Below are 461,373 nucleotides of genomic sequence, written 5' to 3' on the forward strand. Positions count from 1 at the left end.
GGAGGTTGTTGCCGAGTGCCCGGTCCCAGCTTTCGGGAGTCGTCTCCAGCAAGCCAAACCGGATCAGGGGCGCCACCCCAGCATTGTTCACCCAGTAATCGATGTGGCCGAAATGCTCTGTGATCGTATTGACGAGGGCACGCCCCTGCCCCAGATCCGAGACGTCCGCCTGGATCGCGACGGCTTCCGGCGATCCCTTGCGTCTGGCCATCTCGCAGGTGGCCTCCGCCGCATCCGCATCTGCTCGATAATTCACGACCAATCGCAGACCCAGGCCAGCAAGGTGCTCGACAATTCCGCGGCCGATCCCTCGGCCTCCCCCGGTCACGACCGCGACGGAGTCCGTGGTCATGGGCGATCTCTCCGGGGAACGGGCCGACTCTCGCCTCCGCGCCGACGGCGGAGCACTGTCGATTGACAGGCTACCAGGTTCAAGTCAGAATGGCACCGCTCCTCAAGTTCGCGCCCGTAGCTCAGGTGGATAGAGCGGCGGTTTCCTAAACCGTAGGCCGCAGGTTCGAATCCTGCCGGGCGCATCTCCAAAGATCGAGCGACATGCTGGCCCGGTTGCGGGCCGCCCTCCGACGCGCCCGTAGCTCAGCGGATAGAGCAACGGTTTTCTAAACCGTCGGCCGCAGGTTCGAATCCTGCCGGGCGTATCTCACCGACTCTTCGAGCCTCGGTCGAGCAGGCCCGATCCCGGATTCATCTTGACATGAACCCGCTCGCCGATTGGGATGACGGCCAGTCAGCCTCGACTCCGTCCGCGTTCCACGTGAAACCGAGACGTGTCGACGACGGCTCTCACGGCCTGATGCGTGCTCGAACGCCTCTCATGCCGGGTTCAGCCGTCTTGGGCTGATTCCCTCCGCTCCGAATCGCCTCCGGCCAGGCGGAATCATGGAATTTTCCGAAGATCTCCCGCAGAAGATCGATGTCAGCCTGACCAACCTTCCCACCATCTGGGGAACGATCCGCGAGGCCCACGGGACGGGTCCGACGGCCCAGACGGCGATGATCGAACTGATCAGCCGCTATCACGACGCGGTCGAGCGATATTTGCGCCTGAAGCTCCGGGATCCTAACCTGGCCGATGAGGTCTTCCAGGAATTCTGGGCGAAGGTGCTGACCCACAAGCTCGCCGGGGCCGACCACAATAAGGGGCGGTTCCGGGACTACTTACGCACGGTCCTCCATCGCCTGATCATCGACCACTATCGCGGTCGCAAGCTCCAACCCCTGCCCCCCGGCGACCTGCTCGACGAGTCTCAACCCGACGTCGACTTCGACCGCCACATGCGCGAGGCCCTGCTCAAGCGCGTCTGGTCTCGGCTCGAGACGTATGAGGCCTGCACGCCCAAAAATCGATACTCGAGCGTGCTCCACCTCCGTAGTGACTTTCCCGAAGACTCAATCGATGACCTGGCCTTAAAGCTCGAGGCGCGGACCCAGCTGAAGATTTCTCCGGAGGCCTTCCGGAAGACCTTGCAGCGGGCACGGGCCAAGTTCCTGGAGCTTCTCGTCGTCGAATTGAAAGAAACGATCCACCCGGCCGCCAAGGAGGATATCGAAGCCGAGATTTACGATCTCGGACTCGGTCATCTCTATCGCCGCTATGCCGTCGACCATAACGCTTGACGGACGACTCGATCCGATCGAATGTTGGATCGTTGTAAAAACGAAACCTCTGTCAAGGTGAATTTCGGTCGATTATGGCCCGGCGACTTGATTCATCCGTCACGGCCCTTAAACTAGGGTTAGACGGATCCGCGCATGGAGTCTGAGCACGCCCGCATCGGGTTCGACCCCCTGGCATGTTGACTGCCCATGGCCCGGGCGATTCCTGAACTTGCACCGAGACTCTTCGTCCAAGAGAGGAACGGGGATGCTGGTTCTATCCCGCAAGAAAAACGAGAGCATCATTATCAACGACCACATCACGATCACCGTGGTGGAGGTTCGTGGCGATAAGGTGCGCCTGGGGATCGATGCGCCCAAGGATGTCTCGGTCCACCGCCACGAAATTTATAATGCGATCCAGCTTCAGAACCGGCAAAACAATATCACCGCCCCGACCGGTGCGGCGTCGCCAGAACTTGACGACTGAGTCGGTCGACTCGCCTTCGACTCGAGTTTCGGCGAAATTTTCCATCAAACGCTTTGGCGATTGCGTGCATGGGTGAATCGGGCGGATCATGAGTTCGGTCGATTCCCGAACTCTTGCTCACATCGCTTGACCTGGTGGACGACTGTCGGTAGTCTAATTCGATCGCCCGGCGACTGGCCCCATCGTCTAGCCTGGTCTAGGACACGTGCCTTTCACGCACGCAACATGGGTTCAAATCCCATTGGGGTCACTGCTTCTCCCCCTCTCCCTCCGTCATCCTCTCCCCCAATCGATGCCCTTCGAAGCGATCGAGCATCACCGCGACGACCATGTCGCTGGTGACGTTGGTCATCGCGCGTCCTCTCGACAAGATCCAATCGACCGAGAGCAGCAGCGAGACGATCTCGAGCGGCAACCCGACCGTCGCAAGTACGATCGGAAGCGAGATCAGGCCCGCGTCGGGGATGCCTGCAATACCTACGCTTGCTACGACACACGCCAGCGCAGCGGCAAGTTGCCTGAGCGGTGAGAGTTCGATGCCGTAGGCATGGGCGACGACGAGGACGGCCATCGCCTCGTAAAGCAAGATCCCGTCGTTGTTCAGGTTCGTGCCCACACACGCGGAGAGTCGCGCGGATGGCGTCGAAACTCCCATCTCGTCCAGGCTCTTGAGCGTGACGGGCAGGGTGGCCAGGCTGCTGCTCGCCCCCATCGCATAGATGACAGGTTCCTTCGCCTTCGACCAGAATCGGCGGAGCGAGATGCCTGAGAAGTAGAGCCAACCCTGGTAGACGACCAGAACCTGGATTGAAAGTCCAAGCAGGACGACGAGGACGTAATAAGCCAGGCCCACGATGGGGCCGAACCCATATCGGCCCACTGTCTGCGCCACCACCCCGAAGATCGCCAGCGGGATGAGCCTTATCACCCATCCGATCAGAAGCTCCGACGCCCGGTAGAAGGTCGCGACCGCACGCTCGACCCCGAGGTAATCCCCTTCCCCTCGCGTCTGTTGCTCGACCTTCACCATCCTGAGAGCTAGGCCCGCCATCAAGGCGATCAGGACGATGGAGAGGACCGAACCTTCCAGAAATGGCTGGACCACGTTTTTGGGTACGTATCCACTCAGCTCCTTGATGAAGTCGATCGGCTTCGCGTCAAGCTCGGGCCTCGAGATGGGGATTGGACGGAGTGCCATTGAGGCCCTCAGGTGATCACCGGGCCGCATCAGTTGCGAGAGTGCCATCCCGATGACGATCGCCAGTCCTCCATTGACCATCGAGATTCCGACCATCCTGGCTCCGCTTCGCCCGCTCAGTTCCGACCTCATGAACGCGTCGATCACGGCGAAGAACAGGAGCGGTGCCGCGAGCGCCTTGATCAGGCCAATGACGATCGCGCCCAACTCGCCAAGTGGAGCCGCCCTCGGGCCGATCGCGTGTCCGAGCAAGGCTCCCAGGACCATTCCCACGAGGATCTGAGCGACGAACGGGATTCGAGACGCGAAGTTGAGCATGCGAATCATCAATTCCTCGAACCGTTCATCGTGGGCGATTCATGAAACCTAGCGATCGGCCTTGATGGGCACGCCCAGGGCGTCCAGGTGTGCGGAGACGCAGCCCGCGAGGATCGGGACGTTATATCCTCCCTCGAGCACGCTCAGGAGCCGGCCTTGCGACCAGGTCTCCGCAACCTGAAGGACATCGCGGGTCATCGCATCGAAGTCCTCGGTCTCGAGCCCAAGGTCGCCAACCGGGTCTTCCGCATGTGCATCGAAGCCGGCGCTGAGAATCACCAGCTCAGGTCTCGTCCGGTCGGCCATCTCCGAGAGAGAGGCTCGGAACGCGGCGAGGTACTCGGCCCGAGAAATTCCATAGGGTAGGGGGACGTTCCGCGTCATCCCCAGCCCCGGCCCGGTCCCTGTCTCGTCGGCCGCTCCCGTGCCCGGGTAGAACGGCCAACGATGGATCGAGAGGAACCCGACCCGAGGGTCGCGTTCGAAGATCTCCTGAGTCCCGTTGCCGTGGTGCACGTCCCAGTCGACGATCAATATTCGGCTCAGCCCTAGCCCTTCGAGCGCCTCGGCCGCCGCGACAGCCACGTTGGCATAGAGGCAGAATCCCATCGGCCGATCGGGCCTTGCATGGTGGCCGGGAGGCCTCACGACGCAGAGCCCCCGCGGGTCGCCGCCGTTAACGATTCCGTGGACCGCCTCGACTGCCGAGCCGGCGGCCAGCCTCGCCGCCAGCGTCGTCCCGGCGCTCATCCAGGTATCGGCCTCGATCTGTCCGCCTCCCTGCTCCTCCCACTTCGAGACGGAATCGAGGTAGCCCTGAGTATGCACACGGAGAAGCTCGGAATCGGTCGCCGGGCGAACCGTGCCTATGCCACACCGACCCGCCTGTCCGGTCCGCTCTAACTGCCGAAGGACCATCTGCAGGCGTTCGGGCCGCTCGGGATGACCTTGCTTCGGCACGTGGTCGAGCATCCTTCGATCGCTGTAGAGGGTGACCATCTTGGACCTCGATTCTGCGGTGTCGTACGCGCGGGGTGCCTCACGCTAGACGAGCGACGCGTGATGGTCAATCGTCGCGCGTTTCACGTGGAACCCGGGCGATGGAAGCTGGTCGCTGATCGGTTATCTTCGGCCCCATGGGAAACTCGACCGACCGCGCCCGTGCCTCCGGAAGGCTGCTCGCGATCCTCACGATCGTTGGGCTGGCCATACGCCTTTCGGGCCAGGGACGTCTCTACCTGGATCAGTTCGATGAGGGGATCTATGCCCTTGGCGGGCTCTGGTCGCTTCCCGGAGCGGGACTGACAAGTCTCGACCCGACACTCATTCCCTATGCGCCGCCAGTATTCCCAATCCTGGTGGGGCTAGCGTACGAGATCGTCGGGGTGAGCGATCTCGCGGCGATTCTCCCATCCTTGATCGCCGGCACGCTCACGATTATCGTGGTCGGCCTGATCGCCTGGAGGAGCTTCGGGGTCGCCGCGGGCGTGGCTTCCGCGACGCTCGCAGCGTTTTCCGGTGCACACGCTGAATTTTCCAGAGTGGCCCTCACCGACGCCACGTTTCTGCTGACCTGGCTCCTGGCATTATTCGCAGGCCAGAGGTTTCTGAGTCATCCAGGCGTACGTCGGGCGATTTTGCTCGGGCTTGCGACTGGGCTCGCCTGGAACACCAAGTACAACGGATTCCTCGCGGGCGTCATCGTGGTCCTCGCGGCCGCATGGAATGCGTGCCTCGACTCTGAGGCGAGACGTCGTGCGACACTGGCTCGCGTCTTCGGGTTCGGGGCGATTGCAGGCCTCGTGGCAATTCTCGCCTATATCCCCTGGGCGATTTTCGTGGAACGCAACGGAGGCTACGCGGCCCTGGCCGCCCATCAGCGGAGTTATCTGGGTGGGCCGATTTCCTGGTTTCCGCACTGGCGCCTCCAGCTCGCGCAGTCAGTCGCACTCTCCGGCCCGCCGATCCGCGGAATACTTGCCTGGATCGCGGCATTCGCCCTGTCGGCGTTCGTCTCGAAGGGCGAGATCATCCCGCGTCGGGTCCCTGCCCTAACAGGCATCTGGAATTTCAGTCCTGTCGTCGTCGGAGCCCTCGCGGCCTGGTTGGCCCCCGATTTTGGCTGGTGGGCGGGATTATTCTTGATGCCCCGGGCCTTGTTTGAATCCAGACCCTCTGTGCGTCTACTCGCGCTTGCCTGGCTTGTCCCGGCGATCCTGACGCCGTTCTATCACCCGTACGCCCGCCTCTGGCTTCCGATACACGCCGCGGGGTGGCTGCTGATCGGCGGTGCGATCGGAGATCTCGTCACACGGGACGATGAGGGCTGGAAGGCGGCAGAACTCCAGGTGCTCTGGAAGCATCCGGGGTTGCTCCTGACGGTCGCCTGCCTACTGGCCGTATCTCACTGGCAAATCTATGGCCCGAGGCCGCGACCGCTGATCCCCCCGGCGGCGGGAGGTCGAGGCCTCGCCTTGCTCCCGAAATTCGTCCTCGATCGACTTGGAGGAGCTCGCCTGCCGGTCAGGGTTCTGGCTCGACCTCCGGCCCTGTTCTACCTCGGATCGTCGGGGATCAATCCAGGGCGACTGAGCGGCATCGAGGACCTGACCGCGGCCAGGTTGTCCCCGGGCCTCGTCCTCGTCGACGAGGCAGTGCTCGATCCGGTACAGGCGAGTGCGTTCCTACGTGACGAGGAAGGAGTCGCGGTCACGATGCAATTCGAGCCGCTACGGCCGGTCACGATGCTCGACGTCGACCCCTCGGCGGCATACAGGCTGACAGCCCGTCGACCCTATCGAGTCTTCGTCCTCGACTCGCGACGTACGGCCCCACACCCCTGAGTTTTTAAGGTCTCCGACCTCTTGAGGAGGACTCGTGGTAGGTCGAGATCCTGAGCTTTACAGCCTGGGCGTGCGGAGCTACGATCCGCGCTCACCTTGGACTGACCTCTCCTGACGCCTCAAAGGACGGCGGGCAAGGACGCCCCCGGAGCGAACCCCCTCGGCCGGGCGACGATCGCCCGAGACGCGGCGGGTCGATCCCGGTTTCATCCCCATCCGCCGGTCGCGTTCTCGAGTCCCCATGGACGCGGACCGGAGATCGACCCGTGGCCAAGATCATCAGCGTGGCGAACCAAAAGGGGGGCGTGGGCAAGACCACGACCGCCATCAACGTGGCCGCAGGGCTGGCGAAGGCCGGCAAGACGGCTCTCGTCATCGACGTCGACCCCCAGTGCAACGCCACAAGCGGCCTCGGCATCGAGCCCGCCGCGCGGCATCCGCTCGTCGCCGGCCGCCCTTTGTTCGAGTCGGTCGTCGAGACCTCGCAGGAGCGTCTCTCGGTCCTGCCCGGTTCGCAGAGCCTGGCCGACGCCGACGCGCTTTCGGCGTCGAACCGGCAGCGAGCCTCCGCTTTCCGACAGCAGCTCACCGGCGAGCTGGGTCAGTTCGACTACGTTTTCATCGATTGCCCCCCGTCGCTCGGCCAGCTCACCAGGGCCGCGCTCGGGGCGTCCAACGAGATCTATATCCCGATCCAGACCGAATACTTCGCGATGGAAGGGCTCTCGCAGATCATCGAGCTGGCCAGGCAGACGAAGGCCAAGGACAACCACCGGCTCGAGATCGGCGGCATCATCCTGACCATGTACGACCCGTCGCTCGAGCTGGCCAACGAGGTGGCTCGCGAGGTCCGAGAGTATTTCGAGGGCACGGTCTTCGATACCCCCATCCCGCGTGACGTGCACATCAGCGAGGCGCCCAGCCACGGCGTCAGCGTCCTGGATTATTCGCCGAGGGCCCGCGGAGCCTGGGCCTACTCAGAACTCGTCATGGAGGTCATCGACCGTGAATCCGAATAAGAAGCGACTTGGACGCGGCCTGGACGCCTTGCTCGGCCGCGAGGAAGGGGGCTTCGAGCCCAGCTCGCTCGACACCGGCGACCTGCTCCACATTGCCGTAGACCAGATTGACCCGAACCCATTCCAACCCCGTAGGCACTTCGACCCGGCCGAGATCGCCGCCCTTGCCGATTCGCTCCGGCTGCACGGGATGATCCAGCCGATCCTCGTCCGCACCGTCGGCGACCGCTTCCAGCTCATCGCCGGCGAGCGACGCCACCGGGCCGCGATGGAAGCCCAGCTGCACGACATTCCCGCCCGCGTGATGGAGCTGGACGACCAGCGCGTCAGCGAGCTGGCGATGGTCGAGAACCTACAGCGAGAAGACCTCAACGCGATCGAGAAGGCGGGAGCCTTCCGCGATTACCTCAACAATTACGGCGGAACCCAGGAAGAGCTGGCGAGCCGGCTGGGGATCGATCGTTCGACGATCTCCAACTTGATCCGCCTGCTGGAACTCCCGGAAGAGATCCGCCAGGCCGTGCTGAACGGCCAGATCAGCCAGGGACATGCCCGGGCCCTGCTCGCCCTGGCTGACGCCGAGACGATGATCCATGCGTGTCAGCGTGTAATCTCCGAGTCTCTCTCAGTACGGCAGACCGAGGCTCTTGTCGCCACCGGTGAACCGACCCCGGCGAAGACCAGGATCCGCAAGGATCCGGGGCACGAAGCCGCGGCGGCGGCCGCCGCCCGACCTCCCCACTTCGTCGAATTCGAACAGCATCTGGCCCAACGTCTGGGTTCCCCGGTCCTCGTCCGGGTCCGAGGCAAGGAACGCGGCCAGATCGTCATCGACTACACCTCGACCGAGGAATTCGACAGACTCACGGGAATCCTCCGCGGGCACTGATCGACACTTCAGGAAGTAGAATATGGCGGCGGGCCCCTCGGAATCCTTCGAGGGGCCCGCCGCCGTTTCGCAACCGGGTCCTCGTATAGCTGATCTTGAACTCGAACGAGTCTGCCGCAGCGGTCCCGATTACGACCCGATCGATCGCGATGGGAGCGGTGCATCGCATTGCAGGGATATGAAACGACGATTTCGGGAGTCTGTGGGAACAACGAAGGCGATTGGGATCGGCGGCCGACCTTGACCGATCGCGTACGGTGGGACTACGATGCGTGGGCGCCGGCTCCGCCCGGTCGTCGTATTCGGGGTGTAGCGCAGCCTGGTTAGCGCGCCTGCCTTGGGAGCAGGAGGTCACCAGTTCGAATCTGGTCACCCCGACTCGAGATCCGTCCTTCAAGACGTCGTCTCCCCTTCGGTGACGGTCGTCGTCCCGACCTGATTGCATCGAGTCGAGTCCCCCCGATGATCCCCGCTGAGCAAATCAAGGACCATGCGGCCCGGGCTGCCGCCATGCTGGTCGAAGACGGAATGTGCGTCGGCCTGGGTTCCGGCTCGACCGCAAAGCTCATGGTTCATCACCTGGCCGAGCGGGCCACACGTGATGGCCTCAGGTTTCGGGGCGTGCCCACAAGTCGGGTCACTGCCGATTACGCGCTCTCGCTCGGCATCGAGCTGCTCGACCTCGACGAGTGCGAAGTCCTCGACCTGAACATCGACGGGGCCGATGAGATCGATCCTGAGTTCCGGATGATCAAGGGCCTTGGCGGGGCCTTACTCCGCGAGAAGATCGTGGCGTCGGCTGCACAACGTCGAGTGACGATTGTCGGGGCACGTAAGCGGGTCGCTCGCCTTGGCGTGGTGACGCCCGTTCCGGTCGAGGTCAGCCCCTTCGGCTTGATTCACATTCGCAAGTCGCTCGACGCCATCTGTGCCTCGACCCGGGTCCGTCTCGACGCGGCCGGCGGGGTGTTCCAGACGGATGGCGGCAACAAAATCGTGGACTGCTTCTTCGACGGACTCGACGACCCGGCGGACCTGGATCGGCGGATGAGGCAGATCCCCGGCGTCTTCGAAACCGGCCTGTTCCTGGGCCTGTGTGACACGGTCGTCGTGGGAAGGGAAGACGGGGCCGACCTTTTCGATCGGCCCGTCTGATCCAGCCTCAATAGCTCGAGTCGCCGCCGGTTTCACGTGAAACGGTGATCGAGTCGAGCCCGAGGCGTTTTCGGTGCTCGTCGAGGATCTCGGCGGTCCGGCTCAGGCCAATCCGGTCGCAACCGAGCTCCATGACGCGGATGACGGAATCGAGGTCGCGCACCCCGCCGGCGGCCTTGAGCTTGACGGTGGCGGGGCTGATCTTCCGCATCAAGATCAGGTCTTCATCGGTCGACCCGCCCGTGCCGTATCCCGTGGATGTCTTGACGAAGTCGGCCCCGACGTCGCCGCAGATTTCGCACAGGCGAATCTTCTGGGCCTCATTCAAGTAGCAGTTTTCGAAGATGACCTTCGTCAATGCTCCAGCCTTGTGCGAGGCCTGAACGACTCCGGCGATATCCTGGCGGACCTCCGACCAGCGATTCGACCTGACGAACCCGATGTTGACGACCATGTCCAGTTCGGTCGCGCCATCAATCAGGGCCTGTTCGGCCTCGAAGATTTTGACGTCGGTGCGATGGCCTCCGTGGGGGAAGCCGATCGTAGTCCCGATCTCAACCCCGGAACCCGCGAGCCAGGAGGCGGCAAGGCTGACCGCGGACGGCTTGATGCAGACGCTGGCAACCTGATAGGCGACGGCCACTCGACAGCCTTCTTCGAGCTGGTTGATGGACAGGTCGGGGCCCAGGAGCGAATGGTCGATTCGCTTGGCGATGTCTTCGTATGTCCAGTTGCGGGCCATGGCTGCAATCCTCGGTCGTGGCTACGGGCGGCGGACGCGTGCCCGGCTCGCTCGCCTCATCTGATCCACTGAACGGCCTGCCTGGCTCGTCGCAGCGAAGAGCTGAGGATGGGTGGTCGCTTATTCGATAGGTTGGGCCGGAACATCATCAGCAAGATGACCGGGAGGTAGAGGATGACCAACGTCCCCCCCTCATCGAGATACCAGAACTGGGTCGCGACTAACAAGGCGCCCGAGAGGGCGATCAGCTCGCCAAGGTTTTTCTCGGCCGGATAGAAGCTGGTCACCAGCACCAGGGCGAGGTAGGCGATGAGCACTGGCTGGCGATAACTGGGGTCGATGCCCGACCAGAACGACCCGGCCGGCGCGTCGGACCCGTCGCTGAGTAGCCCGGCCTCGGACAGGTTTCGAGCGCCGAACGCTTGGGCCCAGTGGGCCAGCGGCGGAAACATCAATCCCATGGTCGCACACAGAAACAGCACCACGAGCGACATGAGGAGGAACCGACCCGATCCCCGGCCGCGATAGAACCCTGCCCAGAGCGCGATCAATCCCAGGCAGGCGGGCATCCAGCCCGAAGCAAGGCCGATGAGAGAGCCGGAAATCATCGGCCGGGTGTAGCAGGCCACGGCCGTGACGATGAGCGCCGCGGGAACGAGCTGGCCACTGTCGACGATCGCGATCCGGGTGTAAGGGGTCAGTAGGTAACAGGCTGCGATGGCCAGGCCCGTGATCGGTCGATCGAAGTGTTTCCAGCCCACGAAGATCAGGGCGGCGACCATGCCCAGATGGGCGAGGCTGGCGAGCACTCTCCGGAGGATCACCTGAGGCAGCTCACGCTTCATTGAGCCGGGAAGGGGGGCGAGCTTCAGCACTTCGCCGACGCTCTCGGAATGCAGGTTGGCCTTCGCCCGTGGGGAATCGACCGTCGCGGAGACGTGTCCAGACTTGGCCGAGGGATCGGCGGGGTTGCGGGCGGTCCCCTCGTCCATCGGCAGGCTGACGGTCTCCACGACCATCATCCCGAGCAACCCGACGGCGACGCAGGCCAAGCCGGCGGCGTTGAGGTTGGGCTCGAGCATTGGCCTGCGGGTCAGGATCAGGTCGAGGACGCAACGGGCGAGCCAGAGGGTCGAGCCGACGAAGAGCCAGACATAGGCCTGCCAAGGGTGTCCCGACGGATTGGCCACCAACTGCATGATGCCGGGGGCGAGCGCGAACATCAAAAACAGGTCGAGATTGCGAATGCTCCAGACCCGGCTGAATTTGAAGAACAAAGTCAGGCAGGCGAGCAAGGTCAGGAACAGCCAGCTCCCGGCCCCGATGCCCAGGTCGGCGACAAGCGATCCGCTCACGTCGACCTCGGGCGGCTGAGTAGAGTGATGGGCGAGACAAGATGCATAAGACAAGGAATCAGGCGGATCTGATCGCAAGTTCCAGGCTCTTCACCAATTCTAAACGAGCCGCATGACGACCTGCAAGGATCGGTCTGCCCGGGCTTGCGGTCGATGAGCCAGTCGACCTTCGCTCAGTCGGTCTCGAACGGGACGGGGTCGCCCGTGATCTGGCTCAGCGCGTTCATCGCGGCGTGCTGCTCGGCATCCTTCTTGTTGTTCCCCCAGGCTGGGGCGAAACTCCGGGTGCCAACCTGGGCGCAGACTTTGAAGCATTTGGAGTGATCAGGGCCCTTCTCGTCCAGGAGCACGTATGTCGGCGTCTCGCCGAAGAGTCGCTGGGCCTGCTGCTGGAGGTTGCTCTTGTGGTTGACCCCACCCCGGCCGCCCACGGTGGCCTCAACTTCGGCCTCGATATGGCGGAGGATGAACGTCTTGGCCGCCTCCATCCCGCCGTCGAGGAAGATGGCGCCAATCAGACTTTCGAAGACGTCGGCCAGCACTGAAGGGGGAGTATGGTCCGACGAGCCCATCCCCTTGCCCAGCTTCAGGAACTCATCGATCCCGAGCCGCTGGGAGATCTTGGTGCAGGTCCGACGCGAGACGACCACTGACTTGATCCGCGTCAGGTCGCCTTCGAGATACTCGGGGTAGTTGCGATAGAGCAGCTCGCACACGATGGCGCCCAGGATCGCATCGCCCAGGAATTCCAGCCGCTCATTCGAGGCGAGCCGATGGTCGGCTCCGGAGGCGTGTGTGAGGGCCTCGCTGAGATAACGCTGATCTTTGAAGACGTAACCCAATACGACCTGGCATTCGCGCAGCAATCTCGGCTCGTCCCGAATTGCGGTGTTGTCTGACATGAGTTGGAATCTCACCGTGCGGCTCAATCTCAGCTCAGGCTAGCCGGCGCCATGTAGGAAGTCAATTCCGCGCCAAGGTCTCTAGACTCGCCGGGTTCGTTTCGTCATTCAGGTTTGAGGGGGGCGCCGGGTTCGTTTCGCGATGGCGAAGGCCGATCCGTCAGGGGCCGATGAATCCGTCGTTCGCCGCATGAATCGAATCTTCGCCATTGAGATAGTCGTTCGAACCGTGGGTTTCGTCCCGTCACGTTGCAAATTTCCATCGCCGTGTCGCGACATCGCACGATACCGCGGGCTTTGACGGGGCGGGGGCCGACCTGGTATCGTCGGTCGTCGTCGCGCATTTGAGGGAATTCCGGCGATTGGCCGGGATGATTGACGGGTTATCTGGAGGTCGGTTCACGTGGTGCCCGCCAAGGATTTCAAGCGTCGGATGGTCGTCGAGATCGACGGTGCCCCGCACATCATCGAGCAGGTGCATGTGCAGACCCCCTCGGCCCGCGGGGCGGCGACGCTCTACAAGATCAAGGCCCGCAACCTCAAGACCAAGAACCGGGTCGAGAAGGCGTATCGGGGGACTGACGTGCTGGCCGAGTCGAGCTTCGAACGTCGGCCGATCCAGTTCCTCTACCGGGAGCCCGACGGCTTCAACTTCATGGACTCGGCCGACTTCAATCAGTTCATGCTCCCCGCCGAAGACCTCAAAGATCTCGCCCCTTACATGACCGAGAATATGGAAGGCGTCGAGTCCCTGGTCGTCGACGAAGAAGTGATCGGGGTCGAGATACCCGATACCGTCGAGTTGCTCATCACCGACACCGCACCAGGCGTGCGCGGCAATTCGGCGACCGGCCGGACCAAGCCCGCCACACTGAGCACCGGCCACGTCATCCAGGTACCCGAGCACCTGGAATCCAACGTCATGGTGAAGGTGGACACCAAGTCCGGCGATTACCTGGGCCGGGCCAACTGATCGGGCCGGCGTCAGGTCGTTCGGTCGATCCGAACTGGACCGGGCGACCAACCCTGGGGTGAAGGGTGTCGATCTCGACCGAGGTCGAGATTCGGGTAGGCGGGCATTGGCCTCGTGCTGCGCCGAGGCTGCATCGCGGGAACGATTTCCCTGGCGCGGGACGATCAGGTCACGTCAAGGAACGGTCGATCTAGGCCGGTTCACGACCCTACCGCGTGGGTCAATCCTTCGCGTGGCGAGAATAAGCCGGGTGGATTCGGGGCTCGTGTGACCCGGTGCGAAGTCTCTGTCGATTGCTCCCTAGCGAACATCGGTCCGGCGGGAGCTTTGGGGAAGGGCAACGGGACCTTGGCGTCGAGCGAGTCCCATGCGGGGCAGGGTCGAACTCGGGCGGTGCCTCGCTCACTTCCGGGCGTTGCATTTCCACCCGAACGTGGGCGTGCGTGACGCACGATCTGGAATATCGACCTACGCTTCGTATGGCGACGCTTGTGACGTCGCGAGAGCCGGGAGTGACTCTCCAGTGAGTGCCTCTACCCATGCGCAATCTCAGTCGAATCAAGTTCACCCGAGGACGCGAGGGCTTCGGCTACGCTGAGCGTGACGAACGAGGCCAGGTCGTCGCGATGCTCGATGCGAATGGCGGCGAAGTCTGGCGTATGCCCGATTACGGATGGGAGGTCCTCGGCCGAGAGGATCCACTTGCCTGCTCCGAGTCGTCGCAGGGCATCGGCGAATCGGATCATTTCGGCAGTTCGATCGAATCTCACTTCTTCGCATCCGAGGAGTCGTGCTCACGATGGGCCCAGCCCAGCCGGGTGATTCACGAGGACGGACCGCAGCCGACAACAACAGCGTTCGAATGCGAAGCCCAGCCCATTCCCTATGAGCCCGAGGGCACCTCGTTCTTCCCGACCCGACCCGAGTCCGTACACCGCGACGACAGCCCCCGTCAGTCGCTCTTCTGGCGGGCTGCAATCGAGAGCGGGCTGGTGGACGAGGCATCGTTGCTCGAGTCATGGCTGAGGCTGGATGTCGCGCAGCGGATCCCGGACGACGCGGCCGACCGCAGGCTGGCGCGCCAGGCGGTCGACGACGGCAAGCTCACGGTCTGGCAGGTCAAGCGCCTGTTGAGAGGGCGGTCGCAAGGCTACCACCTGGATCGCTACTTGCTCCTCGACCAGATCGGGCAGGGGGGGATGGGGCAGGTCTTCCTGGCCTACGACCCGCTGCACATCCGCAAGGTTGCGATCAAGGTTCTGTCGCAGGGCCCGTCCAGGACTCCCCAGGCTCTGATCCGGTTCCGCCGAGAGGCCCTGGTCGGAGCCCGCCTGGGCCACGAGAATCTCGTCCGCGTTTACGGCGACGGCCTGTCCCTGGGCGTCCGATTCCTGGTCATGGAATATGTCGAGGGCACGGACGTCGCCCGGATGATCCGCGATCAGCACCACCTGCCCCCCGCCTTGGTCGCCAAGATCGGCCGGCAGGTGGCGCTGGGTCTGGAGCACGCCCACGAGCGGGGCCTGATCCATCGCGACGTCAGTCCGTCGAACATCCTGGTTTCGCGCGACGGCCAGGCGAAACTCGCCGACCTGGGTCTGGCCATCGACCTGACCGACCCGGGGCAGGTGACCAGCCAGGGCGTGACCCTGGGGACGCTCGACTATCTCTCTCCCGAGCAGGCGCGGAGTTCCCGGAGGGTCGATATTCGCAGCGACATCTATTCGCTGGGCTGCACCCTCTACCACATGGCCTGCGGCTGTGTCCCCTTCCCCGCGACCTCGCTGCCCGCCAAGCTCTGCGCCCATCTAGCGGACGAGCCGAGGCCCCCGACCGAGATCTCGCCCGGGCTTCCCGCGGGCCTCGAACAGGTCATCCTGCGGATGATGCGCAAGGATCCCGCCGATCGCTACTGCGACCCCGATCAGGTCGCCCTCGCCCTCAACCCGTTCGTCGCCTGAGTCGAGGCAATCGCAGGGTCAGGTCAGCACGACTCCGTGTCATGATCATCAGATCGGAATGTTGAAAATCTTGGATGCGTCAGGGGGGTGGGTCGGGCGTCGCGGCCTCGGCCCGAGGAATTCAGCCTATCAGATCGGGCGGAGAACGCGGCAGGGGTTGCCTGCGGCGATGACCCCTTCGGGGATATCACGGGTGACGACGCTGCCGGCCCCGATCACGGAGCGGGCGCCGATCGTGACCCCGGGGCAGAGGATCGCTGCTCCGCCGATCCAGACGTCGGAGCCGATCGTGATCGGCTTGCCGGACTCCAGGCCCGATCGGCGCTCGACGGGGTCGATGGGGTGGGTGGCCGTATAAATCTGCACCCCGGGCCCGAAGAGGACGTCATCGCCGATGGTCACGGGCGCGACGTCGAGGATGACGCAGTTGACGTTGAAGTACGCCCTCTTCCCCAGCGTGACGTTGCGACCGTAGTCGCAATGGAACGGGGCCTCGACGTGGACGTCGGGGGCGTCGATTCCGAAGAGGTTCGACAGGATACGGCGGTGGCCGACGATGTCCTCGAGCGACAGATGTTCCAGGTCGCGGCAGAGAGCGCGGGCACGGCGACGGAGGGCGACCAGCTCGGGGTCGTTGGCGTTGTAGAGGTTGCCGGCGAGCATCTTGTCGCGTTCGCTGATCATGGTCGGGCATCTCAATTCGAGCTGGGGAGGAGACGAATCCGTCAGGGCTTCGGGCCGGCCGCCCGAACATCCTGGCCGACCCCGGATTCGTAGGCCTTGAAATTGGCGATGAATAGACCGGCCAGCTTCCTGGCCGCGGCGTCGTAGGCGTCGGGGTCGGGCCAGGTTGACCGGGGATCGAGGATTCGGGCGGGGACCCCGGGGCAGTCGGCGATGACCTCGAAGCCGAAGGTTGGGTCGGTCGCGGTGCGGGCGTCGGCCAGGGTTCCCGCGTGGATCTGGTCGAGGATGGTCCGGGTGTAGGACAGCGACATCCGCTTGCCAATACCGTAGGGGCCTCCGCTCCAGCCGGTGTTGACGAGCCAGACGCGTGCCCCGTGCTTCTTGATCTTGTCGGCCAGCATCCGGGCATAGTGGCTGGGGTGCCAGACCATGAACGGGCCGCCGAAGCAGGGGGAGAACGTGGCCTGGGGATCGACGACGCCGACTTCGGTGCCGGCGACTTTGGCGGTGTAGCCGCTGATGAAGTGGTACATCGCCTGCGCGGGGGTGAGCTTGCTTACGGGGGGGAGGACGCCGAAGGCGTCGCAGGTGAGGAAAATGACGTCGGTGGGATGGCCCGCGACGCAGGGGATCTTGGCGTTGCCGATGAACTCGATGGGGTAGGCCCCGCGCGTGTTCTCGGTGATGTGCGTGTCGGCGAAGTCGACCCGATGGTCTTCGGAACCAATGACCACGTTCTCCAGGACGGCCCCGAAATGGAGCGCCTGGAAGATCTCGGGCTCCTTCTCATTGGTCAGGTCGATTGTCTTGGCGTAGCAACCGCCCTCGATGTTAAAGATGCCATTGTCCGACCAGCAATGCTCATCATCGCCGATGAGCATGCGATTGGGGTCCGCCGACAGGGTCGTCTTGCCGGTCCCCGAGAGGCCGAACATCACGGACGAGCGACCGGAATCGCGGTCGGCGGTGGCGGAGCAATGCATCGACATCACGCCCCGCTTGGGCATGAGGTAATTCATGAGGGTGAAGACCCCCTTCTTCATCTCGCCGGCGTACTCCGTTCCGAGGATGACGACCTCGCCGTCCTCGAAACTGAGGGCGACGGAGGTCTTCGACGTCATGCCGGGCGTATGGGCGTTGGCGGGGAATTCACCGGCGTTGTAGATGACGAAGTCGGGCTTGCCGAAGGTGGACAGCTCGTCCTTGGTGGGGCGGATGAGCATCGTGTGCATGAACAGCGCATGGTATGGCCGGGAGCAGATGACGCGGACCTTGATCCGGTTCTCAGGGTCCCAGCCGGCGAAGGCGTCGAGGCAGTAGATGCGCCCCCGCGTGTTCAGCCAGTCCTTGGCCCGCTCTCGATTGATCTCGAAGCTGCTGGGGGCGAGAGGGATATTGACGTTGCCCCACCAGATGTCGGCCTCGGACTGGGGCGACCGGACGATCCGCTTGTCCTTGGGCGATCGGCCGGTCTTGGCGCCCGAGTAGGCGACGAGCGCGCCACTCTCGGCGATGCTGGTGTCGGACTCCCGCCGCATGGCGTCCTCGTATAGGACGGCTGGCGCGACGTTGCGCCGGACGTCTTCGACGGTGATGCCGTATTCCGCGAGCGAGAAGCGAGACATGGCCGGACTCCTGCGAATCGACTGGATCCGCGGGCCATCATCGGCCTCGACGGGGGTCGACCGCAAGGTCAGCCTAGTACCGGGACTGTCGAGATGTTTCCCGTGAAATGTCGGGCTTCTCCCGGCCGACCGGGATCAAGTCTACGACAATCTCCGCATCCGCTCGGCGTCGAGAGGTGAGTGCATGGTCGCGACATCGAGAGGGGTCGATCAAATGAAGGTGGCTCGATGGCCTCAATCGACGACAAGCCTGGATCCTCTTCGCCTCGAGATCCAGGGGCATTGCGCGATCTCGCTATCCAGACACGAGAAACGGTCTGGCAGGTGGAGAAACCAGGATGGGCGACCAACGTTCGATTCACTTTTCCGACCAGCCGGAAGATTCACTGGAACGGAACCGTTCCGCGTTCGTTCAGCATCCCAACGCGGAAGATCTGAACGAGGCCGAGCCACCGGCCAAGGCCCGAGGGACTGCCGACCTCGGAAGGCTCGGGGTGAGGCTCAGTCGACCTCGGTAGTCTCGGCGTCGGGCTCCTCGATGCGGATGAGGAGGCGGAGGGTCTGGAGGAAGCGGTCGAAGCTGGCCGGGGTGATGGATTCAGGTGCCCGGACGCGGATGACCTTGCCGGCGTCCTCGTCCCAGAGACGGATATCGAGTCGCACCTCAGGCTGCCTGGGCTCGCGGCGACGCGGCGCGACTGCGGGGGCAAGGGGGGTGGTCGACGTTGACTGCGCGATCTCGGCGGCTGGAGTCGGGATGGGCTCGGAGCCTTCGAGGCGGAGAATCTGGTCGTCACCCAGGGCCCCGGCGAAGCGGGCGGAGTCGACGAACGACTCGGCCGCCACGTCCTTGGCCTTGGCGATGATCTGATGGTGGTGGTAGAGGATGTTGCCCAGGATGGTGACGTCCGGGACTCGCTTGCCGCCGAGGCGGGTGGCCAGCTCGGAGTAGAGCGGGGATTCGAGCAGGGCCTTGCGGCGGAGCCTGGGCAGATCCGCCGGCTCGACGGGATGGAGGATCGAGCGGGCCAGGGGAGTCAGGGAGTAGCCGTCGCCGGACAGGGCGAGCAGGCCGAATTGCCTGGCGGCGCTGAGGGGTGCGGAGAAGGTGTTGGTCTTGATGTTCTTGTAGCCCATCGCCGTGGCGATCTCGGGCGCGCTCAGGCCGTCGAGCCCACGCGAGTCCATGTGCTCGCAGAAGGCGACGCATTCCTGGAGGGGGACGCCCGGATAGCGCGTGCTCCGCTCTCGCCTGGGCTTATGCGCGGCGGTCTCGTCAATAGACATCGGCGGTCGCGGGGCCTCGGTCGAGGGAGATGGTGAGACGGCACTGAACGAAAGGATACCATTCGCTGGAGGACGGGGCAAGTTGTTGCCTGATTAGAGCCAGCGTGCCTTGAGGGCGTCGAACATCGGACTGAGATCGACATTTCCGCCGCCCAGGATCACCCCGACCCGCTGGCCCTTCACGTCGAGCGTGCCGGCGAGGAGGGGGGCGACGGTGACGGCCGACGAGGGCTCGATGACGATCTTGAAGCGTTCCCAGACGAACCTGAGGGCGTCGATGATCTCGGGCTCGCCGACGCTGACGATCGAGTGGACGTGGCGGCGGATGATCGTCCAGGGACGCGTTCCAAGCGAAGTACGGAGGCCGTCGGCGATTGTCTTCGGGTCCCCGGAGGGGAGGATAGATCCGGCCGCCAGCGACCGTTTCGCGTCATCGGCCGCGGCGGGCTCGACCCCGATGACGAGCGTGTCGGGCGACTTCCCCTGAACAGCAAGCGCCGTGCCGGCGAGCAGGCCCCCGCCGCCGACGGGGGAGAGGATCAGGTCGAGCGGGCCGGCCTGGTCGAGCAACTCCAGTGCGACGGTCCCCTGTCCCGCGATCACGCGCCAGTCGTCGAAGGGGTGGACGATCTCGTAGCCGTGTTGCGAGACGAGGCGCGCGACGGTCGCCTCGCGGTCGGCCAGGGTCGGCTCGCAGGAGACGACGGTCCCGCCGTAGCCGCGAGTCGCGGCTCGTTTGACCTCGGGGGCGGTGTGAGGCATGACGACGCAGACGGGCACGCCGAGAATTTGGCCGGCGCAGGCGAGCGCCTGCGCGTGATTGCCCGAGGAGTGGGTGACGACCCCGTACGCCCGGCCGGCGTCTCCGAGCTGGAGCAGGGCGTTGACGGCCCCGCGGAACTTGAAGGCGCCGACCTTCTGGAAGTTCTCGCACTTCAGGCCGACGGTGCCGCCGCAGAGCCGGTCCAGGGTCGCGCCGGTGAGGACCGGCGTGCGGTGTACGTAGTCGGCGATCCGTCGCGCGGCCTGCTCGACGGCCTCGGGTCCGATGGCCGGGAGGTCTTCGGGCCCGAGATCGGCGGGTGCGGTGGCCAAGGGGGGGGCTCCTGAGTCGACGCGTTCAGGTCACTTGATGGGGCTGAAGTCGGTCGGGTCGAGGAAGACGGAGATGACTTCCTTGACCAGCTTGCCGTCTTTCTCGCTCGCCGCGGCGGCCACCTTCCACTCGGGGTCGGCGCGGAAGGCTTCCCACGAGGCTTTTGCGGCGTCGGCGCTGGGGTAGGCCAGCACGTAGATGAGCGTCTTGTCGCTGCCGTCTGATTTCGACCTGGGGACGAAGTAGGCGATGTTGGTGATGCCGTGCTTCTCGAACAGCTTGAGCGTGTGGTCGCGGAAGCGGGACTTCAAGGCGTCGAATTTGCCCTCGTGCGCGACGTATGTCCGCATTTCAAAGACCCGCTGGCCCTCGGCTGGCTTGGGGTCGTCGGCAGCGATCGCCAAGGCCGGGTAGGCGGCCATGACGGCCAGGAGCGTGAAGAGGATCGTGCGCATCATGTCTCTCCATTCGTCAAACGTCGGAATTGGGATCGGTTATAGCCGGATCGAGGGCGCTGGCTCAAGGGCTCGGGCCCGGGACTGAAGAGCCCCGAGTTCCGAGCGACCGGGCCACGGGGCAGATTGCGCAATTTAAGCAACGCACTCTTCCTGGCCGAAGCTCTGCTGCTAAACTAGTTGTGCTTGAGCTAAATTAGGGGTGGTCGACCGTGACTACGTTGTTCCGGGCCGAGGAAGGCTCTGGGCGACTTCCCTGGCCGCGATTCGAGTCGAAACGGCCCTGGCCGACCACGTCGTGATCGAGGCGCCTCGATGAACAATGATGTTCGGAGATGGGTGCGACTCATCCCGGTGACCATCGCGGCGCTCCTGCTGGCGCTAACCTGGCAGTTGGTGTCCGACGTTGGTGAGCTGAGTGGGTCGGTCGGCCGCGTGTCCTACGCTGCCGGGCTGGCGGAGGAGGTCGACCGGTCCTGGTTGTGGCCTCGAGCGACGGACGGGCGTCGGCGGGACGCTGACGGTGGTGTTTCCGAGGAGGATCGAGCGATCCCGGAGGGAGCCGGTGCAACCTTGCCAGAGCAACAGCCGAGCGGCGTCGCCATGGACGAAGGCCGAGCTCGGTCGGCGCAGGTCGATGAGAAGTCGGGCCGCATCGCGCGGGCGATGGGTCGGAAAGTCGCGGCGGTCGCGGTGTTCTCGCTGGGCCTGGTCGTGGTGCTCGGGATCTTGGCTGCCTGGGATCGGGCCGAGCGAGGGCGGGTGACATCGGCCCTGTACGAACGAGACGAACGCTGGCGGCTGGCGGTCTCCAGGGTGGGCGAGGCGGTGCTGGTTGCCGACGCGGCCGGGAAGACGACCGAGTTGAACGAGGCCGCCGAGGCGGCGCTGGGCCTCTCGAGCCGGGAGGCGCTCGGGACTTCGATGGAGTCGCTGCTCGCCAGGATCGGCATTCCCGGGGGGGGCGGCGGCTGGGGCGAGGTCGCCTGGAAGAATCCGAGTCGGGCGATCCTCGACGCCTACGGCCGGGCCGTGGGCGTGGTGGCGGTTGTCGCGGTGGGTCGGTTTCGTGGCGAGGCCGAGGCGGCGGTCCGGGAGTCGTCGGCGGTGGCCGCGCGAGCGATTGCGGCCAAGGATCGGTTCCTCGCGGTGCTCTCGCACGAGCTTCGGACCCCCCTGACCCCGGTCTTGATGTCGGTCTCGGCCGCGCTGGATGACCCGTCGGTGCCGGCGGAACTGCATGCGACGCTGGACATGATCCGCCGCAACATCGAGCTCGAGGCGAGGTTGATCGACGACCTGCTCGATGCCTCGCTGATGGACCGAGGGCCGTTCCGGATGGAACTGGAGTTGGTCGACGTTCACGAGGCGCTGCGGGAGGCGTTGGCCCATCACGCCGAGGAAGCGACCTTTGCAGGGCTCCAGGTCCGGATCGCCCTGGACGCGCGCCGGCATCACACGATGGCCGACCGGGGGCGACTCATCCAGGTTTTCTGGTCGCTGATCCATAACGCCGCCAAGTACACGAGGGGACCGGCGGGTTCGTTACAGATCACCTCGGCCGGCTCCGACGATACGGGCCGGCTGATCCTGGAATTCGTCGACGACGGGATCGGCTTCGACGTCGATCGGCTCTCGTTGCTATTCCGCCCTTTCGAGCAGGGACCCGACGCCGGCGGGCGACGTAGCGGAGGCCTGGGACTGGGGCTCTCCATCGGACGTCACATCCTGGAGTCCCTGGGCGGAACGCTCGATGCCCAGAGCCAAGGACCAGGTCACGGCGCGACCTTCCGCGTTGGACTCTCGACCGTCACCCCTCCGGAACCGGGGCCGGCGTCGCCCGCTAAAGTGAGTTCGCTGGTCAAGAAGTCATCGGCCGAGGTCGAGCCCTTGCGCATCCTGCTGGTCGAGGACAACAGCGACACGCTCCGTTATATCGCCACAGTCCTGAAGATGAAGGGGCACGAGATTGAGTCCGTCGACCGGGTCGAAGCCGCTCGCGAGGCCCTGTCCAGCTCGGTCTTCGACCTCCTGATCAGCGACATCGAGCTGCCCGATGGCACCGGCCTAGAACTGATGGCCGAGGCACGGTTGTCTGGGATGAAGGGAATCGCCATGAGCGGATTCGGCTCCGACGACGACCTGCTGATGAGCGAGGAGGCCGGGTTCTCGATGCACCTGACCAAGCCCATCGATGTCCGATCCCTGGAGGCCGCCATTCGCCAGGTGTCGGGCGCGGCGGTCGCCTCCTGAGGACTTGAGCCATCATGGTTGGTTGGATGGAGAAGAGGCTTGCCTTGATCCATGGATCCGTTACACTCCCTGATGAGGCTTCCTCTTGAAGGTCACCGATGGATTGGAGGTCGGGACATGGCGCTGGCGACTTGGATCCTCTGGGTGGGGCTCGTCGGGTATGCCGAAGGGGGGGCGACCCCCGACGCCGTCCGTCGAGACTACGAGGCGGCCCGCCTGGCCGCCGGGCGCGACGTCGACTCGCAGCTAAAGCTTGCGCTGTGGTGTGAGCGGCACGGGCTCAACGCTGAGCGTCGGCGTCACCTGGCCCTGGCCGTGATGGCCGACCCGAAGAACCCGACCGCGCGAGGGCTGCTGGGACAGGTCGCCGATGGCGAGAAGTGGTCGACCGTGGCTCAGCCGGGCCAGCCGCCCGATCCGGGGCCCGACACGGCGATGCGCGAGGAGTACCGCCGACGTCGCGACGCGATGAAGGGCTCCGCCGACTCGCACCTGAAGCTGGCGAGGTGGTGCGATGAAGCGGGCTTGAAGGAGGAATCGGTGGCGCACTACCGCGCCACGGTGCGACTCGACCCGTTGAGGGACGAGGCGTGGAAGCGGCTGGGATACAAGTCGCGCAAAGGCCGCTGGGTCACCGATGGGCAACTTGCGCTGGAGCGTGCCCAGGCCACGGCGCAGCAGAAGGCCAACAAGCACTGGAGGCCGAAGCTGGCGAGCATCCGCTCGCGGCTCGAAGGGCGGGACCAGGCCGCGCGCGAGGCGGCCGAGGTCGAGGTCGCCGGGGTGACCGATCCCCTGGCCGTGCCGTCGATCTGGGATGTCTTCGCCAACAGCGGGACGTCCGGCCAGCGTACCGCGGCCCAGCTCTTCGGACAGATCGACGCTCCCTCCGCCTCGCACAGTCTGGCCTTACTGGCCCTCTACGCCGAGAAGCCCGAGACCCGACGCGTCGCCCTCGAGACGCTCAGGCACCGAGAAACGCGGGATTACCTGAGCATTTTCGTCGACCTGGTCGCGGAGCCGGTCACTTACCGCGTGCAGGCCGTGAGTGGCCCTGGAACGCAAGGCGTGCTGGCGATTGATGGCAACGGAACTTCCGTCCGTCGGATCTACGCGCCCCCGGCGATGCCGGACATCCCGCTCTTCGACGGCGAGCAAATCTCGTACGACCAGGAGGGATTGCCGGTCGTCACACGGATGACCGGCTTCAATCGGGAGACGACGACGACGACGACTTCCGTCGACCCGAATGCCTACTTCGCCGGTGACGTGAAGGGCGTGGCCAGGAATGAAGCGACCCTCGCACAGGCCAGGCAAAGCTACAACAACCTTGTCGCCAATCCGGCAGGGGGGTTGTATGCGAAACGAACGGGCTGGGGTAACGGGATCAGGGGCTTATACACCCCGACCTCGGCCGAAACTGCGGCGGACGCCCGGATTAATGTGACGACGACCACGGACGTCGATCGGCCGACCGGCTTCACGATCCCGATCGGCCAGATCGCCCGCGAATATCAGCGATCGGCCTTCGTGGCCCAGCAGCAGCTCGCCGGCGATGTCCAGGCCATCGAGGCGAGCAACGAGCAGATTCGGTTCTCGAACGACCGGGTCCTGGGGGCCCTGAAGACGCTGACGGGCCAGGACCTCGGGGCCGATCGCGAAGCATGGGCACGCTGGTGGGCACGCGAGCAGGGCTATGCCTTCGCCCTCGCCCCCGGCTCGCAATCCACGGCGACCATCGAGCAGGTCGTCCCCCTGGGCTATACCCCCCAACCGATTGGGGGCGCACCGACCCAGGGGGCGGTGATCAACACGCAGGTCACGAATGGTGCCACCGCGGGCACCACGGGAGCCTTCGATCGATCGATGCAGGAGCAGGGCTTCATGCGTGCGAGTCACAACTGCTTCGCACAGGGGACGCCGGTGCGGACGGCGGACGGTCCACGTCCGATCGAAACGCTCCGGATCGGCGACCGGGTCCTGGTACAGGACCAGGACGATGGCCAACTGCGTGTGCAGCCGATCGTGCAGGTCTATCACAACCAGCCGTCGCCGACGCTTCGGATCGCGTTGGGTGACGAGTCGGTGGTGGCCACGCCGATCCATCGATTCTGGGTCGCCGGGCGCGGCTGGGTGCAGACCGAACGGCTGGCGGTGGGCGACCGGATCCGGACACTCGCCGGGCTGGCGGCGGTCAAGTCGATCGAGGAAGCGGGTGTCCAGCCCGTGTTCAACCTCGAAGTGGCGAGCGGGGAGAGCTACTTCGTGGGGAGCTCGGGGTTGCTGGTGCACGACAACTCGACGATCCGGCCGACTCCCAAGCCCTTCGATGCGATTGCCGAGGCCGGCCCGGTCGTGGCTCGCTGAGATTCGGCCGTCGGGACGTGCTGGATTTGACGGCGGCGGCATGGGCGTTCGGGCCGATGTCGCCGCCGTTTCATTGTCGCGGGGCGGGCAGGGGTTAGAATTCGGGGCAGATCGTCGAGCCGACGTCGGCGCGTCGTCCTTCTAGCTGGCCCCTACGAGTCGCGAGCGTGCCCACAATCGACGACTTGCCCGAGGGAGAGCGGCCCCTCAAGCCGCCCAGCGTGGCCGTGGCCATCCCCTGCCTCAATGAAGCCGCCGCGATCGAGATGGTCATCGAGGCCTGGCGGGCGGCGCTTCCCGATGCGGCGATCGTGGTCTTCGACAACGGGTCGACCGACGGGACGGGGAACCTGGCGCGGGCCCTGGGGGTCCGGGTCGTCAACGTCCCGGAGCGGGGGAAGGGGAACGCGGTCCGGGCGGCGTTCGACTCGCTGGACGATTACGACCTGATGGTGATGACCGACGGCGACGGGACGTATCCGGCCGAGGAGGTGCATCGCCTGCTGGCCCCCGTGCTGGAGGGCGAGGCCGACATGGTGATCGGCGAGCGCAAGCCTGTGCACGAACTCGGGGCCATGACGCCGTTGAGGCGGACGGGGAATTTCCTGATCAGGACGGCCTTCCGCGTCCTGATCGGCCAGAATCCGGGCGACATGCTCTCGGGCTATCGGGTCTTCACCCGGGCCTTCCGCCGGCTGGTCAAGCTGCGATCGGCCGGGTTCGAGATCGAGACCGAGCTTTCCTGCGAGGCGATCCTGCACGGACTGCGGGTGGTCCAGGTGCAGGTCCCCTATCGGCCGCGGATCGAGGGGACGAAGAGCAAGCTCAGGGCCTTCCGCGACGGCCGGCGGATCCTCTGGATGATCGTCGGCGAGTCGGCGCGAGACGCCCCCTGGCGGCTTGCCCTCACGCTCCTCGTCGGCCTGATGGCGACGCTCGTCCTGGTGGGCGGACTGGCGGCAGCCCTGGGCATCGGGCCCGGGACGAGTTGATCCCCCGGCCCTCGATCCGATCCGAATTGCCTCGGTCTCAGCGGTTGAGGACGGGCAGCTGGCTGAAGAATTCGTTCCCTTTGTCGTCGACGAGGACGAAGGCGGGGAAGTCGACGACGTCGATCTTGTAGACGGCTTCCATGCCTAGTTCGGGGTATTCCAGCAGCTCGACCTTGCGGATGCTTTCCTGGGCGAGCAGCGCGGCGGGGCCGCCGATCGAGCCGAGGTAGAAGCCGCCGTGGGCCTTGCAGGCGTCGGTGACGGCCTGGGACCGGTTCCCCTTGGCGATCATGACCATCGAGCCGCCGCCGGCCTGAAACTGTTCGACGTAGCTGTCCATCCGGCCAGCCGTGGTGGGGCCGAACGAGCCGGAAGGCATCCCTTCGGGGGTCTTGGCCGGACCTGCGTAGTAGACGGGATGGTCCTTGAGGTATTGCGGCATCCCCTCGCCGCGATCGAGCCGTTCCTTGATCTTCGCGTGGGCGATGTCGCGAGCCACGACGATGGTGCCGGTCAGCTTCAAGGGGGTCGAGATCGGGTACTTCGACAGTTCGGCGAGGATCTCGGGCATCGGCCGGTTGAGGTCGACGGCGACCCCGTGATCGGCTTCGAGTCCGGCGCGGTGCTCGCCGGGGAGGAACCTGGCGGGGTTGCGTTCGAGCTGCTCGAGCCAGAGGCCGTCGCGGTCGATCTTCGCCTTGATGTTGCGGTCGGCCGAGCAGGAGACGGCGATGCCGACCGGGCACGAGGCGCCGTGGCGGGGCAGGCGGATGACACGGGCGTCGAGGGCGAAGTACTTGCCGCCGAACTGGGCGCCAATCCCCGACCTGCGGGCCAGGTCCATCACGGTCTCTTCCATCGCCGTGTCGCGGAACGCCTGGCCGAGCCTGCTCCCTTCGGTTGGGAGGTAGTCATAAGCCCCCGTGCTGGCCATCTTGACGGCCTTCATCGTGGCCTCGGCCGAGGTGCCGCCGATGACCACGGCCAGGTGATAGGGCGGGCACGCGGCGGTGCCCAGCGACCTGAGCTTCTGGTCGAGGAAGGCGGTCAGGCTCTTGGGATTCAGGAGGGCCTTGGTCTCCTGGAAGAGCATCGACTTGTTGGCCGACCCGCCCCCCTTGGCGACGAAGAGGAACTCGTACTTCGACCCGGGGGTGGCGTACAGGTCGATCTGGGCGGGGAGATTGGTGCCGGTGTTGGCCTCGTCGTACATCGTCAGGGGGACGGTCTGCGAGTAGCGGAGGTTTTCCTTGAGGTAGGTCTCGTAGATCCCCTTTGAGAGCCATTCCTCGTCGCGGCAGTCGGTCCAGACGCGCTGGCCTTTCTTGCCGATGATGGTGGCGGTGCCGGTATCCTGGCACATGGGGAGCTGGTAGCCGGAGGCGACGACGGCGTTGCGTAGCAGGGTGAGGGCCACGCCGCGGTCGTTGGTCGAGGCCTCGGGGTCGTCGAGGATGGCGGCGACCTTGGCCAGGTGCGCGGGCCTGTACAGGAAGGAGACGTCGCGGAAGGCTTCGCGGGCGAGGGTTTGAAGCGCTTCGGGGGCGACCTTGAGAATCTCCTGCCCTTCGAACGTGGCGACGGAGACGTGCTCGGACCCGAGCGGGCGATACTGGGTGGCGTCGGGGCCCAGGGGGAAGGGGTCCTGGTAGGCGAACTCGGGCATGGAAGGAGATCCCCCCGGCGAGCGTCGGGCGTGGGGCCCGACGCGCCGGTCGTTTCGGTTGGTTCAGGGGCGGGCGGGCTTGCCGATGGTGGCGAGGGCCTTCTGGATCCGATCCCAGGTGACCGGCTTCTCCAGGTAGCCGTTGACGCCGGCCTCGCCGATCCGGTGCTGATTGACGAGCGTGACGTCGCCTGTGAGGGCGAAGATGGGGAGGTCGCGCGTGGCGGGGTCGGCGCGGAGGGCGATGGTCGCGTCGATGCCATCCATGATGGGCATGTTCACGTCCATGAGGATGGCCACGGGTCGCTCGCGGCGGGCGAGGGCCAGGGCATCGCGGCCGTTGCTCGCTTCCAGGGTGCGGTAGCCCATGCGTGAGATGACCCTGGCCAGCGTCTGGCGGCTCTCCAGGTGGTCTTCGGCGATGAGCACGGCGCCGCCGTCCTCGCCGTCGTGCGACTGGGTGAGCCGTGCGGCGACCTCGACGGGCTCGGCGTTGACGAGGATGGAGGCCGGAAGGCGAAGACGGAAGGTGCTTCCGCTGCCGGGGGCGCTGGTCAGGCGGATCTCGCCGTTGAGGAGGCTGGCCAGGCGGTGGCAGATGGCCAGGCCCAGTCCGGTGCGCTCGCCCATGGAACGCTCGGGAGCGTCGAGGATCGTGAATTCGTCGAAGATCCGGGCCTGGTCCTCCGCGGCGATCCCGACGCCGGTGTCGCGCACGGAGATCTCGATCGTCTCCGCGTCGCGATGGCCCAGGATCTCGATGGACCCGTGGTCGGTGTACCGCAGCGCGTTGGACAGGAGGTTCGACAGGATCTGCTTGAGCTTGGAGCGATCGGTCTCGACGGAGAGCTCGGCCAGCGGGCCGGCGTCGATGGAGACCTGAAGCCCCTTGAGCTTGGCCTGCGGTTTGATGCTCGAGAGGCATTCGGAGAGGACCGGCATGACCGGGAACCGCGAGGGCATCGCCGGCAAGGCACCTGCGTCGATCTTGCTGAGATTCAGGAGGTCGCCCAGCAGGTCGAGCACGTTATTCACCGAGTTGCGGATGGTGCGCAGGCACTCGTGGACCTCGGGGTCGGACTGGTCGCGCACCTGAATCTCGAGCAGCTCTGCGGCGAGCACGACGGCGTTGAGCGGGGTCCTTGCGTCGTGCGAGAGGGCCGAGACGATCCGGGTCTTGTGCCTCGAGGCTTCCTCGGCCAGCTCGCGCTGCTGGGCGAGGGAGACTTCCAGCTCGATGCGCTCGGTGATGTCGACGGCCGAGCCGAGGTAGCCGAGGAATCTGTTATCGGCCCCGTAGAAGGGGGCTCCGTGGTCGGAGATCCAGCGGAACTGGCCGTCGTGCCTGCGCAGGCGATAGTCGACCCGGAGGGTCTCGCGGCCGTTGATGGCCGCCGCGATGACGGCCAGGGCGCGCTCGGAGTCGTCGGGATGGATCCCCTCGGCCCAGCCCTGGCCCATCTCGGCGTCGCGGGATCGGCCGGTGAAGTCGAGCCAGGCCTGGTTGACGAAGTCGATCGTCCCCTCGGCGTCGGTGCGCCAGATGAGGACGGGGGATTGTTCGACGATGGCGCGGAAGCGGGCCTCGCTGCCGGCCAGGTCGGCCTCGAGCTTGCGGCTGTTGGTGACGTCCTGCACGACGGTCACGGCACCCGTCGGCTGGCCATCGTGGGAGAGCAGGGGGGTGGAACCGACGACGATATAGCGCAACGCGTCGGGCGTGCCCCAGAGCATCTCCTGCTGGAGGACAATCTCGCCGCGAAGAGCGCGGGTGGTGGGCAGCTCGTCACCCGAGATCGGGTTGCCGTCGAGCGTCCGGTAGGAGAAGTGAGCCCTCAGGTCATCCAGGCTCAGTCGGTTGAGCTCGGCGTCGCTGCTGGGGAAGCCCTGGAGCCTCTCGGCCTCGCTGTTGACCGCGACGAGGGTGCCGTTGCCGTCGAAGACCCAGACGCCGACGGGGAGGTTTTTCAGGACGGTCCGGAGCTTGGCCTGCTCGAGCTTAGCGGCGAGCCAGGCGTCCTGCATCGCGGCCTGGCGGATCTCGACCTCGGCGAGCGCCTTGCTCGTCTCCAGGCGGCTGTCCTCCTGGTACTGCTGGATGCTCTCGGCGGTCGCGACGTCGAGCACGCTGTTGATGACCGTCAGCAGGTCGAACAGGTCGTCGGACGCGACGTCGTTGAGCCGGCAGAACTCCAGCGTGGCGCTGATGAGCGTGGTGCGCAGGTGCCCGAGTTCTCGGACGACTTCGGCGATGTCGTACCCGGCAAGCCAGCGGTGCCGGCCATGCTCCTGGCTGGCGACGATGGTCGAATGCTCGCGGTTGAGCCCGCGGAGTTGCTCGGCGAGGTGCTGGAGGATCACCGGGATATGGTCGAGGAAGTCGGTCCGACTGAGACGCTCGGCCTCCGGGACGTCTCCGACGCGCTCGACGGTCGATCTCCAGACGGCCAGGATGGCGTCCATCTGGGCGTCGAGATAATCCGCCAGCACGGCGGTCGTATCCATAAGACGTTGAGTCCTTTTGGATTGGATCCAGCGGCGTTGCTGTCCCTGGGCCGGGGTGGTTTACGAATGCCCTTCGCCTGGCTCCGCCCCAACTCGCCGGGCCATGATACCCGGCCGACGAGCGCATGAGCAATCGCACCCGCGACAATTCGGCGACGGACCGAACGGAGTGGGGGCCGGGCCCAACTCCGGGGGTCATTGGCGCATGCCCGCGGGCCGGATACGATTTTGAATGCGAGCGTGGTGCCCGAACGAGACGGCCCGAACCTCCCGCCGGGGGCCCTTCCCGCTCGCCCCACCGCATCCGAAAGGAACGCCCGCCGTGCGATGCCCTTGCCTCCTTCCCGGAGTGGTCGCCCGCCTGCTCGCCGGCCTGACCCTGGCCCTAACGCTGGCCTCGGCTCTACCCGATGTCTCGGCGCAGGTGGTCGGGGCCAAGCCCGCGCCCCTGCCCCCGCCGACCTTCGAACCACTTGGGCGGTATGCCCCCGCCGAGGGTGTGGCCCTCTACTTTGAGTTTGGCGGATTGCTCTCGAAGCGCGAGGCCTGGACTGCGACGGCCGCCTATAAGGTCTTCGCGGAGACCGGCTTCGGCCCGGCCCTGGAGGGCGAGCTGACGCAGATCTTGCGCCAGATGCCCGCCAATGCGAAGTTCAGGCAGAAGCTCGAAGCCGCGGAACTGATAACCCTCGCGCGACACATCGCCGATCACGGGGTGCTCTTCGCCGTCGTGCCGCCAAAAGCGGGAGGGGACGGGCTCGACGGCCTGAACATCTTGGTCCTCCGCAATGCGGCCCGCAAGGATATCCGCCCGCAGTTCGCCCGGCTGATGGGGAGCATTCAGGGCGACCGGGGCGCCAAGCTGACGGTCGCTCCCGGGAACCGATCTGTCGTGATGATCACCGCCAAGGCCGACCAGCCCGGCGGAGACGCCATCTGGTGGGTCGAGAAGGACGATCTCATCGTCATTCACGGAGATGCACGATCGAAGGGGCTCGATGCGGCCCTCAAACGCTGCGTGGCCATCGTCGATGGAACCACCCCCAATGCGACGACCAACCCGGCGATCGTCGACCTATTGACGCCGGTCGACGGCTTCCAGCCGATCGGCATCCTCACGGCCGACGTCTCGGCCATCCCGCCGATGCCCGGAGGCGGCCGGGTCGGAGACTATGTCCAAGGGATTGACGCCCGCTGGGGCTTCCAGGACGAAGCCTTGCTGAGCGTCACTCGCCTGAAAACGGCCACGCCACGCAAGGGGCTCCTGACACTGCTCGACCAGCCGACCTTCGGCCGCGAGACGCTCCCCCCGATCCCCGGCGGGACCACCACATTCGCCGTGCTCTCGACGACCCCGGACAAGGTGATCGACCAGATCATGGAGTTCGCCAAGCAGTTCAACCCCAACGCAGGCCAGAAGATCGAGGCACTCGAGGCGGACCTGAAGGAGGATCGGATCAAGCTCCGAGAGGATCTCCTCCGCAAGATCGGGCCGCGGATCGGGGTTTACCTCACTCCCGTCGCGATCAAGCCCGACCCGGCTCCGGCAGCCCCGGGTGCCCCGACGGCGGCCGACTCGCCGCCGCTGGCTTCCTTGTTCCGCATGCCGAAGGTCACACTCGTGGCCGACGTGAACGACTCGACGGCCCTGGCCCGCACGCTCGACCAGCTGATGATCTACGTGAACCAGCGGCTTCGCGACTATCCGGTCGGGACGCAGCCTCCTCCGACGGAGGCGAATGCCGGGGGGGCGCCCGCCAAGAAAAAGGCCGCGCCGGCCGTGATGAACTTCCGGACGGTACTGGCCAATAATTCCAAGAGCTTCATCCTGACCATCCCGCCGGGAACCTTGCCCGCCCCGCTCGCCGCGCTGATCCGGCCCGCGATCCGGCTCGGGCCCAAGACGCTGGTCATCTCCAGCGCGGCCGACACCGCCAGGCAGGCGGTCGAATTGAAGCCCGAAGACCAGATCAAGGCCGAGGGCGACCTGGCCACGCCGCTGAGCCGCCTGCCCGGTAGCCTGATCTTCCTGGCGATGCTCGACCCGCGGCCGATTCTGCCCCAGGCCCTTGCCTCGTCCGCCTCGATCCTCAATGCCGGAATCGCCCTGGGCCGACTGCCCGACGGCCGCGCCTCGACCCTGGTCGGGAACCATGCCGGGTTGCTGGCGGTGCTCGCGGGGAACTCGCCCGACTCGTCCAGCCCGGGCGCGACGCCCGTCGCCCCCGGTGCCAAGCCCTCGTTCCGGGTGCGGGCCGACTCCTCGAAAATCGTCAATGCCGACGCCATCCGCCAGCTCCTGTTTCCGCATACCTTCGCAATCTCGGCCGATGCCCAGCAGATGACCATCACCACTCGCCAGGCTTATCCCAGCCTGCTCGCGCCATCGAACCTCGCCCTGCTCGGTTCGTGGGCCGGTCGGCGAATGGCCGAGGCCGAGAAGGACGCGACCGATGCCGCGCAGGCAGCCGCCGCGACCGCTCCCGCGACGCCCGGAGGCCCCGGCTTTCAGGGCGGGCCGAACGGCCAGGGGCGATTCCCCGGCGCCCCCGGTGCGGCCGCACCCGGCGGCGCCTCCCGCCGGGACAGGTGACGCAGGACGCCACGACATCGCTCGGATCGGAAAATGGGCCGACCCCTCCTACGGGGTCGGCCCCTTGACGTTAAGGCCGACGCCATGAAGAGCCATCCTCCCTCGATGCACGTCGTGCTGGTCGAGCCCGAGATCGCCGCTAACGCGGGGGCCATCGGCCGGACCTGCGTGGCGCTGGGGGCGACCCTCTGGTTGGTCCGCCCCCTGGGCTTCCACCTCGACGACCGCCACAGGAAACGCGCGGGCCTTGACTACTGGGAGCACCTGGACTGCCGGGTCGTCGACCGCTTCGAGGAGGTGCTTACGGGCCTGGGCGACGGCCGCACCTGGCTCTTCAGCACCAAGGCCAAGGGGCTCTACACCGAGGCCATCTATCGGCCGGGCGATGCCCTTGTTTTCGGGCCCGAGAGCCGAGGCCTGCCCGCACGCTGGCTCGACGAGCGGCCCGAGTCGGCCGTGCGCATCCCGATGAGGCCCGAGGCTCGAAGCCTGAACCTGGCCAATGCCGCGTCGGTCGCGATGTACGAGGCCACGCGTCAGATCGGCTTCCGGGCCTGATCCGGGCGGATCTCGGGTCGTTGCGTCGCCTTTGCGCGCCACTTACAATCCGGAGACCCCCGCCCGCACGCCCCGCGCCCGCCGCGGAACCCGCCCGCCGAAGTACGAGGATCCCGCCCGATGCCCACCCCGCACGCTCCCCTCGCCCGCGCCACGAGCCGTGGACGATTGCTCCGTCTGATAGCCACCCTGGCCATCGCGATCGTCGGAATGCCGACGGCCTCTCGCGGGGCGCTGCCCAAGGTGGCGGATGGGTTCAAGATCAGGCTGGTGGCCGCCGTGCCCGCGGTGGAGTTCCCCTGCCAGATCGCCACCGCGCCTGACGGGGCCTTGTACGTCGCCGAAGACCCGATGGACCAGATCGGCCCATATGAGGCGGACAACGGCCGGATCCTCGTCTTCCGCGACGGCAAGGAACCGGTGGTCTTCGCCGAGGGGTTCCGACCGATCTTCGGCATGGCCTGGCGCGACGGGGCGCTTTATGTGATGAACATGCCCCGACTGACCGTGCTGCGGGACACCGACGGCGACGGCAAGGCCGACGAGCGCAAGGACATCTTCAAAGACCTCGGCCCCGGACCCAAGGGATTCAACGACCACATCGTCTCGGGGATCCAGTTCGGTGTCGACGGTCGACTGTACATCTCGGTGGGCGACAAAGGGGTCCCCGGTGTGCACGGACCCGACGGCCGTTCGGTCCAGCTCATCGGCGGCGGGACGATCCGATGCAAGCCCGACGGCACCGAGCTTGAGCTGTTCACCTCGGGCACCCGCAATCACCTTGAGCCGAACCTCGACGCCGCCGACAACCTATTCACCTACGACAACACCGACGACGGCGGCGGCTGGTGGACCCGCGTCACGCACCACATCGACGGCGGCTTTTACGGCTATCCATACGACTACCACACGCGGACCGACCGCATGCTCCCGCGCATGGCCGAGTACGGCGGCGGGTCTCCCTGCGGCGGTGTGCTCTATAAGGAAGACGCCTGGCCGGCCAAGTTCCGTGGCCGTGGGATCTGGGCCGAGTGGGCCAAGCAGTCGGTAAGGGCCATTGCCTTCGAGCCTGAAGGGGCCACCTTCCGCGTCGCCGACGTGATCGAGCTGGTCGAGAAGGGGGAGGTCGCCGATTTCCGCCCGCTCGACCTGGCCCTCTCCCACGACGGCGCCACCCTCTACATCGCCGACTGGAGCATGGGCGGCTGGGCGAACAAGGCCGAGAAGCTCGGCCGCGTCTATGCCCTGACGCGAAAGGAACCCGAGACGCCCACCGCGCGTGGCTCCGACGCCGACGCAGCATCGGCCCAGCTCGCGCGCCTGGAGCATCCGTCGTTCAATGAGCGGATGCGAGCGCAAGCGGCCTTGATCCGCGTCGCAGCGACCGACCCTTCGATCCTTTCTCTCGTTGTTTCGGCCTTGAAGTCGGCAAGCACCGAGCCGATCGCCGCCCGGCACCTCGTCTGGATCGTCGATGCGATCGCCGGCGCGACCCCCGTCGGTGAATCGGCCGTCCGCGCGGCCCTGAAGTCCGGCTCTCCCGACGTCTGCGCCCAGGCGGCCCGTGCGCTGGGTTTGCGAGCGACAAAAACGGCCCTCGACGACCTCAATGCCGCCGCGTCCGACCCCGAGCCGAGCGTCCGACTTCAGGCCCTGATCGCCCTGGGACGCATCGGCGATTCCCGGGCCATCCCAGCGATTGTGGCGTCAATCGCCAGCCCGGACTTCTTCCTCGCCTTCGCCGCCCGCGTGGCCCTGCGGCGGATCGATGCCTGGGATGTTGCGGCGCGTGGTCTCGATTCGCCAGACGCCAAGGTGCGTCTGGCGTTGCTCGCGGCAATGGAGGAGGCCTACAGCCAGAAGGCCATCGAGACGCTGTCCGCTTATGCGAAGGATCCGGCCCGGCCCGCCGATGAGCGGGCCAAGGCGCTCGGCTATCTCGCCGAGAACCACCGCAAGCCGCATCCCTGGGACGGCTCCTGGTGGGGGACTCGACCCTTCCTGAACAAGCCCCCGGCCAAGGATGTCGACTGGGCCGGCACCGAGTTTGTCCTGGTTGCCTGCCGAGATGCCCTATCTGATCCCGTCGCCGCGATCCGTATGGCCGCCGCCGGGGCCGTCCGCGTGACGGGAGACCGCGCAGCCCTCGCAGCCATCCGAGCCCGCTTCGGCGCCGAGCCCGACGCCGGCGTTCAGACCGAGATTGCACGATCCCTGGGCCAGATGGGCGACGCCGAAGGCGTGCCGACGCTGACCCTCGCCCTGAACAATCAGGCCACGACCGCCGAGGTTCGCGATGCCTCGCTCGCCGCGATCAAGGCCATCGGCGGCCCGAAGGCGACCGCGGCCTTCGTTGAGCTGCTGTCCAAGGGAACGCTCGAAGGTTCCCGCATGGCGCTGGTCGCGGCCGCCCTGGGGAATTTCAAGTCGCCCGAGGCGCGACCCGCCCTGGTCGGTGCCCTGGCCAATTCCGACCCTGCCGTGCGATCGGCCGCCGTCGTCGCCTTGACGGCCCTACCAGGCGCATCACCGGCCGACATCCGGCCGCTTCTGGCGGACCCCGACCTTGGCGTGAAGACGGCCGCCATCGCCGCGTCGGGCTCCTTGAAGGACGTCGAGGCCGTCCCCGCATTAATCGCGTTGGCCGGAGAGGATGCGACCCGGTTCGAGGCCTCGACCGCCCTGGCCTCGCTGCCCGACCCCCGCGCCATCCGTGTTTACGTCGCGGGCCTGTCTGACAAAAATGGAGACTTGCGCAAGGCCTCGGGGCTGGCCCTGGTCTCGATCAGGGAGAAGGCCACGCCGGTGCTCGACCAGTTCGCCGCACGCAAGGAGCTTTCGGGCGTCGCCGTTGCCGAGTTGCGAAAGGCGTTCTCGCGCGGCGAGCCGATTAAGGGCTGGCACATCGTCGGGCCGTTCCCGGAGAAGAAAGACCCGGAGTTCCCCGACGACAAGGCGGTCGATCTCACCCGGAAATTCCAGTCCGCCACTCAGACCGAGGTCGGGTGGATCGCTCCTCCGGCCAGTTCGGTCAACGATCGAGGACGGATCAACCTGGCCGAGGCCCTGGGGCAGCGTGACGACGTCACCGCGTTCGCGTCCGCCGTGATCCAGAGTGAGACCAGGCGTCCCGCGCAGCTCGTCCTGCTCGCCGATGACACCCTGCGCGTCTGGCTCAACGGCCAGGAGGTCTTCAAGTCGGACCGGGGTCGAGGGAATTCAGAAGACGAGGCTGAGCGTGTCGACGTGACGCTGGAAGAGGGAGCGAATCGCCTTCTCGTCCGCTGCGGCAACGCCGGCGGGGGCTGGTTTTTCTTGGCCGGACTGACGCGGCCCTCGGACTACGCCTTCCTCAAGGCCCCGGCCACGGGTGCCTTCGACCCCGACACTTACCGCGTCTTCGCCGAGAAATCCGGCGGCGAACCCACCCGCGGCCGGGCCCTCTTCTCCGACCTCAAGGGCCTCGCCTGCCTGAAGTGCCACGCCGTCTCCGGCCAGGGCGGGGCAGTCGGACCCGAGCTCTCGGGCATCGCCTCGAAATACCCTCGAGCCGAGCTGATCGCGTCGGTGCTCTATCCTTCCGCTCGGATCAGTTCCGGCTACGAGCCAACCGTCCTCGCCCTCACCGATGGCAAGCTCGTCAACGGCATCCTCAAGGTCGAATCCGACGACGCTTTGGAGATCGAGGACGCCGACGCGAAGCGGCAGCGAATTCCCCGCGACCAGATCGAAGAACGCAAGGTCGGCGACGTCTCCCTGATGCCCAGCGGTCTTGCAGAAGGGCTGAGCCGGGAAGACTTCGCCGACCTGATCGCCTATCTGGAAACCTTGAAGGAGGCGCCGGCCGCCGCCAAGCCGTAAGTCCACTCGTCGTTGGGGCCGGGCAGGAACGACGCGGCTTGACGCGCGATCCGCGGCCTCAACGACTCGCTGGAGGAGGCGGCGTGGCCACGGCCTTCGGAGTTTCTGGCGTCAACAAAACGGCGACTCCGAAGCAGAGTGCGACGACCAGCGGGAGGAGAATGAACCAGAATCGCTGGCAAATCGCGTCGATGGTGATCGCTCTGATCGATCCCGCCGTCGTGCTAACCCCGACATCACGGAGAGGTGTCCCGGGCGGAATCTGATCCAGGGAACCGCCCGTAATCTGCTTTCGAACGTTCCTGTGGAACTCCGCGACCCACCAGTGATTGACCAGGAACGCTCCCAGTACCAAGGCTGAGAGTCCCGCAGTGAGAACCGTTCGACTCATGGAGACCCTTTCATGAAACAGTCGCTCGCTCCAGGAATTTGGTCGCGGCGTGCATGATGGTCTCCTCGGTGGCCTCGGGCCGGGGGATGTCGGCGGTGATTCGGCCTTCGCATAGGACGAGAATTCGGTCGCAGACGGCGAGCAGCTCGGGCAGCTCGCTGGAGGTCATCAGGATGGCCATGCCGCCGTCAGCAAGCTGACGGATCAGGCCGTAAATCTCCGACTTGGCGCCGACGTCGATGCCCCGGGTGGGCTCGTCGAGCAGAAGCAGCCTGGGATTGGTCAGGAGCCAGCGGGCCAGGATGCATTTCTGCTGGTTGCCGCCGGAGAGACTCGTCACGGCGGCCGAAGCTCCCGCGGCCTTGATCGAGAGCTGCTTGATCGAGCCGGCGACGGCTTTTGACTCGGCCCGGCGGTCAACCAGACCGGCGTGGGAGAGGGCGTCGAGGTGGCGGATTGTCACGTTCTCGCCGACATTCATCCGGTCGAAGAGGCCGAGCGTCTTGCGGTCCTCGGTGACGAGCGCCACGCCGGCCCGGATCGCCTGTCGGGGATGTTCGAAGCGGACGGGCTTGCCTTCCAGGGTGATCGAGCCGGTGGGCGCCTCGGGGCTGGCGCCGAAGAGGGCTTCGAGGAGTTCGGTGCGGCCGGCACCGAGCAGGCCGGCAATGCCGACGACCTCGCCGGCGCGGACGCCGAAGCTCAAGTCCGAAAGCGCCGGCCGGCCGATGCCACCGGGCTTGGCAAGGGCGAGCCCTTCCACCTTCAGGACCTCGGCGCCAAGCTCGTGTTGACCCTGGTAGGCCAGGGCCCCCAGCTCGCGACCGACCATCCAGCGGCAGACCTGGCCGGCGTCGGTCTCCGACCCCGGGGCGGTCGCGATGAACTTGCCGTCGCGGACGACCGTCACGCGGTCGGCCAGGGTGAAGACCTCGTTCATCTTGTGGCTGATGTAGATGACGGCCACGCCGCGTTTCTTCAGGTCGCCGATGGCGCGGAAGAGGCGGGCCACCTCGGCGTCGGAGAGCGCGGAGGTGGGCTCGTCCATGATGACCACGTCGGCCCGGCCCGAGAGTGCCTTGGCGATCTCGACCATCTGCTGGTCGCCAATGCGCAGCTCGGACACGCGCGACCTGGGGTCGATTGCCGCGCCCAGGCGATTGAACAGGGCGCGGGCATCGGCCTCCATCGCCGCATCGTCGATCATCCCGAATCGGGTCCGCTCGCGGCCAAGAAAGACGTTGGCGGCGACGGAAAGCTCGGGGACGAGGTTCAGCTCCTGGTGGATGATCCGCACGCCGGCCGCCTCGGCATCGCGCGGGCCGTCGAAGCGGACGACCCGGCCGTCCAGTTCCAGCTCACCACCGTAGTCGGTGATGGCGCCGGCCAGAATCTTCATGAGCGTGCTTTTGCCGGCGCCGTTCTCGCCGCAGAGCGCGTGGACCTCGCCGGCGTGGGCCTCGAACGAAACCCCGGACAGGGCGTGCACGCCGCCGAAATTCTTGGTGATCTGCCGCATGCGCAGCCGGGGCGGGGCCTGCTCGTTCTCGGTGACGCTCGTCGATGCCTGGGTCATGTCGTGGGTCCCGGTTCGGGCTCCAGGGGCATGGCGTAGTGGACCTGTCGGGCGACTTCGAGGAAGCCGACCGACGGGTAGAGGTGGCGGCCGATCGGGTTGCCTTCGAGAGTCTCGATGCGTGCGACCCGCATACCCTCGGCCCGGAACCGGCCGATCGCGTGCTCGAGCAGCCTGCGCCCCAGACCCTGGCCGCGCGCGACCGGGGCGACGACCACGTTGGGAATTCGGCCGACCGAAGCGTCGCGGTCGAACCGCATCGAGACGTAGCCGAGGATTTCGCCCGAGGCCTCCGCCACGTCGACCGCGCCGTCGGCGGCGTCGACGTCCTCGTCGACGTGCCGGCCTTTGCGGTCGCGCCAGTCGGAGGTCGCGAGGGGGCCGAGCACGCGGTCGATGGCGTGGTCGATCGAGACCCCTTCGAACGCGTCGATCGTCAGGCGCTTCAGGGTGGCGCGGTCGGGCTCGCGATACGGGCGGACGATGATCGCCATCGGGTTGATTGCTCCGGCCGTCGACCTCAGTCGGGGAACTTCCGATGATAGCATGGCGGCCGGGAGGTGTCGGCCCGGTTCCCCGCGCAGTATCCTCAACGATGAGTCGGCCGACATTTCGAGGCCCGACGAGGGGCGATCCTTCATGTCCAAGTACTTCAAATACAAGACCGTCGCGGATCTCGCCCTCGACGCCGAGCGCAGGGGCCTCACCCTACGTCCCGCCGATGAATTGGATCCGCTGCGTCGGCCGTACGATCTGGGCGGTCGCCGGGTTGGCAATCGCCTGGCGATCCAGCCGATGGAGGGGTGCGACGGCACTGCGGACGGCTCGCCCGGCGAGCTAACCTTGCGCCGTTACGAGCGATTCGGCGACGGCGGCGCCAAGCTGATCTGGGCCGAGGCCGCCGCAATCGTGCCCGAGGCGCGTGCCAATACCCGCCAGCTCGTCATCGACGAGACCCACGTCGACGGCCTGGCCCGGCTGCTCGATGCCTGCCGCAGGGCCCATCGGAGTGCCTGGGGCAACGACGATGACCTCGTCGTCGGCTTGCAGCTCACCCATTCGGGACGGTACAGCCACCCGAGGCCGATCATCGCCCAGCACGACCCGCTGCTGGACGGGCGGACGATGGTGGACAGGGCAACCGGGACGAAGGTCGGGCCCGACTTTCCGATCTTATCCGACGACGAGCTCGACCGGCTCCAGGACCGATACGTCGAGGCGGCGACGCTGGCCTATCGCTGCGGTTTCGACTTCGTCGACCTGAAGCAGTGCCATCGCTACCTGCTCAATGAGCTGCTCGCGGCCAAGACCCGGCCCGGTAAATACGGTGGGCCCTACGAGCATCGAACCCGATTTATCCGCGAGGTCGCAGGACGGATCCGCGACGAGAACCCGGGAAGGATGATCGGCACGCGATTGAACATCTACGACGGGATCCCGTTCCGCACCGGATCCGACGGGGTAGGCGTCACCGAAGTCCACGCCTCGCCGATCCGATCGACCTGGGGCACCCGCGAGGATGACGCGAGCGTGCCCGACATGGCCGAGCCGATCCGGCTAGTGGGCGACTTGAACGCCGCCGGCGTCACGCTTTTCAACCTGTCGATGGGCAATCCGTACGCCAGCCCGCACATCGTCCGGCCGTTCGAGTATCCGCCGGTCGACGGCTACGAGACGCCCGAGCACCCGCTCATCGGCGTCGACCGTCACCTCCGGCTGAGCGCCGAGATCCAGGCCGCGCACCCCGACGTAGCAATCGTCGGTTCGGGCTATAGCTGGTTGCAAGCCTGGGCCTTCCACGTCGGTGCGAGGCAGGTGGCCGAGGGCCGGGCGACGTTCGTCGGCCTGGGCCGTGGGTCGCTGTCTCACCCCGACTTCGCCCGTCATGTCATGGAAGACAGGCCGTTGGACCCCAAGAGGACCTGCCGGACCTTCAGCGACTGCACGACCCTCATGAGGTCGAAGAACAATGCGCTGGGCCAGTTCGCCACGGGCTGCCCGCCGTTCGACAAGGCGATTTACGGCCCGATCTTGGCGGAGGCCCGCGACGGTCGCTGAGGCGGGGTGGTCAGGCGATGTCGGGATTCTCGGCGAGATAGCCTTCGACGAGTTTTTTCAGTCCGCCTTCGACTTCGAGGCCGCTGGCCTTGCCTCGCTCGAACGCCTCGTCGGGCGTCCAGCCGTTGGCCTTGATCTGCTGGAGCAGGACCAGGGCCGCGGCACGTCCCCCCTTGCGGCAGTGGACAAGAACCTTGCCGTTGGCGGCATGGCCGTCGATGAAGTCGACCACCGAGGCCACGCCCTCGCGTGTGAATGGGGCAGAACCGACGCCGTAGTGCAGGTAGTCGAGGCCCAGGTCGGCCGCCCTGGAGGCCTCGGCCTTGGGGTCGATCGGCTGCTCGGGCTCGCCGTCGTTGCGAAGGTTGACGATGCCGACGTATCCAGCCTCCTTCAGAGCGAGGAGGTCGGATTCGGTGGGCTGGTCGGCGATCACGACGTTGGGGGCGACGGTGCGCTGGAAGTTCATGGCAGGCGGGGACCTCGGTGCTGGCGAGCGTGGACGAAGCCGGCGCGAACCCCGCTGGGATCGCGCCGGCAACTCGATGGGAGATCAGGCCAGGTCGGGAAGGGTGAACGGCGAGCGATACTCGCGGGTCAGCTGGGCGTTGGCCTGGGCATCCGCCCCGAAGTTCTCGGCCTGCGGGTCGAACGTCAGGGATCGCCCAGTCCGGTAGGCGATGTTTCCCAGGTGGCAGAGGGCCGTGGAGCGATGACCTTCGACGATGTCGGCGGTCTGCACCTCGCGCTTCCGCTCCCTGACCGCCTTGATGAAGTTGGAGAAGTGGTCGGGGTCCCCGCCCAACTGCTTACCATCCCCCTTGGGGCCCGGCTCGCCCTTGGGCCCGAGGAAGCTCGCCCAGTTCCCGCCATTGATCGCCAGATAGCCGTCGGTGCCGTAGTACAGGTTGCCGACCTTGACTCCCTGCTCGGGGTTGGAGGGGAGCCCCCTGACCTCGAAGATCAGCTCGCAGTCGTCGTAGGCGTAGGTGGAAATCAGGGTGTTGGGGGTCTCGCCGTCGTCCTTGTAGCCGAAGCGGCCGCCGGACGACTGGATTTTCGTCGGCCAGGTTTCCTTGCCCAGGCCCCAGCGGGCGACGTCCATCTGGTGGATTCCCTGGTTGCCTAAGTCGCCGTTGCCATAGTCCCAGTTCCAGTGCCATTCGTAGTGGAACCGGTTGGGATTGAACGGGCGCTCGGGGGCCGGGCCGAGCCAGACGTTGTAGTCGACCCCCGGGGGCACCGGGGCATCGGCCTTGATGCCGATCGACCCTCGTGGGTTGAAGCAGAGCCCCTTGGCCAAGAAGATCTTGCCGATCCCCCCCTTGCGGAGGAAGCCGACGGCCTCCTGCACTCCCGGCAAGCTCCGGTTCTGCGTCCCAGTCTGAACGATCCGGTCATACTTGCGCGAGGCCTTCACCATCGCCGCGCCTTCGGCGAAGTTGTGGCTCACGGGCTTCTCGACGTAGACGTCCTTGCCGGCCTGGCAGGCCCAGACGGTGGCCAGGGCGTGCCAGTGGTTGGGTGTGGCAATCGAGACGGCGTCGATCGACTTGTCGTCGAAGACACGTCGCAGGTCGGTCACCGTGGCAGGCTCCTTGCCTCCGCGGTCGGTGACCAGCTTGATCCCGTCGCCGAAGACGCGGTTGTCGACGTCGCAGAGGGTTGCAACGGTCACGTCCTTGCGGCCGCCGAACGCCTTGATGTGATCCTTGCCTCGCCCATGACCGGTGCCGCCGACGCCGATGATCGCAACGCGCAACTGCTCGTTCGGGCTGGCTGCGCGGGCCTTGCCGTGCAGGGCCAGGGCCGCGACCCCGGATCCGGCGCCGGCCAGGAACGTCCGACGATTCAGGTCCGACATGCTCGTCTCCCTCGGTTTCCGCGTGGAAATCGTGCGAATCGATGGGGATGCGGCCGTGCCGTCGACGACGGCGGACGGCGTGGCCAGACTTTACGGCGCCCCGTGCCCCCGGTCAATTTTCGAGCTTCGGCGTCGCACGAGATCCTCAGAGATGGAAATCGCCCGACGATTCGGGTTGATAGAGGATCTCGGAGACGCGCCAGCGTTTCCGGCCGGCCGGCACGTCCCACTCGAAGACATCGCCGACGCGATAGCCCAGCATGGCCGTGCCGAGGGGAGCGATCACGGAGATGAGGCCCATCTCGGCGTCTGCCTCACGCGGGAAGACCAGCGTGAATTCCTCCTCCTCCGCCGACTCGACCTCGACCAGGCGCACCTTCGAGTTCATCGTGATGACATCACGCGGGATCTTCTCGGGCGGGACGATCTTCGCCCGCCCCAGTTCCGACCTCAGCCCGTCCAGGTCGGTGAGATATGCGCGGCCCTCGGGGCCATCCAGGATTTCGACGAGCCGATCTCGGTCGAATTCGGTGATATAAATTGTTTTGGGTCTCATGGCAAGGCTCCGGACGCGATCTTCTCCCCACGCCCTCGATCTCGGCATGCCGATTCGGGCGAACCTCGCCATGATAACACGGACGCCGATCGTCCCCCCCGGCGTACCCTTGACTGGGCGATCAGGATCAACCTCCGTCGTGTCAGGCGACGGCGACAGGCCTCAGGTCTCCAGGGAGAATGGGGTGAAGTCGGTGGCGTAGTCGAAGTGGTCTTCGCCCTCGGCACGCTTCAGGTAGGCGACGATCCGGTAGGTGAACGGGGTCATCAGCACTTCCCAACCCACCTTCAGGCAATAGTTGGTCACCATCACCTGGAGCAATTTATCGGTTTGCCAATCGCCATAGAAGGCGATCGGGTAGAAGATCAGGGAGTCGACGGCCTCTCCGGCGATTGTCGAGCCGATGGTCCGGGTCCAGAGCCAGCGGCCGGCCGTCTGGATCTTCATCTTGGCCATCACGTAGGAGTTGACGAATTCGCCAAGGAAAAAGGCGATCATCGAAGCGCCCACCACACGCCAACTATTGCCGAAGACGGTCCTCCAGGCCTCCTGGTTCTTCCAGGTCGGGTCGGGCGGGAGGTTTACCACGGCCCAGCTCAGCACCGACGCGAACGCGATGGCGCCGAAGCCCGCCCAGACCACCTTGCGTGACCGCGCATAGCCGTAGACTTCCGTCAGCACGTCGCCGAAGAGGTAGGTGATCGGGAAGAAGAAGATCCCCGCGCCGAAGACGAATCCGCCCAGGCTGACGCGTTTAGGCGCCGAGATGAAGTTGGTGCAGATCAGGACCGTCACGAAGGCGGCCATGATCAGGTCGTAGTATTTGTACGTCCGGGCGGGGGGCGTCGACATGGTGGGCGTCGGCTCCTGGGGGCGTGGGCCGTCTCGGGGCGTGGGGCAGGGGCCACCAGCCTATCCGATCCGGCTCAGAGCCTCCAGGTCCGGTCTCGGCCGCCCGACGAAGGGGCGATCAGCAGGCCCAATGCCACCAGCACGAACCCCAGGCCCAGCCCGTAATAGGCCAGGGTGCGCACCGCGACCCCGGCGACCGTCGAACGGCCTCCGGGGTCGCGGAACAGGGCGATCAGGCAGGCCACCTGGATCAACGGGCCGACCATCCTCAGCAAGGGGGCCGCCGTCTTGCGCGAGAGTTGCACCGGTCGCGCCCCCTTCTTGTGGAAATCGGCCCGTATCCGCTTCGGTCAGACCTTCGGCAGCTCGTAGCCCTTACGCGCCTCGCGGGCGAGCAAGGCGTTGGCCTCGGCATCGCCGGGGAAGGTTTCGGTCTGCACGTCCCAGTTCAGCTTTCGCTTGGTCAGGTAGGCGATGTTGCCCAGGTGGCAGGTGTTGGTCGACCGGTGCGCGATCTCGATGTCGGCGGCCGGCTTCTCGCGTGAGCGCAGGCACTCGACGAAGTTGTTGACGTGCAGGTTGGTGCCGTCCTGCCCCCCCTTGACCGTCTTCGGCTCCAGGGTGATCTTGCGGTGCGGCTTCTTGCCGTAGACCGAGCTGATGCCGTAGGGCTCGGAGATCTGGTCGGGGATGATCTCGTAACCGCTACGGTCCAGCACCAGGCTGCCGTCGGTCCCGCAGAAGAGGATGCCGTAGCCCCGCCCCTGGAACGACAGGCCGTTGCCCTTGCGCATCGAGTAGGTCAGGCTCGCGCCACCGTCCAGTTCGTAGACCACCTGGAGGGTGTCGGGCGTGTCGCGGTTGTCGTCGGTGGTGAGGATTCCGCCGGCGGCGTAGACGCTCTTGGGACCCTTGGAATCGAGCGCCCAGAGGGCGATGTCGTTGAGGTGCACGCCCCAGTCGCTCATCATGCCGCCGGCATAGTCGAAGTACCAGCGGAAGAGGAGGTGGAAGCGGTCGCGGTTGAATGGTCGCTTGGGGGCCGGGCCCAGCCAGCGGTCGTAGTCGACATAGGCCGGGGTCTCGCTGTCGGGCTCCTTGCCCATCCCGGCCGGGCTGATGTTCTCGAAGTTCCAGGTCTGGGCCCAGAAGACCTTGCCGATTGCGCCCGAGCGAACCGCCTCGACGGCCTCGATGAAGTGGGGCGTGGAGCGTTGCTGGGTGCCGACGGCCATCACCTTGTCATACTTGCGGGCGGCCTTGAGCATGGCCTGGCCCTCGGCGACGTTGTGCGCCACCGGCTTCTCGACGTACACGTCCTTGCCCGCCATCACGGCGTGCACCGCCGGCAGGGCGTGCCAGTGGTCGGGCGTGGCGATGAGGACCGCGTCGAGTTCTTTGGTGTCGAGCAGCTCGCGATAATCGCGGCTGGTCTTGGGCGTGTTCTTCTTCGCGTCCTTCACGCGGGCCGCGGTGGTCTCGGCGTGCTTATCATCGACGTCGCAGACAAACACGCAGTCGACGTCATCGCGCTTCAGGAAGGAGTCGAGCACGCCGCCGCCGCGGCTGCCCGCGCCGATGATGCCGATCCGCACTTTCTCGTTGGCCGGGGACGCCCCGCGAGCCATCGAGGCCGCCGCGACGGTCGCGGCCGCGGTGCCGACGAAGGTGCGCCGGCTCACAGGTTCGATCGCCATGGCTGACCGTCCTCGAGGTTGTTCGTTCGTCGCGTCGGGGCGGAGAATTCGCTGGGAGAGACCGGAGGGGCCCGACCCGGGCCATCTCGTCATTCGAGATCGGCCGAATGTAACTCGGCCCGGACGGCGCCGCCAGGGGGCTCAGATCCCGCCGCCGAGCTCGTCTCGGATCGTCGGCAGGTATTTTTCCGGCGAGGCTGTGTTCACCAGCACGACCCGATCGCCGCGCCTCAGAAGCCTCCGATCCGCCAGCTCGGGGAGGGCCGCGAGCGTGGCTGCACCCTCCGGTGACCAGCCGAATCGCCTCTCAGACCATTCTCTCCGGATTGTCGACCGGATGGCCGAGTCTTCCACCGTGATCGCGGCGCCACCCGTCTGGCGGATCACTTCCAGCACCCTGGCATGCCCCACGTTGAAGGCCACGTTCAGGCCGGTGGCCACGGTCGACCCCGCGGATCGCTGGGTCACGTCATCGGCGCCGTCGTCGTACGCCCTGACAATTGGCGTGCAAGCCGCCGACTGGACGCAAATCATCCTGGGCCGCGCCGGGCCGACCAGCCCGAGAGCTTCCAGCTCGTCGAAGGCCTTGGCCATACCCACGACGCCCGTGCCGCCGCCGGTCGGGTAAACGATCACGTCGGGGAGCCTCCAGGTCCGGCTTGCGAGCCGATCGCCTGTCGGCTGGGCCATCTCCAACCCCAGCGTTTTTTTCCCTTCGGTGCGCCAGCCAGGCTCCTGGAACGTGGCGACGTTGAAGTAGCCCGCCGGCACATAATGCTCGCGCACGCGTTTTCCGCAGTCGACGATCGACCCAGGAACCAGCTCCAGCGTGACCTCGTCGGGATGGAGCTTCGCCAGAGCCGCGACGCTGCCCAGGACGGGCAGATCGGTCTCGGGAGACATGACGACGGCCACCTCCAGGCCGGCCGCCAGGGCGTATCGGGCCAGCGAGTCGCCCGCATTTCCCTGGGTGGGCACCGCCAGCCGGGTCAGGCCCAGGGCCCGCGCCATCGAGACCGTCAGGGCCATCCCCCGGTCCTTGAACGACTGCGTCGGATTGCGACCAAACTCCGCCCCGGGATGGTGCCGCCCCTCGTCCTTGACTTCCAGCGTGAACCCGATCGAGCTGGCGAGGGGGTGCGAGTAGGCAACGGACGGGGTCTGCCCCTCGCCCAGACTGACCACATGACGGGCGTCGCCGGGGTCGGAAACGTCGAGGGGCAGGAGCCCGCCGAACCGCCAGAGATCGGCGCGGGCGGGATTCCACCAGCCGTCGGCACCTCGCTCGGCCGCCAGTCGTTCCAGGTCGATGATGACCTCCACCGGCCTGCCGTCGACGGGGCAGAGATTCATCGGGCGATCGACCGGATAGGTCGCGCCGCAGGTCTGGCATCGCAGGTGGGACGCGTAACGCATCGAAATTCTCGTCCGCCTCGGGGCCCGCGAAGGCCCCGGAAACTCGTCCGTCGAAATGAAATCGAATACGCGAGGCTAGCGAAACGTCCATACAAATGTACGGTTCATCTCGCATTCGCCGCATCGCCCGGGCGGTCGGGACGTCGATTCCCGACTCACCCTCAAGTTGGCGCGGTATGCTCCCTCGACCGACCCCGCGCCTCCGCACATCAATACGCCGGCGACTGGAAGGGACGATGGTCCCGGTCCGACGCCGTCCCCCCTCGACTGCGCACGTCTCGACTGCAAAGGTGATGTCCATGGCTTACCGACTTCGCGCGCTGACCCTGCTAGCCGGCGGCCTGCTCGCCTCCGGCACCGTCACCGCCGCCGATCCGAATAAAAAAACCAAGGACGCCCCCGTCAAGGTCGATGACGCTCCCCGTGTTGACCTGCTCGAAGGCCTCCGTTCCGGCGAGATCGGTGTCGACGCGGAGAGCGCCGGCGAAGGCAAGATGACCCTGCACATCACCAACCGCGGCAAACGTCAGCTCAACATCGTTCTGCCCCCCGGCCTCGTCGCGAGCGGTGCCACCGGCCAGATGGGTGGCATGGGCGGCGGCATGGGCGGCGGCGGTATGGGCGGCGGCATGGGCGGCGGCGGCATGGGCGGCGGTGGTATGGGCGGCGGTGGCATGGGCGGCGGTGGTATGGGCGGCGGTGGCATGGGCGGCGGCATGGGCGGCGGCGGTGGCCAGCAGGGCGGCGGTGTCGTCCCCGCCATGATGGGCATGCGAATCCTGTCCAGCCTCATCATGAGCCTGACGGGTGAGACCGACACCTGGGACTTCACCTCGTTCCAGCGCGGCATGGGCGGCATGGGCGGCGGCGGCATGGGTGGCGGTATGGGTGGCGGTATGGGTGGCGGCATGGGTGGCGGTATGGGCGGCGGCGGTATGGGCGGCGGCGGTATGAGGTCGGTCGCCCCGACCGGCCGGCCATTCGCAACGCTCAACGCCGGCCAGTCGCGGCACCTGCCGATCCAGCTCACCAGCCTCAACAACCCCGAGCAGGGCAACGGCCAGCTCGCCCCTCAGAAGGGTGAGAAGCTTCAGCTCGGCGAGATCAGCGAACTCACGCCGAACCCCAGGGTGCAGAAGGCCCTGAAGAAGCTCGCCGCAGACAAGGCTCCGCAGGCGATCGCTCAGATGGTCATGTGGAACGTCGCCGCTGACCTCGACTGGGACGCCATTGGCCGCCTGGCCCAGCCCTGGGCCAACGCCCACGAGCTCTCCCTGGCCCGCACCTTCGTCGAGACCCTCGACTCGGCCCCTGCCGCCGACAAGTCGGTCGAGAGCGGCGTCCTGATGGTCGAGGTCTCCGTCAAGGGCGATCGGGCCAAGCTGGCCGACGCCTACAAGGCTTGGCTCAAGGACAAGCTCGTCCTGGGCCTGAAGACCGAGCTGACCGTCCCCGAAGCCCCGACCGGCCCGGCCGTGGCCTGCAAGGTGACCCTCACCGACGAGGGTGCCACCGTCACCGTTGGTGTCAGCGACGGCCCCGGCGAGCGTTGGCTGCCCGCCGGCAAGTTCTCCCTGCCGCTTGAGAAGTCCGCCAAGCCCGAAGCCCAGCTCGAAGCCCTCGCCTCGGGCGTCTCCGAGGGTGTCCTCGGCCGCCTGGTCCGCGCCCAGCTGACGAAGGGCCCGAAGGTCAAGGGCAAGGACACCTACCGGGTGAAGGTCGAGAACTACTCCCCGTTGATCCTCAACGGCGTGGCCCTCATCGGCCAGACCCCCAAGGCGGATGAGCAGCCCAAAACCCTCGCCGGAATGTCCCTGGCCCCCCGCCGCAGCTTTTCGTTCTCGGCCACCGGGGACGTCGTCGAGAAGCTCGGCCTGAAGAAGGGGATCAAGGTCTACGCCGCCGACCTCAGCGCTCTCTGAGACTCGGTTGCAAGAACCTCTGAAACAAAAATCGCCGCCCCGGGACGAGATTCGTCCCGGGGCGGCGTTGTTGATCCAGGCAAGCCGAGTCGATCCGCGCCGGGCCCACCGAACTTGGCCCTGCGATGGGTTGTCCGGCTGTGATAAGATGGCTTCGGTCGGCTGCCTCGAGGGCGTCGACGCGAAGATCCAAGAAGGTTGCCGAGCGGCCGGCGGTTGGCCGGCGATGCTCCGTGCGAGAGGATGCGATTGCGATGATTGACCCCCGCGTGGCCGGCGGGCTGCGGGACGTGCTCCCCTCGGTGATGATCCCGCGGGAGCGAATGCTAGCCAAGCTGCGGCAGACGTTCGCCGGGTTCGGGTTCGTGCCCATCGAGACCCCGCACATCGAGCGCATGGACGTCCTCACCGGCAAAGGCGCCGGGTCCGACGAGGTGCTCCGCCAGATCTTCGAGGTCGTGAACAAGGGGGGCGAGACGGGCAAGCTCGCGCTCCGGTTCGACCTGACCGTGCCGCTCGCCCGCTTCGTGGCCAAGCACGTCGACCAGATCGGCATTCCCTTCAAGCGCTACGCCATCGGCAGCGTCTTCCGCGGCGAACGCCCCGCCAAGGGTCGGTTCCGCGAATTCACCCAGTGCGACTTCGACACGGTTGGCACCGAGAGCCCCGTGGCCGACGCCGAGACCGCTCAGGTCATCTACGAGTCGCTCAAGGCGATCGGCGTCCCGGCGTTCACCATCGCCCTGAATAACCGCAAGGTGCTCGACGGGCTGCTCGACACCCTGGGGATCCTCGACCGCGGGCCCGCCGTTCTCAGGGCACTCGACAAGCTGGCGAAGATCGGCCGCGATGCCGTGCGGGCCGAGCTTACCCGCGGCGAGAAGCTCGAAGGCGCCGAGGGCCCTGCCGGCGGGGCTTCGCTGACCGAAGACCAGGCCGACCGCGTGCTCGATTTCGTCGAAGCTGGGCGGGGCAGGGTCGACGTGCTCGACGTCGCCGAGCGCACGTTGGGATCAAACCCGAGGGCCGCCGAGGGGCTCGCGAACCTCCGGACCATCGCCGAATTGCTCGACGCGGGCGGCGTCCCCCCCGACGCCTATGCATTCGATCTCGGGCTGGCTCGCGGCCTCGACTATTACACGGGCGTCGTCTTCGAGACCACCGTCGTGGGCTGGGAACGCTACGGTAGCATCAGCTCCGGCGGGCGGTATGACGACCTCGCAAGTCTGTTTACCACCCGAAGGCTGCCCGGAGTGGGCGCCTCGATCGGCCTCGACAGGCTGCTCGCCCTGATGGAAGAGGCCGGCTGGCTGAAGGGTGCGTCGACCACCGTGCCCGTCTTGGTCGCTCAGTTCCCCGGCGTTGCTCCAAGTGTGCCGGTCAAGCTGGCCACCATCCTCAGGGCTGGCGGCATCGGCGCCGAGGTCTACCCCGACTCGATTCAGGTGGGCAAGCAGATGGGCTACGGCTCGACCCGCGGCCACCTGCTCGCCGTGATCGTCGGACCTGACGAGGTGGCCAACCAGGTGTTTAATCTCCGCAATCTAACCACCCGCGCCGAGACGAAGGGACTGGCCTGGTCCGACCTTGTCTCGACCGTCGGCGAGGCCCTGGGCCGGGAGCCCTCCCGATGACACCGGCCAATCTCTCGCCCGCGCAGGCCCCGCTCGAACCATTGCGTGGCGTGCGCGACTGGCATCCCGGCGAGTTCGCCCAGCTGGCGACCCTGGAAGCTCTGTTTCTCGATCGCTTCGCTCGAGCCGGCTACGACCCCCTGCGCACGCCGGTCCTGGAGCCGACCGAGCTGCACGAGCGCAAGAGTGGCGCTGGGATCGTCGGAAAGCTGTTCGAGCTGGCCGGAGACCCGGGCGGCCGAGTCTGTCTGCGTCCCGAGCTGACCGCCGGGATCGTCAGGGCTTACGTCGAGGCACCCCACGTACCGGCCTTGCCCTGGCGCGTCAGTCACGTCGGCCCGGTCTTCCGCCACGAGGAGCCGCGGCCGGGCCATTTGCGAGAGTTCCAGCAGATCGGTGTCGAGCTTCTGGGAGCCTCCGGGCCCGAGGCCGACGGCGAAGTGATCTGGCTGGCCGACTGGGCGCTCGCCGAGGCCGGCCTGCCCGAAGCCACCATCCGGATCGGACACGTCGGCCTGATCCTCGAACTGCTCGAGCGCTCGGGCCTGCCCGCGCCCACCCGCGCGGCGTTGATCGAGATGCTCAGCGAGGCCGCGAGCGCAGGCCGAAACGTCAGGGCGTTGGAGCAAGGCCTCGAGCAGCTCGCCAGCTCATTGAGCGTGGGCGATCCCGGCGAGGCCCCACCCGCGATCGTCGAGGGCGACACCGCCGGCGACGACCGCCTCTTCCGTACCCTCGTCCCCTCGATCATTGGCAGACGTTCGGGCGGCGAGATCCTCTCCAGGCTCCGTCGCAAATGGGAGCTCAACCACGGCCTCCACGGCGCCCTCGACCGTGTCCGTACCCTGGTCCACGAGCTCGCCGATTTGAATGGCCCCGCAGAAGACGTTCTCTTCCGGCTCGCCCGCGACTATCGCGACGTCGCTCCCCAGTCCGTCGCCGCGCTCGAGTCGCTCGTCGGCTCCCTCAAGGATTACGGGGTCGACCCTGCACGGATCGTCCTCGATCTCGGCTTTGGCCGCGGCATCGGCTTCTACTCGCAGATGATCTTCGAGCTCGTCATCCAGACGCCCGAAGGCCCCGTCGAGGTCTGCGGCGGAGGACGATACGACGGCCTTTCCAGGGTCCTTGGCAGCAACCGCGATCACCGCGGGGTTGGTTTCGCCCTCGGCCTGGAACGCGTCCTGCAGTTGCTCGACGCACGCAGGGGTGGCCCGGCGAAACCCGCCCCGGCCCGCGGCCTGTTGATGGTCGCCGCCTCCGCCGAAGCCGTCGGCCACGCCACCCGGGCTGCGACCGGCCTCCGCGCCGAGGGGATCCGCGTGGTCCTCGAAGTCGAACGGCCCGTCGCCTCGCTCATGAAGTCCGCCGCCGAGGCGGGTCTCGCCCGGATCGTCGAGGTCGACACCGCCGGCGGGATGGTGACCATCGACCCCGTCGACGGGGCCCGGATCAAGCTCGTTCACGGGGATCTCGCCCGTCTCGCTGACCAGGACCGCAGACGATGACCCCGACCCAACACCCGCAGACCGCAACGCCGCCCGTCGACCCCATCCGCCTGGCGGTCCCCTCCAAGGGGCACCTGTACGAGGGGATCGTCGACGCCCTGAAGACCGCCGGTTACAAAGTGCGCCGGGCCAGCGACCGTCAGTATGAGGCGACAATCTCCGGCCAACCCCGGTTCCACGTCGTCTTCATGCGGCCGACTGACATCGTCACTCAGGTTCAGGAAGGACGCTGCCACCTGGGCGTCACCGGCATGGACCTTTACGCCGAGCGCGCCGGCGAGGCCCACCGCACGGCCGTCGTCACCCAGGACCTCGGATACGGCGGCTGCCGCCTGGTCGTTGCGGTGCCCGAGAGCTGGATCGACGTCACCCATGTGATCGACCTTGTCGACCTCACCGCCGAGTTCAAAGCCGCGGGCAAGACCTTCCGCGTCTCCACCAAATACCCGAACCTCACGCGCGCCCACCTCCGCAAGTGGGGCGTCTACTACTACCAGCTCATCGACTCCGACGGCGCCCTGGAGCTGCACCCGACGCTGGAGATCGCCGACATCATCGTCGACCTCACCAGCTCAGGTATCACCCTCAAGGACAACCGCCTCCGCGAGATCGATGGGGGCACCGTCCTCGACTCCGCCGCCTGCCTCATCGGCCACGCCCCGACGCTCCGCACCTTGATCGAAGAAGGAGAGGCCGGCCAGCTGGCCCTCCTGCTCGACGCCCTCGACGGCGTGAAATCGTCCGAGGGGATGCTCCACCTCGAAGTCGTCGGCGGCCCCGCCGAGCCCGGCGCCGACATCGCCTCCAAGGTCGCCGCCTACCTCCACGACCAGGGTGCCCAGCACCTGGCGCGGGGCGAGGTCTGGGACCAATCCGGCACCCCCGGCTGGCGAGTCACCGCCCTCATCGCCGCCAAGCGACTGACCGCCTGCCAGCGACAGCTCTTCCGCCTGGGTGCCGCCCGGGTCGTCGGCCTCCCCACCCGCTTCGTCTTCGACCGCGACGGCCTCTCCACATTCGACCGACTGAAGACCACCCTTCACACCTGACCGGGGCGGGTGGTCTCAGGTCCGCAGCGTCGCCCCGAACGCCGTCGCGCAGGCCGCGACGATCTGGGTCACCAGGGTGTCGACCTCTTCGCCGGTCATGGTCCGCTCGGGATGTCGGAACTTCAGCCCGAAGTGGACGCTCTGCCGTCCCTCGGGCACGTTCCCGCCGGCAAAGGAATCGAGATACTGCACCGCCTCCAGCAGCGGCCCCGCCGCGAGGCTCGCCTGGGTTGCGAGATCGCCCCAGGGCAGTCCACGCTCGACCACCAGCGAGAGGTCGCGCATCACGGGCGGTGACGTTGGTAGCGGCTTATGCTGCGGTACCAGCACGCTACGGTCTTGCAGCATGTTGAACGACAGTTCCGCCGCACAGGTTGGCCCACGCAGGTCGACATCCAGCTTGCTCAGGCCCGATCGCTCGACCTCGCCGAGGAACCCCAGCCATTCGCCGTCGACCCGGAGTTCTGCCGATTTCCCCGCCGTGAACAAGGGAAGGTCGCGCGGCGTGAATGTCAGGGCGCCCGGAATGTGCAGCCGACCGACGAGGGCTTCGATGACCCCCTTCAGATCCAGGAATGACGTCTTGCCGACAATTGCCAGCCGGGCTGGCTCCTCGGGCAGCGCTCCCGGCCTGGGCAGGTAGACCTGGCCGATCTCGAAGAAGTCGGCCTCGGCCTGGCCGTGCGACTCGTTGTAACCCCGGACCGCCAGCAGGCTCGTCACCAGAGAGCGACGTAAGCAGGTCTCGCGTTTGCGGCTGGAGTGATTCACGCGGATCGGCGGGGCGTCTTCGGCGGTCGGATCCAGGGGGGCAGACTGTCCCTCGGTCACCAGGCTGTAGGTCGCACTCTCGTCGAATCCGAGTCCCGTCAGGGTTGATCGTACTTCGGCCTCGACCCTCTCGCGAACTCCGCGCGACGTGCTGACCAGGGGAACGACCCGATCTTCGGGAACATGGTCATATCCGTGGATCCGGCCGACTTCCTCGATCAGGTCGATCTCGCGTTCCAGGTCGGCACGCCAGCTTGGCGGCACCACCGTCAGCGAGTCGGGCGTCGAGCCCTCGTCCTTCAGACCCAGCGCCTTCAGGATGCGTGCGACTTCGGATCGGTCGACCGAGATCCCCAGGATCCGCTCGATTTGCCCGAGACGGAGGGTGACCGGTCGGCGTTCGGGCCGCGTCCTGCCGACGTCCAGCACCCCCGGATGCAGGGTTCCGCCGGCAAGATCCAGGATGAGCTGGGCGCATCGGCGACTCGCCCAGTCGGTCGCGTCGGGGTCCATCGCCCGCTCGAATCGCCGGCTCGCCTCGCTCGGCAGGTTCAGCAAGCGGACAGTTCGCCTGACGCTCGACGCATCGAACTGGGCCGCTTCGAGGAGCACGTCGCGGCTGGAGTCGCCGATTTCGGTGTCGAAGCCGCCCATCACCCCGGCGATGCCCACGACGCGCCCGGCGTCGGCGATCACCAGTGTCTCGGCATCCAGCTCATAGGCTTTGTTGTTGATCGCCTTGAACGGCTCGCCCTTGGTCGCCTTTCGGACCCTGAGCGTCCGCCCTTGCAGCCGGGCCAGGTCGTAGGCGTGAAGCGGCTGGCCGGCCTCGAACATGACGTAGTTGGTCGCGTCGACCACGTTGTTCACTGGCCGCTGGCCAAGGGTTTCCAGACGCTTGCGCAGCCACCAGGGGCTCGGGGCGACGGTCAGGCCGGTGATCGCCCTCGCCGTGAATCGGGGGCAGAGACCGGACTCGTCGATTGCCACGCTGGCGAGCGTCTCGACGGACGCCCCCGACGTCGTCGGCCTCGGGTCGGGGAATCGCACCGGAAGATCGAAGATGACGCCGATCTCGCGCGCCACGCCCAGGTGACCCAGGCAGTCGGGTCGGTTGCTGGTCACTTCCAGGTCGATCGCCAGGTCGCCGCCGACCTCTTCGGTCGACTCGTGGTTCAGGCCCGTCAGCGCCAGCCGCTCGGCCAGCGCCTCGGCCGTCATTTCGAGTCGAAGGTAGTCGGTCAGCCAGTTCCAGCTCACGATCATGGGAAGCCGCCCGTCACCGAAGTCGAAGTCGTGTGGAATTGGATGACCAGTCAGGCCTCGTCCGCAGGGGCCCGACCCAGCCGCGACCAGGCCCAGTACACAGGCAGGCCCGACAGTGCGATCAGGAAGCCGATGCCCGAGACGTCCGGCGACAGGTAGACAAAATCAGCGATCAAGAACGTCGCGAGTGTGATGTAGATCAACGGAGTCAGCGGATAGCCGAACGTCTTGTAAGGCCGATCCGCCCCCGGCCTCCTGGCCCGCAGCACCAGCACCGAGGCCACCATCACCGTGTAGAACAGCAAGTCCACCGGGATGATGTAGTCGAGCAATTGCCCGTAAAGATTGCCGTATTCGGGCACGCCCGCCGGACCCTGCTTCACCGTCACCGGCAGCACCAGGAACGCCGCCCAGACGCCCTGGGCCACGAGGGCCACGGCGGGCACTCGCCTGGCATTGGTGGTGCCTGCCGCCCGGAAGAAGAGGCCATCGCGGGCCATCGCGTAGAAGACGCGAGCACCGCTCAGGATCAGGCCGTTGTTGCAGCCGAAGGTCGAGATCAGGATCAGGGTCGCCATCACCGTCGTGCCCGCGTCGCCCAGCAGCCGCTGCATCGCCAGGGTCGCCACCCGGTCCTGGGGCGCACCCTGAATGTCGACGAATGGGAGAGTACGCAGGTACGAGAGGTTCGCCATCAGGTAGAGGACAACCACTGATGAGCAGCCGATCATCAGGGCCCTGGGCAGCGTCCGGCCCGGGTCGCGCACCTCGCCGCCGGTGAAGGTCACGCTGTTCCAGGCCGTCTGCGAGAACAGCGGGCCCACCATCGCCTTGCCGAAGACCAGGACAAACGCGAACAGGCCGCCTACGGGCAGGGACTGCCGGATCTCCAACGAACCCGTCCCGTCGGTCAGCCACCAGGATCTCTCCCAGGGATTTGCACGGCCGAGGGCAAACCCGGCCACGATCAGGGCCACCAGGGCCGCAATTTTCGAGAAGGTGAACACGTTCTGGATCCGACGGCCCGTCTCCAGCCCCCTCATGTTGGTTGCCGTGAGCAGCGCGATCAGCCCGATGGCCACCAGCTGCTGCGTCGACAGGCTGAGCGCATACCGGCCCATGTGGATCGGCGCCACCAGGTATCTGTCCGACGCCACGGCCGGGAGAAGGACCCCCAGGAACTTGGCGAAGGCCACCGCGACGGCCGCGATCGTGCCCGTCCCCACGACCAGGAACGCCGACCAGCCGAAGAGGAATCCCACGCTCGGCCCGTAGGCTTCGCGCAGGAAGACGTACTGGCCACCCGCCCTGGGGATCATCGCGGCGACCTCGGCCGAGCAGATCGCGCCGCAGACGGTGAGCAGGCCGGCCAGGACCCAGGCCATCAGCAGCCAGCCGGGCGAGCCGGCCAGGCGGGCGCTCTCGGCCGACGTGATGAAGATGCCCGACCCGATCATCGAGCCCATCACGATCATCGTCGCGTCGAGCCCGCCCAGCCCCCGCTCCAGGCTCGGCGAGGGTTCCGGGCCGGCGTCCGCCTTGCTCATGATCGTCGCATCCGCGTCCCTCGGTGATGATGCCCAGTCGTCAGGACGCCGGGGTCTGGTCGACGAACGCCTTCACATCGGAGATCGCCTGCTCGACGGCCTCGCGACGCCAGTTCGTCAGGGCGCTGTCCAGGGCGCGAGTCAGCTGATTGATCAGCTGCTCGGCCGCCTCGTGCGCATCCTTGCCCTGGGCACGGATCTCGCAGAAATCGCGGTGGTGGACCTGCGCGGTATGCGCCGTGGCCCCGGTCGTCACGATCACTCGTCCCAGGTCGGCGGTCGCCATTGGAGGGTGCCTCGCTGCACAAGGGGTCCGGGAGAGTTGCGGAAAGCCCGGAAAATCCGAGAGCCCGCCGGGTAGGGTTGGCGTCATAGGCACGCCTCACCTCCCTTAGCTTACTAGAATTGCGCAAGGAATCGGGCGTCGTTCTGGTAGAGCAGCCGGATGTCGTCGATCCCATGCCGACGCATGCAGAGCCGCTCGATCCCCAGCCCGAAGGCGAACCCCGTCACCGCGTCCGGGGCGTATCCCACTGACCGGAAGACGTTGGGATCAACCATGCCCGCCCCTCCCATTTCAACCCAGCGGTCGCCCCCATGCCAGAGCATGTCGACCTCGACGCTCGGCTCGGTGAACGGGAAGAACGACGGTCGGAACCGGATCTTCACATCCTCGCCCAGGTAGCTCCGCGCAAACAGGCGTAGGACGCTCTTCAGGTCGGCCAGGGTCACCCCTTTGTCGACCATCAGACCCTCGATCTGGTGGAACATAAATGAATGCGTCGCGTCCACCGTGTCGGGGCGATAGACCCGGCCGATCGCGATGACCCGCACCGGCGGCGGCTGGTTTTCCATCACCCGGATCTGCACCGGGCTCGTCTGGCTGCGCAGGAGCAAGCCGCCCGGCAGGTAGAAGTTGTCCAGCGGATCACGCGCCGGGTGGCTGGCCGGGATGTTCAGGGCGTCGAAATTGTGCCGGGAATCCTCGACCTCGGGCCCGCGGGCCACGGCAAACCCGAAACGGCCGAAGAGCTCGATCAGCTCGTCGGCTGTCTGCGTCAACGGGTGCCTGTGCCCGAGCCTGGGACGGGAGCCAGGCAACGTGACGTCGAACGCGTCCTTCGGGGCCCGGGTCGAGGTCGACTCACCCCGCGATTTCGCCGCCTGCCAGGCTGCCTCGAGTGCCTGCTTGACCCCGTTGAAGCGCTGGCCATAGGCCCGGCGTTCGGCAGGTTCCAGCGCCTTCAGCCGCTCTTGGGCCGCCTTGAGCCGCCCTTGCTTCATCCCCAGAAAGTCAATCCGGGCCGCCTCGACCTCGTCGGGCCCCGCCGCACCCTCGAACGCGGCCACTCCCGACGCCTCCAGCGCGTTCAGGTCGGAAATCGCCGCCGACGTCGATTCGGGAACCGTCATGAGCAAGGCACCGGTGCGAGGTCCGATTGATTCCCAATTCGAGATGGCGAGACGACCGACGGCGAGTGAACCGAGAATGCCGCCGAACCGAGAGGGGCCGTGGTCGGCGTTCCACTCTCATTCGGCGGCATCAAGGTATCCGGCGATCGTTGAATTCGACCTTGAAAGGGCGATTCAGGCCGACTTCTTCTGGTTGGCCTGATTGCGGGCCTTGATGGTCGCCTCGTGCTTGTCCAGCTCGACCCGACCCAGGGCGACGATGGCGTCGAAGGTCTCGGTATCGAAGATGGCGAGCTGCGAGAGGCTCTTGCGGTCGAGGCCGACGTTGGCCAGCCGCAGGCCGTGCATCAGCTGGCTGTACCGCAGGCCACGCATCTCGGCGGCGGCAGTCAGGCGGATGATGAACAGGCGACGGAAGTCACGCTTCTTGGCCCGGCGGTCGCGGAACGCGAAGACGCCGGCGCGGATCAGGGTCTCTTTCGCCGTGCGGTAGAGCTTGCGACGGCCCCCGACGTACCCTTCCACCTTCTTGAACAGACGCTTCTTCGCCTTGTTCCTGGCGGCGCCTTTTGTTGCACGCATGGTCTGGCTCTCAATCCATCTGGCCTAGGCTCGGCGGCGGCACGGCTCGTCCGGCGAAGGGTGGGGTGCTGGGCTCGGCTAGGCGTCCTCGCCCGGGCTTCGGGGAGATTCACCCGGATAACGGGGATTACCCCCGAGGATCAACGCGGGCCTCGGGCGGGTCGGCGGGGTCGGCGTCGGAATGCCGCAGGCCCCGCGCGTCTCGCGACGGGGCCCTGCGAATCCAATCGTCTCGGTCAGTCGGTCGGTTCAGGTGGAACTGGGCAAAGGGTCAGGCCGTCGGGGTCACGGCCGCAGCTTCGGCCGCGTCGGCGATGTCTCGCAACGCGCAGAGGCGGGCGGCCAGGATGGCATCCGGCTGCGACGAGATGCGGATTCGCACAGCTTTGCGAACCCGAGCCGCCTCGGCCGAAACGCTCAGCTGGACCTTCTTGCGGAGCCGGCGGACTTGCTTCCCGCTCTTGTGGCTCATCAAGTGCGACGAACCGCAGCGCTTGTGGCTGACCTTGCCGGTTGCGGACACCTTGAACCGCTTTTTCAGACCTTTGTGTGTCTTTAGCTTCGGCATGATCAATCCAGGTTCGGTTCGGTGCCGGCCCGTATCAGGTCCTGGCGGTCGGTGAAGGACTGCGCCCCTCCGATGGGCCCGGGGCGGGCCGAGTCGCAGAGTGTAGCAAACCCCCCGCGCCCCCGCCAACTCCAATTCCGCCGTCGGGACACCACAAAATCGTCAGAGCCGATCATCCCACGCCGCCTATGACTTCGACAGGGCAAGTCGCCCCAAGTCTGTGAGGCGGAAACGAGACGAGCCCGGCGAGCATGCAGGCCCGCCGGGCAGGTTTCGAATCCGGTCGACCGGGATGAAGCGGAGTGTGTCGAGGAGCGACGGGGCGAGGTGCCCTCGGAGGTCAGGCTCTGGGGGCGACGATGGCCGTCATCCGCTTACCTTCCATCGATGGCGTCTTCTCGACCTTGGCCACGTCCTCGAGCGCCTGGAGCACTTCGTTCATGACCTTGCGGCCTTCGTCGATGTGCGCCAATTCGCGACCGCGGAAGAGGACGTTGACCAGCACTTTGTCCTTGTGTTCCAGGAACTCGCGGGCCCGCTTGACCTTGACTTCGATGTCATGGTCGCCGGTCTTGGGCCGGACGCGGATCTCCTTGACCTGGATCTGGTGCTGTTTCTGCTTGGACGTGCGCTTCTTCTGCTGATACTTGAACTTGCCGAAGTCCATGATCTTGCAGACGGGAGGGCGTTCGTTCGGGGCGACCTCGACCAGGTCAAGCCCCGACTCGCGCGCCGACTCCTGCGCCTTGCCCGTGGGCATCACGCCGAGCATGACGCCTTCCGCATTGATGACCCGCACGGGTGAGATGCGGATCTGCTCGTTCACCCTGAGATTCCGGTCGATGGGGCCCTCCGCATCAAGTCGTTGGACAAACCTCGCGGAATGGCCCGCTTCCCTCGCGACGAGGCGGCCGGCCCTTCCATCCTGAATTCAACACAACGCCCGCCCCCGCGGCATGACGTCGTGGGTTCCGAGGCAATCGAGATTTTCCCCTAAATCCAGCCCAATTGTCAAGATCAGGGGCGGGCTTGTCGGGCCTTGAAATCCCAGACTCGTGGGAGAATGGTTGGAGAATCGTCCCGAATCCGGTTCGCTCGGATCGCGAAATCCGCAATTTTCGACGCGAGAAGGCTTCAATGCTGGCAGGGTCCGACCGTCAAGCACACGAAGAAGGGTTGTGATGGCGATCACGCAAGCGACGATGATTCAGAGGAAAGGCGGCCATTTGAGGATGCAACGCATCCCATCTTGAGTGTAGGGCATCCTGGCCCGGAGGGTCACGGGCAGGGTTTGAGCGGAAGCAGACCGCGAAAATCACCGCTCGCCCAGGCCCCTGCCGGCCGGGGTTCCAACCGCGAGCACCAACGAGACGGACATTCTCGACGTAACGCACGCTGACTTGCGGACTCCCCGAGTTGGATCGACCCGAATCACCTGGGAAACCGGCTCTCGAAATCCTATCCTGTCGATGCCGAGGCTCGCCGTGCGTGCGTGCCATCCCGTCCTCTTGCCTGGACTCGTCGATATGGAATGCCTCGCGATGATCGCCGTCTCCGCGGCCGTTATCTTCGCCAAGCTCGCCGACATCCAGGAGCTGAACCCGTTCGTCTGGGGCACCCTCGCCCTGGTGGTCTACGCGGGGGCGCCCGGGTTCATGATCTACCGAGGGGCGAGCTGGATGGACGCCCCCTGGGTCTGGATCAGCTCGTTTGGGGGCCTCTTCGTCCTATTTATCGCTCAGGCGGCCGTGGCGTCACGAGAGCGACGACGGGGGCGCAGCGGACGTTAGCCGGTTGGTGTCTGGAAGGTGGTGGAAGGGGCGGAACCCGAAGAAGAGGATCGCCCCAACTCCCGCGAGAAACGCAACGATCAGGCCGAAACCCTCCGAAGCCGGCAGGCGAACCGGCGTCCGAAGGTTCGCCCTGACGACGAGAATCTGGAGTGAGATCATCAGGACCAACGAGAGGCAGGCGAGCATCACGCCGATTCCGGAAATGTGAGCGAAGGTCGCATCCCGCCGCTCAGGTGCGAGCCAGTATTCCCGGTGCGGCAGGTTGACCGTCGAGTCGCTGAAGTGGCGGGCGAGGTAGAGCGGCACCGAGGTGGCAAGGACGAGGAAGGCCGCCACTCCCAGGCTCGAGATAGTCTGTGCTCTGCGACTCATCCAACCGTCGGGAACGCCGCTCACGCTGAAGTGCGTGGCGACGCGGGCAGGGAGCATCGGCTCGGTGCCGACCGCTACCGCGGCGAGCACCACATACAGGCCGATCAGCAGGATCATCCCGGATTTCAGGCTCAACATCGACGACCTCCTCGAATCACCCCGCGTTGACCGACCGATTTCGACCCGCGAGATCCTGCGTTGTCGGGGCTAGTGGCGGCCCCTATAATTGAAGGTGCTGTCCCGGTGGTGAAGGTTTTCTGATCGGCCATTCTTCATAGTATCGGTTCCGACGCTCACCGGGCAGCCTGGGCAATTCTCTGGTCCTGGAACCTCCGACCATGTCCATCGAGACGAACCCACCGTCGGCGACCGAACCCTCGACGCTCCTGGAGCGATTCGAGGCGATCCTCGATGCTCACGTCCGGCCCGGGCTGGAGGCCGACGGCGGCGGGATCGAGCTGGTCTCGATCGATGAGGACAAGATCGCCCAGGTCCGCCTGCTCGGGGCCTGCCAGGGCTGTTCGTCATCGGTCTATACGCTGACGATGGGGGTCGAGGCTGCCGTCAAGCAGCACCTCCCCGAGATCCGCTTCGTGGAGGCCGTCCCCTGATCGAAGGAAAGTCCGTCGCACCTCGTCCAACCTGGCTCTGGCCCCGCGCGGCCTATATCCACATCCCGTTCTGCGCCCACAAGTGCGGCTACTGCGACTTCGCCTCGGTCGCAGGCGCCGATCACCTGGCCGAACGCTATCTGGCGTCGCTCGAACGCGAGATGGAACGCAGCGGCGGGCCGCATCCGGTCGACACGATTTTCATTGGCGGAGGCACGCCGACCAGGCTCGATCCGGGCCAGCTCCGCAGGCTGCTGGATGCCTCTCGGCGCCACTTCCCGCTGGAACCGGGGGGCGAGTGGACCGTCGAGGCCAATCCCGGCACGCTCGACGAGGCCAAGGTCGACGTCCTGGCCGACGGGGGAGTCAATCGGGTCAGTCTGGGCGCCCAGTCGTTCCGGCCCGAAACCTTGCTGACCCTGGAACGCAACCACGACCCCGAGCAGGTCTCGAGGGCGCTCGACCTCATCCGCCCCCGGTTCGACCAGTGGTCGTTCGACCTCATCTTCGGCGTTCCCGGCTCGACGCCCGATCACTGGCGGAATGACCTCGACATCGCCCTCCAGCTCGGCCCGAAGCACCTCTCGTGCTACGGCCTGGTCTTCGAAAAGGGGACCGCGCTCTGGAAGCAACGCGAGGCCGGACTGGTGAGCCCGATCGACGAGGACTCCGAGCACGAGATGTACTCGCAGACGATCGACAGGCTGGAAGCCGCCGGCCTGCCGATGTACGAGATCTCCAACTTCGCCGCGCCAGGGCATGAGTCGCGCCATAACCTCGTCTACTGGGCCAACGACGCCTACTTCGGCGTCGGCCTGGGTGCAGCCCGCTATCTGGATGGGGTCCGGTCGGTCAACACGCGCGACCTGCCCGCCTACCTCAAGCGGATGGAGGCCGACGGCGACCCGACCGGCCCGACCGAGGAGCTCGACCCCGAAGGGCGTGCCCGCGAGACCGCGACCCTGATGCTCAGACGCATCCAGGTCGGCCTCGACCGCCCCGACTTCCTGGCCCGAACCGGCTTCGAACTTGATGCTCTGGCCGGGGCCGCGGTGGCCAAACACGTCATCGGCGGCCTGCTTGAAGACGACGGCCGGCGCGTCCGCTTCACTCGAGCTGGCGTCTTCCTGGCCGACACGGTCCTGTGCGACCTGCTCTGAGAGAAATGATCAGGCTCGATCGACGAGGCTAGTCGGATCGTGTGCCCCGAACCTCAGCAGGTCCGGCGAGGTCATGCCGCCGGAGAGGACCGACTGGATCGTCTGCTGGACGGTCCAGTCGACCTCGACCACGTCTCGCTCGCGGACGAACAGGGTGAAGCCCGATGGGGGCATCACTCCGGTCAGCAGGCAGACGGCCAGGATCGTCTCGCCCGTGCCGGGGTCGCGCAGGGTCTTGGTCACGAAGGCGAGCGACTTCAGGCCGGGTTGCGGGAACTCGATCAGGACGACCCGGCTATATCCCTTGGTGGGGTCGGACATCGTCTTGACCAGGTTGTTCACGCCGTTGTAGATCAAAGTCACGACGGGGATCTTGAGGAAGAACCAGTCGAGCCAGCGCGAAACCCAGGTGCGGACGAAATAGCCCAGGAAATAGAGGATCGTCAGCACGACACTCAGCCCAATGGCGGGCGCGACGACATCGATCCACCAGCGGGGCAGGTCCTCGGGGTTGGGCACATGCGTGGCCAAGAGCACCAGCCTGGCTAGGGGGTCGAGCACCAGCGTCTGGAAGATCGACAGCACCTTCCCGACGATCCAGAGGGTGATGACGGCCGGCGCGATGAACAGCAGGCCGCTGAAGATGCGTGAGCGGATGGTCCCGAAGAGGGCGCCTAGGAGCGCACTGAAGAAGCCCTTGGGCGTGGGCCGCCCGTCGGCGGCCCCGGTCGGCGGGTTCGTTTCGTAATCCATGGGTGTCTCGGACGCACTTCCCGGGATGGTATCAGTCCGGCCCAGAGCGTACCGGCGACGCCGCCGGCTGTCGCGGCAATTCGGCCGGTGCCGGTCCGCTTGGACGGGGCGGGCCCAGTCCGTTACATTGGTGCACCGGTGCGTACGGACGCACGGCCCTCGAACGAAGGCGGGATTTGCGCGACATGGCCAGCAAACAGTCGGATACGCCGGAGACCGCCTTGGTCGGCGGCGTCACCCTCCACCTGAGCCACCCCGACTCGACGGAGCAATCCTGGATCGGCCAGGAGGGCGTGCTCAAGCAGCTCCTCGCCTGCTGGCTGGTGCTCGACCCCACCGACCGACCGCTCTCGCCGCGGCTGACCGGCCCGCCGGGCATCGGCAAGACGACGCTGGCCATGGCCGCGGCTCGCCTGCGCAAGCAAGACTTGTACATCAACCAGTGCACGGCCGACACCCGGCCCGAAGACCTGCTCGTCACACCCGTGCTGGCGCAGTCGGGCAAGATTGCCTATCACGCGTCGCCGCTGGTTACCGCCATGATCCGCGGCGGAATCTGCGTGCTCGACGAGGGCAATCGGATGAACGAGAAGAGCTGGGCCAGCCTGGCCCCGCTGCTCGACCACCGGCGAACCGTCGAGAGCATCGTTGCAGGTATCACCATCCGGGCCCATCCCGAGTTCCGCGCCTGCGTGACGATGAACGAGGATGAGTCGACCTACGAGGTGCCCGACTACATCCTCTCCAGGCTCCAGCCCACGCTGCCGCTCGACTTCCCCGCCCGCGACGACGAGATGGCCATCCTCCGATACCACCTCCCCTTCGCCCCCGACGACCTGCTTTCACTGACCGTCGAATTCCTCCAGCAAGCCCACGAGCTGAAGCTCGACTTCTCGCCCCGCGACGGCATCAACCTGCTGCGGTTCGCCCTGAAGCGGCTTGCGCAGGACCCCGACCATCCGCTGGGCCGCGACGAGGCCTGGCGAGAGGCGCTCGTCTGCACCCTGGGCGAAGAAGCCGGCGATCTGGAAACCCTGGCCCGGCGGAGGCGCAGGGCGCTCGGCGGCCAGTCGGCCCCGATGGGACTGGCCGACCTCTTCTTCGACGCCGACGACCCGCTCCATCCCGATGATGACGACGACGAAGATGATGACGACGCCAGCCCTTACGACCCGACCGAAGACGACGACGACTGAACACGCGAGAGCACGCCGATGCCCCCCGCCACCCGGCCGACCGCCGACGACTTCCTGACGATCGGCCCGCGTATCCGGGTCCTGCCCGTGATCCATGGCTCGGGGGACTTCGCCCTGCGCGTGCGCGAGGAGCTGCTTTCCAGGCCGTACGACTGCCTGGCCGTTCCGCTCCCACCGTCGTTCCAGGACGAGGTTGAGCAGGCCGTCGAGCGGCTGCCCGAGATCGCGCTCGTCGCCCGCAAGGACGCCGAGGAGGGGGACGGCGAATCTGGGTTCAGCTATGTTCCCATCGACCCCTGCCAGCCGGTCATCGCTGGCATCCGCACCGCGATCGGCGAGCGGATCCCGCGTGAGTTCATCGACCTGGAGACGACCCGGTTCGAGGCCCAGGCCGCCGCCTTCCCCGACCCTTACGCTCTCAAGAAGGTGAGCCCGGGCGCATTCGCCGCATCGATCCTGCCGGCCATCCCCCGGCCCAAGGCGGGACAGCACGCCGACCGAATCGCCTGGATGGCCAACCGGCTCAGGCAACTGCAGCGCGACCACACGCTGACCCTGTTCGTCTGCTCGATGCTCGACTGGCCCTGGATCCGCGACGCCTACCAGACCGGGCAGGAGCCCCCAGAGCCGGGCGGGTACGACTTCACGCCGACGCTCTCCTACGGCGTGACCACGCGTACCCTCATCTTCCTGCTGGGCGAGATGCCGTTCATCACCGGGCTCTACGAGCGGGGCCGGCGCGAATTGACGCCGGACGACAACCTCTCGGTCGACGGAGTGAAGGAACTCGTGCTCTCGGCCCGAGACACGATGAAGTCGACTCATCCGCGGATCGCCAAGCGGATCACGCCTCAGCTCCTCTCGACCTATTTCCGATACGTCCGCAACCTCTCGCTGATCGAGCGCCGGCTGACGCCCGACCTGCACACGCTGGTCGTCGCGGCGCAGCAGACGGCCGGCGATGATTTTGCCCTGGCCGTGGCCGATGCCGCTCGCGACTACCCTTATGCCTCCGAGCCCGACCCCGACGAGCCACGCGCCAGGATGGGCATCGACGAGGCCGACCTCCCCGGCTGGGGGCCGATGCCGATCGTCAGCCGCCTGCCCGGCCAGGCGATGAGCTGGCGGTCGATCGAGCTGAAGCCGAAGGCGCCCGAGAAGACCAGGCAGCAGTGGAAGCAGCGGTGGGACCCGTACGGGATGTGCTCGTGGCCCCCCGAGGACGACCGGATCGAGAGCTTCAACCGCCACGTCCGAGACCGGGCCCGCGCCATGATCGGCGCCGACCTGGCGCGCTCAGAGAAGTTCACGTCCAGCGTGATGGACGGCCTCGACGTCCGAGAAACCTTGCGCAACTGGCACACTGGCGACCTCTTCGTCAAGGTGATGCCCCCCGCCCGCGGCTCGGTCGACGCGGTCGTCTTCCTCTTCGACGTGCCGGCCGATCCCGAGCATTATCCGCACCGGGCCACCTGGTACGCCGAGCACGCCGAGGAGTCGACCCTCGCCTTCTTCGCCACCGACCCGATGCAGGACATGGTCGGCCCCGGGATCGCGCGCGGCGAGTACGGCGGCGCCCTGTTCCTGTTCCCGCCCCGGCCGATCCTCGACGTCTGGAGCGACCCGAGGCTCGACGTCGCCGAGACCCCCGAGGAACGCCTGCTGGCCGCAGCCTTACTCCACGGCCGTGAGCGTCACGTCGCCGTCGTCAGCCCCAAGCCCCCGTCCGCCTCCTGGCGCCGGCTCGCCCGCCGCTACAACCGCAAGCTCATCCATCTCCCTCTGAACCGCTTCGGCGGCCAGATGATCGAGCGGTTGCGCCAGTTCCACGTCCTCAACGGCAAGCACGTCCGCTCATACGCCGCCGACTTCATCAGCGACGGCTGACCCCACCGCACGCCGGAGACCGCGATGTCCTCAATTCAGGCCCTCCTCCTGGCCACTTGCGGCCTCCTTGCGCAGCAGCCCGAAGCGACCACCGAGCCGTTCGATTCGCCCAGGTTCGGCCTGAAGGTGGCCTTGCCGGGCTCGTGGAAGCTGGCGGTTCGCGAGGAGGAGGACAAGGTCTTCGTCGCCCTGATCCCCCAGCCCGATCCCGAAAAGCCAGGGGTCGCCCTCTGCGAGCTGGCCCTGGCCCCCGAGTCCCTCGACGAGTACCGGACTCGTATCGAAGGGGGAGCCGGGCGGGGCGGGAAGCTGGCCCGGAACGAGGTGGTTGACACTCCCAAGGGGAAGCGGCTGATCACGGTGCGGGAGTTTCGGCCGAGGGAAGGGGGGCTCTGGCGAGAGCTGAGCGTTCGCGTGGTCGCCCACCGGCAGATGTATACGTTCCTGCTCAACGTGGACGAAGCGACCTACCCGGCCGCGAAGTTGGCCTTCGAGGCCATGGTCGACGACGCCGAGTTCAAGGCACCCGATACCGGCGCAGAACTGGCGTCGAAGCCCGAGAATCGCTGGCTCCAGCGCGAGTTTCGATTCACGCTCGACCTTCCCGAAGGCTGGTCGCCGGCCCTGGCCCCAAGCTCGCTGGCCCTCTTCTATGCCAACGCGTCGGCGCACGGAATCTGGGCCGACAACGTCCTCGTCCTCGCCGCCGAACCCAAGGAAAGAGACCTCGAAGCCCTCGCTAGAGACCTCCCCGCCCAGCTCCGCGCCGCCGAGCCCGACTGCGAAGTCCTCTCGTGCAAGGTGATCGATCAGCCCCTGGGCAAGAAGCCCGTGAAGGCCCTGGAGACCGTGGTCCGCACCAAGCGTGGGCCGTTCTCGATGACCGTGCTGGAGCGGCGATTTCAAGGCGAACGATACAATTACGAGGTCAAGTTCACCGTCGAGTGCAGCCGGTTCGATGCGATGGCCACTGACCTCCGCAAGAGCCTCGACAGCTTCGGCGAGGCCCCCGGAGAGGCGCCCGTCGCGGGAACCCGGCGGGCCACCTGAACGAGCTCGGATCGTTCACCACTTGCGTTGAAGGGGCTGCTTTCCCTTTCCTGCTTGTCCCCTCTCTTGGCTTTCTCGGTTCCGCTCTATGTCCTTTATGGCAGGCACGTCCGCTCTGACGCCGTCGAATTCATCGGCGGCGTCAGATGGAGGGTGCGGCGGCCGTGGGCGCCGGGAGCCTTTTCGGTTTCGGCTCTTCCAGCTCGAATTGCGGCAGGGTGAACTCATCATCGGTCACCTCACCGTGCGAGCAGGCGGAACAGTCGAACTCGAATCTGGTCCCTTTGCCATCCGCCATCTTCAGTTCATCGACGATCCGCGCGGGACAGTTGGACTTGCCGCGATATTGGATCTCACGGTGGAAAGTCCCATCGGAAGTCCTCGTTTCGCAGCGGACATTCGCCCATGACCTTGCGGGATCGAACCAGAATGTTCCGCGTCGAATTGCTGAGTCGGGCTGTTTGGACGGGTTGAATTCGAATGAGAGCCTCGCCAGTCTGACGCCATCAACGTCTTCGAGGCGCATGTCACGGAGCAGGAAGCCAGGATCGGCGACGAACTCCGCGAACGACTTGCCGGAGACACGCCAGGGCGCATCGAGATACTTTCGCATGATCGCGGAGAGCTGCATCCTCAACGTCGGGTCATCCTCCGAGACTTCGAGGATGTTGAACTTGTGCGCGGGATTGCTCCGGTCGAGGACGAAGCATCGCCTCTCGGAAACACAGCCGACCCTGGTGTAGTCGCGCGATAGGACGAATTCTCCATTCCTGGTGTGCCCGCTCCGGATCATCAAGAGCGAGTGCCCTTTGCGGGTAAACCGATAGTCACGCTCCTCGACGCGGATTTCAGCCTCCGGCCTGTTGATCGGGCGAGTGATCTCGTGTCCTTCCATCCGTGTCTGGTCCGAGACGCGTTCCAACGCAGTCCATCCGGATTTCGCTTCCTCCATGAGCATCATCTGCTCGTCGGCGTGTCCGGTTGAGGCCGTCATGACCAGGACTGCGAACACGAACATTCGGGCAGCGTCGCTGACGTCAATGAAAGACCCGCTCATCATTGATGTGCTCCCCTTAAGTGGTGAGATCCCATCCCGGCCGAAGTCACCATACGCCAAAAAAAATTAACATTTCGTTAAAAATTCTCTTGCAAGCTTGCGAGGGTGAGACCAGACTGTCGCCACTCCTACGCCTTTCGGAGTCGATGAAAAGCAACCCCGCTTTCTTCGATGCGACGTGGATTCCATCCCCATACGCCACGCCCGCTCCCGCCTGCACGGCCCTGCCTCGATGGATCTCACCCGGTCTATCAGTCATTCGGAGATTTGAAGAGATGTCCATTCGAGCTGAAGCTCGGAGGGTATCGCTCCACATCTCGATCCCAAAGTAACAGGATGTTATGAACCAACCCATTGCGAAGCGTCCAAACGCACGAGTGTCTCGACACCTGGTGTGTCTCACCTCGTCTCGGTTCGCCGACCTGTCCTCGACGCTCTCTCGCTTTGCAGCCGCGGCCTCGTTGCTAGCGATGGTCGCGACGGGCTGTGGCGATGCTGACGGACTGCCCCGCGAGGCAGTCTCGGGAGTGGTCACGCTCGATCAGAATCCCCTCCCTTCCGGGCTCATCTCGTTCATGCCGGGCGGCCCGGATGTCGCGACGCAGGGGGCAGGCGTTGTCAAGGATGGCAGCTATTCCATCCCGAGAGAGCAGGGGCTCGTCCCCGGGAAGTACAAGGTCTCGGTCACTTCCGGCGGTGATCCTTCGGGGAAGGCCAAGGACTTCGCCAACAATGCTCCGGGCATGGCCCCGGCCCCTCCCAAGGAGCTGATCCCCGCGATCTATAACTCCAAGACGACCTTATCTGCCACAGTCGAAGCTGGGTCGAAGAATGAGATCGGGTTCGAGTTGAAATCGACGTCGATGCGAAAGTGAATCGCTCATCGAGATGATCGCACCCAGGCTCGCCGAGTTTGGAGCCTGAGTCCAGTCGATACGTAATTCCCCGTCACCCCCCAATCTTGCACCGATCCGGAGTCGTCAATGATGTCGAATCGCAAACGCGGGTTCACGCTCATCGAGCTGCTCGTCGTCATCTCGATCATCGCCGTCCTCATCGCGCTCCTTCTCCCGGCGGTCCAGTCGGCCCGCGAGGCGGCCAGGCGGATCCAGTGCACCAACAACCTGAAGCAAATCGGGCTGGCGATGCACAATTATCATGACACGAATCAGTCGCTCGCACCGGGTAACAAGAGTTGCTGCTGGGGCACCTGGATCGTCTTCACCTTGCCCAATATCGAGCAGCAGGCCCTTTGGAATGCCTGGAACTTTGGCGGCGACCTGAAATATCTGGGTACGGAATATGACGGGCCTTTCCGATACAGCGGGGTGGCAAATATCACCGTTTCGTCGACCCGTATCGCCGCATATACCTGCCCCAGCGATGGGAATGCGACCATGACGACCGGCATTGGCCTGACTCTCAACGGCGTCAAGATGAATGTGACCTCGCAGAACTACCTGGCCAATTACGGCAATCTGACGACCGGGCAGCCGACGATCTTCAACAACGTTCCCTTCAATGGAGCCCCGTTCACCGACATGAATGCCGTTGCGGGTAATCCGGGGATGTCGGGGCAGCATGTCGTCAACTTCAGCGGCATCCCCGATGGATTGAGTAACACCATGCTCGTCTCAGAGGGCCTGGTGGGGACCGGGACGGGTGGGCAATATGCCGCTCCCTATGACCTGAGAGGTTTCTCGTACTGGGGCAGCGCCGCCGGATTCGTGGGCTGGCTGACGCCCAACTCGCCCATGCCCGACGTGACCGAGGACAGGTCGTACTGCGTCTATCCCAGCGGCAACAATCCGCCCTGCACGGAGCCAACCTCGGCGCTGCCCAGGATGAACGGAGCCCGTAGCCGACACCCCGGCGGGGTCAATGTGACGATGGCCGATGGTTCCGTCAAATTCGTCAAGAACTCGGTCAGCTTCAATATCTGGCAGGCCTTGTCCTCGACCCGTGGCGGTGAAATTATTAGCTCCGACTCTTACTGAGATCTCGATCTCATGGAACCGAGGGGCGCAGGACTTTTGGGCCGTGTCGTCATCGAGTGCGAATGTCTATCCGGCAATAGCCGTGGTTGATGTGATGAGGGTGGACCGATCGCCACCCTCATCCCCTCACGATCGAGATCTCGGCTCGAACGTCCTGAGTAACGATCGCGGGCCACTCCTCCCGACTTGCGACCGCCTCGGATGACCCTGGAAGGCAGAGGGGCATCGGGATCATCCGGCTCGGATTTGGCGAAATTGGTCGTGAGAAGCACGAACGAGAATCTCGCTAGCCGCCGTCAAGCACCCGGATGGCGCGGGCCTTGATGACCAGGCTGACCTCGACTCCGGGCTCCAACCCGAGCGAGGTCACGGCCCCTGCGACGACGCTCGCGAGCCAGGTGGAGCCCTCGCACGTCACCACGACCTCTGCGTCGTGCCCGTGGGCCAGGATGCGGTCGACACGGCCTCTCAGGATGTTGCGGGCGCTCAAGCCCTGGATCGGACCCTTCGCCAGCAACACGTCGTCGCCGCTCACGCCCAGCACGAGCCTGGTCCCGGGGGCTGAATCGACGTGCGGGATGACCAGGTCAGGGCCCGGTTCGAGACGGACGATCGTCTCGCCCTCGCCGGGCCTCGGTTCCAGGACCGTGGCCCTGAAGACGTTGCGAGCGTCGTGCCAGTTGGCATCGGCGTCGCGGGCCTTGCCCAGGACATCCAGGGGGGGGCCTCGGTCGATGATCTTGCCGCCCGACATCAGCAGCAATGTCGAGCCGAGCGCAATCGCTTCGGATGGGCTGTGGGTGACGTGCAGGAGTGGGATCTGCTCGATTTTCTGGATCATTGCCAGGCGATCGATCATGGCCTGGCGGCCGGGGAGGTCGAGCGCCGAGACGGGCTCGTCGCAGAGGAGCAGGCGGGGCCCCGGGGCGAGTGCCCTCGCAAGCCCGACGCGCTGGCGTTCGCCGCCGGAGAGGGTCTCGGGGCGGCGGCCGAGCAGGTGCTCCACGCCGCAGAGTTCGGCCACCTCGGCCACGCGGCTGCGGGCCTCGCGGCGAGGGCGGCAGCCGGCCAGGCCGAAGCGGATGTTGCTCGCGACGCTCAGGTGCGGGAAGAGCAGGTCATCCTGATGGATCAGGCCGATCCGGCGATGACGCAGCGGTACGTTGATGCCTTTCGCGGAGTCGAACAGGTCGATGCCGTCGAGTCGGATCGAGCCCGAATCGGGCCGCACCAGGCCGGCAATCAGGCGGAGCAGGGTGCTCTTTCCGGCCCCCGATCGGCCGAAGAGGATGGCCGGCTCTCTCCCCACGGTAAAGCTCACGTCGAGCGTCAGGCCGGGGTGGACGGGGTGAGTCAGGCGGACGTCGAGGCTCAACGGCCGAAGCTCCGCGCCGGGGAGACCTTCTGCGCCAGGGTCAGGGCGGCGATCGAGATCAGGCTGATGCCCATGGTCAGGCCCAACGCCTCGGCGTGGTCGCCGGTCTGCACCGCGTCATAGATGGCCATCGACGCGGTGCGGGTCAGGCCCGGGATGTCGCCGGCGACCATGAGCGTGGCGCCGAAGTCGCCCAGGGCGCGAGCGAAGGCGAGCACCGCGCCGGCAAGCATCCCGCGCCAGGCGAGTGGGGCCGTGATCGACCAGAAGACCGACCATTCCCCGCGTCCCAGCAGCCTGGCGGCGTCTTCCAGGGCGGGGTCGACCCCCTCGATCGCGCCTCGGGCCGGGACCAGGAAGAGCGGGAAGGCCGCCAGGGCCGAGGCCAGGACTGCGCCGGCCGGATGGAAGACCAGGGTCAGGCCGAGCGTCGCTTCCAGCCAGGCCCCGATCACGGTGCGCCGGCCGAGCACCCTGAGAATCAGATAGCCCAGCACCGTGGGGGGGAGCACCAGCGGCAGGACGAGCAGGCCGCCGACGACCGATTTGCCGAAGAAACGCCGCCGCGCCAGGATCCAGGCGGCGGGGAGGCCGAGGCAGAGATCCAGGGCCGTCGCGGCGGCGGCAACCTTCAAGGAGAGCCAGAGCGGGGCCAGGTCGGTCGGCATGCGCGTCCTTGAGCTCGGGGGTGGGCCGAGCGGATCAGTCGGACGGGCGGTTGCCGGGGTTCACGCCGGCGGCGCTGGCTCGGCCGAAGACGTTCACCTTCAGGTCTCCGTGCACGCGGACCTGGCAGGAAAGGCGGATGTCGGGCCCCAGGGTAGCGTCGCGGGCCAGTCGGGCGACCTCGAACGGGGTCATCGGCCCGGGTTCACCTTCCAGGACCTGCACCTTGCAGGTGGTGCACTTGGCCACGCCGCCGCAGCGGTGCAAGATGTCGATGCCGGCGTCCTCGATGGCAAGGACCAGCTTCTTGCCGTCGGGCACCTCGAAAGACTTCTCACCGTCGACGGTTACGGTCGGCATATCAATCACCTTCGGGGACCAGCGAAATCGAACGCGCGCCGTTTGGCGCGTGGGACGCACACAGCGTAGTGTCCCACGCCCTGATCGGCAAGCACGCCCGTCTTGCGTTCAGGACGGCGGGCTGGTCTGCGGCCCCGACCAGGCCTTCCAGCCGTAATAGGCAGGCAGGCCGGCCGCCACGCTGCCGATCGCGAACCAGGCGCTGTGCAACCCCTTGCCGTTGGGGTCATTAAAGGCCGCGACGATCAGGGCCCCGGTCACCAGCAGGAAGATGGCCGGAGTCAGCGGATAGCCGGGGACCCGGAATGGCCGTTCCAGGTCGGGCCGGCGAATCCTCAGGGCATAGACCGAGCCGACCGTCAGCATCGAGAAAAGGGAGAGGCCCACGCTCGCGTAGATCAGGATCTCGTCGAACGGGGCCGACCAAAGCAGGAGAAGGGCCCAGCCCGACTGCAAGAACGTGGCCAGGGCGGGCGTCCGGCTCCCGCGGGTCAGGCGGGCAGCGAACGAGGGGAAGAGGCCGTCGACAGCCATCGCGTGCAGCACCCTCGGGCCGGTCAGCACATAAGCGCTCAGGGTCGACCAGAGCATCAGGCCCACTGCAACCGACAGAGGACCGGCAACCCTGGGGTCGAACAGCCTGGTCGCGGCCAACTCGGCGATCGGGGCCACGGCGCCGAATCCCTGGGAGTCGACAACCCGCCGGATTTCTGAGGCCGGCAGCGCCAGGGCGTAGAACAGGTTCAGGGCCATGTAGAGCGCCGTCACCCCAACGGTGCCGATCAGGATCGACAACGGGAGCCGTCGCTTGGGGTCGCCGATCTCTCCGGCGAGGTAGCCAGCCGCGTTCCAACCCGTGTAGCCGTAGGCGATGTAGACCAGGGAGAAGAGCATCGATTGCACGGTCGATGGCCGGATTGTCGGCAGGTCGTTGAGATTCGCGAGGTTCCCACGTCCGGCGAAAATGCCGGCGATGGCCAGCAGCGTCAGGCCGCCCACCTTGATCAGCGTGATCGCCACCTGGACGCGTGCGGTGCCGCGGCGCCCGCCGACATGAATCAAGGTGAATGCGAGGATCGAGGCCGTGGCCAGGGCATGCCGGACCCACCAGCCGGTCGGCTCTGTCAGCCCGAACGGGGCCGTCAGGTACGATGCCGACGCCGACGCCGACGCGGCGATCGGGCCGGCGAAGCCGATGAAGAAGGAGACCCAGCCCGAGAGAAACGCAACAGGGGCGCCGAAAGCCTCGCGTAGGAACACGTAATCGCCACCGGTCTTCGGCAACGCGGCGGCCAGCTCGGCGATCGTCAAAGCACCGCAGAGCGCCACGACTCCGCCGACGGCCCAGAGTCCGAGCATCAAGGCGTTGCTGCCGGTGGCCGCGACGGTATAGCCCGAGGTGGTCAGGATTCCGACGCCGACCATGCTGGCCACCACGACGAACGTGGCGGTCGCCAGCCCGAATCCGGCGGGCATCGCGGGGTCGTCGGCCTGATGATTCGGCATGGAAGACGTCTCACTTTGCTTCGAAAACGACGAGGCCCGTGCGACCGGCCGGGCGATTCTCGCCTGGCGGACCACGGGCCGGAAGGGGGACGAGCGCGAGTTCTTAGCGGCGCGGCTGCGTCAGATAAGGTTCGGGATCGGGAGGCGGCGGCGGTCCATTGTCGTATGGCTGGGCAGCCGGCCGGTTTGAGGCGGGCTGGCTCTGGGAGACGGGCCGTCCCTGATTGCCCTCGGACCGAGCCTCGGAGGCAACGGCGGACGATGCGGCAACGCTGGCCTCGAGCCGGCGATAGGCACCCACGGCTTCGCCCCTGACCTGCGAATTTTTGTCGTAGGCCGAGGCCCGCTCCAGGACGATCAGGCCGCCGGGATCGCCAATATTGGCCAGGGCCCAGGCCGCTGCGATGCGCACGTCGCGGTCTTCGTCGTCCTTCAGACGGTCAACCAGGGGGGGCAAGGCCCGGGGGTCGCCCAGCCGTCCCAGGACGTTACAGGCATCTTCACGGCTATTGTCGTGATTGCTGGACAGCCGCTGGATCTGTTCCTCGACGGGGTCGATGACGATCGTCTCCGGCTGCGGGGCGGCGTAACGTATCGGTGGGTTGTACACCACGACGGGTGGGGGAGGGGCCACGACCACGGGCTCGGGATAGACGAAAATCGGCGGAGGCGGCGCGGGCGATCCGACGACCAGGTTGAACAGAGGGGCACCCATGCCGATGCCGAAGTAGCCCGACGGACGAGGCCGCTCGACGAAGATCGGCGGAGGCGGGCCCGGTCGGAACCTGCCATGGCCACCCGGATAGCCCCATTGGGGTGGGGGCGGCGGCCCGGGGCGCTGGCCGCGGGCGATGGTCGCCTGGCTGCGGTACGTGCCCGCGGGGCGCTTGATGTCGACCTCGCGCTGGACCACCCCGCCCTGGCGTTCGGAGCGGACGTGCCGCTCGATGGTCCGGCCGCGTGGCCCCGTCACGCTCGTCTCGCGGTCGATGACCTGGGCGACGGCCGGCGAGGGCAGCCCCAGAGCCGCCAGGGCCAGCCCGATCCTCAGACGCCGCTTGCGATCCATCAACAGACCCCCTCCCTGGGAGGTATGACACCCCGAACGCCCCACGATTCTGGCTCGCCGAGCAAGGCAAGAGCCGGTGCGTCGGGCCGATTTTGGCCCCGTTTGGCACTTTTGAGAAGGGCAACCTCCCGGCATTCCGGCCGCCGAGAGTGGGGGCATTTTGCCAGTTTCGAACAGATCTATATGATTAAATCACGCTTTATTTTGCAATTCCCTCTTGCTTCGGACGTGCGGTGTACTAAGATGAGGTTATTCGTTAGTGTCTGAGTGATCAAACACACCCCCAACGAAGCGAAAACGGACCACGAAGACGTGGCATTCGCTTGCATCCCTCGACGAAAGAGGACCGATGACGATGGGACGACGACTTGGCTCGGCGGCTGTCGGACGCAAGAAGCTCCAGGAACCACCCGCAGTGCATTGTCGCGACTGCGGCGGGCCGCTCGAGATTCATCAGCCGTCGGTCGACCACCCCGAGCGGTTACTCGGGACTTGCGCCGATTGCGGAGATTGGTATCAGGCCGTCCCCACGGCGGTTGGCTTCAGCCTGACGCTGATCCCCGTCCCCGAGTTCAATCCGTCGTCGTACGCGGCCGAGCCCAAGCGGCGGCTTCCCTTGGATGAACGGGCCTAATCAGGTCGTCCGGCGATGGGGGGGTCAGCTCCGGCGCCCCTTCCGCTTGCTTTTCCCTTTGTCTCCGCCTTTCGCCTTCTTTGTCGAGGCCTTCGGCGGCTTCCTGCCGCCACGCGCCGGCGCGGAGGTCGGCAGCTTCGGCACGCGCGGGCGATCGGGGCGCGCGGTCGTCGACGGCGGCAGCTCGGGCGTCTCCTCGCCTTCACCTTCGAGGGCCAGGGCGAGGTCCAGCTCGCGGCGGTCGATGTCGACCCGCGCGACTCGAACCTTCAGGCGGTCTCCCAACCGGTATCTCGTGCCTGAGCGGCGACCGACCAGGGAGTGGGTGCCCGATTCGAGGTAGAAGTAGTCTTCGCCGAGTCCGGTGATGTGGACCAGCCCTTCGGCGGGCAGCTCGACCAGGCGGGCGAAGAAGCCGAAGTCTTCCACCGCGATGATGACCGCCTCGAACGTCTCGCCAATGCGCGTGGCCAGGTGGGTCAGTAGCTTGATCTTGATGATCTCGCGCTCGGCGGCCTCGGCACGGCGCTCGGTCCGGGTGCAGTGCTCGGCCAAGGCGGCCAGCTCATCGGCGTCGCTCTTGGGCTTCTGGCCGGCCAGCAGGCTGACGAGCTGGCGGTGGACCTGAAGGTCGGGGTAGCGGCGGATGGGCGAGGTGAAGTGGCAGTAGTCCATGCTGGCGAGGGCGTAGTGTCCCTCGCGTTCGGGCGTGTAATTCGCCTGCTTCAGGCTGCGGAGCATGGCGTAGTGGACGGCGTCAGCCTCGGGCCGCTTCGAGGCCTCTGCCAGCACGTTCTGGAGCTCGAACCGGCTCTGCGGCTGGTCGATTGAGAAGCCGAGCCCGCGGACGAACTCGGCGAAGTCGTCGAGCTTCTTCGGCTCGGGGTCGGGGTGACCGCGCCTGAGGAAGCCGACCTTGGCCGCGGTCAGGTGCTCGGCGACCGCCTCATTCGCAGCCAGCATGAACTCCTCGATCACCTGGTGACTGGCGTCGGTCCCCTTCAAGTGGGCGCCGGTGACCTGGCCGGCGTCGCCCAGGTCGATCTCGACCTCGGGCATGTGCAGCTCCAGGGCCCCTCGCTGGAATCGCCTTCGCCTGAGGATCATCGCCAGCTCGAGCATCTGCCCGAGCATCGCGGTGACCTCGGGGGAGACGTACGGAGCTTCGGTCTCCTCGCCGCTCTCGGCGACGAAATCGATCTCGACGTCGTCCACGTCGTCGCCGATCCCGTCGAACGCATGGGCCAGGGCGTCGACCTTCGTGGGGACCTCCCCCTTCATGATCGCGAAGGCTTCCTCGTAGCTGAACCGGCGGTCGACGCGGATGGCCGTGCGGGCGAATTGCTTGTCGGTCCTGCGCCCTTCGGCGTCGAACTCCATGAAGGCGCTTAGCGTGTAACGCGTGTGGTCGGCCTGGAGGCTGGCCAGGCTGTTGGAGATGATCTCCGGGAGCATCGGGATCACGCGGTCGGGCAGGTAGACGCTCGTGCCCCGTGTGCGCGCGGTCCGGTCAAGCTCCGAGTTGGGCCGGACGAAGTGGCTCACGTCGGCGATGTGGACGCCCAGCGACCAGAATCCTTTTTCGTCCTTCGAGAGGGTGATCGCGTCGTCGAAGTCGCGGGCGGTCGCCGGGTCGATTGTGACGGTCAGGATCTCGCGCAAGTCGGTCCGGTCTTCGACGACCTGGTCGTCGAATTCCTTGGCCCGCTCGCGAGCTTCCATGAGGGCGTCGTCATCGAAAGTATCGGGGATCCCCAGGGCTCGGATCACCGAGAGGGTGTCGACGCCGGGCTGTCCGCGCGGGCCGAGGACCTCGGTGATGACCCCTTCGCCCTCCTTCACCGGGGTGGGATAGCGGACCATCTCCAGGGCGACCTTGTCGCCGGGCTTTGCACCCTTGGCGCCCGGGTCGCCGACGAGCAGCGGGGCGGAGAACGTGGTGCCGTCGATCTTGACGAACCCCAGGCCGGCCCGCTCGAAGTAGGTGCCGACGAACAGGCCCGAGGCGCGGCTGAGGACCTGGACGACTCGCCCCTCGGAGTTGTACCCGGGGCCCTTCGGACGCTTGGTCAGGCGGACCGCCACCTGGTCGCCGGTCGACGCGTCGCGCGAGTGGTCCGGCGCGATGTAGATCTGATCGGCCTTCTGCCCGGGCGCCGATCCCTGCGGCCGGACGAATCCGAAACCGCGGCTGGAGCGGCGGAAGGTGCCGACGATCAGGCCCTTGGTGTCGGGCACGCGTATGGTCTTGTCCTTGGCCATGTCGAGCTTGCCCGACTTGACCAGGTCGCGGACCGCCTTGCGGAACTCGGCGTAATCGGCCTCGGAGATCTCGAACTGCTTGGCCAGCGCCTTGATGGTCGAGGGCCTGTTTCCCGCCTTCACGACCGCGGCCATCAACCGAGCGGAGAGGTCATCCATCGTCATTCTCCGCGAGGGGGGCGTCGTCGGTTGAGGGGGGCGGCAGACGGTCGATCCGGTTCGATCCGGTCACTCGCTCGCCTCGCCGTCGGACTGCGCCCGTGCGCCGGGAGTCCCCTTGAAGATGCGCCTGCCGAGACTCTGATGGAAGGGGGTCCAGCTCGAGTCGCGGTTGGGGTCGTCGCGGATCTCGCGGCCGACCTGGTGGAGCTTGGCGTCGAGGTTATCCAGGTAGTGCAGGGCGACCGCTTCGGGGGTCATCGGAAGCTTGGGGCTGCCGAATTCGTGGGCGCCATGGTGGCTGACGATCATGTGCTCCAGGCGCATCAGGAGCTCATCGGGGAAGGGCTCGCCGGTCAGGTCGGGGACCTTGGCGGCCTTCTCTCGGAGCAGCACTACGCCCATGATCAGGTGGCCGACGAGCTGGCCGCGGTCGGTATAGGAGAAGGTGCGGTCGTAGCCGAGCTCGTCGATCTTGCCGACGTCGTGCAGGAAGACGCCGGTGAGCAGCAGGTCTTTGTCGACGTCCGGGTAGAGGTCGGCGATCCGGCCGGCGGCGGTCATCATGGTGACGACGTGCTCGAGCAGCCCGGCGTTGTAGGCGTGGTGGTTCTTGATGCCGGCCGGCGCGGAGGTATACTTGCGGAGGAATTCGTCGTCGATCAGGAAGCACTCGGCCAGGGCCCGCAGGTGGGGGTCGTTCAGGCCGAAGAGCATGTCTCGCAGGCGTTTGGTCAGCCTGGCGACGTTCTGGCTGGCCTGGGGCATGAACTCTTCGGGCTCGAGCCGAGCGGGGTCGATCACCTCGATGTGCGAGAGGATGACCTGCAAGGCCCCCTGAAAGAGCTGGGTCTTCCCGCGGGCGTGCAGATAATCCCCGGCCTCGAAGGTGCCGGCGAGGGCTTCCGTGGCGTTCCAGAGCCGGGCGCCGATGACGCCGGTCTTGTCACGCAATTCCAGGTGGAGGTAGAGGCTCCCCTGGCGGTTGGACCGGAGCTGCTTGTCGGCGACGAGGTAAGCCTCGTCGACGCCATCTCCGTTGGCGATCTGATTGACGTAGCGGCGGGTCATTCGGTCATCGATCGCGGGGACGGCGCAGCGTGGCCTGGGTCAGTCGGGCACGCGCCCGTCGGGAGGCCGATTGTAGGGGCGCCGTTCCGGCCGGGTCAAGGCGGCGTTGGCCGGTCCCCGAGTCGGGGGACCCTTCGGGAGGCGGCCGGGGCGAGGCTGGTAGACCACCAAGCCCGTGTGCGCGACGGTCAGCGAGAGGAGGCTGCGCCTCACGAGCCTCAGGAACCGGTGGAGTCGCAGCGGCCGGTCCGGTAGGCAGCGGGCGTAGGTCCAGGTGATCGGCAGGATCAGGGACGGATGATCGCTGGACCAGGCCGCGGCCCCTTCCAGATCGATGAGGGCCTGGTCATTCCGCCCCAGGCTCAGCCAGGCCCGGGCGCGGCCCAGGTAGTTGCGCGGATCTTCGGGGTCATAGATCAGCGCCTGCTCCCACTCGGCGACGGATTCATCGCGACGGCCGAGTGCGTCGAAGACCCTGGCGCGTACGGCGTGGACGGTCCGCTCGGCGCCACGCGACAGGGCCCGGTCCAGCTCGATCTTCGCGGCGGCCGGCTGTCCGAGCTCGAGGAGGACGAGCCCGCGGAATTCCAGTAGCCGGGGGTCGTCGGGCTCGCAGAGCAGCGCCTGATCCACGTCGGCCATCGCGGCATCCAGGCGACCGGCCCTGCGGCGAACCCGAGCGCGGACCAGAGAGGCGCGGGCATTGAGCGGCGCTTCGGACAGGGCCTTCGAGGCGTCGGCCTCGGCGGCGGCATGATCGCCCAGCGTCGACAGGATCAGGGCCGACGAGAGCCGGGCCCAGAGGTCGTCGGCCGGGTCCCCCTTGCCGTAGGCCCTTTGGGCGAGCCGTTCGGCGGCCCGGCGGAGGTCGGCCTTCAACTCGGGCCCGGCAAGGGGCATCAAGATCAGGTCTTCCGGCCTGTGGTTGTGCAGGTCGTCAACGCCAAGGGCCAGCGCGGCTCGGTTGGCCAGGCGCCGGTGCGAGGGGCTGGGGTCGATCCGTTCGGCTGCCCTGGCGTCGCGCAAGGCCTCGGCGTCCTTGCCGAGCATCAGGCGGGCCTTGGCCCGTTGCGCCATCGCATCGGCTCGCCTCGTCAGGTCCCTGGCGGCGAGCCCGTTGGGGCCGAGCAGCAGGTTGAGATCGGCCTCGGCCTCGGAGGGCCTCCCCTGGATCAGGCCGAGGAGGGCCCGGCCCAGGCGGGCCTCGACGTCGTCGCGGACCTTGGTGTCATCGTCGCCCCTGGTCCTCGCCCTCACCAGCAGGTCATCGTAGATTGCCCTCGCACGTTCCATCGACCCGGAATCAACCTCGAGCTTGGCCAGGTTGATGCGGGCGGCGCGGGCGTAATGGTCGTCCTTGGGCACGCGAATCAGGCGGTCGTATTCCTGCCTGGCATCGGCGGCGTTTCCCAGCTGCTGGTGGACGATGCCCATCTCTAGGGCGTAACGCCGGGCGAAGGCGGGATCCTGAAGGTCGCTGGGCAGACGGCCGAAGTCGTAGTGGGCCTGTTCGAATTCGCCGAGGGCCAGCTCGTTGGCATTGCGAAGGCGGTAGTGCTGCGCCAGCGCAAACCGGAAATAGGGCGAATCGGGCTCGATGGCCAGCGCGGCGGTGTCGTGCTGGAGGGCGAGGTCATCGTGCTCGACCCCCGACCCGTCGGCCAGGCTGCCGCTGCTGTCGTGGATCATGGCGAGGACGCTGTGGTACCAGGCGTTGCCAGGGTCGTCACGCGTCGCCCTGGTGAGGAAGTCGATGCTGTCGACCCGGCGGTTCTCCTCGTTCTTCAGCATCGCCCACTGGAAGCAGGCTCGTGGCGAGAGCGTCGGGTCTCCGGGTGAGGGGGCGATCGACGGGGCCGTCGTCCGTCCCTTGGCCCGGCTTGGGTCGAGCCTCGACCGCAGCGCCTCCCATGGCCCCGGGTCGGCGGCGAAGACGGCCGCGCGGCCCCAGAAGCGGTGGGCCAGGGCGAACGTGCGAAGCGCCGAGGCGTCGGGCAGTTCGTCGTGCCCGAGCGCCCAGAGGAACAGCAGCTCGTCGACCTCCCGCTTCAGCCTCGGTAGTTGTGTTTCTTGCTCCAGGAAGGTCAGGACTGTCCGCCGCTCCCACTTGCCGGTGGCTTTATTGAATTCGAAGAAGGGCTCGATCAGTCGTTCCAGGCGACCGGCCGCGTTGCCCAGGTCTTCACCCTTGTTGAGGAACACGTATCGGATCGAGCCGGCCTGGGCGAGGAACGCCTCGGCCCGGTCGCGGATCGCACGCATCTCCTGGGCCTTGGCGAGTCCCTCGATTGCCCGCTGATGGGCCTCCCAGAATTCGGGGAACGGCTTGGCGCGTGACGCGGCAGCTCGGAATCGCTCCATGGCCAGGTCGACGTTATTAGCGGCGATCGCGCCCTTGGCCTCGGTGAGAGCGTGCTTCACCTCGGTCTTCGCGTCGGCCTTGAGCTGGATCCGGTCGTCGCGCACCCTCCATGCGGTCGCCCCGGCCACGATCAGCGCCAGGGCCAGGGGGATCGAGACGATGAGGGCCCGGCGGTTGCGCCTGGACCAGCGGCGATAGCGGCTGGGAAGCGGCTCTCGGGCGTATTTCAGGGGCATGTCGTCGGCCACGGCCCGGAGGTCGATGGCAAGCTCGGTGGCGTTGGCGTACCGCTGGGATCGGTCGGGCGCCAGGCAGCGGCGGACGACGGCGTCGAGATCGGGCGGGACCTCGGGCCGGACAGCTCGCGGCGAGGCGACCACCCTCCGACGCTCGTCGGCGGCCCGCAGGAGAGTCTCAGTCACCGTCCGGGCCTTGCTGGCCGAGGCAAACGGCCGGGCTCCCGCCAGAGTCTCGTAGAGCAGGACGCCCATCGAGTAAATGTCGGATCGGGCATCGACCTCGTCGGGCAGGCCGTCGGCAAGGGCCTCCAGGTGTTCCGGGGCCATGTAGTCGAACGTCCCGCCGAGGGTCGCGGGCCCCTCGGCGTCGTCCGCGACCGACTCGCGGGCCAGATTGAAGTCGAGCAGCATCGGAAGGCCGTCGCCGGTCAGCAGCACGTTGGACGGCTTGACGTCGCGATGCAGCACACCCCGGTCGTGCGCATGTTCCAGGGCCTCGGCCATCCGCGCGGCCCACCAGGCGACGGCCCTCGGGTAGGTGCGCCTGGCCAGCGCCGCGCGGGCCGTCGACCGACCCGTTGCCGCCGCCCCGGTCTGATGGGCGATCTGGTCGAGCCTCGCCACCAGATCGCCGCCCGAGCGTACCGGCTCGTCCGCCTGGCTGGCCAGGAGTCGGGCGAGCGTCAGCCCGCCGAAATAGGGCATGCAGAGCAAGTGCAGCCCGGTCGCTGGGTCGACCCGGTACGAGTGCACCGGCACGATATTCGTGTGCTGGAGCCGGGCCAACGTTTGGGGCTCTCGCGATCCGGTGCGCGAGACCTTCAAGGCCACCGGCCGGTCGGCGAGCTGCCGCTCGCGGGCCAGAAAGACCCGGGCGAAGGCGCCCCGGCCCAGTTCCTCGACCAGGTGGAAGCCGCCGATCGTCTGGCCCGCCTCGGGGAAGGCGACGCCGCCCGACACATCGCAGTCTTGCGTCGTGGTGGTGGTGCCCGAGCCCACCAGGCCGTGGATGTCGAGCACCCTGCGCAGGGCGGTGGAGGCCTCGGGGAATCGCGCCAGGTACTCGGCCGGCTCGGGTTCCTCGCCGGCGTCTTCTCGCAGGCAGAACTCTTCGTAGGCCAGGCCGACCAGCACCTCGCCGGCGATCTCCGCCGGGAATCGCCCGCGGTAGACCTCGACACGAGGGACTTCCCCCTCCTCGGCCTTGAGGCCCATCTCGGCCCTGAGCAGGGCGAGCAGCACGGCAGGTCGCTCGGGCGGGGAGTCCGGCAGGTACGAGGCGAGGTCGGGACGCATCCCCTCGCGCCAGGCCGCCTCGAAGCGCCGTGCCAGTCGGGCCGCGCCGGGGGCCTCGGCCTCGTCCCAGGTCCGTCCGGAGGCGACTTGAGTCATTTCCGAGCCGTCCCTCACGCTCACCTCGAAGCCGGTCGATCACGCCCCAGGCCGGACCTGTCCTAGTGCGGCGGGGCCTCGTGCTGCGCCTCGGACCGTCGTCGCAAGTCTTCCAGGACACGCTGGATGGTCCGTTCGCTGACCCCGAGCCGGTCGCCGATGTCCTTGCTGGAGAGCCCCTCGGCCTTAAGCTCAAGCACGACCCGCTTCTCTTCGGGCAGCAGGTCCCTGAGCTGGTCGTAGACCTCGCGTGCCTGGGCCAGCTGGCTGGGGCTCGCCCCGCCGTCGGCGAGGTCGCGTGGCCTGTCGCCGTCGACCCAGAGCGGCTCCTCGCGGTGCATGTCCTGCTTGCGGCTGGCGGCCTTGCGATACTCGTCGATAACCTTATTTTTCGCAGCACGGGCCAGGAAGGCGACAAGATGCCTCGTATCCTGGAACTCGGCCACCCCGGGCCCGGTGCGCACCCGGTGGAAGAAGCTGCCCCAGACGCTTTGGAGGAAGTCGACCGAGTCGAACCTCGATCGGAGCAGCCGGGGCAGTTGCCTGCGCACGACCAGCCGGACCTCGGCTTCATACCGAGTGAGAAGCTCGCGTGCCGCGTCGTCGTCGCCGGCCTGGATCCTCGCCAGGAACGCCGCCAGCTCGCCGTCGCCCTCCACCTCGACTTCGCCCACGGACATGCGAACCCTCCCCTTCGAGGCCCGACTCTCCCGCCGCCCGCTCGCTTCGAAGACTACCCGGCAGAGCAACGGTTTGCCAAGGCTAGCCGCAATCCCCTCTTGCCGCCGCCATGGCCCGTGGCCGACGATGAACACCCAGGAGCAACGGAGGGAGGCCCAGACATGTCCACGATCCAGGCCCGAAGAGCCGAGCCGGAGACCCAACCCGAGGCGAGGATCTCCCTCGACTTGGCCGGCACGCTCATGACGCCCGAAGAGTTCGACTCGATCGAGGATTGGGATGAGTTCTACGTCTACGAGCTGATTCGGGGGATCCTCGTCGTGTCTCCTTCTCCTTCACCCCTCGAACGAGGGCCGGTCGACTTCCTTGCCCATGTCCTGCTGAGTTATCAGGAACGGCAGCCCGAGGGGTTGGCCTTGGATGCGACACTCCCCGAGCACACGATCCGCGTGGGTACAAACCGCCGCCGGGCCGACCGCGTCATCTGGGCCGGCCTGGGTCGACTCCCCAACTTCGCCGAGGAAACGCCGACGATCGTCATCGAGTTCGTCTCGGCCGGAAAGCGGAATCGGCATCGCGATTATGTCGAGAAGCGAGATGAGTACCTGGGTTGCGGGGTCAAGGAGTATTGGGTTGCCGACCGCTTCCAGCGTTGCATGACGGTCTTTCGGGCCGGTGAGGAACAGCGGTTGGAAGAGGCGGAGACCTATCGAACTCCTCTCCTGCCCGGGTTCGAACTCGTCATGGCCAAGCTGTTCGGCTTCATCGACCGGATGGCGGGCCAAGCCGGGGCGTAGGTGGGACGTCAGCAATTCGACCAGGATCGATCTCCTCTTCGAGTGCATCTAGCCTACCTAGCTACGGTTCCGTTAGGCTTGGGGCGGGGCGGTGCCCGGACCGGCGTTGTGGGTCGGGGGGGCGGACCGCCCGCGGTTGTCCACGGGAGAGGAGGCCGGCACCAGGCCGGCCGACGTTGATTCGATGGTGCAAGTCAAGCTGCCGGACGGTTCGGTCAAAGAGTATCCCGACGGGACGAGCCCGAAGTCGATCGCCGAAGGAATCGGCCGGAGGCTGGCCGACGCGGCCGTCGCCGCGGTGGTCGACGGAGTGATCGTCGACCTCGAGCGCCCGCTGGAGGTGGATCGCGAGACGCCCATCGAGCTGCGGCTGCTGACCGGGCGAGACCCCGAGGCGCTCGGCGTGCTGCGGCACTCCACGGCCCACATCATGGCCAGGGCCATCCTGCGGCTGTTCCCGGGGGCGCAACTGGCATTCGGGCCGACCACCTCGGGCGGATTCTACTACGACGTCGACCTGCCCGACCGGCCGCTCTCCGAAGAAGATTTCCCGGCGATCGAGCGGGAGATGGCCGAGCTGACCAAGCTGGCCGAGCCCTTCGAACGCTTCAGCCTGCCCGCCGCCGAGGCCCGAACCTTCTGCGGCGACCTGGGGCAGGGCTACAAGGTTGAGCACATCGACGACGAGCTGCACAAGTTCGGCATCCTCAGTTTCTACCGCCAGGGGGAGTTCGTCGACCTCTGCCGCGGCCCGCACATCCCGCACGCCGGCAAGGTGGGCGCGTTCAAGCTGCTTTCCATCGCCGGGGCTTACTGGAAGGCCCACACCGACCGCAAGATGCTCCAACGCGTCTACGGCACCGCCTTCTTCGACAAGAAGGAGATGGACGCCCACCTCACACGGCTGGAAGAGGCCAAGAAACGGGACCACCGGCGGATCGGCAAAGAGCTGAACCTCTTCACCATCTCGCCCCTGGTCGGCTCGGGCCTGGTGCTCTGGATGCCCAAGGGGGCGACGATCCGCGGGGTCCTGGAGACGTTCCTCAAGGACGAGCTGATGCGCCGGGGCTATCAGCCGGTCTACACGCCGCACATCGGCAAGATCGAGCTGTACCAGACCAGTGGCCACTATCCTTATTATAAGGACAGCCAGTTCCCGCCGATCCGGATGCTCAGCGACGCCGCCATGGCGTTGGTGGATGGCCTGGAAAAGGGGACGATCGACGACGTCGGGCAGAAGAAGCTGCTCGCCGACGCCGGAATCCCGGAGAACATGCACGGCAAGGAGGGGACCCCCGCCACGTCGTACTTCGCCCTCGACCCGGCCGGGCGAGTTGGTTATGTGCAGGACCTTGGCGTGAGCGAGGAATACCTGCTCAAGCCGATGAATTGCCCGCATCACATCCAGATCTACGCCGCGCAGCCGAGGAGCTACCGCGACCTGCCCGTCAGGCTCGCCGAGTTCGGCACCGTCTACCGCTACGAGCAGTCGGGCGAGCTTTCCGGGATGACGCGCGTCCGCGGCTTCACCCAGGACGATGCGCACCTCTTCTGCACCGACGAGCAGGTTCGGGCCGAGTTCCGCTCGACCCTGGAACTGACCCAGTTCGTGCTGACGACCCTGGGCCTGGACGACTACAAGGTGCGGCTCTCGCGCAGCGACCCCGACGATCCCAAGTATCAGGGGGCTGAAGGGGCCATCTGGCAACGGGCCGAGGCCGACATCCGGGCGGTTCTCGACGAGATGGGCCTGCCCTACGAAGAGGCACCAGGCGAGGCCGCCTTCTACGGGCCCAAGGCCGACTTCATCGTCAGGGACTGCATCGGCCGGAGCTGGCAGCTCGGCACAGTGCAGCTCGACTACGTCCTGCCCGAGCGGTTCGGCCTCGAGTACACCGGCGCCGACAACCAGCCGCACCGGCCGGTCATGATCCATCGCGCGCCGTTCGGCAGCATGGAACGGTTCATGGGGATCCTGATCGAGCACTTCGCCGGCGCCTTCCCGCTCTGGCTGGCCCCCGAGCAGGTCCGCGTGCTCCCCATCTCCGAGAAGGTGGCCGACTACGCCCAGACGGTCCTGGACTCCCTCCGAGCCGCCGGCCTGCGTGCCGAGATCGACGGCCGACCCGAGAAGATCGGCTCGAAGATCCGCGACGCCCAGCTCGAGAAGATCCCTGTGATGCTCGTCGTGGGCGTCAAGGAAGCCGAGGCGGGCCTTGTCTCCTATCGAGATCGCCTCGACGGCGACAAGGGAGCCAAGCCCCTGGCCGAGGTCGTCGCCCAGCTCAAGTCTGAGTCCGACTCCCGAGCCTATCGCCCGCCGACACCACCCCCCGCCGTGGACACGGATGAGCACCACGGCGAGGATCATACCTACTGATCCCCCGGGATCGCCTCGCCTGGAGAGTCAATCGGGCGGGGCGACCTCTTTTTGGATTCGTTCTAAGTTGTTTTTGTGATGATGGTTGCTGCGTGGAGGCATGAGGCCCGGAGCGACTCGGTCGAAAGTCCGTCGGCATCGCTGCGGAGGTGACCGCAATTCTTAGTTCGCTGCGATCTCGGCGCCGTTTGCAACGACGGATTCGGCCGGCTTGCGGGGCCAGGCGGCAGCGAGAAGCGCGAGGGCTTCGGGAGTCGCCCCTCCTCTGCGGGCGAAGCGACGGGCGGCGGCGGGGTTGTGGAGGAGTGGGATTCGCTCGATTTCGGCCTGAGTTCTGAGTCGAAGGCCGCCAGGGCCGCGGACGACGGCCCGGACCAGGATGGGCTTGGGGGGTGGGCCTCCGCTGAGCACCAGGGTCAGGCCGGCGGGGCCGGTCAGGATCAGTCGAGCCCCGACGAGGGCGTCGGTCGGCTCCTTTCGCCAGGCCTCGGCTTGCTTGCGGCGTCGGGTACGCAAGGCCGGGTCACCATCGGAGGCCTTGGCCTCCTGGCGACTTTCCTCGGGGGTCGACATCAGCCGGGTCGTGAACTGGCGATGACGCATAGCAAGGTCCACCAGGCCAAGCGCCGTGGTGGCCAGGGCGAGTGCCCCCACGAGCTCGCGGGCGGCACGCGCCGAAGCGATCGCGACGCCGCCGATGCCCAGGTCGGCCAGGCTCTGCCAGGCGGGAAGCCGCCAGCAGATGAGCCAGGCCGCGGCCAAGACGATGAGCGTCGCCCGGGCCAGGCCCCAGAGCCCACGCGAACCGCGCGAGACTAGGCTCTCCCCGTGGCCCGAGAGGCGTGCGATGTCGGGCACAAGGAGTTGCGGGGCGAAGAGGCCCATGACCTGCGTCTGGTGGGCCAGGATCGCCGCCAGCCATGCGCCGCCGACGATGCCCAGCAACGGCAACATGGACGAGAGGAGCGGTTCTCGCAGGGAATCAACCAGTGAGGAAGGGTCGATCTCGGGGCCAATCGACCCGGAGAGAGGCAGGGAGATCAGCGCGACGAGGCCATTGGCCAGGGCGTCACCCCAGATTCCGAGCAGGGCTACGCCGGCGAGCAGCCCGGCAGCGGCAGTCAACTCGGGACTATGGGGGACCTGGCCGTGCTCTCGGGCCATCAAGAGCCGACGCTTGGAAGGGGCCAGTGTCCTGTCTTCGGCGTCTTCCGACACGATCAATCCTCGGCGAAAGGTCTGAGCCGGACGAAGTGTTGCGAGTGGCTTGCGTAAAGGCGTAAGGTTGACGCTTTTTTGACGTCAGCGAGATAAGGCTGTTCGTCTCCATGTGCGAATAGGCGGCGAGGTTATTCGGTCAATCCCGCCACGGCCCAATCTTGCCAGGCATTCGAGAAGGTTGCGGCGAGCGTCGCGACACCGAGGCCGACCGTCAGCAGCCCGACGAGGAAGCGGACCGGAAGGGCCAGGGCGACGAGCTGGAGCGACGGGGCGGCACGGCCCAGAAGTCCCACGGCGAATCCGGCCAGCGCGATCGCCAACGCCGGCGGGGCGGCCGCGCGGATGGCCAACGAGAGGGCGTCGCCGACGCGGGCGAAGGCCCAGGCGGCCAGGTGCTCGGTGAGCGGGAGGCCGCCCAGCGGGACGACCTGATAGCTCTCGATGACCGACTTGACCAGGACCCAGGGGCCGTCGAGCGCGAGAAACGTCGCGACGGCCACGGCGCCATAGAGGTGCCCCAGCGGAGTGAGCCAGTCGCCCGCCTCGGGGTCGAAGAGGGCCGCCGGCGAGAGGCCCGCCTGGAACCCGACGATCTCGCCGGCCTGCCGAGCACCGGCCACGATCAACGCCGCCGAGAGTCCGAGCGCGCCGCCGGTGACGACCTCGGCCAGCAGCGACGTGACTCCGGCGGGCAAGCCTGGCCACGGAAGCGCCTCGGCGGACAGTGCGCCGGCACGCAGGACGGCCGGGGCCAGGGAAAGGCCCAGGAGCCCGGCGAGGATCAGGCGCATCCTGGCACCAAGGCCCGGCGTGCCGAGGGCGGGGGCGACCGAGGCCAGGCCGAAGAGGCGCGCGGCGACCAGGGCGACGGGCCACCAGGCCTGTAATCCGGTGAGCTGAGCCCAGCTTGCTTGGGTCATCGGGTCGCTCCGTCTGGCCGCATCAGAGCTTGTCCGGGATCGAGCCGATCAGCTCGACGGTGTAGGACACCCAGCGGGAGACCAGCCAGGGGAGCGCGACCATCGCCGCGAGCAGCACCGCGACGAGGCGCGGGACCATCGCCACGACGGGCTCGTGCATCTGGGTCAGGGTCTGGGCCACACCGACGAGCAGGCCTACCACCAGGGCCACCACCAGCAGAGGCCCGCCCAGCAGGAGCGCCATGCGTAGGGCTTCGGCCGACCAGTCGACAACGAGCGAGCTATCCATCGTGCCTCCCCTCCGATCGGTTGCTGCGAGAAAGGTCTAGGAGAAGCCGCGGAGGAGCATGCCGGCGACGAGCATCCAGCCGTCGGCCAGCACGAATAGGATCAGCTTCAATGGCATCGAGACCAGCGAAGGAGGGAGCATGAACAGGCCCATCGCGGCCAGTACGGCGGAGACGACGAGGTCGACCACCAGGAACGGGAGGTAGATGGCGAAGCCGATCCAGAGGGCCGTCGTCAGCTCGCTGAGCAGATAAGCCGGGGCGACCACGATCAAGGGGAACTCGTCGACGTAGTCGGGCTCGACGCGGCCGGGCCCGGGGGGGGCGGTGAGGTCGTGCAGCTCTTCGAGGTATCCCTGATGGCCCGTGCGGACGATCTGCCGGAGCATGAACGCCTTGATCGGGGCGGAGCCGGCCTCCCAGGCCTGGGTCGCATCCAGGCGATGCTCGGCGAACGGGGTGATGGCGTGGTCGTAGACGTCGGTCGCCACGGGCCTCATCACCAGGGCCGTGAGCAGCAAGGCAAGGGCGGAGAGCACCTGGTTGCCGGGGACCTGCGGGCTGCCGAGGGCCTGACGCAGGAGAACGAGCACGATGTTGATGCGCACGAAGGCCGTGACCATCAGCACCGCCGCGGGCGCCAGTGACACAGCGGCAAAGAGCGGCACGCCTTGCAGATTCTTGAACCAGTCCGTCGGCTGCATGGCCGGCGACCCGGTCGATGCCGAGGCAGCCGGAGCCTGGGCCTGCTGGATCGAAGGATCAGCGGGACTGATCGCGGGTTGGACCGACGAGACGCCAGTGACGGCTGGCGGTACCGTGACGACTGGCTTGGCCTTCACGGACTGAGGGGCTCGGTTGAGGCGAACCTGGGGCGGTTGCTCCTCGGGGCCGGCCCCGAGGATCGCGAAAAGAGTCGCGACACTCAGAGCGAGGACGAGCGAACGTGACGGATTCTTGAGGAGGTTCATGCTCATGCGCCTTCCCCCCGCCGGGCGTCCCGGGTGGCGAGGGTCGCGGCACGCGTCGAAGCCAGAAGTGGCGTGACGGCGGGCCGCCTGCCGACGCCTGCGAGCCGGCCGATCTCGTCGGCATCGTCGATTTCTCCGAGCAAGGATGGAGCCCCCTGGGCGCCGGTGCCGACAATCAGAATACGGTCGCCGACTTGCACCAGAGAAACCGCTTGCTTGGAGCCGAGGGACGTGCGGCCCAGCACCCGCAGGGTCGCCGGATCTCCTCCGGGCCGATAGCCGCGAGCCGCCAGGCTAGCCCATCCGAAGGCCGCGAGGGCCAGGCCCACCCCGGCCGTTCCCAGCCACCAGAACCCCGACGAAGCGGGCTCGGCGACGCTGCCGCGGGCCCCTTTGTTCGTCCGAGGGATGCGCCCGGCGGGTTCGTGATCGCGGGCCGTCGAGGGCAGGGCGAGCGTCGCCGGAGGCTCAACGGCCTTCGCAGGCGTAGAGATCCCGACGCAGACAAGCCACGTCAGCAGGACGAGGCGGGCCGCGACGGCTCGAGGTGTCGCGGGCGGTCCCGCGGGCCTTCGCAAATGCATCGGCGGATCCTTGCCGGGCCTGGGTGTCGGTTCGTGGGCTGTGGCCGCGCTCCGCGCGTCCGTTCGTGCCGAAAACGGCCTCTCGCCCGTCCCCTTGGATGGAGGCGGGCGGGAGGCGAATCGGTCGGGTCAGGCGACCATATCGGCCATATCTTCGGGGTCGTCGAAGGCGACCTGGCTGAAGCGGCTAAGTCGACAGAGCGCCTCGACGACGGCCCTCTGTGCCAGGCGGACGGACTCCAGGGAGACCGGCCCGTAATCCTCCATCGTCCGCTCGATCTGAGCGGCGAAGGCGGCGGGAAGCTTGGTGAGGATTTGCTTGCGGACGAAGGCGGGGGCACCGATGAGGGCCTCCAACACTTCGCCGGGGGTCACCTGGTTGAGGACGGCCCGCAGGTCGCCCGAATCCAAGGAGCCGAGGTCTTCGATCTCGACGAGGTCAGACAAGGATTTCCTCCTGGCCGCTCGGGTCCGGAAGCGTCAAGAGACCGAGGTCGTGGAGCTGGCGGAGCCGATCGGCCAGCTCGGACTGCGCGGCCTCCGCGTCGTCCAGCTTGAAGTGGCCCACCCGCGCGAGTTCGAAGGCCAGGGCGTCGGCCGAACCGGCCGGGAGCGCCCTGAGCAGCTTTTCACGCGCGGGCCTGGCGGCACCGGCCAGGGCCAGGGCCCAGGTCGCGGCATCTTCGTCATGGAACGCGCTGCACAAGTCTCTATCGTCCATCGTGACCACGTCATCGAACACGAATCGGAGCCGCCTGAGACCCAGGCCGTAAAATTCCTCAAGGACGGCTTGTTGTTCAGCGGGTGCGATGCGATCGAGCCGTGCGATTTCGAGGGTCACGGCCTCGACGGACGCCCGGTCGAGCTGCGCAAGGAGAAGCTGGGCAAGGGGTTGCTCCAAGCTGATGACGAGGATGGCCGCCTTGCGGATCTGCGACGAGCCATCATCGGCGGATTCGACGCCGTGGAGGTGCGGATCGGGGACGGCCTGGCCGTTGGTAGGGGTCCTGGCGTCGGCGCGGATCATGCGACCTGTCCCCCTTCGCCGATCCAGCGTTGGAGCACGCCGGCGGCGGCCTCGGGATTGTTGCGGATCAGGTCGCGGACCCTACCCGACGGTCCGGGGCCGGTGCCTGCGGCGTCGGTCTCGGCCAGGTCGAGCCCGGAGCCACCGCGCCTCGGCTGTGCGGCCACGATCGGGGCGGGCCTGCGGGCGAGCCGGCCCAGCAGCAGGGCCCCCAGCAGCGTGGAGATGGCCACGCCCAGGCCGAGCGCCACCGGGAACCAGGGCTCCGACCTCCATCCCGACGGTTGCGACGGGGGAGCGGTTACCGTCGCGTTCTCGGCGACCTGATCGGGGATCGTGATGATCTTGATCTCGCCGAGCTCGTCGGCCGGTACCAGGGCGGCGACGGCCGTCTGGATCAGAGACGAGGTCTTCTGGAGGTACGGGAGCAAGTCATCGGCCGAGGGAGAACGCCTCGGGACCGCGTCGCGGAAGCAGGCGACGTAATAACTGCGGGGAACCTGAATCAGGACCGTGGTCAGGCCTGGCCTGCGCGGTGCCGGGGCTTCGGCCACGGGGCCGGTCTCGGGCTCAGACTCTTCGTCGAGGCTAATCCCACGGTTGGCCAGTGCCCTGGGAGCTTCGGTCCCGATCGGGGCGACTGCCGGGGTCGCGGCGACGGGGACGGGGGCATCGACCCGGACAATGACGCGTAGTTCGCGAATCCAGTCGAGCCGAGAGGCGATGTCGGCCTCAAGCTCCTCCTGGCGCGCTTTCGCGAGCGAGAGCTGGCCGATCGATGGGTTGCCCGCGGCGAGATAGGGGTGGCCCTTGGTGTCGATGACGCTGACGGCGTCGGGCTTGAGGTCGGGCTCGTAGCCGACGAGGAGCTGAATTGCCTGGATCGTCTCGGAGCCGAGCTTCCGGTCGTGGGTCGTCTTCAGCCAGACCGACGCCCTGGGGGGCTCCCAACCGCGGAGACCGCTGCGTGTCCTGGGCCGGTTGATCGAGACGTGCGCCGAGTCGATGCCGTCGAGTTGGTTGATCTTCAACTCGAGGATGCGCTCCTTGATTCGGTTACGCTTCTCCTCGTGGGCGGCCGACGACTCGAAGATCGAGGAGTCCTGGAGCTGCTGCTCGAGGTCGGCGATGGAGATGGGGCCGACCTTCTTCTTCTCGATGGTGTCGGTGGCTTCCTTGATTTTTTCGGAACGGACGCCGATCCGGCCTCGCTCGTCGGAGCGGTGGGCGATCGACTTGGCGTCCAGGGCCCGGGTGATGGCCATGGCCTCATCGGAGTTGAAGGAACGCCCGTCATACAACCAGACCACGCTCTCGGCGGGCTGACCGTTGGCGAGGTATCCGGCGACGAGCGCCAGGGCCAGCGGGGCGATGAGCAGCCCGAGCCTGGCGGCGGGCGGCAGGGCCGCGGCCCAGCGTTTGGCGCGGGCGGCCTGGCCGCGGACCCGGCCCGGCAGCGAACCCGAGTCGGGATTGTCGGTCCGCATTGGCGTCCCCCTCCTGGCGACAGTTCCCCGGCCCGCGTCGTTCGACGACGCAGCCACTCCGGGCGCAGAGAAGGCGGGAATGGCCCGGCCGCGGGCGTCCCGGTCCGACACCGAACACCGGGACGAGGCCCGCCCGCCCGAAGGCAGTCAGGCACAGAATCCCCGATCCGGCTCGCCCCCGTCGTCCCTTCCTTGGGACCGCGGGGCCCTCATCGCTGCGAGTCGGGATTGGGCCACAATTCGTTCATCCTGTCAACGTGACAGGGCGAGGATGCCGGGGGGCCACGACACTGGCTCAGTGGTAGAACACCGGGCCCGCTCCGTCGCCGCCGGCCAGGCGGGCGCGCTCCTGGTCGGCAGGCAGGTAACGCGAGCCGATCGAGAAGAAGATCGAGCCGAGCGCCAGCATCGGCACCAGCGTGAGCATCCCCACGATGAGGTTCGTTGGGCCCGCAGGAGAGGGGACCGCGCCGGCACCCACAGAGGTCAGCCAGATGCCCAGGCCCGAGCCCGTGATCGAGGGCTTCCCGAACAGGTCGGAAAGGAAGCCGATCATCAGCGGCGAGCTGATGTCGCCGAAGAGATGCATCAGGAAGATGCTGATCGCGTAGCCCGCCGCGCGGCGATCGGCCGGCACGACGTTGGCCGTCACCGTGTTGCAAGGGCCGAGTACCGACGACATCACCACCGACGCGAGGAACAGCAGACTCAGGCTCGCCACCCTGTTCGGGTCCATGATGGCGCCGATGCTGAGCGGCAACGCCAGCGCCACCGCCGCCCCTCCCCAGATCATGTAAGCCCGGCGCATCCGCCGCTGGAGTCGATCGGCCCCCCAGGTGCCCAGGCCGATTCCGACCGCGCCGCCGAGCCCCATCAGAACGCCGATGATGCCCGTCTCACCGGGCGACATCCCGCGGACCCGCTGGTAGAACACCGCGCCCCAGGCGGCGAAGGCGCCCGTGGCGAACGTGACGGCGGCCAGGCCCGCCGTGTTGTAGACGAAGCTGCGGGTCTTCAGGATGCTGAGATATTCAGGCCAGCCCGGCTTTTTTGAGCTGTCCGATCCGGCGGAGCCCCCCCGGCCCGGGTCGTGGATCACGAGCGCGGCCAGCGACGCGGCAAGGCCGGGGAGGCCAACGATCCAGAAGGCGTGGCGCCAGCCGTAATGCTCGCCGACCCAGCCGCCGATCCCGTAGCCGACCGCGCCGCCTAGCGGCAGAGCCATGAAGTAAACGCCCATCGCGCGACCCCGCCATTTCGGCGGGAAGAGGTCAGCAAGTAAGGTCGGGGCCAGAATTCCATAACTGGCCTCGCCGATGCCGAGCAAGGATCGCCAGAAGAAGAGATGGCTGAAGTCGGTCGCGAACGAGGACCCGACCGTCGCCACGCTCCAGAGCGCCACGCCGAAGGCCATCAGCCGTCGCCTGTGGTAGCGGTCGCCCATCCAGCCGACCAGCGGCGACGCCAGCGTGTATACGATCATGAATGAGACGTCGAGCCAGCCCAGGCGCGTGTCGTCGAGGTTCAGGTCGCGGGCGACCAGCTCCTTCACGGAGAAGAACACGTAGCGGTCCACATAGTTCAGCAGGTTCATGCCGAACAGGACGGCGAGAGCGAACAAGGCCGCTCCCCGCGAAAACGCGGGCGTGGAGCCCGCCATCGGCCCCCGGGCTTCGAATTGAACGGGTTGCATCAAGGAGGGTCGCCAGGGCCAGCTCGGGGGGACATCCGCGAACGAGCCGGCATTCTACGCCACTGCCCCGCCCCCGACGAGTCGACCCGCCGGAGGAGCCTCCGCGTTCGGATCAGTCTCGCCTTGGCCGCGTGCGTTCCATCGGCTCGGCGCGGAGGAACAGGAGCAGCTCGGTGGTCGAGGGAACCGTCCCCGGCAACCGCAGGTTCATGAACCCGTTCTTGTTCGGGTGGAGGATGCCCGGCAGGATTCCGGCCGAGATCATCAACGTCTGGTTGAGCGGCCAGGCCTTGACCGTCTGGCTGAGGCGGGTGCCGCAAACCTCGGGCACCTCGACGGCCGCCTCGTTGGGCCCGACGTCGCGTGCGGCCAGCACCCGGGTCGAGTGCAGCCGGCGAACCGTGTTCGCGGTCAGCTCGATGGCGGCGTCCACGGCGTCGCCGTCGTAGGTCAACAGCGGGCTGATCTTCAGCTCGATCCCCTCGCGGATCGCCTCGGCCTTTGGCTGCGCCCCGAGCGCCGCGCCGCTGTCTCGCTGGAGGCTGCCGTTGTAGGTCTGCGAAGTGAACCGCTCGAACGTGAGGGTCTGGCCGTTGATGAGCTGGATGGTCTGGTCGGCCAGGTTGAGGAACCCGGGGGTGTCCTGCATCCGGGTCACAAGTTGAGTGGCCACGTCATGCGGCACGGTCCAGAGCCGCTGTCCCTGGGGGCCGGTCCCGATCAAATTCAGGCGGGCGAACTGGAGGTAACGCCAGCGGCTATCGCCGGCGGCGACCATCTGGACGCGCAGGGAGAGGATGTCGAACTCGGCCTCGGTGAACCGCTCGACGACCTCCTGGACCTGCTTGAGCACCTTCTCGGAGTGGTAGGCGGCCACCCGGGCGCGGCTGGCGCTTAGGGCGGCGATCTTGTCGTCGTGCCAGGGCCCGACCTCGGTTCTTCGGAAGACCCAGTCGACGATGGCCGACTGCGGCGCCGTGGCCTTGTGGGGAAGGGCTGTGTATCGCTTGATATCGAAGGTGCGCCAGTGCCGGCCGCCGTCGGTGCCGAAGTCGGCGGGGGGCTGGTCCTCGGTCGCGGGTTCTTCGGCCGTGTCTGCGTCGAGATCCTCGTCGACTGGGTCGCCCCGCTTCACCTTCTTGCGCGGCTCGTCGAGCTGGTCGGTGTCGTCGGAGACGGCGCGAATGCGGCCCGCCTTGGGCGACCCTGCCTTGCGCGGAGAGACCTGCTGCCCCAGCGCCCGGAAGGGAGCCAGTCCGCCCATGAGCATCGTCAGCCAGAGCGCCGAGCGTCGGTTCATCGCCGGGGGCCTCCTTGCCCAGATCCATCCAAGATGCCGTCTCCACCGACCCCGGGGAGAATCCTCCGCCCCGGTTTCAACCGGACCCTAACAGACCCCCAGGGATCGCTCAACCCCAATGCATCCCCGTCTTGGAATGCGACAATCGGGACGGGGCCGCCGCCCGGGTCCCGATCGTCGCTCGTGGTTGCTTCCTGGGACCGATGTCCGGTGGTCGCCTTATTTCGCCTCGATCTCACGCAAGCGAGCCTCGCTCAAGGTTTCGCTGTGAAGGTCACCAAAGAGGGCTGCATAGGTCCCGTCGTCGAGCTTCCAGCGGAGGAGGATCTTGTCCTTGTCCTTGGGACCGACGGACTTGCCGTGATAGGCGGCGTCGGAGTTTTCCCGCAAGATCACGTTGAGGTGGCCGAAGCCCATGCCGGCTTCCCGGATCAGCACCGACCTCTTGTCGCGGATTTGCTCGTCTGTCCTGGGCGGGAACTCGGCGAGCCCGCTCAGCTTGACCATCTCGTCGCGGGTCACGTCTCCGTAGACCATCTTGCCACGAGGATAATGCCCGCCGCTCAGCACCGCATAATTCGAGAGCGCCTTCGTCAGGTGGCCGATCTGCTCGGCGAGCGAAGGCGGCTTCGGTGTCGCATCGGTGTAGCCTTTAGGTGGCGTCGTATCGAACAGCCCGGGATCGATGGGCTGATTCCATCGGAAATTGTCCTCACGAATCAAGATATTTTGGCCTGATGTGTTCGTAGTGAAGAGCACGAGGACAGGGAGGCTGGATCGCGAATCGACCCAAATTTCGACGGGGCCGGGATAGGAGTCCGGGTCGATTTTTTTTGCATCGATGACGAAGCCGATGGCCGGCTTGCCGTCGATCTTCTTGGTGCCGAGCTGCCGGTCCGCCTCCCCCGAGTATCGGGCCAATTTCGCCATGACGAAGAGCGGAGAAACATAGCCTCTCCTTGGGCTGACACGGTCGTAAGTCTTCCTCCGGCGGTCGAGCCTGAGGCCTGGCCGATCGGAAGGCAGGATTTCCAGGGAATCTTGAAACGCCGGATCCTTGGAATCAGTCACGTAAGAATTCGGCGCCTGCCATGTGATCTCATCCCTGTGAAGGACTTGGCCCCGCGTTGCGACGGGCTTGCCCGGCTCTTGGACGGGCACCAGTTCTAACGAGATCAACATTTGGTACGAGGTCGCTTGTCGGATGCTCTCCGTAACCTTCTCCAGAGCGAACGCGGGCTTCGCGGTCATCCCCAACCAAAGCATCACGACCGCAGCCGCGGCCAGGACTCCAGTCCCGCTCAATGCAAATCGTTGTCTCATCGTCAGCCTTCCTATCCAGTGTGAAAGTTGACACTTGGCGACATGACGATGTGATGCTCGGATCGTCGGCAGGTTGGCGAGTAGCCGCCCGCGAGCCTCGTCGTGGCCCGGCTCGAACCGGGAATGGGCCTCGTCGAGCTCTCGGATGAGCGACTGCATCGCCTCGACCGCGGCCCGGCAGTTCGGGCACGAGGCCAGGTGCGGGCTTTCTTCGAACCCAAGAGCGATCTGCGCGAGCTGTTCTTGCGAGGGGCAGGCCATTGGCTACGCCTCCTTCTCGGCCCGGCCGACGTTGGCCGCAAGCCGGGCGATGGCCCGGCTCAGCAGCGCATAGAACCCGGATCGCGACAGCCTCAGGAGCGTTGCCGCCTGCCCTGCGTCCTTCTCTTGCAGGTAGAACGCGTGGATGGCCAGACGTTCACGCTCGGGAAGGCAAGCCAGCCCGCGAGCGACCGACTCGTGTTCCTCGGCGACTTCGAGCGACCCGTCCTGATCCGGATCGGACCAGGCTTCGGGCGATTCGGAGCCGGGGAACCTGAGCCGGTCGCGGCGAGAGGCTCGCCGACGCTCTCGCGCCACTTGCCGGGCGATCCCAACAATCCAGGCTCCGAACCGATCCGGTTGACGCAGCCGGCCGAGGTTGCGGTAGGCCCGCAGGAAACAGTCCTGCGTCAGATCCTGGACGGCCGCATCGCCCCTCGCCGAGCCCTGAAGGACGGCCCGGACGAGGCGCGCGTAACGGTCGTAGAGGTCGCCGAATGCCTCGGCCTCACCCTCCAGGACCCTGGCCACCAGAGCTGCATCGGTCGGATCGTCGTTGCCCATCGTCAGCAGAGTAGTGGCCGCGACGGGCGAATCGTCCAATTCTTGTCGATGATTTTCGGAGAGGAGTTCGTCGCGGCGATGAGACCCGGCGATGGCCTCCCGCTTCCCGTCGTCGCAGCTGCCAACTCAGAGCGGCGAAGAGAACGGCTCGGCGGTGACGGGTTCGGGGCGTGGTTTCGCTTCGATGGCTGCTTCAGAGGATGCAGGTGCGACGGCAGCGGCTGCGGGCTGGGTGGTTCGCTTCCTGGAGACGATCCGGCGCCGTTTGGGAGGGTCGAAGATGGTCCAGATCAAGGTGCGGGACTTCAGGTCGTCAATGTAGGCGGTCGACAGGACCTTGACCTTCTCTTCGAAGACCGTGCGATGGATGGACTTGTAGACCTCGGAGAAGGGCCGGGGGCCGGCCGCGCGGCGACTCTCGACCCGGACGATGTGCAGCGAGTCGGGTGCTTCCAGGATGGGGCTGATCTGGTTCAGGGGGAGCCGTTCGAGGGCATCGTTGACCGGCCCGATCAGGTATCCACCGGGGGAGGTCTCCCAGAGGCCTCCCTTGGAGGCGGTCACCCCCTGGCTCTCTGCGGTGGCAAGCTTGGCGAAGTCTTCCCCCTTCGTCAGGCGGTCGAGGAGCGCCTCGGCCTTGGCCTTCGCCGTGGCCCGATCGGGGAACTTGGTCGTGTCGACGACGACCTCGCGCCAGGTAATCAACGCCGGCTGTTCATAGCTTGCCAGGTGTGCGTTGTAGTAGGCCTGCATCTCGGGCAGGTCGACCTTCATCTTGCCCGCCAGCTTCTGCCTGAGGGTGGTCTGATAGAGCAGGTTCTGGCGGAACGTCTCGTACATGTCGTCGAGCGACTTGCCGCCCTCTTTGAGCTTCTGCTTGAGCTCGGGCTCGTCGACGGCCTTGTATTTGGCCAGGAGCGGGGTCAGCTCTTCCTCGGACCAGATCTTGCGGGCGTATTCCTTGAACGCTTCCTTCTGCTTGGGAGACTTCAGCTCGCGCTTGGTCTCCTGGAGGACCATGTTCCGCTCGATCATCTCCTTGAGGATCATCGCGCCAATCTCGCGCATCTGCTCGGGCGGGGGCCTCTGCTCCGCGGAGACGGCGAGCAGGCGCTCGGTGATGAGCGTGTTCAGCTCATGCATGGTGATGATCTCGTCGCCCACCCGGGCGGCGGGCCCACCGGCCGGGAAGATCCCTTCCAGGTCGATCTTCGGCTGCTTCATCACCACGGCGGCTTCGGTCGCCGACGGGATCGCGGTCGCGGACGCCTCGGGCGGAGCTGAGGTCGGCACGACGGCCGGGTCGACGGGAGACATGCTTGTCTTGGCGTCGGGCAGTGGCGCCGCCGCCGTCGGCTCCGGGCCAAGAGGCGGAAGCGGCTCTGCGGCCGCGGCCAGGGGCTCGGCGGGCATTGGCGCGGGGGCCTGGACGGCTTCCAGGGGCGCAGGTGTGGGCGAGGCCACGACAGCGGTTGCGCCGGGCGCCGTCCGCCCGGGGGCCGTGCGGAATTCCCCCTGGATGGCGTTCTGGATCGGCGTCAGCTCGCCCATCTCGGCCGACGAGCCACCCTGCTTGAGTGGGCCGGGCATGGCCGATCGCGATTGAGCACAGCCGGACATCGTGGACAGTGCCAGGAGCACCGTGGCGAGTCGCCGATCCATCGGCTGTTCCCTTCCGTGGTCCGATCCGTCCCCTCCGTTTCGCATCGGCCCGTCGATCGGGCCGGTGCGCGCGGGGTCCTTCCCGGTCGGGGCGGAGGCTACCCGCACCTCACTCGGGCCGCAAGAGCGATTTCAACGCATGCGCGATCGCCGAGGCACGCGGCTTCTCGTCCAGCGGCACGTACGCCGTCCGGTCGTCCACAACCCGGATGTGCCCCGGATGCCTGCGGGCGAGGGCTTCAATGCGCCTGGCGCTGTGATAGGTCAGCACGACGTAGCCGTCCTCGACATGCACCCGGCCGATCTGCCAGTGCTCGGCCATGATCCGCAGCTCGACCTCGCGCAAAAGATTCTCGCCCATCAGCGGGATCGGCCCGAAACGGTCGACCAACTCCTGCCGGAAGTCGGCCAGTCGCTCCAGGGTGCGTGTCCGACCCAGGCGACGGTACAGCTCCACCTTCTGCTTCGGGCCCGGCACGTAATCCTTGGGTAGATAGGCCCGCCAGCTCAGCTCGACGGAGACGTCCGAGGCGACCTCTTGCGGCTTGTTGGTCATCGACCGCACGGCGCTCTCCAGCAGCGAGCAATAAAGCTCGTAGCCGACGCTCTCGATATGCCCCGACTGCTCGGATCCCAGGATATTGCCGGCCCCTCGAATCTCCAGGTCACGCAGGGCGATCTTGAACCCGGCACCGAGCTCGGTGTACTCCTCGATCGCCTTCAGTCGCTTGACGGCATTCGGAGTCACGGGCCGGTCGGATTCGAGCAGCAAATAGGCATAGGCACGATGCTTGTACCGGCCGACTCGCCCCCTCAGCTGGTGTAGATCGGCGAGACCGTACTTATCCGCATCATTGATGAAGATGGTGTTGACGTTGGGGATGTCCAGGCCGCTCTCGATGATCGTCGTGGCCAGGAGGACGTCGAAGTCCTTGCGCAAAAATGAGATCATCGCCTTGTCGATCGCGTCGCCGGCCATCTGGCCGTGGACGATGCCGACTCGGGCCTCGGGCACGATCGAACGGATCCGATCGGCGATGGTCTCGATATCGAAGACCTTGTTGTGGACGAAGTAGACCTGGCCGTCGCGGTTCATCTCGCGGCGGATGGCCCGCTTGATCGTCTCGGCGTCGAACCGGAGGATCCGGGTCTCGATCGACTTGCGGTCGGGCGGGGGTGTCTCCAGGTTGGAGATGTCGCGGATGCCCAGCAGGCTCAGGTGAAGCGTGCGCGGGATGGGCGTGGCGGAGAGGGTCAGCACGTCGACGGTCGTCTTGAGCGACTTGAGCCACTCCTTGTCCTCGACGCCGAAGCGTTGCTCCTCGTCGATGATGACCAGTCCCAGGTCCTTGAAGGAGACGTCCTTCTGGACGATCCGGTGGGTGCCGATCAGGATGTCGACGCCTCCCGCGGCCGTGCGCTTCAGGGTCTCGCGGATCTTCGCCTTGGGCCTGAAGCGGTTGACCACGTCGACGGTGACGGGGAACTCGGCCATCCGGCCGCTGAAGCTGCGGAAGTGCTGCTCGGCCAGGATCGTGGTCGGCACCAGGATCGCCACCTGCTTGCCGCCGTCGACCGCCTTGAAGGCGGCGCGCATGGCGACCTCGGTCTTGCCATATCCCACGTCGCCGCAAATCAAGCGATCCATCGGTCGGGGCATCGCCATGTCGGCCTTCAGGCTCTCGATGGCGGTGAGCTGGTCGGGGGTCTCGGTGTACGGGAAGGCCGCCTCGAACTCGGCCATGTAATGGCCATCTTCTGCGGGAAAGGCGTGGCCCGGCTGGCTGGCGCGTGCGGCCTGGATATCGATCAGCTCGCCGGCCAGGTCGACGACCGCCTCGGCCACGCGTTGCTTGCGCTTCTCCCAGCTCGACGTGCCGATCTTCGACAGCGGGGGCTCGCCCCGGCCGCCGCCGACATACTTCTGCACCAGGTCAACCTTGGCGATCGGGATGTACATCTTCGTCTTCTCGGCGAACTCGAGCACCAGCGTCTCTTCGCTGTGGCCGGGTCCGCGCTCGACGAGTTGCAACCCTCGATAGCGGGCGATCCCATGGTTGACGTGGACGACCAGATCCCCCTCGTTCAAGTCGAGGAAGCTGTCGATCGCCCGGCTCTCGTATCGCCTGCGCGTGGTCGACCGCCGCACGTCGGTCCGGGCGAACAGCTCGTGGTCGCCGATGACCAGCGTGCCGGCGTCGACCATCCGGAACCCCGACCGGATGCGGCCGACGGTCAGGTACAGCCGCCCTTCCTCGGCCAGCGTGGAGTCGGCGAAGACCTCGCGCAGCCGCTGGACCTCGGCCGGGTTGTGGCAGGCGATCAGGACTCGCTCGCCGCCGGAGGCCCCTTCCAGCTCAGCCTTGACCTTGGCCAGCTCGCCCGAGAACCTCTCGACACTCTCGATCCGCAGGTGGCAGGTCGTCTCCAGCGAGTCGGCCGCCAGGGTCGAGAGCGTGACCGAAGGCCGCTCGATCAGCCGGGCGAAGGTCGACTCGACCGTAAAGTGGCCACGCGGGTCCTCGACGCGGGCGAGGTATTGCTTGCCTTCTTCGCTGAGGTCATTGGGTTCGAGCAGCGCGATCCAGGTCGCCGCGGGCAGGTAATCGATCAGGCTGGCGGTCGCGGCCGAGCCGGGCGCCAGGTCCGGGGCCGCGGCGGTCAACTCGAAGGAGTCGTGCTGGCCGAGCGAGCGCTGGCTCTCGACGTCGAAGGGGCGGATCGACTCGACGTCGTCGCCGAAGAACTCGATGCGGACGGGGTCGGGGGAGTCGGCCGCGAAGACGTCCAGGATCCCGCCGCGCAGGCTGAACTCGCCGGCAACCTCCACGACCTCGGCCCTGGCCATCCCGTGGCCGACGAGCCAGGCGGCCAGTTCTTCGACGGCGATGACGTCGCCGACCTTGATAGTCCGGGTCACGCCTGCGAGGGCCTCGCGGCTGGGCACCGGCTGGAGCAGGGCGGCCATCGGCGCGACGACCAGCTTGGGGGGCAGTGCGCCGGCCAGCCGTTTCAGGACTCGCAGTCGACTGCCGCCGATCTCGTCGCCCGCTGCGGCCTGCGGCGGTGAGCCTTCCCAGGCGGGGAACGACTCGGGGCCGACTCCGGCGAAGGTGCCCAGGTCCTCGCGGAAGTCGTCGAGGTCGCCGACATGGGGGATGACCACAAGCAGCGTCGACGGGGCCTCGCGGCCGACGGCCGCGGCGACGAGCGGGCCGGCCGAGCCCCAGGCCCCATCGAGCGTCCCCCCCCGGTTCTGGCGGAGGGCATCGATTACGCCGGAGAATCCCGGAGCACCTCGGATCAATCCCGTGAGGTGCTTCAGCTCCGTCGCGGGGGCCGGCTCGGCCGTCTTGGTCTTGCGCATAAGCGTCGGGTCGGACCGGTGGCGACTGGACGGCGCGGGCGCCGACCCTTTAGGTCTTATCCCGCCTATTCTAGGCAGATGCGTCGCCGACGGCCAACGCCCGGCTCGGCTGGCTTCGTCTGGCCGACGCCGGAGCCGGCGGAACCGCCGCCTCGGGGCCATCCCCACGCCCGGGGGACGTCGAGGCCGACGATCGCGGGACCGCGGGGCGTTCCAGGTCCTGAGTCAGCACCCAGGCGAGGTCGAGCGGGTCGCAGGGCCAATCCAGGCAGGCCGAGGCTCCCCTGCGGCGAGCCTCTCGCACGGTTGTCCGGTCGGCGAAGGCGAGCAGGCAGATGACACGGCGGCCGGCCGATTGGCGGGCGAGGTCGTCGGACCAGCCCGGCTCCAGAGTCGGCACGTCCCAGAGGGCGGGCAGGCCGGGGGGCACTTCGAGCCAGTCGCGGCAGGCGATGGCCAGGGCGCCAGCCGCCTCGACCAGCTCGACCAGAATCCGGCGCACCTCGAAGTCGGTGCTGACCACCGCCAGTTGCCGGGCTGGGGCGATGGAGGTGGCAGGAGCCGGGTTGCTCAGTTGTCGGGCGAGTGTCGACGCGGCGGTGGCGTCGGTGAGAATCAGGTCAACGTGCCGCGACCAGCGTGCCAGCTCGACCGACTCGGCGTAGGCTCCCGCGACGAGGATCACCCGGGGGCTGCCAGGGCCGCGAAGAACGACGATCCTGCGGAGGTCCGACTCGGTCAGCGTCGACCGATGGATCACGATCAGGCGTGCCGACTTGCAGGCCTGCGGCCAGGTCTGGGGCAGGTCTCCGGCGCAGTGCCAGCGAGCCGCAGCCGAGGGGAGCGCCTCCGCCAGGTCGCGGACCCAGGGGTCTCCCAGGTCGCCGATGAACCAGGTCGATCGCTCGGTCGCGTCCATTTTGTCCGCCCCCTCGCACTCGTTCTGGACCCGGGAGAGCATGCCCCCCAAACCGATCGATGTCCAGCCCGAACGCACCCACGGGCCGACTTGCCTTCACCCCAACGCCTCTCGCCGTTATGATCGCCACGCCGCCGGCCCGGTCGTCGGCGGCCTGGGAGTGTCGATGGACGATTACGTCTTCCGTTATCAGCCGATTTGCTCCGCGGAACGCTGCGGGGAGAAGGCCCTGTTCAAGGTGGCCGCCCCCTGGAGCGACGGCACCAGCCGTGAGCTGAAGAATTACGGGCTGGCCTGCCAGACGCATCGAGACCTGGTCCTGGCCCGGGCGCAACTCCACCGCCACGACCTGGCCCTGGCCGAAGGGGAGACCATCGGCCCGGTCGGCCTGTACCACCTGGTCAACGGCAGCCGCGACGCTGAGCTGGCCCGACTCCCCGATCGGGCCCACTGAACTTGCCCCGATTTCTCTCCGCCGATGCCCCGCCGGGAAGGAACCCAGGCCATGACCGGATCTCGCACGACGCCCCTCTGGGCGCTGAGGCTCGCCGCCGTCATGGGCCTGATCGCCCTGACCCTGGGGGCCGCCCCTGCCGACGACCCGTTCCGCGACATTGAGCTTCCCGACGCCTGGGAAGCCCGCTTCTGGGCCGATCCCGGCGTGAAGGCCCTGCTTGCGATGGAACCGAAGGCCGTGACCGATCTCGTGCCTAGGCAGGCCGGGTTCCGCTACGCACGATGCCCGGCCTGCGACTCATCCGAGGCCGAGGACACCCTGCAATGGTCGAGCGAGCACCCCGAGACCCTCGCCTGCCGCAAGTGTGGTGAGAAGTTTCCGAGTGAGAAATTTCCGGCGAAGGTCGACGCCAAGATCCCGGAAGAGACCATCGAGGTACGTCGTGGGATCCTCCACCGCTACCCCTACCACTCCGTCGAGGCGGTCAAGCAACGCTACCCCGACGAGCGGATTTACCTGGCTGCCAAACGCGATTACGAGGTCCGGGAGTTCCTTGCCAAGGCCGCGCTCTATGCCGCGGTGCGCAACCGCGAGCAGCCCGATCCCAAGCTGGCCCGGCTGGCTTGCTTGATCCTCGTCCGGTTCGCGCAGGTCTATCCCGACTATGCCGTGCATTATGACCAGCCCGGCGAGCCCAAGTTCCTCCAGCCGGCTGACATGACGCCCCCCTATCGGCGCGGCTATCGCTCGGGCAAGTGGGACTGGAGCGGGGCGCTCGATGTCCCCCTGAATCTCCTGATGGCTCACGCCCTGGTCCGCGCCGATCCCGCGATGGCCGAGGCCGGCCGCACGCTGGGCGTGCCCTCACCGGCGACGGTCGTCGAGCGCGACCTGTTCCTCGCCAGCGCCCGGTTTGTGGCCAATCAATCGGAGGAGTACGACGAGAACTCGCTGCAAGCCTATCGGGGGCTGTTCGCGGTGGGACGCCTGCTGGGAGATTCGAGACTTCTGGCCTTGGCGGGCACCCGGCTCGACGGATTCATGCAGCTCGGCTTCTATCACGACGGATTCTGGCGCAACGGCGACCTGAACGGGCATCGCCGGGTGGTCGCCCTGCTGGATTCCTGGATCGCGCCGATGCTTCCCGGAGGGGGGGCCAAGGCGCCGGGAACTGGGCGGGTGCCGATGCTCGATTTGGCGCATGTCGCGGGGGCGATGCCGCTGAGCAACCCCGCCGCTGCGGAGGTCCAGCTCGTCGCCTGGCCCGTCGTTCCGGCCGTCGACTTGCCGCGCAAGGCGGGGCTCCTGGGCGGCGCCGGGATTGCTCGCCTGGCCCTGGGCGACGCCGGATCAGGGCTCGACCTGGAGTTGAGCGGCCTGGGCAACTGGGGACGGCCCGCCTCGCACCGGCTTTCACTGAGGCTGGCCGTTGGGGGTCGGATCGTGCTGGGCGACCTGGATGAGCTGCCCCCGACACGCGACGGGCTCGACCTGGCCACTGCCAGCCACAACGCGGTGATCGTCGACGGCCTGAACCAGCGCGAGGACCCGATGACAGCCCAGACCCGGGCGCCGGGGGGTTCCGTCCGATTCTTCGCCGCCGACGAGGATTTCCAGGTCGCGTCGATCGACGACCCGGCTGCCTATCCCAAGTCGACGACCCGCTATCGCCAGACCATCGTCGCCTCCTCGACCCCGTCGGCTCGCTACGCCGTCTCGATCTTCGAGGTCCACGGTGGCCTGCGGCACGACCAGTGGTTCCACGCTGCATCCGGCCTTGCCGCCCGCTGGGAGACCTCGGTCCCGCTCGAACCCGGCTCCGAAACGCTCCTGCCGGCCGGGCTGACCTATCTGCCCAATGCACTTGCCGAGGATGGCCGCTGGTTCGTGCAGGCCTATGGAGCCTTCCAGCCGATCGGCCGGGGATTGGCCGATCGCCCCTGGACGGCCCGACTCGACGCGCCGGGGGGCGCATCGGTGCGGCTGCACATGCTGGGCGACCTCCCCGGCTCGGTCATCACCACCCAGAGCCCAGACCCTTCCCGCGCGGGCGACCCCTCCGGCTCGATGCGGCCGTCCCTGATGGTCAGCCGACGATCGGCCGACGGCTCGACCCTCAAGAGCACATTCATCACGGTCTTCGAGCCCACGGGCGGAGCTTCGACCCTCAAGCGGGTCGGCCGGGTTGAGGCCGGGCCCGATGCCGCAGTCCTGGTCATCGAGACGGCGCAGGGGACCGAGCACCTCGTCGTCAACCTGACCCCAGGCGGCACACGCTCGGTCACCCTCGCCGACGGCCGCTCGCTGAGCACCGACGGCCTGGTCGTCCGCGTCAGCGCGTCGGGCCTGGTCCTCGCCGGCGGGACATTCGCCGAAACCGACGGTGCCCGCGTCGAGCAAGTCGCCACCGGTGGAACCGTCGAGTCGTCCTCCAGGACCCCGACGGCGGGTGGGCACGGGCGGTTCACGGTCGAGACCGACGACCAGGTGTCGGACGACCTTATCGGACGGACCCTGCTGATTCGACACGGCGACGACGTGACCCGAGGCTGGACGATCTCGGGTGTGACCCCGCTGGACGGGACGAAGCGGCTCGAGTTTGCCGTCCGCGAAGATCCCGGTTTCGCCATCAAGCCGGGCATCCGCGAGGCGCAGTATCACCAGTTTCCCCACGACAGCCATCCCGGCCCGCATGCCTTCCGCGTTGCAAAAATAACACGTCGGGCCGCTCCGCCACGCGGCCAGGATGCGGCAGTCGAGCAGGCCGGATTCGCCGACTCGGTGAAGAACAAGTCTCGTCGTCTTTTTCGATTACGTCGATCGCCCGTGGCGCAAGAGAAGTCGATCTCTGGGCCGGGCCGGCCCGAGACTGCCGCCGAAGCGTCCCCCTGACCGGCATTCTCGAGACTCCTTCATTGACTCGACCGCCGATGCCGATAGACTACTCTTGTTGCCGGTAAAGCAAATTCCAAAGTGCCCCGGGCGACCGAAGCATCGGCTTCGCTTCATATGCTATCTTCCATACCGCCCCGCCTCTCGCAATCGCGAGACGGCGGGGTTTTTTTGCGTCCCCGGGGTTGGCACCGATCATGACGCGGCAATGGAACGGCCAAGGCACCGATTACACGATCGATTGGGCCGGCAGCAGCTGGACGCTGAGGCTTGCTGGGGAGGAGCGTCCCGGCTTGTACCTTGCGGGCCACGATGAGACGCCATGCCTCGTGCTTGCGGGCCTCGCCTCTGAGGGGCGCCTCTCGACGGACCCTTTCCAGGGCACGTCGCTCAGTCGAGTCGAACGCCGCGGGAACCGGATCGAGGCAACCTATCTCCCGAACGGATGGAATGGCCTCAGGGTCAGGGCCGCATGGCAGCCGCACGCTGATGACGCGGTCGACCTCGAGATCACGACCTGGACCCGAGATCCTGAGCCGACCCGATCGTTGGAAGTCTTGCTGGGCGATGCATGGTCGTCGGTCGAGGACGGCCCACGCCATGTCGAGCCCCGCGACCGATTGGCGGCCGGGTCGAGCTACGACGGCCGCGAGTCCAATCTGGTTGGCCTGACCACCGGGCCGGTGCACGGCGAAACGCCCCTCGACCCGCTACCCTCCGAGATTGCGGGCCTGAGCTACGTCGAACTCGTGAGTTCACAGGATGTTGCGCGACGTGTCGGCCGCTGGACGCCGAATCTCGGACTCGCCCTCTTCGGCTTCGATCTGGAGCGTGGCGTGACCTTGCGAGGTCGTATCCGAGGCGTCCTGCTTCAACCTGGCGCGGACCTCGAGTCCAGGATCGACGCCGAGGCCGACCGCTTCTTCCACGAGCCGCCCCCCTTGGGCCGCTGAGCGGCTCAACCCCAGGCCCATCGACCCTCGAACGGCCCGACGGGGAGATCGACGGTCCAGGCGAGGCCGCCGTTTGAGCGATCGAGGATCGGCTCGGCTCCTTCGGGGTCGGACTGCCAGGGGCCGAGGGAAGTCAGGCCGATGCAGGTCAGGTGGATATCCAGGCGAGCAGGGGTGGTCAGGTCCGAGGTGAACGTCAATTGATGCACCGTCCCGCCGATGGGCCGGTCGAATCGATAAGAGATCGGCCCGCACGGAAGCACCTGGGACATTCCGACTTGCGGCCACGAGGGGGGGAGAACCGGCTTGAGGCTGATGACCCCGTCGATTGCGTCGTAGTCGAGCCCGGCCAGATCGAGGATCGTCTCCAGGATCATCCCGTGCAGGCCCCAGACGCCCGCCGTGCCGGCCACGCCCCTGCGGCCGATCTCGCCGACCCGCATCGTCGGCCTGAGCAGCACACCCAGCGGGCCGAGGCGGTTGAGGATGCTGTCGAGCATCGCCAACGCCCGCAGCCAGTATGCCGCCTGGCCGGTCTCGCGGCCGAGTTGGAGCAGGTAGCGGGCCATCCAGAGCGTGGCCAGGCTGGAGACGTCCTGACTGGGGACATCGATCGGGACGCCAGATCGCTCGGGTCGGAAGGGGTCCTGCGACCAGCGAGTCAGCAGGTTCGGGTCGACGGTCAGGGCATTCTTCTTGAGGATCGCCTCGACCGACCGGCGAATCCTCGGGTCGGACGCCGGCAGCAGGCCGAAGGGGATCACCGCGCCCAGGACGCTGATGTCCGTGTCCATCGACCGATCGACCAGCGATTCGGGGCGATCCGTCCACAGCCCTCGGAAGGTTGAGACCCTGCGGGCGTTGAGGAACCGGCCGGAGACCGGGTCGACCAGGCCGGGCCCGGGGTCGCCCGGTGAACTCTCGCGCAGAATTCCTTGCTCCCAGATCCGATCGGCCAGCCCTTCCCAGGCCTCGGCTTGCTCGGCCCGGTCCAGGATCCGGGCCAGGCGAGCCGCGGCGCGGAGGCCGGCGACGGCGGCGCAATTCGAATAGAAGAAGGCGCCGAAGCGGATGTCCCAGATCCCCGCGGAGCTGAGCAGGTTCAGCTCCTCGATCATCCGCAGGCCCGGGTGCGCCGACTCCCCTCCGCAGACCGACGCGGCCTGCTCGATCATCGGCCAGTTGGCCGAGACGAAGCCGAGGTCTCCGGTCCTGCGATAGTGACGTTCCAGGCCCCAGGGGATCATCGCGGTCTGGTCGACGGCCGGGCTCTCCCACTCGGGCCAGCCGTCGATGGTGTATTTCTGATACCAGTACGAGTAGGGTCGGTTCTGGCCTCGCACCCGCGAGAGCCAGCGATAGACCCCGCGGCCGATCTCGGGATGGCCGGCCCGATCGAGCGCGGCGCCGGCGCCCATCGCGTCGCGCGGCCAGCAATAGGCGCTCAGGCCACGGTCGAACCCGGCGGCGATCGCCCCCCACTGGGCGTCGCAGTGCAGGGCGGCGACCAGGGCCGAGCGTCGGAGGTTCACCGCGTAGCCAGGCTTGGGGAAGTTCGGGCTCGGCAGGGGCTCGACGTAGGCGTCCCACTCCTGCGCCGTGGCCTGCTCCACGGCGTCGAGGTCGGCCGACCGGAACCAGTTCAAGGCCGGCCGGAGCCAGTGCTCATAGGTCCCCAGGTCGCCGCGCCAGCCGGTGAACGCGCCGCTGACGAGCAGGTCGACCGTCACGCTTTGCCCGGCCGGCAGGTCGAGCCGGCGGAGCAGCAGCGCCTCGTTGGGGCCGGTCGGCTCGCAATGCACGGCCCCCCGGTCGTCCAGGCCAAGTGAGAACTCGACCGTTGCGTCGCGTGCCAGCTTGCGATTGGCGTGGCCGTGGCCGCGGTTGGAAACGAGCAGCGCGCGATCGCCGTCGTGCCATGAAAGGCCCGGCTCGCCCACGCCACCGTTGACCTCCGCCTGCACGTAGAAGCCGAAGGTGGCCTGGCGGGGCTCGTCGCCGTCATTGAAGACGCGAAATCGCTTGACGTACTGGCCGGGCGACTCGGTGCCGCCCGCGGTCCTGGGCAGGTCGTGGCCCATCGCGACGAAGTCAGTGGCGAGGACCCGGATCGGCCCGTGTCGCCAGGTCAGCTCCGTCATCAAGACATTCGTGGCCCCCAAGTAATGCTGGAACGCGTGCCAGGTGTGGCGCTCGGCGAACCATTCCAGCCGCTGCCCCAGCGCCAGCCCGGCGACGATCGATCGGAAGTTCGACCGGCTCTGCGGCTGCTCCCCCTCGGCCGGCCTGATGTTCGAGTGCAGCCCGACCGTGGGGAAGTAGAGGTCGTACGTCGAGCCTCGGTCGTCGATGCGCGCCGTCATCATCCGGTTGCCGGCCAGCCCCTCGGGGGGGGCCACAAGCACCTCGCCCGTGTCGGTCCGGTCGGGCAGGTTGGGCCGCACCATCGTGTCCTGGTAGGGGCTCGACGTCGTCTCGTCGCCGCCCCGCTTGGCCGAGGCCCGATAGTGCAATCGCGAGCCCACCGCCTGAGGCGGGATCGGCACGTGCCAGAGGCTATTGACCCCCTTGTTCTCGATCCAGTAGGCGGGCAGGGGGCCGACCTCGACGTCGTCGATGGCCAACTCGAGCCAGACCTCCTGCCCGGTCTCGATCGGGTGCGTCCCCACCACGGCCGACGACCAGATCCCCGAGCGGACGGGCCCGCCGTGCCGCCCCTTCGCCGCCGATTCGATCCAGGTCGCAAGCATCAACATCGTCCCTCGCGACGACCCGTCGCGGATAAAGACCGCACCCGCAAGCCCACGACCCTCTCACGCCGGCCGGCGCCCGTCAGTCCGCCTTCATCTCGGTGAGGGCCAGCAGGGCGTCGACCGACTTCGGGTGGTCCCACTGCGCCCCGCCTTCCACCTTGCCGACGATCTTGCCCGCCGGCGAGATCAGGAAGGTCACGGGGATCATCTGGGTGGCGAAAACCTCGGGCATGGAGTCGGCCCGCAGGATCGTCATCCCGAGGTCCCTGCCGGCGAGCCAGCCCCTGAGGACGGCCGGATCCGCGTCGGTGGAGACGCAGACGACGGCCATGTCCTTAAGCTTGGGGTTCGAGGCCACGTTGCTGATCGAGGGCATCTCGGCCACGCAGGGCGGACAGTAAGTGGCCCAGATGTTCAGCAGGATCGCCTTCCCCTTGAAGGCCGAGAGCGACGTGGGCTTGCCCTCGAGGTCTTGCAGGGGCCAGTCGTACTCGGCCATCCTCGACCCCGTCTCGAGGATGAGCTGCGGCGGCTCCAGGTCTCCTGTGGCCTGCTCGGGGCCGAAGAATCGTAGGAATAGCAGCCAGGCCACGACCAGCCCCGCGGCGATGGCCAGCCAGAATGTGTTACTCAAGGGTTGCGGCGTGGCGGTGCTCATCGGCGAAGTCCCCTGTCCTGGCCCCGCTGCGGGGCGTCACTCGTCTTCTCCGCGGGTCTTCGCCACGGGGGCCAGCAGGTTCTCGACCGGGGCGTAGTCGTCGGTCAGGACGATGCCCAGCGAGCGGACCTCCAGCTCCTTCATCTCGGTCGGGCCGTAGGGGCGCGGCTCGAAGAGCTTGTCGTCGTGGAAGAACCGGGGGTCGGCGTCGCGGCCACCCAGCTCGGCCAGGTCGAGCGGCTTCTTGGAGACGACGACCACATAGGTCTCGCGCAGTCCGCGGCCGGGGACGTCGTCTGTCCCGTAAATATAGACGTTGGGGAAGGTCTTCTTGGCCGTTTCGACCCAGGCGGCCAGGAATCCGCCGATCGAGCGGGCCCGCTTCAGGTTCTTGGCCTTCAGGACCTCGACCTCGGCCGGATCGGCCTCGGCCGAGTCGCGGGCCAGCTCTGTCTCGTCCTCGGTGGCCGTCTTGCCCTTGGCCTTGGCGGAGGCCTCGACGGCGACGACGGCCCGCCTGCGGGCGTTGGAGCGCCCCTCGGCCTCGGCCCGGCTGATCGCCTCGGCGTCGCTCTCGTACATGTCGATGATGTTGATCATGTACACGCCGTCCGGCCCCAGCATCGTCTCCAGCTTCCGGTTGAACTCCAGGGTTGTCAGGTGCCATGGGACGGAGAAGTCGTTAAAGGCGTCGCCGAAGATGATGTCGTACTGCTTCTTCGTCTGGTTCCGCTCGACGAACGTGCGGGCGTCGCCCCAGATCGTCTTGATGGGCGTGTTGGCCGGAAGCCCCAGGGCCGCGTGGTTCGCCCGGGTCACGGCCGGGTCGATCTCGGCGACGTCGGCCTCGGTGCCGTGGTAGGTGTGCTGTAGGTAGCGCGGGAAGGTGTAGGCGCCACCCCCAAGGAACATCGTCTTGAGCGGCATCACCTCGCCGGCCGGCTTTCCCGCAGCCTTCGCCTTCGACTTGCTGACCCGGTCCGATACCAGGGCGTAGATGTGCTCATACTGGTAGTCGACGCGTTCCGGGTGATCCAGGACGAAGTAGCCGTGGATCAGGTTGTCCAGCACGAGCGTCCGCTTCTGTCCCTCGGCGTCGGGCTCGTTGGTCACCTTGATGTAATAATAGTTGCTCTCGTCAACATACGCGTTGGCGTCCTCGACGGTGTCGAGCTTGCCCGCCTCCTCGCGGATGCCCCAGGCCACCCCTTGCGCCTGGAACCACGGGTGCGGCATGAACGCGATGACGCAGAGTCCCAGCGGGATTCCCGCCCAGGCCGCGTGCAGCACGCTGCCCAGGAAGGTGGCCGAGAAGGCGAGCAGCGCCGCCAGGACAAGGATCACTCCCTTGGTCCCCAGGACGTCGATCAGCACGAACCCGGTCAGGAATGTCCCCAGGATGCTGCCCACCATCCCCCAGGCGTAGACCTGCCCGATCGCCGCGCCCGTGCGCTTGCTGGCGCGGACCCGGTCGACGGCCAGCTTGGCCACCACCGGGCTGACCGTCCCCAGCGCGATCGCCGGCAGCAGGAAGACCAGCGAGGTCACGAACAGCACCCGTGTCGGCCAGGTGAACGACGTCATCGAGATCGCCCGGCTGAGCACCGGCTGCACGCTGCCGAAGAGCGGGTCGGGCGGCTGATTGCGGAACCAGTTCTCGATCGGGTTCCAGACCAGGCGCTTCGGCGGAGTCTCCAGCACGATGATCGACAGCACCATCAGCGAGGCGACGAAGAAGAGCCAGCTCGCCTGCTTCTCGCGGGTGATCCGGTTGGCGATCCGGCCCCCCAGGTAGTTGCCCAGGCTGAGCCCGCCCAGCAGCACACCGATCACGCTCGTCCAGCCGTAGATGCTCGAGCCCAGGTGCCGGGTCACCATCCGCCCCGCGTCCATCTCCAGCGCCATGAACGCCATGCTGGCGATGAACGAGAGCGCCGACAGGTCGCCCAGCCGCGGCATCGGGGCGTCGGCCACCATCCCCTGATTGAAATGGTCCTCCGCCAGCTGGGTCGCGGCATATCCGCGGCGTGCGGCCATTAGCTGGACCAGGCCCACGATCCCGAGCAGCAAGGCCAGCACGTGCCCGACCAGGGCCAGCGGATTCAGGAAGTCGATCGGGGCGGGAAGGGGGGGGAGGGACCTCGTCACCGGTTGCATCGAGCCCAGGGCCAGCACAGCGGCGGTGGCCAGGGCAAGCAATCGCGGCGCAGCACCCTTCAGCAGTCCGATGGCGAGAATCGACAGGCCCGCCGCCACAAGCATCACGATGGTCGTGGTCGTGGCCAGATAGATCAGGTAGAAGCCGGCGATGAACGTGCCGACGATCGAGCCGACGGCCCCCAGGAAATAGACATTTCCCACGGCGCTGCCGGTCTTACGCGACTGCTCGACGGCCATCTTGGCGACGAGCGGGCCGATCATCCCCAGCACGGTCGTCGGGATCAGGAAGTCGGCCACGACCACGACGATCGTCCGGAACAGGGGAAGCGACTCGAAGTCGGGCACCCAGGCCACGGCCAGATTGACCCACAGGCAGAGCACAGTCAGCGCGGCCGAGATCGCGTAGATCGGCCCCACGGCCGACGACGGCTCGACCCGGTCGGCCAGCCGACCGCCCAGCACGTTGCCCAGGCAGATCCCGCCCAGCATCACGCCGATCACGCTCGTCCAGACCGTCAGCGAGGCGCCGACGTGGCGGGCGACCAGGCGGCTGGCCACAAGCTCCAGGATCATGATGCATAGGCTGCCGGAAAAGGCCAGCGCATATGGCAGTAGACGACCGGCAACGCCCTTCATGCGAGCGACTCTCCAATGTCACGGCGGTTCATCCAGCCCCAAGCCCTTGGGCCCAACCACCCTAGCGGACCCGCCGTCGGGCGACAACCGGGGACCGGTCCCGGCGAAGGGGCATCGGGCCTCGGCCCCTGCGGGGCGGCGTTGTGCCGAGGCCACGCCGCGACAAAAGTCGTGGGGAAGGGCTTGCCTCGCTCGGATTCGGTCAAGTAAACTCGATTCAGGTGGCCATGCAGCCATGCGCGTCAACAGGGATTGGCGCATTCGCTCCTCGACACGACGTCCCAGGGTTGGGGTTTGAACGCATGCTGTCGGAAGCCCGCCAGATCGTTCGGGTTGCGCTTGGGTTGGCGTTTGCCGCCGCCCTCGTCTCGACCATGCCCCACGCCGCATCGGGCGGCTATATCATTGCCGACATCGGGCCCGGTCCGGCGGGCGGAGCCCTCTCCGTCGGCGGGATCAATCGCTCGGGCGCCAGCGCCGGCCTGATCACGGTGAACACCGGCGGAACGACCGCATTCCGGGCCGACGGTCGCGGCGGGGTGGAGAGCCTGGGCCTGCTCAACGGCGGGACGTACACCGAGGGCAGGGACGTCAACGCGGCGGGACGGGTCGTCGGCACCGGCAACACCCTCGTCAACGGCCGGATCGTCACTCGAGGCTATTACACGGACGGTCCAGGTGCCGCTCACATCCTCGATCCGCTCTCGGACTCGTGGGGCAGGCAGTCCGTGGGCAGCGTCGGCAATGCCATCAACGACGGCAACCAGATCGCCGGCACGGCTACCTTCCAGGGCGGCCAGAGCATGGCTTTCCGCGCCGACGGGCTCAGCCCACTGATCGGCCTGGGGACCCTCGGCGGCGTCAACTCGCAAGGGTTCGGGATCAACAACAGCGGCATGGTGGTCGGGGTCTCGGACACCTACTCGGGCACACGGCACGCGTTCGCCTCCTCCGGCAGCGGCTCGATGATCGACCTCGGCATCCTTGCCGGCGGGACTTTCAGCCAGGCCCGGGCGATCAACGACGCGGGCATCGTCGTCGGATCGGCCGACAGCATGGGCGTCACCTACGCCGTGCGGAGGTCACTGACTTCCGGGGGCTGGCAGAGCCTGGGGACGCTGCCCAGCGGCGGCTCGTCCTATGCCAACGCGATCAACGCGGGAGGTGACATCGTCGGCGCGGTCACCGTCGGCCCCAACCTCTCAGCGGCCTTCCTCTTCACCGAGGCCCACGGGATGCTCGACCTGAACACGCTGCTGGATCCCGACAGCGGCTGGTCGCTCACCTCCGCCTCGGGAATCAATGACCACGGCCAGATCGTCGGCAACGGCTACTACCTCGGCCAGAGCCGCGGCTTCCTGCTGACCCCGAGCGAGTTCGCCGCGATCGTGCCCGAGCCGCCGGCCCTTGCCCTGCTGCTCACTGGCCTCGTGTCATTGGGCGTGATGCGGACCCTGCGTCGTTCATCACATTAGCAGCGGCTGAAGCAGGGGCCAGGCGAGCGTCGAACGAGCCGGCGCATCTCCAGCACGCTGAGGGTGGCGACCACCTGCGAGGTCCCCAGGCGAGAGGCTGCCACAAGCTCGTCGATGCCAACCGGCGTGTCGCCCAGCCTGGCCAGGATCGACCGTTCCAGGTCCGACAGCGAAAGCTCGGCGGGATGTCGGACGCCTGGCGAACCTGGCGAGGCCTTGACCACTCGGGCGAGCGGTCCCAGCTCCTCCAGCACGTCGTCGACCGTCTCGACCAGGCGGGCACCGTCGCGGATCAGGCGGTGGCAGCCCTGGCTGGCGAGGCTGTCCACCGGACCCGGCACGGCGAAGACCTCGCGGTTTTGCTCCATCGCGTGCTTGGCGGTCGACAATGAGCCGCTCCGCGCCGTGGCCTCGACCACGATGACACCCAGGCTCAGCCCCGAGATCACCCGGTTCCGCTGCGGGAACAATCCGGCCAGCGGCCCCTGCCGGATGGGCATCTCGGAGACGACCGCGCCGGTGTAGGCGACCTCGACAGCGAGCTGTTCGTGCTCCGGGGGATAGATCTGCGAGAGGCCGTTGGCAAGCACGCCGATCGTCCGGCCACCTGCCTTCAAGGCGCCGCGGTGCGCCGCCGCGTCGATGCCCCGGGCCAGGCCCGAGACGACCGTGATCCCCACTCGGGCCAGTGACGCCGCCAGCCGCTCGGCAATCCGCAGCCCGTAGGGCGTGCAGCGTCTCGAACCGACGATGGCCACGGCGAGCTGGTCCACCGGCTCGTAGGTCCCCAGCATGTAGAGCAAGGACGGCGGGTCGGGGATGTCCAGCAACGGCGGCGGATAGCCGTCCGTCCCCTTGGCCATCACCCGGGCGCCCACGCGAGCGCACTCGGCCAGCTCGTCGTCGACGTCCAGCTCGCGCCTGGCCGCGACAATCCGCTCGGCCAGCTTCGCCCCCACTCCCGGCACGTCGCGCAACGCCGAGCCCGATGCATCGAGGGCCTTTCCCGGGGTACCGAATCGCTCCAGGAGTGCCCTCGTTGTGCTCGGCCCCACGCCGGAGACCAGGCTCAGGCAGAGTGCATCACGTAGCTGGGCGTTGGCCGCTCCTGACTCGGGACCTTCCTCAGCGGCGTCAGACATCGACACCCATCCCTTTCGGATCGCGCAGCGCCGATCCGGGCGAGTCGAACTCCCCACTCAGCGTGCCGGTCTGCTCCGGCAGGGCCGGGGGCGTGCTTGGGCCGACTGCGGAGTCCAGGCTCAGGCAGAGCGCATCTCGCTGGCTGGCGTCAGTCTCTGATTCGGGCCCGACTTCGTCTGGCGGGTTCGCATTGGCTGCGTGGAGATCGCCGATGAACTTTTCCATGGAGGAGACGTATCGGTCGAAGGCGGAAACGCGTTTGATGGTGCCGGTGCGGTCGGCAATGCCGACCTGGCTGCCCTCGATTCCAAGGCCAGGATGCAGGCGAAGCACGAACCCGGCACGCTCGAAGCACGCGATCAGGAACTCGGCCGACCAGCCGCTCTCGAACCAGCCGTATTTGCGGATGCAGTACACCGAGATGGCATCGAGGCGCAGACCCCAGTGCTTCCACCACAGCGCGTTGAGCGGCTCGCCGGCGAACGCGATCAGACCCTCCGGCTTGACGTGCCTGGCGGCGAACTCCAGCGCCACCCACGGGCGGATGGCATGGTGCAGGCACTCATAGTAGAAGACCATGTCGAAGGGCTCCGCCGAGCTGAACCCCTCGAACGTCCCGACCTCGGCGGTGATCGGCAGCCCCAGCCGCTTGGCCCGCTGGCGCACCAGGTCCACGAATAGTGGATTGATGTCCACGGCCACTACCTCCGCTCCGCAGTAGGCCAGAATTTCGCTGGTCTGCCCCCAGCCGCAACCTAGATCGAGCACTCGCGCCGCGTGCGGCAGGCCGGCCAAGGCAATCACGTTGCTGATGGCTGCCATGTGCTTGGCCGTGACGGACAGGTTGCGATCGTTGAGAGGGTGCGCGGCAGCCGCGTGCAGCTTGACAGCGATTTTATACTGCTCGGTGTCAACCGGATCGGGGTCGCGGCCGACGATCTCGCGATAGAGCGCCAATTGCTGCGAGACATAGGCCTCTGAGAACGGATCAAGCGTCTGGTCGATCTCGGTCTCATATTCGAGGATGAACTCGTTTGTGTAAGCCGCCATGGCTGGTTTATTCGGGCCGCCAAACGCGTCGATCTCCTCGACAAGGCGCCCAATCTCTCGTGCGTGGAAAACCTTGGACATTCGTCCCTCTGAAGAAGTGGCAAGATTGGCGCCAGACATCGACACCCCTCTCACGATGACTCGAGATCAGAGGGTCGCCAGCACGTCGCGGATCGTGGCCTCGTCGGGTGCGTCGGTCAGCTCGACCTGGCCGATTCGCCTGGGCAGGACGAACCTCGTCCGGCCCCCTTTGTTCTTCTTGTCGCGACCCATGGCCTCGATCAAGGCGTCGGGGGCCAGGCCGGGGGCCGAGACCGGCAGGCCGAAGCGGGCGAGAAGGGCCGTCAGCCGGGCGGTCGTCTCGGCATCGACCCACCCGAGACGCTCGGCAAGTCGGCTCTCGGCGACCATCCCGACGGCCACGGCCTCGCCGTGCAGGTAGCCGCCGCCGTAGCCCGCGACGGCCTCGATGGCGTGGCCGATCGTGTGGCCGAAGTTGAGCACCGCACGCAGGCCGGTCTCCTCGCGCTCGTCGCGCGAGACCACGTCGGCCTTCAGCCGGCAGCAATGCGCGATGAGGTGCCGCAGCGGCCCCGGCTCGCCGGCCGCAATCGGAGCCGCCTGGCGCTCCAGCCAGGCGAAGAAGTCGTCATCCAGGATCACCCCGTACTTCACCACCTCGGCCAGCCCGCACTTCAGCTCGCGGGCGGGGAGGGTGGCCAGCGTGGCGGTGTCGACCCAGACGCCCACCGGCTGGTGGAAGGCGCCGATGATGTTCTTGGCCCTCGGGTGGTTCACCCCAACCTTGCCACCGACCGAGCTATCGACCTGAGCCAGCAGCGTCGTGGGGACCATGACCAGGGGCAATCCCCTCGCGAACGTCGCCGCGACATATCCCGAAAGGTCACCGACCACGCCGCCCCCCACGGCCACGACGCACGTATGACGGTCGGCCTTCATCTCGATGAGCCGGTCGTAGAGCGTCCAGGCGGTCTCGGCGCTCTTGGAGGCCTCGCCGGGCGGGACCGTCGCGACCTCGGCCCTGATCCCCGCGCCGGCGAGCCCCTCGACGTAGGGCCCGACGCGTCCCGACAGGTTCTCATCGGTGACGACCAGGGCCAGCTTGCACCCGCGGCCGGCCCACGTTTCGTTAAGGGCCTCGGCGGCGAACGGGCCGAACTCGGCGGCGCGGTCGCTGACGACGCGAACTTCGTACGACCGTGGCCCCAGGTCCACCGGCACCCTGGCCGTCGCCTCGAGTTGGGTCTCGACGGCATCATCCGTTCGATCATCGGCAGCGGGCATGGCGTCGGCTCGTCCACGGGCGTTCGAGGTGCAGGGCGGCCTGCCCGGCCCCCATGGCCCGATCATAACACGCGGGCCGCGGGGCGGGGCGTTCGCCCCGGGCAGCACGACGCGGCCGTTGCGTTGCGGGCCCAGGGCGCGGTTGCTACACTGGAATTTCACGGACGTCGGGCCCGGTGTTGAGTTCCGAAAACTCGCCGCGGATGGCCGCCAATGACCGATCCCTTGACGTGGACGATCGACCTGGGGCGCTGGGCGGGCATCCGGGCCCGCATTCACTGGTCGCTCCCCCTGTTCCTCGGCCTGAAGCTGCTGAGCTCGGCCCTGTCGTCGGGCCATCCCGTCCTGGAGACCGCCTGCTGGGGCGGCCTTCTGCTGCTGGCCCTGGCGGTGCATGAGCTGGGCCACATCGCCGCGTCCTGGTGGTTCGGCGTCGAGCCGGACGATATCCGCCTCTGGCCGCTGGGCAACCTGACCTCGCCCTCGCGCGAGCCCCGTTCTCCCGAGGCGATCTGGGTCGCGCTGGCTGGCCCGCTCGCCAGCCTGATCGCCTTCTTCGTCGGGGCCGTCGCGGTGAACCTCTCGGCGGACGCCGAGGCGATCTGGAGCCCCTTCGGCAACGGCCTCGGCTCCGGGGGAGCCCCGCTGCTGATCGCCAAGGCTGGCGCCGCCCGCGCCGCGGTCCCCGCGTTCAGCGTGGCCTGGTTCGCCGGCTGGTTCGCCTATCTCAACATCGTGCTCTTCTGGGCCAACCTCATCCCGGCGCTCCCCTTCGACGGAGGCCGGGCCTTCCGGGCCTTGCTCGCCAACATCTCCTCCGTCCCCTCGCGCGAGAGTTCCTACGCCCCCTACACGTCGCGCGTGGTGGTCCTGCTGCTGACGGCCGTGGGGCTCATCAAGCTCCTGCTCTACAGCCAGAGCCAGGCCGGCGCGGCGTTCGCCCTGTTCTCCCTGGCCCTGGTCGTCGAGTGGATGTTCCGCCTGGAGGCCCGCTTCCTGGAAGACGGCGGCTTCTTCGACGACACCCTCTTCGGCTACGACTTCTCCGAGGGCTATACCAGCCTCGACTCCGCCTCCGCCAGGGTCCGGCCTCATCCGCAGTGGGCCATCACCCGCTGGAAGTCGCGGAGGACCGAGGCCCGGCGCCTCCGCAAGGCCGCCCTCGAGGCCGAGCAGGATCGGCGAGTCGACGAGCTGCTCCAGAAGATCTACGACGGCGGCCGCGAGTCTCTCAGCGCCGACGAACGCCGGTTTCTCGAACGCGCCAGCCGCGACTATCGCAAGAAGACCGGCCTCACGTGAACGAGCCGTCGGCCCGCCGCCTTCTCCTCGACCGAGGAACGCTCCTGCTCGACGCCGCCATGGGGACCCGGCTCATCGCGCGCGGGCTCGACCTCCGCGATGACGACCCTTGCGCCTGGAACCTCAGCCGTCCGGACGACGTCCTCGACATCCACCGCCGCGACGTGGCCGCGGGGTCCGACGTCCTGCTCACCAATACCTTCGGCGCCAATCGAGCCTGGCTCGAACGCCTGGGCCTGGCCGATCGGTTTGTAGCGATCAACCGGGCCGCCGTGGCCCTCGCCCGCCAGGCCGCCGGCCCCGACCGCCTGGTCTTCGGCGGCCTCGGTCCGACCTCGGTCTCGAGCCCGGACCTCGGTGCCTGCCGCGACCAGGCGGTGACCCTCGCCGAGGCGGGCGTCGACGGCCTCATCTTCGAGACGATGGACCTCCCCGCAGCCCTGGTCGCTCTCGATGTCGTCGCCCCGATCATCCGGGAAGGCCTGCCCGTGGTCGTCAGCTTCTGGACCTGGCCCGATGATGCGGACGCCGCCATTAAGATCGAGAACCTGGGGGCCTCGGCGATCGGCCTGAACTGCGTCTGGCCGGCTCGCAAGGTCGTCGAGATGGTCCGGACGCTGGTGGGCTCGACCCGGCTGCCCGTCTGGGTCAAGCCGTCGGGCGCGATGCCAGGCCAGCGTCCGGCCACGCCGGAAGAACTCGCGAGGGTGGCCGTCGAGCTGTCCAATCTGGGGGCCCGGTTCGTCGGGGGCTGCTGCGGGACGACCGAGGTTCACCTGGCCGCGATGCGCCGGGCGCTTGACAGCGGGGTCGCACCGATCCAGGCTTGAGGGGCCAGATCCGACCCTTCGCCCCGCCCGCCCCCGGCCCGATCCCGAGAAAGTTCCCTTGGCCGAACGAACCCAAGTCCAGCCCCCGCGCGAGGCGATCCCGCCCGGGGCCTGCCTCTGCGACTTCTGCCCCGGCAAGTGCTGCCGCTACTTCACCGTCGAGATCGCGACCCCGCGCACCTGGGACGACTACGACGAGACCCGCTGGTACCTGGCCCACGGAGACACAATCGTCTACGTCGAGGACGGGACCTGGTACCTGGTCGTCATGTCCCGCTGCCGCTACCTGACGCCCGAGAATCGCTGCGGGATCTACCACGACCGCCCCAAGATCTGCCGCGAATATACGACCGACGAGTGCGAGTACGACGACGACTGGACGTTCCAGAAGGTCTTCGAGGTTCCCGAGCAGCTCTGGGAATACGCCGCGGCCATCCTGCCCCCGCGCCCGCCCAGTCCGCCGCCCAAGCCGCCGAAACGCCTGCCGGGCCCGCCGAAATCAGCCGGGTTCGTCGCCCTATCCACCCTGACGGCCCCGCCCGTGCCGACCCAGGCGGCCGAGCCCGCGTCGCCGTTCGAAGTCGTCAAGCGGCGTCGCAAGCCGAAGGACTGACGCGAAACGCGGTTGCCAAGGGCCCCCGGCGCGGCGACAATGGGGACGCGGCGACGGCCCGTGTCCGACCGGCGGAGCGACGATGGCCAGGCGGTCCAACCACTACGAGGCGGCATTCGAAGCCCACGTCCGGTCGCTGCGCATCCCCTGCGTGGCGGTCGACGAGGCCAAGCGCGCCCTCACCGAGGACGGCGGTTGCCTCAAGAGCCCCGACTTCCTGCTTTATCCTCGCGGCGGCTCGAACCTGGTCGTCGAGGTGAAGGGAAAGCGGGCCAAAGACGCCCGGGGGCGACGCCCCTGGGAGAACTGGGTGACCACCGACGACCTCGACGGGCTTTCACGCTGGCAGGACCTCTTCGGCCCCGGCTTCCGCTCGATCCTGGTATTCGCCTACGCCGAGGCCCCTCCGCCGTTCCCGCTGCCCCCGGGCGACGGCTCGTTCAGCTTCCATGACCTGTCCTACCGCTTCTGGGCGGTCGGGCTGGATGACTACTTGCGGCATCTCCGCTCGCGCGGGCCCGCCTGGAAGGCCGTCGCCATGGCCCGGGCCGCCTTCCGCAAGCGGGTCCGCCCGCTCGAAGAGTGGATCCCCCGGCAGCCCAGCGCCGCAGTGAGCCGCACACCGACCCGCGTCGCCGCGGCCGTCGGACCCGGACGATTCGAGACCCAGTCCCCGTCGGAGAGCGACCGATGACGACCCGTATCCTCCGCCATCTTGCCCTGCCGGCCTTCGCCCTGACGCTGCTGCTGGCGCCCGGCTACGCCCTGGCCAAAGACCCGACCGACGGGTTTTTTGACGTCCCCGCCCGCGAAGGGGCAGACGACGGTAAGGGGAGCACCGCTCCTGGCTACCTGGTCACCTCGCTGCTCGCCGGCGGCGCCATCTTCGCCCTCTGCAAGCCGGCCCGCCGCTGAGTCGCGGCCGGTCCGTTCATTCCCGCTTGACCCACACGAGACCGCACGGGTCCCCCCCGCGCCGCCCCACGGACGAGAACGACGCGATGCCCAACGACCGTGCCGCGACGGCCGAGTACACCCGCTGGACCACCGACGAGGTCGACCGGATCTACCGGACTCCCGTCCTGGAGTTGATCTACCGCGCCGCCGAGGTCCACCGGGCGCACCACGATCCCTCCAAGGTCCAGGTCTGCGTCCTCCTTTCGGTGAAGACCGGCGGCTGCCCGGAAGACTGCGGTTACTGCCCGCAGGCCGCCCGCTACCACACCGCCGTGAAGGCCGAGCCCCTGCTCGACGTCGCCGAGGTCCTGGACGCCGCCACCCGCGCCAAGGAGTCGGGCGCCACCCGCTTCTGCATGGGGGCCGCCTGGCGTGAGGTCAAGGACAACGCCCAGTTCGACCGCGTGCTGGACATGATCCGCGGCGTCAAGCAGCTCGGTCTCGAGGCCTGCTGCACCCTCGGCATGGTCGACGCCGACCAGGCCCGGCGGATGAAGGACGCCGGCCTCGACGCCTACAATCACAACCTCGACTCCTCCGAGTCGTTCTACGGCGAGGTCATCTCCACTCGCGGTTACACCGACCGCCTGGAGACCATCCAGCACGTCCGCGACGCCGGCATCACCGTCTGCTCGGGCGGCATCGTCGGCCTGGGCGAGACGGTAGCCGACCGCGTGGCCATGCTCGCCACGCTGGCCAACCTCCCCGTCCCGCCGGAAAGCGTGCCCATCAATGCGCTGGTCGCCGTCCCCGGCACCCCGCTCGCCGACCGCCCCCGCGTCGACATCTGGGACATGGTACGCACCATCGCGACCGCTCGGATCCTGATGCCCGCCGCCATGGTCAGGCTCTCCGCCGGCCGGCTGGAGATGACCGAGAGCGACCAGGCGCTCTGCTTCCTCGCCGGCGCCAACTCGATCTTCGCCGGCGACAAGCTGCTGACGACCCCCAACCCGGCCGTAGACCGCGACAAGCAGATGTTCGAGCGCCTGGGCCTGACCCCGATGCCCGCCGCCGTCCATGCCGACTGACACTGAGATCGCGGGGACGCAACGCCCATGAGCGACGCGCCCGCCGTGGTCATCACCGGCATCGGCCTGATGACCGGCCTTGGCCCCGATCGAGAGTCGACCTGGTCGGCCGCATGCGCCGGCCGTTCGGCCGCGCGCTGGCTCGACGTCCCAGGCTTCGGCCCGGTCGTCGGCTGTCCGGTCGACCTGCCCGACCCCGGCGGTTCCAGGGCCCTCCGGCTGCTCGACCTCGCCGCCGTCGAGGCCTGGGCCGACGCCCGGCTCGATTCCGCAGGCGCCGATCCCGAACGGATCGCCACCCTCATCGGCCTGAGCAAGGGGTGCATCGATCGCCTGTCCGCGGCCCATGTCGGCCTGGTGTCCGGGAACAAGGGGCACGCGGCGGCGCTCTGGGCGGCGGCCTGGCCCGATGTCGGTGCCCGCCACGTCGCCCATCGATTCGGCCTGCTCGGCCCGAACCTGGCGCCGATCGCGGCCTGCGCCACCGGGCTCGTGGCCGTCCTCCAGGGCCGCGACCTGATCCTCCGAGGCGCATGTGACGTCGCCCTGGCCGGCAGCGCCGATGCCTCGCTCGATCCACTCATCCTCGGTGCTTTCCGCCGGATGAAGGCCCTCGCCCTGGCCGCCGCCGACTCCGACCCCCGGATCCTCGCCCGCCCCTGGGATCGCGGTCGACGTGGCTTCGTCGTCGGCGAAGGGGCCGCCGTCCTGGTCCTGGAGCGAGCCGACCTGGCCCGCGCCCGAGGTGTCCTCCCCTACGTCGAACTGGCCGGCGGGGCGCTCGGCGCCGACGCCTATCATGAAACCGACCTGAATCCCGACCCGACCGGCCTCGCCCGCCTGATCACCCTGGCGCTGGCCCGATCCGGCGTCTGCCGCGAGGAGGTCGACCACATCAACGTGCACGGCACCGGGACCCGGGTCAACGACCCCCTCGAATGCCGGGCGATCCGTAGGGCCTTCGGGGCAGACGCCGACCGAATCTCTTGCTCGGCCAACAAAGGCCAGATTGGCCACGCTCTGGGGGCCGCCGGCTCGGTCGAGCTTGCGTTGACCGCCCTGGCGATGCGCGACGGATTCATCCCGCCGACCCTGAATCTCGACGACCCCGACCCCGCGTGCGACCTCGACGGCACCCCACACGTCGGGCGATCGAGACCGATTCGCGCGGCGTTGAAGCTGTCGATCGGCTTCGGCGGCCACCTGGCGGCGGCGGTCCTCAAGCGTCCGGAAGGGCCGAGCCGTTGAACGACCCGCTCGCCTGGATCGATGATGAGCTGGCCGCACTCTCCGCCAAGGGGCTCGACCGCCACCTCCGCCCGCTCGGCGGCGGGGCTCCTGGCCGAGTCGTCCACGACGGCCGGACCCTGATCAACTTCGCCTCCAACGACTACCTCGGCCTAGCCGCCGACCCCCGGCTGGCCGCCGCCGCCAACGAGGCCGCCGCGACATTCGGCTGGGGGGCCGGGGCAAGCCCGCTCGTCACGGGCTGGCGCGAGCCGCACGAGAAGCTCGCCGCCGATTTGGCCGCCTTCGAGGGCGCCGAGGCCGTGGCCCTCTTCCCCAGCGGGTTCGCCGCCAATCTCGGCACGATCGTGGCCTTGGTCGGTCCGGGGGACGCCGTTTACCTCGACCGCCTCAATCACGCCTGCCTGGTTGACGGAGCCCGCCTTTCGGGAGCCACCCTCCGCGTCTACCCCCATGCCGACGCCGACCGCCTGGCCCGCTCCCTTTCACGAGACGTAGGCCGATTCCGCCGGATCCTGATCGCCACCGACGGCGTTTTCAGCATGGACGGCGACCTCGCGCCCCTGCCTCGCCTGGCCGACCTGGCCGACGAGTTCGGGGCGATGCTGCTCGTCGACGAGGCCCACGGCACCGGGCTCCTCGGCCCGACCGGGCGCGGCTCCGCCGAGCTTCTGGGCGTCTCCGACCGCGTCTCGATCAAGGTCGGCACCCTGTCGAAAGCTCTGGGATCGGTGGGGGGATTCGTCGCTGGCTCGGGGCGGCTAGTCGACTTTCTCATCAACCGGGCCCGGCCGCTCATCTACTCGACGGGCCTCCCCCCGGCCGCCGCCGCCGCCGCGAGCGAGGCCCTCTGCATCTCGATTTCCGAACCCTGGCGGCGTGCTCACGCGCTCGAACTGGCCGATCGGTTTCGCACCGCGATGGTGGCCCCGGGCCAGAACGTGGGCGACTCGCGGTCGGCGATCGTCCCGGTCTTGATCGGCGACGAGCGCGAGACGCTTGCTCTGGCAGGCCGCCTCAAGGAGCGAGGCCTGCTCGTCGGCGCAATCCGCCCGCCGACCGTCCCGCGTGGCACGTCACGACTCAGATTGGGTTTCTGCGCCTCGCACACCGATGGCGACCTGGCCGCCCTCCTGGGCGCCATCGGCGCCATATGATCTGATGGCGAGCCTGCCACGCCTCGAAATTTGCACCCGGAGTGACACGCAATGGATTGGGCGGCGATCCGCCGAGATGAGTTCCCCGTGGCCCGCAAGTGGGCCTACTTCGACCACGCCGCGGTGGCACCCCTGCCACGCCGGTCGGGCAACGCCCTGCGCCGATGGGTCGACGGGCAGGAGACCGACGCGGTGGTCCTGTGGACCCACTGGCAGAAGCACCTCGAAGAGACCCGCCTGCGTGCCGCACGACTCATCAACGCCGACGCCGGCGAGGTCGCGTTCGTCGCCAGCACCACGCTGGGCATCGGCCTGGTCGCCGAGGGATTCCCCTGGCGCGACGGCGACAGCGTGATCTCGGCCGCCGACGAATACCCGTCCAACGTCTATCCCTGGATGAATCTGGCGTCGCGAGGAGTGACCCTTCGCAGGGTGGCCGCGCGCGACGGCCGGATCCAGCCCGAGGACATCGAGGCGGCCATCGACGGCACCACCCGCGTGCTCGCGATCAGCTTCGTCGAGTTCTCCACCGGCTTCCGCAACGACCTGGACGTCCTCTCCGAGATCTGCAAGAGGCGCGGCGTCGCCCTGCTCGTCGACGCGATCCAGGGGCTAGGGCCGCTGACCCTCGACGTGAAGCGAACGCCGATCGACTTCCTCTCTGCCGACGGCCACAAATGGCTGCTCGGTCCCGAAGGGGCCGGAATCCTCTACGTCCGCCGCGAATGGATCGAACAGCTCCGATGCCTGGGCACGCTGGGTGCCCACAGCGTGGTCGACGCCCATGCGTATTCCGGCGACAATTTCACCCTCAAGCCCGACGCCAGGCGCTGGGAGGGGGGGTGCTACAACATGGCCGGCATCCAGGCGTTCGGCCAGAGCCTCGCGCTCTTCGAGGAGATCGGCTTCGACGCCGTCTCGGCCCGGATCCTCGACCGCGCCGACGCCGTCCGCGAGGTGGCCCGGGCCCGGGGCTGGACCGTCTTCGGGTCCAGCAAGCCGGCCGATTGCGCGGGCATCGTCTCGCTGTCCAGGGCGGGTGTCGACCCCGAGTCGATCGTCCGGCACGGGCGCGAGACCGGCGTGGTCGTCTCATGCCGGGCGGGCCGGCTCCGCGTCAGCCCCCACATTTATAACGACGACGACGACCTGGGCCGGCTCGGCGAGCTGCTCGGGAGTTGACGACGCGGACCGATCGAAGCACGAACCAGGAACCAAGACCCATGCGCCCGACGTCCGCACGAACGGCCGTCTTCACCGGCACGTTCGACCCCCTGACCCTCGGCCACCTCGACGTCATTCGCCGGGGACGACTCCTCTTCGACCACCTGTTCGTTGGCATCGGCGTGAACCCGAGCAAGCCGACCCTCTTCGATGTCGACGAGCGAGTCTCGCTGGCCACGCGCGTGGTGGCCCCCTACGACAACGTCACGGTCGAGGCCTTTGAGGATCTGGCCGTCCACTTCGTCCGCCGCCTGGGCGCCCGCGTCATCCTCCGCGGGGTGCGTACGCTCTCCGACATGGAGTATGAGTTCAGCATGTCGCTGACCAACGCCCGGCTCGACCCCGAGGTCGAGACGGTCTTTCTGATGGCCGACGGCGAGTACTCGCACGTCTCCAGCTCTCTCATCAAGCAGGTCGCTCGCCACGGCGGCGGCGACGCCCTGGGCAAGTTTGTCCCCCATGAGCTGGTCTCGCCCATCCTGGAGCGGATCCGGCTTACTTCCAGTCGCGGGGGATGAGCAGGTCGCGCGACCACTGCTTCACCCCGAGCTGTTGTGCGTGCAGCGCCTCGCGGAAGCTCCGGAACGCCATCCAGGCCTGGTCGGCCGTGGGGTAGGACAGCCAGGCGCTGAAGTCACCCTCGTCGATCCTGGACAGAGACGACTGGCTGCGCGTGGCCACGATCATCTCGTCGAAGATCGTGTCGAGGATCTCGAGCGTATCGCCCCGCTCGTCGGGGGGCACTGCGGCGGCCGGGTCGGGCCAGGTGACGTACAGGCAGCAGCTCAGGCTTCGGCCGTCGACCTCGTTGGGCTGGAAGATCCAGGAATTCAGGGCGTCATACCGGGCCCAGAGGATCTCAATGCCCACCACGTCGGCCGGGTCATCCATCTTGTCGGCGAGCCCGTGGCGCACCGTCTCGCTGGACGACCTCCGCTCGGTCCGGGCCGGCTCTTCTGGCGCGGGCCTCGTCGGGGTCGGCCTTGAGGGGGCTCCCGGCTGCTGGGTGGCCCGCGTCACCCGCGCGGCGCTCATGATCTCGTAGGCCTGGTAGAGAACCCGGAAGGCCCAGGCTTCGCCGCCGACGTCGGGGTGATGGATCTTCGACTTCAGCCGATAGGCGTCGCGAATCTCCTGCAGCGAAGCATCGGAGGAGATGCCCAGGATGTCGCTCGGGTCGAGCTGGAAGCTGTGGATCGGCACTGCGTGACGCACTCCTCATCATCCGGCCGAACGGGGGGATGTCGGGCCCCCGTCGGCGTCGGTTCACTCGGTTTCGGGGAGCCGGCCGTTGCCTAGCTTGGTGCGGAGATATGACGCCCGGGCGATGTTACGCTCATCGCTGCTCAGCTCGGCCCCCTGGAGCCGCTGGAGGTGGGCCGGCTGCGTGTGGATGAACAGCTCGTTGACGGTCGGAATTTCCAGGTCGTCGATCAAGCCTAGGTTAATTCCGAGCCGGACGCTGGAGAGCAGCAGCATCGTCTCCTCGCTGGAGATCTGGTGCGCCGTCTTAAGCTGGCCGTAGGCGCGGCTCACCTTGTCCAGCAGCTGGTTCCGCTTCTCGCCCAGCAGCGCCTGCCTGGCCTGGCGCTCGTAGGTGATGATCTGCGGGATGACGTCGTTGAGGTTCCTGATCAGCTCCAGCTCGCTCTTGCCCAGGGTCTGCTGGTTGGAGATCTGATAGAAGTCGCCGAACGCCTGCGTCCCCTCGCCGTAGAGCCCGCGCACCGCCAGGTTGATCTTCTGCAGTGCCCGGAAGACCTTCTCGATCTGCTTCGTCTCGACCAGGCCCGGAAGGTGCAGCATCACGCCCACCCTGATCCCGGTCCCGACGTTGGTGGGGCAGGCCGTCAGGTAGCCGAGCTGCGGGCTGAAGGCGTAGTCGAGCCGCGCCTCGATCTGGTCGTCGAGCCGGTTGATCCGGTCCCAGACGTCGTGCAGCGAGAGGCCCGAGAGCATCACCTGGATGCGGAGGTGGTCCTCCTCATTGACCATGATCGAGATGTTCTCGCGCGGGCCGATGGCCACGCCACGCGGCCAGTCGGCCGCCTGGTGCTCGCGGGAGATCAGCTGCCGCTCGACGAGGAATTGCCGGTTCAGCGAGCTCATCCCGTTGACGTCGAGGTACGACAGCTCCAGCTCGCCGGGCTGGATGATCTTCGACTTGAAGGTCGCCTCGATCTCGGCCTTCTCGCCGCGGCTGGCGCGGTTGATGAACGGGAAATCGGCCAGGTTCCGGGCCAGGCGGATCCTCGAGCACATGACGATGTCGCTCTCGGGGCCCGAGCCCCTGAGCCACTCGCCGGAAGTCCCTGTCAGGTCATCCAGGTTCATTCGTCGCCGTCCTCGAGGCGGAGTTGGTCGCGGAGTCGCGCGGCCTGTTCATAATCCTCGCGGGCGATCGCCCGACGCAAGAGGGATCGCAGCCGGAGCCGGTCGACACCGCGGGCCGGCCGCCTCGGCCGTTTGCCCACGTGACGGGTGGCCCCCTGCGTGCGACCCAGGATCGGGATCAGGCCGATCGAGAACGCCTCGTAGTCCCGCGGGCAGCCGAGCCGGCCGCCGCGGCGGAATTCCATGAACTTCAAGCCGCAATCCGGGCAGGTCAGCGCGGCCACCTCGCCGACGAGCTCGCCGACGTGCGCCAGGATCAGGCCCTGCACCACCCCCTCCAGAGGGAGCGGGGGGACTTCCTCCGCGGCGATCAGGCCCGCCCGGCGGGCGCACGGGCCGCACAGGTGAATTTCGCGCCGCCGGCCCTCGACGGTCTCGGTCACGTGGACCGTCGCCGTCTCGGTGCAACGCTGGCAAGTCGTCATTTGGTCGCGCCGTCGGCCCTGGAAGGGGGGAGGGGGGAGCGTTAATGGGAAGCTCAGCGGCCCTGCTCCCGCTCAATTTCCTTGATCTTATCGCGTAGCCGGGCGGCGGCCTCGTAATCTTCGGTCTCCACCACCCGCTTCAGGTCGTTCCGAAGCTGGATCAGCTTGACCTGGTCCTGGTTCGACCGAGGAGACCGCCTGGGCACCTTGCCCGCGTGCCTGGTCTCCTCGTGGATATTCTCCAGCAGGGGCATCAGGTCGTCGCGGAAGACCACGTAATCGTACGGGCATCCCAGCCTGCCGGTATTGCGGAACTCCTGGAATGTGATCTGGCAGACCGGGCACGTCTGCTTCTCCTGCGCGGGGGCAGTCCCCATGCCGCCCGGGGCGATCAGCTTCTGCGCCACCTTGCCGATGTCGGTCAACTCGGCCGCCTCCTCGGCGGGCGCCAGATGCTGCTTGGCGTGCTCATCGCAGAAATGAAACTCGTGCGCCTTGCCCCGCTCGATGTCCGTGATGTGGAACGTGGCGGACTTGGAGCATTTCTGGCACTTCATCCCCAGGTTCCTCCGGCCGGGCCCGGGGCTCCACCCCGACGCGACCCAGGCCCGACGCGTCCCCGGGGACGCACGCCGGGCCAGCCCACAGTCGAGCGAGGAGGCCGCAAAGCTCCGAGTCCCTATTCTAGGCCCCAGGCCCATCTTCAATCAACCGGATGGCGCCCGCCCCCGCGCGAACCTGCCCGCAAACGTGGCCATCCGGAATCATCGGACCACGCCGCAGCAGGCACCTTGCCGCTCGGTTGCCGCCCCCCCTCGGCCCCTGCTATCATCGCCCGGCCGTCCGACCCCGCGCGGCCGATCAGTCAGTTCGGGAAGGACTCGCCTCGATGAACCCGCCCGGCCCCGCTCCCGTCGCCCCCGGCAAGCCCATCCACCGGCCCAGGCTGCCCGAGTTCCTTGACCTCGCAGGCCAGGCCCGCTGCATTCCCGTCTATCGCCAGCTCAGCAGCGACTCGCTCACGCCCGTCTCGGCCTTCCGCAAGATCGAGCGCGGCGACCAGTCGTTCCTGTTCGAGAGCGTCGTCGGCGGCGAGAAGGTCGGCCGCTTCAGCTTCCTGGGCACCGACCCCTTCCTTAAATTCGAAGCCCGAGGCCCCGAAGTCGTCATCCGCCACCTCCGCCCCCACGCTGAGGAAATTCGGACTACCAGCGACGACCCCTTCCGCGAGCTGCAAGCCCTCCTCGACCGCTACAAGGCCGCCCCCATCCACGCCCTCCCGCGCTTCTCCGGCGGTGCCGTCGGCTATGCCGCGTACGACTCGGTCCGCTACACCGAGAGACTCCCCGACGCACCGCCCGACGACCGCAATCTGCCCGATCTCGCCTTCGCCTTCTATGACGCGATGGTCATCTTCGACCACATCCGCAAGACCATCCTCGTCGTCGCCCACGCCTTCCTCGACGACCACACCGACCCCGCCGCCGCCTACGACGATGCCGCCTGCCGCGTTGACGCCCTCGTCGACCGCCTCTCCGCTCCGGGCTCCGAGCTGCCGCCGGTCGACCTCGACACCGACGCCCCGTCCACGCTTCAGTACCAGTCGAACATGACCCGCGACCAGTTCGAGTCGGCCGTCCGCCACTGCCAGGAATACATCAAGGCCGGCGACATCTTTCAGGTCGTCCCCAGCCAGCGGCTCAAGGTCGAGACCACCGCGCAGCCGTTCGACATCTACCGCGTCCTGCGCGTGGTGAACCCCAGCCCGTTCATGTTCTACCTGACCTTCGGCGAGACCCGCCTCATCGGCAGCTCCCCCGAGATCCTCGTCCGCGTCGAGGACGGAGAAGTCACCATCCGACCCCTCGCCGGCACCCGCAAGCGAGGCGCCGACGACGCCGAGGACCGGGCCCTCGCCGAGGAACTCCTGGCCGATCCCAAGGAACGCGCCGAGCACATCATGCTCGTCGACCTCGGCCGCAACGACGTCGGCCGCGTCGCCGAGTTGTCCACCGTCCGGATCAGCGAGATCATGGCCGTCGAGCGTTACTCGCACGTCATGCACATCTCCTCAACCGTCATCGGCCGCCTGGCCGCCGGTAAGACCGCCTTCGATGCCCTCCGAGCCGGCCTCCCCGCCGGGACCGTCTCCGGGGCCCCCAAGGTCCGCGCCATGCAGGTCATCGACGAGGTCGAGCCCCACCGCCGGGGCCCCTACGGCGGGGCCGTCGGCTACATCGACTTCACCGGCAACATGGACACCTGCATCGCCCTGCGGACCATGGTCCTCCAGGGACAGACCGCCTACATCCAGGCCGGCTGCGGAGTCGTCTACGACAGCATCCCCGCCGACGAATACGAGGAGACCCTCAACAAAGCCCGAGGCCTCCTGAAAGCCATCGAGATCGCCCAGGACCAACTCTCCCCACCGCCCGCCTGACCCCTCTCGGGTGCCATGCTCTCGCGAAGCGTGAGCATGAAAACACAAAGCCCCGCCGATGCATTCCTGGGCCCGGTCCCCGCACCATGCCCGAAGCTCATTGCAGCCGCTCCCAGAAGCAGGCCCAACGTAGCCGCGCGGAAAAGCCCAGGGGCTGTTGAATCGAAATAAACTTGCTTGAAAGTTGTCCCGCGGCCATGCTGAGTTTCGATGGCTTGTCGGCGTACAGACTCCTGCAAATCAGAGCACGCCTATGTCACTCACTGCGGTTTTCATCGAAGTTCCAGAGGGCTACGTCGCGTTCGTCGAGGAATTGCCCGGCGCAAACACTCAAGGTGCGACCCTGGATGAGGCTCGCGAGAACCTCCATGAGGCCGTGGCCCTGATCCTGGAAGCCAATCGACAATTGGCGGAGCAATCGATTGAGGGGTGTCGGGTGACACGCGAGCCGTTCGTTTTGCCGGCATGAAACGCCGCGACCTCGTCCGTCACCTGGAAGCGAATGGTTGCTTACTCCTTCGAGAGGGCGGCCGCCATACCGTGTTTGTCAACCCGGCCATCCCTGTCACGTCGACGGTCCCGCGACATAACGAGATTCATGAGTTTTTGGCCCGCAAGATCTGCCGCGATCTGCGTGTTCCCGAGCCCTGATCGCCGGCCACTTTTCCTGAGAGATCAATGGGAAGGCGAGGGACGATTTCCGTCGCTCTGACCATGGCGTCCTTCATCGGGAACCTTCTCAGCTTGAAGATCTCCTGAAAATCGTTGTAGGATCCCCATCAGCCACTCGATTGGAATGGAGAAGTCGGAGCCCGCGTAGATTCGAAGCTGAAGTTGCCCCGACTTGTCCTGAATGATCCTCGCTCGGAAGTTTCCATTCTCCTCCAATTCAACATGCAGTTGATGATCTCGCATCGGGTCAGTCATGATCTCCGCTGTCCAATTGATAGTAAACCTCCTTTTGTTTTGGCATGGTCCGTTCAAGTCAAATTAAGGCCGTCGCGGATCATGCCGCGATCGACTGGCCATTTCAAGGGGCGCCGGGCCTCGAAATAACGATCAACCACGATCACCAGTTGCTCGCCTTAACGCTTCCAGTGGCGGGCTGAGGGATCGTCGTCCAGGCCTGTGATGCGGTTGACATTGTGCTCGCGGACGGCGGCGTCGGTGCCAAGCCGGCTTTCGTCGAGGGTTTCGGCGTTGCGGAAGGTCTCGGCGGTGGTCCCCTCGGTGTACCAGGTATGCGGGCCGTACTCGATGTCGCTCGATTCGCCCGCCCTGACGGGATTCCAGGCCCACCCTTCCTTGGCTGCGATGAGGGGCCCCATGCCGTAGGGCGCCGCCCCACGTTCGAAACGCAATCGGCCCACTCACAATAGAGCGGGCCGATGCGTGGTTGAAGCGAAGCTGATCCGCCTCAGTAAGAGTCTGAGCTGATGACCTCGCCGCCGGCGATCGAGCCGATCCCTCGCCAGACCGGCATACTGATTGAATTCTTGACAAACTGGACGTGGCCGTCGGCGAAGGCCGCGTTCACGCCGCCGGCGTGCTGGCTGCGGGCCCCCAACACGGTGTTCTTGGCCAGCGATTGGATGATGCAGGGGGGAGCGCCCCCCAGATTGGCCGGGTTGCAGTAATTCGACCAGAGGACATCGGGGAGGCGGCTATTGGGCGACAGGTTGGTCTCGAAGGCCGCCGCGTAGCCCCAGTGCACGAACCCTCGCAGGTCGCCAGGCTGCTTTCCCTGGATGATCTCCGAGATGACCATCGTGTTGCTCGTGCCATCGGTGATCGATGCGAAGGTCACGGTGCCGGACTGCGAGACCGTGTACCCCTTGGGGCCTCCGTTGACGGCCGTGGCCGGCCACATATCCGTGAACGGGGCCTTCTGGAACGACACCAGGTCGTCGCCGGTCCCGATCGTGGGAAGCTGATACATCGTCGTGTTGCCGAAGTTCGCGGCGTAATTGAACGAAGGAATCCCGGACAGGGGTTTGTTCGGCTGGTCGCTGGGGCAGAGATAGACGTTAAACAGTGTCTGCGAGATCGTGGTATTGGCGGCGCCGCTGTAGCGCAGGACCGTCGCGTTCGAGCCGCCGGCCGCCCCCGCGGTCGAGTTATCCCCGGCGAAATTCCAGCCGTTGAAGGCCGCGGTCTGTTCCATGGCCGGGAGCACGAAGACGACCCAGGTGCCCCAGCAGCATCCCTTGATGCCGGCCGGCAGGCTGCCTTTGGTCGACTCGTAATTGGCCAACCCCAGGCCGATCTGCTTCAGGTTGTTGGTGCACTGCATCCGCCGGGCGGCCTCGCGGGCCGATTGCACGGCCGGCAGGAGCAAGGCGATCAGGACCGCGATGATGCTGATGACCACCAGCAGTTCGATGAGGGTGAAACCCCTGCGTTGAGCGTTGCGCATCGGAATCCTATGAATCAAGGAAGGATCAAGCCGGGCGAGCGATTAGCGTCCGCGAAGGCGGGGGGATCGGGCTTTGCTCAGGCCGAAGTCGAATCTGTTGGCATGGCCCGAAGCGATGGTCGCGCCAAGGGCCGAGATCGGCGTGTAGACCGTCCCCGTCGCGAGCCCGGCCTGCCTGGGTGTCGGCTCGCCGGGGGCCTGATCGACCTGCCCGGCCGGCTCGACGGCCTCCTCCGGGGTGATCGAGACGCCATAGTCGCCCGCGGCCGGGCCGTCGGATGCGGGGATCGAGTAGGCCCCGGCGACGATCTGGCCCCAGGCCGCACCCCTCGAATCCCCACCCCTCGGGATGAACTGAATCGTGCCCCGAGCCATCGGCTTGCCGTCGAGCGTCACCATGCCGGAAACCGCCTCGCGGGCCAGGCCGTCCCCTGCCGAGCAACCGCCGCCGGCCAGCAGCGCGAGGGCCACGAATCGGGCCACCGGCCGCGTCTCAAGTCTAAACATCAACAAGATCCATCGTTCTTACTTCTTCCGAGGCGCGTTCGGGATTGTCGCTCGGTTGAAACCGTCGCCCGATGCTGCAGCACGCCCCGGGCATTCATCACTCGTTCCCAACGAGAGTAGCCGGCTTCCGTGAATGTTTAATGAATGAATTAAGAGATTCCAGGAATCGCGTAAAATGTTCAATCATCAAGGGTTGCCGCGACGAGCGAGACGGAGCCTCCTTTGACGTCGTCTACGACAGCATCCCCGCCGATGAATCCGAAGAGACCCTCAACAGGTCCCGAAGCCTCCTGAATGCCTCCGAGATCGTCCAGGGCCAGGTCAGCCCGCTGGGCGTTTATGTCGACTCCGGTTGCATGCCAACCATCCTTTCAGGGACGTTGTCGATGCGATTGGGCCGATCGAACTGATACCCAACGGGCCGGAACCGGGGCGCACGCTTTTGATCGTGGTCTCCATGTTCTTGCTGTGTCCGTGGCCCAGGCCGCCGCGTTCACGCCATCCTCGCGGAGCAGATGCCGCCTTCTGCGGCAACGCCCGATCAGGCCCCGACGACGGGGGTCGGCACCGGCCCCGAGTAGTTCGCCATGAACGTGGGTACGGAAACCCCGGCCGACGGCAATGACGCCCAGCTTCTCATCCCGGGGCGGGTCTGGACCATGTAGGCCCAGTGGCCGATCTGGGTTCCGGACGATGTCGTCGTGAACATCTGGTTCTCCATCGTCCACTGGCCGCGTTGCCGATTCATGGTCCCGTACCCCTGGACAACGCCGGTCGACGACGTGAACGCGAGCAAGACCCGCCCCTGGGGCGTCACCGACCCGAGCAATGCCGAACTTGTCGGATTGCCTTGTCCCAGTTGCGTGACCGTCTTCCCCCAGAAGTAGCCGTTGCGATAGCCGCTGATGTGATAAACGGTCTGGTCGCGCACCGGGACGATGGCACCGGAGTCCGAGTTGTAGATAATCGCGGAGAGGTTCGGCTTCGGCACGATCCAGTAGGTATTCGCCAGCCAAGCCCACCTCTCCGCAGAGGCCGCCGCTCCCTGGCGCAAGGCGGAAACTTCTGTGGCCCGGTGCAAGACGGCCGGGGAAGCCGCCATGAGCATCCGTCCCTCGAGAAGCTCGAGCCCGAATCCACGATTTCTCCGTGAGCGAAGTTCATCTGCCATGGTCGTAGCCCACGAGTGGTTCGATCCGAGGCCCGTTATCATTTGTGGGCCATCCATGGCAATCTAGGACATGGGGAGAATCGGCGGCGAACGTAAAGTTGTAATGCAGATATGGATTGCTGGACTTGCCCAGGTGAGCCGTACGGGGACGCTACGCAGGCCCCTGAGACGACGAGCGCGATTCGAGGTGCGAGCTTGCAAGGACGACCTCGTGCCCTTTGAATGGCCATCTCGGCCAGGGTGGCCGATCAATTCCTACTTACACGAGATGCCGACGCGGCGGAGACGTCAGCCAGTCTTTTAACCTCGATAGCGCTCGTTCGACCTTTGCTAGCTCCCCTGCCTGCAATTTTCCGTGAATCTCGTGGCAGGAGGCTTGGAGCGCGAAATAGGTCTTCAGGGCCGCCGGGTGGACATCCGACGCCTCGTCCTCGATGGCATAGGCGATCGCCAGTTCCTCGTCCGTGAGCCCACGCCATAGCTCCTCGCTTCGGTCGTACAGTTCGGCCATACGCAGGAGTTGCTCCCGTGCCGGATGCGAGGCCCCGGCCTTCAGTCGGTCGACGTTTTCCTGTCGGCGACCGGAGCAGATCGCCTCCACGGCCGCACCGTCGTCCGACGCGTAGGGATAGAGCGTCGTGCCGAAACGATCGAGGAACCAGGCCGGAAGGTTGGGCGGCTCACCACCGTCGCGGTCGAATGGCAACGCCGGGTCGGCACGCCATAAGTAATCCAGATGACCGAACCGTTCGCGATACAGGTCAGTGCAGTTCTCGCCGGCGCCCAGCCTCGGATGTCGCAGGGGGTATCGTGTCCCGGCGTCCTGGGCGAGAAACACGACGAATTGCCCGCCCGTCAGAGGCAGATGCTTGTACCAGCTATGGGCGGCGCAGATGTGCCTCGCGAACCCGGCATATTGTGCCGCCGATGGCTGGGGGAGCGAGGACATCATTTCGTGGAGGGCCATGTGTTAGCGACCCATGCGTTATCACTGACCGATTGGTGGAATCTGGCCAGTTCCGGGATGAGGCACCAGGAGAGAGCACTTTGGACTGCCCATGACTTGAGCCCGGAAACAGTCCATCAGGAACTCCGACACGTTCCGGCCCTGCTGACGGCACGTCACCGCCACGCTCCGCACCCGCTCGACGAACCTGCTGGCCCACTCGCTCGCCATCCCCTGCTCGACTTCCGCCATGACACGGCGAGACGATGTGCCCGCGCGGCCACATGTTCGTCGGCTTGGTTCCCGGCAACCTGAAGAAGGTCCACAGGTGCCCCTCGTTCTCCGGCAACATCCTGCACGTCGCCGCCGTCTCCTCGCTGACGTTCGCCGCGCCCCGGTCCAACGCCTGCCGGACGCCCCACCGGATCGGACCAGAGAGGTTGATTCTACGGGCGTACTGCACAGAAAGCTCGAGCCCGTGAACGGCTAGGTCCTGAGAACTCAAGGTGAGATACGGGTCGCCCCGTTCAACTCAATGGCCTCGAAGTAGCGGTCGAAGACGACCGCGAGCTGCTCGCCATAGAGCTTCCAGTGGCGGGCTGAGGGGTAGTCGTCGAGGCCGGCGATGCGGTTGACGTTGAATTCGTGGACGGCGGCGTCGATGCCGTAGCGGGCGAGCCAGCCTTCGCCCAGGGTCCCAGCGTTGCGGAAAGTCTCGGCGGTGGTCCCTTCGGTGAACCAGGTGTGCTTGCGCAATAAAGATTCGAAGGTCTTCATGCGGGCGAGAGAGCGATCGAGGTCGGGGATGGGGGGGCGGCTGAGGTGGAGCTGGCCGTTGCCGTCGTTGTGCAGCTCGAGGGCCAGGTGCGGGCGTTTGCCTTGCTCGATCATCGACTCCAGCCAGCGCTCGAGGGCGTGGTTCTCGGGCGAGAGCGCGGGGTCGGCGGGGCGGTCCCAATTGCGGTTGAGGTCCTTGCCTCGCAGGTTGAAGCGGGTCCGGCCGCGGGCCACTCCGTCCTTGTTGGCCATCGGCATCAGATAGACGCAATAGTGGTCGAGGAACCGTCTCGACTCGGCGTCGTCCTTCAAGAGCCGGTCGACCAGGCCCTGCGCCACCCAGTTGGTCCCCGCCTCCCAGGGATGGGCCCTGGCCCGAAGGAAGACGCGCCTGGGGGCGTCGTCGCGGCCAATTCTGACGATCTCCAGCCCTCGCCCTTCGACCGTCTTGCCGATCTGCGTCACCTGGACGAGCGGGTTGCCCGCGATCGTCCCCAGCCATTTGTCGAGGTCGGACAGGCGATAGGGCTCGACGCGGGCTACGTCCAGCCGCGGACCCGGCATCGTCACGGTCAGGCGCACCCGGGCGTCGTCGACCCGTTCCAGCGGGACCGGCTTCCAGTTCAGGCCGTCCTCGGAGACGACCACCAGCTTCAACTCGCCGGCGACCGACGCCCGCCGGCCGTTCCAGACATTCTCCAGATTCCTGAACTCGAACGTCAGCTTGGACCCCGTCGCCGCCTCGACCCGGAAGTGGAGATGCCCCGCGGCCCGATTCGGAGAATCCCGCTCGTGGTCATACAGCAGTTGGACCAAGATTGTGCCGTCGGGGGCCGACTCATACCAGAGCGGCGACGCATTCTCGAACCCCGTGTCGATGAACGCCAGCCCAGCACCCGGCCGGTCCGGCGCGGGCGGGGCCTGCGCCGCCGCATTAAGGGCCGACCAGCCGAGCGACGCGGCGAGCGCGAGGCATCGAATACGCATGAGTAACCCCTGATCCTTCCGTCGCCGAACATCGTCTGACAGTCCGCTCGATTCTCGCGCAGGCGGAGCCCCCGGACCAGTGGCCTCGAAGGCCCGATCGAGGTTCAACGCGCCCTCGCTCCTCCCATTCCAGCGAAGGACCTCGAAGCCGCCCCGGTCCCGGTCGGCCACATCAGTTCGTTCGGACTCTGTCCTCAAACCAGGACGTTCTCAATAGGCAACAGATTGCCCAGAAGATTGTTGCCGGTTTTTCGCCGCGATCGCAACTGAAAGAGCGTGCTGCGCCCAGCGATTAATCTCGATCCGGCGTGCCAAGCCTTCTTTGGCAATTCGATCTCAAGGGATACCCTCCACGCCACCCTACATCCGGGTTGCGAAGGTGCGATCTCCAGCGTACAAGCCGCGTCCTTTAACCGGGCACGCGATCGTAACTCAGATGGGGATGACGCGCAATCATTCCTGCAAGACGAGGCTCAAATTGCAGTAAGTCTTGTTGTGAAAATGATTTGCATTAGATTTTTTGGCGAATGTCGATCCGCCAGTCTTCCAGTTCAGTGCGGAACGAAGCCACTTTCTCTGCGAAACGAACCCAAAACTTAAAAAACGAAACGAACCCGGCGCCGGAGCGAAACGAACCCAATCGTAGCGAAGGTCAGTTTCCTCCTCGGGCTTCTCAAGGAGTCGCGGGACTGCCTCAAGAGAATCGCGCGAGAGGAGGGGCGCCTCGGTAATCGACCGATGATGCAATTTTGCAGCACCTCGATCGATGCCTTCAATCGAGTCGTTCGAGCGAAACTTCAGGTTCAAGGCGGGCGACCGCGGCCGGCTCGATTGCCCCGGCGTCCCAGACCTCAGCGTTGGCCGAGGCACAGGCGATGCCTCGCCTCAAGGTGTCTTCGACATCGAGGCTCGCGATGAGGGAGTCGGCCAGTCCGGCGAGCAGGCTGTCGCCGGAGCCGATCGGATTAACCACCCGGATGGTGGGCGGCTCAATGCGGTAGCGGGCACCACTGGCGCGGGCCAGGACCGCACCCGGCCCGTCGGTCACCAAAGCGAGTCGAACGCCTCGGTCCGACCATGACCCCAGAAGCTTCCAGAGATCCTGATCCGAAGGCTCGGCGATGCCCAGGAATCCGCCGGCCTCGCGACGATTGAGCTGGAGGACGTCGGGCCAGGCGTCGCCGAGGGCTTTCAGCGGCGGGCCGTAGGTGTCCAGCAAGCCCGGGATTTCTCGGAGCCGGGCCAGGCCGATCAGCTCGGCGTAAGTTGTGTGGGTTTCAAGGGAAGGGCTCGATCCGGAGAGGGTCAGGGCCTCGATTCCGCCGCCGGACATGGCGGCCTCCACCAGGCTCAGGAGCCGTTCCGCCTCGTCCTCGGAAATCGCCGGGTCGGGGTCGAAGAAGGCCGTCTGGTCGGCGGTCCCCTCGGACAGCACGGTCAGGATCTCGCGGGTTGGCGAGGCGGTCGGGATAACCAGGGGGTCGAATCGGTCCTGGACCTCGAACAGGGTGCGGCAGCGATCGCCGACCGACCCGCCCAGGAAGGTCACCGGACGCGCGACCCGCCCCAGCCGGGCCAGGGCCCTGGCCACGTTATTCCCCTTGCCGCCGACGACCTCTCGAACGGACAACCCGCGCACGTTCTGGCCGGACGACCAGGGAGGCACGGTCAGCGTCTTGTCCAGGCACGGATTGAGGGTCACGCACAAGATCATCGCCGCCTCGTCTTCCGCAACATCAGCGATGGAAATAGGTTGCGGTCGCCAGTTCGGGATCCTGGGCGACGGCCAGCGGCTCGGTCGGGCTGTCGATGCCAACCCGTCGCCGGACTACGTAGAGCGGTCTGCCGCGGACCTGGTCGAGCATCCGGCAGAGGTATTCGCCCAGGACCCCGAGGCAGACCAGCTGGGACCCGCCCAGGAACGCGATCAGAAACGCAACCCAGGCCCATCCGGGGACTTCGGCCTGCCCGGTCAGGGCCAGGGCTCCAGCCAGAATCGCCGCCAACGAGGCGCAGAACGCCAGGGCCGCCCCGGAGACGCTGGCAAGCCGGGGAGGGGCGTCGCTGAAGCCGATCAGGCCGTCGAGCGCCAGCCCGATCAGCTTGCCCAGCGTGTACTTGGGTTGACCGCCCGCCCGCTCGGCCCGGTCGACCGGGATCCCACACTGCCGGAAACCGACCCAGGCCCGAAGCCCACGGACGTACCGCCGATGCTCGGGCATTGCGTTGATCAGGTCGACGACCCGCCTGGACATGACGCCGAAGTCGCCGGCGTCGCGGGGCACATCGATCGACCCGGCCTTGCTCATCAGCCGGTAGAAGCCGGAATAGGCCAGACGCTTAAGAAGACCCTCGGCTCGGCTGGCCCGCACCGCGTAGACGACATCCCAGCCCTGAAGATACGCATCCCAGAGCGAGTCAAGGGCTTCGGGCGGATCCTGGAGGTCGCCGTCCATCACCGCGACGGCCTCGCCGCGGGCCGCGACCAGCCCGGCCGAGATTGCCGCCTGGTGGCCGAAGTTGCGGGAGAGGCCCAGCACACGGAACCTGGGGTCGGCCTGATTGGCGCGAGCCAGGGCCGCATAGGTGCCGTCGGTCGAGCCGTCGTCCACCACGACGACCTCGGCATCCACCCCCAGCCGATCCAGGACCCGGGCGAGTCGGCGGACCAGCTCGGCGATGTTGGCCTCCTCGTCGTAGACGGGCACTACCACCGACAGCTCGGGGCGAAACGAGGCCCGACCGGCGCCGCCGAAATGCGGCCTCGTCGTCGAGGGTTCATCGTGTCGCATGGCTCGTCCTCGTTTTTTCATGGCTCAGGCGGCCTCGGCCAGGGCCGAGTCGGGCGTGTCGTCTCGGCGGGCCAGGGCGATCAGGCTGCCGCCCACAGGCCATCGAACCAGCCGCCCGATCGAGTGGTCCAGCCTGCTCAGAAGGTCGAGCGCGGCGTTGATCGGCCTCGGTGGGATCGAGACCCGATACTCCGACTCATCCGTGGCGGGGGCCAGCCATCGGCGGGCCAGCAGCGGGCCGACCGTCCAGGCGAACGCATGGCGTACGTCCACAACCCTCAGACCCGCCCCCTCGATCACGGCGGCCAGGTCTCGCATTCGATAGCGCCTGCGGTGCTCGTTGACCACGTCATGACGGCTCCAGAGCGAGGGCATCGCCGGCACGGTCAGCAGCAGCCAGCCGCCGGGAGCCAGCGCCGACCGAGCGGCCTTCAACGACCCGAGATCGTCGTCCAAGTGCTCCAGCACGTCGAGCATCACAACTAGGTCGTAAGGGGTCGTCGCCCGGAATTCGGGGCCGAAGGGGACGACGCGGATAGCACCGGGATGGGTCGCTTCGGCCGCCAGTCTTGCGTCGGGCTCGAGCCCCTCGGCCTCGCCAAGATTGGCCAGGGCATCGAGGACGACCCCGGCGCCGCAGCCGACGTCGAGGATGCGGGCACCCTCGAGGCGGGGGAGGGCGGCCAGCCGTTTCAGGACCAAGGCCTGGCGCGAACGCCACCACCAGTGGCGGCGGGCAAGCTCGGCATAGGCTCGGGCGTAGTCGTCGCGCACGTGCGGAATCCGGCCGGCACGCCGGCACGCCCGGGGGCAGGGGGGAGATCCATCTCCCCGCCTCAACTGCGGAATGGGCCGGGCGCGGCGGGCCAGCGGGATGGTCGCCGAGCCTGCCCGCGCCGTCAAGGTCGACCGTCGGAGGTTCAGGCAGGGGGCCGACGCCAGGCCCAGGTCCAGTGCCGGTCGGAGGTCATCTTGACCCCCGCGGGATCGTATCCCAGGCCGGCCACGATCGACCGAATCTCGGCGAGCGTCAGCGACGCATTCAAGGAGTCGCGGAACAGGTCGCGAGCCTCGGCCGACTCCAGCGAGTTGTACAACTCGACGAGGAGGTCGACCTCATAGGCGGAACCGGGCCGGAAGAGATCCCGGATAAAGAGGGTGCCGCCGGGGGCGACCGACCGGGCCATCTCGGCCAGGGCCGGGGCGGGGTCGGGGATGTGGTGGACGATCGAGTTGCTGAGGACCGCCTCGAAGAGCCCTTCGTCGCCATCGAGCCGCTTGGCGTCGGCGAGCTGGAGTCGGATCCGCCCGGCCAGGCCCGCGGCCTCGACGTTCTGGGCCGCCAGGTCGAGCATGTGCCTGGCAAGGTCTACCCCGACGACGCGGGCGGCGGGGTCTGCCAGGCAGAGCGCGATCGGAATCTGGCCGGGGCCGGTCCCCACGTCGAGGATCTCTCCCCCCCGGCAAGGTCCGTGGAACGCGAGGAAGTCGGCCACGAAACGGAGGTTGACCGCCGAGTGGTCCATCGCGTCGTAATTTCTCGCCTCCTCGGGCGAGTCCATCGCTTCGGGCTCGAGCACTCGCGGAATCATGGCAAACACCGTGGCCAGACGGGACGGGGCGTGACGGGGGAGCCGGCCCTGTTGGCGGCCGACTCCCCGACGGTGGACATGTTAGGCGCCTTTGATGGTCGCCGTAGCCTTGCGGAGATTGTCGAGGCAGGCCTTAATATCGGCCATCGGATGCTCGGGGTTCTCTTCGTATTCGAGCGCCACGCAATAGGGGTACTTCACCTTGGCCAGTGCCTGCACGTACTCGGCGAGCTTGAGGTCGCCCTCGCCCAGAATCGTGAATGTCTTGGCGTCCTTGACGTCCTTCAGGTGGACGCCGTAGGTGCGCTTGGCGAAGCGGTGGATGGCCTCGACCGGGTCCTGGTTCGACCGCAGGAGGTGGCCGGTGTCGTTGCACAGGCCGATCCAGTCGCTGTGCCCCTTGATCGCCTTCTCGACGATGTCCAGGGTGTTGTAGCGATGGCCCGGCCCGTGAGGGTGGATGCCCACGCCAATCTTATACTCCTCGACAAGCGTGTCGAGGTTGTCGAACGAGTCCGGGTCCGGGTCGGCCGAGATATAGTCGACGCCCAGGGCCTTGGCGAACTCGAACGTCTTGCGGTTGGCGTCGATGTCCTTGCCGAAGTGGACCACGCCGTAGCCGATCACCTTGACCTGGGCGGCCTCGGCGAGCTTGCGCGCCTCGCCGATCTTGGCGCTGTCGTCGGCGGTCGGGATGTGGGCGTTGTACGATTCCCAGTAGTGCAGGCCCAGCTCCCTGGTCCTGGCCAGGGCCTCTTCGAACTTGAAGTGACGCAGGGAATAGCTCTGGATGCCCACCTTGAGAGGGCCGTATTCGCCCTCGTGGAAGGTGCGGGCCAGGGCATTCCGGCCCAGGGCCAGTGTCCCGGCCAGGGCCAGGCCGCTGGCGAGGAAATCGCGTCGGTTCGATCGAGACGCGTCGGCATTCGGTCGCATGGCAAGTCGCTCCGTGGGTCCCGTCGAGGGCCGACCCCCCGGCATCTGCTCGGCGGGCCGGAGGGCGAACGTAACCCAATCGGCGGCCAGTCGCCAGGGGCCCGCGGCGGACGCTTGAGGGCCGCCGGCCGACTGTGCTAGGTTGGTTGCGTCGCGATTGCGGACCCCCCTCGCCTTCGACTCCTGCGGAGGACTCTCCGATGCCACCGAGCCACGGCAACCTGGGCATCCTCAGACCCGTCGGCGGGGGAGACCCCGTCCAGATCGAGAAGGCCGAGCTGACCATCGGCCGACGGGCCTCCAATGACATCATGCTCGACTTCGAGAACGTCTCGAGCAAGCATTGTGTGATGCGCCTGATCAACGGCGTCTGGAACGTTCGCGACCTGGGCAGCACCAACGGGACCACCATCAACGGCTTGCGCATCAACAGTGAGCAGACGGTGATGCCCGACGACGAGCTCGGCATCGCCTCGCACCTGTTCAAGATTGACTATGAGCCGAGCGGCCAGGCCGTCATCGCCGCCAGCTCCCTCTTCGACGAGGAACTGGCCGAGGCACGCGGTAAGCGGACCTCGCTCCTGGAACTCGCCGGCCTGGCCGACGAGGACAAGCCCAGGCGCACCCGGCCTTCGAAGGCCCCCGAGAAGATCGAGCGGCTTGCCGCCGATGAGGGAGACTTCGAAGAAACGATGCCACGCGACTTCAAGCACGGCAAGGTCGCCGCAGACGCCACCAGCGACGAGGACTTCCTCAAGTTCATCGAGGATGAGCTGAAGTAGACTGCCGCCGAGGGAAGGCCGCCCCAACTCCCGCGGGGCGGCCCGTTCGTCATTTGATGAGCCTGGACAGCACGGCGTCCAGGTTCTCGCCGCGAAGGTCGATCCTCGTGATGATCCCCTCCGGGTCGATCAGGTAAGACGCGGGGATGTTCACCACGCCGAAGGCCTCGACGAGGTCGCCGTTGCACGTCGGGTTGTGCACCTGGGTCCAGGGGAGCTTCTGCTCCTTGAGGAAGTCGGTCACTGTAGACTTCGTCTCATCCAGACTCACGCCGACGATCTCCAGGCCCTTGGCGTGATAGGCCGCATAGGCCGCCTGAAGCCTGGGCAGCTCCTCAAGGCAGGGCTCGCACCAGGTCGCCCAGAAATCGACCAAGACATACTTGCCTCGCAGTGCGGTTGACCGGACGGGCTTGCCGTCCAGGTCCTTCACGTCGAAGGCGGGGGCCGGCTTGGTCACGCGGTCGAGGCGGGCCAGGTCCGCGGCCACCTTCTGGGCCAGCGTCGAACTCTCCTTGAACCGGTCCCGGACCAGCTCCAGCACCCGGCCGGCCACTCCGTGCTTGCCCGCGGCGACGGCGGAACCGGCCAGGTTGTCGGCGAAATTGACCGCGAACTCTTCCTGATCATCGCCGCTCAGGCCTTCCAGGAGCTGCTGGTATCTCACCAGCGCCCCGTCGAAGTCGGCCGCCTGGGCCCGGGCCATGGTCGACACGATGAGCGCCAGGCCGCGCACCGCCCCATCGGGCCTGTCGGTGACATAGGCATTTGCCGTCGCCTCCTGATCGGCGAACCAGTCGTGGGCGATGGTGACGTCGAACAGCGTTGCGTACGCCTGGTCCAGGTCGTCGGCCTTGGGGTCGGCCTTGGCGTAAGCGAGCAGGTCGGCGATCAAGGCTCGATCATGCCTGGACTTGATCGCGGCGACGCCCGTCTCGGCGGGTGCGGCGGGCTCGGCCGCCATCGAGGGCGAGGCCAGCAGCAGGAGTGCGAGCAGTTGCGGCTTCAAGCTTCGGTCCTCCCGTTGAAATCAGTCGATCCCATGACGTGGGCCCTGCTCCGGCGGGCCCCGAGCAAGAGCCGGGACCACCGGGCTCGTGCGCGGACCCCGCCGGCCCAGGGCCCGCGAGTCTCACACTTGAATGATGCCGGGACGACGCCGGGCTCAGGCGCCGCTGGGGATGGCTCCGGCCTGGGACTGGGCCCGAACCCTGGAGGGGCGGGCCCCGGCGACGACGGGGACCAGGTTGCCGATGAGTTGTTCCCAGCGGGTGCAGCAGGCGTCCTTCTCGTGCCAGTCCAGGAACGCGGCGCGGCCGCTCTGGCCCTGGCTGGCGGCCTCTTCGGGGTTCTCGGCCAGGCGGATGAGGCCGGCGGTCAGGGCGTCGGTGTCGCCGAGCCTCACGGTCAGGCCGCAGTGCGACCGCCGGATGGTGTCGGCGCTCTCGCAGTGCTCGGGGCCAACGAAGATGGTGGGCCGGCCCGAGGCCATCGCGCCGTAGAGCTTGCCGGGGACCACGATGCCGGTCATCTCGCGCCTCATCGAGATCAGGTGGACATCCGCCACCGTCAGCGACTCGTGGAGTCGACCGCGGGGGAAATAGCCCATCAAGCGGACGTTATCGAGCCCCTCGCGCTCCTTCGCCTCGACGACCTCGGCGAGCCTGGGGCCGCCGCCGACGAAGAGGAAGACGATATCGTCGCGGTCGCGCAGCCGGCGGGCGGCCTCGAGGAAGTCGTCGAACGTGTGGGCCAGGCCGAGATTGCCCGAGTACATGGCGACGAACTTGCCTTCGAAGCCCAGCTCACGCCGGAGCGCGTGCCCTTCGCGCGGGATCGGATAGATCTCGTCCTTGCGGCTCCAGACGGGGATCTGCGCAATCCGGTCGTCCCTCACTCGCTTGGCACGGATCAGGTCGGCCATGTAGGGGCCGAGGACCACGACCTTGTCGGCCTGCCGATAGACGGCGTTGCTCAGCCAGGCCAGGCCGGCGACCACCGGGTTTCTGATCGACATCCGCCCCAGCGCGATGCTGGCGTCGGGGTGCAGGTCCATGCTCCAGAAGACGTGTCTCGAGCCCTTCAGTCGCCTGAGAATCGTGCCGATGAGGCCCAGAATCGGCGGGGTGGTCAGGGTGACGACGGCATCGAAGCGGGGGAGCATGATCGCCGCGAACGCCGCCCGCAGGTAGAAGCTGAGGTAGTCGAGCATCCGGGTCAGCGTGCTCTTCCGCCCCAGCGCGGTGGCCGGCACCCGATGAATGTGTACGCCGTTGTGCGTCTCGGACCGGGGGGAACGCGGCTCGCCCGGCTTGTAGCCCCCCTGGCTGCACAGGACGTGGCAGTCGTGCCCCTGCGCGGCGAGGTGCTCGGCCAGGTCGGTCAGGTGCTGGGCCGTCGACGCGTGGTCGGGCCAGTAATACTGGTTGATGAACAGCAGTCGGCGCGGGCCCTCGCCGTGCGACGCGGCCGAGACGACGCCGCGCCAGGCGGTGGCGGCCCCGAGGTCGGAGGGGGCATCCTCGATGCGCCAGACCCGGCCCCTGGACCCAGCGTGACCGGAGCCCAGGCCGACCCCGATTCCCTTGGGAATGTTCACCACTTGGAATCCGCCTGAGCCTTGTTGGCCCGGTACCAGGCGATCGTCTTGGACAGGCCGTCTCGCAGGCTCGTGGGCGGCACCCAGCCGTCCAGGGCCCGGGTCATCCGGCTCACGTCGAGGACCTTCTTGAGCGCCCCGTCAGGCTTGTCGACGTTCCAGGTCATCTTGCCCTGGAAGCCCGAGACGTCGTGGACGGTCTCGGCCAGCTCGCGGATCGTCGTGCCGACGCCGGTGCCGATGTTCAGGGGGAGGGCCGTGTCGTCGTACTTCTCGGCGGCCAGGACGATGGCGTCGGCGCAATCTTCAACATAGATGAATTCGCGGATCGGCTTGCCCGTGCCCCAGACCTCGACGCTGGGCGCCTTGGCCAGGTCGGCCTCGACCCACTTGCGCACCAGGGCGGCGACGACGTGCGACCTCTCGGGGTTATAGCTGTCGCCGGGCCCGTACAGGTTCGTCAGGATCAGGTGGATCGAGTCCAGCCCAAACTGCTTCTTGTAGGCCACGCCCTGCACGGCGAGCATCTTCTTGGTCAGGCCGTAGTTCACCACGCTGGCGTGGCAGGGGCCGGCCCAGAGGTCTTCCTCCTTCAGCTCGCCCTCGAGATAGCCGGGGTAGCTGCAGGCGGTGCCGATGTTGACGACCTTGCCCACCTTGGCCAGGCGGGCGGCCTCCATGAGGTTGGCCCCCATGACGAGGTTGCGGTAATAGAGCGTGGCGGGCTGGGAGACGTTGATGCCGATGCCGCCGTAGTAGGCCGCGGCGTGGATCAGGACATCGCAGGGATGCTCGGCCAGGCAGGTCAGGCACGAATCCAGGGCGGTGAGGTTGTAGTCGCGCTGGCGCGGGACGAATACCTCGGCGCCGTAGCCCTGAAGTCGCTTGACGACGTGGATGCCCAGGAAGCCGGCGCCGCCGGTGACGGTGACCCGTTTGCCCGACCAGAAGCTATGCATGGTTGTTCCTCCCTGAATGATCGAGATGGGTGCACCCGGCCTCGGGGGAAACCCCCCCGGGCCCGGCGCGGCGGGCATCCCCTGCCGGATTGGGCGGTCGCAGTCGGGACGGGTCGCCCCGAGAGCTTCGCCGCTCAGATCGGGGAAACCCCCCATCCTGCGCGGCGGCCGCCTCGATGCCGGCGGGTGTCGACGAACGATCGGATTTTCGAGGTGCTGGTTCAGCTTCGCCACACGCGGTGGGATGGCCACGCGGTCGGTGCGGCGGGCCGGGCTGCGGCCCGCCTCGTCTCGCCGGTCTGCGATCAGACGTTGGCGTACGGGTTCTGGAACTCGATGAGCTTGGCGGCGCTGACAAGCTCGGCCACGCCACGGTCCAGGTCGACGGTGGTCTCGAAGCCCTTCATGCGGATCTTCTCGTAGGAGACCTCATAATTCCGCTGGTCGGCGTCGCTGCCCACCTCGGCGAAGTGGAGGTAGTAATTCACATGCTCGAGGATCTTGCGGGCGACGTCTTCCTTGGTGAAGTTCATGCTCTCGTGGCCGACGTTGTACACGTCGTCCTTGATCGAGCTCCAGCGGTCCAGCGCGAACATGATCGAGCGGGCCATGTCGCGGACATGGACGAAGGTGCGCTTGAACCCGCCCTCGTAGACGATCAGGTTCCGGTTCTTCACCGCCTGGTAGGTGAAGTCGTTCGGCATCAGGTCGAGCCGCATCCGGTTGCTGACGCCGAAGGCGGTGGCGTACCGGTAGGCGACGCTGTTGCCGGCCTGGAGGACCATCTCCTCGGCCGTCGCCTTGGTCTCACCGTAGAGGGTGATGGGTGCGGTCGGCGTGTTCTCATTGCAGACGTAGTCGGGGATCGATCCGTAGATGCTTCCGGTCGAGGCGAAGATGACCTTCTGGTCGGGCTTGCGCAGCTCGAGCAGGGTGCGAGTCCCCTCGACGTTGGTCTGCTGGGCGACCTGCGGCTCCTTCTTGCACGCCGGGTAGCCGACGATGGCGGCCAGGTGCACGATGGCCTCGACGCCATCGAGCGCGACCTTGAGACCGGCGGGGTCGGTGACGTCCCCCTTGATCAGCTCGAACGAGCGATTCGAGCAGCACGGCAGCAGGCCATGGCCGCCGAACTTGAGCGAGTCATACACGCGGACTTTGTGCCCCTGCTCGAGCAGCATGGGGACGAGCGTGGAGCCGACATAACCGGCGCCGCCGGTGACGAGAATACGCATGGCGACCATCCTTGGTGTAACTGGGGCAGTCTCGAGTGGTGAAGTCGTCAGTCATTGACGAAGGGCAGGCGAGACGGGCGGGCGCTGGTGCAGGCCCCGTCCTTGCGGCCCTCGGTCGAGTTGCGTCGTGGGGCCAGGCTCGGAGACCCGTGCGTCTCGATCCGAAATCGCTCGGCCCGCCTCCGCGGTGCCTCGCCCGGACCCTACCGACAAGCCTGACGTGGAGCATGATCGAGAAGTCATCGAAGCCTGTCAACGCCAGTTTCCCCGACATCCGTGCCGGGCGTCCCGCGGAAGACTCACGCCGATCCGTCGCAAAACCGCCGCGGGGCCCGACACGAGTCGCGTCATACGTGGGGGAGATCGTCCTGCTCAGCTCCGTTAAATGTCCGGGACTTCGGGACCCGCACATGTAAGTCAGACTCATTCGATTGTGCAGATGGGTTGGCGCCACCGTCCATCACGCCGAGCCGCCGCTCTTGCAAGGGGGGATGGCCGATCATCCCCCGGCGCTCGGGCCGCCCCAGAGTTCAATGGGCCGATGGAGCATCATCTCAAAGCCATGCGCAGTAGAGACGCGGGCGCACGCGCCATCAAAGCGAATTTGCGCCAGCCGTCGATTCGCCAGGCAGACCGACTCGGTCAGCCTCCGCCCGCGTCTTCGCCATCTGCGAGTGCCGCGGGCGAGACCTCGGCCCAGCCCGCGACTCGTCGCCCCTTGGCGTCGATGCCGACGACCTTGAAGACGAGCGTCCCCAGCGATCGGGCGACGCCGGGCAGGGGGATCGGCCTCGATTTGAGCGTGCCGCCCGCCGACAGTTCGGAGGTGCCGAACGCCGAGGCGATCCCCAGGGCGTCGAGACCGTCTCGTCGGAACGCCGCCGAGCGGGAATCGTCGGCCGGCACCAGTGGTTCCCATGCCAGGGCCTGAATGCGGACAGCGACCCCGTCGCGTTCGCGGAGCGTCGCGCTGACGCAGAGCTTGCCGTCGGCGCCGGCCACGGCTCGGACCCGGAGATCGACGCGGGCCAGGTCAACAGGGAGTGTGAGCGCGGTGACTTGCAGCCTGGCCGCTTCGGGGCCCTCGACCGTGAGCCGGATGGCTCCGAGGGAACTCCCCTCGACGACTGCGTAATGAGTCGACGTCCCCGCGGCCTCCCAGACATCGGTGAGCCCGCCAGGTGTCACGTTTGTGGATCTCGGCCCCGCGAGCATCCAGTCGTCCAGCGGCCCCCTCAACGCAAACGCCCGGAACAGGCCATCGGCCTTCGCCTGGGGCTCGAGCCCGCTGAGGAAAAGGGCAACCGACCAGCGGCGGAAGAGCGACGCGAAGGTCGCGCCGGTGGCGGCCTCGAGATTGTCCATCCCGCGCAGGCTCGAGCCGACGAGCCTGGTCACCAGATCCGGGCCGTGCAAGTCGGCGCACCAGCGGAGAAACAGGTAAGTGCCCCCGCGATTGCCATGGCTGCGCAGCAACTTGGCGGCGAAGTAGTCGGGCACGACCAGCCGGTATCGCTCGGGATTCGACAGGAAGGCGCTGATCCGATAGTCGAGGTTCGACCTGGAGAACCCGTGGAGGTCCTCGGCCAGATGGGCGATCGCCTCGTCGAGCCACGCTTCTTCGTCGGGGCCCGGGCGGCCGTCGATCGGGTGCGCGAGGGCCTTCCGGCAGAAGGTGGCGGCGTGGGTATATTCGTGCGCCACGACGGTGCGCAGGTGGGCCCCCGGCTTCATCGCCGGATTCAGGTACATCATGTCGCATCGATTGCTGAACGGGGCGCCGAGGCCCCGGTCGAAGTCGGCACCCCGGACGAAGCCGTCGAAGCTGTGGCGGCCGCCTCCGAATCTCGACAGCCAGCTGGACATCAGGACCGTGAATCGGCCGTCGCCATCCAGATCGGTCACACGCCCCAGGAGACGGGTCGTGGTGGGCTCGATCGAGTCGTCGAACGTGGCGACCAGGTCGCGCAAGGTGTCCGGATTGATGTTCCTGGAGTCGTCGCGGTCGGCATAGACCTGGATCCGGTGCCCCACCGCCTTCAACTCAGCCTCGATCGCACGGTAATTGCTCGGGCTTGCCGGGTCGCCTTCCCGCACCAGTAGATAGAACCGGCGTGTCGAAGGGGGTGCGTTGACGACCTGCGGGGACGGCTCCGACAGGGCGGTCGGTGGGTTGGGATGCGGAACCACAGCGCCATCATCGGCGATCCGGGCCGGCTTCAGTTCGGCCGCCTTGATTCCGGCCGCCGTCAGTTTGACCGAATAGGGGCCGGGATCAGCGGCCAGGGCCGACACGACGACGAGCACCTTCGACGCCGGGGTCCGCGTCGGGACGTCGATCTCGGCCTTGCCACGATCCACCGCGACCGCGACCGGACGCCCTTCGGTCCAGCTTGGATTGGTCGCGGCCTCGGTCGAACGGCTGAGGCCCATCGCCCCGAGTAGCAGCCATGCCCCGAGTCGCAATCGATATTGGCAACTAGATTTCCGTTGTTTTCGGGCCTCAGATCCCTGCATCGAGGCCCGCCTCCGACCCTGCCAGCCCCGAAGGGCCCGCTTGACGTACCAATGACCCGGCCCGACTCCCATCCCATCGACCTGTTCGGCCGTTCGGCTTGAGTCGACGATGATGGTGCGGGCCGTCGTGCGGACTTGCGAGATCGTTCGGATTGTCGGAATCGGGTGGTGGCGATGGCCTCTCGCCGAGCGTGGGTGTAGTCTGTCAGGGGTGACGATCGGCCGCTGGTATTATCAGGCCAGGCTCATGTGATCGAGGAGCAATCGAGCGATGACCATGCCCGAGCCAGGTGCCGACGAGGCGACCGCAATCCCTGCCCTCCCGCCGACCAGGATGCGTCGTGGATTGATCCTCGCCTCGAAGATCGCGGCGATCACGCTGGTCGTGTGGCTGCTCGCGGCGTACCTGATCTTGCCGGCGATCTGGCGGCATTACGAGCATCAGCCCAAGCTGGCCAATGCCCCCAAGACGACCCTGACTTCGCAGGGAATTCCCGGGGATCCGCTGAACGTGGGGCTCATCGGCCAGGAGGCCGACGTCGTCGGGGCGATGCTGGCCGCGGGGTGGAATCCGGCGGATCCAATCACGCTCGTCAGCAGCCTGAAGATCGCCGGCAGCGTCGTGTTCAGGCGGCCCGACCCACGCGCTCCCGTGAGCAATCTCTTCCTATTCGGCCGGAAGCAGGACCTTGCCTTCGAGAAGGCGGCGGGCACCAGCGCGAGAAAGCGCCATCATGTCCGGTTCTGGAAATCGGTCGACCTCGGGACCCGGGATACGCCGCTTTTCCTCGGCTCGGCCACCTTCGACGTCAGCGTGGGCCTCAGCCACCTGACGGGCGAGGTGACCCACCACATCGCCCCCGACATCGACGCGCAGCGAGACTCCCTGCTCGCCGACCTGACCCGGGCCGGCAAGTTGGCCGAGATCTATCAGGTCACCGGCGTGGGCGCGACCCTCATCGGCCGAAACGGCGGCGGAGACCGCTATTTCACCGATGGCGAGTTGTCGATCGGGGCCCTCGGCGAGGGCCGAGGCGGTGACGGGAAACCGACAATCCTCCCCAATCCGACCGTGGTCGACCTCAAGAACCAACTCTGGGACGCGATCACGCCGCTGCTCAGCACGCCCGAGCCTTGAGACGCCGTGGTTGAGGCATCGACAGGGCTCAGATCGCAGTCTACGATGTTTAACAGGTGCGTGGTGGAACCGGCTCGATGACGCGTCGACCGGGACCGCGATCGGACCCTCTCCCTCCTGCGAGGCCTGGCTCGGCATGAATCTCATCAGGATCGGTCATCCCGCCGCCGGGGCATTCGCCCTGCTGCTGGCCCTGGGGGCGACGTCGGTCGCCGGCGGTGACAAGACGCCGGAGCGGCCCGATTTCACGAGCGAAGTGGCTCCGATCTTCAAAACGTGCCTGCATTGCCACGGCGCGACCGACCCCAAGGGCGAGCTCTCGCTGTCGACCGTCGCGCACCTCATCGAGGGCGAGTACGTCGTCCCGGGCAATCCGGCCGAGAGCCCGCTGATCGAGGCCATCTCGCCGGGCCCCGACGGCAAGCGTCCGAAGATGCCCAAAGGGGAAGATGCACTCTCGGCCGCACAGGTCGAGACGCTCAGGAAATGGGTCGCCTCGGGGGCCGAATGGCCCCAAGGGCTCGTCCTGGAAGAACGCAAGAAGGCCGATCGCAGTTGGTGGTCGCTCCGACCGCTCGTCGACGCCCAGCCCAGGACCGAGGCCGAGCTGCGAGCCCTGACGACCCGCGCATTTCCCCATGGCTGGGGTGAGAACCCGATCGACCGGTTCCTGCTGGCGAAGCTCGACGAGGCAGGGCTGGAGCCCTCGCCGCCGGCCGACAAGGCGACGCTGATCCGCCGGCTCACGTTCGACCTGACCGGCTTGCCGCCGACCCCGGGTGAAGTCCGGGACTTCCTCGACGATCGGGCCGCCGATGCCTATGAACGGCTGGTCGACCGACTCCTGGCCAGCCCGGCTTACGGCGAACACTGGGGACGACACTGGCTGGACGTGATCCGGTTCGGCGAGAGCACCGGGTTCGAACGGAACGTCATCCTCGACACCGTCTGGCCGTTCCGCGACTACATCATCAAGTCATTCAATGACGACAAACCGTTCGACCGACTGACTCTGGAGCACCTGGCCGGCGACATGCTGGCTCCAGGCGACCCGGCCGTCGCGGTGGGCACCACGTTCCTCGTCTGCGGCCCGTATGACAACGTGGGCAACCAGGACCTGGTGCAGCAGGCGCAGATCAGGGCCGACACGCTCGACGACATGATCCGGACGACCTCAGAAGCCTTCCTGGGCCTGACCGTGGGCTGCGCCCGGTGCCACGACCACAAGTTCGACCCCATCGCCCAGGCCGACTATTACCGGCTTTACGCCACCTTCGCGGGCGTCTACCACGGCAGCCGCCCCCTGGCCAGCGCCGAGCAGCAGAAGGAGCGGCGCGACCGGCTCAGGCCGCTGGAAGAGAGGCGCGACCGACTGGTCAAAGAGACTGCCGAAGTTCGTGCGGCCATCGATCGCCGGGGCGAGGCGAAGGCCGCGACGTACGAGGCGGCCTGGACCCGCCCCAAGTCCCTGCGTGCCGGGACCGAGGAGCGATTCGCCCCGGTCGAGGCCCGCTACGTGCGGCTCGTCGTCGAGGGGCTCGACGTCGACCCGCGGCGGCGAACCGGATGCCAGATCGAGGAGTTCGAGGTCTGGACGGCCGGCGAGTCGCCCAGGAACGTCGCTCTGGTAACGGCCGGGGGGAAGGCCGAGGGATCGAGCCGGGTCGCGGGAGACTTCAATGGCGCCTATTCCGCCGACAACGTCAACGACGGCCGATATGGCGATCGATGGATCGCGGCGACCCCCGAGCTGAACATCACGCTGGGCTCGCCAGAGCGTATCGACCGCGTGAACTTCAGCAGCGATCGGGCAGGAGCATCCGACGCCGTCTTCGTGAGCGACTATCGGATCGAGGTCTCGACGGACGGTAAGACCTGGGCCGTCGCGGCCGACTCCCACGACCGCAAGCCGGTGAACGAGGGGCATCGCCGGGCCCGGATCTTCGACCGGGAGATCACGCCCGAGGAGCAACAGCGGCTGGATGAGCTGGCTTCCCAACTCGCCGAGACGAACGGGAAGATCGCGGCCCTGCCCGGCTTCCCGGTCTGGTGGGTTGGCGTTTTCGACCAGTACCGGGACCCCGTCTTCCTGTTCAAGGGGGGCGACCCGCAGAAGAAGGGGCAGGCTGTCGTCGCGTCGAGCCTGTCGATGCTCGCCGATTCGACGCGGTCGTATGAGCTTCCGGCCGATGCACCCGAGGGGGAGCGCAGGCTTGCGCTGGCACGCTGGCTGGTGGCCGCCGACAACCCCCTGACGCCGCGCGTGCTGGTCAACCGGATCTGGCAAAACCACTTCGGCAAAGGGCTGGTCGAGACCCCCAGCGACTACGGCATGATGGGGGTCGCGCCCAGCCATCCCGAACTGCTCGACTGGCTTGCCCGGCAACTCGTGGCCGACGGCTGGAAGATGAAGCCGATGCATCGGCGAATCGTCACTTCACGGGCCTATCGCCAGTCGGGCACGTTCCGCGAGGGGCCCGCCCGCAAGGACGGCAGCGACCGCCTCCTCTGGAGATTCCCGCCCCGTCGGCTCTCTGCCGAGGAGTTGCGCGACACGCTCCTTGAGCTTGCCGGCAAGCTCGATCGGGGTCGCGGCGGTCCCGGGTTCCGGCTCTACCGCTACCTGGAAGACAACGTGGCGACGTATGTTCCGCTGGATGAACCCGGTCCTGAGACGTATCGCCGGGCTGTGTATCACCAGAATGGTCGGGCCGCTCGGGTGGACCTTCTGAGCGACTTCGACTGCCCGGACAACGCGTTTTCGTCCCCGGCGAGGGCCGCCACCACCAGTCCGCTCCAGGCCCTGACCATGCTGAACCACAAGTTCACCCTGGACATGGCCGGAGCCTTCGCCGATCGCCTGGGGCGGCAGGCCGACCCCGATCGCCAGGTGAGGGACGCTTACCTCATCGCCTACGGACGTCCCCCCGGCGACGCGGAACTCTCGTCCGCGGCGGCCTTCGTCGGCGAACATGGGCTGCGGGCGTTCGCGCGGGCGGTCCTGAACTCGAACGAGCTGCTTTTCGTCCGATGATTCACATTCTTCCTCGAGCCTGGACATGAGCATGAATGCGTTTCAGCGGGCGATCTCCCGGCGGGCCTTCCTGGGCGACGTGACCTCGGGCCTCGCCGGCGTCGGCCTGGCCCAGTTACTCGCCCGGGACGCGAGTGCCGACGACCGGCCCGGCTGGATGCCCGGGCTGGGGCAGACCCACTTCGCCCCCAAGGCGAGCCGGGTTTTGCAAATCTTCTGCCCGGGGGCGGCCTCCCACATCGACCTCTGGGAGCACAAGCCCGAGCTGGAGAAGCGCGACGGCCAGCCGATGCCGGGCGGGGAGAAGCTGGTCTCCTTCCAGGGCAAGAACGGCAACCTGATGCGACCCCCCTGGGCGTTCGTCCCCTCGGGCGCGTCGGGCAAGCGGATCACGTCGATGCTACCGCACCTGTCCGGGCACGTCGACGACATCGCATTCTTGCATGGGATGACGTCCAAGACGAACACGCACGGGCCGGGATGCGTGTTCATGAACACGGGCCACTCGACCGAGGGGTTCCCCGCCGCGGGCGCCTGGACGAGCTATGCGCTCGGGAGCCTCAACGAGAACCTGCCCGCTTATGTGGCCATCCCCGACGTGCGCGGCGAGGCCCCGAACGGAAAGGCCAACTGGAGCAACGGCTTCCTGCCCGCCCAGCACCAGGGGGTCATGCTCTCGGCCGACCGGCCGATCCGCAATCTGGCCTCGCCGGTCGCGGTGAAGGCCGGCGAGGAACGCGCCACGCGCGACTTCCTCGCCTCGCTCAACGAGCGCGATGCCGGGCTGCACCCCGGCGATTCCGAGCTTCAGGCGCGGATCGCGGCCTATGAGCTGGCGGCCCGGATGCAACTCTCGGCGCCCGAGGTCTCGGACCTCGCCTCCGAGCCCCAGTCGATCCACGACCTCTACGGGACCGGCGACCCCAATCCGCTCAAGGCGTCGTACGCCCGCAATTGCCTGCTCGCCAGGCGGCTCATCGAGCGAGGCGTGAGGTATGTCAACCTCTACTGCGCATCGAGGGCCTCGGGCGTCGACGGATTGTTGAACTGGGACGCCCACAAGACTCTGAAGGCCGATTACGAGCGGCATTGCCCCGTCTTCGACCAACCGACGGCCGCCTTGATGACCGACCTGAAGCAGCGCGGCCTGCTCGACGAGACGCTGGTTCTCTGGACCACCGAATTCGGCCGGATGCCCACCTGCCAGGAGGGGACCACCGGCCGCGACCACAATCCCGATGGCTTCACCTGCTGGATGGCCGGGGCCGGGGTCAAGGGGGGGATGAGCCACGGGGCGACCGATGAATTCGGCCGACGGGCCGTGGAGTCGCCCACCACGGTCTGGGACTTCTACGCCACCGTGCTGCATCTGCTCGGATTCGAACACACCAAGCTGACCACCTATTATAACGGACTGGATCGCCGGCTCACCGACGTCCACGGCCGGGTCATCCGCGAGATCTTGGCCTGACGCGTTCGGGGTCAGGCCGAGATCAGGGCGAGCAGCGCGTCGTAGTCGACCGGCTTGACGAGATGGTGGTCGAAGCCGGCGAGCTTGGACTTGCGGCGATCATCCTGCTGGCCGTAGCCCGAGACGGCGATGAAGGTGGAGTCCTTGCACCCATCCTGGAGGCGGATTCGCCGGGCGACCTCGTAGCCGTCGAGCCCGGGCAGGCCGATGTCGAGCAGGACGAACTCGGGCATGAAAACCTCGGCGATGTCCACCGCCGATGGCCCGTCATGGGCGAGCTTCACCTTGTAGTCGAGCAGGGAGAGCAGCCTGCCAAGGCTGCGCGCCGAGTCGACATTGTCGTCGACGACCAGCACCCGGGCCGATCCGCCGTTGAACTTGGCAGGTCCCTCGTCGTTGGCCCGGGTGGCGGCCGGGGCCTGGGTTGCGGGGAGCCTGAACGTGAACTCGCTCCCCTTCTCCAGCCCGTCGCTGACGACCGAGATGGAGCCCCGGTGCATCTCGGCCAGCGCACGGACCAGCGTAAGACCGATACCCAAGCCCCCCTCGGCCCTGTCCAGCGACCGGTCGACCTGGGTGAACAGGTCGAAGACCTTGGGCAGCATCTCGGCGGAGATCCCCACGCCGTTATCGCGGACCGAGACGACGATCTCGGATCCTTCCAGCGAGGCGTCGAGGCTGATCCGACCGCCGGACTTCGTGTACTTGGCGGCGTTCGTCAGCAGGTTGACCACCACCTGTTCCAGGCGCGTGGGATCGCCGTGGACGGTCAGCCGGTCGGTCGAAATCGAGACTTCCAGGGTATGCTTCCGGTCTTCGATGAGCGGGCGGACGGTCTCGACGGCGTGGGCTAAAATCGGGGCGAGGTCGACGTATTCAGGCCGGATCTGGATCTTTCCGCGGCTGACTCGCGAGACATCCAGGAGGTCATCGATCAGGCGGCTGAACGTCTTGACCTGCCGTGCGATGACCTCATCTGCGAAAGCCCGGTCGACGGGCTCGCCCGAGCGGATGGCCAGCGAGACGGCGTTGCCGATGGATGCGAGCGGGTTTCTGAGCTCGTGGGCGAGCATGGCCAGGAATTCGTCCTTGCGGCGGTCCTTGTCGCGCAACTCCTGGTAGAGGCTGGCGTTCTCGATTGCGATGGCACCCATCCGGGCGAGCTGGAGAAGAATGGCCTCGTCGTCGTCGCCGAATTCTCCGTCGAGCTTCTGTGCGAGTCGGATTTGTCCCAGACTACGCCCCCCGCGGCCGACGATCGGGGCGCTGAGCCAGCCGTCGGGAGGTGACTCGTCGTCCGATGTAGGATTGGCGGACCCTCGATCCGGCGATCCCTGGGCTTCTTCCCTCTTCTCGGTCGTCGCGGGCCGGTCAGCTCGATGGGTGACGCTGGTGGCCCGTTCGTCGGCCTCGAGGCTGGTGATGGCGTACTCGGCGCCGATGAGCGAGCGACCTTCCTCGGCGATGACGCGGAGAACCGAGTCGATATCGCTGGCCACGTGGATACGGGCGGCAATCTCCGCCAGATTCCTGAGCTGCTCCGACGTCCGACGTTCCTTGAAGAGCGCCCGCTCGCGGTCTTGCTCGAATCGCACCCGATCGGTGGCGTCTTGAGCCATGACGAAGAAGCCGCGAACTTCCCCGGCGATGATGTAGGGCGTGTATGTGGAGTCGAGCTGGCGCGTTCCGAGCCGCTGATGTCGGATCTCGCCCTCGTGCTTCGACATCATCCCCGCCAGGGCTTGCTCCATCGCGTCCCGCCTGGATTCGAAGGCGGCGTTCCCGAAGACCTCGCCGATGTGCCGGCCCGAGATCTCCTCGGCCGGGATGCCGACCCATTCCTCATAGGCACGGTTGATGAACCGGTAGCGGAACTCGGTGTCGACGAAGCTCACCAGGGCGGGGAGCGTGTCCGAGACGGTCGAGAGCCAGGCCCGGCTCTCGCGCAGGGCACTCTCGGCCTCCTTCTGCGAGGTGACGTCGACGATCGCCACCGGGAGGCTCACGACCCTGCCCGAGGCGTCTCGGTGGGTCGTCCCCCGGGCGATGACCCACCGCGGCGGGCCGTCGGGCTGGGGGATGCGATATTCGGACTCGAAACTCCCCCCGGTCTCGATCGCGGCCTTGATATCCAGGAGGACATGCTCGCGGTCGTCGGGGTGGACGGCCTTGATGTAGGCCTCCAGGCGACCGCCCGCGGCGTCCTCCGCGGAGACTCCGAAGACCTTGGCCAGCCGGCCATCGGCCACCACCCGGTTCGTGAGGATGTCGTACGTCCAGGTCGAGACCGAGCCGGCGGAGAGGGCCGATTCGAGCCTCAGGCGTGCCTCCCTCAGGTCGGCCTCGGCGCGAGCCCTCGCGATGGCGATCGCCGCGGTCTGGGTCGTGACCTCGGCGAGCTTCAAGTCCTCGGGGCCGGGAACGCGCGGGTGGTCGTGATACATCGCGAGGGTGCCCAGCACCTCGCCGTTGCTCGACAGGATCGGCTGGGACCAGCAGGAACGCAGCCCGTGGAGGAGCGCCAGCTCCGCAAACTCGGCCCAGTTCGGGTCGTTGGCAATGTCCGAGAGGTGGATCGGTTCGCTGGGGAGGGCTGACGCGAACGAGGTGCCGATCGGAGACTGGACGGTGATCCCGTCCAGGGCCTTTTTGTAAACATCCGGAAGACTCGCCGCCGCGCCATGGCATAGATTCAGGCCGTCCCGATCCAGGACCAAGATCGAGGCGATCATCCCCGAGCCGGATTGCTCCTCAGCGAGCCGGCAGAGTGTCTCGAGCACCTCGGTCAAATCTGCCCCTCGAGCGAGCAGCTCGAGCGTATGTTTCTGACCAGCGAGCATCGCCTCATCGCGCTGGCGGTCTGTGATGTCCCGCGTGGTCCCGGTGACCGCGACGACCTGGTCATCGGGGCCTAACACGGGGACGAAGATGTAATCATAGATGCGCCGGCCGTGCGTCCCTGAGAAAGGGACGATCCCGCGGATCGGTGCCCGGGTCGCCACCACCGTGTCGATCTCTCGCTCGTGCATTGTGGCGTGCCATTCCGGGTAGCCAAGCTCCTTAAAGCTTTTGCCGATGACCTCGCCCTTGCCGAACATCTGCGCGAGCGCCTGGTTCGCGTAGGTGAAGCGGTGGTCAAGCCCGAAGACATAGACGAAGTCGGGCGTGTTAGAGAGGATTGCGTCGAAGAGCCTTGCCTGCGACTCGACCCGTCTGGCGAGCCCCAATCGAAGCTCTTCCTCCTCCATGCGTCTGGAAATGTCGCGGAAGACCAGGACCAGGCCCGAAACCTCTCCCATCTCGCTTTGAATCGGTGAGCCGCCCTGTTCAATCGGCCGACGCGTGCCATCACTGGAAACCAGGATCGAGTGTTGGAAACCGCCGGGGGCGAGGCCGCCCAACTCCATCTCGGCTGGGTCCGTGTCGAGAAAGTGAGGCGGCCCCCCCTCGACCCGGAAAATTTCGCCCAAGGGCCGCCCGATCGCCTCCCCGGCCGTCACACCACAGAGCGTCTCGGCCACTCGATTGATCAACGAGACCCGGCCGGCGGCATCAACCGAGATGACCGCCTCGCCGAGGCTCGCGAGCGTCACGTGCAAGTCACGCCTCGACGCCTCGACCTCCGCGCGATCGGCTCGCAGTCGGATTTCTGACGAGACCACCTCGGCCAACTCGACCAGGGTCTCGACGTCCTGGTCGGCCCAGGTCCGGGGCTTACCGTCGATGACGCAGAGCGCACCTAATACATGTCCGCCAACGCGGATCGGTGCGCCAAGATAGGCGATGACGCCCAGGTCGCCGATCGCAAGATTGGTCGCAACCAGCGGATGGGGCCGAGCGTCTTCGATGACGAGCGGCTCGCCCGACTCGACGATATGCCGGCAGAACGAGTGTGAGAGCGGGGTTTCGCGGCGCGAGGCCCAGGGCTGGGGAAGGCCGACGCAGCTCTTGAAGAATTGCCGGTCGGCATCCACGAGAGACACTAGGGCGACGGGTGCATTGAGGAATTTCGAGGCCAGCCGGGTGAGCCGGTCGAACGACTCCTCAGACTCGGAATCGAGGAGCCCTGTGCGAAGGAGGGTCGCCAGCCGTTCGGGAGAGAGAAGGGGGGAGTCCAAGGATGTCGCCCTCCCGGGCGATCGGTTGCGAGGGGCGATTGCGTGCGTTCCGGCGCTGCATTCGGCCGGCCTCGACGGCCGATCGTCGCGTTTAAAGCGACCTGGACCCGAGTCAAAGTGAGCGGGGCGTCTTCGCCAGTTCGGGGAGACACTATTTTGAACCTCCGAGGTCACTGTTTCAAGTCAAACTCCGCGGCGTCAGAGATTGCGGTTCGTCTCTGGAGACGATCGAAAGGTCAGGGTTTGCGGGCGTTGAGGAGAGTGTAAGGCGTGAGAAGATTCGAGGAGGAATAAACTCGGTTAGAAGCAGATGCCGGAGGTGCAAACCAATCGGTTCAACTTCCTGTCAAGCGTTCGGGCTTCTCGAAACTCGAGGTCGGCTCTCGCGTTCGAATTGGGCTGGATCAATTGGCGAAATCGGCCCATCCTCTCGGATCGCGCGGGTCGCGTTCATCCGGGCAATCCGCCTCGGGATTTCGCGAGGAACTCTCGGGCAATCAAGCAGGCTTGACTTGCGGGTCGAGATTTGATCTTAGCCCGATGGCCAGGACTCTCGTCCGGCCTTTCCGACCTTCGCGTGCAACCCGGGAAGGAGCCCGTGCATCCATGGAAGAGCCAGGCATCGACGAGACGCCTCAGCCGAGGCGTTTCAGGCGCATCCTCAGGTTGATTGCGGGCCTCGCAATCCTCTTCGTCCTCGTGCTCGCGTCGATGCCGACCGTGCTCAGTACCTCCCCCGCGCGACGCCTGCTGGTGCAGGTCGTCAATAAAAAGTTCAGTCCAGGGCGGATCGAACTTGGCGCGATGTCACTCTCATGGACAGGCTCGCTGACCCTGGACGATGTCGTCCTGGTCGACCCCAGCGGCAAGAAAGTCATCAAGGCCAAGTCGATCCAGACCGACCGGGGCATCCTCGGACTGCTCGCCTCGCGGCCCAACTACGGGACGATTCGAGTCGATGGGGCCAGCGTGGATGTCGAGCGTCACGCCGACGGCTCGATTGATGCAATCGACGCACTCGGCGGTTTGATGAACGCCGGCGGCGACTCTCAGGGCGATCCAAGTCTCGCCCTGTCGGTGGTCGTGAAGGGGGGGCGTGTACGCATCGCCAGCCCCGAGCTTGCCGAGCCGATCTCCGCCGTCGCCTTCGACGCCTCCGCGACGATCGTCCCGGGTAAGCCGCTCGACGCCGTCATGACAATCGCCGAGGCGGGGCGTTCCCTGGAGCTACGTGCCGGATATGAGCTGTACCCCGCGAAGGGGACCTCGGCCGATCAGACGCTCTTGCTGACGGGCAAAGACTGGCCGATCGCCGTGCGTGAGGCGGGCATCACGGCCAAAGGGAACCTCGTCGGCACGGTCGGGGCCGATCGCAGGAAAGGGCTCTGGTCGGCCCGAGGCAACGCAACGCTTCGCAAAGTCGTCGCCGACGGACCAGTCCTGGCCGGTGACAGGCTCACTCTCGAGAGCGTCGAGGCCGGCTGCGACCTGATGCAGACCCCCACCGGTTGGTCGATCCGCATGCTTGACCTGAAGTGCCCGATCGGCGAACTGACGGCGAGCGGCACCGTCCCTGCATCTGCGACGACGCCCACCTTGCTCGAAGGGCACGTTGACCTGGCCGCGGCTTCGAAGCTCCTGCCTTTGACACTCCACCTCCGCGATGGGATCGTGATCGACCGTGGCCAGGCCCGAATCGAGGCCCGCCTGACCTCGCAGGGCGGCGCCGACCGACTTGCCGTCTCGGCCAATATTGCCGATCTGGCCGCGACCGAGCGAGGCCGCCCGATTGTCTTCCACAACCCCGCATCGCTGTCCGCGGCCCTGGTACGCACCAAGGGAGTGTTGGCCGTCGAGACCTTCGTCCTGAAAGCAGCGGGGGTCGACGCCACCGTAACGGGCGACCTCGAGCGAGGCTTGAAGCTCTCGGGCACCATTGACCTCGCCGTGGTGCAGGCCCAGTTACGCGACCTGATCGACCTGGGGACGCTCGACCTCGCCGGCAAGGGGAGGGTGGCCGCAGACTATCGCCGCGACGGCGAGACATTCAAGGCGCGGTTCGCGGCCGAACTCTCGGGGCTCAAAGCCACGGGAGTTGCCCCACAGCCGATCGTCCACGACCACGTCCGCCTTGAAGGAACCGCCGACGGCCCTCGGGGTGAGAATGGGCTGCCGACCGGCTGGCACGCGGCCCGGCTGGGTATCCACGCAGGTGAGACGACGGCCAACCTGCACGCCAAGATGGCCGGCGAGGTGACGTCGATCATTCTCGACGGCTCAACCTCGATCACCTCTCCCACCCCGGCGCGAGCCGGGGGCAAGGTCTCGGTCCGCTGGTTTAACCGGGTTTATGACATCGACGAGCTTCAACTGTCGGCGATTCCCACCGATCCGAAGGCCGTGGCGGGCTCGATTTCCTTCGCCGCGAAGGGTCGGCTCGACCTGACCACGGGCGACCTGAGTCTTGTACCGATCGGGGTCCAGCCTGCCGTGGGAATCGGCCTGGCCGCCGAAGGGCTCAAGCTCGGCGGCCTCGGCAAGTCCGACGCCCCGATGACGCTCGACGCCGCACTGGTCGGCGAGCTGGCGGCCCTCGACCAGTTCCTTTCCGCATGGATGCAGTCCCCCCCGCGCGGCCTGGGCGGCGGCTGGTCCGGGCGAATTGCGGTGGCCCGCAGGACCGACGGCGTCCTCGACTTCAGCGGTCGGATGGCCGCGGCGAATCTCGTGATGACCACCGCTCGGGGACCGGTCGCCGTCGCGTTGAAGGGGACGTACGCGACCGCCACCGATGCCCTGGACCTGGCGAGCCTCGACCTGGCCACCGCCTTCGGCCGGATCGTCGTCGGCGGCAAGGTTGCCGAGGCCACCACGAAGCGGATCGCCGACATCTCGGGCACCCTGGAACCGCGCTGGGAGACGCTCGATTCGTTCGTCGCCTCGGCCGTCGAGCCGCATGCCCAGGTCCGAGCGACCTTCAAGCCGTTCCACATCAAGGGATCGCTTGCCGGTGCGTCGGCGTCTCAGGTCCTGAAAGGTCTCGAGGGTGAGCTATCGCTCGACCTCACCTCGGCCGAGGCTTTCGGCATGAAGGTTGGCCCAACCCCGATCGTCCTCCGGCTGGCCGCGGGCAAGGCCGCCTTCGACCCGATCTCAACGACCGTCAACGAAGGTCCGGCCGCGATCGACGCCGACCTCTACCTGGACGACCCCGAAGGCCTCTGGCTCAGGCTGGCCAAGGGGACCAAGATCGACGGCGCGGTGATTAATGAGACTGTCTCCAACGACGTCCTCTCCTACATCGCACCGGTGCTGAGCAAGGCCAGCAAGGTTACGGGCAAAGTCTCGCTGACGATTGAGGACGCCGCGATCCCCATGATCGGCGAGGGCGCACTTCGCGTGGACGGCCAGCTTGTCTTCCAAGACGTCGTCTTCCAGCCCGGTCCATTCGGTGCCGAGATCTTCTCCCTGTCCGGCAAGGTCGTCCCCAAGATGACCCTGCACCAGCCCTTGCAGCTCCAGATTGCCGATGGCCGCGTGAGGCAGAGCGGTCTGTCCATCCCACTATCCGAGACCGCGAAGGCGAACCTCGAAGGGTCAGTCGGATTCGACAAGACCCTGTCGATGAAGGCGATGATCCCCGTCACGGCCCAGATGATGGGCGGAGACGCGACCGTCAAGCAGATCGTCGGCGACACCCAGATCACGGTGCCCATCGGCGGCACGATCTCGCGTCCGACCATCGACCGGGCGGGCTTCCGCCTCGCCGTGAAGGACGCCGCCAGGTCGATGGTCAAGCGAGGGGTCAAGGCCCAGGCCGGCCGCCTGCTAGACCAGGTCATCCCCCCCGCCGCAGCTGCCGGCGACGCCACGACGAATTCCTCCCGCGGGGCCCGCGGGCAGGATGCGTTCAAGTTGCTCGAAGGCGTGGGTCGGGAACTCTTGCAGCCCAAGCCTCGCTGATCCTGGATATCGATCCAATCGGACGCGGCCCTCGCTGACAACAGCGAGGGCCGCGTCGCGCGCGACCGACGCATTCAAGGAATCCCGCGCGAGTGGGGCTCGCCCGGCGTCGAGAGATTCCAATCGCCCCGTTGCCTGGTCGATTCGAAAGCCTTGATATTCTTCTAAATTGATCGACATAATCGTCATTAAGGCCGAGGCGACCTGTACAAGGCATGTGGTGAGGAGACTTCAGTGCGATTTCCCACGAGGTTTGCAACGTTCAGTCTCACGGCCGTTGTCCTGGCCGGCGCTGTGACCAATTCGATCGCGGAAGAGCCGAGGGTACCTTCGCTGATTGGCTTCGAGGCCCTGCAACCGAAACTCGGCTCGCCGGGCTTGCGAATTCTCGACGTGCGATCCCGCGAGGATTACGAGAAGGGACATTTGCCCGGAGCCGTCTGGGTCGATTCCAAGGCCGTGCGGACCCTGACCTCGAAGCCTGGTGCCTTGACAGACTCAGGTGCCTGGACGGCCTGGATCGCGCCGCTGGGGATTACCGAAGAGCTTGAAGTCCTGATCTCCGATGGTGAGCGACAGTTGGATGCCGCTCGCCTCTGGTGGCTGCTTCGCTACCTCGGGGTCGAGAAGGTCGGGCTGATCGACGGCAATGTCGGACTCTGGAAGGCCGAGGGGCGTCCTCTTTCGACCGAGGTTCCGAGCGTCAAGGCGACTGCGTTCCCCGTCCGCCTGCGTGCGGATCGGTTCGCCAACCGCGACGACGTTGCCGCGGCCCTGAAGGGTGGAAGTGCCCAGGTCGTCGACGCCCGGAGCCTGGCCGAGTACGTCGGCGAGCGTAAATCGTCGAAGCGAGGCGGCCACATCCCGACGGCTTGCAGGCTCGAGTGGTCGGATCTCGTTGACAAGAACGGCCGATTCCTGAGCAAGGCCGAGTTGAAGGCGAAGGTCGACGGCCTCGGCCTGAAGGCCGGCGAACCGGTCATCACCCACTGTCAGGGTGGGGGTCGGGCCTCGGTCGACGCATTCGTGCTCGAACGCCTCGGCTTCCCGGCGCGGAATTATTTCCTCGGCTGGTCCGATTGGGGCAATGCCGAGGAAACACCGATCGTCGAGGGCGAGAAGGCCGGTGAGAAGCCCGCCAATCGCTGACTTGGGTATGGCGACCGGCGGATCCATGCCTTCATCTCTGTCTGAGGCTCATCGCACGAACGTCGATGGGCCTCAGACATTAATGAGTTCATCTCTGGTTCCGGTGCTCGGTGTGTGGCATTTTGCGGGGGTGGGCCTCGCTCCCCCGATGGGCCGCCAACACTCGAGAGATCACCATGAATCGCCCCTTGAAGCCCTCTCCTCGACCCTGTACGGCCAGTCCGGGCCGGGCCGTCTTGTCCGTCGCCTTTCTCGTCGGAATGGCCTGCCTGACGGCGGACCACGCAAGGGCCCAGGTGCCGGCCGCAACCGCGACTGGAATATTCGACAGTAGCGCGGACATCGGCGCAGTCCGAATTCCTGGCACCGTCGAATTCGACCAGCTCAAGGGAACCTATTCCGTCGTCGGCAGCGGCGAGAATATGTGGAGCGCCAAGGATGCGTTTCATTACGTCTGGAAGAAGTCGACCGGCGACCTGACCCTGGCGGCCGACATCGCGTTCCTCGGAAAGGGGACGAACCCGCACCGCAAGGCTTGCCTGGTGATCCGGCAGGACCTGGACGCCGACTCGGCTTATGTCGACGTAGCGAGGCACGGGGACGGCCTGACCTCGCTCCAGTTCCGCGACGCAAAGGGGCAGCCGACCAATGAGGTCCGCTCCAACGTCTCGGCCCCGAAACGACTCAGGCTGGAGAAGCGAGACAAGTACGTCACGCTTTTTCTATCGGGCGAGAACGGCGAACCCATCTTCTCGGGCGCGGCCGTGCGTATCGAGCTCAAGGATCCGTTTTACGTCGGGCTGGGGGTCTGCTCGCACGAGGCCGACGTGGCCGAGCAGGCCGTCTTCTCGAAGGTCGAGCTGGGCATCCCCCGGCACTCGGCCTCGCTGAAGCCCACGCTCTACAGCACGTTGGAGACGCAGTCGCTTAGCTCGAAGGACCGGAGCGTCGTCCGAGTGACCGACACTCACATCGAGGCCCCCAATTGGCTGCATGACGGCAAGACCTTGATCTACAACAGCAAAGGTCGGATCTACCAGATCCCGGCCATTGGAGGGACGCCCGAGGTGATTGACACCGGTTCCGCCATCCGCTGCAACAACGACCACGGAGTCTCGCCCGACGGCACCTTGCTGGCGATCAGTGACTCATCGGGGATCGGCCGGAAGTCGCGGATTTACAACCTGCCAGTGGGCGGCGGGTCGCCCAGGCTCGTCACGGAGCAGGGCCCCTCCTACTGGCATGGCTGGTCGCCCGATGGCTCGACGCTGGCCTATTGCGCCGAACGCGGCGGCGAGTTCGACATCTACACGATTCCCGTGATGGGCGGGAAAGAGACGCGACTGACCACCGCGACGGGCCTGGACGATGGCCCCGAGTATTCTCCCGATGGCCGCTTCATCTACTTCAACTCCGACCGCACCGGCACCATGCAAATCTGGCGCATGGAGATCGACGGCAGCGGGCAGCAGCCGGTGGTCGCCGACGAATACAACAACTGGTTCCCCCACCCATCGCCGGATGGAAGGGCCCTCGTCTTCCTCTCCTACGAGAAGGGCGTGACCGGTCACCCGGAAAACAAGGACGTCACCCTCAGACGGCTGACCTTGGATGGACTCAGGATCGACGTCCTCGGCCGATTCTTCGGCGGCCAGGGGACCGTCAATGTTCCTTGCTTCTCGCCCGACGGTAAGCAAATTGCCTTCGTCACCTATCAGCTTCTGCCATGAAGATTCCCTTCCTCTGGCAAATGTAAGACTTTCTCGGCACGGTGCTTGAATCACGCGGCCGATCTGGCGACGATGGCAACTTCTTTTCGAGATGCCCCTGGGAGTCTCCCCATGCGTCGCCAGCCAGGCCGCGGGTTCACGCTGATCGAATTGCTGGTTGTCATCGCCATCATCGCGCTTTTGATCGGTTTGTTGTTGCCTGCCGTGCAAAGTGCCCGCGAGGCGGCCCGGCGGATGCAATGCATCAACAACCTGAAGCAACTGGGCCTGGCGATCAACAACTATGAGGCCTCGCTGGGAGGCCTGCCGCCCACCTCGGTCATCGTCCGCAGGCCTGGCGGTGCGATCTGGACGTCTAACTGGGGTCCGCACGCCAGGATCCTGCCGTTCCTCGAACAGTCTTCCACCTACAACGCGATCAATCTCGATTCGGCCTATGGGCTGCTGGACAATAGCACTGCAACTGGGCAGGTCATCGAGGCCTATCTCTGCCCAAGCGAGATCCGTCGCGAGCCCATCGTCCATGCGACGTTCGGGCGAATTGGCGGTGTCAATTACGGCTTCAGCATGGGGGACTGGTACGTCTGGCAGGGGCCGGATGGCGGCCCGATCACCCGCTCGGCGTTTGGCGTGAACCTCAGCCGCAACTGGGCGTCGTTCTCCGACGGCACCAGCCAGACGATGCTGATCGCCGAGGTGAAGAACCAGCAACCCTACGTCCGCGATTGCGGTAGGCTCTCGCTCATCAACGATCCGGCAACGATCCCGGCGCCAGACGCCGATCCTCTGACCATCGCCCCGGAATATCTCGCTGGAGGATGCACCTTTCTGCTGAATGCGCACTCGCAATGGGCCGAGATGACCGTGCATCACAACGGGTTCACGACTGCCTGGCCGCCGAACAAGCGGACCCCGGGCGGGCCGAGCAGGTCGTTTCCCGACGTCGACCTGAACGGCAACCGCGAGCGCATCGGCGGGCCGACCTTCGCGGCCGTGACGTCGAGGAGCTACCATCCTGGCGGTGTCAACACCCTCTTCGGCGACGGCTCGGTCAAGTTCATCAAGCAGACCGTCAACGGCTTCGTCTGGCGGGCCCTGGGCACCGTCGCCGGCGGCGAGGTTGTCAGCTCGGATGCCTACTGATGTCACGATCGATCAGAGGGCAGTCGATGCGGACCCTGATTCTCTGGCCAGCGTTGATGGCAGCCCTCGCGGCCGGCTGCTCGGGCGATGCCGGGTCGGCCGCCGGCAAGTACGATTCCGCCCGCGCCCGCGAGGTTTTGACCGTCGCGCTCGACGCATGGAAAGGGGGAACGGCCCGCGACCTCACCCGCCTCAGACCGCCGATCCGGTTCGTCGACGATGACCACAAGGCGGGATTTCGCCTGGAACGTCATCAACTGGCCGAGCCCGACCAACCGATCCAGCCCTATGCGAGTGTTCCAGTCGACCTGACGCTCCGCGATGCGAGCGGTGCTTCGATCCGCCGCCGAGTGAGCTATCAGATCGGCCTCGAGCCCGGCCTGTCGGTCCTTCGCGGCGACTGAGTCGCGTCGTCCGGCTTATGGGGTGGTCCTGGGCTGCGGGCTGGCATCCCCGGGAATGAGGCCCATCGACCAGAGCACCGATTCCCGCCACATCTCCTGAAAATCGGGCCTGTCCCAGACCTCTTTCGAATGGCCCAGGCCGTTGTACAGAACTCGCCCCTTGCCATATTGGCGGGCCCACGCGACGGCGAAGTGCTTGTCCTTGCGGTGGATGCTCTTCTTCGAGAGGTCGACCTTGTCGGCATCGAGCCGCACCAGGACCCGGACGTCATCGCGCAAGAAATCTTTGATTTGATAGATTTCATCTTTGAGGGTGAAGCTGCGAGGGAGGTGCTTCATCCCCGGGAAGGACGGGTCCTCGACGATCAAAGGGGCCTCGAACGTTCCCCAGGGGTGTCCATCGAAGTAGCCACCTAGCATTTTGCCATACTCGGGCCAGCCCATGAACGTGATCGTGGCGCTATGGATGCCGAGGAAGCCCTTTCCGTCATCGTGCACGAACGAGATCAGGTCGGCCTTCTGGGAGTCGTCCATGTCCAGATTGCCGTCGGTGAAGAAGGCGACGGCGTCGTAGTCATTCAGGTTCTTGACTTCGTATTTCAGCTTCTTCTTGGTGATGTTGGTGCAGTCGGTGCGGAGGTCGGTCTCCCACTTCCCCGAGCTGCGCCCGAGGTTGTAGAGCGTGACCATGGCGGCCGAGACCGACTCGTGCTGATACCCTTTGCTCTGGCCGACGACCAGAAGCCGCTTCTTCTTCTCCTGCGCCGAGGCCGGGATGGCCAATCCCACGACCAGGCCCACGAGCATGATCCATCGCGTCGAGTTCATGAGAATCTCCCGATCGGTGATTCTGCCTGTGTGCTCGATCCTGCAACGGGCGGGCCACACCCCTCGCGTCACCTCGGTTGAACCGACGCGAGGGGTGTCCTGAATGGCTCAACGGCCGCTGACGGCGACGACCTCGGAGTCGATCAACTGGCGCATGAACTCGGCGGCGAGCTCGGCCTGGGTGTCGGCGTAATCGATGCCGACGGTCTGGCCGTTGATGACGGGGAGTTGATGGCAGAGCTCGTAACCGATGTAGCCGTCGTAGCTGATCTCGGCCATAGCGCGGGCGAAGTCGCGGTAGTACCGGTTCGTCTCCTCGCCGACGACGCCGTCGTTGCGTTCGAAGCCTCGGATCGATCCGTCGGCCTGGCGCTCGAACTCGCCGCCGAAGTGCGAGAGGGCCTGGAGCGACCCGACGGCGCGGGCCCCTTCGAAGATCCCGCTCGTGCTCCGGTCATTCATCAGCGGGGCGTCGAGGCAGAGTTTCAGGTGGGGCGAGCCAACCTCGCGGACCATGCGCAGCAGGTCGTGGTGGTCGGTAATCAAGGGCTTGTGATTCTGCAACGCGAGGGTTACCCCGGCGTCGCCTGCATAGCGGGCGCACTCGATGAGTGCCTCGCGGCACCAACCCCAGATCTCCTCGGTGGAGAACTTCTCGTGGACGATGGGCCAGTACCCCTCAGCGATGTCGTAGGTGGCGAGTTGCGGGTGGCGGGTGATACCCCACCAGGCGAGGAACACGCGGAGGGTGGGGGCTCCGAAGTCGGCCGTCATCTTGATCAGGTCGCGCACCGATCCGATCGCGGCCTCGCGGACCTCGGGCACCGGATTGCTGAAGTCGTTATTGGCCGCGACGGCGAAGATGTCGAGCCCTTCGCCCTCGGCGCGGGCTCGCAGGTCCTTGCACTTGGCGGGGGTCCAGTCGAGCGGGCAGCCGTGCGGTCGTTTCCCGTCGATCTCGATGCCGTCGTAGCCGTACTGCTTGGCCTTGGTGATCATCTGCGGCAGGGTCAGGGCCTCGCCGCGATACCAGAGGCCCATGTAAGTAATGCTATAAAGACCCAACTTCATCGGAGATTCCTCGATGGAATAAGGGGAAAGAAGCAAATGATGAGGCCGGTGGACGACCCGGTTTTCAGGCGAACGACCGGATCAGTCCGCCTTGCCGGCCGCCCAGAGGACGGCATTGTGCACCAAGCTCCGGTACGTGGGATGGCCGAACGCCGTGTGGCCGTGGCCGAGCTGGATCGCGACCACCTTGGCAGTGCTGCATGGGCCGATCCAGGCGACGTTGGTCTCGCTCGCGGGATTCTCCGTCGTCAGGAGGACCTTGATCTTGGGCGACATGAAGAGCTTGTTGTAAGCCTCATCATGGATGTGAAAGGGGGCGATTCCGGCCAGCACGGGGTGGTCGGTCGCGGGTGTTACGAAAAGTTCCTGGCCGTCCTTCACCCCCGAGCTAGGGCTGTCCCCCTCGCGCTGGAGGCGGTATCGTCCGCCGACGACCTCCTCGGACCACCACGCCCATTTCTGGAAGTTCAGCAGGGCGTGGTGCAGGACGACAACCCCGCCTCCCGCCTCGACGTAGTCGCGGAGGTTCTTCCGGCAGGTGTCGTCCAGCTCCCGGGTGAAGTCGTACATGATGACAACGTCATACTTGCCGCGGATGTCCTTCTTGAACGCGTTAGCGGCGGTGTCGACCGGCAGCCAGCCTAGGTCGTTGTGGCCCGCGAAGAGCGAGTAGAATTGGGCTTCGTGGTCGTGGCCGCCGGTGATGACCAGGCCCTTGACCGCGTCAGAGGTCGGGCGCGGGGGCGTAAATTCTGCGGGAAGGGTCACGGTCCCCGTCGCAGCCCATTCGGCGGCACGCGCCAGAGTGGCGATGACCTGCGGTTCGTGCAGTGCCGAGACATCGGAACCAAGGGCCAGCGTGATGACCCGACCCTTGCCGACCCTGGACACTGCGAGGACGGGTTGGTCCTTCGCGCCTCCGTCGGCCGTGGCGATCACCTCGGCATCGGGGCGGACGCTCAGGCCGCGCGGAAGGGAATCCGGCATCAGGAACCCGGCCTTCATGCCTCGGACGATCGGATGGTCGGGAAGGGTGATCTTCACCTCGACGAAGCGGATTGGTGTGGACGACCCGTCAGAGTCGATTGGCGACGAGGCCGGGATCGGCGTGCCGGCGAGTGCGCCGCGGGTTACGAGTAGGCCCTTTCCGGACTCGACGAATCCGGTGATGACTTTGTCCGCATCGGGGGCGGCACCGTTGACCACCACGAGGTCGAACCCTTCCAGGGCCGCGGAGGTCAATCCGGCGGATGTTTCGTTCACCTTGACGTCGAACCGGCCCGAGTCGTCGAGGATCCGTCGTAGGATCGGGGCCGTCTCTCGTACTCCAGGGTTCGCGTCGCCGCCCAAGATCAGGACCCGGACGGGACCTTCGGCCGAGGCCGTTCCGGGGTGGCCCACCAATAGGCAGGTGACCGCCAGAAAGGCCAGCATTCCGCGATTGATCCGCACGGCCATGAAAATCTCCTCTGACGAGCGGACGAATCCTGATCCATTGACATGAATCGCTGATCGGGCTTCCATGCCCCTGAGAGGCTCGTGACGGTGGAGTCCATGCGTCGGGATTATCGCCCTCCGTCAATCCAGCTCTTTGATGCTGACATTCTTGAACTGGACCAGGCTGGGGGGGCCGACCCAGACCCCGTCCTTCTTCGATCCGTGATGTTGAAAGGCGATCTTCCCTCGGGCGGGAAGCTGGGGGATGGTGGCCCCGGGGATCACGGTCACCCCATTGAGGACGACCTTGACCGTCTTGCCCTTCACGGTGATCTCGAAGTGGTTCCACTCGCCGACCGGCTTGTCGGCCTGATGGATGGGGGTGGCGGCTGCCTTCAACTCGGGCGACGACTTGGAGTCGGTCCGGATGCTGTACATCTCGCCCGAGCCGATGGGCCAGCACCAGATGTTGGTCTGGAAGAATCCGTCGCCTCGGAGGTAGACGCCCGAGTCGGCGTCGGGAAGCGGGACCCTCAGCTCCTTGCCCTTGATATCCTTCGCGTGGGTACCATCCGGCAAAATGTAAGGGATGCTCTTGTTGATGTACGGAGCTTCCTTGATCTTCCAGTCGAGCTGGAGGACGAAGTCTCCGTACTCCTTGTCGCTCCAGAGGGCCTTGTCCCCCTTCGCCTCGCTCTCGGCATCGTAGTCGATGACGCCGTCGACGACCTTCCAGTGGCCGCCGTCTCCCTCGGGAATCACCCAGCCCGTCAGATCCTTGCCGTTGAAGAGCGAGGTGAAGCCCTCGGGCGTGGGAGAGTCGGCCCCCCATGCCAGGGAGGCGGCGAGAAGCCCGGCAGCCGGGAGCATGGCGAGGCGCAATTTCATCATGGACGAGGTCCCCGATCGACTCCGGGGCGGCCCCAGCGCCGCCCGTCGGACGATCTGGACTATAACGCCGCCAGGCCCGGCGATTCTTGCTCGTCTGCGGCTAGATTTGGAACAGGAGCGGCAGCGCCTCCGCCCCTCGAGTAATGCTCGCGATAGTCGCGCGGAGTCCGTCCAAAATGGCGGCGGAATTCACGGGTGAAGTGGCTCTGATCCGAGAAGCCGCAGCCGCTGGCCACGTCCGCCAGCGGCTGCCTGGAGTAGACCAATGCGCGGCTGGCCATCCGCATCTGGAGCTTGCGCAGGTATCTCTGCGGGGTCAGGTGGAAGCTCGTCTGGAACTTGCGTTCGAAGGCACGGACCGACATGTGCGCCAGCTTCGCAAGCTGCCGGTTGGTGATCGGAGCCTGGTAATGGTCTCGCATGTGCGCCAACACCGGGCCGAATTCGAGCCCCGGGGTCGTCGCCTGCCCGGGTGCGACCAGCCGTCGCGTCAGGCCGGCCGTGCCGATCACCTTGCCGCCATCGCCCACGAGCGGGATCTTGTTGGTGACATTCCAGACGGCCAGGCCGCCGGGCTGGCCGACCTGCTCGATCCGATTGACGATCCGCCGGCCGGCCAGCACGTAATCGTCGTCCAGCCGAAACTGATCGGCCAGGAACGCGGGAGAGAGGTCGTAATCGGTCTTGCCCAGGACGTCCGAGGGCCCGGGGGCTGCCGAATCGTCGCGATCACGCAACGAGAACTCGACGAGGAACGCCCGGTTGACCCAGCAATATCGACCTGCGCAGTCCTTGACCCAGACGACGACGTCGTCGACGCAATCGAAGAGTTCCGCCAGTTGCAGCAAGGAATGGTTCGGCTTCATGGACCCGACCCCGGGCGTCCCGAGAAGCGCTCGGGCGTGGACCTGACATCATCGCGCACGGGGACCGACGACGCCAGCACTCGCCCTTGTTCGCCTGCCGGTCATTCGCCCAGGACCGGGCCGTGCGCGTCGATCAGGTGATGGATGGCCGCCGCGACCGCGCCTTGACGCTTGCCCCAACGTGCGCGGAGGATCCGGCAATCGGCCAGGGAGGGGGCTAGCGCCCTGCGTCGGGTCAGCTCCCGGACGCGATCAAAGAGTCCCTCGCGGACGTCGAAGAGGCGGCCGTGTATAAACAGGGTCGCCGGGTTCCAGAGATTGATCGCGGCCGCCACGGCGATGGCCAGGTACTCGCAGGCCAGGTTCAATTCCGGTTCGGCGTCGAGGGTGCCGGCCTGAATTTGTTCCCGGACCTCGTCGAGGGTGATCGGACTGCCTAGGCGTTCGGAGAGTCTCCGCGTGAAGGCGAGGTCGGTCGCGAGCGTCTCCAGGCAGCCGCGATTGCCGCACCCGCACGCCGGCCCGTCGAGGGCAACCGTGACGTGGCCAAGCTCGCCGGCCAGGCCGCTGTGCCCCTCCATCAGGCGGCCGTTCATCATGACCCCCACGCCCAGACCCGTGCTGATCTCGAGCATGACGAAATCGTCAAGAGTCCCGGGGGCGCCGTACATCCGCTCGCCGAGGCAGAGAGCCCGAGATTCCTGATACATCACGCATTCGACGCCGAGCCTACGGCTCAGGTCGCGGTCGGGCGATCGACCGTCGGTGATGTGCAGATTGGGCGAGAGCATGGCCAACCCTGTCCGGGCATCGATGAGGCCCGGGATGCTGATCCCGATCGCGAGCGTTTTCACCCCGTCGCGGCCGATCAGGCGGGTCGTTTCCCGGGCGATTTCGTCCAGCAGGCCGTCGTAAGTCTCGGGGGAAGGGAAGCTGGCCGAGTCGACCTCGCGGATCGTGCCGTCGAGGCTCGCCGAGACGACGTGACACGACCCAGCATCGAGGACGACCCCGATGACTTGAGCACGATCCTGGGCCAGTCGGATCAGCGTCCCGGGTCGTCCCTGGGCACCCATCTGCGAATCGCCCTCTTCGAGGAGTCCCGATTCGAGGAGGACGCCGACGGCCTTCGAGACCGTCGGAGCGCTGATTCCGGAGAGCCTGGTCAGGTTGGCTCGTGTACATGGACCGTGGTCGCGGAGCACTTCCAAAACCCTGCGAACCGTCATCCGCCGCAGGAGTTGGGGCTGGATCAAGGACGTCATGGGCAGCCGCTCCCGGGAGAGGAGAGGGTGGGTCTGGGCCGAATCTCAGGCGAGGATCTCGCGCACCACGCGGCCGCTGACGTCGGTCAGTCGCTGGTTGCGCCCCTCGTGGAAATACGTCAGCATCTCGTGATCGAGGCCGAGCAGGTGGAGGATCGTGGCGTGGATGTCATTGAGGTGGACCTTGTCGACCACCGCTTCGAAGCCGAAGTCGTCGGTCTCGCCGTAAGCGATCCCCCCCTTCACGCCGCCGCCGGCCATCCACATGCTGAAGCCGTAAGGGTTGTGATTTCGGCCCTTCTCGCCCGGCCCCTCGCTGAATGGCATCCGGCCGAACTCGCCCCCCCAGACCACGAGCGTGCTCTCCAGCAACCCCCGTCGGTCGAGGTCGGTGAGCAACCCCGAGATGGGGTGATCGATCTCGCCGGCGTGGCGAGAGTGGTTGTCCTCGATGTTCACGTGGGCATCCCAGGTGTCGTCGAGGTGCCCGCCGCCCGAGTAGAGCTGGACGAACCGGACACCGCGTTCGACCAGCCGGCGCGCGACCAGGCAATTGCGGCCGAATTCGTCGGTCTGCGGCGTGCCCACACCATAGAGTTGCTTCGTCTCATCGGTCTCGGTCGAGAGGTCGACCGCCTCGGGCGCCTCGGCCTGCATGCGGTAGGCCAGCTCATAGGACGCCGCTCGGGCGGCAAGTTCCTGGCCTCCGGGGCGGGCGTCCAGGTGTTCCTGGTTCAGGCGGGCGAGCAGGTCGAGCTGTTCGCGCTGCGGTTTTCCGCTGAGATATCCCGGCCCTTGAAGGTCCAGGATCGGATTGCCCGTGGGGCGAAACAGGGTCCCCTGGTAGCCCGCGGACATGAAGCCGCTCGACCAGTTGGGCTGGCCGCTGATCGGGCCGCCCCGCTTGTCCAGGATCACGACGTAGCCGGGCAAATTCTGGTTTTCGTTGCCCAGGCCGTAGACGGCCCAGCTTCCCAACGAAGGCCGGCCGATGAAGGTCTTGCCCGTGTTCATGGCCACCAGGGCCGAGCCGTGAGCGTGGCTGTCGGTGTGGCACGAACGGATCACGGCGAGCTTGTCGGCGTGCTCGCGGACCTTGGGGAAGTAGTCCGAGACCATCAGGCCGCTCTGGCCGCCGGGGCGGAACTTGCGGAAGGCGGGCGTGAGGAAGCCCATCTTGCGGCCGCCCGAGTTGATGAACTTCTTGTCGGCAGGCAGCGGCTGGCCGGCGTACTTCTCGATCGCCGGCTTGGGGTCGAACGTGTCGACCTGGCTCGGGCCGCCATTCATCATCAGGAAGATGACGTTGCGTGCGGTGCCGGGGAAATTCCCCGCGCGGGGGAGCAGCGAGGTGCGGTTGGCGTCGGCCCCGGCCGCTTTGCGCGGGAAGAACCCGTCGCCGGCCAGCATTCCGGCCAGAGCCGTTCCGGCGAAGCCTCCGCCCATCTCCCAGAGGAACTCACGGCGAGACTGGCCGCAGGGGAAGAGACGTCGGTCGCTCATCGGTCTTGCTCCGTTGGCAATCGCCGTCAGTCGACGAAGATGAATTCGTTGGAGTTGATCAGCACGTGGCAGAGCGACGCGAGCGCCAGGTCGTCGGCCCTGGAGTCGCCGCCGAGCCGTCCACGCTGCCGGTCCAGATGGTCGACGGCCGCGGCTCGCTCCGCGTCGCTCGGCGTCCTGGAAAGGACAAGTCGCCAGGCCGCCTCGACTCGGGCGGCGCGATCGGTGCCGCCGAGCACGATGGCGCGGTCCGCGACGGCACGGCTCTGGTCGTGGGCGAATGCCCCGTTGAGCAGGGCAAGGGCCTGGGGCGCAACCACGCTCACGTCGCGCTGGCCGCACGGAAGGGTAGTGTCGCAGAAGTCGAACGTCGTCATCATCGGCGACAGCAGGCTCCGACGCGAGTACATATAAATGCTGCGTCGGCCCTGCTCGCTCGCGGGCGATGGCTTCGTGTCGCCGGTCTTCTGAGAAAGTCCTTCCAGGGCCTCGGGGCTGAACTCGGGGCGGAAGCTCGGTCCGCCGACGCGGAAGTCAAGCTTGCCGCCCACCGCCAGGATCGCGTCCCTCAACGACTCCGCATCACGCCTGCGTCGCGACCCGCGCCAGACGAGCGAGTTATCGGCATCCCTCACCGACTGCGTCGCGTCGTCGGGATGGATCGACGCCTGCTGATAGGCCCGCGAGGTCATCATCAGGAATTGGAGGTGCTTTGTCTTGAGGCCACCCTTGGCAAACTCGTCGGCCAGCCAGTCGAGCAGCTCGGGATGCGTCGGCTTCTGGCCTGTGAAGCCGAAGTTATCGGGTGTGCTCACCAACCCTCGGCCGAAGTGGTGTTGCCAGAGCCGATTGACGTACACGCGGGATGTCAGCGGATTGGTGGGTTCGTTGATCCAGGCGGCCAGTTGCAGCCGACGGCCGGTCGTCTTCGCCTCGGCCGGCGGCGGCGAGAACGGCTTGTCCAGCCGAGGGACCATCGCCAGTACGCCCGGCGCCACCACGGCCCCGGGTCGGGTGTGCTCGCCCTTCTTGAGCAGGTGCAGATCGGCGGGATTGCGCGAAACATCGGTCCAGCCCAGGACGTCGTACCCCAACTCTTCCTTCGTCGGGCCGCCCAGGAGCTTGCCGTCGCGAGGCTCGATCGGCCCGGACCAGAATGAGGCCGCCACGCGGTAATAGTCGGTCTGCGGGATCGGGTCGAACTTATGATCGTGGCAGCGGGCGCACTTGACGGTCATCGCCAGGAAGGCCGTGGTCGTGGCGTGGACCATGTCTTCCAGACGCTCATATTTGTAGTCTTGCGGGTCGTTCGGTTCGTCGTTCCAGGTGCCTAGCCGCAGAAAGCCGGTGGCCACGACGGACTGCTCAGTCCGGTCGCCGACCTCGTCGCCGGCGATCTGCTCGCGGACGAACCGGTCGTAGGGCATATCCTCATTGAACGCGCGCACGACCCAGTCGCGATACTTCCAGGCCCCCGGCTTCTCCTGGTCGCGTTCGTACCCGCTCGTCTCCGCGAAGCGGGCCAGGTCGAGCCAGTATCGGCCCCAACGCTCGCCATACTGCGGCATGTCCAGCAAACGCTTGACCAGTCGCTCGTAGGCGTCGGGCGCGTCGTCGGCAACGAACGCATCGACTTCCGCGGCGGTGGGCGGCAGGCCCGTCAGGTCGAAGTAGGCGCGGCGGATGAGCACGCGCCGATCCGCTTGCGGGGCGGGGGTCAGTCGTTCGGCTTCGAGCCTGGCGAGGATGAACGCGTCGATCGGGTTCTTGACCCAATCTGTGCGGCGGGTCGTGGGCTCCTCCGGGCGTCGCACCGGGGCAAGCGCCCACCAATCCCTTCCGGCCCTCACTTCGGTCGTCCGCTCGTCGCGGTCAAGCGTCCGCCCCACGGGCCAGATCGCCCCTCCCGCAATCCAGGCCTGTAACGCCTCGATTTCCGAGGCCGCTAGCTTCTGGGAATGCCCCTGCTTCTTCGGCGGCATCTCGCCGTCGACAACTCGCCCGAGCAGGAGGCTTTCTTCGGGCTTTCCCGGCTCAATGACCTCGCCACTGTCGCCGCCACGACCGAGCGACCTGGCGTCGGTGAGCACCAGGCCGCCCGCGGGCGAAGTCTCGCCGTGGCACTCCAGGCAACGCATGATCAAGATCGGCGCGACTCGGGTATCGAAGTCGACGGACTCGGCGGCCAGCCCAGGGCCGGCCAGGGCGAGGGCCATGATCCCGACGATCAGGCCACGTGGTCCACCGAAGATTCCGGCTGAATGACCCATCGGCGTCCTCTCAGGTCGGGCCGCGAGAGAGCCCGAATGGCCCGTCGAACAAGCCGCCTACGAGTTTGGAAGCTTTGTTAACGAATTGCCAGGCTAGCTCTCGACGGTCAAGGCGTCAAGCTTGTCGCGGAGCCTTCTACGACATTTTCTGTGCGATTGTTGAATCCCTTTCGGTTTCTAACCACAACGTCCGCCGTGTTGATGGCTCGCCACTGACCCTGAAGAGGGAAACGGCAACATGATTGATTCCGGGCGATGCGCATGATACGTTCGTCGTCATCCCCTCTTCACGAGACTCCAGGATCAAACACCGGTTCGGGACTGAACGGCGGCCTCCGCCTTGTTCGCCGAACGACCGACGGGACGGCATGAAACGAACGATGCGCGGCCTCCTGGCGGGTCCCTGGCTCGGAGCGATCTTGTCGCTCCTGACCGCCGGGATTGTCTCGCCCAACGAGGCCGTCGCCGGCTGTGCCGCCCACTATTTGAACGCTCACCCTCAGCTCCGCGTCGAGCTTGCCGGGCTTGAATCGCAGCTGCTCGGCGGAACCACTTCCACCGAGCGGGACCGGGCTCCGCGGCCGCAGCCTCCTGCGTGCGACGGCGCCCTTTGCTCGGGCAACCCGTCGACCCCGACGACGGCGGTCCCCTCGCTGCCCCCGCTCGGCGCCGAACAGTGGGCGTTGTCCGTCGACCGGCCTGCCACGGCCGATCCCGATGCCGGCGACCCCTTCGACGTTGTCACGACCCTTCGCTCTTTGAATCGTCCCGCCCCGATTTTTCATCCGCCCCGCCTCGCCACTTCTCCCATCACGTCCTGATCTCGCAACCCGAAATCGCACGTCGCTGCCGACGTCCGTACTCGTGAAAGCCGGCGTACGCAACGTCGCTCTGCGTTAGGCCGTCATCCCGGAAGGGACGGTCGGGACGCGAGGGCTCGCGGCGATCGCTCGGCCTGCGATTCGGGTCCGCGCCTCGATCAAATCCCCACATTTCTTGGAATTGTCTGAAATCTCCACGCCGGAGTTTCCCATGCGCCCTCATCGTCGGCATGCGTTCACGTTGATCGAATTGCTCGTCGTCATCTCGATCATCGCCGTCCTGATCGCCCTGCTGCTTCCCGCCGTCCAGAGCGCCCGCGAGGCCGCCCGCCGGGCTCAGTGCGTCAACAATCTCAAACAGTTGGGTATCGCTGCCCACAGCTATCACGACCAGGTCGGTGCGCTACCCGGATCCTACCTCGTCTACAACGTCACGTCGTTCTCGGCGCTCAGCATGATGCTGCCCCAGCTGGAGCAAACGCCGATGTACAACGCCCTGAACTTCACCTTGAACTTTGCCGATGCGGCGAACAGCACGGTGCTGATGTCCGACGTGAGCGCATTCATCTGCCCATCGGACCTTCCGAACCCCATCCGCGCCCGCGGGTCACAGACCAATTACATGGCCGACATGGGAAGCTGGATCGTTTGGCAAATGGCGTCCGGGCCCAATGCCGGGATGCGCGGGCCGGACGGTACGTTCTTCGGGAATAGCTCGACCCGGTTTTCCGCCATCATCGACGGACTGTCCAACACTGCGATGTTCAGCGAGCGGGTGATGGCCGATGGGAGCAACGCCATCATCAGTCCCAGGAGCGACGTCTTCTTCTCCCCGGCCGCCCCGACCACGCTCGACGAGGCTGTGCAAATCTGCCAGGCGGTGAATATCGCCGACCTGAGCAGCCAGTTCCCCTTGTTCATGGGCTCACCCTGGCTCAACGGCCAGCACGTCTTCCAGCACGTCAATGTGCCGAATTCTCGGTCGTGCGGGTTCTTCACCATCTTGCGGGCGAGCATGCCCCCCAGCAGTCGACACCCCGGCGGAGTCAACACGCTGATGGGTGACGGATCGGTCCGGTTCGTGAAGGACACGGTCAATCTGGCCGCCTGGCGCGCCCTCGGTACCATCGCGGGCGGGGAGGTGATCAGTGCCGACTCCTTCTAATCCCTCGATGAAACGGCCGATGCGGGCGTCGGTCGCGTACTCCACGCCGACAGCATTCATGGCGTTCGTGTTCCTGATCTTCGGCTGCAACGAGCAGGAGCGAGCGGCACCCGTCGAGCCGGCCAAGGCGCGCGAAGCCCTGGTCCAGGCGCTCGAATGCTGGAAGCGCGGCGAGCCGATCGAGACGCTGAAGTCTGCCTCGCCGCCGATCGTTGCGCAAGACTTCGACTGGATGGCCGGCAAGAAGTTGGCCGCGTATGAAGTTGCCGGCAAAGGCAAGGACGACGATGCCAACTTGCGGATCCCCGTGAAGCTCACCTTACTGACGCCCCAGGGGCAGCAGTCGACGAAGAGCGTGAACTACGTTGTGGGCACCAGCCCGGCACTCACGGTCTTCCGCGACTTCTGATCGAACCCAATCCCTCTTCCGAGGACTTGCCGATGATGCCCTCGACCAACACGGGAACCCTGATCGCCCTGGGGCTCGCGATCCTTGCGACCTTCGTCCATGTCAGCCCGTCCCTGGGCGAAGCCCCGGCCGCCCCGCAACTGACCGATGCCGAGGCCTGGGCCCGCATGCCCAAGGCGACAGAAGGGGGTGGGCAGGCCCTGCCCAGCTGGGCGAAAGCCGTCGCGGCCCGTTTGCCTCGTACCGCAGCGGCGATGCTCCAGGTTGACTTCGCGCAGCGCACCAAAAGCCCACTCGCCCCGAAGCTGAGGGCCAAGATGCGCTGGGTTGTTGCCCACGCAAACCGTTGCGCCTACTCAGAAGCCTACGCCCTGGCCGACCTCAGGCGAGCGGGTGCCGACGACGCGTCCATCGCGACACTCATCGGTGACCCGGCCGGCTGGCCCCAGTCCGATCGGGAGCCCCTCGAATTCGCCCGCCTGCATACCCTCGCCGCCCCGACCATCCCCGACTCGCTGTTCGCCTCATTGCGTGAGACTTACGGCGACAAGGGCGTTGCGTCCATGGTCTTGCTGGGGGCCTACGGCAACTTCCAGGATCGGATCGTGCTCGGCCTCGGCCTGCCAATCGAGGAGGGCGGGCCACTCGCCCCGTTGAAAGTCACGTTCGCCCCGGGGGCGTTCCAGGCGGCGCCGATCTTGCCTCCGCAGGCCGGGCTGCCGCAACTTCTGTCGCAAGGCGAGACGGTAGTCGACCGCGACCCTCGATGGTCGTCCCTGTCGTACGACGAGTTGCAATCCAGGCTCGAGAAGCAGCGTGCCCGTACGCCCCGACTACCGGTCCCGACCTGGGACGAGGTCAAGAAAGGCCTCCCCCCCGAGTTTGCCGGCCGCCCCACCCGGATCGTCTGGAACCTCGTCTGCTCGGGCTATGTCCCCGAACTGGCCGTCCCCTGGAGCACCTCGACCCGGACGATGTGGGCCGAGACGAAGGCCGACCGCGTCTTCGAGGAGAGCCTCTTCTGGGTCCAGACTCGCGCGATCCAGTGCAATTACTGCATGGGTCACTGCGAGATGCTGCTGGAGCTTGCCGGCCTGGACAAGGAGGCCGTCGCCGAGCGGACTCGCAAGCTGGCCGGCGACGACTGGTCCGCCTTCCCCCCCGCCGAGCAGCGTGCGTACGCATATGCACGGAAGCTGAGCCAGACTCCCTGGGATCTGACCCGCGCCGACTACGAGACTCTGGAACGCGACCTCGGTCCCGACCGGGCGATGGCCACGTTCTGGTGGCTCTGCCGCGGCCTGTACATGACCCGCGTCTCCGATGGGTTTCAGCTCCCGCTGGAGCGCGAGAACGTCTTCGAAGACTTCGAAAACAAGGTCCCTTCGACCGACCCGTTGAAGACACGCTGAGATCGCCAGACTCGACGAACACCCGGACGCCAATCACCACGGGAGCGAACGTTCCGATGCGAATCACCGGCTATCTGCGACTGGCGAGCCTGACGCTCGCCCTGACGGGAGCCTCGGCCTATGCCCAGCAGCCGGGCCCAGCCTCGAACCCCGAGGACGAGGCGCGGAAGGCGATTACCAGGGCTCTCGACGAATCTTACCCCGACCGACCCGAGTGGCTGGACATGCTGACTGACATCCTCCAGGGGAGCCAGCTTGGCCCCGAGGACGGCTGGTTCCGCCGCGCCGTCGCGCAGACGAAATTCGGCTGGGAAGCGACCCGGAGCCGGCTCGACGGCGACGCCGACGGCAAGATTTCCAGGGCGGAATTCCAGGGCTCCGACCTCGACTTCGCCCGTCTCGACCGTGACCGCGACGGCTCGCTAACCAAGGATGATTTCGACTTCACGCCCCACGCGCTCGCTCCGTCGCCCGGCGCCATGCTCTTCTATCGGGCCGACCGCGACGGCAACGGCAAGATCACCAGTGAAGAGCTGGATGTCTTCTTCAAGGCGACCGACAGCGGCGACCAGGGTTTCTTGTCGCTCTCGGACCTTCAGGAGGCCTTCCGCTCGCCGTCAAGGCCGGCGACCAGGGACGCAAAGCCGAAGGAGTCGAGCGGTCCTTCGAAGGAGATCCTCGTTCGTGGCTTGTTTCGACAGGAGATCGGCTCACTCCAGCCGGGCCCGGCGGTAGGCGAGTCGGCCCCCGACTTCACGCTGAAGACCAATGATGGCAAGGGGGAGATCACGCTTTCGAAACTCGTCGGATCGAAGCCCGTGGTCCTCGTCTTCGGCAATTTCACCTGCGGGCCGTTCCGAAGCCAGGCGGGGAACGTGGAGAAGCTTTACCGCCGTTACAAGGATCGGGCCACGTTCGTCATGGTCTACGTCCGCGAGGCCCATCCGACCGACGGCTGGCGGATGGAGAGCAACGACCGGGTCGAGGTGACGCTTGCTCAGCCTACGACTTACGAGGAACGTGTGAATGTCGCCCAGGCGTGCAGCTCTCGCCTGAAACTCGGCTTCCCGATGCTGGTCGACTCGATCGACGACGCCGTGGGTGCCCGCTACAGCGGGATGCCCAGCCGGCTCTATCTCATCGATGACGATGGCAAGGTCGCTTACAAGAGTGGGCGGGGGCCATTCGGATTCAAGCCGGCCGAGCTCGAGCATTCTCTCGTACTCCTGCTCCTGCAGGGCGAGAAGTCACGGCCTTCGGCGGTGCAGGGAGTTCCCCGGGCCGCCGCTGACCGGTAAATTCAAGGCCATCCCCAGTTTTAAATTCGCCGTCGACGGCTCGCCCAGGAGTTCTCCCCCCTCCGGCACTCGAGGCCTTGCCGGCAACTTCGAAGCGACCCGTTCGGCACGGTGACCCCACTCGATCTCCCTCAGGAAAACGGATCCATGCGCAATCTCGCCACGTCCATCCTCATCGGTGCCGGCCTGGTCGGCTACCAAGCGTCCAAGCCGCAGGCGCCCGCCGGTCATCACGCCGAAGGCGCCTCGCAGGCCGCCGCGGACACCTATGAGCACCTGGCCACCGCCATCATCGCGATCGAGGCGACCGAGGACGAGCTGGTCAAGAGCATTCTTATCGGTTACGAGACCGCCGCCCAAGGCCATCTCGCCGCGGCCACCCGCGACGCCCAGGGCCGGGTCGGCCACCTCGAGTCGGCAGCCGCAGAGATCACCAACATCGCCAACGAGGGGGACAAGAAGATCCAGGCCATCCGACAGCGGCTGGCGAAGGCCGGGCACACGCACAACACCGACGCCGAGACCAAGGGTGACTACCTCTTCGTGACCAATCGCGAGAAGAAGGGGCTGCTCGACCTGGCCTCGAAGGTCGGCCGCGCCGGTGCCGACACCGGCGAGATCAAGACGCTGGGAGATGAACTCACCAAGCTGTTCGGCGCCGCCATCGCCCCAGAGTGATCCGAGTCCAGCCGCCGTTACGTCCCCCGAGGCCATCGCCCGTCCTGGCGGCCTCGGGGGCGGAGATCCCGACCATGTTGCGCAGCCGCCTCGCCTTCGTGGTCCTCTTGGGCCTTCCTGCCTGTCAACCTTCTTCGGCCTTGCCCGTGGTTCCGACGGCGAAGGCCCCGTCCGGGAAGGTCGGGCCAGCCGATCCTCTGTTTGTCGAGGTCGGCAATGCGTCCGGGCTGACGACTGTGCTCCACGGCGGGGGCGAGGATAAGGACCATATCCTCGAATCGGTCGGTTCCGGCTGCGCGTTCGTCGATTTCGATGGCGACACCCATCTCGACGTCTTCCTTATCAATGCCTGGGCCCTGGACGAGGAGCCATCACGGGTCCGCCATCAGGGTCGCAATGCGCTCTATCGGAACCGGGGTGACGGAACCTTTGAGGATGTGACGGAACGCGCCGGGGTGGCCGATGAGAGCTGGGGTTGCGGCGTCTCGGCCGGCGACTACGACAACGATGGACTGGTCGATTTTTACGTCACCAACTTCGGCCCCAATCGGCTCTACCGGAATAAAGGGGACGGCAGCTTCGAGCAGGTTGCGGAGCGTGCGGGCGTCGCCGACACGGGTTGGGGCGCCGGCTCGTCGTTCTTCGACGCCGACGGCGACGGCGACCTCGACCTTTACGTTGCCAACTATATTCACGCAACGATGGACGAAGTGCTTGCGGCCCGCCGCACGACTGTTTGGCGCGAGAAGGTCAAGGTGCTCGCGGGCCCGTTCGGATTCCGCGGCGGCCGCGACAAGTACTTCCTGAACCAGGGCGACGGCACCTTCCGCGACGCCACCGACGAGGCAGGTTTGACGGACACGGCGGAGTCATACGGGCTGGGCGTGCTGGCTTCGGACCTCGACCTCGACGGCGACATCGACCTATTCATCGCCAATGACTCCAACCCGAACTACGTCTATCGCAATGATGGTTCGGGCAAGTTCACCGAGATGGGCGGCTGGAGCGGCGCGGGCCTCAGCGGCGGCGGCGTGGCCCAGGCCGGAATGGGGGTCGACGCGGCCGACTTCGATGGCGACGGCCGACCCGACATCCTCCTGACCACCTTCGCCAAGGATTCGGCGACCCTCTTCCGCAACGAGGGCGACCTCCTCTTCAACGACATCTCCGCGTCGATCGGCCTGAAGAAGATTACCTACGAGGCCCTGAAATGGGGCTGCGCCTTCTTCGATTACGACCAGGACGCCGACGTCGACATCGTCATCGCCAACGGCCATATCTACCCGCAGGTCGACCATGACCCGAGCTTGAATGAGAGTTACAAGCAGACCCCCTTTCTCCTTCGCAACGACGGTGGCCAGCTCGTCGACGTCTCGGACCGGGCCGGACCGGCCTTTCGGATCGCTGCCTCGGCGCGAGGGCTCGCGGTGGGAGATTACGATGGCGACGGCGACCTGGACCTGCTGATCACGGCGATGGACTCTCGCCCGCTGCTGCTCCGCAACGACACCCCGAATCCCGGGAACTGGCTGAAGGTGCGCCCGCTCAACCGCCACGGAAGCCCCGCCATCGGGGCCCGAGTCAGCCTGACGGAGGGGGGCAGGGTTCAGACAAGAGAGCTTCGGAGCGGCTCGTCGCATCAGTCGCAAAATGCCCTGGAGATGCATTTCGGGTTGGGCCAATCGGTCGTGGTCTCACAGCTCGAGGTTACCTGGCCGGGCGGGTCGAAGACTCTGCTCCACGAGGTGGCCACGGGTCGGGTAATCACCGTTCGCCAGCCCTGAGGGGTTGCCGCGGGGGCATGCGTGCGGGAAACTTGCGACGGGAATGCCTTTCCGACGGCGAGGCTTTCCCATCCAGCGCGTTTGCCGAGAGTGAATCCATGGCGACCGACCGAGCGGAACAACCACTTCGCATCCCCGACCGCTCGGCCATCCTGGCCATCAACGGCGGGTCCTCGAGCATCAAGTTCGCCCTGTTCGATTCCACGGATCCGGATCATCGCCTTTTCTCCGGGCGTGTGGAACGCATCGGCCTGGCCGACCCTCGTCTGGTGACGTTCAGGGGGGATGGCACATCCGAGACGAGCGCCGTCGAGGCCCCCGACAGCCGGGCCGCCGGTTTGGCGGTGATCGGATGGATCGAAGCCGAGGTTGGCTGTCGGGCCCTGGCGGCAATCGGCCATCGAGTGGTCCACGGGGGCCCCCGATATCGTCGGCCGGAGCCGATCACGGGCGAGCTGCTCGAGGAATTGCGCCGAATCCAGGCGTACGACCCCGAGCATCTCCCGGGCGAGATCGACCTGATCGAGGCGTTTCAGGCCCATGCCCCTGACATCCCGCAGGCCGCCTGCTTCGACACGGCCTTCCACCACGACATGCCCCGGGTCGCCCAGATGGTGGCGATTCCCCGCCGGTTTGAAGCCTTGGGTGTCAGGCGTTATGGATTCCACGGGTTGTCGTATGAATTCCTCCTGGAGGAATTGAGGCGAGTCGGCGGCGACCACGAGGCGGGCGGCCGTGTGATCCTGGCCCACCTGGGGTCGGGGGCGAGCATGGCGGCGGTCCTCGCCGGTGTCTCGATCGAGACGACGATGGGCTTCACCCCCACCTCAGGCCTGATGATGGGCACTCGCTCGGGCGACCTCGATCCGGGGCTCGTGCGATTTCTCATGCAGGAAGAGGGGATGACCGTCGACCAGTTCCACGCGATGGTCAACCACCAGTCGGGCTTGCTGGGGGTCTCGGAGACGAGCCCAGACGTGCGCGACCTCCTTGGACGCCGGTCGGTCGACTCTCGAGCGGCCGAGGCCATCGACCTCTTCTGCCATCGGGCGAGGCAGTGGATCGGGGCCCTGACCGCGACGCTCGGCGGCCTCGACACGCTCGTCTTCTCCGGCGGGATCGGCGAGAACTCGCCCGAGATACGCGCGTCGATCTGCGAGCGGCTTGGCTTCCTCGGCATCAATCTCGACGCCCCGCGAAACGGGCGGAACGAGTCGGTCATCTCGACGGACGACTCCACGGCCAAGGTCCGCGTCATTCGCACCGATGAAGAGCGGTCGATCGCCAGGGCCGTCGCCGGGCTCAGATTGAACCAATCCTGATCGAGCTCGAACCTCGACAGCCACGCGGAAGACCTTTGAGGGTTCGACTTGTGACCAGGAATTCCGGCACGTCCGGCCCCGCGGATCCGGGACTGCTCGCCAGAATGGACGCCTACTGGCGCGCGGCCAACTACCTCTCCGTGGGCCAGATCTACCTGTACGACAACCCACTTCTGAGGGAGCCCCTGACCCTCGAGCACGTCAAGCCGAGGCTCCTAGGCCACTGGGGGACGACGCCAGGCCAGAATTTTATCTATGTCCATTTGAACCGGGTCATCCAACGCGATTCTCTGGAGATGCTCTACATCTCGGGCCCCGGCCACGGCGGTCCGGCGCTGGTGGCCAACACCTATCTGGAAGGGACGTATTCCGAATATTATTCGAACATCACGCGGGATGAGGCGGGCCTGAAGCTCCTCTTCAAGCAGTTCTCCTTCCCGGGCGGCATCCCCAGCCACGTCGCGCCCGAGACGCCCGGGTCGATCCACGAGGGGGGCGAACTCGGCTACTCGCTCAGCCACGCTTACGGCGCGGTCTTCGACAACCCGAATCTCGTCGTCGCATGCGTCATCGGCGACGGCGAGGCCGAGACCGGGCCGCTGGCCACGAGCTGGCACGGCAATAAGTTCCTCGACCCGGTCCACGACGGCGTCGTGCTGCCGATCCTCCACCTCAATGGATACAAGATCGCCAACCCGGCGGTCCTGGCACGCATCGGCCGCGACGAGCTCGAGATGCTCATGCGAGGCTACGGCTATACGCCCTACTTCGTCGAAGGAGACGAGCCCGAGGCGATGCATCGGTTGATGGCCGAGACCCTCGACACCGTCTTCGCAGAGATCGAGGCGATCCAGGCCGCGGCCAGGGAAGGGGGCGTCTCCGACCGGCCTCGATGGCCAATGATCGTTCTCAAGACCCCCAAAGGCTGGACCGGTCCGAAGGTGGTCGACGGCCTGCCGGTCGAGGGGACCTATCGGTCGCACCAGGTCCCACTGTCCAATCCCAGGGCACACCCCGAGCACCTGACGATGCTCGAAACCTGGATGCGCAGCTACCGCCCCGAAGAGTTGTTCGACGAGGCGGGCACGCTCAGGCCCGAGCTTGCCGCGCTCGCCCCCGCAGGCGATCTGCGGATGGGGGCGAACCCTCACGCCAACGGCGGCCTGCTGCTCCACGACCTCCATCTCCCCGATTTCCGCGACTTCGGCATCGATGTCCCTCAACCGGGAGGCGTCACGGGCGAGGACACCAGGACCCTGGGCGAGTTCCTCCGCGACGTGATCTGGCGGAACAGGAACGAGCGTAACTTCCGCATCTTCGGGCCCGACGAGACCGCGTCGAACCGCCTGACCGCCGTCCTGGAGATCACCGACAAGCAGTGGCAGGCCGAGGTGGTGGACACCGATGACCACCTCGCCTGCGAAGGCAGGGTCGTCGAGATGCTCAGCGAGCACCAGTGCGAGGGATGGCTGGAGGGATACCTGCTGACGGGACGCCACGGCCTGTTCAACTGCTACGAGGCGTTCATCCACATCATTGACTCGATGTTCAATCAGCATGCGAAGTGGCTGAAAGTGACCAGGGGCATCCCCTGGCGCCGACCGATCGCCTCGCTGAACATCCTGCTCTCTTCGCACGTCTGGCGACAGGACCACAACGGATTCACCCATCAGGATCCCGGCTTCATCGACCACGTGGTCAACAAGAAGGCCGAGATCGTCCGAGTCTACCTGCCGCCGGACACCAACACGCTGCTCTCGGTGATGGACCACTGCCTTCGCAGCCGCCACTACGTCAACGTGGTCGTGGCCAGCAAGCATCCGTCGCCGCAGTGGCTCAACATGGACTCGGCGGTCAAGCATTGCACGGCCGGGATCGGCATCTGGGGATGGGCCAGCAATGACAAGGGCAGCGAGCCCGACGTCGTCATGGCCTGCGCGGGCGACGTCCCCACGCTGGAAACCCTCGCCGCCGTTCAACTCCTCCGAGAGCACATCCCGAATCTGAAGGTGCGGGTCGTCAACGTCGTCGACCTGATGAAGCTCCAGCCCAAGACCGAGCACCCGCACGGGCTGAACGACCACGACTTCGACACCCTCTTCACACGCGACAAGCCGATCGTCTTCGCCTACCACGGCTACCCCTGGCTGATCCATCGGCTGACCTATCGTCGGACCAACCACGGCAACCTGCACGTCCGCGGATACAAAGAGGAAGGGACGATCAGCACGCCTTTCGATATGGCCGTGATGAACGATCTCGATCGGTTCCATCTCGTCGGAGACGTCGTCGACCGCCTGCCGGAGCAAGACAGCGTGGCGGCTTATGCCAAGCAGGCCATGCGCGACAAGTTGACCGAGCACCGGCAATACATCACCAAATTCGGCGAAGATATGCCCGAAATCCGCAACTGGAAATGGACCGTGCCCGCGCCCGTCTGAACGATCCGAGGCGAAGTCTCGGACCTATTCGGCCGGGCAGGGCCGGGTGAATCGTTCAGGCTGGTGGGTTTGCTTCCGTCGGGGCAGACAGGTTGGGGCGAAGTCAGGGCGATCAAATCGGGGGCCAGTCCATGAGGCGTATCTTGATCCAAATGGTCGCCCTTCTTCTCGTCGGATTTTGCCAGGCTGGTCACACGGCGGAGCTCGTGGACGGGGCGGTCAAGCGTCGGATCGTCTTCGCGGAGCGAGGGAAATTCGGGGGTTGGCCGGCCAATCAGGGGATCTGGATCTGGGAAGATGAGATCCTCTTCGGGTTCAGCATCGGGACGTATCAAGACCGCGGACGTTCTCACCATATCAACCCGGAGATGCCCGAGCACTTCATGCTCGCCAGGAGCAAGGACGGCGGCGAGAGCTGGGCGATCGAGGAGCCCAGGCCCGCGGGGATGCTCGCCGGCACGGCCAAGACCCGCCACGGGAAGGTCCCCCCGGGACTGGCCGAGGACGCACCGACCGACCTGCGCGAGTCGATCAACTTCAAGCATCCCGACCTGGCCTTCACCGCTCGGATGGATGGAAATCAAGCGGGACGTTCGCGGTTCTTCTACTCTTACGATCGGGGCAAGTCGTGGCGGGGACCGTTCTGGCTGCCCATGTTCGGCCAGAAGGGGGTGATGGCCCGCACCGACATGGTGATCGACGGGCCGTCCACCTGCACGCTCTTCCTGACCGCCTCCAAGGCGAACGGCAAGGAAGGGCGGCCGTTCGCGGCGAGGACGACCGACGGTGGCCTGACGTGGAAATTTCTCTCGTTCATCGGCCCGGAGCCGACGGGCTATTCAATCATGCCGGCGTCGGTCCGCACCGGCCCGAAGTCGTTGGTCTCGGTCATCCGCAGAAGAGACGAACCGCTTAGCTGGCTGGACCTTTATGCGTCGGACGATGACGGGCTGACCTGGTCGCTGAGGTCGACGCCCGAGCCCGACCTGGGCGAAGGGAACCCCGCGGCGCTGGTCAGGCTGCATGACGGCAGGCTCGCCCTGGTCTCTGGCCACCGTTCCGAGCCCTTCGGCGTCTGGGGCCGGCTAAGCGGCGACCTGGGGAAGACATGGGGCGAGCCCATCGTGCTGCACAATTCAGACGGCCGCGACATGGGCTATCCCAGGGCGGTCGTCAGGCCCGACGGCAAGGTCGTGGCCGTCTTCTACAACTCCGATGATGACCATCCCGGCGCCCGGGTGATCGAGGCCGTGATCTGGGATCCGGGCAAGCCCTGAACCGGGGCCAGGATGATCGATATCAGGTCATTCAACGGTGAATTCATGCTCCGCTGTGATGGGCTTGGCGTTCGGCTGGGGGGGCTTCACGACGATCGTGACCTTCACCCGGCCGGGACCGGTCGGCTCGATCTCGAATTCGCGGACGTGCAAGCCGAGCGGCTTGCGGCCTCCGACCCGGCCGGAGACCGAGTTCTCGGCGACGACCTTGGCCGGGCCGGTCACCCTGGCCTCGATCCGGCTTCCGGCAATTCCCTTCGCCGCGAGGCGGACGATCTCCGAACCGGTCACGGTAAAGGGTTCCGTATCCTGCGGAACGACCACGGTCCGTTCGGCGGCGAAGCCCGTTGTGGCGAGCGTCGTTCCCATCAGCGTGACCCAGGCGAGCGAACGAATCTTGGTCATCGGTCCCGACTCGTGAGGAGGTTCGACCCGGCGGATTGACGGCGTCCGCCACTCAGACTTTAGGCCCCGTTCCGGCGATTCGCCCGAACGGGGCCCGTTTCTTCAGCGGGCGGCCCCGGGCTTGCCGAGATTGCGGTCGGCGAAGTCGAGGAAGAAGACCCAGTCCGGGGGGCTCATCGAGTGCTTCCCGGGGCGAATCACATAGCCGAGAGTGCTATCGACAAGGTGATTGACCTCGGGCATCGAGGCGGCGTTCAGGCCACCTGCTCCCATCAAGGCATATGCGGGCTCCGCAGCCTTGAGCACGCGGAACTGGCCCTCGGGATTGGCCCATGTGTCCTCGACGGCGTTGCTGAAGAGGAGCGGGCGGGGGGCGACGAGGGCCGCGAGGGCATTCTGGTCGAAGGGGAGCCTCGAGGGGTCGTCATTGTAGGTCTTGAACGCATCATTGAACCAGTGCGGGAAGACCGTGTTGATCCGCTTGACCGACTCGCCGACCGTCCCTCGGCTGGGCGCTGTCCCGCCGCATCCGGCCTGGTGGGGGATGACCGCGGCGAACCTGGGGTCGAATGCGCCGGCGACCAGGGCGGCCTTGCCCAGCCGCGAGTGGCCGACGACGGCCAGCTTCGAGGAGTCGACGTCCGGGTCGAGGGCCAACGCATCGGCCATACGCGAGAGGCCCCAGGCCCAGGCGGCCACGGTCCCCCAATCATGGCCCGGATAGTGGGGGTGGACGCCGTCGGCGTGCCCGGGGTGGTCGGGGGCGATGTCGCCGCAGTAGGCGGTGGCCAGCGCGTAGCCGCGGTCGATGATCGTCTCGACGGGCCAGGTGTCGACCTGCTTTCCTCGGCCGGCTTCGGTCGCCCGATTGTCCTTCACGCCCGGTGAGGAGGCGGGCATCCAGGTCGTCGGCAGCGCCACCTTGGGATCGGCCACGGCGCAGTGGTTGCCCGCGAAGTTCAGGCCGACGAACGCGGGAGCGGGCCCTTTGCGGTGGTTAGGAATGATGAGGAGCATGCCGATGGGGGGCGTCCCCGCCGGGCCGTAGGAGATGCTCACCTCCTTGAGCGTCGCCTTGCCGCCCAGGTATTCGCGGTCGACCCGGATGACCGCCGCCTTCAGGTTGTCGGGGGCGTCGGGTGCCTTGCCGTACATCCGTTCTTCGAAGAGCCGCTTCAACTCGGGGCGACGCACTTTGACCCACTCGTCGCGATCGGCCACGCGGCGGCCGTCGAGCTTGACGAGCGGGTCGGGAAGGGGGGCCTCTGTATCGGCGGGGGCCGGGGCCGCGATCAGGGCGAGGGCGAAGCATGCCTGGGCGAGCATGGTGTGGTTCCTGGGGCCGTGCGGGTCGGGGTTCGTCGAAAGCGTCATGGTACCGCCGCGCGGGAGACATTGCCCCGGCCCGCTGCTAGAGTGATCGATTCCCAAACGGCACACCCGGAGATTCCCCTGATGCGCATGCCCAGCCTCCGCACCCGACTCGTGGCGCCGGCCGCCCTGGCCCTGGTCGCGGCCCTCGCGTTCAGTTCGACCGCAGTCGTCGGTCTCGCGGCCAACCGGCCCGTTCGTGCCCCAGAGGAGGGGTGGATCTCGCTGTTCAATGGCAAGGACCTGGAAGGTTGGACGCCCAAGATCAAGGGCTATCCGCTGGGCGAGAATTATGCCGAGACGTTCCGCGTCGAGGACGGCGCGATCAAGGTCGGCTACGACAAATACACCGCGTTCGATGAGAAGTTCGGCCACCTGTTCTACAAGGCCAAGTATTCCAGGTACCGGCTCAGGATCGAGTATCGGTTCACGGGCGAGCAGTGTCCCGGCGGGCCCGGCTGGGCGATTCGCAACAGCGGCGTGATGATCCACTGCCAGGACCCGGCGACCATCCGCAAGGACCAGAATTTCCCCGTCTCCGTCGAGGTCCAGTTCCTCGGGGGCAACGGCAAGGACCCGCGTCCGACCTGCAACGTCTGCTCGCCAGGCACCCTGATCGTGATGGACGACAAGCCCGTGAAAGAGCACTGCATCAATTCGAAGTCTCCCACGTTCACGAACGGCGAATGGGTGACGGCCGAGGTCGAGGTGCACGGCGACGGCCCCATCATTCACCTGGTCAACGGCAAGCCCGTCATCGAGTACACCCGCGTCGAGCTGGATCCGGGCGATCCCGACGCCGCGGCGCTCATCAAGGCGAGGGGGGGCGACGCCGTGCTGAAGGAGGGGTACATCTCGCTCCAGTCGGAGAGCCACCCCATCGAGTTCCGCAAGGTTCAGATTCAGCCGCTGGATTGATCGGCCGGTCAGGCCCGGGCCGCTTGCATCTCCGGTCTTTTCGGGCCATGCTCTGGCCTGGGCCTCGACTCGCGCTGCGGTCGCGCGGGCTGGCCTTAGCCGAGATGGACCGGGGAGGCCCACATGTCCGACGATTCGAGCGTGCCTCTGGGGACGACCGGGCCCGAGCCCACGCGTCGCCAGTTCCACAAGGCGGCGGCCGCCGCGGCCATCGGGATGTTCGCGGCCCCCGCCGTGGTTCGCGGCCGGAACCTCAACGACAAGTTGAACATCGCCTGCATCGGGGTGGGCGGTCGCGGTGCGTCGAACCTGGGGGACGTGACGTCCGAGAACATCGTCGCCCTCTGCGACGTCTATGATGGGGCGGTCGCCCATGCGGCCGAGGCCCACCCCAGGGCCAAGAAGTACAAGGACTTCCGCAGGCTGTTCGACGACCTGAAGGGCTACGACGCGGTGGTGGTCAGCACGACCGAGCACACCCACGCCTTCGCGACCCTGCCTGCCTTGCAGCTGGGCAAGCACGTCTACTGCGAGAAGCCGCTGACTCACGACATCTGGGAGGCCAGGCTCATCCGCGAGGCCGCCGCCAAGGCCAAGGTGGCCACCCAGATGGGGACGCAGATCCACGCGGGCGACAACTATCGCCGCGTCGTCGAGCTGATCCAGGGGGGCGCGATCGGGGCCGTCAAGGACGTCCACGTCTGGGTCGGCCGCGCCTGGGGTCGGCAATCGCCCGAGGACGCCGAGGCCAACCACGACATCGTCTCGGTGACCGAGCGGCCGACAGGATCGACGCCCATCCCCACAGGGTTGGATTGGGACCTCTGGCTGGGGCCGGTCAAGGCTCGTCCCTTCCATGAAGTCTACTTCCCCGGGCCGAAGTGGTATCGGTGGTGGGACTTCGGCAACGGCACCATGAGCGACCTGGGGAGCCACTGGATCGACCTGCCGTTCTGGGCCTTGAAGCTGAAGGCACCCAGCACGGTCGAGGCGTTCGGGCCGCCGCCGCATCCGGAGATCGCCCCGGCGACCATGAAGGCGGTCTATGAGTACGAGGCGAAGGGCGACCAGCCCGCCACCCGCCTGACCTGGTATCAGGGCGCGATGAAGCCCGAAGCCTGGACCAGCGGGGCCATCCCCAAGTGGGACAGCGGCGTGCTGTTCGTGGGCGAGAAGGGGATGCTTGTCTCCGACTACGGCCGCAACATCCTTCTGCCAGAAAACGAGTTCCGAGACTACAAGCGGCCCGAGCCGACGATCCCCAAGTCGCTGGGCCACCACGCCGAGTGGATCCACGCCTGCAAGACCGGGTCCCCGACCACCTGCGACTTCGCATACTCGGGCTGGCTGACCGAGGCCAATCACCTGGGCAACGTGGCATATCGGGTGGGCAAGAAGCTCGAATGGGACGCCGCCGCCCTGAAGGCGACCAACGCGTCCGAAGCCGAGCCCCTGATCCGCCGCGACTACCGCGCAGGCTGGTCCCTGGGCTGAACTCAAACCGTCGGGGCGGTCGGCCGGGCTCTCGACGAGGGCCGGCCGCCCGTTCCCGGTCGGGTCTCGATCGGCTCCGCCCATTCGGGCCGAACAGGGCCGAAGGTGACGGTCGATGCGTTGTGTTTCAACCGGTCGAGTGGGCAATGGATTGCTCTGACGCGGATGTGCGAGGAGTCGCTGCGATGGACTCACCTCGAATCCCCGGGTTCGTTTCGTAATCTGGTGGCCTTTGGCACGATTGAGATGGCTTCGTTCGGCGAAAACACGGTTTTGGCAGCGTAAAAGTGGGTTCGTTTCGCAATAACCGTGTTTCAAATTGCGTATCAATTGACGGACGTTCACTGGGAAGTCGATTTTCATCAGTGAGCAGCGAATGGGAGCCTGGGAATTAAGTTGCGTCCTGTAGCGGTGCGGTCAGGCTCATCGTGACAGTCGGGGCGTTGTTCGCGGCAAGGCCGGGTTCTTTGCAGGGCTGGTTCGCATCCGGCGAGCGAGTCGTCCATTGAGATAGTCCTTTCATCCGACGATTTTCTCCCCTGTATTTTCGGATACGGGAGATTTTGTCGAAATTATTTGCCCGATCCCGGGCCGGGCGGTCTTTGGCAGATCGACCAGCGGGGATGGGCCCTGGTTTCGGAGGTGATCCGATGGCATCGTTGACGACGCGTGAACTTGGTGGTTCGGGCCTGAAGGTGGCCCCTCTGGCGTTCGGCGGGAACGTGTTCGGGTGGACGATTGACGAGGCGACTTCATTCCGATTGCTGGATCGGTTCGTGGAGGCGGGGTTCAACCTGGTGGACACGGCCGACGTCTATTCGAGGTGGAAGCCGGGGAATGAAGGGGGGGAGTCGGAGACGATCCTGGGCAACTGGTTCGCCAGGGGGGGAAATCGGGAGAAGGTGGTGCTCGCCACCAAGGTCGGGATGGAGATGGGGACGGGCAAGAAGGGGCTGTCGAGGGCGTACATCCTCGAGGCGGTCGAGAAGTCGCTCAAGCGGTTGCAGACCGACGTGATCGACGTATACCAGTCGCACAGGGACGACGCCGAGACTCCGCTGGAGGAGACGCTGGGGACGTTTGCCGAGCTGATCAAGCAGGGGAAGGTGCGGGCGATCGGCGCGTCGAACTACTCGGCCGAGCGGCTGGCCCAGGCCTTGAAGGTGAGCAAGGACAACGGGCTGCCGCGGTATGAGACGCTGCAACCGGAGTACAACCTCATCGAGCGGGCCAAGTTCGAGGCCGAATTGCAGCCGCTCTGCGTGCGAGAGAATGTCGGGGTGATCCCCTATTACTCGCTGGCGAGCGGGTTCTTGACCGGGAAGTATCGGTCGGAGGCCGACCTGTCGAAGAGCGCGGGGCGGGGCCAGAACGTCAAGAAATATCTCGATGAGCGGGGCCTTCGGATTCTGAAGGCTCTGGACACCGTGGCCGATCAGCATCGGTCGAATCCGGCGAGGGTGGCCCTGGCCTGGCTCGCCTCGCGACCTGCGATCACGGCCCCGATCGCCAGTGCGACCAGTCTCGAACAGCTCGACGACCTCATCGCGTCGGCCTCGCTGGCGTTGACTGACGCGGATGTCAAGCTCCTGGATGAGGCCAGTGCATGACGGAGTCGGGACCACGATCCCGTTCGCCGGTCCGATCGATCCGAGAATCGGGCCGGTGACGAGGGGGGGCGATGGTTACCCATCTTGCGGAGATCAGGCGTCCGGGGGACTGAGCTCGCGATCGAGGAGGGTTCGTTTGCGGTCGACGCCCCAGCGGTAGCCGGAGATGCTGCCGTCGGAGCGGACGACGCGGTGGCAGGGGATGGCCACGGCGATCCGGTTTGCCGCGACGGCCCCGGCGACCGCCCTGGTGGAAGATGGGATACCCAGTCGGGCGGCCAGCTCGGAATAGCTGACGGTCTTGCCGGCCGGGATCTCGGTCAGCGCCCGCCAGACTCGCATCTGGAAGGCCGTCCCGCGCACGTCCAGGGGTAGGTCGAAGTTGATCGACGGCGATTCGATCAGGCCGACGACGCGGGCGACGTGCTGTTCAAAGTCGGCGTCGGCCCCGACGAATGTTGCCCTGGGGAACGCGTCCTGGAGCTGGCGGACGAGGGCGTCGGGATCGTCGCCCAGGAGGATGGAGCAGACGCCGGCCTCGGTCGCTGCGACGAGGAGCGAGCCGAGCGTGCACTGGCCGACGGCGAAGCGGATGGTGGCGTCGGGGGCGCCCGTGCGGAAGTCGGTGGGGGTCATCCCGAGGATCCTCGACGAGTTTGCATAGAAGCGTCCGTTGCTATTAAAGCCCGCCCCGTAGATGGCACCGGTGATCGTCTCGCCGCCGTGCAAGGCCTCCCTGACGCGGCGGGCGCGGTGGGCCTCGGCGTAGCCCTTGGGGGTCAGCCCGGTGGCGGCCTTGAAGAGCCTGTGGAAGTGGGACGGGCTCAGGTTCGCGGCGTCGGCGAGGGTTTGCAGCGTGGGCAACGCAGACGCCTCCTCGATCAGTCGGCAGGCCGCGGCCACCGCCGACGTCCGTGCCTCGCCGGGTTCCCGATCGGGCCTGCACCGCTTGCAGGGGCGGAAGCCGGCCCGCTCGGCGTCGACTCGCGTGTCGTAAAAGCGGACGTTTTCGCGTCTGGCCTGGCGTGAGGGGCACATCGGCCTGCAATAGACGCCGGTGGTCCGCACCGAGTAGACAAAGGCCCCATCGGCCCGGGGATCGCGGCTTAAGACGGCGTTCCAGCGGGCTTCGTCCTCTTCGGTCGTGGAGGTCGCGGCGGCAGGCTTCATCGTTGAGCCTCGAGAGCGGGTGATCGTGGGGACGCGGGAGGACGGTTGACTCGTCGAGGCGGGAGATTTGCCGGTCGAGCTCGCCACGATAAGCGACGGCCGAAAAAGAGGCGCCCTGTTTCTTGCGGCCGAATCGCGATCGAGGGCAGGGCGATCGGGCGCTCGGGATCGGGGGCCTTGATCCGCGTCGTACCATGGGAGGAGTGACATCTTTTTAACGATCCCCGCGGAGTGCTCGCCTTGGACCTGAAGCAGCCGAGACGACTTGGAAAATCGGACGTCGAGATCACGCCGGTGATTTTTGGCGCCTGGGCCGTTGGGGGATGGATGTGGGGCGGGGCCGAGGAGGCCGAGTCGATCGCCGCGATTCAGGCGAGCATCGACCACGGCGTGACCACAATCGACACCGCCGCGGTTTATGGGCAGGGATACGGCGAGGAGGTGGTGGGCAAGGCCATTAAGGGACGCCGCGAGCGTGTGCAGATCGCCACCAAGTGCGGCATGCGCTGGGACACCGTCGCAGGCGGCGATGGCGGCAGCGACCCCTGGAAGACCGACGACAGGCTGGGCAATCCGGTCGAGATCCGCCGCAATTCGCGGCCCGAGAGCGTCGCTTATGAGCTAGAGCAGAGCCTGAAGCGGCTGGGCACCGACGTGATCGACCTGTACCAGGTGCACTGGCCAGACACGTCCACGCCGGTCGAGGACACGATGGCCGCGCTGCTGAAGCTGAAGGACCAGGGGAAGATCCGGGCCATCGGCGTGAGCAATTATGACGAGGTCTGGCTGAAGAAGGCGGCGGCGGTCGCGCCCGTGGCGAGCCTTCAGCCCCCTTACAGCCTGATCCAGCGCAAGATCGAGCCCAAGCTCCTGCCGTTCTGCCGCGAAAATCAGATCGGCGTGATCGTCTATTCTCCCCTGGAGCGGGGGCTGCTGACGGGCAAGGTCGGCCCCGACCGGACGTTCCCCGCGGGCGACCACCGGGCCTCGCACAAATTCTTCACGGTCGAGAACCGCCGGCTGGTGGCCGATGCGCTGGCGAAGATCCGGCCGATCGCCGATGGGCATGGTGCGAGCCTGTCTCAGGTGGTGATCAACTGGACGATCCAGGAGCCCGGCATCACGGCCGCCCTGGTGGGTGCCCGCAATGCTGAGCAGGCCGTGCAAAACGCCGGCGCGCTCGACTTTTCGCTGAGCGCCGAGGAATGCGCCACGATCCGCAAGGTGTTCGACCCTGTCTCGGCGGAAATGACCAAGGCCTGACGAGTGGGTCGATCGGATCACCGATCGCCCCGGATCCGGGCCGTCCCGACCTGCGTTTCCGACCCTCGACGACCATGAACCCGATGGCTCGACGGAGGAAGGACTCGGGCGGGGCGGTGCCGCACGACGAGTTCCATCGAGCGGGAGGCATCCATGAGGCGGATCGTCCCACATCCCGTCTGGATCGGCCACGCTGGCGACGGGCGCGAATACACCAGGCTGTACGAGGCGGGCATCCGCTCGCTCGTCCACCTGGCCGTCGAGGAACCTGCGCTCCAGGTCCCCCGTGACCTGATTTACCTGCGGGTTCCTCTAGCCGACGCGACCGAGAATCGGGGCGACTCGCTGACACTGGCGATCCGGTCGGTGTCGCAACTGCTCTCCGCACGCGTGCCGACCCTGGTGTTTTGCGCCGCGGGGATGAGCCGGTCGTCTTGCGTCGTCGCGGCGGCTCTGGCGGTGAACTCGGGGGAGCCGCCCGAAGATCGCCTGCGATTCGTGATCAGCCACGGGCCGTGCGATATCTCGCCGGGGTTGTGGAACGAGGTGACCGACCTGCTGAGGTGCTGGGAGCATCGGGTCGCGACGCACGCGGGCGGACTTTGAACGCGACGCGGGGATTTCGACCGGCGTCCGGTCCCGTGCGTTCGTGAACAGATTCGTCAGATGTCGCGGGAAAAAGGGATTGGAGGGGGCCGGTCCTGCCGATCAAGGGGGATGAGTCGGGGTCTCAGTCCGCGATGGTGCGTGAGGCCGACCCGGCCGCGATCGGTCGCAAGCGAGGGGTGGTCGGGCATGGACGTTCGAGAAATTCCGCTGGATGACGTGCTGCTCGACTCGAACTTGAACCTCCGCGACAGGCTGGATGGCGAGGCGGTGGAGCGGTATGCCGAGGCCTGGGACCGGATGCCCCCGCTGACGGTCTTCGAGGTGGACGGCGACTGGCTGCTTGCCGACGGGTTCCACCGGCATGCGGCAGCGGCCAAGATGGGGAAGAAGATGGTGCCCGCCGAGGTGCGGCAAGGGACCTTTGCCGATGCCATGGACTTCGCCGCCGGGGCCAACCTGTCCCACGGCCTGCCGCTGACGCGGGCCGAGCGGAGGCGGGCGGTCGAGGTGAAGCTGCGGATGCATCACGGGTTGTCGGACCGCAAGCTGGCCGAGGACCTGGGGGTGAGCCGCGACCTGATCGCCAGGGTACGCAAGCAACTCGTCGACGGCGGCCAGATTCCGGCCGGCGAGGGGCGGGTAGGGGCCGACGGCAAGACCTACCCGGCCTCGTTGCCCAAGGATCCGAACGAGCACCTGCCCAGGAGCACCGCGGGCGGCGGCCAGGATGACCCGCGGGACCGTGGGGCGAGGGAGGCGGATGGGGCGCCGTGGGACGACACCACAAGCCCGATGCCCGGCGCAAAAGGCCCATCCGGGGGCGCGATGACGGCCCCCTGGGATCACGAGCCGGCCAAGGCGGCGGCGCTGGCCGACCCGGTGGACGTGGCGGCACCTACCATCGAGGAGATGCTGGACATGATGGCCAAGCAGGTCGCGGAAGTCCTGTCGTGGACCGAGGCGGAAGGCTTCGACGAGGCCTACGGCACGGCTTCGGGCAAGGTCCGGAATGCATTCGGTGGTGCGGTGAAGCGGCTCGCGGGACGTGTCGAGGGCCTCGAACGCGGCGCGGCGTAGCTGACGGAGCCGCGACCTTCAGCGATTTCGATCGGCCAATCCGCGAGGACCTCGACCGAGGTCGCTTGTCTCCGGCGGCCAGGGGCGGAGAATGTCACCTGGGACCGTCGAGCGTCGCGGAGGCGGATCAGCCCATGCGCATCCTGATCGTGGACGACGAGCCGAACATCCGGCGCACCTTGCGCGTGGCCCTGGAATCGATGGGCCACGCGGTCGAGGAGGCGTCGAGCCGGATGGAGGTGCTCAGGATCCTCGACGTGGCCGACTTCGATGTCGCGTTCGTCGACCTGCGGCTCGGGGGCGACTCCGGCCTGGACTTGCTGGAACCGATGATCGCCCAGATGCCCAGGCTCGCGGTGGTCGTGATCACCGCGCACGCGGGCATCGACACGGCCATCGAGGCGATGCGTCGGGGGGCGTTCGACTACCTGCCCAAGCCGTTCACGCCCGCGCAGGTGCGGGGCTTGTTGATGAGGGTCGCGGAAGTCAGGGGCCTGCGCGACCGGCTGTCCGGGTTGCAGGAGCAGGTCCGCCAGGAGTTACCCGAGGTCGACCTCCGTGGCCGCGACGTTGAGATGGGCAGGCTGCTGACGCTGGCCAGGAAGATTGCGCAGACCGATGCAACGATTTTGATCCGTGGCGAGAACGGCACCGGCAAAGGGGTGCTCGCGAGGGCCATTCACGACTGGAGTCGGCGGGCGGGCGGTCCCCTCGTCACGGTCAGTTGCCCCAGCCTGAGCGCCGAGTTGCTGGAGAGCGACCTGTTCGGGCACGTGAAGGGGGCGTTCACGGGGGCCGTCCGCGACGCCCAGGGTAAGGTCTCGGCGGCCGAGGGGGGGACGCTCTTCCTCGACGAGATCGGCGACCTGCCGCCGTCACTCCAGCCGAAACTCCTGCGGTTCCTCCAGGAGCGGAAGTACGAGCGGGTGGGCGAAGTCAAGCCGCGGTCGGCCGACGTCCGCCTGATTGCGGCGACCAATCGCGACCTTGAGGCCGCCATCGCGGCAGGCACATTTCGAGAGGACCTGCTCTATCGGCTCAACGTCGTCGAGCTGACCCTGCCGCCGCTGAGGCGCAGGTCGGACCTTCTGGACACGGCCGACCACCTCCTGGCCTTCTTCGCGCGGCAGACCGGCCGCACCTTGACGGGCTTCACGCGTGAGGCGACCGAGGCCCTCCTGAAGCATTCATGGCCCGGGAACCTGAGGGAGCTTCGCAACGCTATCGAGCGGGCGGCCATCCTCGCCGAAGGGCCAGAGATCGGCTTGGCCGATCTGCCCGAGCGAGTCGGAGCGGTCGCCGTTGATGGGACCGCGGCGGTCGAGGTCGGCGGAGCCGTCAGCATCGAGCAGCTTGAGGTCGAGCACATCCGGCGGGTCCTGGCCACCGCCCCCAGCCTGGAGGATGCGGCCAAGGTGCTCGGCATCGACCCCAGCACCCTCTATCGCAAGCGGAAGCAATTCGGACTCTGAGCCCGAGGCCCCTTGCATTCTGCACGATCGACCTTGCGTCGTGCACGATCCTCGAACCGACTGATGCCACCGATCGATCGCCAGTAAAAGCGATAAGTCATGAGCTGATCGCAACTTAGATTTTCTGGATTCGCCTTGGCGCGGCCCTTGCTATAGGTGTCTCTCGTCGTGAGGACGACCGACGCCTACCTCAATCCGGGGGGCCTCTCGGATCGTCATCGGGCGACCAGGCTTGCATCCAGGAATCGAGGTTCGCTTATGTCGGGCTTCATCGAACTGAGGCGGTGCACTGACCACGGGATTTTTGCGATCCCTTTTCGCGACGGCATGGCGCTCCGGCCGGTGCAGCTCCCGGATGGGGCGATCGTCGAGGTGCGTCCGGACGAGGAGCTGGGCGACTCGCGCATCGAGGTCCCGAGTTGCTTCGAGGTCGGCCACGGGGGAGTTCCCGCCACGAGGCACCATGCGAGCCTCGGTCTCGTCATTGCACATCTGCCGATCTCGGGAATCTTACAATTGCTGGACGGGCGCATCGCCGCGATTTACGGGGCCGAGGTCGTCCCGATCGCCGCGAGTCACGTCTCCGTCGGCTGAGCGATGGGCCCGGTGGCCTTCCGCATGCCCGGCGATGATGGCGAGGGATTCATGCTCAGATCACTCAGGTCGAGACTTCTTCTCGGGATCGCCCCGCTGCTGGCCATCATCGTCGGGCTCGGACTCTGGGCGGTCGTCATGTTCTCGAGGCTGGGCGGGGACATCGACGTAATCTTGCGGGAAAATTATAAGAGCGTCCTGGCGGCTCAGAATATGAGAGACACGCTCGAACGCATGGATTCGGCGTTGCTGTTTGCGATCGGCGGCCAGGAGGAGGTGGCGGCATCGCAGTTTCGCGGGTCGCGGCCGGGTTTCGAGGCGAATCTTAGGTCCGAGCAGGGGAATGTCACCCTTCCCGGCGAGGAGGAGCTGGCCGAAGAAATCGCCGCGCGTTATGCCGAATACCTGGCCCTGTCCGAGGAGTTCTTCGCCATCCCGCCCGTCGAGACGGCGCGGCGCACGCGGCTCTATTTCGGCCGGATCTTGCCCGAATTCAAGCGGATCAAGGACCGCGCCGACGACGTCCTCAGGCTCAATCAGCGGAATATGGAGGACATGGACCGGCGTGCGCGGGCGTCCGCCTCGAGCGCGGTCCGGTGGATGGTGCTCGCGGTGGCCGGATCGGCGATCGTCGCAACCCTGATCGCCGTGCAGCTGAGCCGGTCGATCCTCGAGCCGATCCGGGGGGTGACGGACGCAGCCCGCTCGATGGCCCGTGGGAATCTGGAGCAGGTGGTTCCCGTCCTCTCTCGCGACGAGCTGGGAGAGCTTGCCTCGGCGTTCAACACGATGGCCCACACGATCAGGGACTTCCGGCAGGCCGGCACCGCGCGGATCCTGAGGGCCCAGAAGACGGCCCAGGCGACGATCGACTCGTTCCCCGACCCGGTGGTTGTCATCGATCCTTCGGGGTCGATCGAGCGATCCAACCCGGCCGCGCAGCGGATCCTCGGGATCTCGCCGGCCGGCGAGGGGAGCCCCTGGCTCGCGCCCCGGACCTTACGAGACCCGCTGGCCGCTGTGCTGGGGGGTGACGCCGATTATCTCCCATCGGGCGTCGAGAATGCGATCTGCATGCGGGACGACGGGCAGGAGCGATACTACCTGCCGCGGATCCTGGCGATGCGTGACGACGATGAGCCGATGGGCGCCGCGCTGGTGCTGCACGACGTGACCAAGTTCCGCCTGGTCGACCAGCTCAAGAGCGACATGGTGGCGACCGTGAGCCATGAGCTGAAGACCCCGTTGACGGGCCTTCAGATGGCGATTCATCTACTGCTGGAGGAGGCCGTCGGACCGCTCGAGCCCGGTCAGGTGGAGATGCTGCTGTCGGCGCGACAGGACACCGACCGGCTGCTTGCGATGGTCAATGATCTGCTCGACCTGACCCGGATCGAGCAGGGGAGCGTGCGGCTCGACCTGCGGCCCGTCTCGCCCGCAGACCTCGTGTCCGGGGCGGTCGGCCGGTTCGAGTCGCAGGCTCGCGACGCGGGGATCGAGCTGGCTGGCGTATGCGAGCCGGGGCTGCCCCCGGTGCCGGTCGACGTCGAACGCTTCGAGCACGTCTTCGACAACTTGATCGTCAATGCCCTGGCTCATACGAGTCGCGGGAAGTCAGTTCGCGTGTCGGCCCGGGCCGAAGGGCTATCGGTGCGATTCGAGGTGGCCGACGAAGGGGAGGGCATCCCGTCCGAGCACCTGCCGCGCATCTTCGAGCGGTTTTATCGGGTCCCAGGAGGACGCTCCGGCGGCGCGGGGCTGGGCCTGGCCATCGCCCGCGAGATCGTCATCGGGCACGGCGGGCAGATCCAGGTGAGCAGCGATCCCGGCCACGGCGCCACGTTCACGTTCCTGCTGCCGGCCGCTCGCGGTGAGGTGGCCCCGCAGCCGTTGCAGCTTGCGTCATCGAATTCGGACGCGATGACTTCGTGATGTTTGACTTCTTCCGGACCTTCGAATCGGAGCAGCCCATGATGGCCATCGCAACTTTCACGCTCGGGTTGGCCCTGTTCGGGCTCTTTTACGGGCTCGTCGAGGCTGCCGATCGGTTCTGATCGTCCCGAAAGAGTCCGTGTGTCGGGCGTGGTCGAATCAAAACAATCACTGATATTAGGGGATGAATCGTGCTGTATCTGTCCGCAGTGCTCACTCTGGCCGCGCTCGTCTACCTGAGCTACGCCATGATCCGACCCGAGCGATTCTGACCAGTTCCGAACCGGGGCCCCGGCCGGCCGGGGGCAGTCGCGTGCCGAAATGTCCGGCCAACGAAGGGGCAGGGCGGCATCTCGTCCCAGATGAGTTGTTGCATCGGCTGCCCCCGCCCGGGCGGGGCCCCGCAAGCAATTTTTCGATTCGATACGCCGATTTTGCCATGGAGAGTCTACCCGTGGAATGGCCGTTGTCCTGGCTGCATCCGACCTGGGCGTTCGCACTGCCCATCGCGTTGTCGTTCCCCCTCGGCTGGCTGATGTGGCGATCGTTGGACGTGCCCGAGGGCCGCGCAGGCCGCGGACTCGACGCCCTGCCGAAGTTCCTCTGCCGCCTGGTCGGAAGGCCATCGCCGTCGATGATGGATTGGAAGCGATATGCGTTTGCGATGCTCGCGTTCAATGCCATGCTCTTCGTCCTCTCGTTCGCGCTGCTCTCCGTCCAGGATAAGGTCGGGCCGCTGAATCCGGACGGGAAGGGGTCGCTCGCAGCCCTGGGTTACAAGGACACCGACGGTGTCCAGCATGACGGCGCCAACACGGCCTTGATCTTCAATACGGTCTGCTCGTTCGTCACCAACACCAACCTCCAGCACTACTCGGGCGAGCAGAACCTCTCGTATTTTGGCCAGCTTGGCGCGATCGTCTGGTTGATGTTCGTCACCCCGGCCTCCGGCCTCTGCGTCATGCTGGCCACGCTTCGCGGGCTGAGGGGCGATCGGGACATGGGCGACTTCTATGTCGACCTGATGCGCGGACTGGTCTTCGTGTTGGTCCCCTATAGCCTCATCGTGGCCGTGACCCTGATCGGGCTCGGCGTTCCGATGACGTTTGAAGGGGCCGCGACGGCGACCACGGTCGACGGCTCGGCGACGGGGATGCAGACCCAGACGATCGCGCGGGGACCCGTCGCGGCGCTGGTGGCGATCAAGCAGGCCGGGACGAATGGCGGCGGGTTCTTCGGACCGAATTCGGCCCACCCGTTCGAGAATCCGTCGCCCTGGAGCAATATGCTGGCGCTGGTCTCGATCATCGTCTTGCCCATGTCGTCGATCGTGATGGCTGGATTGATGCTGAAGAATATGAAGCACGCGATGGTGCTCTACGGCGTCATGCTGACATTCCTGCTGGTAGGCGTCGTCGTCGCGATCATCGCCGAGTCGCGGCCGAGCGTCTCGACCGGCGGGCTGCCGGTGGTGCAGGGGCCGAACATGGAGGGCAAGGAGGTGAGGCTCGGGCCCGTGGCCGCCGCGACCTGGGCGGCGATCACGACGGCCACATCCAACGGGTCGGTCAACAGCATGCACGACAGCCTCAACCCGATCGCGGGCGCGGTGCCCATGACGCTGATGATGCTCAACGTCGTCTTCAGCGGGATCGGCGCCGGTTTTGAGAACATGCTGATGTACATCATCGTCGCCGTGTTCATCGCGGGGCTGATGGTGGGACGCACCCCGGAGTATCTCGGCAAGAAGGTCGAGGCGAAGGAGGTGAAGCTGGCGATGGTCGCGATCCTGATCCATCCGCTCCTGATTTGCTGCGGAGTGGGCCTATTCGCCGCAACGGCCTGGGGGGCCAAAACGACGGCAAATCCCGGTGCGCACGGTTTCAGCGAGATCCTCTATGAGTTCACCTCGGCGGCCGCGAACAACGGTTCGGGCTTCGAGGGCCTGGCGGACAACAACCCCGCCTGGAACATCGCGACGGGCGTCGTTTTGCTGCTCGGCCGATTCCCCGCCCTGATCCTGCCGCTTGCCGTCGCTGGGTTCCTCTCAACGAAGAAGCGCGTGCCCCAGACCACGGGCACATTGAGGACCGACAACCTGACGTTCGCGGGAATGCTCCTGGGGACGGTTCTCCTCGTCGGTGCCCTGTCGTTCATGCCTGCGGTCGTCCTCGGCCCGATCGCCGACCAACTGTCGGTCCGGCCGTAGCGCGTCTGGTGTCGTCTCGCCAATCCCGATCCAGGACCACGCAAATTCCGAGGGATCCAATCCGATGAGCCTTGATCTCGAGGTCGGAGCGCCCACACGAGACGCCTCCGACGCCCAGGCCCTCAAGCTCCAGCGACGCGGCACGCGGGCGCTCCGCCTCTTCGAGCCGGCCCTCGTCCGGATGGCGGCCGTCCACTCGCTCAAGATGCTCGACCCCCGGGAGATGGTCCGCAACCCGGTCATGTTCCTGGTCGAGGTCGGCACCGTCCTCACCGCGATCGTCACGGTGCAGTCGATCGTCCAGGGTGCATTGATCGGGCAGATCGTCTATCAGGCGGCCTTGACGGTCCTGCTGTTCCTGACGGTCGTGTTCGCCAACTTCGCGTCGGCCCTGGCCGAGGCCCGAGGCAAGGCCCAGGCCGACAGCCTGCGGGCCACACGTGCCGATACACCGGCGCTCCGCTTGCGCTCTCAGCGGGACTTCGACGGTGAGATCGTCTCATCGACCTTACTGCGAACAGGCGACTTCGTGGCGATCGAGGCCGGCCAGGTCATCCCCACCGATGGCGAGGTCGTCGAGGGGGTCGCATCGGTCGATGAATCGGCCATCACAGGGGAGAGCGCACCGGTGATCCGCGAGGCGGGGGGCGACCATTCGGGGGTCACCGGCGGCACGCGCGTCCTCTCCGACCGGATCGTGATCCGCGTGACGGCCGAGCCGGGGCATAGCTTTCTCGACAAGATGATCGCCCTTGTGGAGGGGGCCTCGCGGCAGAAGACGCCCAACGAGATCGCGCTGACGATCGTCCTCGCTGCGTTCTCGCTCATCTTCGTGATCGTCACTGCCAGCCTCTACCCGATGGCTCGCTACTTCGGCCTGACGCTGGACATCCCGACCCTCATCGCGCTGCTGGTCTGCCTGATCCCCACGACGATCGGGGCGCTGCTCGCGGCGATCGGCATCGCGGGGATGGACCGGGCGCTCGCGGCGAACCTGATCGCCAAGAGCGGCAAGGCGGTCGAGGTCGCCGGCGACATCGACACGCTGTTGCTGGACAAGACGGGCACGATCACGATCGGCAACCGCAGGGCCACCCATTTTGTCCCCCTGGGAGGTGCCAGGGCGCTCGACGTCGCGCGGGTTGCCGGGCTGGCCTCGATGGCCGACAGCACGCCCGAGGGGAAGAGCATCCTCGACCTGGCGCGACAGCAACAGGCGGTCGTCGGCGAGGCCCCCGATGGTTCAACGTTCATTGATTTCACCGCCCAAACGCGCATGAGCGGCGTGGACCTTCCCGGCGGATCGAGCCTGCGTAAAGGCGCACCGAACACCGTTTCCAAATACGTCCAGGACATGGGAGGCGTGATCCCTGACGGTTTCCAGGCCGCCGTCGACACGATCGCCGCCCTGGGTGCCACGCCGCTGGCGGTGGCGGACGGCGACACGATCGTCGGCCTGGTGAGGCTGGAGGACATCCTCAAGCCGGGCATCCGCGACCGGTTCGCCAGGCTCAGGCAGATGGGCCTGCGCGTGGTGATGGTGACCGGCGACAACCCGCTGACGGCCAAGGCTATTGCCGAGGAGGCTGGCGTCGATGACTTCATCGCCCAGGCCACACCCGAGGCCAAGCTCGCTTACATTCGAAAGGAACAGGAGGGGGGAAAGCTCGTTGCGATGATGGGCGACGGCACCAACGATGCCCCCGCGCTGGCCCAGGCCGATATCGGCGTGGCGATGAACTCGGGGACGCAGGCCGCCAAGGAGGCCGGCAACATGGTCGACCTCGACAGCGACCCGACCAAGCTCATCGAGGTCGTGGAGATCGGCAAGCAACTGCTGATGACACGGGGGGCCCTGACGACCTTCTCGATCGCCAATGACCTGGCCAAGTATTTCGCGGTGATCCCGGCCATGTTCATCGTGGCGCTGCCCGAGTTGAAGGTGCTCGATTTGATGGGCCTGGCCACCCGCGGCGGTGCGAACTCTGCGATCCTGGCGGCGGTGATCTTCAATGCGATCATCATCCCGATGCTGATCCCGATCGCGCTGAAGGGGGTGACCTATCGCCCGGTGGGCGCCGGCGCCCTATTGCGCAGGAATCTCTTGATCTACGGGCTTGGCGGCGTGATCGCGCCGTTCATCGGCATCAAGCTCATCGACCTCACCATTGACCCGCTCCTGGCACTGGTCGGCGTCCGGTAAGTGACGGCCCGATCGACCTTTGACGAGGATTGAACGAGATGATCCGCGAGATTTTGAACGCCCTGATGGCGTGCGTCGTCACCTTCGCCCTCTGCGCCGTCGCCTACCCGGCGGCTGTCTACGCCATCGGCCACACGCTGTTTCCCGCCCAGGCCGAGGGGAGCCTGATCGTCCGCGATGGCAAGGTGGTCGGCTCTTCGCTGATTGCGCAGCCATTCGCTTCGAACAAATACTTCAGGCCTCGCCCCTCGGCGGCCGGTGCCACTGGCTACGCCGCCGACGCGGCGAGCGGCTCGAATCTGGCGACGACCAATCCGGCCCTTCGCGACCGGATCGCCCTGGAAGCTGCCCGTCAGATCGGTCACAAGTCGGGGGACGCGACCCTGAAGGGCCACCTCTCCAGGCTTGACGCTCTGCAATCCGATCCGACTCGCGAGGAGGCTGCGCAAGTGCTAGCGAAGATCCTCGAACGCTCGGCGGAGCTCGGGAAAGCGGATGGCGTCTCGGTCCCGGTCGACCTGGTGACGGCCTCGGGCGCCGGGCTCGATCCTGATATCAGCATCGAGGCTGCCCGGTATCAGGCACCGCGAGTCGCGGCCGCACGAGGCTTGTCCGTCGAGAGGATCCTGCATCGGATCGAGGCGCGGGGCGACCGCTCGGGCGCGATCTTCGGCGCGCCGCCCCGTCTCAACGTGCTCTTGCTGAACCTCGATCTTGATGAGCTCGCGGCCACAAGTCCCCCCCATCCTTGAGGCGGGGAGAGATGCGGTGATCTTGATCTTCCGACAGCGGATGAACCCGGGGAGGACGGCCGCATTTGGCCGGTGAACGATGCCCGCCGAGACCGCCCGCCCATCGCCCGAACAGTTCCTCCAGCTTATCCGTCGCCAGGAGCGCGGGCGGCTCAAGGTTTATCTGGGCTCGAATGCCGGCGTCGGCAAGACCTATGCGATGCTCCGCGAGGGGGACCGCCTGAAGAAACAAGGCGTCGACGTGGTCGTGGGGATCGTCGAGACTCACGGCCGCGCCGAGACCGCCGCGCAGATCGGCGACCTGGAGATTGTCCCCCCCAGGCAGATCGAGTACCGGGGTGTCACGCTGCGCGAGATGGACCTCGACGCAGTCCTCGCCAGGCATCCCACCATCTGCCTGGTCGACGAACTGGCCCATACGAATGCGCCGGGGAGCCGCAATCCGAAGCGTTATCGCGACGTTGAGGAACTCATCCGCGCCGGGATCCACGTCATCACGACGGTCAATATCCAGCACCTTGAGAGCCTCTACGACGAGGTGGAGCGGGTGACCGGCGTGAAGGTCAAGGAGCGGCTCCCCGACTCGGTCCTGGGAGAGGCCGATCAGATTGTGAACATTGACTTATCGGCCGAAGACCTCCTGGAGCGGATGCGGGGAGGGAAAATCTACCCGCCCGACCGCGCCGAGCGGGCCATGGAGAACTTTTTCACGTCCTCCAACCTGACGCGCCTGCGCGAGTTGACCCTGACCGAGATCGCCCACCTGATCGACCGCCGGACTCGCCGCGCCGAGGCCGACCGTGCGCCCGTCTCGGTAACCGACCGTGTGATGGTCGGCCTTTCCAGCCGCAGCCCGAACGCCCCGGCCTTGCTGCGAAAGACGGCCAGGCTGGCCGATCGCCTGAACGCCCCCTGGTACGCTGTTTATATCCAGACGCCTCGCGAGGATCCAATCCAGATTGAGGCCGCGACCCAGCGCGTCCTGTCCAAGAACATGGAACTGGCCCAGCAGCTTGGCGGTATCACGATGAATTTCCGCGGCAAGGATGTGGCCAGCACGATCGCCGCATTCGTGCGCGAATATGAGATCAAGATCGTCGTCATGGGCCGATCGCGAAAACCCTGGTATCGGCGGATCTGGGAGCGGTCGGTGCTCGATCGCGTACTCCAGCAGACCTCGGGCGTTGACGTACTCATCGTCGACGCGGCCTGGCTGCACAAGGAGTAAGAGGCGAACCGACGCGAATCAACGTCCGGAGTTGCCGGGCGGCCACGACTGTGATCGACGTGGATCTTCGACCACGCGAGCCCGACGGGAAGTCAGAACATAAAAGGGCGAAGTCGCGTGCGGTCGATCGAGCTGCGCCGTCGGTCACATTCGGCGAAGCGAACACTGGTTGCTTGCATGGCGATCGATCAGGGTTCGATCTTTGAGTCTTTCGCGATCCGGGACTCGGACCGGGGCTGCTAGGGAGCCGATTCTGCTGCCAGATCGGGATCGGTCGCGGTGGGACCGGATCCTTATCCGTCGAGGCATGCGGCCCTCGCGCGAGCCGAACAGCTTGGCGGAGCGTGGGGCTGCTACGCGCTCCAGGCCGCAATTGCCGCCTGCCAGGATCGGGCGGCCTCGCATGAGGAGACTAACCGGGTACAGATCGCGGCACTCTACGCGGCGCTTGCGCAGGTGCTTCCCTCGCCCGTTATCAAACTGAATCGCGCGGTCGCAGTCTCGATGGCGTATAGGCCGGCCGCTGCCCTCGAACTTGTCGAGATGCTGGGAACAGACCGATCCCCGGAAGGCTTTCACGTCATGTCCAGCGTGCGGGGGCGATCACTTCGCAAGGCTCGGACGCCACGCCAAGGCCAGACGCGAATTCGAGCGTGTTGCGGCGTTCACGAGCAACGCCCGAGAACGCGAGCTCATGCTGAACTGGTCCAGCGAATTCGCGGTTGCCCCGATGCCTCCCGAGGCTCTCTGAGGGGCCGAGGCCGAACGACCTGCCGGAATTGGGATACGCCCGTAGTCGATCGGGCGAATCGTCGGATTGCTGAGACGTGATCGATTTCGCGGGAGGGGATTCTGGCCGGGCCGGCTGGTGTTACATTCCACTGGATCGTGATACGATGTCGGCGGTTTTCATCAGTGATCCAGACTCGCATTCGCCGTAATGTCTGTGATTGAGGTCGTTTACATTGGGCATCGAATGAGGAACGACGGAGAAGGCCTCGGCCTGGGCTTTCCATGATCCTGAGCATCGTCCGCAAGGAATTCGTCGATCTGCTGCGAGATGGCCGATTCCGCTGGGCTTCGGCGATCGTCACGCTCCTGCTCGTGGCTTCGATGGCCGTCGGCTGGCGCGGTTGGCGTGAGGTTCGCGAGGAGCACGATCGCGCTCAGGCCGAGGCTCGCGAGCATTTCGAGGGTCAGGAGGAGAAGAACCCTCATTCCGCGGCGCACTATGGCCTTTATGTGTTCAAGCCCAAGCCGACCCTGTCCTTCTTCGATTCCGGCGTCGACCCGTATACGGGCGTCTCGGTGCATCTCGAGGCCCATCGCCGAAACGAGCTCCGGAACAAGCCCGCCCGCGATGCCACGGCCTTGCAGCGATTTGGCGAGCTGACGGCGGCGACCGTCCTCCAGCAGTTGATGCCGCTCCTGATCATCTTCCTCGCATTCCCCGCCATCGCTGGCGAGCGAGAGCAGGGGACCCTCAGGCAGCTCCTGAGTCTTGGCGTGCGGCCGTCGGTGCTCCTCGCCGGAAAGGGCCTGGGGCTGGCGGCTGCGCTCGGCCTGATCGTCCTGCCCGCGGTGGCTCTGGGGATTTTACTCCTGGCAATGGGAGGCGCCGGGTCGTCGCACACCTGGCCGGCTGCCCTCGTCCTGGCGGCGGGCTATCTGCTGTATCTGGGCATCTTCCTCGCCGTCTCGCTGCTCGTGTCCGCCCATGCACGGTCGTCGCGTGCCGCATTGATCACGCTCCTCGGATTCTGGATCATCAATGCGATGCTCGCGCCTCGGTTGGCGACGGATCTCGCCCGTGGTGCCGTCTCGACCCCCTCGTCCGTCGAGTTCTCCGCCGCCATCCAGCGCGACATCAAGGGGGGAATTGACGGGCACAATTCCGAGGATAAGCGGCTGGATACGCTCAGAAGAGAGCAGATGCAGAAGCATGGCATCGACACGGTCGAGGAGCTTCCGATCAACTTCCAGGGGGTGGCGTTGCAGGCGAGCGAGGAGCATGGCAACACAGTCTTCGATCGACACTATGGCACGCTCTGGAATTCCTTCGGGCGACAGGACTCGATCCGGAAGGGGCTCGGGCTCGTCTTCCCGACGCTGGCGATCCGCGAGCTTTCCATGGCGCTGGCAGGGACCGACAACGCACACGCACGCCACTTCGCCGATTCCGCCGAGTCCTACCGCCGCGACCTGGTCCGAACGCTGAATCGGGACCTGGAGGCCAACGGCGCCGACCTGGGCCTGATGTATCAGGCCGGCCCGGAACTGTGGAAGAGCATGCCCCAATATCGGTATCAGCCGCGTGGCCTGGCCGAGACACTGGCGACCCAGTCGCTCGCCTGGGTGTCGTTAATCGCCTGGTTGATCGGATCCACGCTGCTCGTTCGCCGATCGACCCGTACGCTCAGGGCCGACTGATTTTCCCACCGGAAGAGACGCCATGCCCCTTCGAAGCATGATCGGCCACGAGGCCCGCCAGATGGTGGTCGACCGGACGCTGGCCGCTGTCGTCGCGGTCCTGGCGACGGTCGTCGGCTACGGTGTCTACAACGGAGCCTCCTGGGCCTCGTTCCAGCGAGCGGTCCTGAGGGAGGTGAGCCGCGAGGAGGCCGCCCGCCTTGATTCGCTGAGGGCGCGGCTGGGCTCGGCCAGCGATAGCCGGGGCGTCCCGGCCGATCAGATCGGCATGTCGCTCGGGACGAAGGAGGCTGTGATGCCTCCCGGTCCGCTCTCGTCTCTGGTGATCGGACAGAGCGATCTCTACCCGTATCATTCCAGGGTGACGACCTCGGGCCGCCAGTCGGGAACTGGCGACGACGAGATTGAGAACCCGACTCACCTCCTCTCGGGGCGGTTCGACCTGGGATTCGTCGTCGTCTCGCTCTATCCGCTGGTCATTCTGGCGCTCAGCTACAACATGCTCTCGGCCGAGAAGGAGCAGGGCACGCTCGTCCTGCTGCTCTCCCAGCCCGTCCTGCTGCGAACACTCCTGCTGGCGAAGGTGCTGGCTCGAGGGGTTGCCGTGCTGGGCCTCGCCGTCGCGGTCTCCCTGATCGGATTTACGCTGGCGCGAGGGCCAACCGATGCGGACGGCCTTGTGCGGCTATCGCTTTGGATCGCGATCGTTTCGGCTTATGGGACGTTCTGGTTCGCGCTGGCCGTCGCCGTCAACGCGCTGGGCCGAGGGTCGGCGACCAACGCGCTGGCCTTGGCCGGGATCTGGTTGCTTGTGGTCGGCGTCATCCCGGCGCTGGCGAACGTTGCCGTGAGGGCCTCATACCCCGTCCCGTCACGCGTCGAGTTGATTCAGTCGCTTCGAGAAGCCTCGGATCGGGCCCAGGCCGAAGGGCCCCAGCTCGGCGCGAAGTTCCTGGACGCACATCCGGAGTTGGTCCAGGGCCACGATGAGGCCAATGAGTTCGCCGTCCAGTCTCTGGCCGTGCAGGACGCGACCGAGGCGGGGGTTGCGGGGGTCCTCAGCCGGTTCGAACTCCAGCTCGTGCGTCAGCAGGCATTGGTCGACAAATTCCGCTTCGCCTCGCCGGCCATCGCGACTCTGGAGGCGCTCCAGGACGCGGCCGGGACTGGGGCGGCCCGGTATCGGCACTTCCTGGATCAGGTCGAGGATTTCCACGGCCGCTGGCGAGACTACTTCCGCCCCCGGATTTTACGTCGAGAGCCGATCCGTACCGAGGACCTTGGCCAGCTCCCTTCGTTCTCATTCCGGGAGGAGCCACTGGCGGCGGTCATGGCACGGGTCGGGGTCGGCCTGCTCGGTTTAATCGTGCCGACGCTGATCGTTGGGCTTCTGGGTCGAACGGCGATCCGTCGATTTTCGGTCGTCGGCCAGGGATGACAACGCGAGGAGAGACCAGCGAGATGCGCGTATTTTCCATTCGGACGAGGACGGCTGCCGGGCTACTCGTTGCCGCGATTCTCGCGCCGTGCATGGCGGACGAGCCTGGCGCCCAGGCGGGACGAGATGCGTCGGCGTTGGTCGACGCGTCCCGGTTTCGCGAGGCCGTGGCCCTTCTGGAGTCCAGCCCGCCGACCGAGGTGTCGCCCGTGTCTCGGATCTTGCTCGGTCGGGCGTATCTGGGGCTCGGTCGATATGCGGACGCCGAGGCGAAGCTCTCCACGCCGGGGCCCGCCTCGGCGGAACCAGCCCGCCTGGAAGGGCTCTCCCGCGTCGCGGAAGGCCGCGGCGACCTCGATCGTGCCATTTCGATGATGACCGAGGCCGTCGAGGCGCGGCGAAAATTGGTTCCCGTACCGGACGACCCCGATGGGGCGAGTCTGCTGGCCAATTCCCAGTCCAGTCTGGGACAGCTCGCGTTCCGGGCCGGCCGGCTCGACCTGGCGAAGGATCAGTTCCAGAAGGCCATCGCGCTGGTCAGCGAGGCGCACGCGAAGCTCCATGAGTTGGATGTTCCCCACGACGAGCGCGATCCGAGGCTCTATGCGGGAGGTGCGACCTCCGGCCTGGCTAGGGTCTACGCGGCCCAGGGCAATGCCGTGAGGGCCGACCGAAGCTGGCGGGGCGTGACGGCCCGGACCGACGATCCGGAGATTCTGGCGGCTCTGGCCGCATTTTACCGGGCGCGTGGCGACGAGAAGTCGGCTCGCCGTCACCTCGACCGGGCCTTGAGCCTCACGGCGGGAAAGCCCGCCCACCGGCGGATCCGCGCCCTTCTGCTTGCGGACGTAAAGGCGACCCAGGACGAGGCCCTCGCCCTGGCCGAAGCCGCCCATGCGGATGCCCCCGATCTCTCTTCAATCGACACGCTTGCATGGGTCTTCCACCTTCGGGGCGACGATCGGAGAGCAGCCGAGGTCCTTGCATCGGCAATCCGGCTGGGGACCAAGGACCCCACGATCCTGTACCACGCCGGGATGATCGCCCGGGCGCGAGGCAAGGCGGATGAGGCGAAACGCCACCTGACGGGCTCGCTCGAACTCAATCCGGCGTTCGACCCGATCGCCGCGCCCGATGCCCGTCGGGCGCTCGATGAGCTTCGCTGAGATTTCCCCTATCGTCCGATCCATTTGACGGCACGAGGTGATTGATGAAAATGTTCAGGAACGTTCTCTTGCCGATGCTCCTGGTCGTCACGCCCTTGCTCGCGGCCCAGGCCCACACCTTGCGAGTCCTGGTCACACGGCCCGTCTCGGTCAAAGGCTTCAAATCCACCGTCTATCTGTCCTACGGGCACCTGCTACCCGTGGACGAGCTGATCCCGGGGAACGAGGTCGGCGCCTACCTGATTCACGCCCCCGACGGTTCGACCAAGCCACTTGAGACGTCGGGGACTTCGCTCCACGCCAACGAGGTCAGCTTCGACCAGCCCGGGCTCTACCAACTCGCCGTCACGCGGCTGCCCATCACCTACGTCGCCTACACGGACGCCTCGGGAGCGGCCCGGTTCGCCAGGCTTCCGAAAGATCAATTCAAGCTGCCCGAGGGGGCGAAGCTGACCGCCTCGGCGCGGAGCTATCAGTTCTCGAAGGCGGTCGTGCTCAACGATCTCACGGAGAGTAAGGCGACCCCTGCGCTGGGTCATGCCCTGGAAATCGTCGTGGAGGGGAAGCCCACGAAGGACGGTTATTCGGCCGATGAGTCCGTCCGTGCACGCGTTCTTTTCAAGGGGAAGCCCCTGGCGGGCGTGAAGCTCTCCGCGGCCAGCACATCGAGGAATCCCGACGGGATCCCCGAGGTCGCCGGCGAAACCGATTCCGAGGGGCGTGTCGCCCTGGACCTGCCCGAGCCGGGCACCTGGGTCCTGGACGTCCTGCACCTGATCGAGTCGAGCCCCGACGTCCGTGCGTCCTACGACAACGAGCGTTTCGTGGCCACGATGGCGATTCCCGTGGCCGACAAGTGATCCAAGACGTGGATAAGATCGGATCAACGCTGGGCCCGCGTCGGCCCGCGGGATTGCCCTCAATCTCGCGGGCCGACGCGGGGCAGTGACCGCCCCAGGAGGCTCCGGCCCCAATGCTTCAGGCGATCGAACTGACCAAGGAATACGATGGGCGGACCGCGCTGGACCGGCTCAACCTGACGATCGAGCCCGGCGAGATCTTCTGCCTGCTGGGCGCGAACGGCGCCGGCAAGACGACGACGATCAACCTCTTCCTGAATTTCCTCCAACCGACGTCGGGCACCTGTCTCGTCGGCGGGATGGACGTCACGACGCATGCGTTGGAGACGAAGCGGTTTCTCGCTTATATCCCCGAGCAGGTGATGCTCTACCGCAATTTCTCGGGGCTGGAGAATCTCCGCTATTTCGCGACCCTCGCGGAGAAGGGCCACTATTCGGGCGCCCAACTGGCCGAGTTCCTCGACCGCGCCGGACTGTCCGAGGAAGCATCAAGGCGACGGGTCTCGACGTACTCGAAGGGGATGCGGCAGAAGGTGGGCATCGCGATCGCGCTGGCCAAGGAGGCCAAGGCGCTCCTGCTCGACGAGCCGACCTCGGGCCTCGATCCCAAGGCCTCCAATGAATTCTCGAGGCTCATCGAGCAACTCAGCGGCGAAGGCGTCGCCGTCCTGATGGCCACGCACGACCTCTTCCGCGCCAAGGAGAGCGGCACCCGCGTCGGCATCATGAAGCACGGCCGGCTCGTCGAGACCCTCCGGACCGAGGAGATCGGCCATGCCGACCTCGAGAAGCTCTATCTCGATCATATGACGGATTGAGCAAGCTGGCACGACTTCGAACGCCCCAGGTGACATCGGCGTTCGGCCAGCCCGTGCCTCGCAACGTCCCGCTCCGGGCTAGCGCTCGAGGCGTCGGGCGAATGACTCGATTGTCGAGCTGACGCTCGTGAAAAATTCTTCGATCTCGCTCGGTGTTACGAAGTCATTTTTCATGTTATTGTCGACCTCGCGAGGATTTTCCGGTCTGAATCGAACGTCCCGGGCTCGCCACGTCCCGCTGATACTGATCCTTGAGAGGTCACCACGATGCCAGGATACTCAGGCGGTCGACCGCGCCGGGCCGGGTTCACGCTGATCGAGCTTCTGGTCGTGATCTCAATCATCGCGGTGCTGATCGCCTTGCTGCTGCCGGCCGTGCAAGCCGCTCGCGAGGCCGCACGGCGGATGCAGTGCGTCAACAATCTCAAGCAGCTCGGCATCGCCCTCCACAACTATCACGACACCTTGGGACGCCTTCCCTACGGGGCGATCGTCGCCCAGAAGGGCAACTTCTGGTACCCGACCGGCTCCGGAGGGGAGCACTATCGCTACTCGACCCTGGCGATGCTCGCACCGTTCTTGGAGCAGACGGCCATCTTCGGCGCGCTCAATTACAGCTATCCCGTCTACATGCCGGACGGCACCATCGCGCCGGCCAACACCAGCATCCTCAGCATCAAGGTTGGCCTCTTCCTCTGCCCCAGTGACAACGGCCGGAACGTCCAGGACGGATTCGCCCCGGCCAACTACATGGCCAGCGCCGGCGACGGACTCCCGGGGGGCTCGGCGATCTACGACAGCCCCAACGGATGCTTCTTCTTCAACTCGGGCATCAGCTTCGCCATGATCCAGGACGGGCTGAGCCAGACGGCCATGATCGGCGAGAGCATCCTCGGACCCGGCGGCTTCAATGTCCCGGCAGGGTCCGCGATCAACCCACAAGAGATCATGGCGCAGCAGGTCGCCGTCCCCATCAGCGCGCCGGCCGTCAATCTGACCATCGCTGAATGCCAGTCCGCCGGGGCGGGCACGTCCGGCTACTTCAACGGCCAGAGGGGCGGGAGCTGGGCCCAGGGCGACTTCCGTCACGCCCTCTACACCCACTACGACACGCCGAATTCCAAGTCATATGACTGCCTCCGCGGCAGCGACTACGGCTGGAAGACCGGTCGAAGCCGCCACCCCGGCGGGGTCAACGAGCTCTTCGGCGACGGCAGCGTTAAGTTCATCAGAGAAACGATCAATGTCGCCGCCTGGCGTGCTCTGGGGACACGCTCAGGCGGCGAGGTGATTTCCGCGGACGCATATTAACCCGAGCTTGCGCGGGCGAGTTGGCAGTCCATCCGGCCTCGATGAGACCTTGGATCATCCATTGTCCGCTCCGACCGTGACGGCCAGGTTGTCGCGATTGGTCGCACCGAGACCGATTCTCTCCGGATCGATCCAGGTCGGGCGGGTCTCGTCGGGCCCTTTGCCGAAGAGAAGGTAGAGAACGGGCAGGGCCAACATGGTGAGGAAGGTGTCGCACACCATCCCGAAGAAGACGACGGTCGCCAGCGGCCTCTGGACCTCGGCGCCGATGCCGGTGGAGAGCATCATCGGCAGGAAGCCGAGCGCCGCGACGGTGCCGGTCATCAGGACGGGCCGGAGGCGGGCGAGCCTCGCCTGCTCAATGGCCTCTCGCTTCGGCAAACCCTGGGCGATTCGATCGCGGATCGCGGCGACGAGCACCAAGCCTTCGAGCATCGAGGCCCCGGCGAGGGCGACGAAACCGACGCCGGCCGAGATCGTGAACGGCAGGTCCATGACCCAGAGGCCGAAGACCCCGCCCACCCGCGCGAAGAGCACGCCGCTGAAGATCATCAGGGCGTCGCGGACCGAGTTGAACGTGAGATAGAGCAGGCTCAGGATGAGGGCCAGGGCCAGCGGGACGACGATGTAGAGCCGCTTCTCGGCACGCCTCATATTCTCGAACTGCCCACCCCATCCGAGGTCGTAACCCTCGGGAAGCTTAACCTCCGAGGCGACCCGCGCCTGGACTTCTTCGACGAATGAGCCCATGTCCCTTCCGCGGATGTTCGCCTGGACGACAATCCGGCGCCGGCCCCACTCGCGTTGGATCGTCGACGGGCCGGTCGTCTCCTCCAATCGTGCGAGCTTGCTGAGCCGGAGTCGCTGGCCGGTCGCGGTCGGGATCAGGATCTTTTCCAGGGCCTTCGGGTCGTTGCGATAGGCCATCGGCAGCCGGACGGCAAGTGGGAAGCGTCTGCCCGGCTCGAGGATCTCGCCCACCTTGATGCCGCCCGCTGCGTTGATGGTGTCGAGCACCTGCCTCGCGGCAATGCCGTAGCGAGAGAGGGCGTCGCGGTCCACCTCGATGCGGAGCACCGGCAGGCCGCTGATCTGCTCGGTCGAGACGTCGGCCGCGCCCGGGATGGATTTCACGACTCGCTCGATCTCGGCGGCCTTCTCCTTAAGCACCTCCAGGTCGTCGCCGAAGAGCTTGATGCCCAGGTCGGCCCTGATCCCGGCGACCATCTCGTTGATGCGCAGTTCGATCGGCTGGCTGTAGACGGCCCGCATGCCGGGGAGGGTCCCGGTCACCTCGGCCATCGCCGCGACCAGCCCATCCTGGTCCTTCGCCTTCTTCCAGCCCGCCCGAGGCTTGAGGGAAATGTAGACGTCGGTGACTTCGAACCCCATCGGATCGGTCGCGACCTCGGCCGTCCCGGTCCGGCTCCAGATGGTGTCGATCTCGTCGGGGAACTGCTCCTTGAGCATGGCCTCGATGCGCCCGCCATATTCGAGCGATTCCTCGAGGCTCACGCTGGCGAGCCGGATGGTGTTGATGACGATCGTCCCCTCGTTCAGACGCGGGACGAACTCGGAACCGAGGCTGAAGCCGAGCAGGGTCGTGGCGACGGTGAGGGCTCCGACGAACGCGAGCGTTGCCTTGGGGAACCGGAGTCCGAGGTGGAGCAGGGGCTTGAAGAACGCGTGGGCCAGCCGATCGACGAACGTCTCCCGGTCCGATGTCCTCCGCTTGAGCCCCAACGAGGCCAGCGCGGGCATGAGTGTCAGGGAGAGGATCATCGAGCCCAGCAACGCGAAGATCACGGTCAGGGCCATCGGCCGGAAGAGCTTCCCCTCGACTCCTTGGAGAGTGAGGATGGGAAGATAGACGATCATGATGATGAGTTCGCCGAAGAGGGTCGGCTTGCGGACCTCGACGGCCGCGTCGCGGATGATGTCGAGCTTGGGGCGATCCGTGCGGTCGTGCGCGAGGTGGCGGACGCAGTTCTCGACCATCACCACCGAGCTGTCGACGACGAGCCCGAAGTCGATCGCACCCAGGCTCATCAGGCTCCCCGCGATGCCGATTCGCTCCATCATCGTGACGGCGAAGAGCATCGACAACGGAATCGCCGAGGCGACGATCAGGCCGGCACGCAGGTTTCCGAGGAATGCGAAGAGCACGGCGATGACGAGCAGGGCCCCCTCGGCCAGGTTCCGCTCGACGGTCATGAGCACCTGGTTGACCAGATGCGTCCTCTCGTAGGCGACCGTCACGTTGACGCCCGCGGGAAGCGTCAGCTTCACCTCACGCATCGCGCGGTCGAGCGCCATCGTCACGTCGCGCGAGTTCTCGCCCATCCGCATGAACGCGAGCCCTAGGACCACCTCGCCCTTGCCGTTCGCGGTGACCCCCCCGCGGCGGATCATGTGGCCGATGTCGACCTCGCCGACGTCCCTGATCCGGATCGGCACGCCGTCGCGCGCCGTGATGACGATCTTGCCGATCTCTTCCAGAGTACGGGCACGGCCGACCCCCTGGATCAGGCTCGACTCGTCGGCACGGACCACGTAGCCACCGCCGACGTCCTTGTTGTTCTCCTTCAAGGCGAGGATCACGTCGTCGAGCGTGAGCACGTACTTGGCCAGCTTGGCCGGTTCGGCCCGCACCTCGAATTGCTTGGCCAATCCGCCCCAGGAGTTCACCTCGGCGACCCCTGGCACACGCCGCAGCCTGGGCCGGACGACCCAGTCTTGCAGGGAACGCAGCTCGGTCAGGTCGTAGACATTGCTCGAGAGGAAGTAGTGGTAGACCTCACCCAGCCCTGTGGCGACCGGGCCCATCGTGGGCTTCTCGACCCCTTGAGGGAGTTGCGCCTCGCCAAGGCGCTCGTTGATTTGTTGGCGGGCGAAATAGATGTCGGTGCCATCCTCGAAGATGGCGACCACTTGCGAGAGGCCGAATTTCGAGAGCGAGCGGACCTCTTCGAGGCCCTTGAGGCCGCCGACGGCCTGCTCGACCGGGAACGTGATCTGACGCTCGATTTCCTCGGGGGCAAGCTCGGGCGCGACGGTGTTGATCTGCACCTGAACCGGCGTCGTGTCGGGGAAGGCGTCGAGCGGCAGCTCGCCCGCGGCACGCACTCCGAGCGCCACGAGGATGCATGAGAGCAGGATGACGACGAACCGATTCCTGAGGCTGAAGTCGATCAGTGCATTGAGCATCGCGAAGGTCTCCCATTGGGCCCGGTTACTCGCAGCAACCGGCCCCGATGGCCCCCTTCATGATCTCGGTCTTGAGCAGGAATGCTCCCTTGGTCACGACCGTCTGGCCGGGCGTGAGGCCCCAGGTCACTTCGAGGATGTCTGAGTGATCAGTCGGCTTCGTCGTGACACGTTGCGGGCGGTAGGTGGCATTGCCCTGCGGGATGAAGACGACTTCCACGCCGTCTTTCCGTTGCACGGCATCCTTCGGGACGATCACCGCCTGGTGTTCGGGGGCGACCTGAATCGCGGCCTCGCCGAACTGGTTCGCCCTGAGCTGGCCGCCTGCGTTCGAGAGCTCGGCCCGGACTCGGGTGGTCCTGGTCTGTGCATTGACCTCGGCGCCCACCCAGGTTACCACGCCGAGGTTTTCGGTCCCTTCCCCCGGGCTCTCGCCGGAGATGACGAAGCTCACGGCCTGGCCGGGCTTCACCTTGCGAATGTCGCCCTCGTATAGGTCAATCCAGAGCCAGATTCGAGACGTGTCCGCGACCGCGAACAACTGGGCCGTCGCCAGCACGGACTCGCCTTTCACCGCATGTCGCGCGACCACCGTCCCATCGATGGGCGACGCGACGTCGAGGAGGTTTTTCGTATCTTTGGCCTTGAGGATCTCGGCGAGATCCGGGTCGCCGAACCCGAGGTTCCTGAGCCTTTGCTCGGCGTCCATCGTGGTCGCCTGCGACTGGAGCAGCGCGGTCGAGACTTCGAGTTCGGCCTTGCCCGCGACCATCCCCGTACGTGCGAGCGCCTGCGTCCGCTCGGCCGTGGCTTGCGCGAGCTTCAAGGCGGACTGGGACGTGAGGAACTGGGCCTTGGCGGCGCTCACCTCGGCCGAGTCGACGACGGCGAGTACCTCACCTTGAACGACCTTCTGGCCGAGGTCGGCCCTGACTTCACGCAAGAAGCCCGACACCCGGGGGCTGACTTCCGCGTAATGGTTGGCGTCATAGGCCGTCTCGGCGTTCGCGACGAGTTGATGGGCGTGCGTCTCCTGTCCGACGATCGCCGTACGGATCCCGATCTTGGTGGCGAGCATCGTCGAAGCGAGCCGGACCGTGGGGAGCGGGTCTCGGCAAACCTTGTCGGTACCGTTCGTCGTGACCGGGAACGGCTTACCTTCGGCCTTTGCCTTCAGGCACTCCGCGCAAAGCGACTCGGGCTTGCCGTGTAAGGCACACCAGCCGTCGTCCGGCTGGATCAACGACGCGGAGGGCCCCTTGCTGCACTTGTAACAGAAGCTTGCGGGGAGCCCATGCTCCTTGCAAATGACGAGGTTGTATTTCGCCTCGACCTCGGGGTGACAGAGTGTGCAGATATCCTCGGGAATATTCCCGTGCTCTTTGCAGAGCATGAGTGTCTTCTGGAGTTCAACGTGGCAGATCGTGCAGAACTTCTCCGGCACCCCGTGTTCGTTGCAGAACAGGCCGGCGTCCTCCGCCTTGGTCGCCGTAGGGATCGGACGTGCCCACGAGGGGAGGCGAGCGGGATCAATCCGCGCCTGGACCGGCATCCAGCCCGGTCGCAGAACAGAAATCGCGACGCACACGGTCGTGAGGACGAGCGCAGCCGCGAACCCAAGAATCAATGGGCGTTTCATCAAACGAACTCCCGCTGCTGGTAGAAACGGTCGAGACCGACGCCGTTCACCCCGGAATGATCCGGGACGTGACGGGCTCAGATCTGAATGAATGGGGGATTGACCGTGCGCCCGCGGGGGCGTGCTCGAGGAGTCTGCGGAGTAAGTCCGAAGAGTGTCCCGAAAGGTCTGCCTCGCCCGATTTCAGCAGCGGAAATTCTGGAGGAGTGCCCGCACCGTCGACGAGCTTCCCCAGCCCGCGAGGCCCGTGGGAGAGCCATCGGGGGTCAGGTTTGCGTGCGGGTGGGGCAGGGGCCGGGCGGGGCCGAATGAGAATTCGTCCAGCCAGTGGGACTCGATCGCGAAGGTCAGGTCGGGGACGCGGACGTCGGGCGACTGGACGGCACCCCGGCAAACGCAGTCGTCCGATTCCTCGGGGCAATGGGCCGGGGCCGGTGCGTCCGCCTTTCCAGAGGCGTGCTCCTGATGCGCATCATGGCAGGCCTCGGCCAGCCCGCAGAGCAGCGGACAGGCCAGGATGATGCCGATCAGGATTACCATCGTGGCGACACGCAACGTGGACGACCCTCTCTTCTCGAAGACGAACCAACTCTCATCTTAGCTCAGGGCCAATCGCGGTCAAGCGGGCCTTCATCCGTATTGATCATCGGCGATATCCCCCCGCTTCTCCATCTTACGGTCTCCCGGCAAGTTCAGCGAAGCGGCGGACCGGCCAGGGGAGTGCCGTCGGTGTCGAGGATCTGGAAGTGGTGAATTCCCGGCATTCCCCGGCCCTGATGGGTCCAGACGAGCCGCTTGTCGCGCGTGACCTCGCTGAGCTTGACGTCATCCGGGCCCGCATGGTGGCTGGTGATGACGGTATTCCCGTTGGGGAGCCGCTGGACACCGCATGCGTCGTTAATCGGTCGACCGGGCAGATCGTCATTCGTCACCTGCCAGACAATCTTGCCCGACGGGGCGACCTCGATGACCAGGTTGCCGAGCGTGCATCCGATCAGGGTGTTCCCATCGGGCAGGCGGATGGCCGTGAACGGCATGTCGGGCGTGGCAACTTCCCAGATCACCTCGCCCTTGGCGGTGTACTCGCGGACGACCTTATCCAGCAACTGAGGGACGAGGTAATTGCCGTTGGACAGCTTGCGGGCCATCCGGGTCTGTAGGTGATGGTCCTTTGTCTGCGCCTTCAACGGCACCTCGACGACCACCTTCCCCGAACGGTCGACCTCGATCAGGCGTGGGTGATCGCCGGCCTCGCTCACGAGGATCCGACCACCGCCGACGTCCTGGACGGTGTTGACCTCGGACTGCGTCCCCTTGAACGCGAAGAGAATCTTGCCGTCGGGCGTGACCTCGACCGCCGAGCCACCGGGTTCGTCCGCGTTCTTGTTGAGGGCAAGCAGAAGGTTGCCGCCCTGCAAGACCCAGCCGTCGCGAGATGGGCGTGGGTAGGTCCAGGTCGCATGACCGTCGGCATCAAGGATGTACGTCTTTCCGCCCATTGCCAGCAAGCCGTGGCGGATCGGCTTCGGATCCTCGGCCAAGGCAGGGACCGTGGAGGCGGCGATCAGGAGGAGAAGTGTCCGCATCGGCCTGAACATGGGTCTATTCGCCATCGGAGCGTTCTCTTTTGACAAGACGGATCGTGCACGCCCCGAAGGATACCCGACGAGAGTGGCGAACACCCGCACGACCCCGGGCCTAGAGTCGGACCCGCAGGCCGAGTCGGGCCAGCAACCCCGCCGCGCCGCAGACGAAGACGGCCATCGCCGCCGATCCTCCGACGACCGCCCAGGGGTCTGGCGACCCGGTGTAGCCGAGAATGGCCGATCCGAATCCGGCGAGTCCGATGAGCCAGATGGTGATCGGGTGGAGGAAGTAGGCGAGCAGCGGATTCGCGCCGGCCGGCCGGAAGAGGAATGTCCAGGCGCGGAACCCCGCGACGTCGATGATCGCAAACAGGAGGATCCAGGCCGATGTTGCGATCGCGGCCGACCAGAAGCACCAGGTCGGTGTCGCGCCGATCTTGTTGATTCCTTCGAACGTGTCGGTCAGTGCTCCGGCAAGGACGAGGCCGACCACGAACGTCGAAGCCCAGGCGATCCGTTCCTTGTGCGACCTGACGGTGCTATCTCGACGCAGGATCGAGCCGAGGAGGCACCCGGCCATTGTCACCGCGGCGAGCGAGCCGGTCGCGTCGCCCAGCCCGACGTACCCCTGAATCCCGTCGAATCCTCGCGCGAGCAGGTCGACCGCGCCTCGAACTGGGTCGAGCCAGGCCTTGTCGTCGACCCGGTCGAACAGACCACGGTCGTGGGTCGCCAGGTGCAACATCATGAGCAGGCCCATCGCGCCCATCAACCACTCGCGTCGAGAACCGATCAGGAGGGTCAGCAGCGCCACTGTCAGATAGGCCCAGCCGATCAGGCCGAGGATGCCCCACCACGAGGTCCGGAGCCAGACCCAGCCGTCCACGGCCCCGTAAAATGGCAGTGATGTCGACTCTGGCGAGCGCCGGTAGATCGCCAGCAAGCCGATCATGCCCGCCACGCCCAGCACTTTCAGGCCAAGTAGGATGTTCCGCTTCGGGCCGTGGTTTCGAGGCAGGGAGCACCAGGCCAGGATCACGCTGAGGAAGGCGAGCAGGCCCCAGATACGGCCGCCTAGCGTCGTGTCGTCGTCATGATTCAGCTCGATGACGCCCAGCAGCAGAAGGCTGGCGGACCTGCCAAGGATGTGTCGAAGCTGTTGCCAACGAGAGGCGCCCAACTCGGCGGCCCTTTCGAATGCCAGCGGGATTGAGACCCCGACGATAAACAGAAACGACGGGAAGACGATGTCCGCCAAGGTCATCCCATCGGCCCTGGGCGGCCTGATATGGTGGAGCCACGAGGGCGCGGCGCGTCCCAAGTCGTTGACGAAGATCATCAGGAAGATGGTCAGCCCGCGAAGTACATCGACAGAGTCAACTCGAAGCCCCGGCCTCACGCCTGTGAGCGGTGCGTCGAGGACCACCACCGGCCCGCGGTCCACGTCTTGCTCGTCCATCTTCGCCGGAATCGTCGTCATATCCATCCCTCGAATCGAGGCATCGTGGGCGGGAATCCGCCAGGCGAAGGGGGCATCTCAGTTCGCCAGTGCGCGAGGCCCGGCGATCGGAAAGTCACCGAGATGTCGTCCCCAACTTCCGCGCCCGTCAGGGAGCATGGTACCTCGGCCGCGGCCCCGAAGGCATGATGCAGACGGTCATTCCCACTCTTCACCCTCCCGGCTCCATCCGCCGAAACCGAAAGATCGTCCGAGTCTGAGACGTACTGGACCAGGTCGACGCATCGGCCCCTCACCACTTGCGAAAGTCACGGATCAACCGTCCTCGCCGGGAGTTTCTCCCCACTCGCATGATGAGCATTTCGAGAGGGAGGTTCATGCGAAGATGTCGTGCATCAGGCGAAACCGGGCTGTAGACTCTTTGAATGCGTGTCCAGGCCGAGACTCGATCTCGAGTCTCCGACTGGGGTGAGGACAGACGGCTCCATCCGACACGTCCCAGGTGCCTGCCCATCGGAGCTTGGAATCATGATTCGATGGGGAGCGAGAATCGGTCTCGGCATTCTGTCCCTGCTCATGGTCGGCGTCGCCCCCACGCACGGTGCCGATCGAAGGTCGGAAGTTCCCCCGGCCCCGCTCGGGTCGCCCGAGGATCGCGAGTCAATCCGCCGGTTCGCGAATTTCTACTGCGTCTCGTGCCACGACGGCGACGAGAAGGCCGGCGGGCTGGACCTTGTTCCCATGGTTGCGGGAGATCTGGCCGGAAACGCGAGGGCCTGGGAGAAGGTCGTCCGGCGAGTTGCGGCCCGTCAGATGCCGCCTGCGGGGGAAGTTCCGCTGTCCGAGCGGGCGTACGAGTCCTTCGTGGGAACGCTTTCCGGCGCGCTCGATCGCGCGGCAGCCGATCAGCCGGACCCCGGGCGGACCGGCACGTTCCGGCGGCTCAATCGGACTGAGTACCGGAATGCCGTTCGCGACTTGCTCGCGCTGGACATCGACGCCGAAGCATTGCTGCCGACTGACGAGTCGAGCCATGGGTTTGACAACGTGACGGTGGCCGACCTGTCGCCAACCCTGCTGGACCGCCTCATCACCGCCGCGCAGAAAATTAGCCGCCTGGCAGTCGGCGGGACGGGCCGATCCCCGGGAGGAGACACCTTCCGCATCAAGGCCGACCTGACCCAGGAAGAGCACATCGAGGGCCTGCCGATCGGCACTCGCGGCGGCGCCTTGATCGATTACACGTTCCCGCAGGGGGGCGAGTATGACGTGCAAATCCTCCTGGCGAGGGACCGCAATGAGCATGTCGAGGGGCTCCGAGAGCCGCATGATCTGGAGATCTTGCTGGATCGCGAGCGGATGGCTTCGTTCAGAGTGACGCCGCCCCGGTCGGATCGTGAGCACCAAGTTGTCGACGCCCAGCTGAAGGCACGCATCTCGGTGGGTGCCGGCCCACACATGCTCGGGGTGACATTCCTGAAATCACCCTCTTCACTCCTGGAGACAAAGCGTCAGCCGTACCAGGCCCACTACAATGCCCACCGGCATCCCAGGCTCAGCCCGGCGATCTTCCAGGTCTCGATCACCGGCCCTTACAACTCCAAAGGTCCGGGGGATACCCCAAGCCGACGCCGGATTTTCGTCGTCAGGCCCGAGAACGAGGGTGCGGAGGATGACTGCGCCAGCCAGATCCTGTCGACACACCTACGCCGGGCCTATCGGCGGCCGATCAACGCCGCCGACCTCAAGAAGCCGATGGAGTTGTTTCGGGAGGCACGCGCGGAGGGAGATTTCGACTCGGGGATCGAGACAGCTCTGAGCGCGATCCTCGTCAATCCTCAGTTTCTCTTCCGCATCGAGACAGATCCGCCCGGGGTCAATTCTGGCGCGGCGTATCGCGTCCCCGACGTCCAGCTCGCCTCTCGGCTGTCCTTCTTTCTCTGGAGCAGCATCCCCGACGACGAGCTGCTCGATCTGGCCGAGCGCGGGGAACTGGGGCAGGCTGACGTCCTTCGGGCCCAGGTCCTGCGAATGCTGCGCGATCCGCGCTCCCGGAGTCTCGTCGACAACTTCGCGGCGCAGTGGCTACACCTACGAAACCTCGATTCAATCACGCCGGACCTTCGCTTGTTCCCGGACTTCGACGAAAACCTCCGGATCGCCTTCCGGCGTGAGACCGAGGCTCTGTTCGAAGAGGTCATGCACGAGGATCGGAGCGTGCTCGAACTGCTCGACCCCGGCCACACGTACCTGAACGGACGCCTGGCCAAGCACTATGGCATCCCGCACGTCTACGGCAGCCAGTTCCGTCGCGTGGAGCTGGGCACTGATAGCAAGCGGGGAGGCCTGTTCCGCCAGGGGAGCGTGCTGACCGTGACGTCGTACGCCACACGTACTTCGCCCGTCATTCGCGGCAAATGGATCCTGGAGAACCTGCTCGGCACTCCACTCCCTCCCCAGCCCCCGGATGTTCCGGCTCTGAAGGACAACACCGTCTCTTCGTCGCTGGCGATCCGAGAGCGGCTGGCCGAGCATCGAGCGAACATTGCCTGCGCCAGCTGCCATGATGTGATGGACCCCGTCGGCTTCGCGCTCGAGAACTTCGATGCGGTCGGCCGATGGCGTGACATCGAAGAAGGCCGCCCGGTCGACGCGTCGGGGGGACTGCCGGACGGCAGCCGGTTCGACGGTGTGGCCGGGCTCGAACAGGCCATCATCGGGCGGCCCGATGTGTTCGTCGGCGCGCTGACGGAGAAGCTACTCACCTTCGCCCTGGGTCGGGGCGTGGAGCATTTCGACGCGCCGGCCGTCCGCAAGATCGTCCGCGACGCTCGGGCCAACGACCATCGGTTCTCGTCGCTAATCGTCGGGATCGTCTCCAGCACTCCGTTCAGGATGAGGAGGTCGGAATGATCGTCACGAAGAAGGCCCTGCCGCGCCGGACGTTCCTCCGTGGCCTGGGGACGACGCTCGCCCTCCCGCTCCTGGACGCGATGGTCCCCTCGATGACGGCCCTGGCCGCGACCTCGGCCGCGCCTGCCAGGCTCCGCCGGCTCGGTTACGTCTACATGCCCATGGGGTGCGACACCGCCCGCTGGACTCCCCCGGGCTCGGACACGCTCGACGAGTTGTCGCCGATTCTCAGCTCGCTGGGAACGCTGAAGCGGCACGTCACGGTGGTCTCGAACCTGGAGCTGCGCAACGCCTATCCGGGCACCCACGCCACCTCCAACGCCGCCTTCCTCAGCGCGGCGCGGGCGAAGCTGACCGAGAGTGCCGACTACTACCTCGGGACGACCGCCGACCAGATTGCCGCCAGGCAGATCGGCCAGGAGACGCAGCTCCCCTCGCTCGAGCTGTCGATGGACCTGATGTCGACGGTCGGCCAGTGCGATAACGGCTACGCCTGTGTTTATCAGAATAATCTCTCGTGGTCCTCGCCGACCTCGCCGCTGCCGTCCGAGGCGCACCCGAGGGTCGTCTTCGAACGCCTTTTCGGCGAGGGCGGGACTGCCGCGGATCGTCGAGCCTCGCTGAAGAAGAGGGCGAGCCTGCTCGATTCGGTGGTCGATGAGATCGGCCGGCTGCAGAGTCAGCTAGGCCCGGCGGATCGGGCCAGGGTCGGCCAGTATCTGGAGTCCGTGCGCGAGGTCGAACGCCGGATTCAAAAGTCTGAGGCCGACGTGAAGGACGGCGCCCTGCCCGATCTCGACCGCCCCGAAGGCGTGCCCAGCTCCTATGCCGACCACGCCCGGTTGATGTTCGACCTCCAGGTCCTCGCCTTACAGGGCGACGTCACCCGCGTCATCACATTCCAGCTCGCACGCGAGACGAGCAACCGGAGCTACCCGGAGATCGGCGTGCCCGACCCGCACCACCCGCTGACCCATCACGGCAACGACCCCGAGAAGGTCGCCAAGATGGCCAAGATCAATCAATACCACGTCTCCCTCTTCGCCGAGTTTCTTGCGAAGCTGGAGGCCACGCCCGAGGGTGACGGCTCGCTCCTGGACCATTCGCTGTACCTCTATGGCAGCGGCATGGGTAATCCCAATGTCCACGATCATATGAACCTGCCAATCCTCATCGCCGGGGGAGCGGCTGGCAAGATGAGGGGGGGGCGGCACATTCGATTCACCAACCCGACGCCTCTGGCCAACCTCCACCTGACCCTGCTCGACAAGGTCGGCGTCCGCCTCGACTCCTTCGCCGACAGCCGTGGCAAGGTCGATGATCTCTTCGAGCCGCTCTCGCTCTGACCACCTCTGAGCTGGGCAGTAGACCCGGAGTTGACCTCGATGAAACGGAATCGGTTCGTCGCGTGCGGCCTGGCACTCGCTTTCATCGCATCCGGCCCGGTCCTCCGAGGCGCCGAGACGCCCCTGGCCGATGCGGCGGAGCGGTCCGATCGGGACGAGGTCCGCAAGCTGATCGCGGGGGGCCAGGCCGCGAGCCAATCTCAGGTCGACGGCATGACGGCCCTGCATTGGGCGGCCTATCACGACGACCTGGAGATGTCGAGGCTCCTAGTTGATGCCGGGGCCGACGTGAAGGCCGCAAATCGGTACGGAGTTACGCCGCTCTCCATGTCCTGCACGAACGGCAACCGCGCTCTGGTCGAGTTGCTGCTCGACGCGGGTGCCGACCCGAACACGAAACTCAGGGGTGATGAGTCTGTCCTGATGACCGCCGCGCGAACGGGGAGGCTCGGCCCCGTGCAGGTCTTGCTCGCGCGTGGTGCCGACGTCAATGCCAGGGAGCATCGAGGCCAGACGGCCCTGTTGTGGGCGGCGGCCGAGGGTCATACGGAAGTCGTCAACGAACTCCTCCGAAAAGGGGCCGATTTCCAGACGCCTCTCCTATCTGGATTCACGCCGCTGTTTATGGCCGTGCGCGAGGGTCGAACGGATGTCGTTCGCGTGCTCCTGATGGCGGGGGCCGACGTCAACGGGCCCATGCAAGTGAAGAAGGCTTCGGGCCGGGCTCCGGCTCGCGGGACGACCCCGCTGATCCTGGCCATCGAGAACGGGCACTTCGAACTGGCGGTCGTGCTGCTCGACACCGGCGCCAACCCGAACGACCAGCGATCCGGCTTCACGGCGCTGCACACGCTGACCTGGGTCCGCAAGCCGAGCCGCGGCGACGACGAGAGCGGTGACCCCGCCCCCACCGGATCCGGGAATCTGGACAGCCTCAAATTTGTCGATTCGCTGGTCGAACGCGGGGCCGACGTCAATGCAAGGCTCGAGCGAGGAGCGTCGGGGCGAGGCGTCCTCAATCGGGCCGGCGCGACACCGTTCCTGCTGGCTGCAATGACCGACGATGTCCCCCTGATGCGCAAGCTGGTCGCGCACGGCGCCGATCCCTGCCTCTCGAACGTCGACCGTTGCACCCCGCTGATGGCCGCCGCCGGCATCGGGACCCTCGCCCCCGGCGAGGAGGCGGGCACCGAGGACGAGGCCATGGCGGCCCTGGAACTCGCGATCGAACTCGGCAACGACGTGAATGCGGTCGACGACAACGGAGAGACCGCAATGCACGGCGCGGCCTACAAGAGCGTCCCGAGAGTCGTGGAATTACTGGCCAAGAAAGGGGCCAAGATCGAACTCTGGAATCGCGAGAACAAGTACGGCTGGACACCGCTTTCCATCGCGGAAGGCAACCGGCCAGGCAACTTCAAGCCGTCTCCCGAGACGATCCAGGCCATTCAACGGGCGATGCAGGCCGAAGGGCCCCCTCGACCTGGAGCCAGGCCGATCGAAGATCGTCGCCCAGCCCCGGCCGTCGAAACGACGAAGAGCAAACCGTAGACCCGACCCATCCATCGCCCAACTTGATCGCTTGACCGGGGTGGCCGGCTCTGCGAAGTTCGTCCCCGATGCCATCGCGTGAGGCGATGTCGGGCCACGAGATCTCGCCACGTCCCCATGCATAGGAAGAGCCCGTGTCGACACTTATCAACATCACTCCGCTCGGTGGCAAGCCTGCGGTCGGCGCGAAGCATCCGCTCGAGCCGTTGTCGGCCGAGGAAGTGCGAGCCGCGGTCGATCTCCTCAAAGTCGCAGGAAAAGTTACGCCCACCACGAGATTCGTCTCGGTCGCCTTGAAAGAACCCGACAAGGCGTTTGTGCATGACAGGAATGGGGGCGATCCGCCACGCGAGGTGTTCACAGTCCTCTTCGACAACGCTCTGAACGCCTGCTATGAGGCGAGTCTTTCCCTGACGGAAGAGAAGCTCCTGTCCTGGGACCACATCCCCGGCGTCCAGCCGACGATGACGATCGACGAGCAAGCGGAGTGCGAGCAGGCCGTCCTGAACAGCCCCGAATTCAAGGCGAAGTTGAAGGAGCACACGGGCGTCGACGACACCAGCCTGGTGATGGTCGACATCTGGAGCGCCGGCAATTACGGAGATCCCGAGGACAGCTCACGCCGCCTCGCTCGCCCGCTTTGCTTCCTTCGTACCGACCCGACCGACAACGGCTACGTCCGGCCGATCGAAGGACTGCGACCTGTCGTCGACCTGAACACGATGCAGGTCCTCCGCGTCGAGGACCACGGCCGTTGGCCGATCCCGCCTGGTGAAGGCAATTACGCCGCCGACCGCATGTCCGACTTCCGGTCCGACATCAAAGCCCTGGAGATCGCCCAGCCGGAAGGGCCCAGCTTCGAAGTGGACGGCTACCAGGTGTCCTGGCAGAAGTGGAAATTCGTCGTCGGCTTCAACGCCCGCGAGGGGCTCACGCTCCACCACCTCCGCTACGACGACGGAGGCCGAGAGCGATCGGTCCTGTATCGCGCCTCGCTCACCGAGATGGTCGTCCCCTACGGCGACCCCGATCCGACGCAGAGGAGGAAAAACGCCTTCGACGTCGGCGAATATGGCATGGGCATGTGTGCCAACAGCCTTGTGTTGGGGTGCGATTGCCTCGGCCTGATTCGATACTTCGACGCCCACCTCTGCGACAGCCGGGGAGAGTCCCTGACCATCAAGAACGCGGTTTGCATGCACGAGGAGGATTACGGCATCCTCTGGAAGCACACCGACCGACGCTTGCCCGATACCCCCGAGGTAAGGCGCTCACGGAGGTTGGTGGTCTCCTCGGTCTCCACCGTGGAGAATTACGAATACGGCTTCTTCTGGTATCTCTACCAGGACGGCACGATCCAGTTCGAGATCAAGCTCACCGGCATCCTCTCGCTGGCCGCGTCCCATCCGGGAGAAACGCCGAAGCACGGGAATCTAGTCGCGCCTCAGTTGTACGCGCCGAATCACCAGCATTTCTTCAATATGAGGCTCGACTTCGACCTCGACGGCGTGAAGAACACCGTCCACCGCGTCGACGTCGTGGCCGACCCAATCGACGAACTCAACCCATTCGAGAACGCCTTCCAGGCGCGGTCCACCCCGCTGACCACAGAGCAGGAAGCCCGGGGTAACCTCAGCCTGGAGACGGCCAGGACCTGGAAGGTCGTCAATCCGGGGGCGCTCAATCACGTCGGCGAGCCGGTCGGCTACCGCTTCCTCCCCGGAGATAACTCGGTCCCCTTCGCATCGCCGAATGCCTGGTGGCGAAAGCGGGCGGAGTTCGTGGAGAGCCACGTCTGGGTCACGCCCTACCAGTCCGGCGAGAAATATGGTGCCGGCGACTATCCCAATCAGTCACGCGGAGGCGACGGTCTGAAGACATGGACGGATGCGAACAGGCCGATCGATGGCGCGGACGTCGTCTTCTGGTACACCTTCGGCCACACGCACATCCCCAGGCCCGAGGATTACCCGGTCATGCCATCCGCCTACATTGGCTTCACGCTCAAGCCGGCCGGATTTTTCGCCCGGAACCCGGCCAATGACGTCCCCCCATCCTCGAAGAAAGCCGGGATGAGCTGCTGTCACTGAAACTCGAGGCGGGAGGCCCATTGCGATTTGACTGGGCGCTCAAGATGACCGGTCAGCGCCCTAGCCACTCCTGCGGGACTCTCCCTTCCCGCCGCCGAAAACCGTCGGGTTTACTTAAGCGGGACGCCGGTTCGTCGCGGTGCCATTCGGGGCTTCTGCGGGCTTTGGTCGGGGAGTTCGATCATCTTGATGAGGGCGGCCTGCGTCAGGAGGTTGGTCTGAATATCGCCAATAAACCGACGACCGTCGGGGCTGAATGAGCCGAGTCCGGCCCAGACGGGCTTCCCCATGTCGTCGCGGCTGCCTGGCTCGTTGAAGTAGGTGAGGCGTCGCTGGTTGGTGCCATTGGCATCCATCATCCACCAGTCGGTCCCACCCCTGGTGCTCTGGCGGTTGCTCATCCAGACGATCGTCCTGCCGTCGGGAGTCTCGAAGGCGTGCTCGTTGTAGTCCTTCTGCGTGAGTTGGCGGACGTCTCCGGAGCCGAGATCGATGGTGTAGATTTGCTGATCCCATGAAGAGCGTTGATTCATGCTGCTGCAGAATAGGACGCGGCGGCCGTCGCGCGAGAAGCCGTAGGTTTCGTAGAACGCCCGACCGCCAGGCTCGTAGACGCGGAGGTTCTGGAGCGCTGGTCCCACCTGTCCCTCGACGAAATCGGCGATGTTGATCGCCCAGTAGCCGAAGTGCTGCTTCAGGTCGAAGAGTTTCGGCCGCTCGACCCGGGCGCTCCAGACGAGTTGCTTGCCGTCGGGCGAGAACCTGGGAATGATCACGCCGTGGTCGGGGTCGGCAGGCAGGTCGGTCAGGCGGATCGCCTTGTCGCCCGCGACGCTCAGACACCAAAGGTCGGAATAGGCGCCGAAGCCGGGCAGGGCGTCGAACGAGGTCCCTGGGTGGACCGGCTTCTCGGCGACGACCACGATCCAGCGCATTGAGGGATGCCAGGCCGGGCTGCCGACGTGTTTGCCGGGTAGGCCGGGCGTGTTGCACGTGAGGCAGATGTCGTGCGAGCCGTCGGGGGCGGCCGAATGGACGTCGTAGTAGCCGTCTCTCCCTCGGCTCGCGTAGAGGATTCGATCCTCGCCCCGCGGCGACCAATGGACCTGGCCCCCTTGGTCGCGGAAGGCACGAATCGTCGGCGCAGGAGATTGGCCTTCGGCGACGGCGATGAACGTCGCGAGCAGACTGGCCGCCGCGGCGCCGAGCGGGCCGGCTCGCAGGCGGCGAGGCGAGAGGAGCTCTTCCCGCTGGCACATCGGAGTGTCCTCGATTGAAAGTCCGGATGGGTGAGAGTCAGTCGCCCTCCACCACCTTACCCCCGAGGGCAACGGCCCTCGTCGCGATGAGAGCGATGATTGCAGTGCCGCAGAGCACAAAGGTGCCCGGCTCGGGGACGACGGTGATGAAGCCGTGGGTGATTCCTCCCGCAGTATAGCTGCCGACGATCAGCCCACCGCCATTAATACCCTGCCCGGTCGAGGTGTCTGCGCCCGGGACGTTGAAGCCGACGAGCATGCCCGTCGGACCGCCGAGGAGGCCCGAGCTGATGAGGGTCGGCCCACTGCTGTTGAAGTAACCGATGAGCCCGCTGCCAATGACGTCGCCAGTGATATTGATCCCATTGATGAAAGAGGCAAGCGAACCCGGTGCGTCGAGGGTTTGGATCGTCCCATCAGGATCGCGCAAGTAGCCATGGAAGGAGAAACCGTCGAAATAGGATCCGACGACCTGGCCGCTGGCATTCACCCCCTGAGCGAAGGTCCAAACAGCCCCGGGGACGTCGAAGGTGGTGAATGTGCCGTCAGCAGCCCGGATGAACGAGTGAAAGTCGAGGCCGGTGGAGAGTGAATAGGTGCCGGCGATCGAGCCGTCGCTGCTGATCCCGTTGCCGAAGGTCGATGTGCTCCCCGGGACGAAGAACGTGGCGAAGGACCCATCGGCCTCGCGTATGTAGGCGCCGGTCGCCGCGCCGTCGAAGTAGGAGCCGACGACCCTGCCCAAGTTGTCGATTCCGTTGGCATAGGTTGCCGTGCTATCCAGGATGGAATAGGCCGAGATGACGCCCGCTGTGCTGCGAGTGAAGGCGAAGGTCGATGATCCCACGACGAACGACCCGGTTGAATCGCCCAGGTCATTGATCCCGTTAAGCGTCGTCGAGCTCGCGCCGGGGACGTCGACCGTGATGAAGGTTTCCGCCCTCGCCGTGGCGGGAATTGTGATGAGCGTCGTTGCGAGGAGTACGGCCGCCAGCAGATAGGTTGTGCAGGTCGCGAGCGATTTCATCCTAGACATCGGTCCTCATTTCTTTATAAAGCCCCGTCACGCCGGGGAATCATCCTTGGGCTCGCCTGTTTTGCGCATCCATAATCCCATCGACGTCTTGGTCCTGCAATGAGGTCTTAAATTCGCAACGCGCAATCCCCCGGCGTGTTGGGGCACCGGGTCGTCGAGTCGAACTGTTCCGGTTCGAGGAGTTTAGATCGTTCTCCCCGCGGGGGTTAGCTCGCGGCGGAGGGGCCGATCGAGCCAAAGTCGGTGAGAAGCCTAACTAACACGGGCCCGATTGGGGTGCGGGGCCGGGGGCGAAGCCCCCGCCCCGGCAAGGCTGCATGAATGAGTGAATGCATATATCATGAGCCGTGTTGAGAAATTTCACTTATTAAGTTGCTATCTATGTCCCCGCTGGTTATGTGTATTCGTGCCTTGGGTTGGGGTCGCTCGTGTCGAGGAGCGTGTGCTCGGGGCCGAGCCGCCAGCAACACGAATCAAACGAACCGCGATGCCGCGCCGCCGGGCCGCGCATCCGCCGAGTTGCGCCGTCCGCCAGGGACGATCGCCGAAGGTCCTGAGGCCGGTCGCCCGTCGCCGTCTCTTCAGCCGTCCCTCGCAGTCCCCGAGTGCGGCACGGGCCGCACGAGCCAGGCCTCGCATCCGAAGGAGTCGGTGCGGGGGCGTTTTTCGCCGCAGGGCCGGGGACTATCTCCGCATGAATTCGTTGTAATTAGACGCATAAAGCGTCGGCAGATCATGAATTGACGAACACCAGGAGACGTCCTCCATGTCACACGACTTGCGAGCTCTGGGGAAGAATCGGGCCACGAGACGGGATCGACGCGAGGGACGACGGGCGCGGCGGCCGGACTGGCTCTGGTCCACTCAGCCGGGCTTCGGGCTGGAAGACCGGACGTTGATGGCCACCCTGATGGTCACGAGCCTTGGGGACAGCGGGACCGGGACCCTGCGCAACGAGATCGCCGCGGCGGCGGCGGGGGACACGATCACATTCAGCAACTCGTTGATCGGCCGGACGATCGTGCTCACGACCGGCGAACTCATCGTTTCCAAGAGTCTGAGTATCATCGGTCCCGGGTCGAATCGGCTGGCGATCAGCGCCAACTTGAACTCGCGGGTGATCGACATCACCGGGTCGGCGAGCACGGGCAACCTGCTGAACGTGACGATCGCGGGCCTGACGGTCACCCAGGGACGGGCGATCTCGACCTCTCCGCACGGCAGCCAGGGTGGCGGGATCTATGCGGGGCTTTCCAACCTGACGCTCAACGACGTGATCGTCAGCGCCAGCGAGGCGAAGGGCCTGCCGGGGGCGAGCGGCTCCAACGGCGCCGACGGGCTCTCGGCGCCGGCTAACCCGACCGGCAGCGGCGGAAACGGGGGAAACGGCGGTAACGGCTCGGCTGGTGGCAACGGCGGCGCCGCGATGGGGGGCGGGGTTTACTTCGCTGGCGGCTCGCTGACGCTGTTGAGCAGCACAGTGACGGGCAATCAGGCGGTCGGCGGGCCGGCGGGCGACGGCGGCAGGGGGGGGAACGGTGGCAACGGCGGAGCGGGAACCCAGGCGATCACCACGGCCGCCATCGGCGGCAATGGCGGCCAGGGCGGCAACGGTGGCCTCTCCGGCGCTGGCGGCGTCGGCGGCGATGCCATGGGCGGCGGGCTCTATTTCGTCGGCAGCAACCTGACAATCGCCGGCACCAGCATCTCCTCGAACAGGGCCATAGGCGGCCCCGGCGGGCTGGGCGGCAATGGTGGAAACGCGGGAAATGGTGGCGACGGGACGGTGTCCATCAGTCTGGCGAATCCGGTCAATGGTGCCAAGGGGGGGGGCGTCGGCGGCAATGGCGGCACCGGGAGGAGCGGGGCGAATGGTGGGGCGGGCGGATCGGCATTCGGCGGCGCCATTTACGCCTCGTCGGGGGTTGTTTCCCTCAACGCCAGCGTGATCTCGACGAACCAGGCGATCGCTGCGCTGGGCGGGCTCGCCGGCAACGGCGGCAATGGCGGCAACGGAGGGGGCGGCTCGCTGACCGCTTCCAACGGTGACGGCAGCAATGGCGGCAATGGCGGAGTCGGCGGCAACGGCGGTAATGGCGGCAATGGCGGCAGCGGCGGGTCTGCCTTCGGCGGCGGGATCTTCGTTGGCACGGGCTCTCCGACGATCACGAAGAGCCAGTTTTTCACGAACTCGGCGATCGCGGGGATTGGGAGCTCAGCAGGCGTGGGCGGGAACGGGGGCGCAGGTGGCTCGGGCACTCGGTTCAACGTGGGGATCCGCGTCGGATTCTCCGTCTTCGTGGGGGACTTCACCGCGGGCATCAGCATCGAGACGCCGTTCGGGGACTTCAATCCTTCGTTCGACATCCCGATCAACGCCACGCTCTTCTCGACTTCGAGCGGCGATTCGACCGACACCGGGGTCGGTGGCAATGCCGGCGTCGGGGGGACGGCCGGGGCAGGGGGCAACGGCGGCTTCGGCGGTAGTGCGTCGGGCGGCGCGGTCGCCGTTGTCGCGGTCGCGCCGGCGATAGCTGGCAGCACGTTCTTCGGCAACCAGGCCATCGCCGGGGCAGGTGGCGCTGGCGCGGCAGGCGGTAATGGTGGCTCGGGCGGGGTGGGCCTTCATTTCTCCTTCCTCGTCGATTTCCAATTCAATTTGCGCATCGACTTCGCGGTGACGTTCGTCATCGACCTCGATCCATTCTCGCTTCTAAGGACGCCTCAGGGCGCAACGACGCAATCGTCACTCGTCGCGGCTTCGGCTGCGGGGCTGGGCGTCATGTTCGCCCCGGGGCCGATCAAGCTGGCGGCCTTCTCGAGCAATGGAGGCAATGGGGCCGCCGGCGGCGCCGGGGGTCGCGGAGGCAGTGGAGGTCTGGGAGGCTCGGTCTCGGGCGGCTCGATCAGTGTCGGTCAGGGCGGCCTGTCGATGACCGATGACTCCGTGTCGTCGAGCACGGCGATCGCCGGGGCCGGGGGGAGTGCTGGTCCCGGCGGGTCGGGCGGCGCGGGCGGCTTCGGCAACTCGACAACGATCGGGGTCCAGATCGGTGGCGGGGTTAACAACCCCAGCAACACGAATCTGACGCTCAAGTTCGAGCTGCGGATTCCCGACTTACCGCCGATCGTGATCACCCCGAGTGCGGTCGTCTTGAACAGCGCCGTGAATACGTCGTCGACCTTCACGACGGCGCCTGGCGGGACGAGCGGCACGGGCGGGAATGGCGGTGACGGTGGCGACGCCTCGGGCGGCGGTGTTTACGTCGCATCGGGCAGGTCGAGAGGCGCCGTCAGCGTCTTGCGCACTCAGGTCTCGCAGGCCACGGCCACAGCCGGGTCGGGCGGCGGCGGCGGCGGCGGCGGTGCAGCGGCCAACGACGGGCTGTTCATCGACCCGACGCCAACCTTCGGGGTTCAGGCCGCCGGGGCCAGCGGGATCGGCGGCAGTGGCGGCGACGCCGCCGGCGGCGGCTTCTTCGTCGGTGGGCTTAATCCGGCGGGCTTCAGCGCGACGACGGTCTCGGCGTCGCAGGCCATCGGCGGGTCGGGCGGAACTGGGGGCGCGGGAGGGGCTGGAGGACTTGCTCTGAATGCCAGCCCCGCGGCGAGTGCCGGCGGAAGTGGCGGCTTCGCAGGGCAGGCGGACGGCGGTGGCATCTTCTACTCCGGTCCGCAGCTCTCGATCGTCGGCTCGACCCTCTCCGGCAATGCGGCCACCGGCGGCAACGGCGGGGACGGGGGAGTCGGTGGATCCGGTGGGATCGTGGTCGTCGTCAGCGGGCTCAGCCAGACCGCCAACAACGGCTCCGGCGGGACCGGGCGAGCGGGTGGGTTCGGGCTCGGAGGCGGCCTCTATAATAACGCGACCGTTGCCGTCATCGACAACACCGTCGTGGACGGCAACTCCGCCACCGGCGGCAGGGGGGGGGCAGGCGGCGGGGGCGGCTCATTCAGCCTTTCGACCGTCTCGGGCACGCCCGTCACACTCCCCGCGGGTTCCGGGGGGAGCGCCGGAGCGAGCGGCGCCGGTGGCGACGGCCGAGGCGGCGGAATCTACACCACCTCGGGGCTTGAGCAAGAGCAGGGTCGGGCGCTCACCTTCAACTTGCCCGTCTCGATTATCAACAACTCGGCCACTGGCGGGGCCGGCGGAGCGGGCGGTTCGGGCGGTGCGTTGAATATTAAGGTGAATGCCGGCGCGGCGACCGGGACGAATGGTGGCGCAGGCGGTCAGGGCGGGGCAGGCCTGGGTGGCGGGCTCTACCTTCCTGATACCGACGTCACGTTCTCGACCTCAACCACCTCTCCAGTGACCTCACAGGTCACGACACCGATCGTCTTGACGCTCACCGGGAACAAGGCCACCGGCGGTGCCGGCGGCGCGGGGGGCTCGGCCAGCTTCGTCGGGGGCGTGGTGGTCGCCTCCACGAGCAACGCCCTTGGCGCCACGGGAGGCGCGGGCGGTGCTGGTGGCGTTGGACAGGGAGGCGGCATCTGGGATGCGATCGACGAGTTCAGCATCCCTTCATTTGCCGTGATCAAAAATAACTCGGCCACCGGCGGGGCCGGCGGCGGAGGGGGCCTCGGCGGCATTATCAGCAGCGTCTCGCTGAGCACCGCCAATGTGACGCCGGGGCTGCTAGCCACCGGCGGAAATGGCGGCGCCGGGGGCCAGGGCGGGGCGGGCCAGGGCGGGGCAATCTTCAACCTCGGAGCGGGCCTGCAGATCCTGGCTGGAAGCGGTCGGACGGGCAACTCCGCCACCGGCGGCGCGGGGGGCGCGGGCGGTGCGGGCAGCCTGATCGGCAGCCTCATCGCCACACCGCTGCTCACGGCCCTCGGGGGCAATGGCGGAAAAGGCGGGGATGGCGGCGACGGCCAGGGCGGGTTCCTGTTTAACGTGGGGGTGGGCCTCGTCGTCGATCGTAATGAGCTGACCGGAAATGCGGCGACCGGCGGAGCCGGCGGGGGTGGCGGCCTCGGCAGTTTCGTCGGCGGCATCATCCTCACCCCATTCAGCACCGTACTCGGCGGGCTCGGAGGCAACGGCGGTGCCGGCGGCGATGGGCAGGGCGGTGCGATCTTCAACTCGGGCAGTCGTGCCGTGATCAGCGCCAGCACGCTGACGAACAACCTTGCGAGCGGCGGAGCCGGTGGTGGCGGCGGCGTTGGCGGTGGCGGAGGTCTGATCAACCTCGGGACGTTGGGGATTGGCGCCTCGGGCGCGATCCTCGGCTCAGCAACCGGCGGGGCCGCCGGCAACGGCGGTGCCGGCGGCGACGGGCAGGGGGGCGCGGTTTACAACTCGGGCACAGGCTTCTTGCTGAGCCTCGACCTGATGACGGGCAATCGGGCGACCGGCGGTGCCGGCGGCGCAGGGGGAACGGGCGGCTCGGGCGGTACGGTGAGCGTCACCACGCAGGTCGGTAACGCCAGCGGCGGCAGTGCGGGCGGCGGCCTCGGCGGCGCAGGCGGCTCGGGCGGTAACGGACGTGGCGGTGCCCTGTTCAACACAGGCAGCTCGGCCTTCGTCCTGCTCACGCCCATGAATAATAACGTGGCAACCGGCGGTGTGGGGGGCGCCGGGGGCCTTGGAGGCACGGGCGGCACCGTCTCCATCACCGCGATCCGCGGCAACGCAGTCGGCGGTTCGTCCGACGGCGGCAACGGTGGCAGCGGCGGGGTCGGCGGTGCCGGACAGGGAGGTGCCATCTTCAATACGGCCTCTGGCACCGGATTCATGTATGTCATCGCGTCGCCCGCGTCTGGATTCCCATCCCCGGGCAGCTTGGGGACGACCGGGGCGCAGCTCAGTCCGTCCAACCTTGTCTTCCTGGCCGGCAATTCCGCCATCGGCGGAGCTGGTGGCGTCGGCGGAGCTGGCGGGAGTGGCGGATTACTCACCGTCCAGTCCTTCACAGGGACGATCACGCGGGGGCACACGAACGGCGGTGCAGGTGGAAACGGCGGTGGCGGTGGGGCCGGGCAGGGGGGGGCAATCTACAACTCGGCCTCTTCGTTCACGGTTTCGGCGTTCACACCGTCCGCGGACTCGTCGGCTGTCCCTCCGGGAAGCCTCGGATCGACGATCAACCTCAGCCTCTTGAACGGCAATTCGGCCATCGGCGGCGCCGGTGCTCTGGGTGGGGCGGGGGGCGCCGACGGGAGCCTTAGCTTCCTGGGAACCGAGGCCAGCGGGGCCTTAGGTGGGGCTGGGGGCAACGGCGGCGCGGGTGGCGCGGCCAACGGTGGGGCGATCGCCAACACCGGCAGCTCGTTCTCGGTGCTCGGCTTCAGCCTCCTGACAAGCAGCGCCGGGATTCTCTCGGGCAACGCGCTGCTGTTGCTGGAAAATCTCGCCAACGGCGCATTCCTGAACATTCAGTACAACGTGCTGAATGACAACTCCGCCCTCGGCGGCGTCGGCGGCGCAGGCGGGCCCGGCGGCGGCAATGGTGGGGTGACACTCTCCGGCGGGAACGCCAACGGCCATAGCGGCGGCAATGGCGGCAACGGCGGAGCCGGCGGTGCAGCCACCGGCGGGGCCGTTGACAATCGTGGCGCCGGATTCACGTTCGCCGCCTTCAGCACCCTCAGCCTCAATTCCGGACGCCTTCAGCTCAAGGCTGATGGCGGCACCGACACTGTGGCCGAGAACTTGCTGTCGTTCCTCACCCTCGGTCTGCGAGATTTCTCGGGCAATAAGGCCACCGGCGGGGCGGGTGGTGCCGGCGGCGCAGGGGCCGGTAACGGCGGCCTGACGGCGAACATCGGCAATGCCGATGGCGGCGTGGGCGGAGACGGGGGCAACGGAGGCAATGGAGGCAGTGCGGCGGGGGGCGCGATCTGGAACTCCACAGGAGGTTTCCTCGTCTCGGTCTTCAGCACGATCTCGGATGGAACCTCGCAGGGCCAGAGCACCCCGGCCGCTATCCCGCTGCTCGACATCTTCGCCGTGAGCATCAACGTCACCTCCATGTCCGACAACTCCGCCAGCGGAGGAGCGGGCGGTGCGGGGGGAACCGGCGGAGGCAATGGCGGGCTCGCGGTCGTTGGCCGTGCCCGCGGCGGCCTTGGCGGCGATGGTGGCAACGGTGGAAACGGCGGCCAGGCACGCGGCGGTGCGATCGAGAATACGGGCGACCGCTTCCAGTCGTACGCCTTCAGCGCGGTCAATCCTCAGGTGGCCGGGTCGCCCGCGGCGACGAAGATCTTCCTCCATTTCCCGACGATCAACCTTCGCGAGCTTTCGGGCAACACCGCCAACGGCGGTGCGGGGGGGATCGGCGGCGCAGGGGGCGGCAACGGCGGAACCTATCTGACGACCGTGGGGGGTGCCCCGGTGGGCCTGCCGGTCAACCTGGAAACACCCGGCGGTCTCGGGGGCAACGGAGGTAACGGGGGTAACGGCGGCGCGGCGTATGGCGGTGCCGTTGACAACTCAGGAGACGGCTTCCTGATCGCCGACTTCAGCACCGTGAGGACCTTCAGCTCGGCTGGTTCGTCCTCCCCCATCGGGCCCGAGATTTTTGTCGACACCCTCAACATCCAGCTCACCCTGCTCTCGGACAACTCGGCCAACGGCGGGGCGGGCGGTAAGGGAGGCAACGGAGGGGGCAACGCAGGGGCCAGCCTCGGGACGGCAAACGCCGATGGCGGGGTCGGAGGCGACGGTGGCAATGGGGGCAGCGGCGGCGGGGCTTTCGGCGGTGCCATCAACAACGCCGGCGACGGCCTCATCGTGGCGACCTTCAGTGCCCTGGCCGTTTCTCCCGCCGCAGGGCCAGGACAGGGGATTTCCCTGGTCAACGGCAATGCGACGCTCCGCATTCTCTCCGGCGACCGCGCCAATGGCGGCGCCGGTGGCATGGGCGGCGACGGCGGCGGTAACGCCGGCATCGGAGACGCCGACGGCGGGATCGGCGGCGATGGCGGCGATGGCGGCAACGGCGGAGAAGCACGCGGCGGCGCCATCGAGAACAACGGCCAAAGCCGCAACGATGGCCAGCGCGAAACCACGGCCGACGGGGTCGTCATCGCCTCGTTCAGCTCCGTTGTCCTCGTCGTCTCCGACGGCCTGGTCGTCGCCGGTAAGGTGGACGGCACGCTGAACACGCCCTTCTTCAACGTCACGGCCAACTCGTTGAATCTCAACATCACCAACCTGGTGAACGACAGCGCCAACGGCGGCGCCGGAGGAGCCGGCGGCCTGGGCGGCGGCAATGGCGGCCAGAACTTCGGCCTGGGGCAGGTGCTCGGCGGGACCGGCGGTTCCGGGGGAGCTGGAGGCAACGGCGGCGCCGCATTCGGCGGAGCCATCGATAACACCGGCAACGGGTTCGTCGTCGCGACCTTCAGCACGCTCACCAATGCCGTGCCGACCGAATACATCGGCGTGGCAAATGTCCTCCCTCCCTCGATTAACCAGAGGGTGAACCTGACGGTCAACCTCGTCCAGCTCACCGATGACTCCGCCAACGGCGGGAAGGGGGGCGCTGGAGGGCTCGGCGGCGGCAACGGGGGGTTCACCCTCGGTGGCAATGCCAACGGAGGCGCGGGCGGTGCCGGCGGCGACGGCGGCGACGGCGGTAATGGGCAGGGCGGTGCCATCAACAATATCCCCTCGATTGATACCACGCCCCTGGCGCTCGTCGTCGGAGACGTCATCACCGCGTCCGCCAGCGGGAACCCGGTCAACCCGTTCTATCCCAAGGTCTTCAACATCAACGCCAAGTTCGACTCGCTTTCACGCGACAAGGCCACGGGAGGCAACGGGGGACTGGGCGGCAATGGCGGCGGCAACGGAGGGGTCACCTTCGGGGGCAACGCCAACGGATCCCTGGGGGGCAACGGAGGCAACGGCGGTGACGGCGGATCGGCACTCGGAGGCGCGATCGCCAACTCTGCGGCCCGATTCCTCCTGCCGGCGTACTACACCCTGACCGGCGACAGTGCCACGGCCGGCAACGGCGCCAACGGCGGCAATGCAGGGGGCAACGGTGCGCCAACGCCCAACGGAGGGAATAACACCCCGGGAATCGGCGGCAACGGCGGCAGCGGCGGCAATGGCGGGAGCGCGCAAGGCGGGGCCCTCTACAACCAGGGTGCCAACTTCACCGTCGGGACCAAGACCAACTTCACCGATGACAAGGCGACCGGCGGAAACGGAGGCGCAGGCGGTAACGGCGGGATCGTCGCCTTCCGGACGAGCAGCACAGGGGCCGGCGGCGCCGGCGGCGATGGCGGCTTCGCGGTCGGCGGGGCCATCGCCAACTTCGGCGACGGCTTCACCCTCGTCGGGCCGCACGCCTTCAACTCCGACACGGCCAGCGGCGGCAACGGCGGCGCGGGGGGCAACAGCGGTCTCGCGCCGAACTACATGGCCAATGGTGGGAACGGCGGCAACGGCGGGGGCGCCTCTGGAGGCGCGATCATCAACACCGGCCTGTCCTTCTCCGCCTCCAACGTCAGCTTCTTCCTCGATTCGGCCACCGGAGGCAACGCTGGGGCCGGGGGCAAGGGGAGCGGCGCGGGGGTCGGCGGCAATGGGGGCAACGGCGGCGACGCCCTCGGAGGCGCCATCGCCAACGCGGGATCGATGACGCTCTCCACCGGCTCCATCTCCTTCACGAGCGCCACAGGCGGAAGCGGCGGAAACGGCTGGGCGGGGGGCAACGGCGGGACCGCATCCGGCGGCGGGATCTATTCCGTCAGCATCCGCGAGCGCGGGGGCATCACCGTCAGCAAGTTCTCCGTCAACTACAACACGGCCAAGGGGGGGACAGGCGGCAACGGGTCGATCCTCTCCGGCGGCAACGGCGGCAGCGGCATCGGCGGCGGCATCACCATCCAGTCGGGCACCGGCTTGGTCTCCGACACCACGCTGAACAACAACCAAGCCCTCGGCGCCGCGGGAGGTTCCGGAGGCGCGGGCTACGCCGGAGGGGCGGGCGGTTCGGGCATCGGCGGGGCAATCGCATCGGGGGGGACCGTCTCCCTGACGAACATCGCCATCGGCTCGAACCGGGCCCAGGGGGCCAACGGCGGCAACACCGGCACAGGGGGCACCGGCGGAGCCGGAGGGAACGCACTGGGGGGTGGCCTGGCGGTCACCGCGGGCAAGGTCACCCTCACCGGCGGCAAGGTCACGTCCAACGTGGCACAGGCCGGCAACGGCGGCAGCTCCTCGTTCAAGGGGACCGGAGGTGCCGGCGGCAATGCCCTGGGAGGCGGCGTCTTCGTCGCCGACAACGCACTCCTTGACGCCATCGATACCGTCATCGGCGGCTTCTTCGCCGGTAACCAGGCCATCGGTGGGTCGGGCGGCTCGGGCGGCCTATTCGGGACCAACGGCGCGAACGGTGGGGGGGTCGGAGGCGGGCTTTATGTGACCGGGGCCGGATCACGGCGGAAGAACCTGGTCGTCACGTTTAATTCGGCCAGCACGGCCGACAACGATATCCACGGGACGCTGGGCAATTTGCCCTGATCTCGGCCCGCGAGTCGTACTGCCCCCCGCCACCCGGCCGGGGGGCAGTACATCACGCACGAGTGCAAGCCTCTTAATTTGTACCGATTCGCGATCCAACGAACCCGTTAAAGTCCTCGGAATAAAAAATACCACTGCAAAAACAACTTTTGTCTTGTAAAGGAGGCTTCCCAAATGAATACTCTGATCCGCGACGTCAAATCGCAATCAATGCCCGTTCAAGATATCTAGTTAATCAGGTTTCATGACGACGTCGAGTCTGCTCCCCCAGGCACGAAGTCGACCCGCGGGAGCCTGGAGCCTAGGCCCATGACGGTCACCCTCCCGACTCGCATCGCCGCCACGGACGGGACGGCATTACCCGATCGGTTTCCGTCCGGCGTGGGCCGGGGCGATGCCCGCCTTTCCACTCGCAGGTCGCCGGCAGGGACCGACGGCCGGCCGACTCCGACACGCCCCTGACCAAAACGCTTGGAATGATTCTGATCCTGCCCGCATCTCATGCCGGGCGGCCGAGGTCGAGGCTCCGCGCCCCGACTCCGGCCATGCCGTCGAGATTCATCCCGAGACGAGTGGTCGGTCACCCCGGCCGCGACGTGCAGAAGGAGGGGACCTTGGGCGATCCGGCAGACTTCGACCTCATCGTGCTGACGCCCCCGGGCTCGCCCGATCCGTCGCTCGCCATCGCGGGGAGCCGGGCCGGCGCGATCGGCGTCCTCAACCTGGAGTTCGCCGACGATCCCGACGCCGCCTTGGCGGCGCTCGCCCGACTCGGTCGCCATGGCCGCGGACGCATCGGCGTGCTCCTGGACGGGGCGGACGAGATCTTGCTTGCCGCCGTCCTCGGCCTGGCGCCCCCCGGCCTGCACGCACTGCTGCTGGCCGGCACGCCCCCCGGTCGACTCCGCCGGGCGATCGGGCTCATCCATCAGGCCGGGCGGAAAGCTTACATCGTCGTTTTCGGGGTGGACGAGGCACAGGCGGCCGAGGCCGCAGGCGCCGACGCGTTGGTCGCCAAGGGGCATGAGGCGGGCGGATGGGTCGGCGAGGAGACCACCTTCGTCCTGCTCCAATCCCTGCTCTCACGCCCGACGATCCCCGTCTGGGCTCATGGGGGCGTGGGGCCCCGCACCGCGGCCGCCTGCCGGGCGGCGGGCGCCGCCGGTGCGGTGCTCGACAGCCAGCTCCTCCTGGCCCGCGAGTCGCCCCTGCCCGAGGCCGTCCGGGCGCGCATCGGGTCGATGGACGGCAGCGAGACGGCCTGCCTCGGATCGGGACTCGGGGCCGCCTTCCGCTCCTACTCTCGCCCCGATCTGGGTCCCGCCAACGACCTCAGGCGCCTCGAGGCCGAGGCTCTCGTCGCCGAACGGCCCCGCGAGGCCGTCCGCCTCGCCTGGCGAGAGGTGGTCACCCGTCAGGTTGACTGGCGACGAACGTCGACCTCGCTCCTCGCCATCGGTCAGGACGCCACATTCGCCGCGGGGCTTGCGTCTCGCTACAAGACCGTCGGCGGCATCGTCGATGCGATACGTCGGGCATCGGCCGAGTTCGGGGCCGCGACCGAGGGGAGCGGTCCACTGGCCGAAGGGTCGCCGCTGGCCCGCTCCCACGGCACCAGATACCCCATCGTGCAGGGCCCGATGACCCGGGTCAGCGACCGTGCGGAATTCGCCGCCGCGGTCGCCGAGTCGGGCGCCCTGCCCTTCCTGGCCTTGGCCTTGATGCGGGCCCCCGGGGCCAGGACGCTGCTCGAGGCCACCGGCCGGCTCCTGGGCAACAGGCCCTGGGGAGTGGGGGTCCTCGGATTCGTCCCGCCCGAGCTGCGCGCCGAGCAGCTCGAGGTCCTCCGCGCCTTCCGGCCTCCCTTCGCCCTGATCGCGGGGGGGCGGCCCGATCAGTCCCGGGTTCTGGAAGGCGATGGAATCGCTACATATTTGCATGTCCCGTCGCCGGGTCTGCTCCGGATGTTCCTCCAGGAGGGGGCCTCGAGGTTCGTGTTCGAAGGCCGCGAATGCGGCGGCCACGTCGGCCCGAGGACCAGCTTCGTGCTCTGGGAGAGCATGATCGAGGTCCTGCTGGCTCACCTGGACGCGACGCCCGCTGCCGACCCCACAGCCTGCCACGTCCTGTTTGCCGGCGGCGTGCATGACGGGCTCTCAGCGGCGATGGCGGCCGCGATGGCCGCGCCGCTGGTCGACCGAGGGGTCAAGATCGGCGTCCTGATGGGCACGGCCTACCTGTTCACCGACGAGGCGGTGCGCACCGGCGCGATCGTCGACCGCTTTCAGAAGGCGGCCGTCGCGTGCGGCCGGACCGTACTCCTGGAGAGCGGGCCGGGCCACGCGACCCGCTGCGTCCCCTCTCCGTTCGTGGACGACTTCGCGGGGGAGAAACGCCGCCTGATCCGCGAGGCACTCCCCTCCGACGAGCTGCGGCACCGCCTGGAAGTGCTGAATATCGGCCGTCTGCGGGTCGCTTCCAAGGGGCTCGACCGCGACACGAGCGACCGGGGAGCTCCGGGCGAGTCGAAGCTCGTCGACGTGTCCGACGACGACCAGTGGTCGCGTGGGATGTATATGATCGGCCAGATTGCCTCCCTCAGAGCCGCGGTTTGCTCGATGGATGAACTCCACCGCGACGTCTCCGAGGGGGGGGCACGGATCCTCGGGTCTGCGGGCGCGAACGCGGTCGATCTAGGTCCGCAGTCGCCGCCTCCTTGCGCCGTGGCCATCGTCGGCATGGCATGCATCCTCCCGGGCTCGCCCGACCTGAAATCGTACTGGTCGAATATCCTGGGCAAGGTCGACGCGATCACCGAGGTCCCCGCCGACCGCTGGGACTGGAGGCAGTACTACGACGCCGACCGATCGGCGCCCGACAAGATCTACTCACGCTGGGGCGGGTTCATCGACGAGGTTGCATTTGATCCGGCGACCTACGGGATCCCTCCCAGCTCGCTCGCCTCGATCGAGCCGTTCCAGCTCCTGGCCCTGGCCGTGGTCCGGTCGGCTCTGGACGACGCCGGTTACCTGGACCGGCCGTTCTGCCGCGAGCGGACATCGGTGATCCTCGGGGCGGGTGGTGGCGGCGCCGACCTGACGGCCGGATATATGTTCCGATCCAGCCTGCCCGCCTTCTTCGGCGGCGACGCGTCGGCCGTCACCGAGAACCTGGGCAGTCACCTCCCGGGTTGGACCGAGGACTCATTCCCTGGCCTGCTCATGAACGTGGCCGCGGGCCGGGTGGCGAATCGTTTCGACCTCGGCGGGGTGAATTACACCGTCGACGCCGCCTGCGCCTCGTCGCTGGCCGCCGTCTATCTGGCGGTGCGCGACCTCGAGGCGCGCACCAGCGACGTGGTGGTGGTGGGCGGGATCGACGCCATTCAGAACCCGTTTTCATTCCTCTGCTTCAGCAAAACCCAGGCACTCTCGCCGACCGGCCGATGCCGGACATTCGACGCGCAAGGCGACGGCATCGCGATCAGCGAGGGGTTTGCCGCAGTCATCCTCAAACGCCTCGACGACGCCGAGCGTGATGGTGACCAGATCTACGGCGTGATCCGGGGCGTGGGCGGGTCCAGCGACGGCCGCGACCGGAGCTTGACCGCCCCCAGGCCCGATGGGCAAGTCCGGGCGCTCCGCCGGGCCTATGCCCAGGCCGGGATCCCGCCCGCGTCGGTCCAGCTCGTCGAGGCCCACGGGACCGGCACAGTGGCAGGAGACCAGGCCGAGGTTCAGGCCCTCTCCGCGTTCTTCGGCAAGGCGGGTGGGAGTCGTCAGGGGTGCGCCGTCGGATCGGTCAAATCGATGATCGGCCACACCAAGGCCACCGCCGGAGTCGCCGGCCTGATCAAGACGGCTCTGGCGCTGCATCACAAGGTCCTCCCGCCCACGCTCAACGTGACCTGCCCCAACCCGAGGTCGAACTTCCCCGAGAGCCCATTCTACGTGAACACCGAAGCACGCCCCTGGATCGACCCCGGAGGCCATCCCCGGCGGGCCGGCGTCAGCGCCTTCGGCTTCGGCGGCACGAACTTTCACATCGCCATGGAGGAGTACTCCGGCCACTACCTGGATGGGAACGCCGCTCCGGTCGACGTCTGGCCCGCAGAGCTTCTTGTCTGGCGAGGCGACTCGCGACGGGAGATCCTGGATTCCATCAAGGACCTGACAGGGCGCCTCGAGAAGGGAGCAAGGCCCGCGCTTGTCGACCTGGCGTTCACCGTGGCCCGGGCGGCGAACGCGGCCCAGGCGGGCCCGTTCAGCCTCGCCATCGTCGCGTCGTCGATCGACGAGCTCATCGCGAGGCTGCACCTCGCCGAGAGGGCCCTGGGGGACGGACCCGACCGATCACACCCGTCACGGGGGGTCTACTTCTCGGGGAAGCCCCTTTCTCAAGAGGGCATGGTCGCCTTCCTCTTCCCGGGGCAAGGATCGCAATATGTCGACATGGCCCGCGATGTGACGCTGGCCTTCGAGGCGGTCAGGCGCTGCTTCGATCGCGCCGACCGCGTACTCGCCGGCCAGCTCGATCGTCCGCTGAGTCGTTTGATCTTCCCGCCGCCGGTTTTCACCCCAGAGGATGAGCTCCGCCTGAAGGCCGAGCTGACCGAGACGAGCGTCGCCCAGCCCGCCCTTGGGGTGACCGATATTGCCTACTTAAGCTTGTTGCGTGAGTTCGGCGTCGAGCCCCAGATGGCCGCAGGTCACAGCTTCGGCGAATTCGTCGCCCTCCACGCCGCGGGTTGCTATGGCGAGGAGGAACTGCTTCATCTTGCCGCGGCGCGCGGGCGGTTCGTCAAGGAAGAGACGACCGAGGAGAGTGGCGCAATGGCCGCGGTCGACGCCCCGCCCGAGGCCTTGATGGAGTTGCTCTCCGACCCAGGTCTGACGCTGGCTAACCTCAACGCTCCCCTCCAGACGGTCCTCTCGGGATCGAAGAGCCGCATCGATGCCGCGGTCGCCTGGTGCGAGGGGCGAGAGATCCGGGCGCGGCTCCTCCCGGTCTCATGTGCCTTCCACTCCCCCCTGGTCGCGCCCGCGCAATCGAGGCTCGCCGAGTTCCTCCGGGAGATCCCGATCGCACCGCCCCGGATCCCGGTCTACTCGAACACGACGGCGGGCGTTTACCCGCAGGATCCAGGGGCCATCGCCGGCCTGCTTGGCGAGCACCTGGTCCGCCCTGTCGAGTTCGTCCGCGAGATCGAGGCCATGTACGAGGCTGGTGCCAGGATCTTCGTCGAGGTTGGCCCGCGAAACGTCCTGAGCGGACTCGTCGGCCGGATCCTCGGCGATCGCCCTCATCTCTGCTCACCCTTGGACGTCCCCGGCCGATCCGGGGTGCCACAACTCCTTCACGCGCTTGCCTCGCTCGTGGCGGAGGGGGTGCCGGTCCGACTCGGACGGCTCTTCGAAGGCCGGACGGCCCGGGCTCTGCACCTCGGGTCGCTCGACCAGGAGACGGGCCGGCCCAAGCTCACCCCGACAACCTGGATGGTCAGCGGTGGGAAGGCGAGACCGGCGAATCCCAGGGCGGGTACGGCCGAACCGCCCACCTTGCCGCTGGCCATCCGGGTGGCGGACGGCCACCAGGCTACGCCCAGCCCCACCCGAGAAAACCCGACGATCGTCGGCGAATCCTCTCCCCGTTCGGACCGAAATGGCGACGGAACCGGCAACGGCCACCCGTCGCCCGGAAAATCCGGATCCGCCGGCCGAAACGGTCACGTGGCCGCGACGCCGACGCCCGTCCCCCATCCGCACCAGGCCTTGTCCGCCAGAAACGGAGGGAGCATGACTCCAACGACCCGACCAAGTCCCAGGATCTCCGGGGAGGCGATCCCGCAGAACCGACTCGCCCCTTATCTGGCAAGTCCGCCTTTAGCGCCTACCCCGGGGCCGGCCGCGAACGGGCAGGGGACAACGGACATCGTTCGGCAATTTCAACAGGTGATGATGCGTTTCCTCCAGACCCAGGAAACGGTCATGCACGAGATTCTCACCTTCTTGGGAACCGGGGCAGCGGCCCTTCCCACCCCGAATGTCGACCATCGACCGGCGGGGGCGGGCGCCGACGGCAACGGATTCGCCCTCGATGCTCCTCCCGCGATGGAGCCCGTCCACGCTCCGCAACCGCAACCTCAATCGCACGGCGGGGCCTCTGCTCCGGCCGCACCCGCCGACATTCAGGCGACCTCACCGGTCGTGGCCGTGGCCCGCGTCCCTGTCCCTCCTCGGGAGGAGGCACCCGCACCTCCCCCACTCGTGCCGGGCCCGAAGGCGTATATGCCGCCCAGCCGGGCTCAGCTCACGCAGGATCTGCTCGCGGTCGTCAGCGAGCGTACCGGCTATCCCGAGGAGATGCTCCTGCTGGAGTCGGACATGGAGGCCGAACTGGGGATCGACTCGATCAAACGAGTCGAGATCGCCGGCACGATCCTCCGCGCACTGAAGCTGCCAGCCGGGCAGTCTCCCGACGTCGAGAAGCTGACCGCCAGCCGGACCCTTCGTCAGGTGGTCGACACCCTGGTCTCGATCGTTGGTGATGTGCCAGGGCTTGCGACCTCGGCGTCATCGGGATCACCCGACCCCGTTGGGAAGGGGGGAGAAACCCGCCCTTTTGAAGGTGCGCGGACCGGTCACGGAATCGGTCGGTTCGCGCTCAACTCGACCCCCTCGCCCGCCGTCGGGCTCGCCGTCGGCCTGGCCCCCGACGGTCTCGTCGTCTTGGTAGACGACGAGACCGGTGTGGGACATGCCCTGGCCGCTCGTCTCAAGGGCGCGGGATACCGCGTCGTCCGGCTCGTCCGAGACATCGACGCAACGCAAGGAAGCCCCCAATGCCTTGCGGGCGACCTCGGTCATCCCGAAGAGGTCGCCCGACTCGTCGAAGACCTTCGAGCCAACCACGGCACGCCGTCGGGCCTCATCTTCCTCTCTGCGTTGCGCGAGGAGGTATCGAAGGACGAAGATAACCTGATCGCATTGTTCCTCACGTCCCAGGCCCTACACGCCGATCTCGAGCGATCGGCGGCCTTGGGCGGCGCCGCAGTTCTGGCGGCCACACGGATGGGCGGAGCCTTCGCGACGGATCGCCCCGGCTCGACATTCGAGCCGATTCATGGAGCCCTCGGCGGCTATCTTAAGTCCCTCTCCCAGGAATGGCCGACTGTCCAAGTCAAGTCCGTGGATGTCGGACGCGAAGCCCCCGAAGTCCTTGCGAATCAGTTCTTTGGCGAGTTGATGGCAGCCGACCACCTGGTCGAGGTCGGCTACCTCGACGGGACCCGTACCGTCCTCGAGCTGGTTCCTTCGCCTCTGCCGGCGAACCCCGTTGAACGCCTGCCGCTGGACGCCGACTCGGTGCTGCTCATCACCGGCGGGGCCCGGGGGATCACCTACCTGGCGGCCCTGAAGCTGGCCGAGGTCGCCCGCCCCACGCTCATCCTCGTCGGTCGGACTCCCGCGCCGGAAGGCCCCGAATCGCCCGAGACGGCAGGCCTGACCGATCCCCGGGCCCTGAAGTCGGCGATCATCGCTCAGCTCAAGCGCACCCATGAGTCGGTCACCCCCGTGATGGTCGAGGACCACTATCGGCACCTCCTCAATGGCCGCCAGATCCGAGAGAATCTCGAACGGCTCCGCGGGACCGGTGCCCGCGTCGAGCTCCTCACCTGCGACGTCCGAGACCCCATCGCGTTTGGCATGCTCATCGACGAAGTCTATCGGGCACACGGGCGGATCGATGGGGTCATCCACGGCGCTGGCGTCATCGAAGACCGATTGGTCAAGTACAAGTCCCTCGATTCCTTCCGCCGTGTCGTCGAAACCAAGGTGAACGGCGCCAGGGTCTTGGGCGAGAAGCTCAGGCCGGCGTCGCTCCGCTTCCTCGCCTTCTTCAGCTCCGTGTCGGCGCGATTCGGCAATCGTGGCCAGGCCGATTACGCCGCCGCGAGCGAGGTGCTCAACAAGCTCGCCCAGCAGCTCGACAGGACCTGGCCGGCCCGAGTCGTCTCGATCAACTGGGGCCCCTGGCTGCAAACCGGGATGGTCTCCGCGGAAGTCCAACGTCAATTCGCCGAGCGTGGCGTGGCGCTCATCCCCCCCGAAGTCGGCTGCTCGATGCTCCTGGACGAGCTGACATCCGGGCGAAAGGGCGATGTCGAAATCCTGATCGGCGGCGACACGAGCACCGCCGCCGGGCCCGTCCCGAAACACCCTCTCCTCGCGGTCGCCGGCCCGTTCACACGAGATGCCGACGCCGTCCATCTCGTCAGGCCACTCGATCTGGAGATTGATCATTATCTCAATCATCATTGCATTGATGGTCAGGCGGTCTTCCCATTCGCGATGGCGATGGAGCTGGCCTCCGAGGTCGCCGAGGCGGGATGGCCCGGCCTGAAGGTCGTGGAGCTTCGGAACATCCGCCTGATGAAGGGGATCGTGGTCGACGGCCCCGGCCGGGCGGTTCGCGTCACCGCTCGCCCTCGAAACGAAACGAACCCGAGCCATGCCGACCTCCATCCGGAGGTGACCCTTGAGGTGAGCATCGCTCATCCGGACGACCCGATGCGGGTCCACTATCGGATGGAGGTCATTCTTGCCCACGAGGCCGGAGGGCCAGGGCAGTGGGGGTCGCCAAGACTTCCGGGCCCGCTCGCACCGATCGAGGGTGTCGGGCAGAAGTCCCTGAGCGTGGGCGAAGCCTACCGGGATCTCCTCTTCCACGGACCTCTTTTCCAGGGGATTGCCTCGATCGAGGCCATTGGTACCAACGGAGCGCGTGCCCTGTTCCGACAGTCGTCTCCGGCGGACTGCCTTCGAGGCGGGCCAGCGCAAGGCTGGGTCATCGACCCGGTGCTCGTTGACTGTGCCTTCCAGATGCAGGTCCTCTGGGCTCGCCTGCACTGGGACGTCACCCAGCTCCCCGCCGGGGTTCAGAGTTATCGCCAGTTCGGCCCGTCGGGTGTCGAAGGCCGAGGTACCGTGCGACACGAGCTGCGTGTCCGGCCCGAGAGCCAGGACCCGATGTGCTTCTGCGACCACACCTTCCTGGACCCCGAAGGCCGAGTCTTCGCGGTGATGACCGGGGTCGAAGGCAACGGAAGCCGTGCCCTCAATCGCTTGGCGGGGGCCGACCGCCAACGAGGTCTTCTGACCGCAGCAAATCGTCCCGGAGAGCGACCATGACCGCCCCCCACGGATTTCCGAATGGCGAAGACAGGTCGGTCACCTACCGTCCCGGTAACCCACCAGCGACGGGCCAGCGCCCGCGTCGCAAAGGGGTCGCCATCATCGGGATGTCGTGCCTATTCCCCGGCGCCCCCGACGTCGACGCTTACTGGCGGAACATCCTCGGCAAGGTCGACTCGGTCACGGCGCCGCCTCCCGAGGCTCGCGAGACGGCCCTGTATTACGAGCCCAATTCGGCCGAGCCCGATCGTGTCTACTGCCAGCGCGGTGGCTACCTCGGGGCGCTGTCGACTTTCGATCCCCTGGCCTTCGGCGTCCCGCCGGTCTCCGTCGGCGGCGAGCCCGATCAGTGGCTGTCGCTCAGGCTCGCCCGCGAGGCGATGGCGGATGCGGGCTGCCTTGATCTCCCCGAATCGGTCCGGCGGCGGACCTCGGTGATCCTCGGCAAGGGGACGTACCTCAACGCCGGCAATGCGATGGCCATCCAGCATGGGCTGGTCGTCAGCCAGACCCTTGAGATCCTCGGCGCACTCCACCCCGAATACACCGGCGCGGAGATCGAGGCGATTCGACGGGAGTTGAAGCGGGCCCTGCCGCCGATCGGGCCCGAGACGGTTGCAGGGCTCATCCCCAATATTATCGTCGGCCGGATCGCCAATCGGCTCGACCTGATGGGCCCTAGCTATACGGTCGACGCCGCCTGTGCCTCGTCGCTGATCGCCGTCCAGCAGGCGATGCGCGACCTCGCCAGCGGCGACTGCGACCTGGCAATCGCCGGTGGCTCGCAGATCTGGATCCCGATGCCGACTCTCAGCATCTTCTGCCAGCTCGGGGCACTCTCCCGCCGCCAGCAGATCCGACCCTTCGACAAGGACGCCGATGGAACGCTGCTCGGCGAGGGGATCGGCATGGTCGTCCTGAAGCGGATCGAGGACGCCGAGCGTGACGGCGACCGGATCTATGCCGTCGTCCGTGGGGTCGGGGTCGCCAGCGACGGCCGGGGCATGAGCGTCATGGCGCCCCGCGTGCAGGGCGAGGAACTCGCGCTGAGACGTGCGTATGAGGAGGCCGGCGTCTCGCCCGATTCGGTCGGGCTGATCGAGGCCCACGGGACTGGCACGCCGGTCGGAGACGCCACCGAGGTGCAGGCCCTGACCAGGGTCTTCGGCCAACGGATCGGCGAGATCCCCCGTTGCGCCATCGGGTCGGTCAAGTCGATGATCAGCCACACAATCCCCGCGGCCGGGGTCGCCGGGATCATCAAGGTGGCCCTCTCGCTCTACCACAAGGTCCTGCCGCCGACCCTGAACTGCGAGGCGCCCAACCCCAGGCTCGAGCTGGAAAAGACCCCCTTCTACATCAACACCGAGGCTCGACCCTGGGCACACGGCGGCCGGGAACCCAGGCGGGCCGGGGTCAACTCGTTCGGCTTCGGCGGGATCAATGCCCACGCCATCCTGGAGGAACACGCACCCGCAGGCCGGGTGGCCTTGCAGGCGGGCTTTGAGGACGACACGCGGCGAGCGGAGGCCCGCGCCGACCATCGGCCGGAGTGGGAATGCGAGGTCTGTATCCTCGGGGCCGAATCGCCGGCGAAGCTCCTGGCAGAGGCCCGCCGTCTCGTCGCGGCGCTCGATGCGGTCGATTCGGATGAGCCCATCCGCATCAAGGATCTTGCGGCGACCTTGAATCGAGATCTTATGACTTCGGGATCCAGCTCCCCCTTCCGGCTGGCCGTCGTGGCGGCGTCGGCCGCCGACCTGAAGGCCAAGCTGGGGAAGGCCGCGAAGAAGCTCGGCTCGCCGGGATGCCTCCAGATTCGGGACGTCTCGGGGATTTATTACGCCGCCGAGCCGCTCGGGCGGTCGGGCAAGCTGGCGATCCTCTTCCCCGGAGAGGGTGCTCAATATCCCAATATGCTCGCCGATCTCTGCCTGCACTTCCCCGAAGTGCAGGCGTGCTTCGATGAGATTGACCAAATCTATTATGATCACCCGCGCGGATATGTGCCGAGTGACCACATCTTCCCGAGATCATCGCCGATCCCGAGCGATGGCGGTGGGGTCGCCGAACGCCTCTGGCAGATTGCTGGCGCGGTCGAGGCGGTCCTGACGGCCAATCGGGCCATGCTCACGCTGATGGAACGGCTCGGACTGCGGCCCGACGTGATCCTCGGCCACAGCACCGGGGAGTACTCGGCCATCCGTGCGTCCGGGATCTTCGACCCGGCGAGAGATAAGTTCTCCGAGCTGATCCTCACGTTCTTCCGGAATTACGAGGTCGCATCCGGGCCGGAACTCTCGACAGCCGTGTTGCTTGCGGTGGGTGCCGGGAGGCGGGAGGTCGAAGCAGTGGCCCGCGAGACCGGCGGCGAGATTTATGTGGCCATGGACAACTGCCCTCACCAGGCGGTCCTGGTGGGAGAGGCGGGAGCCGCGGCGCGAGCGGAGGAGATTCTGCGACGTGACGGGCTGATCTTTGAACGACTCAAATTTGACCGGGCGTATCACACGCCCCTCTTCATCCCGTATGCGGCGCACCTCAAACAGATCTTCCAGGACGCCCCCATAGTCGCTCCGACGACCCCGATTTACTCGTGCACATCGGTATCTCCCTATCCTGACGACCCCGCCGCGATTCGCAAGCTGATGCTGGATCACTGGCTGGAGCCGGTCGAGTTCCGGCGGACCGTCGAGAGGCTGCACGACGACGGGGTGAGACTCTTCGTCGAGGTCGGGCCGAGGGGCAACCTCACGGCGTTTGTCGAGGACATCCTCCGCGACAAGACCTTCTGCGCCATCCCTTCCAACGTCCAGCGCAGGTCGGGCATCGCCCAGCTCAATCACCTCGTCGCCATCCTCACCGTCCATGGGATCGACCTCGACCTGATGGCCCTCTCCCGGGATCGGTGCACTCGACGGATCGATCTCGATCGCATCGCCGCGCATCCGACCCCGGGACGGCCATCGGGAGAGATGAAAATACGGACCGGATTCCCCTCGATGAGCCTTGGGACGGAGGCTGCCCGTAGGCTCAGGGCTGTCGCATCAGGCCCGATGCCGGGAGAAATGAGGTCGGAGATTGCCGTCGATGACACGATCGAATCGGGCGAGGCGGGCGATCTCGAAATCGAGCGTGACGAGGTCGATCCCGAGATCCAGGTCGTTTCGGATCAGGCCCCACGGTCCGAGCGGAATTCGACCCCCGGGGAACTCCAGGAGACGGCGCCGGGCGTCGGCTCGTCGGCGGTCGGTGTAGGCCCCGGCACCTCCATGGTCGAGGATTTTCTCCAGACCATGGAGCGCTTCCTTGCCGTCCAGGAGAGAGTCATGCAAAGCTGCCTCGATCCCGGTGCAGGTGCGGAACTCCGATCGGCGGACGACGCTCGGGGACAAACGATTCCCCTTAGCGATCCGTCTCAAGGAGGAGAGGCACCCTTCGCGCTCCTCGGATCCGTAGTGGCGTGGACGCCCGAGGTCGAGTTGACGGCCAGGCGCACGTTCGACCCGCTCTTCGACCTGGCCTTGCGCGATCATACGCTGGGGCGAGAGATTTCCAGGCATGACCCGGATCTGCTCGCACTCCCCGTGATGCCCCTGACAATGAGCATGGAGATCCTCGCCGAGGCCGCGGCCGCGCTGATGCCCGGGAGGACCGTGACCGGACTCCGCGACGTCCGCGCCCACCGCTGGATCGACTTCGGTGACGGCCCCCAGGAGCTTCAAGTGACGGCCCTTCGTCGCCCCGGTTTCGAAAACCGGGTCGATGTCCAATTGCGGAATCTGACCGAGGAAAGGCTCGCGGGATCACGGCCTCTCGGGCCTGTGGTCGAGGCTTCGGTCGTCGTTTCCGCGGCCTATCCGCATCCCGATCCCGAGATGCCGCCCGTCTCCCGTCCTCTCAATGGAAAAACGTCGGGGCTGAGGCCCGGACGCCTCTACGGGGAATCCATGTTTCACGGGCCGACCTGGCAGGGGGTCGAATCCCTGGATGAGATTGGAGAAGACGGCGCTGTCGCGACGCTGCGAGTATTGCCGCTCGACGCGTTGCACGGCGGGGCGGAACGCGGACGCTTCGTCCTCGACCCAATCGCCCTGGACGCCGCCGGCCAGGTGGTCGGGTTCTGGACGGCGGAGCGTCTCGACTCGGGGAAGGTCGTCTTCCCATTCCACCTGGAATCGTTGGAGGTGTTCGGGCCCCCCCGTGCAGCTGGCGAATCGCTCGTCTGCGTGGCTTCGATCGGACTGATCGGTGACCAACTTGTCCGAACCGACATCGAGATTGTCACGGCCGATGGACAACCCTGGATGCGATTGACCGGCTGGGAGGACAAACGATTCGAGCTCCCGGATGGCTTCGAGGCTCTGATGCGTCCTTCGCACGCCGAAATCAGCGAGCCCTGGGAAGGGCCCATCGCGGACCTCGCGCCTGGCATGCCCGTCGAATGCCGGCGACTCCGCGCGAAATTTTTATCGAACCACGAGTTCTGGAAGCGTATCTGGGCTCATCGAGTCTTGAGCCGATCCGAGCGCGAGGACTTCCGCTCGCTGAGGACGCCGCTCGTTCGACAGCTTGAATGGCTCGCGGGTCGGACCGCGGTCAAGGAAGCCGTGCGCCGACTGCTACTGGATCACGAAAACCTCGACGTGAGGCTCGCCGATCTCGAGATCAAGCCCGACGAACGAGGACGTCCGATGGTCCTCGGCGCATGGGCGGATGAGGTCGCCGAGATGCCGGTCATCTCCATCTCCCACTCGGACGGTCTCGCGGTCGCGATCGCCGCCTTGCCGGATCCTGGAGGCGATCGTCCCCTGCGTCTGGGTATCGATGTCGAGTTCATCAAGCCTCGCCCCGAGGGGTTCCTCGACGTCGCGTTCGGCGGCGAGGAACTCGAGATGTTAAGGACCCGACCCCACTCCGAGCGGGATGAGTGGGCCGTCCGGATGTGGTGCGCCAAGGAGGCCGTCGGCAAGGCGACGGGGGAGGGGCTCGGCTGGTCGACGCGCTCGACGGAAGTCGTGGGCATCGATCCGGACGGAGGGATCGTCGAGGTAAGGCTCTCGGGCGAACTAACCTCGCGTCATCCCGACCTCAACGCAGCAGCCATCGCCGTGCGCACCATCTCCATCGATCGTCTTGTCGTGGCGACGACCTTCGGCATCCCCTCCCACGTCGATGTGGCGGGCGAGCGGGCATCCATCGGCTCTTGAACGGCGTCCGACCGATTCGACAAGGTCCCGGAGGTAGCGAACATGTTGGCGAATCATCAGCAAATCCAGGATGAACTGCTCGAGTTGATGACCCAGCTGGCGGGCGACTGGGAGTACGACGGGGAGGTGAACGCGGGCACGCGACTGCTGCGCGACCTGGCCATGGAGTCGCTCGGCCTGGTGGTCCTCGGGACTTCAATCCAGGAGCGGTACGGACGGCTGCCGTTCTCGGAATTCCTCGCCGAAGTCGGCCAGCGTCCCCTCGAGCAACGAGATGTAACCATCGGCGAACTCGTCGATTTCGTCTGCCAGCATCGCCGTCATGTGGCGGGCGAGGGGGTGCCGCGATGAGCAAGACCATCCTGGTCGGCCTCGACGGCGCGACCTTCACGGTGCTCGATCCCCTCATGGCAAATGGGACCATGCCGTTCCTCCGGGACCTCGTCGCCAACGGGGTCCGGGCCTCCTTACGGTCGGTCATCCCACCGCTGACGCCGCCGGCATGGACGACCCTGATGACCGGCAAACGGCCGGGCGGTCACGGAGTCTTCGACTTCTTTCAGAAGGAAACCCCGGAGAGCCGTTTCTTCCGCTTCGCCTCCTCGAACGATATCCAGACGGCCACCATCTGGTCCCTGGCCAGCGACGAAGGCCGACGGGTGACCGCGTTGAATTTCCCGCTAATGTTCCCCCCGCCCAATGTTAACGGGAGCGTCGTTCCGGGCGGATGGATGCCCTGGAGGCAGCTCCGCCTGGGGTGTCATCCGGCGGGGTTATTCGATCGCCTCAAGACCTTGCCTAGCTTCGACCCCCGCGAGCTGTCGCATGACGCCAGCCTCGAGGAGAAGGCGCTCGAAGGCTGTGCGGCGGAGGAATACGCCGACTGGATCGCGCTGCACTGCCGGCGTGAACAACGCTGGACCGAGGTCTTGCTTTACCTGATGCGAGAGGAGCCGGCCGACCTGACCGCCGTCCTCTTCGACGGCGTGGACAAGCTCCAGCACCTCTGCTGGCGATTCATCGACCCTGCGTTCCGTACCGACGATCCGACGACCTGGGAGCAGGAGATCCGTCGGCTCTGCGAGGGCTATTTCCGGCAGCTCGACGGCCTGATCGCCCGGATTGTCGAGCAAGCCGGGCCCGAGGCCTCGGTCGTCTTCGCCTCGGACCACGGATTCGGCCCTTCCTCGGATGTCGTCTACCTGAATACGTGGCTCGAGCAGCAAGGCTACCTGGCCTGGGCCGACGACCAGGCGGTCCAGGACGGAGCGTCCAACCGTGTTGGGATCAGTCAGATCGCGCGACATACGTTCGAAATGGACTGGTCCAGGACGATCGCCTACGCCGCGACGCCGAGCAGCCAGGGGATCCACATCGTTGGGCGAGATGCGGCGAGCGACGTCGGCGTTCCTGTCGAGTCCTACGACCGCGTCCGTGGCGAGTTGATGGCGGCGCTGAGGCAGTTCCGCCATCCGGTGACGGGGCGGCCGGTCGTCGCCGAGGTCTGGACGCGCGAGGAGGCGTTCCCAGGGCCGCATATGGCGATGGGCCCCGACCTGACGGTGGTCCTGGAAGGAGACGCGGTCGTCTCCATCCTTCGCTCCGACGTGACGGTGAAGACGCGGCCTGAGCCGGTCGGGACGCACCGGCCCGAGGGCGTCTTCCTCGCAGGCGGTCCGCTCTTCCGCCGAGGGGCCCGCCTCCCCGAGATCCACATCGAAGACGTCGCCACGGTCCTGCTGTACTGCACCGGCGTCTCCCTGCCCGCGGAGCTGGACGGGCGACTTCCCCTCGATGCATTCGACCCCGAGGGGCTAAGACTCAATCCGCCGCGATTCGAGGCGTCCCGGGCGCCAGGACCCGAACCTTTCACGTCCGAGCAAACGACGCCCGATCTGGCCTACGACGCCGAGGAAGAGGCCCTGGTGCTGAAGCGCCTGGGTGCCCTCGGATACCTGGAATAATGATCTGCGGAGACGGTGATGCCAAAGGTGACACTCCCCGGCGGTCTGAAGCTCCATTATCAACGGGTCGGGCAGGGGCCGGATCTCGTGATGATCCACGGCCTGACCGGCAACCTCGCGGTCTGGCACCTCAAGATCGTCCCGCTGCTCTGCGAGCACTTCCGGGTCCTGACCTACGACCTGCGCGGGCACGGTTTCAGCGGGATGCCCCCCACGGGCTACACGGCCAACGACATGGCCGGCGACCTCGAGGGCCTGCTCGACGAGCTGGAAATCGAGCGAGCCGACATCGTTGGACATAGCTACGGGGCCGACACGGCGCTCTATTTCGCGCTCCGTAACCCCGAGCGGGTCCGCCAGGTCGTCGCGATTGAGGCCGCCTTGCCGGCGCTCATCGACTTGCGGACGCGAGAAGACTGGGTCGGGTGGTCGTACTGGGCCGAGGTGCTGGAGGCGTCCGGGTTAACCGTCCCCCCCGAGAAGCGATGCGACACCGATTACCTCCTGCGCCTCAGCCTCGCCCTGCCCAAGAAGTGGGGCCCTCTGAAGGGACTGCCCCGCGAGCCGAAGGCGTTCCTGAAGCTCCTGGATACCACGACGCTCGCCCGTGACTACGAGAGCGTCGGTGATCTGACGCTGGAGAACGTCCCCAAGATCGAGGCCCCCACGCACCTCATCTATACCGACGGCACGGCGTTCCTCGACACCCAGCGGTACCTACAGGCGCACTTGCCCAACGCGCGGTCGATCCTGCTCCCGCCATCGGAGTGGGGCCACTTCGGGCCCCTCGAGCAGCCCGAGATCGTCGTGGGTCACCTGCTCGACGCGCTCGCCCCTCCGCGGGCGGCGACGGCCAACGGATATGCCCTGGGGACGGCCTGAGATCGACACGCTTGCACCCGGAGTCGTCTTCATGGATACGGTCTTGATCACCGGCAGCTCGACGGGCCTGGGCCTAGAGACGGCGCTTTACCTCGCCGGCAAGGGTTTCCACGTCTTCGCCTCGGTCCGCGACCCGGGCCACCGCGAGGAGGTCCTCGAGGCGGCGGCCCGACGCAATGTCACGCTCGACGTGGTTCGTCTCGACGTGAACGACCCCGAGAGTATCGACGAGGCCGTCGGATCGATCGTCGACCGAACGGGGGGCATCTTCGGCCTGGTGAACAACGCAGGGATCGGCTTGCGAGGTTGCTTCGAAGACCTCACCGATGCCGAGATCCGGCGTGTGTTCGAGGCCAACGTTTTCGGGACGATGGCCGTGACCAGGCGTGTCCTTCCTTCGATGAGGGAGGCGGGGCGAGGCCGGGTCATCACCATCACCTCGGTCGGCGGGAAGATCGCCACCTTCGGGCTCAGCGCCTACTGCTCGACCAAGTTCGCCCAGGAGGGTTTCGGCGAGTCTCTGGCGCTCGAGCTTGCCCCGTTCGGGATCCAATCCATCCTGATCGAGCCGGGAATCATCAAGACGTCTCGCTGGGCGGAGAACAGGGGGACGGCGGCCAATGCCCTCGACCCTGAGAGCCCCTATGTCGAGATGTTTCGCCGTCACGAGGAGATGGCCGACAAGTTCGTGAACAGCCGAAAGACGCGGCCGGTCGACGTGGCCATGACGGTCCATCGGGCGCTGACGGCCAGGAAGCCCCGCATGCGATATGTGGTCGGGCGTCCCGCGTCGGTCGTGCTGTCGCTGCGGCGACACCTCCCTGGCGAGTTGTTCGAACGTCTCTATTTCGGCGCATTGCTCCGCAAGATCACCGGCGGGGGTCGTCCCTCTACCGTGAGATCCGCGGTTCCTGTGCGGGCCACGACGGTCCCATAGGTCGGCGGCCCTTGAGGGCGATCGCGCGGGAGATGCACGGAGCTGGACTCGGGGAAGGGGGGGCGGCATGTCGCGATTCTTGCTCACGGTCTGGCCGCTGGTTGGCCACATCAATCCATTCATGAGCGTGGCCAAGGCCCTGCAGGCCCGTGGGCACTCCGTCGCCTTCTATACGAGCGAATCGGTGCGGCCGATCCTCGAGGCCGAGGGGATGATGGTCCTCCCCTATGTCCTGGTGGACGATGGCCCGATGTGGGAGATCGTCCGGGACGCGGAGTCGAGGGCATGGCTGGGCTGGAATGCCCCTAAGATCCTGATGCGAGCGGTCCGCGAATGGATCGCGGGGACGATGCCCGGCCAGGTTGCCGACCTCAGACGCATCAGTGCCGAGTGGAAGCCCGATGTCATCGTCACCGAGACTGGCATGTGGGGGCCGATCGTGGTCCTCAACGAGGTCGGAACCGTTCCGGTGGCGATCCTGACGACACTGATGGGCTGCCTGATCCCTGGCCCGGAGGCGCCGCCGGGGGGATCGGGCTTGCCGACGCCGCGCAACTTCAGGACAAGGCTGCTATCGAAGGCCGTCACACGATTGAGCGACATGCTCGCGGTGGGCGTGCGGATGCGCGTCAATCGGGTCCGAGCTGAGAACGGCCTGCCGCCGATGGCCGGATCAGTAAACGCCCATATGGCAACACTCCCTCTCTACCTCGTCCCGAGTGTGCGCGAGCTGGACTACGGCCGTCGTGACCTTCCGTCGTCGGTCCACTACGTGGGGCCCTGCATCTGGAACCGGCCGTCGGGCCAGGCCCCCGATCGCTGGCTTGAGGGGCTTCCCGGCGGCCAGCCGTGGGTTCACGTCACCGAGGGGACGGCGCACTACCAGGACCCGTTCGTGCTGCGAGCCGCGGCGTCGGGGCTGGCGGGGCTGCCTTTGCAGGCGATCCTGACGACGGGCTCGCAGCGCGACCCGGAGGAGATGGGGCTCGGCGCGGTGGCGTCGAACATCCACGTGCGGCGCTGGGTCAGCCACAGCGAGCTGCTGCCGCGGTGCGCCGCGTTGGTCACCACCGGCGGCGCGGGAACCATATTAACGGCCCTCCATGCGGGTTTGCCCATGGTCATTGTGCCGACCCACTGGGACAAGCCCGACAACGCCCGCCGCATCGTCGACGCCGGCCTCGGCCTGAGCTTGTCCCCCCGCAGGTGCACACCCGAAGCGCTCCGACACGCGGTCGAGCGGGTCCTGGCCGAGCCCGGCTACCGCGAGAATGCGAGGGGGCTTGCGCTGAAGATGAACGCAACTTCCGGGCCCGAGCGGGCCGCCGACCTGCTCGAAGCGCTGGCATTGAAGTCGGCCCAACGCGGCGAGGATTTCGCCGAGAAATCTCGGGCTTCCACCGCCCAGCAAGAGGTTTGTGGCCCGCTCGAATGGGCGTCGATCGACCCGTGAGATTCGACCCGATCCGTCTTCAGTCACGTTCGATTGATCGCTCGTCAGATCAGAGAGAGGGGAGGGAGGCGACGATGGCAAGGATCCTGTTCACCGTCTGGCCGTTCCCGGGGCATGTCAATCCGGCGCTCGGGGTCGCCAAGGCCCTCCAGTCCCGCGGTCATGAGGTCGGATTCTACACCGGGGCTCGAGCGGTTTCCCTGGTCGAGGGCGAAGGTTTCGCCGCCTTCCCGTTCCGCCGCATCGATGAGGAGCGGATCTGGGGCCTGATCCAGGGGCTGGAAGCTCGATCTCCGATCGACCGGACCCCGCTCAAGCTTCTTCGGGCGGTGTTCCGCGAGTGGCTGGCGGGGACCATCCCCCAGCAAGTGGCCGACGTCCGCGAGGTGATCGCCGCCTGGGGGCCGGACGCGGTCGTCACCGACCCGATGATGTGGGGGCCGAGCCTGGTCCTCCGGGAGGCCGACCACCTGCGGATGGCCGTCATGGCGTTCTTCATCGGCTGTCCGCTGCCGGGGCGCGAAGCACCCCCCTGGGGCCCCGGGCTGCCGCCCCCCCGCAGCTTCGGGACCCGGTTGCTGACCCGTGTGGCGAACTTCGCGAACGACATCCTGGCCACCGGCCTGCGGCGCGAGCTCGATTCCATACGCGCCGGATATGGGCTCCCCCCGATGGGCTGCTCCGTGAATGCGTTCAGCGCCCGGCTCCCCCTCTATCTCATCCCGAGCGTTCGCGAGCTGGACTACGGCCGTCGTGACCTTCCGTCGTCGGTCCACTACGTGGGGCCCTGCATCTGGAACCGGCCGTCGGGCCAGGCCCCCGATCGTTGGCTTGAGGGGCTTCCCGGCGGCCAGCCGTGGGTTCACGTCACCGAGGGGACGGCGCACTACCAGGACCCGTTCGTGCTGCGAGCCGCGGCGTCGGGTCTGGCGGGGCTTCCGGTGCAGGCGATCCTGACGACGGGCTCGCAGCGCGACCCGGAGGAGATGGGGCTCGGCGCGGTGGCGTCGAACATCCACGTGCGGCGCTGGGTCAGCCACAGCGAGCTGCTGCCGCGGTGCGCCGCGTTGGTCACCACCGGCGGCGCGGGAACCGTGATGGCGGCGATCCAGGCGGGCGTGCCGCAGCTGATTGTGCCAACCCGCTGGGACAAGCCCGACAACGCCCGCCGCGTGGTCGAAGCCGGTGCGGGCCTCCGGCTCGCTCCGGGGAAATGCACACCCAGACGGCTGCGGGAGGGAGTCGAGCGTTTGCTCGCAGAGCCGGAATTCGGCCGCAACGCAAGACGCCTTTCGAAGCTACTCGCGGAGGCACCCGGGCCGACCGGGGCCGCACAGTTGATCGAATCGCTGATCGGCGAGCCATCGGTCGCCTGTCCCGCCTGAACGAGAGTGTTCGTCGAGCCGCGTCGCAAACCGAGACAGGGGGAGACTTCGATGACGACCGGATTGGCCACGAACGCCGCGAGCGAGACGGCGGGAGGGATTCGCATCGAGGACGAGACGCGATCGCGCCAGCAGAAGTGGGCGCGGGAGCGTTTCAGGATCCTCTCCCATGTTGGCCGCTGGGGTCGAGCACGGCGATGGCTCTCGGTGGATGCGACGAAGGTGCTCGACGTCGGCTGTGCCTTCGGCTACGGGACTGTGGCGATCGCGAGTGGTCGTGAGGGCAAGCGGTGGGTCGCGGGCGTCGAGCGGGACGAGTTAAACATCAGGATCGCGTGTCGGGCCTATCCCTGGCTGCCGATGGTGCAGGCCGACGCGACGACCTTGCCGTTCCCGGACGAATCCGTCGACGCAGTCCTCATCCTCGACGTGGTGGAGCACCTGGACAATCCCGAGGGGGTCCTCGCCGAGGTCCGTCGCGTCCTGAAGCCCGGCGGCAGCCTGGTGCTCAGCGTGCCGCACAAAGGCCTCTTCGCGGCGATGGACTCGAACAATGCCTACGAGGCGCTCCGCCGCCGTTTCCCGTCGTTCCTCCCCCTGGAGCCGTGCGAGGAGTCGGCATCCGGGACACACCGGCATTATTCGATCGATGAGGTGCGTGCCCTGATCGGCCCGGGCTTCGATATCGACCGATCCTCGCGCACGGGGGTGGGCCTGGCGGAGGCACTTCACCTCGGGATCCTCGTCGTCTTCAAGGGGCTCCTCCGCTGGCGGGGGGGATACATGGTCCTCCGACACCTCTATTTCACGGCCTTCCTTCTGGAAGACCTCATCCCGACCGGGCCGCTGGGGTACAGCCTCACCGTCCGCGCGCGGGCCGTCTAGCCGGCCCGTCCAGACTTCGCCGCCAATCTCGCGCGATCCAGGTGATGGATCGAACTCTCGAGACTCTGAACCGCCGGGGAGCAAAGTCATGAGCGACGACGTCGGGGTCAGCATCTCGCCTCGCGCCGCATCGAATGGCCGCGGGGCTCTCGATGGCCTCTATGCCGCGATCCACCGGATCAGGCCGGTGCGCAGGGCCCTGGACCTGCTCAGGCGGGTCGCTCCCGGGCTCCCTGGCCAGTGCACGCGGCTCAGTTACGAGGCGTTCTGCACGCTCGACAAGAGGCGCGAGATCTTGTTCATGAACTACGGCTACGCGGCGCCAGGGCCCGACGGCCACCTCGTCGACTTGGGCGATGACGACGCCGTCAACCGGTTCAGTATTCAGCTTTATCACCGCGTCGCCGGGGCCGTCGACCTCGCCGGGAAGGATGTCCTCGAAGTCGGATCCGGGAGAGGGGGCGGTGCGTCGTATGTCGCGCGATGCCTAGGACCTCGCTCCGTGACCGGGGTCGACTTCGCCCACAAGGCGGTCCAGTTCTGCACGGATCAGTACAAGTCCGAGGGGCTCTCGTTCCGGCGGGGCGATGCCTGCCATTTGCCCTTCGATGCCGGCACGTTCGACGCCGTCCTCAACGTGGAATCCTCCTGCCATTACCCGTCCATGGACGCGTTCCTCGGCGAGGTTTCGAGGGTGCTCCGGCCCGGCGGCCATCTCCTGTTCGCCGACTTGCGGCACCCCGACCATGTGCCCGAGCTTCGCGAGCAATTCAACCGCTCTGGGCTGGTCGTCGTGCAGGAGGAGCGGATCACCCCCAATGTCCTCCACGCCCTGGACCTCGACAGTCGGCGAAGGCTCGAAGCCCTCCAGCGACAGGTCCCGCGACTCATCTTCCCGCTCGTGAAGGACTTCGCCGGCATCAAGGGGAGTCCGGTCTATGAGTCGTTCGCGAGCGGGGAATGCGAGTATCTCCGGTTCGTCCTCCAGAAAACTCCTCGACCGACATGAACCGGGCTCTTCCTTCCCTCATCCCTCCCGATCCGCGGGTAGCCATGGCTGGCGAGGCCGGATCCCAACCGTTTCGACATCCATCAGGATCATCAGGAACTCTCCGCGATGAATCATCGACGAATTTCCCCACGTCCATCACGACTCGCCCGGGCGATGCTGCTGGCTTTGTCTTGCTGGCTCCTCCCTGCCTCGACGTCCCCCGCGCAGACCGTCCCCCTGAAATTCGTCCGCACCGCCCCCTCCGGCTTCGGCGACCGTCAGAATAGCTACCCCTGGTCGATGCAGTGGTTCAAGGGGAGCCTCTACGTCGGCACGAATCGGAATTTCCAGTGCGTCGAGAACGCGACCTCGGCCTTCTATTTCCCCATCCTAAAGCCGCTGCAAGCGATCTTCGCCGACCCCGACACCCCTTGCCCGGGCGATCCCACCGACCTGGATCTGAGGGCCGAGGTCTGGAAGTACACCCCGGCCACCGCGGCCTGGACTCGCGTCTATCAGTCGGACACGCTGCCGAACCCGTTGGCCCCCGGAAAGCAAGTGGCCCGCGATATCGGCTACCGCGATATGGTCACCTTCCGGGAGAAGGACGGCACCGAGTCGCTCTATCTCGTCGGCTGTAGCGCACGGGAATACACGCCGGGCTTGCCGCCGCCGCGGATCCTTCGAATGACCATCGTTGGCAGCAAGGAGGTCTTCCAGCCGATTCCGCAGGACCGCGGGACGTTCATGGGCGACATCAACGCCATCACCTTCCGCGCCACCGCAGTCTATAACAACAAGCTCTATATCACCGCCAGCCCCGGCCTCACCGGAGACGGCTACGTGATCGAGTCCGACGATCCTCGACTCGGCAATAATAGCTTCCGCCAGGTCACGGACACGGCCCTTCATGTGTATGAAATGTCGGTTTTCAACGGGCGTCTCTATCTGGGGGCCGGCGACTCTCAGACGGGTTACTCGGTCTGGAGGACCGACGCCACCGGTCCCGTCCCCTATTCGCTCACGCCGGTGGTGACCGACGGGGCCGGCCGCGGCAAGGTGATGACGTCGGTTGTCAGCATGTATCCGTTCAAGGGGCGGCTCTACGTCGGCAGCGCGGGCTGGTATTCGACGCTCCTCCCCTCATCGGAACTGATCCGGATCAATCCGAATGACAGCTGGGACCTCATCTCGGGTAATCCACGGTTCACGAACCGAGGCCTCCTCTTCCCGCTCAGCGGTCTGTCCGACGGTTTCGGAAACCCGTTCAATGCCCATATCTGGCGGATGCAGGAGCACAACGGGACGCTCTACGCCGGGACGAACGACGACAGCTGGGGATTCAGGCGCACCCCGCTGGACCCTTATTTTCGCGCTGAGTACGGGTTCGACCTCTTCTCGTCGCAAGACGGGGTTTACTGGGCGCCGATCACGCGAACCGGGTTTGGGAACCTTTTCAACTTCGGGCTCAGGACGTTTGCGTCGACCCCATCCGGGCTCTTCGTCGGCACCGTGAACTATGCGAAGGGGACGGAGATCTGGCTCGGCAACCCGACGACGAGCCCGCTCGCGAGGACCGGCCTCGTCGGCGGAGCGCCGGCCCTCGCTCGGTCGGCCCAGACCATCGCCGCTCCGGCTCGGGTCGAGGCGGAACTCCAGGGCGACAGGGCCGTCCTCTCATGGGAACCCGCCGCCGACGCGGTCCGCTTCCGCGTCTTCCGCTCGACCCACCAGGTGGCCGACATCGGCCCGATGCTGGGCCTGAATCGGCGACCCGAATTCGTCGATGCTCAAGGGAATTCTGAGGAAGTCTTGAGCGAGAGTATTGAGGTGGTCGGCCCGTTCGAGCCCGTCGGCTCGACATCCCGCCCCTTCTTCCGCGACCGGATCCCGTCCGAGGAGGCTCGCTACTCGTATTACATCCAGGCGATCGACGCGTCGGGTCGGGTGTCGGCGACGTCGAATGTCGTGAGCTTCCCCGGGGTGGCCCCGCCCATCTCGTTCGACGAGACGCGGGCTGCGATCGCCGGTGTCCGGGACGGCTCGAAACGGAACGTGAGTGCAGGCGCGAGGTGGGTTGACCTCCTGGACGCGAGTCGGACGGCACTGGCCAGAGGAAATCTCGACGTCGCCCAGCGGCGACTGGAGGAGATCCGCCGTGGGCTCACCACGAATGAAGGGAATGCGCTCGACGCCCAGACCGTCGAATCCCTCGACGCGATGGTCGCGAGGCTGCTCCGTAGAGTTGGGCTAGCCAGGGCAGGGGCCCTGCCCGCGAAAATGCTTGCACGCTGATTCGATGGGGGCAATGTCGTCGCGGGATCGCGAATCGGGCGATCCCTGCGGCGACATGTTCCGATCGGGGGGAGGTCGGACGCGATGACCGGAACGATCGAGTCGGAAGCTCCGCGCGACCGGTCGGCGGGCACGATCCTGGCCATCTGGGCGGTGATTATTATTTCAATGAATTGTGTTCTATGGGTCTCCGGTGTCAAGCTTGATGGCCTGACCCACGCGGTGGAACTCGGCGTGGCCCGCGCCGAGTCCAGGGCGGTCGGTGAGGTGAGTGATGTCCAGATCCGCGAGGCGATCCATGATCAGCGCGAGACACTCTCGTTCTGGGTCACGCTTGCCATGATCGCCGATTTCGTCCTCGAGCCGCTTGCGCCCGCCCTCAGGGCGCTCGCAGTGGCGACGGCCCTGGGCGCCCTGGCGGCGCTCGTCGGGCGTCCAATTGGCTTCGGGCTCGCCCTCGGAGAATACGCGGCGTTGCAGGGGATCTGGGTGCTGGGGCTGGCCCTTCACGTGGCCCTTGTCCTCACGCTTCGAACCGATGAAATCGACACCTCGCTGGCGTTAGCCTTGCCGGCGGGGCGCTATCAGGCCGGGGTCTGGGTGCTCTTGCGGCAGGCCGATGCCTTCGCCCTCTGGGGCTGGACCGCGCTGGCGATGGCCGGGTGGCGACGGGGCCAGGCGAATCTCGCGACCTCCGGTCTGGTCTGCGCCCTGTTCGCTTTCACCGAGGCGGCGATCCGCGTCCTCATCACCATGACAGCCGGCGCGGCGATGCGCCTCATGCTGCTCCCCGACCGTCCTTGATGCGGGGGCCGCCCCCTAGGAGCCTGAGATGAGCGAACAAGGGATCGGCCACTGGGACAAGGACGTCGGACTCGACCCGCTGTTCTTCGACGACGAGGACCAATCAACCACCGAGCCCCTGACGGACGAGGCCTCAGGCGGCCCGCGATCGGCCTGCCTGTCCCCTTCGGTCGTCTATGTGTTCGTGCCTTGCGGGCCGCCCCCCCCGCTGGCGTCGATGCACCCGGACGGGACCTCGACGCCTGAATCCTCGGGGATCGATCCCGCAACCCTGATCGGTGAGATCATGAACCCTCAGGCCACTGCGAGTCGATCACGACCGGGCGCGCCGAATCAGGCGGCCGTCGATGGTCCTGGCGCGGGCGATCCGGCCTCCAAGAAACGCGAAACCCGTACCTACGACCCCGGGATCGCCGAGGGGCCGGCTCGCCGCCGCTCGGGCGCGGCCTGGGTTCGAACCCTGATCACCCTTGTGATCGGTGCGTCTCTCGTCGGGGGCTTGACGGCGGCGAATATCTGGCGAGAGCGCGGCTCGTTCGACCTCGACTGGCATCTGCTGAAGGTTCCCGCCGTCGAGCTGAGGACCGAGCTCCCGACGCGCGGGCCGATCGTCCGCAAGATCACGGCGCCGGGTGAGGTCGAGCCGATCGAGGAGGCGAAGGTCGGCTCCCAGATCTCGGGCCGGGTCGTCGCGGTCAACGTGAAATCAGGGGACTACGTCAAGGCGGGGCAAGTGCTCGTGCGCCTGGATGACGCAGACGCGCGGGCCCGACTCACATCATCGCAGGCCCGTTCCGGCCGGCTCAGGGCCGCGATCGACCAGGCCGAGACCGACCTGGCGAAGGCCAGCCGCGACCAGATGCAGTTCGGCAAGCTCGCGAACCGCGGATTCTCCGCCCCGAATGAGCTGGCCGATGCCCGTTCGCTCGTCTCCAAGTCCGAGGCGGCGTTGCAGATGTGCCGGCAGGAATTGTCCGAGAGCGAGGCCCTCTGGCAAATCAGCCGTGAGGAGTTGAAGCGGACCGAGATCCTCGCCCCGATCGACGGGGTCGTGGCGAGGGTCGACGTGGCCGTCGGAGAGATCGTGATCGCGGGCACGCCCAACCTCCCGGGCTCGATCCTGATGACCGTCAGTGATCTGACCCATATGCGCGTCTCCGCCGAGGTCGACGAGTCCGATATTCCCATGATCCTCCCCGGCCAGCGTGCCCGGGTCTTCCTCCAATCGGGCGGCCATCTGCCGATCGAAGCCACCGTGGACAAAGTGGCACCCAAGGGGAGGAAGAAGAACGACTCGGTCAGCTTCGAGACGAGGGTCAGCATCGACAAGCCCGACCCTGCGCTGCGAGCCGGGATGACCGCGACGGTCGAGATCGAGGTCCGCCGCGTACCCGACGCCTTCGGCTCGACCGTCCAGGCGGTCGTCCATCGTAAGCGAAAGGACCTGCCCGACACGCCCGAGGTCCGGGCCTGGGCCGAGCGCAACGCCCGGTCCCCTGGCGAGTCGGCACGCGACGCCAATTCTCGCTACATCAAAGTCGTCTTCGTGGCCGAGAAGGGGGTCGCACGCGCCAGGCCGGTGGAGACCGGGCTGAGCGATGAGCGCCGGGTCGAGATCCTCTCGGGGCTCGGGCCCGACGATCGCGTGGTCGTCGGCCCGTTCCGCGCCCTGGACGAGTTGAGGGACGGCCAGCCCGTCCGCGAGTCGACCGAGACGGGAGACCGTCGATGACGCTCGCCCGCCCGGTCATCCGTCTCGAGGGGATCACCAAGGAATATCGCGTGGGCGACGAGACCGTGCGCGCCCTCCGCGGGGTCGACCTCCTGATCCGCGAGAATGAGATGATCGCGATCATGGGCCCGTCGGGATCGGGGAAGTCGACGTTGATGAACATCCTCGGATGCCTGGACGTCCCCACCGCCGGGCGATACTGGCTCGACGGCGCCGACGTCTCGCGGTTCTCGCAGTCGGAGCTGGCGCGGATCCGAGGGCGACGGATCGGCTTCGTCTTCCAGACCTTCGAACTGATGCCCCGCCAGACCGCCCTGAAGAACGTCGAGCTCCCCTTGATTTACACCGGGGTGCCCGGACGTCGCGAGCGGGCCGCCGAGGCGCTCCGCAGGGTCGGCCTCGCCGACCGCATGGGGCATCGGCCGGCGCAGATGTCGGGCGGACAGCGGCAGCGCGTCGCGATCGCGCGTGCCCTGGCGCAGCAGCCCGCGATCCTCCTGGCCGACGAGCCGACGGGCAATCTGGATACCAGGACGGGTGAGGAGATTCTCGGCCTCTTCGCCGAGCTCCATGACCAGGGGCAGACGATCGTCATCGTCACCCACGAGCCCGACGTCGCCCGCCGATGCCGCCGGATCGTCCGCGTCCGGGACGGCTCGATCCAGGCCGATGTCACGGCGTCCCACCGCGAGCACTCGCCGGGCGGCTTCGCGGGGTCCATCTCATGATGGCGCTCGTTAACGTTGGCTGCGCCGTCGAGCAGCTCTGGGCGAACAAGTTGAGGTCGATGCTGACCATCCTGGGGATGGTGATCGCCGTGGCGTCGACGATCACCGTGGTCAGCGTGGTCCGCGGGTTTTCCGGCTTCGTCGGCGAGTTCCTCCAGGGGATGGGCACCAACGCGATGTGGGTCTGGCCCGAGCGGCCCGCCGGCGACCTCGGCAGCATGCTCGGGCAGATCGAGATGGACGTGCATGACATCGAGGAAGTCGAGAGCGTCTGCACGGCCCTCCGAGCCGTCTCACCCGTCGCCAGGCAGACGTCGGTCCTCGTCAGGAACGGCCGGGAGGAGGCCAAGTCCGCGCTGGAGGGCGTCTCCGCGGAATACCACGCGATCCGGAAGTTCTTCGTCGACGTCGGCAGGCCGTTCGCGCTGGTCGACGTGGAGCAGGGCCACCAGGTCTGCGTGCTCGGGCGAGAGGTCTTGCGCAACCTCAATGCAGACGACGGGCTGGTCGGCGGGACGGTGCTCATCGACGGTCATCGATTCCGGGTGATCGGGCTTCTCAAGGAGAAAGGAGACGTCCTCGGGTCGAGTCAGGATGACCTCGTCCTGATCCCCTACACGACGGCCCTGAAGATCTACCCCGCGTTCCGGCGGAAGATCGCCTTCGCCGCGATGGCGGTCTCGGAAGAAGCCGTGCCCGAGGCCCGTTCTCAGATCGTCAATCTGTTGCGCCGACGCCACGGCCTTGGCGCCTCGCAACCGAATGATTTCAGCATCAGGACACAGGACGAGATCCTGGGCATCTTCAACAACGTGAGCCTCCTTGCCTCTGCGATGCTGGCCGGGATCGTCGGGATCTCGCTCCTGGTCAGCGGGATCGGGATCATGAACATGATGCTCGTCAGCGTCACCGAACGCACGCGCGAGGTCGGCCTGAGGAAAGCCCTCGGCGCCCGCCGGCGCGACATCCTCACGCAGTTCCTCGCCGAGGCGGTGATCCTCAGCCTCGCCGGGGGGGGGCTCGGGGTCGCCCTCGGGTTCACCCTCTGCGCACTGGCGAGCGCCCATCCGAGGATGGTCGACATCATCGTCCCCTGGTGGGCCGTCGCGCTCGGCTTCGGCATCTCGGCCGGGACCGGGACCGTCTTCGGGCTCCTCCCCGCGATCAAGGCCGCCCTGCTCAATCCGATCGACGCATTGAGGAATGATTAATCGACGTCGTGCCCGCACCCCGTTGGTCTGATCGGATTTCCGGGATTCATTCGCGGGCAAACTGTCCGGGCGATTAACCCATCTTCCTTTGACAGGGAGGTCGTCCTGCGCATCGAAGCCACAAGACCGCCGAGCAGTTGGCCGAGCGCATCCGCGCCGAGCCGAGGACTCGCGTCGGACGTCGACTAATGGTCAGCCCGCCGTCCAAGTCGTTCCCCGCGTGCTCCTGTCCGAGCGCTAAGGGGCAGGCCTTGGTCGCTCGCGACGATTCCGACGGGCCCTGTCGCTTTGGACGACCGCCCCGGACGCTCTACTCCGACGAGCAAGAGTGTCAGGGCCCGGGCCGAGGGCGTCCGCCGCATCCGGGGACAGGAAGAGCGAGCCGAAGACCCCGTCGATCCCCTCATTGTGAGAGGGTCGAAGACGGGGTCGGGCACGGTTTCCTGGGGTCGGGCCATTCGATTCCGGTCGCTCAAATTTCTTTGAGAGGCTCGGTGGCATCGCCGAAGCGGTCGAGCTTGACGTCCATCTTGTTCATCATCGACAGGTAGAGTCGGCACATTTGCCGGTTCGACTCCTTGCTGTAGTCGAGGACCTTGCCGGTCACGATCTTGCCGCCGCCCCGTCCCAGCATCACGACGGGGAGCTGGGTGGCGTCGTGGCCGCCGCTCATCATGCTGGAGCACATCATCAGCATCGAGTTGTCGAGGGCGGTACGTTCGCCTTCCTGGATGGCGTCGAGCTTCCGGGCGATGTAGGCGAGCTGGCTGACGAAGAACTGATTCACCTTGAGCCAGTCGGCCGTGTCGGAGTGCGACAGGAGGTGATGAATCATGTAATCGACGCCCAGGTTCGGGAACCGGAGCGACGAGTGGTCGTTGTTCAGCTTGAGCGTGGTGATGCGCGTGGTGTCGGTCTGGAAGCCGAGGACGAGGATGTCGCACATCAGCCGCATGTGGTCGGCGATGTCCTGGGGAATGCCCTCGGGAGGCCGGGGGATATTGGGCTTGTCGAGCGTCGGCCGCCAGCCCTGAAGCTCTCCACGCTTGCCCGCCCCCTCGATCCGACGCTCCACGTCGCGGACCGATTCGAGGTATTCATCGAGCTTGATCTGGTCGGTCGTGCTGACCTGGCGGCGGAGGGCGCTGGCATCCTCCAGGACGGCGTCGAGGACGCTCTTGTCGCCCCGGCGCACCTCGTCCTTGAAGAGGCGATCGAAGGCGAGGGCGGGATAGAGCTCGAGCGGCGTCGGCGTGGTCGGAGAGGTCCACGAAATATGCGAGCTGTAGAGCATCGAATAATTCTTGTGGACCGACGGATTCGACTTCTCGCATCCGAGGACCAGGCTGGGCACCTTGGTCGACCGGCCGTAGGTCGCCGCGAGCCACTGGTCGACGCTCGTCCCCGAGCGAATCTCGCCGCCGGAGGCCAACGGCGAGCCGGAAAGGATGTTGCCGGTCTGCGAGCTGTGGATGTTCCCCTTGAGGGCCTGCTCGTTATAGAGGCCCTTGATGAAGAGCATCTTCTCCCGGAAGTCATTCAGCGGGGCGAGCACCTGGCCCAGTTCCATCCCCGCGCCTGAGCCCTTGGCCCACCACTCCTTGCTGTGGAACCCGTTGCCCGCGAAGAGGACGGCCAGGCGGACGGGGGCATCGCTGCCTCCGCCCTTGATGACCGGGACATCGCCCCAGACGGGACGCGACTCGAGCCAGGGGAGGGCCATCGAGACGCCGAGCCCTCGGAGCATCGTTCGGCGGCTGAATCGGTGGTTCGTCATCCGGGGCGACTCCGGTCGGGAAGGGTGTGAGATTGGGAATTCAAATCCGTGTCGGCGGTCTCGCGCCGGCGTCAATCTGTGTAAGCGGTCTCGCGCCCGCGGATCTCGCGGAACTGGCGGCTCTTGACGATCACGTCGATCGCCGAGCCGATCCGGTAGCCGTTCGATGCCAGGGCGGACTGCATCTCGTTCAGGAGGACGTCATCGGAAAGCTGCGTCGAGCGACCCAGCGCGAAGCCGAGGAGCTTCCGGCAGGCTTGCTTCAGGAAGGCGTCGCGGCGCGTGGTCAGGAGATAATCCGCCAGGCCTTCGAGCCCTTCGAAAGTCTTCCCGTCCATCGCCTTCGCCTTCGTGTCGATCGGCCGGTCGCCCAGGTCCTTGTCGCGCCGGCGTCCGATCGCGTCGAAGGCTTCGAGCGAGAACCCGAGCGGGTCGATCCGCTGGTGGCAGACGACGCATTTCGCGTCATTGGCGTGCTTCTCGACGAGTTGGCGGACGGTCAGTCCGTCGGTGGCCGCCTCATCGTCGGGGAGCTGCGGGACCCCCTTCGGCGGGCGTGGCAGGCGTTCGCCGAGGAGGACTTCGCTGATCCAGTTGCCCCGGAGGGTCGGGCTGGTCCGCGACGCGCCCGATTGCTTGGCCAGTGTGGTCGCCTGGCCGAGGATGCCGCCGCGGCCGTAACGCCTGATCCCGTCGACACGCCGCCAGTCGTCGGCCTTATCGGTCGGTTGCCTGGGAACTCCGTAATGCTCGGCCAGCGGCCCATTCAGGAATGTGTGATCGGCGTCGAGGATCCCGAGCACCGATCCGTCGTTCTGGAAGAGGTCGGTGAAGAAGCGGACCGACTCCTCGTACATCGCGCCGCGGAGACCCAGGAACGTGGGGAAGTGCCGCTCGCTCTTCTCGTCGAGCTGGTCGAAGTCGGCAATGTGGAGCCACTGGCAAGCGAACTCCGTCGCGAGTCGCCGGGACTTCTCATCGCGGAGCATCCGTCGGGCCTGTTTCGCGAGGATCTCGGGGTCGCCGAGCCGGCCGGACTCGGCGAGCTCTCGCAGCTCCTCGTCGGGCTGCGACGACCAGAGGAAGTAGCTCAGGCGGGTGGCCAGCTCGACGTTCGAGACCGGACCTTGCCCGGTGCCCGGGACCGGCTTCTCGGATCGATAGAGGAACGCCGGCGCGACCAGGATCCGGGCCAGAGTCAGTCGGAATGCCTCGTCGTGCGGGATCTCCTGCGCCCGCAGCCCCTTGTAGAGCACACGGAGCTGAGTCGATTCATCCTCAGTCACGGGTCGTCGGTAAGCCCGTCCGGCGAACGCGATCAGAGCGTCGAGCTGCCTGGGCTCGGACTCGACCAGGAGTCGCTTGAAGGCCTCGGCTCGGTCGTTGATCGGCTTCCTGAGCGGTTCGAAGACCTTGGGGTCGGCATCTTGCGAGGCATATTCCATCAACTGGGCGAAGGCGTCGACCAGGGTCAACGCGTCGAGGCTGGAGAAGTGCAGCTCGTCCCAGAGTCGGTCGAGCTCCTTTTTCTGCGTCTCATCGAGCATGAGTCGCGCGAGGTGCTGATCCTCCCGGTAGAACAGCGTGAGCGTGACGACCTCGTCGACCGGGACGATCTTGACGTAGCAGAGCGCCGCGGGGAACAGGTTGCGGAACTCGTCGAGGGCGGCCTCGATCCGCTTCCGTCTCGCGCTCCCCTCGTTGACGATGATCGGCGATCCGAACGACGTCCGGCGGTTGTCCGACGTCCAGGGGCCGGCATCCATCGTCACCGTCACCTGGCTGGGATGCAGGCCGGAGTCGCGGGGAGGCGCGCCGGCGGTCACTCCGAGCTGGACGCTCCCCTCCGCACCAGAGGCGTGGTGGAGGGTCCCGGTCGTGACCAGCTCGGCCCCTTCGGCCAGTTCGGCCGGGAGCTGAAACGAGATCACGGACGGTGCCTGGACGCAGAGGCTGGCGGCTTCGACGGTCCCGCCCTTGGGGTGCTTGCCGAAGAGCCCGGGATCGAGTCCCCAGTCCGGCCCGGCGGTCGGGTCTCCCTCGGTCATGGCGGCTCCATCGGGGCGGGATCGAAGGATCGTGCCGAGCAGAGGGCCGCCGAGCGACCGGAGTTGCTGGCGGAGAGTCGCGTCGGGGCTGTCCTTGGGCGCGAGAGCACCCGTTGTGAAGAGTCGTTGCGCCTCCTCGGCGAGCCGATGCTTGTCGTCGGCCCCCTTCGCGTCCTGCCATCGGGCCAGGACCGAGCCGACGGGAACGCCCGTCCCGGCTTCGACTCCGCCCTTGTCAGGCTCGGTGTAGAAGTGCCAGACGCCCGGATGACCCAAGCGGTCGGCATGGGGGTTGGCGGCCAGGATGTCGCCCGAAACGTCGGCGGCGAGGTCCCAGGTCCGCGCGGCCTCGCCGGCTTCGGAGATCTTGAGGTCGACCGCCGTCAGGTCGCACGAATGATTCCCGTCGCGCGGGCCGATCGAGAGCGAGACGAGGTCGCCCTCGTGGATGGAGAGCCCGTCAATCGGGCCGACCTTCCATTCCTTGCTCCCCGTCGCTGTGCCCTGGGCGAGCTGACGACGGTTCGTCCCCCTCCGGAGTTCCAGCGACCAGGTCACACCGTTGCCGCATTCGGGGTGGGCGTGTTGCACCGAGGCCTCGACACGCACCCGGGAAGTCACGGGGCTCTGCCAGCCGATGGCCGCCCGGAGGGTGATCGACGGGTGGACCGCGACACCGTGCGGCTTCATGTTGCCGGGAATCCGGACATGCTGGTCGGACGAGTTGGCCAGCAGCAAGGGCGTCTCATCCTTGCCCCAGCCGTTGATGAAGTCGTAGTCCCCGGTGCGGGCGAGCTTCGTGGTGAAGTGGCCGGTCAAGGTCAAGGCGTCTGCCGGGATAATCCCCAGGTAGTCGAGCCAGCCCCGGAGAGCGCCCTGGTCGAGGCCGCGAGCCTGGGCCAACGCACTGACGTCGGCTTTGCCTTGACTGGCCTCGACCTCGGCCGAGGCGTCGAGGTACTTCGCCGTGTCCGCGAAGAGTCGATCCCGCCTCGTCGAGAGGTCGCGAGCGACCCGGCGGATGTCTCGCAGGGGGACGTCCGGTCGGCCGGGAGCGACAAGTCTCGGTTGTCCCCAGACGACGAAGTCGTGATCGTTGCCGTCCCCGGCGTCACGGGCGACGAGTGAGAGGGTCACGTCCTTGCCGTCGGTCGAGTGCGGAATTTTGAACCGGACTTCCTGGCTGGCGATCAGCGGGCTGACCGGCTCCATCCACGCCTTGGGCCCGTTCAGCTTGCCGATGTGGCCGACGCTGGCGAACTTCCAGAGCCCCTTCTGCCAGGCGGCAACCTCGGCGACGAGCGCGGGGACGTCCTCGGGCTTGGCGGCCCGCCATCGGGCCTGGAGTCCGCCGAGCAACATCGATGGCTTGGGCTCGGTCAGGCTCTTCCAGAGCGTCCCCAGGTACCTGGCATTCAAGCCGCGGGCGCTGGCGACGCCTTCGATGGTCTTCGCCCCCGAGGTCAGGGCCTCACGCTCGGCGACCGTCGCCGCGAAGTAGCGTTCGAAGGGAAGGCGTCCGCCCTGGTTCGTGTCGAAGACGATGCCCTGGAGATTGACCTGGTCGCCGCCACCGCGCGGGTCGGTGAACTCACGGTAGAAGTCGCGGATCTTGGCCAGGGTCTCCTCGGTCCAGTCGCGGGAGGTCGTCCCGGCCGAGAATCGGAAACCGTCGCGCAGGAGGACCGCGTGACCGGCGACGTCCTTCGCCGCGTCCAGATACTTCGTGACCAGCGAGGGCGACATCACCAGCGCATTGCCGGTGTTCGTGAACCCCTCGCCCGCCGCGCCATCGACCGGGAATTCGCGGGCCGGATCGAGCGAGGTGACGCCCGTCAGATCGCGGAGCGTATACGTGTACTCGGCGTTATTCAGCCGCCGGAGGACCACTCGCCCGGGGTCGCCGGCCAGCCGGGTCGCCTCGGTGGCCAGGAAGCCCCTGACCCATTGGCGGAGCCGGGTCCGTTCGGCTTCGTTCGGCTGGCGCGCCTCCTTGGGGGGCATCTCGCCGTTCTCGATCAACTCGGCAACCCGTTGCCAGACCCGAGGCGCGTTCCGGACCTGGTCGAGCTTGGTGAACCGTTCCAGGTCGAGGTCGCCTTCTTGCTCCTCGGTCGAGTGGCACTCCAGGCAATATCGCTTCACGAGCGGGACCGTGGCCGCTTCGAATTCTTTGGTGGCTTCGTCCGTCGGAGCCGGCCCTCCGGCCAGCGCAAAGGTCGTGGGCGCGAGTATCGCGAGCACTAGATTGAGGAAAATCGCGCGCCAGTTACCCATTCCTCGCTTCTCCCGTCACACGGACTCGACGGTCCGACTCGGACCGATCAGCCGTGGCCCATCGAATCCATTCGCGGATGGGTCGAACGAGGAAGATCCTCGGTCGAGCCTTTACCTAATGCTTCACGTTAAACATCCTACAAACTTTTCGCTCTCGCAAAATCGTTTTGTTCCCGAGCCCGGGCCAATCCTCGCTGAAATCGCCCGGGAGGATCGGAAATCCGCACCTGGACGAGGTGACCCCCGGAGGCGGCGACGACGAGCAAGTGGTCGGGGAGGCAGGAGCGGATCTCGCCAAGATGCCGGGCCGGGCGCTGGAAGTGGCAGTCGATCTTCTTGAGCACCTGAGCCTGAATCGTCCCGTTGCCCTGAGTCTCCGCGTCGCGGTCGCGAAGCACCGCCAGCGAGGTCTCTCCGCGAAGAAGCGTCGCGCCGACTGCCTCGGTCGGGGCGGCACCTTCGTTCACATCAGCAAGTCATCGCCCTGGCCAGACTCGGTGCCGGCCTACGACTTGGGCAAGCTTCCGACACTGAAGGCCCATCGCTTACGCCGGAGGTTGAAGTGGATCCAGACGCTGCCGTCCCGTTCCTGGAGCGATCCCATGTCGCCCCCTCGCCGGCCAACGTCAATTCCGTGCGTCGAGGGCGAACCGACCAATTTCTCACCGGGAGGGCAGGACGGGCTCCTCGCTCATTTCCATAACTCCATTACCGGCGGTGGGATTCGAACCCACACGGGGGTTCCCCCCGGGGGATTTTAAGTCCCCTGATGGTCCAGCTATAAATTGCGATCAGGTAAAGGCTTCGCATCATATCGGCGGTCGCAAATCCCTTCCCTTTCCCTTCGGGATTCGAGAGACGCCCCCAGACCTGGCCGAAGTCATCGTCGCTTGGCCTGAACTCCCCGAGCCGATCAGGGCCGCCACCTTGGCGATGATCCGGTCGGCACTTGGTCAGGGGAGCCGCAAGGGATGATGAGTTTTACTCCCACGGGGCAGTTCGGTCGCTCGTCGGCCCATGAGGGCGGGAGGACTTTCGATGAAGCGCATCCGACACTCGCCCGAGCAGATCATTCGCAAGCTCCGCGAGACCGACGCCTACTTGCCACCGGGAGCCCCGGTCCTCCCGCTTCCGGACAAAGGCGCGGACATGCTGAAGCTCGACCTGGCCGCCGCGGGGATCGCCTACAAGGGCCAGGGGGGCCTCGTCTTCGACTTCCATGCCTTGCGGTGCCAGTGCGCGACGCTGGCCGATCAGGCCGGGGTCTCGCCCCGAGTCGTCCAGAAGCTCATGCGTCACTCGACGCTGGAGCTGACCGGACGCTACACCCGGCCGAGGATGGTCGACATCGAGAGTGCGGCCTCATCGCTTCGCAGCCTCCGCCCGGACAGCCCGAGCCGCGAATTCATGGCGGCGACAGGGACGGACGGGGGACGCATCAACAATCCCCTTGACCACCGGAGGGGACGGATCGGGCCGGACGGTGGCGGATGCTGACGCGAAGGGCGTACAGATGGTCGGCGAGGAGATCGGCCGTAGAGCCATGACAGTGGCGGGGTTTGACGGCCTGGAGCGGGACCTGGCGGTGAGGGGGGCGAATAGCGGCGTCCGGACTCGAACCGGAGACCTGCGGATTAAGAGTCAGCGAACTAATAACCCTAATGTTATTTGCGTTAATGCCTTGCGCATGGCCGACCCGTCCGTTGCCCACCATTTGCCCACCGACACCCGTCCGATATACCCAGACCTTGCGGAGGTCATCGACGTCTGGCCGGCCCTGCCCGAGGCCGTCCGGGCCGGGATCGTGGCAATGGTTCGGGCCGTCTCCCAAGCGGGGAGCTGTAGTATTGAGTGAAAACCACATCCGAGTGGCCGGACCGCCCTGAGCCCGGGATACAAGGGCAGGGCCACCCACGGCCTTCCGGTCCGGTCTCAGCTTTCCGAGGCTTTGAACGACAGTCGGTGTAGTTCGATCGGTGGGCGGGTCGAAGCATAGGGAGGCGGCCCCGCCTGTTTCGATCGTTCGTTAGGAGGCTGTTAGGCCCACGGCCGCGGCCTGGAGAGAGCCCGTCGAGCAATGGATCTACGACCATCGACTCGGGACGGGTGACCCGGCTTTCAAATACCCACAATTCTCCCACCTCGAGCGGGACACCGGCACCAAGAGTCCGACCCAATCCAGTAACGGCTCAACCGCGGACCGCACCAGGTTTCAAGCCGGATCGGTATAACCATGTGTCTGCGACGCCTCGTACGGTGGATCAGTTCTTGACTGATGCTGAGAAATTCCTGGGCCCCGGCTATAAACAGGGAGCAGACGACCAGTTCTATTCAAGTGATTGGAGCCGGCGAGTGCGATTTACGCCTTCGGATCTGGCCGGCAGTCACGGCGACGTTGGTCCACACGGCCACTTTGAGTTTAACGGAGGGCGGAACATCCATATTCCGCTGACGGACCGATGAAACTACGGTACGGATTTCCCCCTGACAAAGTACGGAAGGGTATTCGTTGGCTCGAAGTGGAGGAAGGCGATGGCGGCGCGTATGTCTTCCAGTACGAAGACATCGACTCGCCATGCAAGTGGGACAGCTTCTACGACAACATCGAGGAGGCGTTGTCTGACTGGGAAGACGCGGGCGTGAGCAGGTCGGACTGGCACGAAGTCGCGTGACGCGGCGCGTGCGGAAAAATTCGTCGCACCTGGGGTGTCAGACGTGCGGCTATTGTCGCTGTGATGCCACGGACGGCCTCATCCCTTCGGACGGGGCCGAGGTCATGGGATCATAGGTCGATCGGGAGTTGGCCGGCTGTCAGTTCGCCGACGCCCGGCTCGGCAAGCGGATCGGGATTCTGATGGAACAGTTGTCGCAGGGCATCGGCCGGACGATCCCGCTGGCGTGCGGCGACTGGGCGGCCACCAAGGCCGCGTATCGCTTCCTCGACAATGACCGCGTGAACGAGGGCGACATCCTCGCCGGGCACTTCGCCGCGACGCACGAGCGTTTCGCGGCGGTCAACGGCCCGGTGCTCGTGTTGCACGACACCACCGAGTTCTCCTTCACGCGCGAGGACGCCGAGGCGATCGGCCTCACGCACAAGGTCGCCAGGGGGCAGAAGGACGGGCACGGCCGTCAGCGGATGCACACGGTCTGCGGCATCCTCATGCATTCCAGCCTGGTCGTGACGACCGACGGCCTGCCGCTGGGGCTCGCCGCCGTCAAGCTCCGGACGCGGCAGAAGTTCAAGGGGACCAACGCCCTCAAGGGCAGGACGCTCGACGCCGGCAAACACTCGGTCAACACCACGCGGATCCCGATCGAGGAGAAGGAGAGCATCCGCTGGCTTCAGAACGCCCGGCAAGCCACCGCGACCCTCGGCGACCCGAACCGGATCGTCCACGTCGGCGACCGCGAGAGCGACATCTACGAGCTGTTCTGCGAGTGTGAATCGTTGGATGCGAAGTTCCTCTTCCGCACCTGCGTGAACCGCCGGGCCGGCGACGGCGGCGAGACGACCGTCTCCGAGGTGATGGAGGAGCGGCGTGCCCAGGGCGTACATCGGATCGAGGTACGCGACAGCCAGGGCAAGCCGTCCGCCGCGACGCTGGTAGTCAAGTACCAGAAGATCAGGCTCCAGCCGCCGCTGGGCAAGGAGAAGCGTTACAGCGAGCTTGAGCTGACAGTGATCCACGCGACCGAGCGGGGCACGCCGGATGGTCGCGAGCCGATCCAGTGGAAGCTGTTGACGAACCTGCCGGTCACCTGCAAGGCCGACGCTATCGAGAAGCTGGAGTGGTACGCCTTGCGGTGGAAGATCGAGCAGGGCTACCAGCAGATGAAGGAGGAACTCGGGTTGGACCACTTCGAGGGGCGATCCTGGCGAGGTTGGCACCACCACGTGACGCTGGTGATGATCGCCTTCGCCTTCCTCGTCTCCTTGCGGGCGGATGGGGGCGAAAAGGGGGGCGCCGGGGGTCGTCACGGCAACCATCCCGGAGGTCCGCCGGCTGATCCAGCACGTGCTCTGGCTGTGGTCGGGATGGTGCCCGTTCTGCGAGAGGACGGTCGAGTTGTCGAATGAGCTAGATTCTACATGACGGAGTAATACTAGTCGACCACGGAACATTCCCGTCCGGTTGGGTCCAACGATTTCGATGAGTATCTAGGGTGCAGGTCCCGCCGCGAGATCGAACACGGTCAGAACCCCCGCATACCCCTGCCGGCTGTGCCAGTCTTGCACGGCTACATCGGAGTGTCGGACGATGCGCGGCATCGCTGGATCGGGCACGGACGATGTCGCAGTCGAACCCGACGGTGATCGCGGGAGGCAACGCCACGGGAGGACCATGGCCGTGCCGCGGGCCCTTTCGACGCTCATTTCCCCGATCCTGGCGGCATGGCCCGCCGCAGCACAGCGAGCCTGGCGGCATGGCGCAGCGGCTCGCTCAGCGTGGGGTCGGCCCGGAGCATCTCGATGACCTCGGCAGGGTCGCCCTTCGGCTTCCACGACCGCTCGACGAGCCGTTCGGCCTCGCGTCGCAGGGCCGCAGCCTCACGGCGCGCCCGGTAGCGCGCCTTGAGCGGCGTCGTGTCCCACAGTCGGACCGTGAAGTCGCCCGATCCGGACGCCAGCGTCGCGCCGTCGGGGCTGAAGGCCAGCGACCAGATGTAGCTCGTGTGGCCCGGGAGACGTGCCACCTCCTCGCCGCGAGCCAGGTCCCACAGCCAGACCGCCCCGTCGCGGCCGGCCGTGGCCAGGCGAGTCCCGTCGGGGTGGAAGGCCGCCGCGAAGACATCGTCGGTGTGCCCGCGCAGCACCCGGCACGCGCCGCCGTCGATCGGCCACAGGCGTACGGTGCGGTCCAGGCCGCACGAGGCGAGGCAACGGCTGTCGGGACTGAAGGTGGCCGACACGACGCCCTTCTCGTGGCCGAGGAATCGGCCGGCCGTCTGATACGTCCGTGCATCCAGGAGGAGTACGGTCGTCTCATCCGCGGCCCGGACGGCCAGCCAGCGGCCGTCGGGGCTGTAGGCCAGGGCCGCACCTTCGGCCGCGAACAGCCGCTCGCCGGACGCGAGGTCGCGGACGCCCAGGTGAAACTTGGCCTTGTGGTCGTACGCCGTCGCGGCGGCTCTCCGTCCGTCCGGACTGACGATCACCATGTCCTGGATCAGCTCGCGAAGGACCCGCGGCGAAGTGCTGTCTCGGCTTCCGTCCGGACTGGCAGTCACGAAGGGGAGGGACCCGGCGGGATCCGGGATCTCCTTGTGGACGCGGGCCGTCGCCGCGTCCCAGATCCGCAACCGGCGATCTCCGTAGCTCTCGCTCACCAGCCGCGTCCCGTCGGGGCTGTAGGCCAGGCTGGACACGATGCCGGGGTGAGGCAAGGCCGCGCACGGCTCGCCGGTCGCCCCATCCCACAAGCACGCCGTGCCGTCCCAGCTCCCCGAAGCCAGCCAGCGGCCGTCGGGGCTGAAGGCCACCGGGTAGACGTAGCTGGTATGGCCGCGCAACACCGGCAGGGTCGCCCGGGGGTCCAGGTCCCAGAGCCGCACCGTGTCGTCCCCACGATAGCCGTGCCCATGCTCGATGCTGAGCGAGGCTAGCCGGCGGCCATTCGGGGCGAACGCCAACCCGACCACGGCCCCCGTGTGACCATTCAGGACCGCCAGATCCTGCCGGCCCGTCGCCCACCACACCCGGATGGTCCGGTCCGCCCCCCCCCCCGAGGCGACCCATTGCCCGTCCGGGCTGTACACAACCGCGGCGACCTCGCCGGAATGACGATCGTAAGGCGGTTCGACTTCCCGGCCCGTCGCCGCGTCCCACTGGCGCACCGTCCCGTCCCCCGAGCTCGTCACGAGGCGCGCGCCGTCGGGGCGGAACGCGGCGTCGAGGAGCTTGCTCGCATGCCCCCGACACGTGGCGATCAGCGCGCCGGTGGCCGGGTCCCACAGGCACGCTGTCTGGTCTTCGCTGAAAGAGGCGAGCCGCGTGCCGTCCGGGCTGAAGGTGTAACCATAGATCCCGGCGCGGTGGCCCTCGCAGACCGCCACCGGCTTGCCGGAGGTCGTGTCGAACACCACGAGGCGCCTCCACTCCCCGTCATCCCAGTGACACGCCAGCCGCGTGCCGTCCGGGCTCACGACGACGGGATGGGGCTCGCTGTTCCCGGGCCGTTCCACGCGCACGAGGCGCCGGCCGGCTTCGTCGAGCAGGTCAAAGGCCGTGTTCCCGACCCACGCGGCGACCCGAAGGCCGCGGCGGGTCGGCGTGACGGTGAAATCCGGGAAAGGCCCGCGTGCGAGGCGGATCGGCAGGGTCCGGTCCTCGCCGCCCTCCAGGTCGTCGAGCCGCAGGCCGTCGGATGTGAAGGCTCCAACCCGGAGCCGGTCCGGGGCGCCGAGCAGGAAGGAGAGTCTCCGATCGGGCAATGGGATCACCGACGAGCTGTCGTCGAGCCGGCTGTGCAGGTGCCGCCACTCCCAGCCGCGCAGCTCCTCCGGCGCCGCGTCGAGCTGGCGCGCGGCACCGGCGACGTCGTGCGCCGACAGGGCCGCGACCGCGGCGGCCAGCCGGGCGCGGTACGCCTGGGACATCGCCTCACGCTTCTCGCCGAACGCCGCCCGGGCGTTCCGCTCGGCCTGGGTGCGCTGCCGGGCCTCGCCGACGGCGAAGAGGAGCGTGCCGACCAGCCCCAGGACCAGGGCCGCCACGGTGGTAAGCACCCCGCCCACCAGGGCCGCGTTCCGCCGGGCGAACTTGCGCAGCTGATAGAGCGCCGACGGCGGTCGCGCCCGGATCGGCTCGTGGGCCAGCCAGCGGCGCAGGTCCGCCGCCAGGTCCGCCGCCGACGGGTAGCGCCGTGCCGGGTCCTTCTCCAGCGCCTTGGCCACGATCGTCTCGACGTCGCCGCGCAGCTCCGGGTCGAGCGAGCCGAGCCGCGGCGGGTCCTGCTCCAGGATCAGCCGGGCGGCCTCGGCGAGGTTCCGGTCCTCCAGCCGATACGGCAGGCGGTGGGCCGCCAGCTCGAACAGGATGACCCCCAGGGCGTACACGTCGGCCCGCCGGTCGATGGCGGCGGGGTCGGCGGTCACCTGCTCCGGGCTCATATAATTCGGCGTGCCGAGGACCTGGCCGGTGCGGGTCAAGCCGGCGCCGGTCAGCAGGTCGGCGTCGGTGGCGCGGGCCACGCCGAAGTCGAGCACCTTCGGCTGTCCGGCCTCCTCGACGAGGATGTTGGCGGGCTTGAGGTCGCGATGGATGACGCCCCGGTCGTGGGCGTGCTGCACCGCGTCACAGACCCGCGCCACCAGGCCCACGCGGGCGTCGAGGTCGAGGCCGTGGCGGTCGGCGTACTGGTCCAAAGGCAGGCCGCGGATGAACTCCATCGCGAAGAACGGCTGGCCGTCGTCGGCCAGCCCGGCCTCGTAGACCGGCGCGATGCCGGGGTGGTGCAGCCGGGCCAGGATCTGGGCCTCGTGGGTGAAGCGTTTGAGGAGGGCGGGAGAGGCGAGGCCGGGGCGGATGACCTTGACGGCGACGGTGCGGCGCGGGCTGTCCTGCTCCGCCTCGTAGACGGCGCCCATGCCGCCCTCGGCGATGCGGCGCAGCACCCGGTAGCCGCCGACCCGCACTGGCGGGCCCGGGGGCCACGCCGCGGGCGACGACCCGTCGGCCCCCGGTGTCGCCGGCGACAGCGCGTGGACCAGGGGGCTCTTGAACACGCCCTCGTCGCCGTCTCCTTCGGCGAACTCCGCGTCGCACGCCAACAGGCCCTCCACCTCGGCGCGGAGGGCGGGCTTGTCGGCGCAGGTGACCGCCAGGAACGCCGCGCGCCGCTCCGGCGACAAGGCGATCGCCCGGTCGAACAACTCCTGGACAGGGTCGCCCGATCGGTCATTCATCGACTCGTCCTACCCCATTCAGCGCGTCGCCCAGTCGGTGGGCCAGCCAGGCACGCGCGAAGCGCCACTCGCGCGCCAGTGTGCTGGCCGAGATCCCGAGGACGGCGGCCGTCTCGTCCACGCTCAGGCCGGCGAAGTACCGGAGCATAATGATCTCGGCTAGGTGCGGCTTCTCCGCCTTCAGCTTCCGGATCGCCTCGTCCACGGCGAGGAGCTCATCGGCCGGTGGCTCGATGATGGCCAGGCCCTCGATCAGCGCGACGCGGTGGGCCGCCCCGCCGTGCTTGTGGGTTGCTTTGCGCCGGGCCTGCTCAACGAGGATGTCCCGCATCGCCCGCGCGGCGGCGCCGAAGAAGTGGCGGCGTCCGCTCCAGCCGGGGTCCTGATCGTCCACCAGTCGGAGGTACGCCTCGTGGACGAGGGCGGTCGGCTGCAAGGTCTGGCCGGGCGGCAGGCGTGCGGCCAGCGCGGCGGCCAGCCGGCGCAGCTCGGCGTAGACGACCGGCAGTAAGTCCGCCGCCGGCTGCCTTTCCGGCGGGGCACCCTCGCGATCCTCGTCGGCCACCGCGCCGCCCCCGGGCTGTCCCGAGAAGAAAATTCAAGAATTGTTGACAGCCCGCAGCGTCCATTATCGGACTTGTATACGGAGGACGCAAGAGCCGGGCCCGCCGGGAGGCCGCTGACGCCGCCGTGCGTGCGAGTCGGACACTCGCATTGTCGTGCGATGGAGTGGCGAGGTTGCCGCACCGTTCTGGGTTACGGCCACGATCCGCGACCGACGGGGCCATGCGTTCCGGTCGTGTCTTAACGCCGTTGGCCTGACCTACATGAGTCGGCGACACCATGGCTTCACCAGATCCCGACGCCGACCCGACGCCCTTGCAGGCTGTCCACACGCCGAACTTCCCCGCGCTGTTGCGGCAGCTGGGCGCGTCGCTGCTGGTCACCACCTACCAGGCCGGCAAGCTCGTGCTGATCCGCGAAGAGGGGGACCACCTCAACGCCCACTTCCGCGGCTTCCCGGCGCCGATGGGCATGGCCCTCGACGGCGACCGGTTGGCCGTCGGCACCAAGATGCAGGTCTGGGAATTCGTCAACGTCCCGGCTGTGGCCGCCCGGCTCGAGCCGCCCGGCCGGCACGACGCCTGCTACCTGCCCCGTTCCAGCCACGTCACGGGCGATATCCAGATCCACGAGATGGCCTGGGGTCATGCTCCCCTCGCTCGTGGGGGGAGAGGGGCTGGGGGTGAGGGGGAACTTTGGGTCGTCAACACCCGCTTCTCCTGCCTGTGTACGCTCGACCGCTCGGCCAGCTTCAGGCCCCGCTGGCGACCGCCCTTCGTCTCCGCACTCGAACCGTCCGACCGCTGCCACCTCAACGGCCTGGGCATGGTCGAGGGCAAGCCGAAATACGTAACCGCGCTGGGTGAAACCGACACTATAGGCGGCTGGCGAGAGAACAAGGCCCGGGGCGGCGTCGTGATCGACGTGGACTCGGGCGCGGTGCTGGCCCGCGGGCTGTCGATGCCCCACTCGCCGCGCTGGTACGCCGGCCGTCTTTGGGTCTGCGAGTCGGGCGCGGGCACGTTCGGCTTCATCGACCTGAACACCGGCAAGTACGAGCCGGTTGCCGGGGTGCCGGGCTTCACGCGCGGGCTCGACTTCGCCGGCAACCTCGCCTTCGTCGGCCTGTCGCAGGTGCGCGAGAGCGCAGTCTTCAGCGGCATCTCGATCACCGAGCGGTTGGCGGAGCACGAGCGGAGCTGCGGCGTCGTCGCCATCGACCTGAGCTCCGGGCAGGTGGTCGCGTTGCTGCGCTTCGAGACAGCCGTCCAGGAGGTGTTCGCCGTGACCGTGCTCGGGCACCGCTTCCCCGAGCTGATCAACGACGACCAGCAGCTGATGGAGAGTTCCTTCGTGGTTCCCACCGAGTGTCTCGGTGACGTGGCGGCGACGGTCCGCGCCGCGGGACCAGCGTGACGCGATTGACTTTTAATCTAATTCTGCCCCAGGGGGCGGTCGGTTTATATCCTGAAAGAAAGATTCCCATGAAGATGCGTTCGCTGTTCAGCCGCCCCACGACCCGCACCATTCGCAAGGCGACACGCCGGGGCCGCCTGGCCCTGGAAGCACTGGAGGGCCGCTGCTGTCCGTCCACCATCACGGTCCTCACCAATGGCGACGCCGGCGGGGTGCTCACATCGATGGGATCGGACACCTACACGGCGCCCACACTCCGCGCGGCGATCGCCGGCGCCAATGCCATGGCGGGCGCCGACACGATCAACTTTGACAGCACCGCGTTCAGTACGGCGCAGACGATCGCCCAGACCGGCTTCCGGTTCTCGCTGACCGACAAGAGCGGGCCGACGACGATCACCGGCCCGGCGGCGGGCGTGACGATCGACGGCGCCCGCCAAGACGCAGTGTTTTCTATCCGAAAAGGCGTCACTGCATCCTTGTCCGGGCTGACGATCACCAATGGCGTTTCGCACTTTTCTGGCGGCGGCGTGAGGAACTTCGGCACGACCACGCTGACGAACTGCACCATCAGCGGCAACGAGGTAATCAATGGCGGTGGCGGATTCCCCGTCAATGAATATGGCCAAAACCTTTGGGGCGAGGGCGGCGGCCTGTACAACGCTACCTTCGGGGTTCTCACTCTGAACAACTGCACCGTCAGCGGCAACGGCGTCGGCGGCGCTTATGGTGGCAACGGCGGCGGCCTGGCAAACAATGGCACGGCGACGCTGAACAACTGCACCATCAGCGGCAACGCCTCCAGCAGGGGCGGCGGCGTGTTGAACAACGCCGCGAACGTAGCCGTCGCCGGCTACGGCAGGGTCACGCTGACGAACTGCACCATCAGCGGCAACCGGGCTCTCGCCAACGTTGGCACCAGTCTCGGCGGCGGCGTGGAAAACTTAGGCAGTTACTCGCTGGTCCAGTTGCTCAACTGCACCATCAGCGGCAACTACGCGGGCGGTCAGGCGACCGGCGGCGGCTCCTACACCGGCGTCGGCGGCGGCCTGAGCATCAGCGCCGGCAAGGCCTACCTGACCAACTGCACCGTCAGCAGCAACGACGGCGGTGGCCTTCGCATCGGCTTCGGCACCGCCAAGTTGAGCAACACGATCGTCGCGGACGGTGTCAACGGGGCTATTTCGGGCTCGAACAACCTGATCGGTGGCAACCCGCTCCTCGGCCCGCTGGGCGATTACGGCGGGCCGACGCAGACCATGCCCTTGCTGCCCGGCAGCCCGGCCATCAACGCGGGCACCAGCGTCATACCGAGTGCGGTGGCGTTGGACCAGCGCGGCAAGGTCCGGGTCGGCGCGATCGACATCGGCGCCTTCGAGAGCCAGGGCTTTACGCTCACGGCTGTCGCCGGCAGCACCCCCCAGACCGCTGTCACCAACAGCGCGTTTGCCAACCCGCTTGCCGTGAACGTGACGGCCAACAACCCCGTCGAGCCGGTCAACGGCGGCGCGATCACTTTCACCACGCCGGTTTTCGGCGCGTCGGCCACCCTGTCGACGTCTGCGGTCACGATTGCCGGCGCCTCCGCCTCGGTGACCGCCGCGAGCAACGGCAGGAGTGGCAGCTACACCGTGACCGCGACGGCCGCTGGTGCCAGCACGGCCTCGTTCAGCCTCGTTAACCTCGCGAGCAAGGCACCGCCGGTATCGTACGTTGTGAATACGACCAGCGCTTCCATCGTCCCGGGGACAGGCCTCCTGAGCCTGCCGCAGGCCATTCTCCTGGCCAACGCCGATGACGCGGACAGCTCCATCACCTTCGACCCGGCCGTCTTCACCACCCCGAAGACGATCACCCAGACGACCCGCGCGCCGTTTCTGTCCTTCGGCACCAACCAAGGCGGCAACCTGTTCTCTAATGCCAACTACTACTACCGCGTCAGCGCGGTGACCCCGAACGGGGCGGAGACGGGTGCGTCACCGGAGGCATACGTCAGGACCGGGGCCTCCTTCAGTAGCACTGGATATTCTGGGTCGGTCTCCTGGCAGCACTTGGCTGGGGCGCAGTACTACAACGTCTACCGCGGGTCGACGAGCGGTGGCGAGCAACTCCTTGCCAGCGTGAACGCGCCGGCGGGTGTGAGGGTGGGGGATTTCGTGTCCTTCCAGGATGATGGCAGCCGGACGATCGCGGCCAATGCACCGTTTGCACCCTCCTGGATCACGTTCAAGGATATGGTCGGCATGGATACGATCGCGGGCCCGGCCGCGGGCGTGACGATCAGCGGCGGTCTCCTGAGCGCGACGGAGAATGCGACCTTCGAGGTCGCTGCGGGCGTCACCGCATCCCTTTCGGGACTGACGATCACGGGCGGCACCATCGGCGCGGTCATCGACCCCACCGCGACGCTGACGCTGACCACCTGCACCCTCAGCGGCAACACCAAGTTCGGCGTCTCAAGTCTTAACCTCGGGAACTCGTCTTCGGGCGGCACGGTCACGCTGACCAACTGCACCGTCAGCGGCAATGGCACTGCCGCTCCCGCCGGCCTCGGCGGCGTCAGAGTTACCAACGGCACGGCCACGATGACCAACTGCACCGTCAGCGACAACGCCGGTGTCGGCGTCATTACTACGAACGGCACGGCCACGCTGACCAACTGCACCCTCACCGGCAACGCCGGCGGCGTCAGTACTACGAACGGCACGGTCACGCTGACCAACTGCACCGTCAGCGGCGGCATTACCCGCGGCCCCGGCGTCAGTGTTAGCAACGGCACGGCCACGCTAACGGACTGCACCCTCACCGGCAACACCTCCGGCGTCCGCGTCAGCTCCGGCGGCACGGCCACGCTGACCAACTGCACCGTCAGCGGCAGTCGCAATGCCGCTGCCGCCGGCAACTCCGCCGGCGTCCTCGTCATCTCCGGCGGCACGGCCACGCTGACCAACTGCACCGTCAGCGGCAATCGCGATGCCGGCGTCTCGGTGGATAGCGGCACGGCCACGCTGACCAACACGATCGTGGCCCAGAACGCCGCGGGCGGCGCGGACTTCAGCGGCGCTGTCACTTCTCTCGGCAACAACCTGATCGGCAACATCGGCACCAGCACCGGCTGGGTCGACACCGATCTGACGGGCACCGGCGCGGCGCTGATCGACCCGCTGCTCGGCCCCCTGGCGGACAACGGCGGACCGACCCAGACGATGGCCCTGCTGTCCGGCAGTCGGGCCATCAACGCGGGCACAGCCGTAGGGGCGCCGACCACGGACCAGCGCGGCGTGATCCGGTCCGGCAACGTGGACATCGGCGCCTTCGAGTTTGGCGGGGCCGCCATGCAGTCGCAGACGATCACCTTCGGCCCCTTGACGGACGTGACCTACGGCGACCCCGACTTCGCGATCAGCGCGACGGCGGATTCTCACTTGTCGGTCAGCTTCACCGCCAGCGGCGACGCCAGCGTCTATCAAGACGCCAACGGGTGGCACGTTCACATCACCGGGGCCGGCAGCGCCACCATCACGGCGCACCAGGCCGGCGATGCCAGCTACGATCCCGCGGAGACCGTGGATCAAGTCCTCACCGTCGCCAAGGCCAATGCGGTGATCGTGGTCAATGGCTACAGCGGCGCCTACGACGGCCTGGCGCACGGGGCCACCGGCGGCGCGACCGGCGTCGGCGGCGCGGCCCTCCCCGGCCTGGACCTGGGCGCGAGCTTCACGGACGCCCCCGGCGGGACGGCGCACTGGGCGTTCGCCGGCGGCACCAACTACCTCGACCAGGCCGGCGACGTCGCCATCGCCATCGGCAAGGCGACCTCGACGACGACCACCCTGGGCGCCGGGCCGTTCACCTACGACGCGACGACCCACGCGGGCGGCTCGGGCACGGTGGCCGGGGCGGGCACGGTCACCGGCGCCGCGACGCTGACCTACACCGGCGACCGGGTCAATGCCGGCACCTACTACGTGACGGCCCACTACGCCGGCGACGCCAACCACGACGCCAGCGACGGCCTGGCCGTGGCCGTCGTCATCGACAAGGCCACGGCGTCGGTCGCCGTCAGCGGCTACAGCGGCGCCTACGACGGCCTGGCGCACGGGGCCACCGGCGGCGCGACCGGCGTCGGCGGCGCGGCCCTCCCCGGCCTGGACCTGGGCGCGAGCTTCACGGACGCCCCCGGCGGGACGGCGCACTGGGCGTTCGCCGGCGGCACCAACTACCTCGACCAGGCCGGCGACGTCGCCATCGCCATCGGCAAGGCGACCTCGACGACGACCACCCTGGGCGCCGGGCCGTTCACCTACGACGCGACGACCCACGCGGGCGGCTCGGGCACGGTGGCCGGGGCGGGCACGGTCACCGGCGCCGCGACGCTGACCTACACCGGCGACCGGGTCAATGCCGGCACCTACTACGTGACGGCCCACTACGCCGGCGACGCCAACCACGACGCCAGCGACGGCCTGGCCGTGGCCGTCGTCATCGACAAGGCCAGTTCCACGGTGGTCGCCACCGGCGGCAGCTTCACCTACGACGGCACCACCCACGCCGGCGGCTCGGCCGTGGTGGCCGGAGCCGGCACCGTCACCGGCTCGGCCGTGCTCAGCTACAGCGGCGACCGGGTCAACGCCGGCAGCTACACCGTCACGGCCGCCTACGCCGGCGACGCCAACCACACCGGCAGCTCCGGCAGCGCCACGATCGTCATCGCCAAGGCGACGCCGACGGTCACCGCCACCTGGGCCGGCGGCACCTATAGCGGCACCGACTTCACCGCCACCGGCACGGCCACGGGCGTCAACGCCGCCAGCCTCAGCCCGGTGACGTTGACCTACTACGCCGGTGCGACGGCGACCGGTACGCCCCTGGCCGGTGCCCCGACGGGTGCGGGCACGTACACCGTGAAGGCCGCGTACGCCGCGAGCACCAACTACCTGGGCGGCCTTGACACCAAGACCATCGTCATCGGCAAGGCCAGTTCCACGGTGGTCGCCACCGGCGGCAGCTTCACCTACGACGGCACCACCCACGCCGGCGGCTCGGCCGTGGTGGCCGGAGCCGGCACCGTCACCGGCTCGGCTGTGCTCAGCTACAGCGGCGACCGGGTCAACGCCGGCAGCTACACCGTCACGGCCGCCTACGCCGGCGACGCCAACCACACCGGCAGCTCCGGCAGCGCCACGATCGTCATCGCCAAGCGGGCGATCACCGTAACGGCCGACGCCCAGACCAAGAACTACGGCAGCGTTGACCCGGCCCTGACCTACAGGATCACCATCGGCTCGCTGGTGGGCAGCGACGCCATCGGCGGCTCCCTGACCCGCAACGCGGGAGAGGGCATCGGCACCTACACTATCCAGCAGGGCTCACTGGCGCCGAACAGCAGCAATTACACGCTGACCTACATCGCGGCCGAGTTGAGAATCGTCAACGCGGGCACCGTCAAGTCGGGCCAGACGGCGGGGATCGGGTTCTGGGCCAGCAACAATGGCCAGACTCTCATCAACGACCTCGGTACGGACAGGGCGGGCATCAGCAATGTCGGCAAGTGGCTCGCGGCCCAGTTCCCGAACCTGTTCGGGAGCCTCGCCAAGGCGACGCCCAATGGGGTCTGGAATTACTGCCAGACACAATTCGGCACCTCGGCCACTCCGAAGCTGGAGGCCCAGGTGATGGCGACGGCCTTGTCCGCCTTCACCACCAACACGGCCACCCTGAACACGACCGCCCTCGGCCAGTCGACCGCGAGGAGGTACAACTTCCGCATCGATCCCAACTCCAGTGGGCTGGGGACGCAAACCTGGTATCTCACGAAGGCGGAGGCGACGGCCCTCGGCCTGTCGACTCCGACCAAGCGGGAAGGGCTGTACACGGTCCTCGATCTGCTCAAGGCGGCAAACACGAAGGCGGTCAGTGGTCGGCTGTTCTACTCCGACGCCGCCAGCCGGGTGCTGGCCTATCAGGTGTTCGAGCCCTTGAACCGGTTCGGTGACATCGTCAAGCCGTGAGAAAATGCTGGGACACACGGGTGGTCGGGTCTGCTCCCCGGCCATCTTCCCCTCTAACTGGGGCCCAGCTGGGTCTAGCACCGCCGGCGGTCGAGATACAGCCCGTTCTGGTAAAGCTTGGCGACTCGCCGTCCAAACGGCCGGCCGCCGACTGTCTGGGTGCGACCTCCTTTAACGCGACGTCCGCAACGTTCGCTTGACGAATCCCAGATCCAGGCCGGTGCTCTGGGCCAGCGCGGTAGCCAACCGGCCCCATTTGTGGCTCTCCTGGCATGTGACTGCCGGCGAGGATTCCAAAGTAGGTCCGATCACGGAGGCAGGCGGCGGGGGCGTCCAGGAGAAGCAGAATGCCTCCTGAACGAGATCATCCAGCGAGTGAACGACTAGTGGGTCACTTGGCTTGCCCATTGCCATAACACCCGATCCCGAGATATGTTGGCGGCTTCGCACCCCGAGGAGGCCGCCATGTCCCGTCACAAGAAGGACCCGCTCCGCGAACTAACCGAACCGGAGCGCCAGGAACTGGAGCAACTCAGCCGCTCGCATGCCGCCCCAGCCGCCGAGGTCACCAGGGCGAAGCTCCTCCTGGCCGTCGCCCGGGGCGACGACTATCAGGACGCGGCCCGCTCGGTGGGCCGCCGCTCCGGCGACGCCGTCTCCCACCTCGTCGCGCGCTTCAACGCCGAGGGGCTGGCGGCGCTGATGCCCCGCCACGGCGGCGGGCAACGGCCGACCTACGGCCCGCAGGAGCGGGCGCGGATCGCCGCCGAGGCGGCCCGGGCGCCGACGCCCGAGGCCGACGGCACCGCGACCTGGTCGCTCTCGGCCCTGCAAAGCACGCTCAGGGCAGCCCCCGACGGTCTGCCCAGGGTCTCGACCCATACCATCCGCCGCGTCCTGCACGAGGCCGGCTCCAGCTACCAGCGCACCCGCACCTGGTGCTCGACAGGCCGGGCCCTGCGCCTCCGGAAGGCCGGGCCCGTGGTCGTCTCCGACCCGGATTCCGATGCGAAAAAAAGTTGATCGAAGACGCCTACCTCACGGGCGAGGCGGTGGGGCTGCCGGTCTGGTGCACCGACCAGGCCGGGCCCTACCAGACGATCCCCTATCCGGGCCAGTCGTGGCGGCCCGAGGGCGACCCGGCGCGGCAGCCGCACGAGTACCTCCGCGAAGGCACGGCCAAGGCGCTGACACTGTTCCGCCCGGCCGACGGCCACGCCCATGTCAAGGGCGTGACGGCCTGCCCGAACTCCGTCCTGCACCCCTGGCTGAAGCGCGAGATGGCGGCCATACTCGCCGCGATGCCCGACCCGCCGCCCGAGCCCGCCACCGGCTGGCTCCCGGCGTGGGAGCGGTGGCAGGAGGGCCTCACGGTCAAGCCGACGCTCCCGGACGAGCCGCCGCCGCTGCGGATGCTGCTGGTCCTGGACGACCTGGCCGGGCACAAGACGCCGGAGTTCGTCTGCTGGCTCTTCGATCACGGGATCATGCCGCTGTACACGCCGGTGGGCGGGTCGTGGCTGAACATGGCCGAGAGCCTCCAGCGGATCCTCAAGCGGCGCGCCCTGGACGGCCAGTACCCGACGGCCACGTCCCAGATCATCGGCTGGTACGAGGCCGCCGGCGAAGCACTGGGATGCGGCACAGACGCCGTTCGTGTGGGGCGGCAAGCGGGCGGCGCGTCGGCGTCGGTACCACGAAGCCCGGTCCCGCGGCACGGCGATTTATGGCAATGGGCAAGCCACTTGTCCCACTAGTTCGAAGGCGATCTGACCGATCAAGACAAGCTGGTTTACGTGAACAACGTGATCATGGGGAAGTTGCTCGAGTCCGAGAAGCTCAGGCAGCAAGCGACGAGTAACACCAAAGAGCAGTTTGCCAATTCGCCCGATCTGGCAACCGAACTCGAAAACGCCATCATGGCCGCCTTGGATGCCCACACCGCGATGAGCACTCAGGCACTCGACAATAAGGCGGTTCAGAACGGGATTAATGATGTTCTTCTACCGTCGCGACTCTATGAATCCTTGAGAGAACGAGCCGCTAGCAGACGATCTATGAGGGATGCTGCACAAGGGCCCGATCCTCTGCTTTGATCGATTTGATTCGTCAGATGTTGCCTCTTCGACGGCGCACCCACCCCCCGCGCGAGGGGAGAGTCAAGGCGAACGGGGGGCGTTTTGCCCACTCCGACCTTGCTTCTCTCCTGCGTGGCCAACGGCCCGGAGCCGCCGATAACGAAGACCCATACCCAAAATATGGGCAGACGACGTAAATTGGACTTTCAAGTCCAATTTACGTCGTCCGATAGCCGGTCGTCAATCCTCATTTCACCAACGATGGCATCGCTCGCCGATTTCAAAGGTTTTCTCCTCAACTTCCCGGGATGAGGGATGGCAGAGGGATCACAACAACCTGATCTCGTCGTCAGGGCAGGCATTATGCTATTATGTCCACTACTGGCCGGCTGATCCCCGGTCTTCGGGTCTGGCGGCGTCGCGCCCCTACCGCGGCGTCCGCCAGGCCCAGCCTAACTCGTAGGGGGAGCAGGTCATGAGTTCAGAGATCGGCCCCGCTATAGATTTCGTTTCCGACGATTGCCGTCAGAGTCGGTACAACGCGAGGATCCGCCGTACCGCCCGGGATGCGATTGGCTACGACTTGTACCGATTGATCGCGTTGGTCGAGAGTTGGTTGGAAATGCCGGAATTGGTCCAGGGTCTTCGGCAGGGAGAGGATACCGCCGCCGAGCTACAAGGTAAGGCCTCTACCCTTATCCGGAGATTGAAACAGGTCTCAAGAGTCCACTCGCGAGTAGGATTCCTGCCGCCTGACGTTTACCTTGATCTCGCCAGCGTACTTCGTGAATCAGAAGCAGACCGCTGGCCGTTGGGTCTCGCTTTGCGGCACCTGGAAGCTTTGCGATGGTTCGGAAGGAACGAGCTCAAATTCGATCGAAACGACGAAGCACGCCGATTCATGGTCCAGTTCGCAACACGACAAGTCGTTGTGCATCCGATTCATGATAGTCGAGAGATTTTTGTCTCCATCCCGTTTCGGGGTGATCCGAGTTTTGATGCGTCCAATGTCGATTCATTGACCGGCTTGACAACCTCGCGGCCTTCAACTCCCCCGATGGACGAGCCGTTTTCTCGAAATGATAGCCCGGCCAAAAAGGCACCTAAAGCGGTCGCTAAGGCTGTCGCCGCTGCGTACGAGCTGCTGGCAGAGGACAAGCCCCTCTCTGTGAATGCTGCATGTAAGCGGGCCGGAGTGGACCGCAAAAACTTCGTGAAGAGGTATCCTAAGGAGGCCGCGTTGATACGGGCTATGGCGGCTCCTGATAAGAACCTGCCTCACGCGACTCGGGATTGGCGGACGGGGAACTGGGAGACGATCGACGACGACACCGAATAGAAGCCCCACACCCCAAGATTCGACCCCATCGAATTCTTTTTTTCCCCTAGTTTACTAGGGTTTGGTTCACGCCCCACACCCCACTCGCACCCCACACCCCCCGATAGTCCAGAGCCGCCGCGATTGTGCGAGCGGCCCGAGGGCTCGGGAATCATGCCAGAACACAGTCAGACCGACCGTGACTTCGAGCGATATTGGAATTCCCCAATCGCATGGTTCGGGGAATTGTTCCTCGCGAAAGCCAGGGGAGATTTCCGCCGGGCCACCGAGGCGCAAGATGAGCTGTCACGCCTCGGGTGGGTCGTCCGTTTCAAACCGGCCCGCCGACCGGAAGGGGGTGGCCGATGAACCGTCGCCCAAGCCACGCCTCCGGGGCGAAGCCGGAAGTCCAAGTCGAAGTGCCGGCCGCCGACCAAGCCTTCGCGGGACGGTTGACACTGCGCCTCGAAGATTTGGTAGGAGCCTTCGGGGTCAGCCGCCGGACTATCGAGCGTGAGCGTTCCGCCGGGAGGTTCCCAGCCCCTGACCTCCACATCGGCAAGGCCCCGCTCTGGAAGCCCGAGACGATCCGCCGTTGGATCGACGGGGGTGGCCGATGATGCTTCACCCCTACAACGCCTGGACCCTCGCCAGGCTCGTCTACGGCGATCCCGCCGATGAGGATCGGCTGACAACCCTTCCTGGCCCCTTCTCGGCCATCGCCCGCCGCCTGATAGGCCTTCCGCCGGACGACCGCCTCGCTTGCTGGGAAGCCTTTCTGGACGGCCGCGACGATCGGAACGCGATCAGCCGGGCTCTGGATGATGTCGATCCGGATGAGCCGTCACCCGGAATGCCCGGCGAAGACATCGGAGGCACTGGCGACGGCTGGGGGCCGATTGATCGAGGGTTGGAGACTCGCGTCGAGCCGTTCCCGATCGATGTCTTTCCCGAGGCGATCGCGCGGCTCGTCCTCGAATGCGAGGAGTCGATGGGGTGCCCTCCGGACTTTGTCGCCTTGCCGGTCTTGGCCGTGGCCGGAGGAGTGATTGGGCGCTCCGTGAGCCTGTTGCTGAAGCCGAATTACTTTGTCTCCGCGTTGCTGTACACCGCTTGCGTTGGGGAGCCCGGAGACTCGAAGACACCCGCGTTCAAGGTCGTGAGGAAAGCCGTGAGTCGGATCACCGAGCCGTTCATGGAAGAATTCCTTCTGGCTCTTCAGGAGTGGAACAAAGGCAAGAAGGATAAGCCGGCCCCGAAGCTCAAACGGATCGACATTGACGATGCCACGATGGAGGCGACGGTCCGAATCCTGGCCGCCAACCCGCGAGGGCTCGTCAAACTCTCGGATGAATTGAGTGCCCTCATGCTCGGGATGAACCAGTACAAAGGAGGCAAGGGAAGCGATCAGCCGATCCTCCTGAAAATCTGGTCCGGGGATGAAATTGCAGTAGACAGGGTGACCAACGTCGATGGCATCCCGATTACGTGCAGGCACCCGTTTATGTCGATCTCCGGCGGGATTCAGCCGGCCATGCTGGGGACGATGGTGGACCAGAACGGGAGAGTCAACGGGTTCCTCGACCGATTCCTCTTCGCCTACCCGGATCCCCGGCCGCACCGCGATTGGTCCGAGACCGGCGTACCCGGCCATATCGTCGACGACTGGTGTGAACTCGTCTTCCGTCTCTGGTCTCGGCCCATGAAGGTCAAGGCTGGCCGAGTGATCCCGAACGTCCTTCACTTCACGGATGAGGGCAGATCGACCTGGATCGAACACTACAACGCCCACATCAGGGAGATGAACGATCTCGGGTTCCCTCCTACGCTAAAGGGCCCATGGGGGAAGCTGCGCGAGTACGCGGGCCGACTAACGCTGATCCTGGCGTGCCTCGATGATGCGTCCGATCCGACCGCCGACCCCGCCGCGATCCCCTCGGTTGGCAGTCGAGCCGTCAGAGACGCCTGGCGACTCGTGGCCTACTTCAAATCCCAGACTCGCCGCGTTCATACCTCGATCGACGCCGTGCCGGGTTCCGGCGGCGGAGTGTGCCGGGCGATCGAGACTTGGGTTCAAAATAAGGGCCTTTCCACATTCTCCACCCACGACCTGAAGCAAGCCCGAAGATGGATCAACGATGACGACCTGGCCAAAGCGTTGCCGACACTGATCCGCCGGAACGCGATCCGTAAACGCGAAGTCGCCGACGACGGCGACTGCAGGGGAGGCCGCCCGCCATCAGCCGTTTATGACGTCAATCCGGCGTTACTTGTTACTCAAAACCCTTGAAAGGCTCGCACGGGTTCCGAGTGTTTTGAGTAACAAGTAAGGGGGGGGTGAAGATGTCGCACGCGAATGCAAAGCCCCGGATCGACTGGAAGACTCAACGCGAACGCATCGACCTGGCCGACGTGGCAACCCGCCTCCTCGGCCCTCCGCCGGGACGACGGGGGGAGGGGGGACGCAAACTGTGGTGGCCCTGTCCGTTCCACGAGGATGCGAACCCGTCCTTCTGCATCGAGCCCGGTAAGCCGGGTTGGAAGTGCTTCGGTTGCGGCGTCTATGGGGACGCGGCGAACCTCGTGATGAGGATCCAGGGCGTAACGTTCCGCGAAGCGATCAACTTCATGGTTGGGGGAGATGCGATCGTTCCACGGGTCGATCGCCCCGCATCGAAACTTCTGGCAAGACCCGAGCCGAGATTGGAGGGGCCTAAGGGGCTGCCTTTCGTGGAGGCACTGAGTCTCGTGGCGGACTCTGTCGCGCGGCTTTGGACCGCCGAAGGATCACGAGCCATGGCATATCTCACCGAACGGCGGTTCTTGTCGCACGAGACGATCAGGGCCGCGTACCTCGGCTGGACTCCCGGCGTCCGCCTGACCACGACTGACGGCCGCCCCTACTCAGCCAGGGGGATCGTCATTCCTTGGGTCGAACGGGACCGGCTGACGCTGGTGAAGATCCGCCAGCACAAGGGAGACCGGCCGAAATACGCCGAAGTGTTCCGGGACCGGCCTTTCCTCTATCCTGATCCCGAGGCGATCAGGTTCCGCTACCCGCTCATCATCGTTGAAGGCGAGTTCGACGCGTTGCTTCTCGGCCAGGCCTTGGCCGGCCTGGCATCCGTCATGACGATGGGCAGCGCATCCGCACGCCATGACCACGGGACCGTATCGGACGCGTTGCGGCCTGCTCGCCGAATCTACATCGCGACCGACGCGGACGACGCGGGAGACAGGGCCGCCGAAGGGTGGCCCGCGCGGGCCCGACGAGTGAGGCCGCCGGACCCGTTCAAAGATTGGACCGAAGCCAGGCAAGGCGGGGTGGACCTGGCCCGTTGGTGGGCCGACCTCATCGAAAAGGACGCCCGCGAGTTAACCTGACCGCCTGGAGCCTCCACGCCAGATTGCGCCACGATTCGTCAGTATGCGACAATCCTGTTTCGGGATGTCGGGAGCACATAAGGGGGGAACCGATGGCGTCGTTCCGCAAGATCGGCAAGAACTGGTTCTATCGCTTCACCGACGGGAGCGGCAAGCAACGCGAGCGTAAGGGATGCACCGACCGCCGGGAAACCGAGTCGATGGCCGCCGCCGCCGAAGCTGAAGCCTCCAACATCCGGCACGGGTACATCGACCCCAAAGCCCGGAATTATCGCGACCATGAGTCGAAGCCGCTTGCCGATCACCTAGCCGACTTCCGGTCCGCCTTGATCGACAAGGGTGGAAGACGCAAGCACCCACTCGTGACGAGCAACAAGGCGGCAAAGGTACTGAGGCTGGCGGGCATCCGCCGGATCTCCGAATTGTCGATGTCTCGGGCGCAAGGGGCATTGGCGAAGCTCCGGGGCGAGGGCCTCGGGGCCGAGACGATCAATCATCACGTCCGCGCGGTCAAGGCGTTCTCACGGTGGCTTTGGAAGGACGGACGCGCTCGCGAGCATCATCTGGCCCATCTGGCCACCTCGAACCCCGAGGCCGATCGCCGCCATCGCCGCCGTGCCCTGACGACCGAGGAAGCCGAGAGCCTGATTAGGGCCGCCGAGCATGGCCCCGTGGCCAAGGGAATGACCGGGCCGGAACGCGCCCGATGCTATGAACTGGCGATGGGAACCGGGTTCCGTGCCTCGGAACTGGCGTCCCTGACCCCCGCGCGATTCGACCTGTCCGCCAATCCCCCCACCGCCACCGTGCCGGCCGCCTACACGAAGAATGGCAAGGAAGCCGTGCAACCGCTCTCCCCGGCCCTTGCCGCTCGCCTGGCGCCCTGGCTTGCGACCTTGCCTGCCGGTCTCCCGATCTTCAGCATGCCCGACCGGACGGCCGAGATGATCCGGATCGACCTCAAGGCCGCCGGCCTCCCCTATGAGACGGCGTCGGGGTTGGCCGACTTCCATTCCCTCCGGGGCATCTACATCTCGAATCTCGTGGCCTCTGGAGCCTCGGTCAAGGTCTGCCAGACTTTGGCCAGGCACTCGACCCCCAGCCTGACCATCGGCCTTTATGCCAAGGCCAGCTTGCACGACATCAACGGGGCCGTCGGGGCCTTGCCCGATCTGAACCCGTCGGGCCCGAGGCCCGAGGCGATGGCCGCGACGGGGACCGATGGCCGACGCGCAAGCAAACGCCTTTCCCATTCCTTTCCCTTCGGAGGGGACGGATCGGGGCGGATCATGACGGACGGTGTCGTAAAAGAGGTTGAGAGTGTTCAAGCGACTTCGGCTCGGGATGAAGGTCGCAAGTCGTTGTCAGAAAGGGATTTAGACACCCATAGTCGTGTCCAGTCGGACCCTGTCATCGAGTACCGGCGGTGGGATTCGAACCCACACGGGGGTTCCCCCCCGGGGGATTTTAAGTCCCCTGTGCCAGCGGCTTGGTTGGTGCTGTGCTGGCATCGCTATAGTGCAGAATCTCCTATAAATAATGGGTTTCCAGCCCTTCTGCGTTGTATTTTACACTCGGTGGTGTTGGGCTAACATTTCCAACACTCTTCCCAAATTCTTACCAACGGACCCACCGGGTACCGCGCTTATCGGTCGCGTGCAGAAAGGCTACAAACCCGCCCACCAGAACGGCGGCCGACCTCGATCGTGCCGGATGACCGTTGATCCCGGGTACACCATTCGTGGGGTAGTCCGTGCCCGCCAATTACTCCGCAGCTCGACCCTCGGGATGTCGTTTTACGGATGAATTCGGGAGATCGCTCGCTTGGACCGATGAAATTCTGCCTGGAGATTCTCGGGGGCCTGCAGGCCCCCGAGAATCTGGTCCTGCACCCAGGCCATCCAGCTTTACCCAGGCCATCCTGCGGCCGATCTCGGCCTCGGTCGCCGGGTCGGCTACGCTGTTCCGATAGGCGTCCATATCCGGTCCCAAGGCCGCAGGCAGCGACTTGCTACCTCGGGGCTAGAGCGGTTTTCAGGTTGGTGTAGCGCCCTGGCTCCCGATTGGGTATGACTGAGCGACGAGTCGTCCCTCGGGAGTCGCGGTGTGAAGCCGTATTGGCTGGATCTCAGGGAACGCGTCCTGGCCGACTGCGACGCGGGCATGCCGGCCAAGCAGGTCGCCCAGCAGGACCGCGTCTGCCCGGCCTGGGTCCGCCGCCTGAAGCGACGGCGTCGCGAGACCGGATCGATCGAGCCCAAGGCCCAGCGTCATGGGCCGCTGCCGCGCAGGCCCGAGCAGGCCGGGCCGGTCGCCGAGGTGATCGAGGCGACGCCCGACGCCACGCTGCGGGAGATTCGCCTCGGCCGCGGCTTGCCCCTGAGCCTCGCCACGCTGTGGCGCCTGGTGCGCGACCTGGGGCTGACCTTCAAGAGGAAGTCGCTCCGCGCCGCCGAGCAGGACCGGCCCGACGTCAAGGGGCGTCGCGACGGCTGGCCGGCGGAGGTCGCCGGCGTCCCGGCCGAGAGCTGGGTGTTCCTGGACGAGACCTCGGCCAGCACGAACATGACCCGCCGCCACGGGCGGAGCCGTCGGGGCAAGCGGCTGGTGTGGCGGCGCCGCACGGGCATTGGAAGACGACCACGCTGGTCGTCGACGGGGCGATGGACGGGGCGACGTTCCTGGCCTCCGTCGAGCAGCAGCTGGTGCCGACGCTGAGCGTCGGCGACGTGGTGGTGATGGACAACCTCTCATCGCACAGGCGGGCCGGGGTCCGCGAGGCGATCGAGGCGGCCGGGGCCCGCCTGCTCTACCTGCCGCCGTACAGCCCGGATTCGAACCCGATCGAGCTGGCGTTCTCCAAGCTCAAGGCCCTGCTGCGGAAGGCCGGAGAGCGGACGGTCGAGGGACTGTGGCGGCTGATGGCCGACTGATCGACGAAATCAAGCCCGAGGAATGTCGGAACGACTTCACCCATTGCGGCTATCACGCTACACCAACCTGAAAACCGCTCTAGCCTGGACAATCGCGAAGCCCGAGGCGAAGGATTGGGCGATCTCGTGGCGCGATTGGGCGAGAACGCAAACACGCCGGAGCAGAGAGCCGGCCGATCGACCGTCATCGACGCCCGTCGCCATATCGGCCGGCATCTCACGGCGGCGGTCTCATTCTAAGGAATTCATTATTTCTGACGATTCGTGCCGATTCCGAAAGATCCAACCCGGTCGGTGGAACATGCCGTTGTTCGACTCGAATTTGCAGTCGGGGTGCCGATGACGAGGCACTCGAACGCGCCATCCGGCCCGCCTTGGCACCAGGAATGGGCCCTGATCGCGGGCAATCGGGTTCGGGCTGTAGGGTCGGTCTGAGTCCCCGGCGGGAGGGTGACGCCGATGTTGGCGTTCCGAATGGTGACGATCGGTGTTGCGTAGCCCCTCGGGGTGGAGGATCAGTTCCGCAGTATCGAGGCGAGCCAACTCACCGAATTCCCCGTCAGGGTGGACGCCCGCGTGATGTCCCGCTCGAGAAGATTCGCACGGTCGAAGTGTCGGGCAAGTGGCTCGGTGGCATGGTCGTGCCAGCGAGCGAGAGCAGGCCGTGACTATTGTCTGCGGTTTCGCCGGGCACCGATCGGTGTGAATGCGGAGGATGTCCACGACACTCCATCAAGCCAGGAAATCCGCCGCCCGGTACTTCTGAGTGTTCCCCACAACGAGAATCGTCTCGCTCTCCCTCACGACCTCCAGATGCCCCAGCACGCCGACGTGCATCGCCTCCCATCTCGGAGGGGCGCCCCAGCATCCGGCCGGGACGTGTCACTTCGAGGTCGCCCCCACGTCATTCGCCCGCCGGGACCTCCCCCCGGCAACCCGCTCCCGGGCCTGATTCGCCGGCAATGACCCGCACTCTCGCTGCGCGATGGCCCCTGGACACGCTCCCGGTAGGGGAATAGGCTTCGAATAGATCGGCAACGGGAGGCGTAGGGCGGGGGCTGGATCGCGGCGAGTCCCCCCGGGAGGGCGACCATGCATGCCATCCACCAGGCCGCCGGCAGGGCCATCGACGAGCACCGTGTGGCGCTGGCCGAGGCCGTCGTCGCCCGCCAGTACTCGCTGCGTCCGGAACTCGTAAGCCGCTACGGCCCCGACGGGCGAGCCAGGTGCCTCCAGGACACCGAGCACCACCTCGCCAACCTCTCGGCCGCCGTCGCGGCGTCCAGTCCGGCCCTCTTCGTCGACTATCTCGAATGGGCCAGGTCGGTCCTGGCCGCCAGCGACGTCCGCGATGAGGACGTCGAGGGTAACCTGGCCTCGCTGCAGGAGGTGCTCGCGGCAGCGCTGACCGGGGAGCATGCGGAGATTACCGGCCGGTTCCTGAAAGAGGCGATCCAGTGCTCCCGTAGCCCCGCTCGGTTCCCGCCCTTCCTGATCTCCGGCGATGAGCCCCTCGCCGCCCTAGCCGGTGATTATCTCCGTGCGCTGCTGGGCTACGACCGCCGGGAAGCGACCCGGCAGATCCTCGACGCCGTGGCCTCCGGCGTGCCCGTCGCGGACATCTACCTGCACGTCTTCCAGCCCTGCCAGCGCGAGGTGGGCCGCCTCTGGCAGGCCCGTCAGGTCAGCGTGGCGCAGGAGCACTTCGGAACGGCGGTCACTCAGTCGCTCATGGCCCGGCTGACCCCAGAGGCCGGCCCCGACCGACGCATTGACCGCCGGGTCGTGGCCGCCTCGGTGGGCGACGAGCGGCACGAGGTCGGCCTTCGGGTCGTCACCGACTTCTTCGAGATGTCTGGCTATGAGACCCTCTTCCTCGGGGCCGGCACGCCCGCGCCGGACCTCGCCCGGACCGTCGCCGACCGCCGGCCGGACCTGCTACTGATCTCGGCGACGATGGTCGCCCACCTGCCGGGAGTCGGGGCGCTGATCGCCGCCGTCCGCGACCGGGAGGAGTGCCGGGGGGTGACGATCCTCGTCGGGGGGCATCCGTTCGATGTCGTTCCGGACCTCTGGCGACAGTCCGGGGCCGACGGCTACGCCGCCGACGCGAAGGGGGCACTCGTCGAGGCCGAGAGGCTCCTGGCGGCCCGCTCGGTCGGGGAGCAAGCCGACACGCCAAGTTGACACGTCCTCGCTCGAACGCCCCTCGCGGCGGATCGGACGCCAGCCTTGAAGGCCGTGTTCTCCGCCGTGACGAACCCAGTCGAACCAAGATCACCCCGATGATGTGGTGAGGGGCCGGAGGGAAGCGCCGACCGGTAGGGATCGATGGTTGGCATCAATGCTCTAGATTTAGAGCATCTAAAATAATCATCCGAAGACAACATTCATACAGGCATTGATTTATTTTATGAAGAGGAACTCTTGATGGACTTCCGGACGTCGCTCATCCCTGATCCGGAGCCGCCGGTTCTGGTGAGCCCATGCCAGCGTCCTCTCCACCGGCCAGCGGGTCTCGCCCAGCCCCTCACGCTCGTCGATCCCCCGCTCGGGCAGCACCGGCTCGATACCGATCCCACGTAACCCTTGCCGGTGCGGCTCCGAGTCGTAGGCCAGGCCCCCCTGCAACGCATCCGGCTTCCGCCTCGGGCGTCCCACCTTTCCGGCAACCTCGGGGAGCGAGTTGACCAGCGGAGCCATCTCGGTCACGTCGTGCAAGTTGGCCGCCGTCACCGAGCCGGTCAGCGGGATGCCCGAGGCGTCGGTGAAGACGAGGTGCTTGGAGCCCGGCTGGAGCCGGTCTCCCCGCCGCCGTAGGCCGCCCGCACCGAACTGCTGTCGATCAAAGCCCGAGACCAGTCGATCCTGTCGGCACCCCGGAGGCGGGAGAGCAGCTCCTTGTGGATGTTGCCCCAGGTGCCGTCGGCCTGCCAGTCCCGAAGCCGACGCCAGCAGGTCATGCCGCTGCCGCAGCTCATCTCGCAGGGCAGATCCTCCCAGGGGATGCCGGTCTTGAGCACGAAGAGGATGCCGGTGAATGCCCCCCGGTTGCCGACCGGAGGGCGGCCCCCTTTAGAGCGGTTTTCAGGTTGGTGTAGCGCCCTGGCTCCCGATTGGGTATGACTGAGCGACGAGTCGTCCCTCGGGAGTCGCGGTGTGAAGCCGTATTGGCTGGATCTCAGGGAACGCGTCCTGGCCGACTGCGACGCGGGCATGCCGGCCAAGCAGGTCGCCCAGCAGGACCGCGTCTGCCCGGCCTGGGTCCGCCGCCTGAAGCGACGGCGTCGCGAGACCGGATCGATCGAGCCCAAGGCCCAGCGTCATGGGCCGCTGCCGCGCAGGCCCGAGCAGGCCGGGCCGGTCGCCGAGGTGATCGAGGCGACGCCCGACGCCACGCTGCGGGAGATTCGCCTCGGCCGCGGCTTGCCCCTGAGCCTCGCCACGCTGTGGCGCCTGGTGCGCGACCTGGGGCTGACCTTCAAGAGGAAGTCGCTCCGCGCCGCCGAGCAGGACCGGCCCGACGTCAAGGGGCGTCGCGACGGCTGGCCGGCGGAGGTCGCCGGCGTCCCGGCCGAGAGCTGGGTGTTCCTGGACGAGACCTCGGCCAGCACGAACATGACCCGCCGCCACGGGCGGAGCCGTCGGGGCAAGCGGCTGGTGTGGCGGCGCCGCACGGGCATTGGAAGACGACCACGCTGGTCGTCGACGGGGCGATGGACGGGGCGACGTTCCTGGCCTCCGTCGAGCAGCAGCTGGTGCCGACGCTGAGCGTCGGCGACGTGGTGGTGATGGACAACCTCTCATCGCACAGGCGGGCCGGGGTCCGCGAGGCGATCGAGGCGGCCGGGGCCCGCCTGCTCTACCTGCCGCCGTACAGCCCGGATTCGAACCCGATCGAGCTGGCGTTCTCCAAGCTCAAGGCCCTGCTGCGGAAGGCCGGAGAGCGGACGGTCGAGGGACTGTGGCGGCTGATGGCCGACTGATCGACGAAATCAAGCCCGAGGAATGTCGGAACGACTTCACCCATTGCGGCTATCACGCTACACCAACCTGAAAACCGCTCTAGGCGAAATTTTTCGATCGAAAACGACTCCAGGCTCCCACTCAGCGAACGGTTTCCAACCATCCGCACTTGAAAATTAGTCGTGATGCCTTCTTCCGGTTCCATCAAGGCTGGTCCACTCTCGGCCGGACTCCGCTGGCCTGAGGCGAGCTGGAATGCCCTTGCGAGAGGTCCATGAGAGCCGTGGTCCCGCGACGCGAGGGTTGAGAGGGCGGCGGCGGGGATGGGGAAGATTTCATTCGAAGGAGATCGGTCCCACCGGAAGTACCAAAATGGCGGACTTATGAGAGTGGCCGCCAGATTTGCAACAGTCAGCCAGCCTTGATCCACGATCTCGGAGCAATCCCAATAGTGCCCCCAGGCGAGCGAGATTGGCGACCCCCGGATCGGTCGGAAAAATTGGGGCTGGCCTGGGAAATCACACCTTCCTAGGCTGGTCATATGCGGATCAAGTTCAGTAAGCTCTCTGAGGCTCAGACCGCGGAACTTATGAAGTACTTCGTCGCGGGCGTCACCGCACGCGCCGCCGCTGACCTAGTGGGACCGAACCGCAACACCGTCACGGCCTTCTTCGACCGCCTGCGCGGCACCAGGAGCGGCAGCTCGCCGAGGCGTTCGACGGCGAGGTCGAGGTGGACGAGAGCGACTTCGGGGCCCACCGCCGCGGCGGCAAGCGCGGCCGGGGGGCGCCCGGCAAGGTCCCGGTCTTCGGCATCCTGAAGCGCGGCGGCAAGGTGTTTACCGAGATGATCGGCGACACGCGGCGAGAGACGGTCCTGCCGATCATCAAGCGGAAGGTGGCCCCCGACAGCGTGGTCTACTCCGACATCTACGCCGTCTACGACACCCTGAGCGTCGAGGGTTACCACCACTGGCGGGTCAATCACGACGAGCGATTCGCCGAGGAGGGGCGGAATCACATCAACGGAATCGAGAACTTCTGGCGGCAGGCGAAGCGTCACCTGACTAACTGAATGGCATTCGGCTTGACTCGTTTAAGGGGGCAGGTCAGTTTACATGCATCTACCCAATAGGGCCACTTCCTCGCGATGCGCCTCGGCCCTATGGGGCGGCCGGTGTCAAGGAAGAAAGTACCTGTCCTTGTCGCGCGCCTGCCGCCGCATGAGGTCGTCCCATTCCTCGAGGCTGAGCATGTGGAGCGACCCGTCGTCGCGGAGTTCCATGCCGGTGGCGACGCGGATCGAGCGGCCGAGCGAGGGGGTGGGGGTGTTGATGACGGCGGGGACGTCCCAGAGGTGGGCGGCGTACTCCTCGCCACCGGAGAGGACGCTCCGGCCGCCGGGAGCGAAGGCAACGAACCAGACCTGACTCTCGTGGCGGAACGAGGGGCCGATGGGACGTCCGGTGGACTGATCCCAGAGCTGGGCGGTCCGGTCGTAGCTACCGGTCAGGACGGTCCGGCCGTCGGGGCTGATGGCCAGGGCCCGGAGCTGGCCGTCGTGACGCAGGGGCCGTGCGATGGGCCGGCCGGTGGCGACGTCCCAGAGCCGCGCCGTCCGGTCCCAGCCGCCGGTGATCGCCGAGAGCCCGTCGGGGCTGAAGGTGGCGACGGAGACGGGCCCGCCGTGGTGCAGGGGCCCGACGAGCAGGGTGCCGGTCTCGGCGTCCCAGAGCCGGGCCTCGGAGTCGTCCGAGCCGGTGAGGACAGCCCGCCCGTTGGGGCTGAAGACAACCGTGATCACCCGACCTCGGTGGGCCAGCGGCCTGAGCCGGGGCAGGCCGGTGGCAGCGTCCCAGAGCCGCGCCGTCCGGTCGTCCGAGCCGGTCAGCGCGGTCCGGCCGTCCGGGCTGAAGGCGACCGAGCGGACCGCGTCTCCGTGGGACAGAGGGCGGCCGATGGGCAGGCCGGTGGCGGCGTCCCAGAGCCGCGCCGTCCGGTCGTCCGAGCCGGTCAGCGCGGTCCGGCCGTCCGGGCTGAAGGCGACCGAGCGGACTCCGGCCCCGTGCCGGAGCGGGGGCCCTAGGGCGGTCAGCGTCGCGGCGTCCCAGAGCTGGGCGGTCGCGTCGAGGCTGCCGGTGAGGACCGACCGGCCGTCGGGGCTGAAGGCGATCGATTCGACCGCGTCGTCGTGGTGCATCGGCGGCCCGATTGGTTCGCCGGTGGCGGCGTCCCAGAGTCGCGCGGTGTGGTCCTGGCTGGCCGAGAGGATCCTCCGGCCGTCGGGGCTGAAGGTGACGGCCCGGATGAACCCGGCGTGGAGGAAGGCTCGGCCAGCGGCCCGCCCGACTTCCCAGACCCGGGCCTCGCCGTCGAAGCCGCCGGTCATCAGGGACCGGCCGTCGGGGGCGAACGCGACCGAGGAGACCGTGTGCTGGTGGCGAAGTAGGGGCCCGACGGGCTCTCCGGTGGCGGCGTCCCAGACCCGCGCGGTCCCGTCGATCGACCCGGTGGCCAGGCGCCGGCCGTCGGGGCTGAAGGCGACCGACGCCACGCAATGCTGGTGAAGTATCGACGGCCTCAGTGGGAGGCCGGTCTCGCGGTCCCAGAGTCGGGCGGTATGGTCGTAGCAGCCGGTGAGGACGGTCCGCCCGTCGGGGCTGAAGGCCGCCGCGCAGACCCAGCCGTCGTGCGCCATCGTCTGGCCGAGCTGGACCCCGGTGGCGGCGTCCCAGAGCCGCGCGGTGCGGTCCCAGCTCGTGGTCAGGATCGCCCGCCCGTCGGGGCTGAAGGCGACCGCGGCGACGCGTTCCTGGTGCCGGAACGGCTCGAGGAGAGGTCGGCCGGTGGAGATGTCCCAGAGCCGCGCAGTCCCGTCGGTCCCTCCGGTGAGGGCGGTCTTGCCGTCGGGGCTTAAGGCGACCGATAAGATCGAGCTCTCGTGGGCCAGGGGCGGGCCTACCCGCCGGCCGGTGGCGAGATCCCAGACCCGGGCGCTCGAGTCATCACAGCCGGTCAGGAGTGTCTTGCCGTCTGGGCTGAAGGCGACCGAGCGGACCCCCGAAGGGTGCTCCAGGGCCGGGCCGGCCGGCTCTCCTGTGGCCGCCTGCCAGATCCGGACCGTCCGATCCTCGCTGGCGGTGGCCGCGAGCTTGCCGTCGGGGCTGTACGCCACCGACTGGATCGGGCCGGGGTGGGCCCAGCGGAGCCGGAGCGGGTGGATCCGACCCCACCACCCGGCCAGATTCCGGCGGGTGGCTTGCTCAAGGGCGGCGTCGCCGACATGCTCGGCGCCGGCCAGGCCGCGGGCCAGCCAGAGCAGGCCGTGGGCTACATCCCCCCGCTCGGCCAGCGCCTGGCCGTGGTCGTAGGCGAGCTGCGCGGCCATCTGGTCGACCTGCCGCCGGCGGGCCCGAACCTCGATCGAGGCCTCCTCGATCCGCCCGGCGGCCCGGTACTGGTGGACCCCCAAGCTGATCGCCAGCCCGATCGTCGAGGCGACCGCCACCGCCGCCAAGCCGGCGGCGAAGGCCAGCGAGGTCCTCCGCCGGCACCACCGCCAGATGCGCTCGGGAGGGGCAATCGGCCGGGCCCGGATCGGGTCGTGGTCGAGGAACCGGCCGAGGTCGTCGGCCAGATCCCCCGCGGTCGGGTAGCGACGGCGGGGGTTCCGCTCCAGGCACTTCAGGCAGATCGTCTCTAGGTCGCGCGAGACCTTGGGCTTGAGCCTGCGGGGGCGGACCGGGTCCTCGCTGAGGAGCATCGACAGGGCCTCCATCGCGCTCTCGGCGTGGAACGGCGGGGCCCCGGTGAGCATCTCGTAGAGGATCGCACCGAGCGAGTAGACGTCGGCCTCGCGGCCGACCTCGCGGACCTTGCCGGAGGCCTGCTCCGGTGCCATGTAGCCGGGCGAGCCCAGCACGGTCCCGCTCCGGGTCTGGCCGGGGTCGCCCCCCAGGTGTTTGGCCAGGCCGAAGTCGGCGACCTTGGGGAGGCCCTCGGGAGTCAGCAGGATGTTGGAAGGCTTGAGGTCGCGGTGGATGATCCCCCGCTCGTGGGCGTAGTGCATCGCCCGGGCCAGCGACTCGGTCAGCTGGGCGGCCCGCCTCGGGGCCATCAGCCCGCGGGCCAACTCACCCGCGAGGTCGCCCCCCTCGACCAGCTCGAGCGTGAAGTAGGGGCGGCCTTCGAACTCGCCGATCTCGTGGATCTCGGCGATGTTGGGGTGGTGCAGGCGGGCGGCGGCCTCGGCTTCCTTCTGGAACCTCGCGGCGCGTTCGGGGGCGTCGCCCTGCCCAGCCAGGACCATCTTCAGGGCGACCCGCCGCTTCAGGCCGACTTGGTACGCCTCGTAGACCACGCCCATCCCGCCGACGCCGAGCTGTCGGAGTATCTCGTAGCCGGGGAACGAGGGGAGGTTGTGAGGGGCACCGGCCTGGGCGGGGGGGGGATCGTCCTCCTCGGTCGCGATCGCCTCGACCGGCCCTAACGCGAGGTGGAACTCCGCCTGCAGCGAGATCCGACCGGAGAGCCGGGGGAACCGCACGAGGTAATCGCGTACCTCGGGCCGCTCGCCGGCCGACTCGCGGAGCAGGTATTCGCTGAAAATCAGGTCGAGCGCCCGCTCAGGGTCCGAAAGGAGCCCGGGGAACCGCTCGAAGTACCACTCCGCCGGGGCCGGACGACCGGCCCGAATCCGCCGGCGCTGGTCGGCCCGAAGGACCGCGACGGCCTCCTCGGCCGGGAGCCCAGGCTCGGAATCCAGGAATGCGACGACATCGGGGCCGCCCTCCTCAACAAGATTGTTCATGCCGGCGCAGAGGCGGAGGAATCGCCGGGCCGCCGAGCCGGACCACCGGGCGACCGGGGGCGCGGGCCGGTTTGCTTCACTCATCGCCCGGCCTCTGCAGTTCCATCTCGCGGGCGACCCGATTCACCGCCCGGGCGAGCTGGACCCGACGCGCCTGCGCCGTCCCGCCTAGCCGTGCCGCGATCTCGGGCCACTCCCAGCCCTCGGCCCGGAGTTCGACCAGCCGCCGCTCCTCGACGCCGAGGCGGGCCCGGACGGCCTCGAAAAGGTCCTGGTCGGAGGCCTGCTCGCTTGGGCCCAGCGAGGGGCTGGCCAGACCGATCTCGTCGACCGGCCGGGCGTCGGTCTTCCGGCTGTCGCGACGGAGAGTCCGATGACGGCGGACTTGGAAGGCGACTTTGTTCCGGGTCATCTGAATAAGAAGCCCGACCAACTGCTCGGGCGTCTCCAGGTCGAAGCCCCCCGAGCTTGCACGCGTGAAGAAGCTGGCCAGGACTGATTGCGAAATGTCCACCGAGTCGAAGAGGCGGTAGAGCCTCCGGTCGTCGAGCCGGAGGTGGACCTCGCGGCGGATGACCTGTTCGAAATGTCGGACCAGCTCTCGCGCGGCGTCCTCGTCTCCCCCGCGAATTTTCGCGATGAAGTCGTCGAATTGGACGGTGCCGATCATGGAGCCGGGCTCCAAAGTCGTCTCTCTGTAAGTTGGGATTGTGTTGACAGATAACGGATTGCGACCCGGGACGCAAGTTGTCTCGAAGAGTTGAGGCATTGCGACAACATCCTCCACGGGACCTCGGCCGGGGAATTTCCGGGGAATCGATCCATGAATCTGTGCGCTAGGGGGCGTCAACCGCAATAGGGTCTATTGGCGAGGCGTGCGTGTCGGAGTCTATCGGGAATCGGCCTACACCGCGGCACCAGCAATGGTCCCGTCGGAGTAGCCCCCGTCACGGCTTCCGGCCGAGTAGCGTCATTTCATGATCGTTCAATTTTACGGATCTTAACGTTTGCCGCTGGCTTCGCCCTCATCAGGCTACGCCCGCCGGGTTGCTTCGCGCCCGCCGGGGGCCTCATCGTCGAGAGCCGGTTTGTTCCGAAGGCGATCACGAATGGCATTCATGTCGCATCGCCGGTGTTTCTGGTTCGTTGGATCGGCCGTTGTCATCGCAGCATGGGGGGCCGCCCATGCGTACGATGCCTGGCGATTCAGGTCCGACTTCGAGGCCGCGAAGGAGGCAATCTCGCAGCGATCGACCGGACGCGCCCTCGAGCTCCTGGAGCGGGCCTCGGCCCGTCACCCGGGGGATGGGGAAGTCCGGTTCCTCATCGGCGCCTGCGAGCAGGCACTGGGCCGTCCCGAGGCCGCGGCGGCGTCCTGGGCGCGGGTCGACGCGGCCTCGCCGTTCGCCCCGTCCGCGGCGATGCTGGCGGCCCGCCTGGCGCTGGCACGCGACCGGCTCGCCGAGGCCGAGCCGCTGCTGGTCAAGGCCCTGGGTGGCCAGGGCAAGCTCGCCGTCGAGGCCCGAGAAACGCTGGTGAACCTGTACAAGATCCAGGGGCGGTTCATCGAAGCTCGGGCGGTCGTCTCGGGGGCCTGGGGCACCTACCCGGACCCGATGGGCCTGCTCAAGGAGCTGGAGAACCTCGGCTCGACCAGCCCCATGTCCGTGGGGGTCGCCCACGCCGCCCTCGAGAAGGCCTCGAGGAACGCCCCCGAGGACGACCGGATCTGGCTGGGGCTGGCCAACCTGGCGACCCGGACGGGCCGCTTCGACGAGGCGAAACGACGGCTCGAAGCCTGCCTCCGCCGTCGGCCGGACGACCCGGCGGCCTGGCGGGGCTGGTTCAACTGGGCCCTCGCCACCCAGGACGAGGCCGAGGTCGTGCGGGCCCTCCGCCACCTCCCCGAGGACGCGGTCCCCCCTCCCGAGATCCTCACGCTCCAGGCCTGGTTCGCCTCCAGGGCGGGTGATCTCGCCCGCGAGCGGCGGGCCCACCAGGGGATGATCGACAGGGAGCCCGGGAACCTGCTCTCCCTCGCGCGGCTGGCCGACCTCGCGCTGGCCGCCGGGGAGTCCGACACGGCCGCCAAGCTGCGCGAACGACGGGGCGAGCTGAGCCGGGTCATGTACCTATACGAGCGGGCCCTCCAGAACCTGATCCCGCTCGACGTCCCCGAGGCGGCCCGCCAGGCGGAGGCCCTCGGCCGCTTCTTCGAGGCCCACTCACTCTGGTCGATCGTCGCCAGGCGAGAGCCCGGCAACGCCGAGGCGCGGGGGGCCATGGCCCGGCTCAAGACGCTGGACGACCGCCGCCCCCCGGGGCCGTTCCTCCGGGATCTCCTCGCCGAGCTCGACGCGGCCCCGAAGGCGAACCGTCCGGCGAGGCCTGTGTCGCCCGGCGTCACCCCCGAGTTCGAGGACGATGCCGAGGCGGTCGGCCTGCAATTTGCATTTGCCAATGGGGCGTCGTCCCTCCATCACCTGCCCGAGACGACCGCGGGAGGGGTCGGGATGCTCGACTACGACGGCGACGGATGGCTCGACGTCTACCTGACGCAGGCCGGGTCGTTCCCCCCCGACCTCGGGTCGCCGCAGACCTCGGGCGACCGTCTCTTCCGCAACCGGGGCGACGGCACGTTCGAGGACGCCACCGGGTCGTCGGGCCTGTCCGCGTTCGCCCGGGGTTACGGCCACGGGGTAACGGTCGGGGACTTCGACAACGACGGTCGGCCGGACCTGTTTGTCACGCGCTGGAGGCGTTACGCCCTCTACCGGAACAAGGGGGACGGCACGTTCGAGGACCGGACCGAGGGCGCCGGGCTGGGCGGCGACCGCGACTGGCCGACCTCGGCGGCCTTCGCCGACCTCGACAACGACGGCGATCTCGACCTCTACGTTTGCCACTACCTGGCCTGGGACACGCAGGACCCCACTCCCTGCTGGGACGAGATGCGAAAGCGCTACAGCTACTGCGCCCCGCAGCACTTCCGGCCCCTCCCCGATCACCTCTTCCGCAACGACGGCGGCCAGTTCGTCGACGTCTCGGCCGAGGCGGGGATCGTCGACACCGACGGCCGGGGCCTGGGCGTCGTCGCGGCTGATCTCGACGGCGACGGCCGGGTCGACCTCTACGTGGCCAACGACCAGTCGGCCAACTTCCTGTTCCGGAACCTGGGCGGGATGCGGTTCGAGGACATCGGCCAGGAGTCCGGGGTGGCCAGCAGCGGCGATGGGTCGTTCCAGGCGAGCATGGGAATCGCCTGCGGCGACGCCGACGGCGACGGCCTGCCTGACCTGGCCGTGACCAACTTTTTCAACGAGTCCACGACGCTCTACCGGAACCGCGGCCAGGGCATCTTTGCCGACGCCACCGCCGAGGCCGGGTTGGCCGCGGCGACCCGCCACCGGCTCGGCTTCGGGGCCGCCTTCCTCGACGCGAACAACGACGGTCGACTCGACCTGGCCACGGCCAACGGCCATGTCGACGACTTCCGGCCGGAGATCCCCTACCAGATGCCCGCGCAGCTCCTGATCGGGGTCTCGGGGGGCCGGTTCGTCGACGCGACCGCGGCCGCGGGGGCCCCCTGGCAGGTGCCCCGGGTGGCGCGGGGCCTGGCCGTCGGGGACCTCGACAACGACGGCCGGCCCGACCTCCTGATCCACGCGCTCGACTCCAGGCTCGCCTACTTCCACAACCGTACGGCCGGCGGCCACTGGCTCACGGTGGGCCTCGAAGGGGCCGCGTCGCACCGCGACGCCGTCGGCGCCCGGGTGGAGGTCGTTGCCGGCGGGCAACGGTCCGTGGCGTGGAGGATCGGCGGCGGGAGCTTTCAGTCGGCCTCCGACCCGAGGCTGCACTTCGGGCTCGGCGACGCCGGACTCGTCGAGAGGATCGAGGTGACCTGGCCCTCGGGGCGGGTCGACCGCTTCGGCCCGATCCCGGCCGACGCGGGGTATAGGCTCCGCGAGGGGCATGGGACGCCCGAGCCGCTGCCCGGCTTCCGGACCGCGGGGATGGCCCGCATCGCGGGCGACGCGGGGCCGGGGGCATCGTCGGAGGCCGCCCCCCTCGGGAACGTCGCGATTCCTTCGCCGCCACGAGCGGTCCCCTGAAGCATTCCTTGACGAACGAACATACGGAGGTTTTCCGATGAACTGTGGTCGCCCGAGGTTCTCCGCCCCCCTCCTCCTCGGCCTCGCCGGCGCGATCGCCTGCTCTGGCGTGGGCTGCGGCTCTGGCTCCGGCAGCGGCACGACCGTCCAGATGGAACCCGAGGAACAGAAGAAGGTCGACAATTACCTGAAGAACTACCAAAAGCAGATGTTCGACCAGCACAAGAAGGGGGCCCAGAAGAAGGCCCAGTGACGGGGAGCGCCTCCTCCCGAGCGGCCTCCGCCCCGGCCCCCATCCATCGTCCGTCCTTCATCCCCATTGTCCCGCTGCCCTACATCCGATCGAGAGGTATCCGGAATGAATCTCAAGTCAAGGCGTGGTTTCACCCTGATCGAGCTGCTCGTCGTCATCTCCATCATCGCGGTGCTCATCGCCCTCCTGCTGCCCGCGGTGCAGTCGGCCCGCGAGTCCGCCAGGCGGATGCAGTGCACCAACAACCTGAAGCAGATCGGCTTGGCGATGCACAACTACCATTCCGCCATCGGGAGCTTCCCGTTGGGCAATTCGCTGAATGTTCAGGGGGACACCCCGGGAGACCTCGCCCTCTGGAATTCCTGGAGCACCCAGGGCATGCTGCTGAGCTACTTGGAGCAGACGCCGCTATACAACTCGATCAATTTCAACTTCGGGCCCTACCCCACCGGCCCATTTAGCAACCTTAATTCGACCTCCAGCAACACGGTCCTGAACACCTTCCTCTGCCCCTCCGACCCGAACTCGGGCGCGGGCAAGGCCGGATCCGGCGGCAACATCAACAATTACGCCGCTTCCTTCGGCGCGACCACGACCAATGGCTCCGGCTGGGAGGACTCCGCAACGCCGCGTAATCACCAGACCGCCACGGGCAGCTCGGGCATGTTCACCTTCTCCCAAGCCTACGGGGTGCAGGACTGCACCGACGGGACCTCGAACACGCTCGCCTTCGCCGAGTGGCTGGTGGGCGACGGACGCCAGTCGGCGGGGAGCAAGTATCGCGGCAACATGGAGATGGGCGACACGTCGCCGGGCACCGGGTACCTCAACGCCCTCGGCAACCTCGTCCAGGTGCAGTCGAACATCGCGACCTGCCGCACCAAGTTCCAGAACGAGCCGAACACCGCCGACAGCACCATCTCCGATCTCAAGGGCTGGCGCTGGGCGCTGGGCTGCTACGGCTTCGGCTCGTTCAACACCGTCCAGATTCCCAACGACACCGTCGGTGGCTGCCGGACCGGCTCGGGCCCGCAGGCGTGGGCTGACGGCGGATGGGCCGTCGGGGCGTCGAGCTCGCACCCGGGGGGCATCAACACGCTGTTCGCCGACGGGAGCTGCAAATTTGTCAAGAGCACCATTAACCATGCGACCTGGATGTCGATCGGGACGAGGAGCGGTGGCGAGATCGTCAGCTCCGACGCCTATTGATCCCCCCACGCGATCCTCCGCCGGATGATCGAAGAAGAAGACCGCCGCCGATCGGGGTACCCCGATCGGCGGCGGTCTTTCGCGTCCCCCGGACGCCCCGATCAGCCCGAAACCCCCGACTCCAGCCCGCCGTCTCGCGCGGGCGTCGGCCTGTCCCCGGCGCCGCGTTGCCCTGTCGACGAGGCGACCGACCCGGCGAGCCCGCCGACCAGGAGCCGGGCTATGAGCCGGGTGTACCAGGCCGAAGAGAGGGGGCTGGTCGTCCTGTCACTCGGGAACAGCATGAGGCCTAGGATCTCGTAGAGGACGGCGCCGATCGCCGCCCCGATCAGGCCCCCCAGGGCGGCATTCACCAGGCGCGACCGGCCCGCCTCCAGGCCGACCCCCAGCGCGATCCCGCCCGCGACCCCACAGGCCGACCAGATCCCGGCGTGGACCAGCATCGGAAGGATCACCGCGTGCGACATCTCCTCCGGGGATCGGCTCAGGGCCCGGTCGTAGGCCGGTAGGATCACCAGGGACGAACCGCCGCCGAGCACCAGGCCGAGCATCAGCCCCAGGGCCCCCGCCCGGATCCCCCCGCGGGTCGAGCCCCGGGCGAGCCCGCCCGCCACCCCCAGCGCCAGGCCGAGGGCCCCGCCGAGCAGGGCGAACGCCAGGGTCGCGTTCCTTGAATCCGCCAGGACCTGGTCCTCGAATTTCGCCTTGAGCAGGGTCTGACCCATCATCTCGTACTGGAAAAGCGGCGGCTTGAATGCGTACAGCACGCCCTCGCCTACGAGCCAGGAGGCGAACCCCGCGAGCAGGCCGGCCCCCAGGGCCATCGCGGCGAGCGGCAAGCTTCGCGGCGGCGGAGACCCCGGTTGGGCGGGCTCTAGTTGGCCCTCGAAACGTCCTCCCTCGGGGGCGCTGGTCGTGGCAGGCAATGCTTCCGGCTTCTTCGGATCGTCTGAAGATTCCATGGATGCCCTCGCTAACCGCGCCGAAGCCTTCGCGATCGACGTCGGTCGGGGCCTCGATAAGATGTGAGTTGAAAGGATAATCCAGATTACACGCGATCTCCGCCGTTTGCCATTCCGATCGTCCCGGCCAGCGGGGCAAAATCAGGTCCAATTCCGCCCCGGTATGTCCATCTTCTCGGACATGCAAGGACTTGCAGGCAATCCGGGAATGATCCGAATGTCATTAAGGACCGGCTAGGAAACAACTTTCCGAAGTGGCGACCTGGCTTTACGATCGTAGTTCGAGACACTCGCCAGGCTACGGATCGGTGCTCATGACATTCGGCTTCGAGATCGCCCACTCGATGCGGATGTTCTACGACTCGCTCTCGGAGAAGGACCGCCGACGCTACGCCGCCATCGAGGCGGCCAAGCTCGGCTACGGCGGCACCCAGGTCATCGCCGACCTCCTGGAGTGCGACCCGAAGACGATCCGCCAGGGCAAAGAAGACCTCGCCCATCTGCCTGACGACCTCGACGGTCGCATCCGGATATAGGGGGCGGTCGGAAGGCCGACCTCGATACGACGCCCGAGTTGAACGAGAACTTCCGGCAGTTCCTCGACGACCACACGGCGGGCGACCCCATGCACGAGGACGTCCGCTGGACCGACCTCACCCAGGGGCGGGTCGCCGAGGGACTGGCCGAGGCCGGGACGCCCGTCAGCGTCCCGGTTGTCAAGCAGCTCCTCCACCGCCACGGCTTCCGCCGCCGCAAGGCGCAGAAGTCCACGGCGATGGGGCATCATCCGAGTGGCGCACTACCCGCCGTACTGCTCGAAATACAACCCGATCGAGCACCGGCTGTTCCCGCACGTGAGCCGGGCGTGTCAGGGTGTGAACTTCGAGAGCGTCGGGTTGGTCAAGTCGTTGATCGAGCGAGTCGAGACGAAGTCGGGCCTCTGGGTATCGGTCGAGTTGCAGGTGAAGTATGACGAGATCAAGCGGAAGGTCGCCGAGGGTTTCAGGGAAGCGATGAAGATCATCTTCGACCCGATCATGCCACGGTGGGATTATCATGTGAGCCAAGGCTGATCACTCGATTCGGAAGGTTATTCTCTCGCCGATCATAAGCTAGTAATACAGTTACACTTCGCGTTTTGACGCAAGTAATTCAGATCGTTCCGTTTGCGGCTCGGATTGGGTTGAGCCATCGCACTCGTCCCAAGTCGCTTCCCCCGGTCACGGAATTCACTTCCCTGCGGAATGCCCCGCCCGCTACTCCGCACGACCGGTCGGCCCCGGCCGGACGTGCGGGTGGGCGTGAATCGCAAATGAATGGCCTATCATCGCTTGGGGCAAAGTGCGAAGTGCAACTGTAGTACTAGGCTCTGTCGGAAAACCGTCATCCAGAGCACAGACGTAGATAGCGTTGGATGAATGCCATCTTGATCATGCCACCGAAGTTCTTCGCCGTCTTCTCGAACCGCGAGAACACTCGCCGACACTCCTTCAGCCGGCCGATCAGGTTCTCCACGATGCTCCGCCGCCGGTAGGCGTCCTTGTCGAACTCCACCGGGCGAGCCGAGCGGTCCTCGCCCTCCTTCGACGGGATCACCGGCGTGGTTCCCATCTCGATCAAGTACTCGTCGATCCAGTCGGCCCGATACCCCTTGTCGCCGGCCAGGGCGACCGGCCACGCGATCGGCTCGCCGTCGCCATCGACGACCCTCTCCTCGGCTCCCTCCAGGGGTGGGACCAGGCCGGTCGTCTCGTGGGCCTGCCCGGGCGTCAGATGGAAGTCCAAGGGATGGCCATGGCCGTCGCACAGCTGATGGATCTTGGTCGAGAACCCCCCTTGGGAACGCCCCAGGGCGTGATCGGCGGGCTCCTCGGGATCTTCGCCCTTGCCGCCCCCGCCGGCACATCGGGCGGCACGGATGACGGTGCCGTCGATGCACCACGACTCGCGGTCGACCAGGCCCGCGTCGATGGCTGCCGATCGCAATCGGGAGAGAATCGCGTCGAGCGTCCCGTCGCCGTTCCGGGTGTCGAAGAGGTCCCAGACGTTCGCCCAAGGCCCGAGCTCCGTAGCCAGGTCGCGCCAGGGGGCTCCTGTGCGGAGGACCCAGAGGACTCCGTCGAGGATCTCGCGACGATCCCGCCTGGGACGGCCCGTGCGAGAGGGCGGGGGAAAGAGGTCCTGGACGAGCTCCCATTGTTGATCGTTGAGTCGGTGCCGCACCATTTTGAAGCCGCCTCGTTGATGTGTGTCTCCGTACACACAATCCTGGGAGGCAGGTCAATCGTCGCGAGATAAGGGCGGTTTTCCGACATAGCCTAGTCTGGTTCAATTCCGATAGCCCGGTCCGACGAGGCTTCCGACGTGTTAATTCTGCGACAGTACCTCGGCTCCCGAAAATTGACGATGGCTAAAGAAAAAGCCCCGGACCACGGCCGAAGCCGTGGCTCGGGGTCATCGCCGGCCTGAGTCATCGTCGCCGGCGTGCCGGTCGGATCTCGCCGCCGGCCAGGCAGGCGGCGAGCATCGCGACGAAGGCCAGCATGCCGATCCCCAAGCTCGAGGACATCAGGCCGATCAGCGATGACAGCAGGAGGCAGTCGTTGACGTAGGCGGCGTTCGGCTTGGTGCGGGCGCTCACGGTCTTCCTCCCGGTGCGAGGTGTGGCCGATGGATCGGGGTCGTGCCGCTCAGGAGGAGATCGCCGGCAGGGCCTGGAGCTCGTCGATCAGCCGGCCGGCCTCGGCGTGCGTGAGACCATCCGGCTCGTCGTCCCCCGACCAGTCGGCGACGAGCCGGCGGAGGTCGATTCTGCGACGGCCGCAGAGGACGCTCAGGGCGCGGAGCTAGGCGGGGGAAGTCGGGCGACGCGGGGGCGCCTCGTCTTCGTCCTGGCGAGTGATCCCGTCGTCAGGAGCGTCGGCCGGATCCGGTCGGCTGACGGTGGTGGTCGAGCTCCTCCGAGACGGCCCGCTCGCAGGCGGCGAACGCGGCGCGGGCCCGGCGGACTAGGTCGTCAGATTCAAGGCCAGCGGAGAGCTCAAATTGGATTTCAGGGAGCCGTCGTTGGTCAGGCCGACCTTCTTGCTCAGGCCGACGGACTGGGTCGGGGGCATGGCGAAACTCCGGGGTGTTCGATGGGTGAGGCAGGGGACTCGGAGATCAAGGGCGTGGCGGCCGGGACGGCACTCGAACCCCATGGCTCGGCTTCGCCGCGAAATCGTGCAAAGGGCGTCGGCCCGCAGGCTGATCAAAACGGCCTCGTTTCCTTGCCGAAAGGAAGCTGGAGAGGGTGTAGTTTGGGGGCGGACGGGCCAAGAAGTTCCGGACCCGAATCCGCTGCCGATTGCCGGCAATCGGTGGAAACTTTGGGCTCGCCTGGAAACTAAGGTCGGTTACCGACCGGCGAAATCGGCTCGTGAGGCCGCGGGTTTGCCCGTGTAGCTCTCTCGACGAGGACAGCCTGCGGGGCAGGATCGGCGACGCGGCGATCGAGCCGGGATCGGGTCACGATCAGGTTCCTTGATAGTTGGGGATGCGACCCGACGCCTGGGAGCCCGGCGGCCCGGGTAGTCGCCGGGGCGGGTTACTTCGCGGATGGATCGCTGCGTCTTTTGACGACGGGGCGGCCCGAGCGACCGCCGTTCGGGCCGCGGCAGGTGGCCCCCTGGCCGGGCGGATGGGAATCATCCGCCGGCACCGATCCGGTGAGTTGAGAGCCGGGCAACCTCGGCCCTGATCGCCTCGCCACGGAGGATGAAGGGGACAAGGATCGGCCCGCGGTCGGCCGTCCAGGGGCCGGCGTCGTCGGGCTCGAGGCGGCTGGCACGGCGGATTTGCAGGGGGCCCAGGGCGGCCGGGTCGATCACCTCGGCGTAGATCGCCCGCACCGTGCCCGGCGACTTGCCGGCGGGGCGTGAGGCCCGTAGGCCGTTCGGGGGATGGATCACGTGCGGGGTCCTCGAGCTTATTGATGTTCAGGTAGCCCGGTACTTGTCACGCCCGTCGGATCGACTGTCGCATTCGGGGATGAAACCCCGGGGATCCGCCGCCGAACTGGAAGCCCGACGCCGACTGGCCGTCACCCGCGTCAACGAGGGCTGGAAGCAGAAGGATGTCGCCGCGTTCCTGGGCGTCTCGCTCAAGGCCGTCGGCAAGTGGATGGCCGCCTATCGCGCCTCCGGCGACGGCGGCCTGGCGGGCAAACCCCACCCGGGGCCCAAGCCGAAGCGATCGGGCCGCCAAGAGGCGGTGGTCCTCTCCTGGCTGGCCGCCAGCCCCGAGGCCCTCGGCTTCAAGACCCGGCTCTGGACGACGCGGAGGCTGGCCGAGGTGATCGCCAAGCGGTACGGCGTCCGCTTCAACTCCAACGACCTGGCCGCGTGGCTGACGGCACGCGGCCAGTCACCGCAGAAGCCCGCGGTGGTGGCGGTGGAACGCGACAACCCGGCCATCGCCCGCTGGGCCGCCGAGGACTGGCCGCGCCTGGAAAAAAAGCCCGGGACGAGCACGCCCACCTCGTCCTGATCGACGAGAGCGGGTTCTTCATCAACCCCACGGTGCGCCGGACCTGGGCCCCGGTGGGGCGGACGCCGGTGCTCACCGGGTTCGGCCGGCACCGCGACAAGGTCTCGACGATCGCCGCCATCAGCGTCGCCCCGGTCCGGCGGCGGGTGGGGCTCTACTGGCGGACCGACCCGGCGCATTCCATCGACGCGGCGGCAGTCGTGGCATTCCTGGGGGGCCTGCTGCGACACCTGCGGGGGCGGGTCATCGTGGTCTGGGATGGTGGGAGCAATCACAAGGGCCCGCTGATCCGGGCGTTCCTGTCCCGCTATCCTCGCCTGCATCAGGGGCGGCTGCCGGCCTACGCCCCGGACCTCAACCCGGTGGAGTTCATCTGGGGGCACCTGAAGCACGGCCTGATGGCCAACTTCGTGCCCACAGACGTGCACGACCTGGATCGAGTCATCAACGGCCATCTGGAGCGACTCGGTGGCCAGCCCGCGATGATCCGGTCGCAGTCGAGGGGATCGAAACTCCCCCTCCTCGGCAAGAACCTGGCCACCTGATTGTCAATAGGAACCCACCCTCGGGGCCGGACGGAAGGTCCGTCGGCCCCGGGATCGCGAGCGGAACGGTCATGGGCGGGCCGGGGCCCCCTCGTCGTCGAGGAACTGCGGCAGGCGGCGCCCCGCCGCCCGGACGGGCATGGTGGCCCCCGCGCGGAGGAGGACGGGTGCGCGTGGTTCATCGGGAGTCCTCGATCCGTTCGCCGTCGTCCCGGGCGGCCACGGCGGCGGGCGACGTCCAACCCGGGGAGCCGGGGAAGGGGGCCGTGCCGCCGGCCTCGACGGAATGGGCGTCGGCGACTAGGAGCCCCTGGGCCACGAAGTTACCCGCGCCGGCGACCCCCAGGTGGAAGACCAGGCAGTCCTCGTGCGGCGCCGGCGCGTACGGCCGCGCCGACTTGATCGCCGTCTCTTCGGGCCATCCCCCTCCGGGTCGCTCCAGGCCCGACCACGCCTCGCCGCAGGCCTCGACCCGCAGCTTGTAGCCGAGCATCGGCGGCACGTGCGGGCGGATCAGCTCGGACCAGCGGGCCAGGTTGCCCTGGCCCTTGTTGTTCGGCGTGCCGTCGCCGTTGCCCAGCGTCAGGATCGGGTAGACCCCGTTCTGCAGGTAGCGTCGCCAGGGCAGACCCGAGAGCCTGGATAGCTCCGCGGCCAGGCGGTCTACCTCCTCGGGCGCGAAGGCGTTGGTGTGGAAGCGGAAGGCGGAGATCCTCCGGGCCGCGTTGCTGTAGATGCAGCCGCCGTCGTCGCCGAACCAGATGCCCAAGCCGGGCCAGCCGGCCCTAGCGACGATTCCCGCCGGGGGCCGCTTCACGCGGCCGCCGTAGAACTCGGCGGCGCGGGCGGAGACCCGCGGGTGCGCCCGCGTGGTGAAGCGGCTGGTTAGAGCAGTTCCCTATTGAACGTGGCGATATCCCGAATGATGAAACCATCCAAGGATATTGGCCGCTTTGTCTGACCTCAGGCCGTCTCCCATCGCGCCGATCAGGTCGTCCACGCTCCTCGCCTCGGCCGATCGCAGGGACTCCTTGAGCTTGCTGAACATCGCCTCGATCGGGTTCAGGGCGGGGCTGTAGGCCGGCAGGTAGCGGACCTCGGCGCCGGCGGCGGCGACCAAGCGGGCCACCTCGGCAGTCTTGTGGCATGAGAGGTTGTCCATCACCACGATGTCACAGGGCCTGAGTGTCGGGGCCAGGCACTCGCCGATGTCGGCCTCGAAGCAGGCGCTGTTCGTCGCCCCGTCGAAGGCCAGGCAGGCCCCGATGCCGCCGAGGCGGACCGCCGCGGTCAGGGTGAGCACCTTCCAGTGGCCGTGCGGCACCGCCGCGTCGACCCGCTTGCCGCGCGGGGACCGTGCGTACCGCCTGGTCATCGCGGTCGTCGCGCCGCTCTCGTCCAGGAAGACCAGGCGGGACGGGTCGACGCCGGCGAACTCGGCCCGCCAGGCCACCCTGGCCTCCTTCAAGTCGGGCCGGTCCTGCTCGGCGGCCCGGGTCGACTTTTTTTGCGCGTGATGCCCAGCCGTCTCAGCGCCCGGTCGGTGGCCGAGGTGCCGCGGGCCACGCCGGCGGCGGCCGCCAGTTGCCTGAGCGTGGCATCGGGATCGGCCGCGACGGCGTTGCAGAGCCGCTCGGCCGCCTCGCCGGAGAAGGCCGGGGCCCGGCCCCCGCCGTGCGGCCTCGGCGCGATCGAGCCGGTCTCCCGGCGCCTCTTGAGCAGCAGGCGGACCCAGGACTGGCTGACGGAGAATCGTTCGGCGACCTCGGCGCGCGTCTGAATCCCCTCATCGCAGGCGGCAATGACCCGCTCCCGCAGGTCCATCGAGTATGCGGCCATTCTCCGTGCCCTCCTATCACGGAGAATCGGAGAAAAGCACGCCACGTTCAATGGGGAACTGCTCTAGATTCGCCGCCCCCTGAGCGACGACCCCCGGTGGCGGCAACGATGGACGAGATGTGCGAGCGTCTGGAGCGGATCGAGCTGATGCTGGCGAGACTACTGGAGCGCGAGACTATCAAGGACCATTACTCCACCGACGAGTTCGCCAGGCTCGTCGGCAAGGCCGAGTTCACCGTGCGCGAATGGTGCCGCCTGGGCCGGATTGAGGCGGAGAAGCGGCAATCGGGAAGGGGGGCTTACGCCGCGTGGGTGGTCAGCCATTCGGAGCTCCTGCGTTACCAACAGCATGGGCTGATGACGCGTCCGGCCGCTCCGAACCCTACTTGAAGACCGACCGGATGGCGTCGCCGATGATCGCCGGGTAGAGGTGCCTGTATCGACGACGCTGCTCCTCAGACTGGTGGCCGACGACCTCTTCGATGATCCGCTGGTCGATCCCCGACGAGGCCAGGGCGGAGATGAAGCTGTGACGCAGCGCGTGGAGCCCTCGGACCATGGCCCACTCGCCGCCTGCTAGGGTTCGCTTGAAATGCCAGTGGACCTCGTCGTCCGTCAGGGGCAGCAGCCCGGGGCGTTCCCGCTCGGTGACCCCCCCCAGCCTCTCCACGAGCGTCCCGGGGCGATCCTTCTCCAGGTGGCCGGTCGTCAAGCTCCGCTTCTTGCTCCCCTGGACCTCCTCAGCATGGGCGAACAGGAGCGTACCGCCCGGGTGGACCTTGATCCATTCGGCCAGTGTGGCTGCAAGAGGCGCAGAGAGCGGCACCCGGCGGGTCGTGCGCCGCCCGTGCGCCCGCTTCCGCTCCTGAATACTGACCATCCCGCCCTCGAAATCCACGTCGCCGATCCGCATTTTCAGCAGCTCACCCTTGCGGGCGCCGGTGTGGGCGGCGGTCGCCACCAGGGGGTGGATCCAGGGATGGAGCGCATTCACGCGGACGTAGTCCAGCAGCTCCACTTCCGGTAAGGTGAGGTAGAGCGAATCCCAGAGGTCGGCGACCCTGGAGGGCGAGAGGCCCGGAATCTGGCGGCGTATCTCGGCATGTGTCTGGAACGGGGGCTTCTCGTCGGTCTTTCCATACCTCAGGCCGTCGCAAGGGTAACGGCCCGAGACGAGCTTCATGCGGACGCCCCAGTTCCAGGCGGTCCGGAGCGTGACGATTTCCTTCCTGATCGTGGAGGGGTTGTGCGGGCCTCGGCGGCCCTTAGCCTTGGCCCGCTTGTCCGCATAGCCCTGGAGGTCGGCCAATGTTAGGTCGCGGATCGGGAACCGCTCGCCGAGCAGGCGGACGAAGTGCCGGAAATGGCGGTTGATGCCGCGTAGGGTCTGGGCCTCCAGCGTGCCGTTGCCGTGCGTCTCCAGATAACGGTCGCGCAGGTCGGCCAGCGTAAAAGTCCTGCTGGCCTCGACGGATCCTTCCTCGCCGGCGGACTTCGACGGCATGACGCCGTCGTTCCTGAGGAAGCTGACGATGTCTGCCTCATGAGGTAGGGCGTCGAATCCCTGTTCGATCCGCATCAACAGGTAGCCGACCTGATCGGCCTTGGCCTGGGCCTCATCTCGGGTCACTTTGCCGACGCCGAGGGCCTTTTGCTTCCCCTTGTAATTGAAGAGGATGCGAAAGCACTCGTTGCGCTCTTGCATTGCTGCCATATCGCCCCCACCAATTCCAGTCCAATGTGGCGAGGGCAATCTCACCAATTTCATACCAGGGCGTCGGTGCTCCTCCCTCCAAAATTCTCTAACTCATTACCGGCGGTGGGATTCGAACCCACACGGGGGTTCCCCCCCGGGGGATTTTAAGTCCCCTGCGTCTGCCATTTCGCCACGCCGGCTTGATCGGATATGTCGGTCTCTGTCTCACTTCCGCCTGGGCAGGGACCACCAGGCCGAGTCGAGTGCCGATTTGTCCTCTTCGGTCAGGGTCAGGGTTGTCGCCGCCAGGCTCTCGGCGAGTTGCTCGGGGCGACTGGCTCCGATGATGGCCGAGGTCAGGCCCGGCTGCTGGAGCACCCAGGCGACGCTCGCGGTGGCCAGGGAGATCTCTCGGGCCGCGAAGTGAGACTTCAGTGCTTCGACGGCGTCGAACTGCGCGGCGTGCCAGTAGCGGCTCCGATAGAGCTCGCCCGCCTCGCCCAGGGTGAAGCGGGTGCCGGGGCGGGGGGGCTCGCCGGGCTGGTATTTCCCGGTCAGGAGGCCTCCTGCCAGGGGGTTATAGGCAATCAGTCCGATCCCTCGGTCGCGGCAGAGGGGCATCAGCTCGGCTTCGATGTCGCGGATCAGGACATTGTACCTCGGCTGTGCGCAGTCGTAACGCGCCAGTCCCAGGCGATCAGCCGTGCCGTCGGCCAGGGCGAGCTGCCAGGCCGCGTAGTTCGAGCAGCCAACATACCGGACCTTGCCCGACCGGACCAGGTCGTCGAACGCCCTCAGGCTCTCCTCGATCGGCGTCTCGGGGTCGGGGCCATGGGCCTGATAGAGGTCGATGTAATCGGTCTTCAGCCTGCGCAGGCTCGCGTCGCAGGCCGCCATGATGTGCCGTCGCGACAGCCCCTGGTCGTTCGGCCCGTGACCGACCCTCATCCGGCACTTCGTCGCCAGCACGAATCGGTCCCGACGACCCCCCTCGGCGAGCCAGTCGCCCACCACCTCCTCTGTCCGGCCGGCCGTCTCGGGGCTGACGGGCAGGGGGTAGCAGTCGGCCGTGTCGATGAAGTTGATCCCACCGGCGGCCGCCGCGTCCATGATCCGCTTGCCCGTCGCCGCGTCGCTCTGGCCGGCGAACGTCATCGTTCCCAGGCAAAGCTCCGAGACTTTCAGGCCCGTTCGCCCCATTCTTCGCTGCTGCATCGTCCAAACTCCCTTGTCTGCCCAGGGTTCGCAAAATCGCCCGTCATCCCAGGCCGCAATGTTTCTCGCGTGGTAAACTTAGACCAGTCCTCCGCCCGTCGGATCCACCCGCGCGAGTTGCTTTGCCATGGATGACGCGAAGAATCCGCCGCTGACGCTGGCCGCATGGAAGGCCGACCAGGTCGCCCTCACGATGGCGTTCGCCTCGCGTAAGCGGTTGGGCCTGGCCTTCATGGCGATGGGTTGGGCACACCTCGGATGCTTCCTGTTGCTTCAGGCCCTCTATAACCGGGGGTTCCGCCAGCCACCATTGTACATCGGGATCTGGGTCGCGGAGCTTGGCGCTAACCTCTGGCTGATGCGCCAGTTCTCGGGGCCCGGCTGGGCGAAGTCGACGGCGATCCTCAGCCTGCTCGTCCGCATCTGGGGGACGTTCCTGCTGCTCTCGTTCACCCTGGTCTCGCTCAACCACCTGATGACGTTCTCGATGGAGTGGTATCGCTCGGCCTGGACGACCCTGAGCACGTTCGGCTTCGCCATGACGGCCTACCTGACCACCCCCTGGTTCTTCGTCCCGGCCGTCCAGATGTACTTCACCGGCCTGCTCCTGGCCATGTATCCCCGGATTGGCTTCGTCGCGTACGGCGTCTCCTGGTGGGCCGCCCTGCAAGGCATCGGCCTGGTCCTGGAGTACAAGCGGGCGCGGTCGATGGCCCCTGAAGCGTCGACCGCCGGCCTGCTCCGCGCGGGTCGCCCTGGAATCGATCCGGACTCCACCCCCTCCCACGCCAAGGGCCGCTGGCCCGCCCATGCCGAGGGGCTGAGCTGAGCCGAAGGGCTTCCCGTTTCGATCGGTTCAGACGCCCGGCAATGTCGGATCCCAGTCGTGGAAGTGGTTCCTGGCGATGATGGCCCGGGCCCTCTGTCGGAACAGGAGCGCGAAGGCGAGGCCCGCGCCGGCCCCCCCGACGTGGGCCAGGTAGGCCACGCCGCCGGTCTCGCCCGCCTCTTTCAGCGCGCCGTAGCCGCTCCAGAGTTGCAGCCCGATCCAGAGCCCGATGACGAACAGGGCGGGCATCTCGGTGACCATCCGGAACATCAGGACGCGGATCCGGTGGTGCGGGAACCAGATCAGGTACATCCCCATCACCCCGGCGATCGCCGCCGACGCCCCGAGCGTGGGGATGAGTGAATTCGGATTCGCCCCGATCTGAAGCGCCGAGCCCGCCAGCCCGCAGGCCAGGTACACCAGGACGTAACGGCCCGTCCCCAGCACTTCCTCGACGTTGTCGCCGAAGATCCAGAGGTAGAGCATGTTCCCGGCCAGGTGCATCGGGCTGCCGTGCATAAACATCGCCGTCAGCAGCGTCATCCAGATGGGAATCGCGACCGGGGCCTGGGGCAGTTCCAGGGGAGGACGTTCGTCGTCGAGGTCGACGTTGCCCGCGCGGGTCGCCGCGACCGTCGGGCCCTGCAGGTCGATATTGTGCGTGATCTCGTAGGGAGTCGCCGCGTAGGCCACGGTGAACACCTCCCCGCGGTCGATCTGCACCATGTAAGCGATGACGTTCAGCGCGATGAGCACATACGTCGCGATCGGGAAGATGCTCGTCTTCTCGACATCCCCCAGCGGAAAGACCATCCCAGCTCCCTCTCTCGTTCGGGCACGGACCTCGGCCCATCCTCAGCCGCTCAGCCGCTCAGCCGCTCAGCCGCTCGGGCAGGGCCAGGCCCCGGCGAGTCGCCAGGTCAGCCAGTCGCTCGAGCGCGTTCGCCTCGACAACCACTCCTCGCTCGCGGACCAGGCGCCTGGACGCCTCCCAGGCCGCAGGGGCCAGCCGCCCTGGCGCCTTGGAAGACAATCCCGCGCCCCCGACTCGCCCGTGCAGGGCACCCAAGTCTTCGATGGCGTGCACCGACAGGGCGAGCACCAGCCAGCCTCCGTCGGGCACCAGGGCACCAATCCAGGGGGCGATCGGCCCGAGCCAGTCCGGCGCCCCACCTTCTTCCCCGTCCTTGTGCGCGAGTGCGGAGTCGAACACGGCGGGCAGACCCTCGCCGGCCGGCAGGGCCATCGTCCAGCTCGGCCCGGGGCCCAGCACCACGGCGATCGTCGGGCCCACCGCAAGCTCGGCGGCCACACCCGCGGCGGGCCCCGCGGGGCCCAGGTTCACCACCCGGACCAGGCCCATCCCCACCTCGCGGGCCTTCTCGCCGGCCACTTCGGCCGCACGGGACAGGATCAGGGGGGGGAGCCCATTCTGGCCATCGAACACACCCGTTGCGGCCTGCTCGCCCAGGAACCGGCCCCGGGCGTCGACATTCACGCGGCCTTGCTCGGCCCGCTCCAGCCAGTCGACCAGAGTCGACACCCCGAACCGCCCTGCGCCGGCCGAGTCGAACCAGAGAAGATGCGACACCAACCCCGCGGCATGCGCCGGCGGAACCCCCGAGCATTCGGCCAGATCCGTCGCGAAACGCCGCAACCCATCAAGGCTAAACCGAGCCTCATCCTTCGACACCGACCCGCCCCCCTCGCCACTCGCGTTCCGATCCCCTCAACCCCCCAGATTGAACCACGAAGGACCCGCCCGCGGATAGATCCGGGTGGCGTGCGACCGCGAAGGGTAAGCATGACCTTATTGGATGTCGACATCCCTGGCGTGCTCGCCGCTCGCCAGCACCAAATTCGCACACAAGGTCGAAACATTGTGTCGCGAATAAGTTCTTCTTACGCGATTCCGTGGGCGAATAGGGCGATGGTGGCGGCGAGTTGAGTGAGCGGTTTGCGTCTAGCTCGCCGACGCTGCGGCCGCCACCCCGGGCAACGTCCCGAAATCTGGGTGATCCGCCGCATGCCGCGGGACGTGCCTCCAGACGACCTTGGCCCCATCCAGCACCAGGAACGCCGGCATCTGCATCACATCCCCGATCGGCTTGCTCCCCAGGTGCCCCTTGGCGATCGCCCGTATCCCGCACGCCCAGACCTTGGGCCCGAGCAACTGACCGAGCCCCGCCCTGGGCACGTCGAACGCCCGATACAGCCGCTGCTCCGGGTCCGAGACCACCCGAGCCCCCGGCCAGAGCCCTTCCGCGAACGATTCCACCTCTGCCGGGTTTCCCATCGCCACGAACAAAACCGGAGGGAACCCAGCGTCCCCCTCGGCCCGTCCCTTCAAATCCGTCAGCAGCTCCCGGCTGAACGGGCACCCCAGGTGCCGCAAGAACACGACGAGAGTAGGCCGGCCATCGAGTTGATCCCCGAGCGAGCCCGGCCGCAGATTCACCCCGTCGACGGTGGTTTCAAGCGTGGTTGCAAGAGTCGTCATGCGTGGACCTCCATGAAGAGCTTACCAAAAAAACAGGGGGGGCGTGCAGGTGCGAGGACGCCTCGATGTCCACCCATGCGATTCGATCCGAGTCGACATTGTGGTCGCACGCGTCAGAGGATGCCAGGATGCGTGGGTTCCGCTAAATCCAGCATGCTATGCGTGGGTTCCGCTAAATCCAGCATGCCTTGAGAATTAACTCTAAAGATTCGCATCCATGGAATCGACGTGGTTTATGTAAGGTAAGAATATAACAAAATAGGATTGGTGGAGAATTGACGTGGGTAATGTGGCTCAATAGGATGTGGCGACTCTGCGGATGATGTCGATTGTGGCGCAATCGGGACGCTGGCGGCGATCACACCAACGGCGTGGTCTGCGGGGGATGCGCTGCGCACCGAGATCTGGGGATGTGTCGCACGTCTTACGAGTCAAGCTGCTGGAGAATCATCATGAAGCGATTCGGTTTAGGAATGGCCGGGCTGCTCGCTGCATTGCTGCTCGCCGGTACCGCACGCGAAGCCAAGGCGCAGAATTTCTTCGGCTCGGCATTGGTGAGCATGCAAGCTCCCGCACAGGCCAGCCCCCAGACTGAGGCCTGCTATCCGGCGGGATGCCATCCCCCGGCCTGCCTGCCGACCTTACCCGACCCCTCTCCCAATGCGATCGTCCCCCACCCCCATCCCGGGACGCCCGGCTCCAGCGACCAGCACTGCATCGTCATCGTGAACGGCTGCCCGGTGGTGGATAAGACGTATTGCGTGAACAAGTTCTACTACGTCTACTACAAGATCAAGAACGTTGACGTCAAGTACGACAAGATCGACGTGAAGTACTATCCCCTGCCCAAGGTCTGCTCCGTCGATCATCCCTGCCCCCCCTGCGTCGCCGCGGGCGGTTACGGCAAGGCGGATCATGCCGGCACGATCAAGGACGAGTCGGAGCTGGCCGCGATCCAGCAGACACTCCCGAGCCCGTCGGCCACCCCGGCGCCCGCCACCTCGGACCCGGCCGCGACTCTGGCCCCCGCGCCCCAGCCTCCCGTCGTGCAGGAGCCCGCCGCCGCCGCCACGCCGACGGCCGCCGCCTCGCCCGCCAAGCAGTGGATCTGGCTCTCGGCCGAAGGTGTCTACGGCTACGGCTACCAGCGCACCGACGGCTATTGGGAGATCGACGCCGGCAGCAGGTCGGCGACCTTGCCCCAGGCGACCACCGTCGCCGCTAACAAGTAATCGTCCACGCACGGCCCGGGCGGGCGATCCTCGCTCGGGCCGACTCCGGCGAGCGTCGAGAGGGACTCGCATGAAGCGGCACGAAAACGCGCCCATCCCCTGTCCCATCGACGGAACGCACGCCGCCCCGCGAGTCGAGGGTGCCTGGTCGCGTCCCTCGATGGCCGCGGCCTCGGCGTTGATCGCCTTCCATTTCCTGGCCCTCCTCTCCGCCGAGCTGGCACCACCCCCATCGTCCTCGCTCGTCCGGGCCATCAACGACCGCTTCCGCCCTTATCTCAACCCGATCCACAGCAACTATGCGCACCGATTCTACTCGCATCTTGACCCTTCGGGTGACCTGGGCGACTCCTCTCGCTGGTCGACCCCCATCATCATCGCCGAACTGGAGGGGGGAAAACTGACCGAGCCGACGACCCTCCGGTTCCCCGAGCCCGGCGCATGGCCGCACCTGAAGCTCCAGCGCCAGCTCGCATTGGCCTTCCATCTCGCGGCCGAGCCACGCTGGGGGGCATCCTACGCGCGGCACCTCTGCTCCTCGACCGGTTGCCGCCGGGTTCGCCTCTCCATCCGCGAGCACTCCATCCCGGGGCTTGCCACCGCTCGTGCTGCGGCCATGGAACATCGGCGTATCGCGGCCGACGACCCCTCCAACTTCTCTGAACCCAGGCTCATCGGGGACTTTCGGTGGGGAGAATTCTGAGCGACATCGGCTGCAACGTCGGCGCTCTCGCCGAGCGCCTGGCGCGAGCCTGGGCCCGTTTCTTCTTCAGCCCGGCCGACCCGACCTCGCTCGGGCTCATCCGCATCCTGGCCGGCTCGCTGTTGACCTGGCAGATGGCCGTCGTCGGTCTCGACCTGAATGAGTCGCTCGGGTCGACGGGCTGGGTCGATCCTGGCGCCTCGGCGGAATATCTCCGAGCGATGACCCCGGGAGCATGGACCTTCTGGCCCCATGTCCCCGACCGCCTCCTCGGGCCCGCCTGGGCCGCATGCATGCTGATCTGCGTCGCCTTCACGGTCGGCTACCGAGCCCGCTACGCCGCGCCGCTCGCCTGGGCCGTCGCGGTCTCCACGGCCAACCGATCCCCGGCCCTGACATTCGGATTCGACCAGATTCTGGCCACCCTCCTCCTCTACCTCGCGGCGACCGGTGCGAGCGGTCAGGCCCTCTCTCTCGACTCGCATCGGGCCACGAGACGGGCGACCCGACCGACCGGCCCATCAATAAACGCGACTGCACGTTTCGACTCGTGTCGGCCTACCGTCTCCGCGAACCTATCGCTCCGAATGATCCAGCTCCACCTCGCGTTAATTTATTTGGTGTCCGGACTGTACAAGTTGCCGAGCCCTGAATGGCGGGATGGCTCGGCGATGGAGATGATCGTCCTGACGCCCGAGTTCGGGTTCTTCGACCTCTCCTGGCTGCTCGCCTACCCCACCTTGCTCCACCTCGCCGCCCAGTCCAGCGTCGTCCTCGAACTGTCTTACCCGTTCCTCATCTTCGTCCGGCGCTTGCGTTACCCGACTCTCGCCGGAATCGTGCTGCTGCATCTGGGAATCATCGCAACCCTCGGCCTCGTCGAGTTCGGCCTGACCATGATCGTCGCCAACCTCGCGTTCATCCCGGGTGGATCCCTGCGAGCCTTGTTCTCCGAACGGTGGCAAGGCTCCCGAATGCGGGGCATCGCAGGGGCCAACTCATCCTCGAGTCGCGAACGAACTCGGGCCTCCGCCCGAGCGTCATGAGCGAGAGATCCTCCGGCGAGCCTCGACCGAGATAGCAAGGTTGACCGATCTTCCCGCCGGCTCTGCGTGCAGCGGCGTGCCATTGAGCGCTCGCCCTTTGATCGCGACTCGGCTCACGCCCGGGGCCGAATCACCCTGCAAGCAGCGGCCCACGATGCGGCCGACCTTCGTGGCGTTCCCACTCCCGCCTGACCCGGGAGAGGCCGAAGGCGCAGAGTTCGAATTCGTCGCTGAGGCGTCTGAGGACGGGGGCACGCTCTCCGTCGAGGGTGCTGGCGACGTAGTAGGAATGCTTGCCCTGGCGCTGGAAGTTGATCAGGCCGTCGACCGACCCGGGGGGTCTCTTGCGGGCGAGGGCCTCGGGGTAGACCCCGGTCCAGAAGAGGGCGTAGTCGCCGACGTGCTGGTGGCACTCGCGGCGGCGGTCGAGGTCGTCGGTGGACTCGGCCTCGAGCAGCATGTGGGCGACTTCGGTCAGGCGGGTGCCGCTGGCGTCGCGGATCGACCAGAGGGCGGAGGCGGCGACGAATCGGGCGAGGAGGCCGGAGACGTAGCCCACGAGGCCGGGGTCGCCGATGCCCAGCTCGTCGAGGAAGGTGGACTCGGTCAGTCCCCGGAACATCCGGTGGAGGGAATGGGATTCCGGCAGGCCCATGGCGACATCCATGTCGGGCGCTCCTGTCCCGGGCGGCCGCGGAGTGGTCGGGGTCTTCAGGCCAGGATGCTCGTTCAGCCTCGGCAGCGTCGCCCAGGGCAAATTACTCCGGGACTCACCCCCGAGCAAGCCGAAAATGGCCGGACTTCGATCGATCGGCGAGGCCGGACGACCCAAGCATGATGGCGCCGGGGGCGGGCGCTCCCTTGAAGTTAAGGCGAAAACACGACACACTCTAATGATAGACGAACAGAGACAAGAGCGCCCGGGTCACGCCCTCGGAGCGCGAGCGATGTCGACGAGCTCACGTCCCGCCCGGTGCGGACGGCGCCGCGACCGACGTGCAGCCCCGGGACGGTCCGGGGCGATGCGTCGCAAGGTGGCGGGAGGACGGTCGTTTGCGAATCACGTTCCATGGGGCGGCTCAGCAGGTCACGGGTAGCGCTCATCTCCTCGAATTCGGCGACAAGAAGGTCCTGCTCGACTGCGGCCTGTTCGATTCCAACCGGATGGAGATGGACAGTCCCAACCGGCGGTTCACCTTCGATCCCCGTGAAATCGACGCCCTGGTCATCTCGCACGCCCACAATGACCACATCGGCCGGGTCCCGCTGCTCGTCCGCGAAGGCTTCCGCGGCCCCATCTACGTCCACCCCGCCACCGCCGACATTACCAGCGTGATGCTCCGCGACAGCGCCCGGATCCAGCGCGAGGACGCGCGAGGCGGCGGACCCCGCGACAAGGCGCCCGCCGAGCCCCTCTTCGAGATCCACGACGTCGAGTCGGTCGTCGACCAGTTCCAGAGGATCCCCTACGAGACGACCATCGAGCTCTTCGACGGCGTGAACCTGACCCTCCACGACGCCGGCCACATCCTCGGCTCGTCGATGGTGCAGCTCGACTACCGCGAGCACGGCCGCGACCGGAGGTTCCTCTTCACCGGCGACCTAGGCCGCCGCAACACCGGCTTGCTGCCCGACCCGACGATCGTTAAAGACGTCGATATCCTTGTAGCCGAGAGCACTTACGGCCACAAAGAGCTCGATCCCAACGACAAGTTGATGAAGCAGCTGCACGCCATCGTGGCCCGCGCCACCAGGCTCGGCGGCAAGGTGATCATCCCCGCCTTCAGCCTGGGCCGGACCCAGCAGATGGCCTACTGCTTCCAGGAACTGTTCACCAACCACAACGTCCGGCCGATCCCGGTCTTCGTCGACAGCCCGCTCGCCTCCAGGCTCACCGACATCCACCGCGAGCACCCCGAGTCGTACACCCCCGAGGCCAGGGCCCTGATGGACCCCGACCCGATGTACTTCGGGTCCAAGTACGTCGAGTTCTGCCAGTCGTGGGACGACTCACGCCGCCTGAACTACCAGACGGGCCCGATGGTCGTCATCGCCTCGTCGGGCATGTGCGAGGCCGGCCGGATCCGCCACCACCTGCGCCACGCCGTGACCGACCCCGACAACGCGATCGTCATCGTCAGCTATCAGGCCGACAAGACTCTCGGCCGCCAGCTCGCCGACGGCGTCGAGCGCATCACGATCATGGACCAGTGGCTCGACCTGAACGCCGCCGTTTACGTCCTGGACGGCTTCTCAGGCCACGCCGACCGCAATGACCTGGCCTGGTGGTTCGCCCAGACCGGAGGCCACATCGAGAAGGCCTTCCTCGTCCACGGCGAGACCCAGGCCCTCGAAGCCCTCAAGCCCGTCCTCCAGACCCAGGTCGACAGCGAGGTCATCGTCCCCTCGCTCCTCGACTCCTTCGAGGTCTGACCGAGCGGAACTCAAGTCTCTAGTGAACATATGTGAGTCGCATGGTGCAGCCCGGCACCATGCGACTCGGCATTTCGAAACGAACCCGGCGTGCCGCAACCTCAGTCCAGTGCGCGGGCTAGCTCGCCGACGAACTTGGCGATCCCGTCGACCATCGCCTTGGGACGGACGTCGGGCTCGCCCAGCCGGCGGACCAGGGCGCTGCCGACGATCAGGCCATCGGCCAGCGGGGCGAGGGTCCTGATGTGCTCGGGCGTGGAGATGCCGAAGCCGATGCAGATCGGCAAGTGGGTCTGCTCTCGGAGCCAGGCCACGTCGCGGGCCAGCTCGGGCGGGAAGGCCTTCCGCTCGCCGGTAATCCCCTCGACCGAGACGTAGTAGATGAACCCGGTGGTCGACCGGGCGATCTTGAGGATCCGCTCCCTGGGGGTCGTCGGTGTGACGAGCTGGATCAGGCTCAGATTGCGGGCCGTGGCCAGCTTCGAGAGGGCCTCGGCCTCTTCGACCGGTAGGTCGGGCACGATCAGGCCGTCGACCCCGCTCTCGGCCGCCTTGTCGAGGTACGACTCGGGCCCGGTCCGGTGGATGATGGCGTAGGAGCACATCGTCACGATCGGCGCGACGCTGACCGGGCCGTCGTAGGTCTCGGCGCGTAAAGTCCGCAAGGTCTCGAAGATATGGCTCAGCCTGACCCCGCTCGTCAGGGCCCTGTGGTAGCTGGCCGCGATGACGGGCCCGTCGGCGATGGGGTCGGAATAGGGGATGCCCACCTCGACCATGTGTGCCCCATGCTTGACCATGGCGGTGATCAGGGCGGCCGTCGTGGCCAGGTCGGGGTCGCCCGCGGTGATGAACGGCATCAGGGCCTTTCGGCCCTCGCCCTTGAGGCGGGAGAATAGCGCGTCGATCCGGTTCATCTCGGTCTCTTTGTCATGCGTCAGAGGCCAGCGGCGGGACGGGGGAGTCGGCTTGGCGGGGGCTCAGATCGCCTCGCCGCGGAGGCGGGCCACCTCGAATGCATCCTTGTCCCCGCGCCCGGACAGACAGACGATCAACACCTTGCCGGCCCCCAGATTCGGGGCCTCCTTGATGGCCTGGGCCACGGCGTGGCTCGATTCCAGGGCGGGCAGGATCCCCTCAAGGCGGGCGAGCGTCTGATAGGCGTCCATCGCCTCGGCGTCGGTCACGCTCTCGTAACGGACTCGGCCCGCGTCTTTCCAGTAGCTGTGCTCGGGTCCCACGCCGGGATAATCCAGGCCCGCCGAGATCGAGTGCACCACGTCGGTCTGGCCGTCGTCGTCCTGGAGCACATAGCTGAAGCTGCCGTGCAGCACGCCGGGCCGCCCCTGCGTCAGGCTCGACGCGTGATCGCCGGTCAGAGGGCCCCGACCACCGGCCTCGGCCCCGACCATCGCGACGGTCTTATCCTCGACGAACGGGTAGAACATCCCGGCCGCGTTGGAACCCCCGCCCACGCAGGCGACCAGCATGTCGGGCAGGTTGCCCGTCTTCTCAAGGCACTGGCGGCGGGTCTCACGCCCGATGATGGCCTGAAAGTCGCGGACGATCATTGGGAACGGGTGGGGGCCCACCACGCTGCCGATGGTGTAGTGGGTCTGCCTGGAGGTCGCCATCCAGTCCCGCATCGCCTCGTTGGTCGCGTCCCGCAAGGTGCGCGAGCCCGACGTGACGGGCACAACCGTCGCGCCCATCGTCTTCATGTTGAAGACGTTGAGCTTCTGGCGGCGGATGTCCTCCTCGCCCATGTAGACCGTGCATTCCAGGCCGGTCAGGGCGCAGGCGGTCGCCGTGGCCACGCCGTGTTGCCCGGCGCCGGTCTCGGCGATCACGCGGGTCTTGCCCATCCGCTTGGCTAGCAAGACCTGACCGAGGGCATTGTTGATCTTGTGGGCGCCGGTATGGTTCAGGTCTTCCCGCTTCAGGTAAATCGACGCCCCTCCCGCCAGCTTCGTCAGCCTTGAGGCCAGATAGAGTGGGGAAGGGCGGCCGACGTAGTCGGTCAGAAGCAACGAGAGCTCGGCCTGGAACTCCGGATCCGCCTTCGACTTCTCGTAAGCGGCGGCCACCTGATGGAGGGCGTCCATCAGGGTCTCGGGCACGAACCGGCCACCGTATGCGCCGAACCGACCGAGCGCGTCGGGGAGTTGAACCTTGACCGATTCGGCGGCGTCGGCTGCAGACATGGAGGGCTCGCTCTCTGAGATCATCGTGCGGGGACTGGGCCGTTATTGTCGGCCGTCGAGGAGGCCAGGGTCAAGGGGCGATCGGCCGCCACCGAGCATCTTGGAATCGACGGTCGGGTGCCCGATACTGGCGCCGAGACCCATCCCCGATTCGAATCGCGGAGGACCGGCAATGCGAAGCGTCCTGGCCATCCTGTCCCTACTGACACTCGCCGCCCCGGCCGTGTTCGCCCACGACCCGGTGCCGCTTGCGATCGGTTCGAAGGCCCCCGACTTCCGCCTCCCGGGCGTCGACGACAAGGACCACGCCCTGGCAGACTACGCCTCAGCCAAGGTCCTGGTCGTCTATTTCACCTGCAACCACTGCCCGACCGCCCAGGCCTATCAGACGCGAATCGCCAAGCTGCACGATGACTACAAAGCCAGAGGGGTGGCCGTCGTCGCCATCTCGCCGAACGACCCCAAGGCCCTCACCCTCGATGAGCTCGCCTATTCCGACCTGGGCGACACGTTCGAAGAGATGAAGATCCGCGCCCGGGACGCTCACTTCTCCTATCCTTACCTCTACGACGGCGAAACCCAGGAAACCGCCAAGGCTTACGGCGTCCTCGCCACGCCCCACGTCTTCATCTTCGATGAAGGCCGGACGCTCCGCTATCAAGGCCGGTTCGACGACGGCGAGTTCAAGGCTCCCACCACGCACGAGGCGATCGACGCCGTGGAGGCGCTGCTCGCAGGGAAGCCGGTCAAGGTGGCCACCACCCGCGTGCCGGGCTGCTCGACCAAGTGGTCTGACAAGCGGGCCAACGTTGCCAAGGTAAACGCCCGCTGGGATGCCGAACCTGTTGAACTTGGGCAAATCGACGAGGTTTCCGTCGCCGAACTCGTCAAGAACGACACCCAGAAGTACCGGCTCATCAACCTCTGGGCGACCTGGTGCGGCCCCTGCGTCGAGGAGCTTGACGATCTGGTCTCGATGAACCGGATGTATCGCGGCCCCAAGTTCGAGATGATCACGATCAGCCTGGACGAGCCCGAGAAGCGTGACGAGGCGCTCGGGGTCCTCCGCGAACATCACGCGTCGACCAGGAACTTCCTGATCCATGCGGAGAACCGCGACAAGTTCGCCGATGCCCTGGATAAAGACTGGCCGGGTCCGGTTCCTTACACCATGCTCGTCGCGCCCGGCGGCCGGGTGGTCTACCGCAAGTCGGGCGCCTTCGACTCTTTGGAGCTGAAGCGGGCGATCGTCAAGGCGTTGGGCCGGACTTACTGAGCCGGCCCGGGGTCAGTCCTGCTCCATCGACGAGAGCGCCGATTCCTCGATCTCGTTGGTATAGAAGTCGAAGAAGTGCTGGCCCGCGAAGTAGTCGGTCATCGCCCGCCGGAGCGCCTTCTGCTGCTCCAGGAAGTGCGAGTACTGCGAGATCAGCTTGCGCCTCTGCTCGGGCTCGAGCTGGGCGATGTCGTGATAGGCACGCTCGCCATTGCCGCGGTCTCGCAGGCTCCAGAGCCGCTTGACCTTCGCGCCGGTCTCGTCGTCCTCATACATCAGCATCCGGGCGAACTGACGAGCCTTCATCTTCTTGGCGAAGGAGATCAGCTCGAAGTCGGACTCGTATCCCCCCTGGCGATCGATCCAGGTGACGATCTGGCTCGTGTTGAGCCTCGGACCGACCTCCTCGCAGAGTTCCTTCAGGCTCATCACGATCTCTGCGGGTCCCATCGGCATGGCATTCCCCTTCGCATGCAGGTCCAGGGCGCAACCTCGGCCGGTCGCCCATGTCTCGCCCGATTGCCGAAGTTTAGCCAACGAAATGGCCTCTGTCGATGGACCTCCGTTCAGAAGGCCAGAATTCCACCCCTGGCAACCCTTTCACGTGATACAACCGTTCTTTTTCAGCAGCCGGATCTCGCCCTGACCTTGCCCTACCGAGTACAACGGAATGGGATCGATGATCGAATAGGATGCGGGGAGCGGCGGCCATGCGGCGACTCGGACTTCAGCAGAAGTGGTTCGCGATCGGCTTCTGCTTCCTGTTTCTGGTTGAGGGCCCTTCGATCGCCGCCGACGTCAAGAACCCTCCGCTCGACACGGCCGCGGTCGAGCGTGGCCGCGATGCGCTGCTCAACCACGGCTATCTCAAATCGGCCTGGGGCGATGACGCCTATCGCCGCGTCGGCAAGGTCGCCTGGGGCCCCGACGCCCCCGATCCCGACCGCGAGCCCGAGGCCTACGCCGCCGAGTTCGCCCGCCGTTATGGCCTGCACACCGCCCCCTATCCCAACGACGGCCTGCCGATGGGCCTTCGCAAAGGGAAGGGGCCCCAGGGGACCAAGCTGGGGATCCAGATCGACTGCATGGCCTGCCACGGCGGCTCGATCGGTGGCCAGACACTTCCCTATCTGGGGAATAGCACCCTCGACCTGAGGCGACTTTTTACCGACCTGACCCGTGCCGATGGCCGCGTGATGCCCCCCACGTTCTTCACCATCAACTCGTCGCGCGGGACCGTCAACGCCGGGATGTTCTCGGTGGTCCTCCTCTCCCTGCGCAACACCGACCTCACAAAGCGCATCTTCCCTGTCGTCACGGGCGCCTCGTTGCCCGAACTCGACACCCCCGCCTGGTGGCACCTCAAGCGCAAGGCGACCATGTATCAGGACGGCCGGACCGACGCCCGTTCCGTCCGGACCAACATGCAATTCATGCTCGGCGAGCTAACCGCCCAGGAATTCCGCGACCTGGAACCGACCTTCCGTGACATCCGAGACTATCTCCTCAGCCTGGAAGCCCCCAAATATCCGTTCCCGATTGACCAGTCCCGCGCCGCCCGGGGCTCGGCAATCTTCCAGGCCAGCTGCGTCAAGTGCCACGGCACTTACGGGCCCGACGGCAAGTACCCCAGCAAGATCGTCGCCCTCGACGTCGTCGGCACCGACCCCGCCCGCGCCAAAGGTCTTAGCGACCGCTTCGTCGCCCACTACAACGCGACCTGGTTCGGCGAAGACTACCCCGTCAACGAACTCGCCGAAGGCTACCAGGCCCCGCCCCTCGACGGCCTCTGGGCCACTGCCCCCTACCTGCACAATGGCTCGATCCCCAACATTGAGCTCCTCCTCAAATCCACCGACCGCCCCGCCAAATTCCGCCGCCCGCCTTCGACCGATTTCGTCCATTTCGACCAGCAACGCCTCGGCTGGAAGGCCGAACCCGCCCCGACAGCCGAGGCCAAGACCGTCGACGACCCGTTCCTCGTCGATACGTCGCGCTTCGGCATGGGCAATGGCGGTCATACCTTCGGCGATAAACTGACCGACGGCGAGAGGCAGGATCTCATCGAATATCTGAAGACGCTTTGATCGTGGGGCCCTTGGCAATCCGGTCCGACGACCCATCGTCCATTCGGACGCGGGCCAAGACTCACCTTACGAACGGCCATGGTCGCCGCCGCGATGATGGGCGTTACACTCGGGATACCGACTCATATCAAACGCGTCATCAAAGTCGAGGAAGATTTCGATGCATCAAATAAGGTAAGAGGCGTTGTTTCGATGAATGATGATACGAATAGCCCGGCCACTGATGCGGACCTAGCGGACCAGTGGGCTGCCGAACGCTGCCCCCTGATCGACGGCATCGTGTTCGGCGACGGGCGCGTCAAGCATGTGCTAGCGGCATGGAAGAAACAAGAGAACGGCAGGCTTGGGCTGGTTGTCGAGACGGGTGAATGGACGACACTGAAGGATTTCCGTCGGAAGGGCTCGTTAGACTGGACCGAGATCATGGAGCTCTGTACCACCGAGGACCCCGCCAGGGGCATTCGGATCCTGGGCGGTGCAGGCGGGCTAGGGGGGGACGGATTTGTGGCGGCCCTCCGTACCGATAGCGGAGAGATCAGCTGGATCGCATTCTTCACGGCCAGCAACCCGTTCGAGGTCGTTCAGATACGCGGGGACTTCGTGATGGCGAGGACCAACCTGGGGATGTGGTGGCGATTTCCGCTCGATGCCCCCGATCGAGTCACCCTCCAGTAGGGACACCACAGTTCGAGCCACGATCCGCCGCCCTGACTCTGGAAGCATTCGCAGCGACGACTTTGCTTGCGATCATGCTGATCATTCGATTGATCCGCCGCCTCTTACGTGACGATCGCGATCACGCAATTCGGCTGAGTCACAACGATGTTCCGACTCGATGCCCCTGGATTCCGGATGGGGCCGATTCGCCAGATTCGGTGCCATCCAATTGTGCGCACTGATTTCGGTTGAGACAGGGTGATTTCCCCCGGACTTGTCTCTGAGCGATCATCCGAGAAGCTTTCGATTCAGATATGAGGGCCGCCCCTGCGGGACGACCCTCAAGCGGGCTCATTACTCCTTAGCATCCTTCAACTGATCCACCTCAGGCTTGGTCGTCCGCTTCAGCTCTTCGGCCACCTCGCCCGCCTTGCGGAAGGCACGCAGGACGTTGCCGCCGTTGATCTTGAGGATGTCAGCCTCGGAATAGCCCCGCTTCAACAGCTCGTCAGTGAGCCTGGGGTAGCAGGAGACGTCTTCGAGGCCGACCGGCCAGCGGGTGATGCCGTCGAAGTCGGAGCCGATGCCGACGTGGTCGATGCCGGCAACCTTGACAAGGTGGTCGACGTGGTTGGCCACGTCCGAGATTGTCCCGCGCGGGGCGGGGTTGGCGTTGGACCAGTCTTCGACCGCCTTGTTGTAGGCCTTGGGGTCGTTGGGGAACTCGGCGCGGAACCGCTTGCGGGCTTCGGCCCCGGCTTTGGCGGCTCCGGGAACGATGAAGCCCGAGTAGAAGTTGACCATGATCACGCCGCCGTTGGCGGACATCTGCTTGAGGATGTCGTCGGGCACGTTGCGTGGGTGGGGCGCGATGGCGAAGGCGCTCGAATGGCTGGCGATGATCGGGGCCTTGCTCACTCGCAGGACGTCGGCCATGGTCGCGGGCGAGACGTGCGAGATGTCGACGAACATGCCCAGCCGGTTCATCTCGCGCACGACACGCTCGCCGAACGGAGTGAGCCCGTCGTGCAAGGGCTTGCCGGTGGCGGCGTCGGCCCAGTCGAGGGTGACGTTGTGGGTCAGCGTCATGTACCGGGCACCCTGTCGCGCAAACCCCCTGAGCTGCGCCAGATCGTCCTCGATGGCAACGCCCCCCTCAATGCCGATCAATGAGGCGATCTTGCCCGCCTTCACGATCCGCTCGACATCGTCGGCCGTCAGGGCCAGCTCCAGGTCATCGGGATAACGCTCGATCATCCGGTGCACGATGTCGATCTGCTGCGTGACGGTTCGCGCGGGGTTGGCGTGCTCGCTGGGGATGTACACCGACCAGAACTGCGCCTTCAGGCCCCCCTCGCGGGCCCGGGGAATGTCGGTCTGCCCCGAGTCGAGCCGCTTCGACAGGTCGAGCGTCTCGAAGGTGACATCCCCGTCGGCCCGCAGCCGCCAGGGGAGGTCATTGTGGCCGTCGAAGACCATGCCCGAGGCGTGGATCTTCTTCGCCCTGTCGGAGATCGGCGGCAGGTCGTCGGCCGCGAACAGGGACGGGGCGATCAGGCCGGTCAGAGCGACGACGATGGATGGGAGTCTGCGGGCGATCATCTCAGGTCCTCGGGTCGGCTCGGGGCGACAGGGGAGAGGCCCGTCGACTTGGACGTCAGGGCCTCATTGTGAACAAGACCCCGCGTCCGAACAACGTCCAGGTGGATGTCCCTCTCTGCCCACGCCTTGCCCCGCGAGTTGGAATCAGCGAGACCCATACTTGAGCATCCAGGCGGCATACGCGGATGCCCAGGGTAGGTAGATCAGGCCAAGCAAGGCGATCAGCGTGAGCACTCCCTTCCAGCCACGGGATCGGATCGCGTACCAGGCGATCGAAACCGGAAAAAAGACGGCCGTCAGGAACCCGAAATCGTAGCAAGGGGTGATTCGCCGACTCTGTGCGTCGGCGACCACCCAGAGTACCAGCGATAACGACAGCCCCAATTCCGTGAGTCGCAAGGCTTCCGCCGAAGGAGCCGTGCCTGCGATGACATGGAGAGTCTGGCTGACGGCGAACGCGACGGTGGCGGCGAGGAAGATTCCGAGCGGGCCTGGTCGTCTGATCATTTCTGCATCCGCCAAATCGAGGTAGTCAAGAGGACGAACGCATCGGTGCCGTCCGGGAGCCGTTACGGGGAAGGGAGGCGCGAGGAATTCGAGCTCGACACTCGATCTCCTCGCCCCATTCGATTCATGAGCGACGCGCTGGAATGGCCTCAATCGACGATCGTGTCCCGGGACGTCCCCGATCAAAGTTGGCAGCCAAGCCCCGACGGCATTGCCGCATCGCGGGAGGGTCGGCTCACACGCCAGTCGTCCGATCATCTTGCCTCAGCGTTATTCAACGTTCGGGGTTCCGACCCTGGATTGGAGTAGGAAGTTCGGGATCTCGTCGTTGGCATCCAGCACGATGTTCGCCGCAAGGACGTGTGTTTGCAACAACTGTTGCATGCGATCGAGAAGCCGCTCGCATTGCCCGAATGTCCCGGTTGTTCGATGTATGGCGGATCTGAACCGCTTCGCGCTCACCCGACGAATGAGAGCCCGGGGCCAGCGATGAGTTCGGCCACCCTGGCCGAACTCGACCCTGCCAGGCGGACCTGCCGTCCGGCCCCCGCGGCTTCGTGGCGAACTGGAATCCGACTCGAAAAGCCGGTTAGACTGAGTTCCCGACGCGCCGAGATTGCGCGCACTCCCAAGGACTATCACCCGGACGAGGGCCTTCGATGAGCACGAGCCGGATTGCCGCCACGCTGGCAGGAGCTTTGATCGCGATGAGTCAATCGCCGAACGCCGACGCGGGCCCGCCCGCCGATGCACCTTCGAAGTCCCTGGCGTACCCCAAGGCCGCCAAGGGGGGAACCGTCGAGGATTATCACGGGACGAAGATCGCCGATCCATTCCGCTGGCTGGAAGACCCCGACTCGGCCGAGACGCGCGCCTGGGTCGAGGCCGAGAACAAGGTGACGTTCGCGTTCCTGGAGTCGATCCCCGAGCGGGCGGCGATCAAGACACGGCTGACCAAGCTTTGGGATTATGAGAAGTACGGCGTCCCCAGCCTCGATGGAGGCCGCTACTTCTTCTCCAAGAATGACGGGCTGCAGAACCAAGGGGTGCTGTACTGGGCCGCCTCGCTCGATGATGCGCCCAAGGTCCTGCTCGACCCAAACACCCTGTCCGCGGACGGCACCGTCGCGCTCTCGGGCACGTCGGTGAGCGACGACGGCAAGCTCATCGCCTATGGGCTGGCCGCCGCGGGGTCGGACTGGGTTGACTGGAAGGTGCGGGACGTCGAGACCGGCAAGGATCTGGACGACCTGATCAAGTGGGTCAAGTTCTCGGGAGCCACCTGGACCAAGGACAACAAGGGGTTCTTCTACGGCCGGTTCCCCCAGCCCGAGCCGGGGGCCGACCTGAAGGGGGCCAACTACTTCCAGAAGCTCTATTACCACAAGGTGGGAACCCCTCAGTCGGCCGATGCCCTCGTCTGGGAAGACAAGGAGCACAAGGACTGGCGGGCCGATGCCACCGTCAGCGAGGACGGGACCTATCTCGTGCTGACGCTGGGCAAGGGGACCGACGACAAGTATCGGGTCCTCTACCGCAAGCTGGCCGAGACCGCCGCTGCGCCAGTGCACCTCGTCGGCGACTTCGACGCCGAGTACACGTTCCTCGATAACGAAGGCCCGGTCTTCTACTTCAAGACGAACAAGGACGCACCCAAGGGGAAGGTCGTCGCCATCGACACCCGCTCGCCCGAGCCGGCCAAGTGGACGACCCTGATCCCCGAGGTCGCCGAAACGTTGGACTCGGTCAGCCTGGTGGGCAATCGCTTCATCGCGTCGTACCTGAAGGACGCCCACACGCAGGTCCGCGTCTTCGGTCTCGACGGCAAGGCGATCGGCGAGGTGGAGTTTCCCGGTCTGGGGACGGCCGCGGGGTTTGGCGGGAAGCGGACGGACGAGGAAACCTTCTACGCCTACACCTCATACACCACGCCCACGACCATCTATCGCTACGACGTCGGGGCGGGCAAGAGCACCGTCTACAAGGCGCCCAAGCTGACCTTCGACCCGGCCGAGTACGTGACCACGCAGGCCTTCTACGCCAGCAAGGACGGCACCAAGGTGCCGATCTTCCTCAGTCACAAGAAGGGCCTGAAGAAGGACGGGCAGAACCCGACCCTGCTGTACGGATACGGCGGATTCAACATCAGCCTGACCCCCTCGTTCTCGCCGTCGAACCTGGCCTGGATGGAGCTGGGCGGCCTGCTGGCAATTCCCAACCTTCGTGGAGGCGGCGAGTACGGCGAAGACTGGCACCAGGGGGGGACCAAGCTCAACAAGCAGAACGTCTTCGACGACTTCATCGCCGCCGCCGAATACCTGATCGCCGAAAAGTACACCAGCACCCCAAAGCTGGCCATCAGCGGCGGATCGAACGGCGGACTGCTGGTCGGTGCCTGCATGACCCAGCGGCCCGACCTCTTCGGCGCGGCCCTGCCGGCCGTCGGCGTGCTGGACATGCTCCGGTTCCACAAGTTCACCATCGGCTGGGCCTGGATCGACGACTACGGGTCGTCCGACGACGCCGGCCAGTTCAAGGCGATCCACGCCTATTCGCCGCTGCACAACCTCAAGCCCGGCACCGCCTATCCGCCGACCCTGGTGACCACCGCCGACCACGATGACCGGGTCGTCCCGGCGCACTCGTTCAAGTTCGCCGCGACTCTCCAGGAAGCGCATTCAGGCGACGCCCCCGTCCTGATCCGAATCGAGACCCGCGCCGGCCATGGCGCGGGTAAGCCGACCACCAAGCAGATCGAGGAAGCCGCGGACAAGATCGCCTTCCTCGTGAAGGTGCTCGGCGTCTCCCCACACTAAAGGCACGCCCGGGGCCGCCCCTCGCCGAAGTTCCTGCGAGCGGCGGCCCTCGATGTGCAGGTTGAATCACCCGGACCCGAGGGCAAACTTGGCGACTTTGTCAATCTCGTGACTTATTGTCAATTAAGCTCGGACGGGCTGCTTAAACGCGATTTGGGGATTTAGGCGAGATAGCCACCTGGTGGAGGCATTCATGAACTATGAAGGCTGCGTGAACCGCTCGAGGTCATGATTGCGTTTTCCTCGAGACTTCAAGGTCGATTCGATCTCCCGACACCACTCGAAATTTTGTCACTCCGGTCAAAAGAGATCCTTTCGGAAATCGAGCTAAACAGTTGATTTTCAGGGGGTTAGTCGAAGTTCTTGACCGATTGTCCAATCTTTTTTCGGTCATTTTAAGAAAACCACTGTCCGTGTCTCTAAAACACACCGTAATGCATGCTGGAAGGGGCAGGGTCGAGGATTCACGATCGTTCGGCACGCGGTTTATTCAGGAGGCGAGGCACGATGGGCCTTCCGAATATCGGGTCTTCGAGATGAATCGAACTCATCCCGCATTGGCGAACGAACCAATCCAAAACGATCCATTTCGGGTAATTCTCGCCTCGATTAGAGAATCCGTCCGATGGAGCAGGAAGAGCACGTTCGTTCGGCCCTTGGATCGGGATAAACTCTCGGGAACGTCTCTCGACGATTCCGGAGGCCCCCCGAGGCCGACCAGACAGGGTCTTAGAGGCTCGGTTTGCGTCATGCATCCATCCATTGCTGCCTTCCTGAACTATCTCCGTCGCGAGCGTCAAGCGTCGCCGCACACGCTCCGGTCGTATGAAGACGACCTGGCCGTATTCCAGCGATTCCTCGGCGAGACCAATGCGAAGGGGGAGCGGACGGATGCCGGGGTCGATGAGGAGTCGGCCGCGAATCCGACGGAGGCCGACCCGCGGCGACTCAGGCGCTATGCGGCCTGGCTGTCAAGCCAGGGTTATGCCCCGAGCACGGTCGCACGCCGGCTGGCAAGCCTCCGGTCGTTCTTCCGCTACCAGCGTCGGCAGGGCGTCGTGTCGGCCGATCCGTCGGGCGGCCTGCGGAACCCGAGGCAGCCGAAGCGGCTGCCCAAGCTGCTCGGGGTCGACGACGTCATCCGCCTGCTCGACGCGATCGAGACCGGCACCGACCTGGGTCTGCGGGACCGCGCGATGTTCGAGACCCTTTACGGCGGCGGCCTGCGGGTCGGCGAGTTGGTGGGCCTGAATCTCGACGACCTCGACGAGGATCGCGGCCTGGTCCGGGTCCGCGGCAAGGGGCGACGAGAGCGGCTCAGCCCGATCGGCAAGACAGCCCTGGCCTGGATCGTCCGCTGGAGGTCCGCCCGCCGCCCCGAGCGTCTCGACGAGCCGGCCCTGTTCCTCAATCGATACGGCAAGCGGCTCTCCAGCCGGAGTGTCGGCCGCCTTCTGGAAGACCACACCCTGAGAGTGGGGCTCGACCCCGCCTCCAGCCCGCACACGCTCAGGCACAGCTTCGCCACCCACCTGCTCGACCGCGGCGCCGACCTGAGGAGCGTCCAGGAGCTGCTCGGTCATCGGAGCCTTGCCACCACCCAGATCTACACCCACGTGACCCGCGAACGACTGCTCGAAGCCTACCGAGGAGCGCACCCGCACGCCCAATCCGCCACCCAGGAGCCCTGATCACGGTCCCAAGCTGGCCGAGACCGCGCGAGTGGGAATCGGCCCCGACGTGTCTTCATGCGTGAAAATTGACGACACGCCACCCGCGATGTATATCCCCATCGTTGCACCCACTTCGAGCTTGCATCCAATGCGACCGAAGGGCATGCGGCCTGGGTCGATGAAGACCCCGTAGTCGCCCTTTCGACCGCTTTACCGAGGGTCGTCCGCGACAGCTCATTCCTCATGGATGACACCTCGGCCCACGTGTGCATCACGCCGGGCGCCATCGAGAGAGACTGACATGAAAGCCCGCATCCTTATCGTTCTCCCCGAGCCGAGCGTGCACGCATTGCTGGACTCCATGCTGCGTGCCCTCGGACATGAGATCGAACAGGCCCCGAACGACCGCGTCGCCGTCCGGCGCGTCGAGCGGGGCGGGGTCGACCTGGTGGTGGCCTGGGCTGATCCGGACGAACCCGACGCCCTGGAGCTGCTGAACTTCGTGCGTCGCAAGTTCGCCAGGATCCCCGTGATCTTGATGTTCCCGAAGCTCAACCCCGAACGGACTCGCGAAGCCGTCCGCTACGGCGCCTCGGCGGTCCTCCGCTATCCCCTGTCGGCCGTCGAGCTGCGTGCCGCGGTGACCCAGGCGCTCGAGTCCTTCGGCGATTCGACGGACGAGCCGGCGGCCGTTTCCCGCCCGCCGGTCGTCCAGGCGAGGCCCGAGGCGCTCCCCCCCCTGGTGGCCGACTTCGCCAAGCACTTCGCCCAGGCCCAGCCGGCCCCCGCGCCGATGACGTTGGAATCGCCCCGTCCCGACGGCTCATCGCTGGTGGGCGAGGACGCGAGCTTCCGCCAGGCGGTCGAGCTGGCATCGTCCATGGCATCGTCCCGCAACCCCCTGCTCATCGTGGGCGAGCGGGGCGTGGGCAAGAGCAGGCTCGCCCGGAAGGTCCACGAACTAGGTCCCTGGAAGGATCGAGCCTTCATCGAGCTCGGCTGCGGTTCCCTCGGCTCTGCCCAGCTGGAACGCGAGCTGCTCGGGCACAAGACGGGCGGCAACGGCCTGGACAACGGGGTCTACCGCCCGGGCGCCCTCTCCCTGGCCCAGGGGGGGACGATCTTCCTCGACGAGGTGGCCAGCCTCTCGCCCCATCTCCAGTTCCAGCTCCTCAGGGTCATTCGCGATTCCGAGTTCGAGCCGGTCGGGTCGACGAAGGCGGTCCGGGCCGACGTCCGGATCATCATGTCCAATCGGGAAGACCTCAGCGTCCTCGTCGAGCAGAACCTGTTCCGGCAGGACCTCTACTATCGCCTGGGCGGCTGCCTGCGGCTCCCCCCCCTGCGTCACCGAGGCTTCGACGTCGAGCGCCTGGCCGAGGCCTTCCTCGCCAGGATCTCCGAAACGGCCGGCAAGCGGATCGTCGGCTTCACGCCCGACGCCCTCGACCGGCTCCGTCATCACGACTGGCCCGGCAACGTCCAGGAGCTCGAGTCCCTGGTCCAGCGTGCGGTCAACGCCTGCCAGGGTGGGCGAATCACCCTGAACGACCTCGGACTGACACAGCCGATTCGCGACATCTTGCCCCCCCAGACCACGGCCACGCTCGTTCCCTCGGCCTTCCCCGCCGCGAAGCAGCAGGAACGGATCAGGCCCCTGAAGGAAGCCCTCGAAGAGCCCGAGAAGCAGCTCATCATCCAGGCCCTCACCGCCCTGAGTTGGAACCGTCAGGAGACCGCCCGCGTCCTGGACATCAACCGGACGACGCTTTACAAGAAGATGAAGAAGTACGGGCTCCTCATTGACGAGCCCGCCTGGGTGAACTGAGTCAGCTCAGTTCACCCGGGCAAACGCGAGACGACGAAGGCCCCCGGCCATCGAACCTGGTTCGATGGCCGGGGGCCTTCCGCATTTGCAACGCGGCGAAATCTCCCGGGGACCGCGTTCGTCCGCGGGAGAGTTCGCGTCGGTCGGTGGGCGTTCAGCTCTTGATGATGTCGCGGTAGGTGCCGCCGGAGGGGATCATCGGCAGGACGTGCTCCTGATAAGGGACGAGCACCTCCAGGATGTAGGGCCCCTTGGACGCGATCATCTCGGCCAGCGCGCCGACGACGTCCGCCTTCTTGCGGACCTGGCGGGCCGGGACGCCGAAGCCCTTGGCGATGGCGACGAAGTCGGGATAGGTCACCTCGGGAAGCTCGCCGCTACCCTGGCCGGTCGCCTCGGGGTGGTCAACCGGGCCGAGGTAGGTGTGGCCGCGGTTGCCGGCGTGGAACCGGTCTTCCCACTGCACGACCATGCCGAGGTGCTGGTTGTTCAGCAGGATCACCTTCACCGGCAGGCTCTCGCAGAAGACGGTGGCCAGCTCCTGGATGTTCATCACCAGGCTGCCGTCGCCGTCGACGTCCACGACCAGGGCGTCGGGGAAGGCGGCCTGAGCACCCATGGCGGCGGGGAGGCCGAAGCCCATCGAGCCGAGGCCGCCGGAGGTGATCCAGCTCCTCGGGTTGACGAACTTGGTCCACTGCGCGGCCCACATCTGGTGCTGGCCCACGCCGGTGCTCATCAGGAACTGGCCCTTGGTCAGCTCGCTGAACTTCTCCATCACATACTGGGGCAGAATGGCGTCGTCGCGGTCGGCGTAGCTCATCGCCTCCGTCTCGCGCCAGTGGTCGATCTGCTGGTGCCAGGGGCGCCAGTCGCCCTTCTCGACGAGCGGGTTGATCGCCGTGAGGAACTGCTTCACGTCGGTGTTCAGCGAGATCTGGGCCGCCTTGTTCTTGTTGATCTCCGACGCGTCCACGTCCACGTGCACGATCCGGCCGTGCTTGGCGAACTCGGACAGCTTGCCCGTCACCCGGTCGTCGAACCGGACGCCGAGGGCCAGCAGTAGGTCGGCCTCGTTCACCGCGTTGTTGGCGTAGACGGTCCCGTGCATCCCCAGCATGTCCAGCGACAGGTAATGGTCGCTAGGAATCGAGCCAAGGCCTTGGAGGGTCATGGCGACGGGGATGCCGGTGGCCTCGGCGAACCGCCTCAGCTCGGCCGCCGCGTCGGCACCGATCACGCCGCCGCCGCAATAGATGATGGGCCGCTCGCAGGCGCGGAGCGCCGCCAGGACGGCCTGGAGCTTCTCGGCGGCCGGCGGGCCGGGCAGCAGGTACCCGGGCAGGTCCATCGCCACGTCGTAGTCGGGGTTCGGCACCAGGGTGTTCTGCACGTCCTTGGGCATGTCGATCAGGACGGGCCCGGGGCGGCCGGTGCCGGCGATGTGGAACGCCTCCTTCACCACCCGCGCGATGTCCTTGGCCGACTGCACCAGGTAGTGGTGCTTGGTGATGGCCCGGCAGACCTCCACCATCGGCGTTTCCTGGAACGCGTCGGTGCCGATGACATGGGTGGGCACCTGGCCGGTGATCGCCACGATCGGCAGGCTGTCCAGCTTGGCGTCAGCAAGGCCGGTCACCAGGTTCAAGGCGCCGGGGCCGCTGGTGGCCATCACGACGCCCGGCCTGCCGGTGACGCGAGCGTAGCCCTCGGCGGCGAAGATCCCGCCCTGCTCGTGGCGGGGGAGGATCGTTCGAATCAGGTTTCGCTGTCGGGTCAGCGCCTGATGCATCGGCATGCTGGCGCCGCCGGGGTAGGCGAAGACGACATCGACGCCATGCCGCACCAACGATTCGACCAAGACGTCGGCCCCGGTCGTCGGTGTGCGTTGGGTGGTCGTCTGGCGATCGTCGATGGTGGCCACGGAATTTCCTCGCCTCTGCGCAACTCGCCCCCGGCATTTGCAGGTTGCCGGACGGGCCGTCCTAGTGTACGGAATGGACGAGCGGGCAACAACCCGATGCGCCACTTCGCCCCGATCCGACACCCCGCATGCCCCGGAAGTTCGCCCCGCATGAACGATCAACCGCCCCGGTTCGCCCTCGTCACGGGCGCCTCCTCCGGGCTCGGCCGCGAACTCGCCCGACAGCTCGTCCTCGAGCGGGGTTACGTCGTGCTGGCCACCGCCCGCCGCCGCGACCGCCTCGACGAACTGGCCGCCGGCCTCCCCGCGGGGAGGGTCAGGGTGCTCGACGGCGACCTCGCTCTCCCCGGGTTCCGGGGCCAGCTCTGGGAATGGGCCGACGCGGAGTCGGGCGGGCTCGACCTCCTCGTCAATAATGCGGGGCTCGGCCATTACGCTCCGCTGGCCGACGAAGATCCCGCCATGATTGGCCAGATCATCGAGGTCAATCTCGTGGCGGTCGTCGACCTGACCCGGCGTGCCGTCGGGCACATGCTCGGCCGCGGGCGGGGCCAGGTCGTCCAGGTCTCGTCGGTCCTGGGCTCGATCGGCATGCCCTACTCGGCCACCTATGTGGCGACCAAGCACGCGGTCGACGGGCTCGTCAAGAGCCTGCGGTACGAGCTGGTCGGGACGAACGTCCGCGTCTGGGCGGCGCAGCCGGGCCGCACCGAGAGTGAATTCCACTCCACGGCGCTCGGGCAAGGATCCTCGAACCAGGGCCGCACGCCCCACGCCGCGGCTGCAGGGCGTGTAGCCAGGGCGATCCTCCGCGGGCTGGATCGCGACGTCGCGATCCTCGCCCCGACCTGGGCCGCCTGGGGAACCCTGGCCGCGGCCCGCCTGTTCCCGCGGACGTTCGATCGGGCGATGTCTCGTTGGGCAGCCGGCTACTTCGGCCGCGAGATCGACCGGGCCCGTTGATCGACCCACGACGTGTTCAGGATTAGAGCATCTCCTGCTTCACCTGACGGACGAAGTGCTCACCTTTGCCCCGGGCTTTCAGGGCCTTGGCGGCGGCCTCCGCGTCGGCTTTCTGCGGGAAGTCGAAGGTGACGATCGTGCGCCCGCCAATGTCGCAGACCGCCCAGACGATCTTCATCCGGGTCGATGACGAGGATTTGGGCCGGCTCTCCGTCGACGGCGATCGCGGAGACCTCGGGCGCGTCTCCGCGGGCATCATGCCTCGCGCCTCGGCGGCCTCGACCTCCGCCCGCAATTCAAGCCGGTTCCTGGGACGCTTACCCATGATCGCCTCGGTGGACTGGCCGCGAAACCGGCGACTTCGACATCCGGCCCCCCATCGCGGGAGGAGCGTGGCCGAGTCTCGTGAATCATAGCGACGATCGGTCCCCGCCTCCAGATCACTCGGGCCGCGCGGCGAGGCGCGACCCTGGGAACTCCGGGACCGGGAGTTCCCAGGGTCGCTGCCAGTCGGCTCACTCGGCGGGGGGCAGCAACACCGTGTCGATGATGTGAATGACGCCGTTGGACGTCTCGACGTCGGTGGCGATGACCTTGGCCTTGTTGATCATGACGTCGTCGCCGTGGACCTTGATCGTGACCGAAGGGCCGGCGACCGTCTTGACCTTCTTGCCGTCGAGCTTGGCCACGTCGGCCTTCAGCGCCTTCGACGGGATAACATGGTAGGTGAGAATTTTGACGAGCTTGTCCTTGTTCTCCGGCTTCAGCAGCGACTCGACGGTTCCCTCGGGGAGCTTGTCGAAGGCGGCGTCCGTCGGCGCCAGGACGGTGAACGGGCCTTCGCCCTTGAGGGTGTCGACCAGGCCGGCGGCCTTCACCGCGGCGACGAGGGTCTTGAACTTGCCGGCGGCCACGGCCGTGTCGACGATGTCCTTCTCGGCGGAGAAGGCGGGGGTGGCGAAGGCGACGGCGGCTGCGAGTCCGAGCAGGTAACGCATCGTGAGAGCCCTTCGAGGAGAATTCGTGCGCAAAAAAGGGTGCGAAGATCTTCACATCTGAGATGAGAGTGATCTTCATTCCTTGCCAGGCCGATTGTAGGCGCGCCCGGCGGGCCGTCCAGGATCGCATCGGGAAAATTCGCGGGCCCATCGGTGCCCCGAGGATTCGGCCCTCGCGGGGGCGGAAAGGCCCGCGCGGAAACGTCCGGGTCGGCCTCGGCCACCCCACGGCGCGAATCCGCGAATTTTTCGGGAAACCATGACCGGTTTTCCGGCGCGATTCCAACTATCAGGCCGGGAAGCCCCGCGATGCCGGCGAGGCCCGACCCTCCGCCCGATCTCGTCCGGGCGGGGTGGCCCGTCGTCGCCGGCCTCGAGCGAGACGGACGGCCCAACGTCACTCCGGAGGTCCCGGGCCGGAACCCCGAAGCGTCTGATTTCAAGTGCGCATTTGTTCCAATGCTTGGTGGGCGTCATTTAACGATCTGGGGGCAGGCATGTCGTGGCCATCGCAGGGATCAGGTCCTTTCTCGGTGCCGCCGCGTGGCGAGGCGTCGAGGCTCGAGGAGAGCGGGAGGCTTGCGCTGGTGGCCCGGCACACCGACAACGCCGTGCTCATCACCGACCGAGATCGGCGTATCGAGTGGTGCAACGACGCCTTCACCAGGCTCTCGGGCTATACCCTCGACGAGATCCTCGGGCGGACGCCCGGCTCGTTCCTCCAGGGGACCTCGACCGACCCCGAGATCGTCAACGCCATGCGAACCCGGCTCGGGCAGGGGCTAGGTTTCCGAGTCGAGCTCGTCAACACCCGGAAGCAGGGCGGCTCCTACTGGGTGGAGCTGGAGGTCGAGCCGGCCCGGGGCGCCACCGGCGAGGTGACCCACTTCATCGCCATCCAGCGCGACATCAGCGGCCGCAAGCACAAGGAGCGGCGTGACGAGGTGCGGCACGAATGCCTGCGCGTGCTCTCCGGCCCCGTCGCCGCCGACGGGGCGCTCCCACGCCTGCTGGATGTGATCGGCGAGGGCCTCGGCCTTTTCCGCGGCGAGTACTGGGAGGTCGACGGGGCCGCCAACGTCCTCCGCCTGGCTCGCGGATGGTCGTCCAACGGACTCGCCGCCCAGCTCGGCTCATCGACCACTTCGGCCATGCTCCTGCCGCTCGGGAAGGGCCTTCCGGGCGAGGCCTGGGCAGGTTCCCGCTTCGTCCGCCACGCCGTCACGCCACGGGCTCTCGCCGCGGACGGTGACCCCGAGCCCGGGACGGGCACCCCCATCGAGCCTTCCTTCGCGTTCCCCGTCCGCGGCGAGGGCCCGGTCATGGGCGTCATGCGCTTCTTCGGCCGGCCCGCGATCGAGGACGACGCGAACCTCGTCGAGCTCGTCGGCCGCCTCGGCCGCAAGATCGGCTACTTCCTGGAGCGAATCAAGGCCGAGCAACGCCTCCGTGAAGCCGAGGAGCGTTCGCGCGTGATCCTCGAGACCTCCGTCGATGGGATCCTCACCCTGAACATGCTCGGCCGGATCGAGACGGCCAACCCGTCGGCCCTCGCCCTCTTCGGCTACGAGGCCGCGGAATTGCTCGGCCGCGAGGTCGGCATGCTCATCCCGGGCCTGCCCTGGTTCGGGTCGTCTCCCGAGTCGGCCCAGGGCGAGGCCGGGCAGTGGGGCGTCCGCCGGTTCCAGGCCAGGCGCAAGGATGGCACCGAAATTCAGATCGAGCTGTCGGTCAGCAAGTTTCGCCTGGCCGGCCGGTCGATGTTCACCTACATGATCCGCGACGTCCGGAAGTGCCATTGGGCCGCGTCGCCCCTCGGGAACATCGAGGAATGCTTCCAGGCCTTCATGGCTCGGATGTCGGTGGCCGCCTGGATCTGCGATCTTGAGGGCAACCTCGCCTTCCGCAGCCCGTCGATCGAGCGGGCCGGCGGGCCCGATTTCCCCGCGGGGGTCGGCGAGAACATCCTCGATGCTTCGCCCGTTCGGTTCTCAGAGGCCTACGCCGAGAGCATCCTGAGGGCCTCCCGGTCGGACGGGGCGGACCGGATCGTCGAGGATGCCCCAAGGCTGGACGGCTCCTCGGGCCGATTCGTTCTTGAGACCTTCGCCCTCCCCCACGAGCAATTCCGGCCTCCCATGGTCGGCACGATCGTCGTCGCCCTTTCCGACCGCGCACCTCAGGGGGTGTCGACCGAGCCTGCACGCTGCGCCGCCTTGTCGATCAACTGACCGGTCGGAGCGGCCACGATCTCAGACACGACCTCGCCCCCTTCGATCCGCCAGGATCGAAGGGGGCGAGGTCGTTCGGCCGTTTCGTTGCGCGGGCCTCAGGAAATCAGCCAGCGCACCAGCGTCACGAATCCGAGCAGGGACAGCCCGACCGCCCCCAGCAACACGACTGCGATCGGCACGATCAGCTTCCAGGAGGTCCCCCGACGCCGGGGTGCCGCCGGCGCGCCCAGGGAACCCCGCGGATGGCCGGAGCCGAGGACTTCGGCATGCGCATCGATCGTCCGGTACGGTTCCAGGAGTCTGAGGTTCCTGGTGTTCGCCTTGAACACAACGTCGAAGAGGTCGCCCGCGAACGGAATGGCCCCGATGCCGATGTCCAGCAGCACATTGCCCGCCATCCGCGCGGCGACCGTCTTGGGGACGTGATAATGACGCAGGGCCACCAGCACCAAGGCCGCCTGGATGAAGCCGGTGAACACGTCTCCACCCACCGGCAGCAGGCCCAGGAATGCATCGAGCCCGACCCTGTACTTCGTGCCGGGCACGGCGACGGCCCGGTCCATCAGCCAGGCGACCTTCTCCAGGAACAGCAGGACCGCGTCCTCGTGGCTCAGCTTGGGACCGGCGGAGTCCACGGGCGGGCGTATGCGACTCATCAGCGAACCCCAATCCAAGGATGCGGCCAATCCGGACCGGTCACCGCGCTGGGACCGGTCGAACCCACCGCAACCCAGGAAATTTCGTGCCGCCCGCGAAACGAAACGAACCCGGGAACGCTCGCAGGCGGCGGGGAATGCCCGGATCAGACCGCCCCGCCGATCGCCCGCCGGAGCAGGTTGTGGGTGATCGTCTGAACGCGGTCGTCGGGCCCGTGCGGCCTGGTCCAGTGGGTCCAGGGCAGGGTGTGGCCGGGGGGCGAGCTGAGCCCCTGCGCCCAGAAGATGGTCGCCGCGTTGAAGACGAAGTTCCCCTTGGGCCCCGGGTAGATCGTCGACGTCCAGCGCTGGGGTGTGACCCCGCCGACATAGGCGATCCCTTCGCCCACGATCTCCAGCCCTGGGATGTCGGCCGGCGGGTCGCCGTGGTACTCCCAGCCGATCAAGCCGGGGATGTGCTCGCCCCGCTTCATGCCCGTGCCGGCGAAGATCCAGTGGTCGGGCTTCGTGCAGATCCAGTCGCCGCCGCCGTTGACCGGCTCGACGTTGCGTGCCCCGATCAGGTAGCCCTCGTCGGGCCCTCGGTGCGGGAACGGCCCGTGGAGGCGCTCGCGGAGCACGGCGTGGTCGTGCTCGCCGCCGTAAGGGCCGCCGCGGAACATGACGCGGGCGGGTCGTCCGTCGCTGGAGGGGGTCAGCGGCGTCACCCAGCAGACCGAATTGCCCGACAGGAACAGCAGATTGACCCCGGCGTCGCGCATGGCCAGAACGCTGTTGTACTGGCGGATATCCCAGTACTCATCGTGGCCTACGCTGATGAACGCCTTGCAGCGCAGGCCGCGGTCGGGCGTGATCATATCGCTGTTGCAGCAATAGCTGACGTCGTAGCCGTGCTGCTCCAGGAAGTAGGCCAGCGGGAACTCAAACGGCAGGAACTCGCCCGAGCCGACGGTCAAGGGGTCGCTGACCACCGACTCGTACTGCGCCTCCTTGCCGTAAGGTCGGTCGAAGCTGACCTTCGACCAGGGGCCCTGGGTATCCTTGGGATTGGTGTAGACCGAGTAATGGGTCGGCCAGCGGTTGTAGGCCTGCCAGGTGTTGTCGGAGCACTGGACCAGGATGTCGGCCGGCCGTTCGTCCCGGACGACGAAGACGACGTAGCTCTGCCAGGGGACGCCCACCTCATCGGCGACGACCAGCGAGAGCCGGCCGAGATAGACCCCACTCGGCCAGTCGTCGGGGATGGTCAACTCGGCGGTCGTCTCCCAGCGGCACTCGTGCAGGTCGTCGGGCCCCGGCTGCGGGGTGGGCTGGGTCTTCCCTTGGAACGGTCCGAGGGTGGTCATCAGGCGTGCCCCCCGGCCGTCGTAATAGCCCATCCGGAAGACTTCGATGCCGAACCGCCCGGGCGGGTTGGTCGAGACCTTCAGCTCGATCGACTCGCCGGCCTTCACGCTCTGCTTCGAGCAGTAGCCCTCGATGAACGGGCTGCGGTAGCCGGTTGGCGAGTCGAGCCTGAGCCGGGTGAGCTGCCAGTCCCTGGCCCCTTCACGCTCGTTCTCGCGGGGAATGAGCGTCGGGTCGGCCTGCGGCCCGGCTTCGGGGTCGGCCGCTGCCGCCGCCTGGGCGCGGAGTTCGCTCGCGAGGAGCCCGATCGCGCCAACCTCGAGCATCCAGGCCCTTCGTGTCGATTCATGCTCGTTCATGGGGTGTCTCCGCGGTCGGGTGGGACGGGTGGCTCGGCCCGGGCAACTCTAGCAGACGGGCCTGCGCGATGCACCGACGCACCCTCCGACCCGAATGGGGAGGCACGCCGGGCGGTCGACTCGATAGAATCGGCGACTTGCCGTTGGCTCGACGATCCGAGGCGAGGCGAGTCCGAGGACGCTTCCGATGAGTTCCGTGCTGAATTTCAACGCCGGCCCCGCCATGCTCCCCCCCTCCGTGCTGGAGCAGGTCCAGTCCGAACTCCGCGACTACAAAGGTCGCGGGATGTCGATCATGGAGATGAGCCACCGCTCCAAGGAGTTCGAGGCCATCGACGCCCGCGCCGAGGCGACCCTGAAGCGGCTGCTCGGCGTCGGCGACGGCTATCGGGCCATCTTCGTCCAGGGGGGCGCCTCGACCCAGTTCGCCACCCTGCCGATGAACTTCCTGCCCCAAGGGGGGACGGCCGACTACATCGTCACAGGCTCCTGGGGCGAGAAGGCGGTCGAGGAAGTTGGCCTCTTCGGCGAGGCCCACATCGCCGCGACCACCAAGGCGTCCAACTACGCCAGGGTGCCCAACGCCGACGAGATCAAGCTCTCGGCCACCCCTGCCTACGTCCACTACACCACCAACGAGACCATCCAGGGGGTGCAGTTCCAGTCCGTCCCCGACGTGGGTGGCCGCCACCTGGTCGCCGACATGAGCAGCGACATCCTGTCGAGGCCCATCGACGCATCGAAGTTCTCGCTCCTCTACGCCGGAGCCCAGAAGAACCTCGGCCCGTCGGGCGTGACCGTCGTTGTCCTCCGCGAAGACTGGCTGAAGCAGGCCAACGCGAAGGTCCCGACGATGCTCAGGTACTCGACCCACGTGAAGAACAACTCGCTGTACAACACCCCGCCCAGCTTCGGCATCTACGTCCTCGACCTCGTCCTCCAGTGGATCGACGGCCTGGGCGGCTTGGAAGGCGTGGCCGCACGCAACGCGACCAAGTCCGGCTCGCTGTACGCGACGATCGACGGCAGCGGCGGCTACTACAAGGGGCACGCCGAGGCCGGCTCACGCTCGTCGATGAACGTGACCTTCCGCCTGCCGACCGAGGCCCTGGAGAAGCAGTTCATCGCCGAGTCCCAGGCCGCCGGCATGGTCGGACTGGCCGGTCATCGCTCCGTCGGCGGCATCCGCGCGTCGATCTACAACGCGATCGGCGAGGACGCTTGCAAGAGCTTGAGCGCGTTCATGACCGAATTCGCCCGCAAGAACGGCTGATTCGGGGGGTGGAGCGATGCCGATTGGGGCATCGCTCCACCGGTTCGGTGTCAGTGGGCCGCGGCCGGCCGGACCTTCACGGCCTCGGCGGGGAAGTCGGCCGCCAGCGGGAGGGTCACCTTCCCGGTGGCCGCCCATTCCGCGCCGCGGGACAGCAGCGACTGGAAGCCGACGCAGCGGATCGCCGTGGTGTCGTCGCCGTTGACGTGGCCCAGGACCGTGGTGAAGACGCGGCCCTTGCCGACCGGGATCGTCCAGGCCATCGGTTCGTTAGTCCCGGTCCCGCCCTTCGCCTTGTCGGAGTAGGCGGTCGCCAGGATGTGCATATGCTCGACCGGCCCGCGCTGGCCGTGGTAGAGCTCGTCGGTGGGATGGGCCCATCGGGCGGGCATCCCTTTGGTGATCGGATGGTCGGCGTCGCGCACGACGACCGGATAGGCATGCGCCGGGCCGTGTCCTGCCCCGGGGCCCTCGCCCTTGGCCGACTTGACCACCTTGCCCGAGTCGTCGACCGTCAGCCGCTCGCCGAACTTGCTGTCGCGCCAGCCCATGCCGATCATCTCGTTCCAGGCGGGCCACTCGGCGAAGGCGTTGTTGGCGGCGTGAACCACGACCAGCCCTCCGCCCCCGGAGACGTACTTCTCCAGCGAGGTCTTCAACGGCTCGGGCCAGGCCTCGCCGTTGTAGTTGCTGACCACGGCGGCGTACTTGGAGAAGTCGGGTCGGAACGAGTCCCATGCCGAGGCGGGCGACTTCGGCGGCGGGGTCGTCGCAACGTCGACGTCGAACCTGCCGGTGGAGGTGAGGGCGTCGACCAGAACGGGCTGCATCGCCTTCCAGTTGTGGTTGTTCTGCCCGTCGATGAGCAGCACCTTCAGCCGATCGGCGGCGTCCGCGGTCGCGGCGAGGCCGGCGACGAGCAGGGCGGCCAGGGGCAACGTTCGCCAAACGCGATTTCGAGCCTGCATCAGATCACTCCTGGAGTTGGGCGGGGGCCCGAACATGCCGGACCCCCTCTCTGCCTGGGGCAGGCTCAGTGACTGTTGGCGGTCACGCCCGGCCAGTCGTCGGTGCGGAAAGGGTTGACGGGTAGGCCATTCTGGCCGTAGACGTTGCAGATGGGGTTGTCGGCCCAGGCGTATCGGACTGAGGCCGGATCGCTGATCTCATCGGACCAGACCTCGACCTTGTTGGGCCCGATGATCTTGGCCTTGGCCGCGACGAACCTGCGGTCGGAGCCGGCGATCGAGAACCCGATCGGTTCGGCCACGTCGAACGTCTTCAGGCCAGGTTCGGCATGGTCGAGGGTCAGGACGACCTTGTTCCCTTGCTTCTCCATCGACTTGTAGGTCGGGCTCTGGCAGGCGATCGGGATGCCGTAATCCTTGGCCAGTGCCCAGCGGGCCAGGCGCTTGGCGACGTCCTGCTTGTTGGTCGGGTGGATGTCCTTGGCTTCGCCCAGGTCGATGATGACGGCCTCGCCGGTCTTGGGCAGCTTGAGGGTCAGCGTCTGGGCTTCGCGAAGCTCGGCCCAGGAGCTGTCGCCGGGCTCGGGCTTCTCGGGCAGGAAGTCGGCGAGCTGGACCCAGTAGAACGGGAAGTCGCCGATCTTCCACTCGTCGCGCCAGCTCTGGATCATCAAGGGGAAGAGGTCGCGGTACTGGTAGGCCCGGCTGGCGTTGCTCTCGCCCTGGTACCAGATCGCGCCCCGGATGCCGTAGCCGATCGTCGGCTTGAGCACGCCGTTATAGATGTTGCCCGGGCGTGCGTTGCCGTTCATCAGGCCGTCGGGGTTGGCCAGAGGCTTGAGCTTGGGGTCGGCCTTGGCGGCCTCGACCGACTTGTCGTACTCGGCCTTCTTCGCCGGGTAGTCAGCCTCGATCTTCTCCCAACGCGCCATCAGCTCGGCATACTTGGGGTCGGCTTTGAGGATGTCGCGGCGGACCCAGGCCTCGCAGGCCGAGCCCCCCCAGGCGTCGTCGATCAGGCCGATGGGCACGTCGAGCGTCTGGGCGAGCTGGCGGCCGAAGAAGTAGCCGACCGCCGAGAAGCTCTTGACCGTCTCGGGCGTGCAAGCGGTCCATTCACCCTTGAAATCCGTCTTCAGCTCCTGCGTGCCGACCTGCGGCACCGAGATGAAGCGGATGTTGGGGAACTTGGCCGTCAGGCTCTCGAGGTCGGGGTCATTGGCCCGAGCGACTTCCCACTGCATGTTGGACTGGCCCGAGCAGACCCAGACCTCGCCGACGAGAACATCATCGAACGTGACCGTGTTCTTCCCCTTGACCGTCAGGGTCAGGGGGCTTCCCCCCGACTTGAGCGGGTCGAGGTTCAGGGCCCAATGACCCTTGTCGTCGGCTTTGGTGGTCTTGGTCTGGTCGGCGATGGTGACCGTGACCGCCTCGCCCGGCTCGGCCCAGCCCCAGACCTTGTCGGGAAGGTCGCGCTGCAGGACCATGTGGCTGCCGAAGATGGCCGGCAGCTTGACATCGGCGAGGGCGGCTTGGCCCCCGCCCAGACAGGCCAGCGCGGCGATGGCCGTGCGGGCCAGGCCGAGACGATCGATCGACGTTGCTTTGCGCACGTTAGAGCACCCCGTGAGTTGCCGCTTCTGGAATCGAGCCTCGCGCGAAGGCCGATAGTCTAGCGGCGCCCTCGGGGTGAATCTACGCCCGGGTCCAACCCTTGTTGGATCTCCGGTCAGGCAAGCAGCTCGGTCCGCACCTTCGCCTCACCCTCGGGGCCGATCAGGCGATTCTGCAACCCCTGGAACGGATAGGTGAACTTCCAGGGGTCCAGGCCCATCAGGTGGAGAACCGTGGCCTGCAAGTCATGGACGGTCATCGGGCTGTCGACGATCCGCGTCCCCAGGTCATCGGTCGCGCCCAGGTCGGTCCCCGGCTTGATCCCGGCCCCGGCCATCCAGATCGTGAAGCATTGCGGATGATGGTCGCGGCCCAGGAACTTCGATCCGTCCCGCGCCTCGTTCATCGACGTCCGACCGAACTCACCCCCCCAGATCACCAGCGTCTCGTCCAGCAGCCCGGTCCGCTTCAGGTCGGCCAGCAGGGCGGCGATCGGGCGGTCGACCTCCTTACACTTCGCCGGAAGATGCGTGACGATGTCGTTGCTGGCCGCGGTGCCGTGGGTGTCCCAGCCCCAGTCATAAAGCTGGACGTACCGGACGCCGCGCTCGACCAGCCGGCGGGCCAGCAGGCAGTTGTTGGCAAAGGATGACGCGCCAGGCTGGGCCCCGTACTCTTCCTGCACGCGGGCCGGCTCCTGGCGGATGTCCATCACCTCGGGCACCGACATCTGCATCCGGAAGGCGAGCTCGTATTGGCTGATCCGCGTCAGTGTCTCCGGGTCGCCGTAGCGCTCCAGCTCGGTCTCGTTGAGCGCCCGGAGCGCGTCCAGGCTCCGGCGACGGGCTTCGCGGTCCATCCCCTTCGGGTTCGACACATACAGGATCGGGTCGCCCGACGTCCGGCACTGCACCCCCTGGTAGACCGAGGGGAGAAATCCGGTGCTCCAGAGCGCCTTGCCCCCGGTCGGGTCGGTCCCGCCGCTGATCAGGACGACGAACCCAGGCAGGTTGTCGTTCTCGCTGCCCAGCCCGTAAGTCACCCACGACCCCATCGCCGCGCCGCCGTTGCGGGCGCTGCCGGTATACAGGAACAGCTCGGCCGGGCCATGGTTGAACTGGTCGGTGTGCATCGACCGGATGATGGCGAGCTCGTCGGCGTGGTCGGCCAGCTTCGGCAGCAGTTCGCTCATCCAGGTGCCGCACTGGCCCCTGCGTTCGAATTTATAGGGGGAGCCCAACAGGACGGGGTGACCCTTGATGAAGGCGAACTTCTGCCCCTTCAGCAGCTCGTCGGGGCAGGGCTTCAGGTGATGCTTGACCAGCTCGGGCTTGTACTCGAAGAGGTCTTGCTGCGGCGGGGCGCCGGACATATGCAGGTAGATGACCCGCTTCGCTTTCGCCGGGAACTGAGGCGGACGGGGCGACATCGGGTCGCCGGTGGAAGGCCTCGGCGCGAGATCGGCGGCGCGGCCGAGCTTGCCGGACAGCGCCGCCAGGGCGAAGGCGCCCAGGCCCGCCTGTGAATCGACGAGGAACTGGCGTCGGGTGGCGGCGCGGGCTCGCTGGAGCGGGAATTCCATCGGATCAGCCTCGGGTCAGGACGCCGTCGAGGTTCAAGAGCACGTTGGCGATCGTGGTCCAGGCCGCCAGCTCGTCGGCCGCCATCCCCTCGGGGAGAGGGCCAAGCGGCTCGGTGGCCAGTGCCTTCGCGTCCTCAGAGTGGGACCGATAGTGGTCCCGCTCGCCGCGATAGAGTTGCTCGATCCGGTCGACCTGATCGTCGGTGGCGGGCCGACCGAGGCAAAGCTCAAGCCCGAACCGGGCGCGCGACCGATCGTCGGAACCCCCTTCGCGGACCATTCGACGGGCGAGCGCCTGCGACGCCTCGACGTAGACTGGGTCGTTCATGGTGACGAACGCCTGCAAGGGGGTGTTCGTCCTGATCCGCCTGATCGCGCAGGTCTCGCGGCTAGGGGCATCGAAGGCGGTCATCGACGGGTAGGGGGTCGTCCGCCGCCAGAACGTGTAGAGGCCGCGGCGATGCCGGTCCTCGCCGTCGCTGGTTGCCCAGGTCCGCTCACCATTGAACGCGGCCTGCCAGAGCCCGCCGGGTTGGTACGGGAAGACCGACGGGCCGTTCATCTTGCGGCTGAGCAGGCCGCTGAGGCTGAGGGCCTGGTCTCGCACCGTCTCGGCCTCGAGCCGATAGCGGGGCGCCCGCGCCAGCAGCCGGTTTTTGGGGTCGCGGGCGATCAGTTCCGGGTTCACCTTCGATGACTGCCGATAGGTGGACGACGTCACGATGGTCCGGATCAGCGCCTTGGTATCCCAGTCGAGCCCGATCAATTCCAGGGCCAGCCAGTCGAGCAGCTCGGGATGGCTCGGCAGCTCTCCCTGGGTGCCAAAGTCTTCCTCGGTCTCAACCAGGCCGGCGCCGAACAACTCGCCCCAAATTCGATTCACCTCGACACGCGCGGTCAACGGATTCCTGGAATCCACCAGCCAGCGGGCCAGCCCCATCCGGTCGGCCGCATCGCCGGGATTGAGCGGGTGGAATGCACCCGGGACACCCGGCTCGACCTTGTGGCCTGGGTCGAGGTGGTTGCCCTTGACCATCAGGTGAGTGGTCCGGCGCGTGGCCGAGGGCAATTCCGCCAGGATCGGCAGCGTAGGGACGGCAGGCCTGGATGCTTCCAGGCGAGCGATCTCGCCACGAATGGACTTCGTCTCAGGGGCGATCGTCCGGAAATAGGTAAACAGGCGATCGACCTGGGCCGGGCTCCGATCCGCCGGGGCGAGGTCCGCCGCCGCCAGCACGTCGGCCGGCGTCGCGACGCGACTGCCGGGGTCTGGCTCCGCGCCTTCCGCGAGCACGAGCGTCCGTTCCCAGCGGTCCTGCGAGGCGGCAAGCTCCGGTGTGCGGGCGGCGAGCATCGCTTTCTGCTCGCCGATCTTCGCGTCGAGTTCCCGGATTCTGTCGAGAAGGGCGGGGGAGGGCGCCGGGATGGTCGGGGCTTCGTTGGGCTGATCGTTGTCCTGGGTCTGGTTGAAGACCGCGTAGGTCCGATAGTAATCGTCGTGAGTGATCGGGTCATACTTGTGCGTGTGGCACTTGGCACAGCCCATCGTCAGGCCCATCCAGACCTGAAGGGTCGTGTCCACGCGGTCCTTGACGGCGGCGACGCGGAATTCCTCGTCGTCGGTCCCTCCCTCGGTATTGGTCATCGTGTTCCGGTGGAACGCCGTGGCCATCGTCTGAGAGAGCGTGGGGGCGGGCCGCAGGTCGCCGGCGATCTGGTCGATCGTGAACTCGTTATACGGCTGATTCCCGTTAAAGGCGTCGATGACCCAGTCGCGATAACGCCAGATCGTCCGGAGCGGGTCGGAACCAAAGCCCGACGAGTCGGCGTAGCGTGCCAGGTCGAGCCAGTGGCGCGCCCGGCGCTCGCCAAAGGCGGGATCCTGGATCAGGCGGTCGACCGCACGCTCGTAGGCATCCGGCGCATCGTCGCGGGCGAAGTCGGCCACCTCGGCGGGAGTCGGCGGGAGCCCCCGGAGGTCGAGGCTCAGGCGGCGGAGCAGGGCGAAGCGATCGGCCTCGGGCGACGGGGCGAGCCCTTCGCGTTCCAGCCGACCGAGGATCCAGGCATCCACTCCGTTCCTGGGCCAGTCCGCGCGTTTGACCGCGGGGAGCGGCCGGGCGACGGGGGCGGTGAACGACCAGTGCTCGGCGAAAGTCGCCCCCTGCTCGATCCAACGCCTGAGGGTTTCGACCTCCGCTGTGGCCAGGCGATCGCCCGACTTCTTGGGCGGCATCCGCGACGTCTCGTCCTCGTCGACGATCCGGGCGAGCAACTCGCTTTCGTCTGGCTCTCCCGGGACGATGGCGCGGGCGCCGCTCTTGAGTTCCTTCGTCGCGTCGGCCAGGTGGTCGAGCCTGAGCCCACGGGCCCGCTGGGCGTCGTCCTGACCGTGGCAGGCGAAGCAATGCCTGGAGAGGATCGGCCTGACGTCTCGGTTGAAGTCGACCGCCCTCGCTGGCTCGGCAGCGTGCGCGGGGCTGTCCGCGCCGATCCTGAGCGTGGCGATCAGGGCGAACGTGACCAGGAGCCGGCCGAATTTCGGACTTCGAGCCTCTGCCATCGGGGGACCCCACGCGGCCTGTCCGGTTCGGCCGGAAGCCGGGATTGCTCCCCGACCCGACGGACGCTCAACAACAATTGTACCATTCCCGCCCGTCAAGCATACGACCCAGCCCCGTGGCCCGGCGGCGCTCAACGAGGCATCCGCCACTCCAGGCTCCTGAGGAGGAGTTGTGCGAGGCGGAGTCGGTCGTCGTCGTCGTCGTTCGATTCCTCGATCATGGCGAGGATCGTCTTCCGGCTGCCATCTCGCATGATGACGAAGGGCGAGACTTCGTGAATCGGCAGGTAGCCGATCGGCCTGCGCAGAAGGTCCTCGTACTCGCCGGCGACCCGGCGGAATCGCGCCAGGGCCGGCTGGTTGTCATCGCCGCCCAGACTTCGCGCGGCTGCGAGCAGGATCCGGGCGGCATCGACCCCGATCTGCATGTCCGGCCGAGTCTCGGGAGAGGGAGACAAACTCGGGTCCGTTGATCCATCGTTGTCGGTCATGAGGAAGCCAGGAGCCATCGGCGCGAGTTCGTGGTAGGAAGGGCTCTCGCGAAGCGCTGGGAGAGGCTCGAGAGTTGTCATGACTCTAACTTGCGGACGAAATGCAGCCAGGGAGAGGTCGGGAATTTTGGTCATGTTTTTTCGATTCATCATCCGAGTCGCTCGCGGCGTCGCTCAACCTGTCCCAGGCGGACTGAATTGTAACCCATGGCATTCATCCGGCTTGCGGCGAAGACTCGCGAGCCGCTGGAGAGAGATTCACCCATTTCCCCGAGCGCACGCATGAACCTCCCACATGTGGTCTACGGACAATGACGTCAGGAAATGTCGCAAATCTTTCAGTTAAGCCTAATCGACTCATCTGAGCCAGGGGCCATCCGGCGTCCCAGGGTATGACCAGCCTGCCCTCAGACGGCAATGCGGCCGCGACCGAATCGGATCGACCGACAGAATTAAGAGATGACGCATGCGCGATGTCGGCCGAAAATGCCCTCGACTTGCGGTGCGGATCGGCTACCCTGAGATCGGGCAACTCGACGAGCGAAGTTGCGCGCGGCGGTCGGGGAGATGGGTCGAATGACCGCGAATCGCCGAATCGCCCTGATCGTCTGTTTGATCGGCTCCCTGCTCCCGGGAGGTCGTCCTTGCGTCGACTTCCTGCGGCCGAGCGTCGAGACGCCGGCATTCCGCGAGATCACTTCGGTTTGCCACGTCCGAGCCTCGCGTCCGGCTAAGTTCCCACTGATGCCGCAGTTCGACGCGAGCGAGCTCGGAGATGAGGTTCCGGACCCCGAGGATGGGGACGGCCACGAGGTCAACGCCCTTCGCGTCGGATCCCGGTTCGTCGCGAGACTTCACGACTCCGACCTGGCCCACGACCTCCGAACAGGGGGCGTGATTCATCGGCGCAATTGGTTGATCACGAACCACTTGCGTTGTTGAAGTTGGTCCGTTCTGTGTTCGTCCTCGACGGCGTATTCCTCACGACCCTCGCGCGTTTGCGGGGGGTCGGTCTGGTCAACGGTCTGCGATCAATCCCCTTGCTCGGGGCTTGATCCGCGACGTTCGGCTTTCCATCCTCGGTGCTCCTCCCCATCTCCCTCGCTGCAAGGGACTTCGCGCCCATGGTTCGTGCCATTATCTCGTGGGCCTTGCACAATCGCCTGATCGTGCTATTGGCCGTCTTCGCCCTCATCGGCGCGGGGATCCACTCGGCGATCAATCTCAACGTCGAAGCTTACCCCGACCCGACCCCGCCGCTGGTCGAGATCATCACCCAGAATCCCGGGGCAAGCCCCGAGGAGATGGAGCGTCTGATCGGCATTCCGCTGGAGACGGCGCTCAACGGGATGCCCAACCTGGAGGACATGCGAAGCACCTCCGTGGCCGGCCTCAACGACATCAAATGCCAGTTCGCCTACGGGTCCGACTACTACGCGGCCCGTCAGGAGGTCATCAACCGGATCGGCGCGCTCGACAGCCTGCCCAGGGGGGTCATCCCCGTCCTGTCGCCCTGGAGCCCGACCGGCGAGATTGTCCGCTACGTCCTGGAAGGCCCCGCTTACACCACGAACCAGCTCAAGGCCGTTCAGGACTGGGTGCTCAACCGGTCGCTGAAGCAGGTCCCCGGCGTGATGGACGTGACCGGCTACGGCGGGACGATCAAGCAGTATCAGGTGCTCGTCGACGTCCGCCTGATGAAGCGGTATGGCGTGACCTTGAATCAGGTTGAGGACGCCATCGCGCAGTCCAACGCCAACGTCGGCGGCGACGTCCTGAGCCTGGGCGTCCAGTCGCACAACGTCCGGGTCATCGGCCTGCTCGGCGGCGGCGTCGACCCGCTCGACCCAGCGCTCTCCGATCGGGCGGCCGAGATCGAGAACCGCAAGCTCGAAGACATCGGCAACGTCGTGGTCGACTCCAACGCCGGTGTGCCGATCTACGTCAAACAGGTGGCCCAGGTCGTGGTCGGCAATCGCCCGAGGCTCGGCATCGTCGGACGTAACGCCGAGAATGACGTGATCGAGGGCATCGTCCTGATGCGGAAGTACGGCAACTCGCTGGCGACCGCCGAGGCCGTCTCCACCAAGATCAAGCAGATCCAGTCGGGCGGGATGCTCCCCAAAGGGATGCGGATCAAGGTCTTCAACCAGCGGACCGACCTGGTTCACGTCACCACCCACAACGTGCTGCACAACCTCGTCGTGGGGATGATCCTGGTCGTGGTGGTGCTGCTCGTCTTCCTGGGCGACTTGGCCAGCGCCGGGATCGTCGCCATCATGATCCCGCTGGCGCTCTTGTTTTCGGTGACGGTGCTCTACCTCCAGGGGAAGAGCGCCAACCTGCTGTCGATCGGCGCGGTCGACTTCGGGATCATCGTGGACAGCTCGGTCATCATCGTCGAAAACATCTTCCGCCACATCACGTCGCACTCGGCCGACCGCTCCAAATCGCTCATCCAGCGCATCACCGAGGCGTCCCACGAGATCGAGCGGGCGCTCTTCTTCTCGACGGCGATCATCGTCTGCGCGTTCCTGCCGCTCTTCGCCATGACCGGACCGGAGGGGGCGCTCTTCGGCCCGATGGCCAACACGTACGCCTTCGCCATCTTCGGCGCCTTGCTGCTGGCGCTCACGCTGGCCCCGGTGCTCTGCTCGTTCTTCTTCAAGAACAAGACCGAAGAGAAAGAGACGTTCGTCGACATCTTGATGAAGCGGGGCTACCTGAAGCAGCTCAACCGGATCCTCAACCACCGATGGCTGACGCTCGCCGTCATGATGGGGCTGCTCATTTTCACGATGACCCTGGTCCCGACGCTGGGCGGCGAGTTCATGCCCGAGCTCGAAGAGGGCAACCTCTGGATCAGGGCCATTCTCCCGCGCACCGTCTCGCTGGAAGAGGCCGCGCGAATGGCGCCCCGCCTCCGTCGGGTGATCGCCGAGACTCCCGAAATCCGCGGTGTGATGTCGCACGTCGGCCGGCCCGACGACGGCACCGACGTGACCAGCTTCTTCAACCTGGAGTTCAACGCGCCCCTCTTGCCCATGGAGCACTGGCGCAAGAAGCCGTACATCGTGATGGGCCGCCACCTCTGGGATCGGCCGATCACACGGCAGGAAATCGAAGAGGAGATGACCAAGCGGTTCGCCGAGTTCCCAGGCGTCGACTTCAACTTCTCCCAGCTCATCCGCGACAACGTCGAGGAGGCCCTCTCGGGCGTGAAGGGGGCCAACTCCGTCAAGCTCTTCGGCAACGACCTCCAGACTCTGGAGGCCTCCGGCCAGCGGGTCGCCAACGTCCTCCGGAAGGTGCCGGGCATCACCAATGTGGGCCTTTTCCACATCCTCGGCCAGCCGAACCTGGAGATCCACATCGACCGCGCGGCGTGTGCCCGCTACGGGATCAACGTCGACGACGTCGAGGCGGCGGCTCAGGTAGCAATCGGTGGCCGTGCGTTCTCGCGGATGGTCGAGGGGGAGAAGCTCTACGACATCGTCCTGCGCCTGCCCGAAGACCTGCGAAACGACCCCAACATGATCGGCCGGATTCCGATCGATGTGCCGACCACGAAGGGGAAGACTCAGGCCTCGCTCCCGCTGGCGCAACTCGCCCGAATCGAGCCGCATACGCCGGGGGCCTCTTATATCTACCGCGAGAACAACCAGCGCTACATCCCGATCAAGTTCGCCGTCAACGGCCGCGACCTGGCCTCGGCCATCGACGAGGCCCGGATCAAGGTCGACGATCCTAAGACCGGTGCGAAGCTCCCGCAAGGCTACCGCATCGAGTGGTCGGGCGAGTTCGCCCAGATGCAGGAGGCCAATGCCCGCTTGATGTGGATCGTCCCTCTGTCGATCGTCCTGATCATGGTGCTGCTGTACACCGCGTTCAACTCGATGAAGGATGCGCTCCTGGTCATGGCCAACGTGCTGGCCGCGACGATGGGAGGGATCTGGGCCCTGAAGTTGACGGGCACGCCGTTCTCGATCTCGGCTGCGGTCGGGTTCATCTCAATCTTCGGCGTCGCGGTGCAGGACGGGGTGCTGCTCATCTCCTACTTCAATCAGATGCGAGCCGCCGGACTTCCCGTGCGCGAGGCCGTGATGCGAGGAGCCGAGCTGCGTGTTCGGCCCGTCGTCATGACTAGCCTGACTGCCGCGCTCGGGCTGCTGCCGGCGGCCGTCGCCAACTCGATCGGCTCGCAGGCCCAGAAGCCGCTGGCCATCGTGGTCGTCGGCGGCATGCTCGTGACCCTGGGCCTGACCCGATACCTGATGCCCGTCCTCTACAGCTTCTTCCCAGCCCCGAAGGGCGAGGGAGGGAACCTGGCCGACCTCGTCGCGGGCTCCCATTTTACCGACGGCATCCTGGGCATCCACCGTGATGTCCACGCCGACTCGCCGGCCGATGAAGGCGGCGGGATCAGCTGAGCCAACCGAGCGTTCGAATCGAACCCGCCCCGCGGAAATGCTCCGCGGGGCGGGTTCGATTCGAACGCATTCCCGGTCATCGATCAAGGGTTGGCAGCTTCGTCCGGCGTCGATGGCTGCGTGCGGATGACACGGGGCAGGACCAGGATCAGGTCCTCTGGCTGTCCTGCCGAGGCGTTCATCGTCCCCTGGTTCCATTGTCGATCCGGGCCGAATCCGATGATGAGCGGGTAGCCCGGCTTCAGAGGTTGAAGTAGCTTCCGCGCATCGGGATACCTTTGCTCGAAGAAACGGCCTGGAGGCGGATATTGGGAAGGCAGCAAGGGGGGCATCGCCTGACCGGGATTCGATTTGTCGGACTCGGGAATTCGATCGAGTGGGCCGAGCGTTCCGTTGCTCAGGAAGACCCGATACGGTTCGCCCGAGAATGGATCGATGGACAGATCGGGGAGGCATCCGGGCACAAGCAGGTCCAGCGACGAAGGCATCGTCCCATCGTGTCCGAGTCGCCAGGCCTGGATCGCCATCGCCATCGTGAGCATCCGGCGCCGGTTCAACTCGAGATCGCAGCGATCGATGATCCAGGATTCGTTAATCCGCAAGTATTGGAGTAGGGGAGTACTCATGAGGGCCCACTGGAGCGTTTTCCAGTCGGGCTGTCCGGGCATCGTCGGGGGCGGAATCGGACCCCCTAGCCAATTCTGATTCTCCCATGCGGAGTGGCTGTTTCTTCGATATGGTTCGACCGCTGCGACCGCGACGTAGGCGGTGTTCTGGAGCCGCATGGCCCGCCTTGCCCTCTCTCGTTCCCACGGAAATGAAAGTGCCGGCAACTGGATGGTGCTCTCGAATGAGCCCCGATTCTTCAGATCCCCGAAATAGCCGCTGGACACGAGGAGATCTTTGAACTCCTCCTTCGGCAGGCCGAGGAAGAGGTCCTGGGAGGCTGCCTGCGATTCAAGGGCGATCACGGCGGAAGGCGGCGCGGGAAGCGATTCGAGTTCCTTCAATTTGCCCTGGAGTCGCTCCTCCGTCTGATCCGGGGCGAGCGTCCAGTCGAGCGCCGCCTGACAGGCGACTGCATGGATCTCCGCGGCTTCGAGGGTCTGATAGAACTGAGGCGTGGTCTGCCCGAGATGATTGGCCATCCTGAATAGCGTCATGACATCGTTCCAGGCCGCACCCAGATCTTTGCGTTCGAGATGGGTCTTGAATTCGTTTTCAATCAGGGCCTGGAGCTGCTGCATCGGGATTCGATCGGGATTCCCCTCGAAGATGCGGGGCGAGACCTTACCGAACTGGGAAAGCGGCATGGCCGCCGCTTCGCGAATGAGCCCGAGAACATTCGAATGCCGCCGGATCCCTTCGGCATCCGGTGGTTGGGCCTCGTTCTCCGCCTTGGTCTCGACGACCGATTCATCCTCGGGAGCCGCCATGCCCATCATGGAATTCATGCCACCCGGGAGGTTCGCTCCGGAGTCGGCGATCAGGGCAAGGTACGCGGCGCGGTAGACCTCGGCGGCGTTAGCCTCGGGCGGGAGATTCGTGGAGACCAGAGCAGCCGTGGTCGGCAGCGGGCCGATGTCTGGTACGCCCGTCGCCCGGTCGATCGTATAGATCACGCAGAGACTGACTGTGGGAACCAGGACAAGGGCCGCGAGCTTCGACCAGGACCGGATTCCTCTCCGTCCTTCCACCCAGTCGCGGCTCCAGGCCAGGCTTGCACCGAAGAAGACGAGCGGGATGAGCGGGAGCATCCACCCCGACATCAGCCGGCCAACAATCAAGGCGATCGGGAACGCGACGAAGGGGATCAGCAGCAGCAACGCGCAGAGCCACGCGGTGATCCCACGGGGAATCACCATCGCCAGCAGTTGGCCGATCGAGAACGTGATGAGCCCTACGAGCACCGGCGAGAGGAGATACAAGAGCACCATCAACGGGAACCAGATCGGCTGGCTCTGAATGATCTGGAGGAGAATCGGCAACGCTTTCCCGGCGGGAGGCGAGCCCCAAATCCATCCGGAGAACAGGAAGCCGTAGAGCAGGAGGAATGCTCCGAAGGCCGTCAGGGGAAGCAGCCAGAACCTCAGCTTGTTGAACCAGATCCACCAGGGCCGGACCCCATGATGGGCCAGGAATCGATAGGTCCGGCCGCGATTCTCCGGCTCGAAGGTGGCGATGCCTGTGCTCAGCGAGGCGATCATCCAGGGGAGGAGGAGGACGATCCAGAGGTCGTTCGTCCTCCAGTCGACGTAGAAATGCAGCAGCGGGACGCAGAAGGCCAGCACGACCAACCCGAGAAGAGTCCTCCTGCCTTCTTGCCACGACTGCCAGCGGATCGACCGGGCCGTCGCTTTCCAGCGTGACGATTTCTCCATCGGGTAGGACGCCAGCCTGGCGCCGCCGATGGACTCGTCCGAAGAGAACATCGTCAACTTATCGGTGGCCCGACGGTTCATCAGATACCATGAGAGGCCCAGTGTCAGCAGCGAGATGCCCACCCGAATGAAGAACGTCGTCCCATGGAAGAGGTCCAGTGAGTTGTTCAGGAATTGTTGGTCGAGGGCGGTGATCTTGCCCTGGATTGTCAGCGTGGCGGAAAGGCTCACGATCGTCCCCAACGCGGCGCGGAGCGCGGTTGAGCAGAGGGCCGACCAGAACAATCCCCAGCAGATGGCCTCGACGAGCATGAAGGCGACGCCCCCGACGAGCCCCCAGCTCAGCTTGTCGAGGGTGTCCGGATGGCTGCCCAGGGCGGCGAATCCGAGCAGTGCCTGAGCAAGCACGATGGTGCTGGCGACCGAGAACAGCAGCTTGCCCGTCCAGAGATGCGGGCGGTCGACGCCCATCGCGTCGAGCAGGCTGAGCGTTTGCACCTCGCGTTCGGCGGCGAAGGCGGCCGCCGCGGCCGTGCAGGCATAGATGACCGAGGAGAGGATGGCCAGCCAGTAGAGTCCGCCATGCCTGATCTGCTCGTTGCCGAGGTAGAGCATGAAACATTCGAGCACGCAGACCGCCAGGAGCACGGTCGCCCAGAGTGGCCCGATGGTGCGCCACTCCTTCCAGATGAGTCGCTTGAGCATCGGCCTTGTCCCCGATTTGGAGTGTTCTGGAAGCGTCAGGCGACGTGGACGGCCAGGGAGGGGCGCGGGCCTTGATTGGCCTCGTTCCGACCTCTCATGTACGCAATGTAGATGTCTTCCAGCGTGGGCATCTTGATCTCCAGGCCGATCACGCTGGGGATGCTCCGCAAGGCTTCGCACGCGGCGCGACTCGGGGCGTGGACCAGCCATCGAGCCTGCCTCGGCTCGTCGTCGGCGTCCACCAGTTCCAGGGGAGAGTTGGGCGGGGGGGAGAGCGGGTGATCGCGGTCGGCGAAGCTCAGTTCCAGCAGGAACGTGCGAGCACGCAGCTCGTCGAGGGGCTCGGCGAGGATGAGCTTCCCCTTATGCATCAGCGCGACGTGGCTGGCGACGCGCTCAACCTCGCCGATCTGATGGCTGGAGAGGAGCACCGTGCGGCCCGCGCCGGCCAGCTCCACCATGCTCTGGAGGAAGTCGCGACGGACGAGAGCGTCGAGCCCCGAGGTCGGCTCATCGAGGATCAAGAGGCCCGGCTCGCCCGCCAGGGCCAACGAGAGGGAAACCTTCGCCTTCATTCCCTTCGAGAGGGCGCGAATCTTGCGGTTTCCGGGGAGGCCGAACCCAGCCGCCAGTTCGTTGAACCGCGTCTGGTAGCCGTAGACGCCCCCGGGGCATTCGGGGTGGAAGCCGGCGGCGAACCAGCCGATCTCGCCGACGGACATCCACTCATAAAGCGCCGGCTGCTCGGGCACGTAGCCGATGCGCCGCCGGACCTCGATGCCTTGCCTGGTGGAATCGATGCCCAGGACGCTGATCGAGCCGAAGTCGGGGGTGACCAGGCCAATCAGGCTGCGGATGGTCGTTGTCTTGCCTGCGCCGTTCTCGCCGAGGAGGCCGAAGACCGAGCCGGCGGGGACGACCAGGTCGAGGCGGTCGACGGCCACGTTCCCGCGGTAGATCTTGGTCATCCCCCGGATGACGATTGCGTCGTCGGCCGGCCTGCCGATGGCCATGCTATTCATGCGCGTCATCGCCGCGTCCCCCCCTGGTTGTTGGCCGTCGCCGCGTCGGCGTCGTCCCGGTTGATCTGTTCGTAGCGTGCCCATTCCTCGCGCCAGACGGCGTCGATCTCGCCCGCGTCCAGGCCGCTGCGCCTGGCTTCGTCAATGGCGGCACGCAGCCGCCCGCGGACGAAATCGATCCTCTCCTCCAGGCAATGCGCCAGGGCATCGGCCGCCACCTGAAGGCCGGTCCCGCGCACCGGCGAGAGGACCTCCTCGACCTGCAAGTCGCGGTAGGCCCGCGCCACCGTGTTCGGGTTGACCACGAGCTGCTTGGCGACCTCGCGCACCGAGGGGACCAGGTCCCCCGGCCGCAAGATGCCCGCAGCGATCGCATATTTGACCTGGGCCGCGATCTGCGCGTAGAACGGCCGCCCGTCTCCCGCCTCAATGTGGAAGAGCATGGTAGAGCCCTGTCTACTGTGTTGGTTGACTGATACAGTGTCCCGGTCAGTTGTCGGATCGTCAAGTGCCATCCGGCGATTTTTGCGGGCGGCGGGGGATGGATCGTCGGACGTTGATGTGAACGGGTGTCGGGCGGAGGTTGCGGCGTGGGGCCCCCATCTTGTACGGTCGTGGGATTGGGGCGGCGTCACGGGAGGTCCCGGGGGGTCGCTGCGGGCAGCTTCTTGCGGACGTCGAGGCCATCGGATGTTGTTGCGACCTGGGCAGCGATCGGGCGGGATGTTGTTCGTGGTCTTGGGGCTCCTGCTCGGCGGGATCGACGCCGAGGCCGCCCCGCCCGAGCCGCCTGGCGAGGTGGGCAAGGCGAAGGTCGGGGCGGGGCGGGTCGTAGGCGCCTCGGATGAGGGGATCAAGGCCCTTCGCACGATCCGCGTGCCCGAGGGCCTGAAGGCCGAACTGGTCGCCGCCGAGCCGCTGCTGGCGAATCCGGTGGCGTTCACCATCGACGAGGCCGGCAAGATCTACGTCGCCGAGACGTTCCGGCACACCGACGGCGTCACCGACACGCGTAGCCACATGAACTGGCTCGATGCCGACCTCGCATCCAGATCCGTCGAAGAGCGCGACGCGATGTTCTTCAAATATCTCTCCAAGGAGGTCCTTGATGGCTTCCAGGTCGAGAGCGAACGCGTCAGCCTGCTGGTCGACACCGACGGCGACGGCAAGATGGACCGCTCGACCGTCTTCGCCGACGGCTTCGGCAAGCTGGCCGACGGCATCGGTGCCGGCGTCCTGGCTCGTAAGGGGGATGTCTTCTATACGTGCATTCCGTCGCTCTGGAAGCTGCGGGACACGAATGGAGACGGCGTCGCCGACGTCCGTACTCCGCTCCAGACCGGCTACGGCGTGCATGTCGCGTTCCTGGGCCATGACCTCCACGGCCTGAGATTCGGCCCCGACGGGCTGCTCTACTTCAGCGTGGGCGACCGCGGCATGAACGTGAAGACGCCCGATGGCAAGTCGGTCATACGCACCGACACCGGGGTTGTCCTGCGATGTAACCCCGACGGCACGAACCTGGAGATCTTCGCCACCGGCCTGCGCAACCCTCAGGAGCTGGCCTTCGACGAGTTCGGCAACCTCTTCACCGGCGACAACAACAGTGACTCGGGCGACAAGGCCCGCTGGGTCTACCTGGTCGAGGGCTCCGACAGCGGCTGGCGCATCGGATATCAGTACATCGAGGTCCCGAATAGCCGCGGTCCGTGGAACTCCGAGAAGCTCTGGTATCCCCAGTTCCAGGGGCAGGCCGCCTACCTCGTGCCCCCCATCGCCAACCTGGCCGACGGGCCCTCGGGCCTGACCTATCACCCGGGCACCTCGCGGTTGGGCGAATCGGCCCGTGGTAAGTTCTTCATGGCCGACTTTCGCGGCGCGAGCGGCCAGAGCGGCGTGCGTTCCTTCGGCGTGAAGCCCAAGGGAGCCGGCTTCGAACTGGTCGACAGCAAGCAATATGTCTGGTCGATCCTGGCGACCGACGTCGATTTCGGCCCCGACGGGGCCCTCTACATCAGCGATTGGGTGCAGGGGTGGAGCAAGCCCGGCAAAGGCCGAATCTATCGGATTTCCGAGACCTCAACCGTCGCCGAGGCCGAGGTCAGGGAAGTTCAGACCCTCATCCGCGAAGGATTCGACGGCAAGTCCGCCGCGGAGTTGGTGACGCTGCTCGGCCACGCCGATATGCGAGTGCGTCAGGAAGCCCAGTTCTCCCTCGCCTCGCGTGCGAATGAGGCGATTCCCGCTTTCGCCGGCGCCCTGGCCGGAGATCGTCGGATGGCCCGCGTCCATGCGGTCTGGGGCCTGGGACAGGTCGGCCGAGAGAAGCCCGAAGCCCTGAAGCCCGTCGTCGAGGTGCTCAAGGATGCCGATCCGGAGATCCGAGCCCAGGCGGCCCGCGTCGTCGGCGATGCCCACCTCGGCGACGCGACCGATCCGTTGATTTCTCTGCTCGCCGACCCGAGCGACCGCGTCCGCTCGCTCGCGGCGATCGCGCTGGGCAAGCTCGGCGGTGACCATCGGGTCATCGCTCCCGTCCTCTCCATGTTGAAGGTGAATGGCGACAAGGATCCGGTCCTCAGGCACGCGGGTGTCATGGCCCTGGCCGGCGTCTCCCAGGCCGATGCACTCGCAGAGGCCGAGGCTGATCCGTCGGCCTCCGCACGGATGGGCGTCTTGCTCTCCTATCGGAGGAGCGGGAATCCCAGGATCGCAGCCTTCCTCGGCGACAGCGACCTGTTGCTCGTCCTTGAAGCCGCCCGCGCTATCAATGACGTGCCGATCCCGGGGGCCACCGCACCGCTGGCCGCCCTCGCGGCGCGGCCGACGAACTTCGAGCTGGCTTCCCGTCGGGTCGTCAACGCGAACCTGATGCCCATCACTCCCGAGACGGACCTCGCCCGCGAAGCGCTTTTCCGCCGGGTCGTCAACGCGAACCTGACGCTCGGAACCAGCGAGGCGGCCCTTGCCCTAGTCGCCCTGGCTGCGCACATCGGGACGCCCGAGTCGATCCGGATCGACGCCATCGAGGCGCTCGGCGTGTGGGCCAAACCTTCGGGCCGAGACCGGGTCACTGGCCTCTGGCGTCCGATTGCCGAGCGGTCGGCCGAACCTGCGTCCAAGGCCCTGGCGTCGAGTGCGGCCGACCTGCTCCGTGACCGCTCTTCGAAGGTCGTTCGTGCGACGGCCGAGGCCATCGGCCGCCTGAAGATCCGCGGTAAGTCGTCCGCGCTCGCGTCCCTGGTGACCTCCGGGAAACCGCCTGCCGCATCGGACGAGGTCCGCGCCACGGCTTTGCGGGCACTGGCGGAACTCGACGGCCCTGATCTTGGTGCCGCCGTCGCATTCGCGGTCGCCGACCCTTCGGACGTTGTCCGATCTGAAGGGATCGCGCTTCTCGGCCGGCTCTCCCCCGATCTCGCGGTGGAGACCCTGGGCGGCGTCCTGGAAGGCGGCAAGACCTCTGACAAGCAATCCGCCATTGCGGCCCTCGGCCGCCTGAAGACCCCCGAGGCCTCGAAGGTGCTTTCGGGCTGGCTCGACCGCTGGGACACGGGAAGGGTCCCGGCCGAGCTTGAGCTGGACCTGGCCGACGCCGTCAAGCAGTCGGGAAATGCGGCCCTGGCCGAAGCACTGGTCCGAATCGACGCGAAGCGGTCGAAGGACGACCCCCTATCCGCTTATCGCGAGTGCCTGGTTGGTGGCAACTCGGGGCGTGGACGCTCGATCTTCCTCCAGAAGGCGGAAGCCTCCTGCCTGCGTTGCCACAAGGTCGAGGGGGGCGGCGGCGAGGTCGGCCCGAATCTCGACGGGATCGCCAAGAAGGTCGACCGTCGGCACTTGCTCGAGGCCATCGTCCTGCCCAACGCCAAGATTGCCGAAGGGTTCGAGACATTGGTCGTGGCCCTGGCCGATGGTCAGGTCGTCACGGGCATCCTCAGGAAGGAAGACTCGACGACGCTGACGCTCATCACCCCCGAGGCCAAGCTCGTCGACATCAAGAAGGCCGACGTCGAGGAACGCACGCGCGGGGCCTCGGCGATGCCGACCGACGTCGTCACCAAGCTCTCCAAGGCCGAGATTCGCGACCTGGTCGAATATCTCGGCGGCCTGAAATAACAGCTCGATTACGCGACTTGATCGGCCAAGGACCTGGAAGGACTGATGATGACATTCGCTTGCGCGGCCATGGTCTCGCTCCTCGTTTCCGCCCCCCCCGGTGCCGGCGCCCCGGCCCATCCCAAAGGGTACGTCTGCCGGCGCGCCGCCGAGCCGATCGTGGTCGACGGCAAGCTCGGCGATGCGTCGTGGGCCGATGCCCCGTGGACCGATACCTTCGTGGACATCGAGGGGGACAAGAAGCCAAAACCCCGCTTCAAGACCCGGGCGAAGATGCTCTGGGACGACCAGTACCTCTACATCGCCGCCGACATGGAAGAGCCCCACGTCTGGGGGACCTTGACCAAGCACGACTCGGTCATCTTCCAGGACAACGACTTCGAAGTCTTCATCGACCCCGACTCTGATAATCAGAACTACGGAGAGCTGGAGATTAATGCGCTCAACACCGAGTGGGATCTCTTTCTCCCCAAGGCCTATCGCGATGGCGGCCCGGCACTCAACTCATGGGAGATTCCGGGCCTGAAGAAAGGCGTCAACGTCCGCGGCACGCTGAACGATCCCAAGGACACGGACGAGGGCTGGTCGGTCGAGATGGCCATCCCCTGGTCGGTCTGGCGCGAGCACACCAAGCAGGCCCTTCCCCCGCGCGAGGGAGACCAGTGGCGCATCAACTTCTCACGCGTCGAGTGGCACCACGAGCTGGTCGACGACAAGTACCGCAAAGTGCCCAACACCAAGGAAGACAACTGGGTCTGGTCGCCGCAGGAGGCGGTCGACATGCACCGGCCCGAGACCTGGGGCTACCTCCAGTTCACCGGCAAGTCGGGCAATGTCCCCTTCAGGCCCGATCCGACACTCGCCGCCCGGAATCTGCTCATGAAGATCTACTGGGCCCAGAAGCCGTATCACGGCGAGCACAAGAATTGGGCCGAGACGCTGAAGGATCTGAAGATCGAACTGCCCGAGGGTGTCCCCGCGCCGACGATTCGCCTGACCAAAGACGGATATGAAGCCACCATCCCCCTAGCGGCCGAGATCGGCGGTCCGCTGACGATCTCGCAAGACTCCCGCTTCGGCTCCGGCATCGCGAAGTAAATTCGTTGAACGAGACCCCGATCGCGATGGTGGCGCGATCGGGGTGGGGGGGGTAGATCAGCTCTTGGCCGGCTCGGACATGGCCGCGAAAATACCCTTCATGAATTCGGGAAGGTCATCCGGGGTGCGGCTGGTGACGATGTTGCCGTCGCGGACGCAGGCGGCGTCTTCCCAGACCCCGCCAGCATTGACGACATCGTCGCGGATCGCGAAGAAACCGGTGACGCGCTTGCCCTTCAGGCAATGCGCCGAGCAGAGCATCCAGGGGCCGTGACAGATTGCCGCGAGCACCTTACTCTGCTTGGCCGCTTGGGTGACCAGGTCGACCATCGACGGATGTCGGCGCATGTGGTCGGGAGAATACCCTCCCGGGATGACGATGGCATCGAAGTCGTCGGCCGTGACTTCTGTGGAGGCGGTGTCGGACTTGGCCGGATAGCCGTGCTTCGAGGCATAAGTCTCGCCGGCCTTTGGCCCGACGATCCTGACGTTGCAGCCGGCCTCGCGGAGCCGTAGGACCGGATACCAGAGCTCCAGGTCTTCGTAGAACTTCTCGACCAGAACGGCGACGCGCTTGCCTTGGACCGCTTCCATCGTCGGTTAGCTCCCTGATGCCGGGCTTGTCGAGGCGATCAGGTCGGCGACCGCCGCCTTGAGCCCCGCTTCGGTGGTGAATTTCGGTTGATAACCCAGCACACGCCGGGCCTTCTCGATCGAGTAGTCCAGATTCAGGCCCAGGAATTTGTACCGCGCCTTGTTGACCAGCGGGGGGTGGGGCGATTTTCGCCGCTTGGCCCCGCGCTCCATCAAGACGGCCAGGGTCCAGGCCAGCCAGAGCGGAATTTTCCGTCGCGGCGGCTTCAGGCCGGCCAGTGTGGCGACCGTCCCCACGAATTTACGCTTGCTCACGCGGACGCCGTCGGTGACGTTGAAGACCTCACCGATCGCACCTGGCGTCTCGGCGGCCAGGAAGATCGCCTGCACCAGGTTCTTCACGTAGATGCAGTTGAGCGCCTGCTCGCCCGACCCGAAGTAGGCGAACCGGCCATTTCGAAGGTTGGTCAGCAGCTTGGGGAGCACCGTCCGGTCACGCTCTCCGTAGATGAAGCCGGGGCGGACCACGGCGACCGGCAATTTCCTCGTCTTGAAGAATTCCAGCGCGAGCAGCTCGGCCTCGGTCTTCGACCGCGTGTAGGGGTCGAGCGACTGCGCAGCCGGGGGAGTCGTCTCGTCGGTGCCGAAATGGTCGCGTCCCTCGTAGACTCCCAGCGAGCTGACATGGACGAATCGCTCGACCCCTTCGTCGGCGGCGGCCTCCAGCAGGAGCTTGAAAGCGTCGACGTTAATCTTGCGGAATTCTTCCAGGGTTCCCCAGTCGCCGACCTTGGCGGCGCAGTTGAACACCCAATCGACGCCCTTGACTCCTCGACGAAGGGCGTCCGCGTCGGCCAGGTCGCCCTCGATCTTCTCGACGCCCCATTGGTCGAGCAGCTTGGTGTCGCTCGATGCCCGCACCAGGGCCCGGACTCGATGGCCTCGGGCTAGGGCCTCCTCGACAACGTGGCTGCCGACCAGGCCGGTCCCCCCGGTGATGAAAATCGTCTTGGGCTCGCTCATCTCGGTTGGCCTCGCCACGATCGGGTGCCTGAGGCCCGCTCGACATGGGTCGGGCGATGACCTGCGGCTCGATCCGATCGCGTTAATCATGACACACGGGCGCGGGCCGCGGGGCGAGAGGCCGGGTTCGTCTCAATCTCCAACATGGGGTGGCCAAGGGACTCGAGGCTTCCGTACACTGTCTGGTCTCGTCCGCGCGGATTGGGAGATGGTCCCGACTGGTACGCGGCACGGATTGACAGCCTGGTCGGGCCGGCCTAGCATGCCATGGCCCGTTCCGGACGTAGGGCACGCCGCTCGCGCGGGGTGAGACAGTCATGGCCGGGGCCCTGAAGACCGAAGAAGTCGAGTCCTTTCGCAAGGCCCTCACGGATTTGCGTTCCAGGTTGCGCGGCGACCTCGACCAGATGACCGATGAAGCCCTGATGCGTAACCAGCCCGAGAGTTCGGGCAACCTCTCCAACGTCCCGATGCACATGGCCGACGTCGGGACTGAGGCCTACGATCAGGAATTCACGCTCAGCCTGATCGAGAACGAGCAGGGCACCCTCGAGCTGATCCACGATGCGCTGGCCCGCGTCGAGGCCGGCACCTTCGGCCGATGTGCCGAGTGCGGCCAGCCGATTGCCAAGGCCAGGCTCCAGGCGATTCCCTACACGCCCTATTGCATCGAATGCGCCAGGGCCCAGGAGGAGAGGCAAGGATGAGGTCAGCCGTGCCGCTCTCCCGTTGGATCTTGTTCTGGACGATTGCACTGGGGGGCGCGGCCTTCGACCTCGCGACCAAGGCGGCCATCTTCCGCAGCGTCGGCCCGCCCGGCTCGCCGCCGGTCCAGATCGTGCACGATATCCTGGAACTGAGAACTAGCCATAACCCCGGTGCTCTCTGGGGCTTCGGGCGTAGCATGCCTTACAGCAGCCTGGTATTCGCCGGCCTTTCGGTCGTCGCCGCGGCGGCGATCGTCTACTGGCTTTTTATCAAGGGGCACGCGACCGACCGGCGGCTGACGGTGGCCCTGGCGCTCATCATGGCCGGCGCCCTTGGCAACTGTTACGACCGGATCAGGCTGGGATATGTCCGGGACTTCGTCTACTTTCACGTCGACGCGATCAACTTCGATTGCGCCATCTTCAACTTCGCCGATAACATGCTCGTCGTGGGCGCCTGCCTGCTGATGCTCCTGGCGCTTCGACCCGAGGAGCCGGTTCCGGCCGAGGCTGCCGAGCTGGTGGCCTGACGGATCCCGGCGACGGGTTTTCATCTCAGGCATCGTAGTAGAGCATGAACTCGTACGGATGGGGCCGGATCCGCATCGCCTCGATCTCGTACGTCTTCTTGTACCAGACCCAGGTGTCGATCACGTCGGGCGTGAAGACATCGCCTTGAAGCAGGAAGTCGTGGTCGGCCCGCAAGGCATCGAGCGATTCTTCCAGTGACCGGGGTGTGGTGGGCACGTGCTCGAGTTCGTCGGGCCTCAGGTCGTAGACGTCTTTGTCGAGCGGGTCTCCGGGCCTGATCTTGTTCTGGATCCCGTCGAGCGCCGCCATCAGCATGGCCGAGAATAGCAGGTAGGGATTGGCCGCCCCGTCGGGCCCGCGATACTCGATCCGCCGACTTCGGGGGTTCGGGCTGTAGATCGGGATCCGGATGATCGCCGATCGATTGCGTCGACTGTAGCTCAGCTTCGTCGGCGCATCGAATCCTTCGACGAGACGCTTGTAACTATTCGTCGTGGGATTGGCGAAGGCGCTCAGCGCCTTGGCGTGCTTCAAGAGCCCGCCGACCGCGTACAGGCCGACGTCCGATAGCCCGGCATAGCCATTGCCGGCCAGCAGCGGGACCTCTCCTTTAAACAAGGCGAGGTGCGTGTGCATGCCCGAGCCATTGTCGCCGAAGAGCGGCTTGGGCATGAACGTCACGGTCTTGTTCAGGCGCCTGGCCATGTTGCGGATGATGTATTTGGCCGTCATCACGCCGTCGGCCATCTCCACGAGCGGGCGCTCGACCAGGTCGATCTCGCACTGGCCGCCGGTGGCCACCTCGTGATAGTGCGCAGACGTGTCGATACCGCACTCGCCCATCAGTCGGGCCATCTCCGAGCGAAGATCGGAGAGGCTATCCGTGGGAGGGCAGGGGAAGTAGCCCAGCCCCGATCCCGGCTTGTAGCCGAGGTTCCTGGCCGAGTCGCTCCCGCGGTTCCATGCTCCCTCCTCGGAGTCGACCCGATAGAAGGCTTCATGGCCGCGCTGGTCGAACCGGACGCTGTCGAAGACGAAGAATTCCAGCTCGGGAGCCAGCAGGCAGGTGTCGGCGATCCCCGTGCTCCGCATATAGCTCGTCGCCTTGCGGGCGATGTTGCGCGGGTCTCGGGTGTAATCCTGCTGTGTGATCGGGTCCTGGATGTTGCAGATCATCGTCAGCGTAGGCTGGGCGGTGAACGGGTCAATCAGTGCGGTCTCTGGCTGCGGGACGACGAGGAGGTCGGCCTCGTTGATCGCCCTCCAGCCGGCGACCGACGAGCCGTCGAAGCCGATCCCGTCTTCGAATGTCTCCTCGGTCAGGGCATCGGCCGGGATGGAGAAATGCTGCCAGACGCCCGGGAAATCCATGAACCGGAGGTCGACCGTGGTCACCTCGCGTTGACGGATCTGAGCCAAGACTTCTTTGGGTGTCACCGCTAGTCGCCCTCGCCCCGGCCCGCGTCCGGGCCCTGCCGATTGTCCCAACAGGATCGGGACATCGTCGCCGTGCGTACAGGCTACCGAAACCGTTGCGCCCATACCATATCGGGCGCGATCAAACTTGGGTGTTCGACTCCCTCGGAACTCGACGGATCCATCTCGGTCGCCTTTTCTCAACACACTGGTTGCAGACACCATCGGTTTTTGCTATTCTTCATTTGCTGACATTGAATCTCAATTGCGACGACCAAGCCGGGACATGAGTTCCGAGGGGCGGTTGATGCGAGCCAAGACCGTACTGGGAACAATCGGCGGGACCGCACCCGAGCAACGGGTCGAGGTGAGCCTGGTGGCCCGGCGCGGGGGCGGCCTCACGATCGACCTCTGTGAGCAGCATTTCGCCGAGGGAATCGGCTGGTACGATCAGCGCAGTTTCGCGCTCGATCCCCAGCAATTTCGCCAGATCCAGGCGATGCTCGGGCTGAGTTCCAGGCAGCTCGAGCAGGCCTCGCAGGAATCCCCCGCCACCTTGCCGTTCCCCGGCCCCTCCGAAGTCGGTGAGTACAGTCGCCCCGCGGTCGGCGACGCCGTCTGAGGCGATCTCGACGACTGCGGATCTGGACACTCAGTGTTTGACCACTCTTCGAAACAAGAACGGGCCGCGAGACCAATCGTCTCGCGGCCCGTTTCGTTCGTACACGGCAAGCCTGCTCGCCGCGACTGGCTCAGCCGACCTTCGCCTGGGTCGACGCCGAGGCCTTGATGGCGACGTCACGCTTCTTGAGCAGCTTCTCCATGTGGTCGACACCTTCCTGCTCGTCGAGGCAGATGTCCTCGAGCAGGACGCGGATGGCCACGTCGCGGTCGTCGCAAAGCTGGAGGGCTTCGGTGTAAAGCTGGACGTGCTTGGATTCGACTTCCAACGAGTACTCGAGCATCTCCTGGAGGTCGGTCGTCAGCTTGACCTGGGCCCGCTCGACCGTGGGGACGCCGCCGAGGGAGACGATCTTGTCGCCGACCTTGTGGGCATGGCCGAGCGCTTCTTCGCCATTTTCGCGGAACATCTTGCAGAAGACCTCGCGCCAGGTGTCCTGGACGAGGAAGCTGTATTGGGTGTACTGGACCAGGCCGGCGTACTCCCACTTGAGAATTTCGTTAAGCTTGTCGATCATCAAAGACTTATCCATCGGCGGAGCCCTTCCAGGTCGGAGGTCGAAAAACGATGGCGCCGCGGGACCTCGGCAGCCTTTGTTGTGATCCCACAGTCTAAACGGGTGAGGCGATGTCGTCCAGCGGAGAGCCGAGGCGGGGCCGGTTCGTCATCCTCGAGCACGCGTGGGATGGCGTGCACTGGGACCTCATGCTGGAGGACGCGGATTCGCTCCGCACATGGTCGATCGATGAGCCCATCGGATCGCAAGATTGCCTGACCGCGCGACCCCTGCCGGCGCACCGTCGCGTCTATCTGGACTTCGAAGGCCCGATCTCGGGTGGGCGGGGCGAGGTCAGGCGATGGGAAGCCGGAGTGTTTCGGGCCCCGATCTGGACCGACACCCACGTTGTGGCGGAGGTCGCCGGGCGTCAGCTCGTCGGGGTCGTCGAGCTTCGGGCCGTCGAGGGCTCGTCGTCAGGCGACTCGGGACGGGCCTGGCGATTGACCTTCCGCGAGGGAAATTTGGACTGGAGCACCTGACGCTTGGGCAGGACCGGGGCGAATGCCTCTTTCCCATGGTTGGAGCGGCCCGCCAGGCGGATCTCGCCGGGCTTGATCCAGAGCCGTTCCAGGACGATGTCCTCGCGATCGTCATCGGGCTTGAAGCGGAGGGTGGCGACGGGGAGGCCCTGGTCGTGGGACCAGGTGAGATCGACGCCCCGCATCTTGGCGTGCGCGGTCGCCCGAGCCAGGATTTCTTCGGACGGCACGGGAACCACGCCGGCGCGGATCCGAATGAGCGTCAGGGCCAGGACATTGTCCTCGGACACCTTGACCCTCGCGGTGACGGAGATGAGCGAGCGGAGCGGGCCGCGATCGAGCTGGAAGGCGAGGATGACCCGGTCGGCTTCGAACGAGACGCGAGGCTCGTGGACCTCGGGCGGGAGCTGATCGGCGAAGGTCCGCATCAGTTCCTCGGCCAGCCAGGCGTTCACCTGCTGGTCGGTGAAGGCCGCTTCCCAGGTCGGCTCGTTGACGATGTCGTTGCGAAGCTGCAGGCTTCGGGCGACGAAGTCCTCGACCTCGGCTTTCCGCTGAGCAGGCGGGACGGCCTCGGCGGCCCGATAGAAGGCCGGGGCATGGTTGAGGCTGATCCAGGCGATCCAGGGCAACCCGACCAGGCCCAATGCGACAAGTCCGGCGATGGCGACGCGCTTGTAAACCTGGCGCATGGCGAACCTCGTCCTCTCATCCGGGGGCCGGGACACGACCGATTCACGCGGCTGGCGCTGGGACTCGGAGAGGCTGGATTCGCCCGCGAGGTGGGAGGCCAACCTCCTTCGGGGGAGAATTGGCTGATCCGCGCGAAGCTTAGGGCGAGTTGGTGTCTGAGTCAAGATGAAGCCTCCGACGTCCAGGTGAGACTCGACACCCGTCCCGGGTCTCTTGAGGCGCCCAGCCCGGCGGCCGTATCATGGGGAGGAAGGCCCCGGCACAGACGGTCGAGGCGAGCCCGCATTTTACGCTGCCGGAGGGTCTCGCCATGCCTTCGCGACTGGCCCAGGTGGCAATCCTCGTGACCTGGGCGGCGGCGGCCGTCGCCCTCTTCACCCGCGACCTCTTGCCTGAATTCCTGATCGGCGCAGCCCCGGACCTGCGGGCCCTGGCCTCGCCGGGCACCCCTCCGGGTCCGGTCAAGTGGGTGATTTTGACCGCGGAAGGCCGGTCGACGCTGGCACTCCGGCCGGTCGGCGAGGCGACCACCGAGACAAAGCCGACTCTCGACGGGGGCGTCGAGCTGACCAGCGAAGCCTGGTTCAACTCGGGTGAACTGCTCAGGGGCACGCCGCTTGCCATCCCCCATGAGTCACGCCTGGAGATGAAGAGCGTCTACCGGGTCGACAAGTCGGGCAGCCTTCAAGGTTTCACGGCGAGCATAAGGGCCGACGACGACCGGGACGCCCTGGTCTCGATGGTCGGCCAGGTCAAACTCCGGACCCTTGAAGTGAAGTCGACCGGGCCGCTGCCGATCCTGACCTGGACGAAATCGTTCCCGTATGAGCCGAGGGGCCTGGTGCAGGCCACGATGGGGGCGATGGACCGGCTTCCGGGCTTGAAGCTGGGCCAGCGCTGGGATACCCGGGTCGTCAGCCCGCTGACCGGGCGCGTGGAGACGGTCCGAGTCGAAGTGGCCAGGCGGGCCGAACTGTACTGGGATGGCGGGATGGTCTCGACGCTGGAGGTTGTCGCCCACATGACTCCGCTGCGTGCCACGACCTGGGTCAGGCCCGACGGCCTGGTCTTGCGCCAGGAGGTGCCATTCCCGCTGTTCCGGGTGGTGCTGGAGCGTCTGCCCGATCTCAAGCGGGGCGAGGCAGGGGCGGAGGGCCGACCATGATCGAGCTGGTGGGCGTGACGAAGTCGTTCGGAGGAAAGCGGGCCGTCGCGGGGCTCGATCTCACGGTGAGGGCCGGCGAGCTGTTCGCCTTCCTGGGTCCTAACGGGGCGGGCAAGACGACGACCATCAAGATGGTCTGCGGCCTGCTGACCCCGACGACCGGCACGGTCCGAGTTGGAGGCTTTCCTGCGGCCAGCCGCGAGGCCCGGCAACAACTCGCCTACGTCCCCGACCAGCCCTATCTCTACGAGAAGCTCACCGGACGCGAGTTCCTGAGATTTGTCGTCGAGATGTACGGCCTCGAGCCCATCCACGCGAGCCGCAGGACCGAGGAGCTGATCGACACGTTCGAGATGGGCGACTACATCGACGAACTCTGCGAGAACTACTCGCACGGAATGAAGCAGAGAGTCGTCTTCGCGTCGGCCCTGGTGCACGACCCCAAGGTCCTCATCGTCGACGAGCCCCTCGTCGGCCTCGACCCTCGCAGCGCGCGGATCGTGAAGGACCTGTTCGTCTCGCAGGCCCGCTCGGGGGTCGCCGTCCTGATGTCGACCCACCTCCTGTCGATCGCCGAGGAACTGGCCGACACCATCGGGATCATCGACCACGGGCGGATGCTTTCGAGGGGCACGCTGGAGGAGATCCGCACAAAGGCCCAAATGCACGGGCCGCTGGAAGACCTCTTCCTCAAGCTGACCGGCGGCGATCGGCCGCTCACGACGCGGCCCGTCCTGGTCGAGCCCGGGGGCGACCTCGCATGAACAACCTTGCGAAACCGTCGTTCGATGGGGTGGCCTACAAGCGAGGGAAGCCTGAGGGGGCAAGTCCCGCGGGCGTCGCTCGGGCCTTCGGTCGGCTGCGCAACAGGCTGCTCGTCAACTCGTTGCGTAGCCTGATCGTGGGCTCACGGCTCCGCCTCTCGATGATACTCGTCTGCAGCTTGATCTTCTGGACCGGCCTGTTTGGCCTCTTCTACGGCGGTTTCGAGTTCCTCTCCGCCTACATCGCGCTGACCGACACGGTCCTGGAATACCTCTTCGGCGTCTTCTTCCTGTCGCTCCTGGTGATGCTCTTCTTCTCGACCGGGATCATCGTCCACACCGGACTCTTCCAGTCGCGGGAGGCGGCCTTCCTGCTCTCCGGCCCCGCCTCGCCCGACCGAATCTTCGCGCACAAATTCGTCGAGGCCATCGCGTTCTCGAGCTGGGGTTTTCTTCTGCTGGGCAGCCCCCTGATGGTTGCTTATGGCCTGACAGCGGGGGTCTCGGGGTGGTTCTACGTCATCTTCCTGGCGTACCTGCTCGCCTTCGTCGTGATTCCCGGCAGTCTGGGGGCGGTGGCGTCGGTGTTGGTGGCGAACTTCTTGCCGAGGCGGCAGAAGTCGGTGCTGGCGGTGCTCTCCGTGGGGTCGATCGTCGCGGCGGTCATCTGGATTGCCCGTGCCTGGAAGACGCCCGGGGAACCGTTCTCGGAAGATTGGCTCGACGGGATGCTCGGCAAGCTGGCGTTCAGCCAGCACGCGCTCCTGCCAAGCCGATGGATGTCGGCCGGCCTGGTGGCGTCGGCGCGGGGTGAGTGGTCGTCGGGCCTCTTCTATCTCTTCGTGCTGGTGGCCCACGCCGGCCTGGCCTACCTGATCGCGGCGGTCATCGCTCGCGACCTCTATCGTCCGGGGTATGGCCGGGTGCAGGGAGGGCGATCGTCGCGTCGGCGCGGGAGGCTCTCGCGGCTCGATGCGCCGTTCCATCGCCTCTTCCCGTTCATCCCGCCGCCGATCCGGATCCTGATCCTCAAGGACATCCGGACCTTCCTCCGCGACCCGGCCCAGTGGTCTCAGTTCCTCATCTTCTTCGGGCTGCTCGGCTTCTACTTCGTCAACATTCGCAAGCTCGGTTACGACGTTCAGAGCCCGTACTGGCGGAACCTCCTCAGCCTGCTCAACCTGTCGGTGACGGCCCTGATCCTGTCGACGTTCACCAGCAGGTTCATCTTCCCGATGCTCTCGCTGGAAGGCCGCAACTTCTGGGTGCTCGGCCTGCTCCCCCTCGAGCGTGCCTCGATCCTCTGGGGCAAATTCGCGTTCTCGGTGGGAATCTCGCTCGTGGCCAGCGAGGGGCTGGTCATCCTCAGCGACCTTCAACTGCGGATCGAGCCCGCCATGGTTGCCCTTCATATGGGTGTTGTGGCGATCCTTTGCCTCGGGCTCTCGGGCATCAGCGTCGGGCTGGGGGCCAGGCTGCCTAACCTCAAGGAAGACGACCCGTCGAAGATCGCCGCGGGCTTCGGGGGGACATTGAATCTCCTGGTCAGCCTGCTCTTCATCCTGACGATCATCGGCAGCCTGGCGGTCCCCTGCCACCTCTACTTCGCCGGCCGCGAGCACGACGGCGCGGGGGTGAACATGCTCTCGCTCGGTCAGTTTCGCGCCTGGATGGGCCTGGCAGTTGCCACCAGCCTGGTCGTCGGTGTCATGGGGATCGTCATCCCTTTGCGGATCGGCATCAACGCCTTCCGCAAGATGGAGTTCTAACCCCCCAATCGACGGCTCGGCTTGAAGGCGCAGGCCGATGGGCCTACAATTCGTTCAATGTGTTCTGAAAGGAAATTCAGGACCGAGACCATCGTTCAAGAAGGATCCGGCCGACGATGCCGAAGCCATTGCGGGTGGGGGCGGTCAGCTACCTGAACGCGAAGCCTCTGTATCACCGGTTCGACGAGCTCGCCCCCGGCGCGACCCTGGTGATGGACGTGCCAAGCCGGCTCGCCAGTCGACTCGCGGAAGGCTCGCTCGACGTCGCCCTTATCCCGTCGGTGGAATACCTGCGGGGCATGTCATCCGGCTATCGGATCTTGCCCGGCTTCGCCATTGCCGCCAGGGGCGCGGTGCGAAGCGTGAAACTGTTCAGCCGGGTGCCGCTCGGACAGATCCGCCGATTGGCCCTCGATGAGGGCTCGCGCACCAGCCAGGCGCTGGTTCGAGTTCTGCTGGCAGAGGTCCATGGAGTCTGCCCCGAGGCTGTCGAGCCGCTGCCCCTTGGCGTGCCGATCCAGGAAAGCACAGCCGACGCGATCCTGCTCATCGGTGATCGCGCGATGCACGACCCTGGAGGCCCGTTCCACACCGTCATGGACCTGGCCGAGGCCTGGCGCACCCTGACGGGCCTGCCGTTCGTCTTCGCGCTCTGGGTTGTGCGGGCCGGGGTCGACCTGGGCGACCTCCCCGAGCAACTTGACCGCTGCCGATCCGAGGGCCTGGCCCACGCCGACGATCTGGCCGCGATCCACGGGCCCCGGCTGGGCCTGGATGTGGCGACCTGTCTCGATTATCTGACCAACGTCCTGTCGTATGATCTGGGCGTCCCCGAACTGGCCGGCCTGCGTCTGTTCGCACAGAAGGCCGCCGCACTGGGACTGGCGCCCGAAGGAGCCGATCTTGTCTTCTACCGTCGCCGCGATCTTGCAACGCGCCGTTGAGGGAGCCCGTCTCACCCCCGAAGAGGGTGTCACGCTGCTCCGTGACGGCGACCTGCTCTCGCTGGGCCGCGCCGCCGACGCCGTCTGCAAGCGGATGCATCCCGAGCCGTATCGTACGTATAACATCGATCGGAATATCAACTACACCAACGTCTGCGCCGCCGTCTGCGACTTCTGCGCCTTCTACCGCAAGGTGGGCCACACCGAGGCCTATGTGCTCGAGCGCGACGTGTTGCTCAAGAAGATCGAGGAGACGGTCGCCCTCGGCGGCGACCAGATCCTGATGCAGGGGGGGCTGCACCCCGACCTGCCGTTCGAGTGGTACGAAGAACTCTTGCGCGACATCAAGGCCCATTTCCCGGGCGTGAACGTCCACGGCTTCAGCCCGCCCGAGATCTACTTCTTCGGCAAGAAATTCAAGATGCCGCTCGAAGAGGTCCTGGGAAGGCTCAAGGCCGCCGGGCTCGGGAGCCTACCTGGCGGCGGCGGCGAGATCCTGGTCGACCGCGTCCGCAAGGAGATCACCCGTGGCAAGGTACTCTCCGATGACTGGATCGACGTGCATCGCGTCTGGCACAAGCTCGGTGGCAAGTCGACGGCCACGATGATGTTCGGCCACATCGAGACGCTGGAAGAGCGCGTCGAGCATTTCGAACGAGTGCGTCAGCTCCAGGACGAGACCGGTGGCCTGACGGCCTTCATCTCCTGGACCTTCCAGCCCGAGCACACCGACATGGCCGATGTGCCTGCCGCCGGTGCGTTCGAGTACCTCCGGACTCAGGCCGTCTCGCGGCTCTATCTGGACAATGTTCCCAATATCCAATCCTCATGGGTCACGCAAGGCCCGAAGATTGGCCAGCTCGCCCTCTACTTCGGCGCCAATGACATGGGCAGCCTGATGATCGAGGAGAACGTCGTCTCCGCGGCCGGCACCGTGTACCACCAGAGCGTCCAGGAAATCCGCCGCTCGATCCGCGAATCGGGATATATCCCCCGCCAGCGCAACGTTTTCTACGACTACATCGACGCCGAGGAGGCCGGTGCCGTGGCCGTCGCTGTCTGAATCGGGACTCAGCCCATCTCGTCCGATCCTCGACGAGCGACGGATGGCCCGGGCCTGAATTGCCTGCTAGAATGCCTGGGAGGATGAACGACCCGGCCCGATCTGTCGGGCAAGGTCGATTCATCCTTCGCAGCCGGAGTCGAGGCGTGTCGATCATCCGTAGGCGTCGATGGGTGATCTGGTGTTCCATCCTCGCGGTCTTCGCCCTCATCGGTGCTGCCTGCCTTGTATGGTTCCGGCACGGAAGCGACCCGGTCGCAAACGCGAGATCGGCCTACAAGGCGGGAGACTGGGCGCGGGCCGCACAGCTTGCTCGCGAACGTCTGATGGTCAACCGCGACGATCTCGACGCAATCCGTCAGTTGGCCAGGGCGAACGCCAGGCTGGGGCGCGATGACGCAGCCGTCGCCCTGTACCAGAATCGCCTGGGCACGGATCGGATGGAGGCCGAGGACCGATTGCTGCTCGGCCTGATGATCGAGCGTCAGGGTGATAGGAGCCTGGCCCTCAGCGTCTGGCAGAAGGCCGCGGTCGAGCATCCCGACTCCCCGGAATTGCTCGAAGCTGTCACGCGACTCTCGTCGCAGATGCAACGCCCCGAGGTCTCGGCCGAGGCCGCGGGGCGCCTTCGTGGTTTCCCCGGCTGGGAATCTCGCGGGCAAATCCTGCTCGGGTTGGCCCGCTCAGCGATGGACGACGACGCAGGCGCCGCCGAGGCGCTCGGTCGTGGCCTTTCCCTCGACAAGGCGGCCGAGAACCCGCCGATGTCGAACCATCGCTTGAGAAACGTCTTCGCCAAAAGCCTGCTCAGGCTCGGCCGGCCTGCGGAGGCTCTCGACGCCATCGGTGCCCGAGACAAATCCGCCAATCCTGATGCCTCGGATCCGGAGTCGGCCTGGATCGCCTCCCGAGCCGACCTGGCGCTCGGGAAGAATCCCGACCTGGTCGCGGGTCGTCCGAAACTCGTGGCCGCTTACCGCAAGGCCCATCCGCTCATGCCGGAGCCCGGCCCTTATCTCGGCTCAGCTCGATGTACCGAATGCCACGGCGAGATTTCCGGTTCCTATGGGAAGTCGCGGCATGCCCGGACGTTCCATCGCGGCGATGAACTGCTCGACTTGCCAAGGCCCCAGGCCGCGGTTGCCGACCCGGATCGGGCGAACGCAACCCATCTCATCGAACGGGATGAGCAGCGCCTTCGAGTCACCACCCGCGAGGACGACAAGGTCTATCGCCTTCTGGTCGATTTCGCGTTCGGGACCCCCGAACGCTACCTGACGATGGTCGGGCGCGACGATCGGGGAGCGTACCGGGCCCTGCGGCTCTCGCATTATCGGGACGCCCAGGGTTCTGGCTGGTCGCGGACCTCGGGTGACACCGGAGATGACCCTCATTCGGCCGACATCCGAGGCCAGGAAATCCACACCCGCGACGGCGTGGTCCGGTGTCTCGGCTGTCACGTCACGAACCCCCGCGACTTCCGATTCGACGGGGCCGAGCAGACCGCCGTGGCCACCGACCGGGCCATCGGCTGCGAGCGATGTCACGGGCCCGGGTCGTCCCACGTCGCTGCGGTGAAGATCGGTTCGGTCGACTCGGCGATCGTCAATGCGGGCCGGACCTCGGCTCGTGCCGTCAACGAGCAATGCCGAGAGTGCCACGTCGTCGGAGATACCTCGCAGATCGCGCTGACACCCACCGACCCGCTCTGGGTTCGATCAGCCGGCCTCACGCTCACGTTCAGCCGTTGCTTCATCCAATCGACCGGCCGGCTCGACTGCCTGACCTGCCATGATCCACACCAGGATTCGCCCACGACGGCCGAGGCCTATGAGCCCAAATGCCTGTCCTGCCACACGGCCTCCGCCGACGCGAAGGATCGGGTGGTCTGCAAGGTCAGCCCGGCCAAAGGATGCATCGGTTGCCACATGCCGAAGGTCCCGGTCGCTGCCATTCACGGCGAGTTGACGGACCACTTCATCCGGACGCATCGGGACGGCCCGGCGCCCCAATGAATGGGGCGCCGGGCCTGACTGTTCCGCTCAACTTCCGAGGATGACCCGGAGGGCGCGGGCCGTACGATCGATCTCGTCCTCGTCGTTATAGAGGTGGGTCGAGAATCTGAGCGCGTTGTATTCCGGCTTGGCGGCAACCTTCACGGCAATCTGGTGCTCCTGGAGCAGCCGCGTGAAGACCTCCCCGTTCTTGCCGGTCTTCAGGCCGAAGGTGACGATCCCTCCCGTCAACTCGGGCTCGGTTGGTGTCAATAACCTGAGCTGGTCGAGCTCGCTGAAACGCCGACGAAGGGTGCCGGCCAGCGAGCGGCAACGATCCTCGATTTTCCCCCGGCCGACCGCCTCGTGGAATTCCATCGCGGCGCCATGGCCCAGGATGTGGCTGACATCCCGCGTCCCGGTGGCGGCGGTGTAGGCCTGGTAGCCGGACGAGAGCACCATCGGCCGGACGCGTTCCTGGGCATCCTTGCGGATGTAAAGCAGGCCGCTTCCCTTGGGGGCGAGCATCCATTTATGGCTGCTCGACGCATACGTGTCGACTCCCAGGGCCTTGACGTCGACTTGCAGCATGCCCGGCGCCTGCGCGCCGTCGCAGGCGAGCAGGATCCCGCGGGGACGCGTGATCTCCGAGATTTCCGCCAGCGGCATGACCAGCCCGGTGATCGTCTCGACGTGGCTGAAGCAGCAGATGCGGGTGCGTGAGGTTAGGTTGTCCTGGACGAGCTGGAGGACCTGGGCCTTGCTCTCGACCGGTGCGGGCATCGAAATCGGGACGATCTTGATGCCGATTTGCTTGGCCAGATACTCCCAGCAGACCAGGCCCCCCGGGTGCTCGTGGTTGGTAGTGAGGATCTCGTCGCCGGGTCGCAGCTCGTGGGCGATCCCTTGCGCCACGGCGTTCATGCCGGAGGTCGTGTTCTCGATCAGGGCGACCTCGTCGAGCGTGGCGCCGAGAAAGGCTGCGGCCCTGGCCCGGACCTCTTCCATCCGGTGGCCGATGTCGCCGAAGACGTTCGACGCCGGGTCTCCTTCGATCTCCGAGGCCAGGCTCGCGACCTCGTCGAGAACGCGACGCGGGACGCTGCCGAGCGTGCCTGTATTCAGGTGGACGAGGCCCGGGCGGAGGAGGAACTGCGCTCGGACCTTGCGCCAGAATTTGGCCTCATCGGTAAGCTCGCGCAATTCCGTCGCGAGCCCGAGGAAGCCGGCGTCGGCCAGCGCGCCCGCCCCGGAAACGGCACACGTCGCCGCCGGGAAGGCCGCGGCCAACCCCTTGAGAAATCCGCGTCGCTCCATGTCATCACCTGATGCTTGACGGCCCGCAGGAGTGAGTCCGGCACTCGACCCGCCCTCCGCGGCGATTTCCGTCGCCGCGGAGGACGCCAACGATCGCCCGGTCGATCAGTACGCGTCGGAGCTGATGACCTCGCCGCCGCCGCGCGTCGAGAGGGCCTGGTAAACGCCGTAGGGCTGGGTGGGCGTATAGATCCCGCCCGTGTAGGTGAGGCCACGGGGGAGGTAGTTGTTGGCGGGATCGATCTGCCACGAATTGATCGTGTTCTTGATGAACCGGACCGAGCCGTCGCACATCGAGAAGTTGCAGCCGCCGGGGTGGTTGCTGGTGGCAGAGATGATGACGATGCCGGCTCCGTTGGGGAAGACACTGAGGTTGTACGAGTTCTGCGGGTTCGGGGCATAGGTGGTCGACTGGATCGTGTCGCCGTAATTGCCGGCGATCCACCAATGCCAGCAATCCTTGTCGGCCTGGCTCAGCCGACCGTAGAACGCCTCGCCGAAGAGGAGGGTGTTGCTGGTGCCGTCGGTGATGGAGGAGATCGACGTGGAGCTTTCCATGTAGATCGTCCCCAGCGCATTGGCCTTCATCGTGCCCCAGTTCGGCGTCGCCGAGGGGTTCACGCCACGGGGCGGGTTGATCCAGGGGCCGGCGATCGCCCGGTAGTTCGTGAGGCCGACTTTGAAGTTCTGCCGGGGGGCGGCGAAACTCTTGGTGTACGCGTCATTGCCCGTTGTGACCTCGGGGTCGCTCGGGCAGTAGAGCATCGAGAGCTTCGCGGCCATGACCGTGTCGTTCTCGGGATACTGATAATATCGCAGGCTCGAATTGAAGGAATTGAACAGGTTTCCCTGCTCGATATAAGGGCAGAGGGCGATCAGGCAGCCGTGCATCCAGGGGATGGTCGGTGACTTGTCATTGAAATAGCCGCCCATCGGCAGGGTGCCGTTGGTGTCCATGTAATTGTGGGCGGCCAGGCCGAGCTGCTTCAGGTTGTTGACGCACTGCATCCGCCTCGCCGCCTCGCGGGCGCTCTGCACGGCCGGGAGCAGCAGTGCGATCAGGACGGCGATGATCGAGATGACCACCAGGAGCTCGATCAGGGTGAAGCCTCGGCCGAGTAGCCGGGAGGTCCGCGTCTTCGTCATGTTCATGACTTTGTCCGGGAATAAGGGGATGAGGGCTTCGAGGTGAGCGGCGGGACGATCGGGCGGGATGATTCGCGGAGTACGAGTGGCGGCGCGGGACTACTTGACCGGCTGGGGAGGCATGGCCTGAGCAGCAGCCTTGCTCCTCGCCGAAGGCTTCTCCTTGATCCCGCCCGGGTTTTCGATGAAGGCGTGCGTCGACGCGGAGTCGGTGCTGGCGGGGATCGCGCCGGGATTGCCGTTGCTGTCGCCGCAACCCGGGGCAATGACGGCAATGCCCAGAGCAAGGGCCCAAGCGGAGGAACGCTGGATTCTTCGCACAAAAAGACTCCCATGATGCCTGGGCACGCACGCGGCGTGGCCGGACGATCAACGAAGGAATACGGACTGACATGCTTGATTCACCAAGCCGAAGAACTCGGCATGGAGGGCGGTCAACGAAGTCTACCGCGGGGCGAGGAGGGGTCGGTCAGACGGTACGTGGCTGTGAGGCCACGCGATCACTGATAAGGTTATATCGAGCTAATCTGACCCTTGCAGAGGTTTCACTCTGGCTTAGAGGGTCCTTGAAGTCAAGCGTCAAAATCCAGTTCTGCCCTCGAATCTTCGGACCTGAAGCGGGAGGTGGGTCTTGCGTCCGCGGAGGCTCGGGTCGATGATGCATGGACGAGCCTTCGGGCCCGGCGATCGTGGGTCGAAGGGGTCGCCCCGCCGCCATGAGGCCTTCGTCTGCCGAGCCGTCGCGTGATCCAGGTCGAACACCTCTCGAAGCGATTTCTCGACTATCGCCGGGGCTGGATCCCGGCCGTGGCTGATGTCAGCTTCACCTGCCAGCCGGGTGCCATCTTCGGCCTGCTCGGCCCCAATGGTGCCGGCAAGACGACCACCCTGCGCATGCTCAGCACCGTGCTTAAGCCGACCGGTGGCCGCGCCACCGTCGCTGGCTTCGACGTCGCCAGTCAGCCCGAGCAGGTGCGGGCCCACATCGGTTACATGTCGGCATCCACCGGACTGTACGACCGGATGAGCGCCTGGGAACTCGTCGAGTACTTCGGCCAGCTCTATCAGCTCCCGCGCGAGCGGCTCGCCGAGCGGATGGATTCGACGTTCGCCTGGCTCCAGATGGACGATTTCCGAGACACCCTTTGCGCCAAGCTCTCCACCGGCCAGCGGCAGAAGGTCTCGATCGCCAGGACGATCATCCACGACCCTCCCGTCCTCATCTTCGACGAGCCGACTTCGGGCCTCGATGTGATGGTCGCTCGATTGGTCTTGCGCAAGATCGTCGAGTTGCGTGACCAGGGCAAGACGATCCTCTTCTCCACGCATGCGATGCACGAGGTCGAGAAGCTCTGCTCCCGCGTGGCCATCATCCACCGGGGTCGGGTGCAGGCCGAAGGGACCCCCGCCGAGTTGCTCGAACGGTACGAGCAGGTCGATCTCGAAGAACTCTTCTTCCACCTGGTCGAGGTCGCCGAAGGGAGCGCCGAGGGGGCGGTCCCGCTCTGACCTAACCCCGAGACGCGACACGAGTTTCGCCCGAGGATTTGCCAGCATGCGTTGGTCGAACGTCGCCGTGATCGCCCGCCGCGAGATCCGCGACCAGCTGCGCGATCGCCGCACCCTGTTCATGATCTTCGCCCTGCCGATCCTGCTTTATCCGATCCTGGGCATCGGCGTCGTCCAGTTCTCGGCGGCCTTCGAACAGAAGCCGCGAACCGCCATCGTCGTCGGTGCCGGAGCCCTGCCGGACGCCCCGCCGCTGCTCTCGCCCACGCGCGACACGTTCGACCCCTCGCTCTTCGACAACCCGGACGAGGCCGCCCGTCTCCACGTCATCCTGGCCGAGCCCGGCTCCGGCTGGGACAAGGAAGAGAAGCGACGAGAGGCGCTGCGTGGGGGCTTGGCCGATGCCGTGGTAATGATCCCGCCCGATGTCCGATCCCAGCTCGACACCACGCGCAAGGCTGACATCCCGATCGCCTACAACAGCACCGACGAGCCCAGCCAGGTCACCTACCTGCGTCTCCGCGAGGTGATCGCCCGCTGGCGCGACCGGATTGTCGACAAGCGGCTTGCGGCCGAGAACAAGCCCGCCGAGTTCGTCGAGCCGATCCGCGTGAAGGCCGAGGATGTGGCCACCCGCGCCGAGCAAGGATCGAGCGTCTGGGCCCGGCTCTTTCCATTCCTGCTCGTGATGATGAGCCTCACCGGCGCCTTCTACCCGGCCGTCGACCTCTGCGCCGGCGAGAAGGAGCGGGGGACGATGGAAACCCTGCTCATCAGCCCCGCCTCGCGCGGCGAGATCGTGATGGGCAAGTTCCTCACCGTCGTCCTGGCCAGCATCACCACGGCCCTCCTGAATCTGCTGTCGATGGGCCTGACCGGGATGCAACTCGCCCGGCAGGTGGGCGCGATGAGCGCCCGGGGTATGGGAGGCAACCCGGCCGCCGCGGGGATGGCCCCGCCCAGCCTCACGTCGGGCCTCTGGATGATCCTGCTCCTCATCCCCCTCTCGGTCTTCTTCAGCGCCATTTGCGTGGCCCTGGCCGTGCTGGCCAAGAGCATGAAGGAGGGGCAGTACTACATGACGCCCCTCTATCTCATCAGCCTGCCGCTGACCGTCCTGACGCTCATGCCCGGCATCGAGCTGAACCTCTTCTTCAGCCTTGTCCCCATCACCGGAGTCAGCCTGCTGCTGCGTTCGTTGATCCTGGGCGACTATGCCACGGCCCGGCAGTTCTTTTTGCCGGTCCTGCTGCCGACGATCGTCTACGGGGCCATCGCCTTGCGGTGGGCGGTGGACCAGTTCAAGCGTGAAGATGTGTTATTCCGCGATGCCGAGCGATTCAGTCTGGGCGATTGGCTGCGCCACCTCATCCGCGACAAGGAGGCGACGCCAGGCCCAGGTCAGGCGTTGCTCTGCTTCGTCTTGATGATCTCGTCGGCCTGGTTCGTCCTCCAGTTCATGCCGGTAGGCGCCTCCGCGACGCTCGTGATGGGAGCCGGCCAGGCCGCCTTCATCCTGGGCCCGCCGCTCCTCCTAACCTTGCTCTTCGCCTCCGATTGGAAGGAAACCCTTCGGCTGCGAATGCCGAGGGGCCGCGACCTGGCCCTGGCCGTCGGGCTTGCGTTCTCGCTCAACCCGCTGGTCCGCGACTTCGGCCACTACGTCGACTCGGTCTTCCCCGTGCCCGACGCGGTGAAAACCGTGCTCGCCCAGATGATGGATCAGCTCCCGGGCCTGGGCTCGGCGATCGTCCTGTTCGCCCTGATTCCGGCCGTCTGCGAGGAGTTCGCCTTCCGGGGCTACATCCTCGCGGGCCTCCAGAGAGGCTACTCGACCCGCACCTCGATCCTCCTCTCCGCGGTTATGTTCGGGATTCTCCACGTCCTGCTCAGCCTCTTCCAGCAGCTCTTCCCGGGGACCTTGCTGGGACTGGTGCTGGGACTGATCGCCATCAAGAGCCGGAGCATCGTCCCGGGGATCGTCTTCCACGCGATCAACAACTCGCTGGGAATCGTCGTCGGCACCGTCGTTGCTGACCCGTCGCGTCGAGATTCGTTGCGCTGGCTCTTCCGCGATCCGGCCGAGGCGCTCTTCCAGCCGATCTGGGTCGCCGTCGCTGTCGTCGCATCCGCGGGAATGCTCTGGGCGCTCATCCGAGAAACGCCGCCGGTTCAAGAGGATCTCATTGCAGAACCGAACGAGCTTGCCTTGAATCGGTGATAAACTGTCCGGACAAGCTCGCTTACCAATGGATGGCGGAAGTGTCCGTCAGCGAGAGGAAGCAGGGGGCGCCATGTCCGAAGATCCGGTGACTCTGGCGGCCCGATATGTCTTCCCGGTCGAGGGCGACCCGGTCGAGGATGCCCTTCTGACGATCCATGACGGGCTCGTCGCGTCCATCGAGCCGAGAGTCGGACGGGATGCGGACTTTGATTATGGAAATGCAGCGATCACTCCGGGATTCGTGAATGCGCATACTCATCTGGAGCTGTCGCACCTGGATGGGGGCTCGCCCGACCAGCCCGAGGACCAGGTGGATTGGCTGAAGCGAGTGATCTCGCAGCGGATGAAACGTTCGCCGGAGGAACCTCGCAAGGTCATCGCCAGGAACATGCTGGATAGCCTGGCGGCCGGGACGACGACGCTGGCCGACGTGACCACGGCCGGGATGAGTTGGGGAGTCGTGGCGGGGGCGCCGATTCGTGCGGTCGTCTTCTCCGAGATCATCGGCCTGAAGCGGATGCGCGGGGTGGAGACCGACCACGAGGCCTGGGAGTGGGTCAGCTCGGTGCGCGAAGCGGTCGAGTCGGGCGCCACGGCGGCAAGACCCGGTATCAGCCCGCATGCCCCCTATAGCACGGCCGGCTGGCTCTACCACAAGGCCGCCGCCGGCCGGGTGCCGCTGACGACCCACCTGGCCGAGATGCCCGAGGAATTGGAACTGCTAAGCAAACGGACGGGCCGGCTCCGGGAATTCTTGGGCGACCTGGGCGCCTGGGACGACTCGTGGGAACCCATCGGCGAGAAGCCGGCCGACTATATTCGCAAAGGGGAACTGCGCAAGGCCGACTGGCTGATCGCGCACGCGAATTATTGGGCCGAGGAAGACCTCTGGCAGCTCAGGCCCGAAGCCGGCACCGAGGGTTCACGGGTGGCCGTGGCCTATTGCCCGCGGACACACGCCCGGTTCGGCCATGCGCCGCATCCGTATCGTCTGATGCTGGAGAGGGGAGCGGTGGTTTGCCTGGGGACGGACAGCCTAGCCTCGGCCGACACCCTGAGCGTGCTCGACGAGGCCCGGTTCCTCCGGGGCCGGGATGAGTCCCTGGGCGGTGCGTTGCTGCTGGCGATGTCGACCCTGTTCGGAGCATGGGCGTTGCGATCGGAGCGGGCGACCGGCAGCCTCAGGCCCGGTAAATCGGCCGACCTCGCCGTGATCAGCCTGCCCGACCGCAGCGAGGCCGATCCCCACGACCTGATCTTCCGGAGCGACCTGCCCGTGCTCTCGGCCTATTTTCAGGGGCTCTGCGTGCACGGGCCGGGCATCTCGGGCTGACCGTCAAGCCTCGGGAACCGGCGGTGATCCGGGCGAACCCGTGAGATCGAGCGTCGGCGACTTGGGGGCGAACTCGTCGGCCTCGTGGGATTCGAGGTAGACGTCGTGCCAGGGGGTGCCGTCGACATCCCGCCTGAGCATCAAGTAGATGACCGACAAGGCCGACCAGAAGTAGCTGTAGGCCCAGGCATGGACCATCAGGCCGACCAGTCCGATCGCGCTGAGCAAGCTCGTGGATGACCGGCGGACATCGATCGCGCCGATCTCATACACGGCTTCGAAGAATTGCAGGTCACCGAAGACCGAGAGCAGGCTCATGGAAAGGACAAGCACCATCGAGGCAAACCAGAAGACGAAGAAAAGCCCGATCGAACCGGCCAGCCAGGCGAGGATGAGGCAGGTTGTATAACGGATCAGTCTCTGATTCACATAGGAGAATGAGCGGCTGATCGCGTCGAAGATGTCCTCGCCCTCGGCCGCCACGGTCAGGTGCATCAGGGGCCAGGCAAGGACCAGCGCGATCAGCAGGAATGCCAGGAAGGCGGCACACACCACCGCCACGGGAGAGACCAGGCCCGCGACGAACGGGGAGTTGTGGAACAGTTTCGACACCAGCCCAGCAAGGATCGCAGGGGTGGCGAACATGGCCCCGAGCAGGAACGGTCCCAGGGGCGCACCGACGAGCGGTAGCCAGCGTCGGAGAGCGAATCGAAGGGAACCAAGTACACCGCCCCCGCCATTCCCGGTGGTCTGCACGACCGCGATCCGCGCGATGGCGCCGCCTATCAGTCCCCAGACCGCCAGGATCCAGGCGCACGCCAGGGCGGCTTGCAGCCGACGCATGCCGGGCGTGTTCGACCTGAGGAGTTCGATCAACGGCTCGACGATCAGACGGGGGGGCTCCGTCACCAGCCAGGTGGCCATCGCCAGAGTCTCGGCCAGCCATTCGGGGCTGAACAAATCCCGCCAGACCCGGAGCGAGACGGGCAGAGGCGACGCGGGCCAAGGGTTGCCGAAGACGTAGTCAAGGCCCATGATCCCGACGCGAGTTAGGATCAGGCCGAGCATCGCAAGGATCAGCTTGCGGGCATCCGACGCCAGGCCGACGGAGCGTACGACGTCCGGCCAGTGGAACGGTCGTCGGGCCAATTCGAGGGGTTCCGGTCTGCCGTCGTCCATGGAGTCGTCCCGCCTTGCTCAATCCAAACGAACATCGGTCTGTCAGCGGCATACTGGCCAATTCATGGGCCTCGTCGCCCACGCGAGCCGGGGTCGAGGGTGCTTCAGGGCACGACGCACGTCAAGATGGTGGCCGTCCCGCGCGGCTCGACGTCGCAGACTCCGAGCGCCGCCGGCAGCAGCAAGGTCTCTCCCGCCTTCAAGGTCTCGGGGCGGCCGTCGGGACCTTTGCGGACGACCGAGTCGCCTTCCATGCCCAGGACGATCGTGAAACGATCGTGCGAGCCGATCTGCGTCGGGGCCCCGAGGGTGAGCCGCTCCATTCGGAAGTAGTCGGAGGATGCCAGAGTCTCGCGGGTACCTCCGGCGATCGGTTGGGCGGCCGATTCGAGAGGTCGGACGGGGCCGGCCTGGAAGTCGGTGGCTTCCAGCGCCTGGGCCGGGTGAAGGGTGCGAGGCTTGCCGTCGGGGCCCACCCGGTGCCAGTCGTGGACGCGGAACGTGGCGTCGGACATCTGCTGGATTTCAGCGAGCAGCACGCCCGCGCCGATGGCGTGGACGGTCCCCGCCGGGATCAGGATGCACTGGCCAACTTTGGCCTCGAACGCATGGAGCAATGGCTCGAACTCGCCGGTCTCGAAGGCCCGGGCGAATTGATCGCGGGTCACTCCTTCGTTCAGTCCGGCATAGATCAAGCTGCCGGGCTCGGCGTGGAGGATCACCCAGGCCTCGGTCTTGCCGTTGTCGTCGACCAGCCGTCGCCCGAGCGCATCGTCGGGATGGACCTGGACCGAGAGGACCTGATTGGCGTCGAGGAACTTGACGAGCAGGGGGAATTGCCGCGGATGGGCTTTGCCGGAGCCGAAGAGCGCGTCGGCGTGCTCGCGGACGAGCGTCCGCAGGGAAGTCCCCTTCAGAGGGCCGTCGGCCACGACGCTAACGTCTTCTCGGTGATCGGACAGTTCCCAGCTTTCGGCGTAATCGGCCGCATCGCCGATCGGCTTGCGCAAGACGGTTCCGAGTCGCCTGCCGCCCCAGATCAGGCGTTTGAGGATGGGTTCGAAGCGGAGGGGAGACCAGTTGATCGGGTCCATCGGTTGGCAGATCCTTCGCCAGGGGGGGAGAGTCCGCCCGGGGACGTCGTCGCGACGGGTAATCTACCGTCGATGTCGAGGCGGTGTCCATCGGATTCGGAGGGGCCGCATTTCGCTTCGCACGCAGGAGTTGGGCCGGCCGGGGTGATGCCGCCAGGCCGATGAAGCGGCGGCCGGGCCTTGGCGTGGCGGTGCGGCGGCTGCTACGATGAGGCTCGGTGAAGCCCACTCCCGACCGGCCGTCCCCGCGAGGCCGAAGGGTTGTGCTGCTCGACAAGGGCCCCGGCCTCGGGACTGGCCGTCGCGACCCGCTTCTCCACCCTCCAATGCCCTCGGCGCTACGCCGGAACCGGACGCCCGCAGGGTGCCGGACACGGTGGCCGTCGACCCACTCGGATTTTGGGTGGCCGCATTCCATGCCTACCGATCAAGATCTGTTCACCGAAGAAAACACGATGGCCTCGATGAGCTTCGGCGAGCACATCGAGGAGTTGCGCACACGCCTGATCCTGGGCGTGCTGGGCCTGATGGTGGGGGTCGTCCTGGCCCTCGTGCCGCCGTTCTACCTGGGCAAGAACGTCATCGAGACGATGGAGATGCCCGCCAAGGTGGCGATGGAGAAGTTCTACGCCGACCGGGCCCGGATCCGCCAGCAAGAGGCCAAGGACGTTGAAGCGGAGTCGCAGAAGAAGGTCACGCCCTTCACGCCCGTCCCGTTCGAGCTGAATCCCGACCCCAACGACGCCACCCCGACGCGGATGCAGGTCGAGATCTCGGCGGCCGATTTCCTCGGTCAGGTGGGGAAGTTCATCCCGGGCCTGAAGATCCCCGACAAGAGTGAGCTGGCGGGCAAGACGCTGTCGCTGCCGATGTTGTTCAAGAACTCGGAGTTGATTGGCACGATCGCCACGTTCGATGAGCCGAGGAGCCCGCTGGTCTCGCTGGCCCCGCTGGAGACGATCACCATCTTCTTCATGGTCAGCATGGTGACCGGGCTGGTGATCTCGAGCCCATGGGTGTTCTACCAGGCCTGGGCGTTCGTGGCAGCGGGGCTGTACTTCCACGAGCGGAAGTATGTCTATCGCTACCTGCCGTTCTCGCTCGGCCTGTTCCTGGGCGGAGTCTTCCTCTGTTTCTTCTTCGTGCTGCCGACGACCTTGAGCTTCCTCCTGGAGTTCAACGTCTGGTTGGGCATCGAGCCCACCTTGCGGCTCTCGGAATGGATGAGCTTCGCCACAATCTTGCCGCTGGTCTTCGGCCTGAGCTTCCAGACCCCCTTGATCATGCTGTTCCTGGAACGGATTGGCGTGTTCACGGTGGATGACTACCGGAGCAAGCGGAAGATGGCCATCCTGATCGTGGTCGTCGCCGCGGCGATCCTGACACCCGGGCCCGACGTCTTCAGTCAGTGCATGCTGGCCGTGCCGGTCATGGGCCTTTACGAGCTGGGTATCCTGATGGTGGCGGCCGGAAAGCCGAAGACGCTGGCGACGACTTCTTGAAAAGGTCCGCTGAGATGATGGGTGAGCGAGCAGGACGGGTTGACCTGGTCGGGGCCGGGCCGGGCGACCCGGGGTTGCTAACCCGGCGTGGGCACGAGGCCCTGGCCGGGGCCCAGGTGGTCGTCTATGACCAGCTGGTGACGACCCGCCTGCTCGGCCTCGCCCCGAAGGCCGCCGAGCGCATTTTCGTCGGAAAGACGGCCGGTCATTGCGCCATGCCGCAGCGGCAGATCAACGAGCTGCTCGTCGAGCGTGCCAAACGCGGCCTTGCGGTGGTCCGGCTCAAGGGGGGCGACCCCTTCGTCTTCGGCAGGGGCGCCGAGGAGGCCGAGGCCCTGCGAGACGCCGGGGTGGCCTTCACCGTCGTCCCCGGCGTGACCGCGGCCGTCGGCGTGACGGCCTACGCCGGGATCCCCGTCACCCACCGGGATGTCTCATCGGCCGTTGCGCTGGTCACCGGGCACCATGACCCCGAGGCCGAGGCCGAGCATGCCAGGCTCGACTGGCAGGCGCTGGCCGGGTTCCCGGGCACCCTGGTCGTCTACATGGGCGTCAGCCGGCTCGCCGCAATCTGTCGGACCTTGATCCGCGGCGGCAAGCCCGAGTCCACACCGGCGGCCCTGATCCAGGCGGGCACGACTCCGGGTCAGCGTGTGGCGACGGGGACTTTGGTCAGCCTACCTGATCGGGTGGCCGAGGCCGGGCTAGGGGCGCCCGCCCTGTTCGTCGTGGGGCAGGTCGTCGATCGTCGGGCCACCCTGGCCTGGTTCGAGACCATGCCCCTTTTCGGCCTGCGGATCGTGGTGACCCGCCCGGCCGCCGAGGCCGACCATTGCGCCGCCGAACTGGAAGCACTGGGAGCCGAGGCCCTGGTGGCACCAACGGTCGAGATCCTGCCCGTCGAGGACTTCGGGCCGGTGGACGATGCCATCGGCCGGCTCGCTGGGTTCGATTGGCTGGTCTTCACCTCAGCCAACGGGGTGCGGGCGTTCCTGGGGCGGATCCTGGAGATTGGCCTGGACTTACGCGTCCTGGGCTCGGTCCGGCTGGCGGCGATCGGTCCGGCGACGACCGAGGCCCTCGCCTCGTTCCACCTCAAGGCCGACCTGGTCCCGGGTTCGTTTCGTTCAGAGGGACTTGCCCAGGCGCTTGAACCGCTGGTAGCCGGCGGGCGGGTCTTGCTCGCCAGGGCCGACCGGGGCAGGGACGTGCTGAGAGACGTCCTGGGGCGGGTCGCATACGTCGAACAAGTTTCTGTTTATCGAAATGTCGATGCCGAAGGCTTCCCTTCCGATGTCCTGGAACGCATCGAGTCGGGGTCGGTCGACTGGATTACGCTCACGAGCTCGGCGATTGTCAGACGCTTGTACGAACAGCTCACCCAAGAGGCCCGGTCGCGAGTCGGGACGAAGATCCGACTCGCGAGCATCAGTCCACTGACGAGCGAGGCCGCACGCTCGCTGGGATGGGAAATTGCGGCCGAGGCCAGCGAAATGAGCTGGAACGGGGTCGTGGAGGCGATCCGGCGAGAAAGCCCTTCCTCATCGACGGGGGATGCGACGAGGGGCTGACGCCGTCTAACTTCTTTTCAGGCAATAAGAACGGGAATCAGCGCATTTCTCGGTAGGTCTCGATACCTTGCCAGAGAACGAAGGCGCCACCCATGATGAAGAGGATGTCCAGGACCAGGCTGGCCCGATTGAGCAGGCCGAGGCCGGCGTCGAGGGCGAAGATCAGGCAGACGAGCGCGGCGACGATCATCGCGGCGAAGCAAAGGATCTTCTCGGTCTCCATGGGGCCTCATACTCCTTGACGACGCCGGGCGGGGGAACGGACTTCACCCGCTAGTTTACCATGTCCCCGGGCCCGGTCCCAACGCACCCGACAAATCGTCGGCGTGTTTTTTCAACAGCAGCGATCATCCATGCTGGACGGGGATCGTCCTCGGCTTTGCAGCCTGGCGGCGAGGCATTCGAATATAGAGCACGCCGTGGCGGGCCTCGGCCTGGACGTTTTCGGAGTCGACTCCTTCACCCAGGGTGATCTGCCTTGAGAATGGGCCGCTGACGCGTTCCCGGTTCCGGGCCTGGCCGCCCGCGGGGTGAGAGAGCGTCCGCTCACCCTTGATGGTCAGCACGTCGCCGGAGACGGACAGGTCGATCGTGCTGGGGTCGACCCCGGGCAGGTCGACGCTGAGCAACCACTCCTGGGGGGTTTCATCAAGGTCAACATTGGGCCGCCATGAATTCCGGTCCACGGCGGTCGAGGCGCGTGGGGTCTGCTGGCCCTGAGGCTGCCAGTACTCGTCGAACAATCGGTTCAGCTCGGTCTGCAACCCCTGAAAGGGGAACGACAAGTCGCGACGCTGCCAGGTGGGTCGATTCATCGGAGGACGCTCTCCGGGGGATGATTTGAGTGAGTAAGGACGTGGAAGTGTGGACCGAGGGGCGCGATTCAGGACATTTTGATCTCGATCCGACGCGTACGGGCCCGGTCGGCCTTCGGAAGGAACAGACGCAGGACGCCGTTCTTGAGCTCAGCGGAGATCCGCGACCGGTCGACCTCGTCGCTCAGGATGAACGACCGCTTGAAGCTGGTCGAGGGGAACTCTTCGTGGAGCGCGACGGCTCCTTCGGGGACGCTGAACGTCACCCTCGCCTCCAGGTTGAGGATGTTGTCCTCAAGCTGGATGGTCACCGAGTCGTCGGAGACACCCGGAAGGTCGGCCTCCAGGATGAGCCCATCGGGGCCTTCATGGATGTCGACCTGGGGATTTTGGTGGTCGGACCCGTGACCGGAACCCCAAGCCGTCGAACGTGCCCGCCGAGGTTCGGTGGTGGGCTCGATCGGCCCGGGCGGGACGCGGAGGACGGAGATTCGGACGGGCTGAAAGTCGAATTTCATCGCCGGACTCCTGAAGGGGGACCGAGGCCGATCACGCGAGATGGCCGGCCTCGTGAGAGTCTTCGTGGGATTGACCGACCCCTTGATTCGGGATGTCCTCGGACGCGGAGGAAATCCGAATCTGCCTCGGCAGGCTCCCCTCCGACTTGGGCAGGGTGATGGTCAAAATCCCCGACGAGAATGCCGCCGAGACGGCCGATGCTTCGACGCGATCCGGCAGGGTGATCGTCCGGGACCAGCGACCGACCGGACGTTCCTGACGGCGATAGTGCTCTTCGGATGCTCCGCTCGAACGCTTCCGCTCCCCGCACAAAATCAGGGTGTCGCCGGTGATCGAGAGATCGAGGTCGTCCGAGGCAACTCCCGCGAGCTGGGCGGTCAGCAAATAATGCGTTCCCGCGTCATACAAATTGACCGGGGGAAACGGCCTTGGAGAACCCCAGGCGGTCGGAACCTCGAAGGTCTCGATGATCCGACTGACTTCGCGCTGGATCTCGCGAAAGGGATCCCATCGGCCCTGAGAATTGAGACGGCTCATCAATCAGGCCCTCCCTACGATCATGAAAGCCAGTTGATGAGCACGGAGCAATTCGTGGGCCAATGGAATTTTCGGCCAAATTGGCAGTCGATTCTTACGCCATAAATCTTAAGATTGTTAGATTTTAGAGTCAGATATCGAAGTCGGAGGAGACAGTTTCCCCCTTTGGGTCGGTGCGGAACGATTCCGTTTTATTGCCAAAATGGCACCCAAGATCGGATGGCGAATATTCCTGTCGAAATGGCAGATTCAATCGAGTTGGATTACCAGTGGACCCAGAGATCTTCGATCAGCAGAGATTCATCCTCGGAGGGGAGTATGGAAAGTCGCTCGGTCGTATCGCGGCCGTCGGCGGGGACCGACTGTTCGTCGACCCAGAGGGCGATTTGTGCACCATCGCGTTTGAGGCGGACATCACGCCAGCTTGGCGACTCTTTAGGTTCGATCAGATTGGGCACGGGAGGCGGAGTGGAGAGTCGATGGCCGAGGAGCTCGATTTTCTTCAGGTCCTGATCGGACGCGAAAATCCGGGCCGAGAGGCGGAAGTTGCCGGGTAGGACGAGCGGTAAGTCGTATCGAGGCTGGCCCTGGCCCGGATATCCTGAACCTCCCGGAATTTCGAGCCTGCTGGCTGTGAAGACCTGCAACGTCGAGTCGTAGGAACCGTCGAGCGGCATGCGGACGTCTTCGAGCGTGAACCGACTTGCGAGCACGGTCATCAGGCAGGCCACGATGACCAGGGTCCGTCTCCACCAGCGTGGTGGAACGAGCTCCACCGGGAATGGAGCCCGGATGAGCATCAGGAGCCTGGGGGCCAGGGGCGAAGATTCGGGTTGCTGCGACCCTTTCGTTCGACTTGCCGGGCTCAGGGTGGTGCTGGCCGGGCCGACGGATTCCCGCGCCGATTGACCGGCGAGAGCCTCCGCGAGTCCCAGGAGTGAAGACCCATAGTCGAGCGACCCGCCGAAATCGACCGAAGCCCGGCGATCGGCCAGAAGTTCCTGGTCCAGGCGAAGTTGTGCCGAGATCCACCAGACCTGGGGCAGCGGGAAGTAGAGTCCCCGCGCCGCGGCGGCCAGCGAGGCGAAGAGCGTGTCGTGTGTCCGGGCGTGGGCCAACTCATGGAGGAGGCTCAGGCGAAGGCGAGAGACGTCCGCGACCCGATCCATCTCGGAAGGGATCAGGATGGTTGGCCGAAGTATCCCGGCGAGAACTGGCCGACGCAGCCTCGACGAAACGCGCAAATCGGGCGCGTTCTCAGCCGTTTCGCCCTTGAGCGACCGGTAGACGCGAGACGTTTCGTCTGACGGAGAGTTGGACCGCCGGATGACAAAGCCGAGTGCCCAGAAGCCGAGGACGAGAGACCCGACGGCGGCGATGGCGGCGATCAGGTATCCCAGGGTCAGACCCCGGGTCAGATTCGAGATCCAGGGGTTGGCGATCCGACGCTCGAAGAAGGAATGGACGAGAGTCCGGGTTACGTCGAGGCGAGTATCGGCATGAATGCTGCTCAGGAACGTCGTCGCCAGCCCAGCAGCCGCAGGCTTTATGGAAAACGAGAGTGATGGGCAGAACGCGGCGAGCGGGGGAAGTGAGAGCGCAGCAACGATCCCCGCCCTGGCGATCGCTCGACGCCTGGAGGGTTGACGGCAACAGATCATGGCAACGATGACCATCGACAGCAGAATCGCCGCCGACAGTAAGCTGATGAGAAGAAAAGAACCGAGCCGGTCGACCAACTCCTGCATTACACGCCTCGCCAAATCCAAGGCAACTCTGATCGATTCGATCAAGGTCACGAGGATTCTACGAGCCGATTGATCGGAGGACAGGCCCGATTTTTAGTCGATCGCAGAATATGCGACGGGTTCGTTCATGACCTGCCGGTCACCCGCGGTGTTGACCTCTGGATTAGGAGCGCTGGTCTCTTGCGCGGCGGTCAGTCTGGCGCCGTCAATCATGACGCGGAGCCGTTCGAGCTCGGCGGGATCGGGCGACTTGGAGTCGAGCAGGGCAACCATCAGCCTGTCGATGGCGCCGTCGAAGACTCGGTCGACGAATCGTCGCGTCAATTCGCCGATCGTCCGATCCGACGTCATCTTAGGGGTGTAGATGAAGGTCCGCCCCTCGACGACGTGACGGACGAGGCCTTTCTTTTCTTCCATGATGTTCAGGAGGGTCTGAACGGTGCTGTAGGCGACCGGCTCGCTCGTCTTGTTCAGGTCATCCTGAACCTCTCGAACGCTGGCCCGCTCACGTACCCAGAGGATTTTCAGGATTTCTAACTCGCGGTCGGTGACCATTTGGCCCTTACGCACCGGCGGCCTCCCAATCTTGTAAAACGAAAGAACTCGCACTCGTAACGTATCCGTCCCAGTCATTCGAATCAAGCGAGATCAGGATGCGTTAATGATGCTTCGAAGCAACGTCAGCCCGTGCCGGGGCCCGTCAGAGCCGTAGCGAGCCGTCGGGCCAGGAGGCCTGGAAACAGTTTATACCAACGCTGGTTGAGCGGAGATGGATGGGGGAGCGGCGAGATGGTGACCACCTTGGTCCTCGTGCCATCGGGCGTGTCGACCCGGATCGTGCAATCCAGGTCGGCCTCGTACCGATCCGCACGGGCCCAAAACTCGTCGAAGACCCCGTCGGCAGCATAGCATGAGTACCATCGAAAAGCCTCCGTGCCGAGCGTCAAGATCTTCCTGCCGGTGAAATGCTCGACGAGCAGGGAGGCGACGAGCGGGCGGAACCGCTCCTTGACCTTGTCCGGATAGGCTTTGTTCCCCGGCGGCTTGAACGGGACCGTGTTGGTGAGGAGCACGTGGTCGAGGACTGACTCCAGGCCCTTGTCCTTCGCAGGGGGCTCCGCGTTGTGAATCGCCCGGTAGATTCCCCCCCGGACTAGCCTGCCGCCGGCGCCGATGAGCGGCTGGCCCGCGGCGACCTCATCCTTGCCGAGGTCTCTGCCCATGATTGCCACTCGCGCGGCGAGCGACCCAGCGTAGAGCACCGGCTCACCGGGGTTCTTGCCAGCCTTCTCATAGACTTCGGTATCAACGGGGAAGGGGGCTCGTGCCGCCTCCAGGCGCGTGGCCTCGATGAGCTGGTCGATTGATTGCATGGGATTCGGTCGTTTGGTGAGGGGGTGGTGTGACAGGCTCGACAGGTGACGAACCGCATGCACGTCGCGATGGTCTGACTGTCGCGGCGGGGCGGTCGTTGTGATACGATCCGGTGTCAAATGCCCAGGCCAGTTGACGCGACGCGAGCTACCACGATGACTCGGATCTCGGTTTATGATACGACGTTACGAGATGGCAGCCAGGGCGAAGGGGTCAACTTTTCGCTCCAGGACAAGCTGCTGATCACGGCCCGTCTGGACAAGCTCGGCGTCGATTACATCGAAGGGGGCTATCCCCTCTCCAACCCCAAGGATGCCGCCTACTTCCGCGCCGTCCGCGACCTGGAGCTGACACATGCCAAGGTCGTCGCCTTCGGTATGACCCGCCGACGGGACATCTCGGCAAGCTCCGACGTCGGGCTCAAGGCCCTGGTCGACTCGGGCTCGCAGGTCGTCACGGTCGTCGGCAAGAGCTGGGACCTGCATGCACGCGAGATCCTGGGGGTCTCGCTCGAAGAGAACATCCGGATGATTGCCGACTCGGTCGCCTTCCTCGCGGCCAACGTGCCCGAGGTCGTCTACGACGCCGAGCACTTCTTCGACGGCTACAAGCGGAACCCCGAGTACGCCCTGTCGACGATCCGCGCGGCGGCCGAGGCCGGGGCGTCCTGGATCGTGCTCTGCGACACCAATGGCGGGACCCTGCCCGAGCAGGTTGCCGAGGCCGTCGGCCGGGTTCGCAAGCTGATCAGCGTGCCGCTCGGCATCCACCCGCACAACGACAGCGAGCTTGCGGTGGCCAATACGCTTGCGGCAGTCCGCAGCGGTGCAACGCAGGTGCAGGGGACGATCAACGGAATCGGCGAGCGGTGCGGCAACGTCGACCTTTGCAGCGTCGTGGCCAACCTGGCCTTGAAATATGAAGGGTACGACCTGCTGAAGCCGTCGAGCCTGGCGCTCCTGACCGAGGTTTCGAGGTTCGTCTACGAGACGGCCAACATGAACTTCAAGCCGGGCCAGCCCTTCGTCGGGTCGAGTGCCTTCGCCCACAAGGGGGGGATGCACGTCCATGGGGTCAGGAAGCTGGCATCGAGCTACGAGCATGTTGAGCCCGAGACCGTCGGCAACGAGCGGCGGATCCTGGTGAGCGAGCTTTCCGGCAAGTCGAACATCGCCGAGAAGCTGGCCGAGTACGACCTTCTGCACGACCCCGCCCTGATGGCCAAGGTGCTGGACCGAGTGCAGGACATGGAGAACGAGGGCTACCAGTTCGAGGCCGCCGAGGCCTCGTTCGTGCTGCTGGTGGAGAAGCTCGCGGGCCGCTACACCCCCCGATTCGAACGGTGCGGGTACCACGTGAGCGTTGCGGGACGGGGTGACGATCTGACCGTGACCGAGGCGACGGTGAAGCTGAGGGTCGGGGATTCGACCGAGCACACCGTCAGCGAGGGGGACGGCCCGGTCAACGCGCTCGACGGGGCCCTGCGTAAGGCCCTCGGGCGGCACTTCCCGCGGCTCGCCGAGATGCAGCTGGTCGACTACAAGGTGCGCGTGATCAACGAGCGCGAGGGGACCGCCGCCCGGGTGCGGGTGGTCATCGAGAGCCGCGACGCGGGCGAGGTCTGGGGGACGGTCGGGGTGTCGGAGAACGTCATCGAGGCGAGCTGGAACGCCCTGGTCGACGCCTTCGAGCACAAGATCTCCAAGGATGCTCGGGACGGGAAGGCGACAGCGCCCGAGGCCACCGAGCTGGCAAGCGCCCGATGAGCAAGATGACCCCCGAGCAGATCCGCGAGCGGTTCGACGCCGACGTCGAGCGGTTCTCCAACCTGGAGACCGGCCAGACGGCGACCATCGATGCACCGCTCGTGCTCGACCTGATCACCAGGGCCGCAGCGGCCGCGACGCCCGGGGCCCGCTCGGCCCTGGACGTCGGCTGCGGCGCGGGGAATTACACGCTCAAGCTGCTGGAGCGGCTGCCGAACCTGGATGTCACTCTCGTCGACCTGAGCTGGCCGATGCTCGACCGGGCCGCCCAGCGGGTTGGCGCGGCGACGACGGGTAAGGTCGAGACGATCCAGGGGGACGTCCGCGAGATCGACCTGGGCGAGGGGCGACACGACGTCATCATGGCGGCGATGGTGCTGCACCACCTGCGGTCGGAACGCGAGTGGCTCGACGTCCTCGGCAAGTTCCGCAAGGCGTTGAAGCCCGGCGGGTCGCTCTGGATCGCCGATCTGGTGGTTCACGCGATCCCCTCAATTCATGAACTGATGTGGGCCCGATACGGCGAATATCTCGCCGCCCTGCGAGACGAGGCCTACCGCGACCACGTCTTCGCCTACATCGAGCGCGAGGACACGCCGGCGTCGCTGGTCGACCAGCTCGGCTGGCTGCGTGCGGCCGGGTTCGATCGGGTCGAGGTCCTGCACAAGAACTCCTGCTTCGCGGCGTTTGGCGCCATTGCCTGAAGTGAAGCCCTTCGAGAGACGCGCAGATCCAATGAGCATCGCCGACCTCCCCAAGCAGTACGACCCCCACGAAGCCCAGTCTCGCTGGTACGCCTACTGGCTGGAGAAGGGCTACTTCCACGCCGATCCGTCGAGCGAGAAGCCGCCGTACACCATCGTGATCCCGCCGCCCAACGTGACCGGGGCCCTGCACCTGGGCCACGCCCTGAACAACACGATTCAGGATATTTTGATCCGTTGGAAGCGGATGCAGGGCTTCGACGCCCTCTGGATGCCCGGCACCGACCACGCGGGCATCGCCACCCAGGCGGTCGTCGAGCGGCGTCTGCTCGAGGAAGAGAAGAAGACCCGGCACGACCTGGGGCGCGAGGCCCTGGTCGAACGGATCTGGGCCTGGAAGGATGAATACGAGAAACGCATTCTCAGCCAGTTGCGCCAGATGGGGTGCAGCTGCGACTGGGAGCGGACGAGGTTCACGCTCGATCCCGTCTGCGCCCGCGCCGTTCGCGTGACGTTCTTCAACCTGTTCCGCGCGGCCAAGATCTTCCGCGGCAAGCGGCTGGTGAACTGGGACACCCACCTGCGCACGGCCGTGGCCGACGATGAGATTTATTACGAGGACGTGAAGGGCAAGCTCTGGACGATCGCCTACCCGGTGCTCGGCAGCACGGCCGGCGAGGTGCTGCACGTCGCCACGACCAGGCCCGAGACGATGCTCGGCGACACGGCGGTCGCGGTCCATCCCGAAGATCCCAGATACAAGCATTTGATCGGCAAAGAGCTGCAGCTGCCGCTCACCGATCGGACGATCCCGATCATCGCCGATGCCATCCTGGTCGACCCCAAGTTCGGCACCGGTTGCGTGAAGGTCACCCCCGCGCACGACCCGAACGACTACCAGACCGGGATGCGGCACAAGCTGCCCATGATCAACCTGCTGAACCCCGACGGCACGTTCAACGAGAACGCAGGGGCCTACGCGGGCCTCGATCGCCGGGTGGTCCGCAAGAAGGTGGTCGCCGACCTCGAGGCCGCCGGCCTGCTGCTGAAGGAAGAGGCGTACGACACACGCGTCAACTATTCCGACCGCAGCAAGACGCCGATCGAGCCCTACCTGTCGGACCAGTGGTTCGTGAAGATGGGCGACGAGTCCGACGGCACGGCCGGGCTGGCCGCCGACGCGATGACGGCGGTGACTTCCGGCGCGGTGCATATCCATCCCGACCGGTACGCCAAGAGCTACCTCGACTGGCTGGGCGAGAAGCGCGACTGGTGCATCAGCCGGCAACTCTGGTGGGGCCACCGGATCCCGATCTGGCATTGCGCCACCTGCACGGAGGCCGACCTGACTCGCGCCTTCGGCGGCAGGGATGACGTGGCCTGGGCGCCGGCCGAGGCGGGCGGGTGGCTGGTCTGCGGCACCGACGATCTTGCCGAAAACGCACTCGGAACCGAGCATGTTTTGATCCAGGATCCCGACGTCCTGGACACCTGGTTCAGCTCGGCCCTCTGGCCGCACTCGACCCTGGGGTGGCCCGAACCGACCCCCGAGCTGGCGAAGTATTATCCGACGAGCGTGCTGTCGACGGCGCGTGACATCATCACGCTCTGGGTGGCTCGGATGGTGATCTTCGGCCAGTTCAACACGGGCCAGGTCCCCTTCCGCGACGTCTTCATCCACCCGGTGATCCAGGACGGGCAGGGGCGGCGGATGTCCAAGTCGGCCGGCAACGGCATCGACCCGGTGGACATCATCGACCTCTACGGCGCCGACGCCCTGCGGTACACCCTGGCGCTCTCGGCCACCGAGACGCAGGACTTGCGGATGCCAGTGGACAAGGCCACGCTGCCCGACGGCCGCGAGGTGAACACGTCGGAGCGGTTCGAGCAGGGGCGGACGTTCCCCAACAAGTTCTGGAATGCCGCCCGCCTGACGCTCATGAATCTGGAAGGCTACGAGCCCGCCCCGCTGGTGGTGGACGACCTCGACGTCGAGGACCGCTGGATGCTCGGCAGGCTCGACGCGACGATTTGTGGGGTCACTTCCGACCTGAAAGGGTTCCAGTTTGCCGAGGCCGCCAAGCGGCTGCGCGACCTGACCTGGGGCGATTTCTGCGACTGGTATCTCGAATTCCTCAAGGGGAAATTCAAGGACCCCGCACAACGGCCCAATGCCCAGCGTGTACTGGCGGCGGTCCTCGATGGCCTCTGTCGGCTGCTGCACCCGATCATGCCGTTCGTCACCGAGCAGGTCTGGCAGGCGCTCGGGCAGGTGGCCGCGACGCGAGGGCTTCCGGCCCCGACGCTTGCGGCCGAGAGCGTCTGCATCGCAGCCTGGCCGGTGCCGAATCGCGAGCAAGCCGACCCCGATGCCGCGCGGGTCGTCGAGCGTTGGCGCGAGCTGACGACGGCCGTGCGGAACTTGCGGGCCGAGCACAACGTGCCGGCGATCGCCAAGGTCCGCCCCTTGATCCTCGCCAGCGGCCAGGTTGCCGCCGACCTGGAGCAGGGCCGAGCGTTCATCCTGAGCCTCACGAATGCCGAGGAAATGACCATCGCCGAGTCGGCCGAACGCCCGACCGGGAGCGTGACGGCGGTTCTGGCCGACTTCGAGGTCATCTTGCCACTCGACGGCCTGATTGACCGGGAGGCCGAGGCCGAGCGGCACAAAAAGACGCTGGCGGGGCTGGATAAGCAACTCGCCGGGGTCCGTGCCAAGCTTAATAACGAGGGCTTCATCAGCCGCGCCCCCGTCGAGGTCGTCGAGCAGCAGCGGGCCAAAGAAGCCGAGCTGGTCGCCCAGCGGACCGCGGTCGCGGCCCTGCTCGGTCTCTGAGACGAACGATTGCCCCCTTCGTCGGCCCGACTTCGGGCCGCGAAGGGCTGCTGGGTGCGTTGACGGGTCGGCCCGGCCCCCTTATCATCGAGTCCGTCGAGCATGCTGACGGCCGAGTGTGGGGCCCCCCGTCCGGGGGCCGCGCCGTGGATGGATCGGTGCGCGAAGGGGGCGAACGCAGTGGCCGTTCAGATGGAACTTACCCGGATCATCATCAGCGAGAACGGCGATCAGCAGATCATCTTCCTGCGCGAGATCGACGGACCTCGCACGTTCCCCATCGTCATCGGCCTGTTCGAAGCCACCAGCATCGACCGTCGCGTGAAAGGGGCTCCCTCGCAACGCCCCCTGACGCACGACCTGCTGGCCAACACGATCGAGCTGATGGGCGGCGAGCTTCAGGACATTCACATCAGCGAGCTGCGAGATCACACGTACTTCGCCAAGCTGCGTATCAAGCACGACGGCGAGATTGTCGAGGTCGACAGCAGGCCCAGTGACGCCATCGCGCTGGCCGTCACGGTCGAGGTTCCTATCTTCGTCTCTGAAGACGTTCTCGACGAAGTTGGCCAGTGAGGGCGATCTGAGCCCACAAAATCGGTACCGGAGGGGTGGCAGAGTGGTCGATTGCGGCGGTCTTGAAAACCGCAGAGCCGAAAGGTTCCGGGGGTTCGAATCCCTCCCCCTCCGCTGAGTGCTCTCGATAAAACAACGCGAGCCCGGCCCGAACGTTCGGGCCGGGCTCGCGTTGTTTTGCGGCAGGATGGGCTCAGGCAAGCATCTGCTTGACGACCTTGCCATGAACGTCGGTCAGGCGGAAGTCGCGGCCCGCATAGCGATAGGTTAGGCGCTCGTGGTCGAAGCCGAGGAGGTGGAGCATCGTGGCGTGGAGGTCGTGGACGTGGACTTTGTCCTCGACCGCGGCGAATCCGAACTCGTCGGTGGCTCCCACGACGGTCCCTCCCTTGATGCCGCCTCCGGCCAGCCACATGCTGAAGCCGTAATGGTTATGGTCTCGACCGCTCAGACCGGGTAGCTCGGCGACCGGGGTCCGGCCGAACTCGCCTCCCCAGAGGACGAGCGTCTCATCGAGCATACCTCGCTGCTTCAGGTCCTTCAGGAATGCGGCGATGGGCTGGTCCCAGTTCTTGGCGAGCGTCCTGTGATGGGCGACCAGGTTCTCGTGGTCGTCCCAGGCCTGGCCGGCACCGTCCCAGACCTGGATGCAGCGGACCCCTCGTTCCAGCAGGCGGCGGGCGATCATGAGCTGGCGGCCGTGGATGCCGGTGCCGTACATGGCCTTGATCGAGGCGGGCTCCTGCTCGAAGTCGAAGGCGTCGGTGGCCTCGGTCTGCATCCGGTAGGCCAACTCGAACGACTGAATGCGCGACTCCAGGCGCGGGTCTCGCTGGTGGTCATTCAGGTGCTTCTCGTTGATACGCCCGAGCAGGTCGAGCTGCCTGCGCTGCTGCTCGGGGGTGGCCGCCTCGTTGCGGATGTTGGAGATGAGCTTGCGGATGTCGGTGTGCTGGCTGTCGATGTAGGTCCCCTGATAGGCGCCCGGCAGGAAGGCCGAACGCCAGTTCTGGGTGGCCACCACCGGGTATCCGCCGGGGCACATGGCGATGAATCCGGGCAGATTCTGGTTCTCGGAGCCCAGGCCGTAGGTGACCCACGAGCCCATGCTGGGGCGGGCCAGGCGTCCGTCTCCGCAGTTCATCAGCAGGAGCGAGGGCTCGTGGTTGGGGACGTCGGCGACCATCGACCGGACGACGCAGAGGTCGTCGATGCAGCCGGCGGTCTGCTCGAACAGCTCGCTGACCTCGATGCCGCTCTGGCCGTATTTCTTGAACTTGAACGGCGAGCCGAAGGCGGCCCCGGTCTTGCGCTCGGTGCGCAGGTTGCTATTGGGCAGCGGCTTTCCGTGATATTTGGAGAGCTGCGGCTTGGGGTCGAACGTGTCGACCTGCGACGGGCCGCCATTCATGAACAGGTGAACCATCCGCTTCGCCTTGGGGGCGAAGTGCGGGGCCTTGGGCGCGAGCGGGTTCAGCTCGGTGGTTGCGGCGGGCGCATCGCCGGACATGACGCCGGCCAGCCCGAGCATGCCGAAGCCCATGCCGCTGCGGCGGAGCATCTCGCGGCGGCCGATCGGCGTGTCGTCGGGGCGGGGAAGGTCGGCCATCGGACGTCCTCCGGGGGAGTGCGGGGTCGTCGTTTAATCGAGATACGAGAATTCGTTGGAGAGGAGGAGCGCCTGGACGTAACGCTCCCAGGAGGCGGCCGAGGCGCCATCCTCGCGGAGGAACTCACGTGCCAGGCCCCGCTCCTCATTGGAGGGGGACCGCTGGAAGAGGGCCCCGTAGAGCCCGGCGATGCGCCCGTCCTCTTCGCCGGTTGCCCGCCCGGAGACGGAACGGGCTGCGCCGACGACGAATGGGTGATTCATGAGGAAGAGTGCCTGGGGCGCGATGGTCGTCGGGTCACGGCGCGCGCTCGTGGCGTTGGGATCGGGGAAGTCGAACGTCCGGTAGAGGCCGGGAAGGTTCAGCCGATCGAGGAAGCCGTAAAGGGTGCGCCTGGAGGGCGCATCGGCCGTGATGTCCGGGAACGAGGGGCCGCCGACGTTGCCGTCGAGCCTTCCCGCGACGGCCAGAAGCGAATCGCGGGTCATCTCGAAATCGAGACGGCGGCGGTTCATCCTCCAGAGCAAGGCGTTTTCGGGGTCGACGGCGACGGCCTCGGGGCGATCGTCGCTGGCCTGCTGATAGGCCGCCGATCGCATGATCTGCCGATGCAGGGCCTTGATCGACCACCCCTCGGCCATGAACCGAGTGGCCAGGTGATCGAGTAACTCGGGATGCGTGGGCGGGTCGCTGCGCAGGCCGAAATCGCTGGGAGTCTGGACCAGCGGGGCGCCGAAGTGATGCATCCAGACTCGATTGACCAGCACGCGGGCGGTCAGCGGATTGTCGCGAGACGCGATCGCCTGAGCCAGCTCAAGCCGGCCGCTGCCGGCCTGGAACGGTTTAGCCTGGCCATGAGAGAGCACGTCGAGGAACTTGCGGGCGACGGGCTGGCCGGGGTTGAACGGGTTGCCCCGGACGAAGACGCGGGGCTCGACGGGGCTGGCCAGGTCTTCCAAGGCCATCGCCCTCGGCGGGGCCCCGGGGCCGGTCGTCCGCCATTTCACCACGGCGTTCCGAAGTTCCTGGAGCCTGCCCTGGGCCGGCCGGTCGGGAAGCAGGGCCAGGTCGCCGTACGGGTCGAACGGCAGGTCGGCCGGTGCGTCGGGCCCGTGGAAAAGCGGCCGCAATTGTTCCAGCGCAGGATAGGGCAGGGGGCCGGGCTCGACCCCACGCAAGTTGGCCCGGTCGTCGTGCTCGGCCGCGATCGACTCGACATTGTTCAGAAGCCGACCGTATGCCGCGGCGGCTTCGGCCAGCGTGGCGGGGGGCCGGGCGGAGAACTCGGCAACGACGGCCGCGTTGACCGGCTTCGAGGGGTCATCGGTCGCGAAGCCACGTGAGGCCAGGCTCCGCGCTTCATCGGCAAATGTTCTGGGCGGGAGTGCGGCCAGTGCATGCCAGGGGGCGAGCACCGGGTGATGACGCTTCTTGGTCCGTTCCAGGAGCTTGCGGTAACGCGTGATCATCGCCGGGTTGAGGTCGCCGCCGTCGGCCAGCAGCATGAACTCCTCGGTGGAAGGCTGGTCGAGTGACGACTGGGCGGCGATGAGATAGTCGCCGACACGCGACCTGGCCCCCGCGGTCAGCTCGCGGTGCTTCTCGGCGACGAACTCGGCGAGTTTTCCTTCGAGAGACGTTAGCTCGCGGGCGAAGTTCACATACTCGGGCGTCGCAGGCGGCCTCTCGAAGAGAGGAGGCTTGGTCGGTTCCATGGAACTGGCGAAGACGCCGTAGAGGGCGTAATAGTCTTTTGTCGGGATCGGGTCGAACTTGTGGTCGTGGCAGCGTGCGCACGAGACCGTCAGGCCCATCAGGCCGCGGCTTACCACGTCGATCCGATCGTCGATCACGTCGTGGATGTTGTTCATGAACCGGCTGCCGATGGTCAGGTAGCCCATGGCCCTGAGGGGCCTGCGATCCTCACTCGGCGGGAGGCGGTCGGCGGCAAGCTGCTCGACGATGAATCGGTCGTAGGGGAGGTCGTCGTTGAACGACTGGATGACATAGTCGCGATACGTGTAAGCCCAGGGATAATTTGCATCCTCGAACAGGATGTAACCCTTGGTGTCCGCGTAACGCGAGACGTCGAGCCAGTGCCGGGCCCAGCGCTCGCCGTACTGGGGCGAGGCGAGCAGGCGATCAACAACCTTGCCGAAGGCATCCGGGGAGTCGTCGGCGAGAAAACGGTCGACATCCGCAGAGGCAGGGGGGAGGCCGGTCAGGTCGTAGGTCGCCCGACGGATCAAGGTGCGTTTGTCGGCGGGACGAGACGGTTCGAGCCCCTTGGCTTCGAGCGAGCTCAGGATGAATCGGTCGACCGGCATCCTCGGCCATTCGGCGCGCTTGACGGGGGGCAACGAGGGATCGCCGATCGGCTGGAAGGCCCAGTGCTTTGAGGCGTCGGTCCCGTTTGCCGCGGCGTCAAGCTCCGACGACTCGGGCCAGGGGGCGCCCATCTTCACCCAGGCGGTGAGGTCGGCGACGGCATCGACACTCAAGGCAACCTTGGGGGGCATCTTGATCTCCCCCTCGCGGCGGATGACCTCGATGAGCGTGCTCTCTTCGGGCTGGCCCGGCGTGACGACCGGGCCGAGATCCGGGTGGACGAGCGCCTCGCGGGAGTCAAGCCGGATGCCCCCCTTCTGCACCTTGGCGCCATGGCACGAGGCGCAGCTTTCGACCAGGATCGGCCGGATCCGGCGCTCGAAAAATTCGGCCTGTTGCGGGGTCGCGACGGGGACTGCCGATGATGGAGTGTCGCCAGGGGCCGTCGCCAGAATCGGGCCGATCAGGAGGAACGAAGCTGCCCACATTGGATCGAAAGCCCTCGGCGCAGGGGGGTGACATCGCGCATCGAACCGGGGAGGGCGTTCGTCACAGAGCGACAAAGCTGTCCGAAGGCCACCGACGGGCCCTGGATGAAATGTTTAAGCCTCGTTGGATTCTAGCCCAAAGACTCAGCGCGGTGAAGCCCTCGGGCCGGAGATGTGAGGGCGAAAGGCCGCGGATAAGCCGAGCTGGACCACCCCACACGAATGACCAGAACCCGTGCGATCGTACGACGTGGCCGAGTTTGTTGTGAGATTCGAGCACGGATGGCAGGCTTTGGTCTTCCCCGGCGGGGTCGGCGCTCCGTACACTAGCGGGTGAACAAGGAGCAGGACTGCCCATGAAGCCGGCCGATAATTCGCCCCCCAAGACCTATGCCTTCGTCAGCTTGGGTTGCCCCAAAAACCTCGTCGACAGCGAGCGGATGCTCGGTCTGCTGGCTCAGGATGGGTACGTTCTCGTGCCCGACTCGGCCAAGGCCGACCTGGTGATCGTCAACACGTGCGGATTCATCGACGCCGCGCGGCAGGAGTCGCTTGGCGTCATCCGCGAGATGCTCGAGCGCAAGAAGCGGGGCGAAGTTAAAGGGGTGGTCGTGGCCGGCTGCCTGGCCGAGCGCCAGCGTGAGCTGCTGCTGGAGGAAGTGCCGGACGTCGACCAGATCGTTGGCGTCTTCGGCCGCGAGGAGATCGTCAGCGTCGCCGACCGGATCATGAACGGCCTGCAAGAGCAGCGCACCGTCTTCCGGCCGGCCGCCGTGCGTGCCCAGGACGACACCGCTCGCCTGCGGATCACGCCCAGGCACCTGGCCTACCTGAAGGTGTCCGAAGGCTGCGACCGGCTCTGCACGTTCTGCGCGATCCCGGGGATGCGCGGCAAGCACGTCACCAAGCCGATCGAGCAGGTCATCGTCGAGGCCCGCGAGCTGGTGGCCGACGGAGTGCGCGAGCTGAACCTCGTCGCCCAGGACATGACCTATTACGGCGTCGACCTTTATGGCCGACCGCGGCTGGCCGACCTGATCCGCGAGCTGGACCAGGTCGACGGCCTCGACTGGATCCGGGTCCTGTACAACTACCCCAACTATTTCACAGACGAGCTTTACGAGACCCTCGCATCGGCCTCGAAGGTGATTCCGTATCTTGATATGCCGCTCCAGCATATCAACGACCGGATGCTGAAGATGATGAACCGGCGGCACGACCGCGCGGGGACCGAGACGATCATCGCCAATTTGCGGAAGTCGATGCCCAACCTGGTCTTGCGGACGACGTTCATCGTCGGCTTCCCGGGCGAGACCGAGGCCGAGTTCAACGAGTTGCTGGAATACGTCGAGGCGACGAAGTTCGAGCGTCTGGGAGTTTTCCCCTACTCGCACGAGCCTGACACGCCCGCCGCGAAGCTGCCTGGTCAGATCGAACAGGCGGTTCGCGAGGAACGCCGCGACCGTGTGATGGCCGCCCAGCAGCCGATCGCGTTCGGCTTCAATGAGAGCCTGATCGGCAAGACGCTGGACGTGCTGATCGACGGGCCTTCGCCCGAGTCGGACGGCCGTCTCTGGCTGGGCCGGACGTATGCCGACGCCCCCGACGTGGACGGCCTGACCTACGTCCAGGGGGCGAACTTGCAGACCGGCGACCTGGTCTCTTGCGAGATCGTTGGGACGCGAGGCTATGACCTGGTGGCCGACGCCGGTAACATGCCCCCTCGGGGTCGCCGGTCGCGTCCCAAGGCGAAGAAGAGCCTGAAGAGCTCGCTGACGATCCTCAATCTCTGAGACCAGAGGCCCGTCCGCGATCATGGCGACCACCACCTCCGCGACCCGCCTCTGGAACGTGCCGAACACGCTCACGATGGGCCGGCTGTTCCTTGCGGTCATCGTCCTGGCCTTCATCTCCGCCGGCTGGTATTTCTCGGCGCTGGTCGCCTTCGCGATCGCGTCGTCGACGGACGCCCTCGATGGCTATATCGCGCGTCGGCTCAACCAGGTCACGGCACTCGGTCGTCAGCTCGATCCGCTCGTCGACAAGATCATCGTGCTGGGCGCGTTCATCTTCCTGCTGGCCGTCCCGGGCACGGGCCTTGCCCCCTGGATGGTGACCGTCGTGGTGCTGCGTGAGCTGGTTATCCAGGCGTTGCGCAGTCACCTTGAAGGGCAGGGGATGGCCTTCGGCGCCAAGTGGCCTGGCAAGGTGAAGACCACGTTCCAGTGCCTGGCGATCTCCGCGATTCTGGCCTGCCTCTGGCTCGGCGCGCCGCAACCCTGGCTGATGGGCCGCGACGGCCTGGTCTGGATCTCGATCGCTCTGACCTTATATAGCGGCCTGGATTACCTGGCCGGCGCGATGACTTTGCTCCGAGGCGACGCCGCCCCCTTGAGGTAGCTTTCCATGCTCGACTGGGTCGAAGCGCTGACCTTGGGCATTGTCCAGGGCCTCACCGAGTTCTTGCCGATTTCAAGTGACGGCCACCTGGCGACGACACAGAAGCTATTCGGCTGGATTCGAGGGGTGTCATCGTCGGCCGCCGACGACCTCTTCTTCGTCGTCATCGTGCACATCGGCACCCTCGTGGCGATCCTGCTGCGATATCGGACCGAGGGGCGCATGGGCGCGCAAGGGCTCCTCGGCTCGGAACAGGTCCCGACCGAATATCGCCGGAATTCGGTGGTGAGGGCGGGGCTGCTCGCCGTGCTCGCGACGATGCCGGCTGCCGTGGTTGGCCTGTTCCTCAAGAAGCAAATCGAGGCGACCTTCGCGAGCCCCGCCGCCGCGGCGATCGGGTTCCTGATCACCGCGGGGGTGCTGTTGCTGACGATGGGCTTGAAGTCGGGGCACAAGGGGCTGAACGAGACGACCTGGGTGGACGCCCTCGCCGTAGGAGTCGCCCAGGCCTTCGCGCCTTTGCCCGGCGTGAGCCGGAGCGGCACGACCATCGCGGCGGGCCTGGCACTGGGCTTCACCAAGACCTGGGCGGTCGGTTTCAGCCTACTGATGGCCATCCCCGCGATCGCAGGGGCCGAGCTCGTCGAATTGAAAGACGTCGACTACGCCACTCTCACGCCCGATTTCGTGGCGCGCTGCGTGGCAGCCTCGGTCGTCTCGGGCGTGGTCGGGTATGTGGCCCTGGTCTGGCTCGTTCGCGTTGTCCGATCGGGCAAACTATGGTATTTTTCTGTATACCTGGTGGCGCTCGCCCTGGTGATCTTCGCGACCCTCTGGCTTGGAGGAGATCGAGCCCATGCCGTCCCTCCGGCTGCTGAAAACGGGGCCGTTCGGGGCGCTCCCGCGGTGGGACTACCTGAGCTCGCGGAACCCTCGCCCCGATGACCTGATCCTCGTCGCCGGCCCGACGGCCCGCGACCGCTGTCGGGCGGCACTTGCGAGCGGCCGTGATTCCTGGCTGGCTGGCCGCGTCTGGTGCTGGGACGACCTCTGGATGGCCCAGGCCGACGGGCGGCCCGATCGGCCTGCCTTGCTCTCCGACGCCGGGCGTCGCGAGGCCCTGAAGCAGGCTCTGGATCGTGCCCATAAGGCGACCGAACTCGACCGGATCGGTCATGGGGCTGCGACGCCAGGATTTCGGCGGCAGGTCAGCGAGCGTATCTCCGCCTGGATGCAGGCCGAACGATTTCCGTCGCCGAGTCCCCGAGCGTCCGATGTGGAGAATGCCCAGCGGTCGATCTTCCACCACTATCGAGCCGTCCTGCGCGAGCTGAATGCGGCCGACCTCGACTCGTTCGCAAGCTGGGCCTCGATCCCCTCGGATGACCACGCGAACGGATGGTTGGGGTCGCTCGGCCGTGTCCTGGTTGCCGAACCGCTGTCGATGACGCCCGCGCGATGGCGTGGTGTCGCACTCCTCCTCGACCACGCGAGGACGTTCACCGTCACGCTCCCGTACGTCGCCGGCCCGGCGCTCGGCGAGGTCTACGCCGCCACCCGGCCAATCCGCGAGCGATTGCTCGAGCTGGGCCTGGAAGAGATCGTGCAGCCCGTCGACCGGACCAGGTCCGTGTGCCTCTCCGCCCTGGATGTGCTGTTCGAACGCGACGACGAGTACGAGATTCCTCCCCCGCTCCCGACCGAAGGCCTCTCCCTGATCGGGGCGCCAAGGGGCGAGGACCTGTCCAGGGTCGTCGCGTCGGAGGTTCGGGCTTATCTCGAAGATGGGGCGCGGCCGGCGGAGGTCGCGGTCGTCGTCAGACAGTGGGATGACGAGGCCGCCCTGATCGTCGGGGAGTTGCACGCGTGGTCGATCCCGGCGACCACGTCGATCGGGCGACCGCTTGCGAATGACGCGTGCCTCTGCGCCCTCAAGCTGGCAATGGGGATCACGGTCGAAGACTGGGCGACCGGCCCCCTCGTCCGGTTTTTGCGAAATGGCCAGGTGGACCCGGTCGGGCTGGGCGGTGAATCGACGGACGACCTGGCGGTTGCCGCCTCGATGATCCGGGCGACGCGTGTGACTCGCGGGCTGGACGCGCTCCGGGTTGCTCTTGCTCGCGCCGCGAACCCGCCTAAGCGGGGAGACGAGGACCAGATGTCGCAGGCCCGCTCGCGGAAGGCGAGCCGGGCGGCAGTCGCTCTCAAAATCGTCGAAAGGCTGGCCCAGGTCCTGCCGCCCTCGGGATGGTCGGGGAGCTGGTCCGACATGGTCGACCGGACTCGTCTGCTCTGGCGTGTCATCGGCCTGGACCGCTCCGAGGCAGGCCGTCGATCGACCTCCATGCTCGGGGCGGCGTTCGACGATCAAGGGTGGGTGATTGAAGGACTGGGGCAGGGCAAGGGGAGGACGGAGTGGCGGGCGTTTGTCGAACAGGTCGGCACGATGCTCGGTGAGCTGACGTTTCCACGCGACGCCGAACCCGGATCTGTCCTGGTGACCACCCTCGCCGACGCCGCCGGCCTGCAATCCAAACACGTTCTGATGGCCAACCTCGGCGAGGGGACATTTCCGATCCGGGCGGCAGTCGCGGGCCGCGACCAGCCCGAGCGACGGGCTGGGTTCGATTTCGACGAGCCCTCCGAGCCCGAGAACCTGGCCTTCGCGAGTGAGGCCCTGGAGTTCCTCCGGCTTGGCGGCATGGCCGGTCGCACCCTGGCGTTGGTCTATCCCACGACCGACGAGTCGGGCCAGGACCTGCTGCCCGCGAGTTTCGCCGAGGACCTGATCCGTCGACTCGACGCCGACCCGGCCGGCAGTCGGGTCCATCGTTCGCGCCGGCGGTATGACCCGACCCTGCTCGACGATCCGGGACTTGCCATCTCGGCCAACGACCGTCGGGTCCGGGCCGTTGCCCTGGCCCGGAAGACGGGGGCCGTCGACGAGCTGGTCAGGCTCGCATCTTCTCCGACGCATCGGTCGATCCTGTTCGCCGCGGCATCCGCCCTGCGGGTGACGTCGAGGCGAAAGTTCGACAGGTCGTTCGGTCGGTTCGATGGGCGGCTGGAAGATTCCAGAATCGGCCAGGCGTTGATGACCAGCTTCGGCCCGGATCATACATTTAGCGCCAGTCAGCTCGAATCGTTCACCCTCTGCCCCTTTCAGTTCTTCTCCCGGTATGTGCTGAACCTGGAACCCCCCGACGAACGCGGCGAGTTTGATGATGACTACGCAGACCGCGGCGACCGCCTGCACAAGGCGCTGGAACTGATCCACGTCCGCCTGCGCGACGAGCCGGGCGACCCTCTGATCAGGCTCCGAGAGCTGGTGCAGACGCATCTCGGTTCCGAGCTCATCGCGCCAGTCGGCTCGGTGGCCGCGGGGCTGGAGCGGATCGCCGAGGAGCGTAAGCAACGGACCCTGATTCGGTACGCGGGTCAATATGCCGATTACTCCCACGAGAAGGCCGAGACGCTGCACCCGCAGCACTTCGAGGTGAAGTTCGGCGCCGATGCCGGCCAGCCCGTTCTCAGGCTCGGCGAGGGGAGCGATGCGGTCCAGCTGCGAGGCGTCATCGACCGGATCGACCTCGTCGACCGGCCGGTCGGTCCCCCATCATTCCGGGTGATCGACTACAAGTCGGGGGCGGGCCCTTCCAAGGCGGATATCTCGTCGGCCCTCATGCTCCAACTTCCCCTCTACGCGCTCGCGGTGCAGAAATTGGCCCTGGATGGCCGGTCGGCAGATCTGCTCGACGTCGGCTACTGGGGCCTGTCGGGGGTCGGCTATCGGTCGTTCGTCCCCAAGGGGAGCAACTGGGACGAATTTCTCGGCCGTGTTGAGCGGTTCGTGCTGGCCCAGGTGGGCATGCTCCGCGACGGCGGCTTCGCCGTCAGCCCGCGCAAGGGAGACTGCCACCAGCATTGCGACTTCTCGCTGGCCTGCCGGATCCGCCAGGCCCGGTCCGTCGGCAAGGACCGCTCCGGCTTCCCCGAGATCGAGACACAGGGATGAGCGAGACGACCTCCGATAAATCTCGTAGCTCGCTCACGCCCGAGCAGCGCGAGGCGCTCGACGTCCGGGGCGTGAGCGTCGCCCTGAGCGCCGGCGCGGGCAGCGGCAAGACCACGGTGCTGACGGCACGCTACCTGGGCGAGCTGGAGGGTCCCAACCCTCGTTCGCCGGGCGAGATCATCGCGCTGACCTTCACCGATAAGGCCGCCCGCGAGCTACGCCAACGCGTCCGCGACGCCTGCCGCGCCCGTGCCACGTCCGGCCCAGACCGCGCCTACTGGCGATCCGTCTTGCGCTCGCTCGACGCCGCGCCGATCGGCACATTCCACGGATTCTGTGGCGACATCCTGCGACGTTACGCGATCAGTGCCGGCGTCGACCCCGCCTTTGCCGTGGCCGAAGAGGCCATTGCGCCGACGATCCGCGACGAGGCGATCGACGGGTGCCTCAGGCGTTGGCTGTCGGACCAGGAGCCCGATCTGATCGATCTGGCCGTCGAGTTCGGCCTCGAATTCGTCCGAGACGCGCTCATCCGGCTCGTGTCGGGCCGCGGGGCCGAGACCCTCGAACACTGGGCTGGACGATCGATCGAAGACCTAGTCTCCGTCTGGGCCGAGGCCTGGATAACCGACGAGCGACCGGCCCGGATCCGCCGGTTCGTCGCCGACGCCGGCCCTTGCCTGGAGATGCTACGCCTGCACACGCCCGATCACCCCAAAATGCAGGCCAATCGCGCGACCCTCCTCGCCGAGATCTCCGCGCTGGAGACGGCCCGCGACCCGATCAAGGTGCTGCTGGGTATCGTCGAGAACAAGGAGGCGACGCTCGGGGGCTCGCGTGTGAAGAACTGGCCGACGCCGGAGGTCTATGCGTCGATCAAGGATATGCTGGAGTCGTTGCGTGGCTCGATGAAGAAGATCTGCGAGTCGCTCAACCCGAGCGAGGAGATGACCTTCGAAGCCGCCCGGCATGGCCTGCGATTTGCGCGGCTGGCGAGCGAGGCCAGGAGCGAATACGCCGACGCGAAGCGGAAGCGTGGCCTGGTCGACTTCGACGACCTGCTTCTGATGACCCGCGATGTGCTTCGCGACCACGCCGAAACGGTCCGCGCGGAGCTTGCGGCCGAGTGCGGCCTCATCCTGGTCGACGAGTTCCAGGACACCGACCCACTTCAGGCCGAGATCCTGGAACTGCTCTCCGGAGGCGACCTGCTCTCGGGCAAGTTCTACTTCGTGGGCGACTTCAAGCAGTCGATCTACCGCTTCCGTGGCGCACGGCCCGACCTCTTCCTGGGCTACCGCGCGAGGTTCCCCGAGGAGGGTCGCAAGAGCCTGCGTGCCAACTTCCGGAGCGACCCGGCCGTCCTCGACTTCGTCAATGCGCTCTTCGACGAAACCTTCCCCGACGACCAGCCGCTCGTCGCCAGCCGGCCGGCCGACCTCGACGCCGAACCTGCCCCTCGCGTCGAGTTCCTCTGGGCGAATGAGCCCGATTCCGGCGCGAAGCGCCCCGGTTCGAGGTCGGTCAATCGGATGGTCGAAGCCCGATGGATCGCCCGCAGGATCGCGCAGGCGATCTCCGATGGGACGACGATCGTCGAGCGCAAGACCGGCCAGCGGCGCCCGGTCGGGGCGGGTGATTTTGCCCTCCTTTTCCGCACGCTCAACGACGCCACGACGTATGAAGCCGCGCTGGCGCATGAAGGGCTTGATTACTACGTGGTGGGGGGCAAGGCGTACTACGCGCAGCAGGAAATCCACGACGTTATCAACGTCCTGAGCGTGGTCGAAGACCCGCACGACGGGGTCTCCCTGGCGGGTGCGCTGCGCGGGCCGTTCTTCAACCTCAGCGACGACGCCCTGTTCTGGCTGGTCCGCGACGGCAACGGCTCGCTCGTGGACGGGCTCGATTCGTGCGACGGTGAGGGGGGAGGGCGGCTCGACCCGGACGACTTCGCCGGCGCCAGACGCGCACGCCGCCTCTTGCGCGAGTGGCGATCGGCCAAGGATCGAGTCCCCATCGCGGCGATCGTCGCGCGGGTCCTCGACGAGTCGGGCGCCGAGGCGGCGATGGTGGCCGACACATTCGGGGAACGCCAGCGTGCCAACGCCCGCAAGCTGATCCGGATGGCCCGCCGGTTCGACTCCGCCGGCGGGTTCACGGTCGCCGACTTCGTCGCCAGGCTCCGTGCCGACCTGCGCAAGGCCCCCGCCGAGGAGCAGGCGGCGACGACCGACGAGCAGGGCTCGGCCGTGCGGATCATGACGATCCACAAGGCGAAGGGCCTCGAATTCCCGTTCGTCTTCGTCCCGGACCTCGACCGAAGGAGCGAGCACCAGTCGGCCCGCGTCTTGCTCGCCCCCGATCTCGGCCCGATCGTCTGTCCCCCGGGTGACGCATTAGTCGACGTCGATCAGGGCGAGGCCGGCGAGTCGATGGCCGACTCATCCTCGACGGCCACGAGCATGGGCTGGCTGATCCATCGTGGCAGGGAAGACCGCGAGGACCGCGAGGAGGCGTTGCGACTCTTCTATGTCGCGACCACCCGCGCCCGCGACCGCCTGGTCCTCTCGGCCGCTCGACCGCTCGACGCCGCGCCTCACTCCGCGGCCCTGAAGCTCCTCGCCGGGAGGTTCGACCTCACCTCTGGCACCTTCCTGGGCAATTTGCCCCCCGGAGTCGGCCAGCCAGTCGTCAGGGTCATCAACGCCGAGCCCGCACCGCCATTCGAAGACCGCGACCCCGCGCCGTTTCGTAGCCGAGGTGGCCTGAACCTCAATCAGATCGCCGATGCGATCTTCGAAGTCGCCGTCGATGACGCTCCTGGGAACCAAACTACGGTCGTTCCAACACCGGTCGTCGACCTCGATCCTGCCAGGGGCGTCGACCCCGAGTCGGCGCGACTCATCAGGCTCGTCCGGTCGGTCATGCGCGAGACAATCCCCGAAGACGCGGAGGAGCTGGCGGCGAAGGTCGAACAGGCGGGCCGGATCCAGAATCCCGTCGCCGTGAGACGCCTGCGTGCGAATGCCTTCTCAATCCTCTCCGAGTGGCAGGCCCAACCATTCGCGCGGCCACTCGCCCGGAACCTGGCCATTCGCGAGGACGTCGCCTGGTCGGTCATGGCCGGCGACCAACTCATCCTCGGCCGCACCGACCTGGTCGCCGACCTCGGCGATGGCGGTGCGATGCTCGTCCACCTCGCGGCCCCGGGTTGCGACCTGTCGCGGCATCGACTCCGGGCGTTGCTGGCGCTCCGGGAGGCGGAATCACTCGGCCTCGGAGTCGAAGCGGAATCGTGGGTCGTTCAGCTCGATTTGCCGATGATCGTGGAGCAAATCACCGATCCGTCGGACCTGGCTCTTGCTCGGGCCTTGCTCGCGTTCAATTCGTCCGAGCCGGTTGATTCCTGACTGGAATGTCCCGGGTCGCATTCTTCGCAACTGCACGCCGCCCGGATTATTTGGTCGCCGTGGGGGTCTCGGCTCGGGCGGTTTGCTGGGGGGGCCTGGCGCGGGCGTATTCGAGCCATCGGGTTTCCAGGTCGCTCAGCCCCTGGATTCCGTAGTGCTCCAGCAGGGCGGGCTCGGTGCCCGAGACCTGCGAGGTTCGGAGAAAGTCGATGAACTTGCCGGGGGACGACTGCTCGACGAGGAACTGCGTCAGCGAGACGCTCTGCGCGTAGAAGAGCGTCCAGTGCTTGGGGCTTGGGTAGTCGAGCTCCAGCAAGTCGTTTACGCGGAAGACCTGCCCCTTGGACAGCGGCTCGGTCAGCTCAGCGGTCCGCTTGTCGCGCTCGTTCAGCGGCTCGGAGAGGACGGCGATACCCTCGTCGGCCCAGCGGGGGATCTGCTTCTTGGGGAAGAGATCGGCGAGGACAACGTGGGTCAGCTCGTGCGGCAGGACCGCGCCGACGAGATCCGGATGGTCGGCACGCAGGTTGATGCGTCGGCCGATGATCTTGCCGTTGTTCATTCCCATCGTCGAGAACCCGGGCGACTCCTCGGCCTGGCCGGTGAGTGCGGCGAAGACTTTGCCGTCGGGATAGAGATAGATCTCGCAGCGGGGGTTCCACGGGGCGGTTGCCGGGGCGCCGGTCCACCGCCTGGCGAGCGCGTCCTTGGCCCGCTCGGCAAGGTCGGCGACCTTCTCGGCGAGTTCCGGATTGACGTGATGAATCACGAAGCTGGGCGTCTCGCGGATCACCCAATCGGGGGCCTGCTGGCTTTGCTGCGGCGCGGGCGCCGACGATTGCGTGCCTGTCTCGGGAGCGACGTCATTGGTCCTGGGCAACTCGGCGGCCCGAGGAGCCATCGGCGGGGGTGTTCCGGCAGAGTCATCAGGCGAGGCACCCCGGACGATCGTCCTGCTGGTGTCGGGCTTGCGGCGGGGCGGGTTGGTGGCGGCGACCCGCTTGCGGAGGTACTCGGCGAACCAACGGCCCGAGTTGGGGGCCTTGATCTCGGCGAGATCGGCGTGGATCTTATCCCACTCCTCGGCGGTTCTGGGCTTGGCATTGATCCGCTTGACGATCTCGACCCAGCGGCAATAGGCCCACTGCTCCTGGCGGTTCGTGGGGAGCGTCTTGGCCCTGACCAACTCGCCGTAAAGCTTTCCGGCGGCGGCGTAATCCTTGGAGCGGAATGCCGCGTCGGCCTTCGAGACGTCCGGCGCCGGGGGGAGGCTGGCGGAAGGTTTGGGCTGGGGCCGCTCGGCGGCCGGGGGCGGTAGCTTTGCGGGCTCGGGGAGCAACGCGGGGAGGGCGGCCTCGGGGGCCGGGGCGATCGCTTCGGCGAGGCTCGCCTTCTTGATCGACGGGTCGCTCGCGGGTGGCGGGGCGGGTTCCGGCAGAGCGGGCGGCTCCTCCATCGCTTGCGGCGTCTCGGGGCTCGGAGCGGGCGAGGCTGGTGGGGCGGGCGCCTTGCGGTCGAGGATCCCGAGGTTCTCTCGGTAGTCGTGCGCCTCCTCGGTGCGGCCGGCGGCGTCGGCCTGGAGGATGGCCGCCGCGTAGGCCTCCTTCAACGTCGCGACGAGGCCAGGTCGCTCGGCCTGAGTGGCGGACGGGAGTGCGTCCTCGAGCAACTCGACGGCGGCGACGGCCTCATTGCGGCCGAGTCGCAGGCGGGCCTGTGCCTCGACGTCCGACCCCAGGACCGAGGCGGGGGCGGCAATCGCGAAGCAAGCGAGCGCCGCGAGGGCGATGAAGGCTTGGGGACGGTGCATGACGATCCATGTCCCACGTCTGCGGCCGATTCCCGGATGAACTCCGTTCGGTCGGGCCACCCTTGGGCGATCCTTCCGCGGGAACCGTCCTCGTCCTTGAGGGGTCTGGCGGGCTCTGGAGAGCACTCGTGCGTCGAGAGTGCCGGGTCTGCGACGAAGCGGCCGCGCCGCTCGAGAATTCGAGGCGAACGTCGTCCGATCCGTTGATTCGATGTCATTCCCGGGGGTGCGGGAGTATCGCTGGGCCCGCATAATTCGTCAAGTCGAACGGCCCGGCGGCCGACAACCCACCGAAATCGGGCGAGCCTCTGTTAGAATCGGGCGATCTGCGTCATCCGACGCGCCCGAGGGAGTTGCTCGCATGAGAATCATCGCCGGCATCCGCCGGGGCCATAAATTCGACGGCCCGCGCGATTCCAAGACCAGGCCGACGAGCGACCTCGTCCGCGAGTCGCTATTCAACATCCTCGGCGACCTCGTCGACGGCTTGCTCGTCGTCGACCTCTTCGCGGGGGCGGGCGGCATCGGCCTGGAAGCCCTCTCGCGCGGGGCGCGGCGGGCGATCTTCGTCGAGCGTGATCGCGACAACGTCGAGATGATTCGCCGCAACATCGCCACCCTCCGTTTCGAGGGGCAGGCTCATGTGATGGCGAACGACACCTATCGCTGGGCACGAGCCAGCCTGAAGCACATCGACGAGCCGATGGTCGTGTTCATCGACCCGCCGTATCGCGAATATGAGAACCACCCGGAGCGCGTGACGAAGCTGCTCACCGACCTGATCGAGCACATGCTGCCCGGCTCGGCCATCGCCCTGGAAGCGGGCAAGACGATGGAGCTGGACACCTTGCCCGACCTCGACGCCTGGGACGTCCGCCGCTACGGCGGCACCCGAATCGCGATCCGCCTGGTCGGCGAGCCCGCGGAAGCTGCGGAAGACCTGGCCGAAATCCCTTCGATCCATGAAGCCAGCGATGACCTCGATGAGTCCGACTGAAGCAAGACGGGATTTTGCCGTCGAGGTGGTCCGGGTCCTGCGCTCGGCCGGCTATCAGGCGCTCTGGGCCGGCGGCTGCGTGCGCGACCTGATCCTGGGCCGCGAGCCGACGGATTACGACGTGGCCACCAACGCCCGGCCCGAGCAGGTTGTGCGGCTCTTTCGTCGCACGCTCTCGGTGGGGGCCAGCTTCGGCGTGATCATGGTCCTCGGGCCGAACAGGGCCGGCGATGTCGAGGTGGCCACCTTCCGGGGCGACGGCGAATATCTCGACGGCAGACGCCCTTCGAGCGTCCATTACGGCGATGCTAGGCTGGACGCCTCGCGCCGCGATTTCACGATCAACGGCCTGTTTCTCGACCCCGAGACCGACGAGATCATCGACTACGTCGGCGGCAGGGCCGACCTCGAGGCCGGCGTCATTCGTGCCATCGGCGATCCTCGCGCCCGGTTTGCCGAAGACAAGCTGAGGCTCCTGCGCGCCGTCCGATTCGCGGCGAGGCTCGAGATGACGATCGAGCCGGCGACCTTCGAGGCGATTCATGAGATGGCCGGCCAGGTGACCGTCGTGGCCGCCGAACGAATCGCCCAGGAATTGCGGCGGATGCTAGGCGATTCCCATCGCGCGGTTGCCTTCTCGACCTTGGCCGGGCTGGGGATGCTGGGCGAAATCCTCCCGTCGATGGCATGGGCCGGAGGACAGCAGAGGCGGGAGTCGTGGTTGAACGTCCTCAACGCGCTCGACAAACTGCCGGAGTCCCCGAGCTTCCCGCTTGCCCTGGCGACGTTGTTGCACGCCGTCGAGCCTGAGGCGGACGCGGCCCGTCTCGTGAATGACGACTGCCGCGCCTTGAAGCTGGCCAACGACGAGCGGGAGCGGATCGTCTGGCTTGTCGCCAGTCAGGCGGCGAAGATCGAGCCGGGCACCGGCTCCGAATCAAGACTGAAGCGACTGCTGAGTCATCCCGGCGCGACGGACCTGCTGGCGTTCAGACGTGCGATCGCCCTGGCGACGACGGGGGACGACTCGGCGGTTTCGCGCGCCGAGGCTTATTTACGGGACGAGCCCGAAGGGCCGATCAACCCGCTGCCGATCCTGACCGGGGGCGACCTGATCCGCCATGGCTTGAAGCCGGGCCCCGAGTTCTCGGGACTGCTGGAAGCCGTCCGCGATGCACAGCTCGAGCGCAGGATCGGCACCGTCGAGGATTCGCTCGCGTTGGTCGACCGGCTTCGAACGGAGAAGGCGGGGGGCTGACACTCGGTCGGCCCCCCGCCTTTCGTTTTTCGATCCCGGCAGTCGGGTCGTTTACTTGACCTCGCTCGGGGCGGGCGGAATGATGCTGGGCAATTCCAGGCGGCGGACGACGCCGCTCTTGAGCATCTGGTGCTTGGCCTGGGTGGTCTGAGACAGGCCGTGGATCTTGATGAAGCCCTGCGCGGCCGACGAGTCGTACATGTCACCTTCTTCGTAGGTGGCCAGCTCGTGCCGGTAGAGGCTCTGCTCGCTCTTGCGGCCCACGATCGCCGCGTGGCCCTTGTATAGCTTGATGCGTGCCGTGCCCGAGACGTACTGCTGGTTGCTGACGACGAAGGCCATCAGGTCCTGGTGCAGGGCGCTGAACCAGAGGCCGTTGTAGATCAGGTCGGAATACTGCTGGCTGACGTGGGTCTTGAAGCGGAGGGCTTCCTTGGAGAGCGTGAGGAACTCAATCTCGCGGTGGGCCTCGTGCAGCACGTAGGCGGCCGGGGCCTCGTAGATCTCGCGCGACTTGATGCCGACGAGGCGGTTCTCGATGTGATCCACCCGGCCGACGCCGTGGCGGCCGGCGATGGTGTTCAATTGCTCGATGAGGGCGACCGGGTCCATGTTCAGGCCGTTGAGCGCAGTGGGGCGACCCTGCTCGAACTCGATCGTCACTTCCTCGGGCTCATCGGGGGCGCTGCGGGGGTCGGCGGTCCACTGGAAGGTGGCGGCGGGGGGCTCGACCCAGGGGTCTTCCAGCACGCCGGCCTCGATGGAGCGGCCCCAGAGGTTCTGGTCGGTGCTGAAGATGCTCTTCTTGGTCGCCTCGACCTCGATGTTGTGCTTGGCGGCGTATTCGAGCTCCTGTGTGCGCGTCCACTTCCACTCGCGCACCGGGGCGATGATCTTCAGCTCGGGGGCCAGGGTCTGGAAGGTCACGTCGAAACGGACCTGATCGTTCCCTTTGCCCGTGCAGCCGTGCGCCACGGCCACGGCGCCATGTTCGCGGGCGACGCGCACCATTAGCTGGGCGATCAGGGGCCTGCCCAGCGCGGTGGCCAGCGGGTATTTGCCCTCGTAGAGGGCCCCGGCCATCAGCGAGGGAAGGCAGAAGTAGTCGACGAAGAGGTTGCGGACGTCCTCGGCGATCGCCTCGACGGCGCCGGTCCTCAGCGCCTTCTGGCGGATGGCCTCGATGTCCTGGCCCTGGCCCAGGTCGCACGTGTAGGCGATGACGTCGAGGTCATAGGTCTCGTTGATCCACTTGACGGCGACCGACGTGTCGAGGCCGCCGCTGTACGCCAGAACCACCTTATCGCGTGCCACGTTGAGCTTCGCCCTTCTGATCGAAATTGCGTCGGAAAACCCAGCCCGGCCGATCTTCAACGTACCCCCCGCCGGCGCCGACCGTCAAGCGATCGAGGGCGGCGGGGTGGAGTAGGCCGACTCTCGGAGGCGTTCAGATTGCTTCCAGGCGGAACAGCAGCTCGCCGGTCGTGACCTGGCGGCCGACGGCGGCGAGCACCTCGACGACGCGCCCGGGGCGTTCGGCGTAGAGGGTCGTCTCCATCTTCATGGCCTCGATCGACAGCAGCTTCTGGCCTTTGCGGACCGCGTCGCCCGCCGTGACGGCCACGCCGACGACCAGGCCGGGCAGCGGCGAGCCGATCTGGTTCGGGTTGGCCGGATCGGCCTTGGGGGCCTCGCGCACGGCCGAGGCGAGCGAGCGGTCGAGGACCTCGATCTCGCGCGGCTGGCCGTTCAGCTCGAAGAAGACGGTCCGCTTGCCGTCGGCGTGCGGGTCGCCCACGGCGAGCAGTTTGACGATCAAGGTCTTCCCGGGCTCGATCTCCACCATGTTCTCGACCCCCTGGTCGGGGCCGAAGAAGAACAGAGGGGTGGGCAGGAACGACGTGTCGGCATAGGCCCGTAGATGGGCGGCCAGCTCGGGGAAGACGCGCGGATAGAGCACGTTGCTCAGGGCGTCTTGCAGGTTCGCGGGCCGTCCGAGATAAGCGGCCGCTTTCTCCTGCGCGGCGGGCAGGTCGGCGGGCTCCATCCCTTCGCCCGGTCGGCCGATCTTGGCGGGGCGGCCCTTCAGCACGCGCTCTTGCAGGTCTTTGGGGAACCCGCCTGGGGGCTGGCCGAGGCGGCCCTCGAAGAGTTCGACGACGCTCTCGGGGAAGGCCAGCTCGCGGTTCTCATCCAGGATGTCGGCGGGAGTCAGGTTGTTGGCGACCACGAACAGGGCCATGTCGCCGACGACCTTCGAGGTGGGGGTCACCTTGACGATGTCGCCGAACAGGAGATTCACCTGGGCGTAGGCCTCGCAGACCTGGACCCACTGGTGGTCGAGGCCCAGGGCTTTGGCCTGCTGGAGCAGGTTGGTGTATTGCCCGCCGGGCATCTCATATTCGTAGAGGTCCGCCGATGGGGCCTTCAGGCCGGCCTCGAACGGGCTGTAAAGCTCGCGGACCTGCTCCCAGTAGCGGCTCATCTCGATGAGCGAATCGGTGTTGATTCCCGTGTCGCGCGGCGTGTGCTTCAGGGACTCGACGATGGCGTTGAGCGACGGCTGGGAGGTCAGGCCCGACATGCTGGCAACCGCGCCGTCGGCGATGTCCAGGCCGACTTCGGCCCCCTTCAGCACGCTGGCGGCCTGCGCACCGCCGATGTCGTGGGTGTGGAAATGGATGGGCACGCCGACCGCCTCACGAAGCGATTTCACCAGCAGCTCGGCGGAGTAGGGCTTGCAGAGGCCCGCCATGTCCTTGATGGCGATGATGTTGGCCCCTCGCTTCTCGAACTCCCGGGCCAGGTTGACGTAATACTTCAGGTCGTACTTGGGCCGGGCCGGGTCGAGGATGTCGCCGGTATAGCAGATGGCCGCCTCGCAGAGCGCACCGCTGTCGCGGATCGACTCGATGGCCACTTCCATGTTGGGGATGTAGTTCAGCGCGTCGAAGACCCGGAACAGGTCGATTCCCGCGCCGGCGCTCTCGCGGACGAACTCGCGGACGACGTTGTCGGGATAGCTGGTGTATCCGACCGCGTTCGAGCCGCGCAGGAGCATCTGGAAGAGGATGTTGGGAATTCGCTCGCGCATCTGCGCCAGGCGTTCCCAGGGGTCTTCCTTGAGGAATCGCATCGACGTATCGAACGTCGCCCCGCCCCACATCTCCAGCGAGAAGACGTTCGGCAGGAGCCGGGCATAGGCATCGGCGACCCTGAGCATGTCGCGGGTGCGGACGCGGGTGGCCAGCAACGACTGGTGGGCGTCGCGGAACGTGGTGTCGGTGACGAGCAATTGCGTCTGCTCGCGCACCCACTTCGAGAACCCTTCGGCGCCGAGCTTCTGGAGTCGCTGACGCGAGCCGTCGGCGGGCTTGGCCGTGTGGTCGAAGTCGGGGACGATCGGCTCGGGCGGGGCAGAGTAGTTGGGCGGGCGGACGACGCCGGGGAAGCCGTTGACGGTGACCTCGCCGGCGAAGGCCAGCAGCTTCGTGGCCCGGTCTTGCAACACCGGGAACCGGAACAGCTCGGGTGTCTCGTCGATGAACCGGGTGGTGCAGCGCCCTTCGAGGAAGTCGGGATGGTTGATCACGTTCAGGAGGAACGGGATGTTGGTCTTCACGCCTCGGATGCGGAATTCGTGGAGCGCCCGCTCCATCCGGCGGACGGCGTCGATGAATCGCGTTCCGCTGGCGCAGACCTTCACCAGGAGCGAGTCATAGAACGGCGTGACCACCGCCCCGGTGATCGCTGTGCCGCCGTCGAGGCGGATGCCCAGGCCACCCGCGGAGCGGTAGTGCGTGATCCGGCCGTAGTCGGGGGTGAACTTGTTCTCGGGGTCCTCGGTCGTCACCCGGCACTGGAAGGCGAAACCCTGGACGTGCACCGCGTCCTGGTTCGGCAGCCTGATCTCGGGGTCGGCGAGCGTCGCCCCCTGCGCGATCAGGATCTGGCTCTTGATCAGGTCGACCCCGGTCACGATCTCGGTGACGGTGTGCTCGACCTGGATGCGCGGGTTGACCTCGATGAAGTAGAACTCGTCGGCATCGACGTCGACCAGGAACTCGACCGTCCCGGCGTTGTCGTACCGGACGTTCTTGCCCAGCGCGATCGCCGCGTCGCAGATGCGCTGGCGCAGTCCGGGGTCGAGGTTGTAGGCCGGCGCGATCTCGATGACCTTCTGGTGGCGACGCTGCACCGAGCAGTCACGCTCGAAGAGGTGGACGAGGTTGCCGTGGCGGTCGCCGAGGAGCTGGACCTCGATGTGCTTGGCGCGGCGGATGAACTTCTCGAGGAAGACGTCGGCCACGCCGAAGGCGGTGCCCGCCTCGCGCATGGCCTGGTCGACGGCCGCCTCCAGCTCATCGGCGCTCTCGACGATGCGCATCCCCCGGCCGCCGCCCCCCATCGAGGCCTTGACGATCACCGGGTAGCCGAGCTTCTCGGCCTGGAGCTTGGCGGAAGCGCCATTCTCGACCGGCTTGTCGGTGCCGGGCAGGACAGGGACGCCCGCGGCGATGGCGGCGGCGCGGGCGGCCACCTTGTCGCCGAGCAGGTCGAGGATCTCGGCACGCGGGCCGACGAAGGCGATCCCGGCGGCGTCGCAGGCGCGGGCGAGGTCGGCGTTCTCGGAGAGGAAGCCGTAGCCGGGGTGAATCGCGTCGACCCCCTTCTCTCGCGCCAGCTTGACGATCGCGTCGACGTTCAGGTAGCTGCGGATGGGCTCGCCGGGCTTGCCGATCAGGAAGGCCTCGTCGGCCTTCACCCGGTGCATCGCGAACCGGTCTTCATGCGAATAGATCGCGACGGTTCGAATACCCAGCTCGCTGGCCGACCGGAAGACACGGATGGCGATCTCGCCCCGGTTGGCGACCAGAAGTTTGCGGATCTCGGGCATGGAGGTCATCCGGGACTGGGCGACTCCCCGGCCGGCGAGTGCGGGCGGGGAGGCGCGGCGAGGACTTGGGTCGGTAGGATCGATCGATTCGGGAACATCAAATCAGGCGGCGATCATTCACCTTCGAGGTCGTCCTCGGCCACCACGGGATTGGACAGCGTGCCGATCCCCTCGATGGTCGCCTCGACGAGGTCGCCGGGTTTCAGGTACGTGCCGGTCGCGGAGCCGACCCCCGAGGGAGTTCCGGTCGAGATCACGTCGCCGGGCTCCAGCGTGACGAAGCTAGAAATGAACTCGATGATGGCCGCGACGGGGAACACCATCTGCCCGGTGCTGCCATCCTGCTTGGTCTCACCGTTGACGGTGAGGGACAGGTGCAACGCCTGGGGGTCGGGCACGTCCTCGACGGAGAGGATGGCCGGGCCCATGGGCAAGAAGGTGTCGTGCCATTTGCCGTGCAGCCAGTCAAAGAATTTATCGCGCTCGCGTGGCTTACGCCCGGGGTTGGGCTGGAATTTCCGGTCGCTCACGTCATTGACGACGGTATAACCGGCCACGTAGTCCAGGGCGTCGGCCTCGGAGACTCCCTTGCATCGACGCCCGATGACCACGCCCAGCTCGCATTCCCAGTCCACGTGGTCGGGCGAGACCGCCGGGATCACGATCGGGTTGCCTTGGCTGGTCAGGGTTGTGGCCGGCGGCTTGGTGAAGACCCAGGGGAAGGTCTCGTCGCGTTCGGCGGTCACGCCGCCACGCTCGATGACGTGCGCCGCATAGTTGCCGGCGAGCAGCAGGACCTTGCCGGGATTGGGGATGGGCGCCAGGATCTGGACGTCCTCGACGGGGATGGCGAGCTCGGAGAGAGCTTCGTCATCGAGCGCGTCGACCCATCGGCTCAGCTCGTAGGCAGCCAGGTGATAGAGGCCGTCCGGGGGGAGCAGGTCGAGGATCTCCTCGGTCGAGGGGAGCAGCAACTCAACCCCCACCTCCTCGCAGTACACGTCGGTCGCCTGGTCGATGGAGACGACTCGATCGTCGAGATAGAAGCCGATCAGGGTCACGTCGTCGTCGAGTTGGAACCGGCAGAGACGCATGGAAACCCCTCGAGGACGGACCGGTCGGCAGTTTCGGGCCAACGGCCAACGAATCGGCGCGCGAAAGCCGAGCCACGATACACGCTCCGCTCGCTCCAGACAATCGCCTGGGCCCGCCCGACGAGCTCGCGAGGCAGGTCGCGGGTTGCTAGGGGGGGGGCCTCGCCCTACAATCCCAGGGCGGATGGGCACGGGGCCCCTTGGTGCCGCTCGTCTTGCCCGAGGGTTCGGTCGAAATGACGCGTGGTGGGGATGTCGCGGTGCTCGTCAGCGGGGGGGTCGAGAGCTCGATCCTCTGCGTCGAATTGCTGGCGCAATTCCGGCGAGTCCTCCCCATCTACGTCCGTTTCGGCCTGCTCTGGGAGGCGGTCGAGCTGGCCCACTTGCGCCGATACCTCACCGCCGTCCAGCGCCCGGGACTGCTCGGATTGACCATCCTGGAGGAGCCCATCGCCGACGTCTACGGTGACCACTGGAGCACCGGCCGGGGGGAGGTTCCGGGCGAGGAGACGTCCGATGACGCGATGGAGCTGGCCGGCCGCAATTTGCTCCTGACCGCCAAGGCAGCGGTCTGGTGCCACCTCCGTGGGGTCGAAGCCCTGGCGCTTGGCTGCCTGGCCACAAACCCTTTCCCCGACAGCACATCGCGTTTTTTCGACGGCTTGCAGACGGCGATCGGTGAGGGGCTCGGTGGGCCGATCCGCTTGCTCCGCCCTTTTGGTCGGATGCACAAAGCGGATGTCCTCCGCGCCGGAGCCGGCTTGCCGCTGGGCCTGACCTTCTCGTGCGTCGCCCCGTCCGGGAGCCGGCATTGCGGGGCCTGCAATAAGTGCGCGGAACGACGCAAGGGATTCCGCGACGTGGGCATGGCCGACACGACCGAGTACGCCACCGAGCCGATTCACGCCTGACTCGTCCTCAGTAGGACGATCGACCGAATGATCACGCCAACGAGGGCTGCGACCGCATGTTCCGCGTGACCCGAGAAATCAACTTCTGCTACGGCCATCGGCTCTTGAACTACGACGGCAAGTGCCGCCACCTGCACGGCCATAACGGCCGGGCGGTGATCACCCTGGAGGCCCCCGCGCTCGACTCGCGGGGCATGCTCGTCGACTTCGCCGAGATCAAGCAGAGCGTCCAGCGCTGGATCGACGAGACGCTCGACCACAACATGCTGCTCTGCCGCGAAGATCCGCTGCTGCCCATGCTCCTTGAGCGAGGGGAGCGAGTCTTCGTGATGGACACTAACCCCACGGCGGAGAATATCGCCCGGCTCATCTATGAGCAGGCCGTCTCCGCCGGGTTGCCGGTCATCGAGGTCCTGCTCTGGGAGACCCCTAACTGCCACGCCTCTTACCGGGGTTAGACGGCGGCGAGCGGGCGTGTCAGTGGCTGTGCCCGTGGCCGTCCGAATCGTCGTGCTTCTTGGCGGGGGCCGGGACGAAGGAACGCGGGACGTATGGATACTTGACCCCGTCGACGGCCCAGGTGTACCCCCCACCTTCGGCGGTCCCCTTCAGGACGACCAGGGCGTGCTGATCCTTGGCAATCTGGTCCTTCGCCGCGTCGACATGGACGTCGATGACGGCCGAGGCGATGACTTCCATGTCGTGGACGACATGCGACTCGATACCCTCGAACTGGACGTCGGAGCCCGGCTGGGCAAGCTGCTCCATGAGGGAGAGCAGGTCGGCATTCTGCATCTTGAAGTTGGACTCGTCGTTCTGCGTGGCCCGCATCTTCTCGATGATCTGCTTGGGTGTCTCGAGTTTGCGGGACTGGGCGGGCACCTGATACCAGAGGGCGTCGGCAAGCTCGCCCTTCTTGATCGCGCTCGCGTACGTCTTGGCGAAGGCCTCGGCCGAACGCCTCTGGAGCGTGCTCTGGACCATCGACATCGTGAACGAGGCCAGGCCGAACGTGAGGCCCATCGCGATGCCGGCCTTGGCCAGCGAGGCGCCGGTGAGCATGTCGGGATAGCGGTTGATCTTGCGGTTGGCAAGGAAGCCGGTGACGACCGCGGCCGCGGAGATGAGGTAGAAGAAGTCGCCGGCGAAGCTCAGGACCGAGACCAGGCCGAGCAGCAAGCTGGTGACCGCCAGTGGGCTGAGCGCCCGATAGGCGATGATCTGGTTCTCGATCGCGGGCGTGTTCGAGGCCGAGGCGGAGGCCGTCGTGGGGGCGTCTGAGGTGGCCAAGGCTGTCTCGCTCCGGGGGGCGGGTCGGGTCGGGGGATGGATCGGCTCGATCGGAAATCGTCGGACCTGAGGGAACTCGACCGGCCGCACGGCCTCCGATTCGTTTCGAAGCTACAAGCCACCCGGTCGGGTCGTCAAGCGATCAGCGGAAGGCCAGCCCGGTCATCGGGCCCGGCAAGAACGTCGTCAGGCCCATCCCGACCCAGAAGACGCCCAGACCCCAGCCCACCACGTTGGTCCAGCTCCACCCCGCGCCCCCCGCCGGCTTGGCCCTCCAGCCCGCGAGGAAGACGGCCAGCACGGCCAGGCCCATGGGCTGATACCCCAAGGGCGTGGCCAGGCTGCCCAGGGGCAGGTTGCCCCGCAACGATGCGGCCAGGTTGTGCAGCCAGACGAGCGATCCGCCCGAGAGCCAGACCAGCTCACCCAGGCCGCCGTCGGCCGAGGACCGGCGGAACAACACGATCGGGCCGACAAGCGCCAGGCAGCCGGCCACGGTGTAGAGGCCGGCGAGGAGCTGGGTCGGCGGCCAGGTCATCCGGCCCCGGTTGACGAGCTGCCAGAGCCCGAAGGCGACCGCCCCGCCGATCATCAGGGCATTCATGGCGGGCGTGGCCGGCGTCGGCGACGCGGTCTTCGTCGAGGCGCGTTTGGCGGACATCGGGCGGTTCTCGCGTCGGAGGCCGGCGGCCTGGGTCACGGGCGCCGCGGCAGTCCGGCGCCTCGCGAGAGTCTAACCTTCGAACGCGGCCCCCGACGCCGGGCCGCCCGAATCCGGGGACGAATCCGGCCGCTCAGCGGGTATTCGTCGCCACCGGCGAGCCTTCGAGCTTCGGTAGCCTGGCACCAACCTCGACGACCAGCCCGGGCACCGACTCGACCTCCGAGGGGTGGAGCACCACCTGCTCGCCTTCCTTCAGACCGCGGGTCACCTCGAGCAGGTCGGGCGTCATCTCGCCGACCTCGACATCGCGGCGCTGGACGGCACCGTCCGTGCTGGCGACGTAGCAGACGTCACGTCCGTTCTCGACGGACAGAGCCTCGGTCGGGATGGCCAGGACCGCGGGCCGATCCTGGGTGAGGACCTCGACCTCGGCGGTCATCGACGGCTTGAGGCCCGGGGTCGAGCCGTCGAGCTTGACGATGGCGGCGTAGTGCTTGACGTCGTTGTTCCGCCTCCAGCCGTCGCCCTGCAATGGGATCCGCAGCATCGACTCGACGGTGCCATCGATCAGGGTATCGGAGAGCGCCTCGACCCGGACCTTCGCCCTCATCCCGACGTGAACCCGGTCGACCACCGACTCGTGCAGCAGGGTGTTGACCATCATCTTGCCGAGGTCGGGCAGGTAGTAGAGTTTCTGATGCTGGCGGACGATCGTGCCCGGCTCGAGCTTGGTCGCCCTGCCGTTCTCCATGGCGATGATCGCAAGCCCGTCATGCGGGGCCCGGATCGTGCACCGATCGACCATCTTATTGTAGTGTTTCAGCCGTTCTTCGACGCGGGCGAGGCCGTCGGTCTTGAATCGGACATTGACGCGGGCCCGCTCGATGTTGGCCAGGAGTTGCTTCCGAGTCCGATTGATCCCGAATTTCTTGTAATTGGCCAGCGCGGCCTTCGAGCTCGACAGTTGGAGGGAGGACTTAAGCAACGCCAGCTTCTCGCTGTTCACCTGAGAGAGCGAGACGTATCCCTTCGGCTGCATCTGGATCGACCAGTCCAGCCGATCGGTCATCCGCTTGATCTCGGAGTCGGCCAGCCTGATCTGACCTTCGAGCTGCTGGAGCGTCTGGAGCTTGTAACCCTTGTCAAACTCCTCGAGGGCCAACTCCGCGACGGACTGCGTGAGTTCGGCCTCGATCTTCTCGGACCGATTCTTCTCGACCTTGATCGACTGGGTGCGGACCAGCTCCTCGTAGTCGGAGGAGTCGATCTTCATCAACACCTGGTCTTTCACGACGGGTGTGCCGTCGGGGACCATCTCGAGGATGGCGGCCGACCCGCCTGCACTGTAGGCCCTGCCAGCATTCACGATCTGGAGATTCTCGATCTCGCACTCGATCGAAGTCTGCTGAAGGCATTCGATCTGGCCCGAGGCCGAGACCGTCGACTTCAGGTCGATCCGGCGCACCTGGACTTGCGAGACGCCGTCGAGCAGCGGGCGAGAGGGCTTCCATGGCTGGAGGAACCAGCAAAACCCGGCCACGGTAAGGAGGCCCGTCGTGATCATCGCGACGTTGCCGGGACTGGCGAGCCCGCGCCGTTTGGGGTTCTGGGTTATCACTCCGGTCATCGATCGATCCCCTTTGGAGGGCTTGGTTTGCGAGGAGGGAGCCGGGGCACGGGCCTCGGCTGGCTCTGCGCCCCGCGTCGTGCGAGGGGGAGCGGTGGGAGTGCATACTGGGATCGAATCGCCGGGAGCGAGACGATCGCCATTCGCTCGGGATGTCAAAATCGTGGCAACGACCCGAATGCGGCTG

General features: G+C 66.6%; 336 protein-coding genes, 8 tRNA genes and 9 pseudogenes (1 of these 353 only partly in view). 184 read left to right on the plus strand and 169 right to left on the minus strand.

Annotated features, from left to right (window positions below; genetic code table 11):
* Positions 1-352, minus strand: the 5' portion of a protein-coding gene (locus tag EP7_RS03655) for a 3-ketoacyl-ACP reductase (protein WP_463526231.1). 428 nt of this gene lie to the left of the window's left edge; the window shows 352 of its 780 coding nt (coding positions 1-352); its start codon is at positions 350-352; its stop codon lies off the left edge, out of view.
* Positions 353-462: 110 nt separating this feature from the next.
* On the opposite strand from EP7_RS03655, the gene EP7_RS03660 reads away from it, so the two are divergent.
* From EP7_RS03660 to EP7_RS03680, 5 genes are all read left to right on the plus strand, one after another.
* Positions 463-536 (plus strand) — tRNA-Arg (locus tag EP7_RS03660).
* A gap of 50 nt (positions 537-586) precedes the next feature.
* A tRNA-Arg gene (locus EP7_RS03665) sits at positions 587-659 on the plus strand.
* Between the two features lie 241 nt (positions 660-900).
* Positions 901-1,638 (plus strand): RNA polymerase sigma factor, encoded by a 738-nt coding sequence (locus EP7_RS03670; RefSeq protein WP_463526232.1) that lies wholly within the window; start codon positions 901-903, stop codon positions 1,636-1,638.
* A gap of 247 nt (positions 1,639-1,885) precedes the next feature.
* Complete coding sequence (gene csrA, locus EP7_RS03675) at positions 1,886-2,107, plus strand: carbon storage regulator CsrA (RefSeq protein ID WP_463526233.1); 222 nt, start codon at positions 1,886-1,888, stop codon at positions 2,105-2,107.
* Positions 2,108-2,282: 175 nt separating this feature from the next.
* Positions 2,283-2,357 (plus strand) — tRNA-Glu (locus tag EP7_RS03680).
* Here EP7_RS03680 and EP7_RS03685 read toward each other — a convergent pair.
* Entirely contained in the window at positions 2,355-3,632 is a 1,278-nt protein-coding gene (locus tag EP7_RS03685; RefSeq protein WP_463526234.1) for a dicarboxylate/amino acid:cation symporter, read from the minus strand. The genes EP7_RS03680 and EP7_RS03685 overlap by 3 nt on opposite strands.
* Before the next feature lie 39 nt (positions 3,633-3,671).
* Positions 3,672-4,622 (minus strand): histone deacetylase family protein, encoded by a 951-nt coding sequence (locus EP7_RS03690; protein ID WP_463526235.1) that lies wholly within the window; start codon positions 4,620-4,622, stop codon positions 3,672-3,674.
* A gap of 137 nt (positions 4,623-4,759) precedes the next feature.
* Between EP7_RS03690 and EP7_RS03695 the strand changes: the two genes are divergently transcribed.
* From EP7_RS03695 to rpiA, 5 genes are all read left to right on the plus strand, one after another.
* A complete protein-coding gene (locus EP7_RS03695; protein ID WP_463526236.1) occupies positions 4,760-6,466 on the plus strand; it encodes a glycosyltransferase family 39 protein in 1,707 nt (568 codons plus the stop codon).
* Positions 6,467-6,732: 266 nt separating this feature from the next.
* Positions 6,733-7,485, plus strand: coding sequence for a ParA family protein (locus tag EP7_RS03700; RefSeq protein WP_463526237.1), 753 nt, complete (start codon positions 6,733-6,735; stop codon positions 7,483-7,485).
* A complete protein-coding gene (locus EP7_RS03705; RefSeq protein WP_463526238.1) occupies positions 7,472-8,374 on the plus strand; it encodes a ParB/RepB/Spo0J family partition protein in 903 nt (300 codons plus the stop codon). Before EP7_RS03700 ends, EP7_RS03705 begins: the two co-directional genes overlap by 14 nt.
* Before the next feature lie 303 nt (positions 8,375-8,677).
* Positions 8,678-8,752 (plus strand) — tRNA-Pro (locus EP7_RS03710).
* 84 nt (positions 8,753-8,836) lie between these two features.
* Positions 8,837-9,529 (plus strand): ribose-5-phosphate isomerase RpiA, encoded by a 693-nt coding sequence (rpiA, locus tag EP7_RS03715; protein WP_463526239.1) that lies wholly within the window; start codon positions 8,837-8,839, stop codon positions 9,527-9,529.
* Positions 9,530-9,536: 7 nt separating this feature from the next.
* Here rpiA and deoC read toward each other — a convergent pair whose 3' ends face one another.
* The 3 genes from deoC to rnc all read right to left on the minus strand — a co-directional run bounded on the left by deoC (position 9,537) and on the right by rnc (position 12,528).
* Positions 9,537-10,271: a deoxyribose-phosphate aldolase gene (gene deoC / locus EP7_RS03720; RefSeq protein WP_463526240.1), complete on the minus strand. Its 735-nt coding sequence runs from the start codon at positions 10,269-10,271 to the stop codon at positions 9,537-9,539.
* A 56-nt stretch (positions 10,272-10,327) separates the two neighbouring features.
* On the minus strand, positions 10,328-11,626 hold the full coding sequence (locus EP7_RS03725) for a hypothetical protein (protein ID WP_463526241.1): 1,299 nt from the start codon (positions 11,624-11,626) through the stop codon (positions 10,328-10,330).
* Positions 11,627-11,799: 173 nt separating this feature from the next.
* Complete coding sequence (gene rnc, locus EP7_RS03730; RefSeq protein ID WP_463526242.1) at positions 11,800-12,528, minus strand: ribonuclease III; 729 nt, start codon at positions 12,526-12,528, stop codon at positions 11,800-11,802.
* Positions 12,529-12,931: 403 nt separating this feature from the next.
* Here rnc and EP7_RS03735 point away from each other — a divergent pair, with 403 nt between their 5' ends.
* Both EP7_RS03735 and EP7_RS03740 read left to right on the plus strand, forming a co-directional pair.
* The gene (locus EP7_RS03735) at positions 12,932-13,501 is read left to right on the plus strand and encodes an elongation factor P (RefSeq protein ID WP_463526243.1); all 570 of its coding nucleotides are present in this window, start codon (positions 12,932-12,934) and stop codon (positions 13,499-13,501) included.
* Positions 13,502-14,040: 539 nt separating this feature from the next.
* On the plus strand, positions 14,041-15,462 hold the full coding sequence (locus EP7_RS03740; protein WP_463526244.1) for a serine/threonine-protein kinase: 1,422 nt from the start codon (positions 14,041-14,043) through the stop codon (positions 15,460-15,462).
* 129 nt (positions 15,463-15,591) lie between these two features.
* On the opposite strand, the gene EP7_RS03745 is transcribed toward EP7_RS03740, so the two are convergent.
* The 5 genes from EP7_RS03745 to EP7_RS03765 form a co-directional block, all read right to left on the minus strand.
* Positions 15,592-16,146 (minus strand): sugar O-acetyltransferase, encoded by a 555-nt coding sequence (locus tag EP7_RS03745; RefSeq protein WP_463526245.1) that lies wholly within the window; start codon positions 16,144-16,146, stop codon positions 15,592-15,594.
* Between the two features lie 41 nt (positions 16,147-16,187).
* Positions 16,188-17,774: a phosphoenolpyruvate carboxykinase (ATP) gene (gene pckA / locus EP7_RS03750; protein WP_463526246.1), complete on the minus strand. Its 1,587-nt coding sequence runs from the start codon at positions 17,772-17,774 to the stop codon at positions 16,188-16,190.
* A 501-nt stretch (positions 17,775-18,275) separates the two neighbouring features.
* Entirely contained in the window at positions 18,276-19,061 is a 786-nt protein-coding gene (locus EP7_RS03755; protein WP_463526247.1) for a hypothetical protein, read from the minus strand.
* Between the two features lie 93 nt (positions 19,062-19,154).
* Entirely contained in the window at positions 19,155-20,156 is a 1,002-nt protein-coding gene (locus EP7_RS03760; RefSeq protein ID WP_463526248.1) for a pyridoxal-phosphate dependent enzyme, read from the minus strand.
* A gap of 30 nt (positions 20,157-20,186) precedes the next feature.
* Positions 20,187-20,612 carry an NIPSNAP family protein gene (locus EP7_RS03765; protein WP_463526250.1) on the minus strand — a complete coding sequence of 142 codons (426 nt, stop codon included), beginning with the start codon at positions 20,610-20,612 and terminating at the stop codon, positions 20,187-20,189.
* 315 nt (positions 20,613-20,927) lie between these two features.
* Between EP7_RS03765 and EP7_RS03770 the strand changes: the two genes are divergently transcribed.
* The 3 genes from EP7_RS03770 (at position 20,928) to EP7_RS03780 (ending at position 26,224) form a co-directional block, all read left to right on the plus strand.
* Complete coding sequence (locus EP7_RS03770; RefSeq protein ID WP_463526251.1) at positions 20,928-22,865, plus strand: ATP-binding protein; 1,938 nt, start codon at positions 20,928-20,930, stop codon at positions 22,863-22,865.
* A gap of 117 nt (positions 22,866-22,982) precedes the next feature.
* Positions 22,983-25,232, plus strand: a complete 2,250-nt coding sequence (locus EP7_RS03775) for a polymorphic toxin-type HINT domain-containing protein (protein ID WP_463526252.1) — start codon at positions 22,983-22,985, stop codon at positions 25,230-25,232.
* A 167-nt stretch (positions 25,233-25,399) separates the two neighbouring features.
* Positions 25,400-26,224 carry a glycosyltransferase gene (locus tag EP7_RS03780; RefSeq protein ID WP_463526253.1) on the plus strand — a complete coding sequence of 275 codons (825 nt, stop codon included), beginning with the start codon at positions 25,400-25,402 and terminating at the stop codon, positions 26,222-26,224.
* Positions 26,225-26,261: 37 nt separating this feature from the next.
* Here the strand turns inward: EP7_RS03780 and EP7_RS03785 are convergent, their stop codons facing one another.
* Both EP7_RS03785 and EP7_RS03790 read right to left on the minus strand, forming a co-directional pair.
* Positions 26,262-27,890, minus strand: coding sequence for a fumarate hydratase (locus tag EP7_RS03785; protein ID WP_463526254.1), 1,629 nt, complete (start codon positions 27,888-27,890; stop codon positions 26,262-26,264).
* Positions 27,891-27,953: 63 nt separating this feature from the next.
* Entirely contained in the window at positions 27,954-30,395 is a 2,442-nt protein-coding gene (locus EP7_RS03790) for a PAS domain S-box protein (RefSeq protein WP_463526255.1), read from the minus strand.
* A 322-nt stretch (positions 30,396-30,717) separates the two neighbouring features.
* Here EP7_RS03790 and EP7_RS03795 point away from each other — a divergent pair, with 322 nt between their 5' ends.
* The 3 genes from EP7_RS03795 (at position 30,718) to EP7_RS03805 (ending at position 37,407) form a co-directional block, all read left to right on the plus strand.
* Positions 30,718-32,988: a hypothetical protein gene (locus tag EP7_RS03795; protein WP_463526256.1), complete on the plus strand. Its 2,271-nt coding sequence runs from the start codon at positions 30,718-30,720 to the stop codon at positions 32,986-32,988.
* 84 nt (positions 32,989-33,072) lie between these two features.
* Entirely contained in the window at positions 33,073-33,546 is a 474-nt protein-coding gene (locus tag EP7_RS03800) for a tRNA (cytidine(34)-2'-O)-methyltransferase (RefSeq protein ID WP_463526257.1), read from the plus strand.
* Between the two features lie 120 nt (positions 33,547-33,666).
* Complete coding sequence (locus tag EP7_RS03805) at positions 33,667-37,407, plus strand: PVC-type heme-binding CxxCH protein (protein WP_463526258.1); 3,741 nt, start codon at positions 33,667-33,669, stop codon at positions 37,405-37,407.
* 401 nt (positions 37,408-37,808) lie between these two features.
* Here EP7_RS03805 and EP7_RS03810 read toward each other — a convergent pair whose 3' ends face one another.
* Positions 37,809-39,374, minus strand: a complete 1,566-nt coding sequence (locus EP7_RS03810) for a sugar ABC transporter ATP-binding protein (protein WP_463526259.1) — start codon at positions 39,372-39,374, stop codon at positions 37,809-37,811.
* Positions 39,371-39,868, minus strand: coding sequence for a GNAT family N-acetyltransferase (locus tag EP7_RS03815; protein ID WP_463526260.1), 498 nt, complete (start codon positions 39,866-39,868; stop codon positions 39,371-39,373). Before EP7_RS03815 ends, EP7_RS03810 begins: the two co-directional genes overlap by 4 nt.
* Before the next feature lie 145 nt (positions 39,869-40,013).
* Here EP7_RS03815 and EP7_RS03820 point away from each other — a divergent pair, with 145 nt between their 5' ends.
* On the plus strand, positions 40,014-41,432 hold the full coding sequence (locus tag EP7_RS03820) for an oxidoreductase (protein ID WP_463526261.1): 1,419 nt from the start codon (positions 40,014-40,016) through the stop codon (positions 41,430-41,432).
* A gap of 10 nt (positions 41,433-41,442) precedes the next feature.
* On the opposite strand, the gene EP7_RS03825 is transcribed toward EP7_RS03820, so the two are convergent.
* The 7 genes from EP7_RS03825 to EP7_RS03855 form a co-directional block, all read right to left on the minus strand.
* A complete protein-coding gene (locus EP7_RS03825) occupies positions 41,443-41,901 on the minus strand; it encodes a protein tyrosine phosphatase family protein (protein ID WP_463526262.1) in 459 nt (152 codons plus the stop codon).
* A gap of 84 nt (positions 41,902-41,985) precedes the next feature.
* Positions 41,986-43,296, minus strand: a complete 1,311-nt coding sequence (locus EP7_RS03830) for a Gfo/Idh/MocA family protein (protein WP_463526263.1) — start codon at positions 43,294-43,296, stop codon at positions 41,986-41,988.
* A gap of 145 nt (positions 43,297-43,441) precedes the next feature.
* Entirely contained in the window at positions 43,442-43,852 is a 411-nt protein-coding gene (gene rnk, locus EP7_RS03835) for a nucleoside diphosphate kinase regulator (protein WP_463526264.1), read from the minus strand.
* Between the two features lie 162 nt (positions 43,853-44,014).
* Positions 44,015-44,704, minus strand: a complete 690-nt coding sequence (locus EP7_RS03840; RefSeq protein ID WP_463526265.1) for a queuosine precursor transporter — start codon at positions 44,702-44,704, stop codon at positions 44,015-44,017.
* A 74-nt stretch (positions 44,705-44,778) separates the two neighbouring features.
* The gene (locus EP7_RS03845) at positions 44,779-45,009 is read right to left on the minus strand and encodes a hypothetical protein (RefSeq protein WP_463526266.1); all 231 of its coding nucleotides are present in this window, start codon (positions 45,007-45,009) and stop codon (positions 44,779-44,781) included.
* A 45-nt stretch (positions 45,010-45,054) separates the two neighbouring features.
* Positions 45,055-46,401 (minus strand): Gfo/Idh/MocA family protein, encoded by a 1,347-nt coding sequence (locus EP7_RS03850; protein ID WP_463526267.1) that lies wholly within the window; start codon positions 46,399-46,401, stop codon positions 45,055-45,057.
* A 141-nt stretch (positions 46,402-46,542) separates the two neighbouring features.
* On the minus strand, positions 46,543-47,817 hold the full coding sequence (locus tag EP7_RS03855) for a threonine synthase (protein WP_463526268.1): 1,275 nt from the start codon (positions 47,815-47,817) through the stop codon (positions 46,543-46,545).
* Between the two features lie 299 nt (positions 47,818-48,116).
* Between EP7_RS03855 and EP7_RS03860 the strand changes: the two genes are divergently transcribed.
* The 4 genes from EP7_RS03860 (at position 48,117) to hisG (ending at position 53,930) form a co-directional block, all read left to right on the plus strand.
* A complete protein-coding gene (locus EP7_RS03860; RefSeq protein WP_463526269.1) occupies positions 48,117-49,739 on the plus strand; it encodes a hypothetical protein in 1,623 nt (540 codons plus the stop codon).
* A 254-nt stretch (positions 49,740-49,993) separates the two neighbouring features.
* Positions 49,994-51,373 (plus strand): histidine--tRNA ligase, encoded by a 1,380-nt coding sequence (gene hisS / locus EP7_RS03865; protein ID WP_463526270.1) that lies wholly within the window; start codon positions 49,994-49,996, stop codon positions 51,371-51,373.
* On the plus strand, positions 51,370-52,881 hold the full coding sequence (locus EP7_RS03870) for a histidine--tRNA ligase (protein ID WP_463526271.1): 1,512 nt from the start codon (positions 51,370-51,372) through the stop codon (positions 52,879-52,881). Before hisS ends, EP7_RS03870 begins: the two co-directional genes overlap by 4 nt.
* The gene (hisG, locus tag EP7_RS03875) at positions 52,878-53,930 is read left to right on the plus strand and encodes an ATP phosphoribosyltransferase (RefSeq protein WP_463526272.1); all 1,053 of its coding nucleotides are present in this window, start codon (positions 52,878-52,880) and stop codon (positions 53,928-53,930) included. The genes EP7_RS03870 and hisG overlap by 4 nt, the downstream gene beginning before the upstream one ends.
* A 15-nt stretch (positions 53,931-53,945) precedes the next feature.
* Here hisG and pheT read toward each other — a convergent pair whose 3' ends face one another.
* The 7 genes from pheT to infC all read right to left on the minus strand — a co-directional run bounded on the left by pheT (position 53,946) and on the right by infC (position 60,903).
* On the minus strand, positions 53,946-55,967 hold the full coding sequence (gene pheT / locus EP7_RS03880; protein ID WP_463526273.1) for a phenylalanine--tRNA ligase subunit beta: 2,022 nt from the start codon (positions 55,965-55,967) through the stop codon (positions 53,946-53,948).
* A gap of 50 nt (positions 55,968-56,017) precedes the next feature.
* On the minus strand, positions 56,018-57,514 hold the full coding sequence (locus EP7_RS03885; RefSeq protein WP_463526274.1) for an APC family permease: 1,497 nt from the start codon (positions 57,512-57,514) through the stop codon (positions 56,018-56,020).
* A gap of 40 nt (positions 57,515-57,554) precedes the next feature.
* Positions 57,555-57,800 (minus strand): hypothetical protein, encoded by a 246-nt coding sequence (locus tag EP7_RS03890; protein WP_463526275.1) that lies wholly within the window; start codon positions 57,798-57,800, stop codon positions 57,555-57,557.
* Between the two features lie 113 nt (positions 57,801-57,913).
* Positions 57,914-58,927 carry a phenylalanine--tRNA ligase subunit alpha gene (pheS, locus tag EP7_RS03895; RefSeq protein WP_463526276.1) on the minus strand — a complete coding sequence of 338 codons (1,014 nt, stop codon included), beginning with the start codon at positions 58,925-58,927 and terminating at the stop codon, positions 57,914-57,916.
* A 174-nt stretch (positions 58,928-59,101) separates the two neighbouring features.
* On the minus strand, positions 59,102-59,509 hold the full coding sequence (rplT, locus tag EP7_RS03900) for a 50S ribosomal protein L20 (protein WP_463526277.1): 408 nt from the start codon (positions 59,507-59,509) through the stop codon (positions 59,102-59,104).
* A gap of 271 nt (positions 59,510-59,780) precedes the next feature.
* Complete coding sequence (rpmI, locus tag EP7_RS03905) at positions 59,781-60,077, minus strand: 50S ribosomal protein L35 (protein ID WP_463526278.1); 297 nt, start codon at positions 60,075-60,077, stop codon at positions 59,781-59,783.
* 340 nt (positions 60,078-60,417) lie between these two features.
* Positions 60,418-60,903 (minus strand): translation initiation factor IF-3, encoded by a 486-nt coding sequence (infC, locus tag EP7_RS03910; protein ID WP_463526279.1) that lies wholly within the window; start codon positions 60,901-60,903, stop codon positions 60,418-60,420.
* A gap of 715 nt (positions 60,904-61,618) precedes the next feature.
* On the opposite strand from infC, the gene EP7_RS03915 reads away from it, so the two are divergent.
* On the plus strand, positions 61,619-61,867 hold the full coding sequence (locus EP7_RS03915) for a hypothetical protein (RefSeq protein WP_463526280.1): 249 nt from the start codon (positions 61,619-61,621) through the stop codon (positions 61,865-61,867).
* On the opposite strand, the gene EP7_RS03920 is transcribed toward EP7_RS03915, so the two are convergent.
* Complete coding sequence (locus EP7_RS03920; protein ID WP_463526281.1) at positions 61,832-62,380, minus strand: DUF1648 domain-containing protein; 549 nt, start codon at positions 62,378-62,380, stop codon at positions 61,832-61,834. The genes EP7_RS03915 and EP7_RS03920 overlap by 36 nt on opposite strands.
* Positions 62,381-62,580: 200 nt before the next feature.
* Between EP7_RS03920 and EP7_RS03925 the strand changes: the two genes are divergently transcribed.
* Positions 62,581-62,853 (plus strand): NifU family protein, encoded by a 273-nt coding sequence (locus EP7_RS03925; RefSeq protein WP_463526282.1) that lies wholly within the window; start codon positions 62,581-62,583, stop codon positions 62,851-62,853.
* A 56-nt stretch (positions 62,854-62,909) separates the two neighbouring features.
* Positions 62,910-64,013, plus strand: coding sequence for a radical SAM family heme chaperone HemW (gene hemW, locus EP7_RS03930; RefSeq protein WP_463528365.1), 1,104 nt, complete (start codon positions 62,910-62,912; stop codon positions 64,011-64,013).
* Positions 64,014-64,022: 9 nt separating this feature from the next.
* Here the strand turns inward: hemW and EP7_RS03935 are convergent, their stop codons facing one another.
* On the minus strand, positions 64,023-64,766 hold the full coding sequence (locus tag EP7_RS03935) for a DUF502 domain-containing protein (RefSeq protein ID WP_463526283.1): 744 nt from the start codon (positions 64,764-64,766) through the stop codon (positions 64,023-64,025).
* Between the two features lie 185 nt (positions 64,767-64,951).
* Here EP7_RS03935 and EP7_RS03940 point away from each other — a divergent pair, with 185 nt between their 5' ends.
* The 3 genes from EP7_RS03940 to EP7_RS03950 are packed head-to-tail and all read left to right on the plus strand — an operon-like array spanning position 64,952 to position 68,899.
* Positions 64,952-65,962 (plus strand): AAA family ATPase, encoded by a 1,011-nt coding sequence (locus tag EP7_RS03940; protein WP_463526284.1) that lies wholly within the window; start codon positions 64,952-64,954, stop codon positions 65,960-65,962.
* Between the two features lie 18 nt (positions 65,963-65,980).
* On the plus strand, positions 65,981-67,849 hold the full coding sequence (locus EP7_RS03945; RefSeq protein ID WP_463526285.1) for a hypothetical protein: 1,869 nt from the start codon (positions 65,981-65,983) through the stop codon (positions 67,847-67,849).
* Positions 67,850-67,873: 24 nt separating this feature from the next.
* A complete protein-coding gene (locus EP7_RS03950; RefSeq protein ID WP_463526286.1) occupies positions 67,874-68,899 on the plus strand; it encodes a hypothetical protein in 1,026 nt (341 codons plus the stop codon).
* A 142-nt stretch (positions 68,900-69,041) separates the two neighbouring features.
* Here EP7_RS03950 and EP7_RS03955 read toward each other — a convergent pair whose 3' ends face one another.
* The gene (locus EP7_RS03955; RefSeq protein ID WP_463526287.1) at positions 69,042-69,956 is read right to left on the minus strand and encodes a hypothetical protein; all 915 of its coding nucleotides are present in this window, start codon (positions 69,954-69,956) and stop codon (positions 69,042-69,044) included.
* A 527-nt stretch (positions 69,957-70,483) separates the two neighbouring features.
* Between EP7_RS03955 and EP7_RS03960 the strand changes: the two genes are divergently transcribed.
* Positions 70,484-70,831 (plus strand): hypothetical protein, encoded by a 348-nt coding sequence (locus tag EP7_RS03960; protein WP_463526288.1) that lies wholly within the window; start codon positions 70,484-70,486, stop codon positions 70,829-70,831.
* A 111-nt stretch (positions 70,832-70,942) separates the two neighbouring features.
* The gene (locus EP7_RS03965; protein ID WP_463526289.1) at positions 70,943-71,953 is read left to right on the plus strand and encodes a DUF1559 domain-containing protein; all 1,011 of its coding nucleotides are present in this window, start codon (positions 70,943-70,945) and stop codon (positions 71,951-71,953) included.
* A gap of 286 nt (positions 71,954-72,239) precedes the next feature.
* Here the strand turns inward: EP7_RS03965 and modC are convergent, their stop codons facing one another.
* The 5 genes from modC to EP7_RS03990 all read right to left on the minus strand — a co-directional run bounded on the left by modC (position 72,240) and on the right by EP7_RS03990 (position 76,929).
* On the minus strand, positions 72,240-73,328 hold the full coding sequence (gene modC / locus EP7_RS03970; RefSeq protein WP_463526290.1) for a molybdenum ABC transporter ATP-binding protein: 1,089 nt from the start codon (positions 73,326-73,328) through the stop codon (positions 72,240-72,242).
* Positions 73,325-73,996 carry a molybdate ABC transporter permease subunit gene (gene modB / locus EP7_RS03975; RefSeq protein WP_463526291.1) on the minus strand — a complete coding sequence of 224 codons (672 nt, stop codon included), beginning with the start codon at positions 73,994-73,996 and terminating at the stop codon, positions 73,325-73,327. The genes modC and modB overlap by 4 nt, the downstream gene beginning before the upstream one ends.
* 34 nt (positions 73,997-74,030) lie before the next feature.
* On the minus strand, positions 74,031-74,354 hold the full coding sequence (locus EP7_RS03980) for a 2Fe-2S iron-sulfur cluster-binding protein (protein ID WP_463526293.1): 324 nt from the start codon (positions 74,352-74,354) through the stop codon (positions 74,031-74,033).
* Positions 74,355-74,462: 108 nt separating this feature from the next.
* Positions 74,463-75,860, minus strand: a complete 1,398-nt coding sequence (locus EP7_RS03985) for an APC family permease (protein ID WP_463526294.1) — start codon at positions 75,858-75,860, stop codon at positions 74,463-74,465.
* Between the two features lie 103 nt (positions 75,861-75,963).
* Positions 75,964-76,929 (minus strand): HEAT repeat domain-containing protein, encoded by a 966-nt coding sequence (locus EP7_RS03990; RefSeq protein WP_463526295.1) that lies wholly within the window; start codon positions 76,927-76,929, stop codon positions 75,964-75,966.
* A 355-nt stretch (positions 76,930-77,284) separates the two neighbouring features.
* Here EP7_RS03990 and EP7_RS03995 point away from each other — a divergent pair, with 355 nt between their 5' ends.
* The gene (locus EP7_RS03995) at positions 77,285-77,563 is read left to right on the plus strand and encodes a hypothetical protein (protein ID WP_463526296.1); all 279 of its coding nucleotides are present in this window, start codon (positions 77,285-77,287) and stop codon (positions 77,561-77,563) included.
* A 24-nt stretch (positions 77,564-77,587) separates the two neighbouring features.
* Here EP7_RS03995 and EP7_RS04000 read toward each other — a convergent pair whose 3' ends face one another.
* The 4 genes from EP7_RS04000 to EP7_RS04015 all read right to left on the minus strand — a co-directional run bounded on the left by EP7_RS04000 (position 77,588) and on the right by EP7_RS04015 (position 85,728).
* Positions 77,588-79,984 carry a ribonuclease R family protein gene (locus tag EP7_RS04000; protein WP_463526297.1) on the minus strand — a complete coding sequence of 799 codons (2,397 nt, stop codon included), beginning with the start codon at positions 79,982-79,984 and terminating at the stop codon, positions 77,588-77,590.
* Between the two features lie 69 nt (positions 79,985-80,053).
* A complete protein-coding gene (locus EP7_RS04005) occupies positions 80,054-81,055 on the minus strand; it encodes a 3'-5' exoribonuclease YhaM family protein (protein WP_463526298.1) in 1,002 nt (333 codons plus the stop codon).
* A 39-nt stretch (positions 81,056-81,094) separates the two neighbouring features.
* Positions 81,095-85,048 carry a protein kinase domain-containing protein gene (locus EP7_RS04010; RefSeq protein WP_463526299.1) on the minus strand — a complete coding sequence of 1,318 codons (3,954 nt, stop codon included), beginning with the start codon at positions 85,046-85,048 and terminating at the stop codon, positions 81,095-81,097.
* A 62-nt stretch (positions 85,049-85,110) separates the two neighbouring features.
* Positions 85,111-85,728 carry an RNA polymerase sigma factor gene (locus EP7_RS04015; protein ID WP_463526300.1) on the minus strand — a complete coding sequence of 206 codons (618 nt, stop codon included), beginning with the start codon at positions 85,726-85,728 and terminating at the stop codon, positions 85,111-85,113.
* A gap of 162 nt (positions 85,729-85,890) precedes the next feature.
* On the opposite strand from EP7_RS04015, the gene EP7_RS04020 reads away from it, so the two are divergent.
* Both EP7_RS04020 and thrS read left to right on the plus strand, forming a co-directional pair.
* Positions 85,891-86,526 (plus strand): Uma2 family endonuclease, encoded by a 636-nt coding sequence (locus tag EP7_RS04020; protein ID WP_463526301.1) that lies wholly within the window; start codon positions 85,891-85,893, stop codon positions 86,524-86,526.
* Positions 86,527-86,710: 184 nt separating this feature from the next.
* Entirely contained in the window at positions 86,711-88,906 is a 2,196-nt protein-coding gene (gene thrS, locus EP7_RS04025; protein WP_463526302.1) for a threonine--tRNA ligase, read from the plus strand.
* Between the two features lie 162 nt (positions 88,907-89,068).
* Here thrS and EP7_RS04030 read toward each other — a convergent pair whose 3' ends face one another.
* From EP7_RS04030 to EP7_RS04100, 15 genes are all read right to left on the minus strand, one after another.
* Complete coding sequence (locus tag EP7_RS04030; RefSeq protein ID WP_463526303.1) at positions 89,069-90,124, minus strand: EscU/YscU/HrcU family type III secretion system export apparatus switch protein; 1,056 nt, start codon at positions 90,122-90,124, stop codon at positions 89,069-89,071.
* 131 nt (positions 90,125-90,255) lie between these two features.
* Positions 90,256-91,047 (minus strand): flagellar biosynthetic protein FliR, encoded by a 792-nt coding sequence (locus tag EP7_RS04035; RefSeq protein ID WP_463526304.1) that lies wholly within the window; start codon positions 91,045-91,047, stop codon positions 90,256-90,258.
* A gap of 22 nt (positions 91,048-91,069) precedes the next feature.
* Positions 91,070-91,336 carry a flagellar biosynthetic protein FliQ gene (locus EP7_RS04040; protein WP_463526305.1) on the minus strand — a complete coding sequence of 89 codons (267 nt, stop codon included), beginning with the start codon at positions 91,334-91,336 and terminating at the stop codon, positions 91,070-91,072.
* A 36-nt stretch (positions 91,337-91,372) separates the two neighbouring features.
* Positions 91,373-92,311, minus strand: a complete 939-nt coding sequence (locus tag EP7_RS04045) for a flagellar type III secretion system pore protein FliP (protein ID WP_463526306.1) — start codon at positions 92,309-92,311, stop codon at positions 91,373-91,375.
* A complete protein-coding gene (locus EP7_RS04050; protein WP_463526307.1) occupies positions 92,308-92,889 on the minus strand; it encodes a FliO/MopB family protein in 582 nt (193 codons plus the stop codon). Before EP7_RS04050 ends, EP7_RS04045 begins: the two co-directional genes overlap by 4 nt.
* Before the next feature lie 129 nt (positions 92,890-93,018).
* Positions 93,019-93,336, minus strand: coding sequence for a FliG C-terminal domain-containing protein (locus EP7_RS04055; protein WP_463526308.1), 318 nt, complete (start codon positions 93,334-93,336; stop codon positions 93,019-93,021).
* Complete coding sequence (locus tag EP7_RS04060; protein ID WP_463526309.1) at positions 93,329-93,916, minus strand: FliG C-terminal domain-containing protein; 588 nt, start codon at positions 93,914-93,916, stop codon at positions 93,329-93,331. Before EP7_RS04060 ends, EP7_RS04055 begins: the two co-directional genes overlap by 8 nt.
* Positions 93,913-95,403, minus strand: a complete 1,491-nt coding sequence (locus EP7_RS04065; RefSeq protein ID WP_463526310.1) for a hypothetical protein — start codon at positions 95,401-95,403, stop codon at positions 93,913-93,915. Before EP7_RS04065 ends, EP7_RS04060 begins: the two co-directional genes overlap by 4 nt.
* Positions 95,404-95,698: 295 nt before the next feature.
* The gene (locus EP7_RS04070) at positions 95,699-97,024 is read right to left on the minus strand and encodes a spinster family MFS transporter (RefSeq protein WP_463526311.1); all 1,326 of its coding nucleotides are present in this window, start codon (positions 97,022-97,024) and stop codon (positions 95,699-95,701) included.
* Positions 97,025-97,208: 184 nt separating this feature from the next.
* Complete coding sequence (locus EP7_RS04075; RefSeq protein ID WP_463526312.1) at positions 97,209-98,396, minus strand: hypothetical protein; 1,188 nt, start codon at positions 98,394-98,396, stop codon at positions 97,209-97,211.
* A gap of 219 nt (positions 98,397-98,615) precedes the next feature.
* Positions 98,616-99,467: a LolA family protein gene (locus tag EP7_RS04080; protein WP_463526313.1), complete on the minus strand. Its 852-nt coding sequence runs from the start codon at positions 99,465-99,467 to the stop codon at positions 98,616-98,618.
* Between the two features lie 516 nt (positions 99,468-99,983).
* Positions 99,984-100,583: an RNA polymerase sigma factor gene (locus EP7_RS04085; RefSeq protein WP_463526314.1), complete on the minus strand. Its 600-nt coding sequence runs from the start codon at positions 100,581-100,583 to the stop codon at positions 99,984-99,986.
* Between the two features lie 87 nt (positions 100,584-100,670).
* Positions 100,671-102,206, minus strand: coding sequence for a peptidylprolyl isomerase (locus EP7_RS04090; protein ID WP_463526315.1), 1,536 nt, complete (start codon positions 102,204-102,206; stop codon positions 100,671-100,673).
* Positions 102,207-102,315: 109 nt separating this feature from the next.
* Positions 102,316-105,573 (minus strand): transcription-repair coupling factor, encoded by a 3,258-nt coding sequence (gene mfd, locus EP7_RS04095; RefSeq protein WP_463526316.1) that lies wholly within the window; start codon positions 105,571-105,573, stop codon positions 102,316-102,318.
* Positions 105,574-105,643: 70 nt separating this feature from the next.
* Positions 105,644-106,492 carry a hypothetical protein gene (locus tag EP7_RS04100; protein WP_463526317.1) on the minus strand — a complete coding sequence of 283 codons (849 nt, stop codon included), beginning with the start codon at positions 106,490-106,492 and terminating at the stop codon, positions 105,644-105,646.
* 40 nt (positions 106,493-106,532) lie between these two features.
* Between EP7_RS04100 and EP7_RS04105 the strand changes: the two genes are divergently transcribed.
* The 3 genes from EP7_RS04105 (at position 106,533) to EP7_RS04115 (ending at position 110,794) form a co-directional block, all read left to right on the plus strand.
* Positions 106,533-106,946 carry a hypothetical protein gene (locus tag EP7_RS04105; RefSeq protein ID WP_463526318.1) on the plus strand — a complete coding sequence of 138 codons (414 nt, stop codon included), beginning with the start codon at positions 106,533-106,535 and terminating at the stop codon, positions 106,944-106,946.
* 51 nt (positions 106,947-106,997) lie between these two features.
* Entirely contained in the window at positions 106,998-109,841 is a 2,844-nt protein-coding gene (locus tag EP7_RS04110) for a hypothetical protein (RefSeq protein WP_463526319.1), read from the plus strand.
* A 197-nt stretch (positions 109,842-110,038) separates the two neighbouring features.
* On the plus strand, positions 110,039-110,794 hold the full coding sequence (locus EP7_RS04115) for a hypothetical protein (RefSeq protein WP_463526320.1): 756 nt from the start codon (positions 110,039-110,041) through the stop codon (positions 110,792-110,794).
* 5 nt (positions 110,795-110,799) lie between these two features.
* Here the strand turns inward: EP7_RS04115 and EP7_RS04120 are convergent, their stop codons facing one another.
* The 3 genes from EP7_RS04120 to EP7_RS04130 form a co-directional block, all read right to left on the minus strand.
* Positions 110,800-113,544 carry a glycoside hydrolase family 15 protein gene (locus EP7_RS04120; protein WP_463526321.1) on the minus strand — a complete coding sequence of 915 codons (2,745 nt, stop codon included), beginning with the start codon at positions 113,542-113,544 and terminating at the stop codon, positions 110,800-110,802.
* A gap of 82 nt (positions 113,545-113,626) precedes the next feature.
* A complete protein-coding gene (locus EP7_RS04125) occupies positions 113,627-114,205 on the minus strand; it encodes a TlpA family protein disulfide reductase (RefSeq protein ID WP_463526322.1) in 579 nt (192 codons plus the stop codon).
* A gap of 36 nt (positions 114,206-114,241) precedes the next feature.
* On the minus strand, positions 114,242-117,001 hold the full coding sequence (locus EP7_RS04130) for a fused MFS/spermidine synthase (RefSeq protein WP_463526323.1): 2,760 nt from the start codon (positions 116,999-117,001) through the stop codon (positions 114,242-114,244).
* 302 nt (positions 117,002-117,303) lie between these two features.
* On the opposite strand from EP7_RS04130, the gene EP7_RS04135 reads away from it, so the two are divergent.
* The gene (locus tag EP7_RS04135) at positions 117,304-118,476 is read left to right on the plus strand and encodes a DUF3466 family protein (protein WP_463526324.1); all 1,173 of its coding nucleotides are present in this window, start codon (positions 117,304-117,306) and stop codon (positions 118,474-118,476) included.
* Here EP7_RS04135 and dprA read toward each other — a convergent pair.
* The 3 genes from dprA to aroB all read right to left on the minus strand — a co-directional run bounded on the left by dprA (position 118,473) and on the right by aroB (position 121,974).
* Positions 118,473-119,618, minus strand: coding sequence for a DNA-processing protein DprA (gene dprA / locus EP7_RS04140; protein WP_463526325.1), 1,146 nt, complete (start codon positions 119,616-119,618; stop codon positions 118,473-118,475). The genes EP7_RS04135 and dprA overlap by 4 nt on opposite strands.
* Positions 119,611-120,750, minus strand: a complete 1,140-nt coding sequence (locus EP7_RS04145) for a class I SAM-dependent methyltransferase (protein ID WP_463526326.1) — start codon at positions 120,748-120,750, stop codon at positions 119,611-119,613. Before EP7_RS04145 ends, dprA begins: the two co-directional genes overlap by 8 nt.
* A gap of 66 nt (positions 120,751-120,816) precedes the next feature.
* Positions 120,817-121,974 (minus strand): 3-dehydroquinate synthase, encoded by a 1,158-nt coding sequence (gene aroB, locus EP7_RS04150; protein ID WP_463526327.1) that lies wholly within the window; start codon positions 121,972-121,974, stop codon positions 120,817-120,819.
* Between the two features lie 213 nt (positions 121,975-122,187).
* Between aroB and EP7_RS04155 the strand changes: the two genes are divergently transcribed.
* From EP7_RS04155 to coaD, 10 genes are all read left to right on the plus strand, one after another.
* Positions 122,188-123,276: a M50 family metallopeptidase gene (locus EP7_RS04155; protein WP_463526328.1), complete on the plus strand. Its 1,089-nt coding sequence runs from the start codon at positions 122,188-122,190 to the stop codon at positions 123,274-123,276.
* A complete protein-coding gene (locus tag EP7_RS04160; protein ID WP_463526329.1) occupies positions 123,273-124,106 on the plus strand; it encodes a homocysteine S-methyltransferase family protein in 834 nt (277 codons plus the stop codon). The genes EP7_RS04155 and EP7_RS04160 overlap by 4 nt, the downstream gene beginning before the upstream one ends.
* A gap of 58 nt (positions 124,107-124,164) precedes the next feature.
* Positions 124,165-124,719 carry a YkgJ family cysteine cluster protein gene (locus EP7_RS04165; RefSeq protein ID WP_463526330.1) on the plus strand — a complete coding sequence of 185 codons (555 nt, stop codon included), beginning with the start codon at positions 124,165-124,167 and terminating at the stop codon, positions 124,717-124,719.
* An 82-nt stretch (positions 124,720-124,801) separates the two neighbouring features.
* Positions 124,802-125,413 (plus strand): HYExAFE family protein, encoded by a 612-nt coding sequence (locus tag EP7_RS04170; RefSeq protein ID WP_463526331.1) that lies wholly within the window; start codon positions 124,802-124,804, stop codon positions 125,411-125,413.
* On the plus strand, positions 125,410-125,634 hold the full coding sequence (locus EP7_RS04175; RefSeq protein ID WP_463526332.1) for a hypothetical protein: 225 nt from the start codon (positions 125,410-125,412) through the stop codon (positions 125,632-125,634). Before EP7_RS04170 ends, EP7_RS04175 begins: the two co-directional genes overlap by 4 nt.
* A gap of 86 nt (positions 125,635-125,720) precedes the next feature.
* Positions 125,721-126,707, plus strand: coding sequence for a biotin synthase BioB (bioB, locus tag EP7_RS04180; RefSeq protein ID WP_463526334.1), 987 nt, complete (start codon positions 125,721-125,723; stop codon positions 126,705-126,707).
* 27 nt (positions 126,708-126,734) lie between these two features.
* Positions 126,735-127,955: a beta-ketoacyl-[acyl-carrier-protein] synthase family protein gene (locus EP7_RS04185; protein WP_463526335.1), complete on the plus strand. Its 1,221-nt coding sequence runs from the start codon at positions 126,735-126,737 to the stop codon at positions 127,953-127,955.
* Entirely contained in the window at positions 127,952-129,112 is a 1,161-nt protein-coding gene (gene bioF, locus EP7_RS04190) for an 8-amino-7-oxononanoate synthase (protein ID WP_463526336.1), read from the plus strand. Before EP7_RS04185 ends, bioF begins: the two co-directional genes overlap by 4 nt.
* Before the next feature lie 51 nt (positions 129,113-129,163).
* On the plus strand, positions 129,164-130,294 hold the full coding sequence (locus EP7_RS04195; protein ID WP_463526337.1) for an aminotransferase class V-fold PLP-dependent enzyme: 1,131 nt from the start codon (positions 129,164-129,166) through the stop codon (positions 130,292-130,294).
* A gap of 41 nt (positions 130,295-130,335) precedes the next feature.
* Positions 130,336-130,854: a pantetheine-phosphate adenylyltransferase gene (coaD, locus tag EP7_RS04200; protein ID WP_463526338.1), complete on the plus strand. Its 519-nt coding sequence runs from the start codon at positions 130,336-130,338 to the stop codon at positions 130,852-130,854.
* On the opposite strand, the gene EP7_RS04205 is transcribed toward coaD, so the two are convergent.
* From EP7_RS04205 to EP7_RS04220, 4 genes are read right to left on the minus strand one after another with little or no spacing between them, the layout of a single operon-like run.
* Complete coding sequence (locus EP7_RS04205) at positions 130,832-131,551, minus strand: J domain-containing protein (RefSeq protein WP_463526339.1); 720 nt, start codon at positions 131,549-131,551, stop codon at positions 130,832-130,834. The two genes, coaD and EP7_RS04205, sit on opposite strands and share 23 nt — an antisense overlap.
* A 51-nt stretch (positions 131,552-131,602) precedes the next feature.
* Positions 131,603-132,670, minus strand: a complete 1,068-nt coding sequence (locus EP7_RS04210; protein ID WP_463526340.1) for a protein arginine kinase — start codon at positions 132,668-132,670, stop codon at positions 131,603-131,605.
* Entirely contained in the window at positions 132,667-133,155 is a 489-nt protein-coding gene (locus tag EP7_RS04215; RefSeq protein WP_463526341.1) for a UvrB/UvrC motif-containing protein, read from the minus strand. Before EP7_RS04215 ends, EP7_RS04210 begins: the two co-directional genes overlap by 4 nt.
* 53 nt (positions 133,156-133,208) lie before the next feature.
* A complete protein-coding gene (locus EP7_RS04220) occupies positions 133,209-133,712 on the minus strand; it encodes a UvrB/UvrC motif-containing protein (protein WP_463526342.1) in 504 nt (167 codons plus the stop codon).
* Between the two features lie 332 nt (positions 133,713-134,044).
* Here EP7_RS04220 and trpE point away from each other — a divergent pair, with 332 nt between their 5' ends.
* From trpE to EP7_RS04235, 3 genes are all read left to right on the plus strand, one after another.
* Entirely contained in the window at positions 134,045-135,595 is a 1,551-nt protein-coding gene (gene trpE, locus EP7_RS04225) for an anthranilate synthase component I (RefSeq protein WP_463526343.1), read from the plus strand.
* 253 nt (positions 135,596-135,848) lie between these two features.
* Positions 135,849-136,064, plus strand: coding sequence for a type II toxin-antitoxin system HicB family antitoxin (locus EP7_RS04230; RefSeq protein ID WP_463526344.1), 216 nt, complete (start codon positions 135,849-135,851; stop codon positions 136,062-136,064).
* Positions 136,061-136,246, plus strand: coding sequence for a type II toxin-antitoxin system HicA family toxin (locus EP7_RS04235; RefSeq protein ID WP_463526345.1), 186 nt, complete (start codon positions 136,061-136,063; stop codon positions 136,244-136,246). The genes EP7_RS04230 and EP7_RS04235 overlap by 4 nt, the downstream gene beginning before the upstream one ends.
* Before the next feature lie 24 nt (positions 136,247-136,270).
* On the opposite strand, the gene EP7_RS04240 is transcribed toward EP7_RS04235, so the two are convergent.
* The 6 genes from EP7_RS04240 to EP7_RS04265 form a co-directional block, all read right to left on the minus strand.
* Entirely contained in the window at positions 136,271-136,522 is a 252-nt protein-coding gene (locus EP7_RS04240; protein ID WP_463526346.1) for a hypothetical protein, read from the minus strand.
* 158 nt (positions 136,523-136,680) lie between these two features.
* Entirely contained in the window at positions 136,681-136,956 is a 276-nt protein-coding gene (locus tag EP7_RS04245) for a hypothetical protein (protein ID WP_463526347.1), read from the minus strand.
* A 56-nt stretch (positions 136,957-137,012) separates the two neighbouring features.
* Entirely contained in the window at positions 137,013-138,011 is a 999-nt protein-coding gene (locus EP7_RS04250; RefSeq protein ID WP_463526348.1) for a DUF1559 family PulG-like putative transporter, read from the minus strand.
* 42 nt (positions 138,012-138,053) lie between these two features.
* Positions 138,054-138,494 (minus strand): hypothetical protein, encoded by a 441-nt coding sequence (locus EP7_RS04255; RefSeq protein WP_463526349.1) that lies wholly within the window; start codon positions 138,492-138,494, stop codon positions 138,054-138,056.
* A 565-nt stretch (positions 138,495-139,059) separates the two neighbouring features.
* A complete protein-coding gene (locus tag EP7_RS04260) occupies positions 139,060-139,620 on the minus strand; it encodes a hypothetical protein (protein WP_463526350.1) in 561 nt (186 codons plus the stop codon).
* 328 nt (positions 139,621-139,948) lie between these two features.
* The gene (locus tag EP7_RS04265; RefSeq protein ID WP_463526351.1) at positions 139,949-140,656 is read right to left on the minus strand and encodes a hypothetical protein; all 708 of its coding nucleotides are present in this window, start codon (positions 140,654-140,656) and stop codon (positions 139,949-139,951) included.
* 245 nt (positions 140,657-140,901) lie between these two features.
* Between EP7_RS04265 and EP7_RS04270 the strand changes: the two genes are divergently transcribed.
* Positions 140,902-141,117: a hypothetical protein gene (locus tag EP7_RS04270; protein ID WP_463526352.1), complete on the plus strand. Its 216-nt coding sequence runs from the start codon at positions 140,902-140,904 to the stop codon at positions 141,115-141,117.
* Between the two features lie 19 nt (positions 141,118-141,136).
* Here EP7_RS04270 and EP7_RS04275 read toward each other — a convergent pair whose 3' ends face one another.
* The 6 genes from EP7_RS04275 to EP7_RS04300 all read right to left on the minus strand — a co-directional run bounded on the left by EP7_RS04275 (position 141,137) and on the right by EP7_RS04300 (position 147,719).
* Positions 141,137-142,399: a M14 family zinc carboxypeptidase gene (locus EP7_RS04275; RefSeq protein ID WP_463526353.1), complete on the minus strand. Its 1,263-nt coding sequence runs from the start codon at positions 142,397-142,399 to the stop codon at positions 141,137-141,139.
* Between the two features lie 772 nt (positions 142,400-143,171).
* Positions 143,172-144,113 carry a 1-phosphofructokinase family hexose kinase gene (locus tag EP7_RS04280; RefSeq protein ID WP_463526354.1) on the minus strand — a complete coding sequence of 314 codons (942 nt, stop codon included), beginning with the start codon at positions 144,111-144,113 and terminating at the stop codon, positions 143,172-143,174.
* A 22-nt stretch (positions 144,114-144,135) separates the two neighbouring features.
* Positions 144,136-145,191: a glycosyltransferase family 2 protein gene (locus EP7_RS04285; protein ID WP_463526355.1), complete on the minus strand. Its 1,056-nt coding sequence runs from the start codon at positions 145,189-145,191 to the stop codon at positions 144,136-144,138.
* A 24-nt stretch (positions 145,192-145,215) separates the two neighbouring features.
* On the minus strand, positions 145,216-145,965 hold the full coding sequence (locus tag EP7_RS04290; RefSeq protein ID WP_463526356.1) for a class I SAM-dependent methyltransferase: 750 nt from the start codon (positions 145,963-145,965) through the stop codon (positions 145,216-145,218).
* A 146-nt stretch (positions 145,966-146,111) separates the two neighbouring features.
* Positions 146,112-146,753, minus strand: a complete 642-nt coding sequence (locus EP7_RS04295) for a class I SAM-dependent methyltransferase (RefSeq protein ID WP_463526357.1) — start codon at positions 146,751-146,753, stop codon at positions 146,112-146,114.
* Between the two features lie 111 nt (positions 146,754-146,864).
* Positions 146,865-147,719 carry a sugar phosphate isomerase/epimerase family protein gene (locus tag EP7_RS04300; protein ID WP_463526358.1) on the minus strand — a complete coding sequence of 285 codons (855 nt, stop codon included), beginning with the start codon at positions 147,717-147,719 and terminating at the stop codon, positions 146,865-146,867.
* 200 nt (positions 147,720-147,919) lie between these two features.
* On the opposite strand from EP7_RS04300, the gene EP7_RS04305 reads away from it, so the two are divergent.
* Complete coding sequence (locus EP7_RS04305; protein WP_463526359.1) at positions 147,920-148,501, plus strand: FHA domain-containing protein; 582 nt, start codon at positions 147,920-147,922, stop codon at positions 148,499-148,501.
* A gap of 49 nt (positions 148,502-148,550) precedes the next feature.
* Here EP7_RS04305 and EP7_RS04310 read toward each other — a convergent pair whose 3' ends face one another.
* The 5 genes from EP7_RS04310 to EP7_RS04330 form a co-directional block, all read right to left on the minus strand.
* Positions 148,551-149,510, minus strand: a complete 960-nt coding sequence (locus tag EP7_RS04310) for a TlpA family protein disulfide reductase (protein WP_463526360.1) — start codon at positions 149,508-149,510, stop codon at positions 148,551-148,553.
* A gap of 156 nt (positions 149,511-149,666) precedes the next feature.
* On the minus strand, positions 149,667-151,100 hold the full coding sequence (locus EP7_RS04315; protein WP_463526361.1) for a glycosyltransferase family 4 protein: 1,434 nt from the start codon (positions 151,098-151,100) through the stop codon (positions 149,667-149,669).
* Positions 151,097-152,059 (minus strand): NAD-dependent epimerase/dehydratase family protein, encoded by a 963-nt coding sequence (locus EP7_RS04320; protein WP_463526362.1) that lies wholly within the window; start codon positions 152,057-152,059, stop codon positions 151,097-151,099. The genes EP7_RS04315 and EP7_RS04320 overlap by 4 nt, the downstream gene beginning before the upstream one ends.
* A gap of 305 nt (positions 152,060-152,364) precedes the next feature.
* Complete coding sequence (locus EP7_RS04325; RefSeq protein ID WP_463526363.1) at positions 152,365-153,294, minus strand: NAD-dependent epimerase/dehydratase family protein; 930 nt, start codon at positions 153,292-153,294, stop codon at positions 152,365-152,367.
* 642 nt (positions 153,295-153,936) lie between these two features.
* Positions 153,937-155,760, minus strand: coding sequence for a hypothetical protein (locus EP7_RS04330; RefSeq protein WP_463526364.1), 1,824 nt, complete (start codon positions 155,758-155,760; stop codon positions 153,937-153,939).
* A gap of 322 nt (positions 155,761-156,082) precedes the next feature.
* Between EP7_RS04330 and EP7_RS04335 the strand changes: the two genes are divergently transcribed.
* The 3 genes from EP7_RS04335 (at position 156,083) to EP7_RS04345 (ending at position 161,454) form a co-directional block, all read left to right on the plus strand.
* A complete protein-coding gene (locus EP7_RS04335; protein WP_463526365.1) occupies positions 156,083-156,949 on the plus strand; it encodes an LssY C-terminal domain-containing protein in 867 nt (288 codons plus the stop codon).
* A 136-nt stretch (positions 156,950-157,085) separates the two neighbouring features.
* Positions 157,086-159,983, plus strand: a complete 2,898-nt coding sequence (locus EP7_RS04340) for a DUF1553 domain-containing protein (RefSeq protein ID WP_463526366.1) — start codon at positions 157,086-157,088, stop codon at positions 159,981-159,983.
* 31 nt (positions 159,984-160,014) lie between these two features.
* On the plus strand, positions 160,015-161,454 hold the full coding sequence (locus EP7_RS04345; RefSeq protein ID WP_463528366.1) for a DUF1501 domain-containing protein: 1,440 nt from the start codon (positions 160,015-160,017) through the stop codon (positions 161,452-161,454).
* 11 nt (positions 161,455-161,465) lie between these two features.
* Here EP7_RS04345 and EP7_RS04350 read toward each other — a convergent pair whose 3' ends face one another.
* Positions 161,466-165,572 (minus strand): PAS domain-containing protein, encoded by a 4,107-nt coding sequence (locus EP7_RS04350; protein ID WP_463526367.1) that lies wholly within the window; start codon positions 165,570-165,572, stop codon positions 161,466-161,468.
* A gap of 606 nt (positions 165,573-166,178) precedes the next feature.
* On the opposite strand from EP7_RS04350, the gene EP7_RS04355 reads away from it, so the two are divergent.
* The 5 genes from EP7_RS04355 to EP7_RS04375 all read left to right on the plus strand — a co-directional run bounded on the left by EP7_RS04355 (position 166,179) and on the right by EP7_RS04375 (position 173,961).
* A complete protein-coding gene (locus tag EP7_RS04355) occupies positions 166,179-169,535 on the plus strand; it encodes an AsmA family protein (protein WP_463526368.1) in 3,357 nt (1,118 codons plus the stop codon).
* Positions 169,536-169,769: 234 nt separating this feature from the next.
* Positions 169,770-170,684, plus strand: coding sequence for a sulfurtransferase (locus tag EP7_RS04360; protein WP_463526369.1), 915 nt, complete (start codon positions 169,770-169,772; stop codon positions 170,682-170,684).
* A 176-nt stretch (positions 170,685-170,860) separates the two neighbouring features.
* Complete coding sequence (locus EP7_RS04365; RefSeq protein WP_463526370.1) at positions 170,861-172,414, plus strand: TolB family protein; 1,554 nt, start codon at positions 170,861-170,863, stop codon at positions 172,412-172,414.
* A gap of 111 nt (positions 172,415-172,525) precedes the next feature.
* Positions 172,526-173,557: a DUF1559 domain-containing protein gene (locus tag EP7_RS04370; protein ID WP_463526371.1), complete on the plus strand. Its 1,032-nt coding sequence runs from the start codon at positions 172,526-172,528 to the stop codon at positions 173,555-173,557.
* A 26-nt stretch (positions 173,558-173,583) separates the two neighbouring features.
* Positions 173,584-173,961 carry a hypothetical protein gene (locus EP7_RS04375; RefSeq protein ID WP_463526372.1) on the plus strand — a complete coding sequence of 126 codons (378 nt, stop codon included), beginning with the start codon at positions 173,584-173,586 and terminating at the stop codon, positions 173,959-173,961.
* A gap of 15 nt (positions 173,962-173,976) precedes the next feature.
* On the opposite strand, the gene EP7_RS04380 is transcribed toward EP7_RS04375, so the two are convergent.
* The 8 genes from EP7_RS04380 to EP7_RS04415 all read right to left on the minus strand — a co-directional run bounded on the left by EP7_RS04380 (position 173,977) and on the right by EP7_RS04415 (position 184,092).
* Entirely contained in the window at positions 173,977-174,789 is an 813-nt protein-coding gene (locus tag EP7_RS04380; RefSeq protein WP_463526373.1) for a ThuA domain-containing protein, read from the minus strand.
* Between the two features lie 108 nt (positions 174,790-174,897).
* Positions 174,898-175,860, minus strand: a complete 963-nt coding sequence (locus tag EP7_RS04385) for a sugar phosphate isomerase/epimerase family protein (RefSeq protein WP_463526374.1) — start codon at positions 175,858-175,860, stop codon at positions 174,898-174,900.
* A gap of 81 nt (positions 175,861-175,941) precedes the next feature.
* Positions 175,942-177,318: a ThuA domain-containing protein gene (locus EP7_RS04390; RefSeq protein WP_463526375.1), complete on the minus strand. Its 1,377-nt coding sequence runs from the start codon at positions 177,316-177,318 to the stop codon at positions 175,942-175,944.
* 120 nt (positions 177,319-177,438) lie between these two features.
* A complete protein-coding gene (locus EP7_RS04395; RefSeq protein ID WP_463526376.1) occupies positions 177,439-178,188 on the minus strand; it encodes a 3-keto-disaccharide hydrolase in 750 nt (249 codons plus the stop codon).
* Between the two features lie 59 nt (positions 178,189-178,247).
* On the minus strand, positions 178,248-179,054 hold the full coding sequence (locus EP7_RS04400; RefSeq protein WP_463526377.1) for a helix-turn-helix domain-containing protein: 807 nt from the start codon (positions 179,052-179,054) through the stop codon (positions 178,248-178,250).
* Positions 179,055-179,155: 101 nt separating this feature from the next.
* Positions 179,156-180,319, minus strand: coding sequence for an ROK family protein (locus EP7_RS04405; protein ID WP_463526379.1), 1,164 nt, complete (start codon positions 180,317-180,319; stop codon positions 179,156-179,158).
* A 45-nt stretch (positions 180,320-180,364) separates the two neighbouring features.
* Positions 180,365-181,822, minus strand: coding sequence for a DUF1501 domain-containing protein (locus tag EP7_RS04410; RefSeq protein WP_463526380.1), 1,458 nt, complete (start codon positions 181,820-181,822; stop codon positions 180,365-180,367).
* A 26-nt stretch (positions 181,823-181,848) separates the two neighbouring features.
* Positions 181,849-184,092, minus strand: a complete 2,244-nt coding sequence (locus EP7_RS04415) for a PSD1 and planctomycete cytochrome C domain-containing protein (protein ID WP_463526381.1) — start codon at positions 184,090-184,092, stop codon at positions 181,849-181,851.
* Positions 184,093-184,460: 368 nt separating this feature from the next.
* Between EP7_RS04415 and EP7_RS04420 the strand changes: the two genes are divergently transcribed.
* The 10 genes and pseudogenes from EP7_RS04420 (at position 184,461) to EP7_RS04465 (ending at position 196,699) form a co-directional block, all read left to right on the plus strand.
* Positions 184,461-184,913 (plus strand): hypothetical protein, encoded by a 453-nt coding sequence (locus EP7_RS04420; RefSeq protein ID WP_463526382.1) that lies wholly within the window; start codon positions 184,461-184,463, stop codon positions 184,911-184,913.
* A 211-nt stretch (positions 184,914-185,124) separates the two neighbouring features.
* Entirely contained in the window at positions 185,125-186,078 is a 954-nt protein-coding gene (locus EP7_RS04425; protein ID WP_463526383.1) for a DUF1559 family PulG-like putative transporter, read from the plus strand.
* A gap of 19 nt (positions 186,079-186,097) precedes the next feature.
* Complete coding sequence (locus tag EP7_RS04430) at positions 186,098-186,487, plus strand: hypothetical protein (RefSeq protein WP_463526384.1); 390 nt, start codon at positions 186,098-186,100, stop codon at positions 186,485-186,487.
* 77 nt (positions 186,488-186,564) lie between these two features.
* Positions 186,565-187,899 (plus strand): annotated as a pseudogene (locus EP7_RS04435) (carboxymuconolactone decarboxylase family protein); the annotation flags it as partial.
* A gap of 56 nt (positions 187,900-187,955) precedes the next feature.
* Positions 187,956-189,197 (plus strand): deiodinase family protein, encoded by a 1,242-nt coding sequence (locus EP7_RS04440; protein WP_463526385.1) that lies wholly within the window; start codon positions 187,956-187,958, stop codon positions 189,195-189,197.
* Positions 189,198-189,344: 147 nt separating this feature from the next.
* On the plus strand, positions 189,345-189,875 hold the full coding sequence (locus EP7_RS04445) for a hypothetical protein (RefSeq protein ID WP_463526386.1): 531 nt from the start codon (positions 189,345-189,347) through the stop codon (positions 189,873-189,875).
* Between the two features lie 74 nt (positions 189,876-189,949).
* Entirely contained in the window at positions 189,950-191,659 is a 1,710-nt protein-coding gene (locus tag EP7_RS04450; protein ID WP_463526387.1) for a CRTAC1 family protein, read from the plus strand.
* A 98-nt stretch (positions 191,660-191,757) separates the two neighbouring features.
* On the plus strand, positions 191,758-192,981 hold the full coding sequence (locus tag EP7_RS04455) for an acetate/propionate family kinase (RefSeq protein ID WP_463526388.1): 1,224 nt from the start codon (positions 191,758-191,760) through the stop codon (positions 192,979-192,981).
* 50 nt (positions 192,982-193,031) lie between these two features.
* A complete protein-coding gene (locus tag EP7_RS04460) occupies positions 193,032-195,422 on the plus strand; it encodes a phosphoketolase family protein (RefSeq protein ID WP_463526389.1) in 2,391 nt (796 codons plus the stop codon).
* Between the two features lie 131 nt (positions 195,423-195,553).
* A complete protein-coding gene (locus tag EP7_RS04465; protein ID WP_463526390.1) occupies positions 195,554-196,699 on the plus strand; it encodes an exo-alpha-sialidase in 1,146 nt (381 codons plus the stop codon).
* A 27-nt stretch (positions 196,700-196,726) separates the two neighbouring features.
* Here the strand turns inward: EP7_RS04465 and EP7_RS04470 are convergent, their stop codons facing one another.
* Positions 196,727-197,104 (minus strand): hypothetical protein, encoded by a 378-nt coding sequence (locus EP7_RS04470; RefSeq protein ID WP_463526391.1) that lies wholly within the window; start codon positions 197,102-197,104, stop codon positions 196,727-196,729.
* A 102-nt stretch (positions 197,105-197,206) separates the two neighbouring features.
* On the minus strand, positions 197,207-198,478 hold the full coding sequence (locus EP7_RS04475) for an alpha/beta hydrolase family protein (RefSeq protein WP_463526392.1): 1,272 nt from the start codon (positions 198,476-198,478) through the stop codon (positions 197,207-197,209).
* Positions 198,479-198,559: 81 nt separating this feature from the next.
* Here EP7_RS04475 and EP7_RS04480 point away from each other — a divergent pair, with 81 nt between their 5' ends.
* The 3 genes from EP7_RS04480 to EP7_RS04490 all read left to right on the plus strand — a co-directional run bounded on the left by EP7_RS04480 (position 198,560) and on the right by EP7_RS04490 (position 202,497).
* Positions 198,560-199,393, plus strand: coding sequence for a 3-keto-disaccharide hydrolase (locus tag EP7_RS04480; protein ID WP_463526393.1), 834 nt, complete (start codon positions 198,560-198,562; stop codon positions 199,391-199,393).
* 123 nt (positions 199,394-199,516) lie between these two features.
* Positions 199,517-200,887, plus strand: a complete 1,371-nt coding sequence (locus EP7_RS04485; protein WP_463526394.1) for a Gfo/Idh/MocA family protein — start codon at positions 199,517-199,519, stop codon at positions 200,885-200,887.
* 659 nt (positions 200,888-201,546) lie between these two features.
* Positions 201,547-202,497, plus strand: coding sequence for an aldo/keto reductase (locus EP7_RS04490; protein ID WP_463528367.1), 951 nt, complete (start codon positions 201,547-201,549; stop codon positions 202,495-202,497).
* Positions 202,498-202,590: 93 nt separating this feature from the next.
* On the opposite strand, the gene ada is transcribed toward EP7_RS04490, so the two are convergent.
* On the minus strand, positions 202,591-203,667 hold the full coding sequence (ada, locus tag EP7_RS04495; protein WP_463526396.1) for a bifunctional DNA-binding transcriptional regulator/O6-methylguanine-DNA methyltransferase Ada: 1,077 nt from the start codon (positions 203,665-203,667) through the stop codon (positions 202,591-202,593).
* A gap of 240 nt (positions 203,668-203,907) precedes the next feature.
* On the opposite strand from ada, the gene EP7_RS04500 reads away from it, so the two are divergent.
* From EP7_RS04500 to EP7_RS04585, 18 genes are all read left to right on the plus strand, one after another.
* Positions 203,908-204,930 carry an aldo/keto reductase gene (locus EP7_RS04500; protein ID WP_463526397.1) on the plus strand — a complete coding sequence of 341 codons (1,023 nt, stop codon included), beginning with the start codon at positions 203,908-203,910 and terminating at the stop codon, positions 204,928-204,930.
* Between the two features lie 153 nt (positions 204,931-205,083).
* On the plus strand, positions 205,084-205,536 hold the full coding sequence (locus EP7_RS04505) for a dual specificity protein phosphatase family protein (protein ID WP_463526398.1): 453 nt from the start codon (positions 205,084-205,086) through the stop codon (positions 205,534-205,536).
* A 189-nt stretch (positions 205,537-205,725) separates the two neighbouring features.
* A complete protein-coding gene (locus tag EP7_RS04510; RefSeq protein WP_463526399.1) occupies positions 205,726-206,616 on the plus strand; it encodes a ParB/RepB/Spo0J family partition protein in 891 nt (296 codons plus the stop codon).
* A gap of 134 nt (positions 206,617-206,750) precedes the next feature.
* Positions 206,751-208,088 (plus strand): sigma-54-dependent transcriptional regulator, encoded by a 1,338-nt coding sequence (locus EP7_RS04515; protein WP_463526400.1) that lies wholly within the window; start codon positions 206,751-206,753, stop codon positions 208,086-208,088.
* A gap of 258 nt (positions 208,089-208,346) precedes the next feature.
* Positions 208,347-208,682, plus strand: a complete 336-nt coding sequence (locus tag EP7_RS04520; RefSeq protein ID WP_463526401.1) for a hypothetical protein — start codon at positions 208,347-208,349, stop codon at positions 208,680-208,682.
* Between the two features lie 51 nt (positions 208,683-208,733).
* Positions 208,734-210,614 (plus strand): ATP-binding protein, encoded by a 1,881-nt coding sequence (locus EP7_RS04525; RefSeq protein WP_463526403.1) that lies wholly within the window; start codon positions 208,734-208,736, stop codon positions 210,612-210,614.
* Positions 210,614-210,736 (plus strand): hypothetical protein, encoded by a 123-nt coding sequence (locus EP7_RS04530; RefSeq protein WP_463526404.1) that lies wholly within the window; start codon positions 210,614-210,616, stop codon positions 210,734-210,736. Before EP7_RS04525 ends, EP7_RS04530 begins: the two co-directional genes overlap by 1 nt.
* A 69-nt stretch (positions 210,737-210,805) precedes the next feature.
* On the plus strand, positions 210,806-210,886 hold the full coding sequence (locus EP7_RS04535; protein WP_463528368.1) for a potassium-transporting ATPase subunit F: 81 nt from the start codon (positions 210,806-210,808) through the stop codon (positions 210,884-210,886).
* A gap of 182 nt (positions 210,887-211,068) precedes the next feature.
* Positions 211,069-212,823: a potassium-transporting ATPase subunit KdpA gene (gene kdpA / locus EP7_RS04540; RefSeq protein WP_463526405.1), complete on the plus strand. Its 1,755-nt coding sequence runs from the start codon at positions 211,069-211,071 to the stop codon at positions 212,821-212,823.
* Positions 212,824-212,887: 64 nt separating this feature from the next.
* Positions 212,888-215,026, plus strand: coding sequence for a potassium-transporting ATPase subunit KdpB (kdpB, locus tag EP7_RS04545; protein ID WP_463526406.1), 2,139 nt, complete (start codon positions 212,888-212,890; stop codon positions 215,024-215,026).
* A 38-nt stretch (positions 215,027-215,064) separates the two neighbouring features.
* Positions 215,065-215,778 carry a potassium-transporting ATPase subunit C gene (locus EP7_RS04550; protein ID WP_463526407.1) on the plus strand — a complete coding sequence of 238 codons (714 nt, stop codon included), beginning with the start codon at positions 215,065-215,067 and terminating at the stop codon, positions 215,776-215,778.
* A 79-nt stretch (positions 215,779-215,857) separates the two neighbouring features.
* Positions 215,858-217,006, plus strand: a complete 1,149-nt coding sequence (locus EP7_RS04555) for a sensor protein KdpD (protein ID WP_463526408.1) — start codon at positions 215,858-215,860, stop codon at positions 217,004-217,006.
* Positions 217,007-218,020: 1,014 nt separating this feature from the next.
* Positions 218,021-219,436, plus strand: coding sequence for a DUF3526 domain-containing protein (locus EP7_RS04560; protein WP_463526409.1), 1,416 nt, complete (start codon positions 218,021-218,023; stop codon positions 219,434-219,436).
* Positions 219,437-219,458: 22 nt separating this feature from the next.
* The gene (locus EP7_RS04565; RefSeq protein WP_463526410.1) at positions 219,459-220,874 is read left to right on the plus strand and encodes an ABC transporter permease; all 1,416 of its coding nucleotides are present in this window, start codon (positions 219,459-219,461) and stop codon (positions 220,872-220,874) included.
* A 209-nt stretch (positions 220,875-221,083) separates the two neighbouring features.
* Positions 221,084-222,040: a tetratricopeptide repeat protein gene (locus EP7_RS04570; protein ID WP_463526411.1), complete on the plus strand. Its 957-nt coding sequence runs from the start codon at positions 221,084-221,086 to the stop codon at positions 222,038-222,040.
* Positions 222,041-222,084: 44 nt separating this feature from the next.
* A complete protein-coding gene (locus EP7_RS04575; protein ID WP_463526413.1) occupies positions 222,085-222,900 on the plus strand; it encodes a DUF4198 domain-containing protein in 816 nt (271 codons plus the stop codon).
* Between the two features lie 113 nt (positions 222,901-223,013).
* Positions 223,014-223,718, plus strand: coding sequence for an ABC transporter ATP-binding protein (locus EP7_RS04580; RefSeq protein ID WP_463526414.1), 705 nt, complete (start codon positions 223,014-223,016; stop codon positions 223,716-223,718).
* A 267-nt stretch (positions 223,719-223,985) separates the two neighbouring features.
* Positions 223,986-225,029: a DUF1559 family PulG-like putative transporter gene (locus EP7_RS04585; protein WP_463526415.1), complete on the plus strand. Its 1,044-nt coding sequence runs from the start codon at positions 223,986-223,988 to the stop codon at positions 225,027-225,029.
* A 54-nt stretch (positions 225,030-225,083) separates the two neighbouring features.
* On the opposite strand, the gene EP7_RS04590 is transcribed toward EP7_RS04585, so the two are convergent.
* From EP7_RS04590 to EP7_RS04610, 5 genes are all read right to left on the minus strand, one after another.
* Positions 225,084-228,236: an efflux RND transporter permease subunit gene (locus tag EP7_RS04590; RefSeq protein WP_463526416.1), complete on the minus strand. Its 3,153-nt coding sequence runs from the start codon at positions 228,234-228,236 to the stop codon at positions 225,084-225,086.
* A gap of 25 nt (positions 228,237-228,261) precedes the next feature.
* Positions 228,262-229,875, minus strand: coding sequence for an efflux RND transporter periplasmic adaptor subunit (locus EP7_RS04595; RefSeq protein WP_463526417.1), 1,614 nt, complete (start codon positions 229,873-229,875; stop codon positions 228,262-228,264).
* A 183-nt stretch (positions 229,876-230,058) separates the two neighbouring features.
* A complete protein-coding gene (locus EP7_RS04600; RefSeq protein WP_463526418.1) occupies positions 230,059-230,430 on the minus strand; it encodes a hypothetical protein in 372 nt (123 codons plus the stop codon).
* A gap of 137 nt (positions 230,431-230,567) precedes the next feature.
* A complete protein-coding gene (locus tag EP7_RS04605) occupies positions 230,568-231,488 on the minus strand; it encodes a beta-propeller domain-containing protein (RefSeq protein ID WP_463526419.1) in 921 nt (306 codons plus the stop codon).
* 85 nt (positions 231,489-231,573) lie between these two features.
* A complete protein-coding gene (locus EP7_RS04610; protein WP_463526420.1) occupies positions 231,574-232,941 on the minus strand; it encodes a DUF5009 domain-containing protein in 1,368 nt (455 codons plus the stop codon).
* 507 nt (positions 232,942-233,448) lie between these two features.
* Here EP7_RS04610 and EP7_RS04615 point away from each other — a divergent pair.
* From EP7_RS04615 to EP7_RS04630, 4 genes are all read left to right on the plus strand, one after another.
* Positions 233,449-235,833 carry a DUF1592 domain-containing protein gene (locus EP7_RS04615; protein ID WP_463526421.1) on the plus strand — a complete coding sequence of 795 codons (2,385 nt, stop codon included), beginning with the start codon at positions 233,449-233,451 and terminating at the stop codon, positions 235,831-235,833.
* Positions 235,830-237,179: a DUF1552 domain-containing protein gene (locus tag EP7_RS04620; RefSeq protein WP_463526422.1), complete on the plus strand. Its 1,350-nt coding sequence runs from the start codon at positions 235,830-235,832 to the stop codon at positions 237,177-237,179. The genes EP7_RS04615 and EP7_RS04620 overlap by 4 nt, the downstream gene beginning before the upstream one ends.
* Positions 237,180-237,218: 39 nt before the next feature.
* Positions 237,219-238,730 carry an ankyrin repeat domain-containing protein gene (locus EP7_RS04625; RefSeq protein ID WP_463526423.1) on the plus strand — a complete coding sequence of 504 codons (1,512 nt, stop codon included), beginning with the start codon at positions 237,219-237,221 and terminating at the stop codon, positions 238,728-238,730.
* Positions 238,731-238,864: 134 nt separating this feature from the next.
* Complete coding sequence (locus EP7_RS04630) at positions 238,865-240,820, plus strand: primary-amine oxidase (RefSeq protein WP_463526424.1); 1,956 nt, start codon at positions 238,865-238,867, stop codon at positions 240,818-240,820.
* 110 nt (positions 240,821-240,930) lie between these two features.
* On the opposite strand, the gene EP7_RS04635 is transcribed toward EP7_RS04630, so the two are convergent.
* Complete coding sequence (locus tag EP7_RS04635; RefSeq protein ID WP_463526425.1) at positions 240,931-242,079, minus strand: TolB family protein; 1,149 nt, start codon at positions 242,077-242,079, stop codon at positions 240,931-240,933.
* Positions 242,080-242,116: 37 nt separating this feature from the next.
* Positions 242,117-243,106 carry a hypothetical protein gene (locus EP7_RS04640; RefSeq protein WP_463526426.1) on the minus strand — a complete coding sequence of 330 codons (990 nt, stop codon included), beginning with the start codon at positions 243,104-243,106 and terminating at the stop codon, positions 242,117-242,119.
* A 775-nt stretch (positions 243,107-243,881) separates the two neighbouring features.
* On the opposite strand from EP7_RS04640, the gene EP7_RS04645 reads away from it, so the two are divergent.
* From EP7_RS04645 to EP7_RS04720, 16 genes are all read left to right on the plus strand, one after another.
* Positions 243,882-253,607, plus strand: coding sequence for a hypothetical protein (locus tag EP7_RS04645; RefSeq protein ID WP_463526427.1), 9,726 nt, complete (start codon positions 243,882-243,884; stop codon positions 253,605-253,607).
* 545 nt (positions 253,608-254,152) lie between these two features.
* Positions 254,153-262,798, plus strand: coding sequence for an SDR family NAD(P)-dependent oxidoreductase (locus EP7_RS04650; protein ID WP_463526428.1), 8,646 nt, complete (start codon positions 254,153-254,155; stop codon positions 262,796-262,798).
* Positions 262,795-268,011: a beta-ketoacyl synthase N-terminal-like domain-containing protein gene (locus EP7_RS04655; protein ID WP_463526429.1), complete on the plus strand. Its 5,217-nt coding sequence runs from the start codon at positions 262,795-262,797 to the stop codon at positions 268,009-268,011. Before EP7_RS04650 ends, EP7_RS04655 begins: the two co-directional genes overlap by 4 nt.
* A gap of 42 nt (positions 268,012-268,053) precedes the next feature.
* Entirely contained in the window at positions 268,054-268,362 is a 309-nt protein-coding gene (locus EP7_RS04660) for a hypothetical protein (protein WP_463526430.1), read from the plus strand.
* On the plus strand, positions 268,359-269,975 hold the full coding sequence (locus tag EP7_RS04665) for an alkaline phosphatase family protein (RefSeq protein ID WP_463526431.1): 1,617 nt from the start codon (positions 268,359-268,361) through the stop codon (positions 269,973-269,975). The genes EP7_RS04660 and EP7_RS04665 overlap by 4 nt, the downstream gene beginning before the upstream one ends.
* A gap of 18 nt (positions 269,976-269,993) precedes the next feature.
* Complete coding sequence (locus EP7_RS04670; protein WP_463526432.1) at positions 269,994-270,857, plus strand: alpha/beta fold hydrolase; 864 nt, start codon at positions 269,994-269,996, stop codon at positions 270,855-270,857.
* Positions 270,858-270,888: 31 nt separating this feature from the next.
* Complete coding sequence (locus EP7_RS04675; RefSeq protein WP_463526434.1) at positions 270,889-271,794, plus strand: SDR family oxidoreductase; 906 nt, start codon at positions 270,889-270,891, stop codon at positions 271,792-271,794.
* A gap of 67 nt (positions 271,795-271,861) precedes the next feature.
* On the plus strand, positions 271,862-273,247 hold the full coding sequence (locus tag EP7_RS04680) for a glycosyltransferase (RefSeq protein WP_463526435.1): 1,386 nt from the start codon (positions 271,862-271,864) through the stop codon (positions 273,245-273,247).
* 74 nt (positions 273,248-273,321) lie between these two features.
* Positions 273,322-274,632, plus strand: a complete 1,311-nt coding sequence (locus EP7_RS04685; RefSeq protein WP_463526436.1) for a glycosyltransferase — start codon at positions 273,322-273,324, stop codon at positions 274,630-274,632.
* A gap of 51 nt (positions 274,633-274,683) precedes the next feature.
* A complete protein-coding gene (locus EP7_RS04690; protein WP_463526437.1) occupies positions 274,684-275,517 on the plus strand; it encodes a methyltransferase domain-containing protein in 834 nt (277 codons plus the stop codon).
* A gap of 88 nt (positions 275,518-275,605) precedes the next feature.
* Entirely contained in the window at positions 275,606-276,526 is a 921-nt protein-coding gene (locus EP7_RS04695; RefSeq protein WP_463526438.1) for a class I SAM-dependent methyltransferase, read from the plus strand.
* Between the two features lie 108 nt (positions 276,527-276,634).
* Complete coding sequence (locus EP7_RS04700) at positions 276,635-278,803, plus strand: fibronectin type III domain-containing protein (RefSeq protein WP_463526439.1); 2,169 nt, start codon at positions 276,635-276,637, stop codon at positions 278,801-278,803.
* 84 nt (positions 278,804-278,887) lie between these two features.
* On the plus strand, positions 278,888-279,607 hold the full coding sequence (locus EP7_RS04705) for a hypothetical protein (RefSeq protein WP_463526440.1): 720 nt from the start codon (positions 278,888-278,890) through the stop codon (positions 279,605-279,607).
* 28 nt (positions 279,608-279,635) lie between these two features.
* Complete coding sequence (locus EP7_RS04710; RefSeq protein ID WP_463526441.1) at positions 279,636-281,339, plus strand: efflux RND transporter periplasmic adaptor subunit; 1,704 nt, start codon at positions 279,636-279,638, stop codon at positions 281,337-281,339.
* Positions 281,336-282,067 carry an ABC transporter ATP-binding protein gene (locus tag EP7_RS04715; RefSeq protein ID WP_463526442.1) on the plus strand — a complete coding sequence of 244 codons (732 nt, stop codon included), beginning with the start codon at positions 281,336-281,338 and terminating at the stop codon, positions 282,065-282,067. Before EP7_RS04710 ends, EP7_RS04715 begins: the two co-directional genes overlap by 4 nt.
* Positions 282,064-283,278, plus strand: coding sequence for an ABC transporter permease (locus EP7_RS04720; protein WP_463526443.1), 1,215 nt, complete (start codon positions 282,064-282,066; stop codon positions 283,276-283,278). Before EP7_RS04715 ends, EP7_RS04720 begins: the two co-directional genes overlap by 4 nt.
* Positions 283,279-283,750: 472 nt before the next feature.
* On the opposite strand, the gene EP7_RS04725 is transcribed toward EP7_RS04720, so the two are convergent.
* From EP7_RS04725 to EP7_RS04735, 3 genes are all read right to left on the minus strand, one after another.
* Positions 283,751-285,055 carry a DUF1552 domain-containing protein gene (locus EP7_RS04725; protein ID WP_463526444.1) on the minus strand — a complete coding sequence of 435 codons (1,305 nt, stop codon included), beginning with the start codon at positions 285,053-285,055 and terminating at the stop codon, positions 283,751-283,753.
* 71 nt (positions 285,056-285,126) lie between these two features.
* Positions 285,127-289,380 (minus strand): DUF1592 domain-containing protein, encoded by a 4,254-nt coding sequence (locus EP7_RS04730; RefSeq protein WP_463526445.1) that lies wholly within the window; start codon positions 289,378-289,380, stop codon positions 285,127-285,129.
* A 709-nt stretch (positions 289,381-290,089) separates the two neighbouring features.
* Positions 290,090-290,177 (minus strand) — tRNA-Leu (locus tag EP7_RS04735).
* Positions 290,178-290,418: 241 nt separating this feature from the next.
* Here EP7_RS04735 and EP7_RS04740 point away from each other — a divergent pair.
* The 3 genes from EP7_RS04740 (at position 290,419) to EP7_RS04750 (ending at position 293,461) form a co-directional block, all read left to right on the plus strand.
* Entirely contained in the window at positions 290,419-290,877 is a 459-nt protein-coding gene (locus tag EP7_RS04740; RefSeq protein WP_463526446.1) for a tyrosine-type recombinase/integrase, read from the plus strand.
* 1,022 nt (positions 290,878-291,899) lie between these two features.
* The gene (locus EP7_RS04745; protein ID WP_463526447.1) at positions 291,900-292,052 is read left to right on the plus strand and encodes a hypothetical protein; all 153 of its coding nucleotides are present in this window, start codon (positions 291,900-291,902) and stop codon (positions 292,050-292,052) included.
* A 128-nt stretch (positions 292,053-292,180) separates the two neighbouring features.
* Positions 292,181-293,461 (plus strand): IS4 family transposase, encoded by a 1,281-nt coding sequence (locus tag EP7_RS04750; RefSeq protein WP_463526448.1) that lies wholly within the window; start codon positions 292,181-292,183, stop codon positions 293,459-293,461.
* Between the two features lie 293 nt (positions 293,462-293,754).
* Here EP7_RS04750 and EP7_RS04755 read toward each other — a convergent pair whose 3' ends face one another.
* Positions 293,755-297,288, minus strand: a complete 3,534-nt coding sequence (locus EP7_RS04755; protein WP_463526449.1) for a WD40 repeat domain-containing serine/threonine protein kinase — start codon at positions 297,286-297,288, stop codon at positions 293,755-293,757.
* Positions 297,281-297,853 (minus strand): ECF-type sigma factor, encoded by a 573-nt coding sequence (locus tag EP7_RS04760; protein ID WP_463526450.1) that lies wholly within the window; start codon positions 297,851-297,853, stop codon positions 297,281-297,283. Before EP7_RS04760 ends, EP7_RS04755 begins: the two co-directional genes overlap by 8 nt.
* A gap of 278 nt (positions 297,854-298,131) precedes the next feature.
* Between EP7_RS04760 and EP7_RS04765 the strand changes: the two genes are divergently transcribed.
* The 10 genes and pseudogenes from EP7_RS04765 to EP7_RS04810 all read left to right on the plus strand — a co-directional run.
* On the plus strand, positions 298,132-299,268 hold the full coding sequence (locus tag EP7_RS04765; protein ID WP_463526451.1) for a TIGR03032 family protein: 1,137 nt from the start codon (positions 298,132-298,134) through the stop codon (positions 299,266-299,268).
* Positions 299,269-299,336: 68 nt separating this feature from the next.
* Complete coding sequence (locus EP7_RS04770) at positions 299,337-305,279, plus strand: beta strand repeat-containing protein (protein WP_463526452.1); 5,943 nt, start codon at positions 299,337-299,339, stop codon at positions 305,277-305,279.
* A gap of 465 nt (positions 305,280-305,744) precedes the next feature.
* Positions 305,745-306,302 (plus strand): helix-turn-helix domain-containing protein, encoded by a 558-nt coding sequence (locus EP7_RS04775; protein ID WP_463526453.1) that lies wholly within the window; start codon positions 305,745-305,747, stop codon positions 306,300-306,302.
* Positions 306,299-307,036: a transposase gene (locus EP7_RS04780; protein ID WP_463526454.1), complete on the plus strand. Its 738-nt coding sequence runs from the start codon at positions 306,299-306,301 to the stop codon at positions 307,034-307,036. Before EP7_RS04775 ends, EP7_RS04780 begins: the two co-directional genes overlap by 4 nt.
* Positions 307,037-307,375: pseudogene (locus EP7_RS04785) on the plus strand (hypothetical protein); the annotation flags it as partial.
* A 457-nt stretch (positions 307,376-307,832) separates the two neighbouring features.
* The gene (locus tag EP7_RS04790) at positions 307,833-308,696 is read left to right on the plus strand and encodes a hypothetical protein (RefSeq protein WP_463526455.1); all 864 of its coding nucleotides are present in this window, start codon (positions 307,833-307,835) and stop codon (positions 308,694-308,696) included.
* Between the two features lie 595 nt (positions 308,697-309,291).
* Entirely contained in the window at positions 309,292-310,965 is a 1,674-nt protein-coding gene (locus EP7_RS04795) for a DUF3987 domain-containing protein (RefSeq protein ID WP_463526456.1), read from the plus strand.
* Between the two features lie 53 nt (positions 310,966-311,018).
* Positions 311,019-311,294 (plus strand): annotated as a pseudogene (locus EP7_RS04800) (CHC2 zinc finger domain-containing protein); the annotation flags it as partial.
* A 177-nt stretch (positions 311,295-311,471) separates the two neighbouring features.
* Complete coding sequence (locus EP7_RS04805; protein ID WP_463528369.1) at positions 311,472-312,059, plus strand: toprim domain-containing protein; 588 nt, start codon at positions 311,472-311,474, stop codon at positions 312,057-312,059.
* A gap of 428 nt (positions 312,060-312,487) precedes the next feature.
* Positions 312,488-313,177: pseudogene (locus EP7_RS04810) on the plus strand (tyrosine-type recombinase/integrase); the annotation flags it as partial.
* Between the two features lie 300 nt (positions 313,178-313,477).
* Here the strand turns inward: EP7_RS04810 and EP7_RS04815 are convergent.
* Positions 313,478-313,553 (minus strand) — tRNA-Leu (locus EP7_RS04815).
* Positions 313,554-314,222: 669 nt separating this feature from the next.
* Between EP7_RS04815 and EP7_RS04820 the strand changes: the two are divergent.
* A pseudogene (locus EP7_RS04820) lies at positions 314,223-315,063 on the plus strand (IS630 family transposase).
* A gap of 1,021 nt (positions 315,064-316,084) precedes the next feature.
* Positions 316,085-317,179: a cobalamin B12-binding domain-containing protein gene (locus EP7_RS04825; protein WP_463526457.1), complete on the plus strand. Its 1,095-nt coding sequence runs from the start codon at positions 316,085-316,087 to the stop codon at positions 317,177-317,179.
* 219 nt (positions 317,180-317,398) lie between these two features.
* Here the strand turns inward: EP7_RS04825 and EP7_RS04830 are convergent.
* A pseudogene (locus EP7_RS04830) lies at positions 317,399-318,093 on the minus strand (IS5 family transposase); the annotation flags it as partial.
* Between the two features lie 115 nt (positions 318,094-318,208).
* On the opposite strand from EP7_RS04830, the pseudogene EP7_RS04835 reads away from it, so the two are divergent.
* Positions 318,209-319,049 (plus strand): annotated as a pseudogene (locus EP7_RS04835) (IS630 family transposase).
* A 614-nt stretch (positions 319,050-319,663) separates the two neighbouring features.
* Positions 319,664-320,032: pseudogene (locus EP7_RS04840) on the plus strand (IS1595 family transposase); the annotation flags it as partial.
* Between the two features lie 105 nt (positions 320,033-320,137).
* Here the strand turns inward: EP7_RS04840 and EP7_RS04845 are convergent.
* Together EP7_RS04845 and EP7_RS04850 are read right to left on the minus strand one after the other, a co-directional pair.
* On the minus strand, positions 320,138-323,851 hold the full coding sequence (locus tag EP7_RS04845; RefSeq protein WP_463526458.1) for a WD40 repeat domain-containing serine/threonine protein kinase: 3,714 nt from the start codon (positions 323,849-323,851) through the stop codon (positions 320,138-320,140).
* Positions 323,844-324,437, minus strand: coding sequence for an RNA polymerase sigma factor (locus EP7_RS04850; protein ID WP_463526459.1), 594 nt, complete (start codon positions 324,435-324,437; stop codon positions 323,844-323,846). Before EP7_RS04850 ends, EP7_RS04845 begins: the two co-directional genes overlap by 8 nt.
* A gap of 439 nt (positions 324,438-324,876) precedes the next feature.
* Here EP7_RS04850 and EP7_RS04855 point away from each other — a divergent pair, with 439 nt between their 5' ends.
* From EP7_RS04855 to EP7_RS04865, 3 genes are all read left to right on the plus strand, one after another.
* Entirely contained in the window at positions 324,877-327,882 is a 3,006-nt protein-coding gene (locus EP7_RS04855; protein ID WP_463526460.1) for a CRTAC1 family protein, read from the plus strand.
* A gap of 37 nt (positions 327,883-327,919) precedes the next feature.
* The gene (locus EP7_RS04860) at positions 327,920-328,135 is read left to right on the plus strand and encodes a hypothetical protein (RefSeq protein ID WP_463526461.1); all 216 of its coding nucleotides are present in this window, start codon (positions 327,920-327,922) and stop codon (positions 328,133-328,135) included.
* 105 nt (positions 328,136-328,240) lie between these two features.
* Positions 328,241-329,344: a DUF1559 family PulG-like putative transporter gene (locus EP7_RS04865; protein WP_463526462.1), complete on the plus strand. Its 1,104-nt coding sequence runs from the start codon at positions 328,241-328,243 to the stop codon at positions 329,342-329,344.
* A gap of 101 nt (positions 329,345-329,445) precedes the next feature.
* Here EP7_RS04865 and EP7_RS04870 read toward each other — a convergent pair whose 3' ends face one another.
* Entirely contained in the window at positions 329,446-330,306 is an 861-nt protein-coding gene (locus EP7_RS04870; RefSeq protein WP_463526463.1) for a hypothetical protein, read from the minus strand.
* A gap of 314 nt (positions 330,307-330,620) precedes the next feature.
* Between EP7_RS04870 and EP7_RS04875 the strand changes: the two genes are divergently transcribed.
* The 3 genes and pseudogenes from EP7_RS04875 to EP7_RS04885 all read left to right on the plus strand — a co-directional run bounded on the left by EP7_RS04875 (position 330,621) and on the right by EP7_RS04885 (position 331,379).
* Positions 330,621-330,842 carry a hypothetical protein gene (locus EP7_RS04875; RefSeq protein WP_463526464.1) on the plus strand — a complete coding sequence of 74 codons (222 nt, stop codon included), beginning with the start codon at positions 330,621-330,623 and terminating at the stop codon, positions 330,840-330,842.
* A gap of 89 nt (positions 330,843-330,931) precedes the next feature.
* Positions 330,932-331,031, plus strand: a pseudogene (locus EP7_RS04880) (hypothetical protein); the annotation flags it as partial.
* 66 nt (positions 331,032-331,097) lie between these two features.
* Positions 331,098-331,379 (plus strand): ISAzo13-like element transposase-related protein, encoded by a 282-nt coding sequence (locus EP7_RS04885; protein ID WP_463526465.1) that lies wholly within the window; start codon positions 331,098-331,100, stop codon positions 331,377-331,379.
* 310 nt (positions 331,380-331,689) lie between these two features.
* Here EP7_RS04885 and EP7_RS04890 read toward each other — a convergent pair whose 3' ends face one another.
* The 3 genes from EP7_RS04890 to EP7_RS04900 form a co-directional block, all read right to left on the minus strand.
* Positions 331,690-332,532 carry an IS5 family transposase gene (locus EP7_RS04890; RefSeq protein ID WP_463526466.1) on the minus strand — a complete coding sequence of 281 codons (843 nt, stop codon included), beginning with the start codon at positions 332,530-332,532 and terminating at the stop codon, positions 331,690-331,692.
* Between the two features lie 244 nt (positions 332,533-332,776).
* Positions 332,777-332,947, minus strand: coding sequence for a hypothetical protein (locus EP7_RS04895; RefSeq protein WP_463526467.1), 171 nt, complete (start codon positions 332,945-332,947; stop codon positions 332,777-332,779).
* Between the two features lie 1,045 nt (positions 332,948-333,992).
* Positions 333,993-334,256 (minus strand): hypothetical protein, encoded by a 264-nt coding sequence (locus tag EP7_RS04900; protein ID WP_463526468.1) that lies wholly within the window; start codon positions 334,254-334,256, stop codon positions 333,993-333,995.
* 79 nt (positions 334,257-334,335) lie between these two features.
* On the opposite strand from EP7_RS04900, the gene EP7_RS04905 reads away from it, so the two are divergent.
* Positions 334,336-334,833, plus strand: coding sequence for a helix-turn-helix domain-containing protein (locus tag EP7_RS04905; protein ID WP_463526469.1), 498 nt, complete (start codon positions 334,336-334,338; stop codon positions 334,831-334,833).
* A gap of 32 nt (positions 334,834-334,865) precedes the next feature.
* Positions 334,866-335,378, plus strand: a complete 513-nt coding sequence (locus tag EP7_RS04910; protein WP_463524468.1) for a transposase — start codon at positions 334,866-334,868, stop codon at positions 335,376-335,378.
* Between the two features lie 178 nt (positions 335,379-335,556).
* Here EP7_RS04910 and EP7_RS04915 read toward each other — a convergent pair whose 3' ends face one another.
* From EP7_RS04915 to EP7_RS04925, 3 genes are all read right to left on the minus strand, one after another.
* Positions 335,557-336,195, minus strand: coding sequence for a hypothetical protein (locus EP7_RS04915; RefSeq protein ID WP_463526470.1), 639 nt, complete (start codon positions 336,193-336,195; stop codon positions 335,557-335,559).
* A gap of 81 nt (positions 336,196-336,276) precedes the next feature.
* The gene (locus EP7_RS04920; RefSeq protein ID WP_463526471.1) at positions 336,277-336,846 is read right to left on the minus strand and encodes an IS630 family transposase; all 570 of its coding nucleotides are present in this window, start codon (positions 336,844-336,846) and stop codon (positions 336,277-336,279) included.
* Entirely contained in the window at positions 336,843-337,217 is a 375-nt protein-coding gene (locus tag EP7_RS04925; protein ID WP_463526472.1) for an IS630 transposase-related protein, read from the minus strand. The genes EP7_RS04920 and EP7_RS04925 overlap by 4 nt, the downstream gene beginning before the upstream one ends.
* 96 nt (positions 337,218-337,313) lie before the next feature.
* Between EP7_RS04925 and EP7_RS04930 the strand changes: the two genes are divergently transcribed.
* The gene (locus EP7_RS04930; protein ID WP_463526473.1) at positions 337,314-337,607 is read left to right on the plus strand and encodes a hypothetical protein; all 294 of its coding nucleotides are present in this window, start codon (positions 337,314-337,316) and stop codon (positions 337,605-337,607) included.
* On the opposite strand, the gene EP7_RS04935 is transcribed toward EP7_RS04930, so the two are convergent.
* The 3 genes from EP7_RS04935 to EP7_RS04945 form a co-directional block, all read right to left on the minus strand.
* Positions 337,600-338,922: a tyrosine-type recombinase/integrase gene (locus tag EP7_RS04935; RefSeq protein ID WP_463526474.1), complete on the minus strand. Its 1,323-nt coding sequence runs from the start codon at positions 338,920-338,922 to the stop codon at positions 337,600-337,602. The two genes, EP7_RS04930 and EP7_RS04935, sit on opposite strands and share 8 nt — an antisense overlap.
* 106 nt (positions 338,923-339,028) lie before the next feature.
* Positions 339,029-339,113, minus strand: a tRNA-Leu gene (locus EP7_RS04940).
* 25 nt (positions 339,114-339,138) lie between these two features.
* Positions 339,139-340,128 carry an aldo/keto reductase gene (locus EP7_RS04945; protein ID WP_463526475.1) on the minus strand — a complete coding sequence of 330 codons (990 nt, stop codon included), beginning with the start codon at positions 340,126-340,128 and terminating at the stop codon, positions 339,139-339,141.
* 127 nt (positions 340,129-340,255) lie between these two features.
* Between EP7_RS04945 and EP7_RS04950 the strand changes: the two genes are divergently transcribed.
* Positions 340,256-340,957 carry a hypothetical protein gene (locus tag EP7_RS04950; protein WP_463526476.1) on the plus strand — a complete coding sequence of 234 codons (702 nt, stop codon included), beginning with the start codon at positions 340,256-340,258 and terminating at the stop codon, positions 340,955-340,957.
* Positions 340,958-340,984: 27 nt separating this feature from the next.
* On the opposite strand, the gene EP7_RS04955 is transcribed toward EP7_RS04950, so the two are convergent.
* From EP7_RS04955 to EP7_RS04965, 3 genes are all read right to left on the minus strand, one after another.
* Entirely contained in the window at positions 340,985-341,770 is a 786-nt protein-coding gene (locus EP7_RS04955) for a rhomboid family intramembrane serine protease (RefSeq protein ID WP_463526477.1), read from the minus strand.
* 58 nt (positions 341,771-341,828) lie between these two features.
* Positions 341,829-342,650, minus strand: a complete 822-nt coding sequence (locus EP7_RS04960) for an Ldh family oxidoreductase (protein WP_463526479.1) — start codon at positions 342,648-342,650, stop codon at positions 341,829-341,831.
* Positions 342,651-342,920: 270 nt separating this feature from the next.
* Positions 342,921-343,457, minus strand: a complete 537-nt coding sequence (locus tag EP7_RS04965; RefSeq protein ID WP_463526480.1) for a SelL-related redox protein — start codon at positions 343,455-343,457, stop codon at positions 342,921-342,923.
* Between the two features lie 452 nt (positions 343,458-343,909).
* Here EP7_RS04965 and EP7_RS04970 point away from each other — a divergent pair, with 452 nt between their 5' ends.
* The 3 genes from EP7_RS04970 (at position 343,910) to EP7_RS04980 (ending at position 346,438) form a co-directional block, all read left to right on the plus strand.
* Positions 343,910-344,689, plus strand: coding sequence for a hypothetical protein (locus EP7_RS04970; RefSeq protein WP_463526481.1), 780 nt, complete (start codon positions 343,910-343,912; stop codon positions 344,687-344,689).
* Positions 344,690-344,759: 70 nt separating this feature from the next.
* Complete coding sequence (locus EP7_RS04975; RefSeq protein ID WP_463526482.1) at positions 344,760-345,392, plus strand: hypothetical protein; 633 nt, start codon at positions 344,760-344,762, stop codon at positions 345,390-345,392.
* On the plus strand, positions 345,377-346,438 hold the full coding sequence (locus tag EP7_RS04980) for an HTTM domain-containing protein (RefSeq protein WP_463526483.1): 1,062 nt from the start codon (positions 345,377-345,379) through the stop codon (positions 346,436-346,438). Before EP7_RS04975 ends, EP7_RS04980 begins: the two co-directional genes overlap by 16 nt.
* Before the next feature lie 130 nt (positions 346,439-346,568).
* On the opposite strand, the gene EP7_RS04985 is transcribed toward EP7_RS04980, so the two are convergent.
* Positions 346,569-347,105, minus strand: a complete 537-nt coding sequence (locus EP7_RS04985) for a hypothetical protein (RefSeq protein ID WP_463526484.1) — start codon at positions 347,103-347,105, stop codon at positions 346,569-346,571.
* Between the two features lie 386 nt (positions 347,106-347,491).
* Between EP7_RS04985 and EP7_RS04990 the strand changes: the two genes are divergently transcribed.
* Positions 347,492-348,871, plus strand: a complete 1,380-nt coding sequence (locus tag EP7_RS04990; RefSeq protein ID WP_463526485.1) for an MBL fold metallo-hydrolase — start codon at positions 347,492-347,494, stop codon at positions 348,869-348,871.
* A gap of 101 nt (positions 348,872-348,972) precedes the next feature.
* Here EP7_RS04990 and trpA read toward each other — a convergent pair whose 3' ends face one another.
* Positions 348,973-349,788 carry a tryptophan synthase subunit alpha gene (gene trpA, locus EP7_RS04995; protein ID WP_463526486.1) on the minus strand — a complete coding sequence of 272 codons (816 nt, stop codon included), beginning with the start codon at positions 349,786-349,788 and terminating at the stop codon, positions 348,973-348,975.
* 63 nt (positions 349,789-349,851) lie between these two features.
* Positions 349,852-351,075: a tryptophan synthase subunit beta gene (trpB, locus tag EP7_RS05000; protein WP_463526487.1), complete on the minus strand. Its 1,224-nt coding sequence runs from the start codon at positions 351,073-351,075 to the stop codon at positions 349,852-349,854.
* A gap of 172 nt (positions 351,076-351,247) precedes the next feature.
* Here trpB and EP7_RS05005 point away from each other — a divergent pair, with 172 nt between their 5' ends.
* Positions 351,248-352,351, plus strand: a complete 1,104-nt coding sequence (locus tag EP7_RS05005) for a redoxin domain-containing protein (protein ID WP_463526488.1) — start codon at positions 351,248-351,250, stop codon at positions 352,349-352,351.
* 12 nt (positions 352,352-352,363) lie between these two features.
* Here EP7_RS05005 and EP7_RS05010 read toward each other — a convergent pair whose 3' ends face one another.
* Complete coding sequence (locus tag EP7_RS05010; RefSeq protein WP_463526489.1) at positions 352,364-352,807, minus strand: hypothetical protein; 444 nt, start codon at positions 352,805-352,807, stop codon at positions 352,364-352,366.
* A 254-nt stretch (positions 352,808-353,061) separates the two neighbouring features.
* On the opposite strand from EP7_RS05010, the gene EP7_RS05015 reads away from it, so the two are divergent.
* Together EP7_RS05015 and EP7_RS05020 are read left to right on the plus strand one after the other, a co-directional pair.
* A complete protein-coding gene (locus EP7_RS05015) occupies positions 353,062-354,438 on the plus strand; it encodes a c-type cytochrome (RefSeq protein WP_463526490.1) in 1,377 nt (458 codons plus the stop codon).
* Between the two features lie 78 nt (positions 354,439-354,516).
* Positions 354,517-355,113 (plus strand): hypothetical protein, encoded by a 597-nt coding sequence (locus EP7_RS05020; protein ID WP_463526491.1) that lies wholly within the window; start codon positions 354,517-354,519, stop codon positions 355,111-355,113.
* Between the two features lie 336 nt (positions 355,114-355,449).
* Here the strand turns inward: EP7_RS05020 and EP7_RS05025 are convergent, their stop codons facing one another.
* Positions 355,450-356,697: a dipeptidase gene (locus tag EP7_RS05025; protein ID WP_463526492.1), complete on the minus strand. Its 1,248-nt coding sequence runs from the start codon at positions 356,695-356,697 to the stop codon at positions 355,450-355,452.
* 144 nt (positions 356,698-356,841) lie between these two features.
* Complete coding sequence (locus EP7_RS05030; protein ID WP_463526493.1) at positions 356,842-357,204, minus strand: hypothetical protein; 363 nt, start codon at positions 357,202-357,204, stop codon at positions 356,842-356,844.
* A gap of 707 nt (positions 357,205-357,911) precedes the next feature.
* Between EP7_RS05030 and EP7_RS05035 the strand changes: the two genes are divergently transcribed.
* The 3 genes from EP7_RS05035 (at position 357,912) to EP7_RS05045 (ending at position 363,521) form a co-directional block, all read left to right on the plus strand.
* Positions 357,912-360,020: a prolyl oligopeptidase family serine peptidase gene (locus tag EP7_RS05035; protein ID WP_463526494.1), complete on the plus strand. Its 2,109-nt coding sequence runs from the start codon at positions 357,912-357,914 to the stop codon at positions 360,018-360,020.
* Positions 360,021-360,769: 749 nt separating this feature from the next.
* Complete coding sequence (locus EP7_RS05040; protein WP_463526495.1) at positions 360,770-361,711, plus strand: tyrosine recombinase XerC; 942 nt, start codon at positions 360,770-360,772, stop codon at positions 361,709-361,711.
* 283 nt (positions 361,712-361,994) lie between these two features.
* The gene (locus EP7_RS05045) at positions 361,995-363,521 is read left to right on the plus strand and encodes a sigma-54-dependent transcriptional regulator (protein WP_463526496.1); all 1,527 of its coding nucleotides are present in this window, start codon (positions 361,995-361,997) and stop codon (positions 363,519-363,521) included.
* Positions 363,522-363,675: 154 nt separating this feature from the next.
* Here EP7_RS05045 and ilvB read toward each other — a convergent pair whose 3' ends face one another.
* Positions 363,676-365,445 (minus strand): biosynthetic-type acetolactate synthase large subunit, encoded by a 1,770-nt coding sequence (ilvB, locus tag EP7_RS05050; RefSeq protein ID WP_463526497.1) that lies wholly within the window; start codon positions 365,443-365,445, stop codon positions 363,676-363,678.
* A gap of 150 nt (positions 365,446-365,595) precedes the next feature.
* Between ilvB and EP7_RS05055 the strand changes: the two genes are divergently transcribed.
* Positions 365,596-366,408 (plus strand): SDR family NAD(P)-dependent oxidoreductase, encoded by an 813-nt coding sequence (locus EP7_RS05055; protein ID WP_463526498.1) that lies wholly within the window; start codon positions 365,596-365,598, stop codon positions 366,406-366,408.
* Positions 366,409-366,430: 22 nt separating this feature from the next.
* Here EP7_RS05055 and EP7_RS05060 read toward each other — a convergent pair whose 3' ends face one another.
* Complete coding sequence (locus EP7_RS05060) at positions 366,431-366,733, minus strand: hypothetical protein (RefSeq protein WP_463526499.1); 303 nt, start codon at positions 366,731-366,733, stop codon at positions 366,431-366,433.
* 190 nt (positions 366,734-366,923) lie between these two features.
* Entirely contained in the window at positions 366,924-367,406 is a 483-nt protein-coding gene (locus tag EP7_RS05065) for a fasciclin domain-containing protein (RefSeq protein ID WP_463526500.1), read from the minus strand.
* Between the two features lie 497 nt (positions 367,407-367,903).
* Between EP7_RS05065 and EP7_RS05070 the strand changes: the two genes are divergently transcribed.
* Complete coding sequence (locus EP7_RS05070) at positions 367,904-369,637, plus strand: PAS domain S-box protein (protein ID WP_463526501.1); 1,734 nt, start codon at positions 367,904-367,906, stop codon at positions 369,635-369,637.
* Between the two features lie 98 nt (positions 369,638-369,735).
* On the opposite strand, the gene EP7_RS05075 is transcribed toward EP7_RS05070, so the two are convergent.
* Both EP7_RS05075 and EP7_RS05080 read right to left on the minus strand, forming a co-directional pair.
* Complete coding sequence (locus EP7_RS05075; protein ID WP_463526502.1) at positions 369,736-370,296, minus strand: DUF4112 domain-containing protein; 561 nt, start codon at positions 370,294-370,296, stop codon at positions 369,736-369,738.
* Positions 370,297-370,442: 146 nt separating this feature from the next.
* A complete protein-coding gene (locus tag EP7_RS05080; RefSeq protein ID WP_463526503.1) occupies positions 370,443-372,002 on the minus strand; it encodes a N,N-dimethylformamidase beta subunit family domain-containing protein in 1,560 nt (519 codons plus the stop codon).
* 187 nt (positions 372,003-372,189) lie between these two features.
* On the opposite strand from EP7_RS05080, the gene serC reads away from it, so the two are divergent.
* Positions 372,190-373,275, plus strand: a complete 1,086-nt coding sequence (gene serC / locus EP7_RS05085) for a 3-phosphoserine/phosphohydroxythreonine transaminase (RefSeq protein ID WP_463526504.1) — start codon at positions 372,190-372,192, stop codon at positions 373,273-373,275.
* Positions 373,276-373,325: 50 nt separating this feature from the next.
* On the opposite strand, the gene EP7_RS05090 is transcribed toward serC, so the two are convergent.
* The 5 genes from EP7_RS05090 to EP7_RS05110 form a co-directional block, all read right to left on the minus strand.
* Positions 373,326-374,243, minus strand: coding sequence for a ThuA domain-containing protein (locus EP7_RS05090; RefSeq protein WP_463526505.1), 918 nt, complete (start codon positions 374,241-374,243; stop codon positions 373,326-373,328).
* Between the two features lie 65 nt (positions 374,244-374,308).
* Positions 374,309-375,859 carry a sialate O-acetylesterase gene (locus EP7_RS05095; protein WP_463526506.1) on the minus strand — a complete coding sequence of 517 codons (1,551 nt, stop codon included), beginning with the start codon at positions 375,857-375,859 and terminating at the stop codon, positions 374,309-374,311.
* A gap of 116 nt (positions 375,860-375,975) precedes the next feature.
* Complete coding sequence (locus EP7_RS05100) at positions 375,976-377,442, minus strand: DUF1501 domain-containing protein (protein WP_463526507.1); 1,467 nt, start codon at positions 377,440-377,442, stop codon at positions 375,976-375,978.
* A gap of 4 nt (positions 377,443-377,446) precedes the next feature.
* The gene (locus EP7_RS05105) at positions 377,447-380,005 is read right to left on the minus strand and encodes a PSD1 and planctomycete cytochrome C domain-containing protein (protein ID WP_463526508.1); all 2,559 of its coding nucleotides are present in this window, start codon (positions 380,003-380,005) and stop codon (positions 377,447-377,449) included.
* 131 nt (positions 380,006-380,136) lie between these two features.
* Positions 380,137-380,433, minus strand: coding sequence for a hypothetical protein (locus EP7_RS05110; protein WP_463526509.1), 297 nt, complete (start codon positions 380,431-380,433; stop codon positions 380,137-380,139).
* 1,187 nt (positions 380,434-381,620) lie between these two features.
* On the opposite strand from EP7_RS05110, the gene EP7_RS05115 reads away from it, so the two are divergent.
* A complete protein-coding gene (locus EP7_RS05115) occupies positions 381,621-384,926 on the plus strand; it encodes an efflux RND transporter permease subunit (protein ID WP_463526511.1) in 3,306 nt (1,101 codons plus the stop codon).
* Positions 384,927-385,009: 83 nt separating this feature from the next.
* Here the strand turns inward: EP7_RS05115 and EP7_RS05120 are convergent, their stop codons facing one another.
* From EP7_RS05120 to EP7_RS05130, 3 genes are read right to left on the minus strand one after another with little or no spacing between them, the layout of a single operon-like run.
* Complete coding sequence (locus tag EP7_RS05120) at positions 385,010-388,012, minus strand: EI24 domain-containing protein (protein ID WP_463526512.1); 3,003 nt, start codon at positions 388,010-388,012, stop codon at positions 385,010-385,012.
* Between the two features lie 35 nt (positions 388,013-388,047).
* Positions 388,048-389,043, minus strand: coding sequence for an ABC transporter ATP-binding protein (locus EP7_RS05125; protein WP_463526513.1), 996 nt, complete (start codon positions 389,041-389,043; stop codon positions 388,048-388,050).
* A complete protein-coding gene (locus EP7_RS05130) occupies positions 389,040-389,477 on the minus strand; it encodes a GntR family transcriptional regulator (RefSeq protein ID WP_463526515.1) in 438 nt (145 codons plus the stop codon). The genes EP7_RS05125 and EP7_RS05130 overlap by 4 nt, the downstream gene beginning before the upstream one ends.
* Before the next feature lie 247 nt (positions 389,478-389,724).
* Here EP7_RS05130 and EP7_RS05135 point away from each other — a divergent pair, with 247 nt between their 5' ends.
* On the plus strand, positions 389,725-393,153 hold the full coding sequence (locus tag EP7_RS05135) for a PVC-type heme-binding CxxCH protein (RefSeq protein ID WP_463526516.1): 3,429 nt from the start codon (positions 389,725-389,727) through the stop codon (positions 393,151-393,153).
* 48 nt (positions 393,154-393,201) lie between these two features.
* Positions 393,202-394,251 carry a carbohydrate-binding family 9-like protein gene (locus EP7_RS05140; protein ID WP_463526518.1) on the plus strand — a complete coding sequence of 350 codons (1,050 nt, stop codon included), beginning with the start codon at positions 393,202-393,204 and terminating at the stop codon, positions 394,249-394,251.
* Between the two features lie 57 nt (positions 394,252-394,308).
* Here the strand turns inward: EP7_RS05140 and EP7_RS05145 are convergent, their stop codons facing one another.
* Both EP7_RS05145 and EP7_RS05150 read right to left on the minus strand, forming a co-directional pair.
* Complete coding sequence (locus tag EP7_RS05145; protein WP_463526520.1) at positions 394,309-394,845, minus strand: type 1 glutamine amidotransferase domain-containing protein; 537 nt, start codon at positions 394,843-394,845, stop codon at positions 394,309-394,311.
* A gap of 6 nt (positions 394,846-394,851) precedes the next feature.
* Positions 394,852-395,868, minus strand: coding sequence for an NAD-dependent epimerase/dehydratase family protein (locus EP7_RS05150; protein ID WP_463526522.1), 1,017 nt, complete (start codon positions 395,866-395,868; stop codon positions 394,852-394,854).
* A gap of 317 nt (positions 395,869-396,185) precedes the next feature.
* Here EP7_RS05150 and EP7_RS05155 point away from each other — a divergent pair, with 317 nt between their 5' ends.
* The gene (locus EP7_RS05155; protein WP_463526524.1) at positions 396,186-396,575 is read left to right on the plus strand and encodes a TraR/DksA family transcriptional regulator; all 390 of its coding nucleotides are present in this window, start codon (positions 396,186-396,188) and stop codon (positions 396,573-396,575) included.
* A complete protein-coding gene (lspA, locus tag EP7_RS05160; protein ID WP_463526525.1) occupies positions 396,572-397,105 on the plus strand; it encodes a signal peptidase II in 534 nt (177 codons plus the stop codon). The genes EP7_RS05155 and lspA overlap by 4 nt, the downstream gene beginning before the upstream one ends.
* Before the next feature lie 25 nt (positions 397,106-397,130).
* Here the strand turns inward: lspA and glnA are convergent, their stop codons facing one another.
* Positions 397,131-398,543: a type I glutamate--ammonia ligase gene (gene glnA / locus EP7_RS05165; RefSeq protein ID WP_463526527.1), complete on the minus strand. Its 1,413-nt coding sequence runs from the start codon at positions 398,541-398,543 to the stop codon at positions 397,131-397,133.
* 286 nt (positions 398,544-398,829) lie between these two features.
* Here glnA and EP7_RS05170 point away from each other — a divergent pair, with 286 nt between their 5' ends.
* Entirely contained in the window at positions 398,830-399,144 is a 315-nt protein-coding gene (locus EP7_RS05170; RefSeq protein WP_463526529.1) for a hypothetical protein, read from the plus strand.
* A gap of 130 nt (positions 399,145-399,274) precedes the next feature.
* Here EP7_RS05170 and EP7_RS05175 read toward each other — a convergent pair whose 3' ends face one another.
* Positions 399,275-399,736 (minus strand): ferritin-like domain-containing protein, encoded by a 462-nt coding sequence (locus EP7_RS05175; RefSeq protein WP_463526531.1) that lies wholly within the window; start codon positions 399,734-399,736, stop codon positions 399,275-399,277.
* 173 nt (positions 399,737-399,909) lie between these two features.
* Here EP7_RS05175 and EP7_RS05180 point away from each other — a divergent pair, with 173 nt between their 5' ends.
* Positions 399,910-400,242: a DNA polymerase ligase N-terminal domain-containing protein gene (locus EP7_RS05180; protein WP_463528370.1), complete on the plus strand. Its 333-nt coding sequence runs from the start codon at positions 399,910-399,912 to the stop codon at positions 400,240-400,242.
* Here EP7_RS05180 and EP7_RS05185 read toward each other — a convergent pair.
* Positions 400,131-400,934: a hypothetical protein gene (locus EP7_RS05185; protein ID WP_463526532.1), complete on the minus strand. Its 804-nt coding sequence runs from the start codon at positions 400,932-400,934 to the stop codon at positions 400,131-400,133. The genes EP7_RS05180 and EP7_RS05185 overlap by 112 nt on opposite strands.
* A 311-nt stretch (positions 400,935-401,245) precedes the next feature.
* Between EP7_RS05185 and EP7_RS05190 the strand changes: the two genes are divergently transcribed.
* The 6 genes from EP7_RS05190 to EP7_RS05215 all read left to right on the plus strand — a co-directional run bounded on the left by EP7_RS05190 (position 401,246) and on the right by EP7_RS05215 (position 408,655).
* Positions 401,246-402,100, plus strand: a complete 855-nt coding sequence (locus tag EP7_RS05190; RefSeq protein WP_463526533.1) for a hypothetical protein — start codon at positions 401,246-401,248, stop codon at positions 402,098-402,100.
* A complete protein-coding gene (locus EP7_RS05195) occupies positions 402,097-402,864 on the plus strand; it encodes an ABC transporter ATP-binding protein (RefSeq protein WP_463526534.1) in 768 nt (255 codons plus the stop codon). Before EP7_RS05190 ends, EP7_RS05195 begins: the two co-directional genes overlap by 4 nt.
* Positions 402,861-404,633: a putative ABC exporter domain-containing protein gene (locus tag EP7_RS05200; protein ID WP_463526535.1), complete on the plus strand. Its 1,773-nt coding sequence runs from the start codon at positions 402,861-402,863 to the stop codon at positions 404,631-404,633. The genes EP7_RS05195 and EP7_RS05200 overlap by 4 nt, the downstream gene beginning before the upstream one ends.
* 116 nt (positions 404,634-404,749) lie before the next feature.
* The gene (locus tag EP7_RS05205) at positions 404,750-405,577 is read left to right on the plus strand and encodes a menaquinone biosynthetic enzyme MqnA/MqnD family protein (protein WP_463526536.1); all 828 of its coding nucleotides are present in this window, start codon (positions 404,750-404,752) and stop codon (positions 405,575-405,577) included.
* Complete coding sequence (mqnC, locus tag EP7_RS05210) at positions 405,537-406,640, plus strand: cyclic dehypoxanthinyl futalosine synthase (RefSeq protein WP_463526537.1); 1,104 nt, start codon at positions 405,537-405,539, stop codon at positions 406,638-406,640. Before EP7_RS05205 ends, mqnC begins: the two co-directional genes overlap by 41 nt.
* Positions 406,641-406,786: 146 nt before the next feature.
* Positions 406,787-408,655, plus strand: coding sequence for a multiheme c-type cytochrome (locus tag EP7_RS05215; protein WP_463526538.1), 1,869 nt, complete (start codon positions 406,787-406,789; stop codon positions 408,653-408,655).
* Positions 408,656-408,682: 27 nt separating this feature from the next.
* On the opposite strand, the gene EP7_RS05220 is transcribed toward EP7_RS05215, so the two are convergent.
* The 3 genes from EP7_RS05220 to EP7_RS05230 form a co-directional block, all read right to left on the minus strand.
* A complete protein-coding gene (locus EP7_RS05220; protein ID WP_463526539.1) occupies positions 408,683-409,951 on the minus strand; it encodes an aminotransferase class V-fold PLP-dependent enzyme in 1,269 nt (422 codons plus the stop codon).
* Positions 409,952-410,056: 105 nt separating this feature from the next.
* Positions 410,057-411,103 (minus strand): DUF1559 family PulG-like putative transporter, encoded by a 1,047-nt coding sequence (locus tag EP7_RS05225; protein ID WP_463526540.1) that lies wholly within the window; start codon positions 411,101-411,103, stop codon positions 410,057-410,059.
* A gap of 93 nt (positions 411,104-411,196) precedes the next feature.
* Positions 411,197-411,418: a hypothetical protein gene (locus EP7_RS05230; RefSeq protein ID WP_463526541.1), complete on the minus strand. Its 222-nt coding sequence runs from the start codon at positions 411,416-411,418 to the stop codon at positions 411,197-411,199.
* 423 nt (positions 411,419-411,841) lie between these two features.
* Here EP7_RS05230 and EP7_RS05235 point away from each other — a divergent pair, with 423 nt between their 5' ends.
* The 3 genes from EP7_RS05235 (at position 411,842) to EP7_RS05245 (ending at position 416,163) form a co-directional block, all read left to right on the plus strand.
* On the plus strand, positions 411,842-412,606 hold the full coding sequence (locus tag EP7_RS05235) for an ABC transporter ATP-binding protein (RefSeq protein ID WP_463526542.1): 765 nt from the start codon (positions 411,842-411,844) through the stop codon (positions 412,604-412,606).
* A 46-nt stretch (positions 412,607-412,652) separates the two neighbouring features.
* Complete coding sequence (locus tag EP7_RS05240) at positions 412,653-414,827, plus strand: ABC transporter permease subunit/CPBP intramembrane protease (protein WP_463526543.1); 2,175 nt, start codon at positions 412,653-412,655, stop codon at positions 414,825-414,827.
* A gap of 73 nt (positions 414,828-414,900) precedes the next feature.
* Positions 414,901-416,163 (plus strand): amidohydrolase family protein, encoded by a 1,263-nt coding sequence (locus EP7_RS05245; RefSeq protein WP_463526544.1) that lies wholly within the window; start codon positions 414,901-414,903, stop codon positions 416,161-416,163.
* Between the two features lie 3 nt (positions 416,164-416,166).
* On the opposite strand, the gene EP7_RS05250 is transcribed toward EP7_RS05245, so the two are convergent.
* Both EP7_RS05250 and EP7_RS05255 read right to left on the minus strand, forming a co-directional pair.
* On the minus strand, positions 416,167-417,312 hold the full coding sequence (locus EP7_RS05250) for a hypothetical protein (RefSeq protein WP_463526546.1): 1,146 nt from the start codon (positions 417,310-417,312) through the stop codon (positions 416,167-416,169).
* A 134-nt stretch (positions 417,313-417,446) separates the two neighbouring features.
* Positions 417,447-418,436, minus strand: coding sequence for a type I phosphomannose isomerase catalytic subunit (locus EP7_RS05255; protein ID WP_463526547.1), 990 nt, complete (start codon positions 418,434-418,436; stop codon positions 417,447-417,449).
* A 416-nt stretch (positions 418,437-418,852) separates the two neighbouring features.
* On the opposite strand from EP7_RS05255, the gene tatC reads away from it, so the two are divergent.
* Together tatC and cobA are read left to right on the plus strand one after the other, a co-directional pair.
* Positions 418,853-419,938: a twin-arginine translocase subunit TatC gene (tatC, locus tag EP7_RS05260; protein WP_463526548.1), complete on the plus strand. Its 1,086-nt coding sequence runs from the start codon at positions 418,853-418,855 to the stop codon at positions 419,936-419,938.
* A gap of 14 nt (positions 419,939-419,952) precedes the next feature.
* Positions 419,953-421,509, plus strand: coding sequence for a uroporphyrinogen-III C-methyltransferase (cobA, locus tag EP7_RS05265; RefSeq protein WP_463526549.1), 1,557 nt, complete (start codon positions 419,953-419,955; stop codon positions 421,507-421,509).
* Between the two features lie 37 nt (positions 421,510-421,546).
* Here cobA and EP7_RS05270 read toward each other — a convergent pair whose 3' ends face one another.
* The 7 genes from EP7_RS05270 to EP7_RS05300 all read right to left on the minus strand — a co-directional run bounded on the left by EP7_RS05270 (position 421,547) and on the right by EP7_RS05300 (position 426,501).
* Positions 421,547-421,732, minus strand: coding sequence for a hypothetical protein (locus EP7_RS05270; RefSeq protein ID WP_463526550.1), 186 nt, complete (start codon positions 421,730-421,732; stop codon positions 421,547-421,549).
* A 124-nt stretch (positions 421,733-421,856) separates the two neighbouring features.
* A complete protein-coding gene (locus tag EP7_RS05275; RefSeq protein WP_463526551.1) occupies positions 421,857-422,324 on the minus strand; it encodes an Hsp20/alpha crystallin family protein in 468 nt (155 codons plus the stop codon).
* Positions 422,325-422,392: 68 nt separating this feature from the next.
* Complete coding sequence (locus EP7_RS05280; RefSeq protein ID WP_463526552.1) at positions 422,393-422,842, minus strand: Hsp20/alpha crystallin family protein; 450 nt, start codon at positions 422,840-422,842, stop codon at positions 422,393-422,395.
* Positions 422,843-422,873: 31 nt separating this feature from the next.
* A complete protein-coding gene (locus EP7_RS05285; RefSeq protein WP_463526553.1) occupies positions 422,874-423,380 on the minus strand; it encodes an Hsp20/alpha crystallin family protein in 507 nt (168 codons plus the stop codon).
* A 263-nt stretch (positions 423,381-423,643) separates the two neighbouring features.
* Positions 423,644-425,128, minus strand: a complete 1,485-nt coding sequence (locus EP7_RS05290) for a M56 family metallopeptidase (RefSeq protein ID WP_463526554.1) — start codon at positions 425,126-425,128, stop codon at positions 423,644-423,646.
* A gap of 93 nt (positions 425,129-425,221) precedes the next feature.
* Positions 425,222-425,698, minus strand: a complete 477-nt coding sequence (locus EP7_RS05295; protein WP_463526556.1) for a BlaI/MecI/CopY family transcriptional regulator — start codon at positions 425,696-425,698, stop codon at positions 425,222-425,224.
* A gap of 110 nt (positions 425,699-425,808) precedes the next feature.
* The gene (locus tag EP7_RS05300; RefSeq protein WP_463526557.1) at positions 425,809-426,501 is read right to left on the minus strand and encodes a uracil-DNA glycosylase family protein; all 693 of its coding nucleotides are present in this window, start codon (positions 426,499-426,501) and stop codon (positions 425,809-425,811) included.
* Between the two features lie 156 nt (positions 426,502-426,657).
* On the opposite strand from EP7_RS05300, the gene cimA reads away from it, so the two are divergent.
* From cimA to EP7_RS05325, 5 genes are all read left to right on the plus strand, one after another.
* Complete coding sequence (gene cimA, locus EP7_RS05305) at positions 426,658-428,268, plus strand: citramalate synthase (protein WP_463526558.1); 1,611 nt, start codon at positions 426,658-426,660, stop codon at positions 428,266-428,268.
* Positions 428,265-428,972, plus strand: coding sequence for a class I SAM-dependent methyltransferase (locus tag EP7_RS05310; protein ID WP_463526559.1), 708 nt, complete (start codon positions 428,265-428,267; stop codon positions 428,970-428,972). Before cimA ends, EP7_RS05310 begins: the two co-directional genes overlap by 4 nt.
* Positions 428,973-429,003: 31 nt before the next feature.
* The gene (locus EP7_RS05315) at positions 429,004-431,808 is read left to right on the plus strand and encodes a valine--tRNA ligase (RefSeq protein WP_463526560.1); all 2,805 of its coding nucleotides are present in this window, start codon (positions 429,004-429,006) and stop codon (positions 431,806-431,808) included.
* Between the two features lie 180 nt (positions 431,809-431,988).
* A complete protein-coding gene (locus tag EP7_RS05320) occupies positions 431,989-432,384 on the plus strand; it encodes a bifunctional nuclease family protein (RefSeq protein WP_463526561.1) in 396 nt (131 codons plus the stop codon).
* Between the two features lie 29 nt (positions 432,385-432,413).
* A tRNA-Ser gene (locus tag EP7_RS05325) sits at positions 432,414-432,498 on the plus strand.
* Positions 432,499-432,577: 79 nt separating this feature from the next.
* Here the strand turns inward: EP7_RS05325 and EP7_RS05330 are convergent.
* Both EP7_RS05330 and EP7_RS05335 read right to left on the minus strand, forming a co-directional pair.
* Positions 432,578-433,993 carry a DUF1501 domain-containing protein gene (locus tag EP7_RS05330; protein ID WP_463526562.1) on the minus strand — a complete coding sequence of 472 codons (1,416 nt, stop codon included), beginning with the start codon at positions 433,991-433,993 and terminating at the stop codon, positions 432,578-432,580.
* Positions 433,994-434,026: 33 nt separating this feature from the next.
* The gene (locus tag EP7_RS05335) at positions 434,027-436,810 is read right to left on the minus strand and encodes a PSD1 and planctomycete cytochrome C domain-containing protein (protein ID WP_463526563.1); all 2,784 of its coding nucleotides are present in this window, start codon (positions 436,808-436,810) and stop codon (positions 434,027-434,029) included.
* 356 nt (positions 436,811-437,166) lie between these two features.
* Between EP7_RS05335 and rimO the strand changes: the two genes are divergently transcribed.
* Genes rimO through EP7_RS05360 form a run of 5 tightly spaced genes read left to right on the plus strand, consistent with a single transcriptional unit; the run spans position 437,167 to position 446,638 of the window.
* Positions 437,167-438,603: a 30S ribosomal protein S12 methylthiotransferase RimO gene (gene rimO / locus EP7_RS05340; RefSeq protein WP_463526564.1), complete on the plus strand. Its 1,437-nt coding sequence runs from the start codon at positions 437,167-437,169 to the stop codon at positions 438,601-438,603.
* A gap of 22 nt (positions 438,604-438,625) precedes the next feature.
* A complete protein-coding gene (pgsA, locus tag EP7_RS05345) occupies positions 438,626-439,210 on the plus strand; it encodes a CDP-diacylglycerol--glycerol-3-phosphate 3-phosphatidyltransferase (protein WP_463526565.1) in 585 nt (194 codons plus the stop codon).
* Between the two features lie 6 nt (positions 439,211-439,216).
* Positions 439,217-440,155 (plus strand): undecaprenyl-diphosphate phosphatase, encoded by a 939-nt coding sequence (locus tag EP7_RS05350; RefSeq protein WP_463526566.1) that lies wholly within the window; start codon positions 439,217-439,219, stop codon positions 440,153-440,155.
* The gene (locus EP7_RS05355; protein ID WP_463526567.1) at positions 440,067-443,225 is read left to right on the plus strand and encodes a PD-(D/E)XK nuclease family protein; all 3,159 of its coding nucleotides are present in this window, start codon (positions 440,067-440,069) and stop codon (positions 443,223-443,225) included. Before EP7_RS05350 ends, EP7_RS05355 begins: the two co-directional genes overlap by 89 nt.
* Positions 443,222-446,638, plus strand: coding sequence for a UvrD-helicase domain-containing protein (locus EP7_RS05360; RefSeq protein WP_463526568.1), 3,417 nt, complete (start codon positions 443,222-443,224; stop codon positions 446,636-446,638). The genes EP7_RS05355 and EP7_RS05360 overlap by 4 nt, the downstream gene beginning before the upstream one ends.
* Positions 446,639-446,684: 46 nt before the next feature.
* Here the strand turns inward: EP7_RS05360 and EP7_RS05365 are convergent, their stop codons facing one another.
* Positions 446,685-448,448: a peptidase MA family metallohydrolase gene (locus tag EP7_RS05365; RefSeq protein WP_463526569.1), complete on the minus strand. Its 1,764-nt coding sequence runs from the start codon at positions 448,446-448,448 to the stop codon at positions 446,685-446,687.
* 361 nt (positions 448,449-448,809) lie between these two features.
* Between EP7_RS05365 and rsmD the strand changes: the two genes are divergently transcribed.
* Positions 448,810-449,445, plus strand: a complete 636-nt coding sequence (rsmD, locus tag EP7_RS05370; protein WP_463526570.1) for a 16S rRNA (guanine(966)-N(2))-methyltransferase RsmD — start codon at positions 448,810-448,812, stop codon at positions 449,443-449,445.
* A complete protein-coding gene (locus EP7_RS05375; RefSeq protein ID WP_463526572.1) occupies positions 449,432-450,703 on the plus strand; it encodes a CCA tRNA nucleotidyltransferase in 1,272 nt (423 codons plus the stop codon). Before rsmD ends, EP7_RS05375 begins: the two co-directional genes overlap by 14 nt.
* Before the next feature lie 51 nt (positions 450,704-450,754).
* Here the strand turns inward: EP7_RS05375 and EP7_RS05380 are convergent, their stop codons facing one another.
* The 3 genes from EP7_RS05380 to EP7_RS05390 form a co-directional block, all read right to left on the minus strand.
* A complete protein-coding gene (locus EP7_RS05380; protein WP_463526574.1) occupies positions 450,755-452,017 on the minus strand; it encodes an argininosuccinate synthase in 1,263 nt (420 codons plus the stop codon).
* Between the two features lie 133 nt (positions 452,018-452,150).
* Entirely contained in the window at positions 452,151-455,600 is a 3,450-nt protein-coding gene (locus EP7_RS05385) for a pyruvate carboxylase (protein WP_463526576.1), read from the minus strand.
* Positions 455,601-455,713: 113 nt separating this feature from the next.
* Positions 455,714-456,694, minus strand: coding sequence for a fumarylacetoacetate hydrolase family protein (locus EP7_RS05390; protein WP_463526578.1), 981 nt, complete (start codon positions 456,692-456,694; stop codon positions 455,714-455,716).
* A 236-nt stretch (positions 456,695-456,930) separates the two neighbouring features.
* Here EP7_RS05390 and EP7_RS05395 point away from each other — a divergent pair, with 236 nt between their 5' ends.
* Positions 456,931-457,605, plus strand: a complete 675-nt coding sequence (locus EP7_RS05395) for a 7-cyano-7-deazaguanine synthase (RefSeq protein WP_463526580.1) — start codon at positions 456,931-456,933, stop codon at positions 457,603-457,605.
* 56 nt (positions 457,606-457,661) lie between these two features.
* On the plus strand, positions 457,662-458,063 hold the full coding sequence (locus tag EP7_RS05400) for a 6-pyruvoyl trahydropterin synthase family protein (protein ID WP_463526582.1): 402 nt from the start codon (positions 457,662-457,664) through the stop codon (positions 458,061-458,063).
* Positions 458,064-458,082: 19 nt separating this feature from the next.
* Here EP7_RS05400 and EP7_RS05405 read toward each other — a convergent pair whose 3' ends face one another.
* The 3 genes from EP7_RS05405 to EP7_RS05415 form a co-directional block, all read right to left on the minus strand.
* The gene (locus EP7_RS05405) at positions 458,083-458,895 is read right to left on the minus strand and encodes a DUF4190 domain-containing protein (protein WP_463526584.1); all 813 of its coding nucleotides are present in this window, start codon (positions 458,893-458,895) and stop codon (positions 458,083-458,085) included.
* 142 nt (positions 458,896-459,037) lie between these two features.
* On the minus strand, positions 459,038-459,556 hold the full coding sequence (locus EP7_RS05410) for a hypothetical protein (protein ID WP_463526586.1): 519 nt from the start codon (positions 459,554-459,556) through the stop codon (positions 459,038-459,040).
* Between the two features lie 133 nt (positions 459,557-459,689).
* Entirely contained in the window at positions 459,690-461,186 is a 1,497-nt protein-coding gene (locus EP7_RS05415) for an efflux RND transporter periplasmic adaptor subunit (protein WP_463526588.1), read from the minus strand.
* Positions 461,187-461,373: the final 187 nt, after the last annotated feature.

It is taken from the genome of Isosphaeraceae bacterium EP7, from assembly GCA_038400315.1.
Lineage (GTDB): Bacteria > Planctomycetota > Planctomycetia > Isosphaerales > Isosphaeraceae > EP7.

What these genes read in the sequence shown, in the direction of transcription:
- EP7_RS05005 (WP_463526488.1), top strand. Translation starts at nt 351,248, where the DNA reads ATGCGAAGCGTCCTGGCCATCCTGTCCCTACTGACACTCGCCGCCCCG.
- EP7_RS03775 (WP_463526252.1), top strand. Translation starts at nt 22,983, where the DNA reads ATGGCGCTGGCGACTTGGATCCTCTGGGTGGGGCTCGTCGGGTATGCC.
- EP7_RS04380 (WP_463526373.1), bottom strand. Translation starts at nt 174,789, where the DNA reads ATGAACTCGACGCGATGGATCATGCTCGTGGGCCTGGTCGTGGGATTG.
- EP7_RS05390 (WP_463526578.1), bottom strand. Translation starts at nt 456,694, where the DNA reads ATGCGTCTCTGCCGGTTCCAACTCGACGACGACGTGACCCTGATCGGC.
- EP7_RS04470 (WP_463526391.1), bottom strand. Translation starts at nt 197,104, where the DNA reads ATGACCAAGATTCGTTCGCTCGCCTGGGTCACGCTGATGGGAACGACG.
- EP7_RS03805 (WP_463526258.1), top strand. Translation starts at nt 33,667, where the DNA reads ATGCCCACCCCGCACGCTCCCCTCGCCCGCGCCACGAGCCGTGGACGA.
- EP7_RS04105 (WP_463526318.1), top strand. Translation starts at nt 106,533, where the DNA reads ATGCCCCCCAAACCGATCGATGTCCAGCCCGAACGCACCCACGGGCCG.
- EP7_RS04390 (WP_463526375.1), bottom strand. Translation starts at nt 177,318, where the DNA reads ATGGCCGTGCGGATCAATCGCGGAATGCTGGCCTTTCTGGCGGTCACC.
- EP7_RS04965 (WP_463526480.1), bottom strand. Translation starts at nt 343,457, where the DNA reads ATGACGACTCTTGCAACCACGCTTGAAACCACCGTCGACGGGGTGAAT.
- EP7_RS03990 (WP_463526295.1), bottom strand. Translation starts at nt 76,929, where the DNA reads ATGGATCGCAAGCGGCGTCTGAGGATCGGGCTGGCCCTGGCGGCTCTG.
- EP7_RS04740 (WP_463526446.1), top strand. Translation starts at nt 290,419, where the DNA reads ATGAAGCGCATCCGACACTCGCCCGAGCAGATCATTCGCAAGCTCCGC.
- EP7_RS04325 (WP_463526363.1), bottom strand. Translation starts at nt 153,294, where the DNA reads ATGCGTATTCTCGTCACCGGCGGCGCCGGTTATGTCGGCTCCACGCTC.
- EP7_RS04335 (WP_463526365.1), top strand. Translation starts at nt 156,083, where the DNA reads ATGACCATGCCCGAGCCAGGTGCCGACGAGGCGACCGCAATCCCTGCC.
- EP7_RS04410 (WP_463526380.1), bottom strand. Translation starts at nt 181,822, where the DNA reads ATGAGCGACCGACGTCTCTTCCCCTGCGGCCAGTCTCGCCGTGAGTTC.
- EP7_RS04650 (WP_463526428.1), top strand. Translation starts at nt 254,153, where the DNA reads ATGCCGTCGAGATTCATCCCGAGACGAGTGGTCGGTCACCCCGGCCGC.
- EP7_RS05100 (WP_463526507.1), bottom strand. Translation starts at nt 377,442, where the DNA reads ATGGAATTCCCGCTCCAGCGAGCCCGCGCCGCCACCCGACGCCAGTTC.
- EP7_RS04400 (WP_463526377.1), bottom strand. Translation starts at nt 179,054, where the DNA reads ATGAAGCCGAACCATTCCTTGCTGCAACTGGCGGAACTCTTCGATTGC.
- EP7_RS04345 (WP_463528366.1), top strand. Translation starts at nt 160,015, where the DNA reads ATGAATGCGTTTCAGCGGGCGATCTCCCGGCGGGCCTTCCTGGGCGAC.
- EP7_RS05335 (WP_463526563.1), bottom strand. Translation starts at nt 436,810, where the DNA reads ATGTGGGCAGCTTCGTTCCTCCTGATCGGCCCGATTCTGGCGACGGCC.
- EP7_RS05040 (WP_463526495.1), top strand. Translation starts at nt 360,770, where the DNA reads ATGCATCCATCCATTGCTGCCTTCCTGAACTATCTCCGTCGCGAGCGT.
- EP7_RS04395 (WP_463526376.1), bottom strand. Translation starts at nt 178,188, where the DNA reads ATGATGAAATTGCGCCTCGCCATGCTCCCGGCTGCCGGGCTTCTCGCC.
- EP7_RS04415 (WP_463526381.1), bottom strand. Translation starts at nt 184,092, where the DNA reads ATGGGTCATTCAGCCGGAATCTTCGGTGGACCACGTGGCCTGATCGTC.
- EP7_RS04665 (WP_463526431.1), top strand. Translation starts at nt 268,359, where the DNA reads ATGAGCAAGACCATCCTGGTCGGCCTCGACGGCGCGACCTTCACGGTG.
- EP7_RS05280 (WP_463526552.1), bottom strand. Translation starts at nt 422,842, where the DNA reads ATGAAATTCGACTTTCAGCCCGTCCGAATCTCCGTCCTCCGCGTCCCG.
- EP7_RS04340 (WP_463526366.1), top strand. Translation starts at nt 157,086, where the DNA reads ATGAATCTCATCAGGATCGGTCATCCCGCCGCCGGGGCATTCGCCCTG.
- EP7_RS04135 (WP_463526324.1), top strand. Translation starts at nt 117,304, where the DNA reads ATGCTGTCGGAAGCCCGCCAGATCGTTCGGGTTGCGCTTGGGTTGGCG.
- EP7_RS04075 (WP_463526312.1), bottom strand. Translation starts at nt 98,396, where the DNA reads ATGAACCGACGCTCGGCGCTCTGGCTGACGATGCTCATGGGCGGACTG.
- pheS (WP_463526276.1), bottom strand. Translation starts at nt 58,927, where the DNA reads ATGACGGTTCCCGAATCGACGTCGGCGGCGATTTCCGACCTGAACGCG.
- EP7_RS04210 (WP_463526340.1), bottom strand. Translation starts at nt 132,670, where the DNA reads ATGAACCTGGATGACCTGACAGGGACTTCCGGCGAGTGGCTCAGGGGC.
- EP7_RS05410 (WP_463526586.1), bottom strand. Translation starts at nt 459,556, where the DNA reads ATGTCCGCCAAACGCGCCTCGACGAAGACCGCGTCGCCGACGCCGGCC.
- EP7_RS04710 (WP_463526441.1), top strand. Translation starts at nt 279,636, where the DNA reads ATGAGCGAACAAGGGATCGGCCACTGGGACAAGGACGTCGGACTCGAC.
- EP7_RS05070 (WP_463526501.1), top strand. Translation starts at nt 367,904, where the DNA reads ATGTCGTGGCCATCGCAGGGATCAGGTCCTTTCTCGGTGCCGCCGCGT.
- EP7_RS05195 (WP_463526534.1), top strand. Translation starts at nt 402,097, where the DNA reads ATGATCGAGCTGGTGGGCGTGACGAAGTCGTTCGGAGGAAAGCGGGCC.
- EP7_RS04485 (WP_463526394.1), top strand. Translation starts at nt 199,517, where the DNA reads ATGTCCGACGATTCGAGCGTGCCTCTGGGGACGACCGGGCCCGAGCCC.
- EP7_RS05065 (WP_463526500.1), bottom strand. Translation starts at nt 367,406, where the DNA reads ATGCGTTACCTGCTCGGACTCGCAGCCGCCGTCGCCTTCGCCACCCCC.
- ada (WP_463526396.1), bottom strand. Translation starts at nt 203,667, where the DNA reads ATGAAGCCTGCCGCCGCGACCTCCACGACCGAAGAGGACGAAGCCCGC.
- EP7_RS05140 (WP_463526518.1), top strand. Translation starts at nt 393,202, where the DNA reads ATGACATTCGCTTGCGCGGCCATGGTCTCGCTCCTCGTTTCCGCCCCC.
- EP7_RS04685 (WP_463526436.1), top strand. Translation starts at nt 273,322, where the DNA reads ATGGCAAGGATCCTGTTCACCGTCTGGCCGTTCCCGGGGCATGTCAAT.
- EP7_RS04690 (WP_463526437.1), top strand. Translation starts at nt 274,684, where the DNA reads ATGACGACCGGATTGGCCACGAACGCCGCGAGCGAGACGGCGGGAGGG.
- EP7_RS04305 (WP_463526359.1), top strand. Translation starts at nt 147,920, where the DNA reads ATGCCACCGAGCCACGGCAACCTGGGCATCCTCAGACCCGTCGGCGGG.
- hisG (WP_463526272.1), top strand. Translation starts at nt 52,878, where the DNA reads ATGACCCCGACCCAACACCCGCAGACCGCAACGCCGCCCGTCGACCCC.
- EP7_RS04640 (WP_463526426.1), bottom strand. Translation starts at nt 243,106, where the DNA reads ATGAAATCGCTCGCGACCTGCACAACCTATCTGCTGGCGGCCGTACTC.
- EP7_RS04045 (WP_463526306.1), bottom strand. Translation starts at nt 92,311, where the DNA reads ATGAGCATGAACCTCCTCAAGAATCCGTCACGTTCGCTCGTCCTCGCT.
- EP7_RS03815 (WP_463526260.1), bottom strand. Translation starts at nt 39,868, where the DNA reads ATGGCGATCATCGTCCGCCCGTATCGCGAGCCCGACCGCGCCACCCTG.
- EP7_RS04425 (WP_463526383.1), top strand. Translation starts at nt 185,125, where the DNA reads ATGCGCCCTCATCGTCGGCATGCGTTCACGTTGATCGAATTGCTCGTC.
- EP7_RS05240 (WP_463526543.1), top strand. Translation starts at nt 412,653, where the DNA reads ATGCGTTGGTCGAACGTCGCCGTGATCGCCCGCCGCGAGATCCGCGAC.
- EP7_RS04430 (WP_463526384.1), top strand. Translation starts at nt 186,098, where the DNA reads ATGCGGGCGTCGGTCGCGTACTCCACGCCGACAGCATTCATGGCGTTC.
- EP7_RS04130 (WP_463526323.1), bottom strand. Translation starts at nt 117,001, where the DNA reads ATGAAGGGCGTTGCCGGTCGTCTACTGCCATATGCGCTGGCCTTTTCC.
- EP7_RS05270 (WP_463526550.1), bottom strand. Translation starts at nt 421,732, where the DNA reads ATGGAGACCGAGAAGATCCTTTGCTTCGCCGCGATGATCGTCGCCGCG.
- EP7_RS05020 (WP_463526491.1), top strand. Translation starts at nt 354,517, where the DNA reads ATGGTCGCCGCCGCGATGATGGGCGTTACACTCGGGATACCGACTCAT.
- EP7_RS04705 (WP_463526440.1), top strand. Translation starts at nt 278,888, where the DNA reads ATGACCGGAACGATCGAGTCGGAAGCTCCGCGCGACCGGTCGGCGGGC.
- EP7_RS04955 (WP_463526477.1), bottom strand. Translation starts at nt 341,770, where the DNA reads ATGGTCTTTCCGCTGGGGGATGTCGAGAAGACGAGCATCTTCCCGATC.
- EP7_RS04770 (WP_463526452.1), top strand. Translation starts at nt 299,337, where the DNA reads ATGAAGATGCGTTCGCTGTTCAGCCGCCCCACGACCCGCACCATTCGC.
- pheT (WP_463526273.1), bottom strand. Translation starts at nt 55,967, where the DNA reads ATGATCGTGAGCTGGAACTGGCTGACCGACTACCTTCGACTCGAAATG.
- EP7_RS04510 (WP_463526399.1), top strand. Translation starts at nt 205,726, where the DNA reads ATGGACGTTCGAGAAATTCCGCTGGATGACGTGCTGCTCGACTCGAAC.
- cobA (WP_463526549.1), top strand. Translation starts at nt 419,953, where the DNA reads ATGATGGGTGAGCGAGCAGGACGGGTTGACCTGGTCGGGGCCGGGCCG.
- EP7_RS05190 (WP_463526533.1), top strand. Translation starts at nt 401,246, where the DNA reads ATGCCTTCGCGACTGGCCCAGGTGGCAATCCTCGTGACCTGGGCGGCG.
- EP7_RS05300 (WP_463526557.1), bottom strand. Translation starts at nt 426,501, where the DNA reads ATGCAATCAATCGACCAGCTCATCGAGGCCACGCGCCTGGAGGCGGCA.
- cimA (WP_463526558.1), top strand. Translation starts at nt 426,658, where the DNA reads ATGACTCGGATCTCGGTTTATGATACGACGTTACGAGATGGCAGCCAG.
- EP7_RS03925 (WP_463526282.1), top strand. Translation starts at nt 62,581, where the DNA reads ATGTCCATCGAGACGAACCCACCGTCGGCGACCGAACCCTCGACGCTC.
- EP7_RS04985 (WP_463526484.1), bottom strand. Translation starts at nt 347,105, where the DNA reads ATGGATGTCGCCATGGGCCTGCCGGAATCCCATTCCCTCCACCGGATG.
- EP7_RS03855 (WP_463526268.1), bottom strand. Translation starts at nt 47,817, where the DNA reads ATGCGTTACGCGTCCCACCTGCGATGCCAGACCTGCGGCGCGACCTAT.
- mfd (WP_463526316.1), bottom strand. Translation starts at nt 105,573, where the DNA reads ATGCGCAAGACCAAGACGGCCGAGCCGGCCCCCGCGACGGAGCTGAAG.
- EP7_RS04005 (WP_463526298.1), bottom strand. Translation starts at nt 81,055, where the DNA reads ATGACCCGCCGCTACGTCAATCAGATCGCCAACGGAGATGGCGTCGAC.
- EP7_RS03870 (WP_463526271.1), top strand. Translation starts at nt 51,370, where the DNA reads ATGACACCGGCCAATCTCTCGCCCGCGCAGGCCCCGCTCGAACCATTG.
- EP7_RS04875 (WP_463526464.1), top strand. Translation starts at nt 330,621, where the DNA reads ATGACATTCGGCTTCGAGATCGCCCACTCGATGCGGATGTTCTACGAC.
- EP7_RS03695 (WP_463526236.1), top strand. Translation starts at nt 4,760, where the DNA reads ATGGGAAACTCGACCGACCGCGCCCGTGCCTCCGGAAGGCTGCTCGCG.
- EP7_RS05220 (WP_463526539.1), bottom strand. Translation starts at nt 409,951, where the DNA reads ATGGAGCGACGCGGATTTCTCAAGGGGTTGGCCGCGGCCTTCCCGGCG.
- EP7_RS04445 (WP_463526386.1), top strand. Translation starts at nt 189,345, where the DNA reads ATGCGCAATCTCGCCACGTCCATCCTCATCGGTGCCGGCCTGGTCGGC.
- EP7_RS04195 (WP_463526337.1), top strand. Translation starts at nt 129,164, where the DNA reads ATGGATTGGGCGGCGATCCGCCGAGATGAGTTCCCCGTGGCCCGCAAG.
- EP7_RS05155 (WP_463526524.1), top strand. Translation starts at nt 396,186, where the DNA reads ATGGCCGGGGCCCTGAAGACCGAAGAAGTCGAGTCCTTTCGCAAGGCC.
- EP7_RS05030 (WP_463526493.1), bottom strand. Translation starts at nt 357,204, where the DNA reads ATGATCAGACGACCAGGCCCGCTCGGAATCTTCCTCGCCGCCACCGTC.
- EP7_RS04525 (WP_463526403.1), top strand. Translation starts at nt 208,734, where the DNA reads ATGCTCAGATCACTCAGGTCGAGACTTCTTCTCGGGATCGCCCCGCTG.
- EP7_RS05130 (WP_463526515.1), bottom strand. Translation starts at nt 389,477, where the DNA reads ATGCTCTTCCACATTGAGGCGGGAGACGGGCGGCCGTTCTACGCGCAG.
- EP7_RS03740 (WP_463526244.1), top strand. Translation starts at nt 14,041, where the DNA reads ATGCGCAATCTCAGTCGAATCAAGTTCACCCGAGGACGCGAGGGCTTC.
- EP7_RS04505 (WP_463526398.1), top strand. Translation starts at nt 205,084, where the DNA reads ATGAGGCGGATCGTCCCACATCCCGTCTGGATCGGCCACGCTGGCGAC.
- EP7_RS04660 (WP_463526430.1), top strand. Translation starts at nt 268,054, where the DNA reads ATGTTGGCGAATCATCAGCAAATCCAGGATGAACTGCTCGAGTTGATG.
- EP7_RS04100 (WP_463526317.1), bottom strand. Translation starts at nt 106,492, where the DNA reads ATGGACGCGACCGAGCGATCGACCTGGTTCATCGGCGACCTGGGAGAC.
- EP7_RS04655 (WP_463526429.1), top strand. Translation starts at nt 262,795, where the DNA reads ATGACCGCCCCCCACGGATTTCCGAATGGCGAAGACAGGTCGGTCACC.
- EP7_RS04355 (WP_463526368.1), top strand. Translation starts at nt 166,179, where the DNA reads ATGGAAGAGCCAGGCATCGACGAGACGCCTCAGCCGAGGCGTTTCAGG.
- hisS (WP_463526270.1), top strand. Translation starts at nt 49,994, where the DNA reads ATGATTGACCCCCGCGTGGCCGGCGGGCTGCGGGACGTGCTCCCCTCG.
- modB (WP_463526291.1), bottom strand. Translation starts at nt 73,996, where the DNA reads ATGCCGACCGACCTGGCCCCGCTCTGGCTCTCCTTGAAGGTTGCCGCC.
- EP7_RS04275 (WP_463526353.1), bottom strand. Translation starts at nt 142,399, where the DNA reads ATGCGTATTCGATGCCTCGCGCTCGCCGCGTCGCTCGGCTGGTCGGCC.
- EP7_RS05185 (WP_463526532.1), bottom strand. Translation starts at nt 400,934, where the DNA reads ATGCGCCAGGTTTACAAGCGCGTCGCCATCGCCGGACTTGTCGCATTG.
- EP7_RS04440 (WP_463526385.1), top strand. Translation starts at nt 187,956, where the DNA reads ATGCGAATCACCGGCTATCTGCGACTGGCGAGCCTGACGCTCGCCCTG.
- EP7_RS04890 (WP_463526466.1), bottom strand. Translation starts at nt 332,532, where the DNA reads ATGGTGCGGCACCGACTCAACGATCAACAATGGGAGCTCGTCCAGGAC.
- EP7_RS04625 (WP_463526423.1), top strand. Translation starts at nt 237,219, where the DNA reads ATGAAACGGAATCGGTTCGTCGCGTGCGGCCTGGCACTCGCTTTCATC.
- EP7_RS03950 (WP_463526286.1), top strand. Translation starts at nt 67,874, where the DNA reads ATGTCCTCAATTCAGGCCCTCCTCCTGGCCACTTGCGGCCTCCTTGCG.
- EP7_RS04530 (WP_463526404.1), top strand. Translation starts at nt 210,614, where the DNA reads ATGTTTGACTTCTTCCGGACCTTCGAATCGGAGCAGCCCATGATGGCC.
- EP7_RS04465 (WP_463526390.1), top strand. Translation starts at nt 195,554, where the DNA reads ATGAGGCGTATCTTGATCCAAATGGTCGCCCTTCTTCTCGTCGGATTT.
- EP7_RS05415 (WP_463526588.1), bottom strand. Translation starts at nt 461,186, where the DNA reads ATGACCGGAGTGATAACCCAGAACCCCAAACGGCGCGGGCTCGCCAGT.
- EP7_RS05025 (WP_463526492.1), bottom strand. Translation starts at nt 356,697, where the DNA reads ATGATCGCCCGCAGACTCCCATCCATCGTCGTCGCTCTGACCGGCCTG.
- trpA (WP_463526486.1), bottom strand. Translation starts at nt 349,788, where the DNA reads ATGAACCGGATCGACGCGCTATTCTCCCGCCTCAAGGGCGAGGGCCGA.
- EP7_RS05145 (WP_463526520.1), bottom strand. Translation starts at nt 394,845, where the DNA reads ATGGAAGCGGTCCAAGGCAAGCGCGTCGCCGTTCTGGTCGAGAAGTTC.
- EP7_RS03770 (WP_463526251.1), top strand. Translation starts at nt 20,928, where the DNA reads ATGAACAATGATGTTCGGAGATGGGTGCGACTCATCCCGGTGACCATC.
- EP7_RS04825 (WP_463526457.1), top strand. Translation starts at nt 316,085, where the DNA reads ATGCATGCCATCCACCAGGCCGCCGGCAGGGCCATCGACGAGCACCGT.
- EP7_RS04115 (WP_463526320.1), top strand. Translation starts at nt 110,039, where the DNA reads ATGACGCGGCAATGGAACGGCCAAGGCACCGATTACACGATCGATTGG.
- EP7_RS03690 (WP_463526235.1), bottom strand. Translation starts at nt 4,622, where the DNA reads ATGGTCACCCTCTACAGCGATCGAAGGATGCTCGACCACGTGCCGAAG.
- rpiA (WP_463526239.1), top strand. Translation starts at nt 8,837, where the DNA reads ATGATCCCCGCTGAGCAAATCAAGGACCATGCGGCCCGGGCTGCCGCC.
- EP7_RS04730 (WP_463526445.1), bottom strand. Translation starts at nt 289,380, where the DNA reads ATGGGTAACTGGCGCGCGATTTTCCTCAATCTAGTGCTCGCGATACTC.
- EP7_RS05205 (WP_463526536.1), top strand. Translation starts at nt 404,750, where the DNA reads ATGCCGAAGCCATTGCGGGTGGGGGCGGTCAGCTACCTGAACGCGAAG.
- EP7_RS04295 (WP_463526357.1), bottom strand. Translation starts at nt 146,753, where the DNA reads ATGGACTCGCCCGAGGAGGCGAGAAATTACGACGCGATGGACCACTCG.
- EP7_RS04365 (WP_463526370.1), top strand. Translation starts at nt 170,861, where the DNA reads ATGAATCGCCCCTTGAAGCCCTCTCCTCGACCCTGTACGGCCAGTCCG.
- EP7_RS03800 (WP_463526257.1), top strand. Translation starts at nt 33,073, where the DNA reads ATGAAGAGCCATCCTCCCTCGATGCACGTCGTGCTGGTCGAGCCCGAG.
- EP7_RS04805 (WP_463528369.1), top strand. Translation starts at nt 311,472, where the DNA reads ATGGCATATCTCACCGAACGGCGGTTCTTGTCGCACGAGACGATCAGG.
- EP7_RS04970 (WP_463526481.1), top strand. Translation starts at nt 343,910, where the DNA reads ATGAAGCGATTCGGTTTAGGAATGGCCGGGCTGCTCGCTGCATTGCTG.
- EP7_RS04620 (WP_463526422.1), top strand. Translation starts at nt 235,830, where the DNA reads ATGATCGTCACGAAGAAGGCCCTGCCGCGCCGGACGTTCCTCCGTGGC.
- EP7_RS05090 (WP_463526505.1), bottom strand. Translation starts at nt 374,243, where the DNA reads ATGCAGGCTCGAAATCGCGTTTGGCGAACGTTGCCCCTGGCCGCCCTG.
- EP7_RS03790 (WP_463526255.1), bottom strand. Translation starts at nt 30,395, where the DNA reads ATGGATACGACCGCCGTGCTGGCGGATTATCTCGACGCCCAGATGGAC.
- EP7_RS04185 (WP_463526335.1), top strand. Translation starts at nt 126,735, where the DNA reads ATGAGCGACGCGCCCGCCGTGGTCATCACCGGCATCGGCCTGATGACC.
- EP7_RS04905 (WP_463526469.1), top strand. Translation starts at nt 334,336, where the DNA reads ATGAAACCCCGGGGATCCGCCGCCGAACTGGAAGCCCGACGCCGACTG.
- EP7_RS05135 (WP_463526516.1), top strand. Translation starts at nt 389,725, where the DNA reads ATGTTGTTGCGACCTGGGCAGCGATCGGGCGGGATGTTGTTCGTGGTC.
- EP7_RS05285 (WP_463526553.1), bottom strand. Translation starts at nt 423,380, where the DNA reads ATGAGCCGTCTCAATTCTCAGGGCCGATGGGATCCCTTTCGCGAGATC.
- EP7_RS04855 (WP_463526460.1), top strand. Translation starts at nt 324,877, where the DNA reads ATGGCATTCATGTCGCATCGCCGGTGTTTCTGGTTCGTTGGATCGGCC.
- EP7_RS04790 (WP_463526455.1), top strand. Translation starts at nt 307,833, where the DNA reads ATGAGTTCAGAGATCGGCCCCGCTATAGATTTCGTTTCCGACGATTGC.
- EP7_RS03745 (WP_463526245.1), bottom strand. Translation starts at nt 16,146, where the DNA reads ATGATCAGCGAACGCGACAAGATGCTCGCCGGCAACCTCTACAACGCC.
- tatC (WP_463526548.1), top strand. Translation starts at nt 418,853, where the DNA reads ATGCCTACCGATCAAGATCTGTTCACCGAAGAAAACACGATGGCCTCG.
- EP7_RS04520 (WP_463526401.1), top strand. Translation starts at nt 208,347, where the DNA reads ATGTCGGGCTTCATCGAACTGAGGCGGTGCACTGACCACGGGATTTTT.
- EP7_RS05045 (WP_463526496.1), top strand. Translation starts at nt 361,995, where the DNA reads ATGAAAGCCCGCATCCTTATCGTTCTCCCCGAGCCGAGCGTGCACGCA.
- EP7_RS05255 (WP_463526547.1), bottom strand. Translation starts at nt 418,436, where the DNA reads ATGGACCCGATCAACTGGTCTCCCCTCCGCTTCGAACCCATCCTCAAA.
- EP7_RS04455 (WP_463526388.1), top strand. Translation starts at nt 191,758, where the DNA reads ATGGCGACCGACCGAGCGGAACAACCACTTCGCATCCCCGACCGCTCG.
- EP7_RS04560 (WP_463526409.1), top strand. Translation starts at nt 218,021, where the DNA reads ATGATCCTGAGCATCGTCCGCAAGGAATTCGTCGATCTGCTGCGAGAT.
- EP7_RS03985 (WP_463526294.1), bottom strand. Translation starts at nt 75,860, where the DNA reads ATGCCGAATCATCAGGCCGACGACCCCGCGATGCCCGCCGGATTCGGG.
- EP7_RS05035 (WP_463526494.1), top strand. Translation starts at nt 357,912, where the DNA reads ATGAGTCAATCGCCGAACGCCGACGCGGGCCCGCCCGCCGATGCACCT.
- EP7_RS05315 (WP_463526560.1), top strand. Translation starts at nt 429,004, where the DNA reads ATGAGCATCGCCGACCTCCCCAAGCAGTACGACCCCCACGAAGCCCAG.
- EP7_RS03920 (WP_463526281.1), bottom strand. Translation starts at nt 62,380, where the DNA reads ATGTTGAGCCTGAAATCCGGGATGATCCTGCTGATCGGCCTGTATGTG.
- EP7_RS04240 (WP_463526346.1), bottom strand. Translation starts at nt 136,522, where the DNA reads ATGACTGACCCGATGCGAGATCATCAACTGCATGTTGAATTGGAGGAG.
- EP7_RS05395 (WP_463526580.1), top strand. Translation starts at nt 456,931, where the DNA reads ATGACGCGTGGTGGGGATGTCGCGGTGCTCGTCAGCGGGGGGGTCGAG.
- EP7_RS03955 (WP_463526287.1), bottom strand. Translation starts at nt 69,956, where the DNA reads ATGAGCGGGTCTTTCATTGACGTCAGCGACGCTGCCCGAATGTTCGTG.
- EP7_RS05350 (WP_463526566.1), top strand. Translation starts at nt 439,217, where the DNA reads ATGCTCGACTGGGTCGAAGCGCTGACCTTGGGCATTGTCCAGGGCCTC.
- EP7_RS03935 (WP_463526283.1), bottom strand. Translation starts at nt 64,766, where the DNA reads ATGGATTACGAAACGAACCCGCCGACCGGGGCCGCCGACGGGCGGCCC.
- EP7_RS04975 (WP_463526482.1), top strand. Translation starts at nt 344,760, where the DNA reads ATGAAGCGGCACGAAAACGCGCCCATCCCCTGTCCCATCGACGGAACG.
- EP7_RS04175 (WP_463526332.1), top strand. Translation starts at nt 125,410, where the DNA reads ATGACGACCCGTATCCTCCGCCATCTTGCCCTGCCGGCCTTCGCCCTG.
- lspA (WP_463526525.1), top strand. Translation starts at nt 396,572, where the DNA reads ATGAGGTCAGCCGTGCCGCTCTCCCGTTGGATCTTGTTCTGGACGATT.
- EP7_RS04050 (WP_463526307.1), bottom strand. Translation starts at nt 92,889, where the DNA reads ATGCATTTGCGAAGGCCCGCGGGACCGCCCGCGACACCTCGAGCCGTC.
- EP7_RS05200 (WP_463526535.1), top strand. Translation starts at nt 402,861, where the DNA reads ATGAACAACCTTGCGAAACCGTCGTTCGATGGGGTGGCCTACAAGCGA.
- EP7_RS03850 (WP_463526267.1), bottom strand. Translation starts at nt 46,401, where the DNA reads ATGGCGATCGAACCTGTGAGCCGGCGCACCTTCGTCGGCACCGCGGCC.
- EP7_RS04590 (WP_463526416.1), bottom strand. Translation starts at nt 228,236, where the DNA reads ATGCTCAATGCACTGATCGACTTCAGCCTCAGGAATCGGTTCGTCGTC.
- EP7_RS04615 (WP_463526421.1), top strand. Translation starts at nt 233,449, where the DNA reads ATGATTCGATGGGGAGCGAGAATCGGTCTCGGCATTCTGTCCCTGCTC.
- EP7_RS03840 (WP_463526265.1), bottom strand. Translation starts at nt 44,704, where the DNA reads ATGTCGACGCCCCCCGCCCGGACGTACAAATACTACGACCTGATCATG.
- EP7_RS03765 (WP_463526250.1), bottom strand. Translation starts at nt 20,612, where the DNA reads ATGCGCACGATCCTCTTCACGCTCCTGGCCGTCATGGCCGCCTACCCG.
- EP7_RS03810 (WP_463526259.1), bottom strand. Translation starts at nt 39,374, where the DNA reads ATGACCCAGGCATCGACGAGCGTCACCGAGAACGAGCAGGCCCCGCCC.
- EP7_RS04475 (WP_463526392.1), bottom strand. Translation starts at nt 198,478, where the DNA reads ATGACGCTTTCGACGAACCCCGACCCGCACGGCCCCAGGAACCACACC.
- EP7_RS03830 (WP_463526263.1), bottom strand. Translation starts at nt 43,296, where the DNA reads ATGTCGGACCTGAATCGTCGGACGTTCCTGGCCGGCGCCGGATCCGGG.
- EP7_RS04125 (WP_463526322.1), bottom strand. Translation starts at nt 114,205, where the DNA reads ATGAGCACCGCCACGCCGCAACCCTTGAGTAACACATTCTGGCTGGCC.
- EP7_RS04670 (WP_463526432.1), top strand. Translation starts at nt 269,994, where the DNA reads ATGCCAAAGGTGACACTCCCCGGCGGTCTGAAGCTCCATTATCAACGG.
- EP7_RS04580 (WP_463526414.1), top strand. Translation starts at nt 223,014, where the DNA reads ATGCTTCAGGCGATCGAACTGACCAAGGAATACGATGGGCGGACCGCG.
- EP7_RS04060 (WP_463526309.1), bottom strand. Translation starts at nt 93,916, where the DNA reads ATGATCCGCGCCGACGCCAGGACCCCTACCAACGGCCAGGCCGTCCCC.
- EP7_RS03785 (WP_463526254.1), bottom strand. Translation starts at nt 27,890, where the DNA reads ATGCCCGAGTTCGCCTACCAGGACCCCTTCCCCCTGGGCCCCGACGCC.
- EP7_RS04595 (WP_463526417.1), bottom strand. Translation starts at nt 229,875, where the DNA reads ATGAAACGCCCATTGATTCTTGGGTTCGCGGCTGCGCTCGTCCTCACG.
- EP7_RS04845 (WP_463526458.1), bottom strand. Translation starts at nt 323,851, where the DNA reads ATGAGTGAAGCAAACCGGCCCGCGCCCCCGGTCGCCCGGTGGTCCGGC.
- EP7_RS04565 (WP_463526410.1), top strand. Translation starts at nt 219,459, where the DNA reads ATGCCCCTTCGAAGCATGATCGGCCACGAGGCCCGCCAGATGGTGGTC.
- EP7_RS03940 (WP_463526284.1), top strand. Translation starts at nt 64,952, where the DNA reads ATGGCCAGCAAACAGTCGGATACGCCGGAGACCGCCTTGGTCGGCGGC.
- pgsA (WP_463526565.1), top strand. Translation starts at nt 438,626, where the DNA reads ATGGCGACCACCACCTCCGCGACCCGCCTCTGGAACGTGCCGAACACG.
- EP7_RS05375 (WP_463526572.1), top strand. Translation starts at nt 449,432, where the DNA reads ATGAGTCCGACTGAAGCAAGACGGGATTTTGCCGTCGAGGTGGTCCGG.
- coaD (WP_463526338.1), top strand. Translation starts at nt 130,336, where the DNA reads ATGCGCCCGACGTCCGCACGAACGGCCGTCTTCACCGGCACGTTCGAC.
- EP7_RS04110 (WP_463526319.1), top strand. Translation starts at nt 106,998, where the DNA reads ATGACCGGATCTCGCACGACGCCCCTCTGGGCGCTGAGGCTCGCCGCC.
- EP7_RS05150 (WP_463526522.1), bottom strand. Translation starts at nt 395,868, where the DNA reads ATGAGCGAGCCCAAGACGATTTTCATCACCGGGGGGACCGGCCTGGTC.
- EP7_RS04775 (WP_463526453.1), top strand. Translation starts at nt 305,745, where the DNA reads ATGTCCCGTCACAAGAAGGACCCGCTCCGCGAACTAACCGAACCGGAG.
- EP7_RS04405 (WP_463526379.1), bottom strand. Translation starts at nt 180,319, where the DNA reads ATGACGTCCTTGATCCAGCCCCAACTCCTGCGGCGGATGACGGTTCGC.
- EP7_RS05060 (WP_463526499.1), bottom strand. Translation starts at nt 366,733, where the DNA reads ATGGGTAAGCGTCCCAGGAACCGGCTTGAATTGCGGGCGGAGGTCGAG.
- EP7_RS04870 (WP_463526463.1), bottom strand. Translation starts at nt 330,306, where the DNA reads ATGGAATCTTCAGACGATCCGAAGAAGCCGGAAGCATTGCCTGCCACG.
- EP7_RS05330 (WP_463526562.1), bottom strand. Translation starts at nt 433,993, where the DNA reads ATGGCCGACCTTCCCCGCCCCGACGACACGCCGATCGGCCGCCGCGAG.
- bioB (WP_463526334.1), top strand. Translation starts at nt 125,721, where the DNA reads ATGCCCAACGACCGTGCCGCGACGGCCGAGTACACCCGCTGGACCACC.
- EP7_RS03945 (WP_463526285.1), top strand. Translation starts at nt 65,981, where the DNA reads ATGCCCCCCGCCACCCGGCCGACCGCCGACGACTTCCTGACGATCGGC.
- EP7_RS05225 (WP_463526540.1), bottom strand. Translation starts at nt 411,103, where the DNA reads ATGAACATGACGAAGACGCGGACCTCCCGGCTACTCGGCCGAGGCTTC.
- EP7_RS05015 (WP_463526490.1), top strand. Translation starts at nt 353,062, where the DNA reads ATGCGGCGACTCGGACTTCAGCAGAAGTGGTTCGCGATCGGCTTCTGC.
- EP7_RS04935 (WP_463526474.1), bottom strand. Translation starts at nt 338,922, where the DNA reads ATGCAAGAGCGCAACGAGTGCTTTCGCATCCTCTTCAATTACAAGGGG.
- EP7_RS04035 (WP_463526304.1), bottom strand. Translation starts at nt 91,047, where the DNA reads ATGACCCAAGCAAGCTGGGCTCAGCTCACCGGATTACAGGCCTGGTGG.
- EP7_RS04170 (WP_463526331.1), top strand. Translation starts at nt 124,802, where the DNA reads ATGGCCAGGCGGTCCAACCACTACGAGGCGGCATTCGAAGCCCACGTC.
- EP7_RS05290 (WP_463526554.1), bottom strand. Translation starts at nt 425,128, where the DNA reads ATGCAGGAGTTGGTCGACCGGCTCGGTTCTTTTCTTCTCATCAGCTTA.
- EP7_RS03755 (WP_463526247.1), bottom strand. Translation starts at nt 19,061, where the DNA reads ATGTCTATTGACGAGACCGCCGCGCATAAGCCCAGGCGAGAGCGGAGC.
- EP7_RS04090 (WP_463526315.1), bottom strand. Translation starts at nt 102,206, where the DNA reads ATGGATCGGCGACTCGCCACGGTGCTCCTGGCACTGTCCACGATGTCC.
- EP7_RS04375 (WP_463526372.1), top strand. Translation starts at nt 173,584, where the DNA reads ATGCGGACCCTGATTCTCTGGCCAGCGTTGATGGCAGCCCTCGCGGCC.
- dprA (WP_463526325.1), bottom strand. Translation starts at nt 119,618, where the DNA reads ATGTCTGACGCCGCTGAGGAAGGTCCCGAGTCAGGAGCGGCCAACGCC.
- rnk (WP_463526264.1), bottom strand. Translation starts at nt 43,852, where the DNA reads ATGAGACCCAAAACAATTTATATCACCGAATTCGACCGAGATCGGCTC.
- EP7_RS03965 (WP_463526289.1), top strand. Translation starts at nt 70,943, where the DNA reads ATGTCGAATCGCAAACGCGGGTTCACGCTCATCGAGCTGCTCGTCGTC.
- EP7_RS04370 (WP_463526371.1), top strand. Translation starts at nt 172,526, where the DNA reads ATGCGTCGCCAGCCAGGCCGCGGGTTCACGCTGATCGAATTGCTGGTT.
- EP7_RS05310 (WP_463526559.1), top strand. Translation starts at nt 428,265, where the DNA reads ATGAGCAAGATGACCCCCGAGCAGATCCGCGAGCGGTTCGACGCCGAC.
- EP7_RS04605 (WP_463526419.1), bottom strand. Translation starts at nt 231,488, where the DNA reads ATGGCGAATAGACCCATGTTCAGGCCGATGCGGACACTTCTCCTCCTG.
- EP7_RS04065 (WP_463526310.1), bottom strand. Translation starts at nt 95,403, where the DNA reads ATGCGGACCGACAATCCCGACTCGGGTTCGCTGCCGGGCCGGGTCCGC.
- EP7_RS03885 (WP_463526274.1), bottom strand. Translation starts at nt 57,514, where the DNA reads ATGAGCAAGGCGGACGCCGGCCCGGAACCCTCGCCGAGCCTGGAGCGG.
- EP7_RS03995 (WP_463526296.1), top strand. Translation starts at nt 77,285, where the DNA reads ATGGGACGACGACTTGGCTCGGCGGCTGTCGGACGCAAGAAGCTCCAG.
- EP7_RS04860 (WP_463526461.1), top strand. Translation starts at nt 327,920, where the DNA reads ATGAACTGTGGTCGCCCGAGGTTCTCCGCCCCCCTCCTCCTCGGCCTC.
- trpE (WP_463526343.1), top strand. Translation starts at nt 134,045, where the DNA reads ATGAACCCGCCCGGCCCCGCTCCCGTCGCCCCCGGCAAGCCCATCCAC.
- trpB (WP_463526487.1), bottom strand. Translation starts at nt 351,075, where the DNA reads ATGTCTGCAGCCGACGCCGCCGAATCGGTCAAGGTTCAACTCCCCGAC.
- EP7_RS04675 (WP_463526434.1), top strand. Translation starts at nt 270,889, where the DNA reads ATGGATACGGTCTTGATCACCGGCAGCTCGACGGGCCTGGGCCTAGAG.
- pckA (WP_463526246.1), bottom strand. Translation starts at nt 17,774, where the DNA reads ATGTCTCGCTTCTCGCTCGCGGAATACGGCATCACCGTCGAAGACGTC.
- thrS (WP_463526302.1), top strand. Translation starts at nt 86,711, where the DNA reads ATGGTGCAAGTCAAGCTGCCGGACGGTTCGGTCAAAGAGTATCCCGAC.
- EP7_RS05355 (WP_463526567.1), top strand. Translation starts at nt 440,067, where the DNA reads ATGCCGTCCCTCCGGCTGCTGAAAACGGGGCCGTTCGGGGCGCTCCCG.
- EP7_RS03980 (WP_463526293.1), bottom strand. Translation starts at nt 74,354, where the DNA reads ATGCCGACCGTAACCGTCGACGGTGAGAAGTCTTTCGAGGTGCCCGAC.
- EP7_RS04925 (WP_463526472.1), bottom strand. Translation starts at nt 337,217, where the DNA reads ATGGCCGCATACTCGATGGACCTGCGGGAGCGGGTCATTGCCGCCTGC.
- EP7_RS04450 (WP_463526387.1), top strand. Translation starts at nt 189,950, where the DNA reads ATGTTGCGCAGCCGCCTCGCCTTCGTGGTCCTCTTGGGCCTTCCTGCC.
- EP7_RS04765 (WP_463526451.1), top strand. Translation starts at nt 298,132, where the DNA reads ATGGCTTCACCAGATCCCGACGCCGACCCGACGCCCTTGCAGGCTGTC.
- EP7_RS05365 (WP_463526569.1), bottom strand. Translation starts at nt 448,448, where the DNA reads ATGCACCGTCCCCAAGCCTTCATCGCCCTCGCGGCGCTCGCTTGCTTC.
- EP7_RS03685 (WP_463526234.1), bottom strand. Translation starts at nt 3,632, where the DNA reads ATGATTCGCATGCTCAACTTCGCGTCTCGAATCCCGTTCGTCGCTCAG.
- rpmI (WP_463526278.1), bottom strand. Translation starts at nt 60,077, where the DNA reads ATGCCGAAGCTAAAGACACACAAAGGTCTGAAAAAGCGGTTCAAGGTG.
- EP7_RS05175 (WP_463526531.1), bottom strand. Translation starts at nt 399,736, where the DNA reads ATGGATAAGTCTTTGATGATCGACAAGCTTAACGAAATTCTCAAGTGG.
- EP7_RS05010 (WP_463526489.1), bottom strand. Translation starts at nt 352,807, where the DNA reads ATGCCGATGGGACCCGCAGAGATCGTGATGAGCCTGAAGGAACTCTGC.
- EP7_RS04155 (WP_463526328.1), top strand. Translation starts at nt 122,188, where the DNA reads ATGACCGATCCCTTGACGTGGACGATCGACCTGGGGCGCTGGGCGGGC.
- EP7_RS04385 (WP_463526374.1), bottom strand. Translation starts at nt 175,860, where the DNA reads ATGAAGTTGGGTCTTTATAGCATTACTTACATGGGCCTCTGGTATCGC.
- EP7_RS04320 (WP_463526362.1), bottom strand. Translation starts at nt 152,059, where the DNA reads ATGCATAGCTTCTGGTCGGGCAAACGGGTCACCGTCACCGGCGGCGCC.
- serC (WP_463526504.1), top strand. Translation starts at nt 372,190, where the DNA reads ATGAGTTCCGTGCTGAATTTCAACGCCGGCCCCGCCATGCTCCCCCCC.
- EP7_RS04420 (WP_463526382.1), top strand. Translation starts at nt 184,461, where the DNA reads ATGAAACGAACGATGCGCGGCCTCCTGGCGGGTCCCTGGCTCGGAGCG.
- rplT (WP_463526277.1), bottom strand. Translation starts at nt 59,509, where the DNA reads ATGCGTGCAACAAAAGGCGCCGCCAGGAACAAGGCGAAGAAGCGTCTG.
- EP7_RS04120 (WP_463526321.1), bottom strand. Translation starts at nt 113,544, where the DNA reads ATGCTTGCGACCTGGATCGAATCGGCGGCGAAGGGGCGGCACGGCGGG.
- EP7_RS04725 (WP_463526444.1), bottom strand. Translation starts at nt 285,055, where the DNA reads ATGACGAACCACCGATTCAGCCGCCGAACGATGCTCCGAGGGCTCGGC.
- EP7_RS04215 (WP_463526341.1), bottom strand. Translation starts at nt 133,155, where the DNA reads ATGACGACTTGCCAGCGTTGCACCGAGACGGCGACGGTCCACGTGACC.
- EP7_RS04645 (WP_463526427.1), top strand. Translation starts at nt 243,882, where the DNA reads ATGTCACACGACTTGCGAGCTCTGGGGAAGAATCGGGCCACGAGACGG.
- EP7_RS04865 (WP_463526462.1), top strand. Translation starts at nt 328,241, where the DNA reads ATGAATCTCAAGTCAAGGCGTGGTTTCACCCTGATCGAGCTGCTCGTC.
- EP7_RS05110 (WP_463526509.1), bottom strand. Translation starts at nt 380,433, where the DNA reads ATGCAGATCGGGGTCGATGCCGCCCGGATCCTGCTCGCAGCCGCGCGA.
- EP7_RS05125 (WP_463526513.1), bottom strand. Translation starts at nt 389,043, where the DNA reads ATGACGCGCATGAATAGCATGGCCATCGGCAGGCCGGCCGACGACGCA.
- EP7_RS04575 (WP_463526413.1), top strand. Translation starts at nt 222,085, where the DNA reads ATGAAAATGTTCAGGAACGTTCTCTTGCCGATGCTCCTGGTCGTCACG.
- EP7_RS05080 (WP_463526503.1), bottom strand. Translation starts at nt 372,002, where the DNA reads ATGAACGAGCATGAATCGACACGAAGGGCCTGGATGCTCGAGGTTGGC.
- EP7_RS05115 (WP_463526511.1), top strand. Translation starts at nt 381,621, where the DNA reads ATGGTTCGTGCCATTATCTCGTGGGCCTTGCACAATCGCCTGATCGTG.
- EP7_RS04850 (WP_463526459.1), bottom strand. Translation starts at nt 324,437, where the DNA reads ATGATCGGCACCGTCCAATTCGACGACTTCATCGCGAAAATTCGCGGG.
- EP7_RS04280 (WP_463526354.1), bottom strand. Translation starts at nt 144,113, where the DNA reads ATGATCTTGTGCGTGACCCTCAATCCGTGCCTGGACAAGACGCTGACC.
- EP7_RS05075 (WP_463526502.1), bottom strand. Translation starts at nt 370,296, where the DNA reads ATGAGTCGCATACGCCCGCCCGTGGACTCCGCCGGTCCCAAGCTGAGC.
- EP7_RS04695 (WP_463526438.1), top strand. Translation starts at nt 275,606, where the DNA reads ATGAGCGACGACGTCGGGGTCAGCATCTCGCCTCGCGCCGCATCGAAT.
- EP7_RS05120 (WP_463526512.1), bottom strand. Translation starts at nt 388,012, where the DNA reads ATGCTCAAGCGACTCATCTGGAAGGAGTGGCGCACCATCGGGCCACTC.
- rimO (WP_463526564.1), top strand. Translation starts at nt 437,167, where the DNA reads ATGAAGCCGGCCGATAATTCGCCCCCCAAGACCTATGCCTTCGTCAGC.
- EP7_RS04755 (WP_463526449.1), bottom strand. Translation starts at nt 297,288, where the DNA reads ATGAATGACCGATCGGGCGACCCTGTCCAGGAGTTGTTCGACCGGGCG.
- EP7_RS04010 (WP_463526299.1), bottom strand. Translation starts at nt 85,048, where the DNA reads ATGACTCAAGTCGCCTCCGGACGGACCTGGGACGAGGCCGAGGCCCCC.
- EP7_RS03860 (WP_463526269.1), top strand. Translation starts at nt 48,117, where the DNA reads ATGGCTTACCGACTTCGCGCGCTGACCCTGCTAGCCGGCGGCCTGCTC.
- EP7_RS04610 (WP_463526420.1), bottom strand. Translation starts at nt 232,941, where the DNA reads ATGACGACGATTCCGGCGAAGATGGACGAGCAAGACGTGGACCGCGGG.
- EP7_RS05385 (WP_463526576.1), bottom strand. Translation starts at nt 455,600, where the DNA reads ATGCCCGAGATCCGCAAACTTCTGGTCGCCAACCGGGGCGAGATCGCC.
- EP7_RS04515 (WP_463526400.1), top strand. Translation starts at nt 206,751, where the DNA reads ATGCGCATCCTGATCGTGGACGACGAGCCGAACATCCGGCGCACCTTG.
- EP7_RS04480 (WP_463526393.1), top strand. Translation starts at nt 198,560, where the DNA reads ATGCGCATGCCCAGCCTCCGCACCCGACTCGTGGCGCCGGCCGCCCTG.
- EP7_RS04250 (WP_463526348.1), bottom strand. Translation starts at nt 138,011, where the DNA reads ATGCGCAACGCTCAACGCAGGGGTTTCACCCTCATCGAACTGCTGGTG.
- EP7_RS04000 (WP_463526297.1), bottom strand. Translation starts at nt 79,984, where the DNA reads ATGGATGACCTCTCCGCTCGGTTGATGGCCGCGGTCGTGAAGGCGGGA.
- EP7_RS04260 (WP_463526350.1), bottom strand. Translation starts at nt 139,620, where the DNA reads ATGGCGGCTTCCCCGGCCGTCTTGCACCGGGCCACAGAAGTTTCCGCC.
- kdpB (WP_463526406.1), top strand. Translation starts at nt 212,888, where the DNA reads ATGAGCCTTGATCTCGAGGTCGGAGCGCCCACACGAGACGCCTCCGAC.
- EP7_RS03820 (WP_463526261.1), top strand. Translation starts at nt 40,014, where the DNA reads ATGTCCAAGTACTTCAAATACAAGACCGTCGCGGATCTCGCCCTCGAC.
- EP7_RS05170 (WP_463526529.1), top strand. Translation starts at nt 398,830, where the DNA reads ATGCGAGCCAAGACCGTACTGGGAACAATCGGCGGGACCGCACCCGAG.
- EP7_RS04950 (WP_463526476.1), top strand. Translation starts at nt 340,256, where the DNA reads ATGGATGACGCGAAGAATCCGCCGCTGACGCTGGCCGCATGGAAGGCC.
- EP7_RS04715 (WP_463526442.1), top strand. Translation starts at nt 281,336, where the DNA reads ATGACGCTCGCCCGCCCGGTCATCCGTCTCGAGGGGATCACCAAGGAA.
- csrA (WP_463526233.1), top strand. Translation starts at nt 1,886, where the DNA reads ATGCTGGTTCTATCCCGCAAGAAAAACGAGAGCATCATTATCAACGAC.
- EP7_RS04220 (WP_463526342.1), bottom strand. Translation starts at nt 133,712, where the DNA reads ATGAAGTGCCAGAAATGCTCCAAGTCCGCCACGTTCCACATCACGGAC.
- EP7_RS04680 (WP_463526435.1), top strand. Translation starts at nt 271,862, where the DNA reads ATGTCGCGATTCTTGCTCACGGTCTGGCCGCTGGTTGGCCACATCAAT.
- EP7_RS05245 (WP_463526544.1), top strand. Translation starts at nt 414,901, where the DNA reads ATGTCCGAAGATCCGGTGACTCTGGCGGCCCGATATGTCTTCCCGGTC.
- EP7_RS03825 (WP_463526262.1), bottom strand. Translation starts at nt 41,901, where the DNA reads ATGAACTTCCAGCGCACCGTCGCCCCCAACGTCGTGATCGCCGACCAG.
- EP7_RS04550 (WP_463526407.1), top strand. Translation starts at nt 215,065, where the DNA reads ATGATCCGCGAGATTTTGAACGCCCTGATGGCGTGCGTCGTCACCTTC.
- EP7_RS04020 (WP_463526301.1), top strand. Translation starts at nt 85,891, where the DNA reads ATGTCCACGATCCAGGCCCGAAGAGCCGAGCCGGAGACCCAACCCGAG.
- EP7_RS04270 (WP_463526352.1), top strand. Translation starts at nt 140,902, where the DNA reads ATGTGCCCGCGCGGCCACATGTTCGTCGGCTTGGTTCCCGGCAACCTG.
- EP7_RS04235 (WP_463526345.1), top strand. Translation starts at nt 136,061, where the DNA reads ATGAAACGCCGCGACCTCGTCCGTCACCTGGAAGCGAATGGTTGCTTA.
- EP7_RS05360 (WP_463526568.1), top strand. Translation starts at nt 443,222, where the DNA reads ATGAGCGAGACGACCTCCGATAAATCTCGTAGCTCGCTCACGCCCGAG.
- rnc (WP_463526242.1), bottom strand. Translation starts at nt 12,528, where the DNA reads ATGTCAGACAACACCGCAATTCGGGACGAGCCGAGATTGCTGCGCGAA.
- EP7_RS05275 (WP_463526551.1), bottom strand. Translation starts at nt 422,324, where the DNA reads ATGAATCGACCCACCTGGCAGCGTCGCGACTTGTCGTTCCCCTTTCAG.
- EP7_RS05400 (WP_463526582.1), top strand. Translation starts at nt 457,662, where the DNA reads ATGTTCCGCGTGACCCGAGAAATCAACTTCTGCTACGGCCATCGGCTC.
- EP7_RS03890 (WP_463526275.1), bottom strand. Translation starts at nt 57,800, where the DNA reads ATGGCGACCGCCGACCTGGGACGAGTGATCGTGACGACCGGGGCCACG.
- EP7_RS04585 (WP_463526415.1), top strand. Translation starts at nt 223,986, where the DNA reads ATGCCAGGATACTCAGGCGGTCGACCGCGCCGGGCCGGGTTCACGCTG.
- EP7_RS03670 (WP_463526232.1), top strand. Translation starts at nt 901, where the DNA reads ATGGAATTTTCCGAAGATCTCCCGCAGAAGATCGATGTCAGCCTGACC.
- EP7_RS04300 (WP_463526358.1), bottom strand. Translation starts at nt 147,719, where the DNA reads ATGCGACCGAATGCCGACGCGTCTCGATCGAACCGACGCGATTTCCTC.
- EP7_RS04040 (WP_463526305.1), bottom strand. Translation starts at nt 91,336, where the DNA reads ATGGATAGCTCGCTCGTTGTCGACTGGTCGGCCGAAGCCCTACGCATG.
- EP7_RS04555 (WP_463526408.1), top strand. Translation starts at nt 215,858, where the DNA reads ATGCCCGCCGAGACCGCCCGCCCATCGCCCGAACAGTTCCTCCAGCTT.
- EP7_RS04700 (WP_463526439.1), top strand. Translation starts at nt 276,635, where the DNA reads ATGAATCATCGACGAATTTCCCCACGTCCATCACGACTCGCCCGGGCG.
- EP7_RS04265 (WP_463526351.1), bottom strand. Translation starts at nt 140,656, where the DNA reads ATGGCCCTCCACGAAATGATGTCCTCGCTCCCCCAGCCATCGGCGGCA.
- EP7_RS05105 (WP_463526508.1), bottom strand. Translation starts at nt 380,005, where the DNA reads ATGGCAGAGGCTCGAAGTCCGAAATTCGGCCGGCTCCTGGTCACGTTC.
- EP7_RS04285 (WP_463526355.1), bottom strand. Translation starts at nt 145,191, where the DNA reads ATGCGACACGATGAACCCTCGACGACGAGGCCGCATTTCGGCGGCGCC.
- EP7_RS05180 (WP_463528370.1), top strand. Translation starts at nt 399,910, where the DNA reads ATGCTGGAGGACGCGGATTCGCTCCGCACATGGTCGATCGATGAGCCC.
- EP7_RS04720 (WP_463526443.1), top strand. Translation starts at nt 282,064, where the DNA reads ATGATGGCGCTCGTTAACGTTGGCTGCGCCGTCGAGCAGCTCTGGGCG.
- EP7_RS03915 (WP_463526280.1), top strand. Translation starts at nt 61,619, where the DNA reads ATGATCGCCGTCTCCGCGGCCGTTATCTTCGCCAAGCTCGCCGACATC.
- EP7_RS05055 (WP_463526498.1), top strand. Translation starts at nt 365,596, where the DNA reads ATGAACGATCAACCGCCCCGGTTCGCCCTCGTCACGGGCGCCTCCTCC.
- EP7_RS04145 (WP_463526326.1), bottom strand. Translation starts at nt 120,750, where the DNA reads ATGTCCAAGGTTTTCCACGCACGAGAGATTGGGCGCCTTGTCGAGGAG.
- rsmD (WP_463526570.1), top strand. Translation starts at nt 448,810, where the DNA reads ATGAGAATCATCGCCGGCATCCGCCGGGGCCATAAATTCGACGGCCCG.
- EP7_RS04945 (WP_463526475.1), bottom strand. Translation starts at nt 340,128, where the DNA reads ATGCAGCAGCGAAGAATGGGGCGAACGGGCCTGAAAGTCTCGGAGCTT.
- EP7_RS04230 (WP_463526344.1), top strand. Translation starts at nt 135,849, where the DNA reads ATGTCACTCACTGCGGTTTTCATCGAAGTTCCAGAGGGCTACGTCGCG.
- deoC (WP_463526240.1), bottom strand. Translation starts at nt 10,271, where the DNA reads ATGGCCCGCAACTGGACATACGAAGACATCGCCAAGCGAATCGACCAT.
- EP7_RS04795 (WP_463526456.1), top strand. Translation starts at nt 309,292, where the DNA reads ATGATGCTTCACCCCTACAACGCCTGGACCCTCGCCAGGCTCGTCTAC.
- aroB (WP_463526327.1), bottom strand. Translation starts at nt 121,974, where the DNA reads ATGCCCGCTGCCGATGATCGAACGGATGATGCCGTCGAGACCCAACTC.
- EP7_RS04635 (WP_463526425.1), bottom strand. Translation starts at nt 242,079, where the DNA reads ATGTGCCAGCGGGAAGAGCTCCTCTCGCCTCGCCGCCTGCGAGCCGGC.
- EP7_RS04015 (WP_463526300.1), bottom strand. Translation starts at nt 85,728, where the DNA reads ATGTCCGTGGGCGAAGTCGAGGTGGAGGGCGACGGCGAGCTGGCGGCG.